Source organism: Streptomyces sp. NPDC050416, from assembly GCF_044458845.1.
Lineage (GTDB): Bacteria > Actinomycetota > Actinomycetes > Streptomycetales > Streptomycetaceae > Streptomyces.
On the sequence record NZ_JBITII010000004.1, the window covers coordinates 124,903 to 579,140 of the forward strand.

The 454,238-nt window shown below is 71.3% G+C and carries 403 protein-coding genes, 1 tRNA gene, 7 pseudogenes and 2 riboswitches (1 of these 413 running past the window's edge); of the genes and pseudogenes, 225 read left to right on the forward strand and 186 right to left on the reverse strand.

The annotated features are described in order from the left end of the window. Positions 1 to 530: 530 nt before the first annotated feature. Positions 531 to 3,815, forward strand: a complete 3,285-nt coding sequence (locus ACIBL4_RS13880) for a BTAD domain-containing putative transcriptional regulator (RefSeq protein WP_399409592.1) — start codon at positions 531 to 533, stop codon at positions 3,813 to 3,815. A gap of 23 nt (positions 3,816 to 3,838) precedes the next feature. Here the strand turns inward: ACIBL4_RS13880 and ACIBL4_RS13885 are convergent, their stop codons facing one another. The 3 genes from ACIBL4_RS13885 to panB form a co-directional block, all read right to left on the reverse strand. Then, positions 3,839 to 4,654, reverse strand: coding sequence for an ABC transporter permease (locus ACIBL4_RS13885; RefSeq protein WP_399409594.1), 816 nt, complete (start codon positions 4,652 to 4,654; stop codon positions 3,839 to 3,841). Then, positions 4,651 to 5,670 (reverse strand): ATP-binding cassette domain-containing protein, encoded by a 1,020-nt coding sequence (locus ACIBL4_RS13890; RefSeq protein ID WP_399409596.1) that lies wholly within the window; start codon positions 5,668 to 5,670, stop codon positions 4,651 to 4,653. Before ACIBL4_RS13890 ends, ACIBL4_RS13885 begins: the two co-directional genes overlap by 4 nt. A gap of 144 nt (positions 5,671 to 5,814) precedes the next feature. Beyond that, the gene (panB, locus tag ACIBL4_RS13895; protein WP_399409598.1) at positions 5,815 to 6,690 is read right to left on the reverse strand and encodes a 3-methyl-2-oxobutanoate hydroxymethyltransferase; all 876 of its coding nucleotides are present in this window, start codon (positions 6,688 to 6,690) and stop codon (positions 5,815 to 5,817) included. A gap of 202 nt (positions 6,691 to 6,892) precedes the next feature. Between panB and ACIBL4_RS13900 the strand changes: the two genes are divergently transcribed. The 5 genes from ACIBL4_RS13900 (at position 6,893) to ACIBL4_RS13920 (ending at position 12,944) form a co-directional block, all read left to right on the forward strand. Next, on the forward strand, positions 6,893 to 8,494 hold the full coding sequence (locus ACIBL4_RS13900; protein ID WP_399409600.1) for an MFS transporter: 1,602 nt from the start codon (positions 6,893 to 6,895) through the stop codon (positions 8,492 to 8,494). A 49-nt stretch (positions 8,495 to 8,543) separates the two neighbouring features. Then, a complete protein-coding gene (locus ACIBL4_RS13905; RefSeq protein ID WP_356924327.1) occupies positions 8,544 to 9,179 on the forward strand; it encodes a TetR/AcrR family transcriptional regulator in 636 nt (211 codons plus the stop codon). Positions 9,180 to 9,354: 175 nt separating this feature from the next. Then, a complete protein-coding gene (locus tag ACIBL4_RS13910; RefSeq protein ID WP_399409602.1) occupies positions 9,355 to 10,416 on the forward strand; it encodes an endonuclease/exonuclease/phosphatase family protein in 1,062 nt (353 codons plus the stop codon). A gap of 156 nt (positions 10,417 to 10,572) precedes the next feature. Continuing rightward, on the forward strand, positions 10,573 to 11,790 hold the full coding sequence (locus tag ACIBL4_RS13915; RefSeq protein WP_399409604.1) for an MFS transporter: 1,218 nt from the start codon (positions 10,573 to 10,575) through the stop codon (positions 11,788 to 11,790). Positions 11,791 to 12,020: 230 nt separating this feature from the next. Then, entirely contained in the window at positions 12,021 to 12,944 is a 924-nt protein-coding gene (locus tag ACIBL4_RS13920) for an NADP-dependent oxidoreductase (protein WP_399409606.1), read from the forward strand. A gap of 19 nt (positions 12,945 to 12,963) precedes the next feature. Here the strand turns inward: ACIBL4_RS13920 and ACIBL4_RS13925 are convergent, their stop codons facing one another. The 6 genes and pseudogenes from ACIBL4_RS13925 to ACIBL4_RS13950 form a co-directional block, all read right to left on the reverse strand. Next, positions 12,964 to 13,530, reverse strand: coding sequence for an O-methyltransferase (locus ACIBL4_RS13925; RefSeq protein ID WP_399409608.1), 567 nt, complete (start codon positions 13,528 to 13,530; stop codon positions 12,964 to 12,966). A 19-nt stretch (positions 13,531 to 13,549) separates the two neighbouring features. Continuing rightward, positions 13,550 to 14,253 (reverse strand): annotated as a pseudogene (locus ACIBL4_RS13930) (haloacid dehalogenase type II). Between the two features lie 119 nt (positions 14,254 to 14,372). After that, positions 14,373 to 16,127, reverse strand: a complete 1,755-nt coding sequence (locus tag ACIBL4_RS13935) for an NAD+ synthase (RefSeq protein ID WP_399409610.1) — start codon at positions 16,125 to 16,127, stop codon at positions 14,373 to 14,375. A gap of 92 nt (positions 16,128 to 16,219) precedes the next feature. Next, positions 16,220 to 18,163: a protease pro-enzyme activation domain-containing protein gene (locus ACIBL4_RS13940; RefSeq protein WP_399409612.1), complete on the reverse strand. Its 1,944-nt coding sequence runs from the start codon at positions 18,161 to 18,163 to the stop codon at positions 16,220 to 16,222. Between the two features lie 188 nt (positions 18,164 to 18,351). Then, positions 18,352 to 18,972 carry a DUF305 domain-containing protein gene (locus tag ACIBL4_RS13945; RefSeq protein WP_399409614.1) on the reverse strand — a complete coding sequence of 207 codons (621 nt, stop codon included), beginning with the start codon at positions 18,970 to 18,972 and terminating at the stop codon, positions 18,352 to 18,354. Next, positions 18,969 to 19,634, reverse strand: a complete 666-nt coding sequence (locus ACIBL4_RS13950) for a DUF3105 domain-containing protein (RefSeq protein ID WP_399409616.1) — start codon at positions 19,632 to 19,634, stop codon at positions 18,969 to 18,971. The genes ACIBL4_RS13945 and ACIBL4_RS13950 overlap by 4 nt, the downstream gene beginning before the upstream one ends. Positions 19,635 to 19,806: 172 nt before the next feature. Here ACIBL4_RS13950 and ACIBL4_RS13955 point away from each other — a divergent pair, with 172 nt between their 5' ends. Further along, positions 19,807 to 20,256 (forward strand): RrF2 family transcriptional regulator, encoded by a 450-nt coding sequence (locus ACIBL4_RS13955; protein ID WP_399409619.1) that lies wholly within the window; start codon positions 19,807 to 19,809, stop codon positions 20,254 to 20,256. Here ACIBL4_RS13955 and ACIBL4_RS13960 read toward each other — a convergent pair. Beyond that, on the reverse strand, positions 20,253 to 21,443 hold the full coding sequence (locus ACIBL4_RS13960) for a globin domain-containing protein (protein ID WP_399409620.1): 1,191 nt from the start codon (positions 21,441 to 21,443) through the stop codon (positions 20,253 to 20,255). The genes ACIBL4_RS13955 and ACIBL4_RS13960 overlap by 4 nt on opposite strands. 294 nt (positions 21,444 to 21,737) lie before the next feature. On the opposite strand from ACIBL4_RS13960, the gene glnA (ACIBL4_RS13965) reads away from it, so the two are divergent. Continuing rightward, positions 21,738 to 23,099 (forward strand): type I glutamate--ammonia ligase, encoded by a 1,362-nt coding sequence (gene glnA, locus ACIBL4_RS13965; protein WP_030249586.1) that lies wholly within the window; start codon positions 21,738 to 21,740, stop codon positions 23,097 to 23,099. 70 nt (positions 23,100 to 23,169) lie between these two features. Here the strand turns inward: glnA (ACIBL4_RS13965) and ACIBL4_RS13970 are convergent, their stop codons facing one another. The 3 genes from ACIBL4_RS13970 to ACIBL4_RS13980 all read right to left on the reverse strand — a co-directional run bounded on the left by ACIBL4_RS13970 (position 23,170) and on the right by ACIBL4_RS13980 (position 24,542). Next, positions 23,170 to 23,469 carry a hypothetical protein gene (locus ACIBL4_RS13970; protein WP_399409623.1) on the reverse strand — a complete coding sequence of 100 codons (300 nt, stop codon included), beginning with the start codon at positions 23,467 to 23,469 and terminating at the stop codon, positions 23,170 to 23,172. A gap of 92 nt (positions 23,470 to 23,561) precedes the next feature. Then, positions 23,562 to 24,008, reverse strand: a complete 447-nt coding sequence (locus ACIBL4_RS13975) for a VOC family protein (RefSeq protein WP_399409625.1) — start codon at positions 24,006 to 24,008, stop codon at positions 23,562 to 23,564. Between the two features lie 15 nt (positions 24,009 to 24,023). Further along, a complete protein-coding gene (locus ACIBL4_RS13980) occupies positions 24,024 to 24,542 on the reverse strand; it encodes a pyridoxamine 5'-phosphate oxidase family protein (protein ID WP_399409627.1) in 519 nt (172 codons plus the stop codon). Positions 24,543 to 24,714: 172 nt separating this feature from the next. Here ACIBL4_RS13980 and ACIBL4_RS13985 point away from each other — a divergent pair, with 172 nt between their 5' ends. Then, positions 24,715 to 27,726 (forward strand): bifunctional [glutamine synthetase] adenylyltransferase/[glutamine synthetase]-adenylyl-L-tyrosine phosphorylase, encoded by a 3,012-nt coding sequence (locus tag ACIBL4_RS13985; protein WP_399409629.1) that lies wholly within the window; start codon positions 24,715 to 24,717, stop codon positions 27,724 to 27,726. 5 nt (positions 27,727 to 27,731) lie between these two features. On the opposite strand, the gene ACIBL4_RS13990 is transcribed toward ACIBL4_RS13985, so the two are convergent. From ACIBL4_RS13990 to ACIBL4_RS14000, 3 genes are all read right to left on the reverse strand, one after another. Further along, positions 27,732 to 27,884, reverse strand: a complete 153-nt coding sequence (locus ACIBL4_RS13990; RefSeq protein ID WP_399409631.1) for a hypothetical protein — start codon at positions 27,882 to 27,884, stop codon at positions 27,732 to 27,734. Between the two features lie 674 nt (positions 27,885 to 28,558). Further along, entirely contained in the window at positions 28,559 to 29,437 is an 879-nt protein-coding gene (locus ACIBL4_RS13995; protein ID WP_399409633.1) for a phosphatase PAP2 family protein, read from the reverse strand. Positions 29,438 to 29,530: 93 nt separating this feature from the next. Next, positions 29,531 to 30,565 carry a LacI family DNA-binding transcriptional regulator gene (locus ACIBL4_RS14000; RefSeq protein ID WP_399409635.1) on the reverse strand — a complete coding sequence of 345 codons (1,035 nt, stop codon included), beginning with the start codon at positions 30,563 to 30,565 and terminating at the stop codon, positions 29,531 to 29,533. 404 nt (positions 30,566 to 30,969) lie between these two features. Here ACIBL4_RS14000 and ACIBL4_RS14005 point away from each other — a divergent pair, with 404 nt between their 5' ends. From ACIBL4_RS14005 to ACIBL4_RS14025, 5 genes are all read left to right on the forward strand, one after another. Then, the gene (locus tag ACIBL4_RS14005; RefSeq protein ID WP_399409637.1) at positions 30,970 to 32,238 is read left to right on the forward strand and encodes an extracellular solute-binding protein; all 1,269 of its coding nucleotides are present in this window, start codon (positions 30,970 to 30,972) and stop codon (positions 32,236 to 32,238) included. A gap of 124 nt (positions 32,239 to 32,362) precedes the next feature. Next, positions 32,363 to 33,367 carry a carbohydrate ABC transporter permease gene (locus ACIBL4_RS14010; protein WP_399409639.1) on the forward strand — a complete coding sequence of 335 codons (1,005 nt, stop codon included), beginning with the start codon at positions 32,363 to 32,365 and terminating at the stop codon, positions 33,365 to 33,367. Positions 33,368 to 33,381: 14 nt separating this feature from the next. After that, positions 33,382 to 34,233 (forward strand): sugar ABC transporter permease, encoded by an 852-nt coding sequence (locus ACIBL4_RS14015; protein WP_399409641.1) that lies wholly within the window; start codon positions 33,382 to 33,384, stop codon positions 34,231 to 34,233. 201 nt (positions 34,234 to 34,434) lie between these two features. Beyond that, positions 34,435 to 36,102, forward strand: a complete 1,668-nt coding sequence (locus tag ACIBL4_RS14020) for an alpha-amylase family glycosyl hydrolase (protein WP_399409643.1) — start codon at positions 34,435 to 34,437, stop codon at positions 36,100 to 36,102. 156 nt (positions 36,103 to 36,258) lie between these two features. Then, a complete protein-coding gene (locus tag ACIBL4_RS14025) occupies positions 36,259 to 37,632 on the forward strand; it encodes an alpha-amylase family protein (RefSeq protein WP_399409645.1) in 1,374 nt (457 codons plus the stop codon). A gap of 36 nt (positions 37,633 to 37,668) precedes the next feature. On the opposite strand, the gene ACIBL4_RS14030 is transcribed toward ACIBL4_RS14025, so the two are convergent. Then, entirely contained in the window at positions 37,669 to 37,986 is a 318-nt protein-coding gene (locus tag ACIBL4_RS14030; protein WP_399409647.1) for a hypothetical protein, read from the reverse strand. A gap of 209 nt (positions 37,987 to 38,195) precedes the next feature. On the opposite strand from ACIBL4_RS14030, the gene pulA reads away from it, so the two are divergent. From pulA to ACIBL4_RS14045, 3 genes are all read left to right on the forward strand, one after another. Beyond that, positions 38,196 to 43,595, forward strand: coding sequence for a pullulanase-type alpha-1,6-glucosidase (gene pulA, locus ACIBL4_RS14035; protein ID WP_399409649.1), 5,400 nt, complete (start codon positions 38,196 to 38,198; stop codon positions 43,593 to 43,595). 76 nt (positions 43,596 to 43,671) lie between these two features. Continuing rightward, complete coding sequence (locus ACIBL4_RS14040) at positions 43,672 to 45,288, forward strand: SpoIIE family protein phosphatase (RefSeq protein WP_399409651.1); 1,617 nt, start codon at positions 43,672 to 43,674, stop codon at positions 45,286 to 45,288. 30 nt (positions 45,289 to 45,318) lie between these two features. Further along, entirely contained in the window at positions 45,319 to 45,675 is a 357-nt protein-coding gene (locus tag ACIBL4_RS14045) for a 5-carboxymethyl-2-hydroxymuconate Delta-isomerase (RefSeq protein ID WP_399409653.1), read from the forward strand. A gap of 38 nt (positions 45,676 to 45,713) precedes the next feature. Here the strand turns inward: ACIBL4_RS14045 and ACIBL4_RS14050 are convergent, their stop codons facing one another. The 3 genes from ACIBL4_RS14050 to ACIBL4_RS14060 form a co-directional block, all read right to left on the reverse strand. After that, positions 45,714 to 46,403 carry a TetR/AcrR family transcriptional regulator gene (locus ACIBL4_RS14050; protein WP_399409655.1) on the reverse strand — a complete coding sequence of 230 codons (690 nt, stop codon included), beginning with the start codon at positions 46,401 to 46,403 and terminating at the stop codon, positions 45,714 to 45,716. A gap of 94 nt (positions 46,404 to 46,497) precedes the next feature. Then, positions 46,498 to 48,420: a hypothetical protein gene (locus ACIBL4_RS14055; RefSeq protein WP_399409657.1), complete on the reverse strand. Its 1,923-nt coding sequence runs from the start codon at positions 48,418 to 48,420 to the stop codon at positions 46,498 to 46,500. Between the two features lie 47 nt (positions 48,421 to 48,467). Continuing rightward, positions 48,468 to 48,995: a tetratricopeptide repeat protein gene (locus tag ACIBL4_RS14060; protein ID WP_399409659.1), complete on the reverse strand. Its 528-nt coding sequence runs from the start codon at positions 48,993 to 48,995 to the stop codon at positions 48,468 to 48,470. Positions 48,996 to 49,141: 146 nt separating this feature from the next. Here ACIBL4_RS14060 and ACIBL4_RS14065 point away from each other — a divergent pair, with 146 nt between their 5' ends. Next, complete coding sequence (locus tag ACIBL4_RS14065) at positions 49,142 to 49,591, forward strand: hypothetical protein (protein WP_399409661.1); 450 nt, start codon at positions 49,142 to 49,144, stop codon at positions 49,589 to 49,591. Between the two features lie 79 nt (positions 49,592 to 49,670). On the opposite strand, the gene ACIBL4_RS14070 is transcribed toward ACIBL4_RS14065, so the two are convergent. The 7 genes from ACIBL4_RS14070 to ACIBL4_RS14100 form a co-directional block, all read right to left on the reverse strand. Further along, entirely contained in the window at positions 49,671 to 51,233 is a 1,563-nt protein-coding gene (locus ACIBL4_RS14070) for a DUF1996 domain-containing protein (protein ID WP_399409663.1), read from the reverse strand. Positions 51,234 to 51,547: 314 nt separating this feature from the next. Continuing rightward, a complete protein-coding gene (locus ACIBL4_RS14075; RefSeq protein WP_399409665.1) occupies positions 51,548 to 52,549 on the reverse strand; it encodes an NAD-dependent epimerase/dehydratase family protein in 1,002 nt (333 codons plus the stop codon). A 72-nt stretch (positions 52,550 to 52,621) separates the two neighbouring features. Next, positions 52,622 to 53,218, reverse strand: coding sequence for a winged helix-turn-helix domain-containing protein (locus ACIBL4_RS14080; protein ID WP_399409667.1), 597 nt, complete (start codon positions 53,216 to 53,218; stop codon positions 52,622 to 52,624). A 331-nt stretch (positions 53,219 to 53,549) separates the two neighbouring features. Further along, positions 53,550 to 54,485 (reverse strand): DUF6891 domain-containing protein, encoded by a 936-nt coding sequence (locus ACIBL4_RS14085; protein WP_399409669.1) that lies wholly within the window; start codon positions 54,483 to 54,485, stop codon positions 53,550 to 53,552. A gap of 84 nt (positions 54,486 to 54,569) precedes the next feature. Beyond that, positions 54,570 to 55,601: a glutamine synthetase gene (gene glnII / locus ACIBL4_RS14090; protein WP_020274437.1), complete on the reverse strand. Its 1,032-nt coding sequence runs from the start codon at positions 55,599 to 55,601 to the stop codon at positions 54,570 to 54,572. Positions 55,602 to 55,962: 361 nt separating this feature from the next. Next, positions 55,963 to 56,685, reverse strand: coding sequence for a hypothetical protein (locus tag ACIBL4_RS14095; protein ID WP_399409671.1), 723 nt, complete (start codon positions 56,683 to 56,685; stop codon positions 55,963 to 55,965). Between the two features lie 126 nt (positions 56,686 to 56,811). Then, complete coding sequence (locus ACIBL4_RS14100; protein WP_399409673.1) at positions 56,812 to 57,171, reverse strand: arsenate reductase family protein; 360 nt, start codon at positions 57,169 to 57,171, stop codon at positions 56,812 to 56,814. Between the two features lie 199 nt (positions 57,172 to 57,370). On the opposite strand from ACIBL4_RS14100, the gene ACIBL4_RS14105 reads away from it, so the two are divergent. After that, positions 57,371 to 57,685, forward strand: coding sequence for a hypothetical protein (locus tag ACIBL4_RS14105; RefSeq protein WP_399409675.1), 315 nt, complete (start codon positions 57,371 to 57,373; stop codon positions 57,683 to 57,685). 75 nt (positions 57,686 to 57,760) lie between these two features. Here ACIBL4_RS14105 and ACIBL4_RS14110 read toward each other — a convergent pair whose 3' ends face one another. The 7 genes from ACIBL4_RS14110 to glnA (ACIBL4_RS14140) form a co-directional block, all read right to left on the reverse strand. Next, entirely contained in the window at positions 57,761 to 58,957 is a 1,197-nt protein-coding gene (locus ACIBL4_RS14110; protein ID WP_399409677.1) for a winged helix DNA-binding domain-containing protein, read from the reverse strand. An 84-nt stretch (positions 58,958 to 59,041) separates the two neighbouring features. Further along, the gene (locus ACIBL4_RS14115) at positions 59,042 to 60,685 is read right to left on the reverse strand and encodes an alpha/beta fold hydrolase (protein WP_399409679.1); all 1,644 of its coding nucleotides are present in this window, start codon (positions 60,683 to 60,685) and stop codon (positions 59,042 to 59,044) included. A gap of 54 nt (positions 60,686 to 60,739) precedes the next feature. Then, on the reverse strand, positions 60,740 to 61,324 hold the full coding sequence (locus ACIBL4_RS14120; RefSeq protein ID WP_399409681.1) for a hypothetical protein: 585 nt from the start codon (positions 61,322 to 61,324) through the stop codon (positions 60,740 to 60,742). A gap of 7 nt (positions 61,325 to 61,331) precedes the next feature. Further along, on the reverse strand, positions 61,332 to 62,249 hold the full coding sequence (gene htpX / locus ACIBL4_RS14125; RefSeq protein ID WP_399409683.1) for a zinc metalloprotease HtpX: 918 nt from the start codon (positions 62,247 to 62,249) through the stop codon (positions 61,332 to 61,334). A 97-nt stretch (positions 62,250 to 62,346) separates the two neighbouring features. After that, the gene (locus ACIBL4_RS14130; protein ID WP_399409685.1) at positions 62,347 to 62,718 is read right to left on the reverse strand and encodes a signal peptidase I; all 372 of its coding nucleotides are present in this window, start codon (positions 62,716 to 62,718) and stop codon (positions 62,347 to 62,349) included. 35 nt (positions 62,719 to 62,753) lie between these two features. Continuing rightward, positions 62,754 to 63,023 carry a hypothetical protein gene (locus ACIBL4_RS14135; protein ID WP_399409687.1) on the reverse strand — a complete coding sequence of 90 codons (270 nt, stop codon included), beginning with the start codon at positions 63,021 to 63,023 and terminating at the stop codon, positions 62,754 to 62,756. 131 nt (positions 63,024 to 63,154) lie between these two features. Beyond that, positions 63,155 to 64,564 carry a type I glutamate--ammonia ligase gene (gene glnA, locus ACIBL4_RS14140; RefSeq protein WP_059413695.1) on the reverse strand — a complete coding sequence of 470 codons (1,410 nt, stop codon included), beginning with the start codon at positions 64,562 to 64,564 and terminating at the stop codon, positions 63,155 to 63,157. 210 nt (positions 64,565 to 64,774) lie between these two features. Here glnA (ACIBL4_RS14140) and ACIBL4_RS14145 point away from each other — a divergent pair, with 210 nt between their 5' ends. After that, a complete protein-coding gene (locus ACIBL4_RS14145; RefSeq protein ID WP_399409690.1) occupies positions 64,775 to 65,242 on the forward strand; it encodes an RDD family protein in 468 nt (155 codons plus the stop codon). An 88-nt stretch (positions 65,243 to 65,330) separates the two neighbouring features. On the opposite strand, the gene ACIBL4_RS14150 is transcribed toward ACIBL4_RS14145, so the two are convergent. The 4 genes from ACIBL4_RS14150 to lipB all read right to left on the reverse strand — a co-directional run bounded on the left by ACIBL4_RS14150 (position 65,331) and on the right by lipB (position 68,445). Next, positions 65,331 to 66,035 carry a DUF4191 domain-containing protein gene (locus tag ACIBL4_RS14150; protein WP_356924377.1) on the reverse strand — a complete coding sequence of 235 codons (705 nt, stop codon included), beginning with the start codon at positions 66,033 to 66,035 and terminating at the stop codon, positions 65,331 to 65,333. 78 nt (positions 66,036 to 66,113) lie between these two features. Beyond that, positions 66,114 to 66,326 (reverse strand): hypothetical protein, encoded by a 213-nt coding sequence (locus tag ACIBL4_RS14155; RefSeq protein ID WP_010037129.1) that lies wholly within the window; start codon positions 66,324 to 66,326, stop codon positions 66,114 to 66,116. Positions 66,327 to 66,586: 260 nt separating this feature from the next. Then, on the reverse strand, positions 66,587 to 67,552 hold the full coding sequence (gene lipA / locus ACIBL4_RS14160) for a lipoyl synthase (RefSeq protein ID WP_399409693.1): 966 nt from the start codon (positions 67,550 to 67,552) through the stop codon (positions 66,587 to 66,589). Positions 67,553 to 67,644: 92 nt separating this feature from the next. Beyond that, positions 67,645 to 68,445 carry a lipoyl(octanoyl) transferase LipB gene (gene lipB, locus ACIBL4_RS14165; RefSeq protein ID WP_399409695.1) on the reverse strand — a complete coding sequence of 267 codons (801 nt, stop codon included), beginning with the start codon at positions 68,443 to 68,445 and terminating at the stop codon, positions 67,645 to 67,647. A gap of 238 nt (positions 68,446 to 68,683) precedes the next feature. On the opposite strand from lipB, the gene ACIBL4_RS14170 reads away from it, so the two are divergent. Beyond that, positions 68,684 to 70,156 carry a regulator gene (locus ACIBL4_RS14170; RefSeq protein WP_399409697.1) on the forward strand — a complete coding sequence of 491 codons (1,473 nt, stop codon included), beginning with the start codon at positions 68,684 to 68,686 and terminating at the stop codon, positions 70,154 to 70,156. A gap of 87 nt (positions 70,157 to 70,243) precedes the next feature. On the opposite strand, the gene ACIBL4_RS14175 is transcribed toward ACIBL4_RS14170, so the two are convergent. Both ACIBL4_RS14175 and ACIBL4_RS14180 read right to left on the reverse strand, forming a co-directional pair. Further along, complete coding sequence (locus ACIBL4_RS14175) at positions 70,244 to 71,650, reverse strand: NAD(P)/FAD-dependent oxidoreductase (RefSeq protein ID WP_399409699.1); 1,407 nt, start codon at positions 71,648 to 71,650, stop codon at positions 70,244 to 70,246. 262 nt (positions 71,651 to 71,912) lie between these two features. Then, positions 71,913 to 72,815 carry a TIGR01777 family oxidoreductase gene (locus ACIBL4_RS14180; protein WP_399409701.1) on the reverse strand — a complete coding sequence of 301 codons (903 nt, stop codon included), beginning with the start codon at positions 72,813 to 72,815 and terminating at the stop codon, positions 71,913 to 71,915. 70 nt (positions 72,816 to 72,885) lie between these two features. On the opposite strand from ACIBL4_RS14180, the gene ACIBL4_RS14185 reads away from it, so the two are divergent. Further along, positions 72,886 to 73,383 carry a GNAT family N-acetyltransferase gene (locus ACIBL4_RS14185; protein ID WP_399409703.1) on the forward strand — a complete coding sequence of 166 codons (498 nt, stop codon included), beginning with the start codon at positions 72,886 to 72,888 and terminating at the stop codon, positions 73,381 to 73,383. Between the two features lie 16 nt (positions 73,384 to 73,399). Here ACIBL4_RS14185 and ACIBL4_RS14190 read toward each other — a convergent pair whose 3' ends face one another. After that, positions 73,400 to 74,584 (reverse strand): MarP family serine protease, encoded by a 1,185-nt coding sequence (locus tag ACIBL4_RS14190; protein ID WP_399409705.1) that lies wholly within the window; start codon positions 74,582 to 74,584, stop codon positions 73,400 to 73,402. A gap of 191 nt (positions 74,585 to 74,775) precedes the next feature. Between ACIBL4_RS14190 and ACIBL4_RS14195 the strand changes: the two genes are divergently transcribed. Both ACIBL4_RS14195 and ACIBL4_RS14200 read left to right on the forward strand, forming a co-directional pair. Next, the gene (locus ACIBL4_RS14195; RefSeq protein WP_399409707.1) at positions 74,776 to 75,696 is read left to right on the forward strand and encodes a peptidoglycan recognition protein; all 921 of its coding nucleotides are present in this window, start codon (positions 74,776 to 74,778) and stop codon (positions 75,694 to 75,696) included. Next, on the forward strand, positions 75,693 to 75,899 hold the full coding sequence (locus ACIBL4_RS14200) for a hypothetical protein (protein WP_399409709.1): 207 nt from the start codon (positions 75,693 to 75,695) through the stop codon (positions 75,897 to 75,899). Before ACIBL4_RS14195 ends, ACIBL4_RS14200 begins: the two co-directional genes overlap by 4 nt. Here the strand turns inward: ACIBL4_RS14200 and ACIBL4_RS14205 are convergent. The 8 genes from ACIBL4_RS14205 to ACIBL4_RS14240 form a co-directional block, all read right to left on the reverse strand. After that, positions 75,866 to 76,387 carry a DUF4240 domain-containing protein gene (locus ACIBL4_RS14205; protein ID WP_399409711.1) on the reverse strand — a complete coding sequence of 174 codons (522 nt, stop codon included), beginning with the start codon at positions 76,385 to 76,387 and terminating at the stop codon, positions 75,866 to 75,868. The genes ACIBL4_RS14200 and ACIBL4_RS14205 overlap by 34 nt on opposite strands. 53 nt (positions 76,388 to 76,440) lie before the next feature. Continuing rightward, positions 76,441 to 77,427 (reverse strand): helix-turn-helix transcriptional regulator, encoded by a 987-nt coding sequence (locus ACIBL4_RS14210; RefSeq protein WP_399409713.1) that lies wholly within the window; start codon positions 77,425 to 77,427, stop codon positions 76,441 to 76,443. Between the two features lie 59 nt (positions 77,428 to 77,486). After that, the gene (aceE, locus tag ACIBL4_RS14215; RefSeq protein ID WP_399409716.1) at positions 77,487 to 80,189 is read right to left on the reverse strand and encodes a pyruvate dehydrogenase (acetyl-transferring), homodimeric type; all 2,703 of its coding nucleotides are present in this window, start codon (positions 80,187 to 80,189) and stop codon (positions 77,487 to 77,489) included. A gap of 268 nt (positions 80,190 to 80,457) precedes the next feature. Further along, on the reverse strand, positions 80,458 to 81,081 hold the full coding sequence (locus tag ACIBL4_RS14220) for a GntR family transcriptional regulator (protein ID WP_150480437.1): 624 nt from the start codon (positions 81,079 to 81,081) through the stop codon (positions 80,458 to 80,460). Positions 81,082 to 81,338: 257 nt separating this feature from the next. Continuing rightward, entirely contained in the window at positions 81,339 to 83,129 is a 1,791-nt protein-coding gene (gene sucB / locus ACIBL4_RS14225) for a 2-oxoglutarate dehydrogenase, E2 component, dihydrolipoamide succinyltransferase (protein WP_399409718.1), read from the reverse strand. Positions 83,130 to 83,192: 63 nt separating this feature from the next. Beyond that, positions 83,193 to 84,581, reverse strand: a complete 1,389-nt coding sequence (gene lpdA, locus ACIBL4_RS14230) for a dihydrolipoyl dehydrogenase (protein ID WP_399409720.1) — start codon at positions 84,579 to 84,581, stop codon at positions 83,193 to 83,195. 331 nt (positions 84,582 to 84,912) lie between these two features. Then, positions 84,913 to 86,439 carry a leucyl aminopeptidase gene (locus ACIBL4_RS14235; RefSeq protein ID WP_399409722.1) on the reverse strand — a complete coding sequence of 509 codons (1,527 nt, stop codon included), beginning with the start codon at positions 86,437 to 86,439 and terminating at the stop codon, positions 84,913 to 84,915. Positions 86,440 to 86,603: 164 nt separating this feature from the next. Beyond that, on the reverse strand, positions 86,604 to 86,729 hold the full coding sequence (locus ACIBL4_RS14240) for a hypothetical protein (protein WP_399409724.1): 126 nt from the start codon (positions 86,727 to 86,729) through the stop codon (positions 86,604 to 86,606). Positions 86,730 to 86,785: 56 nt separating this feature from the next. Between ACIBL4_RS14240 and ACIBL4_RS14245 the strand changes: the two are divergent. The 3 genes and pseudogenes from ACIBL4_RS14245 to ACIBL4_RS14255 form a co-directional block, all read left to right on the forward strand. Continuing rightward, positions 86,786 to 87,749, forward strand: a pseudogene (locus ACIBL4_RS14245) (hypothetical protein); the annotation flags it as partial. Further along, positions 87,728 to 88,234 (forward strand): annotated as a pseudogene (locus ACIBL4_RS14250) (spherulation-specific family 4 protein); the annotation flags it as partial. The pseudogenes ACIBL4_RS14245 and ACIBL4_RS14250, both read left to right, overlap by 22 nt. After that, entirely contained in the window at positions 88,231 to 89,007 is a 777-nt protein-coding gene (locus tag ACIBL4_RS14255) for an endo alpha-1,4 polygalactosaminidase (RefSeq protein ID WP_399409726.1), read from the forward strand. The pseudogene ACIBL4_RS14250 and the gene ACIBL4_RS14255, both read left to right, overlap by 4 nt. Here the strand turns inward: ACIBL4_RS14255 and ACIBL4_RS14260 are convergent. Together ACIBL4_RS14260 and ACIBL4_RS14265 are read right to left on the reverse strand one after the other, a co-directional pair. Then, positions 88,967 to 89,578: an RDD family protein gene (locus ACIBL4_RS14260; protein ID WP_399409728.1), complete on the reverse strand. Its 612-nt coding sequence runs from the start codon at positions 89,576 to 89,578 to the stop codon at positions 88,967 to 88,969. The two genes, ACIBL4_RS14255 and ACIBL4_RS14260, sit on opposite strands and share 41 nt — an antisense overlap. Positions 89,579 to 89,660: 82 nt before the next feature. After that, positions 89,661 to 90,443: an adenosylcobinamide-GDP ribazoletransferase gene (locus ACIBL4_RS14265; RefSeq protein ID WP_399409730.1), complete on the reverse strand. Its 783-nt coding sequence runs from the start codon at positions 90,441 to 90,443 to the stop codon at positions 89,661 to 89,663. Positions 90,444 to 90,503: 60 nt separating this feature from the next. Between ACIBL4_RS14265 and ACIBL4_RS14270 the strand changes: the two genes are divergently transcribed. After that, positions 90,504 to 91,268: a hypothetical protein gene (locus ACIBL4_RS14270; RefSeq protein ID WP_399409732.1), complete on the forward strand. Its 765-nt coding sequence runs from the start codon at positions 90,504 to 90,506 to the stop codon at positions 91,266 to 91,268. A 10-nt stretch (positions 91,269 to 91,278) separates the two neighbouring features. Here the strand turns inward: ACIBL4_RS14270 and ACIBL4_RS14275 are convergent. Then, positions 91,279 to 91,917 (reverse strand): annotated as a pseudogene (locus ACIBL4_RS14275) (hypothetical protein); the annotation flags it as partial. A 138-nt stretch (positions 91,918 to 92,055) separates the two neighbouring features. Continuing rightward, positions 92,056 to 93,174, reverse strand: coding sequence for a nicotinate-nucleotide--dimethylbenzimidazole phosphoribosyltransferase (gene cobT, locus ACIBL4_RS14280; protein WP_399409734.1), 1,119 nt, complete (start codon positions 93,172 to 93,174; stop codon positions 92,056 to 92,058). A gap of 170 nt (positions 93,175 to 93,344) precedes the next feature. Between cobT and ACIBL4_RS14285 the strand changes: the two genes are divergently transcribed. After that, positions 93,345 to 94,391, forward strand: a complete 1,047-nt coding sequence (locus ACIBL4_RS14285) for a class I SAM-dependent methyltransferase (protein ID WP_399409736.1) — start codon at positions 93,345 to 93,347, stop codon at positions 94,389 to 94,391. Between the two features lie 138 nt (positions 94,392 to 94,529). Here the strand turns inward: ACIBL4_RS14285 and ACIBL4_RS14290 are convergent, their stop codons facing one another. Continuing rightward, on the reverse strand, positions 94,530 to 95,729 hold the full coding sequence (locus tag ACIBL4_RS14290; protein WP_399409738.1) for a bifunctional adenosylcobinamide kinase/adenosylcobinamide-phosphate guanylyltransferase: 1,200 nt from the start codon (positions 95,727 to 95,729) through the stop codon (positions 94,530 to 94,532). 245 nt (positions 95,730 to 95,974) lie between these two features. On the opposite strand from ACIBL4_RS14290, the gene ACIBL4_RS14295 reads away from it, so the two are divergent. Then, the gene (locus ACIBL4_RS14295; RefSeq protein WP_306967594.1) at positions 95,975 to 96,187 is read left to right on the forward strand and encodes a hypothetical protein; all 213 of its coding nucleotides are present in this window, start codon (positions 95,975 to 95,977) and stop codon (positions 96,185 to 96,187) included. A 40-nt stretch (positions 96,188 to 96,227) separates the two neighbouring features. Here ACIBL4_RS14295 and ACIBL4_RS14300 read toward each other — a convergent pair whose 3' ends face one another. Further along, positions 96,228 to 96,929: a methyltransferase domain-containing protein gene (locus ACIBL4_RS14300; RefSeq protein WP_356924402.1), complete on the reverse strand. Its 702-nt coding sequence runs from the start codon at positions 96,927 to 96,929 to the stop codon at positions 96,228 to 96,230. 83 nt (positions 96,930 to 97,012) lie between these two features. Further along, positions 97,013 to 97,612 (reverse strand): DUF3043 domain-containing protein, encoded by a 600-nt coding sequence (locus ACIBL4_RS14305; RefSeq protein WP_356924403.1) that lies wholly within the window; start codon positions 97,610 to 97,612, stop codon positions 97,013 to 97,015. Between the two features lie 335 nt (positions 97,613 to 97,947). Here ACIBL4_RS14305 and ACIBL4_RS14310 point away from each other — a divergent pair, with 335 nt between their 5' ends. The 5 genes from ACIBL4_RS14310 (at position 97,948) to ACIBL4_RS14330 (ending at position 104,418) form a co-directional block, all read left to right on the forward strand. Continuing rightward, positions 97,948 to 98,733: a PspA/IM30 family protein gene (locus ACIBL4_RS14310; RefSeq protein ID WP_399409741.1), complete on the forward strand. Its 786-nt coding sequence runs from the start codon at positions 97,948 to 97,950 to the stop codon at positions 98,731 to 98,733. Positions 98,734 to 98,756: 23 nt separating this feature from the next. Then, complete coding sequence (locus tag ACIBL4_RS14315; protein ID WP_399409743.1) at positions 98,757 to 99,035, forward strand: hypothetical protein; 279 nt, start codon at positions 98,757 to 98,759, stop codon at positions 99,033 to 99,035. Between the two features lie 209 nt (positions 99,036 to 99,244). Continuing rightward, positions 99,245 to 100,462 carry a sensor histidine kinase gene (locus tag ACIBL4_RS14320; RefSeq protein WP_399409745.1) on the forward strand — a complete coding sequence of 406 codons (1,218 nt, stop codon included), beginning with the start codon at positions 99,245 to 99,247 and terminating at the stop codon, positions 100,460 to 100,462. Then, on the forward strand, positions 100,459 to 101,142 hold the full coding sequence (locus tag ACIBL4_RS14325) for a response regulator (RefSeq protein WP_399409747.1): 684 nt from the start codon (positions 100,459 to 100,461) through the stop codon (positions 101,140 to 101,142). The genes ACIBL4_RS14320 and ACIBL4_RS14325 overlap by 4 nt, the downstream gene beginning before the upstream one ends. A gap of 159 nt (positions 101,143 to 101,301) precedes the next feature. Continuing rightward, positions 101,302 to 104,418: an efflux RND transporter permease subunit gene (locus ACIBL4_RS14330; RefSeq protein ID WP_399409749.1), complete on the forward strand. Its 3,117-nt coding sequence runs from the start codon at positions 101,302 to 101,304 to the stop codon at positions 104,416 to 104,418. Positions 104,419 to 104,502: 84 nt separating this feature from the next. Here ACIBL4_RS14330 and ACIBL4_RS14335 read toward each other — a convergent pair whose 3' ends face one another. Continuing rightward, positions 104,503 to 105,264: a hypothetical protein gene (locus ACIBL4_RS14335; protein ID WP_399409751.1), complete on the reverse strand. Its 762-nt coding sequence runs from the start codon at positions 105,262 to 105,264 to the stop codon at positions 104,503 to 104,505. A gap of 484 nt (positions 105,265 to 105,748) precedes the next feature. Here ACIBL4_RS14335 and ACIBL4_RS14340 point away from each other — a divergent pair, with 484 nt between their 5' ends. Both ACIBL4_RS14340 and ACIBL4_RS14345 read left to right on the forward strand, forming a co-directional pair. Continuing rightward, positions 105,749 to 109,237: a CHAT domain-containing protein gene (locus ACIBL4_RS14340; protein ID WP_399409753.1), complete on the forward strand. Its 3,489-nt coding sequence runs from the start codon at positions 105,749 to 105,751 to the stop codon at positions 109,235 to 109,237. Between the two features lie 466 nt (positions 109,238 to 109,703). Continuing rightward, positions 109,704 to 110,651: a hypothetical protein gene (locus tag ACIBL4_RS14345; protein WP_399409755.1), complete on the forward strand. Its 948-nt coding sequence runs from the start codon at positions 109,704 to 109,706 to the stop codon at positions 110,649 to 110,651. A 94-nt stretch (positions 110,652 to 110,745) separates the two neighbouring features. On the opposite strand, the gene nadA is transcribed toward ACIBL4_RS14345, so the two are convergent. Then, entirely contained in the window at positions 110,746 to 111,930 is a 1,185-nt protein-coding gene (gene nadA, locus ACIBL4_RS14350; RefSeq protein ID WP_356924417.1) for a quinolinate synthase NadA, read from the reverse strand. Positions 111,931 to 112,211: 281 nt separating this feature from the next. On the opposite strand from nadA, the gene ACIBL4_RS14355 reads away from it, so the two are divergent. Continuing rightward, the gene (locus tag ACIBL4_RS14355; RefSeq protein ID WP_086851802.1) at positions 112,212 to 112,568 is read left to right on the forward strand and encodes an iron-sulfur cluster assembly accessory protein; all 357 of its coding nucleotides are present in this window, start codon (positions 112,212 to 112,214) and stop codon (positions 112,566 to 112,568) included. 86 nt (positions 112,569 to 112,654) lie between these two features. Here the strand turns inward: ACIBL4_RS14355 and ACIBL4_RS14360 are convergent, their stop codons facing one another. Both ACIBL4_RS14360 and ACIBL4_RS14365 read right to left on the reverse strand, forming a co-directional pair. Continuing rightward, positions 112,655 to 114,538, reverse strand: coding sequence for a hypothetical protein (locus tag ACIBL4_RS14360; protein WP_399409758.1), 1,884 nt, complete (start codon positions 114,536 to 114,538; stop codon positions 112,655 to 112,657). A gap of 146 nt (positions 114,539 to 114,684) precedes the next feature. After that, positions 114,685 to 114,894: a hypothetical protein gene (locus tag ACIBL4_RS14365; protein WP_356924419.1), complete on the reverse strand. Its 210-nt coding sequence runs from the start codon at positions 114,892 to 114,894 to the stop codon at positions 114,685 to 114,687. 132 nt (positions 114,895 to 115,026) lie between these two features. Here ACIBL4_RS14365 and ACIBL4_RS14370 point away from each other — a divergent pair, with 132 nt between their 5' ends. Continuing rightward, on the forward strand, positions 115,027 to 116,001 hold the full coding sequence (locus ACIBL4_RS14370; protein ID WP_399409761.1) for a carbohydrate kinase family protein: 975 nt from the start codon (positions 115,027 to 115,029) through the stop codon (positions 115,999 to 116,001). Between the two features lie 91 nt (positions 116,002 to 116,092). Here ACIBL4_RS14370 and ACIBL4_RS14375 read toward each other — a convergent pair whose 3' ends face one another. Continuing rightward, a complete protein-coding gene (locus ACIBL4_RS14375) occupies positions 116,093 to 117,472 on the reverse strand; it encodes a cysteine desulfurase/sulfurtransferase TusA family protein (RefSeq protein WP_399409763.1) in 1,380 nt (459 codons plus the stop codon). A gap of 265 nt (positions 117,473 to 117,737) precedes the next feature. Here ACIBL4_RS14375 and coxB point away from each other — a divergent pair, with 265 nt between their 5' ends. The 4 genes from coxB (at position 117,738) to ACIBL4_RS14395 (ending at position 122,218) form a co-directional block, all read left to right on the forward strand. Beyond that, positions 117,738 to 118,703 carry a cytochrome c oxidase subunit II gene (gene coxB / locus ACIBL4_RS14380; RefSeq protein WP_279542157.1) on the forward strand — a complete coding sequence of 322 codons (966 nt, stop codon included), beginning with the start codon at positions 117,738 to 117,740 and terminating at the stop codon, positions 118,701 to 118,703. Next, positions 118,700 to 120,436 carry a cytochrome c oxidase subunit I gene (gene ctaD / locus ACIBL4_RS14385; RefSeq protein ID WP_399409766.1) on the forward strand — a complete coding sequence of 579 codons (1,737 nt, stop codon included), beginning with the start codon at positions 118,700 to 118,702 and terminating at the stop codon, positions 120,434 to 120,436. The genes coxB and ctaD overlap by 4 nt, the downstream gene beginning before the upstream one ends. Further along, on the forward strand, positions 120,433 to 120,831 hold the full coding sequence (locus tag ACIBL4_RS14390) for a cytochrome c oxidase subunit 4 (protein WP_399409768.1): 399 nt from the start codon (positions 120,433 to 120,435) through the stop codon (positions 120,829 to 120,831). The genes ctaD and ACIBL4_RS14390 overlap by 4 nt, the downstream gene beginning before the upstream one ends. Before the next feature lie 130 nt (positions 120,832 to 120,961). Further along, positions 120,962 to 122,218 (forward strand): Ig-like domain-containing protein, encoded by a 1,257-nt coding sequence (locus ACIBL4_RS14395; protein WP_399409770.1) that lies wholly within the window; start codon positions 120,962 to 120,964, stop codon positions 122,216 to 122,218. A gap of 102 nt (positions 122,219 to 122,320) precedes the next feature. Here ACIBL4_RS14395 and ACIBL4_RS14400 read toward each other — a convergent pair whose 3' ends face one another. Then, positions 122,321 to 122,722, reverse strand: coding sequence for a hypothetical protein (locus ACIBL4_RS14400; RefSeq protein WP_399409772.1), 402 nt, complete (start codon positions 122,720 to 122,722; stop codon positions 122,321 to 122,323). A gap of 145 nt (positions 122,723 to 122,867) precedes the next feature. Between ACIBL4_RS14400 and ACIBL4_RS14405 the strand changes: the two genes are divergently transcribed. From ACIBL4_RS14405 to ACIBL4_RS14430, 6 genes are all read left to right on the forward strand, one after another. Then, entirely contained in the window at positions 122,868 to 123,488 is a 621-nt protein-coding gene (locus tag ACIBL4_RS14405) for a heme-copper oxidase subunit III (RefSeq protein WP_020272940.1), read from the forward strand. Positions 123,489 to 123,565: 77 nt separating this feature from the next. Continuing rightward, positions 123,566 to 124,378 carry a c-type cytochrome gene (locus ACIBL4_RS14410; RefSeq protein WP_399409775.1) on the forward strand — a complete coding sequence of 271 codons (813 nt, stop codon included), beginning with the start codon at positions 123,566 to 123,568 and terminating at the stop codon, positions 124,376 to 124,378. Beyond that, entirely contained in the window at positions 124,375 to 125,454 is a 1,080-nt protein-coding gene (locus ACIBL4_RS14415; RefSeq protein WP_399409777.1) for a Rieske 2Fe-2S domain-containing protein, read from the forward strand. Before ACIBL4_RS14410 ends, ACIBL4_RS14415 begins: the two co-directional genes overlap by 4 nt. Next, positions 125,451 to 127,073 (forward strand): cytochrome bc complex cytochrome b subunit, encoded by a 1,623-nt coding sequence (locus tag ACIBL4_RS14420; RefSeq protein ID WP_356929775.1) that lies wholly within the window; start codon positions 125,451 to 125,453, stop codon positions 127,071 to 127,073. Before ACIBL4_RS14415 ends, ACIBL4_RS14420 begins: the two co-directional genes overlap by 4 nt. Positions 127,074 to 127,210: 137 nt before the next feature. Continuing rightward, positions 127,211 to 128,275, forward strand: coding sequence for an anthranilate phosphoribosyltransferase (trpD, locus tag ACIBL4_RS14425; RefSeq protein WP_399409779.1), 1,065 nt, complete (start codon positions 127,211 to 127,213; stop codon positions 128,273 to 128,275). A 77-nt stretch (positions 128,276 to 128,352) separates the two neighbouring features. Next, positions 128,353 to 128,469: riboswitch (SAM riboswitch) on the forward strand. 129 nt (positions 128,470 to 128,598) lie between these two features. Then, positions 128,599 to 129,966: an aminotransferase class V-fold PLP-dependent enzyme gene (locus tag ACIBL4_RS14430; RefSeq protein ID WP_399409781.1), complete on the forward strand. Its 1,368-nt coding sequence runs from the start codon at positions 128,599 to 128,601 to the stop codon at positions 129,964 to 129,966. Here ACIBL4_RS14430 and ACIBL4_RS14435 read toward each other — a convergent pair. From ACIBL4_RS14435 to ACIBL4_RS14465, 7 genes are all read right to left on the reverse strand, one after another. After that, positions 129,921 to 131,129, reverse strand: coding sequence for a glycerate kinase (locus tag ACIBL4_RS14435; protein WP_399409783.1), 1,209 nt, complete (start codon positions 131,127 to 131,129; stop codon positions 129,921 to 129,923). The genes ACIBL4_RS14430 and ACIBL4_RS14435 overlap by 46 nt on opposite strands. Before the next feature lie 12 nt (positions 131,130 to 131,141). Next, the gene (locus ACIBL4_RS14440; RefSeq protein WP_399410570.1) at positions 131,142 to 132,557 is read right to left on the reverse strand and encodes an SLC13 family permease; all 1,416 of its coding nucleotides are present in this window, start codon (positions 132,555 to 132,557) and stop codon (positions 131,142 to 131,144) included. Positions 132,558 to 132,696: 139 nt separating this feature from the next. Next, entirely contained in the window at positions 132,697 to 133,356 is a 660-nt protein-coding gene (locus ACIBL4_RS14445) for a response regulator transcription factor (RefSeq protein WP_020272949.1), read from the reverse strand. After that, positions 133,353 to 134,870: an ATP-binding protein gene (locus ACIBL4_RS14450; RefSeq protein ID WP_399409786.1), complete on the reverse strand. Its 1,518-nt coding sequence runs from the start codon at positions 134,868 to 134,870 to the stop codon at positions 133,353 to 133,355. The genes ACIBL4_RS14445 and ACIBL4_RS14450 overlap by 4 nt, the downstream gene beginning before the upstream one ends. Next, positions 134,794 to 135,108, reverse strand: coding sequence for a small secreted hydrophilic protein (locus ACIBL4_RS14455; protein WP_399409788.1), 315 nt, complete (start codon positions 135,106 to 135,108; stop codon positions 134,794 to 134,796). Before ACIBL4_RS14455 ends, ACIBL4_RS14450 begins: the two co-directional genes overlap by 77 nt. Before the next feature lie 88 nt (positions 135,109 to 135,196). Then, positions 135,197 to 135,478: an Lrp/AsnC family transcriptional regulator gene (locus ACIBL4_RS14460; RefSeq protein ID WP_010048935.1), complete on the reverse strand. Its 282-nt coding sequence runs from the start codon at positions 135,476 to 135,478 to the stop codon at positions 135,197 to 135,199. Beyond that, on the reverse strand, positions 135,475 to 136,227 hold the full coding sequence (locus tag ACIBL4_RS14465; protein ID WP_399409789.1) for a rhomboid family intramembrane serine protease: 753 nt from the start codon (positions 136,225 to 136,227) through the stop codon (positions 135,475 to 135,477). The genes ACIBL4_RS14460 and ACIBL4_RS14465 overlap by 4 nt, the downstream gene beginning before the upstream one ends. 159 nt (positions 136,228 to 136,386) lie before the next feature. Between ACIBL4_RS14465 and ACIBL4_RS14470 the strand changes: the two genes are divergently transcribed. The 5 genes from ACIBL4_RS14470 to ACIBL4_RS14490 all read left to right on the forward strand — a co-directional run bounded on the left by ACIBL4_RS14470 (position 136,387) and on the right by ACIBL4_RS14490 (position 141,752). Beyond that, positions 136,387 to 136,626, forward strand: a complete 240-nt coding sequence (locus tag ACIBL4_RS14470) for a hypothetical protein (RefSeq protein WP_010048941.1) — start codon at positions 136,387 to 136,389, stop codon at positions 136,624 to 136,626. A gap of 37 nt (positions 136,627 to 136,663) precedes the next feature. Beyond that, on the forward strand, positions 136,664 to 138,013 hold the full coding sequence (locus ACIBL4_RS14475; protein ID WP_399409792.1) for an NYN domain-containing protein: 1,350 nt from the start codon (positions 136,664 to 136,666) through the stop codon (positions 138,011 to 138,013). 245 nt (positions 138,014 to 138,258) lie between these two features. Beyond that, positions 138,259 to 139,299: an NlpC/P60 family protein gene (locus ACIBL4_RS14480; RefSeq protein ID WP_356929608.1), complete on the forward strand. Its 1,041-nt coding sequence runs from the start codon at positions 138,259 to 138,261 to the stop codon at positions 139,297 to 139,299. Positions 139,300 to 139,520: 221 nt separating this feature from the next. After that, positions 139,521 to 140,534 carry an NlpC/P60 family protein gene (locus ACIBL4_RS14485; RefSeq protein WP_399409795.1) on the forward strand — a complete coding sequence of 338 codons (1,014 nt, stop codon included), beginning with the start codon at positions 139,521 to 139,523 and terminating at the stop codon, positions 140,532 to 140,534. A 33-nt stretch (positions 140,535 to 140,567) separates the two neighbouring features. Then, positions 140,568 to 141,752 (forward strand): hypothetical protein, encoded by a 1,185-nt coding sequence (locus ACIBL4_RS14490; protein WP_399409797.1) that lies wholly within the window; start codon positions 140,568 to 140,570, stop codon positions 141,750 to 141,752. Positions 141,753 to 141,945: 193 nt separating this feature from the next. Here the strand turns inward: ACIBL4_RS14490 and ACIBL4_RS14495 are convergent, their stop codons facing one another. Continuing rightward, on the reverse strand, positions 141,946 to 142,476 hold the full coding sequence (locus tag ACIBL4_RS14495) for a PadR family transcriptional regulator (RefSeq protein WP_399409799.1): 531 nt from the start codon (positions 142,474 to 142,476) through the stop codon (positions 141,946 to 141,948). A 99-nt stretch (positions 142,477 to 142,575) separates the two neighbouring features. Here ACIBL4_RS14495 and ACIBL4_RS14500 point away from each other — a divergent pair, with 99 nt between their 5' ends. After that, positions 142,576 to 143,901 (forward strand): MATE family efflux transporter, encoded by a 1,326-nt coding sequence (locus ACIBL4_RS14500; RefSeq protein ID WP_399409801.1) that lies wholly within the window; start codon positions 142,576 to 142,578, stop codon positions 143,899 to 143,901. On the opposite strand, the gene ACIBL4_RS14505 is transcribed toward ACIBL4_RS14500, so the two are convergent. After that, on the reverse strand, positions 143,859 to 145,097 hold the full coding sequence (locus ACIBL4_RS14505; RefSeq protein WP_399409803.1) for a glycosyltransferase 87 family protein: 1,239 nt from the start codon (positions 145,095 to 145,097) through the stop codon (positions 143,859 to 143,861). The genes ACIBL4_RS14500 and ACIBL4_RS14505 overlap by 43 nt on opposite strands. Before the next feature lie 118 nt (positions 145,098 to 145,215). On the opposite strand from ACIBL4_RS14505, the gene ACIBL4_RS14510 reads away from it, so the two are divergent. Then, positions 145,216 to 146,358: a glycosyltransferase family 4 protein gene (locus ACIBL4_RS14510; protein WP_399409805.1), complete on the forward strand. Its 1,143-nt coding sequence runs from the start codon at positions 145,216 to 145,218 to the stop codon at positions 146,356 to 146,358. A gap of 170 nt (positions 146,359 to 146,528) precedes the next feature. Continuing rightward, on the forward strand, positions 146,529 to 148,115 hold the full coding sequence (locus ACIBL4_RS14515; protein ID WP_399410572.1) for a GMC oxidoreductase: 1,587 nt from the start codon (positions 146,529 to 146,531) through the stop codon (positions 148,113 to 148,115). Between the two features lie 13 nt (positions 148,116 to 148,128). Here the strand turns inward: ACIBL4_RS14515 and ACIBL4_RS14520 are convergent, their stop codons facing one another. Then, on the reverse strand, positions 148,129 to 149,925 hold the full coding sequence (locus ACIBL4_RS14520; protein ID WP_399409807.1) for an AMP-dependent synthetase/ligase: 1,797 nt from the start codon (positions 149,923 to 149,925) through the stop codon (positions 148,129 to 148,131). A 297-nt stretch (positions 149,926 to 150,222) separates the two neighbouring features. Here ACIBL4_RS14520 and ACIBL4_RS14525 point away from each other — a divergent pair, with 297 nt between their 5' ends. From ACIBL4_RS14525 to ACIBL4_RS14550, 6 genes are all read left to right on the forward strand, one after another. Further along, positions 150,223 to 151,020, forward strand: a complete 798-nt coding sequence (locus ACIBL4_RS14525; RefSeq protein ID WP_399409809.1) for a metallophosphoesterase — start codon at positions 150,223 to 150,225, stop codon at positions 151,018 to 151,020. 111 nt (positions 151,021 to 151,131) lie between these two features. Next, the gene (locus ACIBL4_RS14530) at positions 151,132 to 151,572 is read left to right on the forward strand and encodes an SRPBCC family protein (RefSeq protein WP_059423277.1); all 441 of its coding nucleotides are present in this window, start codon (positions 151,132 to 151,134) and stop codon (positions 151,570 to 151,572) included. Positions 151,573 to 151,776: 204 nt separating this feature from the next. Beyond that, a complete protein-coding gene (locus ACIBL4_RS14535; protein ID WP_399409811.1) occupies positions 151,777 to 152,952 on the forward strand; it encodes an ArsA family ATPase in 1,176 nt (391 codons plus the stop codon). Positions 152,953 to 152,996: 44 nt separating this feature from the next. Beyond that, positions 152,997 to 153,497, forward strand: coding sequence for a DUF5304 domain-containing protein (locus ACIBL4_RS14540; RefSeq protein ID WP_399409813.1), 501 nt, complete (start codon positions 152,997 to 152,999; stop codon positions 153,495 to 153,497). A gap of 134 nt (positions 153,498 to 153,631) precedes the next feature. Next, on the forward strand, positions 153,632 to 154,585 hold the full coding sequence (locus tag ACIBL4_RS14545) for an ROK family glucokinase (protein ID WP_399409815.1): 954 nt from the start codon (positions 153,632 to 153,634) through the stop codon (positions 154,583 to 154,585). Positions 154,586 to 154,698: 113 nt separating this feature from the next. Beyond that, the gene (locus ACIBL4_RS14550; protein WP_399409817.1) at positions 154,699 to 155,445 is read left to right on the forward strand and encodes an endonuclease/exonuclease/phosphatase family protein; all 747 of its coding nucleotides are present in this window, start codon (positions 154,699 to 154,701) and stop codon (positions 155,443 to 155,445) included. 11 nt (positions 155,446 to 155,456) lie between these two features. Here the strand turns inward: ACIBL4_RS14550 and ACIBL4_RS14555 are convergent, their stop codons facing one another. Both ACIBL4_RS14555 and ACIBL4_RS14560 read right to left on the reverse strand, forming a co-directional pair. Next, positions 155,457 to 156,098, reverse strand: a complete 642-nt coding sequence (locus tag ACIBL4_RS14555; protein WP_399409819.1) for a hypothetical protein — start codon at positions 156,096 to 156,098, stop codon at positions 155,457 to 155,459. Continuing rightward, on the reverse strand, positions 156,091 to 156,888 hold the full coding sequence (locus ACIBL4_RS14560) for an alpha/beta hydrolase (protein WP_399409821.1): 798 nt from the start codon (positions 156,886 to 156,888) through the stop codon (positions 156,091 to 156,093). Before ACIBL4_RS14560 ends, ACIBL4_RS14555 begins: the two co-directional genes overlap by 8 nt. A gap of 202 nt (positions 156,889 to 157,090) precedes the next feature. Between ACIBL4_RS14560 and ACIBL4_RS14565 the strand changes: the two genes are divergently transcribed. Genes ACIBL4_RS14565 through ACIBL4_RS14580 form a run of 4 tightly spaced genes read left to right on the forward strand, consistent with a single transcriptional unit; the run spans position 157,091 to position 160,888 of the window. Continuing rightward, positions 157,091 to 157,867: a lysophospholipid acyltransferase family protein gene (locus ACIBL4_RS14565; RefSeq protein WP_399409823.1), complete on the forward strand. Its 777-nt coding sequence runs from the start codon at positions 157,091 to 157,093 to the stop codon at positions 157,865 to 157,867. A gap of 26 nt (positions 157,868 to 157,893) precedes the next feature. Then, entirely contained in the window at positions 157,894 to 159,120 is a 1,227-nt protein-coding gene (gene macS, locus ACIBL4_RS14570; RefSeq protein WP_399409825.1) for a MacS family sensor histidine kinase, read from the forward strand. Continuing rightward, complete coding sequence (locus ACIBL4_RS14575) at positions 159,117 to 159,806, forward strand: response regulator (protein WP_399409827.1); 690 nt, start codon at positions 159,117 to 159,119, stop codon at positions 159,804 to 159,806. Before macS ends, ACIBL4_RS14575 begins: the two co-directional genes overlap by 4 nt. A 53-nt stretch (positions 159,807 to 159,859) precedes the next feature. Further along, positions 159,860 to 160,888: a 6-phosphofructokinase gene (locus ACIBL4_RS14580; protein WP_399409829.1), complete on the forward strand. Its 1,029-nt coding sequence runs from the start codon at positions 159,860 to 159,862 to the stop codon at positions 160,886 to 160,888. Between the two features lie 52 nt (positions 160,889 to 160,940). Here ACIBL4_RS14580 and ACIBL4_RS14585 read toward each other — a convergent pair whose 3' ends face one another. Together ACIBL4_RS14585 and ACIBL4_RS14590 are read right to left on the reverse strand one after the other, a co-directional pair. Next, the gene (locus ACIBL4_RS14585; RefSeq protein WP_399409831.1) at positions 160,941 to 162,806 is read right to left on the reverse strand and encodes an anthranilate synthase family protein; all 1,866 of its coding nucleotides are present in this window, start codon (positions 162,804 to 162,806) and stop codon (positions 160,941 to 160,943) included. A 112-nt stretch (positions 162,807 to 162,918) separates the two neighbouring features. Beyond that, a complete protein-coding gene (locus ACIBL4_RS14590) occupies positions 162,919 to 163,008 on the reverse strand; it encodes a trp operon leader peptide (protein WP_399409833.1) in 90 nt (29 codons plus the stop codon). 77 nt (positions 163,009 to 163,085) lie between these two features. Between ACIBL4_RS14590 and ACIBL4_RS14595 the strand changes: the two genes are divergently transcribed. Both ACIBL4_RS14595 and ACIBL4_RS14600 read left to right on the forward strand, forming a co-directional pair. After that, a complete protein-coding gene (locus ACIBL4_RS14595; RefSeq protein ID WP_399409835.1) occupies positions 163,086 to 164,438 on the forward strand; it encodes a class II 3-deoxy-7-phosphoheptulonate synthase in 1,353 nt (450 codons plus the stop codon). A gap of 149 nt (positions 164,439 to 164,587) precedes the next feature. After that, on the forward strand, positions 164,588 to 164,821 hold the full coding sequence (locus tag ACIBL4_RS14600; RefSeq protein ID WP_020272981.1) for a bacterioferritin-associated ferredoxin: 234 nt from the start codon (positions 164,588 to 164,590) through the stop codon (positions 164,819 to 164,821). A 6-nt stretch (positions 164,822 to 164,827) separates the two neighbouring features. On the opposite strand, the gene bfr is transcribed toward ACIBL4_RS14600, so the two are convergent. After that, positions 164,828 to 165,304 carry a bacterioferritin gene (gene bfr / locus ACIBL4_RS14605; protein ID WP_020272982.1) on the reverse strand — a complete coding sequence of 159 codons (477 nt, stop codon included), beginning with the start codon at positions 165,302 to 165,304 and terminating at the stop codon, positions 164,828 to 164,830. A 175-nt stretch (positions 165,305 to 165,479) separates the two neighbouring features. On the opposite strand from bfr, the gene ACIBL4_RS14610 reads away from it, so the two are divergent. Next, positions 165,480 to 166,130: a sulfite oxidase-like oxidoreductase gene (locus ACIBL4_RS14610; protein ID WP_399409838.1), complete on the forward strand. Its 651-nt coding sequence runs from the start codon at positions 165,480 to 165,482 to the stop codon at positions 166,128 to 166,130. A gap of 40 nt (positions 166,131 to 166,170) precedes the next feature. On the opposite strand, the gene ACIBL4_RS14615 is transcribed toward ACIBL4_RS14610, so the two are convergent. The 5 genes from ACIBL4_RS14615 to thiO form a co-directional block, all read right to left on the reverse strand. Further along, on the reverse strand, positions 166,171 to 167,049 hold the full coding sequence (locus tag ACIBL4_RS14615) for a deoxyribonuclease IV (RefSeq protein ID WP_399409840.1): 879 nt from the start codon (positions 167,047 to 167,049) through the stop codon (positions 166,171 to 166,173). A gap of 58 nt (positions 167,050 to 167,107) precedes the next feature. Continuing rightward, positions 167,108 to 169,042, reverse strand: coding sequence for a Stk1 family PASTA domain-containing Ser/Thr kinase (gene pknB, locus ACIBL4_RS14620; protein ID WP_399409842.1), 1,935 nt, complete (start codon positions 169,040 to 169,042; stop codon positions 167,108 to 167,110). Positions 169,043 to 169,244: 202 nt separating this feature from the next. Next, on the reverse strand, positions 169,245 to 170,042 hold the full coding sequence (locus ACIBL4_RS14625) for a thiazole synthase (RefSeq protein ID WP_399409844.1): 798 nt from the start codon (positions 170,040 to 170,042) through the stop codon (positions 169,245 to 169,247). Positions 170,043 to 170,044: 2 nt separating this feature from the next. Continuing rightward, on the reverse strand, positions 170,045 to 170,245 hold the full coding sequence (gene thiS / locus ACIBL4_RS14630) for a sulfur carrier protein ThiS (protein ID WP_399409846.1): 201 nt from the start codon (positions 170,243 to 170,245) through the stop codon (positions 170,045 to 170,047). Next, on the reverse strand, positions 170,242 to 171,411 hold the full coding sequence (thiO, locus tag ACIBL4_RS14635; RefSeq protein WP_399409848.1) for a glycine oxidase ThiO: 1,170 nt from the start codon (positions 171,409 to 171,411) through the stop codon (positions 170,242 to 170,244). Before thiO ends, thiS begins: the two co-directional genes overlap by 4 nt. Next, positions 171,409 to 171,520, reverse strand: a riboswitch (TPP riboswitch). Its footprint overlaps the gene before it by 3 nt. A 160-nt stretch (positions 171,521 to 171,680) precedes the next feature. On the opposite strand from thiO, the gene ACIBL4_RS14640 reads away from it, so the two are divergent. From ACIBL4_RS14640 to ACIBL4_RS14660, 5 genes are all read left to right on the forward strand, one after another. Further along, the gene (locus ACIBL4_RS14640; protein ID WP_399409850.1) at positions 171,681 to 172,922 is read left to right on the forward strand and encodes an NAD(P)/FAD-dependent oxidoreductase; all 1,242 of its coding nucleotides are present in this window, start codon (positions 171,681 to 171,683) and stop codon (positions 172,920 to 172,922) included. 77 nt (positions 172,923 to 172,999) lie between these two features. Then, on the forward strand, positions 173,000 to 173,365 hold the full coding sequence (locus ACIBL4_RS14645; RefSeq protein WP_184982857.1) for a helix-turn-helix domain-containing protein: 366 nt from the start codon (positions 173,000 to 173,002) through the stop codon (positions 173,363 to 173,365). A gap of 382 nt (positions 173,366 to 173,747) precedes the next feature. Next, entirely contained in the window at positions 173,748 to 174,431 is a 684-nt protein-coding gene (thiE, locus tag ACIBL4_RS14650; protein WP_399409853.1) for a thiamine phosphate synthase, read from the forward strand. 107 nt (positions 174,432 to 174,538) lie between these two features. Next, entirely contained in the window at positions 174,539 to 175,462 is a 924-nt protein-coding gene (gene metF / locus ACIBL4_RS14655) for a methylenetetrahydrofolate reductase [NAD(P)H] (protein ID WP_399409855.1), read from the forward strand. A gap of 56 nt (positions 175,463 to 175,518) precedes the next feature. Beyond that, on the forward strand, positions 175,519 to 176,469 hold the full coding sequence (locus tag ACIBL4_RS14660; RefSeq protein ID WP_399409857.1) for a hypothetical protein: 951 nt from the start codon (positions 175,519 to 175,521) through the stop codon (positions 176,467 to 176,469). Between the two features lie 27 nt (positions 176,470 to 176,496). Here ACIBL4_RS14660 and ACIBL4_RS14665 read toward each other — a convergent pair whose 3' ends face one another. From ACIBL4_RS14665 to ACIBL4_RS14680, 4 genes are all read right to left on the reverse strand, one after another. Continuing rightward, entirely contained in the window at positions 176,497 to 177,990 is a 1,494-nt protein-coding gene (locus ACIBL4_RS14665) for a phytoene desaturase family protein (protein ID WP_399409859.1), read from the reverse strand. A 489-nt stretch (positions 177,991 to 178,479) separates the two neighbouring features. Beyond that, positions 178,480 to 179,109, reverse strand: coding sequence for a TetR/AcrR family transcriptional regulator (locus ACIBL4_RS14670; RefSeq protein WP_020274478.1), 630 nt, complete (start codon positions 179,107 to 179,109; stop codon positions 178,480 to 178,482). Between the two features lie 91 nt (positions 179,110 to 179,200). Then, positions 179,201 to 181,285, reverse strand: coding sequence for a YhgE/Pip family protein (locus ACIBL4_RS14675; protein WP_399409861.1), 2,085 nt, complete (start codon positions 181,283 to 181,285; stop codon positions 179,201 to 179,203). Continuing rightward, complete coding sequence (locus tag ACIBL4_RS14680) at positions 181,257 to 182,090, reverse strand: ATP-binding cassette domain-containing protein (RefSeq protein WP_399410574.1); 834 nt, start codon at positions 182,088 to 182,090, stop codon at positions 181,257 to 181,259. Before ACIBL4_RS14680 ends, ACIBL4_RS14675 begins: the two co-directional genes overlap by 29 nt. A 190-nt stretch (positions 182,091 to 182,280) precedes the next feature. Here ACIBL4_RS14680 and ACIBL4_RS14685 point away from each other — a divergent pair, with 190 nt between their 5' ends. From ACIBL4_RS14685 to ACIBL4_RS14695, 3 genes are all read left to right on the forward strand, one after another. After that, a complete protein-coding gene (locus tag ACIBL4_RS14685; protein WP_399409863.1) occupies positions 182,281 to 182,844 on the forward strand; it encodes an SAV_6107 family HEPN domain-containing protein in 564 nt (187 codons plus the stop codon). A 219-nt stretch (positions 182,845 to 183,063) separates the two neighbouring features. Further along, complete coding sequence (locus tag ACIBL4_RS14690; protein ID WP_399409865.1) at positions 183,064 to 183,870, forward strand: methyltransferase; 807 nt, start codon at positions 183,064 to 183,066, stop codon at positions 183,868 to 183,870. A gap of 278 nt (positions 183,871 to 184,148) precedes the next feature. Next, the gene (locus ACIBL4_RS14695) at positions 184,149 to 184,550 is read left to right on the forward strand and encodes a DUF3040 domain-containing protein (RefSeq protein ID WP_399409867.1); all 402 of its coding nucleotides are present in this window, start codon (positions 184,149 to 184,151) and stop codon (positions 184,548 to 184,550) included. A gap of 116 nt (positions 184,551 to 184,666) precedes the next feature. On the opposite strand, the gene ACIBL4_RS14700 is transcribed toward ACIBL4_RS14695, so the two are convergent. From ACIBL4_RS14700 to ACIBL4_RS14715, 4 genes are all read right to left on the reverse strand, one after another. Further along, positions 184,667 to 187,060, reverse strand: coding sequence for a DUF3488 and DUF4129 domain-containing transglutaminase family protein (locus tag ACIBL4_RS14700; protein WP_399409869.1), 2,394 nt, complete (start codon positions 187,058 to 187,060; stop codon positions 184,667 to 184,669). Then, positions 187,060 to 188,421, reverse strand: coding sequence for a DUF58 domain-containing protein (locus tag ACIBL4_RS14705; protein ID WP_399409871.1), 1,362 nt, complete (start codon positions 188,419 to 188,421; stop codon positions 187,060 to 187,062). The genes ACIBL4_RS14700 and ACIBL4_RS14705 overlap by 1 nt, the downstream gene beginning before the upstream one ends. Further along, the gene (locus ACIBL4_RS14710) at positions 188,421 to 189,461 is read right to left on the reverse strand and encodes an AAA family ATPase (RefSeq protein WP_399409873.1); all 1,041 of its coding nucleotides are present in this window, start codon (positions 189,459 to 189,461) and stop codon (positions 188,421 to 188,423) included. Before ACIBL4_RS14710 ends, ACIBL4_RS14705 begins: the two co-directional genes overlap by 1 nt. Before the next feature lie 277 nt (positions 189,462 to 189,738). Continuing rightward, positions 189,739 to 190,296: a beta-class carbonic anhydrase gene (locus ACIBL4_RS14715; RefSeq protein WP_399409875.1), complete on the reverse strand. Its 558-nt coding sequence runs from the start codon at positions 190,294 to 190,296 to the stop codon at positions 189,739 to 189,741. 373 nt (positions 190,297 to 190,669) lie between these two features. Between ACIBL4_RS14715 and rsmH the strand changes: the two genes are divergently transcribed. The 16 genes from rsmH (at position 190,670) to ACIBL4_RS14795 (ending at position 208,595) form a co-directional block, all read left to right on the forward strand. Then, positions 190,670 to 191,671 carry a 16S rRNA (cytosine(1402)-N(4))-methyltransferase RsmH gene (gene rsmH, locus ACIBL4_RS14720; RefSeq protein WP_399409877.1) on the forward strand — a complete coding sequence of 334 codons (1,002 nt, stop codon included), beginning with the start codon at positions 190,670 to 190,672 and terminating at the stop codon, positions 191,669 to 191,671. 31 nt (positions 191,672 to 191,702) lie between these two features. Further along, a complete protein-coding gene (locus tag ACIBL4_RS14725; protein WP_399409879.1) occupies positions 191,703 to 192,152 on the forward strand; it encodes a septum formation initiator family protein in 450 nt (149 codons plus the stop codon). A gap of 5 nt (positions 192,153 to 192,157) precedes the next feature. Further along, positions 192,158 to 194,146 (forward strand): peptidoglycan D,D-transpeptidase FtsI family protein, encoded by a 1,989-nt coding sequence (locus ACIBL4_RS14730; RefSeq protein WP_399409881.1) that lies wholly within the window; start codon positions 192,158 to 192,160, stop codon positions 194,144 to 194,146. A 280-nt stretch (positions 194,147 to 194,426) separates the two neighbouring features. Beyond that, positions 194,427 to 195,947, forward strand: a complete 1,521-nt coding sequence (locus ACIBL4_RS14735) for a UDP-N-acetylmuramoyl-L-alanyl-D-glutamate--2,6-diaminopimelate ligase (protein ID WP_399409883.1) — start codon at positions 194,427 to 194,429, stop codon at positions 195,945 to 195,947. A 28-nt stretch (positions 195,948 to 195,975) separates the two neighbouring features. Continuing rightward, the gene (gene murF, locus ACIBL4_RS14740) at positions 195,976 to 197,391 is read left to right on the forward strand and encodes a UDP-N-acetylmuramoyl-tripeptide--D-alanyl-D-alanine ligase (protein WP_399409885.1); all 1,416 of its coding nucleotides are present in this window, start codon (positions 195,976 to 195,978) and stop codon (positions 197,389 to 197,391) included. After that, positions 197,391 to 198,482 carry a phospho-N-acetylmuramoyl-pentapeptide-transferase gene (gene mraY, locus ACIBL4_RS14745; protein ID WP_399410576.1) on the forward strand — a complete coding sequence of 364 codons (1,092 nt, stop codon included), beginning with the start codon at positions 197,391 to 197,393 and terminating at the stop codon, positions 198,480 to 198,482. The genes murF and mraY overlap by 1 nt, the downstream gene beginning before the upstream one ends. Beyond that, the gene (murD, locus tag ACIBL4_RS14750; protein WP_399409887.1) at positions 198,464 to 199,906 is read left to right on the forward strand and encodes a UDP-N-acetylmuramoyl-L-alanine--D-glutamate ligase; all 1,443 of its coding nucleotides are present in this window, start codon (positions 198,464 to 198,466) and stop codon (positions 199,904 to 199,906) included. The genes mraY and murD overlap by 19 nt, the downstream gene beginning before the upstream one ends. A 156-nt stretch (positions 199,907 to 200,062) precedes the next feature. Then, positions 200,063 to 201,427: a putative lipid II flippase FtsW gene (gene ftsW, locus ACIBL4_RS14755; protein ID WP_399409889.1), complete on the forward strand. Its 1,365-nt coding sequence runs from the start codon at positions 200,063 to 200,065 to the stop codon at positions 201,425 to 201,427. A gap of 6 nt (positions 201,428 to 201,433) precedes the next feature. Beyond that, positions 201,434 to 202,531 (forward strand): undecaprenyldiphospho-muramoylpentapeptide beta-N-acetylglucosaminyltransferase, encoded by a 1,098-nt coding sequence (gene murG / locus ACIBL4_RS14760; protein WP_399409891.1) that lies wholly within the window; start codon positions 201,434 to 201,436, stop codon positions 202,529 to 202,531. Positions 202,532 to 202,557: 26 nt separating this feature from the next. Next, positions 202,558 to 203,352 (forward strand): cell division protein FtsQ/DivIB, encoded by a 795-nt coding sequence (locus ACIBL4_RS14765; protein WP_399409893.1) that lies wholly within the window; start codon positions 202,558 to 202,560, stop codon positions 203,350 to 203,352. A gap of 288 nt (positions 203,353 to 203,640) precedes the next feature. Next, entirely contained in the window at positions 203,641 to 204,834 is a 1,194-nt protein-coding gene (gene ftsZ / locus ACIBL4_RS14770) for a cell division protein FtsZ (protein WP_356923005.1), read from the forward strand. Positions 204,835 to 204,844: 10 nt separating this feature from the next. After that, positions 204,845 to 205,576 (forward strand): peptidoglycan editing factor PgeF, encoded by a 732-nt coding sequence (gene pgeF / locus ACIBL4_RS14775; RefSeq protein WP_399409895.1) that lies wholly within the window; start codon positions 204,845 to 204,847, stop codon positions 205,574 to 205,576. A 6-nt stretch (positions 205,577 to 205,582) separates the two neighbouring features. Beyond that, positions 205,583 to 206,302 carry a YggS family pyridoxal phosphate-dependent enzyme gene (locus ACIBL4_RS14780; RefSeq protein ID WP_399409897.1) on the forward strand — a complete coding sequence of 240 codons (720 nt, stop codon included), beginning with the start codon at positions 205,583 to 205,585 and terminating at the stop codon, positions 206,300 to 206,302. Positions 206,303 to 206,431: 129 nt separating this feature from the next. Beyond that, the gene (gene sepF / locus ACIBL4_RS14785) at positions 206,432 to 207,073 is read left to right on the forward strand and encodes a cell division protein SepF (RefSeq protein ID WP_356020750.1); all 642 of its coding nucleotides are present in this window, start codon (positions 206,432 to 206,434) and stop codon (positions 207,071 to 207,073) included. A 59-nt stretch (positions 207,074 to 207,132) separates the two neighbouring features. Then, positions 207,133 to 207,417 (forward strand): YggT family protein, encoded by a 285-nt coding sequence (locus ACIBL4_RS14790; RefSeq protein WP_037674328.1) that lies wholly within the window; start codon positions 207,133 to 207,135, stop codon positions 207,415 to 207,417. Positions 207,418 to 207,470: 53 nt separating this feature from the next. Beyond that, positions 207,471 to 208,595, forward strand: a complete 1,125-nt coding sequence (locus ACIBL4_RS14795; RefSeq protein WP_399409900.1) for a DivIVA domain-containing protein — start codon at positions 207,471 to 207,473, stop codon at positions 208,593 to 208,595. 216 nt (positions 208,596 to 208,811) lie between these two features. On the opposite strand, the gene ileS is transcribed toward ACIBL4_RS14795, so the two are convergent. Beyond that, positions 208,812 to 211,970 (reverse strand): isoleucine--tRNA ligase, encoded by a 3,159-nt coding sequence (gene ileS / locus ACIBL4_RS14800; protein ID WP_399409902.1) that lies wholly within the window; start codon positions 211,968 to 211,970, stop codon positions 208,812 to 208,814. A 1,131-nt stretch (positions 211,971 to 213,101) separates the two neighbouring features. Here ileS and ACIBL4_RS14805 point away from each other — a divergent pair. The 5 genes from ACIBL4_RS14805 to ACIBL4_RS14825 all read left to right on the forward strand — a co-directional run bounded on the left by ACIBL4_RS14805 (position 213,102) and on the right by ACIBL4_RS14825 (position 218,148). Next, on the forward strand, positions 213,102 to 214,250 hold the full coding sequence (locus ACIBL4_RS14805) for a TraR/DksA C4-type zinc finger protein (RefSeq protein ID WP_399410578.1): 1,149 nt from the start codon (positions 213,102 to 213,104) through the stop codon (positions 214,248 to 214,250). An 87-nt stretch (positions 214,251 to 214,337) separates the two neighbouring features. Continuing rightward, positions 214,338 to 214,958, forward strand: a complete 621-nt coding sequence (lspA, locus tag ACIBL4_RS14810; RefSeq protein WP_399409904.1) for a signal peptidase II — start codon at positions 214,338 to 214,340, stop codon at positions 214,956 to 214,958. 63 nt (positions 214,959 to 215,021) lie between these two features. Continuing rightward, on the forward strand, positions 215,022 to 215,966 hold the full coding sequence (locus tag ACIBL4_RS14815) for an RluA family pseudouridine synthase (RefSeq protein ID WP_399409906.1): 945 nt from the start codon (positions 215,022 to 215,024) through the stop codon (positions 215,964 to 215,966). Beyond that, positions 215,963 to 216,442 (forward strand): GNAT family N-acetyltransferase, encoded by a 480-nt coding sequence (locus ACIBL4_RS14820; RefSeq protein ID WP_399409908.1) that lies wholly within the window; start codon positions 215,963 to 215,965, stop codon positions 216,440 to 216,442. The genes ACIBL4_RS14815 and ACIBL4_RS14820 overlap by 4 nt, the downstream gene beginning before the upstream one ends. Before the next feature lie 119 nt (positions 216,443 to 216,561). After that, positions 216,562 to 218,148: a Na+/H+ antiporter gene (locus ACIBL4_RS14825; RefSeq protein ID WP_399409910.1), complete on the forward strand. Its 1,587-nt coding sequence runs from the start codon at positions 216,562 to 216,564 to the stop codon at positions 218,146 to 218,148. Between the two features lie 154 nt (positions 218,149 to 218,302). On the opposite strand, the gene ACIBL4_RS14830 is transcribed toward ACIBL4_RS14825, so the two are convergent. Continuing rightward, entirely contained in the window at positions 218,303 to 219,427 is a 1,125-nt protein-coding gene (locus ACIBL4_RS14830; protein ID WP_399409912.1) for a mechanosensitive ion channel family protein, read from the reverse strand. Positions 219,428 to 219,534: 107 nt separating this feature from the next. On the opposite strand from ACIBL4_RS14830, the gene ACIBL4_RS14835 reads away from it, so the two are divergent. After that, positions 219,535 to 220,104 (forward strand): dienelactone hydrolase family protein, encoded by a 570-nt coding sequence (locus ACIBL4_RS14835; protein WP_399409914.1) that lies wholly within the window; start codon positions 219,535 to 219,537, stop codon positions 220,102 to 220,104. 18 nt (positions 220,105 to 220,122) lie between these two features. On the opposite strand, the gene ACIBL4_RS14840 is transcribed toward ACIBL4_RS14835, so the two are convergent. From ACIBL4_RS14840 to ACIBL4_RS14855, 4 genes are all read right to left on the reverse strand, one after another. Beyond that, the gene (locus ACIBL4_RS14840) at positions 220,123 to 221,793 is read right to left on the reverse strand and encodes an alkaline phosphatase D family protein (protein ID WP_399409916.1); all 1,671 of its coding nucleotides are present in this window, start codon (positions 221,791 to 221,793) and stop codon (positions 220,123 to 220,125) included. 93 nt (positions 221,794 to 221,886) lie between these two features. Beyond that, positions 221,887 to 222,705, reverse strand: a complete 819-nt coding sequence (locus ACIBL4_RS14845; RefSeq protein ID WP_399409918.1) for a DsbA family protein — start codon at positions 222,703 to 222,705, stop codon at positions 221,887 to 221,889. Between the two features lie 78 nt (positions 222,706 to 222,783). After that, positions 222,784 to 223,479 carry a hypothetical protein gene (locus ACIBL4_RS14850; RefSeq protein WP_399409920.1) on the reverse strand — a complete coding sequence of 232 codons (696 nt, stop codon included), beginning with the start codon at positions 223,477 to 223,479 and terminating at the stop codon, positions 222,784 to 222,786. A gap of 110 nt (positions 223,480 to 223,589) precedes the next feature. Beyond that, complete coding sequence (locus tag ACIBL4_RS14855; RefSeq protein WP_399409922.1) at positions 223,590 to 224,915, reverse strand: DUF2252 domain-containing protein; 1,326 nt, start codon at positions 224,913 to 224,915, stop codon at positions 223,590 to 223,592. 216 nt (positions 224,916 to 225,131) lie between these two features. On the opposite strand from ACIBL4_RS14855, the gene dnaE reads away from it, so the two are divergent. Next, positions 225,132 to 228,671, forward strand: coding sequence for a DNA polymerase III subunit alpha (gene dnaE, locus ACIBL4_RS14860; protein ID WP_399409924.1), 3,540 nt, complete (start codon positions 225,132 to 225,134; stop codon positions 228,669 to 228,671). Between the two features lie 100 nt (positions 228,672 to 228,771). Here the strand turns inward: dnaE and ACIBL4_RS14865 are convergent, their stop codons facing one another. Then, complete coding sequence (locus ACIBL4_RS14865) at positions 228,772 to 228,936, reverse strand: hypothetical protein (RefSeq protein WP_399409926.1); 165 nt, start codon at positions 228,934 to 228,936, stop codon at positions 228,772 to 228,774. A gap of 222 nt (positions 228,937 to 229,158) precedes the next feature. Here ACIBL4_RS14865 and ACIBL4_RS14870 point away from each other — a divergent pair, with 222 nt between their 5' ends. The 4 genes from ACIBL4_RS14870 to ACIBL4_RS14885 all read left to right on the forward strand — a co-directional run bounded on the left by ACIBL4_RS14870 (position 229,159) and on the right by ACIBL4_RS14885 (position 233,169). Further along, entirely contained in the window at positions 229,159 to 230,370 is a 1,212-nt protein-coding gene (locus ACIBL4_RS14870; protein ID WP_399409928.1) for an NYN domain-containing protein, read from the forward strand. 123 nt (positions 230,371 to 230,493) lie between these two features. After that, on the forward strand, positions 230,494 to 231,468 hold the full coding sequence (locus ACIBL4_RS14875) for an ABC transporter ATP-binding protein (protein WP_399410580.1): 975 nt from the start codon (positions 230,494 to 230,496) through the stop codon (positions 231,466 to 231,468). A 100-nt stretch (positions 231,469 to 231,568) separates the two neighbouring features. Then, positions 231,569 to 232,390 (forward strand): ABC transporter permease, encoded by an 822-nt coding sequence (locus ACIBL4_RS14880; protein ID WP_399409930.1) that lies wholly within the window; start codon positions 231,569 to 231,571, stop codon positions 232,388 to 232,390. Between the two features lie 56 nt (positions 232,391 to 232,446). After that, positions 232,447 to 233,169 carry an AAA family ATPase gene (locus tag ACIBL4_RS14885; RefSeq protein ID WP_399409932.1) on the forward strand — a complete coding sequence of 241 codons (723 nt, stop codon included), beginning with the start codon at positions 232,447 to 232,449 and terminating at the stop codon, positions 233,167 to 233,169. A 109-nt stretch (positions 233,170 to 233,278) separates the two neighbouring features. On the opposite strand, the gene ybaK is transcribed toward ACIBL4_RS14885, so the two are convergent. The 4 genes from ybaK to ACIBL4_RS14905 all read right to left on the reverse strand — a co-directional run bounded on the left by ybaK (position 233,279) and on the right by ACIBL4_RS14905 (position 237,276). Further along, positions 233,279 to 233,782 carry a Cys-tRNA(Pro) deacylase gene (ybaK, locus tag ACIBL4_RS14890; RefSeq protein WP_399409935.1) on the reverse strand — a complete coding sequence of 168 codons (504 nt, stop codon included), beginning with the start codon at positions 233,780 to 233,782 and terminating at the stop codon, positions 233,279 to 233,281. A gap of 11 nt (positions 233,783 to 233,793) precedes the next feature. Further along, positions 233,794 to 234,534, reverse strand: a complete 741-nt coding sequence (locus ACIBL4_RS14895; protein ID WP_399409937.1) for an LON peptidase substrate-binding domain-containing protein — start codon at positions 234,532 to 234,534, stop codon at positions 233,794 to 233,796. An 11-nt stretch (positions 234,535 to 234,545) separates the two neighbouring features. After that, positions 234,546 to 235,577: a hypothetical protein gene (locus tag ACIBL4_RS14900; RefSeq protein WP_399410582.1), complete on the reverse strand. Its 1,032-nt coding sequence runs from the start codon at positions 235,575 to 235,577 to the stop codon at positions 234,546 to 234,548. Positions 235,578 to 235,698: 121 nt separating this feature from the next. Then, a complete protein-coding gene (locus ACIBL4_RS14905; RefSeq protein ID WP_399409939.1) occupies positions 235,699 to 237,276 on the reverse strand; it encodes an oxidoreductase in 1,578 nt (525 codons plus the stop codon). Between the two features lie 178 nt (positions 237,277 to 237,454). On the opposite strand from ACIBL4_RS14905, the gene hisD reads away from it, so the two are divergent. Genes hisD through hisF form a run of 8 tightly spaced genes read left to right on the forward strand, consistent with a single transcriptional unit; the run spans position 237,455 to position 243,177 of the window. Continuing rightward, a complete protein-coding gene (gene hisD / locus ACIBL4_RS14910; RefSeq protein ID WP_399409941.1) occupies positions 237,455 to 238,804 on the forward strand; it encodes a histidinol dehydrogenase in 1,350 nt (449 codons plus the stop codon). Next, on the forward strand, positions 238,801 to 239,913 hold the full coding sequence (locus ACIBL4_RS14915) for a histidinol-phosphate transaminase (protein ID WP_399409943.1): 1,113 nt from the start codon (positions 238,801 to 238,803) through the stop codon (positions 239,911 to 239,913). Before hisD ends, ACIBL4_RS14915 begins: the two co-directional genes overlap by 4 nt. Beyond that, positions 239,910 to 240,503, forward strand: coding sequence for an imidazoleglycerol-phosphate dehydratase HisB (hisB, locus tag ACIBL4_RS14920; protein WP_086849365.1), 594 nt, complete (start codon positions 239,910 to 239,912; stop codon positions 240,501 to 240,503). The genes ACIBL4_RS14915 and hisB overlap by 4 nt, the downstream gene beginning before the upstream one ends. After that, positions 240,500 to 240,664, forward strand: a complete 165-nt coding sequence (locus ACIBL4_RS14925; protein WP_010039417.1) for a hypothetical protein — start codon at positions 240,500 to 240,502, stop codon at positions 240,662 to 240,664. Before hisB ends, ACIBL4_RS14925 begins: the two co-directional genes overlap by 4 nt. Continuing rightward, on the forward strand, positions 240,661 to 241,305 hold the full coding sequence (gene hisH / locus ACIBL4_RS14930; protein ID WP_399409946.1) for an imidazole glycerol phosphate synthase subunit HisH: 645 nt from the start codon (positions 240,661 to 240,663) through the stop codon (positions 241,303 to 241,305). Before ACIBL4_RS14925 ends, hisH begins: the two co-directional genes overlap by 4 nt. After that, a complete protein-coding gene (priA, locus tag ACIBL4_RS14935) occupies positions 241,302 to 242,027 on the forward strand; it encodes a bifunctional 1-(5-phosphoribosyl)-5-((5-phosphoribosylamino)methylideneamino)imidazole-4-carboxamide isomerase/phosphoribosylanthranilate isomerase PriA (protein ID WP_399409948.1) in 726 nt (241 codons plus the stop codon). The genes hisH and priA overlap by 4 nt, the downstream gene beginning before the upstream one ends. After that, positions 242,024 to 242,425 carry a RidA family protein gene (locus ACIBL4_RS14940; protein ID WP_020271433.1) on the forward strand — a complete coding sequence of 134 codons (402 nt, stop codon included), beginning with the start codon at positions 242,024 to 242,026 and terminating at the stop codon, positions 242,423 to 242,425. Before priA ends, ACIBL4_RS14940 begins: the two co-directional genes overlap by 4 nt. Further along, complete coding sequence (gene hisF / locus ACIBL4_RS14945) at positions 242,422 to 243,177, forward strand: imidazole glycerol phosphate synthase subunit HisF (RefSeq protein ID WP_399409950.1); 756 nt, start codon at positions 242,422 to 242,424, stop codon at positions 243,175 to 243,177. Before ACIBL4_RS14940 ends, hisF begins: the two co-directional genes overlap by 4 nt. 60 nt (positions 243,178 to 243,237) lie before the next feature. Here the strand turns inward: hisF and ACIBL4_RS14950 are convergent, their stop codons facing one another. Further along, positions 243,238 to 243,873, reverse strand: coding sequence for a TIGR03085 family metal-binding protein (locus ACIBL4_RS14950; RefSeq protein WP_399409953.1), 636 nt, complete (start codon positions 243,871 to 243,873; stop codon positions 243,238 to 243,240). An 83-nt stretch (positions 243,874 to 243,956) separates the two neighbouring features. Between ACIBL4_RS14950 and hisI the strand changes: the two genes are divergently transcribed. The 11 genes from hisI to lgt all read left to right on the forward strand — a co-directional run bounded on the left by hisI (position 243,957) and on the right by lgt (position 252,843). Next, a complete protein-coding gene (gene hisI / locus ACIBL4_RS14955) occupies positions 243,957 to 244,352 on the forward strand; it encodes a phosphoribosyl-AMP cyclohydrolase (RefSeq protein WP_243380997.1) in 396 nt (131 codons plus the stop codon). A gap of 11 nt (positions 244,353 to 244,363) precedes the next feature. Beyond that, positions 244,364 to 245,845, forward strand: a complete 1,482-nt coding sequence (locus tag ACIBL4_RS14960) for an anthranilate synthase component I (protein ID WP_399409955.1) — start codon at positions 244,364 to 244,366, stop codon at positions 245,843 to 245,845. A 41-nt stretch (positions 245,846 to 245,886) separates the two neighbouring features. Further along, positions 245,887 to 246,531 carry a TIGR02234 family membrane protein gene (locus ACIBL4_RS14965; protein WP_399409957.1) on the forward strand — a complete coding sequence of 215 codons (645 nt, stop codon included), beginning with the start codon at positions 245,887 to 245,889 and terminating at the stop codon, positions 246,529 to 246,531. Positions 246,532 to 246,640: 109 nt separating this feature from the next. Then, the gene (locus tag ACIBL4_RS14970) at positions 246,641 to 246,892 is read left to right on the forward strand and encodes an HGxxPAAW family protein (protein ID WP_399409959.1); all 252 of its coding nucleotides are present in this window, start codon (positions 246,641 to 246,643) and stop codon (positions 246,890 to 246,892) included. Positions 246,893 to 247,158: 266 nt separating this feature from the next. Further along, positions 247,159 to 247,593 carry a DUF2752 domain-containing protein gene (locus tag ACIBL4_RS14975; protein ID WP_399409961.1) on the forward strand — a complete coding sequence of 145 codons (435 nt, stop codon included), beginning with the start codon at positions 247,159 to 247,161 and terminating at the stop codon, positions 247,591 to 247,593. A 139-nt stretch (positions 247,594 to 247,732) separates the two neighbouring features. Continuing rightward, complete coding sequence (gene trpC / locus ACIBL4_RS14980) at positions 247,733 to 248,542, forward strand: indole-3-glycerol phosphate synthase TrpC (RefSeq protein WP_037668094.1); 810 nt, start codon at positions 247,733 to 247,735, stop codon at positions 248,540 to 248,542. A gap of 22 nt (positions 248,543 to 248,564) precedes the next feature. Beyond that, positions 248,565 to 248,783: a tryptophan biosynthesis modulator TrpM gene (trpM, locus tag ACIBL4_RS14985; RefSeq protein WP_399409963.1), complete on the forward strand. Its 219-nt coding sequence runs from the start codon at positions 248,565 to 248,567 to the stop codon at positions 248,781 to 248,783. Positions 248,784 to 248,843: 60 nt separating this feature from the next. Continuing rightward, positions 248,844 to 250,130 carry a tryptophan synthase subunit beta gene (gene trpB / locus ACIBL4_RS14990; protein ID WP_399409966.1) on the forward strand — a complete coding sequence of 429 codons (1,287 nt, stop codon included), beginning with the start codon at positions 248,844 to 248,846 and terminating at the stop codon, positions 250,128 to 250,130. Beyond that, positions 250,127 to 250,945, forward strand: a complete 819-nt coding sequence (gene trpA / locus ACIBL4_RS14995; RefSeq protein ID WP_399409968.1) for a tryptophan synthase subunit alpha — start codon at positions 250,127 to 250,129, stop codon at positions 250,943 to 250,945. The genes trpB and trpA overlap by 4 nt, the downstream gene beginning before the upstream one ends. A gap of 86 nt (positions 250,946 to 251,031) precedes the next feature. Beyond that, the gene (locus ACIBL4_RS15000; RefSeq protein WP_399409970.1) at positions 251,032 to 251,808 is read left to right on the forward strand and encodes a thioredoxin domain-containing protein; all 777 of its coding nucleotides are present in this window, start codon (positions 251,032 to 251,034) and stop codon (positions 251,806 to 251,808) included. A gap of 84 nt (positions 251,809 to 251,892) precedes the next feature. Beyond that, positions 251,893 to 252,843, forward strand: a complete 951-nt coding sequence (lgt, locus tag ACIBL4_RS15005; protein ID WP_399409972.1) for a prolipoprotein diacylglyceryl transferase — start codon at positions 251,893 to 251,895, stop codon at positions 252,841 to 252,843. Positions 252,844 to 252,901: 58 nt separating this feature from the next. Here the strand turns inward: lgt and ACIBL4_RS15010 are convergent, their stop codons facing one another. The 6 genes and pseudogenes from ACIBL4_RS15010 to ACIBL4_RS15035 all read right to left on the reverse strand — a co-directional run bounded on the left by ACIBL4_RS15010 (position 252,902) and on the right by ACIBL4_RS15035 (position 259,752). Beyond that, entirely contained in the window at positions 252,902 to 253,723 is an 822-nt protein-coding gene (locus ACIBL4_RS15010) for an HpcH/HpaI aldolase/citrate lyase family protein (protein WP_399409974.1), read from the reverse strand. Beyond that, positions 253,720 to 254,907, reverse strand: a complete 1,188-nt coding sequence (locus ACIBL4_RS15015) for a CaiB/BaiF CoA transferase family protein (RefSeq protein WP_399409976.1) — start codon at positions 254,905 to 254,907, stop codon at positions 253,720 to 253,722. Before ACIBL4_RS15015 ends, ACIBL4_RS15010 begins: the two co-directional genes overlap by 4 nt. After that, positions 254,904 to 256,340 carry an ADP-ribosylglycohydrolase family protein gene (locus tag ACIBL4_RS15020; RefSeq protein ID WP_399409978.1) on the reverse strand — a complete coding sequence of 479 codons (1,437 nt, stop codon included), beginning with the start codon at positions 256,338 to 256,340 and terminating at the stop codon, positions 254,904 to 254,906. The genes ACIBL4_RS15015 and ACIBL4_RS15020 overlap by 4 nt, the downstream gene beginning before the upstream one ends. Then, a complete protein-coding gene (locus tag ACIBL4_RS15025) occupies positions 256,328 to 257,497 on the reverse strand; it encodes an ADP-ribosylglycohydrolase family protein (RefSeq protein WP_399409980.1) in 1,170 nt (389 codons plus the stop codon). The genes ACIBL4_RS15020 and ACIBL4_RS15025 overlap by 13 nt, the downstream gene beginning before the upstream one ends. 7 nt (positions 257,498 to 257,504) lie before the next feature. Then, a pseudogene (locus ACIBL4_RS15030) lies at positions 257,505 to 258,646 on the reverse strand (ADP-ribosylglycohydrolase family protein). Positions 258,647 to 258,708: 62 nt separating this feature from the next. After that, positions 258,709 to 259,752 (reverse strand): ADP-ribosylglycohydrolase family protein, encoded by a 1,044-nt coding sequence (locus ACIBL4_RS15035; protein WP_399409982.1) that lies wholly within the window; start codon positions 259,750 to 259,752, stop codon positions 258,709 to 258,711. 228 nt (positions 259,753 to 259,980) lie between these two features. Here ACIBL4_RS15035 and ACIBL4_RS15040 point away from each other — a divergent pair, with 228 nt between their 5' ends. From ACIBL4_RS15040 to ACIBL4_RS15065, 6 genes are all read left to right on the forward strand, one after another. Beyond that, positions 259,981 to 260,712 carry a VIT1/CCC1 transporter family protein gene (locus ACIBL4_RS15040; protein ID WP_399409984.1) on the forward strand — a complete coding sequence of 244 codons (732 nt, stop codon included), beginning with the start codon at positions 259,981 to 259,983 and terminating at the stop codon, positions 260,710 to 260,712. A gap of 381 nt (positions 260,713 to 261,093) precedes the next feature. Further along, positions 261,094 to 265,701: a glutamate synthase large subunit gene (gene gltB, locus ACIBL4_RS15045; protein WP_399410584.1), complete on the forward strand. Its 4,608-nt coding sequence runs from the start codon at positions 261,094 to 261,096 to the stop codon at positions 265,699 to 265,701. Then, the gene (locus ACIBL4_RS15050) at positions 265,694 to 267,157 is read left to right on the forward strand and encodes a glutamate synthase subunit beta (RefSeq protein ID WP_399409986.1); all 1,464 of its coding nucleotides are present in this window, start codon (positions 265,694 to 265,696) and stop codon (positions 267,155 to 267,157) included. The genes gltB and ACIBL4_RS15050 overlap by 8 nt, the downstream gene beginning before the upstream one ends. 54 nt (positions 267,158 to 267,211) lie before the next feature. After that, positions 267,212 to 267,496: a hypothetical protein gene (locus ACIBL4_RS15055; RefSeq protein WP_399409988.1), complete on the forward strand. Its 285-nt coding sequence runs from the start codon at positions 267,212 to 267,214 to the stop codon at positions 267,494 to 267,496. A 12-nt stretch (positions 267,497 to 267,508) separates the two neighbouring features. Further along, complete coding sequence (locus tag ACIBL4_RS15060) at positions 267,509 to 268,243, forward strand: vWA domain-containing protein (RefSeq protein WP_399409990.1); 735 nt, start codon at positions 267,509 to 267,511, stop codon at positions 268,241 to 268,243. Between the two features lie 110 nt (positions 268,244 to 268,353). Beyond that, positions 268,354 to 270,012: a cytochrome bc complex cytochrome b subunit gene (locus ACIBL4_RS15065; RefSeq protein ID WP_399409992.1), complete on the forward strand. Its 1,659-nt coding sequence runs from the start codon at positions 268,354 to 268,356 to the stop codon at positions 270,010 to 270,012. Here the strand turns inward: ACIBL4_RS15065 and ACIBL4_RS15070 are convergent. Together ACIBL4_RS15070 and ACIBL4_RS15075 are read right to left on the reverse strand one after the other, a co-directional pair. Continuing rightward, positions 269,984 to 271,030 (reverse strand): acyl-CoA dehydrogenase family protein, encoded by a 1,047-nt coding sequence (locus tag ACIBL4_RS15070; RefSeq protein WP_399409994.1) that lies wholly within the window; start codon positions 271,028 to 271,030, stop codon positions 269,984 to 269,986. The two genes, ACIBL4_RS15065 and ACIBL4_RS15070, sit on opposite strands and share 29 nt — an antisense overlap. After that, positions 271,030 to 272,169: an acyl-CoA dehydrogenase family protein gene (locus ACIBL4_RS15075; protein ID WP_399409996.1), complete on the reverse strand. Its 1,140-nt coding sequence runs from the start codon at positions 272,167 to 272,169 to the stop codon at positions 271,030 to 271,032. The genes ACIBL4_RS15070 and ACIBL4_RS15075 overlap by 1 nt, the downstream gene beginning before the upstream one ends. Before the next feature lie 67 nt (positions 272,170 to 272,236). Between ACIBL4_RS15075 and ACIBL4_RS15080 the strand changes: the two genes are divergently transcribed. The 3 genes from ACIBL4_RS15080 to ACIBL4_RS15090 are packed head-to-tail and all read left to right on the forward strand — an operon-like array spanning position 272,237 to position 274,837. Beyond that, positions 272,237 to 273,019 (forward strand): SDR family oxidoreductase, encoded by a 783-nt coding sequence (locus ACIBL4_RS15080; protein WP_399409998.1) that lies wholly within the window; start codon positions 272,237 to 272,239, stop codon positions 273,017 to 273,019. A 13-nt stretch (positions 273,020 to 273,032) separates the two neighbouring features. Next, a complete protein-coding gene (locus ACIBL4_RS15085) occupies positions 273,033 to 273,656 on the forward strand; it encodes a TetR/AcrR family transcriptional regulator (RefSeq protein WP_399410000.1) in 624 nt (207 codons plus the stop codon). A gap of 23 nt (positions 273,657 to 273,679) precedes the next feature. Next, positions 273,680 to 274,837, forward strand: a complete 1,158-nt coding sequence (locus tag ACIBL4_RS15090) for an acetyl-CoA C-acetyltransferase (protein WP_399410002.1) — start codon at positions 273,680 to 273,682, stop codon at positions 274,835 to 274,837. Here ACIBL4_RS15090 and ACIBL4_RS15095 read toward each other — a convergent pair. From ACIBL4_RS15095 to ACIBL4_RS15110, 4 genes are read right to left on the reverse strand one after another with little or no spacing between them, the layout of a single operon-like run. Then, positions 274,821 to 275,870, reverse strand: coding sequence for an NAD(P)H-dependent flavin oxidoreductase (locus tag ACIBL4_RS15095; RefSeq protein WP_399410004.1), 1,050 nt, complete (start codon positions 275,868 to 275,870; stop codon positions 274,821 to 274,823). The two genes, ACIBL4_RS15090 and ACIBL4_RS15095, sit on opposite strands and share 17 nt — an antisense overlap. Continuing rightward, positions 275,870 to 276,589 (reverse strand): CoA-transferase subunit beta, encoded by a 720-nt coding sequence (locus ACIBL4_RS15100; protein WP_399410006.1) that lies wholly within the window; start codon positions 276,587 to 276,589, stop codon positions 275,870 to 275,872. The genes ACIBL4_RS15095 and ACIBL4_RS15100 overlap by 1 nt, the downstream gene beginning before the upstream one ends. Beyond that, entirely contained in the window at positions 276,586 to 277,422 is an 837-nt protein-coding gene (locus ACIBL4_RS15105) for a CoA transferase subunit A (RefSeq protein ID WP_399410008.1), read from the reverse strand. The genes ACIBL4_RS15100 and ACIBL4_RS15105 overlap by 4 nt, the downstream gene beginning before the upstream one ends. Next, positions 277,423 to 278,175, reverse strand: coding sequence for an enoyl-CoA hydratase family protein (locus ACIBL4_RS15110; protein ID WP_399410010.1), 753 nt, complete (start codon positions 278,173 to 278,175; stop codon positions 277,423 to 277,425). A 55-nt stretch (positions 278,176 to 278,230) separates the two neighbouring features. Between ACIBL4_RS15110 and ACIBL4_RS15115 the strand changes: the two genes are divergently transcribed. Together ACIBL4_RS15115 and ACIBL4_RS15120 are read left to right on the forward strand one after the other, a co-directional pair. Beyond that, on the forward strand, positions 278,231 to 279,019 hold the full coding sequence (locus ACIBL4_RS15115) for an SDR family oxidoreductase (RefSeq protein ID WP_399410013.1): 789 nt from the start codon (positions 278,231 to 278,233) through the stop codon (positions 279,017 to 279,019). After that, positions 279,003 to 279,908 (forward strand): SDR family oxidoreductase, encoded by a 906-nt coding sequence (locus ACIBL4_RS15120; protein ID WP_399410015.1) that lies wholly within the window; start codon positions 279,003 to 279,005, stop codon positions 279,906 to 279,908. The genes ACIBL4_RS15115 and ACIBL4_RS15120 overlap by 17 nt, the downstream gene beginning before the upstream one ends. 44 nt (positions 279,909 to 279,952) lie before the next feature. On the opposite strand, the gene ACIBL4_RS15125 is transcribed toward ACIBL4_RS15120, so the two are convergent. Then, positions 279,953 to 280,840, reverse strand: coding sequence for a hypothetical protein (locus ACIBL4_RS15125; RefSeq protein WP_399410017.1), 888 nt, complete (start codon positions 280,838 to 280,840; stop codon positions 279,953 to 279,955). A gap of 121 nt (positions 280,841 to 280,961) precedes the next feature. Here ACIBL4_RS15125 and ACIBL4_RS15130 point away from each other — a divergent pair, with 121 nt between their 5' ends. The 7 genes from ACIBL4_RS15130 (at position 280,962) to ACIBL4_RS15160 (ending at position 289,066) form a co-directional block, all read left to right on the forward strand. Beyond that, positions 280,962 to 281,420 carry a GNAT family N-acetyltransferase gene (locus ACIBL4_RS15130; RefSeq protein ID WP_399410019.1) on the forward strand — a complete coding sequence of 153 codons (459 nt, stop codon included), beginning with the start codon at positions 280,962 to 280,964 and terminating at the stop codon, positions 281,418 to 281,420. Between the two features lie 70 nt (positions 281,421 to 281,490). Beyond that, positions 281,491 to 281,841 carry a chorismate mutase gene (locus tag ACIBL4_RS15135; RefSeq protein ID WP_399410021.1) on the forward strand — a complete coding sequence of 117 codons (351 nt, stop codon included), beginning with the start codon at positions 281,491 to 281,493 and terminating at the stop codon, positions 281,839 to 281,841. Between the two features lie 142 nt (positions 281,842 to 281,983). Continuing rightward, the gene (locus tag ACIBL4_RS15140) at positions 281,984 to 282,577 is read left to right on the forward strand and encodes a response regulator (protein ID WP_399410023.1); all 594 of its coding nucleotides are present in this window, start codon (positions 281,984 to 281,986) and stop codon (positions 282,575 to 282,577) included. 67 nt (positions 282,578 to 282,644) lie between these two features. Then, positions 282,645 to 285,140, forward strand: a complete 2,496-nt coding sequence (gene pepN, locus ACIBL4_RS15145; RefSeq protein WP_399410025.1) for an aminopeptidase N — start codon at positions 282,645 to 282,647, stop codon at positions 285,138 to 285,140. Between the two features lie 114 nt (positions 285,141 to 285,254). Beyond that, positions 285,255 to 286,088, forward strand: a complete 834-nt coding sequence (locus tag ACIBL4_RS15150) for an NAD(P)H-binding protein (RefSeq protein ID WP_399410027.1) — start codon at positions 285,255 to 285,257, stop codon at positions 286,086 to 286,088. A 165-nt stretch (positions 286,089 to 286,253) separates the two neighbouring features. Further along, a complete protein-coding gene (locus tag ACIBL4_RS15155; RefSeq protein ID WP_399410029.1) occupies positions 286,254 to 287,660 on the forward strand; it encodes a pyridoxal phosphate-dependent decarboxylase family protein in 1,407 nt (468 codons plus the stop codon). Continuing rightward, complete coding sequence (locus ACIBL4_RS15160) at positions 287,657 to 289,066, forward strand: lysine N(6)-hydroxylase/L-ornithine N(5)-oxygenase family protein (RefSeq protein WP_399410031.1); 1,410 nt, start codon at positions 287,657 to 287,659, stop codon at positions 289,064 to 289,066. Before ACIBL4_RS15155 ends, ACIBL4_RS15160 begins: the two co-directional genes overlap by 4 nt. A gap of 13 nt (positions 289,067 to 289,079) precedes the next feature. On the opposite strand, the gene ACIBL4_RS15165 is transcribed toward ACIBL4_RS15160, so the two are convergent. Beyond that, positions 289,080 to 290,876 carry a bifunctional metallophosphatase/5'-nucleotidase gene (locus tag ACIBL4_RS15165; RefSeq protein WP_399410033.1) on the reverse strand — a complete coding sequence of 599 codons (1,797 nt, stop codon included), beginning with the start codon at positions 290,874 to 290,876 and terminating at the stop codon, positions 289,080 to 289,082. A 162-nt stretch (positions 290,877 to 291,038) separates the two neighbouring features. On the opposite strand from ACIBL4_RS15165, the gene ACIBL4_RS15170 reads away from it, so the two are divergent. Then, positions 291,039 to 291,758 carry an SIMPL domain-containing protein gene (locus tag ACIBL4_RS15170; RefSeq protein WP_399410035.1) on the forward strand — a complete coding sequence of 240 codons (720 nt, stop codon included), beginning with the start codon at positions 291,039 to 291,041 and terminating at the stop codon, positions 291,756 to 291,758. 159 nt (positions 291,759 to 291,917) lie between these two features. Further along, positions 291,918 to 293,354 (forward strand): pyruvate kinase, encoded by a 1,437-nt coding sequence (gene pyk / locus ACIBL4_RS15175; protein ID WP_399410037.1) that lies wholly within the window; start codon positions 291,918 to 291,920, stop codon positions 293,352 to 293,354. 7 nt (positions 293,355 to 293,361) lie between these two features. Here the strand turns inward: pyk and ACIBL4_RS15180 are convergent, their stop codons facing one another. Together ACIBL4_RS15180 and ACIBL4_RS15185 are read right to left on the reverse strand one after the other, a co-directional pair. Then, entirely contained in the window at positions 293,362 to 294,141 is a 780-nt protein-coding gene (locus ACIBL4_RS15180) for a helix-turn-helix domain-containing protein (RefSeq protein WP_399410039.1), read from the reverse strand. Positions 294,142 to 294,224: 83 nt separating this feature from the next. After that, positions 294,225 to 294,308, reverse strand: a tRNA-Leu gene (locus tag ACIBL4_RS15185). 96 nt (positions 294,309 to 294,404) lie between these two features. Between ACIBL4_RS15185 and ACIBL4_RS15190 the strand changes: the two genes are divergently transcribed. Continuing rightward, positions 294,405 to 295,061: a response regulator gene (locus ACIBL4_RS15190; protein ID WP_356923082.1), complete on the forward strand. Its 657-nt coding sequence runs from the start codon at positions 294,405 to 294,407 to the stop codon at positions 295,059 to 295,061. A gap of 77 nt (positions 295,062 to 295,138) precedes the next feature. Here ACIBL4_RS15190 and ACIBL4_RS15195 read toward each other — a convergent pair whose 3' ends face one another. From ACIBL4_RS15195 to ACIBL4_RS15230, 8 genes are all read right to left on the reverse strand, one after another. Continuing rightward, positions 295,139 to 295,855 (reverse strand): ABC transporter ATP-binding protein, encoded by a 717-nt coding sequence (locus ACIBL4_RS15195; protein WP_399410041.1) that lies wholly within the window; start codon positions 295,853 to 295,855, stop codon positions 295,139 to 295,141. Further along, on the reverse strand, positions 295,852 to 296,721 hold the full coding sequence (locus ACIBL4_RS15200; RefSeq protein WP_399410043.1) for an ABC transporter ATP-binding protein: 870 nt from the start codon (positions 296,719 to 296,721) through the stop codon (positions 295,852 to 295,854). The genes ACIBL4_RS15195 and ACIBL4_RS15200 overlap by 4 nt, the downstream gene beginning before the upstream one ends. A gap of 5 nt (positions 296,722 to 296,726) precedes the next feature. Then, a complete protein-coding gene (locus ACIBL4_RS15205) occupies positions 296,727 to 298,541 on the reverse strand; it encodes a branched-chain amino acid ABC transporter permease (RefSeq protein ID WP_399410045.1) in 1,815 nt (604 codons plus the stop codon). A gap of 4 nt (positions 298,542 to 298,545) precedes the next feature. Continuing rightward, positions 298,546 to 299,475 carry a branched-chain amino acid ABC transporter permease gene (locus tag ACIBL4_RS15210; protein ID WP_399410047.1) on the reverse strand — a complete coding sequence of 310 codons (930 nt, stop codon included), beginning with the start codon at positions 299,473 to 299,475 and terminating at the stop codon, positions 298,546 to 298,548. Between the two features lie 138 nt (positions 299,476 to 299,613). Continuing rightward, positions 299,614 to 300,846, reverse strand: coding sequence for a branched-chain amino acid ABC transporter substrate-binding protein (locus tag ACIBL4_RS15215; RefSeq protein WP_399410586.1), 1,233 nt, complete (start codon positions 300,844 to 300,846; stop codon positions 299,614 to 299,616). A gap of 1,150 nt (positions 300,847 to 301,996) precedes the next feature. After that, entirely contained in the window at positions 301,997 to 302,869 is an 873-nt protein-coding gene (locus ACIBL4_RS15220) for a trypsin-like serine protease (RefSeq protein WP_399410049.1), read from the reverse strand. Positions 302,870 to 302,986: 117 nt separating this feature from the next. Next, positions 302,987 to 303,475, reverse strand: a complete 489-nt coding sequence (locus ACIBL4_RS15225) for a PaaI family thioesterase (protein WP_399410051.1) — start codon at positions 303,473 to 303,475, stop codon at positions 302,987 to 302,989. A 58-nt stretch (positions 303,476 to 303,533) separates the two neighbouring features. Further along, the gene (locus ACIBL4_RS15230; protein WP_399410054.1) at positions 303,534 to 305,813 is read right to left on the reverse strand and encodes an FdhF/YdeP family oxidoreductase; all 2,280 of its coding nucleotides are present in this window, start codon (positions 305,811 to 305,813) and stop codon (positions 303,534 to 303,536) included. A 359-nt stretch (positions 305,814 to 306,172) separates the two neighbouring features. On the opposite strand from ACIBL4_RS15230, the gene polA reads away from it, so the two are divergent. Both polA and ACIBL4_RS15240 read left to right on the forward strand, forming a co-directional pair. Further along, positions 306,173 to 308,899, forward strand: coding sequence for a DNA polymerase I (gene polA, locus ACIBL4_RS15235; RefSeq protein ID WP_399410056.1), 2,727 nt, complete (start codon positions 306,173 to 306,175; stop codon positions 308,897 to 308,899). 346 nt (positions 308,900 to 309,245) lie between these two features. Then, positions 309,246 to 309,833, forward strand: a complete 588-nt coding sequence (locus tag ACIBL4_RS15240; RefSeq protein WP_399410058.1) for a hypothetical protein — start codon at positions 309,246 to 309,248, stop codon at positions 309,831 to 309,833. Here the strand turns inward: ACIBL4_RS15240 and ACIBL4_RS15245 are convergent. Next, a complete protein-coding gene (locus tag ACIBL4_RS15245; RefSeq protein WP_399410060.1) occupies positions 309,745 to 310,608 on the reverse strand; it encodes a DUF4184 family protein in 864 nt (287 codons plus the stop codon). The two genes, ACIBL4_RS15240 and ACIBL4_RS15245, sit on opposite strands and share 89 nt — an antisense overlap. 316 nt (positions 310,609 to 310,924) lie before the next feature. On the opposite strand from ACIBL4_RS15245, the gene ACIBL4_RS15250 reads away from it, so the two are divergent. The 3 genes from ACIBL4_RS15250 to ACIBL4_RS15260 all read left to right on the forward strand — a co-directional run bounded on the left by ACIBL4_RS15250 (position 310,925) and on the right by ACIBL4_RS15260 (position 313,976). After that, a complete protein-coding gene (locus ACIBL4_RS15250) occupies positions 310,925 to 312,685 on the forward strand; it encodes a lytic transglycosylase domain-containing protein (protein WP_399410062.1) in 1,761 nt (586 codons plus the stop codon). 138 nt (positions 312,686 to 312,823) lie between these two features. Continuing rightward, complete coding sequence (locus ACIBL4_RS15255) at positions 312,824 to 312,958, forward strand: SPW_0924 family protein (RefSeq protein ID WP_356923094.1); 135 nt, start codon at positions 312,824 to 312,826, stop codon at positions 312,956 to 312,958. A 25-nt stretch (positions 312,959 to 312,983) separates the two neighbouring features. Continuing rightward, positions 312,984 to 313,976 carry a DUF3068 domain-containing protein gene (locus ACIBL4_RS15260; RefSeq protein WP_399410064.1) on the forward strand — a complete coding sequence of 331 codons (993 nt, stop codon included), beginning with the start codon at positions 312,984 to 312,986 and terminating at the stop codon, positions 313,974 to 313,976. Positions 313,977 to 313,986: 10 nt separating this feature from the next. Here the strand turns inward: ACIBL4_RS15260 and hrpB are convergent, their stop codons facing one another. Together hrpB and ACIBL4_RS15270 are read right to left on the reverse strand one after the other, a co-directional pair. Further along, positions 313,987 to 316,527: an ATP-dependent helicase HrpB gene (gene hrpB, locus ACIBL4_RS15265; protein WP_399410066.1), complete on the reverse strand. Its 2,541-nt coding sequence runs from the start codon at positions 316,525 to 316,527 to the stop codon at positions 313,987 to 313,989. Positions 316,528 to 316,531: 4 nt separating this feature from the next. Next, positions 316,532 to 317,344: a class I SAM-dependent methyltransferase gene (locus ACIBL4_RS15270; RefSeq protein ID WP_399410588.1), complete on the reverse strand. Its 813-nt coding sequence runs from the start codon at positions 317,342 to 317,344 to the stop codon at positions 316,532 to 316,534. 361 nt (positions 317,345 to 317,705) lie between these two features. Here ACIBL4_RS15270 and rpsA point away from each other — a divergent pair, with 361 nt between their 5' ends. The 4 genes from rpsA (at position 317,706) to ACIBL4_RS15290 (ending at position 321,550) form a co-directional block, all read left to right on the forward strand. Further along, positions 317,706 to 319,205 (forward strand): 30S ribosomal protein S1, encoded by a 1,500-nt coding sequence (gene rpsA / locus ACIBL4_RS15275; protein ID WP_399410068.1) that lies wholly within the window; start codon positions 317,706 to 317,708, stop codon positions 319,203 to 319,205. A gap of 233 nt (positions 319,206 to 319,438) precedes the next feature. Continuing rightward, positions 319,439 to 320,377, forward strand: a complete 939-nt coding sequence (locus tag ACIBL4_RS15280) for a PAC2 family protein (protein WP_399410070.1) — start codon at positions 319,439 to 319,441, stop codon at positions 320,375 to 320,377. A gap of 121 nt (positions 320,378 to 320,498) precedes the next feature. Continuing rightward, positions 320,499 to 321,119, forward strand: coding sequence for a dephospho-CoA kinase (coaE, locus tag ACIBL4_RS15285; RefSeq protein ID WP_399410072.1), 621 nt, complete (start codon positions 320,499 to 320,501; stop codon positions 321,117 to 321,119). A 50-nt stretch (positions 321,120 to 321,169) separates the two neighbouring features. Further along, positions 321,170 to 321,550 (forward strand): tetratricopeptide repeat protein, encoded by a 381-nt coding sequence (locus tag ACIBL4_RS15290; RefSeq protein ID WP_356923100.1) that lies wholly within the window; start codon positions 321,170 to 321,172, stop codon positions 321,548 to 321,550. Between the two features lie 39 nt (positions 321,551 to 321,589). On the opposite strand, the gene ACIBL4_RS15295 is transcribed toward ACIBL4_RS15290, so the two are convergent. Beyond that, the gene (locus tag ACIBL4_RS15295; RefSeq protein WP_399410075.1) at positions 321,590 to 321,853 is read right to left on the reverse strand and encodes a DUF6343 family protein; all 264 of its coding nucleotides are present in this window, start codon (positions 321,851 to 321,853) and stop codon (positions 321,590 to 321,592) included. 161 nt (positions 321,854 to 322,014) lie between these two features. Between ACIBL4_RS15295 and ACIBL4_RS15300 the strand changes: the two genes are divergently transcribed. The 3 genes from ACIBL4_RS15300 to ACIBL4_RS15310 all read left to right on the forward strand — a co-directional run bounded on the left by ACIBL4_RS15300 (position 322,015) and on the right by ACIBL4_RS15310 (position 324,345). Further along, positions 322,015 to 322,713, forward strand: coding sequence for a class I SAM-dependent methyltransferase (locus ACIBL4_RS15300; RefSeq protein ID WP_399410077.1), 699 nt, complete (start codon positions 322,015 to 322,017; stop codon positions 322,711 to 322,713). Then, on the forward strand, positions 322,706 to 323,794 hold the full coding sequence (locus ACIBL4_RS15305) for a protein kinase family protein (protein ID WP_399410079.1): 1,089 nt from the start codon (positions 322,706 to 322,708) through the stop codon (positions 323,792 to 323,794). Before ACIBL4_RS15300 ends, ACIBL4_RS15305 begins: the two co-directional genes overlap by 8 nt. Before the next feature lie 86 nt (positions 323,795 to 323,880). Continuing rightward, positions 323,881 to 324,345, forward strand: a complete 465-nt coding sequence (locus ACIBL4_RS15310) for a DoxX family protein (protein WP_399410081.1) — start codon at positions 323,881 to 323,883, stop codon at positions 324,343 to 324,345. Between the two features lie 18 nt (positions 324,346 to 324,363). Here the strand turns inward: ACIBL4_RS15310 and ACIBL4_RS15315 are convergent, their stop codons facing one another. Beyond that, on the reverse strand, positions 324,364 to 324,993 hold the full coding sequence (locus ACIBL4_RS15315) for an RNA-binding S4 domain-containing protein (RefSeq protein ID WP_399410083.1): 630 nt from the start codon (positions 324,991 to 324,993) through the stop codon (positions 324,364 to 324,366). 97 nt (positions 324,994 to 325,090) lie between these two features. Between ACIBL4_RS15315 and ACIBL4_RS15320 the strand changes: the two genes are divergently transcribed. From ACIBL4_RS15320 to ACIBL4_RS15330, 3 genes are read left to right on the forward strand one after another with little or no spacing between them, the layout of a single operon-like run. Then, positions 325,091 to 325,708: a helix-turn-helix domain-containing protein gene (locus tag ACIBL4_RS15320; protein ID WP_399410085.1), complete on the forward strand. Its 618-nt coding sequence runs from the start codon at positions 325,091 to 325,093 to the stop codon at positions 325,706 to 325,708. Next, complete coding sequence (locus ACIBL4_RS15325) at positions 325,705 to 327,042, forward strand: MFS transporter (protein ID WP_399410087.1); 1,338 nt, start codon at positions 325,705 to 325,707, stop codon at positions 327,040 to 327,042. Before ACIBL4_RS15320 ends, ACIBL4_RS15325 begins: the two co-directional genes overlap by 4 nt. Before the next feature lie 53 nt (positions 327,043 to 327,095). Then, positions 327,096 to 327,800, forward strand: coding sequence for a uracil-DNA glycosylase (locus ACIBL4_RS15330; RefSeq protein ID WP_399410089.1), 705 nt, complete (start codon positions 327,096 to 327,098; stop codon positions 327,798 to 327,800). Here the strand turns inward: ACIBL4_RS15330 and ACIBL4_RS15335 are convergent. Then, positions 327,797 to 328,501 (reverse strand): GntR family transcriptional regulator, encoded by a 705-nt coding sequence (locus ACIBL4_RS15335; protein ID WP_399410590.1) that lies wholly within the window; start codon positions 328,499 to 328,501, stop codon positions 327,797 to 327,799. The genes ACIBL4_RS15330 and ACIBL4_RS15335 overlap by 4 nt on opposite strands. Positions 328,502 to 328,645: 144 nt before the next feature. Between ACIBL4_RS15335 and ACIBL4_RS15340 the strand changes: the two genes are divergently transcribed. Beyond that, positions 328,646 to 330,097, forward strand: a complete 1,452-nt coding sequence (locus tag ACIBL4_RS15340) for an NCS1 family nucleobase:cation symporter-1 (protein WP_399410091.1) — start codon at positions 328,646 to 328,648, stop codon at positions 330,095 to 330,097. Positions 330,098 to 330,102: 5 nt separating this feature from the next. Further along, the gene (locus ACIBL4_RS15345; protein ID WP_399410093.1) at positions 330,103 to 330,825 is read left to right on the forward strand and encodes an aspartate/glutamate racemase family protein; all 723 of its coding nucleotides are present in this window, start codon (positions 330,103 to 330,105) and stop codon (positions 330,823 to 330,825) included. A 12-nt stretch (positions 330,826 to 330,837) separates the two neighbouring features. On the opposite strand, the gene ACIBL4_RS15350 is transcribed toward ACIBL4_RS15345, so the two are convergent. Then, the gene (locus ACIBL4_RS15350) at positions 330,838 to 331,446 is read right to left on the reverse strand and encodes a gamma carbonic anhydrase family protein (RefSeq protein ID WP_399410095.1); all 609 of its coding nucleotides are present in this window, start codon (positions 331,444 to 331,446) and stop codon (positions 330,838 to 330,840) included. Between the two features lie 24 nt (positions 331,447 to 331,470). Further along, the gene (locus ACIBL4_RS15355) at positions 331,471 to 331,884 is read right to left on the reverse strand and encodes a RidA family protein (RefSeq protein ID WP_399410097.1); all 414 of its coding nucleotides are present in this window, start codon (positions 331,882 to 331,884) and stop codon (positions 331,471 to 331,473) included. A gap of 152 nt (positions 331,885 to 332,036) precedes the next feature. On the opposite strand from ACIBL4_RS15355, the gene ACIBL4_RS15360 reads away from it, so the two are divergent. Further along, entirely contained in the window at positions 332,037 to 332,816 is a 780-nt protein-coding gene (locus ACIBL4_RS15360) for a nucleotidyltransferase domain-containing protein (RefSeq protein ID WP_399410099.1), read from the forward strand. Between the two features lie 223 nt (positions 332,817 to 333,039). Continuing rightward, positions 333,040 to 335,043 (forward strand): FUSC family protein, encoded by a 2,004-nt coding sequence (locus ACIBL4_RS15365; protein ID WP_399410101.1) that lies wholly within the window; start codon positions 333,040 to 333,042, stop codon positions 335,041 to 335,043. A gap of 53 nt (positions 335,044 to 335,096) precedes the next feature. Here the strand turns inward: ACIBL4_RS15365 and ACIBL4_RS15370 are convergent, their stop codons facing one another. After that, positions 335,097 to 336,050 carry an endonuclease/exonuclease/phosphatase family protein gene (locus ACIBL4_RS15370; protein ID WP_399410103.1) on the reverse strand — a complete coding sequence of 318 codons (954 nt, stop codon included), beginning with the start codon at positions 336,048 to 336,050 and terminating at the stop codon, positions 335,097 to 335,099. A 42-nt stretch (positions 336,051 to 336,092) separates the two neighbouring features. Between ACIBL4_RS15370 and ACIBL4_RS15375 the strand changes: the two are divergent. The 3 genes and pseudogenes from ACIBL4_RS15375 (at position 336,093) to ACIBL4_RS15385 (ending at position 338,594) form a co-directional block, all read left to right on the forward strand. After that, positions 336,093 to 337,456, forward strand: a pseudogene (locus ACIBL4_RS15375) (amidohydrolase). 110 nt (positions 337,457 to 337,566) lie between these two features. Next, entirely contained in the window at positions 337,567 to 338,256 is a 690-nt protein-coding gene (locus tag ACIBL4_RS15380; RefSeq protein WP_399410105.1) for a DUF899 domain-containing protein, read from the forward strand. Positions 338,257 to 338,411: 155 nt separating this feature from the next. Continuing rightward, positions 338,412 to 338,594, forward strand: a complete 183-nt coding sequence (locus tag ACIBL4_RS15385) for a hypothetical protein (RefSeq protein WP_037674458.1) — start codon at positions 338,412 to 338,414, stop codon at positions 338,592 to 338,594. Between the two features lie 22 nt (positions 338,595 to 338,616). On the opposite strand, the gene ACIBL4_RS15390 is transcribed toward ACIBL4_RS15385, so the two are convergent. The 3 genes from ACIBL4_RS15390 to ACIBL4_RS15400 all read right to left on the reverse strand — a co-directional run bounded on the left by ACIBL4_RS15390 (position 338,617) and on the right by ACIBL4_RS15400 (position 341,982). Beyond that, the gene (locus ACIBL4_RS15390; protein ID WP_399410107.1) at positions 338,617 to 340,608 is read right to left on the reverse strand and encodes an ABC transporter ATP-binding protein; all 1,992 of its coding nucleotides are present in this window, start codon (positions 340,606 to 340,608) and stop codon (positions 338,617 to 338,619) included. A gap of 223 nt (positions 340,609 to 340,831) precedes the next feature. Next, complete coding sequence (locus ACIBL4_RS15395; protein ID WP_399410109.1) at positions 340,832 to 341,266, reverse strand: hypothetical protein; 435 nt, start codon at positions 341,264 to 341,266, stop codon at positions 340,832 to 340,834. Next, on the reverse strand, positions 341,263 to 341,982 hold the full coding sequence (locus tag ACIBL4_RS15400) for an ATP-binding protein (protein WP_399410111.1): 720 nt from the start codon (positions 341,980 to 341,982) through the stop codon (positions 341,263 to 341,265). The genes ACIBL4_RS15395 and ACIBL4_RS15400 overlap by 4 nt, the downstream gene beginning before the upstream one ends. Before the next feature lie 218 nt (positions 341,983 to 342,200). On the opposite strand from ACIBL4_RS15400, the gene ACIBL4_RS15405 reads away from it, so the two are divergent. The 3 genes from ACIBL4_RS15405 to ACIBL4_RS15415 all read left to right on the forward strand — a co-directional run bounded on the left by ACIBL4_RS15405 (position 342,201) and on the right by ACIBL4_RS15415 (position 344,238). After that, positions 342,201 to 343,061 carry a helix-turn-helix transcriptional regulator gene (locus ACIBL4_RS15405; protein WP_399410113.1) on the forward strand — a complete coding sequence of 287 codons (861 nt, stop codon included), beginning with the start codon at positions 342,201 to 342,203 and terminating at the stop codon, positions 343,059 to 343,061. Further along, on the forward strand, positions 343,062 to 343,316 hold the full coding sequence (locus ACIBL4_RS15410; RefSeq protein WP_020277664.1) for a DUF397 domain-containing protein: 255 nt from the start codon (positions 343,062 to 343,064) through the stop codon (positions 343,314 to 343,316). It begins immediately after the preceding gene. A gap of 109 nt (positions 343,317 to 343,425) precedes the next feature. Next, the gene (locus ACIBL4_RS15415; RefSeq protein ID WP_399410115.1) at positions 343,426 to 344,238 is read left to right on the forward strand and encodes an SAM-dependent methyltransferase; all 813 of its coding nucleotides are present in this window, start codon (positions 343,426 to 343,428) and stop codon (positions 344,236 to 344,238) included. Positions 344,239 to 344,288: 50 nt separating this feature from the next. Here ACIBL4_RS15415 and ACIBL4_RS15420 read toward each other — a convergent pair whose 3' ends face one another. Further along, entirely contained in the window at positions 344,289 to 345,701 is a 1,413-nt protein-coding gene (locus tag ACIBL4_RS15420) for a PLP-dependent aminotransferase family protein (protein WP_399410117.1), read from the reverse strand. A gap of 47 nt (positions 345,702 to 345,748) precedes the next feature. Here ACIBL4_RS15420 and ACIBL4_RS15425 point away from each other — a divergent pair, with 47 nt between their 5' ends. Beyond that, the gene (locus tag ACIBL4_RS15425; RefSeq protein ID WP_399410119.1) at positions 345,749 to 346,234 is read left to right on the forward strand and encodes a carboxymuconolactone decarboxylase family protein; all 486 of its coding nucleotides are present in this window, start codon (positions 345,749 to 345,751) and stop codon (positions 346,232 to 346,234) included. Between the two features lie 31 nt (positions 346,235 to 346,265). Here ACIBL4_RS15425 and ACIBL4_RS15430 read toward each other — a convergent pair whose 3' ends face one another. The 3 genes from ACIBL4_RS15430 to ACIBL4_RS15440 all read right to left on the reverse strand — a co-directional run bounded on the left by ACIBL4_RS15430 (position 346,266) and on the right by ACIBL4_RS15440 (position 349,230). Then, positions 346,266 to 347,756, reverse strand: a complete 1,491-nt coding sequence (locus ACIBL4_RS15430) for a glutamate synthase subunit beta (RefSeq protein WP_399410121.1) — start codon at positions 347,754 to 347,756, stop codon at positions 346,266 to 346,268. A 165-nt stretch (positions 347,757 to 347,921) separates the two neighbouring features. After that, positions 347,922 to 348,401 carry a DUF1772 domain-containing protein gene (locus ACIBL4_RS15435; RefSeq protein WP_399410123.1) on the reverse strand — a complete coding sequence of 160 codons (480 nt, stop codon included), beginning with the start codon at positions 348,399 to 348,401 and terminating at the stop codon, positions 347,922 to 347,924. 124 nt (positions 348,402 to 348,525) lie between these two features. Then, the gene (locus ACIBL4_RS15440; RefSeq protein WP_399410125.1) at positions 348,526 to 349,230 is read right to left on the reverse strand and encodes a DUF2293 domain-containing protein; all 705 of its coding nucleotides are present in this window, start codon (positions 349,228 to 349,230) and stop codon (positions 348,526 to 348,528) included. A gap of 153 nt (positions 349,231 to 349,383) precedes the next feature. On the opposite strand from ACIBL4_RS15440, the gene ACIBL4_RS15445 reads away from it, so the two are divergent. Further along, positions 349,384 to 350,016, forward strand: a complete 633-nt coding sequence (locus ACIBL4_RS15445) for a uridine kinase (RefSeq protein WP_399410127.1) — start codon at positions 349,384 to 349,386, stop codon at positions 350,014 to 350,016. A gap of 127 nt (positions 350,017 to 350,143) precedes the next feature. Next, complete coding sequence (locus tag ACIBL4_RS15450) at positions 350,144 to 350,572, forward strand: CBS domain-containing protein (protein ID WP_399410129.1); 429 nt, start codon at positions 350,144 to 350,146, stop codon at positions 350,570 to 350,572. 42 nt (positions 350,573 to 350,614) lie between these two features. Here the strand turns inward: ACIBL4_RS15450 and corA are convergent, their stop codons facing one another. Then, on the reverse strand, positions 350,615 to 351,742 hold the full coding sequence (gene corA / locus ACIBL4_RS15455) for a magnesium/cobalt transporter CorA (RefSeq protein WP_399410131.1): 1,128 nt from the start codon (positions 351,740 to 351,742) through the stop codon (positions 350,615 to 350,617). Positions 351,743 to 352,031: 289 nt separating this feature from the next. On the opposite strand from corA, the gene ACIBL4_RS15460 reads away from it, so the two are divergent. Beyond that, the gene (locus ACIBL4_RS15460) at positions 352,032 to 352,826 is read left to right on the forward strand and encodes a methyltransferase domain-containing protein (RefSeq protein WP_399410133.1); all 795 of its coding nucleotides are present in this window, start codon (positions 352,032 to 352,034) and stop codon (positions 352,824 to 352,826) included. A gap of 26 nt (positions 352,827 to 352,852) precedes the next feature. Here ACIBL4_RS15460 and ACIBL4_RS15465 read toward each other — a convergent pair whose 3' ends face one another. Both ACIBL4_RS15465 and ACIBL4_RS15470 read right to left on the reverse strand, forming a co-directional pair. Beyond that, entirely contained in the window at positions 352,853 to 353,812 is a 960-nt protein-coding gene (locus ACIBL4_RS15465) for a carbohydrate kinase family protein (RefSeq protein WP_399410135.1), read from the reverse strand. Beyond that, the gene (locus ACIBL4_RS15470; RefSeq protein WP_399410592.1) at positions 353,809 to 354,714 is read right to left on the reverse strand and encodes a pseudouridine-5'-phosphate glycosidase; all 906 of its coding nucleotides are present in this window, start codon (positions 354,712 to 354,714) and stop codon (positions 353,809 to 353,811) included. The genes ACIBL4_RS15465 and ACIBL4_RS15470 overlap by 4 nt, the downstream gene beginning before the upstream one ends. Positions 354,715 to 354,816: 102 nt before the next feature. Here ACIBL4_RS15470 and ACIBL4_RS15475 point away from each other — a divergent pair, with 102 nt between their 5' ends. Next, on the forward strand, positions 354,817 to 355,242 hold the full coding sequence (locus tag ACIBL4_RS15475; protein WP_399410137.1) for a VOC family protein: 426 nt from the start codon (positions 354,817 to 354,819) through the stop codon (positions 355,240 to 355,242). Positions 355,243 to 355,257: 15 nt separating this feature from the next. Here ACIBL4_RS15475 and ACIBL4_RS15480 read toward each other — a convergent pair whose 3' ends face one another. Continuing rightward, positions 355,258 to 355,812 carry a methylated-DNA--[protein]-cysteine S-methyltransferase gene (locus ACIBL4_RS15480; protein WP_399410138.1) on the reverse strand — a complete coding sequence of 185 codons (555 nt, stop codon included), beginning with the start codon at positions 355,810 to 355,812 and terminating at the stop codon, positions 355,258 to 355,260. Between the two features lie 71 nt (positions 355,813 to 355,883). Continuing rightward, positions 355,884 to 356,756, reverse strand: coding sequence for a glycerophosphodiester phosphodiesterase (locus ACIBL4_RS15485; RefSeq protein WP_399410140.1), 873 nt, complete (start codon positions 356,754 to 356,756; stop codon positions 355,884 to 355,886). Positions 356,757 to 357,043: 287 nt separating this feature from the next. Between ACIBL4_RS15485 and ACIBL4_RS15490 the strand changes: the two genes are divergently transcribed. The 6 genes from ACIBL4_RS15490 (at position 357,044) to ACIBL4_RS15515 (ending at position 364,562) form a co-directional block, all read left to right on the forward strand. Next, positions 357,044 to 357,907 carry an MHYT domain-containing protein gene (locus tag ACIBL4_RS15490; protein WP_399410143.1) on the forward strand — a complete coding sequence of 288 codons (864 nt, stop codon included), beginning with the start codon at positions 357,044 to 357,046 and terminating at the stop codon, positions 357,905 to 357,907. Positions 357,908 to 357,947: 40 nt separating this feature from the next. Beyond that, a complete protein-coding gene (uvrB, locus tag ACIBL4_RS15495; protein WP_399410145.1) occupies positions 357,948 to 360,092 on the forward strand; it encodes an excinuclease ABC subunit UvrB in 2,145 nt (714 codons plus the stop codon). Positions 360,093 to 360,230: 138 nt separating this feature from the next. Then, positions 360,231 to 360,809 carry a TerD family protein gene (locus ACIBL4_RS15500; RefSeq protein WP_010039633.1) on the forward strand — a complete coding sequence of 193 codons (579 nt, stop codon included), beginning with the start codon at positions 360,231 to 360,233 and terminating at the stop codon, positions 360,807 to 360,809. Between the two features lie 77 nt (positions 360,810 to 360,886). Next, positions 360,887 to 362,905 carry a TerD family protein gene (locus ACIBL4_RS15505; protein WP_399410147.1) on the forward strand — a complete coding sequence of 673 codons (2,019 nt, stop codon included), beginning with the start codon at positions 360,887 to 360,889 and terminating at the stop codon, positions 362,903 to 362,905. Between the two features lie 223 nt (positions 362,906 to 363,128). After that, positions 363,129 to 364,130 carry a TerC/Alx family metal homeostasis membrane protein gene (locus ACIBL4_RS15510; RefSeq protein ID WP_399410149.1) on the forward strand — a complete coding sequence of 334 codons (1,002 nt, stop codon included), beginning with the start codon at positions 363,129 to 363,131 and terminating at the stop codon, positions 364,128 to 364,130. A 129-nt stretch (positions 364,131 to 364,259) separates the two neighbouring features. After that, positions 364,260 to 364,562 carry a hypothetical protein gene (locus ACIBL4_RS15515; protein WP_399410151.1) on the forward strand — a complete coding sequence of 101 codons (303 nt, stop codon included), beginning with the start codon at positions 364,260 to 364,262 and terminating at the stop codon, positions 364,560 to 364,562. A gap of 131 nt (positions 364,563 to 364,693) precedes the next feature. Here the strand turns inward: ACIBL4_RS15515 and ACIBL4_RS15520 are convergent, their stop codons facing one another. Both ACIBL4_RS15520 and ACIBL4_RS15525 read right to left on the reverse strand, forming a co-directional pair. After that, entirely contained in the window at positions 364,694 to 365,968 is a 1,275-nt protein-coding gene (locus ACIBL4_RS15520) for an MFS transporter (protein WP_399410153.1), read from the reverse strand. Between the two features lie 93 nt (positions 365,969 to 366,061). After that, entirely contained in the window at positions 366,062 to 367,108 is a 1,047-nt protein-coding gene (locus ACIBL4_RS15525; RefSeq protein ID WP_399410155.1) for a S66 peptidase family protein, read from the reverse strand. 103 nt (positions 367,109 to 367,211) lie between these two features. On the opposite strand from ACIBL4_RS15525, the gene aroQ reads away from it, so the two are divergent. Further along, complete coding sequence (aroQ, locus tag ACIBL4_RS15530; protein WP_399410157.1) at positions 367,212 to 367,685, forward strand: type II 3-dehydroquinate dehydratase; 474 nt, start codon at positions 367,212 to 367,214, stop codon at positions 367,683 to 367,685. A gap of 253 nt (positions 367,686 to 367,938) precedes the next feature. Here aroQ and ACIBL4_RS15535 read toward each other — a convergent pair whose 3' ends face one another. Together ACIBL4_RS15535 and ACIBL4_RS15540 are read right to left on the reverse strand one after the other, a co-directional pair. Further along, positions 367,939 to 368,595, reverse strand: a complete 657-nt coding sequence (locus tag ACIBL4_RS15535) for an MBL fold metallo-hydrolase (RefSeq protein ID WP_399410159.1) — start codon at positions 368,593 to 368,595, stop codon at positions 367,939 to 367,941. Positions 368,596 to 368,630: 35 nt separating this feature from the next. Then, positions 368,631 to 369,320 (reverse strand): maleylpyruvate isomerase family mycothiol-dependent enzyme, encoded by a 690-nt coding sequence (locus ACIBL4_RS15540; RefSeq protein ID WP_399410161.1) that lies wholly within the window; start codon positions 369,318 to 369,320, stop codon positions 368,631 to 368,633. Between the two features lie 223 nt (positions 369,321 to 369,543). Here ACIBL4_RS15540 and uvrA point away from each other — a divergent pair, with 223 nt between their 5' ends. Continuing rightward, complete coding sequence (uvrA, locus tag ACIBL4_RS15545; RefSeq protein ID WP_399410163.1) at positions 369,544 to 372,555, forward strand: excinuclease ABC subunit UvrA; 3,012 nt, start codon at positions 369,544 to 369,546, stop codon at positions 372,553 to 372,555. Between the two features lie 80 nt (positions 372,556 to 372,635). On the opposite strand, the gene ACIBL4_RS15550 is transcribed toward uvrA, so the two are convergent. Continuing rightward, on the reverse strand, positions 372,636 to 373,199 hold the full coding sequence (locus ACIBL4_RS15550) for a YceI family protein (protein ID WP_399410165.1): 564 nt from the start codon (positions 373,197 to 373,199) through the stop codon (positions 372,636 to 372,638). 101 nt (positions 373,200 to 373,300) lie between these two features. Between ACIBL4_RS15550 and ACIBL4_RS15555 the strand changes: the two genes are divergently transcribed. Continuing rightward, positions 373,301 to 374,164, forward strand: a complete 864-nt coding sequence (locus tag ACIBL4_RS15555) for a helix-turn-helix domain-containing protein (protein WP_399410168.1) — start codon at positions 373,301 to 373,303, stop codon at positions 374,162 to 374,164. Between the two features lie 61 nt (positions 374,165 to 374,225). On the opposite strand, the gene ACIBL4_RS15560 is transcribed toward ACIBL4_RS15555, so the two are convergent. From ACIBL4_RS15560 to ACIBL4_RS15575, 4 genes are all read right to left on the reverse strand, one after another. Next, positions 374,226 to 375,131, reverse strand: a complete 906-nt coding sequence (locus tag ACIBL4_RS15560) for a carbohydrate kinase (protein ID WP_399410170.1) — start codon at positions 375,129 to 375,131, stop codon at positions 374,226 to 374,228. Next, complete coding sequence (locus ACIBL4_RS15565; RefSeq protein ID WP_399410172.1) at positions 375,128 to 376,201, reverse strand: LacI family DNA-binding transcriptional regulator; 1,074 nt, start codon at positions 376,199 to 376,201, stop codon at positions 375,128 to 375,130. Before ACIBL4_RS15565 ends, ACIBL4_RS15560 begins: the two co-directional genes overlap by 4 nt. 171 nt (positions 376,202 to 376,372) lie before the next feature. Next, positions 376,373 to 377,320, reverse strand: coding sequence for a hypothetical protein (locus ACIBL4_RS15570; RefSeq protein WP_399410174.1), 948 nt, complete (start codon positions 377,318 to 377,320; stop codon positions 376,373 to 376,375). Between the two features lie 297 nt (positions 377,321 to 377,617). Then, complete coding sequence (locus ACIBL4_RS15575) at positions 377,618 to 377,779, reverse strand: hypothetical protein (RefSeq protein WP_399410176.1); 162 nt, start codon at positions 377,777 to 377,779, stop codon at positions 377,618 to 377,620. A 252-nt stretch (positions 377,780 to 378,031) separates the two neighbouring features. Between ACIBL4_RS15575 and uvrC the strand changes: the two genes are divergently transcribed. The 12 genes from uvrC (at position 378,032) to pgi (ending at position 393,659) form a co-directional block, all read left to right on the forward strand. Then, on the forward strand, positions 378,032 to 380,125 hold the full coding sequence (gene uvrC, locus ACIBL4_RS15580; protein WP_399410178.1) for an excinuclease ABC subunit UvrC: 2,094 nt from the start codon (positions 378,032 to 378,034) through the stop codon (positions 380,123 to 380,125). Next, entirely contained in the window at positions 380,122 to 381,081 is a 960-nt protein-coding gene (gene rapZ / locus ACIBL4_RS15585; RefSeq protein ID WP_399410180.1) for an RNase adapter RapZ, read from the forward strand. The genes uvrC and rapZ overlap by 4 nt, the downstream gene beginning before the upstream one ends. After that, entirely contained in the window at positions 381,078 to 382,157 is a 1,080-nt protein-coding gene (gene yvcK, locus ACIBL4_RS15590) for a uridine diphosphate-N-acetylglucosamine-binding protein YvcK (RefSeq protein ID WP_399410182.1), read from the forward strand. Before rapZ ends, yvcK begins: the two co-directional genes overlap by 4 nt. Then, positions 382,148 to 383,137 carry a DNA-binding protein WhiA gene (whiA, locus tag ACIBL4_RS15595; protein ID WP_338777341.1) on the forward strand — a complete coding sequence of 330 codons (990 nt, stop codon included), beginning with the start codon at positions 382,148 to 382,150 and terminating at the stop codon, positions 383,135 to 383,137. Before yvcK ends, whiA begins: the two co-directional genes overlap by 10 nt. A gap of 150 nt (positions 383,138 to 383,287) precedes the next feature. After that, complete coding sequence (locus tag ACIBL4_RS15600; protein WP_399410184.1) at positions 383,288 to 386,242, forward strand: M14 family zinc carboxypeptidase; 2,955 nt, start codon at positions 383,288 to 383,290, stop codon at positions 386,240 to 386,242. Between the two features lie 257 nt (positions 386,243 to 386,499). Next, positions 386,500 to 387,507 carry a type I glyceraldehyde-3-phosphate dehydrogenase gene (gap, locus tag ACIBL4_RS15605; RefSeq protein ID WP_086561720.1) on the forward strand — a complete coding sequence of 336 codons (1,008 nt, stop codon included), beginning with the start codon at positions 386,500 to 386,502 and terminating at the stop codon, positions 387,505 to 387,507. Positions 387,508 to 387,649: 142 nt separating this feature from the next. Continuing rightward, positions 387,650 to 388,861: a phosphoglycerate kinase gene (locus ACIBL4_RS15610; protein ID WP_399410187.1), complete on the forward strand. Its 1,212-nt coding sequence runs from the start codon at positions 387,650 to 387,652 to the stop codon at positions 388,859 to 388,861. 6 nt (positions 388,862 to 388,867) lie between these two features. Further along, positions 388,868 to 389,644 (forward strand): triose-phosphate isomerase, encoded by a 777-nt coding sequence (gene tpiA, locus ACIBL4_RS15615; RefSeq protein WP_399410189.1) that lies wholly within the window; start codon positions 388,868 to 388,870, stop codon positions 389,642 to 389,644. Positions 389,645 to 389,745: 101 nt separating this feature from the next. Further along, positions 389,746 to 389,976 (forward strand): preprotein translocase subunit SecG, encoded by a 231-nt coding sequence (gene secG / locus ACIBL4_RS15620; RefSeq protein ID WP_005477937.1) that lies wholly within the window; start codon positions 389,746 to 389,748, stop codon positions 389,974 to 389,976. Between the two features lie 223 nt (positions 389,977 to 390,199). Beyond that, positions 390,200 to 390,535, forward strand: a complete 336-nt coding sequence (locus ACIBL4_RS15625; RefSeq protein WP_003976875.1) for an RNA polymerase-binding protein RbpA — start codon at positions 390,200 to 390,202, stop codon at positions 390,533 to 390,535. Positions 390,536 to 390,668: 133 nt separating this feature from the next. After that, a complete protein-coding gene (locus tag ACIBL4_RS15630) occupies positions 390,669 to 391,937 on the forward strand; it encodes an MFS transporter (protein ID WP_399410191.1) in 1,269 nt (422 codons plus the stop codon). A gap of 69 nt (positions 391,938 to 392,006) precedes the next feature. After that, positions 392,007 to 393,659, forward strand: coding sequence for a glucose-6-phosphate isomerase (pgi, locus tag ACIBL4_RS15635; protein ID WP_399410193.1), 1,653 nt, complete (start codon positions 392,007 to 392,009; stop codon positions 393,657 to 393,659). A gap of 107 nt (positions 393,660 to 393,766) precedes the next feature. Here the strand turns inward: pgi and ACIBL4_RS15640 are convergent, their stop codons facing one another. Genes ACIBL4_RS15640 through ACIBL4_RS15650 form a run of 3 tightly spaced genes read right to left on the reverse strand, consistent with a single transcriptional unit; the run spans position 393,767 to position 397,746 of the window. Further along, positions 393,767 to 396,427, reverse strand: a complete 2,661-nt coding sequence (locus ACIBL4_RS15640; RefSeq protein ID WP_399410195.1) for an FtsX-like permease family protein — start codon at positions 396,425 to 396,427, stop codon at positions 393,767 to 393,769. Between the two features lie 51 nt (positions 396,428 to 396,478). Then, positions 396,479 to 397,234, reverse strand: coding sequence for an ABC transporter ATP-binding protein (locus ACIBL4_RS15645; RefSeq protein WP_099054619.1), 756 nt, complete (start codon positions 397,232 to 397,234; stop codon positions 396,479 to 396,481). After that, positions 397,231 to 397,746: a PadR family transcriptional regulator gene (locus ACIBL4_RS15650; protein WP_399410197.1), complete on the reverse strand. Its 516-nt coding sequence runs from the start codon at positions 397,744 to 397,746 to the stop codon at positions 397,231 to 397,233. The genes ACIBL4_RS15645 and ACIBL4_RS15650 overlap by 4 nt, the downstream gene beginning before the upstream one ends. Before the next feature lie 120 nt (positions 397,747 to 397,866). On the opposite strand from ACIBL4_RS15650, the gene ACIBL4_RS15655 reads away from it, so the two are divergent. The 5 genes from ACIBL4_RS15655 to ACIBL4_RS15675 all read left to right on the forward strand — a co-directional run bounded on the left by ACIBL4_RS15655 (position 397,867) and on the right by ACIBL4_RS15675 (position 404,467). Next, a complete protein-coding gene (locus tag ACIBL4_RS15655) occupies positions 397,867 to 399,138 on the forward strand; it encodes an ABC transporter substrate-binding protein (RefSeq protein WP_399410199.1) in 1,272 nt (423 codons plus the stop codon). Between the two features lie 139 nt (positions 399,139 to 399,277). Continuing rightward, positions 399,278 to 400,900 (forward strand): glycoside hydrolase family 13 protein, encoded by a 1,623-nt coding sequence (locus ACIBL4_RS15660; protein WP_399410201.1) that lies wholly within the window; start codon positions 399,278 to 399,280, stop codon positions 400,898 to 400,900. Between the two features lie 37 nt (positions 400,901 to 400,937). Next, entirely contained in the window at positions 400,938 to 402,263 is a 1,326-nt protein-coding gene (locus ACIBL4_RS15665) for an ABC transporter substrate-binding protein (protein WP_399410203.1), read from the forward strand. 6 nt (positions 402,264 to 402,269) lie between these two features. Next, a complete protein-coding gene (locus ACIBL4_RS15670) occupies positions 402,270 to 403,631 on the forward strand; it encodes a carbohydrate ABC transporter permease (RefSeq protein WP_399410205.1) in 1,362 nt (453 codons plus the stop codon). Next, positions 403,628 to 404,467 (forward strand): carbohydrate ABC transporter permease, encoded by an 840-nt coding sequence (locus ACIBL4_RS15675; RefSeq protein WP_020273243.1) that lies wholly within the window; start codon positions 403,628 to 403,630, stop codon positions 404,465 to 404,467. The genes ACIBL4_RS15670 and ACIBL4_RS15675 overlap by 4 nt, the downstream gene beginning before the upstream one ends. A 293-nt stretch (positions 404,468 to 404,760) precedes the next feature. Here ACIBL4_RS15675 and ACIBL4_RS15680 read toward each other — a convergent pair whose 3' ends face one another. The 4 genes from ACIBL4_RS15680 to ACIBL4_RS15695 all read right to left on the reverse strand — a co-directional run bounded on the left by ACIBL4_RS15680 (position 404,761) and on the right by ACIBL4_RS15695 (position 409,889). Further along, the gene (locus ACIBL4_RS15680) at positions 404,761 to 406,263 is read right to left on the reverse strand and encodes a condensation domain-containing protein (protein WP_399410208.1); all 1,503 of its coding nucleotides are present in this window, start codon (positions 406,261 to 406,263) and stop codon (positions 404,761 to 404,763) included. Further along, positions 406,260 to 406,718: an acyl carrier protein gene (locus ACIBL4_RS15685; RefSeq protein ID WP_399410210.1), complete on the reverse strand. Its 459-nt coding sequence runs from the start codon at positions 406,716 to 406,718 to the stop codon at positions 406,260 to 406,262. Before ACIBL4_RS15685 ends, ACIBL4_RS15680 begins: the two co-directional genes overlap by 4 nt. Then, on the reverse strand, positions 406,715 to 409,297 hold the full coding sequence (locus ACIBL4_RS15690; protein ID WP_399410212.1) for an amino acid adenylation domain-containing protein: 2,583 nt from the start codon (positions 409,295 to 409,297) through the stop codon (positions 406,715 to 406,717). The genes ACIBL4_RS15685 and ACIBL4_RS15690 overlap by 4 nt, the downstream gene beginning before the upstream one ends. Positions 409,298 to 409,385: 88 nt before the next feature. After that, on the reverse strand, positions 409,386 to 409,889 hold the full coding sequence (locus ACIBL4_RS15695) for a hypothetical protein (RefSeq protein WP_399410214.1): 504 nt from the start codon (positions 409,887 to 409,889) through the stop codon (positions 409,386 to 409,388). A gap of 544 nt (positions 409,890 to 410,433) precedes the next feature. Here ACIBL4_RS15695 and ACIBL4_RS15700 point away from each other — a divergent pair. After that, entirely contained in the window at positions 410,434 to 411,465 is a 1,032-nt protein-coding gene (locus ACIBL4_RS15700) for a hypothetical protein (RefSeq protein WP_399410216.1), read from the forward strand. A gap of 45 nt (positions 411,466 to 411,510) precedes the next feature. Here the strand turns inward: ACIBL4_RS15700 and ACIBL4_RS15705 are convergent, their stop codons facing one another. The 4 genes from ACIBL4_RS15705 to ACIBL4_RS15720 form a co-directional block, all read right to left on the reverse strand. Then, complete coding sequence (locus ACIBL4_RS15705; RefSeq protein ID WP_399410221.1) at positions 411,511 to 412,638, reverse strand: prephenate dehydrogenase; 1,128 nt, start codon at positions 412,636 to 412,638, stop codon at positions 411,511 to 411,513. A 2-nt stretch (positions 412,639 to 412,640) separates the two neighbouring features. Continuing rightward, the gene (locus ACIBL4_RS15710) at positions 412,641 to 413,711 is read right to left on the reverse strand and encodes a methyltransferase domain-containing protein (RefSeq protein ID WP_399410223.1); all 1,071 of its coding nucleotides are present in this window, start codon (positions 413,709 to 413,711) and stop codon (positions 412,641 to 412,643) included. 74 nt (positions 413,712 to 413,785) lie between these two features. Continuing rightward, positions 413,786 to 414,421, reverse strand: a complete 636-nt coding sequence (locus ACIBL4_RS15715) for an LmbU family transcriptional regulator (RefSeq protein WP_399410225.1) — start codon at positions 414,419 to 414,421, stop codon at positions 413,786 to 413,788. Between the two features lie 52 nt (positions 414,422 to 414,473). Then, a complete protein-coding gene (locus ACIBL4_RS15720; protein WP_399410227.1) occupies positions 414,474 to 414,665 on the reverse strand; it encodes a hypothetical protein in 192 nt (63 codons plus the stop codon). 112 nt (positions 414,666 to 414,777) lie between these two features. Here ACIBL4_RS15720 and ACIBL4_RS15725 point away from each other — a divergent pair, with 112 nt between their 5' ends. Then, the gene (locus tag ACIBL4_RS15725) at positions 414,778 to 415,773 is read left to right on the forward strand and encodes a LuxR C-terminal-related transcriptional regulator (protein WP_399410229.1); all 996 of its coding nucleotides are present in this window, start codon (positions 414,778 to 414,780) and stop codon (positions 415,771 to 415,773) included. Between the two features lie 88 nt (positions 415,774 to 415,861). On the opposite strand, the gene ACIBL4_RS15730 is transcribed toward ACIBL4_RS15725, so the two are convergent. The 4 genes from ACIBL4_RS15730 to ACIBL4_RS15745 form a co-directional block, all read right to left on the reverse strand. Beyond that, the gene (locus ACIBL4_RS15730; RefSeq protein WP_399410231.1) at positions 415,862 to 417,178 is read right to left on the reverse strand and encodes an MFS transporter; all 1,317 of its coding nucleotides are present in this window, start codon (positions 417,176 to 417,178) and stop codon (positions 415,862 to 415,864) included. A gap of 181 nt (positions 417,179 to 417,359) precedes the next feature. Further along, complete coding sequence (locus ACIBL4_RS15735; protein WP_399410233.1) at positions 417,360 to 417,872, reverse strand: VOC family protein; 513 nt, start codon at positions 417,870 to 417,872, stop codon at positions 417,360 to 417,362. A gap of 27 nt (positions 417,873 to 417,899) precedes the next feature. Then, entirely contained in the window at positions 417,900 to 419,699 is a 1,800-nt protein-coding gene (locus ACIBL4_RS15740; protein ID WP_399410235.1) for a gamma-glutamyltransferase family protein, read from the reverse strand. 1 nt (position 419,700) lies between these two features. Beyond that, on the reverse strand, positions 419,701 to 419,931 hold the full coding sequence (locus ACIBL4_RS15745; protein ID WP_399410237.1) for an MbtH family protein: 231 nt from the start codon (positions 419,929 to 419,931) through the stop codon (positions 419,701 to 419,703). Positions 419,932 to 420,083: 152 nt separating this feature from the next. On the opposite strand from ACIBL4_RS15745, the gene ACIBL4_RS15750 reads away from it, so the two are divergent. Beyond that, a complete protein-coding gene (locus tag ACIBL4_RS15750) occupies positions 420,084 to 421,130 on the forward strand; it encodes a branched-chain amino acid aminotransferase (RefSeq protein ID WP_399410239.1) in 1,047 nt (348 codons plus the stop codon). A 71-nt stretch (positions 421,131 to 421,201) separates the two neighbouring features. Here ACIBL4_RS15750 and ACIBL4_RS15755 read toward each other — a convergent pair whose 3' ends face one another. From ACIBL4_RS15755 to ACIBL4_RS15765, 3 genes are read right to left on the reverse strand one after another with little or no spacing between them, the layout of a single operon-like run. Then, entirely contained in the window at positions 421,202 to 421,624 is a 423-nt protein-coding gene (locus ACIBL4_RS15755; RefSeq protein ID WP_399410241.1) for a cupin domain-containing protein, read from the reverse strand. 20 nt (positions 421,625 to 421,644) lie between these two features. Beyond that, complete coding sequence (locus ACIBL4_RS15760) at positions 421,645 to 422,658, reverse strand: class I SAM-dependent methyltransferase (RefSeq protein ID WP_399410243.1); 1,014 nt, start codon at positions 422,656 to 422,658, stop codon at positions 421,645 to 421,647. Positions 422,659 to 422,704: 46 nt separating this feature from the next. After that, positions 422,705 to 423,676 (reverse strand): L-tyrosine 3-hydroxylase, encoded by a 972-nt coding sequence (locus tag ACIBL4_RS15765; protein ID WP_399410245.1) that lies wholly within the window; start codon positions 423,674 to 423,676, stop codon positions 422,705 to 422,707. Between the two features lie 353 nt (positions 423,677 to 424,029). Here ACIBL4_RS15765 and ACIBL4_RS15770 point away from each other — a divergent pair, with 353 nt between their 5' ends. Continuing rightward, the gene (locus ACIBL4_RS15770; protein ID WP_399410247.1) at positions 424,030 to 424,335 is read left to right on the forward strand and encodes a Rid family hydrolase; all 306 of its coding nucleotides are present in this window, start codon (positions 424,030 to 424,032) and stop codon (positions 424,333 to 424,335) included. Positions 424,336 to 424,347: 12 nt separating this feature from the next. Next, a complete protein-coding gene (locus tag ACIBL4_RS15775; RefSeq protein ID WP_399410249.1) occupies positions 424,348 to 425,244 on the forward strand; it encodes an LLM class flavin-dependent oxidoreductase in 897 nt (298 codons plus the stop codon). Positions 425,245 to 425,504: 260 nt separating this feature from the next. Here ACIBL4_RS15775 and pgl read toward each other — a convergent pair whose 3' ends face one another. The 5 genes from pgl to tkt are packed head-to-tail and all read right to left on the reverse strand — an operon-like array spanning position 425,505 to position 432,188. After that, positions 425,505 to 426,290, reverse strand: a complete 786-nt coding sequence (gene pgl, locus ACIBL4_RS15780) for a 6-phosphogluconolactonase (RefSeq protein WP_399410251.1) — start codon at positions 426,288 to 426,290, stop codon at positions 425,505 to 425,507. Beyond that, complete coding sequence (opcA, locus tag ACIBL4_RS15785; RefSeq protein WP_399410253.1) at positions 426,287 to 427,423, reverse strand: glucose-6-phosphate dehydrogenase assembly protein OpcA; 1,137 nt, start codon at positions 427,421 to 427,423, stop codon at positions 426,287 to 426,289. The genes pgl and opcA overlap by 4 nt, the downstream gene beginning before the upstream one ends. Next, positions 427,420 to 428,943 carry a glucose-6-phosphate dehydrogenase gene (gene zwf, locus ACIBL4_RS15790; RefSeq protein WP_399410255.1) on the reverse strand — a complete coding sequence of 508 codons (1,524 nt, stop codon included), beginning with the start codon at positions 428,941 to 428,943 and terminating at the stop codon, positions 427,420 to 427,422. The genes opcA and zwf overlap by 4 nt, the downstream gene beginning before the upstream one ends. Before the next feature lie 4 nt (positions 428,944 to 428,947). Beyond that, positions 428,948 to 430,066: a transaldolase gene (tal, locus tag ACIBL4_RS15795; RefSeq protein ID WP_355717112.1), complete on the reverse strand. Its 1,119-nt coding sequence runs from the start codon at positions 430,064 to 430,066 to the stop codon at positions 428,948 to 428,950. A 34-nt stretch (positions 430,067 to 430,100) separates the two neighbouring features. Continuing rightward, positions 430,101 to 432,188, reverse strand: a complete 2,088-nt coding sequence (gene tkt, locus ACIBL4_RS15800; RefSeq protein WP_399410258.1) for a transketolase — start codon at positions 432,186 to 432,188, stop codon at positions 430,101 to 430,103. Positions 432,189 to 432,535: 347 nt separating this feature from the next. Between tkt and ACIBL4_RS15805 the strand changes: the two genes are divergently transcribed. From ACIBL4_RS15805 to ACIBL4_RS15815, 3 genes are all read left to right on the forward strand, one after another. Continuing rightward, the gene (locus ACIBL4_RS15805; RefSeq protein ID WP_399410260.1) at positions 432,536 to 433,522 is read left to right on the forward strand and encodes a heme o synthase; all 987 of its coding nucleotides are present in this window, start codon (positions 432,536 to 432,538) and stop codon (positions 433,520 to 433,522) included. 87 nt (positions 433,523 to 433,609) lie between these two features. Then, positions 433,610 to 433,942 (forward strand): hypothetical protein, encoded by a 333-nt coding sequence (locus ACIBL4_RS15810; RefSeq protein ID WP_399410262.1) that lies wholly within the window; start codon positions 433,610 to 433,612, stop codon positions 433,940 to 433,942. A 149-nt stretch (positions 433,943 to 434,091) separates the two neighbouring features. Beyond that, complete coding sequence (locus ACIBL4_RS15815; RefSeq protein ID WP_399410264.1) at positions 434,092 to 435,198, forward strand: amidohydrolase family protein; 1,107 nt, start codon at positions 434,092 to 434,094, stop codon at positions 435,196 to 435,198. A 16-nt stretch (positions 435,199 to 435,214) separates the two neighbouring features. On the opposite strand, the gene ACIBL4_RS15820 is transcribed toward ACIBL4_RS15815, so the two are convergent. From ACIBL4_RS15820 to ACIBL4_RS15830, 3 genes are read right to left on the reverse strand one after another with little or no spacing between them, the layout of a single operon-like run. Continuing rightward, positions 435,215 to 436,222, reverse strand: coding sequence for a heme A synthase (locus ACIBL4_RS15820; RefSeq protein WP_399410266.1), 1,008 nt, complete (start codon positions 436,220 to 436,222; stop codon positions 435,215 to 435,217). A gap of 57 nt (positions 436,223 to 436,279) precedes the next feature. Next, on the reverse strand, positions 436,280 to 436,996 hold the full coding sequence (locus ACIBL4_RS15825) for an ABC transporter permease (RefSeq protein WP_399410594.1): 717 nt from the start codon (positions 436,994 to 436,996) through the stop codon (positions 436,280 to 436,282). A 50-nt stretch (positions 436,997 to 437,046) separates the two neighbouring features. After that, the gene (locus tag ACIBL4_RS15830) at positions 437,047 to 437,970 is read right to left on the reverse strand and encodes an ABC transporter ATP-binding protein (protein ID WP_399410268.1); all 924 of its coding nucleotides are present in this window, start codon (positions 437,968 to 437,970) and stop codon (positions 437,047 to 437,049) included. A 99-nt stretch (positions 437,971 to 438,069) separates the two neighbouring features. Between ACIBL4_RS15830 and ACIBL4_RS15835 the strand changes: the two genes are divergently transcribed. Continuing rightward, positions 438,070 to 438,768, forward strand: coding sequence for a GAP family protein (locus tag ACIBL4_RS15835; RefSeq protein ID WP_399410270.1), 699 nt, complete (start codon positions 438,070 to 438,072; stop codon positions 438,766 to 438,768). A gap of 232 nt (positions 438,769 to 439,000) precedes the next feature. Further along, positions 439,001 to 439,915, forward strand: coding sequence for a glycoside hydrolase family 16 protein (locus ACIBL4_RS15840; protein WP_399410272.1), 915 nt, complete (start codon positions 439,001 to 439,003; stop codon positions 439,913 to 439,915). Here the strand turns inward: ACIBL4_RS15840 and ACIBL4_RS15845 are convergent. Continuing rightward, positions 439,842 to 440,174: pseudogene (locus ACIBL4_RS15845) on the reverse strand (ATP-binding protein); the annotation flags it as partial. The gene ACIBL4_RS15840 and the pseudogene ACIBL4_RS15845 sit on opposite strands and share 74 nt — an antisense overlap. 428 nt (positions 440,175 to 440,602) lie before the next feature. Continuing rightward, positions 440,603 to 441,400, reverse strand: a complete 798-nt coding sequence (locus tag ACIBL4_RS15850) for an aminoglycoside N(3)-acetyltransferase (RefSeq protein WP_399410274.1) — start codon at positions 441,398 to 441,400, stop codon at positions 440,603 to 440,605. A gap of 161 nt (positions 441,401 to 441,561) precedes the next feature. On the opposite strand from ACIBL4_RS15850, the gene ACIBL4_RS15855 reads away from it, so the two are divergent. Genes ACIBL4_RS15855 through ACIBL4_RS15890 form a run of 8 tightly spaced genes read left to right on the forward strand, consistent with a single transcriptional unit; the run spans position 441,562 to position 448,121 of the window. After that, complete coding sequence (locus ACIBL4_RS15855) at positions 441,562 to 442,305, forward strand: helix-turn-helix transcriptional regulator (protein ID WP_399410276.1); 744 nt, start codon at positions 441,562 to 441,564, stop codon at positions 442,303 to 442,305. Continuing rightward, on the forward strand, positions 442,302 to 443,723 hold the full coding sequence (gene sufB / locus ACIBL4_RS15860) for a Fe-S cluster assembly protein SufB (RefSeq protein WP_020273984.1): 1,422 nt from the start codon (positions 442,302 to 442,304) through the stop codon (positions 443,721 to 443,723). Before ACIBL4_RS15855 ends, sufB begins: the two co-directional genes overlap by 4 nt. Positions 443,724 to 443,782: 59 nt before the next feature. Then, positions 443,783 to 444,967, forward strand: a complete 1,185-nt coding sequence (gene sufD, locus ACIBL4_RS15865; protein WP_399410278.1) for a Fe-S cluster assembly protein SufD — start codon at positions 443,783 to 443,785, stop codon at positions 444,965 to 444,967. After that, a complete protein-coding gene (locus ACIBL4_RS15870; protein WP_086561395.1) occupies positions 444,964 to 445,281 on the forward strand; it encodes a non-heme iron oxygenase ferredoxin subunit in 318 nt (105 codons plus the stop codon). Before sufD ends, ACIBL4_RS15870 begins: the two co-directional genes overlap by 4 nt. A 7-nt stretch (positions 445,282 to 445,288) precedes the next feature. Continuing rightward, positions 445,289 to 446,053: a Fe-S cluster assembly ATPase SufC gene (gene sufC / locus ACIBL4_RS15875; RefSeq protein WP_010039743.1), complete on the forward strand. Its 765-nt coding sequence runs from the start codon at positions 445,289 to 445,291 to the stop codon at positions 446,051 to 446,053. After that, positions 446,050 to 447,306, forward strand: coding sequence for a cysteine desulfurase (locus tag ACIBL4_RS15880; protein ID WP_399410280.1), 1,257 nt, complete (start codon positions 446,050 to 446,052; stop codon positions 447,304 to 447,306). Before sufC ends, ACIBL4_RS15880 begins: the two co-directional genes overlap by 4 nt. A gap of 15 nt (positions 447,307 to 447,321) precedes the next feature. Further along, complete coding sequence (gene sufU, locus ACIBL4_RS15885) at positions 447,322 to 447,792, forward strand: Fe-S cluster assembly sulfur transfer protein SufU (RefSeq protein WP_086561392.1); 471 nt, start codon at positions 447,322 to 447,324, stop codon at positions 447,790 to 447,792. Then, on the forward strand, positions 447,789 to 448,121 hold the full coding sequence (locus tag ACIBL4_RS15890) for a metal-sulfur cluster assembly factor (protein WP_003989431.1): 333 nt from the start codon (positions 447,789 to 447,791) through the stop codon (positions 448,119 to 448,121). Before sufU ends, ACIBL4_RS15890 begins: the two co-directional genes overlap by 4 nt. A gap of 83 nt (positions 448,122 to 448,204) precedes the next feature. Here the strand turns inward: ACIBL4_RS15890 and ACIBL4_RS15895 are convergent, their stop codons facing one another. Beyond that, a complete protein-coding gene (locus tag ACIBL4_RS15895; RefSeq protein WP_399410283.1) occupies positions 448,205 to 449,035 on the reverse strand; it encodes an AbfB domain-containing protein in 831 nt (276 codons plus the stop codon). A gap of 170 nt (positions 449,036 to 449,205) precedes the next feature. Between ACIBL4_RS15895 and ACIBL4_RS15900 the strand changes: the two genes are divergently transcribed. From ACIBL4_RS15900 to ACIBL4_RS15925, 6 genes are all read left to right on the forward strand, one after another. Beyond that, complete coding sequence (locus ACIBL4_RS15900) at positions 449,206 to 449,526, forward strand: DMT family transporter (protein ID WP_399410285.1); 321 nt, start codon at positions 449,206 to 449,208, stop codon at positions 449,524 to 449,526. Continuing rightward, complete coding sequence (locus tag ACIBL4_RS15905; protein WP_399410287.1) at positions 449,526 to 450,086, forward strand: TetR/AcrR family transcriptional regulator; 561 nt, start codon at positions 449,526 to 449,528, stop codon at positions 450,084 to 450,086. Before ACIBL4_RS15900 ends, ACIBL4_RS15905 begins: the two co-directional genes overlap by 1 nt. 230 nt (positions 450,087 to 450,316) lie before the next feature. Further along, entirely contained in the window at positions 450,317 to 451,306 is a 990-nt protein-coding gene (gene dapD, locus ACIBL4_RS15910; RefSeq protein ID WP_399410289.1) for a 2,3,4,5-tetrahydropyridine-2,6-dicarboxylate N-succinyltransferase, read from the forward strand. A gap of 130 nt (positions 451,307 to 451,436) precedes the next feature. Continuing rightward, complete coding sequence (locus tag ACIBL4_RS15915) at positions 451,437 to 451,667, forward strand: hypothetical protein (RefSeq protein ID WP_399410596.1); 231 nt, start codon at positions 451,437 to 451,439, stop codon at positions 451,665 to 451,667. A 163-nt stretch (positions 451,668 to 451,830) separates the two neighbouring features. Continuing rightward, on the forward strand, positions 451,831 to 452,388 hold the full coding sequence (locus tag ACIBL4_RS15920) for a SigE family RNA polymerase sigma factor (RefSeq protein ID WP_399410291.1): 558 nt from the start codon (positions 451,831 to 451,833) through the stop codon (positions 452,386 to 452,388). After that, entirely contained in the window at positions 452,385 to 453,596 is a 1,212-nt protein-coding gene (locus ACIBL4_RS15925) for a WD40 repeat domain-containing protein (protein WP_399410293.1), read from the forward strand. Before ACIBL4_RS15920 ends, ACIBL4_RS15925 begins: the two co-directional genes overlap by 4 nt. On the opposite strand, the gene dapA is transcribed toward ACIBL4_RS15925, so the two are convergent. Beyond that, positions 453,597 to 454,238, reverse strand: partial view of a 4-hydroxy-tetrahydrodipicolinate synthase gene (gene dapA / locus ACIBL4_RS15930; RefSeq protein ID WP_399410295.1) — the 3' portion only. It continues 243 nt past the right edge of the window; the window shows 642 of its 885 coding nt (coding positions 244–885); its start codon lies off the right edge, out of view; it ends in the stop codon at positions 453,597 to 453,599.

The window sequence follows — 454,238 nt, forward strand, 5'->3', positions numbered from 1 at the left end:
GTTCCGTGTCGGCAGTCGGCCGTGGGTTGGCGTGCTGCCGGTGGCCCGGGGGCTGTCGGCTCCGGCCGGTCCTGCTCGTCGTGCCCGAGTTGGGCCCGGGGTCGGGGATCGGGGGTCGTGACGGGCTGAGGCCCGCTGCCCGGGAACCGCGTTCCGTTGCTTGCGGGGTTTTGGCCTTGGCCGGGGCGCGTGGGGCGCTGGCCGGGTTCCGTGTCGGCAGTCGGCCGTGGGTTGGCGTGCTGCCGGTGGCCCGGGGGCTGTCGGCTCCGGCCGGTCCTGCTCGTCGTGCCCGAGTTGGGCCCGGAAGGCCGGGGATTCGTGACAGGCTGAGGCTCTCTGCCCGTCGCCCCACCGCCCGTTGCTTGCCGGGTCTGGCCCTGGCCGGGTGGCCGGGCGCGTGGTGAGCGGGCCGGGGCCGTGGCGGCTGTCGGTCTGCGTGCCGCAGATGGCCGGGGCCGGGCCCGAAGCGGACGGTCCCCGCCCGCCGCGCCGCAGAACCGTCGTGACCCGCCCTCGTACCACCGGAGACAATGGATCCCGTGCGCTATCGCATCCTCGGCACCACGCAGGCGCTCCGCACCGACGGCACGGTCGTTCCGGTGGGCGGGGCGCGGCTGCGTGCGCTGCTGACCGTGCTGGCCCTGCGGGCCGGCCGTACCGTGCCCGTAGGGCTGCTGGTCGACGAAGTGTGGGGCGCTGATCCGCCCGCCGACGCCCCGGGGGCGCTCCAAGCGCTGGTCGGGCGGCTGCGGCGGGCGCTCGGGGCGGACGCGGTCGCCTCCGAAGAGGGCGGGTACCGTCTCACGGCCGCGCCCGACGACATCGACTTGCACCGGTTCGAGCGGCTGGCCGGTGAGGGGCTGCGGGCCCTGGCCGACGGCGACCCCGCCAAGGCGGTCATGGTCCTGGACGACGCCCTCGCCCTGTGGCACGGCCCGGCCCTGGCCGACCTCCCCGACCGCGCCGCCGAGGCGGCCCGCCGGGACACCCGCCGCCTGGACGTGCTGCGCGCCCGCCACAGCGCCGCCCTCGCTCTCGGCCAGGCCGAGCAGTCCCTGCCCGAACTGACCGCCCTGTGCGACAGCCACCCCCTGGACGAGCCCCTCCAGACCCTGCGCCTGCGCGCCCTGCGCGACGCCGGCCGCACCGCGGAGGCGCTGGACGCGTACGAGGACGTGCGGCGGCTGCTCGCCGACCGGCTCGGGGCGGATCCGGGACCGGAACTGCGGGCCCTGCACGCCGAGTTGCTGAAACTGGGCGACGACAGCACCGCGCCCCAGCCCGCCGCGGACGCCCCGGCCGCGGGCAACCTGCGCGCCCGCCTCACCTCCTTCATCGGCCGCGAGTCCGACATCGAGACCATCCGGGACGATCTCACCGCCGCCCGCCTCGTCACGCTGCTCGGACCGGGCGGGGCGGGCAAGACCCGGCTGTCCCAGGAGGCCGCCGAGGCCGTACGGCACGCCATGCCCGGCGGCGTCTGGCTGGCCGAACTCGCCCCGGTCGACGACCCCGCCGCCGTACCGGAGGCCGTGCTCACCGCCGTCGGCGCCCGCGAGACCGTGCTGTACGGCGCCGGCGCCGAAGGCATCCGGGCCGCCGTCGGCGACCGGCTCGACGATCCCGTCGAGCGGCTCGCCGAGCACTGCTCCCGACCCGGCATGCTGCTGATCCTCGACAACTGCGAACACGTCGCCGACGCCGCCGCCCGGCTCACCGGCGAACTGCTGGAGCGCTGCCCCGGCCTGACCGTCCTCGCCACCAGCCGCGAACCCCTCGGCGTGCCGGGCGAGTTGGTGCGGCCCGTGGAGCCGCTGCCCGAGCCGGTCGCACTGCGGCTGCTCGCCGACCGGGGCGCGGCGGCCCGGCCCGGCTTCCGGATCGAGGACGACCCCGAGGCGTGCGCGGAGATCTGCCGACGCCTCGACGGGCTGCCGCTCGCCATCGAACTGGCCGCCGCCCGGCTGCGGATGCTGACACCGCGCCAGATCGCCGACCGGCTCGACGACCGCTTCCGTCTCCTCACCTCCGGCAGCCGCACCGTCCTGCCCCGCCAGCAGACCCTCCGAGCCGTCGTCGACTGGTCCTGGGACCTGCTCGACGAGGACGAACGGGACGTCCTGCGACGGCTGTCGGTGTTCGCGGGCGGCTGCGACCTGCCCGCCGCCGAGGCGGTGTGCGGTCCGGTCGCCCTGGAGGCGCTCGGCTCGCTCGTCGACCGCTCCCTGGTCGTCGCCGCACCGCCCGGCGAGCCGGCCGACGGCGAGATGCGCTACCGGCTGCTGGAGACGGTCGCCGAGTACGCCGCCGAGCGGCTGGAGGAGTCCGGGCAGCGCGCCGAAGCCGAGCGCGCCCACCTGACGTACTTCCGCGAACTCGCCCGCACCACCGACCCGTTGCTGCGCGGCCCGGACCAGCTCGCCGCGATCCGCCGGCTGGAGCGCGAGTACGAGAACCTGCGCACCGCCCTGCGGCACGCCGTCACCCTGCGCGACGAGCAGGAGGCGCTGTGCCTGACGCTGTCCCTCGTCTGGTACTGGCAGATGCGCGACCTGCGCATCGAGGCCCGCAACTGGTGCCGCGAGGTCATGGCCCTCGGCCCCGACCCCTTCACCGAGCCCGTCCGCCGCGCGGCCCCGGTGTGGCAGCGCTGCACCGACACCCCGCCCCCGATGACCGGCGAGGTCCTGTGGGAGGCCCGGCGTGGTGTCCACCTGGCCCATCTCGCCTGTATGGACACCGAACTGGACGCCTGGCAGAACCCGCGCTCCCAGCAGAAGCTGCGGACCATCTCCCTGACCTACGAGCCCGGCCTGCCGCAGAACTGCCGGCTCCCCGGCCTGCTCTGGTTCTTCGCCGTGATGCTGACCGGCGACATGGAGCGACTGCGCGTCATCATCGACGCGTCCATCCGCACCTGCCGGGAGACCCCCGGCTTCGACTGGGAGCTGGCCTCCGGCCTCCAGATGCGGGCCAACTTCCTCGCCAACCGCACCGACTGGGCGGGCGACGCCGCCCGCGACGCCGACGAGTCACTGGAGATCTACCAGCGCCTCGGTGACGCCTGGGGCACCGCCGAGGCCCTCTCGGCGCGCGCCGAGGCCCATGAACGCAAGGGCGCCTACTCGCAGGCCGCCGCCGACTACGAGGCGGCCATCGCACACGCCGAACGCGTCGGCGCCCGCGCCCAGGCGGCCGTCCTCGCCGCCCGGCTGGGCAGCGCGCTGCTGGAGGCAGGCGAGGGCGAGCGCGGTGAGCGGCTGCTGCGCGAGGTGATCGCCGAGCGCGAGGACACGCACAGCGAGGCCATGCCCGCCGCCCGCCTCTTCCTGGCCGGCTGGCTCGGCATGACGGGCCGCGTCCCCGAGGCGCGCGAGCAACTGCGGCGGCTGCGCCAGGACTTCCGTATCGCCCACTTCATCATCTTCGACGCGTACATCCTGGGCACGGAGGCGTGGCTGGACGCCATGGAGGGACGGTACGAGGAGTGCCTGGACCGGATCCGCAAGGCGCTGGAGCGGGCCGCCGACCCGCTGTCCGAGGCCATCGCACCCCATATGCGCTCGGGCTACCTGATCATCGGCGCCTCGGCCCTGGCAGCCCTCGACGGCGGGCGGCGCGCCGTGGACGCGGCCCGCTGCCTGGGCGCCTTCGACGCCCTCCTGCCGTCCGGCCACATCGCCCAGCGGCAGGAGCGCGAGACCCGCGAGCGGACCGAGCGGCAGGTCCGTGCGCTGCTCGCCGACCAGGCGTACGAGGCCGCGTACGCGCAGGGCGGCGGCCTCTCCCTGGAGGAGGCCGCCGCCCTGCTCTGACGCGGATCAGGACTCGCGTCCGGTCAGTTCTTCGTGCGGAACTTGTGGATCGCGACCGGCGCCATCACCGCGGTGATCGCCACCGACCAGCCGAGCGTCACCCACAGGTCGTGCGCGACCGGCCCGCCCACCATCAGACCGCGCGCGGCGTCCGCGAGCGTCGACAGCGGGTTGTAGTCGGTGAACGCCTGCAGCCAGCCCGGCATCGACGTCGTCGGCGCGAAGATCGACGAGCCGAACTGGAGCGGGAACAGCACCAGGAAGCCCATCGCCTGCACGGACTGCGCGTTCTTCAGGATCACGCCCAGGGTGAGAAACACCCACATGATCGACGAGGCGAACGCCGTGGACAGCGCCACGGTCGCGAGCAGCCCCGGCCAGCTGCTGACCTCGAACCCGACCGCGACGGCCACGATCATCAGCACGGCGGTCGCGAACAGCATCCGCAGCAGCTCCACCGAGATCTTCGCGAACAGCACCGAACCCCGCCCGATCGGCAGGGACCGGAAGCGGTCCATGACACCGGAGTTGAAGTCCTGGCTGAAGCCGGTGCCGACGCCCTGGGACAGCGTCATGCTCATCATCGCGATCATGCCGGGGATCACGTACTGCACATAGCGGTCCTGCCCGCCGCCCAGCGCCTGCCCGATCGAGCCGCCGAAGACGAACACGAACAGCAGGGTGAAGATGACCGGCATCAGCAGGGCGTCGGCCATCGACTCCGGGTCCTTGCGGATCCACAGCAGGTTGCGGCGGATCAGGGCACCGGTGTGGCGCAGGTGGCCGCGCAGCGAGATATGGGCGTCCGCCTCGGCGTCGCGGATGGTGACGGCGCTCATACGGCGGCCTCCTGAAGGTCTTCGGCGGGCATGGCGTCCTGCGGGGCACTGGCGCGGTGGCCGGTGAGGGACAGGAACACCTCGTCCAGGCTGGGCAGTTCGGTGGTGAGGGAGGAGAGGGTGATGCCGCGTGCGGTGACCGCGCCGACCACGGCGGTCAGCTGCTCGTCGCTGAGGATCGGCACGAGGACGTCGCCGCGTTCGGTGTCCACGGTCGTGGTGGCCAGTCCGGTGATCCCCAGCTCGTCCAGCGCGCCGGCGAGGGGCCGCAGCTGCGCCGGATCGGCCGGGCGGATCCGCAGCGCCCGGCCGCCGACCTTCGCCTTCAGCTCCTCGATGGCACCCCCTGCGATGATCCGGCCGCGGTCGACGACCGTCAGCTCGGAGGCGAGCTGCTCAGCCTCCTCCATGTACTGGGTGGTGAGCAGCACGGTGACGCCGTCGCCGACCATGCGCTTCACCTCGTCCCACACCTCGTTGCGGGTGCGCGGGTCGAGCCCGGTGGTCGGCTCGTCCAGGAAGAGCACGGCCGGCCGTCCGATCATGGACGCGGCCAGGTCCAGCCGCCGCCGCATGCCCCCGGAGTACGTCGCCGCCGCCCGCTTGGCGGCCTCGGTCAGCGAGAAGCGCTCCAGCAGCTCGTCGGCCCGGCCGCGGGCGTCCTTGCGGGGCAGGTCGAGCAGCCGCCCGATCATGTACAGGTTCTCCCAGCCGGACAGCTTCTCGTCCACGGAGGCGTACTGCCCCGTGAGCCCGATCACCCGCCGCAGCTGCCGGGGCTGGCGTACGACGTCGTAGCCGGCGACGGTGGCCCGGCCCGAGTCGGGAGCGAGCAGGGTGGACAGGATCCTGACCAGGGTCGTCTTCCCGGCCCCGTTCGGCCCGAGGACCCCCATGACGGTGCCCTCCCGCACCTCCAGGTCGACCCCGTCCAGTGCCTTGGTCTCGCCGTAGTGCTTCACCAGCCCCCGCACGGTCACAGCGGCGCCGCCGGTGTTCTTGTCGATTCGCGTCATGCCCCTGACGATGTCAGCCCCCACCGACAAACCGCCGACAGACCGCCGACAGGGGCCCCGGGGCCACCGACAGAACGCGGCAGCCCGCCGACGGGGGAAGATCGGCGGGCTGCCTGTGGTACCGCAGTGGCTCTGGCGGTGGATCTAGTGGACGGAGTGCTCCTCCTGCGGGAACGTTCCGCCGACGACATCCTCGGCGAACGCCTTCACCGCGTTGCCCATGACCTCACGCAGGTTCGCGTACTGCTTCACGAACTTCGGCATCCGCCCGCCGGTCAGGCCCAGCATGTCGGTCCACACCAGGACCTGCGCGTCGGTCTCCGAGCCCGCCCCGATCCCGACGGTCGGGATGTGCAGCACCCGCGTCACCTCGGCCGCCAGCTCCGCCGGAACCAGCTCCAGCACCACGGCGAACGCGCCCGCGTCCTGCACGGCCTTGGCGTCCCGCAGCAGCTGCTGGGCCGCCTCCTCGCCCCGCCCCTGCACGCGGTAGCCCATGGCGTTGACGGACTGCGGGGTCAGGCCGATGTGCGCCATGACCGGGATGCCGGACTCGACGAGCAGCCGGATCTGCTCGTGCGACCGCTCGCCCCCCTCCAGCTTCACGGCCTGCACGCCCGCCTCCTTCACCAGCCGGGTCGCCGAGCGCAGCGCCTGCACCGGGCCCTCCTGGTAGGAGCCGAAGGGCAGGTCGCCGACGATCAGGGCGCGCGAGGTGCCCCGTACGACCGCCGCCGACAGCATGGTCATCTCGTCGAGGGTGACGGGCACGGTCGTCTCGTACCCGAGGTGGCAGTTGCCCGCCGAGTCGCCGACGAGCATGACCGGGATGCCGGCCTCGTCGAAGACGGACGCGGTCATGGCGTCGTAGGCGGTGAGCATGGGCCACTTCTCGCCGCGCTCCTTGGCGGCGGCGATGTCCCGCACGGTGATGCGGCGGGTGCCCTTGCCCCCGTACAGCGTCTTGCCGCCGTCGGAGGACTTCGTCTGAGCAGTCTGGGCAGCCGGAAGCTGCGTCATTGCACGGCTCCTAACACGTCATCTCGAGGCGCCCTGACGGCGTCCCCGGACCACGTCCATGGTGGCACCTCGTGCCGGCAAGGGCTAGGGGAGCCCCTGTGAGTTCCGACCCGGCGCCGTGAAGCACAGGGCGCGTAAGGGCTCGGTAAAAGTATTCCAATACGAGACGGTCTCGTATCGAAATGATCCTACGCTCGACGGCATGACTACTCCTGCCGACCGTGCCGCCCCCACCGGCCCCCGCATACCGGAAGCGGTGCACCGGCGCCGCTGGGCGATCCTCGGCGTGCTGATGCTCAGCCTGCTGATCGTCGTCCTCGACAACTCGATCCTGAACGTCGCCATCAAGACGATCTCCACCCCCGCCCCGACCGGCCTCGGGGCCACGCAGAGCGAGCTGGAGTGGGCGATCAACGCCTACACCCTCGTCTTCGCGGGCCTGCTGTTCAGCGCCGGTCTGCTCGGTGACCGGCTGGGCCGCAAGAAGGTGCTGCTCGGCGGGCTCGCGGTGTTCGGCGTCGGCTCCGCGCTCGCCGCATTCTCCGGCTCCCCGGGCGAGCTGATCGCCTTCCGTGCCGTGATGGGCCTGGGCGCCGCGTTCGTCATGCCGGCCACCCTCGCCGTCCTCATGCACGTCTTCGAGCGCGAGGAGCAGCCGAAGGCCATCGGCATCTGGGCGGGCGGCGTCGGCCTCGCCATCGCCATCGGCCCGATCACCGGCGGCGTGCTCCTCGACCACTTCTGGTGGGGCTCGGTCTTCCTCATCAACGTGCCGATCGTGCTGCTCGCGCTCGCGCTGATGCTGTGGCTGGTGCCCGACTCCCGGGACCCGAACCCCGGCCGCCTCGACCCCGTCGGCGTCGTCCTGTCCGTCGTGGGCCTGGTGCTGCTCGTCTACGGCATCATCAAGGGCGGCCAGCTCGCCGACTTCACCGACGCCACCGTGCTGTCGACGATCGGCGCCGGGCTCGCGGTCCTCGTCGCCTTCGTGGTGTTCGAAAAGCGCAGCGACCACCCGTCCATCGACGTCACGTACTTCAAGAACAAGGTCTTCTCGGCCGCCATCGCCGCCATCGCGCTGGTCTTCTTCGCGCTGATGGGCGTGACCTTCTTCTCGGTCTTCTACACGCAGAGCGTGCGCGGCTACTCGCCGCTGCAGACCGGTCTGCTGATGCTGCCGCTGGCCGCCGCCCAGATGATCTTCGCGCCGCGTGCCCGGCTGCTGGTCGACCGCTTCGGCAACCGGGCCACCACGACCGCCGGACTGCTGGTCATCGCCGCGATGCTGGCCGCCTTCGCCACGCTGGAGGCCGACACCCCCATCTGGATCCTGGAAGTGATCTTCTTCCTGATGGGCGCCGGCATGGCGCACATCATGACGCCGGTCAGCGTCGTCATCATGCAGGCCCTGCCCCGCGAGAAGGCCGGCTCGGCCTCCGCCCTCAGCAACACCTTCCGGCAGGTCGGCGGCGCCCTCGGCATCGCCGTCCTCGGCTCGGTGCTGTCCACGGCGTACCGCACGGGCATCGAGGACAAGCTCGGCCAACTGCCGCCGGCCGCCCGGCACACCGCGGGGGAGTCCATCGAGGCCACCCTCGGCGTCGCCGCGAAACTGGGCCCGCAGGGCAAGGCCCTGGTCACCCCGGCCTACGACGCGTTCCTGCACGCGATGCACATCACCGCCCTGTGGGGAGCGGGCGTCGCCCTGATCGGCGCGGCCGTCGTGGCGCTGTTCCTGCCCGGCAGGCCGCCGGCGCCCCAGGAGGGGGAGGAGAATAAGGAGTTGTCGGACGCGCGGTCGTAGAACTGCGCGAGAATGCATCCCCGACCCGCTCAGGAGAGGACGGAGCGACGTGAGCCTCGCCGCACGGCAACCCCGGCACGACGGCCCCGCGAGGGGCCGCCCCAGAAGCGAGGCCGTCGAGCGCGCCATCATCGAGGGCCTGATGAGGCTCCTGGAGGAGGGCGTGCCCCTAGCGGAGCTGTCCATCGAGCGCGTCGCCCGGACCGCCGGCGTCGGCAAGGCCACCATCTACCGGCGCTGGAGCGGCAAGGAGGAACTCTTCGTCGACGTCCTGCGCGCCGTCGAACCCCCCGAACCTCCGCTCCCCGGCACCTCCATGCGCGACGACCTCGTGGCCCTGCTGGAACAGGCGCGCCGGCGCGGACTGGCCAACCGCTCCTCGGCGATCCTGACCAATGTGCACGCCCAGATGAAGAGCAGCCCCAAGATCTGGGCGGCGTACGAGGCCACGGTCCTCGCACCGCGCCGCCGGCTCGGCCTGGAGATCCTGCGCCGGGGGCAGGAGAACGGCGAACTGCGCACGGACGTCGACCTCGAACTGCTGAGCGACATGTTCATCGCGCCCGTGCTCGTGCGCTCCGTCCTGCGCCCGGACGCCGACCTCCCCGACGACCTCGCCGCCCAGGTCGTCGACACACTCCTCGAAGGCCTACGCCCCGTCAGTTCCGCAGCTCACGGCTCCTAGTGTGCGCGTTTCGTCACAGACGGCGCTTACTCGGGGCCCGGTCGGAACTCGGCGCGCGGGCTCGTACGTCATCGCTCCCGTACGCCGTCGGAGGACGGCGGGAACGGAACGGATCATCCCCTAGGGTCGTAGACACGGGGGCGATGGTGTGCACGGCAGGCAGTGAGGCGACGGTATGGCGCAGCAGGCGTACATGACGGAGACGGACAACGGCGGCTCGGGGCCCGAGCCCCGGGGAGACCGGCTTCGGCGCCTGTACGACCGGCTGCTCGGCGGCCGGCTCGGCGACCGGCTCCGCGACCGGCGCACCTGGCGGCGCGGCGTCGTCCTGGCCGTGTGCGCGGTGCTGCTGGCCGTGGTCATGATGCTGCACTCGCGCATCCCGAACACGGTCGGCAACCTGGGCAGCCTCGTCGAGACGTTCCTGCCCTGGCTCGGCCTCCTCATCCCGGTGCTGCTCCTGCTCGCCGTGGTCCGCAAGTCCGCGACCGCGCTGATCGCGGTGCTGCTGCCGGCGCTGGTCTGGCTGAACCTCTTCGGCGGCCAGGTCAGCGACAAGACCGCCACCGGCGGCGACCTCACCGTGGCCACGCACAACGTCAACGCGGACAACCCCGACCCGGCCGGCACCGCCCGTGAGGTGTCCGCCTCCGGCGCGGACGTGCTGGCCCTGGAGGAACTGACGGCGTCCGCGGTCCCCACGTACGAGAAGGCGCTGGACTCGACGTACCCGTACCACTCGGTGCAGGGCACCGTCGGGGTGTGGAGCAAGTACCCGCTGACCGGCGTGCGGGCCGTCGACATCGACCTGGGCTGGACGCGGGCGATGCGCGCCACCGTGACCGCCCCGGCCGGGCAGGTCGCCGTCTACGTCGCCCACCTGCCCTCGGTGCGCGTGAAGATGGAGGCCGGGTTCACGGCCCGGCAGCGCGACCGGAGCGCCGACTTCCTGGGCGAGGCCATCGCCCACGAACCGCTGAAGAACGTCGTCCTGCTCGGCGACCTGAACGGCACCATGAACGACCGCGCGCTCAACGCCGTCACCTCCCAGATGCGCTCCACGCAGGGCGCCGCCGGCAACGGCTTCGGGTTCAGCTGGCCGGCGTCGTTCCCGATGGCGCGCATCGACCAGATCATGGTCCGGGGCCTGAAGCCGGAGAGCTCATGGACCCTCCCGCAGACGGCCAGTGACCATCTGCCCATCGCGGCCCGTGTGAGTGTCACCACAGGCGGCTGAGGAAAACCCCAGCTCAGGGCCTGTTCGGCAGGAGCCGGCAACCGAGGCTTCACCTCTCGGCGACCTCGCGGAATAGTGGGCCTGCGAGACTTTGTTCCGTACTTGAACATACGAAGTCGCGAAGTACGAACACCGCAAGTCTCGAAAGGCTCCCTCATGCCCCTGGCCCTGCTCGCCCTCGCCGTGGGCGCCTTCGGCATCGGTACCACCGAGTTCGTGATGATGGGGCTGCTGCCCGATGTCGCGAACGACCTGAACATCTCGATACCCAGCGCCGGCCACCTGGTGTCGGCGTACGCGCTGGGCGTCGTCATCGGCGCCCCCCTGCTGGCCGCGGTCACCGCCCGGATGTCCCGCCGCACGGTCCTGATCGGGCTGATGGGGCTGTTCGTCGCGGGCAACGCGCTGTCGGCCCTCGCTCCCGACAACGGCTGGCTGCTGGCGGCCCGCTTCCTGAGCGGACTGCCGCACGGCGCCTTCTTCGGCGTCGGAGCCGTCGTCGCGACCAACATGGTCGGCCCCGAACGCAAGGCGCGCTCGGTCTCCCTGATGTTCCTCGGCCTGACGGTCGCGAACGTCGTGGGCGTGCCCGTCGCGACCCTCATGGGCCAGCAGCTCGGCTGGCGGGCGACCTTCCTCGGCGTCAGCGCCATCGGCCTGGCGGCGATCGCCGCGCTCGCGTTCCTGATCCCCCACGACCACGAGCACGCCACCGCGAAGGGCCTGCGCGGCGAACTGGCCGCCCTGCGCTCCGTCCCGGTCTGGCTGTCGCTCGGCACCACGGTCGCGGGCTTCGGCGCCCTCTTCGCGGCCTACAGCTACATCACGCCCATGCTCACGGACGCCGCCGGCTACACCGGCGCCAGCGTGACCCTGCTGCTGGCCCTGTTCGGCGTCGGCGCGACCGCCGGCAACCTGCTGGGCGGCCGCCTGGCCGACCACTCCCTGCGGGGCACCCTGTTCGGCGGACTGGGCGCCCTGGTGGCGGTGCTGGCACTGTTCCCGCTGCTGATGCGCACGGAACTCACCGCCGCCGTCGCCGTGATCCTGCTCGGCATGGCGGCCTTCGCCACCGGCTCCCCGCTCCAGCTGATGGTCATGGACAAGGCCGCCTCGGCCCCGTCCCTGGCCTCCTCCGCCAACCAGGCCGCCTTCAACCTGGCCAACGCCGGCGGCGCCTGGATCGGCGGCCTCGCCCTGGCCGCGGGCTTCGGGGTCACCTCCCCGGCCCTGGCCGGCGCGGCCCTGGCCGTGCTCGGCCTCGGCGTGGCGTCGCTGGCGTACGCGGTGGACCGGCGCAGTGCGCCGGCCGGCGGGCGCGAGCGGGTCGTGGCGAGCCATGTCCCGCAGGAGGCGGAAGCGGTACGCCGCTGACGAAAGGCCGGTGCGCCGGTGCTGTGACTCGGGCGGCAGCTCGCGGATGTGTTCCGCGGGCTGCCGCTGCGCACGTGCGGGACCGTCGCGCCTGCCTCTTGCTCGACGGCCGCCGCGTACGGCAACCGAGAGGACGCGGCCGGTCGGTCTCTCACTTCGGCGCACGGGGAACACCCCACCGGTTCCGGGGGGTTCTCCCTGAACCACTCCCGCATTCACGGAGGTTGCCAGTGCTGGCTGCGCGCTACCACCGCTACGGCGGTCCAGAGGTCCTCTCCGTGGAGGAGGCCGAGGAACCCCACGCCGACCCGGGGCAGGTCCGCGTCTCGGTGCGGGCCACGGGCGTCACGCCCGCCGACTGGTACCTGCGCTCGGGGAGGCTGCAGGAGATGGCCTCCCTGCGGTTCCCCCACATCCCCGGGATGGACGCCGCCGGAGTCGTCGACGAGGTGGGCGAAGGCGTGACCGGCACCGCTGTGGGAGACGCCGTGTTCGGCCTCGTCCCCCTGGCCCGGCTGGGCGGGGCCTGCGCCCAGTACGCGGTGCTGGAGGCATGGGCTCACAAGCCCCGGGCGTGGTCCTTCGAGGCGGCGGGCGGTGCCGCGGGCAACGTCGAGACGGCCACGCGTGTGCTGGACGCCCTCGGGGCCGCCGAGGGCATGACCCTCCTCATCGAGGGCGCGGCCGGCGGCGTCGGCACGATGACCGCGCAGCTGGCCAGGGCCCGTGGGCTGACGGTGATCGGCACCGCGAGCGGACGCAACCACGACTTCCTCGACGGACTCGGCGTCACCCCGGTCACCTACGGTCCCGGCCTGGCCGGTCGCCTGGCCCCGCTCGCTCCGCAGGGCGTCGACGTGGTGCTGGACGCGGCGGGCAAGGGCTCCCTCGCCGACCTGGTGGCCATCGCCGGAGACCCCCACCGCGTGGTGACGATCGCCGACTTCGACGCCGCCCGCCACGGAGTACGGCTCTCCCGCTCCGGGGTGGGGGAGCCCGGCTGGTCAGGACTGCCGTACGCCGCGTCCCTCGCCGAGGAGGGCCGCCTCACCGTGCCGGTGCACAGGGTGTTCCCGCTGGAGGACATCGCCGCGGCGCACGAGGAGAGCGCCACCGGTCACGCGCGGGGCAAGATCGTCGTCACCGTGCCCTGAGGCACAGCACCTCTCGCGGTCAGGCGCGGCGTGCCGCGACGATCGCCGAACTGGACGGTGTGGTCAGGACTTCGGTGGCGTCCAGGTCCGGGTGGGTGAGGTAGAAGAGGCGGAGCTCGTCCACCTCGCCCTCGAACCGGGGCGGCCAGTCGACCGAGGGGGTGAAGTCGTCCAGGACGAGGATGCCGCCGGGCGCCAGCAGCTCGACGACCCGTTCGGGGGCGTCCCGCTTGCCGCCGCCGTCGCAGAAGAAGACGTCGAACGGGGCGTGTTGCTCCAGCATCCGCCAGTCGCCGGTCAGCACGCTGACCCGGTCGTCGTCCGCGAAGACACCCGCCGCTCGCCGGGCCAGCTCCTCGTCACGCTCCACGGTGACGAGACGCGCACCGGCCCCCAGGCCACTGTGCAGCCAGGCGGTGCCCACACCCGAGCCGGTGCCGCTCTCGGCGACGACCCCGCCGGGTTTGGCGGCGGCGGCCAGCCGAAGCAGCCTGCCCACTTCGGGGATGCAGCTCTTCTCGAACCCCGCCTCGGCGGCCAGCCGCTCGGCGGTCACCACACGGCCCGGAACCACACGCCCTGCCATGATCAACCCCCTGTCGGTGTCAGCCAGACACTACCTGACCCCCTGTCAGCGAGCTGACCGGTTGGGCGAGTTCGTCGAACCGCCCGTCGAAGGCGTCGGCGCTGGACGGCGGATCCCCGACGGGCCGCCGGACATGGGCGGTCCGCATACCGACCGCCTGTGCTCCGCGCAGGTCCCAGGCGTGGGCGGCCACCATCAGGACGCGTTCCGGTGGGCATCCGGCGGTGTCGAGCGCGAGCCGGTACACCTCCGGCGCCGGCTTGTACGCTTGGACGGCTTCGGCGGACAGGGCCTGGTTCCAGCGCGGCCCGGCGTGCGCGTTGAGACGCGGCAGCGCCGTGCGGCCGGCGTTGGAGAGCCCGATCAGGGGAAGTGCCGCGCGAGTTGTTCGAGAGCGGCGACGGAGTCGGGCCAGGGCGGCAGCCGCCGGCCCGCTGTGGCCAGCCGGGCGATGACCGTGGGGTCGGCGAGTCCGGCCCGTCCGGCCACGCGCCGCGCGGCCTCCGCGTCGATGACCTCCGTGCCGGCGTACGCGCGCTGTCCTTGCCGGATGCGCCGCTGTTCGTCCTCGCGGTGCTGGTGCCACAGGGCGAGCAGGTCGTGGGCAGCCGCCTCATCGGACGCGGGCAGGGCTTCGTGGATCGCCGCTCCAAGCCCTCTGGGCTCGCTGACGAGTGTGCCGAGGACGTCGACGACGACCTCGATGTCGCGGATCCCGGTCACGCGTCTTCCCCGCCTTCGTGCCGCAGCCGTCACCACCTGAGGAGGTGACGATGCTGCCACCGCCTCCGTCACCGGGGAAGACGGTGACGGAGGCGTCACGTTCGTGAGCGACGAGGCCGTCAGACCGACTCCCGCCACCCGTTCGTGATCGGCAGGCGGCGGTCCTTTCCGAAGCCCTTCACCGAGATCTTCGTGCCCGGCGGGTACTGCCGTCGCTTGTACTCCGCCGTGTCGACCATGCGCAGCGTCTTCGTGACCAGCTCGCGGTCGTAACCGGCCGCGACGATCTCGTCGGCACCCCGGTCCCGGTCGACGTACAGGTCCAGGATCGCGTCCAGCACCGGGTAGTCGGGGAGCGAGTCCGTGTCGACCTGGCCCGGGCGGAGTTCCGCGCTCGGGGGCTTGGTGATGGAGTTCTCGGGGATCGGCGGGGTCTGGCCGCGGTCCCGGGCGGCCCGGTTGCGCCACTCGGCCAGGCGGAAGATCGACGTCTTGTAGACGTCCTTGATGGGGCCGTAGGCACCCACCGAGTCTCCGTAGAGCGTCGAGTAGCCGACCGCCAGTTCCGACTTGTTGCCCGGGGCCAGGACGATGTGGCCCTCCTGGTTGGAGATGGCCATGAGCAGCGTGCCGCGCAGCCGGGACTGGAGGTTCTCCTCGGCCAGGCCCGTCAGACCCAGCGCGCCCATGTACGCGTCGAACATCGGCTCGATCGCGACCGTCCGGTAGTTCAGGCCGGTGCGGCGGGCCAGTTCCGCCGCGTCGTCCTTGGAGTGGTCCGAGGAGTACTTCGACGGCATCGACACGCCGTACACGTTCTGCGCGCCCACCGCGTCGCACGCGATCGCCGCGACCAGCGACGAGTCGATGCCGCCCGACAGGCCGATCAGGACGGACTTGAAGCCGTTCTTCGCGACGTACGCCCGCAGGCCCACGACCAGCGCCGAGTAGACCTCCTCGTCGTCGTCCAGGCGGTCCGCGTAGCCATCCGTGAGCTCGGGCTCGTACCAGGGCAGCGGATCCTCCGACAGCACCACGCGGTCGATGCGCAGGCCGTCGTCCACCACGCCCGTCGGGGCGTCCGTCGACGCCGCCGGCAGGTCCAGGTCCAGGACGACGCAGCCCTCGGCGAACTGCGGCGCCCGCGCCACGACCTCGCCGTCCTTGTCCACGACGATCGAGTCGCCGTCGAACACCAGCTCGTCCTGGCCGCCGATCATGGCGAGGTAGGCCGTCGTGCAGCCGGCCTCCTGGGCCCGCTTGCGGACCAGCTCCAGACGCGTGTCGTCCTTGTTGCGCTCATACGGCGAGGCGTTGATCGAGATCAGCAGGCCCGCCCGCGCCGAGCGCGCGGCGGGGACCCGGCCGCCGTCCTGCCAGAGGTCCTCGCAGATGGCCAGGGCGACATCCACGCCGTGGACGCGCAGGACCGGCATGCTGTCGCCGGGCACGAAGTAGCGGAACTCGTCGAAGACGCCGTAGTTCGGCAGGTGGTGCTTGGCGTAGTTCAGCACCACCTCGCCGCCGTACAGCACCGCCCCCGCGTTCTGCGGCGCGCCGGCCGGCTGGCCGTACTTCGGCTGGGCGGTCGCACAGCGGTCGAGGTAGCCGACGATCACCGGCAGCTCGCCGAAACCCTCGTCGGCCAGGCGGACGGCGAGGCTCCGCAGCGCCGCCCGGGAGGCCTCCACGAAGGACGACCTGAGGGCCAGGTCCTCGACGGGATACCCGGTCAGCGCCATCTCGGGGAACGCCACGAGATGCGCTCCCTGCTCGGCGGAGTGCCGGGTCCAGCGGACGATCGACTCGGCGTTCCCGGCGAGGTCGCCGACGCTCGAGTCGATCTGGTTCAGGGCGAGACGTAGTTGAGGCACGGGCCCAGTGTAATCGTCAGAGCGACGCAATGGGGTGGTGTGGGTCACCCCACACCACCCCTGTTCCCCTTGCGGAGGTCAGCCGTCGGAAGTCAGCGACGCCGGTACGACTCCACGTACCCGCTCGCGGGCGTGCCCACGCCCGTGACGTCGTCGTAGCCCTTCACGGCCGACAGCGAGCTGTCCTTGCCCAGGCTGCGCACGGACGTGGCCAGGCCGCCCGTGGCGTCGTAGCCGTTCACGAAGTCGACGCGGGCCACGGCCAGGCCGGAGCCCGTCGGGTCGTCGGTGACGTCGTGGTAGGCCTTCGAGCCGGCCTTCGCGTAGATCACCGGGTTGGCGAAGCCGATCGGCGTGCCCCCGCGGGCCTCCTGGGCCAGCGCCTGGATGGCCGCGATGGTCGGCGCGGCGAGCGAGGTGCCGCCGATGCGGTACTCGCTGTAGGCCTGCGTCTTCCCGTCGGGCATCGTCTGGGTCTGGCCGACCAGGAACCCGGTGTTCGGGTCGGCGATCGCCGCGATGTCCGGGACGACCCGGTTGCCCGCCGCGCTGTTGGCCTTCGTCAGCGCCGACGGCACGACGCCCTTCTGGTACGAGGGCTCGGCGACGGTCCTGCTGGTGCCGCCGCCCGCGCCGGAGGTGAACGCGCCGGGGAAGTCCGTCCAGCTCTTGCCGTCGGCCGACAGGCTCGCCTTGTCGGTGCCCCAGCCGGTCTCCCACAGGTACGTGTCGTCCTTGCCGACGGCGAGCGAGGTGCCGCCCACGGCGGTCACCCACGCCGAGTTGGCCGGGGAGTCGACCTGCTTCGTCCCGGAGCTCGCGACCTCGTCGCCGTCGTCGCCGGAGGAGAAGTAGAAGCCGATGCCCTCGACCGCGCCCAGCTGGAAGACCTGGTCGTAGGCGGCCGCGAGGTCGGGCGTCTGCGCGGCCTCGACCTCGCCCCAGGAGTTGGAGACGATGTCGGCCAGGTGGTGGTCGACGACCTTGCCGAGAGCGTCGAGCAGGTCGGTGTCGTTGCAGGACGCGGCGCCCACGTAGGTGACGTCCGAGGCCGGCGCCACCGCGTGCACGGCCTCGACGTCCAGGGTCTCCTCGCCGTACCAGCCGGAGGCCGAGCACGCCTTGGTGTCCGTGTACTTCTTCGGCAGCACCTGGTGCAGCTGACCGCTCTTCCAGGCCGCGTCGCCGTGCTTGCCGGCGTAGGTGGCCGCGTCGTAGGCGATCGTCGGTGAGGCGTACGCGTCCGTGATGGCGACCCGGACGCCCTTGCCGGTGCGCGTGCCCGCGCCGTAGGCGGCCCGCAGCTGCTTGCCGGTGTAGCCCTTGATCGCGTACGGGATCTTCGTGCCGTACGCGTCCGGCAGCGAGCTCGCGGTGTTCGAGCCGTAGTACGAGGAGAACGGCCCGGCGTTGCGGAAGACGGTGTCCGGCGGCGGCAACTGGTCGTCGTGCGTGACCATGTGCGGGGCGTTGTCGAGACCCGTGACGGTCAGCACGGCGCCGGCCAGGCCCGCCGGCACGGAGGCGGTGCTCGCCGGGGCGCGGTAGGTCTTCGCGCCCTTGGCGAAGTTGTGCAGCTGGGCGCCGAACGCCTTCTGCGCGGCGGCCACGTCACCGGTGACGGAGACGTAGTGCGCGGTGACGCCGGTGACCTTCAGACCGGCGGCCGTCAGCCAGGCCTTGACGGCCGCCACCTGGGCCTTGGTCGCGCCGAAGCGGGCCTGCGCCTGCTTGGCGGTCAGGTACTTGCCGTACGAGGCCGACGCCGGGTCGGAGACGGCCTTGGCGTACGCGGCGAGGCCGGCCGCGTCGCGGCCCCGGAGATAGACCCGGGCCGACACCCCGGCGCCGTCGGAGGCGGCACCCTTGTCGGCCCTGGCCGTGGCCCACGCGGGCTTGGTCCCGGCGAGAAGGTCGCGGAGCGGGTGGTCGGCGGCGTGCGCCGCGGGTATGCCGAGCGCCAGCGCGCCGGCGAGCATCGGCAGTGTCGCCGCCATGCTCAGCCCGGCGCGCACCGTGGCGCGGTTGGATCTCATGGAACCCCCTGTGCGGTTCGTCGCGAGTGGATCACTCGACCGTCGCCACTCTCGCGACGAACCGTTCATGCCAGGGGAATGCGCACCCCAAGAAGCGCCCTACGGAAGCCAAGAAGACCCCAAGAAGCCGTAAGCGAGGGCGATTTGAGGCTTACGCCCTCTGTTCACGCCCTCTGATGTTTCACGCCCTACGAGCGCGGCGCGGCACCCCGCTCCTTCAGCAGATCCGCCATCAGGCCGATCTCCGACTGCTGCGCGTCCACCATGCCCTGGGCGAGCCGCTTCTCCACGCCGACCGTGCACTTCTCGACACAGCCCTCGGCCATGTGGATGCCGCCCTTGTGATGGTCCGTCATGAGCTGGAGGTAGAAGATCTCCGCCTGCTTGCCGCTGAGTTCGCCGAGCTTCTTCAGCTCGGTGTTGGTCGCCATGCCCGGCATCAGCGCGCCGTCCTTGCCGGAGGCCATGCCGCCCATGTCCATCCAGGTCATCGGCGGCTCGGAGGACACCTTGGGCAGCCCCCACAGGTCGAGCCAGCCGAGCATCATGCCGCGCTGGTTGGCCTGCGTCTGGGCGATGTCGTACGCGAGGCGCCGCACCTCCTCGTCCTTCGTGCGGTCGCGCACGATGTACGACATCTCCACGGCCTGCTGGTGGTGCACCGCCATGTCCCGCGCGAACCCGGCGTCCGCGGACTCGGCGGAGGGGGTTCGGCCGCCGCCGTCGTCCCCGGCGACGGCGTAGGTGATCGCGCCGGCCGCGACGAGCGCCGTCGCCGCGGCCCCGGCGATCAGAGCGGCCTGCCTCACTGCGACAGCCCGTTCGTGCAGGCGGCGCCCGGCTCGGGGGTCTGCTCGCCCTGGACGAACTTCTCGAAGAACGTGTCGACGTTCGGGTCGCTCGCGCCCGTCACCGTGCGCTGGTGCCCCCACGCCGACAGCATGATCGGGTCCTTCTGGTCGTCCATCGGGCTCATCAGCGTGTACGGCGTCTTCTTCACCTTCGCCGCGAGCGCATCGACGTCGGCCTTCTTCGCGTCGGCGTTGTACGTCACCCACACCGCGCCGTGCTCCAGCGAGTGCACGGCGTTGGTGTTGTCGATCTTCTTGGTGTAGACGTCGCCGTTGCAGTTCATCCAGACCTGGTTGTGGTCGCCGCCGACCGGGGGCTCGGAGGCGTATTTCACGGCCTTGGCGACGTGGTTGCGGGACAGCTTGCCCTCCCAGGTCTTCACGCCGTCCTTGCCCGTGACGAACTTGCCCTTGGCCGAGGTGTCGGTGGCCGCCGTGTCGCTGCCGCCGTCGGACTGGGACCGCACGAGCACGACACCACCGGCGACGAGACCGCAGACGATCACGACACTGGCCCCGATGACGAGGATCCGGTTGCGGCGCTCACGGGCCTGCTCGGCGCGCCGCATCTCCTCTATCCGCGCCTTGCGGTCCGTGTTGCTCTTCTTGGCGGAGCCCATGGGGTGTCCTTCGTGGGGAAAGTGGGACGGTCGGGTGGGCTGATCGTAATGGGGGAGACCGGGCCCCTCGTAGGGCGGTCGCGGGAATGGGCTGAATCGATACGGCACCGACAGGTGTCCGACAGCTTCCGCATTATTTGAACCTGTGATACCGATTACCTAGGCTGCGGGTATGCGGCTGCTGCGCTCCACCGACCTGGCCCTGCGGGTCCTGATGCGGCTCGCCGTCGCGGGCGAGTCGACTCCGACGACCCGGGACGTCGCCGCCGGCATGGACGTGCCGTACACCCACCTGGCGAAGGTCGTCGCCGAGCTTCAGCACATGGGCCTGCTGGCCGCCCGTCGCGGCCGCGGCGGCGGTCTCACGCTCACCGAGCGGGGCCGTACGGCGTCCGTGGGCGTCGTGGTGCGCGCCTTCGAGGGCGACGGTGACGTCGTCGACTGCGAGGGCCCCACGCCTTGCCCCCTGAACTCCGCCTGCCGCCTGCGCGGCGCGCTGCGCCGGGCCCAGGAGGCGTTCTTCGCCTCGCTGGACCCGATCACGGTGGCGGACATCGTGGCGGAGCCGACCGGGGCGCTGCTGCTGGGGATCTCGCGGGGCGCTGATTCCCCTGACGTCTAGGCCGCCTGCCCCGCCAGCCACAGGTCCGGCCCGAACACCTCGTAGTGGATGTCGGCCGGTGTCACGCCCTTGCCGATCAGCTGGGCCCGTACCGCCCGCATGAAGGGCAGCGGTCCGCACAGGTACGCGCGCGTGCCCGGCTCGACCGGGACGTCGGCGAGGTCGACCAGGCCGGAGCGGGTGCCCGCCGGGGCGTCCTGCTCGTACCAGAAGTGGACGGACACGTCGGGCAGCTTGGCGGCGTAGGCCTCGTGGTCGCCGCGCAGGGCGTGGGTGGCGGGTGAGCGGTCGCCGTGCACGACGGTGACCGGGGAGCGGTGTCCCGAGCCGGCGAGGTGGGCCAGCATCGCGGTCATGGGGGTCACGCCGATGCCCGCCGAGGCCAGCAGCAGCCGGGTGTCGGGGCCGGCGTCCAGGACGAGGTCGCCGTAGGGCTCGGACAGCTCCAGGACGTCACCCGCCCGCACGCGCGCGTGGAGGTGGTTCGAGACCTCGCCGTCGGGGGTGCCGTCGCCCTGCACCCGCTTCACGCTGATCTGCCGCAGGTCAGGGGCGGGCGCCCCGGAGAGGCTGTACTGCCGTATCTGCCGGGCGCCGTCCGGGAGGGCGACGCGGACGGAGACGTACTGGCCCGCGAGGAAGTCCCGCACCGGACCGCCGTCGGCGGGCCGCAGCCGGAACGTGGCGACGTCGTCGGTCTCGGCGACGCGCTCGACGACCTCCCACGACCGCCAGGCGTGCCCGCCGCGCTCCTCCCGGAGCCGCTTCTCGACGGCGATGAGGGCGTTCGCCATCAGCCAGTAGACCTCGTCCCAGGCGGCGGCGACCTCTGGGGTGACGGCGTCGCCGAGCACGTCGGCGATGGCGGCGAACAGGTGCTCGTGGACGATGTCGTACTGCTCGGGCGTGACGCCGAGGGAGGCGTGCTTGTGGGCGATGCGGTCCAGCATCGCGTCCGGCCGCTGCTCCGGGTGGTCCAGCAGGTGCGTCGCGAAGGCGGCGATGGATCCCGCGAGCGCCTGCCGCTGGGTGCCGGCGGCCTGGTTGCCCCGGTTGAACAGGTCGTTCAGCAGCTCGGGGTGGGCCGCGAACAGCCCGGCGTAGAAGCGCTCGGTGATCGTGTCGAGGGCCGCGCCGACGGCGGGGAGGGTGGCGCGGACGGTGACGGCGGACTGCTCGGACAGCATCGGGACTCCTCAGGACTCGACTGCCGCGCACAGTATTTAAAGTTGCATCTGAAATGCAAATTAAGTGAGAGGGGAGCGAACCGAACCGGCCGTTACGGATGCCGGTGCGAGCAGGCACTATGGGCGGAAGAGCAGTTCACCCGCCGTACGTGAGACGTTCGGTCCGGGGCCGCCCGGGCGATCATGGTGCGCAACGCGTACGAAATGGTGGTGTGGTGGGATGCTCAGGTGCCCGACCGCCTCCCGTGGTACGGAAGACAGGCGGCCTGACCAGCAAGGATGGGGAAGCGGAAGATGGACAAGCAGCAGGAGTTCGTGCTCCGGACGTTGGAGGAGCGCGACATCCGGTTCGTACGCCTGTGGTTCACGGACGTCCTGGGCTTCCTCAAGTCCGTCGCCGTGGCCCCGGCCGAGCTGGAACAGGCCTTCGACGAGGGCATCGGCTTCGACGGCTCCGCCATCGAGGGCTTCGCCCGGGTCTACGAGTCCGACATGATCGCCAAGCCGGACCCGTCGACCTTCCAGATCCTGCCCTGGCGCGCGGAGGCCCCGGGCACGGCCCGGATGTTCTGCGACATCCTCATGCCGGACGGCTCGCCGTCCTTCGCGGACCCGCGCTACGTGCTCAAGCGCTCCCTGGCCCGCGCCTCCGACCTGGGCTTCACGTTCTACACGCACCCGGAGATCGAGTTCTTCCTGCTGAAGGACCGGCCGCTGGACGGCAGCCGTCCGACGCCCGCCGACAACTCCGGCTACTTCGACCACACCCCGACCAACGTCGGCATGGACTTCCGCCGCCAGGCGATCACCATGCTGGAGTCGATGGGCATCTCGGTCGAGTTCTCCCACCACGAGGGCGCGCCGGGTCAGCAGGAGATCGACCTGCGCTACGCCGACGCGCTCTCCACCGCCGACAACGTCATGACGTTCCGCCTGGTCATGAAGCAGGTGGCGCTGGAGCAGGGTGTCCAGGCGACCTTCATGCCGAAGCCGTTCTCCGAGCACCCCGGCAGCGGCATGCACACCCACCTCTCCCTCTTCGAGGGCGACCGCAACGCCTTCTACGAGTCGGGCTCGGAGTACCAGCTCTCGAAGGTGGGCCGCTCCTTCATCGCGGGCCTGCTGCGGCACGCGGCGGAGATCTCCGCGGTCACCAACCAGTGGGTCAACTCCTACAAGCGCATCTGGGGCGGCGCGGAGCGCACGGCGGGCGCGGGCGGCGAGGCCCCCTCGTACATCTGCTGGGGCCACAACAACCGCTCGGCGCTGGTCCGCGTCCCGATGTACAAGCCCGGCAAGACGGGCTCGGCCCGGGTCGAGGTCCGCTCCCTGGACTCCGGGGCGAACCCGTACCTCTCCTACGCCGTCCTCCTGGCCGCCGGCCTGAAGGGCATCGAGGAGGGCTACGAACTCCCGCCGGGCGCCGAGGACGACGTCTGGGCGCTCTCCGACGCCGAGCGCCGCGCGATGGGCATCGAGCCGCTGCCCCAGAACCTCGGCGAGGCCCTGACCCTGATGGAGCGCAGCGACCTGGTCGCCGAGACGCTCGGCGAGCACGTCTTCGACTTCTTCCTGCGCAACAAGCGGCAGGAGTGGGAGGAGTACCGCAGCGAGGTCACGGCGTTCGAGCTGCGGAAGAACCTGCCGGCGCTGTAGGGGCGATGCCGTCTCCGGGTGACCCGGAAGAGGGGCCGGCGGTCGTCGACCGCCGGCCCCTCTTCCGTTCCTACGGCTTCGCGGCCTCCTCCTGGAACAGCCTGCCTTTGGCGAACGGCATCTCGATCATGCTGATCCGGCCGGGCTCGCTCGTCACCGAGGTGCGGTCGCCGAACAGCAGGTCCCCGTTGTCCCGGATCACCTCGAGCACCGTCCGCAGCGACGTGTCGAGGATGTCCCAGCGCGTCGGCCCGTCGGCTCCGGGCGCGGCGGGGAGCAGCGGAAGCAGGCGCGCGGCCAGGGCCCGTTCCCCGTCGCTGACCGGCCATTCGCCTTCCAGGCCGATCTCGGGCAAGTTGGCGTAGACCATGGCGGCGAGCGTAGGGGCGTCCGGCCGGGACCCCTCCCAGGACCACCGGGACCGCATTTCCGTCGCCTCCGACCGGACCGCCCTGGATCCGGTCAGCCCCCCTGCCGCTTCAGGTCCGCCAGCAACTGGTGCAGCGGTTCCGTCGCCCGGCGGCGGTACTCCTGAATCGCCCAGCCGTTTCCGTCCGGGTCCCGGAAGTGCATGAACGTGGCGCCGTCGTCTGGGGCGTACTGGACCGGCTCCGAGACGTCGAGGCCGCGTTCGACGAGTTCCGCGTGGGCCGCCTTGATGTCGGCGACGCACAGCTGCAGGCCCTGATAGGAGCCGGGGGCCGGGGTGGGGCCGGGAGTCATCTCCCAGATCGAGTCGCCGAGCGCGATCGAACAGCCGGAGCCGGGAGGCGTCAGCTGGACGATCCGCATCCCGGGCATGACCTCCTGGTCGATGTCCACGTGGAAGCCGACCTTGTCCCGGTAGAAGTCCCGGGCACGGTCGATGTCGGTCACGGGCAGCGGGATGACTTCGAGTGTGAAGTCCATGTCGTGACTCCTTCGTCAGGCATCGGTGAACCGCCACCTCGTCTGGCTGAACGGCTCCCCCTTAGCGAAGCCGAACACGGTGCGCGGCGCCACCGAGTAGACGGCCGCGCGTCCCGCGCCGTGGCGGAAATAGCCCTCCCGTACCTCGAAGTGCCAGAAACTGCCGTACTTCGCCTCCCAGGCGGCGGCCAGTTCGCGTAGGCGCCCTTCGTCGGTCACGCGTGTCGCCTCGCCCTCGACCACCAGGTCGTAGCCCCGGTTCCAGGTGTTCGTGCCGATGGTCAGCACGACGTGCGGGTTCTCGGCGAGGTTCCTGGCCTTGCGTTCTTCCGGGCCCGTGCAGAAGTGCAGGGCGCCGTCCGACCAGACCGCCGGCAGCGGGGTGACGTGCGGGCGGCCGTCGGGTCGCACCGTCGTGATCCAGAACAGTTCGGCGGCCGCGAGCCGCGCCTCGGCCTCCTGCCAGTCGGTCGCGGTGGCCGTCTCGTCGCTGTAGCGGCGGTCCAGACGGGTGTCGGGGTGCATGGTGGTCATGAGCGTCCTCCCGGCCTGCGGCTCCGGCTTCTCCCGGCCTGTGGCCATTCACAGGTGCAGACCCCATCCGCCCGCCGAACTCATCGGCGCTTCCCCCGGCCCGTGCGGTTAGGCTCAAAGCCACGACCTTGATCCGATGCAAGTCCGAGGAACAGTGCGAGGGAGGCCCGGGATGACGGCGGCGCCGGGGCGCAGGAGCAGTACCTTCACGCGGCTGCTGCGGCACGGCTTCACCGACGCCTCCGCCGCCGAGCGGCTCCTGGACAGCGCCGAGCTCGCGCCCCTGCGCGACGACCCGGTGCTGCTGGACGCGCTGGGCGCCACCGCCGACCCGGATCTCGCGCTGCTCGGGCTGGTCCGGCTGCTGGAGGCCCAGCCGGAGCCCGGCGCCCGCCGGGAACTGCTCGACACGCTGATCTCGTCCAAGCCGCTGCGCGACCGGCTGCTCGGTGTGCTCGGCGCCTCGACCGCCCTCGCCGACCACCTCATCCGGCACCCGGAGGACTGGCAGGCGCTCGTCATGTACGAGGCGCACGACCTGCACCCCGGGGTGGAGGAGTTCGAGGCCGGTCTCGCGGAGGCCACCGACGCCGTCTCCCTGCGCGTCGCCTACCGGCGCTGCCTGCTGTCCATCGCCGCCCGGGACGTGTGCGGCACCACCGGCGTCGCCGAGTCCGCCGCCGAGCTCGCCGACCTGGCCACCGCCACCCTGCGGGCCGCCCTCCGCATCGCCGGGGCGGCCGCGCCCGAGGACGTCGCCCTGTGCCGGCTCGCGGTCATCGCGATGGGCAAGTGCGGCGGCCACGAGCTGAACTATGTCTCCGACGTGGACGTCATCTTCGTCGGGGAGGCCGTCGAGGGCGCCGACGAGACCAAGGCGGTCCGCGCCGCGACCCGGCTCGCCTCGCACATGATGCGGATCTGCTCCGAGACGACCGTCGAGGGCTCCATCTGGCCCGTGGACGCCAACCTCCGTCCCGAGGGCAGGAACGGCCCGCTCGTGCGGACCCTCTCCAGCCACCTCGCCTACTACCAGCGCTGGGCCAAGACCTGGGAGTTCCAGGCGCTGCTCAAGGCCCGCCCGGTGGCCGGCGACCTCGACCTCGGCGCGGAGTACGTCGCCGCCGTCCAGCCGCTGGTGTGGAAGGCCGCCGAGCGCGAGAACTTCGTCCCCGACGTGCAGAAGATGCGCCGCCGGGTCGTGGAGAACATCCCCGTCGCCGAGGTCGACCGCCAGCTGAAGCTGGGCCCCGGCGGCCTCAGGGACGTCGAGTTCGCCGTGCAGCTGCTCCAGCTGGTGCACGGCCGGGCCGACACCTCGCTGCGCAGCGGCACCACCCTCGACGCGCTGAAGGCCCTCGCCGCCGGCGGGTACGTCGGCCGGTCCGACGCCGCCCAGCTCGACGAGGCCTACCGCTTCCTGCGCTCCATGGAGCACCGGATCCAGCTGTTCCGGCTGCGCCGCACCCACCTCGTGCCCGAGGACGAGGCCGAACTGCGCCGCATCGGCCGCTCCCTCGGCCTGCGCACCGACCCGGTCGCCGAGCTGCTGCGCGAGTGGAAGCGGCACGCCACCGTCGTACGGCGGCTGCACGAGAAGCTGTTCTACCGGCCGCTGCTCGATGCGGTCGCCCAACTCGCCACCGGCGAGGCCCGGTTGAGCGTCGAGGCGGCCCGGGAGCGCATGGTCGCCCTCGGTTACGCCGACCCGGCCTCCGCCCTGCGTCACCTGGAGGCGCTGGCGTCCGGCGTCACCCGCAAGGCCGCCATCCAGCGCACCCTGCTGCCCGTCCTGCTGGGCTGGTTCGCCGACTCGGCCGACCCGGACGCGGGTCTGCTCAACTTCCGCAAGGTGTCGGACGCGCTCGGCAAGACGCCCTGGTACCTGCGGCTGCTGCGGGACGAGGGCGCCGCCGCGCAGAACCTCGCCCGCGTGCTGTCCGCCGGGCGGCTCGCGCCCGACCTGCTGATGCGCGCCCCGGAGGCGGTGGCGCTGCTCGGCGACGGGGACGGCGGCGGCGGCCTGGAGCCGCGCTCCCGGGCCCATCTGGAGCAGGAGATACTCGCCGCGGTGAACCGGGCCGACGGGGCCGCCCAGGCGGTCACGGCCGCGCGCGGTGTGCGCCGCCGCGAGCTGTTCCGTACGGCCGCCGCCGACATCGTCGGCTCGTACGGCACCGAGGAGCAGGCCGCCGAGGCCGACCCGGGCGCCCTGGTGGACCGGGTCGGCGGCGCGGTGTCGGACCTGACGGCCGCGACCCTCGCCGGCACGCTTCGCGCGGTGGTTCGGGACGGGTGGGGGGACAGCCTGCCCACCCGGTTCGCGATCATAGGGATGGGCCGATTCGGCGGACACGAACTGGGCTACGGCTCCGACGCGGACGTGCTGTTCGTGCACGAGCCGCGTGACGGCGTCGACGAGCGGGAGGCCTCCCAGGCAGCCAACAAGGTCGTCTCCGAGATGCGCCGGCTGCTCCAGATCCCGAGCGCCGATCCGCCCCTGCTCATCGACGCGGACCTGCGCCCGGAGGGCAAGTCCGGCCCGCTCGTGCGCACCCTCACCTCGTACGCTGCGTACTACCGCCGGTGGGCCCTGACCTGGGAGTCGCACGCGCTGCTGCGGGCCGAACCCGTCGCCGGGGACGAGGACCTGAGCCGCCGGTTCATCGAGCTGATCGACCCGCTGCGCTACCCGGCGGACGGGCTCGCCGACGAGGCCGTGCGCGAGATCCGGCGGCTGAAGGCCCGCATGGAGTCCGAGCGGCTGCCGCGGGGCGCCGACCCCAAGCTGCACGCCAAGCTGGGGCCGGGCGGTCTGTCCGACGTGGAGTGGACGGTGCAGCTGCTGCAACTGCGGCACGCCGCGGCCGAGCCGGGCCTGCGCACGACCCGGACACGTCAGGCCCTGGCCGCCGCGCGTACAGCCGGTCTCATCACGGACGAGGACGCGGCGACCCTGGACGAGGCCTGGGTCCTCGCGACCCGCGTCCGCAACGCGGTCATGCTGGTACGCGGCCGGGCGGCCGACACGTTCCCCACGGAGCCACGCGAACTCGCCGCCGTGGGACGGTACTTGGGCTACGGCCCCGGCCACGCCGGTGACATGCTCGACGCGTACCGGCGGACGGCCCGCCGGGCCCGGAGCGTGGTGGACGAGTTGTTCTACGGAGTGACCGAGCGTTAGCGCCGTCAGTCCCGGCCGGTACCGGCCCGCATCTCCCTCGCGTGCTTCATGAACCCCGTCAGCCCCACCTCGAACGCCCGGTCCGCCCGGCCCTCGCTCGACGCCGACAGTGCCTCGGCCAGCCGTGGGGTCGGTGACGAGGCGGTCAGTTCCCACATCGTCTCGGGGGCCGCGAGGTAGGGCCGAGCCGAGGGCCAGGTTTTACCGGAAGTGAGTGCCCGGGCCGACTGCGCCGGGCAGCGGTGCCTTCGGGCCGGGGGCGCCCGTGGCGGCCGGCCGGTTGCACACTGCCGTGGCCGGGGGATGCCGGACCGGCACGGGCGGCTTCGCCGGAGCGGCGGGGGCGGCCGCCCGTGGACGGAGGCCGTCCGGCCGCCGCGGGGGCCGCCGCCGGTACGGCCGTGGCCGGGCGGGCAAGGTGCCTTCGGGTCATACGCGTCCGTGGTGGTCGAGTCGGTTGGGCGTCGCCCGTGGCCGGGCGGCAGGCCGGCTCTCGAGTGTCGTCCGGGCAACCTGGCCGGCCGCCCGCGGGTGGTGGCGGTCGCGCCGCCGTGCGGGGGCCTGCGGCCGAGGTCGGCGCCGGTCCCGGCCAGGCGGGTGGAGGGCGTCTCGGCCCGAGCAGCCGGACTGCTCGAGCGCCGTTGCGGCTGGGGCATGTCAGACCGGGACGGGCGGCCCGGCCGAGGCCGCCCGTGGGCCATGGCGGTTCCGCCGCCGTGCGGGCTTTCGCGGCGCCGAGGGCGGCGCCGGTGCCGGATGGCGGGGGTGTCCTCGGGCCCGGCGTGTCAGGGGGCAGTGGAGCCGGTTGGGTGTCAGACGCTGTCGGTGGCGGTCAGGGCTTGGTGGCGGGGGCCGGGTCGGGGCGTCTGCGCGGCCTGTCGGTGTCCCGCCTCGGTACGTCTCTCGGCAGGGCGTACGGATGCCTCCCGTACCAGACTCCCGCCACCGCGAAACCGAAGGACAGGCAGAGCACGCCACCGACGGCATCCAGCCAGAAGTGGTTCGCCGTGGCGACGATGACCACCAGCGTCAGCGCCGGGTACAGCAGGCCCAGCACCCGCACCCAGGGGACCGTCGCCAGGGCGAAGATCGTCAGGCCGCACCACGTGGACCAGCCGATGTGCATCGACGGCATCGCTGCGTACTGGTTGGACATGTGTTTCAGGTCGCCGGACGCCATCGACCCCCAGGTCTGGTGGACCATGACGGTGTCGATGAAGCCGCCGCCGTTCATCAGCCGCGGGGGCGCGAGCGGATACAGGTAGTAACCGGCCAGGGCGACGGCGGTCGTCGCGAACAGCACCAGGCGGGTCGCCGCGTACCGGCCGGGATGGCGACGGTACAGCCAGACCAGCACACCCAGCGTCACCACGAAATGCAGCGTCGCGTAGTAGTAGTTCATGCCGATGATCAGCCAAGTCACCGAGTTCACGGCCCGGTTCACCGACTCCTCGACGGCGATGCCCAGAGCGTGCTCGGTCTGCCAGATCCAGTCGGCGTTGCGCAGGGCCTCGGTCCTCTGTTCCGGCACGGCGTTGCGGACGAGCGAGTACGTCCAGTAACTCACCGCGATGAGCAGGATCTCGAACCAGAACCGGGGCCGGCGGGGGGTGCGCAGCCGGGGGAGGAAGCCCCGTCCCGGATCGGCCGCGACCGGGTTCGGAACGGCCGCTTTCCGGCCGTCCAGCGTCGTCACGGTCGTGTCACCCATAGGCACAAAGTCTGCCAGAAAAGCCCTGATCCCCCGATCATCCCCCGCACTGGTGCGGACCGCATGTTCTGCGGCGAAATCCAGCCGGGAACCTCAGGGGCGGGCGCGGTCCCCGGGCGCCGAAGCGGTCGAGCCGCGCACCACCAGTTCCGGCATGAACACGAACTCGCTGTGGGGCGCGGGCGTCCCGCCGATCTCCTCCAGCAGCGTGCGGACCGCCGCCTGGCCCATCGCCGGGACCGGCTTGCGGATCGTCGTCAGCGGCGGATCGGTGAAGGCGATCAGCGGCGAGTCGTCGAAGCCGACCACGGAGACGTCCTTCGGAACCTCCAGGCCGCGCTGGCGCGCCGCCCTGATCGCACCCAGCGCCATCATGTCGCTGGCGCACACCACGGCCGTGCAGTTCCGCTCGATCAGCGCCGTGGCCGCGGCCTGCCCGCCCTCCAGGGTGTAGAGGGAGTGCTGGACCAGCTCCGTCTCGACGGCCTCGGCACCCAGCCCCAAATGGTCCTGCATGGTGCGCACGAACCCCTCGATCTTGCGCTGCACGGGCACGAACCGCTTGGGCCCCAGGGCCAGACCGATCCGCGTGTGCCCGAGGGACACCAGGTGCGTCACCGCCAGGTTCATCGCCGCGCGGTCGTCGGGGGAGATGAACGGCGCCTGCACCTTCGGCGAGAAGCCGTCGACCAGCACGTACGGCACGCCCTGCGCGCGCAGCCGGTCGTAGCGCTGCATGTCGGCGGTGGTGTCCGCGTGCAGCCCGGAGACGTAGATGATGCCGGCGACCCCGCGGTCCACCAGCATCTCCGTGAGCTCGTCCTCGGTCGAGCCGCCCGGCGTCTGCGTGGCCAGCACCGGCGTGTAGCCCTGCCGGGTCAGCGCCTGGCCGATGACCTGGGCCAGGGCCGGGAAGATCGGATTCTCCAGCTCCGGGGTGATCAGGCCCACCAGGCCCTCGCTGCGCTGCCGCAGCCGCACCGGGCGTTCGTAGCCCAGCACGTCGAGGGCGGCCAGCACGGACTGGCGGGTGGTGGCGGCGACGCCCGGCTTCCCGTTGAGGACGCGGCTGACGGTCGCTTCGCTCACCCCCGCCTGAGCAGCGATGTCGGCAAGCCGTGTGGTCACAGGACCGGACTGTAGCGGCCGGGGTTCCGCTTGCACACCGACGGGACGCCTGGTGCGGGCCGGCGCACGGCCCGCTGGGGGTTGCTTGGTCATCGCGGTCCCTCGAAGTCGTGGTCGGCGTCCGCTCCGCAACGGATGATTCCCTCCGGCGGCAACGGATGGCAAGTGCTTGCAGAGTCTTGCATAACTGCCCTACTCCCCGCCGATCAGACGGAAATCCCCGTTCCACAACGGTCAGGAGTAGGCCCGGAAGAGGTCACGGCAGGATAACCATCCGCACCCCTTGCAACTTTTTGCTGCAAGGTCTTTCGCAAGTCGTTGCGGCGCGGCTAATCTCACCGACGCCCGGCGGCCAACGGCGCAGTCGGCAGCACGAAACGGGCTTTCACCCTCAAGGAGAACTCATGCGGCGTGGCATAGCGGCCACCGCGCTGGTGGCGTCCCTCGCCCTGGCGGCGACGGCGTGCGGCGGGAGCGACAGCGGCGACGAGGCCGGCGGCCCGGTCACCATCACCTGGTGGGACACCTCCAACGCCACCAACGAGGCGCCGACGTACAAGGCCCTGGTCAAGGAGTTCGAGGCCGCCAACAAGGGCATCAAGGTCAACTACGTCAACGTCCCCTTCGACCAGGCGCAGAACAAGTTCGACACCGCCGCCGGTTCCAAGGGCGCCCCCGACGTGCTGCGCTCCGAGGTCGGCTGGACCCCGGCCTTCGCCAAGAAGAGCTTCTTCGCGCCCCTGGACGGCACCGAGGCCCTCGCCGAGCAGGACAAGTTCCAGCCCAGCCTGATCGAGCAGGCCAAGTACGACGGCAAGACCTACGGCGTCCCCTTCACCACGGACACCCTGGCCCTCGTCTACAACAAGGCCCTGTTCAAGAAGGCCGGCGTCGAAGCCCCCAAGACCTGGGACGACCTGAAGAAGGCCGCCGCCACCATCAAGGACAAGACCGGCGTCGACGGCTACTGGGGCTCCACCCAGGCCTACTACGCCCAGTGCTTCCTCTACGGCGAGGGCACCGACACCGTCGACGTCGACGCCAAGAAGATCACCGTCACCTCGCCCGCCGCCAAGAAGGCCTACGGCACCTGGCAGAGCCTCTTCAAGGGCAAGGGCCTGCACAAGGCCGACACCACCGCCGACGCCTACGCCCACATCCAGGAGGCATTCGTCAGCGGCAAGGTCGCCTCGATCGTCCAGGGCCCGTGGGAGATCACGAACTTCTACAAGGGCTCGGCCTTCAAGGACAAGAGCAACCTCGGCATCGCCACCGTCCCGGCCGGCTCCACCGGCAAGGCGGGCGCCCCGACCGGCGGCCACAACCTCTCGGTGTACGCGGGCTCGGACAAGGCGCACCAGGAGGCCTCGCTGAAGTTCGTGAAGTTCATGACCTCGGCGAAGGCCCAGGAGACCATCGCGCTGAAGAACTCCACGCTCCCCACGCGCGAGGACGCCTACACCGCCGAGGTCAAGGCCGACCCGGGCATCGCCGGCTACCAGGGCGTGCTGTCGTCCGCCCAGCCGCGCCCGGCGCTGCCCGAGTACAGCTCGCTGTGGGGTCCGCTCGACGACGAGCTGATCGAGGTCGCGGGCGGCAAGGAGTCCCTGGACAAGGGCCTCGGCGACGCCGAGACCGCCATGACCAAGCTGGTGCCGGACTTCTCCAAGTGACCGCCGCGTGGCCGCCGGGTCCCCCGGTCATGGGGGAGGGGATCCGGCGGCCACCGGCCGCGCCCGCGCCCGGGCCCGGGCAGCACCCCTCCGAACTCCTTGAACCTCCAGAAGGTGCCGAACCATGACAGTCGTCATCGACCGAGCGACCGGCAAGCGGCGCGGTGAGCGGGAACCGCGGCCCGGGCCGGGCAGCCGGCTGAAGAACGGCTTCCGCAAGCACTGGTACGCCTACGCGATGATCGCGCCGGTAGCGGTCGTCCTCGGCGTCCTCGTGCTGTACCCGCTGGCGTACGGCCTGTACCTCACCCTCACCGACGCCACCAGCCTGAACACCGCCCGCACGATCGGCGTCAATCAGATCGACGCCACCTACCAGTTCATCGGCCTGGACAACTACGCCGACATTCTGTGGGGCCCGACGGCGTACGACCGCTTCTGGTCGCACGTCCTGTGGACGGTCTTCTGGACGGCGGCCTGCGTCGCCCTGCATTACGGCATCGGTCTCGCTCTCGCCCTGCTGCTCAACCAGAAGCTGCGCGGCCGCACCCTCTACCGGATGATCCTGGTCCTGCCCTGGGCCGTGCCGACCTTCGTCACCGTGTTCGGCTGGCGGTTCATGCTCGCCGACGGCGGCATCATCAACTCCGGCCTGGACTTCCTGCACCTGCCGACACCGCTGTGGCTGGAGGACACCACCTGGCAGCGGTTCGCCGCGATCATGGTCAACACCTGGTGCGGCGTGCCGTTCATGATGGTCTCGCTGCTTGGCGGACTCCAGTCGATCGACGCGAGCCTGTACGAGGCGTCCGAGATGGACGGCGCCAACGCCTGGCAGCGCTTCCGCCACATCACCCTGCCCGGCCTGCGGTCCGTCAGCACCACGGTCGTGCTCCTGGGCGTGATCTGGACCTTCAACCAGTTCGCCATCATCTTCCTGCTGTTCGGCAACACCGCCCCGGACGCCCAGATCCTCGTGACCTGGGCCTACCAGCTGGGCTTCGGACAGCAGCCGCGCGACTACGCCCAGTCCGCCGCCTACGGAATCCTGCTCCTGTCCATCCTGATCGTCTTCACCTCCTTCTACCGCCGCTGGCTGAACCGCAACGAGCAGCAGCTCGCGATCTGAGGCAGGAGTCCGACATGAGTACGACCACCCGCCGCCGCGGCGAGCACAGCCGCACGGCCTCCCTCGTCTCGCACGCCGCCCTGATCGGCGCGAGCCTGACCGCGCTCTTCCCGATCGCCTGGCTGGTCTTCCTGTCCCTCGGCCCGGACAAGGACGACTACCTCCACCCCGGACGCATCTGGGGCAAGATGGCGCTCGACAACTACGCGTTCGTCCTGCAGGACACCAATTTCTTCCACTGGCTAAAGAGCACGCTGATCGTGGGGCTGGGCACGACGTTCATCGGCGTCGTCGTCGCCGCGTCCACCGGCTACGCGGTCTCCCGCATGCGGTTCCCCGGCTACCGGAAGCTGATGTGGGTGCTGCTCGTCACCCAGATGTTCCCGATCGCGGTACTGATCGTGCCGATGTACCAGATCCTCTCGGATCTGCAGCTCATCGACAGCTACCTTGGTCTCATCCTTGTCAACTGCACCACGATCGTGCCGTACTGCGCCTGGCTGATGAAGGGCTATTTCGACACCATCCCGTTCGAGATCGACGAGGCCGGGCGCGTCGACGGGCTGACCCCCTTCGGCACGTTCGCGCGGCTCATCCTGCCGCTCGCCAAGCCGGGCCTCGCGGTCGCGGCGTTCTACAGCTTCCTCACGGCCTTCGGTGAGGTCGCGTTCGCTTCGACGTTCCTGCTGAGTGACGACAAGTACACGTTTGCCGTCGGTCTCCAGACGTTCGTGAGCGAGCATGACGCGCAGCGGAACCTGATGGCCGCGACAGCCGTTCTGATTGCCATACCGGCAGCCGCGTTCTTCTATCTCGTGCAGAAGAATCTGGTGACCGGGCTTACTGCCGGCGGTACGAAGGGGTGACGTCGCTTGTCGGCCGGCTGACGCGCCGTCGTGGCTGGTCGCGCCCACGCGGCGGAGCCGCATATCGATAGAGTCCCCCGCCCCTGACGGGGCGCGGGGGTGGGCGGCCGTGGTGCCCATCCGACCCCGCTGTGCCGCGGCCGCCCCAGACCCCACCCCACGTCTCACATGACCACACCTCAGTTACGCATCAAGGACGACATGAGCCAGCACTCAGCCGCACCTGCCCCCACCCCCACGTCCGCCGTGGCCGTCGCCAAGCGTCGCGACTGGTGGCGGGACGCGGTGATCTACCAGGTGTACCCGCGCAGCTTCGCCGACAGCAACGGCGACGGCATGGGCGACCTGGAAGGTGTCCGCACCCGCCTGCCGTACCTGCGCGACCTCGGCGTGGACGCCGTGTGGCTCAGCCCCTTCTACGCCTCCCCGCAGGCCGACGCCGGCTACGACGTCGCCGACTACCGGGCCGTCGACCCGATGTTCGGCAACCTCCTGGACGCCGACGCGCTGATCCGCGACGCCCATGAGCTGGGCCTGAGGATCATCGTCGACCTCGTGCCCAACCACTCCTCCGACCAGCACGAGTGGTTCAAGCGAGCCGTCGCGGAGGGCCCGGGCTCCCCGCTGCGGGACCGCTACCACTTCCGCCCCGGCAAGGGGAAGAACGGCGAACTTCCGCCCAACGACTGGGAGTCGATCTTCGGCGGCCCGGCCTGGACGCGGGTCCCGGACGGCGAGTGGTACCTGCACCTCTTCGCCCCCGAGCAGCCCGACTTCAACTGGGAGCACCCGGCGGTCGGCGACGAGTTCCGCTCCATCCTGCGCTTCTGGCTGGACATGGGCGTCGACGGCTTCCGGATCGATGTCGCCCACGGCCTGGTGAAGGCGGAGGGGCTGCCCGACCTTGGATCCCACGACCAGGTGAAGCTGCTGGGCAACGATGTCATGCCGTTCTTCGACCAGGACGGGGTGCACGAGATCTACCGGCAGTGGCGGCGCATCCTCGACGAGTACTCGGGTGAGCGCATCTTCGTCGCCGAGGCGTGGACGCCGACCATCGAGCGCACCGCCAACTACGTCCGCCCGGACGAGTTGCACCAGGCCTTCAACTTCCAGTACCTCAGCACCCACTGGGACGCCGCGCAGATGCGCGAGGTCATCGACCGCACCCTGGACGCCATGCGCCCGGTCGGTGCCCCCGCCACCTGGGTCCTGTCCAATCACGACGTGACCCGGCACGCCACCCGGTTCGCCAACCCGCCCGGCCTCGGCACCCAGATCCGTCTGGCCGGCGACCGGGAGCTGGGCCTGCGCAGGGCCCGGGCCGCGACCCTGCTGATGCTGGCGCTGCCCGGCTCCGCCTACATCTACCAGGGCGAGGAGCTGGGGCTTCCGGACGTCGTGGACCTGCCCGACGAGGTGCGCCAGGACCCGGCGTACTTCCGGGGCGCGGGCCAGGACGGCTTCCGTGACGGATGCCGGGTGCCGATCCCCTGGACCCGGACCGGGTCGTCGTACGGCTTCGGCAACGGGGGCAGCTGGCTGCCGCAGCCGGAGGGCTGGGGCGAGCTGAGCGTCGAGGCGCAGACCGGCGCGCCCGGCTCGACCCTGGAGCTGTACCGGGCCGCGCTCGCCGTGCGCCGGGAGCAGCGCGACCTCGGAGCCGGGGCGTCCGTGGAGTGGCTGCGGGCTCCCGAGGGCGTGCTCGCCTTCCGGCGCGGGGAGTTCGTGTGTGTGGCGAACACCACCGGCGAGTCGGCGGCGATGCCGGCGTACGGGCGGATGCTGGTCGCGAGCGGGGAGATCGTCCAGGTCGACGACGAGGCGAAGGTGCCCGCCGACACCACGGTGTGGTGGACCACCGCCTGATCCACCCTCTGCTCTACCGCCTGACTTTCCGTTGAATTTGGCACGGCCCGCTGCCCTTCGGGGCGGCGGGCCTTTACCATCTGCGTCACCCCGCAAGGTTTCTGAACCTTGCAGCAAGAACCGTCAACAGTCCTTCAACGAAGAAGGAAGCCCCACATGGCACGCAGACACCTCACCGTCGCCGCCGCATTCGCCGCGGCTGCGGTTGTCATGAACGCGACTGGTGTCCAGGCCTCCCCACCTGGCACCAAGGACGTCACCGCCGTCCTCTTCGAGTGGAAGTACGCCTCCGTCGCCCGCGAGTGCGGCAACACCCTCGGCCCCGCCGGATACGGCTACGTCCAGGTCTCCCCGCCCGCCGAGCACATACAGGGCCCGCAGTGGTGGACCTCGTACCAGCCGGTCAGCTACAAGATCGCCGGCCGGCTCGGCGACCGCGCGGCCTTCCGGAACATGGTCGACACCTGCCACGCGGCCGGTGTGAAGGTCGTCGTCGACACGGTGATCAACCACATGGCGGCGGGCGACGGCACCGGCACCGGCGGCTCGTCGTACACGAAGTACACCTACCCCGGCCTGTACTCGTCGTACGATTTCGACGACTGCACGAGCCGGATCAGCAGCTACCAGGACCGCTGGAACGTCCAGCACTGCGAACTGGTGGGCCTCGCCGACCTGGACACGGGTGAGTCCTACGTCCGAGGCGCGATCGCGGGGTACATGAACGACCTGCTCTCCCTCGGCGTGGACGGCTTCCGCATCGACGCGGCCAAGCACATGGACGCCGCCGACCTGGCGAACATCAAGTCCCGGCTGAGCAATCCGTCGGTGTACTGGAAGCAGGAGGTCATCCACGGTGCCGGCGAGGCCGTCCAGCCCACCGAGTACACCGGCAACGGCGACGTCCAGGAGTTCCGCTACGCCTACGACCTCAAGCGGGTCTTCAACAGCGAGAACCTCGCCTATCTGAAGAACTACGGCGAGGGCTGGGGCTACATGAACAGCGGCGTCTCCGGCGTCTTCGTCGACAACCACGACACCGAGCGCAACGGCTCCACCCTCAGCTACAAGGACGGTGCGAACTACACGCTGGCCCACGTCTTCATGCTGGCCTGGCCCTACGGCGCTCCGGACATCAACTCCGGTTACGAGTTCACCGACCACGACGCCGGCCCGCCGAACGGCGGCACGGTCAACGCCTGCTGGCAGGACGGCTGGAAGTGCCAGCACAACTGGCCGGAGATCAAGTCCATGGTCGCCTTCCGCAACGCCACCCGCGGTGAGGCCGTCACCAATTGGTGGGACAACGGGGGCGACGCCATCGCCTTCGGCCGGGGCGGCAAGGGGTTCGTGGCCATCAACCACGAGCCGGGCTCCCTGACCCGGACGTACCAGACGTCGATGCCTGCGGGGACGTACTGCGACGTGCAGAACAACACGACCGTGACGGTGAACGCCGGCGGGCAGTTCACCGCCACTCTTGGCGCCAACACGGCCCTGGCGGTCTACACCGGCAAGACCAGCTGCTGAGTCGCACAGCGCTCCGGTGACATACGGCCACCTCTGTTACGGCTGCACGCGCCGGCGCAGGGGTGGCCGGCCGAGTATCTCGATGTACATGATCCGGCCGTCCACGACGTCGAGGATCAGATCGCCTGACGCGGGCAGGAGCGGCACGCAGCGATGGCCCGGGCCGAACGGCTGTCCCTGCGGATGATCCGCCGTCCGGATGCTCTGGCAGAAGTCGTCCGCGCAGCCGCAGTCGCCGACCAGGCGAACGTCCTTCACGCAGATGGCCAGCCATCGTTCCCCCTCCTCCTCCAGGAGGGCGGCCAGTTCGTCCACGAGATCCGGGAAGACGTCGCGAACCAGGGGTGGGTCCATGCGGGGACAGTAGCCGCAGCGACCGCGCTGGGCGATTGATTATGCGGGGTGCGCATGGACCCCGCTCGCCCAGACCAACTCCCCGTGCCGACAGCACGCGTGAAAGTTCTTACCGATGGTTTCAAGCCTCTTGCTGTAAAGGTTTCGGCGGCGATACGTTTCGCGCGGGGTCGGACCCACAGAGCCGTAATCGCTAGGAGCCCACTTCAGTGATACCGAGATGGCCGGTGCCGTCCAGGCGCCGAACCTCCCGTGCCGGACGGGTCGCCGCGGTCACCGCCACCGCGCTGGCCGCAGCACTCGTCCAGCCTCTCGCCGCCGGGGCGGCCACCCCGCCGGCGCCCCCGTCCGAAGCGAAGCTCGCCGCCGAGCCCGCCCGCCACGACGCCACCCGTGAGCAGTTCTACTTCGTCCTGCCGGACCGTTTCGCGGGCGGCGACCCGCGCAACGACAAGGGCGGGCTGACCGGTTCACGCCTGTCCACCGGCTACGACCCCACCGACAAGGGCTTCTACCAGGGCGGCGACCTCAAGGGTCTGACGAAGAAGCTCGACTACATCAAGGGCCTCGGCACCACCGCCCTGTGGATGGCCCCGATCTTCAAGAACCAGCCCGTGCAGGGCACCGGGACCAACGCCTCCGCCGGCTACCACGGGTACTGGATCACCGACTTCACCCAGGTCGACCCGCACTTCGGCACCAACGAAGAGCTCGAAACCCTCATCGACAAGGCGCACGCCAAGGGTATGAAGGTCTTTTTCGACGTCATCACCAACCACACGGCGGACGTCGTCGACTATGAAGAGAAGTCGTACGACTACCTCTCCAAGGGCGCCTTCCCGTACCTGACGAAGGACGGCGTGCCCTTCGACGACGCCGACTACGCGGACGGGCGGCGGGACTTCCCCCGCGTCGACAGCGGCTCCTTCCCGCGCACGCCGAAGGTGACCAGGAACAACAAGGTCCCGTCCTGGCTCAACGATCCGACGATGTACCACAACCGCGGTGACTCCACCTTCGCCGGTGAGAGCTCCGCGCACGGCGACTTCTCCGGCCTCGACGACCTGTGGACCGAGCGGCCCGAGGTCGTGCGCGGCATGGAGCGGATCTACCAGCGCTGGGTGCGGGACTTCGACGTCGACGGCTTCCGGATCGACACCGTGAAGCACGTCAACACGGAGTTCTGGACGCAGTGGGCCACCGCCCTGGACGCGTACGCCGCCAAGCGGGGCCGCGACGACTTCTTCATGTTCGGCGAGGTCTACTCGGCCGACACGTCCGTCACCGCCCCGTACGTCACCCAGGGCCGCCTCGACGCCACGCTCGACTTCCCCTTCCAGGAGGCGGCCCGGCAGTACGCCTCCCAGGGCGGCAGCGCGCAGAAGCTCGCGAGCGTCTTCGGCGACGACTACAAGTACACGACCGACAAGGCCAACGCGTACGAGCAGGTCACCTTCCTCGGCAACCACGACATGGGCCGGATCGGGTACTTCCTGAAGCAGGACGACCCGAAGGCCACCGACGCCGAGCTGCTGAAGAAGGACCGGCTCGCCAACGAGCTGATGTTCCTCAGCCGCGGCAACCCCGTCGTCTACTACGGCGACGAGCAGGGCTTCACCGGCGCGGGCGGTGACAAGGACGCTCGGCAGAGCATGTTCGCCTCCCGCACCGCCGACTACCTCGACGACGACCTGCTCGGCACCGACCGCACCCACGCCGAGGACGCCTACGACACGAGAGCACCGCTCTATCGGCAGATCAGCGCTCTCGCCGAGCTCCGCAAGGCCCACCCCGCCCTGGCCGACGGTGTCCAGGAGCAGCGCTACGCGGCCGACGGCCCGGGCGTGTACGCCTTCTCCCGCACCGACGCCAAGAGCGGCATCGAGTACGTCGTCGCCGTCAACAACGCCGGCGAGGCCAGGACGGCGACCTTCCCGACCGGTTCGGCCGGCATGACGTTCAAGGGCGTCTACGGCACCGACGACTCCCTGAAGAGCGACGGTGACAGGAAGCTCACCGTCACCGTCCCGCCCGGCTCGGCGATCGTCCTCAAGGCGTCCGGCCGCCTCGCCGCGCCCGCCACCGCTCCGACGATCACCCTGAAGGCCCCGGTGGCCGGCGCGACCGGCACGGTGGAGCTCTCCGCCGACGTCGACGGCGGCCGGCTCAACCGTGTCGTCTTCGCCGCCCAGGTCGGCAACGGCACGTGGCGGACCCTCGGCTCCGCCGACCACGCCCCGTACAAGGTCACCCAGACCATCCCCGACGACGTACCGCCCGGCACGGCCCTGCGCTACAAGGCCGTCGTGGTCGACTCGTCCGGCCGCACCGCGAGCGCCCTGGCCGACTCCACCACCGGCACCCCGCCGGCCGAGCAGCCGCCCAGCGCCTCCTCCCGCGACTACGCGATCGTCCACTACAAGCGCGCCGACGGCGACTACGCCGACTGGGGCCTGTACGCCTGGGGCGACCTCGCCGACGGCGAGGCCACCCAGTGGCCCGACAGCCACCCCTTCACCGGCCGGGACGCCTACGGCGCCTTCGCCTGGGTCAAGCTCAAGCCCGGCGCCTCGAGTGTCGGCTTCCTGGTCATCGACAAGGACGGCGACAAGGACGTCGCCACCGACCGCACGATCGACGTCACCAGGACCGGCGAGGTCTGGATCGAGCAGGGCAAGGAGACCGTCACCACCGAGCGCCCGGACCACCCGGCGCCCGACAGGACCAAGGCCGTCCTGCACTACCACCGCGCCGACGGGAACTACGACGGCTGGGGACTGCACGTGTGGACGGGCGCCGCCCAGCCCACCGAGTGGTCGAAGCCCCTGAAGCCGGTCAAGACTGATACGTATGGTGCGGTCTTCGAGGTACCGCTCAGCGACGGTGCCACCAGCCTCAGCTACATCCTCCACAAGGGCGACGAGAAGGACCTGCCCGCCGACCAGTCGCTCGACCTCAAGACGTACGGCCATGAGGTGTGGCTGTTGAGCGGCCAGGAGAAGTACCTGCTCCCACAGCCGGCGGGCACCTCGGCCGCGCTCGACCTGAGCACGTCCAAGGCGGTCTGGATCGACCGGAACACCCTCGCCTGGAACGGCTCCGAGGCCGCCGCCTCCACCCAGCTGCTGTACAGCCGGGACGGCTCGATCGCGGTGAAGGACGGCGCCCTGACCAGTGACGACGAGAGGTGGCTCCGTCTGTCCAAGAGCACCCTCACCGATGCCCAGAAGGCGAAGTTCCCGCACCTGAAGGAGTACGGCGCCTGGACCGTCGACCCGCGCGACCGCGACCGGGTGCCTGAGGCCCTGCGCGGCCAGGTCGTCGCCACGCAGCGTGCCGTGAACGGGGCCGTGCTCGCCGCGACCGGTGTGCAGATCGCCGGCGTGCTCGACGACCTGTACTCCGGCGCGACGAAGGCCGACCTCGGGCCGGCGTTCTCCGGGAGCCGCCCCACGCTGTCCGTGTGGGCGCCGACCGCGCAGCACGTGGCGCTGGAGATCGGCGACTCCACCGTGCCGATGAAGCGCGACGGCACCACCGGCGTCTGGTCCGTCTCCGGCCCGAAGTCCTGGAAGAACAAGCCCTACCGGTACGTCGTGAAGGTCTGGGCGCCCAGCGCCGGCAAGGTCGTCACCAACAAGGTCACCGACCCCTACGCGGTCGCCCTCACCGCGGACTCCGAGCGCAGTCTCCTGGTCGACCTGGACGACAAGTCCCTCAAGCCCGCCGGCTGGTCGGCATACACCAAGCCCAAGGCCGTACCGCTGCGGGACGCCCAGATCCAGGAGCTGCACATCCGGGACTTCTCCGTCGAGGACCGGACGGCAAAGCACCCGGGCACCTACCTCGCCTTCACCGACAAGGCGAGCGACGGCTCGAAGCACCTGCGCGCGCTGGCGAAGGCCGGCACCTCGTACGTCCACCTCCTGCCCGCCTTCGACATCGCCACCATCCCGGAGCGCAAGGCCGACCAGGCGAGCGTCGGCTGCGACCTGGCCTCCTACCCGGCCGACTCCGACAAGCAGCAGGAGTGCGTCGGGAAGATCGCCGCGAAGGACGCCTACAACTGGGGCTACGACCCGTACCACTACACGGTCCCCGAGGGCTCCTACGCCACCGACCCGGACGGCACGGCCCGCACGGTCGAGTTCCGGAAGATGGTGAAGGCCCTCAACGACGACGGCCTGCGGGTCGTCATGGACGTCGTCTACAACCACACCGCGGCCGCCGGCCAGGAGCGGACCAGCGTCCTCGACCGGATCGTGCCCGGCTACTACCAGCGGCTGCTGGCCGACGGCTCGGTGGCGAACAGCACCTGCTGCGCCAACACCGCCACCGAGAACGCCATGATGGGCAAGCTGGTCGTCGACTCGATCGTCACCTGGGCCAGGCAGTACAAGGTCGACGGCTTCCGCTTCGACCTCATGGGCCACCACCCGAAGGCGAACATCCTGGCCGTACGGAAGGCCCTGGACGAGCTGACCCTCGCCGAGGACGGCGTCGACGGCAAGAAGATCATCCTGTACGGGGAGGGCTGGAACTTCGGCGAGGTCGCCGACGACGCCCGGTTCGTCCAGGCCACCCAGAAGAACATGGCCGGCACCGGCATCGCCACCTTCTCCGACCGGGCCCGTGACGCCGTGCGCGGCGGCGGTCCCTTCGACGAGGACCCCGGCGTGCAGGGCTTCGCGTCCGGCCTCCACACCGAACCCAACTCCTCGGAGCACAACGGCACTCCGGCCGAGCAGAAGGCCCGCCTGCTGCACTACCAGGACCTGATCAAGGTCGGGCTCTCCGGCAACCTCGCCCGCTACCGGTTCACCGACACCAGCGGCAAGGAGGTCAAGGGCTCCGAGGTCGACTACAACGGCTCACCCGCCGGCTACGCGGAAGCCCCCGGCGACGCCCTCGCCTACGCCGACGCGCACGACAACGAGTCCCTCTTCGACGCGCTCGCCTTCAAACTGCCCGCCACGACCAGCGCGTCCGACCGCGCCCGGATGCAGGTCCTGGCCATGGCGACCGCCACCCTGTCCCAGGGCCCGGCCCTCTCCCAGGCGGGCACCGACCTGCTCCGCTCCAAGTCCCTGGACCGCAACTCCTACGACAGCGGCGACTGGTTCAACGCCGTCCACTGGAACTGCGCCGACGGCAACGGCTTCGGCCGCGGACTGCCCATGGCGGCCGACAACGCCGCCAAGTGGCCGTACGCCAAGCCCCTGTTGAGCAAGGTCAGGGTGGGCTGCGAGCAGATCGAGGGCGCCTCGGCGGCCTACCGGGACCTGCTGCGGATCCGCACCACCGAGCGGGACTTCTCCCTCGGCACCGCCGAGCAGGTGCAGTCCCGGCTCTCCTTCCCGCTGTCCGGTAAGGACGAGACACCCGGCGTGATCACCATGCGGCTCGGTGACCTCGTCGTCGTCTTCAACGCCACGCCCGAGCGGCGGGAACAGCGCGTCCCCGCACTCGCCGGGACCGGCTACCGGCTGCACCCCGTGCAGGCGGCGGGGGCGGACTCTATCGTCAAGTCGTCCTCCTACGCGGCGGAATCGGGCACGTTCGCCGTTCCGGGGCGCACGGTCGCCGTCTTCACCCGGGCCGCCGGATAGCCGCACTACGTTGGGTGGGGCGGGCCGCGACCGACGGTCCGCCCCACCCACGTACGCCCCGAGGCGCCAGTCGACGATGGACCGCAACGGCACGCAGCACAGCCCCGGCACCACCGTGCTGGTCGTGGACGACGTCGCGGCCAGCCGGTACGCCATGGGCGCGGTGCTGAGCAGGGCCGGCCACCAGGTCGTGCCCGTCGCCAGCGGCGGTGAGGCGCTCGTCGAACTCGACGTCCGGCTCCGGGACGGCACCCTGCCCGACGTGGCCCTCGTCGACGTGGGCCTGCCGGACATGAGCGGCTTCGAACTGTGCCGCCGGGTCCGGGCCCGGCCGCCCCTGGCCGCGCTGCCCGTCGTGCACTTCTCCGCCGCCGCGACCGCGCCCGGCGACCGGTGCCGCGGCCTGGACGCGGGCGGCGACGCCTATCTGACCGTGCCCGCCGAGCCGCAGGAGATCCAGGCCGTCGTACGGGCCGCCGTGCGCGGGGCGCGCCGCAGCACGGGCGCCGAGACCGCCGTCCACCGTCTGACGCTGCTGTCCGAGGCCATCGTCACCGTGCAGGCCGCCCGCTGCCCGCGGGAACTCGCCGCCGCGGCCGCCGAAGGCGCCGCCCGCCTCACCGCCTCGTCCGCCGTGGTGTTCGTGATCGGCCCGGACGGCGAGCCGTACCGGGGCACGGCCCGCTGCCGTCCCGCGCCCGCGTCCAGCGACGCCCACCAGGCGGCGGCACGGCTGGTCACCCGGCTCGCGGAGGGCCGCACGGGCGTCCACAGCACCATCGTCCCCGCGCCCTTGTGGCCGGCCGGGATGTTCCAGCCGGGCGTCGAGGAGGACGCCCGCCTGACGGTGGCGACCGCGCAGGACGGCCGGACGGCGGTCTGCCTCGCCACACCCGTACGGCGCGCCGCGATCACCGACCCCGCGGCCGACGGGCTGCTCGCCCGCCTCGCCCAGGCCTGTGCCCTGGCCGCCGAGCCGCTGCTGCTGTACCGGGTGGAGCGGCATGTCGCCCTCACCCTCCAGCACAGCTTCCTGCCCCAGCCGCACAAGCTGCCGCACCTGCCCGGCGTCGACATCGTCGTCCGCTACGTGCCCGCCTCCCGGCAGACCGAGATCGGCGGCGACTTCTACGCCGCCCTGCGCACCGGCGACGGCGTGCTCACCGCCGTCGGGGACGTCGTCGGGCACTCGCTGGACGCGGCCACCGTCATGGTCGAGATCCGGCACGCGCTGCGCGCCTACTGCGTGTCCGAGAGCGACCCGGTGATCCTTGCCGAGCGGCTCGACCGGATGCTCCAGCAGTACCACCCGGACATCACGGCCACGGTGTGCCTGGCCCTGCTCGACCCCGGCAGCGGGCGGGTGCGCATCGCCAACGCCGGGCACATCCCACCGCTGATCCTGCGCGACGGCGGCGCCGAGTACGTCGACGCGTGCGGTCCGCTGCTCGGGCTGGGCCTGGAACGGCCCGCGCCGACCGAGCGGCGGCTGAAGCCCACCGACCGCCTCCTCATGGTCACCGACGGCCTCATCGAGACCCGCGGCATCCCCCTGGAGACCTCCCTGGAACAGCTCCGCACGGCCGCCGCGGACGCCCCGGCCGGCCTCGACACCCTCTGCGACGTGCTCCTCGGGTGCTTCGGCGGGGACCCGGAGGACGACATCGCGATGCTGGCCCTGCGGTTAGGGTGAGCCCATCGGCCGCCCAGACCAGGAGTGCTCATGCCGCAGATCACCGTCGACTATTCCGCCGACCTCGCGGACGACTTCGACCGGCCCGGGTTCGCGAAGGCGCTGCACGAGGCCACGGTCGAGATCGCGGCCGCCAAGCCGCCGGCGTGCAAGACCCGGTTCCGCCGGACCGAGGACATCGTGGTCGGCCCCGAGACCGAGGGGCACGCCCATGTGCACGTCCACATCGCGCTGCTCCCCGGCCGCACCGAGGAGACCAAGGCCCGGCTCACCGAGGCCGCCCTGGAGTTGCTGCGCGCCCACCTGAAGGCCGCCGAGGGACGCGCGCTGCACGCCTCCGCCGAGGTGCGCGAACTCGACGCCTCCTACCGGAAGTCCGAGAGCTGAGAAGCCTGAGACCTGAGGAGTCCGGAAGCTGCGCGGTCTCAGGTCGCCAGCGCCAGGAGGCGCCCGGCCAGGGTGGCGAACGGCCCGTCGGCCGGCTCCTCCTGGGCGATGCGGCGCATCAGGGCGCCCATCTCCGCGTCCTGGGCGGCGCTGACCGCGGTGAGCGCGGCGAAGTCGTGGACGAGCTGGACCTCCAGCTCGGCCCGCGGGATGCGCCGGCCGTCCAGCCAGATCAGCGCCGTCGACTCGGCGAGCGAGATCCAGGAACGCACGACGAGTTCCAGCCGCGCGGGCGGATCGGTCACGCCCAGATGCGAAAGGATCTGGACATACGCGGCCTGCCGTACGGAGTCGATGAGCGCGTTGGTCGTCGAGGAGCCGACCGCCGGACCGCCGCGCATCAGGGCGGAGAAACCGGGGCCGTGCTCGTCGACGAAGTCGAAGAAGCGGCGCATCACCCGCAGCAGCCGCGCCCCCAGCGGCCCCTCGTGCGGTTCCACGAAACGGGCCGCGAGATCGTCCGAGGCCCGCTTCAACGCGGCCTCGTACAGGCTGAGTTTGCCGGGGAAGTAGTGGTAGACCAGCGGGCGTGAGATGCCCGCGGCGGACGCTATCTCGTCGATGGAGACCTCGTCGGGCGAGCGGCGGCTGAACAGTTCGAGGGCGACGCCGATCAACTGCTGCCGCCGCTCCTCGACTCCCATTCTGCGGCGAACCCCGGTAGTCATGCGAACACCTTACCGATCGATTCCAGCCTTGAACGGATCGGATCGATCACGGATGTTCACGCGGGTGCCCCGGGCTGGTGCCCGGGGCCGTCGGTCAGTGCAGCCCGCCGATCGCACGCCCGTCCCGCAGGGTGCCCTTCAGCTCGGCCCGCGCCCCCCGCTCGGCCGGCACGGTCAGCAGACTGGTCTGCGACGACCCGGTGACCCCGCCCGTCGCCCGGACGGACGCGGTCGCCCGGCTGCCGGCGGCCAGCAGATACCAGTCGCCCGCCTTCGACTTCCACAGCACTCCGGCCAGCACGTGCGGTTCGCGCGCCCCGCACGCGAGGACGTTCTCGGCCTTCGCCGCCACCGCCCCATGGCTCCCGCCCGGCGTGTGGAACTGGGCCAGCACCCGCGCCCCGCCGCCCCGCCAGGTCTCGGCCCGGGTGCACACCCACGCGGCCGTACCGCTCGCGTCCGGCAGCGGCTGCTCGTTGAACGCCCAGGCGTTGACGCTCCGCACGCCCGCGGAGCGCACCGTCCCCAGCGAGCAGGCGAACGGCTCCCAGGTGCGCAGCGCCTCGGCTCCGGACACCTCGCCCGGGGACCCGGGCCGTCCCGCCGTCAGCCGGGCCGGGACCAGTTCGCCGAGGTCGGTCAGCAACCGCGTCTTCGTACCGTCGGTCAGTTGCAGCACGTTCCACGACGTACACCCGCCGGACCGCAGGGCCGGACTGGCCAGCGGCGCGGTCACACCGTCGGTGAGGGTCAGGTCCATCGCGCCGGAGCCCGGCTTCATCAGGTCCCGCTCACCCGCCTTCACCACCCAAGGGGCGGTCAGATAGCGGACGTTGCCGTCGGCCCGGGTCAGGACCACCGCGCCCGCCTCGGCCCGGCCCGCACCGTCGACCCGGGCGAAGTCGAGGGCGGCGCCCCGCGTGCCCTCCTTCGGCTCGGCGTACCGGGTGATGCGCAGACCGTCGTAGAGGATCACCACGCGCGCCGCGTCGACCGTCCCCGCGTACAGCAGCTGGGGCGGTCCGGCCGGGCCGCCGGACGGGGTGCCGGGCGTCGCGGCGACCCGGACCGTCTCGCCGGGGCGGGCCCAGACGGCCAGGGCGCGGCGCAGCAGGGCCGAGTCGTCGGTGAGATCGCCGCGGGCCGGCCACACCGAGAAGTCGGTGCGCGCCGAGCCGCGCCACGCCGTGGGGGAGACCCGGGTCAGCTTCGCCGGATCCAGGGCGGCCTGGGCGGCCGGATTGCGCGCGTACGGCGGCGCGGCGGGGCCTTCGGGTCCCCAGCCCTCACCGGGCAGACCCAGCAGCGCCCCGCACACCAGCAGGGCCGCCCCGGCGGCCAGCGCGGCCTTCAGGTGCTGGCGGCGCCGCATCAGGTCGGTGGGGCGGGCCTGGAGCGAGCAGGGGTCGAACTCGGGGGAGTCGAGCAGCCCGTACTGCGCCGGAATGCCGCCGGCCTCCAGCAGGGCACCGTCCGCGTCGGCGACACCCGCGGCCGTGAGCACCTTTCGTACGCCGTCGTCCGCCAGCCGTTCCAGGCCGCGCAGCGCGTAGGCGGCCCGGGCCGGTCCGGACAGGGTGGACAGCCGCTGGTCCAGAGCGAGTTCGTCGGCGCCGCCGGAGCGCGGGAACAGTTTCAGGCCCCACACCTGCGGCAGCACCGGCGGCAGCTGGGACCGCTTCGGCCACCCCCTGCGCTTCAGCGGCAGCCCCGCCTCCAGCGCCGTACGCAGCACCTGCAGACGGACCAGCGCGTAGCCCGGGTCGCCGTCACGGCCGGTCGACTGGGCCGGGATCACCGGCGCCGGGGTGCGGTTGCGGGGGAGTGCGCGCTGGGTGAGCGCGTGTGCGGTGAGGACGCGCCTGCTGCGGCCCAGGCCCGGCGGCAGCACCAGATAGGCGAGCCGCACGAGCCGCGAATAGTGCTCGACGAGCGCGGCCTCGGCCTGCTCGACATCGACGACCGGGCCGGCGGGGGAAGGGGGCGCGGGGCGCTGGGCGACATCCTGTGACTGCACGTTCAGCAGAACGAGCGAATCGGGGGATGGTCACCTGACCACGGGGGTCACGCCCCCGGCTGCTCCCCGGGCTCGACGAGCGCCTGGGCGTAGTACGCCGCCGAGCGCTGGTAACGGGCCATATGAGGTGCCAGCGTGCCCAGGGCGAGAGACAGCGCCTCCCGGTCCCTGCCGAGGCTCGACAGGCACAGGGCGAGGAAGTACCGCACGGGGTCGTCCAGCTCGTCGGACGGGGCGTCCAGCTCGGCTTCGAGCAGCTTGACGCCCTCCGCCGCCTGCCCGATGTTCCGCAGCGAACTGGCCAGCTGGATCTTCGTGCGGCGGGCCTTGTAGGGGCTGACGCCGGCGAGGCCGAGGTCCAGCGCCTCCCGGTAGAGCGGGACGGCCTGGTCCGAGTGGCCGGTGGAGTCCCAGGCACAGGCCCGCTCGAACGGCCGGAGCGGGCTGCCCTCCGGCAGCTCGGCGACGAGGGCGTCGACGTCGGCGCGGAAGCGGGCCTCGTCCTCCTCGGTTTCGGCGTAGTCGTCGAACCGGTCCCACAAGGCGGCCACGCGATCTTCCCAGTCCTGGTTCACCGGGAGACCCTCGCACGGACGTGCCCGTGCCGGCACCCGAATTTGAGCGCTGCGCCCGCCACAGCCGTATCGAAGGCGAGAGCCTCTTGCCGGGGCTCCGTGCGGCATGCGTCCGGACCGTGCCGTGACAAGGACCGGAGGAACAGATGAGGGTGACCCGACCGATGCTCGCGCTGAGCGGCGCGGTGGCGATACTGGCGCTGGCCGGCTGCGGATCCGGCGGCAAGGACGAGGCGGCCGTGCCGGAGGCGGTGACCGGCAGCCTGGAGCACATCGCGGCCGAGGCCAAGTGCAAGCCGAACATGCAGACCGACGCCGACGAGATCCGCCAGGCCCTCTGCAAGAAGGGCAAGGAGAAGTACGTCCTCGCCACCTTCGCCACCGACCGCGGGCAGCGCGAGTGGCTGAACGGGGCGAAGGACTACGGCGGTTACTACCTGGTCGGCCGCAAGTGGGTCGCCGTCGGCGAGAAGAAGACGGTCACGGCGCTCCAGGGCACCATCGGCGGGACCATGGAGGAAGGCTCCGAGCACATGAACCCCGGCGGCAGCCACAACAAGGGCGGTCACGACGGCGGCAGCAGCCATCACGGTTGATCGCGCGGGCCGGGCCAAGCGAAAGCCGGCGGTGGGAATTCCCACCGCCGGCTTTCTGCTGCTCTCTACCGGATGAGGACTACTGGCAGTCCTCGCCGTTGTTGATGCACTGGACCATCTCGTTCATCACGTTCTCGTCGAAGAAGTTGATGAAGTCGTTGTGGTCGGTGATCGCCTTGTGCAGCTGCTCCGGGAAGGAGTCCACCGCGAACGGGTTCTGGACCTGCCCGTTCTCGATCTGCGGCGCCGGTACGTCGTAGACCAGACGGACCTGGAGCTGGGGGATCGCCTTGAAGCCGTTCGAGCAGCTGCCGTCCGCCTCCACGAAGTCCACGTGGGTGCGGTGGTTGGCGCTGTCGATGTTCTGGCCGTCCCAGCAGCTCTGGAAGTTGGACGTCCGGACCACGCTGCTGCCCTCGGGGCAGAGCGGGTACTTGTCCGTCACCTGGCGGTCCTCGAAGCCGGTGCAGCTCCAAGAGGTGTTGGCGTTGTTCAGGCCGTTGGTGAAGGACTTGGCGTCACCGGTGATGATGCGCAGGGCCTTCGGCATCGCGACGACGTCGCTGGTGCGGTTGCCGACGAACTTCAGCTGGGCCTCGGCCGGCTCGACGATCTTGCCGACGTTGCCGTCCTGGCCACCGCCGGGCTGACCCGCGTCGATGTCGTCCGAACCGTCCTGGATACGCAGGACCGGCCAGAAGTACGACGACTTGTCGCCCTGGTTCTGGCAGGACGTCTGGGCGTTCGCCAGGTCCTCGTCGCTCGCGAAGGCGTTGTTGCTCTGGTTGCCGACGTAGTCGTGCTGGTGCTGCGCGCCGTTGGAGACGCCGGGCGCCACGATCACGTTGTCCGAGTTGCGGTTCTCGTTCTCGTTGGTGCCGCAGTTCGTGGTGAACGAGCCCGTGGAACCACCGTCGCCGTTCGCGGCGAGACCGTTCGGCAGGTTGCGGGAGTTGGGCTGGACGTCCTCGATGTTGATGAAGTCGTCGGCCACCGGGCCGTTGCCGGCCTGACCGCCGTTGCCGCCCTGACCCTGGTCCTGGCCGTTGTCGCCGCCCTGGTCCTGACCGCCGCCCTGGTCCTGACCGCCGTCCTGGTTCTGACCGCCGTCCTGGTTCTGGTCCTGGCCGTCCTGGTTCTGGCCGTCCCCGGCGTTGCCGTCGTTGGTGTTCGCGTCGGCGACCATGCCCTTGCACTCGGCCAGCTGCTCCAGGTTGCCCGGCGCCTGGCCGCCCACCCGCCGGATGTTGATGCCGATCCGGTCGATGGCCGCGACCCGCTTCGACTTCAGCGGGCCGAGGATGGCGTTGTCGACGAAGCCCGGGTCACCGGCCTGGGCCTGGCGCGTGGAGGCGAGCCGGCTGTAGGCCTCGCTGATCTGCTTGTCGAGGTTCGCCAGCTCCTTGTCCACCCCCTGGCGGGCGCCGTCCGGCACGTCGGTCAGCTTCTGTCCGACGTCCGGGCACTGGATCGTGGCGATCTGTGCGCCCGCGGCTTTCGTCTGGTTCGCCGAGTTCTCCTCATGCGCCGAGGCATAGAAGTTCGCCCAGATCAGCCCGCCCCCACCGAGCGCTAGGGCCGCCGATGCGGCTATGGCCTTGGTGGCCATCGGCGTCCGGCGTTTTCTTGTGTTGCGTCCCATGGAACTCCTCTGACTTCCTTTTTCGGGGGCATCGAGGCGCCCGACAGGAGTGAAGCGGCTCCCTTCCATACGGAGGCCGTCCCGGGGGTGTTCAGATGTCCCGGAAATTGATGCGAGATTCGTGAGGGAGCTGTGTTCTCAACAGCCCCTTCCACACCGGGAGTTGTTGATCCCCGACCGTGGGTGAACAAGCCGGTCCGATATCACCGGCCGTGGTCGAGATAGGCGAGAACCGCCGGCACGCGCCGGTTGTCGCCGTCCGAGACCGCCGAAACACCCGCCCCAGGGGCGGTGCTTCGTACACCTGTCACACCTCAGCCCGTCCCGAGCACCTTCGCCTCCACCTCCGGGTCGAGGCCCGAGCTCGGCCGGTCCGGGCGCTGGGGCGCCACCCCGCCGAGGTCCTGGAGCCACCGCCAGGTGTCGGCCACGGTCTCCTCGACGGGCCGGCAGCTCAGCCCGGCCGCGACCGCCCGTGAGACGTCCCTGCTGTGCAGGGCGTCGTGCAGATCACTGCCCGGCGGCACCCACACCGGCAGCTCGGTCCACGGCTGGATGCCCGCCTTCAGGATCACCTCCGGCTCGGTCCACCGCAGTTCTGCCGCGCCGCCGGTGACCCGTGCGCAGGTGTCCAGCAGCTCGCCCATCGTGGTGTGCCCCGGCGGACTGACCAGGTTGTACGGCCCGCTCAGCTCCCGCTCCGCCGCGTGCAGGACCCACTCGGCCAGGTCACGGACGTCCACGTACTGCAGAGGCAGGCCGCGCGGTCCGGGCGCCAGCATCGGGCCGCCGCGCGCCGTGCGGGCCAGCCACCAGGGCAGCCGGCCGATGTTCTCGTACGGACCGAGGATCAGCCCGGCCCGTACCAGCACCGACCGGTCCTCGCCGAAGGCGTCCAGCACGGCCAGTTCACCACCGCGCTTGTCCTGTGCGTACGCGGTCTGCTCCGCGTCGGCCGAGGCGCCCTCCACCAGCGGCGAGTCCTCGCCGTGCTCGGCGGCCCGGGGCCAGGCGTACACCGAGCAGCTCGACACGTACACGTACCGGCGGGCGCGGCCCCGCAGCAGCCGCGCCGCGTCCCGTACCGCGCGGGGCGCCGCCGACCAGGTGTCGACGACGACGTCCCACTCGCCCGGGTCCTCGGCGAGGGCGGCCAGGCCGCCGGGCACGGTGCGGTCACCGAGCAGCGAGCGCGCACCCGGCGGCGCCTGGTGCCGCCCCCGGTGGAAGACGGTCACCTCCCAGCCCCGGGCCAGGGCCGCCTCCACGACGGCCCGGCCCACGAACTCCGTACCACCCAGCATCAGAAGTCTCATGCGCCGACTCTGCCCGCCGGGGCGGCGGTACGGAACGCCCGTCTGCCCTCAGCAGACGGGCGGGCACCAGGGCTAGCCGCCCACCGGGGGCACGTATTTGTAGCCGACCCGGCGCACCGTGCGGATCGTGTCGCGGTATTCGGCACCCAGCTTGCGGCGCAGGCGCGCGATGTGGACGTCGACCGTACGGCCGTCGCCCACATGTCCGTAGCCCCACACCGTGCCGACCAGCTGGTCACGGGTGTGCACGCGGCCCGGGTGCGCCACCAGGTGGGCCAGCAGCTCGAACTCCAGATACGTGAGGTCGAGCGGGCGCCCGGCCACCTCGGCGGTGCGCTGCACGGTGTCGACGCGGATCGGCGGCTCGCCGCCCGGCGCGGAGGCTGCGGGGCTTTCGGTGCGGGTTGCCTCCGGCCGGTCGGGCGCCGCCGCCGGGAACGGCGGCTGCTGGTCGGCCGGTACGAGCACCAGGTAGCCGATCATCGGCGGCTGCCCCGGCAGCGTGGGCAGGGCGTGCTGGGGCGCCGGCAGCCAGGTGGCACCCGGCGGCAACAGGTCCGCGACGGTCACCACCTCGTCCCGGTCGACGGCACGCAGCCGGTGCCGGGGCCCGGTGGTCGAGGGGGAGTTGAAGGGGGCGGCGGGAGACAGAGGACGAGTGGTCGCCATGAGAGTCAGCTCTTTCGCGCGAGGAGTTCGTCGGAGAGGTCGACGGCCGCGACTCGTGGTCGGGCTCGCCGAGGACGTACGCGGTTCGCGCTGGCCGAAGGCCGGAGGGTGTACGGCTTTAGAGGGCCGGCGCGTTCGTCGCGCGGCAACACACCCGGTCGAAATCGTGGTCCTGACGGGACGGCCAGAAGGGCTCGAGGTCATGGCGACCCGTCGCGGTGTGCTTCTGGTGGCTGGCCATGCGGCCATTGAAGCAGACGGGTGCCGGGTGCCGGGACCCTCCTCTCACAGCTTGGACAGCCGCCGGGCGGGCGCACGGCCCGCCGGCACCTCATCCCGTCAGGCGCTTGCGCCACTCCAGGGGCGCGATGTCGATCGACTTGCCCGGGTCTCCGTCCCACTCCGCGGACAGCCCGGCCGCGACCAGCGCCGCCACCACCTCGTGTCCGACGGCCTTCGTGGTCTCCTCGGAGTCGTCGAACCCGCCGTAGTAGAGCGACAGGCCGTGCCCCTGCGCCGCCGCGCGCGTGCCCTGCTGGTGGAAGAAGACGAACCCGCGCGCACCCGGCTTGCCGTCCGCCTCTGCGCCGATCTCCGACATGCCGCAGCCGCGGCAGCAGGTGAAGTGCTCCCGGGCGACGATGCCGTCGTCATCGAGGGCCGCGAAAGCCCGCTCCAGCCGGTCCGGACCGGTCGGCCCGGCCCACTTCTCCTGCTCCGCCAGCCGCTCCAGCCACAGCCTCTCGACCAGCTCGCGGGCCTGCTCCTGGGAGACGGGAGCGGTCTCCTCGCCGTCGTCCATCAGATACACCGTCTCGCGGATCATCGCCTCGATGCCCAAACAGCCGTCCTGGAGCATGGCGCGGACGTACTCCTCGGCCCGCACGGCCACCTCGGGCGCGAGGGCGGGAGCCTCCTCGGGCAGCCCGAACTCCTCGCGCTCCCAGGCGACTGAGGCGTCCCAGCCGTCCTCCCGCCGCGCCCAGCGCACCATCGCGTCCGCGACCAGGCCCGGGTCGGTCACCTCGGTCACCCACAGGTACGGGACGGTGCCCGTGCGGTGCTGCAGCTCGTACGCCCCGCCCGCGTCGCGCGCCGTCTGGATGAAGACCCTCGGCCGGTCCGGTATCCGCTGCACGACGAGGAAGTGGTCGTCCTCGCCGCCGATCCGCTCCACCAGCTCCCGCAACCGCCGCGCCGAGACCCGCGCGTACGTCTGCCCGCTCTCCGTCATGACCTTGACCGGAAGTCCCCCGTCGATCTCCATGCCCCCACGATGACACGCCCCACCGACAACGCGAGGGGCGCCCACCGCGAACGGTGAGCGCCCCTCAGGAGCCGTGCGGGCGGATCAGACCTGGCCGGCCTTCTCCAGCGCCGAGCAGCAGGTGTCGACGAGCAGCCGGGTCACCACGTACGGGTCGACGTTGGCGTTCGGACGGCGGTCTTCGATGTAGCCCTTGCCGTCCTTCTCGACCTGCCACGGGATACGGACCGAGGCACCGCGGTTGGAGACGCCGTAGGAGTACTCGTTCCACGGGGCGGTCTCGTGCAGACCCGTCAGGCGGTCGTCGATGCCGGCGCCGTAGTTCTTGACGTGGTCGAGCGGCTTGGAGCCCTCGCCGAGCGACTCGGCCGCGGTGATGATCGCGTCGTAGGACTCGCGCATCGCCTTCGTGGAGAAGTTGGTGTGCGCGCCGGCGCCGTTCCAGTCGCCCTTCACCGGCTTGGGGTCCAGCGTCGCGGCGACGTCGAAGTCCTCGGCGGTGCGGTACAGCAGCCAGCGGGCCACCCACAGCTGGTCCGAGACCTCCAGCGGGGCCAGCGGGCCGACCTGGAACTCCCACTGGCCGGGCATGACCTCGGCGTTGATGCCGGAGATGCCCAGGCCCGCCTTCAGGCAGTTGTCCAGGTGCGCCTCGACGACGTCACGGCCGAAGATCTCGTCGGCGCCGACACCGCAGTAGTAGCCGCCCTGCGGGGCCGGGAAGCCGCCCTTGGGGAAGCCGAGCGGGTAGCCGTCCTTGAAGAAGGTGTACTCCTGCTCGATGCCGAAGATCGGCTCCTGCGCCGCGAACTTCTCCTCGACCTCGGCCAGCGCGGCACGCGTGTTGCTGGCGTGCGGGGTCAGGTCGATGTTCAGGACCTCGCACAGCACCAGGATGTCGTCGCCGCCGCGGATCGGGTCCGGGCAGGTGAAGACCGGCTTGAGGACGCAGTCCGAGGCGTGGCCCTCGGCCTGGTTGGTGGAGGACCCGTCGAAGCCCCAGATCGGCAGCGCGTCGAGACCGGCTGGGGAGCCCGCGATGATCTTGGTCTTGGAACGCAGCTTGGCCGTCGGCTCGGTGCCGTCGATCCAGATGTACTCAGCCTTGAAGGTCACGGGCCACATCCTTGGGTGTGTCTGGGCGCGTATCGCGGGTGCTTGCGGCGCTGCGGCACTGGGGCGCCGCTCAATGCCCGGCAGCCTGTCAACAGGCGATTTCCCGGCCATTGCTCGAATGTGAACCCCGTGTTACCTGGTGCCGCTGTGCCGCACCTCACGGTGTGAGGGGCGTTTGGCCGCGGGGGAGGAGCAGGTCACCGGCTTCCCTCCGTCAAGCCGGTGACCGGCGCCGTGTGGCCGACAGCGCGCCGGTCCTGCCGCTCCTGGCCGGGAGCGGCAGGACCGCTGACACGTACGAGGAGGCGGCCGAGGGGGTGGCCGCCGCCTCAGTGACTCACTCGACCTCGCTCGTACGGCGTCACCCCACCTTCTCGATCACGGCCCGGCGGATCAGGAACTTGCCGGGCTCACGGACCTGTTCGAACGCCGCGTTGTTGAGCAGCACACAGCTGCCGGAGACCGAAGTGACCTCCACCGTCGTGGACTTGTCGTTGTCCAGGTTGGTGACCTTCAGCTTCGTGCCGGCCGGGAACTGGTTGCTGGACGCGGCAGGCGCACCGTCCTCGCCGGAGAGCGTGACGGTGGAGCCGTTGCACACCTGCTGCCCCGAGGCTGCGGCGCCACCGCCCGGGTTCTCCGCGGGGGCGGACTGCGCGGGCTGCGAGGGCTGGGCGCCTCCGGCCTGCTGACCGCCCTGCTGACCGCCCTGCTGACCGCCCTGCTGACCGCCCTGCGCGGGCTGCGACGGCTGCGCGGCCTGGGAGTCCTGAGCCGACTCCCCAACCGCGCACCCCGACGCCTCCTGCTTCCGCTTGATCTCCTCGATGACCGCCTGGCGGTTGGCGATCCGGGCTTCCGACTGGGCGTCGGGGTTGGCCCGCTGGCCGGCGATGAACCGCTCGTTGTTGCCGAGGGCGGTGGCGAGTCCCAGACAGGCCGTCGACTCCGCCGCCGACTTGGGGGCCGGCGGCGTGGCGTTCGACGTGCTCGCCATGACGAAGGCCCCGCCTCCCGCCACGGTCGCCGCGCTCACCAGCAGCGCGATCTTCTTCTTCGTGCCGAGCGTTCTCCTACGCGACATGCGCGCCTCCTGAAGAGATAGGGGAGCGTACGCCGCTATGTACGAGATACCGAACGAGGTTACTCAGCGGTTACAGGAGTCACTGAAGTAACCTCCGTCACACAAGAAGGAGATCTCCCGGGGTCTCTAACGGGACAGGGCGTCCCGTACGGCCTCGTCGGTGCGCGCGACCACCGCCGTACCGTCGTCCGCCGTGATGATCGGCCGCTGGATCAGCTTGGGATGCTCGGCGAGGGCCTTGATCCACCGGTCCCGCGAACTAGCGTCCCTGGCCCACTCCTTGACGCCGAGTTCCCTGGCGGCGGCCTCCTGGGTGCGGGTGATGTCCCAGGGCTCCAGACCGAGCCGGTCCAGCACGGCCCGGATCTCGTCCTCGCTCGGCACGTCCTCCAGGTAGCGGCGGACGGTGTAGTCGGCGCCCTCCGCGTCGAGCAGCTTCACGGCGCTGCGGCACTTCGAACAGGCCGGGTTGATCCAGATCTCCATGGGGCTACGGTACGCCTCCGTGACGCCGGTGAGCGGGGCCTGAACCCCGTTCTCCACTCGTGTCACCGTACCCCCGAAAGCCCTTGTGGCCAGGGCCTTTTGTCAGTGGCGGGCAGTAGAATAGAAGCAGTGTTCGAGGGTGGCGCCGGGATCGCCGAGGACTCCGGAGTGCCGCCCTCACCGCGACAGGAGGATGCCTGTGCCCGCTGCCGCACTCAAGCCGAAGCCGCTGCCCACCCAGTCCACCGCGAAGCGCCCCGTCCTGCTCGACCTGCCGTACGTGCCCGTGGAGAAGCGGCCGCTGCCACCGGGCCGGCCGCGCGAGTGGTACGTCGCGCACAACCGTCGCCTCAAGGCGATGCGCCTCGCCATCGCCCTGCTCGACTCCGGGGTCTACATGCCGAACCAGGCCCGCAACGAGACGATCCGCGACACGGCGGAAATGATCGGCGTCCACCCGCCGTCGGACACGACGTGCCACATGGTGAGGGCGTTCATGCGGTACTCACGATGAGCTGACCAGGAGCGCCGGGTGCCCGTCCTTCAGGGCACCCGGCGTCGCAGATCTCCCGCAGTCAGCCCCGAGTCCTCAGGTGTCCTGGCCCGCCGCCAGCTCCTTCTCCAGCGGCGTGCGGAAGCGCGGCGTGATCCTCGTCGTCCCCACCCACCCGCTCAGCCGCTCCGCTTCCTTCTCGATCGCCGCGAGCGCCTCCCGGCCCACCCCCTCCTCGTCGAGGATTCGCCAGACGATCTCCCCGTCGGGCCGCTGGGCCCACCCGCCGACCACGCGTCCGTTCCACCACACCGTCGGCCCGACGTTCCCGCTGCGGTCGAACAGCCGGGGCCGCAGCTCCGGCGCGAGATACCAGTCGCGCTGCTGCCACCCCATCGCCGTCGGGTCGAGGGCGGGCAGCAGCGCAGCCCAGGGCTCGCCGGGCGCGGCCACCTCGTCGACGTCGCCGTCGGTCACCCATCCCGTGCCCTCGTCCAGCGACACCGGCCGCGCTCCGATCGCGGCCAGTGCCGCACGGACCTCCGTCACGCGCCACCCCGTCCACCACTTCAGATCGGCCTCGGTCGCCGGACCGCACGCGGCGAGCCACCGTCCCAGCAACTCCGCCTGAGCCTGCGCCGGGTCCAGTTCGGGATGCTCGGGCGCGACGGCCCAGCGGAACTGACTGGACGTCCAGGAGCCGAGCGGCCGCCCGCGTACGACCTTCCCCTCGACGCCCAGCACCCTCAGCAACCGGGTCGAGACCGTGTGCACCCCCTCGTAGCGCTTCCCGGCCGCGTACACGAACTGCTCCCGCAGCCGCGGCTCGTCCTCGGCGAGTTCGGCGGCCGTGGCCTGCCCGCGCCGGGCGAGCGCCGCCAGCGCCGACTCCTCGACCTCCGTCAGCCAGGCCGCGTCCGGCGCCCCGGCCGCCGCCATGTCCCTGAGCAGCGCGGCCCGCTCCCGGGCGGCGACCGCCAGGCCGGTCGAGGCGTGCACGACGGCGGTCAGGGCCGTGGGGAACACGAACACCGTGTGCCGCATGCCGTGCATCCGCACCAGGGAACGGTCGTCGTACAGGGCGCGCCCGGTCTCCGCCACCGTCTTCGCGGGATCCGCGAGCCGCGCGCCCACGGCCAGGTACACCGCCGCCGGGTCCGTGCCGTGCAGGGCGACGAGCGAACCGGCCACCTCCTCGGGAGCCCCCGCCCGCGCCCGCCCGGCCAGCCGCTGCCGCAACGCGAGCCGGGCCCGCCGCTCCGCCACCCCGATGTACCGCTGCGCCCCGCCCATACCGGCCTCCACTCGTTGTGCCCTTCCGACTCCCACTGCAAATCTTCGCGAACGCCACTGACAATCGACCGTCGGCGGCTCGGCTCAGGCGTACCGCTCCAGCAGCCCCGCCACATACGCCTCCAGCCGCCCGCCCAGCACCTGGGGCGTCAGATCCGCCCGGCCCAGCTCCCGCCACGGGCCCGCCAGCTTCGCCGCGTCGGGGGCGTAGGCCAGGGCGTCGAGCAGCCGCCAGTACAGGTGGTCCGGGCCGTCGCCCTGCCGGCGGCCGCCGTGGGCCTGGTAGCGCTCCCGGAAACCGAGGCCGCAGTCCGGGCCGTGCAGCAGCGCGAGGGCGGTAGAGCAGTGGGCGACGTCCAGGTCGGCGGGGCCCCACGAGGTCTCCACCCAGTCGACGACACCGCTGATCCGCAGGCCGGCCCCCGAGCCGGTGAACAGCACGTTCCCCGGGTGGAAGTCGCGGTGCAGAAAGCAGCCCTCGTACGGCGGCGGGTCGCGGCGGATCACGTCCACCGCTCGTTCCCACGTCGCACCCTCCGGCGCGTCCACCCGCTCCGGGGACGTCCACGCCTGGTACAGCCGCGGGCGCTCCTCGGGAACGATCCGGTGGATCTGGGCCAGCTGGGCCGCCAGCAGGTCCACCCGCCGGTCCAGGTCGTCCTCCTCGTCCACCCGGACCCTGCCCGGCAGCGCCGACATCAGCAGCGACGGATGGTCGCAGTGCTCGCCGGTCGCGTCCACGCCGATCAGCTCGGGCGCCGGCACGCCCGCCTGTCCGGCCAGCAGCGTGAGGACCTCCGCCTCGCGGGCCAGCAGCCCGGGCGCGTGCCGCCGGAAGAAGGGCTTCACGAAGGTCCGCAGCGCCAGCTCGGTGCCGTCGTCGAGGGTGAGCCGCCTCATCTGGGCGCTCCAAGCACCGCTCAGAAAAGCCGACTTGTCGACTGTTCGGCCCTCCGGCAGTTGCTTGGCCACCCACGCGCGCGTGGCCGTCCAGCCCTGCTCGCCCAGCCCGGCCAGGACAGCCGTGACGAACTCCCGCACGTCGCCCGGGTGGTCGCGGAACCACCGGCCCAACCGGTGCTCCGCCTCCGGGAGTTCCCAGTGGGTGAACTGGGCGCGCCGGGCCAGTGCCTCCGAGACGGCGTCCGTCACGGCGGGCGGGATGACCTCGTCCGTGCCCGGCACCGCCAGAACCGCCCGCCCCTCGTACCCGCGCAGGACGTCGAGCGCGGGTGACTCCCGCCAGCTTCCGGGCCGCCGGATGATCTCGCTGAACCGGCCGTTCCCCGCGCCGAACGGCACGTCCCACGCCTCAGCCGCGTACACCGCCGGCGCGCACAGTCCCAGTGCGTCCACCCGGTCCCCGTAGTGCCGGACGAGATCGGCCACCGTCTGGCCGCTCATGCTGAAGCCGACCAGGACCAGCGGCCCGTCCACGCGCGCGTGCGCGTCGATGACGGACACGGCCTGCTCGAAGCGGCGGCGCAGGCTCAGCTCGGTGAGCAGGCCGGTGCTCTCGCCGTGCCCGGAGAAGTCGAAGGCGAGGGCGTGGCAGCCGTGCGCGGCGAACTCCTCCACCAGGGGCACCAGCGGCTCCTTGCTTCCGTTGCCCGCGCCGTGCAGGAGTACGGCGGTCGCCCTCGTCGGTCCGCCCGGGCCGGTGTCGCAGGACAGCCCGGTGAGACGTTCGCCGTCGACGGTGTGCGTGAAGGGGATCAGCTCACTCATGCGGCCATTCACTCATGCGCCTGGGCCGCGTGACGGGCGGTCACACCGGGACGATCACAGACCCGGCGCGCCCCACACCGGGAACCAGCGGTTCAGGTCCTGCTCGATCGGCAGGTCCTCGGCGAGCGCCGCCCGTACCTGGAGTTCCAGCGCGTTGTCACGCCGCTGGGCTTCTCCCGGCAGGGGAGCGAACGGGTAGAAGGTGCCGCGCTTGTAGAGGTAGACCAGCCCCAGCGGCCGGCCCGACCGGTCCCGGAACCCGGCCAGGGAGCACAGGAGTTGGGGGCCGAACCCGTTGACCTCCATCTGGCTGTTCACGGCGTGCAGGTCCGTCACGAGCGGGGCCAGCTGGTCGGGGGCGCGGTGCGAGACCAGCCAGGAGTAGCCGTAGTCGTCCTGCCGCAGTTCCACCGGGGGGCCGTCGCGGTCGGTGTCCGCGTCCAGCAGCGCCTGCACCTCGCGGTGGGTCTGCTCGAAGGCGGCGCCCTCGACCGTGGCGAAGCACACCGCGCCCTGCCCGGTCGGGGTGAAGCCCGCCGCGGCCTCCAGCGTCACGGCCGCCGACGGCAGCGCGAAGAGCCGGTCGAGATCCGGCGCGACCGGCTTCGTGCGGCCGAGCAGAATGTCCAGCAGCCCCATGCCCCGCTCACACCCCTCCGGGCGCCGCCGCCTCGCCCAGCTCGGCGGAGATCCGGCCCAGCTGGTCGAGCCGCTGCTCCAGGCTCGGGTGCGTCGAGAAGAGCCGCGCGACACCGGGCTCGCGGCCCAGCGCCGGCGTGAAGTAGAAGGCGTTGAAGGCCTGGGCCGTGCGCAGGTCCTTCGTCGGGATGCGGGCGATGTCCCCCGACACCTTGGTGAGGGCCGAGGCCAGTGCCGAGGGCCGGCCGGTGAGCAGCGCCGCGGCGCGGTCCGCGGCCAGCTCCCGGTACCGGGACAGGGACCGGATCAGCAGGAAGCTCAGCGCGTACACGGCCGCCGACACGCCCATCACCGCGGCGAAGACCACCGCCGTGTTCTGGTCCCGCCGGCCCCCGCCGAACAGCTGCGAGTAGAAGGCGAACCGTACGATCAGCCCGGCGAGCACACCGAGGAACGAGGCGACCGTGATCACGGCGACGTCCTTGTGCGCCACGTGCGACAGCTCGTGCGCGAGGACGCCCTCCAGTTCGGCCGGCTCCAGGCGCCTGAGCAGCCCGGTCGTCACACAGACCACCGCGTGGTCGGGATTCCGCCCCGTCGCGAACGCGTTGGGCATGTCCATATCGGACACGGCCACCACCGGCTTGGGCATGTCCGCGATGGCGCACAGCCGGTCCACCACACCGTGCAGCTCGGGAAACTCCTCCCGCTCCACGACCCGCCCGCGCATCGCGAACAGCGCGACCCGGTCCGAGAACCAGTACTGCGCCCCGAGCACCGCCGCCGCGACCACCACGACCAGCACCCACGACTTCAGCAGCACGATCAACGCCGCGACGAACCCCACGTACACCAATCCGAGCAGGAACAGCGTGATCCCCATACGGGTGGTCAACCGCCGGTCGCTCCGGAAACGGCTGTGCATCTGCATCACCCCGCAGTCAGGCACTCGTCCCACTGCCAGTGTGCACCTGCCCCCGCCCATGAACGGGTCGCGATCACCCCCAGGCCCGGCAAAGGCGTCAGCCGCCCGCGGCCACCGCGTACCCGGGCACGGACGGCCACCGAACCGTCAGCACCACCGACTCCTCCTCGGCGAACCAGGAGTGATCGACCCCGCGCCCCCACACGACGTAGTCGCCCTGCCGCTCCAGCAGGACACTGCGACCGGGAAGCTCCACCCGGAAGCGCCCGCTGACGAGAACCAGCAGCGCGGTCCGCTCCTCGCCCCGCACCCACTGCGCCCGCTCGTCGCGGGCCGGATGGACACCCCACTTGATCTCGACGGCCTCGCTGTGCCGCGGATCGCCCACGTCCTTGAAGTGCCCGAGGAGCCACCCCCGGTCCAGCGCCGCGTCCTTGCCCGCGTTACCCACGTACACACCGTCATCCACGCGGCCGGACGCTAGCACCCGCCTCGACGGGCCCCTTAGGGCGCCCGGAAGTTGAGGTACCCGAGCAGCACGATCACCGCGGCCACGCAGCCGAGCACCACGGCCGTCGACACCCACGACGAGCGGGACCCACGGCCGGACGACCTGTGGTCGGGCTCGGGGCGGAAGGGCACGGGCCCGGGCGGGTTGTGCTTCCAGCGCGCGGCGAGCATACGGGCCCGCGCCGAGGGCTCCTTGTGCTCGGCACTGTCCGCCCATCTGAGGTCGAACTCGCGCTCCTGGCCGTCCTGTTCGTGCTCGGGCATCTCCTGCTCCACCCCCGTGAGGTCCTGGCAGCAGAATAGAACACACGACCGCGCCCCCGCTGCCCGTAGGGGCGGCGGAGGCGCGGTCGTGATGCCTCGATCAGACGCCGATCACACGGATCGGGCGTCGATCACACGTCGAAGTAGAGCTCGAACTCGTGCGGGTGCGGACGCAGCTGCAGCGGCGCGATCTCGTTCGTGCGCTTGTAGTCGATCCACGTCTCGATCAGGTCCGGCGTGAACACGTCGCCCTGGAGGAGGAACTCGTGGTCGGCCTCGAGGGAGTCGAGGACGGCCGGGAGCGAGGTCGGGACCTGCGGGACGCCCGCGTGCTCCTCGGGGGCGAGCTCGTAGAGGTCCTTGTCGATCGGCTCGGCCGGCTCGATCTTGTTCTTGATGCCGTCCAGGCCCGCGAGCAGCAGCGCGGAGAACGCCAGGTACGGGTTGCCGGAGGAGTCGGGCGCGCGGAACTCGACGCGCTTGGCCTTCGGGTTCGAGCCCGTGATCGGGATACGCATGGCCGCGGAGCGGTTGCGCTGCGAGTAGACCAGGTTCACCGGCGCCTCGAAGCCCGGGACCAGACGGTGGTACGAGTTCACCGTCGGGTTGGTGAAGGCCAGCAGCGACGGGGCGTGCTTGAGGATGCCGCCGATGTAGTAGCGGGCGGTGTCCGACAGGCCCGCGTAACCGGCCTCGTCGTAGAAGAGCGGGGAGCCGCCCGACCACAGGGACTGGTGGACGTGCATGCCCGAGCCGTTGTCACCGAAGATCGGCTTCGGCATGAAGGTCGCGGTCTTGCCGTTCTTCCACGCCACGTTCTTCACGATGTACTTGAAGAGCTGGAGGTCGTCGGCGGCGGCGAGCAGCGTGTTGAACTTGTAGTTGATCTCGGCCTGGCCGGCGGTGCCCACCTCGTGGTGCTGGCGCTCGACCTGCAGGCCGGCGCGGTTCAGCTCCAGGGAGATCTCGGCGCGCAGGTCGGCGAAGTGGTCGACCGGCGGGACCGGGAAGTAGCCGCCCTTGTAGCGGACCTTGTAACCACGGTTGTCCTCGAGGGCACCGGTGTTCCAGGCGCCGGCCTCGGAGTCGATGTGGTAGAAGGACTCGTTCGCGGTGGTCGCGAAGCGGACGGAGTCGAAGACGTAGAACTCGGCCTCGGGACCGAAATACGCCGTGTCGGCGATCCCGGTGGAGGCGAGGTAGGCCTCGGCCTTCTTCGCCACGTTGCGCGGGTCACGGGAGTACTGCTCACCCGTGATCGGGTCGTGGATGAAGAAGTTGATGTTCAGCGTCTTGTCACGGCGGAACGGGTCGACCCGGGCGGTCGACAGGTCCGCGCGCAGCGCCATGTCGGACTCGTGGATGGCCTGGAAACCGCGGATGGACGAGCCGTCGAAGGCCAGCTCCTCGTCCGCGTCGAACGCCTCAGCAGGCACCGTGAAGTGCTGCATCACGCCCGGCAGGTCGCAGAAGCGGACGTCGATGAACTTGACGTCCTCGTCCGCGATGAACTTCTTGGCCTCGTCGGCGTTCTGGAACATCCAGCTCCTCCTACTCCCGACCGTCCCGCCGGGGTGGTAGTTCGTTCGTGCGGCCAGTGCGGGTGGCACACGCTGACCTCGACCCTAGGGACGGGTGGTTTCTCGGGCGTGACTCATTTGTTTCGCACAAGTTAACCGGCTCGGCTTCCACCGTAGCCCCGACGCACCCCGCCGTGCCCTGGTCATTTCCGGGCGCAGTACCGTGGACGGGTGGACAACAGGCAAGCACTCGGATCGTGGCTTTCCGGGCCCCGCGCGGCGGCGGAAGAGGCCGGTGTCGACTTCGGATACCGGGGTGAGCAGCTCGGTCTGCCCGAGGAGGGACCCGGCTCGATCGCCCGCCCCGGGCGGCGGCTCGGCGCCCTCGCCGTGGACTGGGGCCTGAGCCTCCTGATCGCATACGGTCTCATCACCCAGAGCTACAACGAAGCGGCCCAGGTCTGGGCGCCGCTGATCATGTTCGCCCTGATGGTCCTCACGGTCGGTACGGTCGGCTTCACGCCGGGCAAGCGGCTCCTCGGCCTGCGGGTGCTCGCCCTGGACACCGGCCGGGTCAGCCCCTGGCGCGCGGTGCTGCGCACGGTCCTGCTCTTCCTCGCGATCCCCGCCCTGATCTGGGATCGCGACGGCCGGGGCCTGCACGACCGGCTGGCGGGCACGGTCGAGGTCCGCATCTGACACGCAACCTGACACGCACGAACGGACATGGGTGACGGGGCGGCCGGAGTGATCCGGCCGCCCCTTCACCCATATGGTGTGCGGGCTGTCAGCGCGCCTTCGGCCCGCCGCCCCTCGGCATCCGCATGCCCTTGGGCATCGGCCCCTTCGGCAGTGGCATGTTGCTCATCAGGTCGCCCAGGGCGCGCAGCCGGTCGTTGGTGGCGGTGACCTGCGGGCCGGTCAGCACGCGGGGGAGCTTCAGCATGGTCGTGCGCAGCTTCTTCAGCTCGACCTGGCCCTCGCCCGTGCCCACCACCAGGTCGTGCACCGGGACGTCCGCGACGATGCGGTTCATCTTCTTCTTCTCGGCGGCCAGCAGGGACTTCACCCGGTTCGGGTTGCCCTCGGCGACCAGGACGATGCCGGCCTTGCCGACCGCGCGGTGCACCACGTCCTGGTTGCGGTTCATCGCCACCGCGGGGGTCGTCGTCCACCCCCGGCCGATGTTGTCGAGCACCGCCGCCGCGGCACCGGGCTGACCCTCCATCTGCCCGAAGGCGGCCCGCTCGGCCCGGCGCCCGAACACGATCGCCGACGCGAGGAAGGCGAGCAGGAGGCCCAGGATGCCGGCATAGATGGGGTGACCGATCAAGAAACCGATCGCGAGGAAGACACCGAAGGTGACGATTCCGACTGCCGCGAGTACAAGACCGATCTTCTTGTCGGCCTTGCGGGTCATCTTGTAGGTCAGAGCGATCTGCTTCAGTCGCCCGGGGTTCGCAGCGTCCGCTGCAGGTTCCTTCCTCGCCATGCCACGCAGTCTACGTGGCCCCACAAGCGCCTACGACGGCAGTGTCCGCGGGGCGCCTCGCGGGGGAGGGGAGCGGGCTCAGGGGTGGACGGAGAGGGAGCGGGAGACGGACTGCTCGAGGACGCGCTGCGCCTCGACCCGGTCCTTGGCGCGACGGCGGTCCTCCAGCACGGAGGTCCAGGCGTTGCGGCGGGCGGTGCGCTGACCGCTGCTCAGCAGCAGCGACTCCACGGCACGCAGGGCGGTGGTGAAGGACGGAATCGCGGTGGCGCGAACGGGCGCGGCCTGCATGGGTGAGGTCCCCCCTCGGGAGCGGTGTACGTGCTGTGAGTTCAGCGTCACTGATTGGTGTTACCAGGGCGTGTCCGACCGGTCAAACACCCATGAAGCCCCGGCGGGGATCCGTGGAACGCCGACGCGGTCCTGACATGCGCCCTCATCTGCGAGGACGGTCAGGACCGCGTCATATCGGTCACTACCGGCGGGTAGTCTCTTGTGCGCGAATTCACACGCTTGTCTCGCCCTTTGGCGGGAAGGGCGGTGACGGATCGTCAGACGGCCTGGGCCGCGATGCGCGCGTCCCGCTGTTCCATGGCCATCCGGTAGAGCCGCCCGGCGCGGTACGAGGAGCGCACCAGCGGGCCCGACATCACACCGGAGAAGCCGATCTGCTCCGCCTCCTCCTGCAGCTCCACGAACTCGTGCGGCTTGACCCAGCGCTCCACCGGGTGGTGGCGCACGGAGGGCCGCAGGTACTGCGTGATGGTGACCAGCTCGCAGCCCGCGTCGTGCAGCTGCTTCAGTGCCTCGCTGACCTCCTCGCGGGTCTCGCCCATGCCGAGGATGAGGTTCGACTTGGTGACGAGGCCGTAGTCGCGGGCCGCGGTGATGACCTTCAGGGAGCGCTCGTAGCGGAAGCCGGGGCGGATCCGCTTGAAGATCCGCGGGACCGTCTCGACGTTGTGCGCGAAGACCTCGGGGCGGGAGGAGAAGACCTCCTCCAGCTGCTCCGGGACGGCGTTGAAGTCCGGCGCGAGCAGCTCGACCTTCGTCCGGCCGGCCTCGCGCTGCGCCGTCTGCTGGTGGATCTGGCGGACCGTCTCCGCGTACAGCCAGGCGCCGCCGTCCTCCAGGTCGTCGCGGGCGACGCCGGTGATCGTGGCGTAGTTCAGGTCCATGGTGACCACGGACTCACCCACGCGGCGCGGCTCGTCACGGTCGAGCGCCTCGGGCTTGCCGGTGTCGATCTGGCAGAAGTCACAGCGCCGGGTGCACTGGTCGCCGCCGATGAGGAACGTGGCCTCGCGGTCCTCCCAGCACTCGTAGATGTTGGGGCAGCCGGCTTCCTGGCAGACCGTGTGCAGGCCCTCGCTCTTCACGAGGTTCTGCATCTTGGTGTACTCGGGGCCCATTTTCGCCCGGGTCTTGATCCACTCGGGCTTGCGCTCGATGGGGGTCTGGCTGTTGCGGACCTCCAGGCGCAGCATCTTGCGTCCGTCGGGTGCGACTGCGGACACGACCGGCTCCCTAGCGATTGATTCTTCGGCGTCCTCAAGGGTACGCCCGTTGATTTGAATGCCTGTGGGCGCCAGCCCCTCCACGGCCCGACTTATGCCGCCGGCGCCTTCTCGATCTCCCGCGGCTTCAGCTCGGCGTTCTCCAGGACGTCCCGCAGGTGGCGCTCGACGACCGGCAGGACCTCCGCGATCGTCACGTCGCGGCCCAGTTCGTTCGCCAGGGAGGCGACACCCGCGTCACGGATGCCGCACGGGATGATCCGGTCGAACCACTTGTTGTCCGGGTTCACGTTGAGCGCGAAGCCGTGCATGGTGACGCCCTTGGCCACACGGATGCCGATCGCAGCGATCTTGCGGTCCTCGCGGCGCTGGCCCGCGTTGGACGGCGCGTACTCCGGGCCGTTCAGGCGCGGGTCGAACTCCTCGTCGTGCAGCCGCGGGTCGAAGTCCAGGGCCAGGCCGCCGAGCGCGGGGCGCCGCTCGACCGGGTCGCCCAGCACCCACACCCCGCTGCGGCCCTCGACCCGGGTGGTCTCCAGGCCGAACTCCGCGCAGGTGCGGATCAGGGCCTCTTCGAGGCGGCGCACGTGCGCCACGACGTCCACCGGGCGCGGAAGCTTCTGGATCGGGTAGCCCACCAGCTGGCCGGGGCCGTGCCAGGTGATCTTGCCACCGCGGTCCACGTCGACGACCGGCGTGCCGTCGAGGGGCCGCTCGTTGTCCGCCGTGCGCCGGCCCGCCGTGTAGACCGGGGGGTGCTCCAGGAGCAGCACGGTGTCGGGGACCTCGTCCGCGAAGCGCGCCGCGTGCACCCGGCGCTGTTCGTCCCACGCCTCCTGGTACTCGACGGCCTCGTCACCGAACCCCATGCGGACGAACCGCAACTCACTCACGGCAAGCGCCTCCCTAGGACGGGTGTGTCAGGCACGTATCGCGCCCCGGCCACTGTACGTCCGGCCCGGACTCGTCAGTCCTGGGGTCAATCCTCACACGATCGGATGAATGTCTGGAGAAATGTGTGATGGGGTGTTTACTCTCCGCTACATTCGCGCCGTCCAGCAAGCCAAAAGGCCTGCTCACAGGCAATCCGGCAGATCACCAGCACCGGAAGGCAGGAGACCGCACCGCACCATGACGGAACGACCCGCGCAGCGCACCCCCAACCGACAGCTCGCCGCGCTCATCGCAGAAGCGGGGTTCTCCAACGCGGGTCTCGCCCGTCGCGTGGACCAGCTCGGTCTCGAACACGGACTCGACCTGAGATATGACAAGACATCCGTCACCCGGTGGCTGCGCGGCCAGCAGCCCAGGGGCACCACGCCCGCGCTGATCGCCGAGGTCTTCACCCGGCGCCTGGGCCGCCGTCTCACCGCCCAGGACCTCGGCCTGGACGCCTGCGCGCCGGTCTACGCGGGGCTGGAGTTCGCGTCCACCCCCGAGGAGGCCGTCGACATCGTCAGCGGGCTGTGGCGCAAGGACTCCGGCAGTCACGCCGAGCTGCGCAAGATCGCCTTCACACCCGCCGGGCTCGTCGTGCCCAGCCGGGACTGGCTGATCGGCCGCGCCGACGAGAAGGTGGCCCGGGGCGAGCCGGCCGCCGCCCGCATCCCGGCGCAGGGCCGCCCCGCCCTGCGTTCCCCGGCCGAGCAGGGCGTGCCGTCCCTGCCCCGCCAGCGCGGGCAGGCCGAACGCGGGCCCGGCCAGAAGGTGACCGCCGGAGACATCGCCGCCCTGCGCTCCGTCGGCGAGCTGTTCCGCACCCTCGACGACGCCTACGGCGGCGGCCACGCCCGCCAGGCCCTCGTGCGCTATCTGGAGCACGAGTGCGAGCCCATGCTGCGTGGCGCCTACGGCGAGCAGACCGGCCGCCGGCTGTTCGCCGCCGCCGCCGACCTGACCCGGCTCGCGGGCTGGACGTCGTACGACATCGCCGCGCACGGACTCGCCCAGCGCTACTTCGTGCAGGCGCTCCGGCTCGCCCAGGCGGCCGGGGACCGGACGTACGGGGCGTACGTGCTGGTCACCATGAGCCGGCAGGCCGTCTACCTCGGGCACGGACGGGAGGCGGTGCAGCTCGCGCGCGTGGCGCAGCAGGGCGTCGGCACCTCCGCACCGCCCGTCGTGCAGGCGCTGCTGCACGCCTCCGAGGCACGCGGGCACGGCGTGCTCGGCGAGGTGCGGGCCTGCACGGCCGCACTGGTCCGCGCCGAGCGCGCCCTGGAGACGGCCCGGTCCGGGGACGACGTCCCGCACTGGGCCAAGTTCTTCGACGAGGCGCAGCTCGCCGACGAGTTCGGGCACTGCCACCGGGACCTTCAGCAGTTCCGCGCCGCCGCCCAGCACGCGGAACGCTCACTCCAGCTGCGCGCCCCGTCCTACGCCCGCAGCCGCCTGTTCTGCCGCGTCGTCCTCGCCACCGCCCGCCTCGGCCTCGGCGAACTCGACCAGGCCTGCCAACTGGCCGCGGAGGCGGCGGGCCAGGCCGCGGAGATGCGCTCGGTACGGGCGGTGGAGTACGTGAGGGACTTCGAGCGCAGGCTCGAGCCGTACAAGGACGCGGCTCCGGTGCGCACTTACCGCGACAAGGTAGCGGCCTTGGGATGAGGTTCCGAGGGGCGCGGGGCTGTGTCAATGTGCGGCTCCGCCGCGTGGGCGCGACAAGCCCCCACGCACCCGCACCCGACAAACCACCTACGCAGCCCGTGGCACCGTCGGCAGCGGATCGGCAACATGCAGAGACCGCCCCGCCCCCAAGTCCGCCAAGATCGCCGCGGATGCCCGATGCCCAGAGTGCAGAGCGCCCTGGACAGTACTGGTATCCCGATGATCCCCACACACATACAGCCCGGCCAACAACCGCACCGGCCGCCGCAGATCATGCGGCGGCCGCATCGCGGGCACGGCCTCCGCCGTGTGATGCACGGCCAGCGTCTCCCACCGAGCCGTCGACACCCCGTACATCCGCGCCACATGCATCCGCACAGCCGTGTCGACATCCCCAGGCGGCCGCCCCAGCACCGTCGAAGACACCAGGGCCCGCCCCGCCGGCGCCCGGGACGGATCGACGCGGCTGACCACCGCCGTGTACGCGACCGGCCCACCGAGATCCGCGTCGAGCAGCAAGGACGCCCCCGTCCCCGGCGGCTCGTCCGTCGTGTGATGCACCACCGTCACCGGATGGAACTCAGGCACCCGCAACCCGGGCAGCAGCTCGGCCGCGGCCCTGGCGCCCGTCGCCACCAGCACCGCCCGGCAGCGGATCTCCCCGTGCTCGGCGGTGGTCACCGAGGTCGTGGAGACGGAGGTGACACGCACGCCGGTGTGCACGGTGCCCGGCGGCAGCGTGCTCGCCAGCAGCTCCGGCAGGGCCTCGGCGCCGCCCTCCGGCAGACACAGCCGGCCGCCCGCGAAGGCGCGCAGCGCGAGGTCCGCGCACCGGCTGGACGTCGTCAGGTCCGGGTCGCACAACAGGGCGGCCAGCAGCGGACGCAGGAAGCCGTCGATCGTCCGGGCCGGCAGCCCGCGAGCCGCCAGGGCCTCACCGGCGGGCAGCTCCGGACGGGCCAGCAGCCGTTCGGCCGAGGTGCCGGCCAGCCGGGTCAGGGCGGCACCCAGGCGGGCCTGGTCGACGGCCGTGCCCAGCGGCGCACCGGACCGGCTCCGGGGCACCGAGACCTGGCGGCCGGGCACTGCCACCGGCCTCCTGGGCGGCCTGGGCGCGGACGGCGACCTGGGGGCACTCGCCAGGGCGCGCACAGCGTGCAGTGCGCCCCGTGCGCCCCCTGTGCCCGACTGGACGCCCGCGCGATGGTGGCGTCCGTCGCCGTGCAGCAGGACCCCGGGCGCGAAGGGACGCAGCACGAGCATGCCGAGGCCGGGTGTCAGCCGTAGTTCCGGGTACGCGGTGGACAGCAACTGGCCGATTCTGTCGAGCCGGAAGCCGTCGACCTTCTCCGTCGCCATGCGGCCGCCGATCCCGTCGGCGGCCTCCAGGACCATGGTCGTCACTCCTGCGCTGGTCAGCCGGTGCGCGGCCGAGAGTCCGGCGACTCCGGCCCCCACGACGACCACGTCCGCCTGGTAAGCGGGCTCAAGCACGTGCCCCTCCTCGAGGTTGCGCGGGCGCTGGAGACGTCATGCCCTCAACAGGCCCCAGGGATACGCGAGTTCCGGTCGAGCGTAGGGCCGTGATCGGTCAGGGGGAGTCGCGCATCGACAGGGCACGGTCGCACGGCGGTCGCATACGGATTCCTTGTGGGCGTGAAGTGGTCACAGGAGGCTGGTGTGCGGCACGAGGGGCTGTCTCGGAACAGTCGGTCGCAGCCGGTCGGCAGCCGGTCGGCGGTCTTGACCGGGCGCGTCACAACGCCGCCCGGATCGCCCCCTCGATCTCCGGGAAGGCGAACCGGAATCCCGACTCCAGCAGTCGCGTCGGCAGGACCCGGGCGCTGCCGAGCACATCCCCGGCCATCTCGCCGAGCACGGCCCGCAGGACGGGCGCGGGCACCGCCAACAGCGTCGGGCGGTGCAGCACGCGCCCCATCGCCGCGGTGATCTCACGGTTCGTCAGCGGGTTCGGGGCGGTGAGGTTGAACGGCCCGGACAGGCCGTCGGTGCCGATGAGATGCCGGATCGCGGCGACCTCGTCGTGCAGCGCGATGAACGACCAGTACTGCCGCCCGTCGCCCATCCGCCCGCCGAGCCCGGCCCGGAACAGCGGGAACAGCCGCCCCCACGCACCACCCTCGCGGGACACGACCAGCCCGGTCCGGGTGAACACCGTGCGGACACCGGCTTCCTGGGCGGGTGCGGCCGCGGCCTCCCACTCCACGCACAGCTCGGGCAGGAACCCCTCGCCCGCCGGCGCGCTCTCGTCGACGGCCCGGTCCCCGGTCTCGCCGTAGTAGCCGATGGCGCTGCCGTTCACGAAGACCCGCGGCCGGTCCTGCTCGTCCAGGGAGGCGACAGCGCGGGCGAGCGCTGCCGTGCCGTTCACCCTGCTGTCACGGATCCGCTGCTTGTAGGCGTCCGTCCAGCGGCGGTTGCCGACCCCCGCACCGGCCAGGTTCACCACCGCGTCGCACCCGGCGAGCCCGGCCGCCTCCACCCGCCCGCCCTCGGGGTCCCAGCGGACCTCGCCCGCGGCCCGGGGCTCATGGCGCACGAGACGCACCACCTCATACCCGTCCGCGGTCAGGGACCGCACCAGGGCGCCGCCGATGAGACCGGACGCACCGGCCACTGCGATTCGTGAGCGTTCCATGGGCCCCATCCTGCCCGCCGGCGCCAAAAATCCGGCGTACGGCCACAAGCCATCGCCGTAGGGTGACGCCATGCCCGAGTCCCGCGATCTCCGTATACGCCTCGCCATGCCCGATGACGGCGAAGGGCTGGCCCTTCTGGACCGGCTCGCGTGGTCGCACCTGCACGCCGTGGTGCCCGAGCCGCAGCCGCCGTACCCGCCGTTCTTCAGCGAGCGGCACGCCCCCGAGGACTGCCTGGTCGCCGAACTCGGTGACCGCCTGGCGGGCTACCTCCACCTCGGCTTCCCGACGCCGGTCGCCTCCAACCGGCACGTCCGGCAGATCCAGGGCCTCGTCGTCTCGGAGGAGGCGCGCGGCCGGGGTGTCGGACGGGCACTCGTCCGGGCCGCCGTGGACGAGGCCCGCCGGCGTGGTGCCCGCCGCCTCACGCTGCGCGTCCTCGCCCACAACACCCCGGCCCGCAAGCTCTATGAGGCCGAGGGATTCGTGGCGGAGGGAGTCCTGCCCGAGGAGTTCAGGCTCGACGGGCAGTACGTGGACGACGTGCTGATGGGACGTTTCCTCTGAGCCGGTGCCGGGGCGCCTACGAGGCGGCCAGCTCGCCCGTGTCCACCGGTGCCGTCGCGTTCGCCGCGCGCTCGGCGTCGGAGGAGACCTCGGCCGCCGTCAGCACGTAGCCCGTCTCTGCGTCCGAGGTGGAGCGGGCGAAGACCACGCCGAAGACCCGGCCGTCCGTGGTCAGGAGGGGCCCGCCGGAGTTGCCGGGGCGGACCGTGGAACGGATCGAGTAGATCTCGCGGGTGACCGTGTCGTCGTTGTAGATGTTCTGGCCCGTCGCCCGGACCCGGTTCGCGACCGTCGCCGCCTGGAGGTTCAGGTCGCCGTCCTGCGGATAGCCCGCGACCACCGCCGAGTCGCCGCGCTCGGCGTTGTCGTCGAACCGCAGCACGGGCGCCTTCAGGCCCGGCACGTACAGCACGGCCACGTCCTTCTGCGGGTCGAAGAACACCACCCGCGCCTCGTACGTCCGCCCGACCCCGCCGATCTGCACGGTCGGCTCGTCGATGCCCGCCACCACGTGGGCGTTGGTCATCACGTGCTCCCGCGCGTACACGAACCCGCTGCCCTCGCGGCCCTGCGTGCCCGCGACGCCCTCGACCTTGACCGTGCTCAGCTTGGCGGCGTTCGTGGCGGCCGCCGTGACGCTGTCGCCGGAGGGGGCGGCGACCTCGGCGGTCGACTCGTTCTCGAAGGGGTTGAAGACCTGCGGGAAGCCCGCCTCGGTCAGCGCCGACGTGGCCCTCGAGAACCACGCCGGGGTGGTGTCCGGCATCGTCTCCTGCACCGCGCCGAGCAGCCGGGAGTCCCGGATCGCCGAGGTGACCAGCGGTGACGAGGACGCGCCCAGGACGCTCGCGGCCACCCACGCCACGATCAGGACCGCGACCGAGTTGGCCACGGCCCCGCCGATCCCGTCCGCCACCCGCAGCGGCCCCCGGTCCAGCTCCCGCCGCAGCCGGAGCGCGAGACGCCCCGCCAGTTCATGGCCCACCACCGCCGGGAGCAGCACCGTCAGCACCGCCGTCACCGTCGCCCGGGTCGAACCGGGCGGCACCAGGTCCATCACCCACGGCAGGATCCACACGCCGACGACCGCACCGCCCACGAAGCCCGCCAGCGACACACAGCCGGCCACCAGCCCGCGCCGGTAGCCGGACGCCGCATAGGCCAGGACCACCAGCAACAGCAGGATGTCGAGCAGGTCCACGCAACGCCGCCTTTCTGTCGGAACCCCTTAGTACGCGGGGGAAGGGCCCGGTGATCAGTCACACGCGCGTGAATGATCAGAACCGGCCACGTGCGCGTGCACTCGGAAAAACGTCGCGGACCGTGACGATGGTTCCACCAGGTGGCACATCACACATCGCGGACGGACCGGATCAGGCCGACAGTGGGTCCATGCGTGTCTTGCGAAGACGGCGGGGTACGCGCAGGCGCCGCGCCGCCGGGACACCCGGCATAGCCACTGTGCCGCGCGCGGCCCGGCTGCTGCTCGGCTGCCTGCCGGGCGTCGCCGCCGTCGCGGCGCTGGTGCTGTGCGCCCACGGCGTCGAGCACGCCGCCGAGACCGGCGCCCGCCCGGCCGCGGACCGCCCCGCCGCCATGGCCTACACCGCCCCGCGCCCGCACATCGTGCCGAGATCGCAGTGGCTGGGCGACGCCGCCCGCAGGCAGCCCCGCCCGCGCTACGACGACCGGGTCGCCGCCGTCTTCGTCCACCACACCGACTCGCCCAACGGCTACGACTGCGCCGACGTGCCCCGTATCCTGCGGGACCTGTACACCGGCCAGACCGGCACCCGCGACTGGGACGACATCGGCTACAACTTCGTCGTCGACCGCTGCGGCACCGTCTACGAGGGCCGCGCCGGCGGCGTCGAGCGGGCCGTCACCGGCGCCCACACCCAGGGCTTCAACCACCGCACCACCGGCATCGCCGCCCTCGGCACCTTCACCGCGGGCATGCCCGTACCCCGGGCGATGATCCACGCCATCGCCGCGCTGTCCGCCTGGAAGCTCGGCCTGACCGGCACCGACCCGCGGGCGCGCGTCCGCCTCGTCTCCAGCAACGGCCTGAGCCGGTACGCGGCCGGCACCGCCGCCGAGCTGCCCGCCCTCGCCGGCCACAACGACGGCTACATGACCAGCTGCCCGGGCGCCGCCCTGCACGCCAGGCTGCCCGAGATCAGGCAGCTGGCCGCCCGGTTGCAGGGCCGGCCGGCGGGCCCACAGGAAGGCCACAGCCGGCGCGCAGGGGCCTCAGATCCCGGCGCCCTACCGTCGACCCCACAGTCAGCCGACCGGAGGTGGGGATCATGAACAGCAGTACCCGGCCCGGGACGGCGCCCGGCCCCTGGGCGGTGCTCTGCGCGGTCGCGACCGTCGTCCTGGGCCCGGCAGCGGCCACCGCGTCCGCCCTCGACCAAGCCAACGCCGCCCCGCTGCACGACGCGGTCAGGGCGGATCAGACCCACGCTCACCTCGCTGATCAGCCCCTGAAGCGCTCCCACAGCCGGGGATAGCGCTCGGCGAGCAGCTCCTCGTTCTCGAAGTCGAGCGGGGTGCCCTCCGGTTCCGGGGGCGGGGGCGGGATCCCCAGGTCGGGGGCGACCGTGCCGGTGAGCTGCTCGTAGGCCTCGTCCGCCGCGTAGCCGAGCTCCTCGCCGTCGCCGTCGATCTCCTCGTCGAAGTCGTCCAGCAGCTCGGCGAGCGAGTCCGGGTCGTGCACGGCGCCCTCGAAGACATGGCGCCCCTGGCCGATCAGCCAGCAGCGGAAGAAGTCGAAGGCGTCGTCGCTCGCCCCGTCGAGCAGCACCCAGGCGGCGCCCCACAGGTCCCAGCGGTAGGCCCGGTTGTAGCGGGACTCGAAGTGCCGGGCGAAGTCCAGGACCGAGTCCGGGTCCTTCTGCGTGAGCCGCTCCACGAGCAGGTCGGCCTGCTCCTCCGGGTCGCCCTCGGCGGCCTCCCGGGTGTCGTCGACCAGCTCCCAGAACTCCGTCTCGTCCATCACGGGTCCAGCATCGGCCCTGGGGCACGGGGGCGCACCCGGAGTGCGCGGGATCGTTATACGCCGTCCCGGGGGTGGTACAGCCGGGCCAGCCGCAGCGCGTCCCCGGCGAACCGCTCGCGCAGGCTCTCCGGGGCCAGTACCTCCACCTCCGGGCCAAGTGCCGTCAGCTGGGTGTGGGCGACCTCCCCGGACTCCACCGGCAGGGCCACCGTCACCCAGCCGTCGCCGTCCGGGTCGTCCGCCTCCGCCAGGGCCTCACGGGCGGACACTGAGTCGAGGGCGTACGGCAGCCGGCGCACACCATCGGGGGACAGCCGCACCACGACACGCGCTCGCAGGATGGACCGGGCGAACTGCTCCGCCCGCTCCTCCCAGAAGGCCGGCAGATCGAACTCCGGCTCCCGCTCGAAGCGCTCCTCTCCCGGGTCCACCGCCGTGAACCGGTCGATCCGGTACACCCGGAAGGACCCGCCCCCGGCCACCCGGGCGCACAGGTACCAGACGCCCGCCTTCAGCACGAGCCCGTACGGCTCCAGCTCCCGGACGACCTCGTCCTCCCCGCGCCGGTAGCGCGCGGTGATCCGCCGGTCGTCCCAGACCGCGTCGGCGACCGCCGGCAGCAGTACGGGCGTCTCCGGCTCCCTGAACCAGTTCGGGGCGTCCAGGTGGAACCGCTGCGCCGCCGTCCTGGACGCGTCCCGCAGGGAAGGCAGCAGGGCGGCCGACACCTTCAGCCGGGCCGCCGAGGCGGCGTCCTCCAAGCCCATCTCGCGCAGCGCGCCCGGCACCCCGGACAGGAACAGCGCCTCGGCCTCACTGCGGTGCAGCCCGGTCAGCCGCGTACGGTACCCGCCGACCAGCCGGTACCCGCCGACCCGGCCCCGGTCCGCGTACACCGGTACTCCCGCCTCCGACAGCGCCTGGGCGTCCCGGGTGACCGTCCGCTCCGACACTTCCAGCTCACGGGCGAGCTCGGCCGCCGTCATGGAGGGCCGGGACTGGAGCAGCAGCACCATCTTGATGAGCCGGGCAGCGCGCATGCACCACATCATGCAGGAGGAGGCCCCCGCCGCAGCGGGAGCCTCCTGCACACAAGCCCTTACAGGCCGTACTTCGCGCGCGCTTCCTTCACGGCCGTCGCCTTGACCTCGCCGCGCCCCGCGAGCTGGGCCAGGGCCGCGACGACGATCGACTCGGCGTCGACACCGAAGTGGCGGCGAGCCGCCTCACGGGTGTCCGAGAGGCCGAAGCCGTCGGCGCCCAGCGAGGACCAGTCCTGCTCGACCCACTGCGCGATCTGGTCCGGGACCTGGCGCATGTAGTCGGAGACCGCCAGCACCGGGCCCTCGGCGCCCTGGAGCGCCTGCCGGACGAACGGCATCCGCTCCTCGCCGCGCAGCAGGGCCTCGTCCGCCTCCAGGGCGTCCCGGCGCAGTTCGCTCCATGAGGTCGCCGACCACACGTCGGCCGCCACGCCCCACTCGTCGGCCAGCAGCTGCTGCGCCTTGAGCGCCCAGTGGATCGCCGTACCGGAGCCGAGCAGCTGGATCCGCGGGGCGCTGGCCGGGGGCGTGATGCCCGCCGACTCCGCCGTGTTGAAGCGGTACAGGCCCTTGACGATGCCCTCGTCGATGCCCTCGACGGACGGCTTCGCGGGCTGCGGCAGCGGCTCGTTGTAGACCGTCAGGTAGTAGAAGACGTTCTGGTCCTCACCCGGGGCCGCCTCGCCGTACATCCGGCGCAGGCCCTCCTTGACGATGGCCGCGACCTCGTACGCGAACGCCGGGTCGTACGTCAGCGCCGCCGGGTTCGTCGCGGCGATGACGGGGGAGTGGCCGTCGGCGTGCTGGAGGCCCTCACCGGTCAGCGTCGTACGGCCCGCCGTGGCGCCGACGAGGAAGCCGCGGCCGAGCTGGTCGCCGAGCTGCCACATCTGGTCGGCCGTGCGCTGCCAGCCGAACATCGAGTAGAAGATGTAGAACGGGATCATCGTCTCGCCGTGCGTCGCGTACGACGTCGAAGCGGCGATGAAGTCGGCCATCGAACCGGCCTCGGTGATCCCCTCGTTGAGGATCTGCCCGTTCCGGGCTTCCTTGTAGTACATCAGCTGGTCGCGGTCGACCGGCTCGTACGTCTGGCCCTTCGGCGAGTAGATGCCGAGCGACGGGAAGAGGCTCTCCATACCGAAGGTGCGCGCCTCGTCCGGGACGATCGGCACCCAGCGCTTGCCGGTCTCCTTGTCGCGGACCAGGTCCTTCACCAGGCGGACGAACGCCATGGTGGTGGCCACGTTCTGCGAGCCGGAGCCCTTGTCGAAGGACGCGAACGCCTTCTCCGCGGGGGCGGGCAGCGGCGCGACCGGGTGGACGCGGCGGGCCGGGGCCGGACCGCCGAGGGCGGCACGCCGCTCCTGGAGGTAGCGGACCTCGGGCGAGTCGGCACCCGGGTGGCCGTAGGGCACCACGCCGTCGACGAAGTCGCTGTCCTTGATCGGCAGGCCGAGCAGGTCGCGCATGTTCTTGAACTCGTCCACCGTCAGCTTCTTCATCTGGTGGTTGGCGTTCTTCGACGCGAAGCCCTCACCGAGGGTGTGGCCCTTGACCGTCTGGGCCAGGATCACGGTCGGCGCGCCCTTGTGCTCGACGGCCGCCTTGTACGCGGCGTACACCTTGCGCGCCTCGTGACCGCCGCGCGAGAAGTGGAAGCACTCGAGGATCTTGTCGTCGCTCAGCAGCTTCGCCATCTCCGCCAGCGCCGGGTCGGCGCCGAAGAAGTCCTGGCGGATGTAGGCCGCGTCGCGGGTCTGGTACGTCTGGATCTGCGCGTCCGGTACCTGGCGCAGGCGGCGTACGAGCGCCCCCGTGGTGTCGAGCTGGAACAGCTCGTCCCAGGCCGTGCCCCAGAGCGTCTTGATGACGTTCCAGCCGGCGCCGCGGAACTGGGCCTCCAGCTCCTGCACGATCTTGAAGTTGGCGCGGACCGGGCCGTCGAGGCGCTGGAGGTTGCAGTTGATGACGAACGTGAGGTTGTCCAGCTCCTCACGGGCCGCCAGCGCGAGTGCCGCCGTCGACTCGGGCTCGTCCATCTCGCCGTCGCCGAGGAACGCCCACACGTGCGAGGCGGAGGTGTCCTTGATGCCGCGGTTGGTGAGATAGCGGTTGAAGCGCGCCTGGTAGATGGCGGAGAGCGGGCCGAGGCCCATCGACACCGTCGGGAACTCCCACAGCCAGGGCAGGCGGCGCGGGTGCGGGTAGGACGGCAGGCCGTTGCCGCCCGACTCGCGGCGGAAGTTGTCGAGCTGCTCCTCGGTCAGACGGCCGTCGAGGAACGCGCGGGCGTAGATGCCGGGGGAGGCGTGGCCCTGGATGTAGAGCTGGTCGCCGGAGCCGTCGGCCTCTTTGCCCTTGAAGAAGTGGTTGAAGCCGGTCTCGTACAGCCAGGCCGCGGAGGCGAAGGTGGCGATGTGGCCGCCGACGCCGTACTTGCTGCCCCGGGTGACCATAGCGGCCGCGTTCCAGCGGTTCCACGCGGTGATCCGCTGCTCCATCGCCTCGTCACCGGGCACGGCCGGCTCGGCGGCGGTGGGGATGGAGTTGACGTAGTCCGTCTCCAGGAGCTTCGGCAGCGCGATGCCGGCGCCCTCGGCGCGCTCCAGCGTGCGGCGCATCAGGTACGCGGCACGGTGCGGCCCGGCCGCCTCGGTCACCGCGTCCAGGGAGGCCTGCCATTCGGCGGTCTCCTCCGGGTCCCGGTCCGGGAGCTGGTCGAGCTCGCTCGGCTGGATGGCGTTGGGGTCGGTCATGTCGCCGCCTTCCTCAGTCGAAGGGGGTTCCCTCACGTAAGGGGATCGGGGGTGCCCTTTGTCTTTGGCAGGACAGGGCTGGAGCTTGGGTGGCAAGCCCGTCGGCGACTGTAACTCGCTGATCGATGATCGATCAAAGGGTTGAGGGGCAAAACCTCTTGATCACGAGAAAGTAGGCACGGGGTGCCTCCCGCGGTGGCACGGAGTGACCCTGCAAATCGGTGTTTTCGCAGGTCGAGGGGCGTTTGAGCGGAGGTGTGCTCGGGTGTCACGCCCGGGGCGCGCAGCCCAGGACGTGCGCCTTCACCAGTTCCGCGATCCGGGGGTCGCGGCGCTTGAACGCGGCGACCAGCTCCTCGTGCTCCTCGGCGTACGACTGCTGCTGCGTGCCCAGCCAGCGGATCGACAGGGCCGTGAACACCTCGATGCCGAGGCCTTCCCAGGTGTGCAGCAGGACGGAGTTGCCCGCCGCGCGGACCAGTTCACGGTGGAAGGCGACGGTGTGGCGGACCTGGGCCGTGCCGTCGGACACGCGGTCGGCCTCGTAGAGGGCGTTGACGTGGGGTTCCAGAGCCGAGCAGTCCTCGGCGAGGCCCTGGGCCGCCAGTTCCGCGGCGATGGCCTCCAGGCCTGCCCGGACCGGGTAGCTCTCCTCCAGGTCGGCGGCCGTCAGGTTCCTGACGCGGACGCCCTTGTTCGGAGCCGACTCGATCAGGCGCAGGGACTCGAGCTCGCGCAGGGCCTCGCGGACCGGGGTCTGGCTGACCTCCAGTTCGGTCGCGATCCGGCGCTCCACGATCCGCTCGCCCGGCTGCCACCGTCCGCTGATGATCCCCTCCAGGATGTGCTCGCGGATCTGCTCGCGCAGCGAGTGGATGACGGGGGCGGTCATGTGGGCTCCTTAGGCGGGATTGACGTTTAGACAATACGGCCGGGTCGCTCCGCGAGTGAGGCTGACGAGGGTGCTTTCACGCAGGTGAGACGAGTTGCACATGGTGCGTGTGGCGCGCCCTGGAGTCCGGTCCGTTCCGTCGGTGGGCGACCGCGGATCGTTCGTGGCTTGTCGCGCAGTTCCCCGCGCCCCCGAACAAGCCGGTGCCCCCGCCCGGAGATATCCGGACGGGGGCACCGTACTGCTGCTCCTGGTGACTACAGCCCGAGCTCGACCTCGAACTCGCCTGCCTCCAGGATGGCCTTGACCGCCGTCAGGTAACGGGCCGCGTCGGCCCCGTCCACCAGGCGGTGGTCGTAGGACAGGGTCAGGTACGTCATGTCGCGGACGCCGATGACCGGGCCGTCCTCCGTCTCGATGACGGCGGGGCGCTTGACCGTGGCACCGATGCCGAGGATCGCGACCTGGCCCGGCGGCACGATGATCGTGTCGAAGAGCGCGCCGCGCGACCCGGTGTTGGAGATGGTGAAGGTCGCGCCGGACAGCTCGTCCGGGGTGATCTTGTTGGCGCGGACCTTGCCCGCCAGCTCGGCCGTGGCCTTGGCGATACCGGCGAGGTTGAGGTCACCGGCGTTCTTGATGACCGGGGTCATCAGGCCCTTCTCGGAGTCCACCGCGATACCGATGTTCTCGGTGTCGAAGTAGGTGATGGTCCCCTCGGCCTCGTTGATCTTGGCGTTGATGGGCGCGTGCGCCTTCAGCGCCTGGGCCGCGGCCTTGACGAAGAACGGCATCGGGGAGAGCTTGACGCCCTCACGGGCCGCGAACGCGTCCTTGGCACGGGCGCGCAGCTTCATCAGGCGGGTGACGTCGACCTCGACGACCGAGGACAGCTGGGCCTGCTCGTGCAGGGCCTTGACCATGTTGTCGCCGATGACCTTGCGGATCCGCGGCATCTTGATGGTCTGGCCGCGCAGCGGGGACGCCTCCAGCGCCGGGGCCTTCTTGGCGGCGGCCGGAGCGGCGGCGGCCGGAGCCGGCGCAGCGGCGGCGGCCTTGGCGGCCTCGGCGGCGGACATGACGTCCTGCTTGCGGATACGGCCGCCGACGCCGGTGCCCTTGACGGTGGACAGGTCGACGCCGTGCTCGGCGGCGAGCTTGCGCACCAGGGGGGTGACGTAGGCGCCGTCGTCGGCCGGCTGGGCGGCGGCCGGAGCGGCCGGTGCCTGGGCCGGAGCCGGGGCGGGAGCAGGAGCGGCCGGGGCCGGCTCGGGAGCCGGGGTGACCTGCTGCTGCGGGGCCGGAGCCGACGGGGCCTGCGGAGCCGGGGCGGGCTGCGCCGGAGCCGGAGCGGGGGCCGGGGTGGGCTCGGGCTGGGCCGGGGCGGCCGGGGCCTCCTGCGCCGGGGCGGCGGCCGGAGCGGCACCCGCCTCGCCGATGACGGCGAGCTTGGCGCCGACCTCGGCGGTCTCGTCCTCGCCGACCACGATCTCCAGCAGTGTGCCGGAGGCGGGCGCCGGGATCTCGGTGTCGACCTTGTCGGTGGAGACCTCGAGCAGCGGCTCGTCGGCCTCGACGCTGTCGCCGACCGACTTCAGCCAGCGGGTGACGGTGCCTTCGGTGACGGACTCGCCGAGCGCGGGCAGGACGACGTCCGTGCCCTGGGCGGAGCCGCCGCCGGCGGCGGCGTCGGCGGTGGGAGCGGGCGCCGGGGCGGCCTGCTCGGTGGACGGGGCGGCCGCGGCCGGCTCGGGAGCGGGCTCGGCGACCTGCTCGGCGGCCGGGGCCGGGGCGGCAGCGGGCGCGCCCGTGCCGTCGTCGATGACGGCCAGCTCGGCGCCGACCTCAACGGTCTCGTCCTCGGCGACCTTGATGGACGCCAGGACACCGGCGGCGGGCGAGGGGATCTCGGTGTCGACCTTGTCGGTCGAGACCTCGAGCAGCGGCTCGTCGGCCTCGACGCGCTCACCCTCGGCCTTCAGCCAGCGAGTGACAGTGCCCTCGGTGACGCTCTCTCCGAGCGCCGGAAGGGTTACGGAAACCGCCATGGTTTCGGTTGCTCCTTACGGAAAGTGCGGAAGTCTGTGTCGTCGCGTTCGTCGACCGAGGGGTCAGTCGTGCGCGTGGAGCGGCTTGCCGGCCAGGGCCAGGTGGGCCTCGCCGAGCGCCTCGCTCTGCGTCGGGTGGGCGTGGATGAGCTGCGCGACCTCGGCCGGCAGCGCCTCCCAGTTGTAGATCAGCTGGGCTTCGCCGACCTGCTCGCCCATGCGGTCGCCGACCATGTGGACGCCGACGACGGCACCGTCCTTGACCTGGACGAGCTTGATCTCGCCCGCGGTGCCCAGGATCTTGCTCCTGCCGTTGCCCGCGAGGTTGTACTTCAGAGCGACGACCTTGTCCGCGCCGTAGATCTCCTTGGCCTTGGCCTCGGTGATACCGACGGAGGCGACCTCCGGGTGGCAGTACGTCACCCGCGGGACACCGTCGTAGTCGATCGGGACCGTCTTCAGACCGGCCAGGCGCTCCGCCACCAGGATGCCCTCGGCGAAGCCGACGTGCGCGAGCTGGAGGGTCGGGACGAGGTCACCGACGGCGGAGATGGTCGGGACGTTGGTGCGCATGTACTCGTCGACCAGGACGTAGCCGCGGTCCATGGCGACGCCGGCCTCCTCGTAGCCCAGGCCCTGGGAGACCGGGCCGCGGCCGATGGCGACGAGCAGGATCTCGGCCTCGAACTCCTTGCCGTCGGCGAGGGTGACCTTGACACCGTCCTGGGTGTACTCGGCCTTCTCGAAGAAGGTGCCCAGGTTGAACTTGATGCCGCGCTTGCGGAACGCGCGCTCCAGAAGCTTGGAGGAGTTCTCGTCCTCGACCGGGACGAGGTGCTTCAGGCCCTCGACGATGGTGACGTCGGTGCCGAAGGACTTCCAAGCGGAGGCGAACTCGACGCCGATGACACCGCCGCCGAGGATGATCGCGGACTTCGGTACGCGGTCCAGGACGAGGGCGTGGTCCGAGGAGATGATGCGGTCGCCGTCGATGTCCAGGCCCGGCAGCGACTTGGGCACGGAGCCGGTCGCGAGGAGCACGTGGCGGCCCTGGACGCGCCGGCCGTTCACGTCGACGGAGGTCGGGGAGGACAGCCGCCCCTCACCCTCGATGTAGGTCACCTTGCGGGAGGCGACGAGCCCCTGGAGCCCCTTGTACAGGCCGGCGATCACGCCGTCCTTGTACTTGTGGACGCCGGCGATGTCGATGCCCTCGAGGGTGGCCTTCACACCGAACTGCTCGCTCTCGCGGGCCTGGTCGGCGATCTCACCCGCGTGCAGCAGGGCCTTGGTGGGGATGCAACCTCGGTGCAGGCAGGTGCCGCCGACCTTGTCCTTCTCGATCAGGGCGACGTCCAGGCCCAGCTGCGCCCCGCGCAGGGCCGCGGCGTAACCACCGCTGCCACCGCCGAGGATCACTAGGTCGAAAACGGTGCTGGCGTCGTTCGCCACGTCACGTCCTCCATGCATGTGCGCCGTACGCCGGTCTTCACTGACCGGCAGGCGGCTGGTGTCCGGCCGCTCGTTCTTCGGCCCTTCGGTGGGGCCCTGTCCTGCCGAGCCCCATCTTCGCACTTGTCAGCACGGAAGGAGACGCCGGGCTGCTGTGTGAGACGCCCCACGTTGCCCAAGGGGCGCGGGGCTGTGTCTGATCTGCGGCTCCGCCGCGCGGGCGCGACCAGCCCGCAGGTCACGCCCTGAAGGGGCGCGGGGAACTGCGCGAACAGCCCCCACGCCCCCGCACTCGCCACACGACGGACGAGACCGAGCTCTCAGGCGAAGGTCAGCCCAGATCACCCGCAGCCGTCAGCTCCGCCAGCCGCACCAGCGTCCGTACGCCACTGCCCGTCCCGCCCTTCGGCGTGTACCCGAACGGTCCGCCCTCGTTGAACGCCGGCCCGGCGATGTCGAGGTGCGCCCAGGTGATGCCCTCGCCCACGAACTCGCGCAGGAACAGCCCGGCGACCAGTCCGCCGCCCATCCGCTCGCCCATGTTCGCGATGTCGGCCGTGGGCGAGTCCATCCCCTTGCGCAGGTGCTCCGGCATCGGCATCGGCCACGCCGGCTCCCCGACCTCCTCCGCCGCCTCGTACAGCGCCGTACGGAAGGAGTCGTCGTTGCCCATGATCCCGAACGTCCGGTTCCCCAGCGCCAGCACCATCGCCCCGGTCAGCGTCGCGACGTCCACGATCGCGTCCGGCTTCTCCTGGGACGCCGCCCACAGGGCGTCGGCCAGCACCAGCCGGCCCTCCGCGTCGGTGTTGAGCACCTCCACCGTCTTGCCGCTGTACATCCGCAGCACGTCACCCGGACGGGTCGCGGACCCGGAGGGCATGTTCTCGGCCAGGGCCAGCCAGCCGGTGACGTTGACCTCCAGCCCGAGCCGGGCGGCCGCCACGACCGCGGCGAACACCGCGGCCGCGCCGCTCATGTCGCACTTCATCGTCTCGTTGTGACCGGCCGGCTTCAGCGAGATGCCGCCCGAGTCGTACGTGATGCCCTTGCCGACGAAGGCGAGGTGCTTCTTCGCCTTCGAGGAGGTGTACGACAGCTTCACCAGGCGCGGCCCTGCCGCCGAGCCGGCCCCGACGCCGAGGATGCCGCCGTAGCCGCCCTTCTCCAGGGCCTTCACGTCGAGCACCTGCACCTTGATGCCGTGCTCCTTGGCCGCGGCCTGGGCGATCGCGGCGAACGACTCGGGGTTCAGGTCGTTCGGCGGCGTGTTGACCAGGTCGCGGGCGCGGTTGAGCTCCTCGGACACGGCGACGGCACGCTCGATCGCGGCCTTGTACGCCTTGTCGCGGGGCTTGCCGCCGAGCAGGGCGACCTCGGCGAGCGGGGTCTTGCCGTTCTTCCCCTTGGGGTCCTTGCCGTTGTCCTTGTAGGCGTCGAAGGAGTAGGCGCCGAGCAGCGCGCCCTCTCCGATCGCGCCGGCGTCGGCGGCGTCCGTGAGGGGGAGGGCGAAGGCGGCCTTCTTGGACCCGGCCAGAGCGCGGGCGGCGACACCGGCGGCCTTGCGCAGGGCCTCCGTGTCGTAACCGGCGTCCTTCTCGGGCACCGGGCCCAGGCCCACCGCCAGCACGAGCGGTGCCTTGAAGCCGGACGGCGCCGGCAGCTTGGTCGCCTCGCCCTCGGCGCCGGAGGCGCCGAGGGTCTCCAGAACGGCGGCGAGCCTGCCGTCGTACGCCTTGTCCACGGCCTCGGCGCCCGGCGCGACGACCGGCCCCTTGGCACCCTTGGCGACACCGATCACGATGGCGTCGGCCCGCAGACCGGGCGCCGCGGCGGTGCTGAGAGTGAGAGCAGTCACGGTGGTGAAATCTCGCTTCCGATGTGAAGTTGCTGTGGTCGAACGGTGTGGGTCGACCGGGCCCGACAGCCGACCCTATTGCGACCTCGGGGTTCGGATATCACGGGGCCTTCCCCGGTGCGGCGAACACTCGACGACGAGACTACGCGCGTGGCCGTGTTCGCTCATTCCTGCGGGCGTTCACCTGTCGGTGGCGTAGTGGCCATTTCTTGATCCTTTATGTCGGTGAACTGAGTCACGCTCGTCGGGATCCGGTGAGCGCCCTGCTCGCCGCTTTGCATGATGTCCACGGATCCTCCTCTGTTCGACCGCAAGGGGATCCCTGGGATCCACTGGGGGAGGAACCATGGCGCAGCGTGCGCGCAGGTGGAGAAGCACGGCCGCCGCGGTGACAGTGGCCGGCATGATCACGGCGGGCGCGGTGACGCCCGGGGCGGCGGCCGCGGCGGACCCCGCATCGATCTGAAGGTGCTGGTGGTGGACAACGGCGACAGCTCCGTCCGGGCCGTGACCGCCCAGCTCAGGAGACCGGCGTCCCGTACACGACCGTCGACCTGAACGACGCCGGCCGCCCGAAGATCACCGAGTCGTTCCTGAGCGACACGGTGAACGGCAGCCCCCGCGCCAAGTACCAGGGCGTCGTCCTGCCGAACGAATCCCCGTTCGGCGCGGGCTCCGCCGAGCAGACCGCCCTGGAGACCTACGAGCGGACGTACGGCATCCCGCAGGTCGACGCCCACACCTGGGCGCACCCGGAGGTCGGACTCGACTACACCAGCGAGGGTGGCTGGGCGGGCACTCTTGACGGACGCGAGGCATCCGTCACCGTGGCCGGGAAGGCGGGCTGGTTCGGCTATCTCGACGGCGCGTTCCGGTTCGAGGACAACGCGGCGGCCGTCCAGGAGAGTTACGGCCATGTGGCCCGGCCCCGCGCCGGCTTCGCCAGCTACGTCGACATCCCCGTGCCCGGCGGCTCAGACCGCGGCAGCCTCGTCGGGGAGTACGCCCACGACGGCCGCCGCGAACTCGTCGTGACCTTCGCCTGCAACAGCAACCAGCAGCAGTTCCGGCTGCCGGCCCGGGGCATCGTCGAGTGGCTCACCCAGGGCGTGCACCTCGGGCAGACCCGCAACTCCTTCGACGTGCACGTCGACGACGTGTTCGCCCCGGACAGCCGCTGGGACACCGAGCGCAACTGCACCCCGGGCGACTTCGACTGCGCGGGCGGCGACGGCGAGGGCACCACGCCGATCCGCATGACCGCGGACGACGCCGCCTACGCCGCCCAGTGGCGGCGCGAGCACGGCTTCATGTTCGGGTGCTGGGGTACGCCGACACCGACTACGGCCGCCGCGCCGCCACCGACGTCGTCCGCGACCTCACCCGGCACCGCGACTGGTACGGCACCGACGGCGCCTTCCTCGACCAGGTCCCGTCCGGGCCCGAGCAGTTCGAGCACTACCAGCGGCTGGCGGTGGCCGCCTGGGGCGTCGGCTGCGGCACCCTCGTCCTCAACCACGGCACGGCACCGCACCCCTGCTACGCCCGCATCGCCGACCTCCTCGTCACCTTCGAGGGCCCCTGGGCGGCCTACCGCACCCTGCCTGCCCAGCCCCGGCCCGGCGACGGCGGGGTACGGCTGTGCCACCTGGTGTACGGCGTGCCGCCCGGCGCCGACCCCGAGCGCCTGGCGCGGGAGCGGGGCGCGGCGGTGCACTGCGCCGTGCCCGGAACCGGAGATCATCCTTGGGGCACCCTGCCGTACACCCTGCACAACCCGGAGAGCGCCCCGTGAGACGCCCCCTGCTCGCCGCACTGCTCGTCCTGCTGCTCGCGGGCTGCACCCAGGGCCCCGACGACAAGCCCGGCCCCCGCTGGCAGCCCCGCCCCGGCACGGGCTGGCAGTGGCAGCTCAGCGGCCGGCTGGACACCTCCGTCGACGTGCCGGTCTACGACATCGACGGCTTCGACCACTCCGAGGCCACCGTCGCCCGGCTGCACCGCGAGGACCGCAAGGTCATCTGCTACCTGTCCACCGGCGCCTGGGAGGAGTTCCGCCCGGACGCGAAGAAGTTCCCGAAGGCGGGTCTCGGCCGGGGCAACGGCTGGGAGGGCGAACGCTGGCTCGACATCCGCCGCACCGACGTCCTGGAGCCGATCATGGCGGCCCGCATGGACATGTGCCGCGACAAGGGCTTCGACGCGGTGGAGCCCGACAACATGGACGGCTACCGCAACGACACCGGCTTCCCGCTGACCGCCGCCGACCAGCTCCGCTGCAACCGCCTCATCGCCCGCCTGGCCCACGACCGGGGCCTGGCCGTCGGCCTGAAGAACGACCTGGAGCAGATCCCGGAGCTGGTCGGCGACTTCGACTTCGCGGTCAACGAACAGTGCGCCCAGTACGACGAGTGCGGGGCCCTGAAGCCGTTCGTGGAGGCGGGCAAGGCCGTCTTCCACGTCGAGTACGAGGTGCCCACCGGCCGCTTCTGCGCCGACTCCCGCCGCCTGAAGCTGAGTTCGCTGCTCAAGAAGTACGAACAAGGGGCGTGGCGGCAGGCATGCTGAGGCCGATCCCCGTGACCGCCGTGCCCGCGACCCGGTCGGCGAGGGACCGCCGGCCGGGGGAGAGGACCGGCAGCGTGTTCAGCAGGAACAGCGCCACCGCGACCACCCACGCCAGCACCGACAGCACGACCTGCCCCTCGACCAGCAGCACACAGGCCACCGCGTAGACGGCGACGTCCGCCACCGTGGTGACCGCGGCCCGCCGCGCCGCCCTGAGCCTGCGCGGGAGGTTCGGGGTGACCTTCAGCCCGGCCAGGGCCTTGCCGACCGTGCGCCCGGCCACCGCCAAGCACACCCACTGGTAGAGGAACACCGTCAGCACCAGCAGCCCGAAGGCCTGCTCGACGTACAGCACCGACTTGTCCCACAGCGTCAGCCCGAGGTCCTGGGAGGCGTCGAGCACGTCGCCGCGCGAGGTCAGCAGATCCAGGCCGCCGCGGGTGGCCAGCTCGGGCACGTCGGTGACGAGCGCCGAGATCCTGTGGAAGGTGAGCACGGCGAGCGCCGAGGCCAGGGCCACCACCAGTGCGAAATCGATGAGCCAGGCCAGGGCACGGCGCAGCTTCGGCATGAACATCCCCCGATCACTTGTGTGTCGGGGCAGAAAGCTAGCGGCTGGGCGGTCCGTGCAGGAGAGGGACGAGGAGATCGTTTCAGCCCAGTGACAGAGCGACCAGCGCCGTGGTCGCCGCCGTCTCCGCCAGACCGCCGAAGACATCCCCGGTGACCCCGCCGAAGCGGCGGGTGCAGTGACGCAGCAGCACCTCGGCGGCGGCCAGGGAGAGGACGACCGCGAGCACGCTCCGGATCATGTCGTACGGCCCGAGGACGGCACCGGCCGCTGCCGCGGCTCCCGCGACGGCCACGGCGGCGACCACCGCCCCCCGCACCGGCACCACACCCGCCACCGCCGCCCCCAGCCCCTCCGGCCGCGCCGCCGGCACCCCGGCCCGGGCCGCCAGGGTCAGGGCCAGCCGCGCGACCGTCGCGGAGACGACGGCGGCACACGCGCCCCGGGCCCAGGAGGCGTCGTAGGCCTGGGCGAGCGCGGCGGCCTGCGCGAGCAGGGCGAGGACGAGGGCGATGACCCCGAACGGCCCGATGTCCGACTGCTTCATGATCCGCAGGGCGTCCTCGGCGGGCTTGCCGCTGCCCAGCCCGTCGGCGGTGTCCGCGAGTCCGTCGAGGTGCAGCCCCCGGGTCAGGACGGCGGGGACGGCGACGGTGGTCACGGCGGCGAGCGGTCCGCCCGCGCCCAGGAACAGCAGCCCCAGCCCGGCGGCGGCAGCGGCGGCACCGACCGCCAGCCCGGCCAGCGGAGCGCACAGCATGCCGCCGCGCGCGGCCTCCCGGTCCCACCGGGTCACCCGGACCGGGAACACCGTGAGGGTGCCGAACGCGAAGCGGAGACCGTCGAGGGGCGAGGTTCTGGGCACCGGCGCAGGCTACCCGCCGGTCAGAAGAGCGGATGCGGCGGCCGAGGATAAAGTTCACATATGGGATGGCTGGAGCGGAACATCATCGAACCCGGCAAGCTGCCGCTGCTCCTCGCCCTCATCTCCTTCGTGGTGACCTTCCTGATCACCCGGGGCATCACCCGCCTCATCCGGGCGGGCAAGGGCCCCTTCCGCAATGTCAGCAGCAGCAGCGGTGTCCACGTCCACCACGTCGTCCCGGGGATCATCCTGATGATCGCCGGCGGCTTCGGGGCGGTCGCGAGCGGCCAGCACGGCTTCGGCTCGGGGCTGGCCGCGGTGGTCTTCGGCATCGGGGCCGGTCTCGTCCTCGACGAGTTCGCCCTGGTCCTGCACCTGGCCGACGTCTACTGGAGCGAGGCCGGCCGCAAGAGCATCGAGATGGTCGTCCTCACCGCCTCCCTCGTCGGACTGCTCCTGATCGGCTTCTCGCCCCTGGGCGTCGACGGCCTTTCGGACGACCAGGAGCAGAGCCGCGCCACCGTGATCGTGAACATCGCCGTGAACTTCGTGTTCGCCCTCATCGCCCTGTTCAAGGGCAAGACCCGCCTCGCGGTCTTCGGCGTGATCGTCCCCGTCATCGCCCTGATCGGCGCCGTACGGCTGGCCCGCCCCGGCTCCTACTGGGCCAAGCGCTTCTACCGGCGCCGCCCCCGCGCCCGCGCCAAGTCCGGCCTGCGGGCCTACCGTCACGACCGCCGCTGGCTGGGCCCCCGGCGCGCGTTCCAGGACTGGATCGGCGGCGCGCCCGACCCGCAGCAGCCCCGGTCCCTCGAACACCACTGACGTGCAGCCGGCGCAGCGCACCGCCCGCGCACACCACCAGCACCGCCGCGATCGCCGCCAGATGCTCCTTGCCCGCCAGGTTCTCCTTCACGGCGACCTCGGCGACCATCGCCACGATCACCGCCCCGGCCGTGACGTACGCGCGGTAGCGCCACCCCAGGCAGACGGCCAGTCCCACCACCGCCGCCGACGGCCCGGTGTCCACGACCCGGGCGTCCGAGGCGGGCAGGCCCAGCGGGGAGTCGGGGCCCAGCCAGATGCCGAGGCGGGCGTAGAGCGTGCCCGCGAGCGTCGCGAGGTACGCGACGAGCAGCGTCCGCCACCGGCCCAGGCAGAGTTCCGCGATGCCGAACACCAGCAGCAGCTGCGCCAGCGCACCCCACACCGGCAGGTCCAGCGCGGGCACGAACAGCGACAGCGGCGTCCGCAGGAGCGCGAGCCACAGCGGGTCCTCGGCCCGTACCGCCCCGATGTCCTGCACGAACCGGTAGCCCCAGGACTGGTGGTGCACCACGTGCAGCACGGCCGTGAGGCACACGGCCGTGACCGCCATCGGCACGGCCCGCAGGCGCCGCTCCCGCAGCGGCCCGCGCACGGCCGCGTACAGCGGCTCCCATTCGGCACGGGCCCAGCGGGCGAGCGTGGTCATCGGGTCGTCCTCGTCCGGATGTCGGTACGTCGGGTGTGCACGGTGTCGGTGGCTCAGTCAAACCGACATCACACGCGAAGACCGACCGGAACGGGACGAAGTTGAGCCAGGTGCGCGTGACCAGGATCTCCCGGAACGCTACTGCTCGGAGGGAACCTCGGAAGCCTTCGAGGCCTCAGGGGCCTCGGCGCTCTCCGGCTCCTCGGACTCCTTCGGCTTCTCGGGCAGCTCCGCCGCCAGCGCCGCCGCGGCCTGCACCAGGGGGAGCGCGAGCAGGCCGCCCGCGCCCTCGCCGACGGTCACGCCCTGGGTCAGCAGCGGCTCCAGAGCCATCCGGTCCAGTGCCTTGGCCTGCCCGGGCTCGCCGCTGTCGTGCGCGGCCAGCCACCAGTCCGGCGCCCGGAACGCGATCCGCTGCCCGACCAGCGCGCACGCCGCCGTCACGACCCCGTCGAGCACCACGGGCATCTTCCGCACCGCGCTCTGCAGCAGGAAGCCCGTCATCGCCGCGAGGTCGGCCCCGCCGACCGCCGCCAGCAGCTGCAACTGGTCCCCGAGCACCGGCCTGGCCCGGCGCAGCGCGTCGCGGATCGCCGCGCACTTGCGCATCCACGCCAGGTCGTCGATCGCCAGCCCGCCCCGGCCGGTGACGACCGACGCGTCGACCCCGCACAGCGCCGCGACCAGCACGCCCGCCGCCGTGGTCCCACCGACGCTCACATCGCCGAGCACCACCAGATCCGTACCGGAGTCGGCCTCCTCGTCAGCCACCGTGACCCCGGCCCGGAACGCCGCCTCGGCCTCCTGAAGGGTCAGCGCGTCCTCGAGGTCGATCCGCCCGCTGCCGCGCCGCACCCGGTGCCGCACGACGTCCTCGGGCAGCGACTCCGGGTCGCAGTCCAGGGCCATGTCGACGATCCGCACCGGCACGCCAAGACGCCGCGCCAGCACCGATACGGGCCGGCCGCCCTCCAGCACCTCACGCACCAACTCCCCGGCGCCGCCCGCCGGCCGGGCCGAGACACCCAGCTCGGCGACGCCGTGATCACCGGCGAAGAGCACCACCCGCGGCCGTTCGATCGGCCGCACCGGCACGGCCGACTGCGCCGCGGCCAGCCACTCACCCAGGTCATCGAGGCGGCCCAGCGACCCGGGCGGCACGATCTGCCGCTCCCGGCGCGCCTCGGCGTCACGGCGCACCCCGCCGTCCGGACGCTCGATCAGATCGGTGAAGTCGTCGAGATTAAGCGAGCTCATTCGCCGAACAGTACCGGCACCGGTCGAACAGCAGGGCGCCACATCGCGACTTCGCGCAGGCGACGTCGTTGCACCCGGGACCCCCATCCCATACGTTCCGGTTTGCAGCGGATTGTCGTACGTGGTTCGTCGGACGTCCCTGCCGTACGCCTCGCGCCCGGGAGCCGCCCATGCCCGCACATCCCACCCCCTCCGCACTCCCCACTCCCCAAGCGACCACACGGGTCCACGAACCGCGCCGCGAGGACTGCCCCTGGTGCGGCTCCGCCCGGCTGCGGAACCGGCTGCGCACCGGTGACCTGCGTCGCTACAACCCGGGCAGCTTCACCGTCGACGAGTGCCGGGACTGCGGCCACACCTTCCAGAACCCCCGCCTCACGTTCGAGGGCCTCGCGCTCTACCACCGGACGGTGCGCGGAGCGCCCCGGGACGTCGCGGCCGACACCCTCCTCGCGCTGCGCGCCGGCCGGTTCCGCCACCGCTCGGCCGCCCGCGCGATGCTGCGGTTCGGGGAGCCGGAGAGCTGGCTGGACGTGGGCACCGGCCACGCCCGCTTCCCCGTCGCGGCCCGGGAGTTCTTCCCGTACACCTCGTTCGACGGCCTGGACCACACCCCGCGCGTGGTCCGCGCCCGCTCGGCCGACCGCGTCGAGGAGTCCCACGTGGGCCGTCTGACGGACCCCCGGATCTCAGCACCCCTGCGCGCCCGCTACGACGTGGTCAGCATGCTCCACCACCTGGAGGGCACCCCCGACCCCCGCGCGGAACTCCACGCCGCCCTCGACGTCCTGCGCCCCGGCGGCCACCTGCTCATCGAGACCCTGAACCCCCGCAGCCTGTTCGCCGCGCTCCTGGGCCGCTGGTGGCTCGCCTACGACCAGCCGCGCCATCTGCACCTGCTCCCCGCGCACAACCTCCGCGCGGAACTGGAGACGGCCGGCTGCACGATCGCCCTCCTGGACCACCGCCCCGTCCACATCCCCCACGACCTCTCCGGCGCCACGGCCCTGGCCCTCTCCCACGCCCTCCCCGCCCCCTACACCCCGTGGCGCGCGATCCCCCCACCCCTGGCCCACCAACACCTCCGTGAGGCCCTGCTTCGGGCGGGCATGCCTTTGGTGCTCCTGGCATCGGCAGCGGACCACCTCCTGGCCCCGATCGCTCGCCGCACCCGCTTCGCAAACACGTACCGCTTGATCGCTTGCAAGCAGACCTAGCTAGCTGCGGGCAATCGTGCCTCCCCTAGTGCCTTAAGGGCCTGGGAGGTGCCCCCAGGCGGCACGGGTGGGCGCAGCGGCACCCCGCTCCGCCGGGCTGCGCACCCACCAGGCCCCAGCCCAGACGCCGCGCACCGTTCACCCCCGCAGCACCACAGCCTGCCCCGCCACCACCAGCAACACATGCTCACACTCGTGCGCGAACCCCGCGTTCAACCGCCCGAGTTCATCCCGGTACCGCCGCCCCGACGCAGTCGACGGCACGATCCCCGACCCGACCTCGTTCGACACGGCGACAACGGTCCGCCGAGTCGACCGCACCGCCTCCGTCAACTCCCGCACCCGCTCCCGCAACACCTTCTCCCCCCGCTCCGCCCACACCGCGTCGTCCCACGCCCCCGCCGCGTCCATCGCGTCCGTCAGCCACAACGACAGACAGTCGATGAGCAACGGCGGCCCCTCCGCCTCCAGCAACGGCACCAGATCGCACGTCTCGACCGTCTGCCACGACCCCGGCCGCCGCTCCCGGTGCGCGGCCACCCGTGCCGACCACTCGGTGTCCCCGTTCCGCGACCCGCCCGTCGCCACGTACAGCACGTCCGGAAAGGCCTCCAGCCTCCGCTCGGCCTCCACCGACTTCCCCGACCGCGCCCCGCCCAGCACCAGCGTCCGCCGCGGCAGGTCCGGCACGTCCTCGTACGTCCCCACCGCCAGCGTCGTCCCGTCCGGCACGGCCCGCGCCCCGGCCGCCGCGAGCCGCCGCCCCAGCTCCGGCCCGGGCGGCACGTCGTGGTCCAGATGGACGGCGACCACATCGGTCGTCGGCCCCACCGCCCCCACCGCCCGCAGCTTCGCCAGCGCGTCCGGCCGCCCCACGACGTCCACGAGCACCATGTCGTACGACTCGGCCGGCCCCTCCAGCCCCGCCGGCGCCCCGCCGGGCGGCAGGTACAGCAGCCGCTGCCCCTCCGGCCCGGTCACCTCGTACCCCGTGCCGGGCGCGTCCATCGCCACCGCCCGCACCCGATGTCCCGTCAGCAGCGTCAACTCCCGCCCGTCCGGCACCCGTCCGGGTTGCGGCAGCCCGGCCGGCACCTCGACCGCCGGCCCGTCGTGCGGATGCGACAGCAGCACCTGCCGCACGCCGGTCAGGGAACGCCCCGCCCGCGCCGCCGCGAAGGCGGCCCCGGGCGTCAGGTCGAGCAGCAGCGCCCCGTCCAGGAGCAGCGCGGTGGCCGCCCGCGCGTCGGGCCCGAGGGCAGCCGCACAGGCCGCGCAGGGACAGTCGGGGCGGGGAAGCCCCGCGGGGGCGCCAGTACCGAGCAGAGTCAGTTCCACGCCCCGATTCTCACCCGTGAGCATGCGACATGCGTGCCGGAGACGCCCCAAGGGGCGCGGGCCGTATCAACTTGCGGCTCCGCCGCGCGGGCGCGACAAGCCCACCACAACCCGCACGCGCCCACTGACGTGCACCCCCGACCACATATCCCGCCCAACCCAGCGGAGCGCATAGGCTCTGGTCAGGAGCCGGACCAAGATCCGGCTTCCGCTGTGCAGTGTGCTCACACACATGGGAGGCGTACATGGCGGCATGGACGTGGCGGTTCGAGAAGACCGACGGGACGGAGGTCCAGCCCGCGGTGCCGCCGGAGGAGTTCCCCACCCAGGGGGACGCCGAGTCCTGGATCGGGGAGCACTGGAAGGCCCTGAAGGAAGGCGGTGCCGACCAGGTGCGGCTGTTCGAGGACGCCACGGAGATCTACGGGCCGATGAGCCTGCACGCGGCCGACGCGTGAGCCCGGGCGGGGGCCGACGGCCCCCGCCCCCCAGGCGCTGTCAGCCGCGCACGCCGCACAGGTGCAGCAGCGCCGCCACACCGCGGTACGGATCCGTCCGCCCGGCCTTCTCCTCCACCGCGAGCAGTGTCTCCACGTCGGCCGGGACCTCGGCGCCGTCCGCCGCCGTGTCCGTGAACACGCGCACCCCGTACCAGGCGTGCAGCGGCGCCCCGATCCCGGCGAGCGTCGACGTCAGGTCCTTGAGCCGGTCCGCCCGTACGTCCAGCCCCAGGCGGTTGCGGTAGGCGGTCGTGTCGAACGCGGCCAGCGCGCCCGCCCAGTCGCCGGACAGGCCCGGCCGGATCGCCAGCGCGTCCCCGTTGCGCACGAGCAGGGACAGCAGCCCGCCGGGCGCGAGCATCCGGGCCAGGCCCGCCAGCAGCGGGTCGGGCTCCTCCACGTACATCAGGACGCCGTGGCACAGGACCACGTCGAAACTGCCCGGCAGGAAGTGCACGCCGGTGTCCCGGCCGTCGCCCTCGATGATCCGCATCCGCTCCCGGATGCCCTCCGGCTCCCCGGCGAGGGACTCCCGGGCAACGGCGATCATCTTCGCGTCCTGCTCGAGGCCGGTCACCTGGTGCCCGGCCCGGGCCAGCCGCAGTGCCTGCGTGCCCTGGCCCATTCCCACGTCGAGCACCCGCAGCCGCTGCCCCACCGGGAACCGCCCGACTATCTGCTCGTCCAGCTGCCGGGCCACCAGCTCCTGCCGGACGACATCGCGCAGCCCGCCCAGCTTGTCCAGCCAGGCATCCGCCGCACCCCCGGAGAACGACGTCGCGGTCAGGGCCGCTCTCCGCGCTTGACCTGCGGCTTCGGCAGCCGGAGCCGGCGCATCTGGAGAGAACGCATCAGGGCGTAGGCGACCGCACCGCGCTTGTTCTCGTTCGCGAAGCGCTCGTTCAGCTGCTTCTTCAGGCGGAACGCCGTGACGAACGAGTCGAGCACGATCAGCACGATCACCACGAGCCACAGCAGCAGCGCGATGTTCTGGAGCGCGGCCACCCGCACCATGCTCAGCACGAGGATGACGACGGCCATCGGCAGGAAGAACTCCGCGATGTTGAACCGCGAGTCGACGAAGTCGCGCGCGAACCGGCGGACCGGTCCCTTGTCACGCGCGGGAAGGTACCGCTCGTCGCCGCTCGCCAGCGCCTGGCGCTGCCGCTCCAGCGCGCTGCGGCGCTCCTCGCGCTGCCGCTTGGCCGCCTCCTTCCGCGTCATCGACGTGTTGGCGACGCTGCGGCGCTGGGACTGGGCCTCACTGCGCTTGGGCGTGGGCCTGCCCTTCGGGGCCTGCGGGTCGCGGGGCTGCTTGGAGAAGTTCACCGGCGCCTTGTCGGCGGCCTGGGCCTTCTCATCCTTCGAACGGCTACGGAACACAAAACCCAAGGGTACGGGCTTCCCGGGCATGGACCCCAGTCCCGCGGGGAACGATCCGGCAACACCAGTCGTCTGTAAGGGGACAGAGGGGACGTTGTGTACGCACCCGGTCGTTCCCGGGACGTGCGACTCCGTTACCCGGGGTATCCCGGGTTACCCCGGGGACCACCTACTCCCTACGCCGGAGCGGGAGCGTGCTCAGTCGTCCTTGGGGATGAGCGCATCCGTCCCCGAACAGTGCGGTAATGGATGCAGGGCCCGTACTGTGGGTTCTGTCGCAGGTGCTGGAGCCGGAGTCGGTCAGAAGGGGGCGCGCGAAGCCCATGAGCGGTGTCATGAAGCGTATGGGGATGATCTTCCGCGCGAAGGCGAACAAGGCCCTTGACCGGGCCGAGGACCCGCGCGAGACCCTCGATTACTCGTACCAGAAGCAGCTGGAACTGCTCCAGAAGGTCCGCCGTGGCGTCGCCGACGTGGCGACCTCGCGCAAGCGCCTGGAACTCCAGCTCAACCAGTTGCAGTCCCAGTCCACCAAGCTGGAGGACCAGGGCCGCAAGGCGCTCGCGCTGGGCCGTGAGGATCTGGCCCGCGAAGCGCTGTCCCGCCGTGCCGCCCTCCAGCAGCAGGTGACCGACCTGGAGACCCAGCACGCGACGCTGCAGGGCGAGGAGGAGAAGCTCACTCTCGCGGCCCAGCGGCTCCAGGCCAAGGTCGACGCCTTCCGTACGAAGAAGGAGACGATCAAGGCGACGTACACGGCGGCCCAGGCGCAGACCCGGATCGGCGAGGCCTTCTCCGGCATCTCCGAGGAGATGGGCGACGTCGGCCTGGCCATTCAGCGCGCCGAGGACAAGACGGCCCAGCTCCAGGCCCGCGCCGGCGCGATCGACGAGCTGCTCGCCTCCGGTGCCCTCGACGACCAGTCCGGGATGCACAAGGACGACATCCAGGCCGAGCTGGACCGGCTCTCCGGTGGTACGGATGTAGAGCTGGAACTGCAGCGGATGAAGGCCGAGCTGGCCGGAGGTTCGAGCGGTGGGCAGCAGGCCCTCGAAGGTGGCACGAGCCGGCAGCAGTCCCAGCAGCAGCCGCAGGACACCCCGCGCTTCGACAAGCAGTAGGGGCCCACGCCTAGGAGGGCGACATGATCGTACGGATCATGGGGGAGGGCCAGGTGAGGCTGGCGGACAGCCACCTCGCCGAACTGAACAAGCTGGACGACGAGCTCCTGGCGGAGATGGAGAACGGCGACGGCCCCGGCTTCCGCCGCACCCTCCAGGCCCTGCTGACCAGGGTCCGAGACCTGGGCGAACCCCTCCCCGACGATTCCCTGGAACCCTCGGAACTGATCCTGCCCTCTCCGGACGCGACGCTGGAGGAGGTCAGGGAACTCCTGAGCGACGACGGCCTGATTCCGGGCTGACGGACTTAGCTGCGGGCAGTCGTGCCTCCCTCAGTGCCTTAAGGGCCTGGGAGGTGCCCCCAGGGCGGCACGGGTGGGCGCGGCGGCACCCCGCACCGCCGGGTTGCGCACCCACCCGCCCTGAGCTCCCACGCCGAGCACGTCACAACCGGCCTTCCGACCCTGGCCCCCATACCCCCGCACACCCACCCCGGCTACCGTGAACCCCCGTGAGCACCCTCCAGCGGGCCAAATGCCAGGCAAAGGCACATCCCCTGGCCATGGACGCCGTCCTGGCCGCAGCCGTCCTGGTCTGCATGGTCGCCGGCTCGTTCGTAGAACCCCGCCACCGCGACAGCGTCAGCTGGGCCCTGCGCACCCCCGACACCCTCGGCCTCGTCCTCATCACCCTCGGCGCCGCCGCCCTGGTCTTCCGCCGCCGCGCCCCGATGACCGTCCTGGCCCTCACCGGCGCCGTCTCCGTCATCGAATCCGTCACCGGCGACCCCCGCGCCCCCGTCGCCATGTCCGCGGTCATCGCCCTGTACACCGTCGCCTCCACCACCGACCGCCCCACCACCTGGCGCGTCGGCCTGCTCACCATGACCGTGCTGACCGGCTCCGCCATGGCCGCCGGCAGCCTGCCCTGGTACGCCCAGGAGAACCTCGCGATCTTCGCCTGGACCGGCATCGGCGCCACCGCCGGCGACGCCGTCCGCAGCCGCCGCGCCTTCGTCCAGGCCATCCGCGAACGCGCCGAACGCGCCGAACGCACCCGCGAGGAGGAGGCCCGCCGCCGGGTCGCCGAGGAGCGCCTGCGCATCGCCCGCGATCTGCACGACGTCGTCGCCCACCACATCGCCCTGGTCAACGTCCAGGCCGGCGTCGCCGCGCACGTCATGGACAAGCGCCCCGACCAGGCCAAGGAGGCCCTCGCCCACGTCCGGGAGGCCAGCCGCTCCGCCCTCAACGAACTCCGCGCCACCGTCGGGCTGCTCAGACAGTCCGGCGACCCCGAGGCCCCCACCGAACCCGCCCCCTGCCTGGACCGCCTCGACGAACTCACCGGCACCTTCCGCAACGCCGGCCTGCACATCGAGGTCGCCCGCGCCGACCAGGGCACCACCCTTCCCGCGGCCGTCGACCTGGCCGCCTACCGGATCATCCAGGAGGCCCTCACCAACGTGCAGAAGCACGCCGGGCCGCAGGCCAAGGCCGAGGTCAGCGTCGTACGGGTCGGACCGAACATCGAGATCACCGTCCTCGACGACGGCAGCGGCGAGGGCGACACCCCGGGCAGCGGCGGCGGGCACGGACTGCTCGGCATGCGCGAACGCGTCACCGCCCTGCGCGGCACCCTCACCACCGGTCCCCGCTACGGCGGCGGTTTCCGCGTCCATGCGATCCTGCCGGTCAAGAACCGCACACCCGGGGAGGACCCCGCATGACGATCCGTGTCCTGCTCGCCGACGACCAGGCGCTGCTGCGCAGCGCCTTTCGCGTACTCGTCGACTCCGAGCCCGACATGGAGGTGGTGGGCGAGGCCTCCGACGGCCTGGAGGCGGTGCGGATGACGAAGGAGCAGCGCGCCGACGTCGTCCTCATGGACATCCGGATGCCCGGCACCGACGGTCTCGCGGCGACCCGCATGATCAGCGCCGATCCCGACCTCGCGGACGTCCGGGTGGTCATCCTGACGACGTTCGAGGTCGACGACTACGTCGTGCAGTCGCTGCGCGCCGGCGCCTCCGGCTTCCTCGGCAAGGGCTCCGAACCCGAGGAACTGCTGAACGCCATCCGCATCGCGGCCGGCGGCCAGGCCCTGCTGTCCCCGGCGGCCACCACCGGCCTGATCTCCCGCTTCCTCGCCCAGGAGGACCCGGCCGACGACGACCGCGACCCGGCCCGCGGCGAGCGGCTCGACTCGCTCACCGTCCGGGAGCGCGAGGTGCTGGTCCAGGTCGCGGGCGGCCACTCCAACGACGAGATCGCCGAGCGGCTGGAGGTCAGCCCGCTGACGGTGAAGACGCACGTCAACCGGGCCATGGCGAAGCTGGGCGCCCGGGACCGGGCCCAGCTGGTGGTCATCGCCTACGAGTCCGGCCTGGTCCGTCCAAGGGTGGAGTGAGCTCTGCTCCGGCGTACTGCGGCCGGAGTATGCGCCGTGTAAGGAACGGGACTTGGGGCCTACGGATCGGGCCCGGCGATGGCTCAGGGTGTAAGGGCGGGCGCTCATCTGCGCGCCCGATGCCGCTTCTGCCGCTAAACAGAAGAGAGACCCTGACCCATGTCCTGGCTGTCGAGATTCAGCCTCGCGCAACGGGCCCTGATAGGGCTGATGTCGATCATCGCGCTCGTCTTCGGGGCGATCGCGATACCCCAGCTCAAGCAGCAGCTGCTGCCCACCATCGAACTGCCCATGGTGTCCGTGCTGGCGCCCTACCAGGGCGCGTCCCCGGACGTGGTCGAGAAGCAGGTCGTCGAGCCCATCGAGGACAGCCTCGAAGCCGTCGACGGCATCAGCGGCGTGACCTCCACCGCCACCGAGGGCAACGCCGTGATCATGGCGTCCTTCGACTACGGCAACGGCACCGAGCAGCTCGTCGCCGATGTGCAGCAGGCCGTCAACCGGGCCCGCGTCCAGCTCCCGGACGACGTGGACCCGCAGGTCGTCGCCGGCTCCACGGACGACATGCCGACCGTCGTCCTCGCCGTCACCTCCGACCGGGACCAGCAGGCCCTGGCCGACCAGCTCGACAAGACCGTCGTGCCGGACCTGAAGAGCATCGACGGCGTCGGCCAGGTCACCGTCGACGGTGTGCGCGACCTCCAGGTCGCCGTCACGCCCGACGACGCGAAGCTCGCGAAGGCGGGCCTCACCTCGCAGTCCCTCGCCCAGGCGCTCCAGGCGGGCGGCGCGACCGTCCCGGCCGGCTCCTTCGACGAGGGCGGCGCCAACCGCACCGTCCAGGTCGGCGGCGGCTTCACCTCGCTGAAGCAGATCCAGGACCTGATGGTCACGGGCGAGCCCGGCAAGGGCAAGCCGGTGCGCCTCGGTGACGTCGCCAAGGTGAAGCAGCAGGAGGCCCCGGCCGACTCCATCACCCGCACCGACGGCAAGCCCAGCCTCTCCGTCGCCGTCACCATGGACCGCGACGGCAGCGCGGTCGCCATCTCCGACGCCGTCCAGGACAAGCTGCCCGACCTGCGGGGGGACCTCGGCTCCGGCGCGACCCTCACGGTCGTCAGCGACCAGGGCCCGGCCGTGTCGAAGTCCATCAAGGGCCTGACCACCGAGGGCGCGCTCGGTCTGCTCTTCGCGGTCCTGGTGATCCTGGTCTTCCTGGCCTCGATCCGCTCGACCCTCGTGACGGCGGTGTCCATCCCGCTGTCCGTCGTCCTCGCCCTGATCGTGCTGTGGACGCGCGATCTGTCGCTGAACGTCCTCACGCTGGGCGCGCTGACCATCGCCATCGGCCGGGTCGTCGACGACTCGATCGTGGTCCTGGAGAACATCAAGCGGCACCTCGGCTACGGCGAGGAGCGCCACTCGGCCATCCTCAACGCCGTGCGCGAGGTCGCGGGCGCGGTGACGTCCTCGACGCTCACCACGGTCGCCGTGTTCCTGCCGATCGGCCTCGTCGGCGGCATGGTGGGCGAGCTGTTCGGCTCCTTCAGCCTCACCGTCACGGCCGCGCTGCTGGCGTCCCTGCTCGTCTCCCTGACGGTCGTCCCGGTGCTGTCGTACTGGTTCCTGCGGCCCCCGAAGGGCACCCCGGAGGACGCGGACGAGGCCCGCCGGCTCGCCGAGGAGAAGGAGGCCAAGAGCCGCCTGCAGCGCCTCTACGTCCCGGTCCTGCGCTTCGCGACCCGCCGCCGGCTCACCAGCGTCGCCCTCGCGATCGTCGTGCTGGTCGGCACGTTCGGCATGGCGCCCCTGCTGAAGACGAACTTCTTCGACCAGGGCGAGGTCGAGGTCCTCACCGTCAAGCAGGAGCTGAAGCCCGGCACCAGCCTGGAGGCGACCGACGCCCAGGCCAAGAAGGTCGAGCGGCTCCTCGACGGCACCAAGGGCGTGAAGGACTACCAGGTCACGGTCGGCTCGTCCGGCTTCATGGCGGCCTTCGGCGGCGGCACGGACACCAACCAGGCCTCGTACCAGGTGATGCTGGACGACTCGGCGTCGTACGAGGACGTCCAGGACCGCATCGAGAAGGGTCTGGCCGGGCTGAGGGGCATCGGCACGACCACCATCTCCGCCGGTGACGGCTTCGGCGCCCAGGACCTCAGCGTGGTCGTGAAGGCCGCCGACGCCGACGTCCTGCGTACCGCGTCCGAGGAGGTCCGCAAGACGGTCGCCTCGCTCGACGACGTCACGGACGTCACCAGCGACCTGGCGACCAGCGTGCCCCGGATCTCCGTGAAGGCCAACGACAAGGCCGCCGCGGCCGGCTTCAACGACCAGACCCTCGGCGCCGCCGTCGCCCAGGCCGTCCGCGGCACCAACGCCGCCAAGGCGGTCCTGGACGACACCGAGCGCGACGTCGTCATCCGCTCGGCGAAGCCCGCGACGACCCTGAAGCAGCTCCAGGACCTGCGCCTCGGCCCGGTGAAGCTCGGCGACATCGCGACGGTCAAGCTGGTCGACGGCCCGGTCTCCATGACCCGCATCGACGGCCAGCGCGCGGCCACCATCACCGCGAAGCCGACCGGCGACAACACGGGCGCGGTGAGCACCAAGCTCCAGTCGAAGATCAACGCGCTGAAGCTCCCCGACGGCGCCACCGCGTCGATCGGCGGTGTCTCCGAGGACCAGGACGAGGCGTTCGCCAACCTGGGCCTGGCGATGCTGGCGGCCATCGCGATCGTCTTCATGCTGCTGGTCGGTACCTTCCGGTCCCTGGTCCAGCCGCTGATCCTGCTCGTCTCCATCCCGTTCGCGGCCACCGGCGCGATCGGCCTGCTGGTGGCCACCGGCACGCCGATGGGCGTCCCCGCGATGATCGGCATGCTGATGCTGATCGGCATCGTGGTGACGAACGCGATCGTGCTGATCGACCTGATCAACCAGTACCGCAAGCAGGGCTACGGAGTCGTCGAGGCCGTGATCGAGGGCGGCCGGCACCGACTGCGCCCGATCCTCATGACGGCCCTGGCGACGATCTTCGCCCTGCTCCCGATGGCCCTCGGCATCACCGGCGAGGGCGGCTTCATCGCCCAGCCGCTGGCCGTGGTCGTGATCGGCGGCCTGGTGACGTCGACCCTGCTGACGCTGCTGCTGGTGCCCACGCTGTACGCGATGGTCGAGCTCCGCAAGGAGCGCCGGGCGAAGAAGCGGGCGGCGAAGAAGGGCCTTCCGGCCCAGCGCACGGAGACGGAGGAGCCGGAGCCGGCGGGGGTGTAGCCGACCGACCAGCTGTGGTGTGCCGGGCCCGCACGGAAGTGCGGGCCCGGTTCGTTCACGCAAGCGGTCAGGGCCCGGCAGTGACTAGGGGAGTTCGGGCAGGCCCTTGTCCAGACGTTCGTTGATCTTGGCTGCCTCGGCAGCCGTGATGACGCCTTGCGGCAGATCCACACCCAGCGCGGTCGCCAGGTCGGTCTGATGGACATCGACGACTGCCTCGACCAACGACGCGTAGCCGTGTACGGCCTCCCGTCCACGGCGCCAGGCAGTCGCGAGAACGCCGATGCCCACGAGGGCCGCGGGCCACCAGTCGATCCCGAGGAGGAGATAGAGCAGGCCCCAGCCGGCCAGCGTGCACGTCGATCCGATCCGCTCCTGCAGCGTGCCGACGGCCTTGCGCATGTCCTCCTCCAGCACGAGCCACAGACGCGGCCATGCGAGCGAGATCTGCAGCCCGAAGTACTGCGCCCTGATCCGCTTGTCCAGAAGGGCCATGCGCTTGCCGATCCAGGTGCGCGGCTCCGTGGGTGCCGGGCGGAACGGCACCCTCCACCGACCGAGCCACAGGTGCTCGACCGGCGTCGCCAAGGCGTTGGCCAGGAGCCCGACCGCCGCGGCACCCAACAGGACGGCCACCGCCAGGGCGCCCACCTGAACCGGCTTGCCGTTGAGTGCTTGTGCCTGTTCCGCCGCGTGGGTGAGCGCGGTCCGGTGGTTCAGCGCATCCCGGTGACCGAGTGCTCTGGCCACCCACGCCGTGCCCAGGAAGAGCAGGCCCGGTAGAACGAGCAGTGACAACCAGCGTTCGGCCAGCTTCTTGCTCAGCTCGGCCAGGAACGTGTTCATGACTCGCGGAAGGTCATGAGGACGTCACGGAGGCCGCACACCGGTGGCCTGCCGTCGGTGTCCCGTCCGCTGCGCCTCCTGCAAGGGGGCGTCCCCGGACACACGTACGCACCGGTGACCTCTGCCGGGCTACCGCCCCAGAGGGCGTGAGGGCCGGGGCCGCCTCGCTCGGCGCCACGTGTTTCGCCCGCCGGCGATTCGAAGCCGAGCCTCGTGAGAGCCTCCGTCGCCGAACCTCCGTCCCGCACGGAGGTGAGGATCGTCTCGAGTCTGCCGGTCCAGCGCCCGGTCTCCGCCCTCGCCCGCAGGCTCGGAAGAAGTCGGCAGAGCAGGGCGCGAGCCTCTGGTTCGTCCATTACCCACCTGTTTTTGCAGAACATCACATGTTGCCGCCAAAGGTGGCTAGCCTACGAGTGGGCCTCGCGCACTGTCAGCGGGTTCCCACATCCAGGCGCGAGGAGTTGCCACGCTGAGGGACGACTTGATGGGGGCGCTGCGCCGGCGTCTGCGCGCGTTCGCCGCCGGAGACCACAGCCAGGTGCTGGATGACCGAGCGGTGAACGAGGCAAGCGGACTCATGCAGTCGGCCGGCCCTCCGTACGAGGTGGAAGTGGTCCATGTGGTCGCCTCGTTGCACTGGGCCCGCCATAGCGCTCAGGTGCCGCCTGGGACGCGAGACAGCGACTACCGGATCGCGTTCAGCCTGTTCGAGCTGGTCCGAGCGACACGGCCGGACCTGGTCCCGGCCGAGCTGGAGGCGGTGTTCCGGGAGCAGCGACTACGGGACAGTCCGCAGGAGTTGGCAGAGCGGGCCATGCACCTGTTCGTCAGCCATTTCCGCAGCGGCGACCTCGGCCCGCTCGACGCCGCCATCGACCTGTTCCAGCAGGCATCCGACGCGGCCGGCACCCCACTCGAGAGGGCCACCTACCTCGCGAACGTCTGCTCGATGACGACACTTCGGGCACAGCGTACGAACAGACTCGAGGACGCCGACCGGGCCGTTGCCATCGGTCGTCGGGCGGTCGCCATGGCCACGGGTGAAGCAAGGTGTCTTTGCCTGGGATATCTCGGTGCCGCGCTTCACCAGCGGTTCGCCCTGTCCGAAGACCTCGCCGACAGTGATGCCGGGATCCTCGTCATGCGAGAGGCGATCGAGGCGGGCGGCCCGGACCACTCACATCGCATCCAGTTCGCATGGAATCTCGGTGTCATGCTGACGGGCCGTTACCACCGTACGCACAGCGAGGACGACCTGGAGGACGGACTAGCATCACTCCAGGGCGCCTTGGACATGCCCTCCGTCGGTGACCTGGCGCCCGCGGTGTCGGCGTCCCTGGGCGTGCTCCTCCTCGAACGATGGGACCGCCGGGGCGACCCCGCCGACTTCGACCGTGCGATCGGCCTTGCCCGGGCCGCGCCGGACCAACCCGACCTCCTGGCCGCTCTCGGCGTTCGCTACCGGGCCCGGTTCGCAAGGTACGGAGACATCAGCGACATCGACGAGGCGATCAGACTGACCGGGGCCGCCGTCGCCACGACAGCGCCCCGGCACCAGGAACGGCCCGTGCACATCGGCAACTTGGCCGCCGCCTTGCGCGTCCGCCACGCGGCCACAGGCGCGGGCGACGACCTCGACCGGGCGATCGAGGCGGGGCAGCGGGCGTCCGAAGAGACTCCCGTCGATCATCCCAGCCGGGCGATGATCTTCACCGATCTGATGATCGCGCTGCGCATGCGTTACGAGCGCACCGGTAGTCGAGACGACCTGCGTGCCGCGCTGCTGCACGGGATGACCGCGATACAGACCGGTGGGATGGACAACGCGACAGTGCTGTCCAACAACTCGGTCACCGCACGCCTGCAGGCCGAGGTCACGGGTGCGTCCGACATGGCGCAGACGGCGGTCTTCCTTGCTCGTAAGGCGGTGGAGTGCGCGGAAGACGACGACCCCGCGCACCATACCTACCTGGCCAACCTCGCTACCGCGCTGAGCCTCTGGTCTGATTACGGCGCAGACGCCGAACGAGGCGACGAGGCGATCCGGGCCGCCCGGGCCGCGGTGGAGGCCACCCCGGCGCGGCATCCGGACCTGCCGGGGCGCCAGTCCAACCTTGCGCACAGTCTGATGAAACGCTTCCACCGGAGGAATGATCAGGGCGCTCTGGACGAGGCCCTCTCAGTGTTCCGGGCCTGCCTGGACTCCGCTTCCCAGGACAGCCCGGTCGCCTCACGCCTGCGTTTCAACTTCGCCCAGGCGCTGCGGGCACGGTTCGACCACGATGGCGACCCGCGGTTTCTGCGCCAGGCGGTGCAGACCTTCCAGCAGGTTGCCGACCAGGCGTGGGCACCCACCAACCTGCGCCTGAGCGCACGTGTGGCGCACGCTGATCTGTGCATGCGGGGCGGGCAGGCCGACGCGGCCGAGAGCTATCGCATCGCCATCGAGGAACTCGTGCCGCGACTCGCCTGGCGAGGGCTGGACCGCTTCTCCCAGCTGTATCAGTTGGGCCGGTTCCCGGGGCTGGCGAGCGACGCCGCCGCGGCAGCCCTCATGCGGGGTGCCCCGGAACAGGCTTTACGGCTGCTGGAGCAAGGCCGGTCGGTGCTCTGGGCGCATCTCATGGAGACCCGCGGTGACTGGCACGCCCTGAGCGAGCAACACCCCCGCCTCGCCGAGGAGTTCAACGAGGTCTGCCGACTCCTCGACCTGAACGTCGTGCACTTCGACGACACCTCGACGCGTGACCTCGGCGAGCAAGCCTCGCAGTACGCTCCCGCAGCGCTGGCCGAGCGGCTCCGGCTGGCCGAGCGGCACGCCGAGTTCCTCGAACGGATCCGGACGCTGCCCGGCTTCGACACCTTTCTGCGCATCCCCCGGTTCGCCGAACTCCAGCGGGCCGCGGACGGAGGGCCGGTGGTCGTCGTCAACGTCAGCCGATACCGCTGTGACGCGCTCGTGGTGCGTCCGGGCCGGGACGAGGTGCTGGTGGTACCGCTGCCGACGCTTGACTTCGAGGAGGTGCTTCATCGGGCGCATGCCTTCGTCCAGGCAACGGCCGGCACGGGTGCGGGCCCAGTGGATCCCGAGTGGCTGATCCACTCTCGGCAGACCCTGCTGGCGACGACCGAGTGGCTGTGGGACCAGATCGTCGCACCCGTGCTCGACACCGTGTTCCCCCGTGACTCGGCGGCGGAGCCCGGGCTGCCGAGGATCTGGTGGTGCCCGACGGGCCCGCTCGGACTGCTGCCGTTGCACGCGGCCGGGCACCACCCGGGTGGCCCCACGACGGCCGACCGTGTCATCTCTTCGTACACACCGACCCTCGGATCGCTGATCCACGCGCGCTCCCGGCCACCTGCCGCCCCGGGGAGCCGCCGGGTACTCGCGGTCGGGATGAGCCGTACTCCGCAGTCGGCGGACGAGGCATTGGGGGATCTGCCCGCCGTTCCCCGGGAGTTGGAGACGTTGCGAGAGCAACTCGGCGACGACCTTCTCGTGCTCCAGGACGATCAGGCCCGGTGCGACCGGGTGAAGGCGGCGATGCGGCACCACCCCTGGGCTCACTTCGCCTGTCACGGAACACACGATCCCGCCGACCCGACGCGGAGCGGCATCGTGCTCGGCGACGGCCGCCTCTCGGTCCTCGACATCGCCGCCGAGCCGGTTGCGGGCGCGGAGCTGGCCTTCCTGTCCGCCTGCCATACGGCGCGCGGCCGCGTCGATGTCGCCGATGAGGCCATGCATGTGGCGGCGGCCTTTCACATGGCCGGTTACCGGCAGGTCATCGGCACCCTCTGGTCCGTTCGTGACCCGATCGCCCCGCAGGTGGCTCGTGCGGTCTACTCCGGTCTTGGCCAGAACCCCTCCGAAGCAGCCGTGGCGCTGCATGACGCCATCACCGAACTCCGTGCCGGCGCGAACCCGGCGCCCCTCGCCACGTGGGCCTCGTACATTCACATCGGACCCTAGGAGGAGCGTGATGTGCGCGGCTGCAGAGTCTCAACCAGGACAGGGTGACGCCCATGGTGGCTGACGATCCGGCCACGCCCTCGGATCGCGCCCTGCGCAGGACGGCGCTGGCGGCGCAATGAGTGGCACTGCTCGACGAGATCCGGGAGCGGCCCGGCTTCCGTGACTTCATGCGTCCCACCGGCCTCTCCAGCTTGTTGTCGTCGGCGGCGGGCGGCCCCGTCGTGATGCTCAACGCCAGCCGGTGGACCTGTGACGCCCTCGTCCTCACGCCGAACGAGCTCCGGCCGGTGCCGCTGCCCGGGCTGCGCGTCGAAGACGCCCTCACGCACACCGACCGCTACCTGCGGGCCGTCCAGGAACTGGAGATCCTCGCCGCGCGGGCGGCGACCGGTACCCCCGCGGACCTGGAGCGCTACTGGGTGGCGCGAGTGGCGGTGGAACAGGTGATGATCGACACCCAGGAATGTTTGAACGGTCCTCGGATCCATCCGTCGTCCTGTCGAGCGAAGCATCCGCGGCGCTGGACGTTCTCCTGGATCTCGTCTCCGAAGGGGGCGCGGATCTCGACGTGCTGCGCGCCACAGGCCGGCTGTGCTGGCAGCGCTACCTGGTCCTGCCGCAGGGCATCGATCGCCAGTATCTCGCCCTCGCCGCGGAACTCCTGCATCCCGTCCATCAGGAAGACCCGGAAGCCGTTCCCGCGGAGCTGCGGACCGCGTACGAACGGTCGCGTGCGGAGGAATCCCATCTGGAACCGCACGACTTCGCCCTGGACCTACTGGAAGAGTTCCAGGTGACCGGTGCGAGGGACGTCCTGGACCGGTCGGTGGAACTCCTCCGGTCCACCGCGAACGCCGTAGTGGCCCCCGGCCATCGGGCGACCTGCCTGTCGAACCTCTCCTACGGGCTGAGGACGCTCTACGACTTCACGGGCAACCCCGCGACTCTGCAGGAGGCGCTGCACGTCGCCCGCTCGGCTCTCGCGCAGGCGACGGACGACTCCGCGACCCGGGCCAACATCCTGATCAACATGGTCAACGCGCTGCTTGCCCTGCACGACGCCACGAGTGAACCAGACCATCTCGACGAGGCACTCGAGCTCCTCCGCACCGCCGTTGACCTGGTGGGGCCCGGGCAACCGGACCGGGTGCTCGCGTTCAGCGCCCTCGCGTCCGCTCTTGACTCGGTGGCGGACGCTACGGGCAGCTTCTCCGCTCTGACCGAGTCGGTGGCCTGCCGACGTGCGGCGCTCACGGCATACGAAGAACTGATCGGCAGCCCCTCCGAGCACGGTGTGGACGAGGCACCGCTGTGGTCCAACCTCGGCGGCGCCGACAGATGTGAGGCGCTGCTCGCCGAATTCACCGGACTGGACCGGGCTGCGTCCAGTCCTCAGAGCCCGGTCTACTGACAGCTATCAGGGGCATGACGTCGGGAAGACCGGCGGGGCGAGGCCGACCAGTCGAGTGGCCGGGCCCCGCCACGCCCCTACGCCCGGTGTCCGTCTACGGCAGCGCCAGCATCCGCTCCAGCGCCAGCTTCGCGAACGCCTCGGTCTCCTTGTCCACCTCGATGCGGTTGACCAGGTTGCCCTCGGCCAGCGACTCCAGGGTCCAGACCAGGTGGGGGAGGTCGATGCGGTTCATGGTCGAGCAGAAGCAGACCGTCTTGTCGAGGAAGACGATCTCCTTTCCTTCGGGCGCGAAACGGTTCGCCAGGCGGCGGACCAGGTTCAGCTCCGTGCCGATGGCCCACTTGGAGCCGGCCGGGGCGGCCTCCAGGGCCTTGATGATGTACTCCGTCGAGCCGACGTAGTCCGCCGCGGCCACGACCTCGTGCTTGCACTCGGGGTGGACCAGGACGTTCACGCCCGGGATGCGCTCGCGCACGTCGTTCACCGAGTCCAGGCTGAAGCGGCCGTGCACCGAGCAGTGGCCGCGCCACAGGATCATCTTCGCGGCGCGCAGCTCGTCGGCCGTCAGCCCGCCGTTCGGCTTGTGCGGGTTGTAGACGACGCAGTCCTCCAGGGACATGCCCATGTCCCGCACGGCGGTGTTGCGGCCGAGGTGCTGGTCCGGCAGGAAGAGGACCTTCTCGCCCTGCTCGAAGGCCCAGTCCAGGGCCCGCTTGGCGTTCGAGGAGGTGCAGATCGTGCCGCCGTGCTTGCCCGTGAACGCCTTGATGTCGGCGGACGAGTTCATGTACGAGACGGGCACGACCTGCTCGGCTATCCCGGCCTCGGTCAGCACGTCCCAGCACTCGGCGACCTGCTCGGCCGTCGCCATGTCGGCCATCGAGCAGCCGGCGGCGAGGTCGGGCAGGACGACCTTCTGGTCGTCGGACGTCAGGATGTCCGCGGACTCCGCCATGAAGTGCACACCGCAGAACACGATGTACTCGGCCTCCGGACGCGCCGCCGCGTCCCGGGCCAGCTTGAAGGAGTCCCCCGTGACGTCGGCGAACTGGATGACCTCGTCGCGCTGGTAGTGGTGGCCGAGCACGAAGACCTTGTCCCCGAGCTTCTCCTTCGCCTTGCGGGCGCGCTCCACCAGGTCCGGGTCGGACGGCGAGGGCAGGTCGCCTGGACACTCCACGCCCCGCTCGCTCTTCGGGTCGGCCTCACGGCCGAGGAGCAGCAGGGCGAGGGGCGTCGGCTGTACGTCGAGCTCCTGGGTTTGGGCGGTGGTCACGACACGCACCCTTTCTGTTCCGCGACTTTTCGTCGATTTGACGCTATTTATCATAACCGCTTCACGTCACTTTGACGATGGCCATAGCGTCTGTGTGACATGAATCCCGGTGAGCCGCCGTTCATTCCCGGGAACGCCGGGAAAGAGCCGTTTTCCGGTTCCGGGCGCGTGTGCGAGCATGAAGAGGAGCCGAGATCGAGCGCCCGGCCCGGAATGAATCCGCGGCCCCGCCGGTTGCACCCGTCGGCAAGCAGTCTCCGTACAACCCGGGAGAGATGTAGATGTCCGTATCGGACGAGACCACCACCGTCAGCGACGGCATCATCCTGACCGACGCCGCCGCGGACAAGGTCAGGACCCTGCTCGACCAGGAAGGCCGCGACGACCTCGCGCTGCGCGTCGCCGTCCAGCCCGGCGGCTGCTCCGGCCTGCGCTACCAGCTCTTCTTCGACGAGCGTTCCCTCGACGGTGACGTCGAGAAGGACTTCGGCGGTGTGAAGGTCGTCACCGACCGCATGAGCGCCCCCTACCTGGGCGGCGCCACGATCGACTTCGTGGACACGATCGAGAAGCAGGGCTTCACGATCGACAACCCGAACGCGACGGGCTCCTGCGCCTGCGGCGACTCCTTCAGCTGAGCCCGCCGAGCCGCTTCCCGCGGCCGCGGACATGACGAAGGCGGCGGCCCCCTCATAGGGGACCGCCGCCTTCGCGCTGTGCCGTACTACCGCGCGTGCGTCGGGGGAGCCGGCAGTCGTGCGCCCTCCCTGGCCAGCGGGACGCCCTTGCCGTCCGAGCCCACGACCGCGCGGTCGCCGAGCGGCTCGTCCAGCTGCACGGTCTTCTGGAACTGCTTCGCGATCATGATGCAGACCTTGCCCTGCCACGGGGTCGAGGTCACCGTGACCTTCACCTCGTCCCCGCTCTCGCTCGCCTTCACGTCGTAGTCGGAGCACACCCCGCCCGTGAAGGTCACGGTCAGCTCCGAACCCTCGGCCCGGTAGCCGTCCACCTTCACGTCACGCGGCTCGGGAGCCGACGTCGGCTCGTCGCTCGGCCCGCCCGGCTCGCTCGGAGCAGCGGAGGCCAGGTACTTCGGGTCGACCGCCGGGTACGTCACCGTGAACGGGTCCTTCGCGCCCGGCGCCGTCACCTCGAACAGCCAGGACGGCACCAGCGCCTGCCGCCCGTCCACGAAGTGCGAGGCCAACCCGAACACCGCGTTCCGCACCGTCACCGCGTCCTGCGCGGGAGCGCCGCTCGCCGACGACCCGCAGGGCTGCTCCAGCCGGTCCTTCAGCGGCACGGGGCTCGCGCAGCCGCCGATGCCCATGCGGTGGTCACCCGTCGGCCGCTTTTCCATCAGCTTCAACGCCTCCCCGGCACCGACCACGGGATACGTGTCGCCCTTCACCGGCGTCTTCAGCTGACCGCTGCCGCCGACGACCTCGCCGTCCGCGCCGACCGTGACCCCGGTCGTCCAGCCGTGCGTCGGCAGTCCGCCGACCTCGGGAGCGGCGTTCACCACCCGCTGGGCGCCCATGACCTGGCTCGCGTCGAGCTTCGCGTCGTCCTGACCCAACGCCTTCAGCACGGGCGCCGCGGCCTTCTCGGCCTCCGCCTCGCTCACCGGGTTGCCGCCGTGCTGCGGAGCGGTGCAGGTGTCGGTCCCCTTGCAGTTGTCGGTGCCCGGGGCGTACCGGCTGAAGGTCCAGGCTCCCGGCGCCTGCCTGTTCACCTGGAGGCTCGGCCCCGAACCGTCCTGACCCGCCCCGACCTTCCAGGCCTCGCCCTGCGCCACCGCAGTCCCCTCGACCCCGAGGGTCTTCGCCAGCCGGGCCACGTCCTCCTTGGTGACCTCGCCCCGCGCCCGGTACACCGGGGCTTCGCCGGGACCGTCCGGGAGCGGGCCGTCGACCCGGTAGGTGGCGCCGTAGGGGTTCGGCTCACCGGGCGCGATACCGTTGCCACCGCCCGACGTCGATTCCGAGTACCCGTCGAGCGCGAGCGGCGGGGGAGTGCCGTCCCCGGCGGGCGCGCCCGGCGTCGAACCGCCACCACCACCGGAGCCGCCCGAGGCGTTGGCCGCGAGCCAGGCCCCGCCACCGCCGATCAGCAGTACGGCGGCGGCGACGGAGGCGATGATCGCGGGCGTCCGCGACCGCCCACCGCCGGGACGGACCGGGTGCTCCTCGTCGCGGGGCACGTCGCCTTCGGGGGCGGGGGGCGTTTCCTCGGGTGCTTCCGGGGCCGGGCCGCCGGTTTCCTGGGAGTAGGCACGGTCCGCGTCTCGGTCCGCGTCTTCGTCCGTCTCTTCGGCCGCCGAGGGCGCCTGGTCCGTCTCCTCGGCCGCCGCGGGCGCGTCGTCCGCCGGCTCCGACTTCGAAGTCGGCACGTCATCACCCGGCGTCCCGGAGGCCTCGGCGGTCTCGATGGTCTCCGCAGCCTCAGGAGCCTCTGGAGCCTCGTCGGTCTCTGTGGCCTCAGTGGCCTTCACGGCCTCAGGGGTGTCCGCCGAACCCCGCTCCTCGACCTCCGGGGCGTCGGCGGATCCGGCGCCGCCCACTTCCCTGGCGTCGTCGTCGTTGTCGGGTCGCTCGGTGTTCACCGCATCGCTCCTTCGGCTGCACAGCTGTCCCATGGGACCCGGCCCGGTCCGACACGGGCAGCTGTCGGGTCGTATCCCGCCTCCCCTTTACGGGGGACAGCGATGGGACGCAGCGGGGGAGCGCGCGGTTCCCTGCAGCGCGCCGCTCAGTCCCCGTAGTCCGACATCGCGTCGAGCAGCCGCGCCGACGCCGGGGGGACGGTCACACCGTGGATCAGAGCCGGGGAGACCGGCCGGGAGGCGACCCGGTCAGGAGCCGCCCAGTGGGGTGCCATCCGGGCGCCGTCGCCCGGCAGCGACGCCAGGTCGCCTTCGAGATCGACCGGAACGGGCACCTGGACCTTGAGGTTCGTCATATCCGCACCGTAGGCACGCCGGGCCTCACGGAGAAAGATCTACTATCGGGTAGTTTCCATGCCTTCAGAGCGACCCCGTCCACCCGATAGCGTGAGGCGTCAAGGTCCGCCTCCCACAGGAGAGTCCACGCCGTGCGCATCGCAGTCACCGGCTCCATCGCCACCGACCACCTCATGACGTTTCCCGGCCGCTTCGCCGACCAGCTCGTAGCGGACCAACTGCACACGGTTTCGCTGTCGTTCCTGGTCGACAAGCTCGACGTACGCCGCGGCGGCGTCGCCGCGAACATCGCGTTCGGAATGGGGCAGCTCGGCACCCGCCCGATCCTGGTCGGTGCCGCGGGCGCGGACTTCGACGAGTACCGGGCCTGGCTCGACCGGCACGGCGTCGACACGGAGTCCGTCCGCATCTCCGACACGCTGCACACCGCCCGCTTCGTGTGCACCACCGACGCCGACCACAACCAGATCGGCTCCTTCTACACCGGCGCCATGAGCGAGGCCCGCCTCATCGAGCTGAAGACCGTCGCCGACCGTGTCGGCGGTCTCGACCTGGTCTCCATCGGCGCGGACGATCCGGAGGCCATGCTCCGCCACACCGAGGAGTGCCGCTCCCGGAACATCCCGTTCGCCGCCGACTTCTCCCAGCAGATCGCCCGCATGGACGGCGAGGAGATCCGCATCCTGCTGGACGGGGCGACGTACCTCTTCTCCAACGAGTACGAGAAGGGCCTCATCGAGTCCAAGACCGGCTGGACCGACGCGGAGATCCTGTCCAGGGTGGGCCACCGGGTGACCACCCTCGGCGCGCAGGGCGTGCGCATCGAGCGGGTCGGCGACGACCCGATCGAGGTCGGCACGCCCGACGAGGAGCGCAAGGCCGACCCGACCGGCGTCGGCGACGCCTTCCGCGCCGGGTTTCTCTCGGGCCTCGCGTGGGGCGTCTCCCTGGAGCGTGCCGCCCAGGTCGGCTGCATGCTGGCGACCCTCGTCATCGAGACGGTGGGGACGCAGGAGTACCAGTTGCGGCGCGGGCATTTCATGGAGCGGTTCACCAAGGCGTACGGGGACGAGGCCGCGGCGGAGGTTCAGGCGCACCTGGTCTGACCGTTGTCGTCTGCAGGGGCGCGGGGGCTGGTCGCGCCCACGCGGCGGAGCCGCACATCGACACAGCCCCGCGCCCCTGAAAGAGGGGCGTTCAGCTCACCCGGCGGACCAAGTACGCCGTTCCCTTGGCCGCCGGCTCCTCGCCCACATACTCCTGGCCCCGCATCTCGCACCACGCCGGGATGTCGAGCCGCGCCGCCTCGTCGTCCGACAGCACCCGGACCAGGCCGCCCACCGGCACGTCACCGATGACCTTGGCCAGCTCGATCACCGGAATCGGACAGCGCTTCCCGAGGGAGTCCACGACCAGGGCGTCCTCCTCGCGGGCGGCCTGCGTGGCCACCGGCGCCCCCAGCTTCTCCCGCACCGCCGCCACGGCCCCGGGGAGCACGGTCAGGAACCGCTCGACCTCCTCCTCCGCCGTCCCCACCGGCAGCGAAACCCGCACATTTCCCTCACTGAGTACGCCCATCGCCCGGAGCACATGGCTCGGCGTCAGCGTGCTGCTCGTGCAGGACGATCCGGACGAGACGGAGAAACCCTCCCGGTCCAGCTCGTGCAGCAGGGCCTCCCCGTCGACATAGAGACAGGAGAAGGTGACGACGCCGGGCAGCCTGCGTGCCGGGTCGCCGACCACCTCGACGTCCGGCACGGCCTGCGGCACCCGCACCCGGATCAGCTCCGTCAGCTCCCGCAGCCGCGGGGCCTCCTCGGCGGCCTCGGCGCGTACGGCGCGCAGCGACGCGGCCGCCGCCACGATCGCCGGGATGTTCTCAAAACCGGGCGCCCGCCCCGACTCCCGCTCGTCCACCGGCCCTTGCGGCGGGAATCGCACACCCTTGCGGACGACGAGCAGTCCGACCCCCGAAGGGCCGCCCCACTTGTGGGCGCTGGCCGTGAGCAGCGACCAGTCGCCCTCCACCGGCCCCCACCCCAGCGACTGCGCCGCGTCCACCAGCAGCGGCACGCCCGCCGCCCGGCACACCTCGGCCACCTCGGCCACCGGCTGCTCGGTCCCCACCTCGTGATTGGCCGACTGCAGACAGGCCAGCGCCGTGTCCGCGCGCAGGGCGTCGCCGTACGCCGACGGCTCCACCCGTCCGGTGCGGTCCACCGCGATCTGCGTGACGGTCCCACCGGCGGACTCGTGGAGCTCCGCCGAATGCAGTACGGAAGAGTGTTCGATCGCGGACACGATCAGGTGACGCCCGATCCGCCCCCGCCCGGACAAGGCCCCCGCAATCCCCGTGTGCACGGCACGTGTTCCGGACGAGGTGAAGATCAGCTCGTCCGGCCGGCACCCCACGGCCTCGGCAGCGGCCTCCCGCGCCGCGTCCAGCAACATCCGGGCACGCCGCCCCTCCCTGTACAGACGCGCGGGATCCGCCCACCCCTCGTCGAGGGAGGCCTGAAGGGCCTGCCGGGCGATCGGATGAAGCGGAGCAGCGGAAGCAGCATCGAAGTAGGCCACACCCCAACGCTAGAACGCCGACCAGGGAGACGTCCCTCAGGGGCGCGGGGAACCGCGCGAACGGCCACGACGAATGCCGCACCCGCCAATCAAGCGAACACCCCGACTCAGTAGGCACCCCTCCCCGAGAACCCCCGGAGGGCGTCGGCTAGGGTTTGGTCCGCATAAACATCCAAACCCCTGCCCGACGCAGGGCGGCGACCGACCAGCGAGAAGGCCAGGCCGCAGCCGATCCGCGCGGGCGAGACTCTCGGGAAGGCGCTACGTGAGTCCCAACGGCTCCGACCGCTCGCCGCGGCGCCCGATGCGGCGGAAGCTGCTGCAGGCACTGACCGCGGGCCTGGTCTTGGCGACAGCCACCGGTTGCTCGTACAACTGGGAAGACTTCCCCCGCCTTGGTATGCCCACCCCGACCACGGAAGAGGCTCCGCGGATCCTCTCCCTGTGGCAGGGGTCCTGGGCGGCTGCGCTCGCCGTTGGCGTGCTGGTGTGGGGTCTGATCCTGTGGAGTGCTTTCTTCCACCGGCGCAGCCGCACCAAGGTCGAGGTTCCTCCGCAGACCCGGTACAACATGCCCATCGAGGCGCTGTACACCGTGGTCCCGCTCATCATCGTCTCGGTGCTGTTCTACTTCACCGCCCGCGACGAGTCCGAGCTGCTCAGCCTCAAGAAGAAGCCCGACGTCACGGTCAACGTGGTCGGCTTCCAGTGGAGCTGGTGCTTCAACTACATCGAGCCGGTCGCCGGTTCCACGGGTGACGCCAAGAAGTCCCCGGAGCTCGACGCGATCCCGGACCGGTTCAAGAAGGACTTCCCGGCAGGTGCCGGCGGCGTCTACGACTGCGGTACCCCCGGCACCCGGAACCCGCAGACCAACAACCCGGGTCCGACGCTCTGGCTCCCCAAGGGCAAGACCGTCCGCTTCGTCCTCACCTCGCGTGACGTCATCCACTCCTTCTGGGTGGTGCCGTTCCTGATGAAGCAGGACGTCATCCCGGGCCACACCAACGCCTTCGAGGTGACCCCCAACAAGGAGGGCACCTTCCTGGGCAAGTGCGCCGAGCTCTGCGGCGTCGACCACTCTCGGATGCTGTTCAACGTGAAGGTCGTCTCCCCCGAGCGCTACGAGCAGCACCTCAAGGACCTCGTGGACAAGCAGCAGAACGGTTACGTTCCTGCCGGCATCGCGCAGACGAGCCACGAGAAGAACCGGGAGACGAACAACCTGTGAGCATCCTCAACGAACCCCAGGGTGCCGCGGCAGCAGGGTCCCACTACCAGGACGAGCTGCCGGTCAGGCGCCAGAACCGCGGCAGCGTCGTGGTCAAGTGGCTGACGACGACGGACCACAAGACGATCGGCACGCTGTACCTGGTGACGTCGTTCGCGTTCTTCGTCATCGGTGGCGTGATGGCGCTGTTCATGCGCGCCGAGCTCGCCCGGCCCGGTCTGCAGATCATGTCGACCGAGCAGTTCAACCAGGCGTTCACGATGCACGGCACGATCATGCTGCTGATGTTCGCGACGCCGCTGTTCGCCGGCTTCGCGAACTGGATCATGCCGCTGCAGATCGGCGCGCCGGACGTGGCGTTCCCCCGGCTGAACATGTTCGCCTACTGGCTGTACCTGTTCGGCTCGCTCATCGCCGTCGGGGGCTTCCTGACCCCGCAGGGCGCGGCCGACTTCGGCTGGTTCGCCTACAGCCCGCTGTCGGACGCGGTCCGCTCCCCGGGCATCGGCGCCGACATGTGGATCATGGGTCTGGCCTTCTCCGGCTTCGGCACGATCCTCGGCTCGGTCAACTTCATCACCACGATCATCTGCATGCGCGCCCCCGGCATGACGATGTTCCGCATGCCGATCTTCACCTGGAACGTGCTGCTGACCGGTGTGCTGGTCCTGCTCGCCTTCCCGGTCCTGGCGGCTGCGCTGTTCGCGCTGGAGGCGGACCGCAAGTTCGGTGCGCACGTCTTCGACTCCGCCAACGGCGGCGCGTTGCTGTGGCAACACCTCTTCTGGTTCTTCGGCCATCCAGAGGTGTACATCATCGCGCTACCGTTCTTCGGGATCATCTCCGAGGTCATCCCGGTCTTCTCCCGCAAGCCGATGTTCGGTTACTCGGGTCTGATCGGCGCGACCATCGCGATCGCGGGTCTGTCCGTGACGGTATGGGCGCACCACATGTACGTCACGGGCGGTGTGCTGCTGCCGTTCTTCTCCTTCATGACCTTCCTGATCGCGGTCCCGACCGGTGTGAAGTTCTTCAACTGGATCGGCACCATGTGGAAGGGCTCGCTGTCCTTCGAGACGCCGATGCTCTGGGCGACCGGCTTCCTGATCACCTTCACCTTCGGTGGTCTGACCGGTGTCATCCTGGCCTCGCCGCCGATGGACTTCCACGTCTCCGACTCGTACTTCGTGGTGGCGCACTTCCACTACGTCGTCTTCGGCACCGTCGTGTTCGCGATGTTCTCCGGCTTCCACTTCTGGTGGCCGAAGTGGACCGGCAAGATGCTGGACGAGCGCCTCGGCAAGATCACCTTCTGGACGCTGTTCATCGGCTTCCACGGCACGTTCCTGGTCCAGCACTGGCTGGGTGCCGAGGGCATGCCGCGCCGGTACGCGGACTACCTCGCGGCCGACGGCTTCACCGCGCTGAACACGATCTCGACGATCAGCTCGTTCCTGCTCGGCATGTCGATCCTGCCGTTCTTCTACAACGTGTGGAAGACGGCCAAGTACGGCAAGCCGGTCGGCGTCGACGACCCGTGGGGCTACGGCCGCTCCCTGGAGTGGGCGACCTCCTGCCCGCCGCCGCGGCACAACTTCATCACCATGCCGCGGATCCGCAGTGAATCCCCGGCGTTCGACCTGCACCACCCGGAGATCGCCGCCCTCGACCAGCTCGAGAACGTCGGTCACGGCGAGAAGGCCATCGCTGGTGGCAAGGAGGCCGGCAAGTGAAGATCCAGGGCAAGATGTTCATGTGGCTGAGCGTCTTCGTCCTCGCCATGGCTGTGGTCTATGGCGTGTGGTCGAAGGAGCCGGCCGGTACCACGGCCCTCTTCCTGGCCTTCGGCCTGTGCATCATGATCGGCTTCTACCTCGGCTTCACGGCCAGGCGGGTCGACGTCGGTGCGCAGGACAACAAGGAGGCGGACGTCGCGGACGACGCCGGCGAGGTCGGGTTCTTCAGCCCGCACAGCTGGCAGCCGCTCTCCCTGGCCATCGGCGGCGCCCTCGCCTTCCTGTCGATCGCGATCGGCTGGTGGCTGATGTACTTCTCGCTGCCGATCATCCTGGTCGGCGTCTGGGGCTGGGTCTTCGAGTACTACCGCGGTGAGAACCGCACCCAATAACACGAGCCGAGCGCTCCAGGGCCCGGACACTCCGCAAGGAGCGTCCGGGCCCCTGCTTTTGCCGCAATCGGTGTCACTCGTACGAGTCACCCGGCGTGCCGCAGTTGACGTGGCTTCCTAGCGTGAGGTCATGAGCCACACAGCGATCTCCCGCCCCCGCACCGTCGTGAGCTGCACGCTGCTGGTGATAGCCCTCTGCGCGGGCGTCACCGCCTGCGGCTCGGACGGCAACCCGCTCTCCCACCGCCCCTACGACGCGGCGGACCAGATCTCCTTCAACGCCCCCTCACAGGGCCGCAAGAAGGCCGACCCGGACAAGCCCCTGGAAGTGGTCGCCGAGGACTCCGACGGGCGCATAACGGACGTCACGGCCCACGACGCCTCCGGGCGCTACGTGGCCGGCGAACTCTCCGCCGACGGCGGCCGCTGGCACAGCACCTCACCGCTCGCCGCCAACGCCAGCTACACGGTCCGCGTGAGCACCGAGGACGAGGACGGGGCGCCCGGCCGCAAGGTCCTCACCTTCGACACCGGCAAGCCCACCGCCACCAAGCGCCTGAACGTCACCTTCGGCCCCAAGGCGGGCACCTACGGCGTCGGCCAGCCCATCACGGCCGAACTGAGCCGGCCCGTCAAGGACAGGTCCCAGCGGGCCGTCGTCGAACGGGCCCTGAGGGTCTCCTCCATGCCCGCCGCGGACGGCGCCTGGCACTGGGTGGACGACAAGAAGCTCCACTACCGCCCGAAGGACTACTGGCCCGCGCAGGCCACCGTCCAGGTCCGCAGCAACCTGGACGGCATCAAGATCGGCGACCGTATGCGGGGCGGCAAGGCCAAGCCGCTGACGATCAAGACCGCCGACAAGGTCATCGCCGTCACGGACGCCGCGGCCCACCGGATGACCGTCTACAAGAACGACGAGATCGTCCGGCAGATCCCGGTCACCACGGGCATGCCCGGCTACGACACCCGCAACGGCGTCAAGGTCGTCCTGGCCAAGGAGGGCACCGTCCGCATGACCAGCGCCAGCATCGGCGCCTCCGACTTCTACGACCTGGTCGTCCACCACTCCGTGCGGGTCACCAACAGCGGCGAGTACGTCCACGCCGCCCCCTGGTCCGTCGGCTCCCAGGGCTTCGCCAACGTCAGCCACGGCTGCACCGGCATGAGCACGGAGAACGCCGCCTGGTTCTACGAGAACGTCCGTGAGGGCGACATCGTCAAGGTCATCAACTCCGCCGGCGAGACGATGGCCCCCTTCGGCAACGGCTTCGGCGACTGGAACCTCGAGTGGCAACAGTGGCGCGCAGGCAGCGCCCTGACACCCGGCACCCCGGAGGACCCGACGGCAGCCGACAGAGCCCGTCTACGCCCGCAGAGCGTCTGACCTGAAGGGGCGCGGGGCTGTGTCGATATGCGGCTCCGCCGCGTGGGCGCGACAAGCCACACACCACCCGCAGGCCGCCACACCACCGGACGTCCCGAGCTCCTAGGCGTTCAAAGCCGCCCGCGACCGCAACAGGGAAGCCAAAGCGGAGGCGAACTCCACCGGATCCACCGGCAACGTCACCGCCGATTCAGCGCGACTCCAGGTCGCGAGCCACGCATCCTGCGGCCGCCCCATGAGCAGCAACACCGGCGGACAGTCGAACACCTCGTCCTTGATCTGCCGGCACAGCCCCATGCCCCCCATCGGCACGGCCTCACCGTCCAGCACACAGACGTCGATCCCACCCCGGTCCAGCTCCCTGACCACCGCGTCAGGAGTCGCACACTCCACGAACTCCACCAGGGGAACGTCCGGCGCCGGCCGCCGTCCCGTGGCGAGCCGCACCTGCTCGCGGGTGTTGGAGTCGTCGCTGTAGACCAGCACCGTGGCGGTCGGCTGCATTGTTCCTCCGTGACGTCAGCGTCGTAAGGACAGGCCCGTTGGGCCGGATGCTACTCCCTTGAACACCACGTCAACACCGGTACGACCGGCTCAGACACTCCGAACGGCACCCCCCGGAGTGAGGGCGGGATAAGCGACCGACATAATGTCGGTCGTGGCGACAGCAACGACAGTAGAAACCGGGCACGCGCACCCGTCGGTCAACAGGCCGAACCTCACCAGCGTCGGAACCATCATCTGGCTGAGTTCCGAGCTGATGTTCTTCGCGGCCCTCTTCGCGATGTACTTCACCCTGCGATCGGTGACGGGTCCCGATCACTGGAAGGAGATGGCTGCCCATCTCAACTTCCCGTTCTCGGCGACGAACACCACGATCCTGGTGCTCTCCTCGCTCACCTGCCAGCTCGGCGTCTTCGCCGCCGAGCGCGGTGACGTGAAGAAGCTGCGGATGTGGTTCATCGTCACCTTCGTGATGGGTGCGATCTTCATCGGCGGTCAGGTCTTCGAGTACACCGAGCTGGTCAAGGACGCGGGCCTGTCCCTGTCCTCCGACCCGTACGGCTCGGTCTTCTACCTGACCACCGGCTTCCACGGCCTGCATGTGACGGGCGGTCTCATCGCCTTCCTGCTGGTCCTGGGCCGGACCTACGCGGCCCGGAGGTTCACCCACGAGCAGGCGACCGCCGCGATCGTCGTGTCCTATTACTGGCACTTCGTCGATGTCGTCTGGATCGGCCTCTTCGCCACGATCTACATGATCAAGTAGCGGGACCGCAGCGCGCGCCCGACGAGGCACGCATCCCAGAAGCACCGACGCAGAAGATCCTGACACCGGGGTAATCCGTGAAAAAGCTCTCCGCACGACGACGCCACCCGTTGGCGGCGGTCGTCGTCCTACTCCTCGCGCTGCTCTTCAGCGGGGGGCTGTACGCCGTGTTCGCACCCACGAGCAAGGCTGAGGCCGACGAAACCGCCCAGTCCCTCACCATCGAGGAGGGCAAGAAGCTCTACTCGGTCGGCTGCGCCAGTTGCCACGGCACCGGCGGTCAGGGCACCTCCGACGGGCCGAGCCTGGTGGGTGTCGGCGCCGCCGCCGTCGACTTCCAGGTGGGCACCGGCCGTATGCCGGCCGCCACCTCCCAGGGCCCCCAGGTCCCCAAGAAGAAGAACATCTACAGCCAGGCCGAGATCGACCAGCTCGCGGCCTACATCGCCTCGCTGGGCGCCGGTCCTGCCATCCCGACCGAGGAGCAGTACGGCCCCCAGGGTGCCGACATCGCCAAGGGCGGTGAGCTGTTCCGCACCAACTGCGCGCAGTGCCACAACTTCACCGGCAAGGGCGGTGCGCTGACGCACGGCAAGTACGCACCGGACCTCGAGGGTGTCTCCCCGAAGCACATCTACGAGGCCATGGAGACCGGCCCGCAGAACATGCCGTCCTTCCCCGAGACCACGCTCTCGGAGAAGAACAAGAAGGACATCATCGCGTACCTGGACGCGGTCAACAGCAGCAAGTCCGAGAGCCCCGGCGGTCTCGAGCTCGGCGGCCTCGGGCCGGTCAGCGAGGGCCTGTTCGGCTGGATCTTCGGTCTGGGCGGGCTGATCGCCGTCGCCGTGTGGGTCGCCGCCCGGACCGCAAAGGCCAAGAAGTCATGAGTAGCCAAGACATTCCAGAAGAGAACCTGCCTGCTGAGCGGTCCGAGCAGACCGCAGGACATGACGAGCACGGGCACGGGGCGCTGAGCCCCGCGGACGAGCACCCGTTCGCCGACCCGGGCCTGCCCCCCCACGAGCACCGGATCCAGGACGTCGACGAGCAGGCCGCCAAGCGGTCCGAGCGCTCGGTCGCCCTGATGTTCACGGTGTCGATGCTGGCCACCATCGCCTTCATCGCCGCGTTCGTGGCGATCCCGGTCGACAAGTCGGTCTACATCTTCCCGCTGGGTCACATCAGCGCGCTGAACTTCGCGCTGGGCATGACGCTCGGCATCGCGCTGTTCTGCATCGGCGCGGGCGCGGTCCACTGGGCCCGCACCCTGATGTCGGACGTGGAGATCGCCGACGAGCGGCACCCGATCGAGGCGGAGCCCGAAGTTCGCGAGAAGGTCTTCGCGGACTTCAAGCAGGGCGCCAAGGAGTCCGCGCTCGGCCGCCGCAAGCTGATCCGCAACACCATGTTCGGCGCGCTCACGCTGGTGCCGCTCTCCGGTGTCGTGCTGCTGCGCGACCTCGGCCCGCTGCCCGAGGACAAGCTGCGTCACACGCTCTGGTCCAAGGGCAAGCTGCTCGTCAACATGAACACGAACGAGCCGCTGCGTCCGTCGGACGTCGCGGTCGGCTCGCTGACCTTCGCCAAGCCCGAGGGCCTGGAGGAGCACGACCACGAGTTCCAGAACGAGATCGCCAAGGCCGCCCTGATGATCGTCCGGATCCAGCCGGAGAACATCAAGGACAAGCGCGAGCTCGAGTGGTCGCACGAGGGCATCGTCGCGTACTCGAAGATCTGCACCCACGTCGGTTGCCCGATCTCCCTGTACGAGCAGCAGACGCACCACGTGCTCTGCCCCTGCCACCAGTCCACCTTCGACCTCTCCGACGGTGCCCGAGTGATCTTCGGTCCCGCTGGTCACGCTCTGCCGCAGCTCCGCATCGGCGTGAACGACGCGGGCTACCTCGAGGCGCTCGGCGACTTCGAAGAGCCCGTCGGCCCTGCTTTCTGGGAGCGCGGATGAGCACTGCACAGACACGCCGCAAGGCGCCCGCCGGAGAGCGGGTCGCCGACTGGGCCGACGGCCGCCTGGGGATCTACTCCCTGGCCAAGGCCAACATGCGCAAGATCTTCCCGGACCACTGGTCCTTCATGCTGGGTGAGATCTGCCTCTACAGCTTCATCATCATCATCCTGACGGGTGTGTACCTGACGCTGTTCTTCCACCCGTCGATGAACGAGGTGGAGTACCACGGCAGTTACGTCCCGCTCCAGGGGCAGCTGATGTCGGAGGCGTTCGCCTCCACGCTGGACATCAGCTTCGACGTGCGCGGCGGTCTGCTCATCCGGCAGATCCACCACTGGGCGGCGATCATCTTCCTCGCCGGCATGTTCGTGCACATGATGCGCGTCTTCTTCACCGGCGCGTTCCGCAAGCCGCGCGAGATCAACTGGCTGTTCGGCTTCCTGCTGTTCGTCCTGGGCATGTTCACCGGTTTCACCGGCTACTCGCTCCCGGACGACCTGCTCTCCGGCACCGGTGTCCGCTTCACGCAGGGCGCGATCCTGTCCGTGCCGATCGTCGGCACGTACATCTCGATGTTCCTGTTCGGCGGGGAGTTCCCGGGCACCGACTTCGTCGCCCGGTTCTACTCGATCCACATCCTGCTGCTGCCGGGCATCATGCTCGGGCTCGTGGTCGGCCACCTGATCCTGGTCTTCTACCACAAGCACACGCAGTTCGCGGGTCCCGGACGCACCAATAAGAACGTCGTCGGCATGCCGCTGCTGCCGGTCTACATGGCCAAGGCCGGAGGCTTCTTCTTCCTGGTCTTCGGTGTCATCGCGGCCATCGCCGGCGTCGCGACCGTCAACCCCATCTGGGTCCTGGGCCCCTACCGGCCCGACCAGGTGTCGACGGGCGCGCAGCCCGACTGGTACATGGGCTTCGCCGAGGGTCTGGTCCGGGCCATGCCGGGCTGGGAGATCAACCTCTGGGGTCACACGCTCGTCCTGGGCGTGTTCATCCCGCTGGTCCTCTTCGGCCTGTTCCTCGGGATCATCGCCCTCTACCCGTTCATCGAGTCGTGGGTCACCGGGGACAAGCGCGAGCACCACATCCTGGACCGGCCGCGCAACGCCCCGACGCGCACCGCCTTCGGTGTCGCGTGGGTCACCGGCTACATGATCATGCTGATCGGCGGTGGCAACGACATCGTCGCCACGCACTTCCATCTGTCGATCAACGCGGTCACCTGGTTCGTCCGGATCGGGTTCTTCGCCGGGCCGGTCGTCGCGTTCATCATCACCAAGCGCATCTGCCTCGGCCTCCAGCGCCGCGACAAGGAGAAGGTGCTGCACGGCCGCGAGTCGGGCATCATCAAGCGCCTGCCGCACGGTGAGTTCATCGAGGTGCACGAGCCGCTCAGCCAGGAGCAGATGTACACGCTCACGGCCCACGAGCAGTACCAGCCGGTCGAGATCGGCCCGACGGTCGACGAGAACGGTGTCGAGCGCAAGGTGAAGGGCTCCGAGAAGCTGCGCGCCAAGCTCAGCGAGTCCTACTACGGCGAGGGAGCCCAGATCCCGAAGCCGACCGCCGAGGAGTACCGGGAGATCACGAGCGGCCACGGCCACCACTGATCACTGCTTCGCCACGCCACTGAAGGGCCCCGTCCGGTGTTCGGACGGGGCCCTTCGCGGTGCCCCGCGGCTGGATAGGGTGGACCTCGTTGAGACTCTCGTCCCGTAGTGCGGGACGCCTGACCCTGGAGCGGCTTATGAGCGCTGTGACCCCCGCTGGAGGCGACACCGCGGCGGGCCGCTCCTGGCCCCTGCTGTTGAACGGTCTGCTGGACGGCAGGAACCTGACCGCCGACGACACCGCGTGGGCGATGGACCTGATCATGCGCGGCGAGGCGACGGACGCCCAGATCGCCGGGCTCGTGGTGGCGCTGCGGGCCAAGGGCGAGACCGTCGAGGAGATCGCCGGGTTCGTCCGCGCGATGTACGAGCACGCGAACGTGATCGAGGTGCCGGGCCCGGCCGTCGACATCGTCGGCACGGGCGGCGACGGGGCGAAGACCGTCAACATCTCCACGATGTCGGCCATCGTCATCGCCGGCACGGGCGCGAAGGTCGTCAAGCACGGCAACCGCGCGGCGTCGTCGGCGTCCGGCGCCTCGGACGTGCTGGAGAAGCTCGGCGTCAATCTGGAGCTGCCGACGCACCGGGTGGCCCAGGTCGCCGAGGAGGCCGGGATCACCTTCTGCTTCGCGGCGAAGTTCCACCCGGCGATGCGCCACGCGGGCGCGGCGCGCGGCCAGTTGGGCATCCGGACGATCTTCAACGTCCTCGGTCCGCTGACCAACCCGGCGAAGGTACGCGCCCAGGCCGTCGGTGTCGCGGATCCGCGCATGGCACCGATCGTCGCGGGCGTCTTCGCCGAGCGCGGCCACTCGTCCCTGGTCTTCCGGGGGGACGACGGCCTCGACGAACTGACCACCACCGCCACGTCCAGAGTGTGGGTCGTCCGCGACGGCAAGGTGACCGAGAAGGCCTTCGACCCGCGCGACGTGGGCCTCGAACTCGTCCCCGTGGAGGCCCTGCGCGGCGCCGACGCCTCCTACAACGCGGAGGTCGCCCGCCGTCTGCTGGACGGCGAGACGGGCCCGGTGCGCGACGCTGTCCTGCTGAACTCGGCGGCGGCTCTCGTGGCCCTCGAACCCGGCCCGGGGACGCTGGCCGAGCAGATCCGTGCCGGTATGGCGAAGGCGGCCGAATCGATCGACTCCGGGGCCGCCAAGCGGACCCTGGAGCGGTGGGTGGCGGCGAGCAACGCGTAGGGCCTTTCTGACGCCGGGTGTCCCGCGATCCGGACGCGGGTTGCGGGACCTCGATCGTTCTCGTAGGTTCCTTTCCAGGTCATGAGTGACAGTCATGAGGCCCCGGCCGACTGTCCGGCAACCCTCCGTCCGTGGCGGGGTGCCCCGGGTGAAGACCAGGCCGCAGGCAGCGAGGTCTGTGGCAAGCGCGTGACGAGGAGTCTCTCGTGAACCAGCGAATGCGATAGGGCCGCAGAGCCCCGCCTCCGCACCCCTTTTCCTTCACCCCCGCTTGAGCCATGTGCTCGCGGGCGGATTCCACCTGACTTCACGGGAGTTCCGTCATGTCTGTCTCCACCGTTGCCGCCGCCCCGTCCGTTTGTGCCCCGCTGCCCGTTCTGGGTGCGGATGTCACCGTTCCGCTCGTCACCGGTGGCGAGGTCACCTACGCCGCGCTCGACTACGCCGCCAGCGCCCCGGCGCTCCAGCGGGTCTGGGACGACGTCGCCGCCTACGTGCCGTACTACGGCAGCGTCCACCGCGGTGCCGGGTACCTGTCCCAGCTGTCGACCGACCTGTTCGAGAACGCCCGCCGGACGGTCGCGGAGTTCCTCGACTGCCGGGACGGCGACCAGGTGGTCTTCACCCGGTCCACCACCGACTCCCTCAACCTCCTGGCCGCCGCGCTCCCGGCGGGCTGCCAGGTCTTCGTCTTCGAGACCGAGCACCACGCCTCCCTGCTGCCCTGGCGCGACGCCCGCGTCACGTACCTCGACGCCCCGCGCAGCCCCCGTCAGGCCGTCGAGACTCTGGAGCGCGCCCTCGCCGGGAGGGACCCGCACGGCCCGGCCCTCGTCTGCGTCACCGGCGCCTCCAACGTCACCGGCGAGCTGTGGCCCGTACGGGAACTCGCGGCGGCCGCGCACGCGCACGGCGCCCGGATCGTGCTCGACGCCGCCCAGCTGGCCCCGCACCACCCCGTGTCCGTCGCCGACCTCGACGTCGACTGGGTCGCCTTCTCCGGGCACAAGCTGTACGCGCCCTTCGGCTCCGGCGTGCTGGCCGGGCGGGCCGACTGGCTGCGCGAGGCCGAGCCGTACCTCGCGGGCGGCGGCGCCAGCCGCAAGGTCACCCGGCTCACGGACGGGGGAGTGGACGTGGAGTGGCACGACAGCGCCGCCCGTCACGAGGCCGGATCGCCCAACGTCATCGGCGCCTACGCCGTCGCCTCCGCCTGCAAGGCACTGACGGAGGCCGGCTTCGACACGCTCGTCGCCCGCGAGCAGTACCTCGTCGCCAAGGTGCGCGAGGGGCTCGCCGACGTCCCCCAGGTGCGGTTCCTGTCCCTCTTCGGGGACGACGCCCCGCGCGTCGGTGTGCTCTCCTTCGTCGTCGAGGGCTGGAACAGCTCGCACTTCGCCGCCGCGCTCTCCGCCGAGTACGGCATCGGCGTCCGGGACGGGCTGTTCTGCGCCCACCCGCTGGTGCGCACGCTGCTCGGCAGTGACCCGCAGACGCAGGGCGAGTGCGGGTCGCCGGAGGCGGCTCCCGGCGAGAAGTCCCTCAACGCCATCCGGGTCAGCTTCGGTGCGGGTACGCCGGATGAGCACGTGGAGCGGTTCGTGCGGGCCGTGCGGGAACTCGTGACGGACGGGGCGCGGTGGAACTACCGTACGGAGGACGGGCGTTGCGTGCCGGACACCTCCGCCTGAACCGCCTCGAGGGTCAGGGGCAGCCGCGCGCCGAGGACGATCATCCGCAGGGCGCGTTCCGTGGCATCGGTGAGCAGTTCGCTCGCGCGCAGCAGTGCCTCGGCCAGCTCCATGGGGGCGGGCAGGATGCCGTGGCAGGCGTCCACGCCCGGCACCTCGTGCGCGCCCTCGCCGAGCGTGCCCGCCAGGGCCAGGACCGGGCGGCCGTGGAGCTTGGCCCGGCGGGCCACCTCGGCGGGGACCTTGCCGCGCGGCGTCTGGTGGTCCAGGGCGCCCTCGGCGGTGATCACCAGGTCGGCGCCGGCCATCCGGGCGTCCAGGTCGAGGTGGTCCAGCAGCACGTCGAAGCGGGGGAGGAGACGCGCGCCGAGGGCGGCGAGGCCGGCGCCCAGCCCGCCGGAGGCTCCGGTTCCGGGGCTGTACCGCAGGTTGGTGTCCGGGACGGCGACGTCGCGGGTGAGGACGAAGGCCCAGTTCTCCAGCCCGGCCGACAGCTGCTCGACCTGCTCGGGCGTCGCGCCCTTCTGCGGGCCGAAGACCCGGGCCACGCCCCGCTCGCCGCACAGCACGTTGAACGGGTTGCAGGCGACGAGCAGCTCCACCTCCGCCAGGCGGGGGTCCAGGCCTCTCGGGTCGATACGGTGCAGTCGCGTCAACTCCCGGCCCCCAAACGGGAGTTCCTCACCTCCCTCGTCCAGCAGCCGGGCCCCGAGCGCCTGGAGCGCGCCCGCGCCGCCGTCGGAGGTGCCCGAGTCGCCGCAGCCGACGAGGATCCGCCTCAGGCCCGCGTCGAGCGCGGAGCGGATCAGCTCGCCGACGCCGTACGTGGTGGTGGCGCCCGGGTCGCGCAGGTCGCGCGGGACGAGGGAGAGGCCCGCGACCGCCGCCATCTCCACCACCGCCGTGTCTCCGGAGCCCAGCAGGGCGAAGTGGGCGCCGACGGTCTCGCCGACCGGGCCGGTGGCGGGCACGGTGACGAGCCGGCCCCCGGTCGCGGCGGCCAGGGCGACGGCCGTGCCCTCGCCGCCGTCCACCAGCGGGACGAGGTCGAGCTCGGCGCCGGGCAGGACCCGGCGTACGCCCGCGGCGATGGCCTCGGCGGCGGCCTCGGCGGACAGGGACTCCTTGAAACCGCTGGGGGCTACGACGACACGGTTCAGCATGGGTGGGGCTCCTTAACGGGTGACGGAGACGCCGAGCAGCGGCCACACCGCGACGGCGAAGAGCAGGACGAGCGCGGCGGTCAGCGGGGCCAGGACGGCGGACAGCCGCAGCAGGTCGCGCGGGGTGTAGGTGGGGGTGCCGGGGATCTTCGCGAAGAGCGTGACCGGCTTGGCGGAGGCGGGCAGCGTGTGGCAGAAGCCGGCGGCGGCGGTGGAGGCGAGCGCGGCGGCGACCGGGTTGACGCCGACGCCGACGGAGGCGGCCACGACGAGCGGGACCAGGACGGAGGAGCGGGCGGAGCGGGACTGGAGGACCAGGTGGGCGGCCGTGCTCACCGCGATCACGACCGCCAGGAACACCACCGGGGTCCCGCCCGCCGGCAGTCCGGAGACCAGCCACGTCGCCGCTCCCGAGTCGGCGAGCGCCACGCCCATCGCCATCGTCGCCGCCATGAACAGCAGCAGCGACCAGGGGACGGTCTTCAGCGCGTCCTTCAGGCGGACGGTGCCGAGGGCGGGCGAGGCGGCGATGACGGCGCCGATCAGCGCGACCAGCGCGGGCGGCACACGGTGCAGCGGCTCGCCGCACCACAGCAGCACCACCGTGGCCATGAGCAGGGCGCAGCGCTTCTCGGCCTGGCTCCAGGGGCCGGTCACCGGCTGCTCGCTGTGCTGCTGGATCTGCTCGGGCGTGATGTGGACCGGGCCGCGGCGGTCCGCCCGCCGGGTCGTCGTCAGCAGGACCAGCTCGGCGGCCAGGTGCGAGGAGGCCACGGCCAGCGGCAGGCCCAGCAGCAGCCACTCCGTGAAGCCGATGTGCTGCCCGGTCGCCTCCCACAGCACCGACACGGTGATCAGATGCGCGCCGGCACCGATCAGGGTCGCCACCGCCGACAGCAGGATCACGGTGGGAAACAGCAGCGCCAGCATCACGACCAGTCGCTTTCGGTCGGCGAGGACCTTCGCCAGCGCGAGGAACACCGGCAGCGCGAGCGCGGCCCGGCCGGAGGTGGCGGGCACCGCGAACGCCGTCACGACCAGGGCGGCCGTCGTCAGGTGCACGAGCTGCCGTACCGTGCGCGCCCCACTGACCAGGAACACCGCGGCCCGGCCCGCGAGCCCGGTCCGGCTCACCGCGGCCGCCAGCACGAAGGCACAGATCAGCAGCCAGACCGTGGCGTCACCGAGGGTGCCGAACAGGGTGTCGCTGCTGATCACGCCGGTCACCGTGAGGGCGAGCCCGGCGCCCAGCGCGATATAGGTGTCGTCGATGGACGTCCCGATCCAGGCGCAGGTCGCGAGTACGAACACGGCGAGCGTGAAACGGGCGTCGGCACCGAGTCCCGGGAAGTTCCCGGGGGTCGCGAGCAGCAGGCAGACGGTCAGTGCCGCGCACAGAGAGGCAGTGGTTCGCAGGTTCAGGGCCACGCCGTCGAGAATCCGCCCGGGCGGTGAGTCGTCGATGAGTTCCACATGAAGGGACTTTCACCACGGTGCCTCAGGGGCGCGGGGAACTGCGCGAACAACCACGACGAACCCGCACCCGGCAGCGGTGATCGAGTGGCACTCACGGCAGCCGGTACCCCATCCCCCGTACCGTCTCCACCCGCTCCGCCCCCAGCTTCTTCCGCAGTGTCCGCACGTACACGTCCACGATGTTGGACCCCGGATCGAAGTCGTACCCCCACACATGGGACAGGATCTGCTCCCGGGAGAGCACCTGCCCGGGGTGCCGCAGGAACAGTTCCAGCAGCACGAACTCACGGGCCGTCAGGTCGACCGTCCGCTCCCCGGACCGGGCACGCCGCGTACGCAGATCGAGGCTCAGGGAGCCCGACCTGAGGACCGTCACCTCCGGAGCCCGCGCAGCCGTCCGCAGCCTCAGCCGCACCCGGGCCAGCAGCTCCTCGAAGCGGAACGGCTTGGTCATCCAGTCGTCGGCGCCGCCCTCCAGGCCCGCCACCGTGTCCCGCACGGAGTCCCGCGCGGTCAGCACGATCACCGGCACCGTCACCCGCGCCTCGCGCAGCTCGCGCAGGATCGTGAAGCCGTCCCGGCCGGGCAGCCCGATGTCCAGGACGACGAGGTCGAAGCCGCCGGTCAGGGCGTACTCGTAGCCCGCGTCGCCGTCGGTGACGACGGTCGTGGTGAAGCCGTTGGAGCGCAGGCCCTTCTCCACGAAGGAGGCGATGCGCTCCTCGTCCTCGACGATGAGGATGCGGTTCACGTGGGGTTCCCTTCCGGTGCCCGGGGGGCGTGCAGAACGAGGGCGAAGGTGGCGCCGCCACCGGGAGTGCCGCGGAGCCGTACGTGCCCCCGGTGGCCCTCGGCGATCGCCTTGACGATGGACAGTCCGAGCCCGGCGCCGGAGCCCCGGGCACCGCGGCGGGCCGTGCCGCGCCGGAAGCGCTCGAAGATCACCTCGGTGTCCTGGGGCTGCACCCCGGGCCCTGAGTCGGCGACGTAGAGCTCCAGGTGCGGGCCGTCGGTGCGGGAGCCGATGCGGATGGTCTGGCCGGACGTGGTGTGCTGCACGGCGTTCTGCGCGAGCTGCACCATGGCCTGGGTGATCCGCTGCGGATCCAGCTCGGCCTCCAGGTCGGCGACCTCGGCGAGCCGCCAGTCGCGTTCGCCGAGCGTGCGGGCCTTGACGTAGACGTCGGCGGTGAGTTCGGCGACCTGGACCGGCTCGGGGGAGACGAAGTCGGGGCGTTCGGCCTTGGCGAGCAGCAGCAGGTCCTCGACGATGCGGCTCATCCGGTCCAGCTCGTCGGTCACCAGCCGGACGGTCTCCTCGCGCTCGGCCGGGTCGTCGCCCATCAGTTCCAGATGGCCGCGCACGATGGTGATGGGCGTGCGCAGTTCGTGCCCCGCGTCGTCGACGAACTCGCGCTGGGCGGCGAACGCCCGCTCCAGCCGGTCGAGCATGCCGTTGAACGTCTCGGCGAGAGCCGCTATGTCGTCGTTGCCGTGCACCGGGATCCGCCGGGTGAGGTCCTGCTCGGTGAGCTGCGCCGCCGCGGTGCGCACCACCCGCACGGGCTTGAGGATCCGCCCGGCGACCGCCCAGGCGATGCCGACGGTCAGCAGCAGGGCGACCCCGGAGATGACGAGCAGCGTGCGGAACATGCTGTTCACGCGGGCCTGCTCGCGCTGGGGATGGAAGGCGACGACGAACGCGGCGTCCGGCTCCCGGCCCTGCTGGGCCACGGTGACCTTGGCCCACCGGATCTCGCCCTGCGGCCGGTGCAGCACACCGGAGGACGCGGGCGAGTCGAAGACGGCGCGCTTGGCGCCTGGGTCCTCGTGCAGGGGCAGGGAGACGGGCAGGTCGTGCCGCTGGCGGATCTGCCGGGGAGTGCCGTCCGCCTCCCGGACCAGGCCGATCAGCTCCTCGTCCGCGTCGGGGTTCTGCCGTTCCAGGAACACCGTCAGCAGCCGGTCAGCGTCGGTGAACGGTCGGCCCGTCCGCGGATCCCCGCCCCGCTCCTCGAAGTTGGCGAACTCGCCGGTCTCCTGGGTGAGCAGGCGGTTGATCCGGCTGTCGACGTCGCGCAGCAGGAACGAGCGGGTGGTCATGGCGACGGAGGCGAGCGCGACCGCCATCACGAGCAGCAGCCACAGCAGGATGCGGACCCGGGCGGAGACGCGCCGGCGGCCGGGGTCAGTTGTCAGAGCCGGCGCCGTCGTCGTCGCCCGGTCCGTCGTCCCCGGTGCCCCGGCCGCGGTCGTCGTCGTCATCGTCACTCGCTGAGCTGTCGGTCACCGGGGGCCGCGAGACGACCTCGTCGCCCGGCGTGGGCTTCGGGGTGGGGTCGGGCGTGGAGGTGGGGGGCGGTGTGCTGCGGTCCAGCTCCACCCGCTGGGACGGGACCTTGGGCGCCTCGGGGCTGTCCGCGAGGGCGTAACTGGTCGCGGCGATGCCCAGCGGGATCAGCACGACCGCGGAGAGGGCGGCCATACGACGGGAGAATGCCATGTGCCTGATCCTGCGGACGGAACCCGGAGCGCATGATGAACCCCGGATGAAGAACTCTTCATCCGGGGCCGGGCAGGCTGGACACGCTCTAGTTGTCCAGCCCGATCGAGAACGCCGCCTCCAGGTCGTGCTGCGAGTACGTACGGAACGCCACGTGCGTGTCCGTGCCCTCCACGCCGGGGATCTTGCTGATCCGGCCCGGGATGACCTCCGCCAGGTCCTCGTGGTCCTTCACCCGGACCATCGCGATCAGGTCGTAGGTGCCGGTGACGGAGAAGACCTCGCTGACGTTGTCCAGCGCGGCGATCGACTCCGCGATCTCGGGGATCCGGTCCACGCTGGTCTTGATGAGGACGATCGCGGTGATCACGGCTGGTTCTCTCCCTCGGGGGCCGGAGCAGGGGCGGGCTTCACTCTAGTAGGGCCGGTCGGGCGGCCGTAGCGGACCGAGGCGTAGCCGAAGCCCAGGCCGAAGCCCACCAGGTGGGCGAGGTAGGCCACGCCCGGCCCGTCCGAGGCCCGCCCCGCCGCCAGCCACTGCAGCGCCGCCCAGAACGGCAGCACGACCCAGGCCGGGAAGCGCACCGGCAGGAAGAAGAGGAACGGCAGGAGACTGGTCACCCGGGCCCGGGGGAACAGGTAGAGGAACGCGCCGAGGACCGCCGAGATCGCCCCCGAGGCACCGACCAGCGACTGCTCGGAGTCCGCGTTGACGGCGGCGTAGCCCAGCAGGGCCAGATAGCCGCAGCCGACGTAGAACAGGGTGAACTGCACCCGGCCCATCCGTTCCTCGGTCATCGCCCCGAAGACGTAGAGGAAGAGCATGTTGCCGAGCAGGTGCACCCAGCTGCCGTGGACGAAGAGGGCCGTCGCGGGGGTGAGGGCCGATCCGGCGGACCCCTCGAACAGGTCTGCGGGGATCACGCCCCAGTGCCGGAAATAGGCCCGCTGCGCGGCGAGCAGCTCGTCGCCCGTGCCGTACGCCGGACCGAGCCCCGAGGCGGGGCCGGCCAGGAAGACCGCGCAGCACAGGGCGATCAGTGCGTACGTCACCGGCGCCGACGACCCCCGGACCGATCTGCCGGCCCGGACGATCGACGCGCTCCACTTGCTGATCATGGCTACAGAGCATGACGTAACCGGACGCAACCGCACAGACCGCCTCGCCGCCGTGGACGCGTGGGCGGCGAGGACCCGCCAGGCCGTAGGGTTACGAGCCACACGCACCGGGGATGCCGGTGGCGTCACGGACACTAGAAGGAAAGAGAACAGGCCACGATGACGGTTCCCCTGCCGACCGCCTCGACGCGGTGGCGCTGCACCCTCTGCGGCAACCTCACGAGGTTCGACGTGACCCGCTCGTCGAAGGTCGTCGAGTACGTCCACCTCGACCTGGCCGGAGAGCCCAAGGTCGAGGAGCGCGAGGTGCTCAGTGAGACCATCGAGTCGGTGCGCTGCCGCTGGTGCAACGCGGTGGACCAGGTGGAACTCGTCGACAGGCCGGGTGCCGGCTCCTGAGGGGAGCTGGCCCCGCACAGGCATTGGGGTGTGACGGATGGTGGAGACCACAGGCGGGGGGCCGGGCGACGGCGCCGCTGAGGTGCTCGACCGTCCGCTGCCCGACGGCGTGCGCCGCAGGGTCGTCCAGATCGTCTCCGACGGCTTCGGCTCACTGACGGTCGGCGAGCTGCCCGCGCAGCTCAGGCAGTACGCCCGGTTCGCCCCGAACCGGCGGACCAAGTTCGCCGGCAACGCCATGGCCGCGGCGCTGGAGACCGACCCGCTGTTCCGGCAGCGCATCGGGGAGAAGCTCAGAGAGGCCCAGCCGGAACTGACCGGCGCCCTCGACTCAGGCTCCCCGCCCCCGGCCGCGGACCCGCTCGACGTGGCGGCCGCGGCCTACGTACTGCGGCCCCTCGGCTGGGTGAAGCTCGTGACCGCCGCCGGCGAGGAGGCCCAGCGGGCCGACGCCGAGCGCGCCGACGAGGAGACCCGGGCCGAACTGGAACGGCTGCGCACCGAGCTCGCCCGGGCCCGCGACCACACCAGGGCCGAGACGGAGCGGCTGCGCACGGAGCTGGATTCGGCCAAGAAGGAAGCAGAGTCGCTGCACCGCAAGCTGCGCGCCGCCCTCAGCGACGTCAAGCGCGGCGAGGCCGCCCTGCGCAAGGCGCACGGCGAGATCGAGGCTGTCCGCGCCGAGGGTCAGGCCCAGGTGTCCGCCGCCGAGAGCGAGAGCCGGCGGCTCAAGGCCCGGCTGGGGGAGACCGAGGCCGCCCTGGAGGCCACGCGCCGGGCCGCGCGCGAGGGCCGCAGCGTCGAGGACATGCGGGTGCGGCTGCTGCTGGACACCTTGCTGGACGCCACCCAGGGGCTCCGGCGCGAACTGGCCCTGCCGCCGGTGTCGGTGCGGCCCGCCGAGACCGTGGACGCCGTCGAGCCGGGCCGGATGAGCCCCAAGGACATCGCCGCCCGCGCCCTGTCCGAGGACGACCCGCAGGTCCTCGACCAGTTGCTGGCGCTGCCGCAGGCCCATCTCGTCGTCGACGGCTACAACGTCACCAAGACGGGTTATCCGCAGATGCCGCTGGAGAAGCAGCGCCTGAGGCTGCTGGGGCAGCTCTCGCAGCTGGCCGCGCAGAGCGGCGCCGAGGTGACGTGCGTCTTCGACGGGGCCGAACTGGCCGCGCCGGTCCTGCTCGCGCCGCCGCGCGGGGTCCGGGTGCTGTTCTCGAAGCCGGGCGTCACCGCCGACGAGCTGATCCGCCAGCTGGTGCGCGCCGAACCGCCCGGCCGGCCGGTCATCGTCGCCTCCACCGACCGCGAGGTCGCCGACGGCGTGGCCCGCGCGGGCGCCCGCCCGGTGGCCTCGGCGATGCTGCTGAAGCGCCTTTCGCGGCCCTAGCAGCCGTTCGTGCCATCTGTAACTTACGGGCCTGATGCCCGAATTGATGGTGCCTGTGTGGCACAGCGCGTCAAACGGGGCTCACCGCCTGTGAGTCAAGATGAAAAGATGGCTCACCGTGACGCAATTTTTCAGCTGAGGATTTGAACTGATCACAGGAAGGTCACTAGGGTCGGGCCGAACCTCCGCTCGGGTGATCACTCATCGGGAGAGACGGCGGAGGGGCCAGAAGGAGCTTTTCACCCGTGGCGTCCCACCGTCGTCCGAAGCAGCCGAGCCGCGCACGTGTGACCGTGCTGACCACCGCCGCCGCAGCTGCCGTCGCCTTCAGCTCGCAGGCCGCCAACGCGGCCCCCAGTGAGAAGCCGAGCAAGGACGAGGTCAAGGCCAAGGTCGACAAGCTCTACGAGCAGGCGGAGCAGGCCACCGAGAAGTACAACGGGGCCAAGGAGAAGCAGGAGAAGCTCCAGAAGGAGATCTCCACGATCCAGGACAACGTCGCCCGCGGCCAGGAGGAGCTCAACGAGCTGCGCGACAGCCTGGGTCTCGCGGCCGCGTCGCAGTACCGGACCGGCTCCATCGACCCGTCCGTGCAGCTCTTCCTCTCCGCCGACCCGGACGACTACCTCGACAAGGCCTCCACGCTCGACCAGTTGAGCAGCCAGCAGGTCGAGGCGCTGAAGAAGGTCCAGGAGAAGCAGCGCGAACTGGCCCAGGAGCGCGCCGAGGCCTCCGAGAAGCTCAAGGACCTCGCCTCCACCCGCACCGAACTCGGCAAGAAGAAGAAGGAAGTCCAGGGCAAGCTCGCCTCCGCGCAGAAGCTGCTCAACAGCCTCACCGCCGCCGAGAAGCAGGCACTCGCCGCCGAGCAGGACCGCGCCAGCCGCGACAGCGAGCGCGACGCCCTCACCGGCAACGTCCCGCCCGGCTCCGGCCGCGCCGCCGCGGCATACGCCTTCGCCCAGAGCCAGCTCGGCAAGCCCTACGTCTACGGCGCCACCGGCATGAGCTCCTACGACTGCTCCGGCCTCACCTCCCGGGCGTACGCCGCGGCCGGCGTGCAGATCCCGCGGACCTCCGAGGCGCAGGCCCAGTACGGCACCAAGATCTACTCGGTCAGCCAGCTCAAGGTCGGTGACCTGGTCTTCTTCTTCAACGACCTGCACCACGTCGGCCTCTACGCCGGCAATGGGCAGATCATCCACGCCCCGCGCACCGGCACGGTCGTCCGCTACGAGTCGATGGACACCATCGGCGGCCCGTTCATGTTCGGCGTCCGCGTCTGATCCCGGCGCCCGGGAGCCCCCGGCGTCTCCGAGATCAGGACACCGTGTCGGCCGTTCGGGCGAATCACGGCAACCTCGAGTGAGCCCACGCCCCGCCAGTGACCTGCGTCAGTGGCGGGGCGTCGTGCCGCGTACCCACGGATGGTCGTTGGCGGCCGCGCGTCACGGGGCTACTGTCTGCCGCGTTTCCCAGTCCGCCAGCGGAAGGAGAGCGGCTTCCCGTGGGGTCCCATCGCCGCCTTGCACCGTCCGGGTTCGACCGGGGCGCCAGTGCCGCGGTCAGCTTCCTTTCCGTCGCGGCCGCCGCCCTGGGCGCGGTACCGGCCGCGGCCGCACCGTACGACGACACCCGGGCCGAGGTGGACCGCCTCTACGAGCAGGCCGAGAAGGCGACCGAGGCCTACAACGAGGCCGGCGAGCGTGCCGACCGGCTGCGCGACGAGGTCGGCACCGCCCGGGACCGGATCGCCCGGCAGCAGCAGCGCGTCAACTCCATGAGGGAGTCGCTCGGTTCGCTCGCCGGTGCCCAGTACCGGTCGGGCGGCATCGACCCGTCCCTCGCCCTGCTGTTCTCCGACGAGCCGGACGACTACCTCGACAAGGCCTCCCGGCTGGACCGCATCATGGCCCACCAGGCCGGTGAGCTGAAGGAGCTTCAGCAGGCCATGCGCGAACTCGCCCAGGACCGCGAGGAGGCCGCCGGCAAGCTCCGCGAACTGGAGAAGAGCCGCAAGGCCGTCGCCGCCCACAAGAAGACCGTCGAGCACAAACTCGCCATGGCCCGGCGGCTGCTCGACTCCCTTCCAGACAGTGAGCGCGACGCCTTCGGCCGCGCCTCACGCTCCGGCCGCGACGGCATCCCCGGCCTCGGCGGCGCCACCGCGGCCTCGGGACGCGGGGCCGCCGCCGTCGCCGCCGCCCGCAGCGCGCTCGGCAAGCCCTACATCTGGGGCGCCAACGGCCCCTCAGGCTTCGACTGTTCGGGTCTGATGCAGTGGTCGTACGCGCAGGCCGGGGTCGCCCTGCCGCGCACCTCGCAGGCCCAGCGGTTCGCCGGCCGGCAGGTCCCGCTGTCCGAGGCGCGCCCCGGTGACCTGGTCGTCTACCGGGGCGACGCCAGCCATGTCGGGATGTACATGGGCAACGGCCAGGTCATCCACGCGCCCTACCCCGGCGCACCCGTGCGCTACGACCCGGTCGGGATGATGCCCGTCTCGTCGGTCACCAGGGTCTGACCGGCGCGGCCCGGCGCCCGTACGATCGGGAACGTGGCTGGTCGAAGGTCGGGGTCCCCGGTGGTGGCGCTCGTCGTGCTGCTCGTCTTCCTGACCGGATGCGGCGGCCGGTCCGCCGCCGACAGCGCCACGGCCGACGTCCAGCGGCTCCTCGACCGGCGCGCCGCCGCGGTCCTCGACCACGACGAACGGGCCTACGCGCGCACGGGCACGGGCGCGGATTTCGCCCAGGTGCGCGCGCTGCCCCTGGCCGACTGGTCGTACCGCGTGACCGGCCTGCACCGCAGCGGCGACACCGCCACCGCCGACGCCGAACTGCGCTACCGCGTCGCGGGGTACGACCGGGCGCCGGTGACGGCGGGCCGCACCCTGCGGCTGAGCCGCGACGCGGACGGGCAGTGGTCCGTCGACGCCGACCGGCCCGCGAAGAAGTCCGCCCAGCAACTGTGGGACCAGGGCGCCGTACAGGTCGTCCGGGGCGAGCGCAGCCTCGTCCTCGGCGTCGGGCGGTCCGGCCGGTCGCTGCGCGGCTTCGCGGACCTGGCCGACCGCGCGGTGCCCGCGGTCTCTCAGGCGTGGGGCACGGACTGGGCTCGGCGCGTCGTCCTGCTCGTACCGAAGTCGCTGCAGGGGATGGCGGGGCTGCTCGGCTCACCCGCCTCCTCCTACCGCGGGATCGCGGCGGTCACCACGGGTGAGACGGGCGCACCGGCGCAGGCGCCCGCTGACCGCATCATCGTCAACCCGGACGCGTTCGCACTCCTCGGCACCCTCGGCGAGCAGGTCGTCGTCACCCATGAGACGACCCATGTCGCCACCCGCGCCCACACCACCCCCGCCACCCCGCTGTGGCTGTCCGAGGGCTACGCCGACTGGGTCGGCTACCGGGCCGTCGGCCGCACCCCGCGCGAGGCCGCGCCCGAACTGTCCCGCGCGGTGACCCAGGGCCGGATCCCATCCACCCTCCCGGACGACAAGGACTTCGGTTTCACCGGCGACGCGAGCCGCCTGGCCCGGGCCTACGAGAGCGGCTGGACGGCGTGCCGGCTGATCGCGGACCGCTGGGGCGAGGCGCGGCTGGGCGAGTTCTACCGGGCCGTCGGGGAGCACCGGAAGCGGGCCGGGGCGGTGGAGGAGGCGATGCGCGAAGTGCTGGGGACGACGCCGGAGGCCTTCACGCAGGAGTGGCGGGACTATCTGCGGGTCCAGCTGGGCTGAGGGCCGGCTGGTCGGCCCGCGGGCTCGTCCCGGCTGACGGGCGGCATGGTGCCGGACGGCCTTCGAGTCCGGCTCGGCTGATCGGGCGCGGCGGACCCGGCCGCCGCAGGCTCGGCCGAGCGGGCTGCGGCGCGGCCGCACGCGGGTTTCCCTCGGCTGATGGTGCCGTGGCCGGACCGGGCCGCACGCGGCCTCAACCAGGCTGTTCCAGCAGCGCGATGGCCTCCCGGAGCCAGGCCCGTTCCGCCTCGCCCGTCGCCCGGGCGACCCGCAGCATGCCCTGGCGGAACAGGTCGTGGGCCTCCTCGGCGCGGACCGGCTTGCCGGACTCGTAGAAGAAGCTCGACGGCGTCTCGAGGAAGTCCAGCCGCCGGCGCAGCACCGCGGCCTGCTCGTGCCGGTCGGGGAGGTGGCGCAGGAACGCCAGGACGGTGTTGAAGCGGACCTGGTCGGTGATCTCGGTCTGCTTCGGACGGCGCAGCCGCTCCAGCAGCTCCTCGCGGCCCTCGCCGGTGAGGGCGAGGGTCCGGCGCGGGGCCGCGCTCACGCCGGGCTCGGTGCGCTGGTCGAGCAGGCCCGCCCCGACCAGCCGCGTGATCGCCGGGTAGAGCGCGCCGTCGCTCACCGGCCGGACATGGCCGGTCAGCGCCTTGATGCGCTCCTTGAGCTCATAGCCGTGCAGCGGCTCCTCGGCCAGGAAGCCCAGGATCGACAGCTCCAGCATGGTCCTCCTCGTCCTCCTTGCGGGGGCGTGACATCTCATGCTACCTCTAACCGAGCTACCTCGAAACGAGGTTCGCTCGGCCTCAGGGGGACAGTCACCGTGAACGCCCACCGCAAGCAGCTCCTCCGGCTCGCCCGCCCCGTCTACTTCTCACTCCTGGCGTCCGTCGCCGCCGGGATCATCAACACCGTCTGGGTCGCCCGGCTGGGCGGTCCGGCCGTGGCCGCCGTGGCCGTGGCGACCACCACGGAGAACGTGCTGCTGGGCATCGCCCTGGTCTTCGGCTCCGGCACGACCGTGCTGGTCGCCCACGCCCGGGGCGCCCGCGACCCCGCCGCCGTACGGGCGGCCGCGCGCGGCGGCTGGGCACTGTGGGCGCTAGTCACGCCCCTGGTGGTGGCGGGCGGCCTGCTGGGGCGCGAACCGCTGGCCCGGCTGGTGCTGGGCGGGGCCGACGGCGCCGCCCTCCCGCTCGCCGTCGCCTACTTCGCGCTCTCCATGCCCGGCATGGCCGTCTTCTTCGCCCAGCAACTCGTCGACGGCATCCTCAAGGGCACCGGCGACACCCGGACCCCGATGCGACTCGCCCTGCTGTCCAACGGTCTGATCCTGGCCCTCGACCCCTTCCTCATCCACCTCTACGGCGTCCAGGGCGCCGCCGCCTCCACGGTGCTGTGCCGGACCGTGGCGCTCGGGGCGGGACTCGTCGCCGTCCGGCGCAACGCCCTGCTGCGCGGCGCCCGCGGCGCGGCACCGGCCGAGCCCCTGGCCGTCTCCCTGCGCCGGACGCTGACCACCGGCCTGCCCATGTCCGCCGACTTCACCGTGCGGCAGACGGGCGCCCTGGTCCTGGTCGCGATCGTGGCGCGGCTCGGGGTGACGGCGGTGGCCGCGTACTCGATCGCCTACAAGGTCATGTACGTGGCGACCATGGCCTTCTACGCCGTCCGGCAGGCCGCGTCCATCCACACCGCGCACACCCGGGGTCAGGGCAGGGACGCGCGGCGGGAGATCGGGCGGCAGGCCGTGCTGGTCTCCGGAGCCATGGGCCTCACCGCCGCCGTCCTGCTGGCCGTCACCGCCCCGTGGCTCTTGGCCGCCTTCGGCGTCGGACCCGGAGTCGCGGGCCAGGGTGTGCTGTTCCTGCGCTGCGTCGGGCCCTACCTGCTGCTCATGGCCTGCCTCATCGCGCTCGGCGGGGTTTTCGAGGGCGGCGGGGACGCCCCGAGGCTGCTGCGCGTGACCGTACTCGGGACGGCGGTCCAACTGGCGCTCGCGTACGGCCTGACGGGGCTCGGGCTGCCCGGGGTGTGCCTCGCGCTGGCTGCGGCGGCGGCGGTGCAGTGCGCTCTGGCGGGCGTGCTGTTCCGGCGGGCCCCGGCTCAGGTGGAGACCGGGGTCTCGTCGGTGCGGGTGGTGGGCTGAGCGGGCACGGGAGCGGGGGCCGTGCGCGGCACCGTCGCCCGCCACAGGGCGCGGGCCGAAAGGAGCGCGGCGGCCACCAGCAGGCCGTTGCGCAGGAACAACAGGGTCAGGCCGAGGCCGTCGCTGGCCACCACGTTGGCGAAGTAGAGCGGGAACTCCAGCACCGTCACGAAGCACGCCACCAGGACGAGTCCGACGGGCAGCCGCATCCGGCTCCCGGGGAAGTACAGGCAGACCGCGGCCAGCCCGACCAGCCACACCATGTACTGCGGGCTGATCACCCGGCTGGTGGTGGTGAACATCAGCACCGCCACGAAAGCCGCGTCGGCGACCGTGTGCTCCTCGAAGGTCCGGGCCAGCAGCCGCCACAGCACCAGCCAGCCGAAGGCCGCCCCCGTCAGGAACAGCGCGCCCGTGCTCACCTCTCTCACGTACGGACCGAGGAACTCGATCGAGCCGTAGTTCAGCCGCACCTCGCCCCGCCAGCCGAAGTGCCGGGCGACATGGAAGACCAGCGCGCCCAGCGACTCCACCTCGGTGCCCCGGTCGCGCTGGGAGGTCAGGAAGGTGAACGCCCCCGGCGCGGCCAGGGCGAACACGCCGGTCACCGCGACGCCGGTCACCGCGGCCGACACCCAGGAGGCGGGCCGGCGGACCGCCAGCAGGAGCATCGCCGGCCAGACCTTCAGCAGCGCGCCGAACGCGGCCAGCACCCCCATCACCTTGGGGTGCCGGGCGCCCGCGCGCAGCGCCGCCACGGCCACCGCCGTGACCATCACGTCGTAGCGGGCGTACACCGTCGGCCCGAGCAGCGGCACGCCCGCCACCCACACCCAGGCGCCGCGCAGCGACCTGCCGGGACGCCGGCCCGCGTACGCCAGCAGGGCCAGGACGGCCAGGTCGGTGACGCAGACCAGCACGTAGAACGCGGTCGCGTACGGCAGGAAGGGCAGCAGACCGGGGGAGAGGATCGCCAGGGCGGCGGCGGGCGGGTACTGCCAGGTGACATCGTCCTGAGGGAACGTTCCGCCGGCCAGGACGTCGTACCAGCCCTGGTAGATCACGGACACGTCGCTCGTCACGTCCGGGCCCGGGAAGACGTACACCTTCAGCACGAACAGCAGCAGCACCAGCCTCGTGAGGCACCAGGCCACCGGCAGCCATGCCAGGGACCACTTCCCGCCCGTCGTCCTCACCAGATCCCTGCCCGTCCGCGTGCCGTGTCGAGGAGGCCATGATGTCCCCGACAGCTGTGAGCGTGCCACACCTGCCGGCGCGTACGGCCGTGCGGGGCGGTTCGGTAGGGTCGGCGGCGTGCGCAAGACCCTGATCGTGACCAACGACTTCCCGCCCAGGCCGGGCGGCATCCAGGCGTTTCTGCACAACATGGCGCTGCGGCTGGACCCGCAGCGGCTGGTCGTCTACGCGTCGACCTGGAAGCGGAGCCCGGAGGGCGTGGCGGCGACCGCCGCCTTCGACGCCGAGCAGCCCTTCACCGTCGTACGGGACCGCACGAGCATGCTGCTGCCCACACCGGGCGCCACCCGGCGGGCCGTCGGGCTGCTGCGGGAGCACGGGTGCACCTCGGTGTGGTTCGGGGCGGCGGCCCCCCTCGGCCTGATGGCACCGGCGCTGCGCAGAGCGGGCGCCGAACGGCTGGTCGCCACCACGCACGGGCACGAGGCCGGCTGGGCGCAACTGCCCGCCGCCCGGCAGCTGCTGCGCCGGATCGGCGACTCCACGGACACGATCACCTACCTCGGCGAGTACACACGCTCCCGGATCGCCGGCGCGCTCAGCCCGCAGGCGGCCGCGCGGATGGCGCAGCTGCCGCCGGGCGTCGACGAGAAGACCTTCCACCCCGGCTCGGGCGGCGACGAGGTGCGCGCCCGCCTGGGCCTGACGGACCGCCCGGTGGTGGTGTGCGTCTCCCGGCTGGTGCGGCGCAAGGGCCAGGACACCCTGATCCAGGCCATGCCCCGGATCCTGGCGGCCGAGCCGGACACGGTGCTGCTGATCGTCGGGGGCGGCCCCTACGAGAAGGACCTCCGCAGACTGGCCCACGACACGGGCGTCGCCGCCTCCGTCCGCTTCACGGGCCCGGTGCCCTGGTCGGAGCTGCCCGCCCACTACGGCGCCGGCGACGTCTTCGCCATGCCCTGCCGCACCCGCCGCGGCGGCCTCGACGTCGAGGGCCTCGGCATCGTCTACCTGGAGGCGTCGGCGACGGGCCTCCCGGTCGTCGCCGGCGACTCGGGCGGCGCCCCCGACGCGGTCCTGGACGGCGAAACGGGCTGGGTGGTCCGCGGCGGCTCTCCGCCGGAGGCGGCCGACCGCATCATCACCCTCCTCGGCGACGCGGAGCTGCGCCGCAGGATGGGCGAGCGAGGCCGCGAGTGGGTCGAGGAAAAGTGGCGCTGGGACCTACTCGCGGAGCACCTGAAGAACTTGCTGTAGGTGTCTTCCTTCAGGGGCGCGGGGAACTGCGCGACCAACCACAACGCACCCGCACTCGCCCACGACGAATAGGCGGCACCCCACTAGGCGGAACCAAATAATCCGCCGATGCTGCGCCCATGACATCCAACATGATGCACCGTCAGCTGACAAGACGTCAGATCCTCGGCATGGCAGCCCTCCAGACTGCAGCCACCCTGGGATTCACCCGCATCGGCCTCGACTCCGCCCGAGCGGCGCAGCCACAGGCAGTCGACACCGCCCCCGCCATCGTCATCGGCTCCGGCTACGGCGGCGCCGTAGCCGCCCTCCGCCTGGCCCAGGCCGGCATCCGCACCCTCGTCCTGGAGATGGGCCGGCTCTGGAACACCCCCGGCCCGGACGGCAAGATCTTCTGCTCCACTCGCACCCCGGACCAGCGCTCCATGTGGTTCCGCACCCGGACCGAGGCCCCTCTGGGCACCTTCCTCTGGCTGGACGTCGTCAACAGGGACATCGGCCGCTACCCGGGCGTCCTGGACCGCGTGCACTTCGCCCAGATGTCCGTCTACGTCGGCCGGGGCGTCGGCGGCGGCTCGCTCGTCAACGGCGGCATGGCGGTCACACCGCCCCGGGCCTACTTCGCCGAGCAGTTCCCCACCGTCGACGCCGACGAGATGTACGGCACCTACTTCCCGCGCGCCCGCGCCGCCCTCGGCGTGAACACCGTCGACCCGGCCTGGTTCGAGTCGACGGAGTGGTACCGCTTCACCCGCGTCTCCCGCAAGCATGCCGAGAAGACCGGCCTGCGGACCACCTTCGTGCCGAACGTCTACGACTTCGGCCACATGGCGCGCGAGGCGTCCGGCACCGCCCCGAAGTCGGCACTCGCCGGCGAGGTCATCTACGGCAACAACCACGGCAAGCGCAGCCTCGACAAGACCTACCTCGCCGCCGCGCTCGGCACCGGCCACGTCACGATCCACACCCTGGAGAAGGTCCGCGCGATCAGCCGGGCGCCGGACGGGAGCTACGTCCTGACCGCCGACCGCGTCGACGAGACCGGCCGGGTCGTCGAGACCAAGGAGTACGGCTGCACGTACCTCTTCCTCGGCGGCGGCAGCCTCGGCACCACCGAACTGCTGCTGCGCGCCCGGGAGACGGGCACCCTGCCCGATCTCGACCCCAGCGTCGGAGCCGGCTGGGGCACCAACGGCAACGTGATGCTCGGCCGGGCCAACCAGCTGTGGGACACCGTCGGCGCGAACCAGTCGACCATGCCGGTCATGGGCATCGACGACTGGGCCAACGCCGCCAACCGCGTGTTCGCCGAGATCGCCCCGCTGCCGACCGGGCTGGAACACTGGGTGAGCCTCTATCTGGCCATCACCGGGAACCCGGAGCGGGCGTCCTTCTCGTACGACACCGGCTCGGGCGCGGTACGGCTCGGCTGGACGGCCGCCCACAGCGCGGTCTCCGTCGCCATGGCCAGGAAGCTGTTCGACCGGATCAACGCGGCCAACTCGACGATCTACCGCTACGACCTGTTCGGGTCGAGCAGCAAGGTCTTCGCCGACGACTTCACCTACCACCCGCTCGGCGGCTGCGTGCTGGGCCGGGCGACGGACGACTACGGGCGCGTGAAGGGCTACAGGAGGCTCTACGTCACCGACGGCTCGCTCGTGCCCGGGTCGATCGGGGTCAACCCCTTCGTGACCATCACCGCGCTCGCCGAACGCACGATGGCGCGGGTCCTCGCCGAGGACACCGCGCCATAGACGACCCCGTGGGTCACTTCGCGTAGATCGCCTCGACCTCGTGCGCGTAGTCCTTCGCCACCACGTTCCGCTTCAGCTTCAGCGAGGGGGTCAGGTGGCCCGACTCCTCCGTGAACTGGGAGGACAGAATGCGGAACTTCCGCACCGATTCCGCCTTCGACACCGCGGCGTTGCCGTCGTCGACCGCCGCCTGGATCGCGGCCAGCAGATCCGGGTCCTCGCGCAGCGACGCCGCGGTGGAACCCGCCGGCTTGCCGTGGTCCGCGCACCAGCGGCCCAGGAACTCCTCGTCGATGGTGATCAGCGCGCCCACGAACGGCCGCCCGTCGCCCACCACCATGCACTCGGCGACCAGCGCGTGCGCCCGGATACGGTCCTCGATCACGGCCGGGGCGACGTTCTTGCCGCCCGCGGTGACGATGATCTCCTTCTTGCGGCCGGTGATCCGGAGGTAGCCGTCCTCGTCGAGGGTGCCGATGTCACCGGTGTGGAACCAGCCGTCGGCCAGCGCCTCCGCGGTCGCGCCGGGGTTGTTCCAGTACTCCTTGAACAGGTGCTCGCCGTGCAGCAGCACCTCGCCGTCGTCGGCGATCCGCACCACCGAGCCGGGCAGCGGCTGGCCGACCGTGCCGATCTTCTGCCGGTCCCAGGGGTTGAACGCGGTGGCCGCGCAGGACTCGGTCAGGCCGTAGCCCTCCAGGACCGTGAAGCCGATGCCGCGGAAGAAGTGGCCGAGGCGCTCGCCCAGCGGGGCGCCGCCGGAGATGGCGTACTCGCCCCGGCCGCCGAGGACCGCGCGCAGCTTGCTGTAGACGAGCTTGTCGAACGTCTTGTACTTGATCCGCAGGCCGAGGGACGGGCCCGACGGGGTGTCCAGCGCCTTGCTGTAGGCGATCGCCGTGTCGGCGGCCTTGTCGAAGATCTTGCCCTTGCCGTCGGCCTGCGCCTTGGCGCGCGCCGAGTTGTAGACCTTCTCGAAGACGCGCGGCACCCCGAGGATCAGGGTCGGGCGGAACGCGGCCAGCTCGTCGGTGAGGTTCTTGATGTCCGGGACGCAGCCGAGCTTGATCGGCGCCATCATCGGCGCGATCTGCACGAGCCGCCCGAAGACGTGCGCGAGCGGCAGGAAGAGCAGCACCGAGCACTCGCCCGTGCGGAACAGCGGACGCAGCCGCTCCACGATGTTGCCGCACTCGGCGAAGAAGCTGCGGTGGGTGAGCACACAGCCCTTGGGACGGCCGGTCGTGCCCGAGGTGTAGACGATGGTCGCCGGGTCGTCGGCCTTGGCGATCGAGCTGCGCTCCTCGACCGTCTGGTCCGTGACGTCCTGCCCGAGCCGGCCCAGCTCCTCGATGCAGCCGCCCTCGATCTGCCACACGTGCTTGAGCGCCGGCAGCCGGTCACGCACCGACTCGACGGCGGCCGTGTGCCCGTCCGACTCCACGATGCACGCGGTCGCGCCCGAGTCACCGAGGATCCACTGCACCTGCTCCGGCGAACTGGTCTCGTACACCGGCACGGTCACCGCGCCCGCGCACCAGATCGCGAAGTCCAGCAGGGTCCACTCGTAACGGGTGCGGGACATCAGGCCCACCCGGTCGCCGGGCTCGACCCCGGCGGCGATCAGCCCCTTCGCGGCCGTGTGCACCTCGGCGAGGAAGGCGGTGGCCGTGACGTCCTGCCAGGTGCCGCCGACCTTGCGGGCGATGACGGCGACATCCGGGTGCTGCGCGGCGTTTCTGCGGACGATGTCGGTCAGATTGCCGTCCGCAGGGACCTCGTACAAAGCCGGAAGGCTGAACTCGCGCAAGACTGCTGCTCCTCATAGGGCGCCGGCGCCACGACGTTGTGTGATGCGACGGTCCGGTCCAAGGCTCGGGCAGGTGCTCCCGCATTCACTTGTTGAAATGCAGAGCACGACTGGACTGCCCGGACGTTACCCGCCGGTATGGGTTCTCCGACAGGGGGTCCCATCGAGATGTTCGCTGCGTCACACAGTTGGGTATTCCTTCGCGCACAGTAGTCCACGTACTAACTGACTGGCCAGTAACCGCAGGTAGGGCCGCCACTGTTCACAACTGCGCCCCTCGACCTACCCTTGATCGCCATGGCACCCACACCAGCCGGAAACCACAGGACGCGCGTGCATGTGGTCAGCGACGTGCACGGCAACGCCCGTGACCTGGCGAGGGCCGGCGAGGGCGCCGACGCCCTGATCTGCCTGGGCGACCTCGTCCTCTTCCTCGACTACGCCGACCACTCGCGCGGCATCTTCCCCGACCTCTTCGGCGTCGAGAACGCCGACCGCATCGTCGCGCTGCGCACCGCCCGCCGCTTCCAGGAGGCACGGGAGTTCGGCGCCCGGCTGTGGGCCGGCGTCGGCGAGGACCGCGCCTCGGTGATCGAGAAGGCGGTACGCAAGCAGTACGCCGAGATGTTCGCCGCGTTCCCCACCCCTACGTACGCGACCTACGGCAATGTCGACATGCCGCCCCTGTGGCAGGAGTACGCCGGCCCCGGCACGACCGTCCTCGACGGCGAGCGCGTGGAGATCGGCGGCTGGGTCTTCGGCTTCGTCGGCGGCGGCCTGCGGACACCGATGCGGACGCCGTACGAGATCGGCGACGAGGAGTACGCGGCCAAGATAGAGGCCGTCGGCGAGGTCGACGTGCTGTGCACGCACATCCCGCCCGAGGTCCCCGAACTCGTCTACGACACCGTCGCGCGCCGCTTCGAGCGTGGCAGCCGGGCCCTGCTGGACGCCATCCGCCGCACCCGGCCCCGCTATTCCCTCTTCGGGCACGTCCACCAGCCGCTGGTGCGGCGGATGCGGATCGGGGCAACCGAGTGTGTGAACGTGGGTCACTTCGCGGGGACCGGGACGCCGTGGGCGCTGGAATGGTGAGGACGTCCCAGGTCGGGTGAGATCGGCGGGTCCCGTGCGCGGTAGCCTTCACGCTGCACACGCTTGCGCACGACGACCTCATACCGGCCCGTATCTGGAGGAGCCACGGCGATGGCGGAACACACCAGCTCGAGCATCACCATCGAGGCGGCCCCGGCCGACGTCATGGCGGTCATCTCCGATTTCGCCCGCTACCCGGACTGGACCGGCGAGGTCAAGGAGGCCGAGGTACTCAAGACCGACGAGCAGGGCCGTGCCGAACAGGTCCGGCTCGTCATGGACGCGGGTGCGATCAAGGACGACCAGGTCCTCGCGTACACGTGGACCGGCGAGAACGAGGTGTCCTGGACCCTCGTCAAGTCGCAGATGCTCCGGTCCCTGGACGGCACGTACCTGTTGAAGCCGGCGGGGGCGGGGGGCACCGAGGTCACGTACGCGCTGACCGTCGACGTCAAGATCCCGATGCTCGGCATGATCAAGCGCAAGGCGGAGAAGGTCATCATCGACCGGGCGCTGGCGGGTCTGAAGAAGCGCGTGGAATCGGGCAAGTAAGGGTCGCGCCGTAGCGGTGCCTGGGCCGTACCGGGTGCGGGCCCGTCGTGGCTGGTCGCGCAGTTCCCCGCGCCCCTGAGGTGCCGCCGCTGCGGGCAATCGTGCCGCTGAGGGCGGCACCCGTCCCACAGATGCGGCACCCTGCTCCGCCGGGCTGCGGACCCACCCGGCCTGAGCGCCAACGCCCGGGTACCGTTCACCCCCATGCGCACCATCCTGATCACCGGCCCCGGCGGCAGCGGCCGTACCACCCTCGCGGCCGCGACCGCCCTGGCCGCGGCAGCGCAGGGCACCCGCACCCTCGTCCTCGGCACCGACCGCACGGACACCCTCGGCGCCGCCCTCGGCACCCGCACCGGCCCCGAGCCGGTCGAGGCCGCACCCCGCCTCACGGCCTGGCGCCCCGACCCCGCCCAGGACTTCCGCAGCGACCTCACCGCCCTCCAGGACCGCGCCTCCTCCGCCCTGGACCTCCTCGGCGCCTCCCGCCTCGACCCCGAGGAACTCAGCCCTCTCCCCGGAGCGGAGGAACTCGCCCTCCTGCGCGCCCTGCGCGACGCCGCGCTGTCCGAGGCGTACGACCTGCTCGTGGTCGACCTGCCCCCGGCCCCGCAGGCCCTCGCCCTCCTCGCCCTGCCCGAGGAACTCCGCCGCTACCTGCGCCGCCTGCTCCCGCCCGAACGCCAGGCCGCCCGCGCCCTGCGCCCCGTGCTGGGCCGGCTCGCCGGCGTTCCCATGCCCGCCGAGTGGCTGTACGAGACGGCCGCCCGCTGGGACCTGGAGCTGGCCGCCGTCGAGGCCGTCGTCGCCGACCGCGACACCGTCGTACGACTGGTCGCCGAGCCCGGCCCCGCCGGTGCCGACGCCCTCCGCACCGCCCGCCTCGGACTCGCCCTGCGCCGCCTGCGCACCGACGTCGTGGTCGCCAACCGCGTCCTGCCCGAGGCGTCCCCGGACACCTGGCTGGCCGGCCCGGTCGCCCAGCAGCGCAAGACACTGGACGAGTGGCGGGAGTCGTACGACGTCCGGACCGTCGCCCACCTCGGACGCGACCCGCTCGGCACCGACGACCTGGCCGCCCTCGCCGTAACCGGCGCCGACCCGGGCGAGCCCGTCCCGGCGGTCGAGTGGCCGGTGGCCGACCGGCTCGGCGCGGACGGCGTGCTCGTCTGGCACATCCCGCTGCCCGGCGCCGTGCGCGAGGAACTGGACCTGGTGCGGCGCGGCGACGAACTCGTCGTCACGGCGGGGCCTTTCCGCCGAATCGTTCCGCTGCCCTCCGCGCTGCGCCGCTGCACCGTCGACGGCGCCGCCCTGCGCGAGGGCGAGCTGCACATCCGCTTCGCGCCCGACCCGAAGCTCTGGCCGCAGACGCGGTGAGAGGGGGTAACGTCGGAGGGACGAACCGTAGTCAGGAGTCCGTCATGAGCGAAGAGCTCCCCCCGTTCGACGCCGCCCGCGAAGAGGCCGCGGACGAGGTACGGGCGAGCGACGCCGACGCCTGGGCGACCGCGTGCGCCGAGGACCTCGAGGCGGAGAAGGCCCGCCGCCGCGCCGAGTACGGACCGCCCCCGGGCTCAGCGGCCGAGGAACTGAAGAAGCTCGTCGACGCCGTCGCGGACAAGCTGTCGGGGATCCAGTCCCCGCTGTTCGGTGCCGTCGCCGGGCCCGCCGCCGAGCAGGTCGTCCGCCAGGTCGTCCAGCAGGCGAAGGCCGCCGTGGAACCCGTCATCGAACGCAACCCGGACGTCTTCGACCACCTGGCCGCCGCCGGGAACGAACTGCTCGCCGCCTACCGCTCCGCGGTCGAGGCCCAGGAGCGGCGCTGGACCGGGCGCGACGACCGGATCGACCCGCGTGACCTGGACGAACGCCATGACCGGGGCGACGACGCCGGTCCCGGGGAGCGCATCGACCTGGACTGAACCCGACCTCCTCTTCGCGAGCCGCGACCGGCGTGCCGCCGCCGGTCCTGCCCAGCGTGCGGACGACAGCCGACCCGACGGCGCGCCTCGGGTACCGTTGGCCGTAGCGGGGCTCGACCGAAACTGAGGGATTCATGGGACTCACCATCGGCGTCGACATCGGCGGCACGAAGATCGCGGCCGGCGTGGTCGATGAGGAAGGCAGCATCCTCTCGACCCACAAGGTGCCGACCCCGGGCACGCCTGAGGGCATCGTGGACGCCATCGCCTCGGCGGTGGAAGGCGCACGCGTCGGGCACGACATCGTCGGCGTGGGCATCGGCGCGGCCGGCTATGTGAACCGGCAGCGCTCCGAGGTCTACTTCGCGCCCAACATCCACTGGCGCAACGAGCCGCTCAAGGCGAAGGTCGAGGCCCGTGTGGGCCTCCCGGTGGTCGTCGAGAACGACGCGAACGCCGCGGCGTGGGGCGAGTACAAGTTCGGCGCCGGCAAGGGCCACCGCAACGTCATCTGCATCACGCTCGGCACCGGCCTCGGCGGCGGCATCATCATCGGCAACAAGCTGCGCCGCGGGCACTTCGGCGTGGCCGCCGAGTTCGGCCACATCCGCATGGTGCCGGACGGCCTGCTGTGCGGCTGCGGCTCACAGGGCTGCTGGGAGCAGTACGCGTCGGGCCGGGCGCTGGTGAGGTACGCCAAGCAGCGCGCCAACGCCACCCCCGAGAACGCCGAGATCCTCCTCGGCCTCGGCAACGGCACGCCCGACGGCATCGAGGGCAAGCACATCTCCATGGCCGCCCGCCAGGGCGACCGCGTGGCCGTCGACTCCTACCGCGAACTGGCCCGCTGGGTCGGCGCGGGCCTCGCCGACCTCGCCTCCCTCTTCGACCCCTCCGCCTTCATCGTCGGCGGCGGCCTGTCCGACGAGGGCGAACTGGTCCTGGGCCCGATCCGCAAGTCCTACAAGCGCTGGCTGGTCGGCGGCAACTGGCGCCCGGTCGCCGAGGTCCGCGCCGCGGAACTGGGCAACAAGGCCGGCCTGGTCGGAGCAGCGGACCTGGCGAGGGAACCCGACCCGATCATGTAAACGCCTTCCGGGGTGGTGCCCCAAGGGGCGCGGGGAACTGCGCGACAAGCCACGAACAACCGGCACGCGCGCACAGTCCTCGCGCCCCGAGCTCTTGGGCGTAAATTGATCACATGCCCCTGCTCCCCAACTCCCGTACCGAACCCGACGGTTCCGCGGTCATCAGGGTCCTCAGCTACAACATCCGCTCGATGCGCGACGACACCGATGCCCTGGCCCGCGTCATCAAGGCCTGCGAACCCGACCTGGTGCTGATCCAAGAAGCCCCCCGCTTCTTCCGCTGGCGCAAGAAACTCGCCCGTCTGGCCCGCGAATCCGACCTGGTCGTCGTCACCGGCGGCGCCACCACCACCGGCCCGGCGATCCTCAGCTCGCTCCGGGCGAGCGTCGAACGCACGGAGGACGTCCTCCTGCCCCACACCCCCGGCCTGCACCGCCGCGGCTTCGCCACGGCGGTCGTCCGCTTCGCCGGCACCCGCCTCGGCGTCCTGAGCTGTCACCTGTCGCTCCAGAAGGACGAGCGCTACGACCAGGCCGGCCTGCTCCTGGACCGGCTCGCCGGCATGGGTGTGGAGCACATGATCGCCGGCGGCGACCTGAACGAACGCCCCGACGGCCCCGCCTTCCGCCGCCTCGCCGACGCCCTGCGGGACTGCCACGCGACCGCGCCCTGGGGCGGCGAGCACACCTGGACGCCCGCCGACCCCTACCAGCGCATCGACGCGATCTTCGCGACCCAGGGCGTCGAGGTGCTGGGCTGCGGCGTGCCGTTCGAGCACCCCGGCGTGACCGAGGCAGACCTGAGGGCGGCCACGGACCACCTCCCGGTCCTGGCCGCCCTCAAGATTCCGGCCGCCTGAGAACGAGCCGCCTAGACGACCGCACCCCGCCCCGGGTCGTCGTCGTCCTCGTCGTCCGTCCGCATCCGCATCACCAGCGTCACGAACCCGCCGACGAACCCGCCGACGCTCAGCGTGGTCAGCCACCAGGTCATCTCCCAGCCGAGCAGCACGGCCAGCAGAAGCAGCACCGGCCCGCCCAGCACGCCGAGCCAGGCGAACTTCGCGGTGGGGTCGGCGGACGGCAGCGGGGGCGGCTCCGGCGGCACGAAATGCCCCTCGTCGTCCTCGTCGAAGTCGTCCTCGGCGGGCTCGGGCGCGGAGTAGTCGCGCGGGCCGACGCCGGGCGCGAAGGAGACGGAGCCGCCCAGAGGCTTGGCCGGCTTGTCCGGCTTGTCGCCGGATCCCTTCGGCTCCGGCCCGTCCGGCTCGCCGGGCTTCCCGGCCTCCACGGGGGCCGAGGCGGCCTCCGCGGCCGTGTCCACCCGGTCGTCGTTGGTCGGAGTCTCCAGCAGCGCCAGGTCCTCGATCGACTTGAACGGCTTGGCGCCCGGCGGGTCCGGCGGCTCGTCGCCGTACCCGGCCACGATCGCCGCCCAGGCGGCCTCCTCGTCGAACGGGACGCCCTTCTCGTCCGGCTCGCGGCCCTCGCGGTCGGAGTCGTGCTCAGCCACCTGCGGCCGTCCCTTCCTTGCCGAGACCGGGCTCCCTGCCGAGGCCGGACGCGAGCCGGCTGATGAACGAGGTGCTCTCCTCGAAAATCCGGTCCGCGTCATGGTCCAACGTGGCGACGTGGTAGCTCTGTTCCAGCAGGACCTCTTTCACGTCCGTCGACGAGATGCGGCTGAGAATACGGGCCGAGTCGGCCGGCGGCACCACATGGTCCTGCGGGCTGCGCAGCAGCAGCACCGGCTGCGTGACCTGCGGCAACTCGCGGTCGGCGATCTGGAAGAACTGGCGCAGGGAGTGCGCGGCGTGCAGCGGCACCCGGTCGTAGCCCAGCTCCCTGCTGTCCGGCTTGGCGATGTCGCTGGCGATGCCCTTCGTCGCGGGGACGATGTGGCGGATCACCGGGAGGGCGTGCGCGGCCAGGCCGTGCACCTTGTTCGCCGGGTTGACGACCACCACTCCGCTGACGGCGTCGCCGTGCCGCGCGGCGAGCCGCAGGGCCAGGGCACCGCCCATGGACAGACCGGCCACGAACACCTGCTCGCGGCGCTCGCACAGGAGGCGCAGCTCGCGCTCCACCTCCGCGTACCAGTCCTGCCAGCCGGTGATCCGCAGGTCCTCCCAGCGCGTGCCGTGCCCGGGGAGCAGCGGCAGCGAGACGGTCATGCCGCGTGCGGCGAGATGCTCCGCCCACGGGCGCAGCGACTGCGGTGAACCGGTGAAGCCGTGGCAGAGGAGCACGGCGGTCTCCCCGCCCTCGTGGCGAAACGGCTCGGCTCCGGCAAGGACCGGCACCTTCGGCCTCCTGGTCATGAGAAGGGACGGACACGATCACGGAATGTCACGGAACGTCATGGCAGGTGTCGCACGGCGTTCGCGGGACCTTCACCGTACGCGACGGCACTGACACCGACCAGGGCCGTCGGCGCCTTTGACGGCGCGCCGGGTTAAGGTCTGATCGACACATACAGGAGGCACTCGGTTGTTGTACGGCGCGATGAAGGTCGCTGTTGGGGGACCGCTGAAGGTCGCCTTCAGGCCCTGGGTGGAAGGCCTGGAGAACGTTCCCGACGAGGGCCCCGCGATCCTGGCGAGCAACCACCTGTCCTTCTCGGACTCGTTCTTCCTGCCCGCTGTCCTGAACCGCAAGGTCACGTTCATCGCGAAGGCCGAGTACTTCACCACGCCCGGGGTGAAGGGCCGGCTGACGGCCGCGTTCTTCAAGGGCGTCGGCCAGCTGCCCGTGGACCGCTCCGGTGCGCGCGGCGCGGGTGAGGCCGCCATCAGGAGCGGCATCGAGGTGCTGGAGCGCGGCGAGCTGTTCGGCATCTACCCGGAGGGGACGCGCTCGCCCGACGGGCGGCTCTACCGCGGCAAGCCGGGCGGCCTCGCGCGCGTGGCGCTGGCGACCGGCGCGCCCGTCATCCCCGTCGCCATGATCGACACGGAGAAGATCCAGCCGCCCGGGAAGGTCATGCCGAAGCTGATGCGCCCCGGCATCCGGATCGGCAAGCCCCTGGACTTCAGCCGCTACCAGGGCATGGAGCACGACCGGTTCGTGCTGCGCGCCGTGACCGACGAGGTCATGTACGAGATCATGAAGCTCTCCGGCCAGGAGTACGTCGACATGTACGCGACGGCCATGAAGCGGCAGCTCGCGGAGGCGGCGAAGGCGGAGAAGGAAGCCGAGAAGGCGGCGAAGGCCGCGCTCGCCCGGGCCGAGAAGGAACAGGCGGACAAGGAAGAATCGGAGCAGCGGCGGACCGAGCCCTAGTCGGGCTTGAGCCAGGGGTGGGGGAGATGGCCAGGCGCGAGCGAGTCATGAGGATGTCGGTCGAACAGCCGCTGTGGAGTGCGCTGACCGCCTACCGGGTGCTCACGATGCTGTACGCGGTCGGCCTGTTCGCCACCGCCTACGAGGAGTTCGTCCGGCCCTGGGTCGCCGTCGCCTACTACGTCGTGCTGGCCGCGTGGACCCTGGCCACACTGCCCCGGGTCGCGAACGCGGCCCGCTGCACCAAGGGGTTCCTCGCCGCCGACCTCACCGTCGCCCTCACCGGCATCCTGCTCACGCCCGTCGCCGACACGCACGAGCGGGTCCAGGCGGGCGGTCCGACACTGCCGTCGATATGGACCGCCGGTGCCGTCCTCGCCTTCGCCATCAAGGGCGGCTGGCGCTGGGCGGCCCTCGCCTCCAGCCTCGTGGCCGCCGCCAACCTGATCGAGCGCGGCAGCCCGGCCCGCGACACCGTCCACAACGTCATCCTCGTCTGCATCGCCTCCATCGCCATCGGCTACGTCGTCGAGGTCGCCCGCGCCTCCGAGCGCACCCTCGCCCGCGCCCTGGAGATCGAGGCCGCGACGAGGGAGAGGGAGCGCCTCGCCCGGGACATCCACGACAGCGTGCTCCAGGTGCTGGCGATGGTGCAGCGGCGCGGCGCGGTGATCGGCGGCGAGGCGGCCGAGCTGGGCCGGATGGCCGGTGAACAGGAGGTCGCGCTGCGCACGCTGGTCTCCGGCGGGCTCGTACCCGTCTCCCGGGTCTCGGAGGACGCCGCCGAGGGAGCCGTCGTCCGGGCCGTCGACGAACAGCCGGAGGAGAGCGGCCCCGTCGACCTGCGCGCGCTGCTCGCGCCGTACGCCGGGGCCAAGGTCAGCCTCGCCGAGCCCGGCGCGCCCGTGCCGCTGGCGCCGGCCGCCGCACGGGAGGTGGCCGCCGCCGTCGGGGCGGCCCTGGACAACGTCCGCAAGCACGCCGGGGAACAGGCGCGCGCGTGGATCCTCGTCGAGGACGAGCCGGACGAGGTGATCGTCACGGTACGGGACGACGGACCCGGCATCCCGGAAGGGCGGCTCGCCCAGGCCGAGGGCGAGGGGCGGCTCGGCGTCGCCCAGTCGATCCGCGGCCGGCTGCGCGACCTCGGCGGCAGCGCGGAGCTGATCTCGGTGCCGGGCCAGGGCACGGAGGTCGAGCTGAAAGTACCGAAGGACGTGACGACCGTACGGGGGAAGGCGGAGCAGCGATGACGGAGACCACTGCGGACCGGCGGGACCCGATCAAGGTCATGGTGGTCGACGACCACCCCATGTGGCGCGACGCGGTCGCCCGCGACCTGGCCGAGTCGGGCTTCGAGGTGGTTGCCACCGCGGGCGACGGCGAGCAGGCCGTGCGCCGTGCCAGGGCCGCCGCACCCGAGGTCCTGGTGCTCGACCTGAACCTGCCCGGCAAGCCCGGCGTCCAGGTCTGCAAGGAGGTCGTCGCCGCCGATCCCGCGCTGCGCGTCCTGGTGCTCTCGGCGAGCGGTGAGCACGCCGACGTCCTGGAGGCGGTCAAGTCCGGCGCGACCGGCTATCTGCTGAAGTCGGCCTCCACCGGGGAACTCCAGGACGCGGTCCGCCGCACGGCCGTCGGTGACCCGGTCTTCACCCCCGGCCTCGCCGGGCTGGTCCTCGGCGAGTACCGCCGCCTGGCCTCCGAACCCGCCCCCGCGCCCGACACCGACGAACCGAAGGCACCGCGCCTCACCGACCGCGAGACCGAAGTGCTGCGCCTCGTCGCCAAGGGCCTGAGCTACAAGCAGATCGCCGAACGCCTGGTCATCTCCCACCGCACGGTGCAGAACCACGTCCAGAACACCCTCGGCAAGCTCCAGTTGCACAACCGCGTGGAGCTGGTCAGGTATGCGATAGAGCGCGGCCTCGACGACGAGTGAGGCGCACGTCACACTGACCCTTCGTCAGGCACCTGCGGCGAAGGGACTGTTCCATGCGCGTCGGAGTACTGACCGGAGGCGGCGACTGCCCCGGACTCAACGCCGTCATCCGGGCCATCGTCCGCAAGGGCGTGCAGGAGTACGGCTACGACTTCACCGGCTTCCGGGACGGCTGGCGCGGTCCACTGGAAGGCGACACCGTCCGTCTCGACATCCCCGCCGTGCGCGGCATCCTGCCCCGCGGCGGCACCATCCTCGGCTCCTCGCGGACCAACCCGCTGAAGGAGCGGGACGGCATCCGCCGGATCAAGGAGAACCTCGCCGCGCTGGAGGTCGAGGCGCTCATCGCCATCGGCGGCGAGGACACCCTGGGGGTGGCCGCCCGGCTGTCCGACGAGCACGCCGTGCCCTGTGTGGGTGTGCCGAAGACGATAGACAACGACCTGTCCGCCACCGACTACACCTTCGGTTTCGACACCGCGGTCGGCATCGCGACCGAGGCCATCGACCGGCTGCACACCACCGCCGAGTCCCATATGCGGGTCCTGGTCTGCGAGGTGATGGGCCGGCACGCCGGCTGGATCGCCCTGCACTCGGGCCTCGCCGGCGGTGCGAACGTCATCCTCATCCCCGAGCAGCGCTTCGACGTCGAGCAGGTGTGCGCCTGGGTGACGTCCCGTTTCCGGGCGTCGTACGCGCCGATCGTCGTCGTCGCCGAGGGAGCCATGCCCAAGGACGGCGACATGGTCCTCAAGGACCAGTCGCTGGACTCCTTCGGGCACGTCCGGCTGTCCGGGGTCGGCGAGTGGCTCGCCAAGGAGATCGAGAAACGCACGGGCAAGGAGGCCCGCACCACGGTCCTGGGTCACATCCAGCGCGGCGGCACCCCCAGCCCCTTCGACCGCTGGCTCGCCACCCGCTTCGGTCTGCACGCCATCGACTGCGTCCGCGACGGCGACTTCGGCACCATGGTCGCCCTGCGCGGCACGGACATCGTCCGCGTCCCCATCGCGGACGCGACGGCCCGACTGAAGACGGTGGACCCGACGCTCTACGAGGAGGTCGGGGTGTTCTTCGGCTGACCCCCTGGTCCAGGTGCCGGTCGGGGCCGCGCGGCCCCGACCGGACCCCGTGCTACACCGAGGGCGCGCTCGTGCCCCGTAGCTGTCCCACCAGGTCCCGCACGACCCGCGCGCCGTTCAGCGTCAGCACCGACTCGGGGTGGAACTGCACGCCCGCGAACCCGGGCCCCCGCAGCGCGTGCACCTCCCCGTTCGCCGCGTGGCTCACCTCCACACCGTGCGCGGCCAGCTCCTGCCGGGCCCCTTCGTCGCAGTGCGCTACGAAGCTGTTGTAGAAACCGACCGTCTCCGGCCGCCCGAACAGATCGATCGTCGTCTGCGCCCCCTGGTAGGGCACGTCCTTCCGTACGATCTCCAACCCCAGCTCGGCCGCGATCAGCTCGTGCCCGAGGCAGACGCCGAGCACGCCGTGCGGGTGCTCACGGATGACCTCCGCGGTGAGGCTCCGCAGGAGCCGCATCTTGGGATCGGTGAGGTCGGAGGGGTCACCGGGACCCGGGCCGAGCACGACCGGGCCCTCGTGCGCGAGCACCGCCTCGCGGAGCCGGTCCTCGTCGTACCGCCGGACGGTCACCTCCAGTCCGCCCGACCGCAGCACATGCGCGAGCATCGCCGTGAAGGTGTCCTCGCCGTCGACGACCAGGGCGTGTCCGGCGAGTTCCCCGGACGGCTCCTGCATCCGCAGCCAGAACGGCGCCAGCGAGGCCCGGCGCCCGTCCAGCGCGGCCTGTACGCGCGGATCGTCGGCCAGGCGCGGCCGTGCGGACTCCTCGCGCGGCCGTCCCGGCCGTACGCCCAGCGCCGTCAGCACCCCGGCCGCCTTCGCGTGCGTCTCCGCGACCTCGCCCGCCGGGTCGGACCCGCGCACGAGCGTGGCACCCACCGGCACCCGCAGCCGGCCACCGGCGTCGATGTCGGCCGTGCGGATGAGGATGGGGGAGTCGAGGGTCTGGGCGCCGCCCGAGTCCCGGCCGAGGAGGGCCAGCGCACCGGCGTAGTACCCGCGCCCGCCGACCTCGTGCCGCTCGATGACCCGGCAGGCGTTCTGCACCGGCGAGCCCGTGACGGTCGCCGCGAACATGGTCTCTTTCAGGACCTCACGCGCGTCCAGCGAGGACTTGCCGCGCAGCTCGTACTCGGTGTGCGCGAGGTGTGCCATCTCCTTCAGCCGGGGCCCGACGACGACCCCGCCCATGTCGCCGACGGTGCACATCATCTTGAGCTCCTCGTCGACGACCATCGACAGCTCCTCGATCTCCTTGCCGTCGGCGAGGAAGTCCAGCAGGTGCTCGGGCGTCGGCCCCTCGGCGGGATAGCGGTACGTGCCGCTGATCGGGTTCATGACGACCGTGCCGCCGGACATCCGGACATGCACCTCCGGGCTCGCCCCGACCAGCGTCCGGTCGCCGGTGTGCACGACGAACGTCCAGTACGCGCCGCGCTCGCCCTCCAGCAGCCGCCGGAACAGCGCGAGTGCGTCGGCCCGGCCGAACCCGGGGATCTCCCCCTCGTACGTCCGGCGGATCACGAAGTTCGCGCCCTCGCCCCGCCCGATCTCCTCCCGCAGCACGCGCCCGACGATCTCCGCGTAGTCCTCGTCACCGACGTCGAAGCCACCGCCCTCGACCCGCACGTCGTGCGCCGGGAGCTGGGCCAGGGCGTCGGCGAGCGGGACGCCGTAGGACTCCACGGGTGACAGCACCGACAGCGGCGTGCCGTCGTCGCGGACGTCGAAGCCGCGCTCGCGGATCTGCCGGAAGGGGACGAGCGCCAAGCCCTCGTCGGGGAGGTCGGCGAGGCGGTCGTACGGGGTGACCGGGCCGATGAGGACCTCGATCAGGTCGTGGTCGTGGCCGGGGGTGCGGCGGCGGAGCAGGGCGAAGGGGCGGGGCTCGTGCAGCAGCTGTGTCAGGTCCATGGTTCCTCCGTGGCTGTCGATCGACGGCGATCGATGTCGGTGAGGAGCGGACCTAAGGGAAACACCGAAGGCCGCCCTCGGGCGGCCTTCGCGAAGTCTGTCGTACGCGCAGTCAGTGGGCCGCCGGATGAGCGGTCCACCACCAGGTCTGGATCGAGTGCGCGAACATGGCAGGCACCTTACCCCATGCCCGAGACCCCATGTCCGAGTCGTGTACCCCGTGTCTCACTTGCTGGGCATGGGCCAGGACGCCCGACACGACCCCGTAATGTTGACGCCGTGACCGTGAACGCTAAGACCAGCGCGAGTGCTGGCAACACCTGGCGAGACCTGCCCGCGGCGCAGCAGCCCGAGTACCCCGACACCGAGGCTCTGCGCGCAGTCGTTGCGGACCTCGAGTCGTATCCGCCGCTCGTCTTCGCGGGCGAGTGCGACCAGCTGCGCGCCCGGATGGCGGCCGTCGCCAAGGGAGAGGCGTTCCTCCTCCAGGGCGGCGACTGCGCCGAGGCCTTCGACGCGGTGTCCGCGGACCAGATCCGCAACAAGCTCAAGACGCTGCTCCAGATGGGCGCCGTGCTGACGTACGCCGCGTCCGTGCCGGTCGTGAAGGTCGGCCGCATCGCCGGCCAGTACTCCAAGCCGCGCTCCAAGCCGACCGAGACCCGCGACGGCGTGACGCTGCCGACGTACCGGGGCGACTCCGTCAACGGCTTCGACTTCACCGAAGAGGCCCGGATCCCGGACCCCGAGCGGCTGAAGCGGATGTACCACGCGTCGGCCTCCACGCTGAACCTGGTGCGCGCCTTCACCACCGGCGGCTACGCCGACCTGCGCCAGGTGCACGCCTGGAACCAGGACTTCGTGAAGTCGTCCCCGTCGGGGCAGCGCTACGAGCAGCTCGCCCGGGAGATCGACAACGCGCTGAACTTCATGCACGCCTGCGGGGCAGACCCCGAGGAGTTCAAGACCGTCGAGTTCTACTCCTCGCACGAGGCGCTGCTGCTCGACTACGAGTCCGCCCTGACTCGGGTCGACTCCCGCACCGGGCAGCTGTACGACGTCTCGGCGCACATGGTGTGGATCGGCGAGCGCACCCGGCAGCTGGACCACGCGCACATCGAGTTCGCCTCGAAGATCCGCAACCCGATCGGCATCAAGCTCGGCCCGACGACCACGGCCGAGGAGGCGTTGCAGTACATCGAGCGCCTCGACCCCGAGCGCGAGCCCGGCCGGCTGACCTTCATCGTCCGCATGGGCGCCGACAAGGTCCGCGACAAGCTGCCCGAGCTGGTCGAGAAGGTCACCGCTTCCGGCGCGACGGTGGCCTGGATCACCGACCCGATGCACGGCAACACCTACGAGGCGGCCTCCGGGCACAAGACCCGCCGCTTCGACGACGTGCTCGACGAGGTCAAGGGCTTCTTCGAGGTTCACAAGGCGCTCGGCACCCACCCGGGCGGCATCCACGTGGAGCTGACCGGCGACGACGTCACCGAGTGCGTGGGCGGCGGCGACGAGATCTTCGTCGACGATCTGCACCAGCGCTACGAGACGGCCTGCGACCCGCGGCTCAACCGCAGCCAGTCGCTGGACCTGGCGTTCCTCGTGGCCGAGATGTACAGGGACCAGTAACGGGTTCGCCTGTTACCCGACATCGACTGGGGCGCGGATCACATACGATCCGCGCCCCTCTCGACTTTTGTGCCTCGCACCGGGCGGGTAAGGTTAGGTTAGCCTCACCGATCAACGGGGACGGCGCCTTGGAACGACCCTGTCGGGAGGTGGACCGCGTGTACGTATGCAGTTGCTTCGGGATCACCGAGCAGCAGGTCAAGCAGCACGCGGACGGCGGCGCCTGCACCCCCCGGCAGATCGCCTCCGCCTGCAAGGCGGGCACGGACTGCGGGTCGTGCGTGCGTCGCATCCAGGCGATTCTCGGCAGGGGTGCGTGCCCTCGCCGTGAGATGGCCGACCGGGGCCAGCCGGTGCTCGCGGAGCTGGAAGACGCCGCTTAGAGCCGCCTAGCTCGGCTGCTCGATCTGCTGCGCGATGTACAGCGCCTCGCCGATCTTGTCGATGAGCTCCAGCTGCGTGTCCAGGTAGTCGATGTGGTGCTCCTCGTCCTCGAGGATCGACTCGAAGAGGTTCGCGGACGTGATGTCGCCCTTGCTGCGCATCACCTCGATACCGCGCTTGAGGCGGTCGATCGCCTCGACCTCGACCTGCCGGTCCGCCTGGAACATCTCGGTGACCGTCTGACCGACCCGGACATGGAAGAGCCGCTGATAGTTGGGCAGGCCGTCCAGCATGAGGATGCGTTCGGTGATCTTGTCCGCGTGTTTCATCTCGTCGATGGATTCTTCACGCGTGTACTTGGCGAGTTTGGTCCAGCCTTTGTTGTCCTGGATCCGGTAGTGCAGCCAGTACTGGTTGATCGCCGTCAGCTCGCCGGTCAACTGCTCGTTGAGGAATTCGAGGACTTCGGGGTCGCCCTGCATCGCAGAGGCTCCTTCCGCGCGGGGGGAACTGGCAGGTTGCGCCGCATGATTCCACCGGCGGCGAAGATCGTCCAGTAAGTCTTCACTTACTAAGTAAGGGCATGCTTAGTTCTAATTGCCCGCTTTGAGGCTGCCCCGGTCGGGGGCATCACCGGGGGTCTGTCAGGATGGAGCCATGGGTCAGCCGGTGGGACACGAATCGGGAGAAGGGCGCGATCCGGCAGGAGCGACGCAGCCCGGGCTTCCGCCGGGACAGCGGGTGCAGCGCGGCTGGCCGGTCACGCACTACGGGCCCGTCCCCAAGTTCCGGCCGGAGCGCTGGGAGTTCAGGGTCTTCGGGGCCACGGCGGACGGCGGCAAGCACTGCTGGACCCACGAGGAGTTCACGGCCCTGCCGTACACCACCGTCGTGGCCGATCTGCACTGCGTCACCAAGTTCAGCATGCTGGGCGCCGAGTGGGGCGGTGTCCCCGCGCGCACGATCCTCGACCTCGCCCCGCCCGCGGACGATGTCACCCATGTGATGGTGTGGGCCGAGTACGGATTCAGCTCCAACCTCCGGCTGTCCGACTTCGCCTCCGAGCACGTCCTGTTCGCCACTCACAAGGACGGGGAGCTGCTCACCGCCGAGCACGGCTTCCCGCTGCGCCTGATCGTGCCCCACCTGTACGCCTGGAAGGGCCCCAAGTGGGTGCGCGGCGTGGAGTACATGACCGCCGACCGGCGCGGCTTCTGGGAGGAGCGCGGCTACCACAACATCGGCGACCCGTGGCAGGAGCAGCGCTACTCCTACCAGGAGGAGCCGGGGGACGGCCCCGACCTCTGAGGCCTGCGAGGCTCTGACGCCTCCGGTGCCTGTGCCGTCTTCAGCAGTCGCGCAGCTTCTTCAGCCGCTCCACGTCCGCCGCGTGCCCCTCCTTGCCGCCCGGAGTCTCGATGATCAGCGGCACGCCCTCGGTCGCGGGGTGTGTCATCAGGGCCCGGAACGGGTCCTCGCCGATGTGGCCGACGCCGATGTTCTCGTGCCGGTCCTTGTGCGCGCCCACCACGTCCTTGGAGTCGTTGGCGTGGATCAGCTTCAGCCGGCCCTCGCCGACCGTGTCCACCAGCAGGTCCAGCGTCTGGTGCATGCCGGACGGGCCGGTCAGGTCGTGCCCGGCGGCGAAGATGTGGCAGGTGTCCAGGCACACGCCCAGCATCGGATGCGCGTCCAGCGCCTCGAAGTACGGGCCGAAGTCCCAGGTCCGCGAGCACAGGGAGGCGCCCTGGCCGGCGGTCGACTCCAGCAGCAGATACGGGTCGTCGTCGTGGGTCAGCTCGTCGAGCAGCGGCAGCAGACGCTCCCGTACCTGCTGCAGCGCCACCGACCGCTCCCGGCCGCCGGTCGCGCTGCCGGTGTGCACGACCACGCCCAGTGCCCCGATCTCCCGTGCGCGGCGCAGCGAGTGCCGCAGCGACTCCACCGACCGCTCCACGGTCGCCTCGGTGTGCGAGCCGAAGTTGATCAGGTAGGGGGCGTGCACGTACGCCGGGATCGACTCGGCGTCGCACGCGGCGCGGAACGCCTCGTCCTGCTTCGGATTGCCGGCCGGAGTGGCCCAGCCGCGCGGGTTGGCGACGAAGACCTGGACGGTCTCGGCCTTCAGGTCACGGGCGTAGGTCAGACCGACGGAGTGGAGCCCACCGGCCACGGGGACGTGGCCGCCCACGGGGTTGCGGGAGGGGCGGGACAGCTGAAGATTCACCCGTTCAGGGTGTCATGCGCCCGGCCCTGCCCCGTCCACGGGCTCCCCGTCCGGGCCCTCACCTGATCTTGATCGTGATCGTCGAGCCCTTGGGCGCGGTCTCGCCACCCTTCACGGACTGGTCCTTCACCGTGTCGCCGAACAGACCGAGCAGTCCGCGGTCCTCGTCGACCTGGAACCCGGCGCCCTTCAGCTCCCGCGTGGCGTCGTCGACGCTGTCGCCGACCACGTCCGGGACCTCGATCATCTCGGGGCCCTTGGACACCGTCAGCGTCACGGTGTCGCCCTCGGCCGCCCGGCCGCCGGGGTTCGGGCTCTGCCGGGCGACCTGGCCCTTGTCGAACTCGGAGGAGGTGACCCGCTCGGTGGCGACCTTCACCTTGAGACCGGCGTCCGTCAGCTCGGCCCTGGCGTCGGCCAGGTCGTCACCGGTGACGTCGGGGATGTCGATGGGGCTGCCCTTGCTGACGACGAGCGCGACCGCCGAGCCCGCGCGCACCTTCGTGCCGTCCGCCGGCCGCGCGGAGATCACCGAGCCCCTGGGCACGTCCTCGCTGAACTCCCGGGTGACCATGCCCGGCTCCAGCCCGTCCTCCTTCAGCAGCGACCGCGCCTTGTCCAGCCGCTGTCCCTCCAGGGCGGGCACCCGTACGTTCTCGGGGCCGTCGGAGATGGTGAGGGACACCGAGTCGTTGCCGCGGATGCGCGTCCCGGCCTTCGGGTCGCTGCTGATGACCGTGCCGCGCTTCACGGTGTCGCTGTAGGCGTGCTCCACCTTGCCGAGCTCCAGCCCGGCGTCCGCCAGCCGGTCCTCGGCCTGCGCCTGCGTCTTCGCCAGCAGCGGGGGGACCTCGGTGAACTGGCCCGAGTTGACGTACCAGATGCCGGTGCCGAGTCCGAGCACGAGCAGAACGGCGACGACGACGGCCATGGGGCCGCGCCGGGGTCCCGAGCGGCGCCGGGACGGCGGGGGCGGCGGGGACTCGAAGCGGCTGGTGCGGTTGAGCGCCGCCGCGGAGCCCTCCTCGTCCTCGTCGACGGGCAGGGGGCGCGGCGTGGCCAGCGCACGCGGGATCACGCTCGTACGGTCGTCGGCGTTGACGTGGTCCGCGGCGAGCGCCTGCGGCGGCACCGCGTCCAGCTGCTCCGCGGTCAGCCGGCCGCGCCCGTCGCGGACCTGCGCGAGCAGCGCCACCGCGTCGTGCGGGCGGATCTCCGGGGTGCGAGCGGTCGCCGAGGCCACCATCTCGTCCAGCGCGTACGCCAGACCGGGCACGGCGGCCGAGGGCGGCGGGACGTCCTCGTGCAGATGCTTGTAGAGGATCACGGCCGGGGAGTCCCCGTCGTGCGGCTTGTCGCCGGTGAGCATCTCGTACAGCATCACGCCGCACGCGTACACGTCGACGCGGGGGTCGGCGGTGCCGCTCTCTATCTGCTCGGGAGCGAGGTACGAGACCGTGCCGAGGACGGTGCCGGTGGTGTTCGTCACCGTGTCCACGGCCCGTACGAGGCCGAAGTCGGCGACCTTGACCCGGCCGTCGTCCCCTATCAGGACGTTCTCGGGCTTCATGTCCCGGTGCACGAACCCGGCGCGGTGCGCGGCGCCCAGCGCGGCCAGCACCGGCTCCAGGATGTCCAGGGCGGCACGCGGCTGCAGGGCCCCGCGCTCGCGCAGCACGTCCCGCAGGGTGCAACCCGCGACGTACTCCATGGCGAGGTAGACGTAACCGCCGTCGGTGCCCTGGTCGAAGACCTGCACCACGTTCGGGTGCGCCAGCCGGGCGACCGACTTCGCCTCGCGGATGAACCGCTCGACGAACGAGCCGTCGACCGCGAGCGAGGGGTGCATCACCTTGAGTGCGAGGACCCGGTCGAGCCGGGTGTCCACGGCCCGGTAGACCGTGGCCATCCCGCCGACCGCGATCCGCGCGTCGATGCGATACCGGCCGTCGAGCACCTGCCCGACCAAGGGGTCCTGAAGGGTCGTGTCCACGCAGGCGAGTGTACGAGCCACGACTGACAGCTCTCGCGCCCCGGCCATTTTCGGGGCGCGACTGAAGCGGACCTGTGACGTGCGTCCCCTTAGCTGCGGGCAGTCGTGCCTCCCCCAGTGCCTTAAGGGCGGCACGGGTGGGCGCAGCGGCACCCCGCACCGCCGGGCTGCGAAACGCCCCGGCCTCAGCACCAACGCCGGGTCACTGAAAAGCAGGCCGCTCAGGATCCAGCGCAGCCATGCCCTCAGCCGGCGAAGACGCCTCCGCGAAATGCCGCCGAGGAATACGCCCAGCCCGATAAGCCAACCTCCCCGCCTCGACCGCGTTCCTCATGGCGGCAGCCATCAGCACCGGCTCCCGCGCCCGCGTCACCGCCGAGGCGAGCATCACACCCGCACACCCCAGCTCCATCGCCAACGCCGCGTCCGACGCCGTACCGGCCCCCGCGTCCAGAATCACCGGCACACGCGCGTGCTCGACGATCAGCTGGAAGTTGTGCGGATTGCGAATGCCCAGCCCGGAGCCGATCGGCGAGCCGAGCGGCATGATCGCAGCGCACCCCACGTCCTCCAGCTTCCGCGCCAGCACGGGGTCGTCATTGGTGTACGGCAGCACCGTGAACCCGTCGTCGACCAGCGTCTCGGCCGCCTCCAGCAGCTCGATCGGGTCCGGCAGCAGCGTGCGCTCGTCGGCGATGACCTCCAGCTTGATCAGGTCCGTGCCGAGGGCCTCGCGCGCGAGACGGGCCGTGAGGACGGCCTCGCCGGCGGTGAAGCAGCCCGCCGTGTTGGGCAGGACGCGGATGCCGAGCTTGTCCAGGACGGACAGCACCGAGCCGTGCACCGAGGCGTTCACCCGCCGCATCGCGACCGTCGTCAGCTCCGTCCCGGACGCGACCAGCGACCGTTCCAGCACGTCGAGGCTGGGCGCCCCGCCCGTACCCATGATCAGGCGGGACGTGAAGGACGTACCACCGAGGACAAACGGATCGTCGGCCATGATCAGCCTCCTTGGACGGCGGTGAGGACTTCCACGCGGTCCCCCTCGGAGAGGGTCGTGGACGGCCACTGCGCGCGCGGGACGACGGTTTCGTTCAGGGCGGCGGCCACGCCGGACGGCGCGGCGGTGAGGGACTTCACGACGGTGTCGAGAGCCGTACCGGGCCGGACCTCCCGGGGCTCCCCGTTGACGGAGATGTTCATGCGGGCTGCTCCGTGAGTGCGGTGGCGCTGCTGAAGCGCTTCGGCGTGAAGGGGCGGGCCTCCTCGGGGAGCTCACCCGTCGTCAGGACGTGCGCCATCGCGTCGCCGGTGACCGGCGTGAGCAGGACGCCGTTGCGGTAGTGCCCGGTGGCCAGCAGCAGCCCCTCCAGCCCGGTCGGGCCGAGCAGGGGCGCGTTGTCGGGGGAGCCGGGGCGCAGTCCGGCCCGGGTCTCGGTGAGGGGCAGCTCGGTGATGCCCGGGACCAGCTCGTGCGCGTCGCGCAGCAGCTCGTACACGCCGCCCGCGGTCACGGTGGTGTCCCAGCCCAGCTCCTCGCTGGTCGCCCCGACGACCAGCTCGCCGCTCTCGCGCGGTACCAGGTAGACATGGCTGCCGCGCACGACCGCGCGCACGGTCCGGTTCAGGAAGGGCCCGTGCCGCCGCGGCATGGTCAGCCGTACGACCTGCCCCTTCACCGGCCGCACGGGCGGCAGCACATCCTCCGGGACGCCCGCGAGCCGCCCGCTGAGGCTGCCCCCGGCCAGGACGACCTGCCCGGCCTCCAGCGGGGTGCCGTCGTCCGTGACGGCGCCCGTGGCCCGGTCCCGTGCGACGGTGAGCCGCTCGGCCCACGCCCGGTGGAAGACCACACCGGCCCGCTCGCACGCGGTGACCAGCGCCCCGGCCAGCCGCCGAGGATCGATCTGGTGGTCCCCGTCGACCCGCAGCCCGCCGCGCACGCCCGGCGCGAGCATCGGCTCCAGGCGACGGCACTCCCGCCCCGACAGCCACTGCGACTCCAGGCCCGACTGCTGCTGCAGGGCGTGCAGTTCGCGCAGATGGGCCCGGTCGTCGGCGTCCAGGGCCACGGCGAGCGTGCCGCACCGGCGGTAGCCGAGGTCGTGGCCGGTCTGCTCGGTGAGCTCGGCCGCGAAGTCCGGGTAGCGCCGGGCGGAGGCCAGATTCAGCCCGAGCAGGGTCTGCTCGCCGTAGTGCAGTTCCGTGACGGCGGCCAGCATCCCGGCGGCCACCTGTGCGGCTCCGCCGCCCGGTTCCGGGTCCACCACGGACGTGGCGAGCCCGCGCTGCGCGGCCCGCCACGCGGTGACCAGGCCGATGATCCCGCCCCCGATGACGAGGACGTCTGACGTGCGCGTACGCGACATGGGCGTCCAGCCCCTCCCTTCGCCGGCATGACCCGGATCAGGTTCGTACGGTCGGAGGCCGCCAGCCTCCCTCTCAGCCCGGTGCGTCCGGGCTCCCGCGAGTGCATTGCGTTGGCCACCCACCCTAGCCCGCTGCCGTATGCCGCAGTAAGGGAGCCACCACCACGGCCCGCTTCCTCGACGGCCCGGTCCGCGCCCCGGTCGCGTGTGCAGCAGGTCACTGGGTATGAGCACTGACTGACAAAATGTCAGTTGTCTATGGTGATCAGGTGAGCGAGCAGACGCAGGAACCAGGTTCGTCCGCGCCCCGGCGCGTGGTCGTGGCGGGCGCGGGGATGGCCGGTGTGCAGACCGCGGTCGCCCTGCGCGAGCAGGGCTTCACCGGCACCGTGCGCCTGATCGGCGCGGAACCCCACCAGCCCTACGACCGGCCCCCCTTGTCCAAGGCCGTCCTGCTCGGCAAGGCCGAGGGCTCCGCCTTCGACGTCGACTTCGAGGCCCTCGGCATCGAGCTGCGGCTCGGCTGCGAGGTGCGGGGCCTGCGCCCGGGCGACCACGAGCTGGACACCGAGGACGGGCCCGTGCCGTACGACGTCCTGGTCGTCGCGACCGGTGCCGAACCGATCCGGTTGCCCGGGGCGGAGGGCGTGCCGGGCGTGCATCTGCTGCGCACCCTGGACGACGCCGAACGGCTGCGGCCGGTGCTGGCCGGCCGGCACGACATCGTGGTCGTCGGCGCCGGCTGGATCGGCGCGGAGTTCGCCACGGCCGCGCGCGAGGCGGGCTGCGCGGTGACCGTCGTGGAGGCCGCCGAACGGCCCCTCGCCGGGGCGCTGCCCGCCGAGGTCGCCGCGCCGATGGCCCGCTGGTACGCCGACGCGGGTGCCGTGCTGCGGACGCACGCGCGCGTGGAGCGCGTGGAGCCCGGCACGGTGGTTCTCGACGACGGCGCGCGGCTGCCCGCGGACGCGGTCGTCGTCGGCATCGGCGCCCGACCGGCCACGGCCTGGCTGGCCGGCTCCGGGATCGAGCTGGGCCCGCACGGCGAGATCGTGGCCGACCAGCACCTGCGCGCGTCGGTGCCCGACGTGTACGCGGTCGGCGACTGCGCCTCCTTCCCCTCGGGCCGGTACGGCGAGCGCCTGCTGGTGCACCACTGGGACAACGCCCTCCAGGGGCCGCGCACGGTCGCCGTGAACATCGTCGGCCGGGCCTCGGGGGAGACCCCCGCGGTGTACGACCCCGTGCCGTACTTCTGGTCGGAGCAGTTCGGGCGTTTCGTGCAGTACGCCGGGCACCACGCGGCCGCCGACACGACCCTGTGGCGGGGCGACCCGGCCGGACCGGCCTGGACGGTCTGCTGGCTGCGCGGAGACCGGCTGGTCGCGCTGCTGGCGGTGGGCCGTCCCCGGGACCTGGCGCAGGGCCGCCGCCTGATCGAGTCGGGCACGCCGATGAATCCGGCGTTGCTGGGGGACCCGGCGAGGCCGTTGAAGGCGGCCACGGCGTAGCTCGGAAGGCGCGCGGATCCGCCCAGGTGGGCGGGCCCGGCTTCCGACTGTCAGTGGGGGATGGCAGGCTGGTTTCCGTGACCGAGATTGACGCAAAGATCGATGCTCTCGTCCCTGCCTGGCTCACCCTCCCCGACATCGCCGAACAGTTCGGCGTCGAGGTGACGCGCGTGCGGCAGCTGGTCAAGGAGGGCCAGCTCATCGCCGTACGCCGCGGTGAGAACCGCGCACTGCACGTCCCCGCGGCCTTCATCGACGGGGACAAGGTCGTCAAGGGCCTGGCCGGAACCCTGACGCTCCTGCGGGACGACGGCTTCACGGTCGAAGAGATGCTGGAGTGGCTCTTCACCCCCGACCCGAGCCTGCCCGGCACGCCGGCACAGGCCCTGAGCGAGAACCGTGGCACGGAGGTGAAGCGCCGAGCCCAGGCGCTCGCGGTCTGACCCGACCACGACCGAACAACGGTCCGGCGCGCACGCGCGGGGCCGGACCCGAACAACCGCCCGGTGTTGGCCGGGGCCCGTGGGGCGACCCATGGAGCCCCGGTCACGGGGCGGCTTGTGCCCGGCAGGGGCGGGGCGCCGGAGTCACCGGAGCGGGGACTCTCTGCGGCCATGGCAGCACGCCGTGCGCAGGGGCGCCGTGCCGCCCGCCCGCACAGGCGCGGGGGCCCGAGGGCTTCGTCCTGCCATCGGCACGGGTGCGCCTTGAGCCGGTACGCCACCGCACCTGCACCCGCACCCGTGCGCAACCATGGCGTACCCGCACCCGACGGCGCGAGGACGCACCCGCACCCGCGCACCACCAACACCAGGGGGACGACGCATGGCCGCCACAACCGCCACCACCCGCACCACCGCCCGCGCACAGCTCGCCGACGCGCGGGTCTACCTCTGCACCGACGCGCGCAAGCGGCAGGGCGATCTCGTGGAATTCCTGGACGCCGTACTGGCCGGCGGGGTCGACATCGTGCAGTTGCGGGACAAGGGCATGGAGGCGGCCGAGGAGCTGGAGCACCTGGCCGTCTTCGCCGACGCCTGTGCCCGGCACGGCAAGCTGCTCGCGGTCAACGACCGGGCCGACGTCGCCCACGCCGCCGGCTCCGACGTGCTGCATCTCGGCCAGGGCGACCTCCCCGTCCCCGCGGCCCGCGCGATCCTCGGCGACGACGTCCTGATCGGCCGCTCCACGCACGCCGAGTCCGAGGCCGCCGCGGCCGCCGTCCAGGACGGTGTGGACTACTTCTGCACCGGCCCCTGCTGGCCCACCCCCACCAAGCCCGGCCGGCACGCCCCCGGCCTGGACCTCGTCCGGTACACCGCCGCCCTCGGCACCGACCGGCCCTGGTTCGCCATCGGCGGCATCGACCTCGGCAATCTCGACCAGGTCCTGGAAGCGGGCGCCCGGCGTGCCGTCGTCGTACGGGCGATCACCGAGGCCGACGACCCGGGCGCGGCGGCGGCCGATTTCGCGAAGAGGCTGCGGGAGCAGCAGGAGGCCGGTTCGTAGGCCGGTTCGTGGGCCGGTTTGTCCAAGGGATGGACAACAAGTGCACAAATCGGGCCAAAGTCCGATGTCCGGTTGGGGGACCGACCGCCCCTGACTAACCTGCCGGTATGGCCCTCGGCACCGCATCCATCAGATCGGACCACGCGCGCACCGTCCGTGACCTGCTCGCGACCGGCAAAACGACGTACTCGTTCGAGTTCTACGCCCCGAAGACCCCGAAGGGCGAGCGGAACCTGTGGAACGCGCTGCGCCGGGTCGAGGCCGTGGCGCCCGACTTCGTCTCCGTGACCTACGGCGCGGGCGGCTCCACCCGCGCGGGCACGGTCAAGGCGACCGAGGCGATCGCCTCCGACACCACCCTCACGCCCATCGCGCACCTCACGGCGGTCGACCACTCGGTGGCCGACCTGCGCAACATCATCGGCCAGTACGCCGACGCCGGGATCCGCAACATGCTCGCCCTGCGCGGGGACCCGCCCGGCGACCCGATGGGCGAGTGGGTGCCGCACCCGCGGGGCCTCGCCTACGCCGCCGAACTCGTCGAGCTGATCAAGGCGTCCGGCGACTTCTGCGTGGGCGTCGCAGCCTTCCCGGCGATGCACCCGCGCTCCACCGACTGGGACACCGACGTCCGCCACTTCGTCGACAAGTGCCGTGCGGGCGCGGACTACGCCATCACGCAGATGTTCTTCCACCCGGAGGAGTACCTCCGGCTGCGCGACCGCGTCTCGGCCGCCGGCTGCGACACCCCGATCATCCCCGAGGTCATGCCGATCGCCAGCGTGCGCTCGCTGGAGCGGATCGGCTCTCTCACCAACGCCGCGTTCCCGTCCGCCCTGAAAGAGCGGATCCTCACAGCAAAAGACGATCCGGCCGCTGTACGCTCCATTGGTATCGAATTCGCCACGGAGTTCTGTGCGCGGCTGCTCGCCGAGGGAGTGCCCGGCTTGCACTTCATCACGCTCAACAACTCCACGGCGACGCTGGAAATCTACGAGAACCTGGGCCTGCACCACCGACCGCAGGCCTAGACCGTTCGCACCGGTATACGACACACTGCGTTGCGGCGACTGGGAGAGGGGCGTACATGGGCTGGGCGGTCCTCTACATCGCGTTCGGCATCGTCGCGCTGTGGCTGCTGGGCGAGGTGCTGTTGCAGTACAAGGCGCGGCTGCGCTGGCGGCTGCTGGCCTTCGTCGGTTTCCTCGGTGTCGTGGTCGGTGTGCTGATCCCGTCCGTCATCGTGATCGGACTGGGCGCGGCCGCCTTCGCGGTCGGGCAGACCTACGTCACCCTGTCGTTCCGCAGCGGCTTCTCGGCCGGCTGGGCGATGAACGCGCCGAAGCTGGGCGGCGGCAAGGGCCGCCGCGGTGAGCGCGGCCGTCAGGAGCCGAGCCTGGAGGTCTCCGACATGGAGGCGGCCGACGGCGGCTACGGCGACGAGGGCGCCGACTACCGCCGCGACACCACCGCCCCCGCCTACGGCCAGGACGACGACTACGACCGCGACGACGTCTTCACCCCGTCGCGCCCGGTGCAACCGACGGCCGCCGAGACCACCGCCGTCTACGAGCCGCAGCCCGTGCCCGACGACACCGGCTCCTACGGCGTGTACGGCGACACCGGCTACCAGCAGGGCCCGCCCCAGGACCAGTACGCCGCCACGGCCCAGGGCACCGACCAGCCCTACGCCTACGACTACTCGGGCTACGGCCAGCAGCAGGGCTACGACGCCACGGACCAGCAGCAGTACGCCGCCTACTCCGACCCGTACATCGGCACGCCGACCTACGGCGGGGCCTCGTACGACACCTCCTACGGCGACCAGCAGTACTACGCCCAGCAGGGCTACGGCCAGGACCAGTACGCCGGCACCTACGGCGGCGAGACCCCGCCGGCCGGTGTGTGGGTCCCGCAGCAGCGCACCACCGACGAGTACGGCCAGGAGCTGCCGCCGGAGCAGCAGTCGTACCCGTACCAGGGCAACGGGCAGCAGCAGACGCCCGGGAACGGCTTCGACGAGCAGTACCGTTTCTGAGGCTTGAACGCCGCTCGGGCGGCGAGCTCACTGAGAGCCCCGGAACTCCGGTCCCTCCACGATCAGTCCCGCCACCAGCGCGCCCGACATGCCCGCGTGCGGCAGACCGCCGCCGGGATGCGCCCAGCCGCCGACGGTGAACAGACCGGGCACGCGCGTGCTGTTGGACGGATGCAGCAGCCGCCCGCCGTCCGCCGCCAGGGCGGGCACCGGCACCGCCCCGCCCTCCGCGCCGGTCGCCTCGGCGATGTCGGCCGGGGTGCGCACCTCGTGCCAGAGGAGGCGGTCGCGCAGATCCGGTACGGCGCGTTCGGCGACCGTGATCATGTTCTCGGCGAGGGTGTCGCAGGGCTCGCCGGGCCGGGCGGGCACCACCGTCGTGAGGGCGACCGCCTCGTGGTCCGGGTCCGGGACCAGTCCCGGGTCGTCGGGCCGCAGGACCGTGACCGTGGGACGCGGGTTCTGCGCCGCCGTGCCGAACAGGGCGTCCAACTCGGCCTCGCGGTCCGCCGCGTGGACCACCGTGCGGTGTGCCGTGCCCTCGGGGCGGGCGCCGCGCAGGGCGAGCAGCACCGTGACCCGGCTCGCCGCCGCGGGCTGCGGCGGCACGTCGCCGTCACCTCGCACCACGGCCTGCGCCGACAGCCGGTCCAGCGCGCCGGGCGCGACACCGGCGACCACGAAGTCCGCCTCCGCGACCGTGCCGTCGGCGAGTTCCACCCCCGAGGCGCGGCCGTCCTTCTCCAGCACCCCGGTCACGTCGGCGCCGAAACGGAACTCGACCTTTCGGGCCACGCACCGCTCGTACACCGCGCGGGCCAGCTCCCGCAGGCCGCCACGCACGTACCAGATGCCGAAGGCGTGCTCCATGTACGGCAGTACGGTCGCGCTCGCCGGAGTCGTCCGGGGATCCAGGCCGTACGCCAGGGCGTGGCTCTCCAGGAGGGCGGTGAGCCGGGCGTCCCGCAGCTCCCAGGCGCCGACCTCGGCGAGCGTGCCGGCCCGGCGGGTGCGCAGCAGCCGCTTGTGAGGCACCGCCGGGTACGGCTCACGCTCGGCCAGCACCTGCCAGTTCGGCCACAGCGGCTCCTCCAGGAGGGGGCGGCGCGTGCGGTCCCAGGCCTCGCGGGCCCGCACCAGGAAGTCACCCCACCGCTTCCCGGCCCCGGAGCCGAGCGCCTCGTCCAGGGCCGCCACGACGCCCGCGCGTGAGGCGTTCGGCAGCGACACCCGGGTGCCGTCCGCGAACACGTGCCGGGACGACGGGTCGACCTGGACCAGGTCCACGCAACGCTCCAGCGGCTCCTTGCCGGTCTTGACGAACAGGTCGCGGTAGACGGCGGGCAGCGGGAGCAGGCCGGGGCCGGTGTCGAAGGAGAACCCGTCGCGCTCGAAGCGGCGCAGCGCTCCGCCGTGGGTGTCCGTCCGCTCGTACACCACCACCCGGTGGCCCGCGACGGCCAGCCGGGCGGCCGCCGCCATGGCGCCCATCCCGGCGCCGATCACCGCAATCCGTGCCATGCCAGGGACTTTATCGGCCCCCACTGACAGCCCCCGCCGAGAGCCCCCGCGGTCGGCCTCCGAGTACGGGCGCGGAGGCGATCGTGACCAGTCGGCCACGGAGTGTTCTGGGGCCGCGTGCGCAGGGCTGAGTACGTGTACCTAGTGGGGGAGTTGAGTACGCGCGCGGATGGGAGACGACCTGCGAGAACGAGAGAGTGGAGGCACGGAGAGGGGGCACGGCTCCGGTACCGGCGACACGGGGCGCCGGAACGGGACCGGGCCCGCGATCCGCTCCTTCCGCCGACGGTGTCGGCGGGAGCGAGGCACGGGGGAGAACCGGGGGACGACCGAACGGGGGTCCTGCGGGGGACGTACGGGGGAGCAGGAAAAACGGGGGAGCACGGAAGGCGCCGGTTCGAGGTGGCCCGCGGGGGACGCGGCCACAGCGGACCGGCGCTTTCACATCTGCGTCCGGGTGCCTTCAGCGGCAGCGCTCAGGGGGTGTCCTCAGCGGCAGCCGCTCACCCGCCCCTGGAGCAGCCGGGACAGCGCCGCGTGGACGTCGTCCAGGGAGCGCTCCGGCTGGAAGGACTTCCAGTCCAGCGCGGCGACCAGGACCATGCCGACCAGCGCGGCCGCCGTCAGCGGGACGTCGATCTCGTCGCTGAACTCGCCGCCCGCCACGCCCGCGCGCAGCACGTCCTCCACGACCGCGACGGCCTGCTGCCGGACCACCATCAGCGTCGACTGCCAGGCTCGGTTCGTGCGCCACAGCTCGGCCACGTACAGCTGTGTGAAGGCCGGGTAGCGGTCGATGAAGACCAGCCCCGCGCGGATCATCGCGTCCAGGGCGTCGACCTTGGTGCCGCCCTCCCGGGCGGTCCGCTCGGCCGCTTCCCGCAGGGAGGCGGTGAGGAGGCCGACCCCGTGCCGCAGCAGCTCCTCGAAGAGGACGGACTTGCTCGCGAAGTTGTAGTAGACCGTGCCCTTGGCGACTCCGGCACGCTCGGCGATCTCGTCCACGGTCGTGGCGGAGAAGCCCTGCTCGGCGATGAGCGTGACGGCCGCCTCGTAGAGCTTCTGCCGGGTGGCCTCGCGGCGCGTGCTGCCGCCCGACGCGGCACTGCTGCTTTCCATGGCCCTGATTGTCACAGGAACCTTTCCTGGGGATGTCACCGAAGGGTTCACCGGGGACGTCGAACGGTTCACCGGGAGGTCGCCGAAGGGCTCACAGGGTCAGCTCCGGGTGCAGCCGGTCCAGCGTCCACACCTGGCGGCGGCGGGCCGCCACGGCGGTCAGCGCGAGGGCGCCGGCGGTGAACGCCGTCAGCACCACGCACGCGTGCCACACCGGTTCCAGACCGCCGCCCGTGATGAGCCTGCGCAGTGCCTCGACGACGTAGCTCATCGGCAGGAACGGGTGGAGCGCGTTGAAGAAGCCGGGGCTGGTCTGCACGGGGTACGTGCCGCCCGCCGAGGTCAGCTGGAGCATCAGCAGGGCGAGGACGAGGATCCGGCCCGCCGCCCCGAAGCGCGCGTTCAGCCACTGCACGATCGCCGCGAAGCACGCCGTCACCAGGAACAGGAAGCCCACCGTCCCGGCCGCCCGCGCCATCTCCAGACCGACCGCCCAGTGCAGCACCGACATCAGGGCCACCGTCTGGAGCACCCCGATCGCCACCACCGGCAGCCAGCCGGCCAGCGCGATCCGCCAGGCCGGGGCGCCCGCTGCGAGCGCGCGCCGGTTCATCGGGGTGATCAGCATGTAGGCCACCATCGCGCCCACCCACAGGGACAGCGGAATGAAGTACGGGGCGAACCCGGTGCCGTAGTTGGGCGCCTTGTGCAGGTCCTGGGAGGCGAGTCGCACGGGGTCGGCCATGACCTCGGTGCGCCGGTCGCGGTCCTGCTTGTCGTAGTCGGGGATGCGCTCCGCCCCGTCGTGCAGCCCGCCGGCGAGCTTGCCGGAGCCGTCGACGAGTTTGAACATGCCGCCGCTGAGGTCGTCCGCGCCCGTCTTGAGCCGGCCGACGCCCTTGTTCAGGTCGACGGCACCGGTCTTGGCCGTGCCGATCCCTTTGTGCAGCTTCTTCGCGCCCGCGGCGACCTCGGCCGCCCCGTCGTTCAGCTTGTTGATCTTCTTGGTGGCGTCGTCGAGGTCCTCGGAGAGATGCGGCGCGCGCTCGGCCAGGGCCTCGGACTGCTTCTGGAGGGCGGCGAGGTTCTTGTCCAGCTTCGCCAGATCGCCGTTCTGGTCCGCGATCAGCGTGTTGACGTCGCCGGCGATGAGGGCCGCGTCGGCCGCCGCCTCCTTGGCCTTCTTCAGGTCGGCACAGGCGGCATCGGGCAGGACGGGGTCCTCGCAGCGCCTGGTGTAGACGCCGTTCAGCGTGTCCGACGCCGTACGGGCGCCCTTGGCGGCGGTCGGGGCCCTCTTCGCCAGGGTGTCCAGGTGCTTGCGGATCACACCGGAGGAGTCGGCGACGAGCCGGGCCGTGTCGCCGATGGTCTTCTCGTTGCCCTTCAGGAAGGGGCGGACCTTGCCGGCGGTGCCGTTGATCTTGTCGGCGAGCTTCTGCGTGCCGTCCGCGACCTGCTTCGAGCCGTCCTCCAGGTCGCCCGCGCCCGTGTGGAGCTTCTTCAGGCCCGTGGACAGCTTGCCGCTGCCGTCCTTGGCGGTCTTCAGGCCGTCGGCGAGGTCCTTGGAGCCCTTCTCGGCCTTGCCGATGCCGCCCTTGAGCTGGTCGGCGCCCTTCGCCGCCTTCACGGTCTTGCCGTGGATGTCGGAGAACGAGACGAAGATCTTGTCCAGGAAGGACCGCGACGTCTTCGTGGACGCGGCCTGGCGCACCTCGCTGAACACCGTCCGGGAGATCTGCCCGACGATGTAGTTGTTCGCGTCGTTGGTGTGCACCTGGAGGGCACCGGTCTCCGGGGAGTGCCCGGAGCTGGAGGCGATCCGCTCGCTGAAGTCGGCGGGCATGGTGAGCGACAGGTAGTAGGTGCCGTCCTCGACACCCCTGCGGGCCTCGGCGGCGCTCACCTCCCGCCAGTCGAAGGTCTTGCTGTCGTGCAGGCCCTTGGTGATGTCGTCGCCCGCCGTGATCTTCCTCCCGTCGGCGGTCGCCCCCTTGTCGTCGTTCACGAGCGCCACGGGGATACGGTCCAGACGGCCGTACGGGTCCCAGAACGACCACAGGTACAGCGCCCCGTACAGCAACGGCAGCACCAGCAGCGCGACCAGCGCGGCGCGCGGCAGCTTGCCCCGGCCGAAGCGGCGGAGCTCAAGCGCGGCGAGTTTCGGCGAGCGCATCGGCCTTCTCCTCTCCCTGACCGGCCTCTTCGCCCTCGGCGGCCGGGTGATCGTCGCTGTCGTCCTGGTTCTCCTGGCCGACCTGGTCCCCGGCGTCCTGGTTCTCCCGGGCGTCCCGGCTCTCCTCGGTGGACACCCTGACGGCGCCCTCCGGGGCCTCGCTGCACACCGCCACGACCGTCGTCCCGGCGCCGGCGAGGGACCTGAGCAGGGACCAGATCTCGTCCCGCTCGCCGTCGGAGAGCTTGAGGTCGGTGTCGTCGACCCCGAGCAGCCGGGGCCGGCCGACGAGCGCGAGGGCGATGGACAGCCGCAGTGCCTCCTGCCGCTCCAGATCGCGTACGGCGGTACGGGGCCCCTTGGGCAGCGCCTCAAGGTCGAGGCCGGCGGCGGCCAGTGCCGCGTCGACGCGCTGGGCGGCCTCGGCCGCCCGCTCGCCGCGGGGACGCAACAGCCCGCGCAGGGAGTCACCGAACCGCCGCTGGAGCAGGGCCCGCTCCCGCAGGTGCTCGCCGACGGTCAGGGCCGGGTCGAGTTCGCTGACCCCGGGCACATGGGCCAGGGCGCTGACCCGGCGCACCGCCGACAGCTGCTTGGGCAGCCTGGCCTCGCCGACCGTGGCCGTGCCCTCCGCGATCTTCATGCGCCCCGTCAGCGCGAGCAGCAGGCACGTACGGCCGGACCCGGACGGGCCCTCGACCGCGACGAGCGATCCCGGCTCGGCGTCGACGGAGATCCCGCGGAACGCCCACCCGCGCGGCCCTTTCACCCCAAGGCCCGCGGCGGCGATCCGCGCCCCTCCCACTCGTTCCCCCACGAGTCTCCCTCGATCTGTCGGAGAATTTGAACTGACTGGTCAGTGCAAAAACTACTCCGAACCTACGATCGAGGCAAAACCGCAGGTCAGAACGGATTGTCAGTGCCATACCTCACGATGGGTCACATACGGCACTCCTAGCCGGACGTGCCGTCACACAGACGACAGGAGGTTCGTCATGGCCAGCTACCACGCAGCAGCCGCCCGCCGGCGCCGTGCCACCGGCCCTGCCCCCTCACTGACCGGACCGGCGAGCGACGTGCACCCCGTGCTGCGCCGGGCCACGGCCCCGCCCGCCGCCCTCGACCTGCTCGCCCAGGCCCACGCCGCCCTCGACGAGGCCGCCGTCCTGGAGACACCGAACGAGCGCTACGCGACGGCCCACCTCGCCGCCCTCCGCACCGCCGCCGCCGTGCTCGCCGCCCGGGGCCGGCCGGAGACCTCGCCCCGGGCCCGGGCCAAGATCAGGAGCGCCTGGGAAGTGCTCCCCGAGATCGCGCCCGAACTGTCCGAGTGGAGCGCACTGTTCGCCTCCGGCGCCCGGCGCCGCGCCCGGGCCGAGGCGGGCATCCGCGACGCGGCCAGCAGCCGGGACGCCGACGACCTGATACGGGACGTGGCGATGTTCCTCCGCCTCGTCGAGCGCATGCTGGTCCTCCAGCCGGTCCTCCCGCAGCCCCGCCCGGGCCAGGACCAGCCGGAGCGACCGGGGGAGGGGCAGGACATGCCGGACGCGGGCTGAGCGGGCACGGCGACGCGGGTCCGCCCGGTCGGACCGAGGCGTGTCCGGGGGAGTACCGGCCGCCGCCGGCAGGCCTGCCGGCGGCAATAGGGCCCGGCCTGCCGAAGGCAATAGGGTGGGGGACGCCTGAAGTCTTCCCTCCCCCTCGCCGGGGCCGGGGGAGACGCCCCGTTCGCTCCGCCGTGCAAGAGGCGGTGCCGCGCCGAGGAGTCAACTGCCGTGTCGGACCCGATGCGCCCCCGCGCCTCACTCCGTACCGCCGTGGTCTGGGAGGTCCTCCAGGACGCCCTGGACCGCCGGGTCAAGGCCACGGGTCGGGAGTCGCTGGACGTCCTCGACACCGGAGGCGGCAGCGGCAACTTCGCGGTGCCCGTCGCCCGTCTCGGCCACCGGGTCACCGTCGTCGACCCCAGCCCCAACGCGCTGTTCGCCCTGGAGCGCCGCGCCGCCGAGGCGGGAGTCGCCGACCGGGTGAAGGGTGTGCAGGGCGACGCCCACGGCCTCTTCGACGTGGCCGAGCGCGGTGGCTACGACGTGGTGCTGTGCCACGGCGTCCTGGAGTACGTGGACGACCCGGCCGAGGGCGTCCGCAACGCGGTGGCGGCCCTGCGCCCGGAGGGCGTCCTCAGCCTGCTCGCCGCCGGTCTCGGCGGTGCCGTGCTGGCCCGTGCGCTCGCCGGGCACTTCAAGGAGGCCCGGCAGGCGCTCGACGACCCGAACGGTCGATGGGGCACGGGTGACCCCGTCCCGCGCCGCTTCACCGCCGAACAGCTCACCGGGCTGGTCGAGGGCGCGGGCCTGCGTGTCGGCGCCGTGCACGGTGTGCGGGTCTTCGCCGACCTCGTGCCCGGCGTCCTCGTCGACACCGAGCCCGGCGCGCTGGAGGCGCTGCTGAAGCTGGAGGAGGCAGCCGCCGAGCTTCCCGCATTCCACTCGGTGGCCACGCAGCTTCATGTGCTGGGTGAAACCACTGAGACTCCTGCGACAGGCGAGGCAAAGGAGGCTGGTGGGTCTGCCGAGGCCTGAGTCCCTGGTGAGGTACCGCCGCTGATCAGCGCCTTGGCTGTGCATGGAGTACGCCACAGGCCCCCCGAACGGCGGCTTGGCGCCGTATGATCGAGGGAGACCGTTCCGGCATGACGGGTCGGCCGCCGGGGAATGGAAGCCTCAGCGAGCCGGGACGTCCATGGCGGATTCCGGTTGGCCAATTGGCGCAGAGGGGCGGGTTTCACGGGGGCGATTCCCTGCCTATCCTGAAGAGACCCCCCGGGTCGCCCCGGCGACTGCACGATGAGGAGGACTCCGTGCCGCTCTCGGAGCACGAGCAGCGCATGCTCGAGCAGATGGAGCGAGCGCTGTACGCCGAAGATCCCAAGTTCGCGTCGGCGCTCGAGGGAAGCGGGCTGCGTACGTACACCCGGCGGCGGGTCTACCAGGCGGTCGCGGGATTCCTCGTAGGTATTGCGCTCCTCATGGCCGGTATGGTCGCCAAGCAGGTCTGGCTCAGCGTCGTGGGCTTCCTCGTCATGCTGGGCTGTGCGGTGCTCGCCGTGACCGGCTGGCGCAAGGCCCCCAAGCCGGGTGAACAGGCGGCCGGGGCCGGCGGACAGCAGGCCGCCCGCCGACAGGGCCGGCAAAAGCGCTCCATGATGGACCGCATCGAGCAGCGCTGGCAGAAGCGCCGCGACGAACAGGGCGGCCATTAGCCCGGAGCGCAGCTCTCCAGGACACGCACAGACATGAGTCAGGGGTGACCACCCACCGGGTGGTCACCCCTGACGTATGCGTACCGGCGCGACTGCCTACCGAGGGCGCCCGTCCGTCAGCCCTGCTGGCCCGATGCCTTCCGCCACGTCGGCCGCAGCGCCAGGGCACGTGTCCGCACGCCCGACCACCAGGCCGACACCGCCCACACCACGCGCACGGTGGAGCGGGGGGCCAGGACCGCACGGAGCCTGGCACCGCGCCCGACCCCGGCGCTCAGGCCCGCTGCCGCACGGCGGACGTCGTCCGTGAGGCCGGCCGACGGGCGGGGGTGCGGTGCGTACAGGACCTGCTCCACCGCGTCCGCCACCCGGTGCACCGAGGCCGCGGCCGTGGCGTCGAGGGAGCCCAGCCGGACGATACGGGCGGCAGCCTTGCGCGGCGTCTGCGACTCGTCCGGCGCGATGCCGAAGTCCCAGGCTGTGTCCGTCAGCTCCTGCCACACGGCCAGCGTGTGCGCCAGCGCGTCCGCCTCGCCGCGGCCGTGCGCCCCCAGCCGGACCGCCCGGGTCCGCCGGCGCCACAGCATCGGTGCCAGCGGGAGCGCCAGGACGGCGAGGCCGCCCAGGGCCCAGGCCAGGAGCGCGTACCACTTCGGTCCGTCGTCGCCGGTGGGCAGCACCGCCTGCGGTGACTCGCTCGCGCATCCGCCGTCCAGCTTCTTCTGCTCCGGCGTGCAGCTGTCGCTCGTCGAGGGCGTCGGGGACGGCGCGGCGGACGACGTCTGGGACGGGCGCGCCTCGTCCGGCACCGAGCTGCCGGGGTCGTCCGGCAGGGTGTACTGCGGCATCGAGCCGCGGTTCGGGGTCGGCTCGAAGCGGGTCCAGCCCACACCCTCGAAATACAGCTCCGGCCAGGCGTGCGCGTCGCGCAACCCCACGGACACCGAGCCGTCCGCCTGCGGGGAACCGGGCGCGAAGCCCACCGCGACCCGGGCCGGTATGCCCAGGGAGCGGGCCATCGCCGCCATGGCGAAGGAGAAGTGCACGCAGAAGCCCTGCTTGTCCTTCAGGAAGCGGGCGATGCCTTCCGAGCCGCTGCCGACCTGCACCCGGGTGTCGTACTCGAAGCCGCCGGTCACCGCGAACCAGTCCTGGAGTTTGACCGCCTGGTCGTAGGGGTTGGCGGCGCCCGCGGTGACCTGGCGGGCGGTGCGGCCCACCACCGCCGGCAGCGAGTCGGGCAGCTTGGTGAAGTCGCGCTCGATGGCCCCCGGCGGAGACGGCGCCGAGGCCAGCTGCTCCGCCGTCGGCTGCACGTCCAGGCTCTTGACCTGGTAGGTCAGCCCTCGTGTGTTCTGGCCGTGGTCGCCGACCAGCGTCATGCCCAGGGGCTCGTAACGCCAGTTGCCCCGGATGTTGACGCCGCTCGGCGGGTACGGCATGGGCAGCCAGTCCTGGGCGTACCAGCCGGACGCCGTGATCGTGCTGGCGACCTCCGTGCGCTTGACGTCGGAGCCGAGGCCGATCGGCGTCGGGAAGGTGCCGTCGGGGACGGCGGTGATGGAGCGCCGGGACGGCTTCCAGGTGGTGCCGTCGAAGTCGTCCAGGGACACGATCCGCAGATAGAGGTCCGAGACGTCGGCCATCTTCGTCTTCACGGACAGGACCTGCCGGTCCTCGTCCACGTTCAGATTGTCGCGCAGCGACACCAGCGGGTTCACGGCGGAGATCGTGCCGCCGTTGCCCGTGCCGCCGCCCGCGCCCGTGCCCACGGAGTCCAGCAGGCCGCCGTTCATCGCGGGCAGGCCGAGCGGCACCACCAGGGCGATGCCCAGCGCGACCACGCCGATGCGCCGGCCGGTGCGGACCGGGGCGACGGCGCCGCTCGGTTCCCCTCCGGCCGTGCGCGGGGCCCCGCCGAAGACCCGGCCCCATTGGGAGAGCCGGTCCCGGCCCTCGGCCAGGAGCAGCATCAGATAGCCCGCAGCCGCGACCAGGAACCACAGCCAGTCCGTGCCCCCGTCGGACAGCCCCGCGGCCACCGAGTACAGCGCGAGCAACGGCAGACCGGCCGGGGCGGCGCTGCGGAAGGTCACCGCGAGGGTGTCCACCAGCAGCCCGATGATCAGGACACCGCCGATGAGCATCAGCCGGATGCCGTCGGACTCCAGGGGCGCCGGGATCGCGTACCGCGCGATGTCGTCCCCGCCCTGCCGGAGCAGCAGCGCGAAGCGGTCGAGGGCCTGCGGCCCGGGCACCAGCCCGGCGAGGGCCTGTTCACGGGCGAACAGGAACGTCAGCAGCACCACCGTGACCACGGCCTGGGCCGCCACCGTGAGCGGCCGCGCCAGCGGCACCCTGCGAGTCGCGGCACCCACGCCCGCCTGCACGGCCAGCAGGAAGGCCGCCTGCACGATCCACGTCGCCGGTCTGACGAGGGGCAGCAGGGCGCACGCGGCCATCAGTGTGGCCGCCCAGGCGCCCAGCGTCAGTCGTACCCGCCCGCTCATCACGGTCCCTCCCCGCCGCCCGCGGCGGCCAGCCCCCTGCGCTCCCGGTCGGCCTGCCGCCACAGCTCGTCCACGGAGGCGGCCCGCGGCACGCCGAGGGCCGTCCAGCCCGCCTCGCGCAGCATGCGCAGCCGCTCCCCGCTCCGGTCCAACGGACCGGGTACGTCGCTCGGTTCCCGCACCCAGGTGTCGCTGTCCAGCACGAAGGCGACCGCGCCCGGGCTGCGCTGCCGCATCCGGCCCAGCACGGCCGCCTGCTCCTCGTCCAGGTCGCCGAGGAAGGCCACCAGCAGCCCCTCGTTCCCTCCGCGCAGCACGTCGTAGGCCCGCGACAGACCCGCGCCGTCGGAGTGGTCGATCACCGCGAGGGTGTCCATCATCAGCCCGGCCGCGTCCGCCGACTCCTGGCTCGCGCCCGCGAAGCCGTCCCCGCCGTCGCCGGGCACCGCGTTGCCGGTGTCCGTCAGCAGCCGTACCGAGTAGCCCCGTTCGAGCATGTGCACCAGCACCGACGCGGCGCCCGACACGGCCCACTCAAAGGCCGAGTCCGGTCCCGCGCCCTGGTAGGCGATGCCCCGGGTGTCGAGCAGCACCGTGCAGCGGGCGCGCTGCGGCTGCTCCTCGCGGCGCACCATCAGCTCGCCGTAGCGGGCGGTGGAGCGCCAGTGCACCCGGCGCAGGTCGTCGCCGTAGCGGTACCCGCGCGGGATCACGTCGTCCTCGCCGGCCAGCGCGAGGGAGCGCTGACGCCCGTCGCCGTACCCCTTCGCCTCGCCGCTGAGGCGCACCGGAGCCAGCGCCTCCACGCGCGGGATCACCGTCAGGGTGTCGTACGTCGAGAAGGACCGGGTCAGCTCGCACATGCCGAACGGGTCGGTCAGGCGCAGCTGGAGCGGGCCCAGCGGGTAGCGGCCGCGCAGGTCGGAGCGCACCCGGTAGGACACCTCGCGCCGGCCGCCCGCCTCCATCCGGTCGAGCACGAAACGGGGCCGGGGGCCGAGCACGTACGGCACCCGGTCCTGGAGCATCAGCAGGCCCGTGGGCAGCCGCGAGACGTTGTCCATCCGCAGGTGGACCCGGGCCTCGCTGCCGGCCGGCACGCGCTCGGGGGAGAGGCGGCGGCTGCCCGCGACCCGGTAGCGCGTGCGGTACAGCACCGTCGCGCACACCAGCGGCAGCACCGCAAGCAGCAGGCCCACGCGCAGCAGATCGCCCTGCCCGAGCACGTACGCACAGACGGCGGCCGCGACACCGGCGGCCAGGAAGGAGCGTCCGCGGGTGGTCAGACCGGCCAGGGCGGTGCGGATGCCGCCCTGCTCGCCCCGGTCGGCCTCCGCCTGCCCCGTCCCCGCGGTGGTCATCACAGCCTCCGCGGCGGCTGCTGGGGATACGCCGGCACGCCCCGGCCGAGGCCGCCGAACCCGCTCTGCTGCTGGGGCGTGGCCGGCACCGGGGTGCGCTGAAGGATCTCCTCGACGACCTGCTCGGCCGTGCGTCGGTTGAGCTGGGCCTGGGCGGTGGGCAGCAGGCGGTGGGCCAGGACGGCGACGGCGAGTGCCTGCACGTCGTCCGGCAGCGCGTACTCCCGGCCGCTCAGGGCCGCGGACGCCTTCGCCGCGCGCAGCAGGTGCAGCGTCGCGCGCGGGGAGGCGCCCAGTCTCAGGTCGGGGTGCGTGCGCGTGGCGCCGACCAGGTCCACCGCGTAGCGCCGGACCGGCTCGGCGACGTGGACGCCGCGCACCGCCTCGATCAGCTTGAGGATCTCGTGCGCGTGGGCCACGGGCTGGAGGTCCTCCAGCGGCGAGACGCCGCCGTGCACGTCCAGCATCTGCAGCTCGGCCTCGGCGCTCGGGTAGCCGACCGAGACCCGGGCCATGAAGCGGTCGCGCTGGGCTTCCGGCAGCGGGTAGGTGCCTTCCATCTCGACCGGGTTCTGCGTCGCCACCACCATGAAGGGGCTGGGCAGCTCGTAGGTCTGGCCGTCGATGGTGACCTGGCGCTCCTCCATGGACTCCAGGAGCGCGGACTGCGTCTTGGGCGAGGCGCGGTTGATCTCGTCGCCGATCACCACCTGCGCGAAGATCGCGCCCGGCTTGAACTCGAAGTCGCGGCGCTGCTGGTCCCAGATGGACACACCGGTGATGTCCGAGGGCAGCAGGTCGGGCGTGAACTGGATACGCCGCACCGAGCAGTCGATGGACCGCGCCAGTGCCTTGGCGAGCATCGTCTTGCCGACGCCCGGGACGTCCTCGATCAGCAGATGTCCCTCGGCGAGCAGTACGGTCAGCGAGAGCCGTACGACCTCGGGCTTGCCCTCGATCACGCCTTCCACCGACTCCCGCACGCGTTCCACCACGGCGGTCAGATCAGTGAGGCTCGCTCGATCGTCATAGGTCGTCACCCGGCCCTCCTCGGCCTTTCCCTTGCTCTCAGGGAGCACGGGATACCCCATTTTCCCGGGCCGACGCCCCAAGACGCGGGCCGGCCCACCCCGAACCACGGACACCACGCGCGAAAGTTCCGCGTGACGCCACTCCCGCATTCTTGCTGCCGTTACCGATTCGTGTCACTCGACTGTGGATAACTGGCCGCGATATGTCCGCCTTGCAACCATTCGAACGTGTGACTGACAGGCTTTCGACAGCTGCAGCAGGTTGTGTCCGGGGTGGGCGACCAGGTCAGACGGCGGGGTCGACCTCACGCAGCCGGCCGGTCCTCACGTCGAAGACGAACCCCCGCACGTCGTCCGTGTGCGGCAGGAACGGCGAGGTGCGCACGCGCTGCATCGACTGCCGTACGTCCTGGTCGACGTCCCGGAACGACTCCACCGCCCACGCCGGGCGCTGGCCTACCTCGGCCTCCAGTTCGTTGCGGAAGTCCTCGGTGAGGCTCTCCAGACCGCAGCCGGTGTGGTGGATGAGGACGATGCTGCGCGTCCCCAGCTTGCGCTGGCTGATGGTGAGGGAGCGGATCACGTCGTCGGTGACCACGCCACCGGCGTTGCGGATCGTGTGGCAGTCACCCAGTTCGAGGCCGAGCGCCGCGTGCAGGTCGAGCCGGGCGTCCATGCAGGCCACGATGGCGACGTGGAGCACGGGCCGGGCGTCCATCCCCGGGTCGGTGAACTCGGCGGCGTAGCGGGCGTTGGCTTCGACGAGGCGGTCGGTGACCGTGCCACCGTCGGCTGAGGGGTTCTCCGAGGTCGTGGAAACCGATGCAGAAGTCGTCATATCCATGACGTTACTGGTCACACCCCGTCCGAGCCTCCTGTGAGAGTGGACAAAGAATGTCAGCCACACTGTGGTGTGAGGTAACCCACAAGGGTGGTGTGCCGGCGGTCGCGACGCGCAGGCCGGTTGATTGACCGGGAGACAGGGTGGACTAAAGTGACGCGAAGCGGGAGGCGAGACCCTCCCCGTTGGACTGTTTTCCCCGGAGACCCCGGCGACGACCGGAGATCTCCCCACGTGCGCGGCGCGTACGTACGGCTCGGCCTCCTCCCGCTCCCGGTCGGCTGACGCTTCCGGCGCCGGCAGGCCTCCCCTTCACGAGCGGGCGGGGACCCGGCGGTGCGTAGGGCCGCGCCGGATCTGAGAGGGCCCAGGATCAATGGGGCGCGAAGCGCATTCGAATGAGGGTGGTGGCGGGCGACGGGAGGGGCAGAGTCGACACGTCCCGGTGATGCTCCAGCGGTGCCTGGATCTGCTGGCACCCGCCGTGGAGGGCCCGGGCGCCGTGGTCGTCGACTGCACCCTCGGCCTCGGCGGCCACAGTGAGGCGCTCCTGGAGAGGTTCCCCGGGGTCCGTCTCGTCGCCCTCGACCGCGACAAGGAGGCCCTGCGCCTGTCCGGCGAGCGCCTCGCGTCCCACGGGGAGCGCGCCACCCTCGTCCACGCGGTGTACGACGAGCTCCCCGAGGTGCTGCACAAGCTGGGCATCGCGCGCGTGCAGGGCGTGCTGTTCGACCTCGGTGTCTCCTCCATGCAACTCGACGAGGCCGACCGCGGCTTCGCCTACGCCCAGGACGCCCCGCTCGACATGCGCATGGACCAGTCGTCCGGAGTCAGCGCCGCCGAGGTCCTCAACACGTACCCGCCGGGCGAGCTGGTGCGCATCCTGAGGGCGTACGGCGAGGAGAAGCAGGCCAAGCGGATCGTGTCCGCGATCGTGCGCGAGCGCGAGAAGGAGCCGTTCAGCACCAGCGCGCGGCTCGTCGAGCTGATCCGGGACGCGCTGCCGCAGGCCGCCAAGCGCACCGGCGGCAACCCGGCCAAGCGCACCTTCCAGGCCCTGCGCATCGAGGTCAACGGCGAGCTCGCCGTCCTGGAGCGGGCGATCCCGGCGGCCGTGAAGGCGCTGGACGTGGGCGGGCGGATCGCCGTGCTGTCGTACCACTCGCTGGAGGACCGGCTGGTCAAGCAGGTGTTCGCGGCGGGTGCCGCCACCACGGCGCCGCCCGGGCTGCCCGTCGTGCCCGAGCGCTACCAGCCACGGCTCAAGCTGCTCACGCGTGGTGCCGAACTCCCCACCGAGGAGGAGATCGCCGAGAACCGGCGGGCGGCACCGGCGCGGCTGCGCGGCGCCCAGCGCATCAGGGAGGACGTCGAGTGAGGCGTTTGCAGGCCGGACCGAGGGAGCGCGCGTGAGCAGCAAACCCGAACTGAAGGGGAGGGCGGCCCGTCTCGCGCAACTCTTCCCGACCGGCCCCGGGCAGGCGGCCCGCACCCCGTTCGTCCTCCTCGTGGTCCTCCTCCTCGGCGGTGGTCTCATCGGCCTCCTGGTGCTGAACTCGGCCCTCAGTGAAGGCGCGTTCAAGCTCGACGACCTCCAGCGCGAGACCAAGAGCCTCACCGACGAGGAACAGGCCCTCCAGCGGGACATCGACGCCTACTCCGCTCCCGAGGCCCTCCAGCGGCGCGCCCGCGAACTCGGCATGGTCCCCGGCGGCGACCCCGCCTTCCTCGCCCCCGACGGCACGGTCAAGGGCGTCCCCAGCCCCGCCCCGGGCGTCCGGCAGGGCTCCGCCCGCGTCCCCCTGGTCCTGGCCCCCGAGGCCATGCCCAACGGCCCCACCCCGACCCCCGGCAGGTGACGGAAGTGACCGACAGGGAACCCCCGCGCCGCCGCGTGCCCGGTCCCGCCAGGCCCGCTCGTCCTGACGCCCGGCGCCGTCCCGGACCCGCTGCCCGTCCGGCGCGGCGTCCCGGGCCCGGTGCCCGGCCGGCCCGGCGCCCGGGCACGGCCCGTCAGGCGGCGCCCAAGCCCCTCCGGCTGGGCAGCCCCCGGCCCCGGCTGCGTCTGGTCGGGCTCGCGCTGACGCTCGTCCTGATCGCCTTCGTCGTACGGCTGTTCCAGGTGCAGGCCGTCGATGCGAGCACGTACGCCGCCAAGGCCGAGCAGAACAGATACGTCGGGCAGGTCCTGGCCGCGGACCGCGGGGAGATCACGGACCGGTCCGGTGTGGCCCTGGCGACCAGTGAGGACGCCTACGACATCACGGCCGACCCCACGATGTTCGCCCCCGACCAGCTGAAGATCGGGGACGGGCCCGAGCAGGCCGCCGCGCTGCTCGCGCCGATCCTGGGCCAGGAGCAGGAGACCCTGGTGCAGAAGCTGCGGCCGAAGAACAAGGCGCTGCGGTACGTCAAGCTCGCCTCCCGCCAGACCCCGCAGGTCTGGAAGCAGATCAAGGACCTGAAGTCCGCGCTCGCCAAGAAGGAGCAGACCGACAAATCCGCGCACAACGTCCTGGGGGGCGTCTTCTCCGTCGCCACCAGCAAGCGCGTGTACCCGGGCGGCGACCTCGCCGCCGGGATACTGGGCTGGGTCAACGGCGAGGGCAAGCCCGGCGGCGGCATCGAGCTCCAGCTGAACAAGCAGCTGGCCGGCAAGGACGGCAAGATCCGCTACGCCCAGTCCGGCGGCCGGCTGGTCCCCACGGCGGGTTCCACCGAAACGCCCGCCGTGCCCGGCAGCGACGTCGAGCTCACCATCGACCGCGACATCCAGTGGGCCGCCCAGAAGGCCATCAGCGACCAGGTGAAGGAGTCCGCGGCCGACCGCGGTTACGTCATCGTCCAGGACACCCGCACCGGCCAGATCCTGGCCATGGCCAATTCGCCCGGTTTTGATCCCAACGACTTGTCGGACGCGGATCCCGCGGCCCTCGGCAACGCGGCCCTCCAGGACGCCTTCGAGCCCGGCTCCACCGCGAAGGTCATGTCGATGGCGGCCGTCCTCCAGGAGGGCGCCGCGACGCCGATGACCCACGTGGTCGTGCCCAACCGGCTGCACCGCGGCGACCGGCTCTTCAAGGACGACATCGACCACCCCACCTGGCACCTAACGCTCAACGGCGTCCTCGCCAAGTCCAGCAACATCGGCACCATCCTCGCCACCGGGCAGCTCGGCAGGACCCAGGCCCGGTCCAACAAGGTCCTCTACGACTACCTGCGCAAGTTCGGCCTCGGCAGCTACACCGGCCTCGGCTTTCCCGGCGAGACCAAGGGCATCCTCGCCCCGCCCGACAAGTGGTCGACCTCGCAGCAGTACACGATCCCTTTCGGCCAGGGCGTCTCCATCAACGCCATGCAGGCGGCGTCGGTGTACTCGACCATCGCCAACGGCGGTGTCCGCGTCGAACCCACGCTCGTGCGCGGCACCAAGGGGCCCGACGGCCGCTTCACCCCGGCCCCCAAGCCCGAGAAGACCCGGGTCGTCAGCGCCAAGACGGCGAAGACCCTCGCCCGGATGCTGGAGTCGGTCGTGGACGACGAGGAGGGCACGGGCTCCAAGGCGCGCATCCCCGGCTACCGCGTCGCGGGCAAGACGGGCACCGCCAACCGCGTGGATCCGGCCACCGGCAAGTACAAGGGCTACACGTCGTCGTTCGCCGGATTCGCGCCTGCCGACAAGCCGCGCATCACCGTCTACTGCGCCATCCAGAACGCCACCAAGGGCAACTACTTCGGCGGCCAGATCTGCGGCCCCGTGTACAAGCAGGTCATGGAGTTCGCGCTGAAGTCCCTCCAGGTCCCGCCGACCGGGGCCAAGCCCGCGAGACTGCCCGTCACGTTCAAGAACTGAACCGGCCCCGAGAACCGAACCGATCCCCGAGAACCGAACCGATCCCAGGGAACCGAACCGGCCCCCCGAGAATCGAACCGACCGACCCCGCACCGCCAAGCCCCTGATCAGCACCGAGTACCACCGAGCCACCAGGACCGCCCCCGTGACAACGATCACCCCCGATCCCGGGAACCAGAGCGCCCCCCGCCCCTCACTTCGCCCGGAGGCGGGTACGCCCGGTACGCTCACCGCCGTGCCACACGCTGATCAGTCCCAAACCACCCAGAAGGGCCATCCCGTGACATACCCCGGGCCGCCCAGGCCGGCGCAGGTCTCCGCCACACCCCTCGCGGAACTGGCCGAACAGCTGGGTGTCCCCGCGCCGGAGGGCGCCGCCGACGTCACGGGCATCACCCACGACTCACGCGCCGTGCGCCCCGGCGACCTGTACGCCGCCCTCCCGGGCGCCCGCGTGCACGGCGCCGACTTCGTCGAGCAGGCCACGAGCCTCGGCGCGGCGGCCGTGCTGACCGACCCCACCGGCGCCGAGCGCGCCGCCGCCTCCGGACTGCCGGTCCTGGTCGTCGACGAGCCCCGCGCGCGGATGGGCCAGCTGGCCGCCACGATCTACGGCCACCCCGGCCGGGACCTGCTCCAGATCGGCATCACCGGCACCTCCGGCAAGACCACCACCGCCTACCTCGTCGAAGGCGGCCTGAAGACGGTCAGGTCCACCGGCCTGATCGGCACGGTCGAGATGCGCATCGGCGACGAGCGCATCAAGTCCGAGCGCACCACGCCCGAAGCCACCGACCTCCAGGCCCTGTTCGCCGTCATGCGCGAACGCGGCGTCGAGGCGGTCGCCATGGAGGTGTCCAGCCACGCCCTGGTCCTCGGCCGCGTCGACGGCTGCGTCTTCGACATCGGCGTCTTCACCAACCTCAGCCCGGAACACATGGAGTTCCACTCCGGCATGGAGGACTACTTCCAGGCGAAGGCGCAGCTGTTCACGCCGGAGCGCGGCAAACTCGGCGTGGTCAACGTCGACGACGAGTACGGCCGCAGGCTGGCGAACGAGGCCACCGTCCCGGTCGTCACCTACTCCGCCGAGGGCCACCCCGACGCCGACTGGCGCGCCGAGGACGTCGAGGTCGGCCGGCTGGACTCGACGTTCACCGTCGTCGGGCCCAAGGGCGAGCGGATCAGCGCCAGGTCGCCGCTGCCCGGCCCCTTCAACGTGGCCAACACCCTTGCCGCGATCGTCGCCCTCGCCGTCGCCGGCCTCGACCCGCAGGCCGCAGCCGACGGCGTCGCCGCCGTCCCCGGCGTACCGGGCCGGCTGGAGCGCGTGGACGCGGGACAGCCGTACCTCGCGGTCGTCGACTACGCCCACAAGACCGACGCCGTCGAGTCCGTGCTGCGCGCCCTGCGCAAGGTCACCGAGGGCAAGCTGCACATCGTCCTCGGCTGCGGCGGCGACCGGGACAGGACCAAGCGCGAGCCGATGGGCGCCGCCGCGGCCCGGCTCGCCGACACCGCCGTACTGACCTCCGACAACCCCCGTGGTGAGGACCCCCTCGCGATCCTCGCCACGATGCTCCAGGGCGCGGCCTCCGTGCCCGCGCACGAGCGCGGCGAAGTGGCGGTCTTCGAGGACCGGGCCGCGGCGATCGCCGCCGCCGTCGCCCGCGCCGAGCCGGGCGACACCGTGCTGGTCGCGGGCAAGGGCCACGAGCAGGGCCAGGACATCGCCGGGGTGGTCCGTCCCTTCGACGACCGCCAGGTGCTTCGCGAAGCCATTCAGAAGACCCAGGGATGAATTCCCGCATGATCCAGGGGATGAACTTGTGATCGCCCTCTCCCTCGCCGAGATCGCAGAAGTCGTCGGCGGGCAGACGTACGACATACCGGATCCGGCCGTCCAGGTCACCGGCCCGGTCGTCCGGGACTCCCGCGAGGCGGGGCCGGGCAGCCTGTTCGTGGCCTTCGCCGGTGAGCGTGTGGACGGCCACGACTTCGCGGCGGCGGTGGTCGAGGCGGGAGCGGTGGCCGTGCTCGGCACCCGGCCCGTCGGCGTGCCCGCGATCGTCGTGGACGACGTCCAGGCCGCCCTCGGCGCGCTCGCCCGGCACGTCGTACAGCGCCTCGGTGCCACGCTCGTCGCCCTCACCGGCTCGGCGGGCAAGACCAGCACGAAGGACCTCATCGCACAGGTGCTCCAGCGCAAGGCGCCGACGGTGTTCACGCCCGGCTCGCTCAACAACGAGATCGGGCTGCCGCTGACCGCGCTCAGCGCCACCGAGGAGACCCGGTTCCTGGTCCTTGAGATGGGTGCCCGCGGCATCGGGCACATCTCCTACCTCACGGATCTGACGCCCCCGAGGATCGGCCTCGTCCTGAACGTCGGCAGCGCCCACATCGGCGAGTTCGGCGGCCGGGAGCAGATCGCGCAGGCCAAGGGCGAACTCGTCGAGTCCCTGCCGTCCGAGGCCGACGGAGGCACGGCCGTCCTCAACGCGGACGACCCCTACGTGCGGGCCATGGCCTCTCGTACGAAGGCGAAGGTGATCTTTTTCGGAGAGTCCGACGAAGCGGACGTTCGCGCCGAGAACGTGCGACTCACGGACACCGGACAGCCCGCGTTCAGGCTTCACACACCCTCCGGTGCAAGCGATGTGACCATGCGCCTGTACGGTGAGCACCACGTGTCGAACGCGCTCGCCGCGGCCGCCGTCGCCCACGAGTTGGGCATGTCCGCAGACGAGATCGCCGTCGCGCTCTCCGAGGCGGGCTCCCTCTCCCGCTGGCGGATGGAGGTCACCGAGCGCCCGGACGGCGTGACGGTCGTCAACGACGCCTACAACGCGAACCCCGAGTCCATGAAGGCCGCGCTGCGCGCGCTCGTGGCCATCGGCAAGGGGCGTCGTACGTGGGCGGTGCTCGGCCAGATGGCCGAGCTCGGGGACGAGGCTCTCGCCGAGCACGACGCGGTCGGACGGCTCGCCGTCCGGCTCAACGTCAGCAAGCTCGTCGCGGTCGGTGGCAGGGAAGCCGCCTGGCTGCAACTGGGCGCATATAACGAGGGTTCGTGGGGTGAGGAGTCGGTGCACGTGTCCGACGCACAGGCGGCGATCGACCTGTTGCGCAGCGAGTTGCGCCCGGGGGATGTCGTACTCGTGAAGGCGTCCCGTTCGGTCGGGCTCGAGCGCGTTGCCCAGGCGCTGCTCGAGACCGGTGCCGAGGGTGAGGTTTCCGCCCGATGATGAAGCAGATCCTGTTCGCAGGAGTCATTGGCCTCTTCCTGACGCTGGTCGGCACCCCGCTGCTGATCAAGCTCCTCGCGCGCAAGGGCTACGGCCAGTACATCCGCGACGACGGCCCGCGCGAGCACGCCAGCAAGCGCGGGACGCCGACCATGGGCGGTATCGCGTTCATCCTGGCGACGGTCGCCGCCTACTTCCTGGCCAAGGTGATCACGGGCTATCTCGACCCGGACGTCGACGCGGCGCCGACCTTCTCCGGTCTGCTGGTGCTCGGCCTGATGGTCGGCATGGGCCTGGTCGGCTTCCTCGACGACTACATCAAGATCGTCAAGCGGCGTTCGCTGGGTCTGCGGGCCAAGGCGAAGATGGCCGGCCAGCTGATCGTCGGCATCGGCTTCGCGGTGCTCTCGCTGCAGTTCGCGGACAACCGCGGCAACACCCCCGCGTCCACGAGGCTGTCGTTCATCACGGACTTCGGCTGGACGATCGGACCCGTGCTGTTCGTGGTCTGGGCGCTTTTCATGATCCTCGCCATGTCGAACGGCGTGAACCTGACCGACGGTCTGGACGGTCTGGCCACCGGCGCCTCCGTGCTGGTCTTCGGCGCCTACACCTTCATCGGCGTCTGGCAGTTCCAGGAGTCCTGCGCCAACGCGCAGACGCTGACCAACCCGGGCGCGTGCTACGAGGTGCGCGACCCCCTCGACCTCGCGGTCGTCGCCTCCGCGCTGATGGGTGCCTGCCTGGGCTTCCTGTGGTGGAACACCTCGCCGGCCAAGATCTTCATGGGTGACACCGGTTCGCTGGCGCTCGGCGGTGTGCTCGCCGGCCTCGCGATCTGCTCGCGCACCGAACTGCTGATGGCCATCCTCGGCGGCCTGTTCGTCCTGATCACCATGTCCGTGGTGATCCAGGTCGGCTCCTTCCGCCTCACCGGGAAGCGCGTCTTCCGGATGGCGCCACTCCAGCACCACTTCGAACTCAAGGGCTGGTCCGAAGTGCTCGTCGTGGTCCGCTTCTGGATCATTCAGGGCATTTGTGTGATCGTCGGACTGGGCCTCTTCTACGCAGGATGGGCAGCGGACAAGTGACCTCCCCGGAGCCCTTCGACTTCCAGGGCAAGCACGTCACCGTCGCCGGGCTCGGCGTCTCCGGCGTCCCGGCGGCCAAGGTGCTGCACGGCCTCGGCGCGATCGTCACGGCCGTCAACGACGGCGCCGACGAGCGCGCGCGGGCGCAGGCCGCCGAGCTGGAGGCGCTCGGCATCACCGTGCGCCTCGGTGACGGCGACACCCTGCCCGAGGGCACCGAGCTGATCGTCACCGCGCCCGGCTGGAAGCCCGACAAGCCGCTGTTCGCGGCGGCCGGGCGGGCGGGCGTCCCCGTCTGGGGCGACGTCGAGCTGGCCTGGCGCCTGCGCGGCCCCGACGCGGCCCCGTGGCTCGCCGTCACGGGCACCAACGGCAAGACCACCACCGTCCAGATGCTCGCCTCGATCCTGAAGGCGGCGGGCCTTCGCACGGCCGCCGTCGGCAACATCGGCGTCTCCCTGCTGGACGCGGTGCTCGGCGAGGAGCAGTACGACGTGCTGGCCGTGGAGCTGTCCAGCTACCAGCTCCACTGGGCGCCCTCGCTGCGCGCCCACTCGGCCGCCGTGCTCAACCTCGCCCCCGACCACCTCGACTGGCACGGCTCCATGGAGGCGTACGCCGCCGACAAGGGCCGTATCTACGAGGGCAATCGCGTCGCCTGCGTCTACAACGCGGCCGACAAGGCCACCGAGGACCTGGTCCGCGAGGCCGACGTCGAGGAGGGCTGCCGGGCCGTCGGCTTCACCCTCGGCACGCCCGCGCCCTCCCAACTCGGCGTCGTCGAGGGCATCCTGGTCGACCGCGCCTTCGTCGAGAACCGGCAGAAGAACGCCCAGGAGCTCGCCGAGGTCGCCGACGTCAACCCGCCGGCCCCGCACAACATCGCCAACGCCCTCGCGGCGGCGGCCCTCGCACGGGCCTACGGCGTGCCCGCCAAGGCCGTACGGGACGGCCTGCGGGCCTTCACCCCGGACGCCCACCGCATCGCGCACGTGGCCGACGTGGACGGCGTCGCGTACGTCGACGACTCCAAGGCCACCAACACCCACGCGGCGGAAGCCTCGTTGGCGGCCTACGAGTCGATCGTGTGGATCGCGGGCGGACTCGCGAAGGGCGCCACCTTCGACGAACTCGTCACCAAGTCCGCGCCCCGGCTGCGCGGGGCCGTGCTGATCGGCGCGGACCGCGCGCTGATCCGCGAAGCCCTGGCGCGACACGCCCCCGAAGTACCCGTCGTCGACCTCGACCGGACCGACACTGGGGCGATGCGCGCGGCGGTCCAGGAGGCGCGGCGGCTCGCCCGGACCGGTGACACGGTGCTGCTGGCTCCGGCCTGCGCCTCCATGGACATGTTCGCCAACTACAACAAGCGCGGGGACGCTTTCGCGGACGCCGTTCGCGAACTCGGCTCCGCCGACGGCTGACCCGGGTCCGCCTCGCCCGGCGGCGGCGCCGGGCGTATCTGGGAGGGACACGTGACACGGATGCGGCTGGTGCAGGAGCGGCCAGGGAGTGTTGGGTCCTTCACAACGCCTCCTGGCCGCGGAACGTTCCCCTCCGGCAAGGCGGGGTGAGCGGCGATGCCCACCAGCCGCACCGGACGGCCTCCCGTCTCCCGCGCTCCCAAGCGCCCCGCCGCGCCCCGGCTCGCCCGCGAGAACCGCGTCCTGGCCCTCTACACGCGTGCGCGCCGGGGCTGGGACCGGCCGCTGACCGCCTACTACCTCATCTTCGGCGGCAGTCTGCTGATCACCGTGCTGGGCCTGGTGATGGTCTACTCGGCCTCCCAGATCACCGCGCTCCAGATGTCGCTGCCGGGTTCGTACTTCTTCCGCAAGCAGCTGCTGGCCGCCGTGATCGGCGCCGGACTGCTGTTCGCCGCCTCCCGGATGCCGGTGAAGCTGCACCGGGCCCTCGCCTACCCGATCCTCGCCGGCGCCGTCTTCCTCATGGCCCTGGTGCAGATCCCCGGGATAGGAGTGTCGGTCAACGGCAACCAGAACTGGATCGCGGTCGGCGGCTCCTTCCAGATCCAGCCCAGCGAGTTCGGCAAGCTCGCCCTCGTGCTGTGGGGCGCCGACCTGCTCGCCCGCAAGCAGGACAAGAGGCTGCTGACCCAGTGGAAGCACATGCTGGTGCCGCTGGTCCCGGCCGCGTTCATGCTGCTCGGGCTGATCATGATCGGCGGCGACATGGGCACCGCGATCATCCTCACGGCCATCCTGTTCGGCCTGCTCTGGCTGGCCGGCGCGCCCACGCGCCTGTTCGCCGGAGTGCTGTCGATCGCCGCCGTACTCGGCCTGATCCTCATCAAGACCAGCGCGAACCGCATGGCACGCCTGCAGTGCCTCGGCGCCACCGAACCCCAGTCGGGACCGGTCGACTGCTGGCAGGCCGTGCACGGCATCTACGCCCTCGCCTCCGGCGGAATCTTCGGCTCCGGGCTGGGTGCGAGTGTGGAGAAATGGGGCCAACTCCCCGAAGCCCACACCGACTTCATCTTCGCCGTCACCGGTGAGGAACTGGGTCTGGCGGGGACGCTGTCGGTACTCGCCCTCTTCGCGGCTCTAGGCTATGCGGGTATCCGCGTGGCCGGACGCACGGAGGACCCCTTCGTGAGGTATGCCGCGGGAGGCGTGACCACCTGGATCACGGCCCAGGCCGTGATCAACATCGGTGCGGTGCTCGGTCTGCTGCCGATCGCCGGCGTCCCTCTCCCGCTGTTCTCCTACGGGGGATCCGCCCTGCTGCCGACCATGTTCGCCATCGGGCTCCTGATCGCCTTCGCGCGCGACGAGCCCGCTGCGCGGGCGGCGCTTGCGATGCGGCAACCCCGCTTTGGTAGAAAGCGGGGGGCTGGGGGAACCGGTTCCGGCCGGAGTCCCCGGAGATGGAACACGATGCGACGGCGCGCCTCGGCGGCGCGTTCGTCCGGAGAGCGGTGAATTTCGGTGCATGTCGTACTCGCCGGCGGAGGAACCGCGGGCCACATCGAGCCCGCGCTCGCCCTCGCGGACGCCCTGCGCAGGCAGGATCCGACCGTGGGCATCACGGCCCTGGGCACGGAGCGAGGCCTGGAGACCCGTCTCGTACCCGAGCGCGGGTACGAACTCGCGCTGATCCCCGCCGTGCCGCTGCCACGCAAGCCCACCCCCGAGCTGATCACCGTCCCGGGCCGGCTGCGCGGGACGATCAAGGCGACCGAGCAGATCCTGGAGCGCACCAAGGCGGACGCCGTGGTCGGCTTCGGCGGCTACGTCGCCCTGCCCGGCTACCTCGCGGCCAAGCGCTTGGGCGTGCCGATCGTCATCCACGAGGCCAACGCCCGCCCGGGCCTGGCCAACAAGATCGGCTCGCGGTACGCCAGCCAGGTCGCCGTCTCCACCCCGGACAGCAAGCTGCGCGGCGCCCGTTACATCGGCATCCCGCTGCGGCGCTCCATCGCCACCCTGGACCGGGCCGCCGTACGCCCCGAGGCCCGGGCCGCGTTCGGGCTCGACCCCAACCTGCCCACGCTGCTGGTCTCCGGCGGCTCCCAGGGCGCCCGCCGCCTCAACGAGGTCGTGCAGACGGTCGCGCCCTGGCTCCAGCAGGCCGGGATCCAGATCCTGCACGCGGTCGGCCCTAAGAACGAACTGCCGCACGTCCAGCAGATGCCGGGAATGCCCCCCTACATCCCGGTAAGTTACCTGGACCGGATGGACCTCGCGTACGCCGCGGCCGACATGATGCTCTGCCGCGCGGGCGCGATGACCGTCGCCGAGCTCTCCGCCGTCGGGCTCCCCGCCGCCTACGTCCCGCTGCCCATCGGCAACGGCGAACAGCGGCTCAACGCCCAGCCGGTGGTCAAGGCCGGCGGCGGCCTGCTGGTCGACGACGCGGAGCTGACCCCCGAGTGGGTCCAGCAGAACGTCCTGCCCGTGCTCGCCGACCCGCACCGGCTGTACCAGATGTCCCGCGCCGCCGCCGAGTTCGGCCGCCGGGACGCCGACGACCTGCTCGTCGGCATGGTGTACGAGGCGATCGCCGCCAGTCGTGCACACCGCTAGGACCGTATGACGGAAGGCAGGGGAGCGTGGCCGGATCGACCACCGCCGAGCGCGGTGAACGCCAGCAGGAGTCGTCCGGCCCGCCGCCCGTCAGACGTCTGAGGCGACGTCACCTTCGTGTGATCGTCATCCTGGGCCTCGCCCTGGTCTTCCTCGGCATCCCCACGGTCTGGCTGTTCTACGGCTCCGACTGGCTGCGCGCCGAGCACGTCTCCGTGTCGGGGACACGGGTCCTGGCCCCGGATCAGGTCGAGGCGGCCGCCGACGTCCCCCTCGGCAAGCCGCTGATTTCCGTCGACACCGATGCGATCGAGACACGACTGCGGCAAAAATTGCCCCGAATTGACTCGGTTGACGTGGTCCGTTCCTGGCCCCATGGAATCGACCTGAAAGTGGTCGAGCGGACTCCGGTTCTGATTGTCCAAAAGGCCGGGAAGTTCGTCGAAGTGGACGATGAAGGTGTCCGTTTCGCCACGGTTTCCGAGGCGCCGAAAGGCGTCCCCGCACTGGAATTGACGCTCTCCCGGTCCAGCTCCGCCGCCGCGAGCCTGCGCCGCTTCGGCGAGGCCCGGCTGGTGCGCGAGGCGGTGGGCGTGGCCCGTGCGGTTCCGGCCGCCGTCGCGCGCCACACACGGACCGTCAAGGTCCGTTCCTACGACGACATCTCGCTGGAGTTGAAGGACGGCCGCACGGTCGCCTGGGGGAGCAGCGAGAAGGGCGCCGCCAAGGCCCGTACGCTCACGGCTCTGATGAAAGCCTCCCCCGGTGCGCGGTACTTCGACGTGAGTGTTCCCACCGCGCCCGCGTCATCAGGGAGTTGACGCACATCCGCGCAGGCCAGCACCCTGGTTGGGCAGTGCTACGGCTGATCACATAGGGTGAAAAGAAAAACGGGAGGTTCGGCGTGTTCGTTGAAGGAGCGCCACTTGTCGACTTAGTGTCCTGTTCAGAAGACTCCAAGGAACAGACACACTGGTAACCCTAAACTTCAGGGTTAGGGTTCGGGTCGGCGATACGGACCGTCCCATTCGGCATCAGTCGTCGGGTCGCGGGGCGCAGCGCGCCACGGTGATTCGGCGACACGTAACTCGAGGCGAGAGGCCTTCGACGTGGCAGCACCGCAGAACTACCTCGCAGTCATCAAAGTCATCGGTGTCGGCGGCGGTGGTGTCAATGCCATCAACCGGATGATCGAGGTCGGTCTCAAGGGCGTCGAGTTCATCGCCATCAACACCGACGCGCAAGCTCTGTTGATGAGCGACGCCGACGTCAAGCTGGACGTCGGCCGTGAACTCACCCGCGGACTCGGCGCCGGAGCCAACCCGGCCGTCGGCCGCAAGGCCGCCGAGGACCACCGCGAGGAGATCGAGGAGGTCCTCAAGGGGGCCGACATGGTCTTCGTGACAGCCGGTGAAGGCGGCGGCACCGGCACCGGCGGCGCGCCCGTCGTGGCCAACATCGCCCGCTCGCTCGGTGCCCTCACCATCGGTGTGGTCACGCGCCCGTTCACCTTCGAGGGACGGCGCCGCGCGAACCAGGCCGAGGACGGCATCGCCGAGCTCCGCGAAGAGGTCGACACCCTCATCGTCATCCCGAACGACCGGCTGCTGTCCATCTCGGACCGCCAGGTCTCGGTGCTGGACGCCTTCAAGTCGGCCGACCAGGTCCTGCTCTCCGGTGTGCAGGGCATCACCGACCTGATCACCACCCCGGGCCTGATCAACCTCGACTTCGCCGACGTCAAGTCGGTCATGTCCGAGGCCGGCTCGGCCCTGATGGGCATCGGCTCCGCCCGCGGCGACGACCGTGCGGTGGCCGCCGCCGAGATGGCGATCTCCTCGCCGCTGCTGGAGGCGTCCATCGACGGCGCCCGCGGTGTGCTGCTCTCCATCTCCGGTGGCTCGGACCTCGGTCTGTTCGAGATCAACGAGGCCGCCCAGCTGGTGAGCGAGGCCGCCCACCCCGAGGCCAACATCATCTTCGGCGCGGTGATCGATGACGCCCTCGGCGACGAGGTCCGGGTCACCGTGATCGCGGCCGGCTTCGACGGCGGCCAGCCCCCGGCCCGCCGGGAGAACGTGATCGGCTCGGCCTCGGCCAAGCGCGAGGAGCCGGCCCCGGCACGGCAGACTGAGAGCCGCCCGTCCTTCGGTTCGCTCGGCAGCGTGACCCCGAAGGAGGACCCGGAGCCCGCTCCGAAGCCGGTCGAGGACATCCCGGTCGCCCCGCCGGTCCCGCCGGCGCCGCGGACCTACTCGGACAGCGCGGCCGAGGAACTGGACGTACCGGACTTCCTCAAGTGATCCTTCAGTCGTGATAGGACAGCGCGAAAGCGTGAGCGGCGCCCACTTCGCCTTCACCGACCGGTGGGGCGGGGTGAGCGCCGCTCCGTATGAGGAGCTCAATCTCGGCGGAGCGGTCGGTGACGACCCGGACGCCGTACGCACCAACCGCGAACTGGCCGCCAAGTCCCTGGGCGTCGAGCCGGACCGGGTGGTTTGGATGAACCAGGTGCACGGGGCCGACGTGGTGGTCGTCGACGAGCCGTGGGGATCTTCGCCGGAGATCCCGTCGGCCGACGCGATCGTCACGACGCGGCGGGGGCTCCCCCTCGCCGTGCTCACCGCCGACTGCGTGCCGGTCCTGCTCGCCGACCCCGTCGCCGGGATCGCCGCCGCGGCCCACGCGGGCCGGCCCGGCATGATCGCCGGAGTCGTCCCGGCCGCGCTACGCGCGATGACGGAGCTGGGTGCCGAGCCCTCCAGGATCGTCGCCCGCACCGGGCCCACAGTCTGCGGCCGGTGTTACGAAGTGCCCGAGGCGATGCGCGCCGAGGTGTCCGCCATCGAGCCGGCGGCGTACGCCGAGACGAGCTGGGGCACACCGGCGGTCGACGTGAGCGCCGGAGTGCACGCACAGCTGGACCGGCTCGGAGTGCGCGACCGGGCGCAATCGCCGGTGTGCACACTGGAGTCGGACGATCACTTCTCGTACCGCCGCGACCGCGTCACCGGTCGGCTCGCGGGCTATGTGTGGCTGGACTGATAGGGCATGACGGACCGTAAGGACGAACTCGCCGCGAATCTGGCGAAAGTGGAGCGGCGCATCGCCGACGCGTGCGCGGCCGCGGGGCGGGCGCGCGACGAGGTGACCCTGATCGTGGTCACCAAGACCTACCCCGCGACCGATGTGCGGATCCTCTCGGAACTCGGCGTGCGGCACGTCGCCGAGAACCGCGACCAGGACGCGGCACCGAAGGCCGCCGCGTGTATGGATCTGCCTCTTACTTGGCATTTTGTCGGTCAACTCCAGACCAACAAGGTGCGATCCGTGGTCGGCTACGCGGACTTCGTGCAGTCCGTTGATCGTTCCAAGCTCGTCACAGCTCTGTCGAAGGAGGCCGTCCGCGCCGGACGGGAGCTGGGGTGTCTCATCCAGGTCGCACTCGACGCCGGCGAGAGCGCGCGGGGTGAGCGGGGAGGCGTCGCGCCCGCCGGAATCGAAGAGTTGGCCGACCTCGTCGCGCGGTCGCCGGGGCTGCGGCTCGGCGGACTGATGACCGTCGCACCGCTCACCGGGGAGTACGCGGGACGCGAACAGGCGGCGTTCGGGCGGTTGATGGATTTGTCGACTGACCTGCGCCGGAGTCATCCGGCTGCCACCATGGTCTCGGCAGGGATGAGTGCGGACCTCGAGCAGGCCGTGGCGGCCGGAGCGACACATGTGCGCGTCGGCAGCGCGGTACTCGGAGTCCGCCCCGGGCTCGGGTAACGTCGCCAAGAAGTCGGACCACAGCAGAAAATATGGTCATTGCCGCCGAAAGGCGGATTCAAGGACCACGTGGATCGCGGGCACTTGGCAGTCGTCAGCCGATCCACCACAGAGCGGAGGACTCAGAGCATGGCCGGCGCGATGCGCAAGATGGCGGTCTACCTCGGCCTCGTGGAGGACGATGGGTACGACGGCCGCGGATTTGACCCCGACGACGACTTCGAACCCGAACTGGACCCGGAGCCCGAACGGGACCACCGACGGCACGAGCCGTCCCACCAGCCGCATGGCTCACATCAGCCCCAAAGGGACGAAGAGGTGCGAGTCGTACAATCGCCCGCACCTCGTGAGCCGGCTGCCCGTTCCGCTTCGCTACCCGCGGAATCCGGCCGCCCGGCGCGTATCGCGCCCGTGGCATCCATCACACAAGAACGCGCAAGTCTGGAGAAGAACGCACCGGTGATCATGCCCAAGGTCGTGTCCGAACGAGAGCCTTACCGGATCACCACGCTCCACCCGCGGACCTACAACGAGGCCCGTACCATCGGGGAACACTTCCGTGAAGGCACCCCGGTGATCATGAATCTGACTGAGATGGATGACACAGACGCGAAGCGACTTGTCGACTTTGCGGCCGGTTTGGTGTTTGGTCTTCACGGCAGTATCGAGCGGGTGACGCAGAAGGTGTTCCTGTTGTCGCCTGCTAACGTCGATGTCACGGCGGAGGACAAGGCCCGCATCGCAGAGGGCGGGTTCTTCAACCAGAGCTGAGACGTAACACCGGAAGCAGCAGCAACAGCAGGGCACAGGGGAGAGGGAAGCAACAGGTCATGAGCGTGGTTTTGGATGTCGCCTACATCGCGCTGATGTGCTTCCTCATCGTGCTCATCTTCCGGTTGGTCATGGACTACGTCTTCCAGTTCGCCCGCTCATGGCAACCAGGCAAGGCGATGGTGGTCGTTCTTGAGGCCACCTACACTGTCACGGATCCACCGCTCAAGCTTCTGCGGCGGTTCATTCCGCCGCTGCGTCTCGGGGGCGTGGCGCTCGACCTGTCCTTCTTCGTGCTGATGATCATCGTCTACATCCTGATCTCGATCGTGAGCCGGCTGTGAGCGATGTGAACTACGGTCTTGCCGAATGCCGACGACTACGTTGAGGTGAAGAGATGCCGTTGACCCCCGAGGACGTGCGGAACAAGCAGTTCACGACCGTCCGCCTCCGAGAAGGCTATGACGAGGACGAGGTCGATGCCTTCCTCGACGAGGTCGAAGCCGAACTGACCCGCCTGCTCCGCGAGAACGAGGACCTGCGCGCCAAGCTGGCCGCGGCCACGCGCGCTGCTGCCCAGAACCAGCAGAACATGCGCAAGCCTCCGGAGCAGCAGGATCAGCAGCAGCAACAGCAGCAGGGCATGCGCGGTCCTGGTGGTCCTGTTCCCGCCGGCATATCGGGCCCGCCGCAGCAGCAGATGGGTGGCCCCATGGGTGGTCCGCCCCAGCTGCCGAGCGGTGCCCCGCAGCTGCCCGCCGGTCCCGGCGGTCAGGGTGGTCCCCAGGGTCCTGGTGGTCCCGGTCCGATGGGCCAGGGTCCGGGTCCGATGGGTCAGCCCCCGATGCAGCAGCAGATGGGTGGTCCGATGGGCGGCCCCATGGGCGGTCCGATGGGCGGCCCCGGTCAAGGAGGCCCTGGCGGCGACAGCGCCGCCCGTGTCCTCTCGCTGGCCCAGCAGACCGCCGACCAGGCGATCGCCGAGGCCCGTTCCGAAGCCAACAAGATCGTCGGCGAGGCGCGTTCGCGTGCCGAGGGTCTGGAGCGTGACGCCCGTGCCAAGGCCGATGCCCTGGAGCGGGACGCGCAGGAGAAGCACCGCGTCGCGATGGGCTCCCTGGAGTCCGCCCGCGCCACGCTGGAGCGCAAGGTCGAGGACCTGCGCGGCTTCGAGCGCGAGTACCGCACGCGCCTGAAGTCGTACCTGGAGTCGCAGCTGCGTCAGCTGGAGACCCAGGCCGACGACTCGCTGGCCCCGCCGCGCACTCCGGCGACCGCGTCCCTCCCGCCGTCCCCGGCGCCTTCCATGGCACCGGCCGGCGCGAGCGCCCCGTCGTACGGCGGTGGCAACCAGACGATGGGCGGCGGTCCCTCGCCGTCCGGTCCGTCCTACGGCGGTCAGCAGCAGATGTCCCCGGCGATGACCCAGCCGATGGCGCCGGTGCGTCCGCAGGGCCCGTCGCCGATGGGTCAGGCACCCTCGCCCATGCGGGGCTTCCTGATCGACGAGGACGACAACTGACGGCCTGATGGCCAGTAGTACGGCATAGACGTCGGCAGCGTTCAGGGCGGGGCCCCGGGTGTGAACCCGGGGCCCCGCCCTTTTGCCGCACGCGTCTCTTCGCCGGACACGTCGCCCGTTTGCCACACGCGTTCGTGCGCACACAACGCCGAAGGCCCGGTCCCGCCAAGATTTTTGGCGGGACCCGGCCTTCGGTCCGTGGCTACCCCCTGTGGGTTACGCCTTGCGCAGGCGGAACGTCAGCGTCAGTCCCTCGTCCGTGAACGGGTTCCCGTAGCCGTCGTCCGCGTCGCCCTCGGCGCTGTGCTCATTCACGAAGGCCGTCGCCAGGACCTCGTCGGCGATCAGGCCGGCGTGCTCGGTGAGGGCCGCGACCGTCGCCGGGTCCGTGGCGGTCCAGCGCAGTGCGATGCGGTCGGCCACGTCGAGGCCGCTGTTCTTGCGGGCCTCCTGGATCAGGCGGATCGCGTCACGGGCCAGGCCCGCGCGGCGGAGCTCCTCCGTGATCTCCAGGTCCAGGGCGACCGTCGCGCCCGCGTCGGACGCCACGGACCAGCCCTCGCGCGGCGTCTCCGTGATGATCACCTCGTCGGGAGCCAGCGTGATGGTCTCGCCGTCGACCTCCACCGACGCCGTGCCCTCGCGCAGGGCCAGGGACAGCGCGGCCGCGTCCGCGTTCGCGACGGCCTTGGCCACGTCCTGGACGCGCTTGCCGAACCGCCTGCCAAGGGCGCGGAAGTTGGCCTTCGCCGTGGTGTCCACCAGGGAGCCGCCGACCTCGCTCAGCGTCGCCAGGGACTCGACGTTCAGCTCCTCCGTGATCTGCGTGCGCAGTTCGGAGTCCAGCGTCTCGAAGCCCGTTGCCGCGATCAGGGCGCGGGACAGCGGCTGCCGGGTCTTGACGCCCGACTCCGCGCGCGTGGCACGGCCCAGCTCCACGAGCCGGCGCACCAGCACCATCTGCTTCGACAGCTCCGGGTCGATGGCGGTGAGGTCCGCCTCGGGCCAGGACGACAGGTGGACCGACTCCGGGGCACCCGGGGTGACCGGAACGATCAGGTCCTGCCACACCCGCTCGGTGATGAACGGGGTCAGCGGGGCCATCAGCTGCGTCACCGTCTCGACGACCTCGTGCAGCGTGCGCAGCGCGGCCTTGTCGCCCTGCCAGAAGCGGCGGCGGGAGCGGCGCACGTACCAGTTCGACAGGTCGTCGACGAACGCGGACAGCAGCCTGCCGGCGCGCTGGGTGTCGTAGGTGTCGAGGGCCTGGGTGACCTGGTCGGTGAGCGCGTGCAGTTCGGACAGCAGCCAGCGGTCCAGGACCGGGCGGTCCGCCGGGGCCGGGTCGGCCTCGGACGGGGCCCAGCCCGAGGTGCGGGCGTACAGGGCCTGGAAGGCGACCGTGTTCCAGTACGTGAGGAGCGTCTTGCGGACGACCTCCTGGATCGTGCCGTGGCCCACGCGCCGCGCCGCCCAGGGGGAGCCGCCGGCGGCCATGAACCAGCGGACCGCGTCCGCGCCGTGCCGGTCCATGAGCGGGATCGGCTCCAGGGTGTTGCCCAGGTGCTTGGACATCTTGCGGCCGTCCTCGGCGAGGATGTGGCCGAGGCAGACCACGTTCTCGTACGAGGACTTGTCGAAGACCAGCGTGCCGACCGCCATCAGCGTGTAGAACCAGCCGCGGGTCTGGTCGATCGCCTCGCAGATGAACTGCGCCGGGTAACGGGCCTCGAACAGCTCCTTGTTCTTGTACGGGTAGCCCCACTGCGCGAACGGCATCGAACCCGAGTCGTACCAGGCGTCGATGACCTCGGGCACGCGCGTGGCCGTCTTGCCGCAGCCGCCCTGCGGGCAGGCGAAGGTGACCTCGTCGATGAACGGGCGGTGCGGGTCCAGGCCCGACTGGTCGGTGCCGGTCAGCTCGGTCAGCTCGGTGAGGGAGCCGACGCAGGTGAGGTGGTCGTCCTCGCAGCGCCAGATCGGCAGCGGGGTGCCCCAGTAGCGGTTGCGGGACAGCGCCCAGTCGATGTTGTTGTTCAGCCAGTCGCCGTACCGGCCGTTCTTGACCGTGTCCGGGAACCAGTTGGTGTTCTCGTTCTCCGCGAGGAGGCGGTCCTTGACCTCCGTGGTGCGGATGTACCAGGAGGGCTGCGCGTAGTAGAGCAGCGCGGTGTGGCAGCGCCAGCAGTGCGGGTAGCTGTGCTCGTACGGGATGTGCTTGAAGAGCAGGCCGCGCTGCTGGAGGTCCTCGGTGAGTTTCTCGTCCGCCTTCTTGAAGAAGACGCCGCCGACGAGGGGGACGTCCTCCTCGAAGGTGCCGTCCGGGCGGACCGGGTTCACGACCGGGAGGCCGTAGGCGCGGCAGACCTTGAGGTCGTCCTCACCGAAGGCGGGGGACTGGTGGACCAGACCCGTACCGTCCTCGGTGGTGACGTACTCGGCGTTGACGACGAAGTGCGCCGGCTCCGGGAACTCGACGAGCTCGAACGGGCGCTGGTACGTCCAGCGCTCCATCTCGGCGCCAGTGAACGTCTGGCCGGTGGTCTCCCAGCCCTCGCCGAGGGCCTTGGCGAGGAGCGGCTCGGCGACGACCAGCTTCTCCTCGCCGTTCGTCGCGACGACGTAGGTGACCTCGGGGTGCGCGGCGACCGCGGTGTTGGAGACCAGCGTCCAGGGCGTGGTCGTCCACACCAGGAGCGCGGCCTCGCCGGCCAGCGGGCCGGAGGTGAGCGGGAAGCGGACGAAGACCGACGGGTCGACGACCGTCTCGTAGCCCTGCGCCAGCTCGTGGTCCGACAGGCCCGTGCCGCAGCGGGGGCACCAGGGGGCGACGCGGTGGTCCTGGGCCAGCAGGCCCTTGTTGAAGATCTCCTTGAGCGACCACCAGACCGACTCGATGTACTCGGGGTCCATCGTGCGGTACGGCTCGGTGAGGTCGGTCCAGTAGCCCATGCGGGTCGTGAGCTCTTCGAAGGCGTCTGTGTGCCGGGTCACCGACTCGCGGCACTTCGCGTTGAACTCGGCGATGCCGTACGCCTCGATGTCCTGCTTGCCCGAGAAGCCGAGCTCCTTCTCCACGGCGAGCTCCACCGGGAGGCCGTGGCAGTCCCAGCCGGCCTTGCGGGCCACGTGGTAGCCGCGCATGGTGCGGAAGCGGGGGAAGACGTCCTTGAAGACGCGGGCCTCGATGTGGTGGGCACCGGGCATGCCGTTGGCGGTGGGCGGGCCCTCGTAGAACACCCATTCAGGGCGGCCCTCGGACTGCTCCAGGCTCTTGGTGAAGATCTTCTGCTCGCGCCAGAAGTCGAGCACGGCGTGCTCGAGGGCGGGCAGGTCGACCTGGGCGGGCACCTGGCGGTACGTCGGCGATGTCATCAGCGGGCTTCCTCCGGCGGACTTGCTGCCTTCCGTCCGGAGGGACGAGAGCTACGTCTGCCTGCGCCGCCTTCGGCGCGCTCCCGCGGTACCACCCTCCTTGGCCCTCCGGCGCGGGGTGTGCGTCGGTGAGCCCCCTCATTTGGGTCGCGATGCCGGTTCTACTGGCCGCCGCACTCGGCGGCGGTTTTCTTCCGGCGGCTCCGGGGTGATCTTCGCGTCGCGCTCGCCCCCGGGCTTCCACCGTCCCCGGGTCGCTCTGGGCTGCGTACGCCGCTACTCGTCCCCATCCACGCTTTTCGCTCCGCCCAGTGTACGGCGCCGCACGGACAGCGGCCGACCGCTTTTCGGGGCGGCCGGGGGCAGAGAGCCGCGAGGGGCGCCGTTGTGGGTGACGTATGGGTTTGATGACCTGAATGGAGTGGTATGGGTGTTCGGATCCTGGGACGTCCGGCTCGGCGGATTACCCGGCGAGGAGCTGGGCACAACGGATGCAGGTTCGCCGCGCGGCGTGCGCGAGGCGGGCGAATCGGGCGGTGTGCCCCGTTGCCGCGGGACTCAAGTCGATTTATCGTCCCAGAACGATTCGCGAGCAAGATCACAATATGTGAAGGGGCCGCGGCCATGGTGGCGAAGAAGACCGCCGTACAGCAGCCGGCGTCCGGCAGGTCCGCGGAGGCCTCCGGCGGTGCGGCCAAGGACGTGGGCGGGAAGAAGACCACGCAGGGGGGCCCGGCGGGGCGGGCGGCGAAGGGGGCTGCAGAGAAAGCGACCGAGGGGACGAAGGCGGCGGTCGAGAAGACGAAGTCGGCCGTCAAGAAAGTGACGGCCAAGAAGGCCGTGGCCGAGGAAGCGGTGGCCAAGGCCGGGAAGGCCGTGACCAGGAAGTCCGCGGCGAGGCCTCCGGCTGAGAAGGCGACGGCTGGGAAGGCTCCGGCAGGGAAGGCGGCTGCAAAGAAGGCGGCGGCCGGGAAGACGGCGGGCAAGACGGCTGCGGGCAAGAAGGCGGCAGCCGAGGCTGAGGTCGACATGGCTCCGGCCAAGAAGGCGGCGGCCGGGAAGACGGCGGGCAGGACTGCTGCGGGCAAGACGGCTGCGGGCAAGAAGGCGGCAGCCGAGGCTGAGGTCGACATGGCTCCGGCCAAGAAGGCGGCGGCCAGGAAGACGGCGGGCAGGACTGCTGCGGGCAAGACGGCGGCAGGCAAGAAGGCGGCAGCCGAGGCTGAGGTCGAGAAGGCCCCGGCAGGGAAGGCGGCTGCCAAGGAGGCGGTGGCCCGGAAGACGGCAGACAAGAAGGCGGCAGGCAAGGCCGCGGCCGGGAGAGGCTCGGCCAAGGAGACGGCTGTCGAGGAGACGGTGGCTGAGAAGACGGCAGCCAAGGTCGCGGCCGAGAAGGCCCCGGCCAGGAAAGCGGCGGCCGAGGAGACCGCGGCCAAGGGCGGGGCCAAGAAGGCCCCGGCCAAGAAGAGCCCGGTCAAGAAGGCGGTGGCCGAGGAGGCGGTGGGGAAGAAGACCGTGGGCAAGAAGGCTGCGGTCGAGAAGGCCTCGGCCAGGAAGGCGGCGGCCGAGGAGGCGGCGGTGAAGGAGGCCGCTGTCAAGAGGGCGAAGGCCGCCAAGGCCGGTGCCGCTAAGAAGGGCGTCGAGGCCGAGGGCGTTCGCGCCGGAGGCGAGAGCACCACCACGAAGGGCGCTGTCGGGAAGGGCTCTGCCCGGACCGGAGCGGTCACACAGGACACGGCCGGGAGCAGCACGGCCAAGAAGGCGGGTGCGGCCGAGGCCGCGCAGCAGACGGGAGCGACGACCGTGGTTGCGAAGAAGACTCCTGGCACGGCGACGGCGGCCAAGACCGCTGTCCCGAAGGCACGGGCGGCAGCGGCGGAGCCCGGTGAGCTCGCGGTTCGCCCGGGCGAGGACCCCTGGACGGAGGCGGAGGTCGAGGAGGCGCGTGCCGAGCTGACGTCCGAGGAGACCCGGCTGCGTGAGGAGCTCGAGTCGTCGGAGCGGTCGCTCGCCGGTCTGATGCGGGACTCCGGGGACGGCGCCGGCCACGACGAGGCGGACACCGGCAGCAAGAACATCACGCGCGAGCACGAGCTGGCGCTGGCCGCCAACGCGCGCGAGATGCTCGTCCAGACCGAGCGCGCCCTGGAGCGCCTCGACGCCGGTACCTATGGCCTGTGCGAGAACTGCGGCAACCCCATCGGCAAGGCCCGCATGCAGGCCTTCCCGCGGGCCACCCTGTGCGTGGAGTGCAAGCAGAAGCAGGAGCGCCGATACTGACCGCCGCCGAATGGCTCCTGACCACGTGGGACGCCCGGGGTTGACGTACCCTCGTCCTCAGTCAGGCACCTAGGTTGAGGGACTCACGTGGCAGAGGCGGAGCGCATCATCGGTACGCCGGACACACCGGACGCGGCCGGTAACGGGCGGGAGCGGCCCGACGGGGCGGCGGCCGCCGCGGCGTCCGGTGCGGATGAGCCGGCGGCGGCCGGGCGGCCCCGGGGCAAGCGCAGGATCGCGGTCCTGTTCGCGGTCGCCACGTTCGCCTACGCGCTCGACCTGATCAGCAAGATGATCGTGGTGGCCAAGCTGGAGCACCACCCGCCCATCGAGATCATCGGGGACTGGCTGAAGTTCGAGGCGATCCGCAACGCGGGCGCGGCCTTCGGCTTCGGCGAGGCCTTCACGGTGATCTTCACCATGATCGCGGCGGCGGTGATCGTGGTGATCGCCCGGCTCGCCCGCAAGCTCTACAGCCTGCCCTGGGCGATCGCGCTCGGCCTGCTGCTCGGCGGTGCGCTGGGCAACCTCACCGACCGGATCTTCCGGGCGCCGGGTGTCTTCGAGGGCGCGGTCGTGGACTTCATCGCGCCCAAGCACTTCGCCGTCTTCAACCTGGCCGACTCGGCGATCGTGTGCGGCGGCATCCTGATCGTGCTGCTGTCGTTCAAGGGGCTCGATCCCGACGGGACCGTCCACAAGGACTGAGCCCGCGCGGGGTTGTCCACAGGTCGGTACGGGGCTGTCTCACCCGTCCGGCATACTCGACGGGTGAGCACGATTCCCGAGATCCGTACCCTGCCCGTGCCCGACGGCCTGGAGGGCGAGCGCGTCGACGCCGCCATCTCCCGCATGTTCGGCTTCTCCCGGACCAAGGCGGCCGAGCTCGCCGCCGCGGGGAAGGTCACGGTCGACGGATCGGTGGTCGGCAAGTCGGAGCGCGTGCACGGCGGCGCCTGGCTGGAGGTCGAGATGCCGCAGGCGCCCGCGCCGGTGCAGGTGGTGGCCGAGCCGGTCGAGGGCATGGAGATCGTGCATGACGACGATGACGTGGTCGTGATCGTCAAGCCGGTGGGCGTGGCCGCGCACCCGTCGCCGGGCTGGACCGGCCCGACCGTCATCGGGGGCCTGGCCGCCGCCGGGTACCGCATCTCGACCTCGGGGGCCGCCGAGCGCCAGGGCATCGTGCACCGGCTCGACGTCGGCACGTCCGGACTGATGGTGGTCGCCAAGTCGGAATACGCGTACACGTCGCTCAAGCGCCAGTTCAAGGAGCGCACGGTCGACAAGCGGTACCACACGCTCGTCCAGGGCCACCCCGACCCGACCAGCGGCACCATCGACGCGCCTATCGGCCGCCACCCGCAGCACGACTACAAGTGGGCGGTCACCGCCGAGGGCAAGCCGTCCGTCACGCACTACGACCTGATCGAGGCCTTCCGCGCGGCGTCCCTGCTCGACGTGAAGCTGGAGACCGGCCGCACGCACCAGATCCGCGTCCACATGGCCGCCCACCGGCACCCCTGCGTGGGCGACCTGACGTACGGGGCCGACCCGACGCTCGCCAAGCGGCTCCACCTGACCCGCCAGTGGCTGCACGCGGTGCGGCTCGGCTTCGAGCACCCCGGGGACGGGCAGTGGGTGGAGTTCGCCTGCGACTACCCGGAGGACCTGCAGAAGGCCTTGGACCAGGTCCAGGAGGAGACGTACGCATGAGCGGGAGGCCGGCGCCGTCGTACGTGGTGCGGGTCGCCGAGGAACCGGCCGACCGTGAGGCGTGTTTCGCGGTGCGCAAGGAGGTGTTCGTCGGCGAACAGGGCGTGCCGGAGGACATCGAGTACGACGCGTACGACGCGGAAGCCGTCCATGTGCTGGCGGTCCGGGAGGACGGCGTGCCGCTCGGAACGGGGCGGCTGCTGCTCGGGGAGGCGGCCGTGGCGAAGACCGGAGCCGACCCGTCCGTGGGCTCCCTCGGCCGGCTCGCCGTGGCCGCCCACGCGCGCGGACTCGGTGTCGGCGTCGCCCTCGTACGGGCCATCGAGGAGGCGGCGCGCGAACGGGGTCTCACGGCCGTGGACCTGCACGCGCAGACGCACGCGCTGGGCTTCTACGAGCGGCTCGGCTACCAGCCGTACGGGCCGGAGTACTTGGAGGCGGGCATTGCGCACCAGGGGATGCGGCGTTCGGTCTAGAGGGCATGCGGTGTTCGCTTCGGCCCGCCATGAAAAGGGGCCGAAACGGTTTGTGCCGAGAGTTGCGTGGCAGGCTTGAGGTCAGTCGTGTGAACGTTTGACCTTCCGGAGCGCTGACCGTGGATCAGTTGGCCCTGCTGTTCGTGCTGCTGCTCGGGGCCGTGATCAGCGTTCCGGTCGGGGACCGGTTCAGCGTGCCCGCGCCGGTGCTGATGACGCTGCTGGGCATAGTCCTCGCACTGCTCGACTTCGTGCCGAACGTCCAGATCCCGCCGGACCTGATCCTGCCGCTGCTGTTGCCGCCGCTGCTGTACGCCGCGGTGCGGCGCACGTCCTGGCGGCAGTTCGCGGCGAACAAGAGGCCGATCTTCCTGCTGGCCGTGGCGCTGGTGTTCGTCACCATGGCCTGTGTGGCCGCCGCGGCCAACGCGATCGTGCCGGGCCTGCCGCTGGCGGCGGCGTTCGCGCTCGGCGCGCTGGTCGCGCCGCCGGACCCGGTCGCCGCGACCGCCGTCGCCGGGCAACTGGGGCTGCCGCGCCGGCTGGTGTCGATCCTGGAGGGCGAGGGGCTGTTCAACGACGTGACGGCCATCGTCCTCTACCACGTGGCGATCGCCGCCGCCGTCAGCGGGACGTTCTCGCCCTGGAAGGCCGGGCTCGATCTCGTGCTGTCGGCCGTGGTGGCGGTGGCCGTGGGCCTCGCGCTGGGCTGGGGCGCGAACAAGCTGATGGAACTGCTTGGGGACGCGACCCTCCAGATCGGGCTGACCCTGCTGGTGCCGTACGCCTCGTACGTCCTGGCCGAGGAGATGCACGGGTCCGGAGTGCTCGCCGTGCTCACCACCGCGCTGTTCCTCGCGGAGTACGGTTCCGACGCCGACGACGTCATGACGCGGCTGGCCGGGCACACGTTCTGGAACATCGTCGACACGCTCGTCACCGGCGTGGCGTTCGGGCTGGTGGGGCTGGAGCTGCACAACGCGATCCACACGGCGTCCGGCCGGTGGGGCGAGCTGCTCGGCTGGGCGGCGGTGGTCGTCTGCGTGGTCGTGTTCGTACGGCTGTTGTGGCTGCTGCCGGCGACCTGGCTGACGAAGCGGCTGCACGCGCGGCGGGACTACGACGAGGACATCCCGGTGAGCTGGCGCGAGACCGTGGTGATGTGGTGGTCGGGGATGCGGGGGGTGGCCTCGGTCGCGCTGGTGCTGGCCATTCCGCTGGAGACCGACGCGGGGGCGCCGTTCCCCAGCCGGGACGAGATCATCTTCATCGCGTTCGGGGTGATCGTGGTGACGCTGGTGGTGCAGGGGCTGACCTTGCCGTGGCTGGTGCGGCGGCTGGGGGTCCGGGCTGACACGGATGTCGAGAAGGAGTTCGCGAAGACGCTGGCGATCCGGGCGGCCAAGGCGGCCAAGCGCAGGCTCCAGGAGATCGAGGAGGTCGAGGAGCTGCCGGAGGAGCTGTCCGAGCAGATGGTGCGGCGGGCGTTCGACATCGCGGTGCGGATCAGTCCCGCGGTGGCCGAGGACGAGCGGCGCGAGGCCTATCGGGAGCGGGCCCGGCGGCTGAAGCGGGTGCGGCGGATCCAGCAGGAGATGCTGAGCGCTGCGCGGCATGAGGTGCTGGCGGCGCGGCGTGAGCCGGGGGCGGATCCCGAGGTGGTGGACCGGGTGCTGCGGCACCTTGATGTGCGGTCCATGCGGTGACCTTTCGGCTTTCGGTGGGTGGGGGTTGTTGTTTGGTTTGTTCCCCGCCCGCGCGCCGCCCGTAGCTGTCGGTCGAGGGGTCCTGGTTTCCCGTGGGGACATTCGCCGTTGGCGGCTGACGGGATTTCAGGACCCCCTCTGCCTCAACTCACTCTCAGCGCTCCGGCCTCGCAGAGCCGTGGTAGCGGCGTTGCTGGTGCGGGACGCCGTCCTGGGGCGGGCGGTGGCCGTTGCGGGACGGGGGCGGGATCGCGTCCGCCGTGTTGACCCGGGGCAGGGCGTAGGGGTGCTCCTCGGTCAGCCAGCGGACCATCTGCTCGCGGACCGCGACCCGCACCGTCCAGATGTCGTCCGCGTCCTTGGCGGTCACCAGGGCCCGCACCTGCATGGTGTTCGGGGTGGTGTCCGTGACGGACAGGTCGTAGGCGCGGCCGTCCCAGGCCGGGCACTGGCGCAGGATGTCGCGGAGCTTCTCGCGCATCGCCTCCACGGGGGCCGTGTGGTCGACGTGCCAGAACACGGTGCCGGTCATCTGCGGCGTGCCGCGCGACCAGTTCTCGAACGGCTTGGACGTGAAGTACGACACCGGCATGGTGATCCGCCGCTCGTCCCAGGTGCGCACGGTCAGGAACGTCAGGGTGATCTCCTCGACCGTGCCCCACTCGCCGTCCACGACGACGGTGTCCCCGATGCGCACCATGTCGCCGAAGGCGATCTGGAACCCCGCGAACATGTTGCTCAGCGTGGACTGCGCGGCGACACCGGCGACGATGCCGAGGATGCCGGCCGAGGCCAGCAGCGAGGCACCCGCGGCGCGGAACGCCGGGAACGTCAGCAGCATGCTCGCCGCCGCCACCACGCCGACGATCGCCGACACCACCCGCATGATCAGCGTCACCTGGGTGCGCACCCGGCGGACCCTGGCCGGGTCCCGCTGGGCCCGGGAATGGGCGTACCGGCTGTACGACGTCTCGACGATCGCCGACGCGATACGGATCACCAGCCAGGCGGTCGACCCGATCAGCACCAGGGTCAGCGCCTGGCCGATGCCCTCCCTACGGCTCTCCAGCAGCTGTGCCTCGTCGTACGCCCCTCTCAGCAGGGCCGCGAGGAGCACGAGCTGGTAGGGGATGCGGCCGCGGCGGAGCAGCCCCCACAGCGGGGTCTCGTGGTGCCGTTCGTCGGCCTTGCGCAGCAGGAAGTCGGTGGCCCAGCCGATCACCAGCGTGAGCACGACCGAGCCACCGACCACGATCAGCGGTCGCAGCAGGTTTTCCATGCCCCCGAACCTAACCGGCTCGCGGGGCACATGAACATGTGACTTCGGCGGCGTCCTGGGTAGTGCCGTCATCCCGGCCTGTCACACCCGGCTGGCACCATGGCCTCATGAACATCATGCTCTTTCACTCGACGCATGGGCTGCGGCCCGCGGTGCTCCAGGCCGCCGACCGGCTGCGCGCGGCCGGACACGAGGTGTGGACGCCCGACCTCTTCGAGGGACGCACGTTCGACTCGGTCGAGGAGGGCATGGAGCACAAGGAGAAGATCGGCAAGGACGAGCTGCTGAAGCGGGCCGTGCTGGCCACCGCGCCTTACTCGGAGCGCGGGCTGGTGTACGCCGGGTTCTCGCTCGGCGCCTCCATCGCCCAGACCCTCGCCCTCGGCGACGACAAGGCGCGCGGGCTGCTGCTCCTGCACGGCACGTCGGACATCGCGCCGGGCGTCACGGTGGACGAGCTGCCGGTCCAGCTGCACGTGGCGGAGCCCGACCCGTTCGAGACGGACGACTGGCTCAGCGCCTGGTACCTCCAGATGGGCCGGACCGGCGCGGACGTCGAGGTGTACCGGTACGCGGGTGCGGGTCACCTCTACACCGACCCCGACCTGCCGGACTACGACGAGGAGGCCGCCGAGGCCACCTGGCGGGTGGCGCTCGGCTTCCTCGACAGCTTGTAGCCGGCGGTTACCCGGGGCTCACACGGCGTCGTAGACGCGCTCGATCTTCTGCGTGCCGCTGCGCGTGCGGTACGAGCGGGACCACGTGGCGCTCGCGTCGCGCCGCGCGCGGTCGGAGATCACGTAGTAGTCCATCTGCGCGCGCTCGGCCGTGATGTCCAGGACGCCGAAGCCGTGGCGGTCGGTGTCGACCCAGTGGACGTGCCGGTTGGCGGCGCGGATCACGGGTGCGGCGACCGCGGAGACCGTGCCCTGAGGGACCTTGACGAGGTCGTCGAGGTTGTCGGAGGTGACCGAGGTGACGACGAACTCCGTGGCGGCCGACGGGGACAGCGGGTACGTACCGGCGTCCACCGGTACGTCGTTGGCCCAGGCCATGTGGATGTCGCCGGTGAGAAAGACCGTGTTGCGTATCGCGTTCGCGCGCAGATGGGCGAGGAGTTCGCGGCGGTCGTCGGTGTAGCCGTCCCACTGGTCGGTGTTGAGGGCGAGGCCCTCCTGCGGCAGGCCCAGCAGCTTGGCCAGCGGCTTCAGCAGATCGGCGGAGAGCGAGCCGATGGCGAACGGCGAGACCATCACCGAGTTGCCGACCAGCCGCCAGGTGGTGTCGGACGCCTTCAGGCCCGCCTTGAGCCAGTCGAGCTGGGTGCGGCCGGTGAGCGTGCGGTCCGGGTCGTCGACCTCGCCGTTGCCGACCTTGACCTGCTGCGAGCGGAAGGAGCGCAGGTCCAGCAGCGAGAGGTCGGCCAGCTTGCCGAAGCGCAGCCGGCGGTAGGTGGTGCCCGCGATCGCCGGGCGCACCGGCATCCACTCGAAGTAGGCCTGCTTGGCTGCGGCCTGGCGGGTGGACCAGGCGCCCTCGGCGCCCTCGGTGTGGTTCTCGGCGCCGCCCGACCAGGCGTCGTTGGCGAACTCGTGGTCGTCCCAGATCGCCACGACCGGGGCCGCCGCGTGCAGGGCCTGGAGGTCGGGGTCCGTCTTGTAACGCCCGTGCCGGACGCGGTAGTCGGCGAGGGAGACGATCTCGTGGGCCGGGGCGTGCGGGCGGACGACCGTGCCGCGGGTGCCGTACTCGCCGGTGCCGTACTCGTAGATGTAGTCGCCGAGGTGCAGCCAGGCGTCCAGGTCGCCTCGGGCGGCGAGGTGGCGGTACGGGGCGAAGTAGCCGGCTTCCCAGTTGGCGCAGGAGACCACGCCGAAGCGGAGGTTCGTGACGGCCGCGTCGTTCGCCGGAGCCGTGCGGGTGCGGGCGGCGGGGGAGTCGGTGCCCCCGGCGGAGAAGCGGAACCAGTAGTCGGTGGCCGGTTCCAGGCCGCGGATGTCGGCCTTCACGGTGTGGTCGGAGGCGGCCGTCGCGGTGGTGGAGCCCTTGGCGACGACGGTCGTGAACGCCCTGTCCTTGGCGACGACCCAGCTCACCTCGGTGTCCGGGCCGAGCCCGGAGCCGGGTATCGCCTCCGGGACGGGCGTCACGCGGGTCCACAGCAGGATGCCGTCCGGCAGGGGGTCACCGGAGGCGACGCCGTGCAGGAAGGCGGGAGCCTGGTCGACGGCGCGCGCGGGCAGGGTCCCTGCCAGCGGCCCGGCCAGGACAGCGGACGCCGCCGCGGCCTTGACGACCGTACGGCGGCGCGGGGTGAGGGAGTTGAGGCCCTCGGACGTGTTCGATGATCTGTATCGACTGGTCACGAGCGATCAGGTTACTGGTCGGTATGCGCCGGAGCGGGCGAACTGAAGGAAGTTCGCCCGCTCTTCACATGCCGGCCGGTCCCCGACCCGCCGTCACTTCTTGAGGGCCTCGCCCACCACCCTGTTGAAGTCGGCCACCGTCATCAGCGGCGTGCCCTGGTTGTCGGCGGTGAGCTGCTTGCCGTCCATGACGAAGCCCGGGGTGCCCTGCACGCCGTCCTTGTTGTCGTCGAAGGTCTTCGACATGGCCATCGCCCAGGCGTCGTAGGTGCCCTTCTCCACCGCGTCCTGGAACTTCTTGTTGCCCTTCAGCTCCGGGACGGTGTTCGCGACCTTGATCAGGTAGCTGTCGTCCTTGAACTTGTCGGTCGTCTCCTCCGGGTGGTACTTCGCCGAGTACAGCGCGGCCTTGTAGTCGAGGAACGCCTGGTCGCTGACGTTCAGCGCGGCACCCAGGGCGCTCAGCGCGTTCTTGGAGCCCTCGCCGTTGTCCTTGTTGTCGATGAAGGTGGCGCCGATGAACTGCATCTTGTACTTGCCGTCGTCGATGTCCTTCTTCACGGTCGGACCGACGGTCTGCTCGAACTGGGCGCACACCGGGCAGCGCGGGTCCTCGTAGATCTTCAGGGTCTTCTTGGCCGAGTCCTTGCCGATGACGACCGTGGTGCCCTTGGCTCCCGTGGTGTTGGCCGGGGCGATGACCTTGGCGTCCTTCTGGGCCTCCCAGTAGGTGGGCTTGTTGGCCTGGACGACCGCGTAACCGATGCCGCCGGCTATCGCGAGGACGCCGACGATGGAGGCGGCGACGATGATCTGCCGCTTCGCCTTCGCCCGCTTGGCCTCGCGCTCGCGCTCGATGCGCAGCCGCTCACGGGCCGCCGTCTTCGCCGCCTGGGTGTTCCGCTTGCTCATGGTGATGTTCTCCGTCGGGGACGCGCACAGGTCGTGTGCGCAATACGTAAGGGGGACCGCCGGTGCTCGAAAGGTGCCTCACGCGAAGGCGGGCGAGCACGGCGGTCCACGCCGTCCCAGACAGTGGGCGAGGATCCGCTCGCGGGCGGTGGGCGTGCGGTCGGGGGTCCGCGATGGCAGCAGGCGCCCGGCCGGGGCCCGCGTCACCGTCACCGCGGCGACCGCCAGCAGCAGCGGCCGGAAGGTGGTCGCCCCCACGGCGCGCAGCAGCTGGGCCAGGGCCCGCTCGCCCCGGCGCAGCCAGACGGCGGCGGCCAGTCCCACGCCGATGTGCGCGCCGAGCAGCAGCCAGGCGGTGGCCGGGTCGGCGTGCGCCACCGCGGCGGCGAGGCGTTCGGTGCCCGTGGCCCCGGCCATACGGGCCAGCGGTGTGCCGATCTCACCGCCCCCGCACAGCACGTCCAGGCCGACCGACCGCAGCGGGCCGGCGACCGGGCCGCCCGACCGGCCGTAACAGGCGTGCTGTCCCGTGGTGAACACCGTGTCGGCGGCCAGTTCCAGCGGGATCAGCAGGGCCGCGATCCGCCCGAAGGAGCGCTCTCGGCCCGCCAGGGCGTACGCGATCACGAACACGGTGGCGGCGACCGCGGCCACCGTGCCCATCGGGAGCGGGACCTGGGACAGCAGCACGTGCGACGCGGTGCTGAGCGTCACGACCACTGCCGTGAACAGCGCCGCGCGTACGGCTCTGAGCGGGATCCCGGATATGTCCATAGCGAGAGGAGAGTCTGTCACGGGGGCCGGTAAGGGACCCCTAAAGGATGCCTGTGAGAGAAAGGATGCCTGTGCGGGAGCGGACGGCCAAAGCCCCGGCTCAGGGATCCTTACAGACCCGGGATCCGGCCGTTGCGGAACAGGTCCACGAAGGTCTGGTGGTCGGCACGCGCGCGTGCGCCGTAGCCGTGCGCGAAGTCGATCAGCAGCGGCGCGAAGCCCTCCTCGTCCGCCGCGATCGCCGCGTCGATGGCCCGCTCCGTGGAGAACGGCACCAGGGACTCACCGGACTGGTCGTCCGCCGCCGAGTGCATCGTGGCCGTGGCCCTGCCGAGGTCGGCCACGACCTGGGCGATCTCCTCCGCGTCGTCGATGTCGCCCCAGTCGAGATCCACCGCGTACGGCGAGACCTCGGCCACCAGCTGGCCCGCGCCGTCCAGCTCCGTCCAGCCCAGCCACGGGTCGGCGTGCGCCTGGAGGGCGCGCTGGGAGATGACCGTGCGGTGCCCCTCGTGCTGGAAGTAGTCGCGGATCGCCTGGTCCGTGATGTGCCGGGAGACGGCCGGGGTCTGGGCCTGCTTGATGTAGATCACCACATCGTTCTCCAGGGCGTCGCTGTGGCCCTCCAGCAGGATGTTGTACGACGGCAGCCCCGCCGAGCCGATGCCGATGCCGCGCCGGCCGACGACGTCCTTCACGCGGTAGGAGTCCGGGCGGGCCAGCGAGCTGTCCGGGAGCGTCTCCAGGTAGCCGTCGAAGGCGGCGAGGACCTTGTAGCGCGTGGCCGCGTCCAGCTCGACGGAGCCGCCCCCGGACGCGAAGCGGCGCTCGAAGTCGCGGATCTCCGTCATCGACTCCAGCAGCCCGAACCGGGTCAGCGACCGGGCGTCACGCAGCGCGTCCAGCAGCGGGCCCTGTGCCGTGTCCAGCGTGAACGGGGGCACCTCGTCGCTCTTGGCGCCGGTGGCCAGGGCGTGGATCCGCTCGCGGTAGGCGACCGCGTAGATCGTCACCAGCTCGGAGATCTGCTCGTCGCTGAGCGCCTTGGCGTACCCGATGAGGGCGATGGAGGCGGCGAAGCGCTTCAGGTCCCACGTGAAGGGGCCGACGTAGGCCTCGTCGAAGTCGTTGACGTTGAAGATCAGGCGGCCGTTGGCGTCCATGTACGTGCCGAAGTTCTCCGCGTGCAGGTCGCCGTGGATCCACACGCGCGAGGTGCGCTCGTCCAGGAACGGCCCGCCCCGCTTCTCCTCGTCGAGATCGTGGTAGAAGAGGCACGCCGTGCCCCGGTAGAACGCGAAGGCCGAGGCCGCCATCTTCCGGAACTTCACGCGGAACGCGGCCGGGTCGGCGGCCAGGAGCTCGCCGAAGGCGGTGTCGAAGACGGCGAGAATTTCCTCACCGCGGTGCTCGTCGTCGAGCTGCGGGAACGACATCGCTGGGTGCCTCCTGGTGCATGCGTCTGAGGACGGCAGGTCCGCCCTCTGCCTAACGTGCGGCGGTCCGCGGGAGTGCCCGCGAGCCCCGCACGAAGGTACGCGGGTCAGGCCCCCGAGTGTCACTGGCGAGGCATAGACTTCGACGCTGTCCCCCAGACTGTCCGCAGCCTGTCGGACCCCATTCGACGTATGTTTTCCCTGGAGGCCGCAGCCGTGTCAAAGCCGCCGTTCACGCACCTGCACGTCCACACCCAGTACTCGCTGCTGGACGGTGCCGCGCGGCTGAAGGACATGTTCAACGCGTGCAACGAGATGGGCATGTCGCACATCGCCATGTCCGACCACGGCAACCTCCACGGGGCGTACGACTTCTTCCACTCTGCGCAGAAGGCCGGGGTCACGCCGATCATCGGCATCGAGGCGTACGTCGCGCCCGAGTCGCGCCGCAACAAGCGCAAGATCCAGTGGGGCCAGCCGCACCAGAAGCGGGACGACGTCTCCGGTTCCGGTGGTTACACCCACAAGACGATGTGGGCGGTGAACAAGACCGGCCTGCACAACCTCTTCCGGCTCTCCTCGGACGCGTACGCCGAGGGCTGGCTCCAGAAGTGGCCCCGGATGGACAAGGAGACCATCGCCAAGTGGTCCGAGGGCATCGTCGCCTCCACCGGCTGCCCCTCCGGCGAGGTCCAGACCCGGCTGCGCCTCGGCCACTTCGACGAGGCCCTCAAGGCCGCCGCCGACTACCAGGACATCTTCGGCAAGGACCGCTACTTCCTGGAGCTGATGGACCACGGCATCGAGATCGAGCACCGGGTCCGCGACGGCCTGCTGGAGATCGGCAAGAAGCTCGGCATCCCCCCGCTGGTCACCAACGACTCGCACTACACGTACGCGCACGAGGCGAGCGCCCACGACGCGCTGCTGTGCATCCAGACCGGCAAGAACCTCTCCGACCCGGACCGCTTCAAGTTCGACGGCACCGGCTACTACCTGAAGTCCACGGACGAGATGTACGCCATCGACTCCTCGGACGCCTGGCAGGAGGGCTGCGCCAACACCCGGCTGATCGCCGAGATGGTCGACACCACGGGCATGTTCGAAAAGCGCGACCTGATGCCCAAGTTCGACATCCCGGAGGGGTACACGGAGGTCAGCTGGTTCCGCGAGGAAGTCATCCGCGGCATGCACCGCCGCTTCCCGGACGGCATCCCGGACGACCGCATGAAGCAGGCCGAGTACGAGATGGACACCATCATCTCGATGGGCTTCCCGGGCTACTTCCTCGTGGTCGCCGACTTCATCATGTGGGCCAAGAAGCAGGGCATCGCGGTCGGCCCCGGCCGGGGCTCCGCGGCCGGCTCGATCGTCGCCTACGCCCTCGGCATCACCGACCTCGACCCCATCCCGCACGGCCTGATCTTCGAGCGGTTCCTCAACCCCGAGCGCATCTCCATGCCCGATGTCGACATCGACTTCGACGAGCGCCGGCGCGTCGAGGTGATCCGGTACGTGACGGAGAAGTACGGCGCCGACAAGGTCGCCATGATCGGCACGTACGGCACCATCAAGGCCAAGAACGCGATCAAGGACTCCGCGCGCGTGCTGGGCTACCCGTACGCGATGGGCGACCGCCTCACCAAGGCCATGCCCGCCGACGTCCTCGGCAAGGGCATCAACCTCGACGGCATCACCAACCCCGAGCACCCCCGCTACTCGGAGGCGGGCGAGATCCGGGCGATGTACGAGAACGAGCCGGACGTGAAGAAGGTCATCGACACCGCCAAGGGCGTCGAGGGCCTGGTCCGGCAGATGGGTGTGCACGCCGCCGGCGTGATCATGTCCAGCGAGACCATCACCGACCACGTGCCCGTCTGGGTCAGGCACACCGACGGCGTGACCATCACGCAGTGGGACTACCCGAGCTGTGAGTCGCTCGGCCTGCTGAAGATGGACTTCCTGGGCCTGCGCAACCTGACGATCATGGACGACGCCGTCAAGATGGTGAAGTCCAACAAGGGGATCGACATCGATCTCCTGAGCCTCCCGCTCGACGACCCCACGACCTTCGAACTGCTCCAGCGCGGCGACACCCTCGGCGTCTTCCAGTTCGACGGCGGCCCCATGCGCTCCCTGCTCCGGCTGATGAAGCCGGACAACTTCGAAGACATCTCCGCCGTGTCGGCCCTGTACCGCCCGGGCCCGATGGGCATGAACTCCCACACGAACTACGCGCTGCGCAAGAACGGGCAGCAGGAGATCACGCCGATCCACCCCGAACTGGAGGAGCCGCTCAAGGAGGTCCTGGACGTCACCTACGGCCTGATCGTCTACCAGGAGCAGGTGCAGAAGGCCGCCCAGATCATCGCCGGCTACTCGCTCGGCGAGGCCGACATCCTCCGCCGCGTGATGGGCAAGAAGAAGCCCGAGGAACTGGCGAAGAACTTCGTCCTGTTCAAGGAAGGTGCCCGCAAGAAGGGCTACAGCGACGAGGCCATCCAGGCGCTCTGGGACGTGCTGGTCCCCTTCGCCGGCTACGCGTTCAACAAGGCGCACTCCGCCGCGTACGGACTCGTCTCGTACTGGACGGCGTACCTCAAGGCGAACCACCCCGCCGAGTACATGGCCGCGCTCCTCACGTCCGTGAAGGACGACAAGGACAAGTCGGCCGTCTACCTCAACGAGTGCCGCCGCATGGGCATCAAGGTGCTCCCGCCGGACGTCAACGAGTCGATGTCCAACTTCGCCGCCCAGGGCGACGACGTGATCCTCTTCGGCCTCTCCGCCGTCCGCAACGTCGGTACGAACGTCGTCGAGTCGATCATCAGGTGCCGCAAGGCCAAGGGGAAGTACACCTCGTTCCCGGACTACCTCGACAAGGTGGACGCGGTGGTCTGCAACAAGCGCACCACCGAGTCGCTGATCAAGGCCGGCGCCTTCGACGCCATGGGCCACACCCGCAAGGGCCTCACCGCACAGTACGAGCCGATGATCGACAACGTGGTCGCGGTCAAGCGCAAGGAGGCCGAGGGGCAGTTCGACCTCTTCGGCGGCATGGGCGAGGCCGACAGCAGCGAGCCGGGCTTCGGGCTCGACGTGGAGTTCACCACCGACGAGTGGGACAAGACCTATCTGCTCGCCCAGGAGCGGGAGATGCTCGGTCTGTACGTCTCCGACCACCCGCTGTTCGGCCTGGAGCACATCCTGTCCGACAAGGCCGACGCGGGCATCTCCCAGCTGACCGGCGGGGAGCACGCGGACGGCGCGGTCGTCACCATCGGCGGCATCATCTCCGGCCTCCAGCGCAAGATGACCAAGCAGGGCAACGCCTGGGCCATCGCCACCGTCGAGGACCTCGCGGGCTCGATCGAGTGCATGTTCTTCCCGGCGACGTACCAGCTCGTCTCGACCCAACTCGTCGAGGACGCCGTGGTGTTCGTCAAGGGCCGCCTCGACAAGCGCGAGGACGTGCCGCGGCTGGTCGCGATGGAGCTGCAGGTCCCCGACCTGTCGAACGCGGGCACCAACGCGCCCGTCGTACTGACCATCCCGGCCACGCGGGTCACCCCGCCGCTGGTCAGCCGCCTCGGCGAGGTCCTCAGCCACCACAAGGGCGACAGCGAGGTCCGGATCAAGCTCCAGGGGCCGACCAAGACGACCGTGCTGCGCCTGGACCGGCACCGGGTGAAGCCGGACCCGGCGCTCTTCGGCGATCTGAAGGTGCTGCTCGGACCGTCCTGCCTGGCGGGCTGACGCCGCGGGAGCGGGCTCTTGACGCGCGTGAGGGGCGTACCCGGTACCTGGTACGCCCCTCACGTATGTGCGTGGGTCTCAACAACCCGTTACACCGATGTCAGTTGTGGCCGAAGCTGCGCTTCCGCTTGCGGGACGCCACGTCGCCGGGGGTCAGCTCGACCTCGGGCTGGGGCTCCGTCTGGGCCGCGGGGCTGCGGTCCGCCCGCTGCCCGCGCTCGGTCGGACGCTGCTGCTTACGGTCACGGTTCTTGTTCTTGGCCATGGTGATGCCTCCTGTGGGGGATCTAGGGGCCAGGGCCGGGACCAGATTCACACAGGCCGACAACGATCGCATGTCGGACAATTACCCTGCGTGACAGGGGCAGTCGGAGCGGGCCGGAGCGAAACGCCACGCCGAAGATCGAGTTCCGGCCGTTAACCTCCGCGCCGTCGGGCAGACTCGAAGCAAGCCCGAAGCAAACCTCCCGGGAAGAGGGTGAGTCGTGTGGACCGCTGCATCGTCCTGGTGGACGCGGGGTATCTGCTGGGGGCGGCGGCGAGTCTCCTCGCCGGGGAACCCTCACGATCCCGGATCACCGTCGACCACACCGCCCTCATCCAGGGGCTGCGCGAGCGCGCCGAGTCGGACACCCAGCAGCCGCTGCTGCGGATCTACTGGTTCGACGGCGCCCCCGACCGCGTCCCGCAGCCCGAGCACCGCAGGCTGCGCGTGATGCCCCGGGTCACCGTCCGGCTCGGCGCGCTGACCCGCAGCGACGGCCGCTGGGCGCAGAAGGGCGTGGACGCCGCGATGCACGCCGAGCTCACCGAGCTGGCCCGCAACCGCGCCTGCTCCGACGTCGTCCTCGTCACCGGCGACGGCGATCTGCTGCCCGGCATGATGGCCGCCAAGGAGCACGGCGTCGCCGTCCACCTGTGGGCCGTGCAGGCCGCCGACGGCGACTACAACCAGTCCGAGGACCTGGTCGCCGAGGCCGACGAGCGGCGCGTCCTGGACCGGGCGTGGATCACCAAGGCCGTCCGCGCCAAGGAGCACACCGGCGTGTGCGCCCCGCAGCCCGCGACCCGGCCCGAGATCGCCGCGATCCTGTCCGCCCCGCTGCCCGAGTCCGCGCTCGCCGCCGCGACCGAGCGCCCCGCCCCGCAGCCGCAGCACCCCGCGACCGGCCCCGGGCAGAACGGCGCGGAGGAACGGGCGCCCGCCGCCAAAGGCGTCCCCACGCCCAAAGACCTGGCCGCCCTGCGCGCCCCCGGCCCCCAGTCCGCCCAGCAGCCCGCCTCAGCCACCCTCCGCTGGTCCTCCGACAAGGGCTGGGTCGACCGGCCCACGGCCGAGCCCCCCGAGGCCGCCTCGATGCCGACGCTCGCCCAGCTGACCACGGCCGAGCAGCGGTGGGCCGACCGCGAGGAGGACATCACCACCGTCGGCGGCGACCCCTACGAGGTGGGGCAGGTCTTCGCCCGGCGCTGGGTCGAGCGCCTGGGCGACCAGGGCCACCTGCAGAAACTGTCCGGGATGTACCCGCGCATCCCGCACCGCGTCGACGGGGAGCTGCTGCGCTACGCCGCCCGCTTCGGCCTGCTCGCCCACAAGGACGACCAGATCGACGAGCGGGACCGGTACGCCATCCGGGCAGGTTTCTGGAAGGAGATCGGCGTGCGCACGGGAGTGGAGCACGCGCCCGTCGGCGAATGAGAACTTTGCCGACGGATTTCCCGTTGTGGACCGACCCGAGAGCGGGCCGGGGCAGTCGACCCCGTAGTCTCGTTGCTTGTGAGTAAGCGCGCGGCACAGGCATTTCGGCACGATGGTGACGTCGTGTGCGCGGTGCGCGGGCTCACCAAGACCTACCCGGCCGTCCGCGGCCGGCGCGGCGCCCCCGGAACACCCGAGGTCCGCGCCACGGACGACGTGACGCTGGACATCCGGCGCGGCGAGATCTTCGGCCTGCTCGGGCCGAACGGCGCCGGCAAGTCCACCCTCGTACGGCAGCTCACCGGGCTGATGCGGCCCGACCGCGGCGGCGTGGAGATCCTCGGGCACGACATCGTGCGCCACCCGGAACGGGCCGCGCGGATCCTCGCCTACCTCGGTCAGGAGTCCACCGCCCTCGACGAGCTGACCGTGTCGCTCGCCGCCGAGACCACCGGGCGCCTGCGCGGCCTGGACATCCGGCGGGCGCGGGCCGAGCGGGACGACGTCCTCGACGAGCTGGGGCTCGCGCCGCTCGCCGGTCGGCCGCTGAAGAAGCTCTCCGGGGGCCAGCGGCGCCTGGCATGCTTCGCCGCGGCGCTGGTGGGGGAGCGGCCGCTGCTCGTGCTCGACGAGCCGACCACCGGCATGGACCCGGTGGCGCGGCGGGCCGTGTGGTCCGCCGTCGACCGGCGGCGGGCCGACCGCGGGACGACCGTGCTGCTCGTCACCCACAACGTCATCGAGGCCGAGACCGTGCTGGACCGGGTGGCCGTCCTCGACCGGGGGCGGGTGATCGCCTGCGACACCCCGGCCGGGCTCAAGGAGCAGGTCGCCGGCGAGGTGCGGGTCGACCTGGTGTGGCGGGACACGGCGCCGGTGCACGTCCCCGAGGTGGCCGCGCTGCGGGACCGGGCCGTGGAGTCGGGCCGGCTGTGGACGCTCCGGCTCGGGCCCGAGGAGGCCCGGGCGGTCGTCGCCACCGTCACCGGAGGGGCCGCCTTCGCCGCCCTGGACGACTTCACGCTGGCCACGCCGAGCCTGGAGGACGTGTACCTGGCCCTGGGCGGTGCCGCGCAGCAGGGGCTGGTGAAGGCGTGAGGAACGTGAGGAACACCGAGGCCTTGAGTGCGTGGGCCGCCGCGTACGTACCGAACAGGGCGACTGCCGCAGTGGACCCGACGAAGGGGAGCAGCGCGACGTGAGTGTCGTACCCGCCGATGTCCTGCCGGGCAGCGCCCTGGCCGTGGACGAGCCCGCCGTGTGCGCGGCCGAGCTCGGGCCCCGGGCGCGGCTGTGGCCGTCGCTGGCGGCCGTGTACCGGGCGCAGCTGTCCCGGGCGCGGGTCGCGCGGATCCCGCTGCTGTTCGTGGCGACGTTCCAGTCGATCGGGATCATGATCCTGATGCGCGGGGTCGTGGACGACGGGGCGGAGGCGCAGGCCGTCGTCGCCGGGTCGTCCGTCCTGGTGGTGGCCTTCGTCGCGCTGAACCTGCTCGCGCAGTACTTCGGGCAGCTGCGGGCCAGCGGCGGGCTCGACCACTACGCGACGCTGCCGGTGCCGCCGGCGGCGGTGGTGCTGGGCGCGGCGGGCGCGTACGCGTCGTTCACCGTGCCCGGGACCGTCGTGACGGCCGTGTTCGGCTGTGTGCTGTTCGGGCTGCCGCTGGCCCATCTGTGGATCCTGGTGGCCGTGATCCCGCTGGCGGGCGCCGCGCTCGCCGGGCTGGGGGCGGCGCTCGGGCTGCTCGCGCCCAGGCCCGAGCTGGCCACGCTGCTCGGGCAGCTGGGCATGTCGGCGGCGCTGCTGCTGGGCGTGCTGCCGGCCGAGCGGATGCCTCAGGCCGTGCGGTTCACGCGGGACCTGCTGCCGTCGACGTACGGCGTGGAGGCCTTCGCGCGGACGTTCGGGCCGCACCCCGACTGGGCCTTCGTCCTCGGCGACCTCGCCGTGTGCGGGCTCGTGGGCGTGATCTCGCTGGCCGTGGCGACCTGGGCGTACCGCCGGGCGGCCGTCCGGTGAGCGGGGAGGGATCGTCCGGTGACGCGGGGCACAGGCGGGCCTGGCACGATGGCAGGGTGACCGCACCACTGAATCCGCCACCGCCGCCGCATGAACGTTCCGCACAGGATGCGTGGCCGCCGCCGGGCGCCGGGTCCGGGGGGCACGGATCCCGGGCTCCCGGGTCTCAGCACGCCGAATACGCCGAGTACCCCGCGTACTCCGGGCACGGCTGGTACGGGCAGGACGGGCCCGGCATGAAGACGGAAGTGCGGGAGGCCTGCGTGGTCGCCCTCGCGGTGGCGCTCGGCGGGGTGCTGCTCGGTGTGCTGTGGTGGTGGCTCGCGCCGCACGTGCCGCTGATCGGGGACGTGGTCGAGGGGAAGTGGATCGTCTACCTGAAGGACACCGAGGGGGAGCAGGCCGTCGGGGTCGACGGCACGTTCTCGTTGCTCGGGCTGGCCTTCGGGGTCGTCAGCGCCCTGGTCGTGTTCCTGCTGCGGCGGCGTGGGGGTGTGCCGCTGGTGGTGGGGCTGGCCGTCGGGGGGCTGCTCGGGTCGTTGCTGGCCTGGCGGGTCGGGGTGTGGCTCGGGCCCGCGGAGGACGTGGTCGCGCGTGCGCGGGATCTGGGGCGGGGGGTGACGTTCTCCGCGCCGCTGAAGTTGGGGGCGAAGGGGGCGTTGCTGGCCTGGCCGCTTGCCGCGTTGCTGTTGCATCTCGGGCTCATGGCGTTGTTCGGGCCTCGGGATCCTGAGCCGGAGCTCGGGCATGGGCCTTATGAGGCACCGCCTGCTGCATAGGTGCCCGGCGTTTGGGCTGAGGCGGGGGTGGGTGCGCAGCCCGGCGTGGCGGGGTGCCGCTGCGCCCACCCGTGCCGCCCTTAGCGGCACGATTGCCCGCAGCTAAGGGCTAGGCGCGTCCGATCGGGGCCAGTACCGCCTCCGTCAGCTTCGTCAGGTCCTCCGGGGACAGTTCCACCTCCAGGCCTCTTCGGCCCGCCGAGACGCAGATCGTCGGGTGGGAGGTCGCCGATGCGTCGAGGACCGTGGGGAGCTTCTTGCGCTGGCCCAGGGGAGAGATGCCGCCCCTGACGTAGCCCGTCGTGCGTTCCGCCAGGGTCGGGTCGGCCATCGTCGCGCGTTTGCCGCCGACCGCCGCCGCCAGGGCCTTCAGGTCGAGTTGGCCCGCCACCGGGACCACCGCGACCGTCAGCGCGCCGTCGATGTCGGCCACCAGGGTCTTGAAGACGCGGTCGGGGGAGACGCCCATCGCCTCGGCCGCCTCCTCGCCGTAGGAGGGGTGGGCGGGGTCGTGGTCGTAGGAGTGGACCGTGAACTCCACGCCCGCCGCCGTGAGGGCGACGGTCGCGGGGGTGCCGCCCGGCTGGTGCTGCTTCTTCGACTTCTTCGCCATCCCGGTCCGCTTCAGTTGAGACTCGTCGGGCCGCGCGTCAGGTCCGACGACGGCAACGACGGCAGATTACGGATGATGGCCGTCTCGGAGCGAAGGAGTTTCAGCTCGTCGCGCAGCCGGGACGCCGTGTCGGGCGCCTGGAGCAGGCGTTGCTTGGTGGGCGTGTCCAGCATCATCGCCGCGGCCACCAGGTACGACACCACGCCCGGCTCGTCGGGCAGGTCTGAGCCGGTCGTCAGGGACCGTTCCCGCGCGCCCGCCAGCCGCTTCTGGTACTGGCGGAAGGACCGCAGCACCCCCTCGGCCAACGGCGCCGCCTCGTCGCCGGGTTCTTCCGGCAATGTCTCCAGCTCGGCCGTCAGGAACGGACCCGACGCCTCCACCGACAGCAGCCGTACCCGGGTCGTGCCGGTCGCCAGTACCTCGAAGGAGCCGTCGGTCCGCTCCCGGATCGTCGCCGCGTCCGCGATGCAGCCCACCTTGTGGAACGCCTTGGCCGGGTCCGTGCCGAAGCCGGCGGCGGGCCCCCGCTCGGGCAGCGACGTGGGGTCGGGCATGCCGGGCGCGCTCGGGGCCACCTCGTGGCCGTCGCGGATCGCCACGACGGCGAACCGGCGCGGCTCGTCCTCCGGCGTCTTCAGCAGTTCGCGCATCATGGCGCGATACCGCTCCTCGAAGACGTTGAGCGGGAGCACGAGCCCCGGGAACAGCACCGAGTTCAGGGGGAAGAGGGGGAGCCGGACGGTGGTCACGACGCAAAAGCCTAATGGTCGCCGGAGCGGACTCGTCCGCCCCGTTCACTCCGTGGATGCCCGGCAGGCCGGACGACTGCTCCGGAAAGTATGTCGTCACGTATGCGCAGGAAGTGGCCGAGCGGGTCGTCCGACACCTGGTCCCAGGGGAACGAGGTGGCGTACGGGCCGTTCAGGAGCAGCTGTTCCCGGGCGTCCGGCCAGCGCTCCAGGCGCACCAGGACGAAGAGCAGCAGGTTCCGCATCCGGGCCGGCCAAGGGTCGGCCGCCGGCAGTCGCGGGGACAGCGCGATCGCCCGGTCGGCGGCGGCGTCCAGCCGTTCGCGCGGCAGCTCGGGCCCGCAGCCGTCGGTGAGGTAGCCGAAGGCCGCCCGCAGCGGGAGGGCCTGGACGAGCGCGTCGGCGGGCGCGTCCTGGGCGGCCCGGTCGGCGAAGTCGAAGCACTCCTGGTGCGAACCGTGCCAGGAGGCGGCCAGATAGCGCAGGGCCGATTCGTGGCAGCCGTAGTGGTGCGGGGCGCGGCGGACGGCCGCCGCCCACAGTTCCTCGAAGTAGCTGTGTCCCGCCTGGGCGCCGCGCGCGTGGTCCAGCGCGAGCCGCCAGGGGACGGGATCGCCGTGGTCGGCCCGCGCGGCGGCCGTGATCAGGGGGCTCACCTCGCGCAGCGCCTCTGCGCGGGCCGGTGACTGCCAGGCGCGGTCCACCGCCAGCTGGGCCCCGAGCAGCAGCGCGTCCGGGTCCTGCGGGGCCGTGGCGAGCCAGGCGTCCAGCCAGTCGGGGCGCGAGCGGGCGAAGGCGGCCAGCCGGGTCACGTACCGGTCGCGCCGCTCCCACTCGGCCGCCGCCCGGGTAGCGCGGAGCAGCCCGGAGGCCGGTCCGTGGTCGCCGCGGGCGGCCGCGACCAGAGCCGGACTGAGGCGGGCGTCGGGCGCGTCGAGCACCACCTCGTCGTCGGCGCGCGGCCTGCTGACGGGGCGGGGAGCGGTCCTTGTCATCCGGCCCGGGCGGATGAACGGAAGCTGCATGGCCATGGTGTCGACCATTGAAAGTCCGCTGGTCATGGCGGCGCCAGATCGTTCGGTGAACTCGCGGAAAGTTGTACGCCCTATGGTCAAGAGAACGTAAAAGTGTGACAGTTCAACAACGCTGGTCACATCAGCCTCATCAGTTGCGACGCAGCAACCGCGTCGCCCCCGCCGCCACCGTCGTCGCCAGGATCCAGCCCAGCAGGATCATGGCCGTCGCCAGCCACTGCCAGCCCCCGCGCAACTGCCAGAAGCCCACCTGGCCGAGGTCGATCACCGGCAGCAGCAGATCGAGCGTGAACAGCGTGGGGTTCCACTCCGGATGCTCACCGCGCTTCAGCGGCGGATGCCCGGCCTGGGCGAAGGCGAGCGAGCCCGCCGCCCACAGCACCGCCATCCACACCGCGGCCCGGGCCGGCCGGTACCCGTAGGCGACCGTCCAGTCCTGCGCGTAGCCCCACAGCTTGGCGGCCGGCGGCAGGCTCTCCCGGTGCCGGCGCTGCTTGGCGAGCAGCACCTCGCGGGCGTCCTCGTCCTCCCCGCCGGCCCGCAGCACCGCCGCGAGCCGCTCGTACGGCTCCGGGTTGTACTCGGCGGTCGCCGCCGCCACCCAGTCCAGCCGCTCGGCCAGCGGGAACGGCCCGCGCGGCACGAGGTTCTCGTAGGTGAAGCCGCCCATGTGCAGCCGCCCCGGGCCGGGCCAGGCGTCCGCCCGGTCCATCAGGTTGACGATCTTCGCCCCCGACAGCACGACACGCCCGCGCGCGGGATGCTCGCCGAGGAACCGCAGCTCCGGCGTCTGCACTCGGCGCAGTGACAGCTCCTGGTCCTCGGTGAGGGTGAACCTGGCCCGCTCGAAGTCGACCGCGTCACCGAACCGCCCGTCGTCCAGGCGGATCCCGCCCTCGCACGAGAACCGCTGGATCCGCGTCCCGCGCGCCGGGGTCATCCCGCTCATCGCCTGGGCGCCGACGCCCGCCGGGGTCAGATACAGGCTGCGCTCGACGGTCAGCTGCGGGGCGTTGAAGGCGAGCCGCTCGTACGGGTTGGCCAGGCGGGCGCCGCGCAGGCTCAGCGACACGCCGATGGTGGCGGCGCGCAGGCTCAGCTCGCCGTGCGACTCCAGCAGCTCCGCCTGTAAGTCCTGGCCGACCGTCAGGCCGTCCGCGGCGATCGACCGGCCGCTGCGGTCCCGGTGCACGATCGCCTGGTTGAGCATCAGGTCCGTGCCGATCTGCGCGTCCGTGAGCCGGATGCCGCGGTGGAAGCGGCAGCGCGGCAGATGCAGATCGCCCTCCGTCTGCACCCGGGCCGCCTCCAGTCGCGGCACCGAGCAGTCCACCATCCGTACGGTCGTGAAGCGGGCCTCCGGCAGCAGCACGTCCTCCTCGAAGCGGCACTGGCGCATCTCGACGTACGGCACCACCGTGCCGCCCGCGAGGTCCAGCGAGCCGCTGATCAGCACGCCGGCCAGCTTCAGCGAGGACACCCGGCCGGCCAGGGCGGGCGGGCCGTCCAGGAGCAGCCAGCAGACGATCCGGGCCCGCACGGTCCGCTCCTCGCCCCAGGGGTGGCCGCCGTGCGGATCGTCCACCACGGGGTCGCCGCTGCTCAGGTCGTACACGCTGCCGTTGCGGAACGCCTGCCACATTCCGGCCTCGGCCGCCGTCAGGTCGTCGGGCAGCTCCCCGGCACGCACGCCGGCCCCCTCGGTCACGTCTCTTCCTTCCTCCCCGGATACTCGCGGGTCAGGTGCTTCGTACACCTGTTCATGCCCGCTGAGTGACGCCCCGAACGCGAAACGTGAAGGGGATCTTCCGGGTTCCGGCGCCGGTCTGTATCAACCATTGATACGAGCGGACGGCGCGGGAATCGGGTCTGAGAGAATTGAGCACGTGATCTCCCGAATCGATCTGCGCGGCGACGCCCTCCCCGAGGGCCCCGCCCTGCGTGACCTGCTGCCCCGAGCCGAGTTCGACGTTCAGGCCGCCCTGGAGAAGGTGCGTCCGATCTGCGAGGACGTGCATCATCGGGGCGACGCGGCGCTGATCGATTTCGCCGAGCGGTTCGACGGGGTCAGGCTCGACCAGGTGCGGGTGCCGGCCGCCGCGCTCACGCGCGCACTGGAGGAGCTCGACCCGGCCGTACGCGCGGCACTGGAGGAGTCGATCCGGCGCGCCCGGACCGTCCACCGGGAGCAGCGCCGCAGCACGCACACCACCCAGGTGGTGCCCGGCGGCTCCGTGACCGAGAAGTGGGTTCCGGTCGACCGGGTCGGGCTGTACGCGCCCGGCGGCCGGTCCGTGTATCCGTCGTCCGTGGTCATGAACGTCGTGCCCGCGCAGGAGGCCGGCGTCGAGTCCATCGCGCTCGCCTCCCCGGCCCAGGCCGAGTTCAACGGGCTGCCGCACCCGACGATCCTCGCCGCCTGCGCCCTGCTCGGCGTCGACGAGGTCTACGCGGCCGGCGGTGCCACGGCCGTCGCGATGTTCGCCTACGGCACCGAGTCCTGCCCGCCCGCCACCATGGTCACCGGCCCCGGCAACATCTGGGTCGCCGCCGCCAAGCGCTACTTCACCGGCAAGATCGGCATCGACGCCGAGGCCGGCCCGACCGAGATCGCGGTCCTCGCCGACGACACGGCCGACCCGGTGCACGTCGCCGCCGACCTGATCAGCCAGGCCGAGCACGACCCGCTGGCCGCCGCCGTCCTGGTCACCGACTCCGCCGAGCTCGCGGACGCGGTGGAGAAGGAGCTGGAGCCGCAGGTCGCGGCCACCAAGCACGTCGACGACCGGATCGTCCCGGCCCTGTCCGGCAAGCAGTCCGCCATCGTCCTGGTCGACGGCATCGACGAGGGCCTGAAGGTGGTCGACGCGTACGGCGCCGAGCACCTGGAGATCCAGACGGCCGACGCCGCCGCCGTGGCCGACCGCGTCAGGAACGCCGGCGCGATCTTCATCGGGCCGTGGGCCCCGGTCTCCCTCGGCGACTACGCGGCCGGCTCCAACCACGTCCTGCCCACCGGCGGCTGCGCCTGCCACTCCTCGGGCCTGTCCGTCCAGTCCTTCCTGCGCGGCATCCACATCGTCGACTACACGAAGGACGCGCTGGCCGAGGTCGCGCACCACGTGGTCACGCTGGCGGAGGCGGAGGACCTGCCCGCGCACGGCGCGGCGATCAAGGCCAGGTTTGTCGGAGACGAACAAATGTCGCGTGGCTGGAAGGTGCCGGAGAGCAAGTGAGCGACGTACGCATCGACGATCTGCCCGTACGGGACGAGCTGCGCGGCAAGTCCCCCTACGGCGCGCCCCAGCTGGACGTCCCCGTCCGGCTGAACACCAACGAGAACCCCTACCCGCTGCCCGAGCCGCTCGTCGAGCGCATCGCCGAGCGGGTCCGTGAGGCGGCCCGCGACCTCAACCGCTACCCGGACCGGGACGCGGTCGAGCTGCGCACGAAGCTCGCCGAGTACCTGACCGACACCTCCGGCTACGAGGTCGGTCTCGCCAACGTCTGGGCCGCCAACGGCTCCAACGAGGTCATCCAGCAGCTGCTCCAGACCTTCGGCGGGCCCGGCCGCACCGCGATCGGCTTCGAGCCGTCGTACTCGATGCACGGGCTGATCGCGCGCGGCACGGGCACCGGCTGGATCTCGGGGCCGCGGGGTGACGACTTCACGATCGACCTCGCCGCCGCCGAGCAGGCGATCGCCGAGCACCGGCCCGACGTCGTCTTCATCACCACCCCCAACAACCCCACCGGCAACGCGGTCCCGCCCGAGACGGTCCTCGCGCTCTACAAGGCCGCGCAGGCGGCGAAGCCGTCGATGGTCGTGGTCGACGAGGCCTACATCGAGTTCAGCCACGGCGACTCGCTGCTGCCGCTGCTCGACGGGCGCCCGCGCCTCGTCGTCTCCCGCACGATGTCGAAGGCGTTCGGTGCCGCCGGCCTGCGCCTCGGCTACCTCGCCGCGCACCCGGCCGTCGTCGACGCCGTCCAGCTCGTCCGGCTGCCGTACCACCTGTCGGCCGTCACCCAGGCGACCGCCCTGGCCGCCCTGGAGCACACCGAGACGCTGCTGGGCTATGTCGAACAGCTCAAGGCCGAGCGGGACCGCCTGGTACGCGAACTGCGCGCCACCGGCTACGACGTCGTCGAGTCCGACGCCAACTTCGTGCAGTTCGGCCGGTTCGAGGACGCGCACACGGCCTGGCAGAAGATCCTCGACCGGGGCGTCCTGGTCCGGGACAACGGCATCCCCGGGTGGCTGCGGGTCTCGGCCGGCACCCCCGAAGAGAACGACGCGTTCCTCGACGCGGTACGTGCACTGAAGAAGGAGCAGAGTTCATGAGCCGCATCGGACGCGTGGAGCGGACGACCAAGGAGACCTCGGTCCTCGTCGAGATCGACCTCGACGGCACGGGCAAGACGGAGATCTCCACCGGCGTCGGCTTCTACGACCACATGCTCGACCAGCTCGGCCGGCACGGTCTGTTCGACCTGACCGTGAAGACCGAGGGCGACCTGCACATCGACTCGCACCACACGATCGAGGACACCGCCCTCGCCCTGGGCGCCGCCTTCAAGCAGGCCCTCGGCGACAAGGTCGGCATCTACCGCTTCGGCAACTGCACGGTCCCGCTGGACGAGTCCCTCGCCCAGGTCACCGTCGACCTGTCCGGCCGCCCGTACCTCGTGCACACCGAGCCCGAGAAGATGGCGCCGATGATCGGCGAGTACGACACCACGATGACCCGGCACATCCTGGAGTCCTTCGTCGCCCAGGCCCAGATCGCGCTGCACGTGCACGTGCCCTACGGGCGCAACGCGCACCACATCGTGGAGTGCCAGTTCAAGGCGCTGGCCCGGGCCCTGCGCTACGCCTCCGAGCGCGACCCGCGCGCGGCCGGCATCCTCCCCTCCACGAAGGGCGCCCTGTGAACGGCATCTCGACCCTGCTGATCGTCGTCGGCCTGTTCCTCGTCGGCGGGATCTACTCCTTCGTCAAGCAGAAGATGCCCAAGGGCCTGATCGTGCTGCTCTCCATCGGCGCCGCGATGTGCCTGGCGGCCGGTGTCGTGAGGCTGGAGGTGTGGAATTGAGCGCCCCGCAGAAGAAGGTCGTCGTCTTCGACTACGGCTTCGGCAACGTCCGTTCCGCCGAGCGCGCCCTCGCGCGCGCGGGAGCCGACGTCGAGATAACGCGTGACTACGACAAGGCCATGAACGCCGACGGGCTGCTGGTGCCGGGCGTCGGCGCCTTCGCCTCCTGCATGAAGGGCCTGCGCGAGGCGCGCGGCGACTGGATCGTCGACCGCAGGCTGTCCGGCGGCCGCCCCGTCATGGGCATCTGCGTCGGCATGCAGATCCTCTTCGCCCGCGGCATCGAGCACGGCGTGGAGAGCGAGGGCCTCGACGAGTGGCCCGGCTCGGTCGAACCGCTCCAGGCCGAGATCGTGCCCCACATGGGCTGGAACACCGTGGAGGCGGCGCCCGGCTCGCAGCTGTTCGCCGGCCTGGACGCGGACGCGCGCTTCTACTTCGTGCACTCCTACGCCGTCCACGACTGGTCGCTGGAGACGCACAACCCGACGATGGAGGCCCCCAAGGTCACCTGGTCCACGCACGGCAAGCCGTTCGTCGCGGCCGTCGAAAACGGCGCCCTGTGGGCCACGCAGTTCCACCCCGAGAAGTCCGGCGACGCCGGAGCCCAGCTCCTCACCAACTGGATCGGAACACTGTGAGCAAGCTCGAACTCCTCCCCGCCGTCGACGTCCGTGACGGCCAGGCGGTGCGCCTGGTGCACGGCGAGTCCGGTACGGAGACCTCCTACGGCTCGCCCCTGGAGGCCGCCCTCGCCTGGCAGCGGTCCGGCGCCGAGTGGCTGCACCTGGTCGACCTGGACGCCGCGTTCGGCACCGGCGACAACCGCGCGCTGATCGCCGAGGTCACCAAGGCCATGGACATCAAGGTGGAGCTGTCCGGCGGCATCCGCGACGACGACACCCTCGCCGCCGCCCTGGCCACCGGCTGCACCCGCGTGAACCTGGGCACGGCAGCCCTTGAGGCCCCCGAGTGGGTCGCCAAGGTCATCGCCGAGCACGGCGACAAGATCGCGGTCGGTCTCGACGTCCGCGGCACGACCCTGCGCGGCCGCGGCTGGACCCGCGACGGCGGCGACCTCGACGAGACGCTGGAGCGCCTGAACAAGGAGGGCTGCGCGCGGTACGTCGTCACGGACATCGCCAAGGACGGCACCCTCCAGGGCCCCAACCTGGAGCTGCTGAAGAACGTCTGCGCGGCGACGGACCGCCCCGTGGTGGCCTCCGGCGGCGTCTCGTCGCTCGACGATCTCCGGGCCATCGCCGAGCTCGTCCCGCTCGGCGTAGAGGGCGCGATCGTAGGGAAGGCGCTGTACGCGAAGGCGTTCACCCTGGAAGAGGCATTGGAGACTGTGTCGTCATGAGCGATGCCGTACGGCGCGTGCAGAGCGGAAGTCCCTGGGAAGAGAGTTTCGGTTTCGCGCGCGCCGTGGCGGCGGGCGATCGGGTGCTGGTGGCGGGCACGACGCCCTTCAAGGGCGACGTGCTGTACGGGGAGGGCGACCCGTACGAGCAGGCCAAGGCGGCCTTCACCAGCGCCCTGGAAGCGATCGGCGAGTTCGGGCTCGGTATCGGGTCCGTGGTCCGGACGCGGATGTATCTGGCACACACGCGCGACCTCGACGAGGTGGGCCGGGCCCACAAGGAGCTGTTCGACTCCGTGCGCCCGGTCGCGACCTTCCTCGTGGTGGACGGTTTCGTCGACCCGCGCGTCCTGGTGTCGGTGGAACTAGAGGCATTCAGAGGAACGGTGGATTCATGACCCTGGCGGTCCGAGTCATCCCCTGCCTGGACGTGGACAACGGCCGGGTCGTCAAGGGCGTCAACTTCCAGAACCTGCGCGACGCGGGCGACCCCGTCGAGATGGCCAAGGTGTACGACGCCGAGGGCGCCGACGAGCTGACGTTCCTGGACATCACCGCCTCGTCGGGCAACCGCGAGACGACGTACGACGTGGTGCGCCGCACGGCCGAGCAGGTGTTCATCCCGCTCACGGTCGGCGGCGGGGTGCGCACCGCCGAGGACGTGGACAAGCTGCTGCGGGCCGGCGCGGACAAGGTCGGCGTCAACACGGCCGCGATCGCCCGCCCGGAGCTGATCCGGGAGATCGCCGAACGCTTCGGCCGCCAGGTCCTGGTCCTGTCGGTGGACGCGCGCCGTACCGAGTCCGGCTCCTTCGAGGTGACCACCCACGGCGGCCGCCGCGGCACCGGCATCGACGCCGTCGAGTGGGCGCACCGGGCCGCCGAGCTGGGCGCCGGCGAGATCCTGCTCAACTCCATGGACGCGGACGGCACCAAGGACGGCTACGACCTGGAGATGATCGCAGCCGTGCGCAAGCACGTGACCGTCCCGGTCATCGCCTCGGGCGGCGCGGGCAAGCTGGCGGACTTCCCGCCGGCCATCGCGGCGGGCGCGGACGCGGTGCTGGCCGCGTCGGTGTTCCACTTCGGGGACCTGCGCATCGGCGAGGTCAAGCAGACGCTGCGGGAGGCGGGCCACCCGGTGCGGTGACCCACTCCCTCAGATCCCGGACCGCTGCAGATCCGGGACCGCTGCAGATCCCGGACCGCTTCAGATGCCGAGCTGCTTCGCCTCGTGCAGTTTCGCGATCGCGTTCTCGTCGCCGTCCAGGTCGACCTTGGCCGCGCTCTGGCGGCCGTAGGTGAACAGGACGAGTTCGGAGGGTTCGCCGGTCACCGTGACCACCGGGGTGCCGCGCTGGGCGACCGCTGTCTGGCCGTCGGGGCGGCGCAGCACCAAGCCTGTCGGGACGTTTCGCCCCATCAGCCGGGCGGTGCGCTCCAGCCGGGACCACAGGGCGTCCTGGAAGACCGTGTCGAGTTCGCGCGGCGACCAGTCGGGCTGGGCCCGCCGGACGTCCTCCGTGTGGACGTAGAACTCGATGATGTTGGACATCTCGTCGACCGGCTTGAGAGAGAAGGGCGAGAAGCGGGGCGGCCCGGTACGGATCAGCTGGATCAGCTCCTCGTACGGCTTGTCGGTGTACTCCGCCATCACCCGGTCCAGGCGCGGCGCGAGCTGCTTGATCAGTATTCCGCCGGCGGCGTCCGGGCGGCGCTCGCGCACCACCACGTGCGCCGCGAGGTCCCGGGTGGTCCAGCCCTCGCACAGGGTGGGCGCGTCCGGGCCCGCGGTCTCCAACAGATCGGCGAGGAGAAGTCGTTCACGCTTGGCATGGGTCGACATGGAGTCAGCCTACGACCGGCTCGCAGGTCCGCACAGTGGACACTCCACCTGGCCTGTCGGTGGCGCGCGGCACAATGGTCGGCATGACCAGCACGTCCCCCCGGCCCAGCCGTCTCGACCCGGAGATCGCCGCCCGCCTCAAGCGCAGCGCCGACGGCCTCCTGCCCGCCATCGCCCAGCAGTACGACACCGGAGAGGTGCTGATGCTCGGCTGGATGGACGACGAGGCGCTGCATCGCACGCTCACCACCGGCCGGTGCACGTACTGGTCCCGCAGCCGCCGGGAGTACTGGGTCAAGGGCGACACCTCCGGCCACTTCCAGTGGGTGAAGTCCGTCGCCCTCGACTGCGACGCCGACACCGTCCTGGTGAAGGTCGACCAGGTCGGCGCCGCCTGCCACACCGGCGCGCGCACCTGCTTCGACGAGGACGTGCTCCTCAAGGACGGCGGCTCCGACGCCCCCGCCTCGGATCAGTAAGGTCAGCGGCCATGGACCTCGAGACGTTCCGCAAGCTCGCCACCGACCGGCGGGTCATCCCCGTCACCCGCAAGCTCCTCGCCGACGGCGACACCCCGGTCGCGCTCTACCGCAAGCTCGCCGCCGAGCGCCCGGGCACCTTCCTGCTGGAGTCCGCGGAGAACGGCCGCTCGTGGTCCCGCTACTCGTTCGTGGGCGTCCGCAGCGCCGCCACGCTGACCGAGCGGGGCGGGCAGGCCCACTGGCTCGGCGCCCCGCCCGTCGGCGTGCCCGTCGACGGCGACCCCCTCGCCGCGCTGCGCGCCACCATCGAGGCCCTTCACACCCCCCACCAGGACGGCATGCCGCCCTTCACCGGCGGCATGGTCGGCTACCTCGGCTACGACATCGTCCGCCGCCTGGAGAAGATCGGCCCCGGCGAGCGCGACGACCTGAAGCTGCCCGAGCTGACCATGCTCCTCACCAGCGACCTCGCCGTCATGGACCACTGGGAGGGCTCGGTCCTGCTGATCGCCAACGCGATCAACCACAACGACCTGGACACCGGCGTCGACGAGGCCTACACGGACGCCGTGGCCCGGCTCGACGCCATGGAGGCCGACCTCTCCCGCCCGGTCGCCCAGCCCCCGGCCGCGCTCCCGCCCTCCGAGCTCCCCGAGTACACGGCGCTGTGGGGCGGCCCCGACTTCCAGGAGGCCGTCGAGGACATCAAGGAGCGCATCCGGGCCGGGGAGGCCTTCCAGGTGGTCCCCTCCCAGCGCTTCGAGACGCCGTGCGCGGCGAGCGCGCTGGACGTCTACCGGGTCCTGCGGGCCACCAACCCGTCCCCGTACATGTACCTGTTCCGCTTCGACGGCTTCGACGTCGTCGGCTCGTCCCCCGAGGCCCTCGTCAAGGTCGAGGACGGCCGGGCCATGGTGCACCCCATCGCCGGCACCCGCTGGCGCGGCGCCACCCCGCAGGAGGACCAGGCCCTCGCCGACGAACTGCTCGCCGACCCCAAGGAGCGCGCCGAGCACCTCATGCTGGTCGACCTGGGGCGCAACGACCTGGGGCGGGTCTGCGAGCCCGGCTCCGTCGAGGTCGTCGACTTCATGTCCGTCGAGCGGTACTCGCACGTGATGCACATCGTCTCGACGGTGACGGGCCGCGTCGCCCCGGGCCGCACCGCCTTCGATGTCCTCACGGCCTGCTTCCCGGCCGGCACCCTCTCCGGCGCCCCAAAGCCGCGCGCCATGCAGATCATCGACGAACTCGAACCGTCCCGGCGCGGGCTGTACGGCGGCTGCGTCGGCTACCTCGACTTCGCGGGCGACTCCGACACGGCCATCGCCATCCGCACGGCCCTCCTCCGGGACGGCACCGCGTACGTGCAGGCCGGCGCGGGCATCGTGGCCGACTCCGACCCGGTCGCCGAGGACACCGAGTGCCGCAACAAGGCGGCGGCGGTCCTCAGGGCCGTCCACACGGCGAATCGGCTGGGAAAGGCCTGAGATGAACCCCGGGTGACGGTTCGCCCGGGGTTCAAGCGATAGTGGGGTACGTGACTGCTGCACCTCACCACCCCCGTTCCGAAGCCGCCGGATCCGCCCGGGCCGGCCGCCTGAGCCTCGCCGTCGCGCTGTTGTGCGGCGCGCTCGGCGCGGCCGTGGCGCTGCTCGCCACCCGGCAGCGCTGGGCGGAGGGCACCGCGACGGTGGCCGGCGGCGCCTTCCCCCTGACCGCCAAGGGCAGCGACGTCACGGGCGTACCCGCGGCGCTCGCCATAGTGGGCCTCGCCGCGCTCGTCGCCGTCTTCGCGGTCCGCAGGGCCGGCCGCTTCGTCGTGGCCGGGCTGCTGGCGCTCTCCGGCGCGGGCATCGTCGCCGCCGCCCTGCTCGGCGCCTCCGACGGCGCCGCGCTCGACGAGCAGGCCGCCCAGGCCTCCGGCGACACCTCCGCCTCCGTGGACACCCTCAGCCACACCGCCTGGCCGTATGTCGCGGCCGTCGGCGGCGTCCTGATCCTCCTGGCCGGGCTGCTCGCCCTGCGCTACGGCCGGCTGTGGCCCGCGATGTCCGGCCGCTACGAGCGCAGCGGCACGCCCCAGCCGCGCCGCAAGGCCCCCGCCGTCGACCCCGACCGGCCCGAGGACCTGTGGAAGGCACTCGACCGGGGCGAGGACCCCACCGGGGCGTGAGCCCACCCGGGGGAGCGGGGGACACCCCCGCTCACGGCGGGGGCACACGTGCGGGACAATGGGCCCGAGCGTCCTGCTCAGACACGCACACAGCAACGAGGAGCAAGCAATGGCGGGCAGCAGCCACGGTCACACCCCGGCCGCCTGGACCGGTGTCATCATCGCCTTCATCGGTTTCTGCGTCGCGGGCGCGTTCATGGTGATGGACCAGCCCGTGGGCTTCTGGGCGGGCATGGTCGTCGTGCTCCTCGGCGGTGTCGTCGGCGCCATCATGCGGATGATGGGCCTCGGCCAGCCCAAGGACCTGCACAAGCCGCACCGCATGACGGGCGACCGCGAGCCGGCGCGCGCCGAGGGCTGATCCCGGCGGGGACCGCGTTGTCCCGAGAGGGACGGCCGGCACTGGGGCCTGTCGTTTGGACCAGGTCGCAGGGAACCGACAGCGCTGATCAGCGCCGGTGAGCGGGGTCGGGTGCGTGCAGCTGCAAGGCGGAGGAGGGCGTCGATGCGGAGCATCGGCAACCGACGACAACGCCGCAGATGCGCGTGCAAGGCCCCGCGTCTGCGACCTGATCGAAACGACAGGCCCAGGTGCCGGGACCGCCCCTCGCGCGCGTGCGGGGCACAATGGCTGCCGTGAACGCCGACAGCCGAAGGGTGACGCACAGCGTCCCGGCCCGCCTGGCCGTCCCCGCCGGGGTGCTCGCGGCCGCCGCCGCCGCGTTCGCCTACGTGGGCGCGGTCGACCCCAACGAACCCGGCCACTACCCCGTCTGTCCGCTGCTGCACTACACGGGCCTGTACTGCCCCGGCTGCGGCGGGCTGCGCAGTGCGCACGCCTTCGTCCACGGTGATCTCCCGGCGGCGCTGCACGCCAACGCGCTCGCCGTCCTCGGCTATGTGGCCTTCGCCGTGCTGTGGACCGTATGGGTGGTCCGGGCGGTGCGCGGGCGCCCGCTGCGGATCGACCCCCGCCCGGGGCTGGTGTGGAGCTTCGGCGCGTTGCTGCTGGTCTTCACGGTTGTCCGGAACCTGCCCTTCGGAGGCTGGCTCCATCCTTGATCAACTGGTGGATGTCCAGGTCGTGGGATCCGCGTCAACCGGATGCGAGGCCTACGCCCCGCTGCGGATACCATCGCAGTGACCATCGGTTTTCGATCGGTCGCTGGAACTGTCAAGAGTCTGGAAGGGGGCCGCTCGCGTGAGTGTGCTCGACGAGATCATCGACGGAGTCCGTGCCGACCTCGCGGAGCGGCAGGCGCGCGTCAGCCTCGACGAGCTCAAGGAGCGCGCGGCGAAGGCTCCCGCCGCCAAGGACGGCGCGGCCGCACTGCGCGGCGACGGCGTCAAGGTCATCTGCGAGGTCAAGCGCTCCAGCCCCTCCAAGGGCGCGCTGGCCGCGATCGCCGACCCGGCCGGACTCGCCGCGGACTACGAGGCGGGCGGCGCGGCCGTCATCTCCGTCCTCACCGAGCAGCGGCGCTTCGGCGGCTCGCTCGCCGACCTCGAGGCAGTCCGCGCCCGCGTGGACATCCCGGTCCTGCGCAAGGACTTCATCGTCACGTCGTACCAGCTGTGGGAGGCCCGCGCCTACGGCGCCGACGTCGTCCTGCTGATCGTCGCCGCCCTCGACCAGCCCGCCCTGGAGTCCCTCATCGAGCGCGCCGAGTCCATCGGGCTCACGCCGCTCGTCGAGGTGCACGACGAGGACGAGGTCGAGCGCGCGGTCGACGCAGGCGCCCGCGTGATCGGCGTCAACGCGCGCAACCTCAAGACCCTCGAGGTCGACCGCGGCACGTTCGAGCGCGTGGCACCGGAGATCCCCGACCACATCATCAAGATCGCCGAGTCCGGCGTCCGCGGCCCGCACGACCTCATCGCCTACGCCAACGCCGGCGCCGACGCGGTCCTGGTGGGCGAGTCCCTCGTCACCGGCAAGGACCCCAAGACGGCGGTCTCCGACCTGGTGGCGGCGGGCGAACACCCCGCACTCCGGCACGGCCGGGGCTGATCTCCCGCTAGGCTTGGCCCCGATGACTCTCACCATGACGACCGTGGACCGGTACGCCCGCCTCGCGCGCGGCTGCCGCCCCCGCGGCTGCCGTGCGCCCGCGCGCCGCGTACACGGCCGCCGCGTCCGGTATGTCATCGGTGACGAGCCGGGCCAGGTCAACGGCATGCGATGGCAGCAGCGCCCCGTGAGGGGCGCGGGGAACTGCGCGACCAGCCACAGCCGGTCCGCAGCCGCCTGATCATCCCCGCCCCCACGGCGATTAGTGCACTCCACACACACTCACCGTGAAGGTTTCCGCATGCCCAGTCAGTTCTTCATCCCCGACCCCGAGGGTCAAACCCCCAACCCCGAAGGCTACTTCGGGACATTCGGCGGCAAGTTCATCCCCGAGGCCCTGGTCGCGGCAGTCGACGAAGTGGCCGTCGAGTACGACAAGGCCAAGCACGACCCGGAGTTCGCCAGGGAACTCGACGACCTCCTGGTCAACTACACCGGCCGCCCCTCCGCACTCACCGAAGTGCCCCGGTTCGCCGAGCACGCCGGCGGTGCCCGCGTCTTCCTCAAGCGGGAAGACCTCAACCACACCGGCTCCCACAAGATCAACAACGTCCTCGGCCAGGCCCTGCTCACCAAGCGCATGGGCAAGACCCGGGTCATCGCCGAGACGGGCGCCGGCCAGCATGGCGTCGCCACGGCCACGGCCTGCGCCCTCTTCGGCCTTGAGTGCACGATCTACATGGGCGAGATCGACACCCAGCGCCAGGCCCTCAACGTGGCCCGCATGCGCATGCTCGGCGCCGAGGTCATCGCAGTGAAGTCCGGCAGCCGCACGCTGAAGGACGCGATCAATGAGGCGTTCCGCGACTGGGTCGCCAACGTCGACCACACGCACTACCTCTTCGGCACGGTCGCCGGACCCCACCCCTTCCCGGCGATGGTCCGCGACTTCCACCGCGTGATCGGCGTGGAGACCCGCCGCCAGCTCCTGGAGCGCGCGGGCCGGCTCCCCGACGCCGCCGTCGCCTGCGTCGGCGGCGGCTCCAACGCCATCGGCCTCTTCCACGCCTTCATCCCGGACGAGTCCGTCCGCCTCATCGGCTGCGAGCCGGCCGGGCACGGCGTCGACACCGGCGAGCACGCGGCGACCCTGACCGCCGGCGAGCCCGGCATCCTGCACGGCTCCCGCAGTTACGTCCTCCAGGACGACGAGGGCCAGATCACCGAGCCGTACTCGATCTCGGCCGGTCTGGACTACCCGGGCATCGGCCCCGAGCACTCCTACCTCAAGGACTCCGGCCGCGGTGAGTACCGCGCGGTCACGGACGACGCGGCCATGCAGGCGCTGCACCTGCTGTCCCGCACCGAGGGCATCATCCCGGCCATCGAGAGCGCCCACGCGCTGGCCGGCGCCCTGGAGGTCGGCAAGGAGCTGGGCAAGGACGGGCTGATCGTGGTCAACCTGTCCGGCCGCGGCGACAAGGACATGGACACCGCCGCCCGCTACTTCGGCCTCTACGACACCGACGCCGAGGTCGCCGCCGACGCGGACACCGACACCGCGGAGATCGAGGGAGACGCCAAGTGAGCGGGAACATTCAGCTGCTGAGCGACACCCTCGCCGCGGCGAAGTCCGAGGGCCGGGCCGCCCTCATCGCCTACCTCCCGGCCGGGTTCCCGAGCGTGGACGGCGGCATCGAGGCGATCAAGGCCGTCCTGGACGGCGGCGCCGACGTCGTCGAGGTCGGTCTGCCGCACAGCGACCCCGTCCTCGACGGGCCCGTCATCCAGACCGCCGACGACATCGCCCTGCGCGGCGGCGTGAAGATCGCCGATGTGATGCGCACGGTCCGCGAGGCCCACGCGGCCACCGGCAAGCCGGTGCTCGTCATGACGTACTGGAACCCCATCGACCGCTACGGCGTCGAGCGGTTCACCGCCGAGCTCGCCGAGGCGGGCGGCGCCGGGTGCATCCTGCCCGACCTGCCCGTACAGGAGTCGGCGCTGTGGAGGGAGCACGCGGAGAAGCACGGCCTGGCCACCGTCTTCGTCGTCGCCCCCAGCAGCAAGGACCAGCGGCTCGCGCAGATCACCGCGGCGGGCAGCGGCTTCGTCTACGCCGCCTCCCTCATGGGCGTCACCGGCACCCGCGCGTCCGTCAGCTCGCAGGCCGAGGACCTGGTGGCACATACCCGGGCCACCGGCACGGACCTGCCGGTCTGCGTCGGCCTCGGCGTCTCCAACGCCGGCCAGGCCGCCGAGGTCGCCGGCTTCGCCGACGGCGTGATCGTCGGCTCGGCCTTCGTCAAGGCCATGCTGGACGCCCCGGACGACGCGGCCGGTGTCGAGGCCGTGCGCTCGCTCGCGGGTGACCTCGCGAAGGGCGTGCGCCGACAGGCGTAGGAAAGCCGGAAGTCATACAGGTCCCTCGTGCGGGTGGACCTGGGGCCGGGGAGGCGCGGTGCGCCTCCCCGGTTCGTTTCCGGGGTGTGAGCGAGAAGAACCGTGAGGGAAAGCGCACCGCCCGGGAGAAGCTGGCGGTGGAGCGCGAGAAGCAGAAGGCCGCAGAGAAGCGCCGGCGCACGCTGATCGTGGGCGGTGCCGTCGTGGCCGTCCTGGGACTCGCGGCGGTGATCGGCGTCGTCGCCGCCAACGCCGGGAAGGACGACGGCAGCGAGGCGGCGGGCCCGGTCGTGGCCCCCTCGGGAGCACAGGGCAAGGACGGCCTCGCGATCCCGGTCGGCAAGGACAGCGCCAAGTCCACGCTCACGGTGTGGGAGGACTTCCGCTGCCCGGCCTGCAAGTCCTTCGAGACGGCGTACCGGCCGGTGATCCACGAGCTGACGAACGCCGGCCAGCTGAAGACCGAGTACCACCTGGTCACCCTCATCGACGGCAACATGCGCGGCACCGGCTCCCGCAACGCGGCCAACGCCGCGGCCTGCGCCCAGGACGCCGGGAAGTTCCCCGCGTACCACGACGTGCTCTTCGACAACCAGCCCCAGGAGGTCGACGACGCCTACGCCAGGAACGCCAAGCTGATCGAGCTGGCCGGCAAGGTCGACGGCCTGGACACCCCCGCCTTCCGCAAGTGCGTCGAGGACGGCAAGCACAACGGCTGGGTCGCCAAGTCCCACCAGGCCTTCAACAAGGGCGGCTTCTCCGGCACGCCGACCGTGCTGTTCGACGGCAAGAACATCTACCAGGACCGGACGATGACCCCGGCGAAGCTGAAGCAGCTGGTGCTGGAGAAGAACAAGGGGTGAAGGCTTTTCTCACCTGCCTGTTATGGACCCGTAGCCGGGCTGCCTGCCGCGGCCCGGGTCCGGCACGGTAGCGTCGACCTTGCCATGGAACTTGCCTTCATTCCCAGCCCGTCACGCGGGGTGCTGTATCTCGGCCCCATTCCGCTGCGCGGCTACGCGTTCTGCATCATCATCGGCGTCTTCGTTGCCGTCTGGCTCGGCAACAAGCGCTGGATCGCCCGGGGCGGGCGGGCCGGCACGGTGGCCGACATCGCGGTCTGGGCCGTGCCCTTCGGCCTCGTGGGCGGCCGGCTCTACCACGTGATCACGGACTACGAGCTGTACTTCAGCGAGGGCCGTGACTGGGTGGACGCCTTCAAGATCTGGGAGGGCGGTCTCGGCATCTGGGGCGCGATCGCGCTGGGCGCGGTCGGCGCGTGGATCGGCTGCCGGCGCCGGGGCATCCCGCTGCCCGCGTACGCCGACGCCATCGCACCCGGCATCGCCTTCGCCCAGGCGATCGGCCGCTGGGGCAACTGGTTCAACCAGGAGCTGTACGGCAAGCCCACCGACCTGCCCTGGGCCCTGGAGATCACGTCCTCCGCGGACGGGCGGGTGCCGGGCACGTACCACCCGACGTTCCTGTACGAGTCGCTGTGGTGCATCGGTGTCGCGTTCCTGGTGATCTGGGCGGACCGCCGCTTCCGGCTGGGACACGGCCGGGCGTTCGCGCTGTACGTCGCCGCGTACTGCACGGGCCGGGCGTGGATCGAGTACATGCGGGTCGACGACGCCCACCACATCCTGGGCCTCCGGCTGAACGTGTGGACCGCGATGTTCGTGTTCGTGCTCGCGGTGATCTACCTCGTGCTGTCGTCCAAGAAGCGGCCGGGCCGGGAAGCCGTGGTGGAGCCCGGTGCCTCCGACGGTGAAGCCGACGGTGACGACGAGTCCGTCGGCGAGGGCAAGGAAGGCGAGTCCGTCGGCGAGGACAAGGAAGACGAGTCCAAGGCCGACGAGGCCAATGACGAGGCCGGGTCGGCGAAGAAAACCTGACCATCAGCCGCACGACATCGAGGGGTGCCCGGAGCTGTCCGGGCACCCCTCGGTGCGTCTAACGGCGGCGTGCCAGGGACAGGGTGCGCTGGGCCGCCGCCACCACCGCCGCGTCGATGAAGCGGCCGTCCGGGAGGGCCTGGGCGCCCTGTTCCGTCGCCGCCGCCTTGACGATCGACTCCGCCTGCTCGATCTCATCCTCGGTGGGGAGGAAGGCCCGCTCGATGACCGGGAGCTGGCGGGGGTGGATCGCGGCCCGGCCCAGGAAGCCCAGGGTGCGGCCGTGGGTGCAGGAGGCGGCCAGCCCTTCCAGGTCACGGACGTCCGGGTGGACCGACTGCGCCGGCGGCGGCAGGCCCGCGGCCCGGGCGGCCACGATCACCCGGGAGCGGGACCAGTCGAGCCCCTCGTCGTCACATACGCCCAGGTCGGCCCGGAGATCCTCCTCCCCGAGCGCGATGCCCCGCAGGGACGGGTGGGCCGTGGCGACGGCGTACGCCTGTTCCACGCCGAGGGCCGTCTCCAGGAGGGCGTACAGGGGCAGCCCGGTGGGGACGGCGTGCTGGGCGATCCGGACGACCTCGGCGGGTGAGCCGATCTTGGGGAGCCGCAGGGCGCAGAGGCCGGGAGCCGGGGCGACGGCGGCGAGGTCCTGCCCGGCCCAGGGGCTGTCCAGGGCGTTGACGCGGACGTGGACCGGGACCGGCGGCAGCTCGGCGAGCAGCTCGGCGGTGGCGGCACGGGCGTACGCCTTCCGGTCGGGGGCGACCGCGTCCTCCAGGTCGACGACGACGACGTCGGCGCCGGAGGTGAGGGCCTTGGCGACCACGTGGGGGCGGTCGCCGGGGGCGTAGAGCCAGGTGAGCGGGAACGCCGTCACAGGGCGCCCTCCGCGCGCAGCGCCGTGAGGTCGGCCGGGGTGAGACCCAGTTCGGTGAGGACCGAGTCGGTGTCGGCGCCGTGGGGGCGGCCGGCCCAGCGGATCGCGCCGGGCGTGGCGGAGAGCCGGAAGAGGACGTTCTGCATGCGCAGGGGGCCCAGCTCCGGGTCGTCGACGGTGGTGATGGTGTTCAGAGCCTGGTACTGCGGGTCCGCCATCACGTCCCGGATGTCCTGGACGGGGGCCACCGCCGCCTCGGCCTTCTCGAAGGCCGCCAGCACGTCCGTGCGGGTGCGTGCGGCGATCCAGGAGCCGACCGCCTCGTCCAGGACGTCGGCGTGGCGGGCGCGGCCGGCGCCCGTGGCGAACCACGGCTCGTCGATCAGTTGCGGGCGGCCCACCAGGTGCATCACGCGTTCCGCGACCGACTGGGCCGATGTCGAGACGGCGACCCAGGTGCCGTCCGCGGTGCGGTAGACGCCGCGCGGGGCGTTGTTGGGGGAGCGGTTGCCGGTGCGGGGCTGGATGTGGCCGAGCTGGTCGTACCAGAGGGGCTGCGGGCCGAGAGCGGCCAGGATCGGTTCGATCAGGGCCATGTCGACGACCTGGCCCTCGCCGGTCCTGTCCCGGGCGGCGAGGGCCGTCATCACCGCGTACGCCGTCGTCAGGCCCGCGATGGAGTCGGCCAGGCCGAAGGGCGGCAGCGTCGGGGGCGCGTCCGGTTCGCCGGTGATCGCGGCGAAGCCGCTCATCGCCTCGGCGAGGGTGCCGAAGCCGGGGCGGTGGGCGTAGGGGCCGAACTGGCCGAAGCCGGTGACGCGGGCCAGGACCAGGCGGGGGTTGGCGGCCGACAGCTCCGGCCAGCCCAGGTCCCACTTCTCCAGGGTGCCGGGGCGGAAGTTCTCGATGATCACGTCGGCGCCGGCGGCGAGACGCAGGAGGGTGCTGCGGCCGCCGGGCTTCGACAGGTCGAGGGTGATCGTGCGTTTGTTGCGGCCGAGCATCTTCCACCACAGGCCCACGCCGTCCTTCGACGGGCCGTGGCCGCGGGACGGGTCCGGCTTCGACGGGTGCTCGACCTTGACGACGTCCGCGCCGAAGTCGCCGAGCAGGGTGGCGGCGAGCGGGCCGGCGAAGAGGGTGGCGAGGTCCAGGACGCGGAGGCCGGTGAGGGGCGCGGTCATGAGCGGTGGGTCTCCCGGTGGGTGAGGTGGGCGAGGGTGTCGAAGCCGATGCCGTTGAAGTCGCCGATGGAGGTGGCCAGGCGGTTCTTGAGGGGGGCCGTCCAGCCGTCGGGGAGCGCCGCGGGGTCTGCGGCCAGCAGGCCGGCGATGCTGCCGGCGGTCGCGCCGCCCGAGTCGGTGTCCCAGCCGCCGCTCACCGCGCGGCAGATCGAGCCGGGGAAGTCGCCGTTCGCGTGGGTGAGGGCGGCGGCGATCAGGGCGGTGTTGGGGACGGCGTGCACCCAGTGGTGGGTGGCGGCGTGGGTGGCGTGCAGTTGGTCGACGACCGTGTCGAAGTCCTCGTGGTTCTGGGCCAGTTCGATGGCGTGGTGGACGGCTCGGGCGAGGCGCGAGCGGGGCGGGACGACGGTGAGGCCGGTGCGCAGGCAGGTGTGGACGTCGTGTTCGCCTGTCGCGGCTTGCGCGATGGTGGCCGCCGTGAACATCGCCGCGTAGACGCCGTTGGCTGTGTGGGTGAGGGCGGCGTCGCGGTGGGCCTGTTCCGCTGCGGCGGCCGGGTCGCCGGGGTTGGTCCAGCCGTGGACGTCGGCGCGGATCAGGGCGCCGATCCATTCGCGGAACGGGTTGCGGTGGCGGGCGGTGTGCGGGGGTTCCAGGCCGGTGAGGAGGTTGCGGTAGGCGATGCGTTCGGCGGTGAAGGTGCGGCCGGCGGGGAGTTCGTCGAGCCAGGTGCGGGCCACGTCCGTGGTGGTGAAGGACTTGCCGTGGCGTTGCAGGAGGATCAGGTTGAGGAGGGGGTAGTTGAGGTCGTCGTCCTCGGGCATGCCGTCGATGTTTTCGGCGAGGGAGGTTTGTGCGGAGCGGCGGTTCCAGGGGTGCGTGGCCAGGAGTTCCTGGGGGACGCCTCTGGCTGTGAAGTAGGTGGTGAGGGGCCAGTTGCCGGTGGCCTTGGCTAGTTGGCGGATGGCTTCAAGGGGGAGCTTTTCGACTGGTTTGCCCAGGAGGCAGCCCACGGCTCGGCCGAGCCAGGCGGATTCCAGGTGCTGCGGCGTGGTAGCGGGGGTCGGGGTTGGGGCGCTCGCCCGCGCTGGCGGGGTGCCGCTCTCTTTGGGACGGGTGCCGCCCCAGCGGCACGACTGCCCGCAGCTGGGTGGCCATTCCGGGCAAAGTGACCTGATCTTCTCCAGGCTCGTCGGCTCGTCGTCCGCCAACCTGCTCGGGAGCTCCGCCAGTTCGTCCAGGAGATCTTCTGCCAGTTGGCGGAGGTAGCGGGAGGCGGGAGACGGGGACGCTCCTGCTGTGAGAGGGGCGTCCGGGCCGCCTGCTGCTTTCCAGCGGGACGCGATCGCCTTCGGTTCGCGGCCGTCCTGGGCCGCCTGGCGGAGTTCGTGGCCGAGCAGGTCCTCCGGCTGGACCCAGGTCAGGCGGAGCATTCCGGGCCTCCGAGGGATGCGAAGGCCTGTTCGTGGGTGCGGCGGCGGGAGGTGTCCCGGGTGAAGATCTCACGGGTGACGGCCGTGAGGGTCGTGGCCGGTTCCCAGAGGTCCAGGCGGCTGGCCTCCGCGACCGTCTTGGCCCAGTCCTGGGGGACCGGCGAGCCGAGCGCGCCGGCCAGGGCGCCGGCCATCGTGGCGATGGAGTCGCAGTCGCGGCCGTAGTTCACGGCGCCGAGGACCGCATGCCGGTAGTCGCCCCGGGCCACGAGCAACATGCCCAGGGCCACGGGGAGTTCCTCGATCGCGTGGAGGCGGGAGGGGCGGCGGGCGGCGAGGGACGGGGCGCGGTAGTCGGGGCCGACCGTGTCGTACGGGGCGACCGCCTCACGCAGAGGGGCCAGTGCCGACTCGAAGTCCGTGTGGCGGGAGGCTTCCTCGCAGACCCGCTCGATGGCGGTGCGCGTGCCGTCCTTCGCAAGGGACAGGCAGGTCGAGACGACCGAGTCCGGGGTGGCTCCCGGGGTGCACGCCGCCGCGACCGCCGCCGCCAGGACGCCCGCCGCCTCACGGCCGTACGACGACTGGTGGGCGCCGGCGATGTCGAGGGCCTCGGCGTAGGCCGCCCGCGGGTCGGCCGCGTTGACCAGGCCGACCGGGGACATGTACATCGCCGCACCGCAGTTGACGATGTTGCCGGTGCCGGCCTCGCGCGGGTCGGCATGGCCGTAGTGGATCCTCGTCACCAGCCATTTCTCCGCCAGGAAGACGCGGTGCAGGGGGAGCGCCTCGCTCTCCAGCTCCGGGATCCAGCGTGGCTCGGTCATCAGGTCGGGGACGAGGTGGTCGGCGATCGCGTAGGCGTCGAGGTGGTCGCGGACCCGGGCGTAGACACGGATCAGGGCGTGCGTCATCAAGGTGTCGTCGGTGACGTGGCCGTCGCCCTTGTGGTACGGGGCGAGGGGGCGGGCGGTGCGCCAGTCGTCGCCGTGCCAGGGGCCGACGATGCCGTGGACGCGGCCGCCGTGGCGTTCGAGGATCTGCTCGGGCGAGTAGCCCTCGACGGGGCCGCCGAGGGCGTCGCCGACGGCCGCGCCGACCAGGGCTCCGGTGATCCGCTCGTCCAGGGTGGCGTTTTGGTGTGGTTTGGGCTGCATGGCCGCATCATCCACCGGGGCGGGCTGGTTGTACGGCTTCCAGGAGCTCGGCGAGTTCCACGAGGTCCGTGCCGGTGAGGCGGGGCAGGACGCAGCCCGAGAGGGTGCGGCAGGTCTCCCGCCAGGAGGCCGGGATCGAGGCGCTGCCGCCCAGTGCGCCGGTGAGGGCGCCCGCCAGGGCCGGGGCGGAGTCGGCGACGCGCGACAGGCAGGCCGCGGCGGGGATCGCCTCCGCGATGCGGCCGCGGGCCGCGGTGGCCAGGGCGAGGGCGACCGGGACCGTTTCGGCGGCGGCGATGCCGTAGCTGTAGACGTGGTCGACGATCTGGTGTTCCAGGGGCGGGGGAGGGCGAAGGCGCTGTCCGCGTCGGAGGCGAGGTGCAGGGCGTGCCGGGCGTTGCGGCCGATCTCCGTCTCCTCGGGGAGTTCGGCGAGGGCCGCCGTGACGCAGGCGTCGACGTGCGCGCCGGCCAGGGCGAGGGCGAGCGCCGCCGCCATGGCGCGGGCGCCGTGGACGCCGTCGCCGTCCTGGGTGTAGCGGGCGTCGAACTCGGCGAGGTCGGCGGCGCGGCGGGGGTCGCCGGGGTGGGCCACGGCCAGGACGCACGCCCGTACGCAGGCCGCGTCGTCGAAGTAGTGGGGGTTGTCGTGGCCGGTGGCGGGCGGGCGCAGGCCGGTGGCGAGGTTGCCGAGGCCGGCGCGGACGGAGATGCGGGCGCGCAGGGGGAGGACGGCGGATTCAATCTCGGGCGCGCGGTTCGCTGCGGCGGCTACCTCGCTCGCGATGGCGTTCCAGGTCAGGTCGATCGCGGCTCGGGTGCGGCGTTCTCGGCTGACGTCGTTGAAGGCGGTGTCGTCGCCGGCGCGGAGGAGGGCTTCCGCGGCGAAGGCTGCCCATTCGGCGTCGTCGGAGGGGCCCAGGCGGAGGGGTTCCGGGGGCTGGTTCAGGGCGATGGGGACGGGGAGGGTGGTCGTGGCGTTGCGCTCGGCGAAGGTGTCCAGTTCGCGGGTGAGGCGGCGGGTCCAGTCGGGCATGCGGGCGGCTCTGTGGCGGGCCGCGGGCCAGCCGGCGGCGTCGCCCGCGGCGAGTCCGAGCAGGAGGCCTTCGGCCTTTTTGCCTCCCACCCGCGCACCGCCCGTAACTGTCACCCGAGGGGTCCTGGTCTCCCGTGGGGCGCCTTCGCCGTCGGCGGCTGCGGGTGCCAGCGGGGTCATGCGGGTACCTCCCTCTCCCCGTCCGTTGCCAGTGCACAGGTCGTTGCCGCCGGTGTCAGCAGGTCCGCCACGTCCAGGACGTGGTAGCCCGCCATCGCCGGCAGGCACCGGCCGCGGACCGGGCCGATGGGGGTCGTCCAGGCCTCCGGGATCGCCGAGACTCCCCGGGTCGCGCCCGCCAGCGCGCCCGCGACCGCCGCCGTCGTGTCCGCGTCGCGGCCCATGTTCACCGCGGTCAGGACGGACTGTTCGAAGTCGCCGTCGGCCGCCGCGTACGCGCCGAAGGCGAGGGCGACCGCCTCGGGGGCCAGGTCGGTCCAGGGGTAGCCGCCGATGACGACCGCGGAGCGGACCGCGCGTTCGCCGCGGTGGGCCACCGCCACCGCGCGGCGCAGGCAGCGGGCCGTCCAGGAGTCGTCGGGCACGACGGCGAGGGCGGCGGCCACGACCGCGATCGGCTGGGCGCCCGCCATCGCCGCCGCCACGCCCGCCGCCACCGCCTGGCCGCCGTAGATGCCCTCGCCGTCATGGCTCACCGAGCCGTCGATCGCCACGAGCCGGGCCGCTTCCGCCGGACGGCCCGGCGCGAACACCCCGAAGGGGGCCGCGCGCATGGCCAGACCGTCGCTCCAGGCGTGCCGGTGCTGGGCGGAGATGGGGGCCGCCAGGCCCCGGCGGAGATTTTCCAGCGTGCCGCGTTCGCTGAAACCGGCGCCCCGGAAGGGGCCCTCGTCACGGTCGGCGATCCACTCGTGCCAGGCCGCCTCCACATGCGCGGGGGTCAGTGCCGAGCCGTGCCGGGCCAGGAGGAGGCCCGAGAAGATCGCGTACTCGGTGTCGTCCGTGCCGGCGGGGTGCTCGGTGACGTAGCCGGTGATCCGGCCCCACCGCGCGCGGATCTCCGAGGGCTTGAGGTTCTCGGCCGGAGCGCCGAGCGCGTCCCCGACGGCCAGGCCCAGCAGGGCGCCCCGTGCCCGTGCGCGGAGTTCGGTGGCGTCCCCGGGCGCCGGGGCTGAGGGGATGCAGGCGATCGATGCCATACGGGATGTGTCCCACTCCGGCGACCGCGCCGAGCCTCGGGAGCCTCAGCATCACCCGGTCGACATCTGTGCAAGATCGTCATCAAGTGAGCACTGAAGGGTAAAACCGCAGGTTAGCGCAGCCTTTCCTTGCTGGCGGCGCCGGAATTCACGGCGTACTTTGTGTGTTGTAAAAATCTGGAACTCGTCCAGAGAAGCTTGGTTCGGTAAGGGGATCGGGGACTTTTCATGGCCATCATCGAGACCGAGGCGGCGCTGCACGAGGCGCACCGGGACAACCACACCCACCGGGACGTCAACGGCGGCTGGCTGCGTCCCGCGGTGTTCGGTGCGATGGACGGTCTCGTCTCCAACCTGGCCCTGATGGCCGGCGTCGCGGGTGGCTCGGTCGGCCAGCACACCGTCGTCCTCACCGGACTCGCGGGCCTGGCCGCCGGTGCCTTCTCCATGGCCGCCGGCGAGTACACCTCCGTCGCCTCGCAGCGCGAGCTGGTCGAGGCCGAACTGGACGTGGAGCGGCGCGAGCTGCGCAAGCACCCGCAGTGCGAGGAGGCCGAGCTCGCCGCGCTCTACCGGGCGCGCGGGGTCGAGCCGGGGCTGGCCGACGAGGTCGCCCGGCAGTTGTCGAAGGACCCCGAGCAGGCGCTGGAGATCCACGCCCGGGAGGAGCTGGGCATCGACCCCGGCGATCTGCCCTCGCCCACCGTGGCCGCGGTGTCGAGCTTCGGCTCCTTCGCGCTCGGCGCGCTGATCCCGGTCCTGCCGTATCTTCTGGGTGCGAGCAGCCTCTGGCCGGCCGTGCTGCTGGCGCTGCTCGGGCTCTTCCTGTGCGGCGCGGTGGTGGCCAAGGTGACGGCACGCACCTGGTGGTACAGCGGGCTGCGGCAGCTGCTCCTGGGAGGCGCGGCGGCCGGTGTGACGTACGCCCTGGGCAGCTTGTTCGGAACGGCCGTAGGATAGCTCGGCTCGGACTTATGCGAGGGACCGCATAAGTAGCCGTTACTTGCTGGTTTCGAACGCGCAATCACCGGGCATGAGCCGTAAGCGCTGCGGGCAACGAGGCCCGTGGCCGCGCTCAGCGGGGTGGGCGAAGACGCCTGTCCCGCCTCCGGGCCCGACGGGCATCGATCTCACCCGGTCGTTCCGTACAGGCCCCCCATAGCTTCCACCGTCGGTGCGGTACCCCCGCCGCGAGCCGCCGGTGTCCGCATGTTGGAACGGATTATCCCGCTTCCCGAGAACCGCTCCATCATGTAACCTGCATGAAATTTTGCGATCACGCGAGGGCCAACGTCGTCCCTCGGCACTTGCACATGCCACATGACGACGACGGGAGAGCCGATGCGTACGCCGCGCCAGCCGTCCCAGCATTCCGCGAATGGCCAGAACTGGTCCTTCATGGATGCTCGCCCTGCTGCGCAGGGTATGTACGACCCCCGCAACGAGCACGACGCCTGTGGCGTCGGCTTCGTCGCCACCCTTACCGGCGAGGCGTCCCACACCCTGGTCGACCAGGCCCTGACCGTCCTGCGCAACCTCGAACACCGCGGTGCCACCGGCTCCGAGCCCGACTCCGGCGACGGCGCCGGCATCCTGTCGCAGGTCCCGGACGCCTTCTTCCGTGACGTGGCCGGATTCGAGCTGCCCGAGGCCGGTGCCTACGCCGTCGGTACCGCCTTCCTGCCGGAGAACTCCGCCGCCGACGCCGTCTCGCGGATCGAGACGATCGCGGCCGAGGAGGGCCTGACCGTCCTCGGCTGGCGCGAGGTGCCGGTCGCTCCCCAGCTGCTGGGTGCCACCGCCCGGTCGACCATGCCGGTCTTCCGCCAGATCTTCGTCAGCGACGGCGCCGCCGTGCCCGCCACGGGCATCGCCCTCGACCGCAAGGCCTTCGTGCTGCGCAAGCGCGCCGAGCGCGAGGCCGGCGTGTACTTCCCGTCGCTGTCCGCGCGGACCATCGTCTACAAGGGCATGCTGACCACCGGCCAGCTGGAGCCCTTCTTCCCGGACCTGTCCGACCGCCGCTTCGCCTCCGCGATCGCGCTCGTGCACTCCCGGTTCTCGACGAACACGTTCCCGTCGTGGCCGCTGGCCCACCCGTACCGCTTCGTCGCGCACAACGGTGAGATCAACACCGTCAAGGGCAACCGCAACTGGATGGCCGCGCGCGAATCGCAGCTCGTCTCCGAACTGTTCGGGTCCGACGACAAGACCATCGAGCGCATCTTCCCGGTCTGTACGCCGGACGCCTCCGACTCCGCCTCCTTCGACGAGGTCCTCGAACTCCTGCACCTGGGCGGCCGTTCGCTGCCGCACTCGGTGCTGATGATGATTCCGGAGGCGTGGGAGAACCACGACTCGATGGAGCCGGCCCGGCGCGCCTTCTACCAGTTCCACTCCAACCTGATGGAGCCCTGGGACGGCCCGGCCTGTGTCACCTTCACCGACGGCAAGCAGGTCGGCGCGGTCCTCGACCGCAACGGACTGCGCCCCGGCCGCTACTGGGTCACCGACGACGGCCTCGTCGTCCTCGGCTCCGAGGTCGGCGTCCTCGACATCGACCCGGCCAGGGTCGTCCGCAAGGGCCGCCTGCAGCCCGGCCGTATGTTCCTCGTCGACACCGTCGAGCACCGCATCATCGAGGACGACGAGATCAAGGCCCAGCTCGCCGCCGAGGCGCCGTACGCGGAGTGGCTGGAGGCCGGCGAGATCGAGCTGTCCGACCTGCCCGAGCGCGAGCACATCGTGCACACGCACGCCTCGGTCACCCGCCGCCAGCAGACCTTCGGTTACACCGAGGAGGAGCTGCGCGTCATCCTCGCGCCGATGGCCAAGGCCGGTGCCGAGCCGATCGGTTCGATGGGCACCGACTCGCCGATCGCCGCGCTGAGCGAGCGTCCGCGCCTGCTCTTCGACTACTTCACCCAGCTCTTCGCGCAGGTCACCAACCCGCCGCTGGACGCGATCCGCGAGGAACTCGTCACCTCCCTGCGCAGCGCCCTCGGCCCGCAGGGCAACCTGCTGGAGCCGACGGCCGCCTCCTGCCGCAGCGTCGTGCTGCCCTTCCCGGTCATCGACAACGACGAGCTGGCCAAGCTCATCCACATCAACGCCGACGGCGACATGCCCGGCTTCAAGGCCGCGACGCTGTCCGGCCTGTACCGGGTGCACGGCGGCGGTGACGCGCTGGCCGCGCGGATCGACGAGATCTGCGCCGAGGCCGACGCCGCGATCGAGAACGGCGCCCGGCTGATCGTCCTGTCGGACCGTCACTCGGACGCCGAGCACGCGCCGATCCCCTCGCTGCTGCTCACCGCGGCCGTCCACCACCACCTCATCCGCACCAAGCAGCGCACTCAGGTGGGCCTGCTGGTCGAGGCCGGTGACGTCCGCGAGGTCCACCACGTCGCCCTGCTCATCGGCTACGGCGCCGCCGCCGTCAACCCGTACCTGGCGATGGAGTCCGTCGAGGACCTGGTCCGCGCCGGCACCTTCCTACCCGGCATCGAGCCCGAGAAGGCCATCCGCAACCTCATCTACGCCCTCGGCAAGGGCGTGCTGAAGGTCATGTCCAAGATGGGCATCTCGACCGTCGCCTCCTACCGCGGCGCCCAGGTCTTCGAGGCCGTCGGCCTGGACGAGACCTTCGTCGCGAAGTACTTCAACGGCACGGCCACCAAGATCGGCGGCGTCGGCATCGACGTCATCGCCAAGGAGGTCGCCGCCCGGCACGCCAAGGCCTACCCGGCCTCCGGCATCGCCCCGGCGCACCGCGCGCTCGACATAGGCGGCGAGTACCAGTGGCGCCGCGAGGGCGAACCGCACCTGTTCGACCCGGAGACGGTCTTCCGCCTCCAGCACTCCACGCGCTCCGGCCGCTACGACATCTTCAAGAAGTACACCGAGCGCGTGAACGAGCAGTCCGAGCGGCTGATGACGCTCCGCGGCCTGTTCGGCTTCAAGTCCGACCGGAAGCCCATTCCGATCGACGAGGTCGAGCCGGTCTCCGAGATCGTCAAGCGGTTCTCGACGGGCGCCATGTCGTACGGCTCCATCTCGCAGGAGGCGCACGAGACGCTCGCCATCGCCATGAACCAGCTGGGCGGCAAGTCCAACACCGGTGAGGGCGGCGAGGACCCGGAGCGCCTGTACGACCCGGCCCGCCGGTCGTCCATCAAGCAGGTCGCCTCCGGCCGCTTCGGTGTGACCTCCGAGTACCTGGTCAACTCCGACGACATCCAGATCAAGATGGCCCAGGGCGCCAAGCCCGGCGAGGGCGGCCAGCTGCCCGGCCACAAGGTCTATCCGTGGGTCGCCAAGACGCGGCACTCGACGCCGGGCGTCGGCCTCATCTCGCCGCCCCCGCACCACGACATCTACTCCATCGAGGACCTGGCCCAGCTGATCCACGACCTGAAGAACGCGAACCCGCAGGCGCGGATTCACGTCAAGCTGGTCTCCGAGGTCGGTGTCGGCACGGTCGCCGCGGGTGTCTCCAAGGCGCACGCGGACGTCGTCCTCATCTCCGGCCACGACGGCGGTACGGGCGCCTCGCCGCTGACCTCGCTGAAGCACGCGGGCGGTCCCTGGGAGCTCGGCCTCGCCGAGACCCAGCAGACGCTGCTGCTCAACGGCCTGCGCGACCGCATCGTCGTGCAGACCGACGGCCAGCTCAAGACCGGCCGCGACGTGGTCATCGCCGCGCTGCTCGGCGCCGAGGAGTTCGGTTTCGCGACCGCGCCGCTCGTCGTCTCCGGCTGCGTCATGATGCGTGTCTGCCACCTGGACACCTGCCCGGTCGGCATCGCCACGCAGAACCCGGTGCTGCGCGAGCGGTACAACGGCAAGGCCGAGTACGTCGTGAACTTCTTCCAGTACATCGCCCAGGAGGTCCGCGAGATCCTCGCCGAGCTGGGCTTCCGCTCCATCGAGGAGGCCGTCGGCCACGCCGAGACCCTCGATGTCACGCGGGCCGTCGACCACTGGAAGGCGCAGGGCCTGGACCTGGCACCGCTGTTCCACGTGCCCGAGCTGCCCGAGGGCGCGGTCCGCCACCAGGTGATCGCCCAGGACCACGGCCTGGAGAAGGCGCTCGACAACCAGCTGATCAAGCTGGCCGCCGACGCCCTGTCCGCCTCGGACGCCACCGAGGCCCAGCCGGTCCGCGCGCAGGTGCAGATCCGCAACATCAACCGCACGGTCGGCACCATGCTCGGCCACGAGGTGACGAAGAAGTTCGGTGGCGCGGGCCTGCCCGACGACACCATCGACATCACCTTCACCGGATCCGCCGGCCAGTCCTTCGGCGCCTTCGTGCCGCGCGGTGTCACGCTGCGCCTGGAGGGCGACGCCAACGACTACGTCGGCAAGGGCCTCTCCGGCGGCCGGATCGTCGTCCGCCCGGACCGCGCGGCCGACCACCTCGCCGAGTACAGCGTCATCGCCGGCAACACCATCGGCTACGGCGCCACCGGCGGCGAGATGTTCCTGCGCGGCAAGGTCGGCGAGCGGTTCTGCGTCCGCAACTCCGGTGCGACGGTCGTCTCCGAGGGCGTGGGCGACCACGGCTGCGAGTACATGACCGGTGGTCACGCGGTGGTGCTCGGCGAGACGGGCCGCAACTTCGCGGCCGGTATGTCCGGCGGTATCGCGTACGTCATCGACCTGGACCCCGACAACGTCAACGTCGGCAACCTGGACGCGGTCCAGGCGCTGGACGACACCGACAGGCAGTGGCTGCACGACGTGGTCCGCCGCCACCAGGAGGAGACGGGCTCCACCGTCGCCGAGAAGCTCCTGGCCGAGTGGGACACCGCCGTCGAGCGCTTCAGCAAGATCATCCCCAGCACGTACAAGGCAGTGCTCGCCGCCAAGGACGCCGCCGAGCGAGCCGGTCTCTCCGAGACCGAGACCCACGAGAAGATGATGGAGGCGGCGATCAATGGCTGACCCGAAGGGCTTCCTGAACCACGGGCGCGAGGTCGCCAAGTCCCGCCCCGTCGAGGAGCGCGTCAAGGACTGGAACGAGGTCTACGTCCCCGGCTCCCTGCTGCCGATCATCAGCAAGCAGGCCAGCCGGTGCATGGACTGCGGCATCCCGTTCTGCCACAACGGCTGCCCGCTGGGGAACCTGATCCCCGAGTGGAACGACTACGCCTACCGCGAGGACTGGGCCGCCGCCTCGGAGCGCCTGCACGCGACGAACAACTTCCCGGAGTTCACGGGCCGTCTGTGCCCCGCTCCCTGTGAGTCGGCGTGTGTGCTCGGCATCAACCAGCCGCCGGTCACCATCAAGAACGTCGAGGTCTCGATCATCGACAAGGCGTGGGAGACCGGGGACGTCGCCCCGCAGATCCCCGAGCGCCTGTCCGGCAAGACCGTCGCGGTCGTCGGCTCCGGCCCCGCGGGCCTGGCCGCCGCCCAGCAGCTGACCCGGGCCGGTCACACGGTCGCCGTCTACGAGCGCGCGGACCGCATCGGAGGTCTCCTCCGCTACGGCATCCCCGAGTTCAAGATGGAGAAGCGGCACATCAACCGCCGTATCGAGCAGATGCGCGCGGAGGGCACCCGCTTCCGCACGGGCATCGAGATCGGCCGCGACCTGAAGGCCACGGACCTGAAGAAGCGCTACGACGCGGTCGTCCTGGCCGTCGGCGCGACCACGGCCCGTGACCTGTCGGTGCCCGGCCGCGAGCTCAAGGGCATCTACCAGGCCATGGAGTACCTGCCGCTGGCCAACAAGGTGCAGGAGGGCGACTACGTGGCGCCCCCGATCTCGGCCGAGGGCAAGCACGTCGTGGTCATCGGCGGCGGCGACACCGGCGCGGACTGCGTCGGCACCGCCCACCGCCAGGGCGCGGCCTCCGTCACGCAGCTGGAGATCATGCCCCGCCCGAACGACGAGCGGCACCCGGTCAACCAGCCCTGGCCGACCTTCCCGATGCTCTACAAGGTCACCTCGGCCCACGAGGAGGGCGGCGAGCGCGTCTACTCGGTCTCGACGACCCACTTCGAGGGCGACGAGGACGGCAACGTGCAGTGGCTGCACCTCACCGAGGTGGAGTTCATCGACGGCCGGCTGACCCCGAAGCCGGGCACCGAGCGCAAGATCCCCGCCCAGCTGGTCACCCTCGCCATGGGCTTCACCGGCACCGACCGGGAGAACGGCCTGGTCGAGCAGTTCGGCCTGGAGCTCGACGAGCGCGGCAACATCGCCCGCGACGAGGACTACCAGACCAACGTGCCGGGCGTGTTCGTCGCCGGTGACGCGGGCCGCGGCCAGTCGCTCATCGTGTGGGCGATCGCGGAGGGCCGCTCGGCGGCTCGCGGGGTGGACCGCCACCTCACGGGCGCCAGCGAGCTGCCGGCGCCGATCCGGCCGACGGATCGCGCGCTGATGGTCTGACGGAGCGCATCCCACAAGTGACCTGACGGTCACCCATACGTCCCGTACAAAGGCGTGCGGAACACTGACGGCGCCTGCCTCACAGTCCCCGACCGGACGAACGGGCAGGCGCTGTCGCATGTCCTCAGCCGTTCCTGTTCTCGTTCCGGTTCTGCTCCGACCACCTGGACGTGGTCGTCCTCCGGACTCGCGCCGCGCCATGTCCCGCCGTTCCCGGGGTACGCCCGCCTCGACGACCAAGGAGGCGGAGTCCGCGGCCGGGCCGCCCACGACCCCCAACTCCTCGGCGTGGCCGACAGGGTGCTGGAACTGGGCGATGGAGTGGTCGTCGAGGAGTGAGAGGGTGGGGCCATGGCCGCGATCAGTCTGAGCAAGGTCCAGGAGACCGCCCCCGCGCTGGTGAGCCTCTACAAGAGCGCCGGGGTGTCGCTCCGCAAGCACGGCCTCGAGGGGCTGCGGGCCGCGGTCTACCTCGTGGTCGACTACTCCGGCTCGATGAAGCCGTACTACAAGGACGGCAGCGTGCAGGCGCTGGCCGACCGGGTGCTCGGGCTGTCGGCGCACCTCGACGACGACGGCACCGTGCCGGTGGTGTTCTTCTCCACCGACGTCGACGCCGAGACCGAGATCGCGCTGACCGGCCACGAGGGGCGGATCGACCGGATCGTCGCCGGGCTCGGGCACATGGGCAAGACCAGCTACCACCTGGCCATGGACGCCGTCATCGACCATTACGTCGACAGCGGGGCCACCGAGCCGGCCCTCGTGGTCTTCCAGACCGACGGCGGGCCCATCAACAAGCTCGCCGCGGAGCGGTACCTGTGCAAGGCGGCGAGGCTGCCGCTGTTCTGGCAGTTCATCGGCTTCGGCGACCCGGGCAGCAAGCAGTTCGACTTCCTGCACAGGCTCGACGAGCTGCCCGTGCCGGGCAAGCGGGTCGTCGACAACGCCGGGTTCTTCCACGCGGGCGGGGACCCGCGGCGGATCTCGGACGGCGAACTGTACGACCGGCTGGTGGGCGAGTTCCCGCAGTGGCTCGCGGCCGCCAGGGCCCAGGGGATCGTGCGGGGTCCTGACAGGACCTAGCTCCCCTGGCCCAACCGACCCGCCCCTTGGCCCAATCTCCCATACGCCCCATTTGCGTGGCCGCGCTGCCGTGCCACGCTGGGAAGGATCCGACGGGGAGGCGACGACGTATGGGCGGCGACGGCGCACGACGGGTGTACGGGACGGCTTCCGCTCGCCGGAGGCCTCCGGCCGGCAAGGGCGAGAAGCTCGCCGACTGGGCGGACGGGCGGCTCGGGCTCTACGGGCTGGCCAGGGCCAACATGCGCAAGGTCTTCCCGGACCACTGGTCCTTCATGCTCGGCGAGGTCACCCTCTACAGCTTCGTCGTCCTGATCCTCACCGGCGTCTACCTCACCCTGTTCTTCGAACCGAGCATGCAGGAGGTCGTCTACCAGGGGTCCTACACGGAGCTCAACGGCGTGCTCATGTCCAGGGCGTTCGAGTCCACGCTCGACATCAGCTTCGACGTGCGCGGCGGGCTGCTGATCCGGCAGATCCACCACTGGGCCGCGCTGGTGTTCATCACGGGCATGCTGGTGCACATGATGCGGGTGTTCTTCACCGGCGCCTTCCGCAAGCCCCGCGAGCTCAACTGGGTCTTCGGCTGGACCCTGCTGATGCTCGGCATCATCACCGGCCTCACCGGCTACTCCCTCCCCGACGACCTGCTGTCCGGCACCGGCATCCGCTTCGCGCAGGGCGCGATCCTGTCGGTGCCGATCGTCGGGACGTACCTGTCGTTCTTCCTCTTCGGCGGGGAGTTCCCGGGCGAGGACATCATCTCGCGGCTGTACCCCGTCCACATCCTGCTGCTGCCCGGGATCATGCTGGGCCTCGTGACCGCCCATCTGATCCTGGTCTTCTACCACAAGCACACCCAGTTCCCGGGCCCCGGACGCCAGGAGCGGTCGGTCGTCGGGATGCCCTTCCTGCCGGTCTACATGGCCAAGGCGGGCGGCTTCTTCTTCCTCGTCTTCGGTGTCCTCACCATCATGGGCGCGATCGCCCAGATCAACCCCGTGTGGGCCTTCGGCCCCTACCGCCCCGACCTCGTCACCACCGGCGCCCAGCCCGACTGGTACCTCGGGTTCTCGGAGGGGCTGATCCGGGTGATGCCGGGATGGGAGATCAACCTGTGGGGTCACACGCTGGTGCTCGGCGTGTTCATCCCCTTCTCGCTCTTCCCGCTGATCCTGCTCGCCCTCGGCCTCTATCCCTTTATCGAGGCGTGGATCACCGGAGACCGGCGCGAGCACCACATCCTGGACCGGCCGCGCAACGCGCCCGTGCGCACCGGCCTGGGCGTGGCCTGGCTGACGCTGTACGGGGTGCTGCTGATCGGCGGCGGCAACGACATCGTGGCCACGCATCTGCATCTGTCCATCAACGTGATCACCTGGTTCGTGCGGATCGGTGTCTTCGTGCTGCCGGTCGCCGCCTTCATCGTCACGAAGAAGATCTGCATGGGCCTGCAGCGCCGCGACCGCGCCAAGGTGCTGCACGGCAGGGAGACCGGCACCATCAAACGGCTGCCGAACGGCGAGTACATCGAGACGCACGAGCCCCTCTCGCAGGCGGAGCTGTTCACCCTCACCCAGCACGAACAGCATCCGCCCTACGAGATGGGGCCCCTGGTCGACGCGGGCGGCGTCCGCCGCAAGGTCAAGCGGTCCGAGCGGCTGCGGGCCCGGCTCGCCAAGGCGATGTTCGGGCCGGACGCGCGGATCGAGAAGCCGACGGTGGAGGAGTACCGGCAGATCACCAGCGGCGATCACCAGCCGCACTGACGACCAGGGCCCGGCACCTGTGGGGATCGCCCCAGGCGGTGCGCAGGGCCCGGGCCTTGGTCAGCCACAGCGACAGGTCGCACTCCGCCGTGTAGCCGATCGCGCCGTGCAGTTGCAGCGCCGTGCGGGCGGTGCCGTACGCCGCCTCGCACGCGGCGGCCTTGGCGGCGGCGACCTCGGCCGGCCGCATGCTCAGGGCGGCTCCGAAGACCAGCGGGCGTGCGAACTCCAGGGCGATCTTCGCGTCGGCCAGCCGGTGTTTGACCGCCTGGAACGAGCCGACGGGCACCCCGAACTGACAGCGCCGCTTCACGTGGGTGACGGTCTGGTCGAGGAGCGCCAGGCCCACGCCCAGCGCCTGGGCGGCCGTGGTGAGACGGGCCCAGGCGAGGGCCTGGTCCGTGAGGGGCCCGGGCAGGAGGAGTTCGCCGCCGGGGGTGAGGGGCGTGATGCGGCGGGCCGGGTCGAGGGAGGGGCGGACGGGGCCGTGGCCGGGGGAGAGGCGGATGCCGCCGGGGGAGCAGGAGAGGCGGAGAGCGGCGACGTCGCCGTCGAGGGCGTACGCCGTCTTCATCGCCGCCGCCTTGGTCCCTGCCGTCTTGGTCCCTGCCGTTTCGGTTCCTGCCGTCTCGGCCCTCGCCGTCTCGATCCCCACCGTCGCGATCGTCCCGCCCGAGGCCAGCGCCGGGAGCAGCCGCTCCGCCGTGCCCGGGTCCGCACCGCCGAGGAGCACCGCCGCCGTGACCGTCTCGACCAGGGGCCCCGGTACCGCGTGGCGGCCCAGCTCGACGAAGGCGAGGGCCAGTTCTACCGGTCGTGGTCCCAGGCCGCCTTCGCAGGCCTCCGGAACCGCCAGCGCGAACACGCCCGCCTCCGCGACACGGGACCACAGCGCCCGCCCGCTCGCATGGTCGCCCCGGCTCCAGTCCCGCACCACCGCCGGTGTGTCCGCCGCCGCCAGCAGGGCGTCCAGGGAGGCGGCGAAGGCGCGCTGCTCCGCGTCCGGGAGGAAACGCATCAGCGGCGTCCCTTCGGCAGTCCGAGCAGGCGCTCGGCGATGATGTCGCGCTGGATCTCGTTCGTGCCCGCGTAGACGGGACCGGCCAGGGAGAAGACGTAGCGCTCGGCCCAGTCCGTGTCGGCGAGCTCTCCCTCCTCGCCCAGGAGATCGAGGGCCGTCTCGTGCAGCGCGATGTCGTACTCCGACCAGAAGACCTTGTTCAGGCTGGACTCGGGGCCGATCGACGCGCCATCCAGGAAGCGTGAGGCGGCGGCGTAGGTGAACAGCTGGTAGGCGCGGGCGCCGGTCAGGGCGTCGGCCACGCGGTCCCGGATGCTCTCCGGGCTGCCCTGTGCCCGCCAGAGCCGGTGGAGCCGCTCGGCGGCGGCGAGGAAGCGGCCGGGGGAGCGCAGCATCAGACCGCGTTCGTTGCCCGCCGTCGACATCGCGATCCGCCAGCCCTGGCCGGGCTCGCCGATCACGTCCTCGTCGGGCACGAACACATCGTCCAGGAACAGCTCCGCGAAGGCCGGTTTCCCGTCGAGGCGGGCGATGGGGCGGACGGTCACGCCGGAGGCGTGCAGCCCGAACATCAGGTACGTAAGGCCCTGGTGGGGTTTCGGTGCGTCCGGGTCGCTGCGGAACAGGCCGAAGGCGCGGTCGGCGAAGGCGGCCCGGGACGACCAGGTCTTCTGTCCCGTCAGCAGCCAGCCGCCGTCGGTACGCACGGCCTTCGAGCGCAGGGAAGCCAGGTCCGAGCCCGCCTCCGGCTCCGACCAGGCCTGGGCCCAGATCACCTCACCGGTGGCCATGGAGGGCAGCACCCGGGCTCTCTGCTCCTGCGTGCCGTGATCGAAGAGCGTCGGGGCGAGCAGATGGATGCCGTTCTGCCCGACTCTGCCGGGCGCTCCCGCCGCGTAGTACTCCTCCTCGAACAGCAGCCACTGGACCAGCGTGGCGTCCCGGCCGCCGTACTCCCTCGGCCAGTTCACCACCGACCAGCCGTCCGCTGCCAGCTCCGCCTCCCAGCAGCGGTGAGCGGCGAAGCCGTCCTCGGTCTCCAGGGAGGGGAGCGGCTCGGACGGCACGTGAGCGCGCAGCCAGGCGCGGGCCTCGGCACGGAACGCCTCGTCGGCGGGCGAGAGGGTGAGGTCCACGACCGGCGTCCTCCTTCCCTCACCGACGGGCTTCCCTAACAAGTGTTTGGTAGGTTAGCGTGCTGCCATGGCAAACGTCGAGGCGCCGGCGAGGGTTCCCGGACACGGGCTGCTCGACGGGCGCACGGCCGTCGTCACCGCGGCGGCGGGCGCGGGGATCGGCGGGGCGACCGCCCGCCGCTTCCTGGAGGAAGGCGCCCGTGTGCTGATCAGCGACGCGCATCCGCGCCGGCTGCAGGAGCACGAGGCAGAGCTGTCCCGGGAGTTCGAGGGCGCGGTGGCGTCCGCCGTGTGCGACGTCACCGACGAGGCGCAGGTGCGGGCGCTGTTCGACACCGCCGTCCAGGAGCACGGCCGGCTCGACGTGGTCGTCAACAACGCGGGCCTCGGCGGGACCGCGCCGCTCGTCGACATGACCGACGAGCAGTGGTCGAAGGTCCTCGACGTGACCTTGAACGGCACCTTCAGGTGCACCCGGGCCGCCCTGCGCCGGATGCGGGACACCGGCGGCGTGATCGTCAACAACGCCTCCGTCGTCGGCTGGCGCGCCCAGGCCGGACAGGCGCACTACGCGGCCGCGAAAGCGGGTGTGATGGCGCTGACCCGGTGCGCCGCCATGGAGGCCGCCGCGTACGGGGTGCGGGTCAACGCGGTGTCGCCGAGCCTCGCCCTGCATCCCCACCTCGCGAAGGTGACGAGCCCCGGCCTGCTGGAGGAACTGACGGCCCGCGAGGCCTTCGGGCGCTGCGCCGAACCCTGGGAGGTGGCCAACGTGATCGTGTTCCTGGCGTCGGACTACTCCTCGTACATGACGGGCGAGGTCGTCTCCGTCAGCAGCCAGCATCCCTAGGACAATGGACAGCGTGCCGACCAAGAAGAAGCCCCAGGTGACAGCCGAGCCCCCCGCCGCCCCGGACCGCCGCAGCGAACTCCTCGGCACCGCCGCCGAGGTCTTCGCCGAACAGGGCTACAACGCCACCACCGTCCGCAAGATCGCGGACCACGCGGGAATGCTCGCGGGCAGCCTCTACTACCACTTCGACTCCAAGGAGTCGATGCTGGAGGAGATCCTGCGCACCTTCCTCGACGAGCTCTGGGACGGCTACGACACCGTCCTGGGCGCCGGACTCGGCCCCCGTGAGACGCTCGAGGCCCTGGTCACCGAGTCGTTCCGGGAGATCGACCGGCATCGCGCGGCCGTCGCGATCTACCAGAAGGAGAGCAAGCAGCTCGTGGCGCAGGAGCGGTTCGCGTTCCTCGCCGAGTCGCAGCGCAGATTCGAGAAGGCGTGGCTGTCCACCCTGGAGCGCGGCGTCGCCGAGCGGGCCTTCCGGGCCGACCTCGACGTCCGGCTCACCTACCGGTTCGTGCGCGACACGGTGTGGGTGGCCGCGTCCTGGTACCGGCCGGACGGCCAGCACAGCCCGGACGAGATCGCCCGGCAGTACCTGTCGATGGTGCTGGACGGGATCGCCGTACGCGAATAGCCCTTACCTCTGAGGGAGTTGCCATGGCCGAGGCCTACATCGTCGAAGCGGTCCGCACGCCCGTCGGGCAGCGCGGGGGAGGGCTGAGCGCGGTCCATCCGGCCGACCTCGGCGCGCATGCGCTGAAAGAGCTGATGACCCGCTCGGGCGTCGACCCGGCCGCCGTGGAGGACGTCGTCCTCGGCTGTCTGGACGCCGTGGGGCCGCAGGCCGGGGACATCGCGCGGACCTGCTGGCTGGCGGCCGGGCTGCCCGAGGAGGTGCCGGGCGTGACCGTCGACCGGCAGTGCGGTTCCTCGCAGCAGGCCGTGCACTTCGCGGCGCAGGCCGTGCTGTCCGGCACCCAGGACCTGGTGGTCGCCGGCGGGGTGCAGAACATGTCGATGATCCCCATCGCCTACGCCACCCGGCAGGCCGCCGAGCCGCTCGGGCTCACCCAGGGGCCGTTCGCGGGCAGCGCGGGCTGGCGGGCGCGGTACGGGGACAAGCCCGTCAACCAGTTCGCGGGCGCCGAGATGATCGTCGCGAAGTGGGGGATCAGCAGGCAGGACCAGGAGGAGTTCGCCCTGCGGTCCCACCAGCGGGCCGTGCGGGCCATCGACGAAGGCCGCTTCGACCGCGAGACCGTGCCCTACGGGGACATCACCACTGACGAGGGCCCGCGCCGGGACACCTCGCTGGAGAAGATGGCCGGGCTCAAACCGGTCATCGACGGCGGCACCATCACCGCCGCCTGCTCCTCGCAGGTCTCCGACGGGGCGGCGGCGATGCTGCTGGCCTCCGAGCGGGCCGTGCGCGACCACGGGCTCACCCCCCGCGCACGCGTGCACCACCTCTCGGTGCGCGGCGAGGACCCGATCCGCATGCTCACCGCCCCGATCTCCGCCACCGCCCACGCCCTGAAGAAGACCGGCATGACCATCGACGACATCGACCTCGTCGAGATCAACGAGGCCTTCGCCCCGGTCGTCCTGGCCTGGCTGCAGGAGACCGGCGCGGACCCGGAGAAGGTCAACGTCAACGGCGGTGCCATCGCCCTCGGCCATCCGCTCGGCGCGACCGGCGTGAAGCTGATGACGACCCTGCTGCACGAACTGGAGCGCACCGGCGGCCGGTTCGGCCTGCAGACCATGTGCGAGGGCGGCGGACAGGCCAATGTGACGATCATCGAGAGGCTGTGAGACGCCGGCGGGTGTCCTCGGCCTCCTGCATGATCCGCTCCACCAGCTCCGCGCACGAGGGCAGGTCGTCGATCACCCCGGCGACCTGCCCGGACGCCATCACCCCCAGATCCGTACGCCCGTCCACCATGGACGCCTTGAGCAGCATCGGCGTGTTCGCCGCGAGCAGGACCTGGCTCCAGGTCAGGTCCTTGCCATGCCGGAGGGCGAGGCCGTCGCGGACCATGCGACGCCAGGTGAGGCCGGTCAGCCTCCGGAAGCGGGACGCCCTGCGCGTCGCGTGGAACAGAGCCCGCACGCGGCCCGAGTGCTCCAGCGCTTCCACGAGGTCCGTGCGCAGCATGCGGTGCGGAAGCCCGTCCACCGCCCTGGTGACCGTCACATCCCGCACCGTCGCCGCCAGATACCGCGCCTTCACCGCCTCCGGCACCGTCGAGTCCGAGGTGAGCAGGAACCGCGTGCCCATGGCGACGCCCGCCGCCCCGTAGGCCAGCGCCGCGACCAGTCCCCGCCCGTCGAAGAACCCGCCCGCCGCCACGACCGGTAGGTCCACGGCATCGACGACCTGCGGCAACAGCACCGTCGTGGCCACCTCGCCGGTGTGCCCGCCGCCCTCCGCGCCCTGCACGAGCACCGCGTCCGCGCCCCACGCCGCGACCTTCTCCGCGTGCCGCCGCGCCCCCACCGTCGGCATGACGACCACACCGGCCTCCTTGAGCTCGCCGATCAGCTCCCGGGACGGGGCCAGGGCGAAGGAGGCGACCCGGACGCCCTCCTCGATCAGGATCCGCACCCGGTCCCCGGCGTCCGCCGCGTCGGCGCGCAGGTTCACCCCGAACGGCGCGTCGGTACGGGCCCGGACCTCCCGGACGGCCGCGCGCAACCGGTCGAGCGTCATCGTCGCGGAGGCCAGGATGCCCAGAGCGCCCGCGTTCGCCGTGGCGGAGACCAGACGCGGCCCCGCCACCCAGCCCATCCCGGTCTGCACAAGGGGGTGGCGGACCCCGGTCAGCCGGGTCAGCGCCGTCTCCATCACGCGGCGACCTCCCTGGTGCGCGTGCCGGCCGGGTCGACGACCTCGCGGATCAGCCGGAGCTCCTCGGCGGTCGGCTCACGGGTCGGCGGCACCTCGCCGGGGACGGACAGCTCGAAGCCCGTCGCCTCCCTGACCTGCTCCACCGTGACACCCGGGTGCAGCGAGGCCAGCCGCATCGAGCGGTCGGGGGTGGCGAAGTCGAAGACACCCAGGTCGGAGACGACCCGCGGGATGCGGTGGTGAGGGGCCCCGGCCGCATGGTCGTACCCGACTCCGCAGACCATGTCGACCCGCTCGACGAAGACCCGCCGGGAGTGCCGCGGGATCCAGTAACTGGTCGGATGGTTGAGGGTGTTGACCGGTGCGCCGCGCACCCCGAGCAGCTGCCGCCGCGGCCGCTCCCAGTCGCCGATGCACGAGATGTTCTGGTTGCCGAACCGGTCGATCTGGCTCGCGCCCATCATCACGTGCCGCCGGCCGCCCGTGACCAGGGCCAGATGCTGCCGGTACGGCAGCCAGCCCTCCGTCGTCCCGTCCGGGCGGACCAGCAGCGCCTCACCGTCGGTCAGCAGCAGATCCGGCGCGAAGGTGAGCCGGGCTAGCCGGGCACCGACGGAGGGGATCAGCCCCATGGGGCTCGCGAGCACCTCACCTGCGCCCCGCCAGGCCTCGGCGCACGCGATCACGCAGTACTCCGCGCGGGTCGCACCCGTCATGTCCCCTCCTCGACGGCCGACCGGTACGCCTGCTCGTCCCCGGTGAGGAAACGGGCCGCGAACTGAGGCCAGGGCGTCGTCGCGTACGTCTTCTGGAACGCCTCGTCCCGGCCGTAGTCGGGCGCGCACGACGTGAAGTGCGCCCCGCCCTGCGCCCCCACGACGCCTGTCACCGTGTGCCGCTTGACCAGCAGGGTCTGCGGCGGTGCCGCCTTCGTCAGCTCGGCCGTGTCGACGATCCGTTCGCAGCTGACGTACGCCGTGTCCGCCGCCTCGCAGAACAGGTCGTCGAAGTACGGGTCCGGGCCCAGGTACTGCCCGTTGCCCAGCCGGTCGGCGCGGTTCACGTGTACCAGGGCCGCGTCGAGGCGCAGGGCGGGCATCGCCACGAACGTCTCCCCGTCCTCGTACGGCGAAGTGACCGTCCGCAGGCCGGGGTTGACCCGCATCATGTCCGAGCCGAGGCCGGCCCGCACAGGCAGGAACGGCAGCCGGTGCGCCGCCGCGCGCAGGCCCCACATGAACATCGCCTCGTCGATCTCCGTCAGTGGGAAGGCGCCCCGCTCGCGGGCCGCGCGGTAATGCGGCTCCAGGGGGATCGAGTCGAGGGTGACGAAGGCCGTGACCAGCTTCCGGATCCGCCCGGCGGCGGCCAGCATGCCGACGTCCGGGCCGCCGTACGAAACGACGGTGAGATCGGTGATCTCCGACCTGAGCAGTGCTCTCACCAGGGCCATCGGCTTGCGGCGGGAGCCCCAGCCTCCGATGCCGAGGGTCATGCCGCTGGACAGGCGGGACACGGCCTCGTCGGCCGTCATCGTCTTGTCACTCACCTACGCGCCCTCCTTCCCGGAACTCCCGAAGCCGGCCCGCACTCGGTCGCCGACCCCGCTGAGCCCCGCCTCGAAGGTGAAGCCCTGCTCGAAGCGGTAGCTGCGGCGCACGTCGACCGGATCGATGCCGTTGATGGCGGCTTTGGCCAGGCGCAGCAGCTGCCCGTCCTTGGTCGCGATCTCACGGGCCAGAGTCAGTGCGGCGGCTCGCAGTTCCACGCGCGGCACGACTCGCCACACCGAGCCGTGCGCGTGCAGTTCGGCCGCGGTCGCCGTGCGCGAGGTGTAGTACAGGGCGCGCATCAGGTGCTGCGGGACCAGCCGGGCCAGATGGGTGGCCGCGCCCAGGGCGCCCCGGTCCAGCTCGGGCAGCCCGAAGACGGCGTCCTCGCTCGCCACGATCGCGTCCGCGTTGCCCACCAGCCCGATTCCGCCGCCCAGGCAGAAGCCGTGCACCGCCGCCACGACCGGCACCGCGCAGTCGTACACCGCGGCGAAGGCCTCCGCGCAGGCGTGGTTGGCGTCGATCAGCGCACTGTTCCCGTCCTTCTGGATCTCCTTGATGTCCACGCCCGCGTTGAACCCGCGCCCCTCGGCCGTCAGCACCACGCACCGCACCTCCGGGTCGCGCCCGGCCGCGCGCACCGCGTCGGCCAGGGCGAACCAGCCGGCCACCGGCAGGGCGTTCACCGGCGGGAAGTCGACCGTGACGACGGCTATGCCCTTTTCCCCGCACGAGGTGGAGACACCCATGGCCGCATCAGCTACCTTTCCACCAAACGTTTGTTAGGTGGAAAGGTAGCAGCGAATGGAGCTGGACGGGAAGGTCGCCGTCGTCACGGGCGGGACCCGGGGCGTCGGTGCCGGCATCGCGCGTGCCTTCGTACGGGCCGGCGCCGAAGTCGTGGTCTGCGCCCGCCGCCCGCCGGAAGTCCCGGTGCCCGGGACGGAGTTCAGGCCGCTGGACGTCCGGGATGCCGAGGACGTCCGGCGCCTGTGCGGCGAGCTGCCCCGGCTGGACATCCTCGTCAACAACGCCGGCGGCAGCCCTCACCGCCCGCTCACCGACGCCGACGCCGCCCGGCACGCGCGCGTGGTGGAGCTGAACCTCGTGGCTCCGCTGACCGTGTCCCTCGCCGCGTACGAGCATCTGCGGCGGGCCAGAGGCTCCATCGTCATGATCGGCAGCGTCAGCGGAGGCCGCCCCTCCCCGGGCACCGCCGCCTACGGCGCCGCCAAGGCGGGCCTGGAGAGCCTCGCCCGCTCGATGGCCGTGGAGTGGGCGCCCGACATCCGGGTCAACACCCTCGTCGTCGGCATGGTCCGCACCGAACTCTCCCACCTCCACTACGGCGACCAGGACGGCGTCGCCGCCGTCGCCCGCACCGTCCCGCTCGGCCGCCTCGCCGAGCCGTCCGACGTGGGCGCGGCGGCGGTGTTCCTGGCGTCCGACGCCGCCGCGTACATCAGCGGAGCCAGCCTGCTCGTGCACGGAGGAGGGGAACGGCCGGCGTTCCTGGACGCGGCGAACGCCGGCCGCACGCCCGCTGTCGACAAGGAGAGCCGGAAGGAGAGCCCGGATGAGCGGAATCTGTGAGGGGCGGGTCGTCGCCGTCACCGGCGCGGGCCGCGGGCTCGGCCGCGCTCACGCGCTGGCGTTCGCGGCCGAAGGGGCGCTGGTGGTCGTCAACGACCTCGGGGTGGGCCTCGACGGCACACCCGAACCCGACGGTCCCGCCGCCCGCGTCGCCGAGGAGATCCGCGCGGCGGGCGGCGAGGCGGTGCCGCACGGCGGCGACATCGCCACGACCGAGGGCGCCGCCTCCCTCGTCCGGACGGCCCTGGAGACGTACGGCCGGCTCGACACGCTCGTCAACAACGCGGGCTTCCTGCGCGACCGGATGCTGGTCAACCTCGACGAGGACGACTTCGACGCCGTCGTACGCGTCCACCTCAAGGGCCACTTCCTCACCTTGCGGCACGCCGCCGCGCACTGGCGGTCCGAGGCCAAGGCAGGCCGCCCGCCCGAGGCGCGGATCGTCAACACCAGCAGCGGCGCGGGCCTGCTGGGCTCGGTCGGCCAGGGCAACTACAGCGCCGCCAAGGCCGGGATCGTCGCCCTGACCCTGGTCGCGGCGGCCGAACTGCGCCGCTACGGCGTCCAGGTCAACGCGATCGCCCCCGCCGCCCGGACCCGTATGACGGAGCGGACCTTCCCCGACACCATGGCGGCGCCCGGCTCGGGCTTCGACACGATGGCCCCGGAGAACGTCTCGCCCCTGGTCGTCTGGCTCGGCTCGGCCGCGAGCGCCGGGGTCACGGGCCGGGTCTTCGAGACCGAGGGCGGCCGGATCACGGTGATGGAGGGCTGGCGCCCGGGCCCGGGCGTGGACAAGGGCGGGCGGTGGGCTCCGGCGGAGGCCGGGGAGGCGGCGCGGAAACTCCTGGCGGAGGCGGGCGAGCCGGGGCGCGTGTACGGGGTGTAGGAAGACCGGCGAGCGATCCTTCTCCCCCGCCCCGGCGCGCACACCTACGTGTCGCACTCCAACACACTCCGGCACAACGCACACCGCGCCCGGACGCGCCCCCGCACCGGCACCCTGATCCGCTGATGACAGGTCGGGCAGGGAAACGACACCCGCAGCCGCCCGCCCCCGTCCGGCGTGAACGAGTACCGCATGCCCGCCTGCGGCGGCCCGGCCTGCGCATGCCGCCGGTCGTGCGCGTACCGCCGTCGCCCCGCCCACCCGGCCGCGGTCAACGGCGGCTGCTGCTCATCGCGTCGGGCCAGCTCCCGCCCTTTCACGTACGCCGTATACGCCTGCGGACTGGTGAACCACACCGACGGGTCCTCCCCGAAGAGCAGCGCGCGTTTGGCCAGCACGTACCCGAACTCCTCCGGCGTGAGGTACCCCAGCTTCTGGGACGAGGCCCGGTCCTCCCGGTACGCGTCCAGCAGCAGCCAGCCCGCGCCCAGGTACGTCGTCGCCGTGTCCGTCAGGATCTCGTTGTCCCGGACGCCGGGAAAGGACAGGTCGAGGCGGTGCAGGTACACATGCATCACCTCGTGCGCCAGCGCCGCCCCGATGTCCCGCCGATGCGTGCGGAAGCGGTCGTTCAGCTCCACGAAGTACTCCGGCCCGGCCGCCAGCTCGACGTTCGCCGCGTGCCGCATCTCCCGGAAGCTCACGATCAGCCGGGCGTCCGGCAACCGGTAGTGCCGCACCAGCTCGTGCGCCACCCGCTGCGCCCCCAGATACAGGTCGTCGGTGTCGCAGAACGCCACGTCGGCGGGGAGGACACTCGTCGCGAACGTCTGGATCGTGTCGTACGACAGCCGCTTGTACAGCGCCGTGATGGCGGCCCGCACCGTCTCCAGATGCGGGTAGCCGTGCTCGACCGGCCCGTCGTTCGCCACGCGTCACCCCCAAGACGCCATGAACCCGCTTCCACTGTACGAAAGTGTGAGGGCCGCCAGGCCGCCCCGCCGCCGCGAAAACCGGTCGTCGCCGACCCGGGCCTCCGGCAGAATCCGGGCCGTGACCGGTGAACAGCACTCCGTCGCCGCCTCGCTCCAGGTGGGCGGCCAGGACGACGCACTCGAGAAGCGGCTCGACGAGGAGCTGACCGCCTTCAACACCGCCGCCGCCGATGGCGCCCCGAGCGAGCCGCTCTCCGTGCGCGTCACCGACGAGGCCGGCGACCTGATCGGCGGGCTCACCGCCTGGACCTGGGGCAGCCTGTGCTCCGTGGACCTGCTCTGGGTGCGCGCGGACCAGCGGCACGCCGGATGGGGTGGCCGGCTGATGCGCGCCGCGGAGGAAGAGGCCGTCCGGCGCGGCTGCACGGACATGGTCGTCTCCACGTACAGCTTCCAGGCGCCCGGTTTCTACCCGCGGCTCGGCTTCCGGGAACGGGCGCGCATCGAGGGCGTGCCCGGCGGACACGAGGACGTCTGCTTCCACAAGCGGCTGGGCGGCGCCTCCCCGAGCGGCTGAGCGGCACCGAGTCACCGAGTCGTGAGACGGCCCGCGGCCGCCGGGCGTGCGCCCCTTAGGCTGACCTGCCATGACCACCAGCAACACCGGTACCGGTGACGTCGACCCTGCCGTCGTTACGGAACTCGCCCGCCTGCGCGACAGCATCGACAACATCGACGCGGCCGTCGTCCACATGCTCGCCGAGCGCTTCAAGTGCACCCAGCAGGTCGGCCACCTCAAGGCCCGGCACCAGCTGCCGCCCGCCGACCCGGCCCGTGAGGCCCGCCAGATCGCCCGGCTGCGCTCGCTCGCCGAGAACGCCAAACTGGACCCGGCCTTCGCGGAGAAGTTCCTGAACTTCATCGTCGCGGAAGTCATCCGCCACCACGAGCGCATCGCGGACGAGGCGCTCAACGGATCGGCCCCCGGCCGCGACTGACCTCTCACGGCCACCCCCGGGGGAGTGACACGGCGCCCCGCGGGGGGCATGCTGCGCTGTGCACAGCATGTCAGCCGACCAGTACTGCGCGTCAGTGTCCCGGACTTACTCTGGATCCTCCACGAGGGAGGGGCGTCGGGCCATGCCGTCGGATACCAGGATCCTCATCGTCGACGATCATGAGGACACGCTGTACGCGCTGGAGAGCGCCCTGGCCCCGCTGGGCTACCGGCTCGGCCGGGCGACCAGCGGCGACGAGGCGCTCAAGGAGGTGCTGCGCGGCCAGGTCGGCCTGCTCCTGCTCGACGTGCGCATGCCCGGTGTCAGCGGACTGGAGGTGGTGCGCTACATGCGGCGTGTGGAACAGACCCAGCACATCCCGGTCATCCTGCTCACCGGCTTCGGCCCCGACCAGGAACTGACCACCGCCGCCTTCGGCCTCGGCGTCGCCGACCTGGTCATGAAACCCGTGGACCCCTGGGCCCTGCGCACCAAGGTCCGCTACCTCTACGACGCCCACCAGCACCACCTCGCCCTGGAACAGGAGGTGCGCCGGCTGCGCGCCCAGCTCCGGGAGCACACCGAGACCGCCGCACGCCCCGAGCGGCCCGCCCTGGCGCACACCGAGACCGCCGCACACCCCCAACGGCCCGCCCTGCCCCACCCCGACGTGCGCGTGCCGCCCCAGCGGCCCTCGGGGGCGCACGCCGGGGAGCTCGAAAAGGACCACACCTAGACCGGACATCGGTCGCATACCGATCCGCCTCTGTGCCATGCCGGTGCCATCAGGCAGCATGTCCTGCATGTCCGTACTGACGCGCGACGAAGCGCAGACCCGAGCAGGGCTCCTCGACGTCCACCGCTACACGATCGAACTCGACCTGACCACCGGGGACGAGACGTTCGACTCCCGCACTCTGATCAGGTTCTCCGTCCGCGCGGACGGCGACACCTTCGTCGAGATCAAGCCCGCCGAGCTGCGCTCCGTCACCCTCGACGGACAGCCCCTGGACCCGGAAACCCTCGACGGCAACCGGCTGCCCCTGAAGAACCTCACCGCCGGCGAACACGAACTGCGCGTGCACGCGCGCATGCGCTATTCCCGCACCGGCGAAGGCATGCACCGCTTCACCGACCCCACCGACGGCGAGACCTACGTCTACACCCAGCTGTTCATGGAGGACGTCCAGCGCGTCTTCGCCGCCTTCGACCAGCCCGACCTCAAGGCCGTCTTCGAGCTGTCGGTGCGGGCCCCGCAGGACTGGACCGTCCTCGCCAACGGCATCACCGAGCACACCGGTGACGGCCTCTGGCAGGCCGCCGCCACGCCGCTGATCTCCACGTACCTCGTCGCCGTCGCCGCCGGCCCCTGGCACTCCGTGCGCACCGAGCACCGCGGCCTGCCCTTCGGCCTGCACTGCCGCCGCTCACTGGCCCCCTACCTGGACACCGACGCCGACGAACTCCTCGACGTCACGCGCGCCTGCTTCGACCGCTACCACGAGAAGTTCGACGAGCCGTACCCCTTCGACTCCTACGACCAGGCCTTCGTCCCCGAGTTCAACGCGGGCGCCATGGAGAACCCCGGACTGGTCACCTTCCGCGACGAGTTCGTCTACCGCTCCGCCGTCACCGACACCGAGCGGCAGACCCGCGCCATGGTCATCGCCCACGAGATGGCCCACATGTGGTTCGGCGACCTCGTCACCCTCAAGTGGTGGGACGACATCTGGCTGAACGAGTCCTTCGCCGAGTACATGGGCTACCAGACCCTCACCGAGGCCACGCGCTTCACGGACACCTGGACCGACTTCGGCGTCGCCCGCAAGTCCTGGGGCTACGACGCCGACCAGCGCCCCTCCACCCACCCCGTCGCCCCCGAGGCCGTCGACGACACCGCCTCCGCGCTGCTCAACTTCGACGGCATCTCCTACGCCAAGGGCGCCAGCGCACTGCGGCAGCTGGTCACCTGGCTCGGCGAGAAGGACTTCCTGGCCGGCATCAACACCCACTTCGCCCGCCACAAGTTCGGCAACGCCACCCTCGCCGACTTCATCGACTCCCTCGCCGGCGCCACCGAACGCGACGTCCACGCCTGGGCCGACGCCTGGCTGCGCACCACCGGCGTCGACACCCTCACCCCGAGCATCACCCCCGGCGAGAACGGCACCTGCGCCCTCACCGTCGACCGCACCGGCAGCCGCCCGCACCGCATCGCCGCCGGCCTGTACGACCGGGACCTCGGCGACGACGGCAGGCAGCTCGTCCTGCGCGAACGCCTCCACCTGGACCTCCCGCAGACCGACGCCCACCCCATCGGCAAGCGCCCCGCGCTGCTCGTCCTCAACGACGGCGACCTCAGCTACGCCAAGGTCCGCTTCGACCCCGAGTCCTTCGAGACCATCCGCAAGGACCTGGCCGGCCTGCCGGAACCGCTCACCCGCGCGGTCGTCTGGAACGCCCTGCGCGACGCCGTCCGCGACGGCGAACTGGCGCCCGCCGCCTACCTGGAGACCGCCCGCGCCCACCTCCCGCTGGAGACCGACCTCGCGATCGTCCAGGGCGTGCTCGCCTTCGCGTCCACGTACATCACCGACCGCTACGTCATGCCCGAGGAGCGGCCCGCCGCGCTCGCCATGCTCTCCGAGCTGTGCCGCGACCTCATCCGCCGCACCGAGGACGGCGACAACCCCGGCCTGCGCCTGATCGCCGTACGCCACCGCATCGACGTCACCGCCCACCCGGACACCATCGCCGCCTGGCTCGCCGACGGCACCGTGCCCGGCGGCCCGGAGCTCGACCCCGAGCTGCGCTGGCGCGTCCTGGGCCGGCTCGCCGTCCTCGGCGCCACCGACGAGGCCGTCATCGCCGCAGAACTGGAACGCGACCCGAGCGCCACCGGCCTGGAAGGCGCCACCCGCTGCCGGGCCGCCCTGCCCGACCCGGACGCCAAGGCCCGCGCCTGGGAGTCCATGTTCGGCTCCGACGACCTGTCCAACTACCTGTTCACCGCCACCGCCCAGGGCTTCTGGCAGCCCGAACAGGCCGACCTGGTCCGCGTGTACGTGCCGCGCTACTACACCGACGCGGTCGCCCTCGCCGACCGCCGCGGCCCCGCCATCGCAGAAGCCGCCGGCCGCTGGGCCTTCCCCGCCGACGCCGTCGACCCCGAGAACCTCCGCCTCGGCGAGGAGTGCCTGCGTCAGGCCGAGCCGATCCCGGCGCTGCGCCGCAAGCTCGTCGACCAACTCGACGACCTGGCACGGGCGTTGCGGGTCCGCCAGGGCAATGAGGCCTAGGACGACAGACGTAGGGCACGGGCGGGCCGGCTGGTCCCTTTCGACGATGCGGCGGGCCGGCCGCCCTTCATACCCTCGGGCGGACTAGCACGATCAAGCCCCGAGGAGCCCTTCATGATCGCAGTGACCGGTCCCACCGGAAACGTCGGCCGCGCCCTGGTCGAACGCCTCGTCGCCGCCGGACACCCCGTGCGGGCGCTCACTCGCGACCCAGAGCGTGCCCGCCTGCCCGCGGGCGCCGAGGCGATACGGCTCAGCCTCGACGAGCCGGCCGCCCAGTTCGAGGGCGCGACCAAACTGTTCCTGTACGTCCAGGCGGGCGGCGACCGCACCCCCGACCTCCTGGCCGCCGCCCGTGCCGCCGGAGTGCGTCACGTGGTCCTGCTGTCCTCCGGGATCATCGGCTCGGGCGCCGACGAGAACCACCCCATCCACGTCATGCACGCCACCGCCGAGCAGCAGATCCGCGACAGCGACCTGGCGTGGACCTTCCTGCGCCCCAACGCGTTCGCCGCCAACGCCTTCCAGTGGGCCCAGCAGATCCGCACCGGCGACACCGTCCGGGGCGTCTTCGCCGACGGACGGACCGCCCCCATCCACGAGGACGACATCGCCGCCGCCGCCGAACGCGCCCTCCTCGACGACGGCCACGAGGGCGCGGCCCACCGCCTCACCGGGCCCGAGGCGATCACCAACGCCGAGCAGGTCGCGGCGATCGGCCGGGCCCTCGGCCGCGAGCTGCGCTTCACCGAGATCCCGCCCGACGAGGCAGGCCCCGAACTGTTCCCGCACGTCCCGCCGCACATGCTGCGCGCCCTGATGGACAGCTTCGCCGCGACGGTCGGCACACCGCCGGAAATCACCGGCACGGTAGGGGAGATCACCGGCCGGCCGGCCCGTCCCTTCGCGGACTGGGCCGAGGACCACGTGGACGACTTCAAGGGCTGAGAGGGACCGCAACCCTCCACAGGCTTTCCCGTAGGGAGGTACCTCTCGTCCGGCTTTCCCGTAGGGAGGTACCTCCGTCCGGTTTTCCCGTACGGAGGTACCTCCATCCGGGTCCGGTCGTTGGGCTTTCCGGGCGCGTCGCCCCCGCCCCACGGAGGAACGCCCATGAGCACGCCACCCCTCGCCTCAGGCCCCGAAGGCCCGCGCGCCCTGCGGCCGTTGCTCGACACCGTGCTCCAAGCCCTGGACGAGGGCACCCGGGCACGCGGCGGACCGCTGCCGGCGGGCGGGCCGGAGGCGGTCGCGGCACGGATGCGGGAGGCGGTGGGGGAGGTGCTCCCCGACCACGGCGAACCGCACGCCCCGCGCACCCTGGTCCACGCGTTCGCCGAAGGCGCCGCCGACCCGGCCCACCCCCTGTGCGCCGCCCACCTCCACTGCCCGCCCCTGGCCATCGCCACAGCGGCCGACCTCGCCGCCTCCGCCCTCAACCCCTCCCTCGACTCCTGGGACCAGGCCCCGGCGGCATCGGAACTGGAACTGCTGGTCGCGGGGGCACTGGCCAGGGAGATCTACGGGCCCGGTCAAGACCCGGGCGCGGCCCCCGACTCCCTGATCACCACCGGCGGCACCGAGTCCAACCAGCTCGCCCTCCTCCTCGCACGGGAGGCGTACGGCGGCTCCGTGCGGCTCGTGTGCGGGACGAACGCCCATCACTCACTGGCCCGGGCCGCCTGGCTGCTCGGACTGCCCGACCCCGTCGTCCTGCCCGCCCCGGCCGGCACGCTCTACCCCGCCGCACTCGACGAAGCCCTCTCCCGCCTGCCCGGCCCCCTGCTCGTCGCCGCCACCGCCGGCACCACCGACGCCGGACTCATCGACCCCCTGCCCGAGATCGCCGCCCACTGCGCGGCCCACGGCGCCCGGCTGCACATCGACGCCGCCTACGGCGGAGGCCTCCTCTTCAGCGACCGCCACCGCGGCAAGCTCACCGGCCTCGAGGCCGCCGACACCGTCACCCTCGACCTGCACAAACTCGGCTGGCAGCCGGTCGCCGCCGGCCTCCTGGCCGTCAAGGACCCCCGCGACCTCACCGCGCTGCGGCACCGCGCCGACTACCTCAACGCCGCCGACGACACCGAAGCCGGCCTGCCGGACCTGCTCGGCCGGTCCCTGCGCACCACCCGCCGCCCCGACGTCCTCAAACTCGCCGTCACCCTCAAGACCCTCGGCCGCAGCGGCCTCGCCACACTCGTCGACCAGGTCTGCGCCCGGGCCCGTGAGTTCGCCGCCCTCGTCGACGAGCACCCCGGCTTCGAACTGCACGCCCGGCCCGCCATCAGCACCGTCCTGTTCCGGCCCGCCGGCGCCACCGACGACACCGTGGCCGTCGTACGCCGCGCGCTCCTCACCGACGGCCGCGCCGTCCTCGGCCGGGCCCGCCTCGACGGCCGGCTCTGGCTCAAGGCCACCCTCCTCAACCCCGCCACCGGGCCCGCCGACCTGGCCGCGCTGCTGCACCTCGTGGCAGCACGGCAAGCGACACTCGTGGAAGGACACACCCCCCGATGAACCCACAGACCCTCGGCCCCGACGCCCCCCGCGACCTGGTCGGCATCGGCATCGGCCCGTTCAACCTGTCCCTCGCCGCGCTCGCCCACCCGCTCGGCGAACTCGACACCGCCTTCTACGAACAGCGCCCCGCCTTCGGCTGGCACTCCGGCCTGCTCATCGAGGGCGCGACCATCCAGGTGCCGTTCCTCGCCGACCTGGTGAGCCTCGCCGACCCCACCAGCCCCTGGACCTTCCTCAACTACCTCAGGTCCCGCGAGCGGCTGTTCCCCTTCTACTTCGCCGAGCGCTTCCACATCCAGCGCGCCGAGTACGACGCCTACTGCCGCTGGGTCTGCGACAACCTCCCGGGCCTGCACTTCGGCCACCAGGTCGACGCCGTCCGCTGGAACCCCGAACGCGACGTCTTCGAGGTCGACTTCACCCAGCTCGACACCGACGGAGAAGCCGAAGCCCTCGGCCGCACCTACACGCACAACGTCGTCCTCGGCATCGGCACCGAACCCTACGTCCCCGACCCCCTCAAGCCCCTCGTCGAGGCCCCCGGCGTGCCCGTCGTGCACGCCGCCGACTACCTCGACCACCGCGCCGCCCTCCTCGCCGCCGATCATGTCACCGTCGTGGGCATCGGACAGACCGGCGCCGAGATCTTCCTCGACCTGCTGCGGGGCAGGCCCGCCGGACGCGAGAAGCTCCACTGGCTGGGCCGCACCGAGGCCTTCGCGCCCATGGAGTACTCCAAGCTCGGCCTGGAGCACTTCACCCCCGACCACACCCGCTACTTCCACGCCCTGCCCGAACCCGCCCGCGACCGGCTCGTCGCCGGGCAGTGGCAGCTGCACCAGGGCATCGACGCCGCCACCATGGCCGCCATCCACGACGAGCTGTACCGCCGCAGCCTGCACGGCGGCTGGCCCGACGCCGTCCTCACCCCCGGCGTCCGCGTCCGCACCGCCGGCCGCGTCGCGACGACCAAGGTCGAACTGCACCTGGAACACGGCCGGCAGGACAGCCGCTCCCGCCTCACCACCGACGCCGTCGTCCTCGCCACCGGCTACCGCGAACGCCCCCTCGACCGCATCCTCGCCGGCCTCGACCCCTACATGCGCCGCGACAGCCGGGAGCGGCCACGCATCGACGAGGAGTACCGCCTCGTCCTCGACCCGTCCGTCACCGGCACGGTGTACGTCCAGAACGCCGAGACCCACACACACGGCGTCGGCACCCCGGACCTTGGCCTCGCCGCCTGGCGCAGCGCGATCATCCTCAACTCCCTGACGGGCAAGGAGGCCTACGCCCTTCCGCGCCGCACCGCCTTCACCACCTTCGGCCTCACACAGCGGCAGCAGGTCCCGCCGCCCCGAGAGGCACCGGCACTGACGCCGCTCGTCGACGACCGAAGGTGACGAAGCACCCGGCTCAGAACACGGGCGTGCCGTTCCGCGTCAGCTTCCAGTCCACCGCCGCGAAGGCGGCCGGATCGATGGACCCCTTCGCCTTCACCCAGGCGATCATGGTGTTGCGGATCTCCTCCGAGTTCGACCACAGCACCGGGGCGGCGGCGACATGCGGGAAGTTGCCGCCGCCGTTGGCCCGGTAGTTGTTCACCGCGAACACGAACGTCGCGTCGTCCGCGAGCGGCTGCCCCTCGAACCGCACGTCCGTCACCCGCGAACCGGCCGGCTTCGCGATGTCGATCTCGTACGACAGACCGCTCACCACGTCATAGTTGTAGTCCGGCGTGCCGTTCGCGTTCGTCAGCTTCGCCGGATCCACCGGGGCGTCCGGCGCCGTCCGCACGAAATAGTTCGCCGAGAACTCCAGATACGCCTTCATCTGCGCCCCCGTCATCAGACGCGCCTCCAGCGTGTTCTCGAAGACGTACAGACCCGCCACGTCCCGGATCGTCACCTCGCCCGCCGGGATCCGGGCGGACCGCGAGAAACACGCCGCCTGCGACAGCACCGGCAGCGCGGCATGCTCCGTACCCGCCAGCGCCTGCTTCACCGTGTCCGCCTGGATGTGGTTGATCAGATCGATGATCGGCACGTCCTTGTACGGCGCCTCGGCCGACGTCATCTCCGCCGCGTTCGTGCCGATGACCTGGTTGACGTACGCCACGACCTTCTCGTGCTCGTCCGCCAGCAGCCGGACGATCTTCGGGTCCTCCTCCACAGTGTTGGAGTTGAGGACCTTCGCGCCCACCTTCTCGACCGTCCAGCGGCCCTTGGCCCACACCAGCTCGAAGTCGAAGAGCGTCAGCCGCTGACCCCACTTCAGCGGCTCCGACAGCACGACCCGCTTGCCGGTCTCCTTGTTGGTGACGAAGTACTCGGGGATCTCCGTGTGCGCGTGCCCGACCAGGATCGCGTCGATGCCCGGCACCTGCTCGGCCACCAGCCCGGCCGCGTTCTCGATGTACGGCAGCTGGTCACCGTAGGACGACGTCCCCGACGAACCGCTGTGCGCCGACACGATGACGACGTCCGCGCCCATCGACCGCAGCTTCGGCACCCACTTCGCCGCCTGCTCCTCCAGACCCGGGAACGTCATCTTCCCCTGCACGTTCGCCTTGTCCCAGATCGCGATGCCCGGGTTCGTCAGACCCAGCACCGCCACCTTCACGTCCCGCCCGCACGGCGTGCGCAGCCGGTGCATGCTGTACGGCGCGAATGCCGGCCGCAGCGTCTTCGCGTCCAGCGCGTTCGCGCCCAGCAGCGGGAAACGGCACTGCTGCTCGAACTTCCGCAGCACCGGGATGCCGTAGTTGAACTCGTGGTTGCCGAGCGCCGCCGCGTCGTAGCCCATGGCGTTCATGGCCTGCGCCATCGGGTGCACCGGGCCGCCCTCGGCCGTGATCGGGTCGACCTTCGCGTAGTAGTACGACAGCTGCGTGCCCTGGATGGTGTCGCCCGCGTCGATCAGCAGCGTGTTGCGGCGGCCCTTCTCCTCACGGATCTGGTTGACGAGGGTGGAGACCTTCGCGAGGCCGACGTCGTTGTGGTCCTTGTCGTCGAACTCCTTGTCCGTGAAGTAGTCCCAGTTGAAGACGTTGCCGTGCAGGTCCGTCGTCCCCAGCACGGTGAACGCGTACCGCTTGGTGCCGCGCTCCGCCTCGGCCGCCTGCGCACCCGGCGCCCCGACCGCACCGGCCAGCGCCACCCCCGCCCCGGTCACGGCGGACTTCTCCAGGAACTTCCGGCGGTTCAACGGCATGTCTGGCTCCTTGCGGAATCTGTGAACGACGCGCGTAGATAACGCGCGTAGATTCTGACCCGGACATGACCGAGCGCAACAGTCCCCCCAGGTTGCGATCTGATGACTCGTCCCACCGGCTCCACACCTTTTGGCCAGGCAAGACATGACAGAGTGGGGCGTATGACCGCGCCCACTTCAGACCCCTCCCAGCCCGCCGTCCCCTACGGCACACCCGACGCCCCCCGCATCGCCGTCCGCGGCGAAGCCCGCCTCGAAGTCGACCCCGAGATCGCCCGCATAGGCATCACCGTCGCCGCCCGCGGCCGCGACCGCCGCTCCGCCCTCGACGACCTCACCCGCCGCAACGCCGGCGTCCTCGACCTCGTCAAGTCCTACGGCGACGCCGTCGAACGCCTGGAGACCGGCGCCTTCTCCATCACCCCCGAACTCACCAAACACGGCCGCGGCGAACGCGTCCGCACCTACCACGGCACCGTCCACGTCACCACCGAACTCACCGACTTCACCGCCCTCGGCGAACTCACCACCCGCCTCGCCGACCTCGAACTCACCCGCGTCGACGGACCCTGGTGGGCCCTGCGCCCCGACTCACCCGCCCACCGCGAAGCCCGCAAAAAGGCCGTACGCGAAGCCGTCCAGCGCGCCCGCGAATACGCCGAAGCACTCGGCACCACCCTCGCCGCCCTCGTCGAACTCGCCGACATCGGCGCCGAGAACGCACCCCCGGCCTACCCCCAGGCCCCCGGCCGCGCACGCTCCGCCGCCTACGGCGCCGCCGCCGAGAACGCCCCGGCCGCCCCCCTCGACCTCGAACCCCAGCGCCAGCGCGTCCACGCACAGATCAACGCCCGCTTCACCATGGTGCCGCCGCAGCTCTAGCCGGCCCCTTTTCCGAAAACCCGACCGAATTCCCCCGGGGTGCTCATCGGAGCACCCCGCCGCACAATTCAACACTTGTCAATAACGTTTCATGCAAAGTCTGTTGAGCGGACACTCACGACCAATTCTCTACCGGCCGGTAACTCATAGGCTCGGACCATGCGCCGAGCCAAAATCGTCTGCACACTGGGACCCGCCACCGACTCGTACGACCAGATCAAAGCCCTGGTCGACGCCGGAATGGACGTAGCCCGCCTCAACCTCAGCCACGGCGGACACGCCGAACACGAGGAGCGCTACCACCGGGTACGAAAAGCCGCCGACGAGACCGGCCGCAGCGTCGGAGTCCTCGCCGACCTTCAAGGCCCGAAAATCCGCCTCGGCCGCTTCACCGAAGGCCCCGTACTCCTCGAACGCGGCGACACCTTCACCATCACCGTCGAAGAAGGCATCGAAGGCGACCGCACCACCTGCGGCACCACCTACGCCGGCCTCGCCGACGACGTCACCACCGGCGAACGCATCCTCGTCGACGACGGCAAGGTCTGCCTGGAAGTCACCGAGATCGACGGCCCCCGCGTCCGCACCACGGTCGTCGAAGGCGGCGTCATCTCCGACAACAAGGGCCTCAACCTCCCCGGCGTCGCCGTCTCCGTCCCCGCCCTCTCCAAGAAGGACGAGGACGACCTCCGCTGGGCCCTGCACACCGGCGCCGACGTCATCGCCCTCTCCTTCGTCCGCACCGGCCGCGACATCCAGGACGTCCACCGCATCATGGACGAAGAAGGCCGCCGGCTCCCCGTCATCGCCAAGGTAGAAAAACCCCAGGCGGTGGAGAACATCGACGACATCGTCGCGGCGTTCGACGGCATCATGGTCGCCCGCGGAGACCTCGGCGTCGAAATGCCACTGGAACAAGTCCCCATCGTCCAAAAACGCGCGATCAAACTGGCGAAACGCAACGCCAAACCGGTCATCGTCGCCACGCAAATGCTCGACTCCATGATCGACAACGCCCGGCCGACCCGAGCCGAAGCCTCCGACGTCGCCAACGCGGTCATCGACGGAACGGACGCCGTCATGCTCTCCGGCGAAACCAGCGTCGGCAGGCACCCCATCGAAACGGTCAGGACCATGGCCCGCATCGTCGAAGCCGCGGAGGAAGACATCCTCGCCAAGGGCCTCCCGCCCCTGACCGAACGCAACAAACCCCGCACCCAAGGCGGCGCGGTAGCCCGAGCAGCGGCCGAAATGGGCGACTTCCTGGGCGCCCGCTTCCTGGTCGCCTTCACCCAATCCGGCGACACCGCCCGCCGCCTCTCCCGCTACCGCTCCCCGATCCCCCTCCTCGCCTTCACACCCGACCAGGCCACGCGCTCCCAGCTCAGCCTCACCTGGGGTGTGGAAACCTTCCTCGGTCCGGAGGTCGGTTCGACAGACGCGATGGTCGACCAAGTCGACGAACTGCTGCTCCGCTACGGCCGCTGCGCCAAGGGCGACACGGTCGTCATCACGGCCGGCTCCCCGCCCGGCGTCTCGGGCTCGACGAACATGGTCCGAGTCCACCACATCGGCGAGGACGACAGCCCGAAGTAGGGCGCCGTCAGTACTTGGGGCCGACATGGGCGTCCATGAGGGCTACGGAGGCTTTGCGGGCGATGGAGATGTTGTAGGGGTTGCCGTTGCGGGTGCAGTGGGTCCACTCGATGCCGAGTGTGTCGAGGGTGTCGGTGTAGAGCCGTCGGATGTCCTCGGAGACGTTGGTGAAGAAGTACCGGGGGTATTCGTAGCGCTTGCGCTCGCCGGCGACCGTCCTGGTCGTCCAGTTGGTGACGCGGCAGCCGTCGGAGTGGATGAGGCCCCGGATGAATTCCCAAGGGTGAGCCTCGACGATTTCCTGCTGCCAGGGTTCGAGGGCGATCCGACGCTCATGCTTCTTGCCGGGGCCGTGCTGAGGGAACATGCAGGTCCAGTGCTTCGTGTAGGACTTCACCTCGACACAGCCGGGCTTGTAGCGCTGCTTGACGCTGGGCAATGGCATCACCTTGCGCATGGCGTCTTCGGCAGCAGAGATCAGGCCGGTCTGCATGGCGTTGCAGAAGACGGACAGGTGGTGCTGCTTGCGCTTCGAGATGATGTGGCCGTCGCCGAGGTAGAGCCCGAGCAGGTAGGCGTATGCGACCTGGTCGAAGGCGCGGCCTGTGCACCGGGGGCAGTCGGTCGGTTGCTCGTAGGTCTCGCCGCGCGCTCTACGGTCTTCGCTACGCCACCAGCCGACTGTGCCTCGCGGAACATTCAGGCGCTCCGCGACTGTGCGGTTCGGCACGCCCTGGCGCATCAGTGCGACGGCTTCAGCTCGAATCGAAGGGCTGTGCTGCTCCATGGGGTAACTTTGCGCCGCTGGTCGTGACTGTGTGCAGCAAAAAGCGGAGAACCACGCGAACGTGATCCTCCGCTTACTTGCAGTGCCGGGTGCGGGACTCGAACCCGCACGTCCTCTCGGACAGATGTGTTTGAGACATCAGCGTCTGCCTGTTCCGCCAACCCGGCGACAGCACTGATCGGAGTGTACCCGGTGACCCGTACCGGCTTCAGCTAGGTACGCTCTTGGGAGCAGTACCGGCCTGCCCCTACCAAGGAGCCCACGTGAGCGCCCCCGAGTCGCCCCAGCCTGTTGACGTGCCTGAAGACGACAAGTCGCACGTGCCTCCGATGACGACGCGGGTCGTCATCGCCGAGGACGAGGCCCTGATCCGGCTCGATCTCAAAGAGATGCTGGAGGAGGAGGGGTACACCGTCGTCGGTGAGGCCGGGGACGGGGAGCAGGCCGTGGAGCTGGCCCGTGAGCACCGGCCCGATCTGGTGATCCTGGATGTGAAGATGCCGAAGCTGGACGGTATCTCCGCGGCCGAGAAGATCGCCGAGGAGAGCATCGCGCCGGTGCTGATGCTGACGGCGTTCTCGCAGCGCGATCTGGTGGAGCGGGCTCGGGACGCCGGTGCGATGGCGTATCTCGTGAAGCCGTTCAGCAAGACCGACGTCGTGCCGGCGATCGAGATGGCCGTCTCGCGCTTCACGGAGTTGAAGGAGCTGGAGAAGGAGGTCGCGGACCTCACGCTGCGGCTGGAGACGCGCAAGCTGGTGGACCGGGCGAAGTCGATCCTCCAGACGGAGTACGGGCTGAGTGAGCCTGCCGCGTTCCGGTGGATTCAGAAGACGTCGATGGACCGGCGGATGTCGATGCAGCAGGTCGCGGAGGCGGTCATCCAGGACGCCGAGGAGAAGAAGGCCAACAAGGGCTGATCGAGCAGAGCTGAGCAGAGCGAGAGGCCCGCCCCCCTGCGACAGGGGAGCGGGCCTCTTGGTGTGCGGGCCGGGTCTCAGTCCTCGCCGAGGTAGGCCTTGCGTACCGACTCGTCGTGCAGCAGGTCCTGCCCCGTCCCGGAGAGGACGACGTTGCCGACCTCCATGACGTGGCCCTGGTCGGCGAGGGAGAGCGCGGCCTGGGCGTTCTGTTCGACGAGCAGGATGGTCGTGCCCTGGGACTTCAGCTCGGAGATCGTCGCCATGATCTTCTGCATCATGATCGGGGAGAGGCCCATGGAGGGCTCGTCGAGCATGAGGAGCTTGGGCCGGGACATGAGGGCGCGGCCCATGGCGAGCATCTGCTGCTCACCACCCGACAAGGTCCCCGCCGCCTGCTTGCGGCGTTCGCCCAGGATGGGGAAGAGGTCGTAGGCGCGCTGGATGTCCTTTTCGATGCCGTCCTTGTCCTTGCGGAGGAAGGCGCCGAGCTGGAGGTTCTCCGCGATGGTGAGGCGGGGGAAGATGTGCCGGCCTTCGGGGGAGTGGGCGAGGCCGAGGGCGACGATCTTGTGGGCGGGGACTCCGCTGAGCGGCTTGCCGTCGAAGATGATCTTACCGGACGTCGGCTTCAGCAGGCCGGACAGCGTGCGCAGCGTGGTCGTCTTGCCGGCGCCGTTGGTGCCGATGAGGGTGACGACCTGGCCGGCGTCGACGCTGAAGGAGATGCCTTTGACGGCTTCGATCTTGCCGTAGGAGACCCGGAGGTCTTCGACCTCGAGGAGTGCGGTCACTTGGCTTCTCCCTTGGTGCTGCTGGTGGTGCTGGGTGCGTCGGCTCCGGCTGCGGCTTCGGCTGCTTCGACCTCCGCGGCTTCGGCCTCTCCGGGGTCGCCTTCGAAGGGTTCGCCGAGGTAGGCGGCGATGACGCGTTCGTCGGCCTGGACGACGTCGGAGGTGCCTTCGACGAGCTTTTCGCCCTGGACGAGGACGGCGACGCGGTCGGAGAGGTTGAAGACGAAGCGCATGTCGTGCTCGATGAGGAGGACGGCGATGCCCTTGTCGCGGATGGCGAAGACGAGTTCCTCGGTGGCCCGGGTCTCCTGGGGGTTCATGCCGGCGGTGGGCTCGTCGAGGAGCAGCAGGCCGGGTTCGGAGGCCATGGCGCGTGCGATCTCGAGCTTGCGCTGTTCGCCGTAGGGGAGGTTGCGGGCGAGGTGGTCGCGTTTGTGGGCGAGGCCGATGAACTCGAGGAGTTCCATGGCGCGTTCCTCGCTTTCGCGTTCGGCTTTCTTGAAGCCGGGGCCGCGCAGGAGGGCGGACCAGAGGCCTTCCTTGGTCCGGGTGTGGCGGCCGACGAGGACGTTTTCCAGGACCGTCATGTTGGCGAACAGGCGGATGTTCTGGAAGGTCCGGGCGATGCCGGCCTGGGTGACCAGGTGGGGTTTGGGGGGCAGGACGGTGCCCTTGTAGGAGACGGTGCCCTCGGTGGGGACGTAGAGGCCGGTCAGGCAGTTGAAGAAGGTGGTCTTGCCGGCGCCGTTGGGGCCGATGAGGCCGACGATCTCGCCGGCGTTGACCGTGAAGTCGACGGAGCGGACGGCGGTGAGGCCGCCGAAGCGCATGGTGACGTCGCGGGCTTCGAGTACAGGTGTGGTCATGGTGGTTACGCCCCCGCCTTGGTGACGGCCGGTTCGTCGGTCAGCGTGGTCTGTTTGGGTACGTCGAGTTGGCCGGTCTCGTGGAACTCGAGCTGGCGCCGGCGGTTGGCGATGATGCCTTCGGGGCGGAAGCGCATCAGCAGGATAAGCGCGATGCCGAAGGCCAGGAGCGACTTGTCCTGGAGGAAGACCAGCTTCTCGGGGAGCAGGTAGAGCAGGGCCGCGCCGAGGAGCGGGCCTGCGACCGTGCCCATGCCGCCGAGGACGACCGCGGCCAGGAGGAACGCGGAGTTGGGCGGGGTGGAGCCGGCGAACTGGTACGGCGTGGGGACCACGCTGTAGGTGACGTGGGCGCTGACGGTGCCGGCGAGGCCGGCGAGGGCGGCGCCGAGGGCGAAGGCGACGAGCTTGACGCGGAAGCCGTTGATGCCCATGGCGGTGGCGGCGGTCTCGTCCTCGCGGATGGCGATCCAGGAGCGGCCGATGCGGGAGTCGGCGGCGCGGGTGTAGACGAGGACGACGATGGCCATGATGAGGACCATCAGCAGGTAGTAGTTGGCGAACCGGCCGAGGGTGAATCCGCCGATGTCGTGGGCCTGGCCGAAGTTGAAGCCGAGGAGGTTCAGGTCGGGGATGTTGGCGATGCCGTTGGGGCCGTTGGTGACGTCGGGTCCGGAGTCGCCGTCCATGTTGTTGACGGCGATGCGGAAGATCTCTCCGAAGCCGAGGGTGACGATGGCGAGGTAGTCGCCGCGCAGCCGCAGGGTCGGGGCGCCGATGAGGACGCCGAAGACGAGGGAGGCTGCGGCGCCTGCCAGGGCGGAGGCCCAGAAGGGCAGGTGGACGCCGGAGATGGTGGAGAACTCGGAGCCGGAGACGAGGGCGGCGGTGTAGGCGCCGACGCCGAGGAAGGCGACGTATCCGAGGTCGAGGAGTCCGGCGAGGCCGACGACGATGTTGAGGCCGAGGGCGACGGTCCCGAAGATCAGGATGTTGACGCCGATGTTGGCGTAGTGGTCGTCGGTCTGGGTGAAGGGGAAGGCGATGGCCGCGGCGAAGCCCATGGCGAGGGTGAAGCTGCGGTTGCCGGCGATCAGTTGGGAGAAGCGGTCGAGCAGGCCGGCGGTGTGCAGTGCCCACATGGCGAAGGTGACGACGAAGAGGTAGCCGACGAAGAGTTCGCCGTACTCGGTGTCGATGCCGTAGGTGAAGACGCCGAGGCCGATGATGGTGACGGCGGTGATGACGGCCCGCTGGACCCAGCCGTTGCCGAGGTTGGCGGGGGGGATGCGGTCGGGTTTGGCGATGTAGGCCTTGAGGGCTGCCTTGGTGCCGTCGGTGCTTTTCTCCTGGGGGAGGGCGAAGGCGCCGAGGAGGGGCAGGAGGGAGGCGATGGCCGCGATCCAGCCGCCGGGTTCGAGGTTGACGATGCCACCGAGTTCGGCGCTGATGGCGATGACGGTGAACCAGGTGACGGCGAAGCCGCCGAGGGCGGTGAGGACGAGGGGTGCGTTGTTGCGGGCGGGCAGCAGCCAGCCGAGGCCGCGGACGCCATAGCCGGCGAGGGCGAACAGGGCGGTGAGGACGCCGGCGGTGAAGGTCAGCCACTGCAGGCCGCCGGGGTAGCCGTTGATGGTGAGGTCGCCGGGGAATTCGGCGGTCCAGGTCCAGGCGAGGAACGCGGAGGCGGCGGTGGCGATGCCGCCGGCGAGCAGCAGGGCGCGGGCGGCCGCGGCGGGCAGGGGTATGAGACCGCGCAGGGCGGGCGTCGGGGTGGGGGCGGCGTCCGGCGCTGGGGTCTTCTTGGTCGTCTCGGTCATGTGATCACGCCCTGTCCGCGACGCGCTCGCCGAGCAGGCCCTGGGGCCGGAACAGGAGCACGAGGATGAGGAGGCAGAAGGCCCACACGTTGGCCCAGCTCTGGCCGCCGAGCTGCGACATGCCGGGGATTTCGTCGATGTAGGCGGAGGCGAGGGTTTCGGCGATGCCGAGGACGACGCCGCCGAGCATGGCGCCGTAGATGTTGCCGATGCCGCCGAGGACGGCCGCGGTGAACGCCTTGAGGCCCATGAGGAAGCCCATGCGGTAGTCGACGTTGCCGTACTTGAGTCCGTAGGCGACGGCCGCGACGGCGGCGAAGAAGCCGCCGATGGCGAAGGCGATGACGATGATGCGGTTGGTGTCGATGCCCATCAGCTGCGCGGTGTCGGGGTCCTGCGCGGTGGCCTGCATGGCGCGGCCGGTGCGGCTGCGGCGCACGAAGAAGGCGAGGGCGGCCATGCAGATGACGGCGGCGAGGATGAGGAAGATGTCGGCGTCCTTGATGGTGACGGAGCCGATGTCGTGGGTGGCGTCGAGGCCGGGGAAGGCGCGGGCGCGGTCGGCGCCGGGGTAGAAGTTGCGGACGACTTCCTGGAGGGCCAGGGAGAGGCCGATGGCGGTGATGAGGGGTGCCAGTCGTGGGGCTCCGCGCAGTGGCCGGTAGGCGAACCGTTCCGCTCCGACGGCGATGAGGATGGCCACGAGGGCGCCGCCGATGAGCATCAGGGGTACGGCGAGGGCCATCGAGGTGCCGTCGGGGAGGATGTAGAAGTAGACCGTGAGAGCGCCGAACGCTCCGGTCATGAAGATCTCGCCGTGCGCGAAGTTGATGAGCTGGACGATGCCGTACACCATCGTGTAGCCGATGGCGATCAGCCCGTACATCGAGCCTAGAAGCAGCCCGTTGGCCAGCTGCTGCGGCAGGGTGTTCACCGCATGGCCTCCATGTCGCTGGTGGTCGTGTGCACTGGATGCGTGCGTGGTCGCGTGCTGTGTGGGGGTGTGAAAACGGGCCGCGCGGTCGGGGTCCTCCTCCCGCGCGGCCCGTGGTGCGGCTAGTGGGGGCCGGACCTACTTGAGGTCGTCGGGGGTGCCGGTTTCCACGGCCTTCCAGGCGCCCTTCTCGACCTGGTAGACCGTCAGCTGCTTGTTGGTGGTGTCGCCGTACTGGTCGAAGGAGACCTTGCCGGTGAGGCCTTCGAAGTCGGACTTCTGGACTCCGTCGACGACCTTGGAGCGCAGGTCGTTGATGTCGGTGGGCACCTTGCCGCCGTTGGCGTCGGCCGCGGCCTTGACGGCCTTGATGATGGCCGTGGTGGCGTCGTAGGCGTAGGCGCCGTAGGCGCCGTAGTCGCCCTTGTAGCCCTTGTCCTTGTACGTCTGGATGAACTGCTTGGCGGCGGGAAGAGTGTCGGCGGGGACACCGATGGCGGTGACGAGGTCGCCCTCGGCGGCCTTGCCGGCGGCCTCGATGTAGGTGGAGGCGTACATGCCGTCGCCGCCGAACAGCGGGATCTTGACGCCGGCGTCCTTGAGCTGCTTGGTGATCAGCGCGGACTCGTCGTACTGGCCGCCGTAGTAGAGCAGGTCGGCACCGGAGTTCTTGATCTTGGTGACGAGGGAGCCGAAGTCCTTGTCGCCGGTGTTGACGTGGTCGGTGGCGACGACCTTGCCGCCGAGCTTCTTGAACTGCTCGTTGAAGATCTTCGCGAGGCCGGCGCCGTAGGTCTGCTTGTCGTCGACGACGAAGGCCTTCTTCTTCTTGAGGCCGTTGTACGCGTAGCCGGCCGCGAAGCTGCCCTGGAGTTCGTCGGTGGTGGCGGTACGGAAGTACGTCTTGAACGGACGCTTCTTGTCCGTCTGCCAGTTCTTGCCCTGGGTCAGCTCGGGGGCGGTGTTCGCCGGGGAGATCTGGACCATGTTGGCCGAGGCGAAGACCTGCTGCATCGTCTGGGCGACGCCGGAGTTCAGCGGGCCGACGGCGCCGACGGCGGTCTTGTCGCCGGTGAAGGTGGTGGCGTTGGACTGGCCGGTGGCGGGCTGGGCCTTGTCGTCCAGGGCCTTGAGCTTGAATTTCACGCCCGGGACCCAGTTGTTCTTGTTGGCGTCGTCGACGGCGATCTGAGCGCCGTACTGGATGCCGAGGCCGGTGGTGGAGTTCTCACCGGACAGGGGGGCGTCGACGCCGATGGTCAGCGTGGTGCCGTTGCCGCTGTCTCCGCTCTTGTCACCGCTGTCGTCTCGGGAGCCGCAGGCGGTGAGAGTCAGAGCTCCGGTCGTCAGAACGGAGGTAAGAATCACCAAGGAACGCTGTCGCACAATCAGTCCTTTCACAGGCAGGCCCGCCCTGGTCGGGGGGTGAGTGCCGCGCTGGTACCGAACTCCCGATGGAGCGGTGACTGGCCGTGACTCTAAGCCCGTGTGGAGGCAGGGTCAGCGGCGTGGGCTGGCTTGTGACTTTCTTGTTATGACGCGATGGATGCCCGGCTTCGGTGGCGGGCCCTCTCGGCGGGTTTGGTGGATTTTCTCCCTGGTCCGCATTCTGAGAACGCGCACTTCCGGTTGGCCATGGCTGAGATCGTGCGGCCACCGGGGCGCGGGCGGTGCGAACGGGGGCGGCGAGTTCCCGGGAGTGGGTGCGGCCGAAGGTGAAAGTGAGCTGTTCTATTGCACGTGCGTTACGGAGCGTTACGCCGAGAAAAGGGGGAGTCCGTGTCCGGGGGGAGTTCCGGCCCGGCGGGAAAGGCGATTTCTGCGGTGATGCGGGGGGTCGGCTTATCGGCCGGCTTGGTGAGGACCGGGTAAGCGCCGGGGCGGGCCTCGATCGGTGAGGACCGGTAAGCGCCGGGGCGGGCCTCGATCGCCCGCTCATGCGGGAGCCGGGGGCGGGAGCTCAGGGCCGGCCGTCGGTGGTGAGGGGGTGAACGCGGCCATGGATCGCGGTCATCGCGCGTCCCCGGGGTTACCGGACAGTCCATCGGCCGGCGAACCGGCCGGGCGTGCCGCGCCGGCGCTGATGCCGTCGAACTTCCGCCGCGCACGCCGGGTTGACGGGCGCGAGGGCCTCGCCCGGCGAGGTTCATTGCCTCTGGGTCCCGGGGGCGAGGGGCTGATCCGCAGCCCGCGGGTGGTGCCCCGTCGCACCTGGTGGTGCGCCATGCGAGGGCTTCGGCAGATTCACGAACGGCGAGGCGGTCGCGGCCACCTTCACGGGGTCGCGCGTCCTCGGTGTGACCGAGCGGCGGGCGGTCGGCGAACCTGCCGGCCGGGCTTGCGGGGATGACGTCCACTTCGATCCGAGTAGGCCGGGGGTTGACGGGGCCGAGCGCCCGGTCGGGTTCGTCGACTCATGGGGCCGCGGGAGCGGGGGCGGATCCGCCCCCCGGGGGCGGTGCCCCGCCGCACCTGGTGGTGTGTGGTGCGGCGGGGCGGTCGGTCGTGCCGGGGCGCGAGGTTACGGGAGCTTCACGAACGGTGAGAGGAAGGCGCGGGCGCCCGGGGTGTCCAGGCGGTATGTCACGTTTGTCGCGTAGCAGGGGGTGTCGCCGGTGATGGTGGTGGCGGCGAGGATGCTCCTGCCGCCGATGACGGCGAAGTTGGGGCCGCCCGAGTCGCCGTAGCAGGCGCCTCCGTTGCCCTGCGGGGCGGTCATCGCCAGCCGGGCCCAGGAGTTGTTGAGGGCGTCGAAGGTGACGGGTGCCTTCATGCGGACGCCACCGCCCGGGTGGGTCTGGCCGCCGGGGCCGTTGACGGCTTCCTGGGTGCCGTAGCCGGCGACGAGCCAGTCGGTGGCGTTCAGCCCCTGCGGGCCGAGTCTGCCGAGCTGGTTCGCGGTGGGCAGGGTGGCCGGGGTGAAGCTCCAGCGGTCCTTGACCTTGGCGGCGGGCAGTTCGATCACCGCGATGTCGTGGGTGTCGGAGGCGGGCCCCGGGTAGTCGGGGTGGGTGTGGGCGGTGCCCGGGACGGCGACGGCGGCGGCCTGCACGGCCGGGTCGCCCGGGTACTTCTTCGCCGCCGCGTCGAGCCCGGACTGCACGTCCTGGTCCAGGGACACGTAGAACCGCACGTTGTCGGGCCAGTCGGAGGTGCAGTGCGCGGCGGTCAGGAAGGTGTCCGCGTCGATCATGGTGCCCGAACAGACCCAGTCGACCCGGTCGGGGGTCGCGGGGTCGCCGTCGTTGTCCCAAGTGGCCACGAGCGCGCCGACCTCGGTGCGTTCGGGGGCGGGCGTCGCGTTGTAGGAGTTGATGGCGGAGGACGGCAGCGCGGTGGCGAGCACGGCGGCACCGGCCGCTGCGGTGACGGCGAAGGCGCGTACGGAGGTCAAGAGAAACCCTTCTACGGGTGGGACGGGTCTTCTCCTGTGGGGGTGGAGCGTCAGTGAAGCGCGCGAGGGCGGCCGCGACAAGAGCGCGCCCGCCCTTCCAGGGTTTTCCCTACGTCGTCAGCTCGCGGCGCGGATGAGCTGCTCGTCGCCCGGGTTCACATCGCGCAGCAGACAGGTCAGCCGGGCCGTGCACACCCTTTTATCGTTTTCGTCGGTTATGACGATTTCGTACGTGGCGGTCGAACGCCCCCGGTGCACGGGCGTGGCCACACCGGTGACGAGGCCGGAGCGCACCCCGCGGTGGTGCGTGCAGTTCAGGTCGACTCCCACGGCGATCTTGGAGCTGCCGCCGTGCAGCATCGAGCCGACCGAGCCCAGCGTCTCGGCCAGCACCGCGGAGGCCCCGCCGTGCAGCAGTCCGTAGGGCTGGGTGTTGCCCTCGACCGGCATCGTCCCGACCACCCGGTCCGCCGACGCCTCGACGATCTGGACGCCCATCCGGGTCCCCAGGTGGCCCGCGGAGAACAGGGCCGGGAGGTCCACACCGAGAGCGGCGTACTCGTCGATGACCTCCTGCGGGAACTTCACGTGCTGTTGTTCACCCATGGGGCCCGGTCTCCGTTCGTCCAGATCAGCGGTCTCACCTTCGTGGCTGAGCAAACGCTCAGTCGGTCGCCGATTGTTCCAGACGCACCACGACGGACTTGCTGGCAGGGGTGTTACTGGTGTCCGCCGTGGCATCCAGCGGCACCAGCACGTTGGTCTCCGGGTAGTACGCGGCGGCGCAGCCCCGGGCCGTCGGGTAGTGCACGACGCGGAATCCCGGCGCCCTGCGCTCCACGCCGTCCTTCCACTCGCTGACCAGGTCGACGTAATCGCCGTCCGCTAGCTTCAGGGCACGCGCGTCCTCGGGGTTGACCAGCACCACCCGGCGGCCGTTCCTGATGCCGCGGTAACGGTCGTCGAGGCCGTAGACCGTGGTGTTGTACTGGTCGTGCGAGCGCAGCGTCTGGAGCAGCAGACGGCCCTCGGGCAGCTCCGGGTACTCCACGGGCGCCGCCGTGAAGTTGGCCTTGCCGGTGGCCGTGGGGAAGCGGCGCTCGTCGCGCGGGGCGTGCGGGAGCGTGAAGCCGCCGGGGCGGGCCACGCGCGCGTTGAAGTCCTCGAAGCCGGGGATGACGCGCGCGATGCGGTCCCGGATCGTCGCGTAGTCCTTCTCGAACTCCTCCCAGGGCGTGGCGCTGTTCTCGCCCAGCACACGGCGGGCCAGGCGGCAGACGATGGCCGGCTCGGACAGCAGATGCCGGCTCGCGGGCTCCAGCCGGCCCCGGGAGGCGTGCACCATGCCCATCGAGTCCTCGACGGTCACGAACTGCTCGCCGCTGCCCTGCAGATCCCGCTCGGTACGGCCGAGGGTGGGCAGGATCAGGGCGCGCGCGCCCGTGACCGCGTGCGAGCGGTTCAGCTTCGTCGACACGTGCACGGTCAGCCGGGCCCGCCGCATGGCCGCCTCGGTGACCTCCGTGTCCGGGGACGCGGAGACGAAGTTGCCGCCCATGGCGAAGAAGACCTTCGCCTCGCCGTCGCGCAGCGCGCGGATGGCCCGTACGACGTCGTAGCCGTGCTCGCGCGGCGGGGCGAAGCCGAACTCCTTCTCCAGGGCGTCCAGGAACGCCGGGGCGGGGCGCTCGAAGATGCCCATCGTGCGGTCGCCCTGCACGTTCGAGTGGCCGCGCACCGGGCACACGCCCGCGCCCGGGCGGCCGATGTTGCCGCGCAGGAGAAGGAAGTTGACCACTTCCTTGATCGTCGGCACCGAGTGCTTGTGCTGGGTGAGCCCCATCGCCCAGCAGACGATGGTCCGCTCGGAGGTGAGGACCATGCCAAGGGTCTTCTCGATGTCCTCCCGGGTCAGGCCGGTCGCCGCGAGTGTCTCGTCCCAGTCGGCCGCGCGGGCCGTCTCCGCGAACTCCTCGTAACCGTGCGTGTGCTCCCGGACGAACGCCTCGTCGACGGCGCCCTGCGTCTCGACGATCAGCTTGTTGATCAGACGGAACAGGGCCTGGTCCCCGCCGAGGCGGATCTGCAGGAACAGGTCGGTCAGCGCGGCGCCCTTGAGCATGCCCTGCGGGGTCTGCGGGTTCTTGAAGCGCTCCAGGCCCGCCTCGGGCAGCGGGTTGACGCTGATGATCCTCGCCCCGTTGGCCTTGGCCTTCTCCAGGGCGGACAGCATGCGCGGGTGGTTCGTCCCCGGGTTCTGGCCGGCGACGATGATCAGGTCGGCCTTGTAGAGGTCCTCCAGCAGGACGCTGCCCTTGCCGATGCCGATCGTCTCCGACAGGGCCGAGCCGGACGACTCGTGGCACATGTTCGAGCAGTCGGGCAGGTTGTTCGTGCCGAGCTCGCGGGCGAAGAGCTGGTAGAGGAACGCGGCCTCGTTGCTGGTGCGGCCCGAGGTGTAGAAGACGGCCTCGTCGGGGGAGGCGAGGGCGGCGATCTCCTCGGCGACGATGTCGAAGGCGCGCTCCCAGGTCACCGGCTCGTAGTGCGTGCCGCCCTCGGGGAGGTACACGGGGTGGGTGAGGCGGCCCTGCTGGCCCAGCCAGTAGCCGCTGCGGCCGGCCAGGTCGGCGACCGGGTGCGCGGCGAAGAACTCCGGCGTGACCCGGCGCAGCGTGGCCTCCTCGGCGACGGCCTTCGCGCCGTTCTCGCAGAACTCCGCCTTGTGCCGGTGCTCCGGCTCCGGCCAGGCACAGCCCGGGCAGTCGAAGCCGTCCTTCTGGTTCACGCTCAGCAGCGTCAGCGCCGTGCGCTTCACACCCATCTGCTGCTGGGCGACTCGCAACGTGTGCCCGATCGCGGGGAGGCCCGCTGCCGCGTGCTGCGGTCCGGCGACCTGCGGCGCGTCCTGAACCGGATCACTCTTGGGCGGCTTCGTCGCCATCGCACACTCCCCTTCGACCGCGCTGTGAGGTACGTCTCCGATCCTCGCACGCTGCGGTGACGTCGCGTGAGGGGAGGGCTGGGGCGACGGGCCGCCCCGGGGGCACGCGTCGGGGGGCCGGGGCGGCGGCCCGCCCCCGGGCGCACGCGCGTCGGGAGTTGTGGGGCGGCGGCCCCTGGGCGTACGCGTCGGGAGGGCCGGGGGCGACGGCCCGCCCCCGGGGCATGCGTCGGGAGGGCTGGTGCGGCGGCCCGGCCCGGGCGCACGCGCGTGGGGAGGGCCGTGGCGACGGTCGTCCCGGGCGTGCGCGGTGTCGGGGCCGGGGCCGAGTGTCAGTGGGGCGTGGCAGGATCGGGGGCGTGGCAGAGACAGCATCGAAGACGACCGACCAGACCTCCGGCGGCAGCCGCCCACGACTGATGCTCATGGACGGGCACTCGCTGGCCTACCGAGCGTTCTTCGCGCTGCCCGCGGAGAACTTCACCACCGCGACGGGCCAGCCGACGAACGCGATCTACGGCTTCGCGTCGATGCTGGCCAACACACTGCGCGACGAGGCGCCCACGCACTTCGCCGTCGCCTTCGACGTCTCCCGCAAGACCTGGCGGTCGCAGGAGTTCACGGAGTACAAGGCGAACCGCTCCAAGACCCCCGACGAGTTCAAGGGGCAGGTCGAGCTGATCTGCGAGCTCCTCGACGCGATGGGCGCGGCCCGCTTCGCGGTCGACGGCTTCGAGGCGGACGACGTCATCGCCACCCTCGCCACGCAGGCCGAGGCCGAGGGCTTCGAGGTACTGATCGTCACCGGCGACCGTGACTCCTTCCAACTGGTCAGCGAGCACACGACCGTGCTGTACCCGACCAAGGGCGTCTCCGAGCTGACCCGCTTCACCCCCGAGAAGGTCTTCGAGAAGTACGGGCTGACGCCCGCGCAGTACCCCGACTTCGCGGCCCTGCGCGGCGACCCCTCCGACAACCTCCCCGGCATCCCCGGCGTCGGTGAGAAGACCGCCGCGAAGTGGATCAACCAGTTCGGCTCCTTCGCGGAACTCGTCGAGCGCGTGGACGAGGTCAAGGGCAAGGCCGGGCAGAACCTGCGCGACCACCTGGAAGCGGTCAAGCTCAACCGCCGGCTCACGGAGCTGGAGCGCCAGGTCGAGCTGCCCAAGGGCGTCACGGACCTGGAGCGGACCGCCTACGACCGCAAGGCCGTCGCGATGGTCCTGGACACCCTGGAGATCCGCAACCCCTCCCTGCGCGAGCGGCTCTTCGCCGTCGACCCCGGCGCCGAGGAGGCCGAGACCACCCCCATCAGCACGGACGGCGTGCAGCTGGACGGCACGGTGCTCGGCACCGGCGAGCTGACCGGCTGGCTCACCGAACACGGCACCGGGCCCCTCGGCGTCGCCACGGTCGACGCCTGGGCGCTCGGCGCCGGCTCGGTCGCCGAGGTCGCGCTCGCCGCGCCCGGCGGAGCGGCCGCCTGGTTCGACCCCTCCCAGCTGGACGAGGCCGACGAGACGGCGTTCGCGGCCTGGCTCGCCGACGCCGCCCGGCCCAAGATCTTCCACAACGCCAAGGGCGCCATGCGGGTCTTCGCCGAGCACGGCTGGAGCGTCGAGGGCGTGACCATGGACACCGCGCTCGCCGCCTACCTGGTCAAGCCGGGCCGCCGCTCCTTCGACCTGGACGCGCTGTCCCTGGAGTACCTGCACCGTGAGCTGGCCCCCGCCGCCGCGGCCGACGGCCAGCTCGCCTTCGGCGCGGACGAGGGCGCCGAGGCCGAGGCCCTGATGATCCAGGCCCGCGCCGTCCTCGACCTGGGCGAGGCCTTCGAGGGCCGCCTGGAGGAGGTCGGCGCCGCCGACCTGCTGCGCGACATGGAGCTGCCCACGTCCGCGCTGCTCGCCCGCATGGAGCGGCATGGCATCGCGGCCGACCGGCCCCACCTGGAGGCCATGGAGCAGATGTTCGCCGGCGCCGTCCAGCAGGCCGTGAAGGAGGCCCACGCGGCAGCGGGGCACGAGTTCAACCTGGGCTCGCCCAAGCAGCTCCAGGAGGTCCTCTTCGGCGAGCTGGCCCTGCCCAAGACGAAGCGGACGAAGACCGGCTACACCACGGACGCCGACGCGCTCGCCTGGCTCGCCACACAGACGGACAACGAACTGCCGGTGATCATGCTCCGCCACCGCGAGCAGGCCAAGCTGCGGGTCACCGTCGAGGGCCTGATCAAGACCATCGCCGCGGACGGCCGCATTCACACCACGTTCAACCAGACGGTCGCCGCCACCGGCCGCCTGTCCTCGACGGACCCGAACCTGCAGAACATCCCGGTCCGCACCGACGAGGGCCGCGCGATCCGCCGCGGCTTCGTCGTCGGCGAGGGCTTCGAGTCCCTGATGACGGCCGACTACAGCCAGATCGAACTGCGCGTCATGGCCCACCTCTCCGAGGACGAGGGCCTGATCGAGGCGTTCACCTCCGGTGAGGACCTGCACACCACGGCCGCCTCCCAGGTCTTCTCGGTCGAGCCGACCGCGGTGGACGCCGAGATGCGCCGCAAGATCAAGGCCATGTCGTACGGCCTGGCCTACGGGCTGTCCGCCTTCGGCCTCTCCCAGCAGCTGAACATCGAGGCGGCGGAGGCCCGCGCCCTGATGGACGCGTACTTCGAGCGGTTCGGCGGCGTACGGGACTATCTGCGCCGGGCGGTCGACGAGGCCCGGGCGACGGGCTACACGGCGACGCTCTTCGGACGCCGCCGCTACCTCCCCGACCTCAACAGCGACAACCGCCAGCGGCGTGAGGCCGCCGAGCGCATGGCCCTCAACGCGCCCATCCAGGGCACGGCGGCCGACATCGTCAAGATCGCCATGCTCAAGGTGGACAGCGCGCTGAAGGAGGCCGGCCTCGCCTCCCGCATGCTGCTCCAGGTCCACGACGAAATCGTGCTGGAGATCGCCCCCGGCGAGCGGGCGGCCGCCGAGGACCTCGTCCGCCGCGAGATGGCGAACGCCGTCCACCTCCGTGTCCCCCTGGGCGTCTCGGTGGGCGCGGGTCCGGACTGGGAGTCGGCGGCGCACTGAGCCCGGCGCGCAGTGCCTTCGGCCGGGTCTTGAGCCGGGGGCACCCGCCTCCCACCCCGGTGGACCGGGGCGGAAGCCACTCGCTCGCGAGATGGGGAACGCCGTCCACCTCCGCGTCCCCTTGGGCGCGGGTCCGGACTGGGAGTCGGCGGCGCACTAACCCCGGCGCGGGGTGCCCTCGGCCGAATTCTTGGGCCGGGGGGCACCCGCCCTCCACTTCGGGGTGCCCCCGGCCAGGTCCTGAGCTGGGGCCGCCGCCCCCCACCCCGCTGAACCCCCGCAGAAACGTCACTCGCGTGGCCCCCGACAAAAGGCCCCCGCCCCCGGCGGTCGCAAGGATGCGGGCATGGGTATACGCACGCTCCTTTGCCGCACGGCCCCAGGCGTGGCACTCCCGCCGGTCCCGCCCTTCGCGGCCGCCGCAAGCACGGTCCGCGTCCCCGCCGGCCTCACCACGGCCCTGCGCCGCACGACGGCGGACCTCCGGCAGCGCCTGGCCAAGGGCCGACGGCCGGCCGATCCCACACGCGCCGCCGAGGCGTCCGCCGCGACCGGTCGCACCGGCGCCGGCGACATGACGGGCCTCCCGGGTCTCACCGGTGCCGGCGACCTGTCCGCCGTCCCAGGTCTCACCAGCCCGGACGACGTGGCCGAAATCCTCGGTCTCACCAGCGGCAAAGCCCCTGCAGCCCAGCACCGGGGCCCTGCCGACCGCCCCGGCAGGACCGGCCGCCCCTGGGCGGACCTGGCCCGCAGCTACCTGACGCTCGTCCTGACCCTGCTCCCACGGCCCCGCCGCCCCGCACACACCACCATCACCGTGTACATCGCGACGACAGCACCCCTCAGCGAGCGGCAGACCGGCTCGGCTCCGCGTCATCGAGGCGGTCAGGACCGCCCGGGGCCGGGACCGGAGCCGGACGCCACGCCCTGACCCCCACGGCGTACAGCAGCAGCGCCGGGACGAGCCCCGCGCCCGCCCCGAAGCACACCGTCGGAATGATCTCCCACGGTTTCGCGCTCGAAGCCCAGTAGGCCCACCACCGCGACGCCCGCTGCACCGCCCCCGCCAGCGCGAAGCCGCCGATCACCGCACCGGCCAGCCACCGGTCCCGTACCGACAGAGCGGGGACCCCCACCGGCTCGCGCACCGGCGCCCGCCGCACGGCCGTCGCCACGAACACGGCGATCACGACAGCGGCCACCGCCGAACCGCCGTACTGCAGGTACCAGTACAGCGGCGAACCCGCCACCTCCCGGCCCAGCACCGGAAACAGCCGCATCCCCCACCGGTCGAGATGCGTGAACGCGTCCCACACGACATGGGTCAGCGCGCCGAGCACCGCGGACGCGTACCACCCCAGCACCAGGGACGGCCGCACACGCGCGCGTGGCGCTCCGCACCGCACCAGCGCGGAGACCCGCCCCTGGCGGGCCCGAGGCAGCAGCGCCACCAGTGGTTCGCGCAGCAGCAGCCACAGCCCCACCAGCGCCCAGGCGATGAGCACATCGACCGTGAACACACCCGGGAACGAGTGCGTGACGTCACCGAACTCCATCGCCCCCGACACCGCGCTCGCCGCGTAATAGGTCATGTCGGGCGCGAAGGAACCCGCCACGAGCACGGCGGGCACCAGCGGGCCCCGGCCGGTGCCGTCGGTGCGTACGGCGGGCAGTACGGCTGCCGCATGGCTCAGCGTGAACGGCAACTCGGCTCCTCGTGACGGTCGTTGCCCGGGCGATCGAGGGCCCAGTATGCGGGATTCCGAACACCGGCCCTCCCACCGCGCCCGCCGCATGACCAACTGGTGAAAAACGGGCACGAACGGGTGCCCGAGCAAAGGAAGTTGTCGTAGGGTCGCCAGGGTCACCGTGCCGGTGGCAGGAGACGGGCCTGTCGGAGGGCAACCGCTGGGGCCGGTCGATCGTCACAACAGAGCGAGCGCAACAGAAGTACGCGTACGCAACACAAGCGCGCGACAGACAGAGACGGGCGCTCGGGCGTCCACGGGAGGGGTTCACTCTATGGCGGCGCAATTCGGCAGGAGGCTGTGCAAGGGGGCGGCAACCACCGCCGTGGCCGCGGTAGCGGTCGCGGCCCTGTCCGCCTCCCAGGCTCCGGGCGTGAACGACCACGGCAGACAGCCGACCGCGGACGCCACGCCCTCACCCGACGCGAGTGCCTCCGACGGCAGCGCCACCGGCAACTCGCCGTACTACACGGACCTGCCGCCGCTCAACAGCCCGAGCCCGTCACCGAGCACCGGGCCGGCCCCCACGCCCTCCGGCACCCCGGAGGCGGGCATCCCCGCCACCGTCCTCGACGCCTACAAGAAGGCCGAGGCCGCGCTGCGCGACTCCAAGCCCGGCTGCAACCTGCCCTGGCAACTCCTCGCGGCCATCGGCCGGGTGGAATCGGGCCAGGCCCGCGGCGGCCGTGTCACCGCCGACGGCACCACAATCTCGCCGATCCTCGGCCCGCAGCTCGACGGCAACGGCTTCGCCCTCATCAGGGACACCGACAACGGCGCCTACGACGGCAACAGCAGCTACGACCAGGCCGTCGGCCCCATGCAGTTCATCCCGTCCACCTGGGCCTGGGCCGGCCGCGACGGCAACGGTGACGGCAAGAAGGACCCCAACAACGTCTACGACGCCGCACTCGCCGCCGGCCACTACCTGTGCCGCAACAACTGGGACCTGTCCGACCAGAACGACCTCGACCGCGCGATCCTCAGCTACAACAACTCGCGTGAGTACCTGAACCTGGTCATGCGGTGGCTGGAGTACTACCGCAAGGGTACGCACGAAGTCCCCGACGGCACGGGCACGCTGCCCGGCAACCGCAGCGACGACGGGGCCGGGGCGAGCCCCAGCCCCTCCACGCCGAGCACACCCGGCACGCAGGCAGGGGGCGGCTCCAAGCCCAGGCCGAGTCCCAGGCCCGACAAGCCCGGCGGGGGCGGCACCCAGCCCACGAAGCCCACCACCCCGCCCTCCACTCCGCCCACGACCCCGCCGAACTCCCCGAGCACGCCGCCCTCGACGCCCCCCACGCCCACCGACACGGTGCACCACCTGGAGGACGCCGGGACGGCGAAGCTCACCGCGATGGCGGGTGACGCGTTCACCAAGCGGATCAGCACCCGCGCCGAGACGAAGGCCGGCAAGGCCGTCGCCAAGGTCAGGATCCGCTTCACGATCCTCGGCGACACGGACACCACCTTCGCGGGCGGCGAGAGCGTGGCCACGGTCGCCACCAACAGCTCCGGAGTGGCCGTCGCGCCCGCACTCCAGGCGGGCGAGAAGACGGGCGACGTCACCGTCCGGGCCACCGTCGTGGGCCGCACGGTAGCGGGCCTCGACTACACGGCCACCGTCACCGAGCGCGCCGCCGACAAGCTCGCGCGCACCGGCGACGCCCCGCTGACCTGTGTTCCGGGCGGCGAGTTCGCCAACCGGGTCCAGGTGAAGGCGACGTACCAGGGCGCCGTCGCCGACGGCGTCGCGGCAACCGCCACCCTGATCAAGTCGGCCGACGACCCGACCGCCAACGACAAGGGCCCCTACTTCAAGGACGCCGACGGCAAGGCCGTACGCACCCTGACGGGCCTCAAGACGGACGCGAAGGGACTGCTGACGCTGCCCAGGCTCTACGCGGACGACACCAGCGGCACGTTCCTGCTCCGCGTCAACACCGAAGGCGGAGCGACCCTCACCGTCGAACTGACCGTGGCGGCTGCCGAGACGTCCTCACCGAGCCCTTCGGCCAGTCCGAGCGCGTAGCTCTCAGGTACGACGGACGACGCCCCTCTTTCAAGAGGGGCGTCGTTGTGTGTGCAACGTGTTCTCATCTCCGCCGCGCGTTGCTACGGTGCCGGGAAACCTGACGGTGCATCAGCTCCGTTCGTGGGGAGGCCCCGTATGCGTGCCCTTGTCGCCGCCGCCATCGGTCTCGCCGCCGCGTTCGCCGTGGTCCTGACGCTGACCGCCCTCGCACAGCCCTCGGGCGGCACGTCCCCGAAGCCCCTGCTGACGACGGTGCCCGCACACCCCTGACCGCCCGCCCGGGAGGGAGGCCGAGATGCGCCGCAAGGCCGGCCTGGTCCTGCTCGCCCTCGCCGTGTTCTTCGCGGCGCTGTCCCCGCTGCTGCGCTGGTACGCCTTCCCGCGCCTCGCCAAGGTCCCCGCGAACCAGTACCAGGACATGGTCCTGGAGGCGCAGAACGCCACCCTCCTCGACTACGGCACGATGCGGGCCCGCACCGTCCCCAAGGTCACCATCGTGCAGACCCTCAAGGGCAACGTGGAGGCCTCCGAGCGGATCGAGGAGTCGGCGGGCCGCGACGTGGTCGTCTGGGACGGCCTGTCCTACGTCGTCGGCCCCGACGGCGAGATGGTGTCGAAGATCCCCGAGCGCTACGTCTTCGACGCCCACACCCAGGACCCCGTCCACGCCACCGGCGAGATGGTCGACGGCGACCCGGTGCGCCGCGAGGGCATCGAGTTCAAATGGCCGTTCCTCACGGAGAAACGGGACTACGAGTACTTCGACGCCCAGGCCCGCGTCACCGCCCCCATCCACTACAAGGGCACCCAGGACTTCCGCGGCCTGGAGGTCTACTACTTCGAGCAGACCATCCCCTGGACCAAGGTGCGGATCCCGAAGACCCTGCCCGTGAAGGGCCTCACCCTCGAGTCCGTCGCAGAGACCGGCACGACCCGCTGGTACACCACGGTCCGCAAGTTCTGGGTCGAACCCGTCACCGGCGCCCCCGTCTACGGCGAGGAACTCCACAAGGAGGAGCTGCGCGGCGGCACCCTCCTCGGAGACCGGGAGAAGGTGACCGCGTTCGCCGGGCACGTGAAGATGCGCGAGGACTACATCACGCACACCGTCGACCTGGTGAAGTCCCAGCGCCTGCTCATCCTGCTGATGACGTCCTACCTGCCGTGGGGCTCCCTGGCTCTCGGCATCCTCCTGCTGGCCCTCGCGCTCTACCTGGAGGCCCGCAGCCGCCGCCCGTCCGGCCCGGCCCCCACGGATGCCGAGGAACCGTCACCGGTCAGCGCCTGACCGGCGGCCGTCAGCGCCTGAGCCGGGCGCTGGTGTACCGGGTGGGTTCCGCCCCGGCCGGGTCCTCGGGCCAGGGATGCTTCGGATAGCGCCCGCGCAGCTCCGCCCGCACGCCCTTGTAGCCCTCCTTCCAGAACGAGGCGAGGTCGGCCGTGACGGCGGCCGGACGCCCGGCCGGGGACAGCAGATGCACGAGCAACGGCACCCCGGCGACCCGTGGCGACTCCTGGAGCCCGAACATCTCCTGCAACTTCACCGCCAGTACGGGCTGCTCGGGCCGGGAGTAGTCGACGCGGATCCTCGACCCGCTCGGCACCGTGATCCGCTCGGGGGCGAGCTCGTCGAGCCGCCCGGCCTCTCCGGAGGCCCAGGGCAGCAGCCGCGCAAGCGCCTCTCCGGCGTCGATCCGCGCCAGATCGGCCCGCCGCCGGGCCCGGCTCAGCTCCGGCTCCAGCCACTCCTCCACGCGCGCGTGGAGCGCGTCGTCGGACACGTCGGGCCACGGTTCACCGAGATGCAGCCGCAGAAACGCCAGCCGCTGCCGCAGGACACCGGCCTCCGGCGACCAGCGCAGCACCCCGAACCCCTCACGCCGCAGCCCGTCGAGCAGCGCACCGCGTACCAGCCCCGGATCGGCGTCCTTCAGCGGCCGCGCCGCCACCTCCACGGCCCCCAGCCGCTCGACCCGCCGCGCCACGACGTCGCCGCCGTCCCACAAGACCTCGTCCCGCTCCTCCAGCAACGCGCCGGCCGCGAGCCGGGCGGTCTCCTCGTCGACGACAGCCCCGAGCTGCACGCGCGCGTGGCCCTTGCCGACGGGCCGGTCGGCCATGGCGACAGCGATCCAGGGGGAACCGCGCAGCGCGCTCCCGTCGCCGGCCTCGGCACGGGTTCCCGACGCCATGAGATACGACCCACCGTCGGCCTTGGCGACACGCTCGGGAAAGGCGAGAGCGGCGACGAGCCCCACCTGGTGTTCCTCCGAGGAGTTCGCCCTCGCGTCGACTTGTGCCTCTTGATGCGAGCTACGGATGAGCGGGTGGGAAACCCCCGAAACGACGGCCCGCAGCCGCCGAACCTCGCTCCGCCACCGCCCGGAGTAGGCGTCACCCCCACGCCGGGCACGACGCAACGCACCCGCGAGATCATCGCCGTACTCCCGAGGCGCCTCCTCGCTCAACAGGGCGACGATTTCCGAGGCGCACTCGGCCCCCATGAAGGGAAGGGAATCCACCAAGGCCCGTCCCAGCCGCGGATGAACCCCCAGCCGAGCCAGCGCAGCGCCCCGCTCCGTGGCCCGGCCGGCGGAGTCGACGGCCCCCACCGCCGCCAGAACATCCCGCGCCGCCGCCATCGCCCCGCCCGGCGGCGGATCCAGCAACGCCAGCCCGGACGCGTCCGGACCCCCCCAGCAGGCCACCTGAAGCGCGAACGCCGTCAGGTCGGCCACCTTGATCTCCGGCGACGGGAAACGCGGCAGACGCGCGTCCTCGGCCTCCGCCCAGCACCGGTACACGGCCCCGGGCGCCTCACGCCCGGCCCGCCCCGCCCGCTGCCGCCCGGCCGCCTGCGACGCCCGTACCGTCGTCAGCGCGCTCAGCCCGCGGCCGTGGTCGACGCGTGGTTCCCGCGCCAGCCCGGAGTCGACGACCACGCGCACACCGGGAACCGTCAGCGACGACTCCGCCACCGACGTGGCCAGCACCACCCGGCGCCGCTCCCCGCCGGCCAGCACGGCGTCCTGGACGGCCGCGGACGCCCGCCCGTGCACCTGCAGCACCTCGACGTCCCCGAGCCCCCCGAGCTGCCCGGCGACCCGGGCGATCTCACCCACGCCCGGCAGGAAACACAGCACGTCCCCGTCCCGCTCGGCCAGTGCCCGCCGCACCACCGACGCCACATGCGTCAGCAGCGCCGGATCCACCCGCATCCCGTGCGGCGGCCGTACGGGCCGAACCGGCGGCGCCCACACGACCTCCACCGGATACGCCGTCCCGCGGGCCTCGACCACCGGAGCGCCGCCCAGCAGTTCGGCCCACCCCTGCGCGTCGGTCGTCGCCGAGGCGGCCACCAGCCGCAGTTCCGGACGGAGCGTCTGCCGCACGTCCCACAGGAACGCCGCCGCCGTGTCCGCGTCCAGATGCCGCTCGTGGCACTCGTCGAGCACCACCACGTCCGTACCGCCCAGCTCCTGGTCCCGCTGCACCCGCTGCACCAGCACACCGGTCGTGACGACCTCCACGCGTGTGTGCCGCCCGACGACGCGTTCCCCGCGCACGGTGTAGCCGACGCTCTCGCCGACCTTCTCGCCCAGCAGCCACGCCATCCGCCGCGCCGCCGCCCGGACCGCGATCCGTCGCGGCTCGGCGACGATCACCCGCCGCCGGGGCCCCTCCCCGAGCAGCCCCGCCAGGGCCAGGGGCACCAGGGTCGTCTTGCCGGTCCCGGGCGGTGCCACGAGCACGGCGGTCCCGTGCCCCTCCAGGGCGTCCTCCAGGGCGGGCAGGGCACCGCGTACGGGCAGGGCGTCCAGAGCGTCGTAACGGATCACGCACTCAGTCTCGTACGCACACGAAGATCGCCGTTCCGGGGATCAGGTTCCCGCGCAGCGGCGACCAGCCGCCCCACTCGGAGGTGTTCCAGGCCGGCCACTCCGGCTCCACCAGGTCCACCAGCTGGAAGCCCGAGGCCACCACGTCCCGGACGCGGTCGCCGAGCGTGCGGTGGTGCTCCACGTAGACCGCGTGGCCCTCCTCGTCCTGCTCGACGTAGGGCGTGCGGTCGAAGTACGAACCCGACACCGACAGTCCCTCCGGGCCGGGCTCGTCCGGGAAGGCCCAGCGGATCGGGTGCGTCACCGAGAAGACCAGACGGCCCCCGGGCCGCAGCACCCGGCGCACCTCCCGCAGCACCAGGCGCGGATCGGCGACGAAGGGCAGCGCGCCGTACGCCGAGCAGGCCAGGTCGAACGAGCCGTCCGCGAAGGGCAGCGCCACGGCGTCGGCGCACACCAGGGGAAACGGTCCGCCGATGCGCAGCGCGTGCTGCAGCTGCCGGTGCGAGATGTCCAGGGCCACCGGGCGGGCTCCCTGGCCGGCCAGCCAGCGCGAGCACTGCGCCGCGCCCGCGCCGATCTCCAGGACGTTCTTGCCCTTCAGCTCCTCCGGCGGGCCGAGCAGCTCGGCCTCCACCTCGTCCAGACCCTCGGGGCCCCACACGAAGCGGTCGTCGCCGAGGAAGGTGCCGTGCTCGGTCTGGTACTCGTCCGCGTTGCGGTCCCACCAGCCCCGGTTGGCCCGGGAGCTCTCGGTGGCATCTGCGTCACGCCGGGTCGCCTCCGGTTCGGACGCTTCGGGCTCTTGGATGATCGGCTCCCTCGTCGTACTCTTCCGTCCAGCCGGTCCCGGAGGTGTCCCGAAGGGGCGTCACACGCCCTGCGTGGCCTCGGACGACACGACTTGTGCCGGGTATGCGGTGTTCCGCCCCGGGTGGGCGGCTTCGCGCATTGACCCTGCCCGGCTGCCCCCGTATGCTACAAGTTGCGCTGCGGGCCTGCGCACCTCAGACGTAGCAGGCTGCGCTCGCATCTGTATGTATGTCCCCTCGGTTGTCGAGGCGCCACCGATCTTGTGTGGCGCTTCCTTGGCTGTCCGGCTTCTGCAGAGCGAAACGGGCTCCCGGCGTAGCAGTACCTACGACTTCAATGTCCGTACCGGAGCCCTTTCCCACATGACGAGCAGCACCGAGACCACCGCCACCACTCCGCAGGTAGCGGTCAACGACATCGGTAACGAGGAAGCCTTCCTCGCCGCGATCGACGAGACGATCAAGTACTTCAACGACGGCGACATCGTCGACGGCGTCATCGTGAAGGTCGACCGGGACGAGGTCCTGCTCGACATCGGTTACAAGACCGAAGGTGTGATCCCGAGCCGCGAGCTCTCGATCAAGCACGACGTCGACCCCAACGAGGTCGTCGCCGTCGGCGACGAGATCGAGGCCCTTGTTCTCCAGAAGGAGGACAAGGAAGGCCGCCTGATCCTCTCGAAGAAGCGCGCCCAGTACGAGCGTGCCTGGGGCACCATCGAGAAGATCAAGGAAGAGGACGGGATCGTCACCGGTACCGTCATCGAGGTCGTCAAGGGTGGTCTCATCCTCGACATCGGCCTCCGTGGCTTCCTCCCGGCCTCCCTGGTCGAGATGCGCCGCGTTCGCGACCTCCAGCCCTACGTGGGCAAGGAGCTCGAGGCCAAGATCATCGAGCTGGACAAGAACCGCAACAACGTGGTCCTGTCCCGCCGTGCCTGGCTGGAGCAGACCCAGTCCGAGGTCCGCCAGACGTTCCTCACGACCCTCCAGAAGGGTCAGGTCCGTTCCGGCGTCGTCTCCTCGATCGTCAACTTCGGTGCCTTCGTGGACCTGGGTGGCGTCGACGGTCTGGTCCACGTCTCCGAGCTGTCCTGGAAGCACATCGACCACCCCTCCGAGGTCGTCGAGGTCGGCCAGGAGGTCACGGTCGAGGTCCTCGACGTCGACATGGACCGCGAGCGCGTCTCCCTGTCGCTGAAGGCGACCCAGGAAGACCCGTGGCAGCAGTTCGCCCGCACCCACCAGATCGGCCAGGTCGTGCCCGGCAAGGTCACGAAGCTGGTCCCGTTCGGTGCGTTCGTCCGCGTGGACGAGGGCATCGAGGGTCTGGTCCACATCTCCGAGCTGGCCGAGCGCCACGTGGAGATCCCGGAGCAGGTCGTCCAGGTCAACGACGAGATCTTCGTCAAGGTCATCGACATCGACCTCGAGCGCCGCCGCATCAGCCTCTCGCTGAAGCAGGCCAACGAGGCCTTCGGTGCCGACCCGTCGACGGTCGAGTTCGACCCGACCCTGTACGGCATGGCCGCGTCCTACGATGACCAGGGCAACTACATCTACCCCGAGGGCTTCGACCCCGAGACCAACGACTGGCTCGAGGGCTACGAGAAGCAGCGCGAGGAGTGGGAGCGCCAGTACGCCGAGGCGCAGCAGCGCTTCGAGCAGCACCAGGCGCAGGTCATCAAGTCCCGCGAGGCGGACGAGAAGGCCGCTGCCGAGGGTGGTGGCGAGGCCGCCGCTCCGGCCGCGTCCGGTGGTGGCGGTTCGTACTCCTCCGAGGGCCCGGACAACTCCGGCGCGCTGGCCTCGGACGAGGCGCTTGCCGCCCTGCGAGAGAAGCTGGCGGGTGGGCAGAGCTGAACGCCCACTGAGCTGTAGCTCCTGACTGAGGGCCCGTACCTTTCCCGGTGCGGGCCCTCGGTGTGTGTCGGGCTCGGTTTTCGACCGCCGGCCGGCGGGGGCTTGTCGCGCAGTTCCCCGCGCCCCTCAAGAAGGGCGTCGCCCCGCCCGCCAAGATCGAAGTTCTCCTCCTCCGGGAATGCCCATGCCCGCAACGGCGTTGTGGAGTAGGAACACGAGGAGGAGCGGTCACTGTGCTTGATCCGCAGAGCTTGTACGCATGGGAGCCGAAGGGGCTGGCCGTCGTCGACATGGCGCTGGCCCAGGAGTCGGCCGGTCTTGTCATGCTCTACCACTTCGACGGATACATCGACGCGGGCGAGACGGGCGACCAGATCGTCGACCGGGTGCTCGACTCGCTGCCCCACCAGGTCGTCGCCCGCTTCGACCACGACCGGCTCGTGGACTACCGCGCGCGCCGCCCGCTGCTGACGTTCAAGCGCGACCGCTGGAGCGACTACGAGGACCCCGCGATCGAGGTGCGGCTGGTCCAGGACGCCACGGGAGCGCCGTTCCTGCTGCTGTCCGGCCCCGAGCCGGACGTGGAGTGGGAGCGTTTCGCCGCGGCCGTGAAGCAGATCGTGGAGCGGCTCGGCGTCCGCCTGTCGGTGAACTTCCACGGCATCCCGATGGGCGTCCCGCACACGCGGCCCGTCGGCCTGACCCCGCACGGCAACCGCACCGACCTCGTGCCGGGCCACCGCAGCCCGTTCGAGGAGGCACAGGTGCCCGGCAGCGCCGAGTCCCTCGTCGAGTACCGCCTGCTCCAGGCGGGGCACGACGTCCTGGGCGTCGCCGCCCACGTCCCGCACTACATCGCCCGCTCCCCGTACCCGGACGCGGCCCTGACGGTCCTGGAGGCCATCACGGCGGCGACCGGTCTGGTGCTGCCCGGCATCGCCCACGCGCTGCGCTCGGACGCCCACCGCACCCAGACGGAGATCGACCGGCAGATCCGCGAGGGCGACGAGGACCTCACCGCGCTCGTCGAGGGTCTCGAGCACCAGTACGACGCGATCGCGGGCGCCGAGACCCGGGGCAACATGCTCGCCGAGCCGGCGGACATCCCGTCGGCGGACGAGATCGGCCGGGAGTTCGAGAAGTTCCTGGCGGAGCGTGAAGGCGACGGCTGACAGCCGTGCCCCGACAGGGGCGCGGGGAACCGCGCGACCAGCCCCACCGGCCCGCACCCCCTACACGGCCTAAACGACACGGCCTACACGGCATCCCAAGCGGAGCGTCTAGGCTCGGCTCATGCTGAAGGTGGGTCTGACCGGCGGTATCGGCGCCGGCAAGAGTGAGGTGTCACGGCTGCTCGTCGAGCGCGGTGCCGTGCTGATCGACGCGGACCGCATCGCGCGGGAGGTCGTCGCACCGGGGACGCCGGGGCTCGCCGCGGTCGTGGAGGCCTTCGGCGAGGAGGTGCTCGCGGCCGACGGCAGTCTGGACCGGCCCAGGCTCGGCTCCGTCGTCTTCGCCGACGCGGCGAAGCTCGCCACGCTCAACGCGATCGTGCACCCCCTCGTGGGCGCCCGCTCCTCCGAACTCGAAGAGGCCGCCGCCGGGGACGCGGTCGTCGTGCATGACGTCCCGCTCCTCACGGAGAACGGCCTGGCGCCGCTGTACGACGTCGTGATCGTCGTCGAGGCGAGCCCCGAAACCCAGCTCGACCGGCTCGTCCGGCTGCGCGGCATGACCGAGGAGGACGCACGCGCGCGGATGGCCACCCAGGCGACCCCCGAGCAGCGCCGGGAGATCGCCGACATCGTCATCGACAACGACGTCCCGCTGGCGGACCTGGAGCGCCGCGTGAAGGACGTGTGGGCCGAGCTGGAGCGCAGGTCGCAGGCGTCCCGGCCGTCCCCGCAGGAATAGCGGCACCACCCTGGGGCGTTGAACCCTTGCAGTGAGGGAAGGACTCTGCCGTGCCCGAGACCAGCGGTTCGACCGGACGTACACCGGAGACGCACGTCATCGACTTCCGTGCCGCCGAGCAACTGCTCGCCGCGCGGGACCCGCGGGGCGCGGTGAAGCTGCTCGACCGAGTCATCGCCGCGCACCCGGAGAACACCGCCGCGCGGCTGCTGCGCGCCCGTGCCTTCTTCGCCGCGGCGCAGCTGCGGCCCGCGGAACTCGAGTTCTCGATCGTCCTGGAGCGCGAGCCGGACAACGCGTTCGCGCACTTCGCGCTCGCCCGCACATATGAGCGACAGAACCGCCCCGACCAGGCCAAGCGACACTTCCGCCTGGCCGCCGCGCTGGACCCGAACCCGCGGTTTCTGAAGGCGGCGCGCTTCGACGCGTGAGCGGCCGCTCTTGTCCCCCTCAGGGGTGATCCGTCTTCCTCAGGGATGATCTTCCGGTGGTCGGTAGGGCGGGATGTCGGGGCCCGGCTGGTAGTGCGGGCCCTGGCGGATGTGCCTGAGGACGATGACGAGGTCGACCGTGACGACCAGCAGCAGCGCGCCGCAGGCGATCGCCCAGCCGGTCCGCCCGGCCAGCGTGAACGCGACCGTCCCGAAGAGCGCCCAGACCAGCCCCCACAGGCTCAGCCAGAAGCGCGCCCGCAGGGCACTGCGCGCCGTCCTCGGTTCACTGCCTGTACGCATCGCGATCTCCACTCCTGTTTGCAACGTACTCCTCACACCGGATGCCCACCAACAGGGGGAGCAGGGGCCGACGCGCGACCTCGTTCACTCGGGCGGGTGAACGCGGGCGGGACGGGAACGGGCGTGCGGGTGTGGTCCGTTGGGCGGGCATGGAGCTGAAAATGCGTGAGGGGTACGCAGGGACGGGACCCGGGGCCATCACCCCGGACGGCTGCGCGGTGGAGTTCTACTCACGGCTGCCCGTCGGGGACGAACCGGAGATCATCGCGTCGGCGGTGCCGGCGGGCGCGCGCATCCTGGAGCTGGGCAGTGGCGTCGGGCGCATGACCCATGCGCTGCTGGAGCGCGGGTTCGAGGTCACGGCGGTGGACGAGTCCGCCGACATGCTGGAGCGGGTACGCGGGGCGCGGACGATATGCAGCCCGATCGAGGACCTGGACCTGGGCGAGACGTTCGACGTGGTGCTGCTCGCGTCGTTCCTCGTGCATGCCGGGGACGCCGAGGTGCGGCGGGGCCTGCTGCGCACGTGTGTGCGGCATGTCACGGAGGGCGGCTCCGTGCTGATCCAGCGGGAGGGCGAGGACTACCACGTGAACGTGCCGCGCGAGCGGGTGGACCCCAGCGGCTTCACCGTGCGGATCGTGTCGTCGGAGCCGGTCGGCGACGGCGTCAACTCGGTTCACGCGCAGTACGAGTTCCCGGACGCGGTCTGGACCCAGACGTTCCGGGCCCGACCACTGACGAGGCAACAGTTCGAGGAGGCACTGGGGGAGACGGGCCTGAGGGTGGACCGGTACCTGACGGAGGACCGGGTCTGGGTGCGGGCGGTACCCGACGGTCAAGGCAGGCAGGGTGCGTGAGGCACCGCACCGTGCGGGCGCGTCCGGGCGGCTGACCGGCTACGACGCGGTGTCGACCTCCCTGGCGCTGCGCGGGGACGCCGAGTTGCGTGAGCTGGTGGAGGCTGCCGTGCCGCTGGGGACGGGCATCGGTGGCAAGTCGGCCCGGACGGACGTGGCCGGCACGCCGGTCTTCGTGAAGCGGGTGCCCTTGACGGACCTGGAGCAGCGGCCGGAGCACCTCCGGTCCACGGCCAACGTGTTCGGGCTCCCCACCTTCTGCCAGTACGGCGTCGGCGGGCCCGGGTTCGGGGCGTGGCGCGAGGTCGCCGTCCATACGATGACGACGAACTGGGTGCTCTCCGGGCAGTTCCAGGGATTCCCGCTGATGTACCACTGGCGCGTGCTGCCGGACGAGGCGCCCACCCTGGCGGAGGAACTGGCCGATGTGGAACGGGCCGTGGCGTACTGGGGAGGGAGCGCGGAGGTACGGCATCGTATCGAGGCACTGCGGGAGTCCTCGGCGAGCGTCGCGCTGTTCCTGGAGTATGTCCCCTGGACGTTGCACGCGTGGCTCACGGACCAGGTACGAGCAGGTGGCGCGGCCCTCGACCGGGCGTGCTCGCTCGTGGAGGAGGAACTGCGGGCCGGTACGTCCTTCATGAACAGCCGGGAGCTGCTCCACTTCGACGCCCACTTCGAGAACGTCCTGACCGACGGCCGGCGCCTGTACTTCGCCGACTACGGACTCGCCCTGTCCAGCCGCTTCGACCTCTCACCCACCGAGACCGGCTTCTACGACCGGCACACCGGCTACGACCGCTGCTACACGGCCAGTTATCTCGTCAGCTGGCTGGTCACCGCCCTGTACGGCGCGGACTGGGAGATACGTGGGCCACTGATACGGGCCTTGGCCGAAGGGCAGCAGCCCACCGGGGTGCCGCCCGGGACGGCGAAGATCCTCACCCGCCATGCCCCGGTCGCGGCTGTGATGACGGACTTCTACCGCACGATCCAGGAGGTGAGCAGGACAACGCCCTACCCAGCGGAAAGACTCCGGCGGCTCTGCCCGTGGCAGGCGGGGACGGAGCGGGTCGGGTGAAATTCGCCGGGCGGCGATGAGTTCGAGGGGGAGGGGCGGTCTATCCCTGCGACATCATCACGGACCGCTTCCCCCAGGAGACCTCCATGTCCGAGACCAACCCTCCCGCCACCGCCGTCCCCTCGGCCCCGGCCGGTGTCGTCGTCGCCGAGTCCGCGACCGCACGCGGGCGGCGTGCCCGGATCGCCTTGCGTGGTCTCCAGGTGCTGCTCGCCCTGATGTTCGGGATCGCGAGCGCCGTGCCCAAGCTGATCGCGCACCCGTCGGCTGCCGAGTCGTTCGAGAAGCTCGGCTGGGGCAGCGCGGGGATGTACACCATCGGCGCGCTCGAACTGGCGGGAGCGGTCGCCCTGTTGATCCCGGTGCTCCAGTCGGTGGCGGCGATGGCGCTGGGTGCGCTGATGGTGGGCGCGTTCGTCGTCCAGATCACCGTCATGGACGGGCAGTATGCGGCGACGCCGGTCATCCTGATGGTGCCGCTCGCCCTCATCGCCTGGGCGCGGCGGGGGCACAACGCGGATCTGCTGCGCCTGCTGCGGCTCCGGGCGTGACCGTGCCGAGTGCGCTGCTCACGGCCTCGGTTTGCCGGACCCTCTGCGGGAACCAGGACCGGGGCCAGGACCGCGGCCGAAGCCGCTGCCGGGGCCCGGGTCCGGTACAGGGCCCGGGCCGGCCAGGCCGCGCAGCCGTTCCATTTCGCGGCGGTCCCGCTTCGTCGGGCGGCCCGCGCCGCGGTCGCGGATGCCGGCCGGGGCGACGGCCTCTCGGGGCGGGGGCGGCGGGGAGTTGTCGATGTAGCACTGGGCGGCCACCGGGGCGCCGACCCGCTTGCGGATGAGCCGTGTCACGACGACGACCCGCTCCCGGCCCTCGTGCCGTACGCGCACCTCGTCGCCGACGCGCACCGCGTGGGCGGGCTTCACTCGCTCGCCGTTGACGCGGACGTGTCCGCCCCGGCAGGCGGTGGCGCCCAGGGAACGGGTCTTGACGAGGCGTACGGCCCAGATCCAACTGTCGACACGGACGGTCTGGCCGCTCTGCGGCCCGGCGGCCTCGGCAGCGGCGATGGCCGCAGCGACCTTCGGGTCCAGCGTCTTCGGGTCTGCGGCCTTCGGATCCACGCTCTTGGCCTCCACGGTCTTCGGATCCACGGCCTTCGTGTCGCCCGTCCCGTCGTACTCCGTGCCTTCAGAAGCCATGTCCCCGACCTTAGTCCTTTCCCGCCCTCCCTACTCTACAAAACAAATTTTGCAAAAACTCTTTTGTCGAATCCCGGTGGCGGCCTACCCTCCCGGCATGGACAGCGACGAGCACAAGCGCGTACTCGACCCCGAGCACGACACGGACGCCCTGAAGGCCCTCACGCACCCCCTGCGCATCCGGCTGCTCGGGCTGCTGCGTCAGGACGGGCCCGCCACGGCCAGTGAGCTCGCCGCGCGGACGGGGGAGTCGTCGGCGTCGACCAGTTACCACCTGCGGGTGCTGGCGAAGTACGCGTTCATCACGGAGGCCGAGCATCGTGACGGGCGGGAGCGGCGCTGGCGGGCCCAGCACACCGTGACGTCCTGGAGCAACGAGGCGATGGAGTCGTCCGAGGCGGGCCGTGCCTTCGTCAGCCTGGCGCGGCGGCGGCAGCTGGAGCACCTGGAGATGTCCCTCGCCCGGCATGAGGCGGACATGGCCGCAGGGCGGTTGGGCCAGGAGTGGGTGGAGCCGTCGGGGATCAGCGACCTCATGCCCCGGCTGACGGCCGAGTCGCTCACCGAGCTCTGGGGCGCCGTGGCCCGGAAGCTGGAGGAGCTGACGGCCCGGGACGCGGACGACCCCCGCGCCGAGAACGTCATGTTCCTCACCGCCGGTCTGCCGCTCGCCCCGCACGACCGCGGGGACGCGGACCGCGAGGGCGCCTCGTGACCGAGCTGACCAACCCGACCGAACTGCGGACCGTTCGCCGCCGTTACGTCACCGTCTGCGCGCTCTTATGGCTGCCGTCGGGCCTCGGCCTGGCCTCGATGGTCCTGCTGTTCATCGAGCGCGGCATGTCCCTGGCCGCGGTCGCGGGGCTCTTCGCCGTCCACTCGCTGACCGTGGCCGCGCTGGAGCTGCCCACGGGTGGGCTCTCCGACGTCCTCGGGCGCCGGCCGGTCCTGGCCACGGCCGGTGTCCTCAACATGGTCGCCTGCGTGCTGGTCGGCCTCGGCACCACTGCCTGGGTGCTCACCGCCGGCATGGTGCTCATGGGGACGGCCCGGGCCCTGGCCAGCGGTACCGCCGAAGCCTGGTACGTCGACACCGTCCAGGAGCGCTCCGGCCCGGACGCCGAGCTGCGCACGGGCCTGGCCCGCGGCGGCTCCGCGACCTCCGCCGCGCTCGCGGCCGGCCTGCTGCTCGGCGGTGCCCTGCCCTGGCTGCTCGACGCGGGGCCCGCTCTCGGTATCAGGCTGAGCGAGGCGACGGCCGGGGCGGTGCTGCCCCTGTCCGTCCCCGTGCTGCTGGGAGCCGTGGTCAGGGTCGTCCTCGTCTGCTATGTGCTGGCCGTGCTGCGGGAGCCGCCGCGACCGCCGGCCACGCTGCGTTCGGTGCTGCGCGGCGTCCCGGTCACCGTCCTCGACGGGCTGCGGCTGGGCGGCCGGGACGCGCTCGTCCGCCGGGTCCTGCTCACCGCCGCGGCGGTCGGCGGCGCCCTGGCCACCATCGAACTGCTCATCCCGGGCCGCACCGTCGAGCTGACCGGAGCGCCCGGCTCCGGAGCGATGGCGTACGCCGTGCTCGCCTGCGCGGGCTTCGTCTGCAACGGTGCCGGCAGTCACCTCGCGCCGCTCGCCGCGCGGATCGCGGGCAGTGGCGAGCGGGCCGTGCTGGTCTGTCTCGTGACGGGCGCGGGCGGCATGCTGCTGCTCGGTGTCACCGCGACCACCGGGCACCCGGTCGCCACGGCCCTCGCGGTCGTCGGCTTCTGCTTGCTCTACCTCGGCGTCGGCGCCGCGTCCCCTAACCAGAACGACCTGCTGCACCGCCGCGTCACCAGCGCCGGCCGCGCCACCGCCCTGTCCGTCCAGTCCCTCGCCCTGCAACTGGTCGGCGCGCTCGCCGGCCTCGTCGTCGGCGCGTTGCGGCCGGGCCCGCTGCCGTGGCTGCTGACCGGTGCGGTGCTGGTGTCCGGGGCCCTGCTCTGGCTACGCCGAGTCGAGCCACGGTCCGCACCGGACACGACCGTCGCCCCGGGCTCACGTGCCGGCATGTCCTGAGCCTTCTTCGTCCCGGTGAGAGGGGCCGTCCCACCGCCGCCTACGGTGGAGTCATGGACGCCAGCGGTCTCCCTCTCCTCGACCGGCGCATCACGGACTGCCGGGCCTGCCCGCGGCTGGTCTCCTGGCGTGAGGAGGTGGCCCGGACCAAGCGAGCCGCCTACGCGGACTGGACGTACTGGGGGCGGCCGGTGCCCGGGTTCGGCCCGGCGGACGCCCGGCTGCTGATCGTCGGACTCGCCCCCGCCGCGCACGGCGGCAACCGCACCGGCCGGATGTTCACCGGCGACCGCTCCGGAGACGTCCTGTACCAGGCGCTGTACGACGTCGGCCTCGCCTCCCGGCCCACCGCCGAGCACGCCCACGACGGCCTGGAGCTGTACGGCGTACGCGTCACCTCGCCCGTGCACTGCGCCCCGCCCGCGAACAAGCCCACCCCCGAGGAACGGGACACCTGCCGCCCCTGGCTCGTGCAGGAGCTGCGGCTGCTGCGCCCGACGCTGCGGGCCGTGGTCGTGCTCGGCGCCTTCGGCTGGCAGGCCGCGCTCCCCGCGTTCGCGGAGGCGGGCTGGTCCGTGCCCCGGCCCCGGCCGGCCTTCGGCCACGGGGCCCGGTTCCCCCTGGACGGCCTGGAGCTGTTCGGCTGCTTCCATGTCAGCCAGCGCAACACCTTCACCGGCCGGCTCACCCCGGCGATGCTGCGCGACGTCCTGCGGACGGCCGCGCGGGCGGCGGAACTGCCCACCGGAAGCGGCTAAGGAGCCTTCTCCCCGGCAGCCTTCTCTCCGAAAGCCTCCTCCACGGAAGCCTCCCCGAACAGATGCCGCACCGTGGAGCGGTAGTTGGTGCGTACGTGCGTGAGCGCGTGCGCGCGGGCCCGGTCCGGGTCGCCCGAGGCGATCGCCTCGTACAGCTCGCGGTGCTCCACGAGGAGCTGCGGCCACTCCTCGTTGCGCCGGGTCATCCAGCGCAGCCGGCCGGCGACCGGTTCCAGGGCCTCGGTCAGCAGGCTGTTGCCGGCCATCGCCACGATGCGGTCGTGCAGGCTGCTGTTGAGGTCCGTGATCAGCTCGGCGTTCCCGGCCTCGGTGGCGGCGGCCGCGCGGTGGAGGAGCTCCTGGACCTCGGCCAGGTCCTGCGGCGTAGCGCGGGAGGCGGCGAGTCCGGCGGCGTAGACCTCCAGGGCCTCGCGCAGTTCGAACAGTTCCTTGACGTCGGTCGGGGTGAGACGGCGTACCACCGTGCGCCGGGGCGTCTCGAAGTGGACGAAGCCCTCGGTGACGAGCGCCCGGATCGCCTCCCGGACCGGAACGCGTGAGACGCCGAAGCGCTCCGCCAGCTCGCGTTCGACCAGGCGGTCACCGGGACGGAGGCTGCCCGCGATGATCTCCTGCCGCAGGTCGGTCGTGACGCGTTCGCGCACCGCTCCGAGGGGTTCGATCTTCGTCATGGAGCCCATCTTCGCCGACACGGAGTCTCTTTTACGGACCGTTCACAAGAGCGACATCGGTCAGAACGGTTGACGAGGAGACCATGTGCGCAGTTTGGTATACCAAACCTCTCGCAGAGCAGTCCTCCTTCTCCCCTTGCTCATGGAGGCCCCGTGTCCCTCGCCGACCGTGCCGCAACCACCGGCGCCCCAGCGTTCGTCCCCGATCCCCGGCTCACCAACGAAGACCTGGCGCCCGCCAAGAAGCGCAACTGGAAGGTCTTCGACCTCTTCGCCATGTGGATGTCCGACGTCCACAACCTCGGCAACTACACCTTCGCCGCCGGACTGCTCTTCCTCGGGATGAACGTCTGGCAGATCTTCACGTCCCTGCTCGTCGGCTTCGTGATCATCTACATCGGCATGAACTGGATGGGGAAGATCGGGCAGCGCCACGGCGTCCCCTTCCCGGTCGTCAGCCGGATCGCCTTCGGCGTCTGGGGTGCCAACATCCCGGCGCTGATCAGGGCCGTGATCGCCATCATGTGGTACGGGATCCAGACCTACCTGGCCTCCGTCGCCGTCAACGTGATGCTGCTGGCGGCCTGGCCGGGCCTGGAGTCGTGGACGCACAACTCCTTCCTCGGGCTGGACGCGCTCGGCTGGGTCTCCTTCGTCGCGCTGTGGCTGGTCCAGGCGGCGATCATCAGCCGGGGCATGGAATCGGTCCGCAAGTTCCAGGACTTCTGCGGTCCGGCGATCTGGCTCGTGATGATCGCGCTGGCCGTGTGGATTCTCGCCAAGGCCGGCTGGACGATCTCGCTCACCTCCACCCCGCACCCGGTGTCCGTCGGCGAGCAGTGGCGCCAGTGGTTCGGCGCGATCGGCCTGGTCCTCGCCACGTACGGCACCCTGATGCTCAACTTCTGCGACTTCTCCCGCTTCGCGCCCGACTACAAGTCCGTCAGGCGCGGCAACTTCTGGGGCCTGCCCGTCAACTCCACGGCCTTCGTCATCGTGTCGGTCATCGTCACGGCGGGCGCGTTCGAGGTGTTCGGCAAGGAGATCACCGACCCGGCCTACCTCGTCGCCGAGATCGGCAACACGTGGGTGCTGGTGCTGGGCGCGCTGACCTTCGCCATCGCCACCATGGGCGTCAACATCGTCGCCAACTTCGTCTCGCCGGCGTACGACCTCGCCAACGTCTGGCCGCAGAAGATCACCTTCAAGATCGGCGGCATGATCAGCACGGTCGCGGCCCTGCTCGTCACGCCCTGGAACCTCTTCTCCAACCCGACCGTCGTGAACTACTTCCTCGGCGGCCTCGGCGCCTTCCTCGGCCCGCTGTTCGGCGTGATCATGGTCGACTACTACTGGGTCAAGCGCGGCCGGGTGAACGTCGACGAACTGTTCGACGCCACGCCCAACTCCCGCTACCACTACCGCAAGGGCTTCAACCCGAAGGCGCTGTGGGCGTTCCTGCCGGCGGCCGGTGTCGCGACGGTCCTCGCGCTGGTGAAGACCTTCAGCGATGTCGCCCCGTACTCCTGGTTCATCGGCACGGCCCTGGCGGCCGGCCTGTACGCGGCCCTGTGCCGCCCCGAGCGCGCCACCTCGGAGGTCTGAGAGACGTGCGGATCGTCGTCACCAACTGCAACACCACGCAGGAGATGACCGAGGAGATCGTACGAGGTGCCCGGGCCGCCGCAGGCCCGGGCACCGCCGTGACCGGGCTGACCCCCGCCTGGGGGCCGGAGTCCGCGGAGGGCTGGCTCGACAGCTACCTGTCCGCCGCGGCCGTCCTGGACACGCTGCGCACGTACGACGGACCGCCGTACGACGCCGTCGTCCTGGCCGGTTTCGGGGAGCACGGGCGCGAGGGCGTCCGGGAACTGGTGGACGTACCGGTCGTCGACATCACCGAGGCGGCCGCGCATCTGGCCTGTCTGCTGGGCCGCCGCTACGGCGTCGTCACCACGCTGGCCAGGTCCGTCGGCCAGATCGAGGACAGCCTGGAGACGGCGGGCGTGGCCCGGAACTGCGCCGCGATCGTCGGCACGGGCCTGAACGTGCTCGACCTCGGGGACGACGAGCGCACCGAGACGGCGTTCCTGGCCGCCGCCGAGCGGGCGTGTGCGGCCGGGGCCGAGGTACTGGTGCTGGGCTGCGCCGGGATGACGGGGTTGCAGCGGCTGGTGGGGGAGAAGCTGGGCCTGCCGGTCGTCGACGGGGTCGCCGCCGCGGTCAAACTGGCGGAATCGCTGGTGGCGCTGGGGCTGACGACGAGCCGCGCGGGGAGCTACGCCGAGCCGCTGGCGAAACGGAGGGTGTGGGGGCGGCCCGGACGGCATTAGGCGGGTGCCGGGTCATGCCGGGCCGTCGTCGAGCGTGACGTCGTCGCGATGGGCCCCGTAGAACTTCACCTGGCGGGCCATGACCTCCCGCATCGCGGTGCCGCGCGGGATGCCGTACACCGTGCCGGGGAAGTCCAGCGCCTCCTGCACCTGCCACAGCTCGTCGTGCTCGCCGGGGGCGAAGAGCCGGGCCCGGGGCGCTCCCGCCGCGATCCAGCCGATGGGCAGGACGGTGCCGGGCGGCAGCACGGAATTGACGTGCAGCACGCTGTGGATCCGCAGTTCGGATCCGGCGCTCGCGACGGCGCCCGGGAAGACGCAGGCGCCGGTGGCCACGAAGACCTCGTCCTCCAGCGTCGCCCCGTTGACATGGGCGTGCGGGCCGACGAGCACGGCGTCACCGATCACCGCGGGATGCCGGGCCCGTCCCCGCACCAGGGCGTTCTCCATGACGACGGCGTCCGAGCCCACCCGCACCTCCCCGTCCTCGGCGGTGAGCACGGCCCCGTGCAGCACCCGGCTGCGCTCACCGAGGACGACGGCCCCGCACAGGACGGCCGTCGGGGCGACGTACGCGGACTCGGGGACGACGGGGCGCCGCCCGCGGTGCTCGATCAACATGGCGTTCTCCTCATGCCTCATGCCTCAGGCCGGCGGCTCGCCCGGCACGACCGCTGTCGCCGTAATCTCCACCAGCTGTCCCGTGTACCCGAGGCACGCCACGCCGATGAGCGTCGACGAGTGCGGGCCGGTACTGAGCCCGGACGCCTCGACGACCTCCCAGACGGCCGACAGCACGGCCGGCTCACCGCTCACGACGTACACGTCGGTCGCCACGACGTGCGCCAGGTCGCTGCCGACGGCCCGCAGTTGCTCCCGCAGGTTGTCGATCACCTGCTCGGCCTGCCGCACGGGATCCCCGGGGCCGACGAGCTCGCCGCCGGCGTTCAGCGGCACGGACCCGGCGAGGAACGCCAGCCGCGTGCCGGCCTCCACGACGGAGGCGTGGGAATAGGTGGGCGGCGGAAACAGGCTCGGGACAGTGACGCGCTGGATCACGGGGGGTCTCCGATCTACCGGTGGCGGTCGAGGGCAACCCACCGATCATGTGAGGTTCCGCCACGCGGCCGCACCCGTATTTCGGTTGTGCCCTCACCCGAGCGCTCCTCTACGCTTCCCGGGCATCAGCCGCCGGCCCAGGAGCGACGCCCGTGCCCACCCGCCCGGACCAGACCTTCCTCGACACCACCGCCGACCGCCTCGCCGCCCTCCCCGCCGTCGAGGCCGTCACCCTCGGCGGCTCCCGCGCCCAGGGCACCGAACGCCCGGACAGCGACTGGGACCTGGCGATCTACTACCGGGGCGCCTTCGATCCGCAGGACCTCCGGGCCGTCGGCTGGGAGGGCGAGGTCTCCGAGCTGGGCGCGTGGGGCGGCGGCGTCTTCAACGGCGGCGCCTGGCTGACCGTCGACGGCCGGCGCGTGGACGTGCACTACCGCGATCTCGACGTCGTCGCACACGAGGTGGCGGAAGCGGAAGAGGGCCGCTTCCGGGTCGAGCCGCTGATGTTCCACTTGGCGGGCATCCCGACCTACCTGCTCGTCGCCGAACTCGCCATCAACAAGGTGCTGCGGGGCCAACTGCCGCGCCCCGCGGCCTACCCGCCGGCCCTGCGCGAGACCGCCCCGGCCCACTGGCACGGCATGGCCACGGCCACCCTCGCGTACGCGAAGGCGGGCCACGCGCCCAAAGGGGCGGTCACCCAGGTCGCGGGCGCGATCGCCCTCGCCGCTGCACAGGCGGCGCACGCGGTGCTGGCGGCACGGGGGGAGTGGGTGACCAACGAGAAGGGGCTCCTCGCGCGGGCGGGTCTGCGGGACGTGGACGCGCTCCTGGGCAGCACCCTCACCGGCGCTCCGGACGAGCTCGTGAAGAGGATCACCGACGTGGAGACGCTCCTGAACCGGGCCGTGGAGGCGGCGCGGAGCTGACCGGTAGTCGTACGGCCGTCGCCGCTTGCCTTCCTGCCGCTTGCCTTCCTGCCTATTGGGTTCCTGCCGATTGCGTTCATAAAGAACCCGGCTTTCCCGGACTCCGTCACGTTCCGGAAACCTTTCCTCCAGGAACCCCGCCTACCGTGGGCACTCATACCCCCGCCCCGGCCACCGTCGCCCGAAGGCCCACCCCTGCCCTCGACGAGTCGACAGGAGCCCCGTGTCCCGGTCCCGCCGTGCCTACCTCGCGTTGCCGCCCTGGCTCGCGCACGCCCTGCGCGCCCAGCGGGGGCCCGTGCCCTGGAGCGCGGTGACCAGGGGGGTCCTGTCGGCGGGGCCGCTGCTGCTGGTGGCCGTGCAGGTCGGGCGTACCTCGCTCGGGGTCGTCGCCGCGATCGCCGCCATGCTCGCCGGGATCAACGACCGGCCCGGGAGCCGGCGGGCCTCGGTCAAGCGCATCGGGGTGCCCGCACTGGGCGGTGCCCTGGGGCTGATGGCCGGGACGTACGCCGGGCAGCAGACCGGCGCGGTCGTGCTGACGGTGATCCTCACGTTCGTCGGACTCGTCGCCGGGAGCATCAGCGCGATCGGGCCGGTCGCCTCCGCCGTCGGGACGCAGTTGCTCGTCGCCTCGGCGATCGGGGCCGGGATGCCCCTGCCGGAGGAGGGGTGGGAGCGTGCGCTCGCCTATGTCGCGGGCGCCGGGTGGCTGGTCGTGCTCCGGCTCGTGCTGCCCACGCCCGGCTCCCTCGCCGGGGACTTCCGGTTCGACGGGGAGCGGAAGGCCGTCGCCGCCGTGTACGACGCCGTCGCCGAGCTGCTCGACGCCGTCGGCGGGCCCGAGGCCATGCGCCGCCGGGCCGCGCTCACCGCCGCCCTCGACCACGCGCAGGACGCCCTCGCCGGGCCCCGGCTGCGGCGGTACGCCTCCTCCTCCGCCGAGCGGCGGCTGCACGCGCAGTACGCCGCCGCCCTGCCCCTCGCCGAGGCCGCCACCGCGCTGGCGTGGGCCGGAGAGGCCGTCGCCGAGCGGGCCTCCGAAGGACCCCGGCGGCTCGCCACCGCCGTACGCGGCAACAACCACACCGGGCCGCTGCCCGCACCCTCCCGCTCCGCACCCGCACTGCGCGCCCTCGACGACGCCCTCCTGCACGCCGCCGAGGTGTTCGACCAGGGCAGGGGCGGCGATCTGCACACCCGGCCCCGTACGCCCAGGGACCGGCTGCGCGCGGCCTTCGGCAGCGCCGGACGCGAGTACGGGCTGCGGGTCGCCCTCTGCTTCGGGGCCAGCTCGGCCGTCGCCCAGGCCCTGCACCAGGGCCAGTGGTACGGGCAGCACGAGCACTGGTACTGGCTGCCGGCCACCGCCGTCTTCCTCGTCAAGCCCGACCTGGGGCCGCTGGCCTCTCGGGTCCTGAACCGGGCCGCCGGGACCGTGCTCGGCGCCGTCGTCTTCGCCGGATTCGCCGCCGTCCTGCCCCGGCCCGAAGGGCTCATCGCGCTCGTCGCCCTCAGCGGAGCGCTCATCCCCGTCGCCACCCGGCACTTCGCCGCCCAGACCGCCGTCGTCACCGTCCTCGTCCTCGCCCTGGTCATGGTCGGGGGCGAGCCGCAGGCCTCCATGGGGCGGATCGGCGAGACGCTGCTGGCCTGCGCGATCGTGCTGATCACCGGGCACCTGCCGATGCCCGGACAGCGGGGCGGGGGAGTGCGCGCCCGGCTCGCCGCGGCGAGTGACGCCGCGTACGCCTACCTCACCCACGTCCTCGACGAGGCCGACACCCCGCGCATCGGGCCGCCCGCCACGCCCTCCGAGCGGCCGGGCACGCCCTCTGCGCGCTCCCGCACTTCCACCGAGCGCTCCGGCACGCTCTCCGAGCGCTCCGGCACCTCCTCCGAGCGCCCCTTCACGCCCTCCGCCCCCCGCGCCACCCGCTGGACCCTGCGCCGCGAGGCCTACCGCACGCTCGCCGAGGCCCGGACGGCCATCTCCCTGTCCGCCCACGAACTGCCCGCCCTCGCCCGGCACACGGAGGGCGCGGACGAGGTGGCCGACCTCCTCGAACGCCTCGTCGACACCACCACCGCCTGTGCCGTCCACCTCGACGACACCGGACGGATCGGTCCCGAGCACACCGAGCGCCTCACCACCCTCCTCGATGAACTCGCCGGACCGGGAGACCGGTTGGGGCTGCGGCTGCCCGGGACGCGCCACGCCGGATGACCCCTCGGCCGGCCCGCAAACCGACCCTCAACCGGCGCCTCAACCCCGTCCCTTCAACCGACCCGTATCCACACCGGCGCGTGGTCCGACCCGGGGGCGTCCCGCCGCGCCGAGGGGTCGGGGCCGACCGACGGCAGGCCGGGCGGGCCGTCGCCGGGCAGGCCCGTGCCCGCCGCCGTCACCCGGTGCACCAGGCGGTGGCTGACCAGCACATGGTCGATCAGTTCGCGGCGCCCGGAGTTGACGCGGGAGTAGCGCTGCCCGGGCGGGATGAGCGGGGCCGTGTCCCACAGCCGGGTCGCGTCGCCCCGGTCGGCCTGCTCGTAGCCCGGCGTGCCGATCTCGGAGCCGGGCGGGCCGAGCAGGATCTGGGTGGTCGCGGCCTGCACCTCGTCGTTGAGGTCGCCCAGTACGGCCACGTCCCTGGCCTGCCCGTCGCCGTCCAGGAGCTCGTCCGCGAGGGCGCGCAGGGCCGTCGCCTCGGCGGCCCGCCGGTACAGGGCGTAGGCGCCGTAGCGGGCCCGTTCCCCCTCGTCGCGCGGCTGGAAGCGGCCGTTCGGGTACGACAGCAGCTTCGACTTCAGATGACAGACGGCCACCCTCAGCAGCCCGCCCTCGACCTCCTCCGCCTCCACGGCGAGGAAGCCCCGCCCCGCCCGCGTCACCGTCACCCCGGAGTCGTCCACCTGCACGGGCCGCAGCTCCGCCGGGAAGGCCGTGGTGTCGGCCAGCACCGTCATGGCCGTACGGCTCAGGAACCCGACCCGTATGCCCCGGCTGTCCGGATGCCCGGACAGGGCGAGATGCCAGTCGTCGTCGAGCATCCCGGCGAGGTCCTCCAGGGCCTCGGGGTCCCCGACCTCCTGCACGCCGAGCAGCGTCGGGTCGAGTTCCGTGATCACGGCGGCGAGCGCGGCGAGTTTGGCCTGGTAGGCGGCCTCGTCCTGCGGGCCGTACGGGCCGCCGGGCCGGTAGAGGTTCTCCAGGTTCCAGGTGCCGATGAGCATGCCGGGCTCCTTTCAGAAGCCGACAGGTCGTACGTTGGCGCGATGACGCCTTCCGCCGCGGGCAGGCCCGCCGACCTCATCATCAGCGCATGTACCGTCCTCGTGCACGACGATCAAGAGCGCATCGGGTTCGAGGAGGACGCCGCGATCGTCGTGCGGAACGGTGTCGTCGAGGCCGTGGCGACCACCGCCGCGGTCGCGGACCTGCCCGCCGCCGAGCGCCTCGACGCTCGGGGCCAGGTCGCCCTGCCCGGTCTGATCAACTGTCACACGCATGCGCCGATGGTCGCCCTGCGCGGTCTCGCCGAGGACCTGCCGACCCAGGAGTGGTTCAACGACGTCGTCGGCCCGTGGAGTCCAACCTCACAGGAAAAGACGTCGAGTTGGGGGCGCGGCTTGCCTGCGCCGAGATGATCCGCGCGGGCGTCACCTGCTTCGCCGACCACTACTTCGCCATGGACGCGGTGGCGGACGTGGTCGCGGACTGTGGCATGCGGGCGATGCTGGGGGAGGCGTACTTCTCCTCGCAGGGCCCCGAAGGCCGGGAGCGGTCACTGGAGTTCGCGCTGCGGTACCGCGGTTTCGCCGACGGCCGCGTCACCACCGCCCTCGCCCCGCACTCCCCCTACACGGTCGACGACACCGACCTCGCCGCCACGGCCCGGCTCGCCGGCGAACACGGCCTGCCCGTGCACCTTCACGCCGCCGAGAACCGCGACCAGACCGAGACCAGCCTCGCCCGCCACGGCGTCACCCCGATCGAGGTCCTGGAACGCGCCGGCATCCTCGACACGGACGTGCTCCTGGCCCACGGCACCGGCATCGTCGACCGTGACCTGCCCGTCCTGGAACGGGCGGCGGGTCGTACGGCCGTCGCCACCGCGCCCCGCGGCTACCTCAAGTTCGCCTGGCCCGACACCACACCGGTCCGCGCCCTGCGCGACATCGGCGTCGACGTCGGACTCGCCACCGACGGAGCCGCCTCGAACAACTCCCTCGACGTGTGGGAGTCGATGGCCCTCACCTCGCTGGTCCAGAAGTCCGCCGAGGGCGACCCCCGCTGGCTGACCTCCCGTCAGGCCCTGCACCACGCCACCCTCCAGAGCGCGCGTGCCGTGGGACTGGGGGACAGCGTCGGCAGCATCGCGCCGGGGCGGCGGGCGGACATCGTCCTGGCCGACCTCACCGGGCCGCACACCCAGCCGGTCCACGACCTCGCCGCCACTCTCGTGCACAGCGCCCGCTCCGCCGACGTCCGCACCACGATCGTCGACGGACGGATCCTGATGCGCGACCGGACGCTGCTGACGATCGACGTGCCGGGCGTGGTACGGGAACTGGAGGAGCGCCTGCCCGCCCTCGTCGACCGCAGCCACGGCCGGCGCATCCAGGACTACGACACCTGACGTTCCGGAAGGACCTCCCGCAAGGGTCCGGATTTTCTTCCCGGGCAGCGATGAGTTCCGTCGCTCCTGACAGTCACCATCCCGGACGGACCGTTGCCACAGGAGGGCCCATGTCGCTTCCGGAGATCGTCTCGCGCGAGGAGTGGCGCGCGGCGCGCGCGGAACTGCTGGTCAAGGAGAAGGCCGCCACCCGCGCGCGGGACGCGCTCAACGCCGAGCGGCGCGGCTTGCCCATGGCGGAGGTCGACGAGGAGTACGTGTTCGAGGGCGGGGACGGCAAGGCCACCCTGCTCGACCTGTTCGAGGGCCGGCACCAGCTCGTCGTCTACCACTTCATGTTCGCGCCCGAGTGGGACGCCGGCTGCCGCAGCTGCTCCGCATTCCTGGACCAAGTCGGGCATCTCGCCCATCTCAACGCCCGTGGTACGTCGTTCGCGGCCGTGTCCCGGGCGCCGTACCCGAAGATCCTGCCGTTCAAGGCGCGGATGGGCTGGACGGTGCCCTGGTACTCGTCGTACGGCAGCGACTTCAATCACGACTTCGAGGTGACCCTCACGCGCGAGGGCGAGCTCGTCGAGCGCCCGGGCCTCAGCTGCTTCCTGCGGGACCGCGACCGGGTCTTCCACACCTACTCGACGTACGAGCGCGGCCTCGACGGCCTCGGCTCGACCACCAGCCTGCTGGATCTCACCGCACTGGGCCGCCAGGAGGAGTGGGAGGAGCCCAAGGGGCGCGCATCAGCGTTTGGGGCGCCTGCGGGAAGCGAGCGCGTCCGCTATCACGATGAGTACGACGACTGATACGCAAAGTGAAAAGATAGACCAATCGGCTGAGAGTTTGGTCACACTCGGTGGTGAACGAGTGTCAACTACGTCTCAGAACCGTCACTTCGCGAGCCGTTCACCCCATGGTTGGCGTTTAACTCTACGAGTACAGCGCGACATGGAGGTGCAGGGTGAACGGGCGAACAGTGCTCGAGAGCTTTCCCGCCGGTGGGCCGCGTGGCTCCTGGCCGGCGGAGGAGTTCGCGCAGGCGCGGCGTCTGGAGGGCCTGCCTGCCGAGGTCGTCATGGATCTCGCCACGGACATGTTCCTGGTGATCGTGCGCAGCGGGGACGGTGCCGACGCGGCGGCCTGACGTGTGCCCCGAGGGGGCGTGCTCAGCCCGCCTTCGGTGACGGCACCTTCGGGACCGGCGCGACCGGCTGCACTGGCTGAACCGGCTGCACCGTCGTGGGTGACGTGGCGAACTGCTCCGCCTGGAGCGCGTACAGCTCGGCGTAGAGACCGCCGGTCGCCAGCAGCTCGTCCGGAGTCCCGGACTCCACGACTCGGCCCTGGTCCAGGACGTGCACCAGATCCGCGTGCCGTACGGACGCCAGCCGGTGCGTGATCAGAACGACCGTCTGGCCGCTGTCGGCCAGGGCGCGGATCCGCTCGAAGACCTCCAGCTCGGCCCGGGCGTCCAGGGCCGCCGTCGGCTCGTCCACGATCAGGATGCGGCCCCTGCGGTAGGCCGCCCGGGCGATGCCCAGCCGCTGCCACTGGCCGCCCGACAGTTCGTGCCCGCCGCTGAAGTTGCGGGCGAGCAGGGTGTCCAGCCCGCGCGGCAGGTCCGCGATCACCGTCTCGGCTCCGGCCTCGGTGATCGACGCGGCCAGCCGCTGCTCGCACACCGGCACCGACGTGCGCCCCAGGGCGACGTTCACCCGGGCCGTGAACGGCCACCGCTTGAAGTCCTGCGCCACCATCGCGATCCGCTCGGCCAGCCGGTGCCGGTCGGCGGTCGCCGCGTCCACGCCGTCCCACAGGATCCGCCCCTTCTCCGGGGTGTAGAGCCCGGCGAGCAGCTTGACCAGGGTCGTCTTGCCCGAGCCGTTCTCGCCGACCAGCGCCACGATCCGGCCCAGCGGGAGCGTGAGCGACACGTCGTCGAGGGCGGGGCGGGCGGAGTCGCCCGGGTAACGGAACGTGACGTTCTCAAAGCGGATCTCGCGCGGATCCTCCGGCAGGGGCGCGCCGCCCGCCGGGATCGCCCACTGGTCCGCCTCGGTGTACAGCCGTTGCAGGTCGCCGACGAAGAGGGCCTCCTCGTGCAGCGCGTTGACCTCCACCACGAGCGTGTCGAGGCTCTGCGAGCCGGTCCGGATCGCGATCACGGCCGTACCCGCCACCGACAGGGCCATCGCGCCCGCCAGCAGCAGCCCGCCGAGCGTCGCGTACGTCGCCACCGTCGCCAGGCCCGTCCACGCCGCCGCGATCAGGCCGGTACGGGCGGCCAGCCGGGCCAGCCGGGCCTGCTCGGCCTCCGCTGTCTCGGACATCGCGCGGAAGTGCCGCAGCAGGAACGCGCCCACCCCGTGCACCCGGATCTCGGGGGCCGCCTCGGGCTCGATCAGCAGATTGCCGATCAGCCGGCCCGCCCGGGCGTGCTGCACCCAGGCGTGGAAGGACTCGTAGCGCCGCCGGGCAACGGTCAGCGCGCTCCAGGCGCTCGGCAGGGTCATCGTGACCAGCAGTGGCAGCAGCGCCGGATGCAGCACGGTCAGCACGCCTGCCGCGGCGACCAGCGAGATCATCGCGTTGATCACGCGCGTTCCGTAGGAGATCATCCGGCGCGCGGAGGCGGCGCCGTACTGCGCGGTGTCCAGCAGCTTGTGGAAGGCGTGGTCCTCGATCGCGGCCAGTTCGACGGCCGCGGCCCGCTCCAGGTACTGCTCGGTCGCCACCCGCTCCACCTTGGGCTCCAGCCGCCCGGTGGCGTAGGTGCTCGCGGCCCGCAGCAGCGCCGCGAGCAGCATCACGACGGCCACGGTGACCAGGGCGGGCACGGCGCCGCGCAGCCGCTCCTCGATGGCGCCGCCGCTCATCAGCCGGGCCAGCACGCTGTTGACCGCGAGCAGCGCCACCGCCTGGGCCACGCCCCGGCCCGCCTCGGCGGCCAGCACGATCCGCGCGGCGCCCGGGTCGGCCTGCCGGGCGAGCCGCAGGCTGGACGCCAGCAGGGACGGCAGCCGGGTGATCATGGCGCGGAAGTTCAGTTCCAGGAACGCGTCGGCGTGCTGGTTCCAGCCCATGTCGTAGCGCAGCGGCCCGCCGAAGAGCAGCCGCTCCGACTCGGACACCTCCGGCGCGGTCCGCTTCTTCGCCACCGTCGACCGACCTCCCTGTTCATGCCCCGCTCGTGGACGAACGGTCACTATGGCGGGGGCGGAGCCCGCCCGGGCAGGGCGCAGCCCGGGGCGCCGGAGGCGCGCGGGCGCACGAATCGGGCGGGGGAGGCGTGAGGCGGCGCGGAGTCGCAGGGACGGCGGTGCCCGGGCCTCAACCGCGCCGTGTCCGGCGAGCTTGACGGGCCCTACGCGGTGACGAGCCCTACGCGGTGACCGGCCGCGACCAGGACGGGGCGGTCCCCGTCACCCGGCACAGGGCCAGATACAGCGGTATCGGCGGGGTGTACGGCAGCGTGCCGTCTGGGCGGTGGATCAGTTCGGGCAGCTCGGGGACGTCCGGGACGACCGCGCCGGGGGCGTAGTGCGCCGGGGCCGGCCATTCCAGGGCGTGGTCGGAGTCGGACGGCACCAGCCACCACCAGTGTGTCGCGTCGGCGTACACGCAGCCCGTGCGGGGCAGCCGGGGCATGACCAGCGGGCCGAGACGGGCGGGTACGGCGACCGCGTCGCAGCCGAGCGGGGCGGTCATGCCGTCGGGCACGGGCAGCCGCAGAGCCGGGCCCGTCGTCCGCAGCTCGCGTCGGAGCCGGGCCAGCGTGTCGAGGTTCAAGACGCGGCCACCGTGCCCGGGGCTCATGCAGGTCCCCGCTCTCGGCGTCGCTCCTGCGCGGGTACTTCATGCACGGGTACTTCATGCGCGGGTACTTCCCGAGCGCCCTCCGTGCGGCGCGCCCGGTGTGCTCCGTCCCCGTCGTCCGAGTCGTCGGACGACCCCGGCTTCGGGCGGGCGCCCCAGCCCAGGTCGTTCCGGGGCGCTGCCGGGGCCTGCGGCGTGTCGGTCTTGCGCGGCAGCTCGGCCCAGACCAGCAGCCCGGGGCCGCGCTCATGGGCACCCCAGGCGTCGCAGAGGGCGTCGACGAGAAGCAGTCCCCTCCCGTGCTCCTCCTCGGGCCGGGTGCGGCCGGCCGCGTGGGGCTGGCCCGGGGCGCAGCCCTCGTCACGCACGGCTATCCGCACCAGGTCGTCGCCGTCGTGCAGCTCGCACACTATGTGGGTGCTCGCCGTGTGCACGATGGCGTTGGTGACCAGTTCGGACACCACCAGGGCCGCGCTGTCGCACGTGTCCTCGCACACCGACCAACCGGTCAGCCGGGCCCGCGTCAGGCGTCTGGCCTGTGCGGGAGACCCCGGGTGTGCGGCCAGCTCGAAACGGAACCGGCGCTCGGCAGCGGCCCCGACGGGGCTTGCTTCCGGGCTGGCACCCAGGCCGTAAGGGCCTGCGGCGGCGTCTGTTCCTAAGGGCGCGGACGGAATCACGCTTGCCACTATCGCCCCGCCGTGAACACTTGGCAAGTGTCACTCTGAAAATTGCAGAGTGCTGTGTGACGGTCTGGAAGGCCGTGGCACACTGCTCGCAACAGCACCCCGTGCGGCGCCAGTTGAGACTGTCGAAGTTATGTTCGGAACATCTGTTCGGATGACCGGCTCTTCGGATACGTCTTCGAATGGCGCCGCCGGGCTGTCAGCTTCTTCTGTGGCCGGCTCGTCAGAACTCTTGGTGGAGGTGGAGCGTGAGTGAACCGCGGTCCGCTCCGACGGTGGGCCAGGTCGTCCTCGGCCGGCGCCTGCTGGACCTGCGCGAACGCGCCGGGATGAAGCGCGAGGAAGCCGCCCGGATCCTCCGCGTCGCCCCTGCCACGGTCCGCCGTATGGAGATGGCCGAGGTCGCGCTCAAAATCCCCTATCTCCAACTCCTCCTGAAGGCCTACGGAATTTCCGACGAGGAGGCCGACGCCTTCGTCCTGCTGGCCGAGGAAGCGAACAAACCCGGCTGGTGGCAGCGTTTCCACGACATCCTGCCCGGCTGGTTCTCGATGTACGTGAGCCTGGAGGGCGCGGCCGGCGTCATCCGCAGTTACGAGCCCCATTTCGTCCCCGGGCTGTTGCAGACCGAGGACTACGCGCGCGGGGTGCTCCGCTCGGGCGCCATCGGCCAGACCCGGCCCGAGGACATCGAGCGCCATGTCGCCCTGCGGATGCAGCGCCAGGAACTTCTCACCCGCAAGGACGCGCCCCGGCTGTGGGTCGTGATGGACGAGACCGTGCTGCGGCGCCCGGTCGGCGGCCCGGAGGTGATGCGCGCCCAGATCGACCGGCTGCTCGAGGCCACGGAACTGCCCCATGTGACGTTGCAGGTCGCCCCGTTCGCGACCGGGCCGCACCCGGGCACGTACGGGCCGTTCGTGCTGTTCCGATTTGCCATGCCCGAACTGCCGGACATGGTCTACAGCGAGTACCTGACCGGCGCGGTCTACCTCGACGCGCGCGCCGAGGTGGCGACCCACCTCGAGGTCATGGACCGCATGGCGGCGCAGGCCGCTACGGCACAACGCACGAAGGAGATCCTCAGGGATCTCCGCAAGGAGCTGTGAATGGATCGCATCAAGCCGCGCAAACACGTCTACAACGGCATGCCCGCGCGCGACTTGGGCAGCGAAGGCTGGCACAAGCCGTGGAGCGGCGGGAACGGCGGGAACTGCCTGGAGGCGATGAAGCTCGCCGACGGCCGGATCGCCGTCCGGCAGTCCACCGACCCGGACGGTCCGGCGCTGATCTACACCACCGACGAGATGACGGCCTTCATCGAAGGGGCGAAGGCGGGGGAGGCGGACTTCCTGCTGTCCTGACGCGATTGCCTTTTCTGACGTTCGAACTTTCTGACGTTCGGCTTTCTGACGCTCGACTTACCGACAGTGGTGCTGAATTGACCACCCTTTGTGCCTTACGGAGTGCCTCATGACCGGGCAGGACCCCACACCGGCCGTCCAGATCGACACGACCAGACCCCACCCCGCGCGGATGTACGACTGGTACCTCGGCGGCAAGGACAACTACCCGGTCGACGAGGAGATGGGCCGGCAGATGCTCGCCCTCGACCCGAGGGTGCCGGTCATGGCGCGGGTCAACCGGGCGTTCATGCACCGGGCCACCCGCTGGCTGGCCGCGAACGGCGTACGGCAGTTCCTGGACATCGGCACCGGCATCCCGACCGAGCCGAACCTCCACCAGGTCGCCCAGGAGATCGCCCCCGACGCCCGGGTCGTCTACTGCGACAACGACCCCATCGTGCTGGCCCACGCGGCGGCCCTGCTGCGCGGCACGGACGAGGGGGTGACCGAGTACCTCCAGGCCGATGTGCGCGACCCGGACGCCATCATGGAGGGCGCGAGGAAGGTCCTGGACTTCACCCGGCCCGTCGCGCTGTCGCTCATCGCGCTGCTGCACTTCGTCTCCGACGACGACGGCGCGCACGACCTGGTCCGCCGGCTGCTCGCCGAACTACCCTCCGGCAGCCACCTCGTCATCACCCACGCCACGGCCGACTTCACGCCTCAGGAGTCGAAGGCGGCCACGGAGAAGCTCCGCGCCGCCGGTGTCACCCTGGCCCTGCGCTCCCGCGAGGAGTTCACCCGCTTCTTCGACGGCCTCGACCTCGTCGAGCCCGGCGTCGAGGTGCCCCACCGCTGGCACCCCGAACTGGGCGAGCCCGTACCGGGGCAGGACGACGGGGTGATTCCGGGGTACGGAGCGGTCGCGCGCAAGCCGTAGCTCAACGGGGTCGCACGCAGCCGTAACTCCCACGCGCTTCACGGGCCGGGTCACGGCGGCGGCAGTGCACGGCACAGCGCCTCCAGGGCCGGCCCGTACGCGTGCTCGGAGGGCGTCGCGTACCCCACGACGAGGCCGTCGCCCGCCGCCATGTCCGTGTCCGGGTGCCGGAACGCGGCGAGGCCGTCCAGGGCGATGCCCTGCCAGGAGGCGGCCTTGACCGTGGACGCCTCGGTGCCGGGCGGCAGCCGCAGCACCGCGTGCAGCCCGGCCGCGATACCCGTGGCCTCGATGTGCGGCGCGTGCTCGGCGAGCGCCGCGACGAGCCGGTCCCGCCGGCCGCGGTAGCGCTGCCGCATCCGCCGTACGTGACGGTCGTACGCCCCGGAGACGACGAAGTCCGCGAGGCTCAGCTGGTCGAGGACGCTCGCCCACGCCTCCCGGTCCCCCTTGGCGGCCAGGACGGCGTCGACGTACCGCTCCGGGAGCACCATCCAGCCCAGCCGCACCGCCGGCGACAGGCTCTTGCTGACCGAGCCGATGTGGATCACGTGCTCGGGGTCGAGGCCCTGGACCGCGCCGACCGGCTTGCGGTCGTAGCGGAACTCCCCGTCGTAGTCGTCCTCCAGGAGCAGCCCGCCACGCGCGCGTGCCCAGTCGATCACGGCGGACCGGCGCGCGGGGTGCAGCGGTCCCCCGGTCGGGAACTGGTGTGCCGGCGTGAGCAGCACGGCCCGCTCGCGCCCCAACCGGTCGACCCGGGCGCCGTCTTCGTCGAGGGGGAGCGGCACGGTCCGCACCCCGGCCGCCGCGAGGACCTCCCGGTGGAATCCGAGCCCGTACGCCTCCACCGCCAGGGGCCCGCGCAGCACGCCCCCTCCGAACAGCAGCCGCAGCGCGTGCGCGAAGCCGGAGCAGATCACGATCCTGCCCGGCTCGGTGCGCACCCCACGCGCGCGCGCCAGGTACTCCGTGAGCGCCTCCCGCAGTTCGATCCGGCCGGCCGGATCACCCGGGCCGAAGACCTCGTTGGGCGCCTGCTGGAGAGCCCTCCGGTAGGAGGCCAGCCACGCGGTGCGCGGGAACGACGAGGCGTCCGGCGTGCCCTGCGTCAGGTCGTGCCGCGGTCCACGCGCGCGTGGAGGTGCCTTTCGGGGCACGCGGGCCGGTGGCCGCAACAGCCCGGCACGCTCCGCGACCCGCGTGCCCGAGCCCTGCCGGGCGGTGAGCCAGCCCTCCGCGACGAGTTCCGCGTAGGCGTCGGCCACCGTGTTGCGGGCGACGCCGAGATCCGCCGCGAGCGAGCGGTACGGCGGCAGCCGCGTGCCCGGAGCGAGCCGCCCACTGCGTACGGCATCCCGCAGGGCCCGGATCAGCGCCGCGCGCCGCCCGCCCTGCCCGGTCAGCTCCAGATGCAGGTCGGACCCGATCCGTTCCGCCGAATTGACCCACGAATCCACCATGAAAGTGCACCCTACAGCGGGTCTTTACGGCCCGTAGGCTGAAGGACATGACGACGCACCCGAACATCGACAGCACGCAGGTGAAGGCGCCCCGGCTGGAGTTCGCCAAGTCCGCCCCGAAGGCCTTCCGGGCCCTCGTCGCCTTCGACGCCGCCGCCCGCGAGGGCCTCGACCCGGCCCTCGTCGAACTGATCCAGATCCGTGCCTCGCACCTCAACCACTGCGCGTACTGCCTGCACATGCACACCAACGACGCGCGCAAGGCCGGCGAGAGCGAGGACCGGCTGCACATGGTCGCCGTGTGGCGCGAGGCCCGGCACTTCTTCACCGAGCGGGAACAGGCGGCCCTCGCCCTCACGGAGGCGATGACGCTCGTCGCCGACGCGGGTGTCCCGGACGAGGTCTACGCGGAGGCCGCCGCGCTGTTCGACGAGCGCGAACTGGCCCAGGTCCTCGCCCTCATCTGCACGATCAACACCTGGAACCGGGTGGCGCTGTCGACGCGGAAGGTGGCGGGGACGGACGAGCGGTGATCGCCCCCCCCGGATCGGACCGGCCGTGCGCCTAGACCTGCATGGGCCGGTCGTACGGTCCGATCGGTGCCGGGAGCCTCGAACTGCCCGTCAGATGGCGGTCGACCGCCGCCGCCACGGCCCGCCCCTCGGCGATCGCCCAGACGATGAGCGACTGGCCGCGGGCGGCGTCTCCGGCGGCGAACACGCCGGGCACGTTCGTGGCGAAACCGGCGTCGCGCGCGATCGTGCCGCGGGGCTCCATGTCCAGCCCCAGCTGGTCGACGAGCCCGTCCTCGCGGTCCGGTCCGGAGAAGCCGAGGGCGAGCAGCACGAGGTCGGCGGGGAGCGTCCGCCCGGTGCCCTCCACCGGGCGGCGCCGCGCGTCCACCTCGACCAGGTGCAGTGACCGCACACGGCCTTCCGCGTCACCGTCGAAGCGCAGTGTGGACGCCGCGAACAGCCGCGCGTCCGCGTCGGCCACCGGAGCCGTCCGCAGGTCCCGGGCCTCCTCGTGCGCGGCGGACAGCCGGTAGACCCGCACCGGGTACGTCGGCCAGGGCTCCCTGTCCTCGTCGCGCTCGGTGTCCGGCAGCGCGTAGATGTCCAGCTGCGTCACGGACGCGGCACCGTCCCGGACGGCGGTGCCCAGACAGTCGGCCCCGGTGTCACCGCCGCCGACGATGACGACGTGCTTCCCGGCGGCCGACAGCGGGGACGTCTCCAGATCGCCCTCGCACACCCGGTTGGCCAGCGGAAGGTACTCCATCGCCTGGTGAATGCCTGTCAGTTCCCGCCCGGATACGTCTAGTTCGCGCCACGCGGTCGCCCCCGTGGCGAGCACCACGGCGTCGTAGCGGGTCCGCAGGTCGTCGGCCCCGATGTCCCGCCCGACCGCCGTCGACGTACGGAACTTGGTCCCCTCGGCCCGCATCTGCTCCAGCCGCCGCTCCAGATGGTGCTTCTCCATCTTGAACGAGGGGATGCCGTACCGCATCAGCCCGCCGAGCCGGTCGTCCCGCTCGTACACGGCGACCGTGTGCCCCGCCCGGGTCAGCTGCTGGGCCGCCGCCAGCCCGGTGGGCCCGGAACCGATCACCGCCACCGTCTTGCCGGACAGCCGCTCCGGCGGCCTCGCCGGTGTGAAGCCCTCCTCCCACGCCCGGTCGGCGATCGCGCACTCGACGTTCTTGATGGTGACGGCCGGCTGGTTGATCGCCAGCACACACCCCGTCTCGCAGGGCGCCGGGCACAACCGGCCGGTGAACTCCGGGAAGTTGTTCGTGGCGTGCAGCCGGTCGGCGGCCGCCCGCCAGTCCTCCCTCGACACCAGGTCGTTCCACTCGGGGATCAGGTTGCCCAGCGGGCAGGCCTCGTGGCAGAAGGGGATGCCGCAGTCCATGCAGCGGCCGGCCTGCTTGCTGATGATCGGCAGCAGCGCCCCGGGGACGTACACCTCGTCCCAGTCCCGGACCCGCTCGTCGACGGGCCTGCGCGGCCAGTCCTGGCGGGGGGTGGTCATGAAACCCTTGGGGTCGGCCATGGCCGTCTTCCTTGCGTGCGCGTGTGACCATCCGTGCGTCGTCGGCCGGCGCTCCTTCCGGCCACGATACGTCCGCGGCGGCACCCCCGCAGAGGGGAGGTCACGCACGCAGGAGGGCGGGACACGGGGCGCGGCCGAGCCCGGTCGGCGCGTCTGTCGGCGCGCTCAGGTGAGCGCCAGCACGTACGCCACCGCCGCACTCGCCGAGGCGGCCGTGCGGACGTGGTTCCACATCGTCCACTCGCGCACATACACCGGCCAGTACGCGGCCGCCTCCGGTGTGCCCGGCGCGAGCTTCAGCAGCGCGTCGTTGCGCGGCACGTTCGCGACCACGGTGACCCCGAACGAGCCGAACAGGTACAGCGCGCTGCCCACCAGCAGCTCCCCCGTCCCCTCGTCCGGCCACAGCACGAACGTCACCACGGCGATCACCGCGCACAGCACGGCCGACCCGAGGAACGCCGCCATGAAGGGCGGTGTCACCGCGGCCACGTTGATCGCGTTCATCGCGGCCACCCCCTGCGCGGGCGGCAGCGTGGCGAGGCCCCGCATGACGAAGGTCGAGAAGGCGCAGAACACCCCGGCCACCAGGCCGGTCCCGAGCACCCCCAGCACCGTCAGCACGAAGTACGGTCCGTCGATCATGTCAGCCTCTCCCGCCGTCGAGCCGGGATCTTGCCCCGGCACCCCTCCTCACCACAAGTGAAATCCCGTACGAGCACAGTGACCACGGCCGAGCGGCGCGGGCCCATAGGTGTACCTCCACGGCTCACCCGGTGGAGCCGAGCCGCACGTCGGTCCAGCCCCTCAGCACCGTCTCGACCGCCGCCGCGATCCGCCGTCGCGCCTCGTGCCGCGGCACCCCGCTCATCAGCAGCCGGTCGTACGGCGTGTCCAGATGCCGTACGGACGCCACGACCGCCGAGGTCACCGCCCCCTCCGTCAGCGCCCGCCCGGCCGCACTGCGGCCCACCCGCCCGCTGCCCCGCTCCGAGGCGTGCGCGGCGATGTCCCGCGCACGGTCGGCCGGACAGCCGGGGAACAGCCGCCGTATCTCCGCCGCGAACGCCTCGGCGAACAGGGCGTCCTGGGCCGCCCGCCGCCGCGCGTCCCGCACCCGGCGCCGCCGTCGCGCCTCGGCGTCCGCCAGACACCGCTGCTCGGCCCTGGCGAGTGCCGCCTCCTCGACCAGTACGCCCTGCCGCTCGTAGCGGCTCCTGCGCCGGTTGAACCGCACGACCACCGCCGACAGCGCGCTCTCCTCCCGCGCTCTGCGCGTCAGCGCGGTGTCGCCGCGCGGCAGGAACACCAGATGTGCGAGGTCGGCACAGTCGAGGCAGCGCGGGGCGGCGTCCTCCAGGACGAGCAGCGGCAGCGGCCCTCGCCGGCACTCGGCGCAGTGCCGCCGCTTGAGGGGCTGGAAGACGAGCAGTCCGGTGGGGGTGCGGGGCGGGAGCGTCGCGTGCGGGACCATAGGGGGTTCCTTCCCGCCGATGGCGGCGCGCACCGCGTCCGCCGCAGGAGACCTCGGCGGTCTCGGCGCCTCCGCTTCTGCGTGTCCTTCCCGGTGTCCGTGGCGCTCGCCGGTCTGACATGTCCTGCCGCGGCCTGACGCATCATGGGCCGTGTGCGACTCGAAGCGATCACCTGGGACCGGCTCGGCGACACGCTCGCCGAGCGTCTGCTCGACCTGAAGCCCGCCGACGGCAGTCCCTGGCCGCGCATCGCCTTCGACGGCGCCCCGGCCGCCCGCCCGGGAGACCTCGCCCGGCGGGTCTCCGAGGCGCTGCGCATACGCGGCCGCTCCTCGCTCGTCGTGGGCACGGAGGGCTTTCTGCGCCCCGCCTCCGTGCGACTGGAGTACGGCCACCGGGACGTGGAGTCCTACTACAGCGGCTGGTACGACACCAGTGCCCTGTGGCGGGAGGTGTTCGGCCCCCTCGAAGCCGGGGGTGACGGCCGTGTCCTTCCCGATCTGTGGGACCCGGACGCCGACCGGGCCACCCGCAGTCCCTACGTCCAACTCCCGTCCGGTGGCGTGCTGTTGCTGCACGGTCCCTTCCTCCTTCGGCACTGGTTCCCCTTCGATCTGAGCGTCCACGTCCTGCTCTCCCCGGGCGCCCTGCGCCGCCGCACGCCCGAGCCCGAGCACTGGACCCTGCCGGCCTTCGAGCGCTACGAGCAGGAGACCGACCCGGCGGGCACGGCCGACGTCCTGGTACGGGCCGACGATCCGCGCCACCCGGCGTGGGGAGGCTGAGTCACAGCCCTGTCTGCCGGGGCTCTGTCCCGTGTGTGAGCGCCGGGTGACGCGGCGAGAATGAAGGGCGCCGGGACTCGCGGTGCCTCCCGCGCCGCACCGGCCGTCCGGCACCGGGAGGTACTCCATGACCACCGCCGGAGACATCATGCACCGCGGCGCCCAGCGGATCCCCGCCCATGAAACCCTCGACCGCGCGGCCCAGCTCATGCGCGAACTGGACGTCGGCGCCCTGCCCATCAGCGACGAGAACGAGCGGCTCTGCGGCATCCTCACCGACCGCGACATCGTCGTCGGCTGCGTCGCCATGGGCCACGACCCCGCCGAGGTCACCGCGGGCGAGATGGCCAAGGGCACGCCTCGCTGGATCGACGCGGACGCCGACGTCGGCGAGGTGCTCCACGAGATGCGGCAGCACCAGATCCGCAGGCTGCCCGTCATCCAGGACAAGCGCCTGGTCGGCATGATCAGCGAGTCTGGCCTGGCCCGGCATCTGGCAGGCGACCAGATCGCCTCCTGGGCCGAGAGCGTCTATGCCAGGACCACCCCGCGCTGACCGCGCCTCACTCCGCCACGACCCCGCGGGTCACGGCCCTCGTCAGAGCCAGCCGCTGCGCCGGAACCCCCGGTACAGCGCCAGGCATGCGATGGATATGACGCCGATGACCATGGGGTAGCCGTATCGCCAGTGCAGCTCCGGCATGTTGTCGAAGTTCATGCCGTACACCCCGCAGACCATCGTCGGCACGGCCACGATCGCGGCCCACGCCGTGATCTTCCGCATGTCCTCGTTCTGCGCGACCGTGACCTGCGCGAGGTGCGCCTGGAGGATGGAGTTGAGCAGTTCGTCGAAGGAGGCGATCTGCTCCTTCGCCCGCAGCAGGTGGTCCGAGACATCGCGGAAGTACGCCTGTATCTCCGGGTCGACCGCCCGGATCGGCCGGGTGGCGAGATCCTCCAGTGGGCGGCTGAGCGGCACCACCGCCCGCTTCAGCTCCAGAAGTTCACGCTTGAGCTGGTAGATGCGCCCCGGGTCGGCCCGCGCGCCGGTCTCCGCGAACACGTCCGCCTCGACCTGGTCGATGTCGTCGTGCACCGAGTCCGTGACGGTCAGGTAGTCGTCCACCACGTGGTCCGCGATCGCGTGCAGCACCGCGGACGGGCCCTTGGCCAGCTGGTCGGGGTCGGACTCCAGCTCCTCGCGCAGCGGGCCCAGCGAGCCGTGCCGGCCGTGCCGCACCGTGATCACGAAGTCCTTGCCGACGAAGACCATGATCTCGCCGGTGTTCACCACCTCGCTGGTGGCCGTGAGTTCCTCGTGCTCGACGTAGCAGACCGTCTTGAACACCGCGAAGAGCGTCTCGCCGTAGCGCTCCAGCTTGGGGCGCTGGTGGGCCTCGACGGCGTCCTCCACGGCCAGGGGGTGCAGGTCGAAGAGCTCGGCGATGCCTGCGAACTCCTGGTCGGTCGGCTCATGCAGGCCGAGCCAGACGAAGCCCTCGCCCTTCTTGCGCACCCACTCCATGGTGTCCTCGAGATCGCCGCGCGCGTCGGTGCGCGCACCGTCCCGGTACGTCACGCAGTTCACCACCGAGGAGCCCAGCGGGGAGCGGGCCGGGTGACTCAGGTCGACGCGCGGGCGCCGCCGGGCCAGCCGAGCCACCTTGCGGAGGCCGCCGACCCCGCCGAGGCTCGTGACCTTGCGCAGATTCCCTGCCATGGACATCTGCATCTCCTTGCGTGGAGCTCCTCGCGCCGTCCCGCGCCTTGCCGCGTCAGTCTGCCAGGCGGACGTGAGCTGCGGGTAAGCCTGTGGAAACGGCTCGTTCCGCTTTGTTCCCGGCTGTGGACACCGACTCCGGGTGCCCTCACCCCTCGACGTTCGGGGTGCCCTCGCGCCTAGATGTTCGGTGCGCCCTCGTCCCCGAGACTTCGACGCGTGCCGGCCCCGTGCGGTTCTCCGTACCGGAGCGTCGACCATCACGGACAAGTCGGATAAATGGGATGATCGCGGCATGACACGAACCGACGGTTACCTCCTCGACAACCGGCAGACCGAGGCGGCAGAGCACTTCAGCGCCTTCGCCGCTCTCTTCGACCCCACGACGTTCCGGCACCTCGAAGCGCTCGGCATCGGATCCGGCTGGCGGTGCTGGGAGGTCGGAGCGGGCGGCACCTCCGTGGTGTCCTGGCTGGCGAAGAAGGTCGGCCCGACCGGACGCGTCGTCGCGACCGGCACCGACACCTCACGGCTCGTCCCCGCTGCCCGGCCGCCCGTGGAGGTGCGCGTGCACGACCTCGGCGCCGAGGAGCCGCCGGGGGAGGGCTTCGACCTGGTGCACGCCCGTCTGGCCCTCGTCCACGTGGCCGACCGGGGACGGGCCATGCGGTCCATGGTCCAGGCGCTGCGCCCCGGCGGGCGCATCCTCGTCGAGGACGCCGATCCCGCCCTTCAGCCGCTGCTCTGCCCCGACGAGCACGGCCCCGAGCAGCAGCTCGCGAACCGGCTGCGGCACGGCTTCCGCAGACTGCTCGCCGACCGCGGCACCGAACTCCCCTGCGGCCGCGTCCTCCCGCGGTTGCTCCGGGAGGCGGGCGTGACCCGGGTGCACGCCGACGCCTACTTCCCCGTCGCCTCGCCGGCCTGCGCCGCCCTGGAGTCCGTGACGATCCGCCAGATCCGCGACCAGCTCGTCACCGCGGGTCTCGCCACGGACCAGGACATCGACCGGCATCTCGCGAACGTCACGTCCGGCGTCCTCGATCTGACGACGGCTCCGATGATCTCGGCGTGGGGGCGCAAGCAGTAGTCAGAGGTGGTGCGGGGCGCCGGGCATCAGCCGGGCAGGGGCGGTCGGCCGCCCACCTGTTCCACCGCACTCGCACCCGCCCGGCAGCCCTCTACCGCCGCCTCCTCGGGGCCGGCGCCCGCGAGCAGGGCGGCGAGGAACGCGCCGGTGAAGGCGTCACCGGCGCCCGTGGTGTCCCGCGGCGTCACCGGTACGGCGGGGACGCGGGCGCACACCTTCCCCGAGCGGGCGACGAGCGCCCCCTCGTGCCCCTGCTTGGCCACCACCAGCGGCACACGCAGGCTCAGCTCGGCCGCCGCGTCGGCCGCATCGGTCACCCCCGTCAGCAGGCACGCCTCGTCCCGGCTGGGCAGCAGCACGTCCACGCCCTCGACGAGCCCGAGGAACCGCCCGGCGCCCAGCTCCCCGAGAAAACCGGCCGACGCGGGGTCAAGACTCACCGGCACGCCACGCGCGCGTGCGGCCCGCAGAGCCACCGTCACCAGGGCGCGACTCGGCTCGGAGAACAACAGGTAGCCCGACAGGTGCAGCCGGGCCACGCCGTCGAGCAGCGCGTCCGACCAGTCGGCAGGTTCGAGCCGCAACGACGCGCCGCTGTCGGTGAGGAACGTCCGCTCCGCAGAAGCGCCCCCGTCCACCAGGCAGATCACCGTGCCGGTCGGCGCCCGCGGGTCCACGACGAGCCGCGGGCGTACGCCGTGGGCCACCAGCTCACGCTCGTGCCAGGCAGCGGCATCCGCCCCCACGCGCCCCAGCATCCGCACCTCCGCCGCGCCCCGATGTGCGGCCCAGCACGCGACGTTGGCACCCGCCCCGCCCGGCACCGTCCGGATCGAGGCAGCCGTGTCCGTACCGGCGGCGAGCGGCCCGGCATGCCGCGCGACGACGTCCGTGATGACGTCCCCGACGACCAGCAGCGCCCCGCCCGCCGCCGAGGTCCGCGCCGGGCCGGCTCCGCCTGCCGCGCCGCGGTCGGCCCCGGTCATCCCCGCGTCCAGGCCGCCGCGATCCGCGCCGCCAGGCGTACGTTGCCGCGGACCGCCGCCAGGTTGGCGCTCAGGGAGGCACCGCCGGTGTGCCGTACGAGGTAGTCGAGCAGGAACGGCGTGACGGCCTGGCCGGTGATTCCCTCCTCCTCGCACGCCTGCAGCGCGTCCGTGAGCACGCGCGCGTGCAGCTCCGGATCGAGCTGCTCCTCCTCGGGGACGGGGTTGGCGACGATCAGCGCCGACTCCGGCCCGGCGAGCGCGTCCTGGGCGCGCATGACGCCCGCCACCTCCTCCGGCGTCCGCAGCGTCCAGTCCACCGGATGCCCCGAGTCGGACAGATAGAAGCCGGGGAACCGGTCGGTCCCGTAACCGGCCACCGCGACCCCCAGCGTCTCCAGCCGCTGCAAGGTCGCCGGTACATCCAGGATCGACTTCACCCCGGCACACACCACGGTGATCCGAGCCCGGGCCAGCAGCCCCAGGTCGGCCGACTCGTCCTGCGTCACCGTCCACTCCCGGTGCACGCCGCCGAGCCCGCCCGTCGCGAACACACGTACGCCCGCCAGCGACGCCAGCAGCGCCGTCGCCGACACCGTGGTCGCCCCGCTCACCCCGGAGGACACCGCGAGCGGCAGGTCGCGGTGGCCCAGCTTGCGGATGCCGTCCTCGTTCGCGACCCGCTCCAGCTGCTCCTTGTCCAGCCCGACATGGGGCCGCCCGTCCAGCACGGCGATCGTCGCGGGCACCGCGCCCTCCTGCCGCACCGCCGTCTCCAGCTCCAGCGCCACCTGGAGGTTGCGCGGCCGCGGCAGCCCGTGGGCGATGATCGTGGACTCCAGGGCCACCACGGGCCGACGCGCGTCGATCGCCTCCCGCACTTCTTCTGACACCACCAGCACCACGCGCCTGCCTCCTGTCGGTCGGTCTTCCCTCATCTCTGGCGGGCGGCGCGCCGGGCCAAACCCTTGCGGGCCGTCGGCGACATCACGAGCCTGGGGTGCATGACGGACAACACGCGACTCGACCACGTCGTCCTCTGGGTGCGCGACCCGCTCGCCGCCGCGGACTTCTACGACAAGGCCGTCGGCCTGGAAACGCTCAGGCTCACCGAGTTCGCCGCCGGAAAGGTGCCGTTCCCCTCCGTACGCGTCAACGACGAGACCATCCTCGACCTCATGCCGCTCACCTTCGCGGAACGGATGACGATGCTGCCCGGCGCCGCCGACAGCGCGGGGCACCCCGTCAACCACGTCTGTCTGTCCCTGCCCCGGGGCGACTTCGACGCCCTTCTCAGCCGCCTGGAGGAACGCTCCGTACCGGTGTCGGACCTCTCGTACGACTCCTTCGGGGCCCGGGGCAAGGCCATGCGCAGCTTCTACTTCCGCGACCCGGACGGCAACGTCTTCGAGGCGCGGCACTACGACTGACCTGGGCGCGCGGCCTCAGAACAGCGGCTCGGGCAGCACCCCTTCGAGGGCCAGCAGCTTCCGCTTGGTCTCCAGGCCGCCCCCGAAGCCCCCGATACCGCCGCCGCTCTCGACGACCCGGTGGCAGGGCACCACCACCGGCAGCGGGTTGGCGCCCATCGCCGTGCCCACGGCCTGGGCGGCGCCCGGCTGGCCGACCCGCCCGGCCAGATCGCCGTACCCGACGACCGTGCCGTACGGCACTCCGGATGCCAGCTCGCGCAGGACCTCGCGGTTGAAGCCGGAGATCAGCGACCAGTCCAGCGGCAGGTCGAAGGCGCGGCGCTCACCCGCGAAGTACGCCTCGACCTGACGTATCGCCTCGGCCAGCAGCGGGGAGCCCGGCGCCTCGGCGGGCTCGGTGCCGAGCCGTGACGCCAGCCGCTCGACCGCCCGGTCCCGCACCGCGTCCGTGGCGTGGAACACGACGTTCACCAGGCCCTCGCGGGTCGCCGCCAGCAGCAGCGGGCCGATGGCGCTGTCGACGACGCCCCACACCACCCGCTGCTCAACCTGCCCATGGCTGTCCATGCGCCCACCGTACGACCCACCACTGACAACGCCGCCCGGCCGGACGCACCGCCACCGGCGGCCGGCCTGCCTCACCCGCCCACGGCCTCCCGCACCACGTCCGGCTTGTTCGTGATGATCCCGTCGACCCCGTACCCGGCCGCCCGCCGGGCCCTCGCCGCGTCGTCGACCGTCCAGGTGAGGACCTGCAGCGGCCTGCCGTGCGGCCCGGTGAACGCCTGGACGGAGGAGACGTACGCCGTGGAGAGCGAGCCGTACGGCGGGTTGATCTGGTCGGCGAAACCGGCGTAGAGCGGCAGGGCAGCCACGGGCGGCGTGCCCAGCAGTCCGGTCTTCACGGCGGGCTTCAGCTCGTGCACCCTGCGTACGCTGTCCGCGCTGAAGCTCTGCACGACCAGCCGTCCCGCCACGTGCGACCGGTCCAGCCAGCCCTCGTTGGCCAGGACCTTGAGCGTCTGCCGCTCGATGCCCGGATACAGCTCCGGGTTCTTGATCTCCAGAAGAAGCTTCTGGTGATGACGCTCGACGCGGTTCACGAACTGCTCCAGCGTCGGCACGCGCGCGTCCGCGTACGCGGGGCCGAACCAGCTGCCCGCGTCGAGACGGGCGATCTCGGCGGCGGTGAAGTCCTTCACCTTCCAGGGAGCCCGGCCGGGATAGACCTCCTCGACGTCGGTGGTACGCCGCAGGTTGTCGTCGTGGAGGACGACGAGCTCACCGTCCCTGGTGCGCTGCACGTCGTTCTCCACCCAGCGGATGCCCAGCTCGGCCGCCTTGTCCACGGCGGCCAGCGTGTTCTCGGGTGCGTACGCGGAGGCTCCCCGGTGTGCGACGACCAGCGGCCAGCCGCCGCCGGCTGCGGCCCGCGCCGGGGAGACGGGGAACAGGAGGGCGGCGGTCCCCAGGAGCGCGGTGGTCGAGGCGGCAACAGCGCGCGCGTGCATACGTACTCCTCTCATCGAGCGATCACGGCATCACAGACAGCTCAACTGTGACAGCAGAGAGTCAACGAATGAGGGGTACAGGATGGCCACAGGTTGAATGGAGAGGACCCAACTCCGCACACCGGTAGCGCACAACTGGGGCAAGGACGTGTTTCTTTGCCGGAAAGTCGTTCGGCCATTCCGGTGCGGGTCATACTCTCTGCGTCAACCCTGACCGCTGCCGCGGTCCTGGGCGGGGGCGCACATCGGGAATTCCGGGTCGCAAAGGGCGGGAAGGGCAGCCGCGCATGCAGGGCACGGTCGACGGATTCAGCTACGGGCTGGTCACACCCCTGGTGGCCTACCTCATGGCCTGCCTCGGAGGCGCCCTGGGCCTGCGCTGCACCACCAGATCCATGCTCGTCGCCCACTCCTGGCGCCCCGGCTGGCTCGCCCTCGGCTCGGCCGCCATCGGCTCCGGCATATGGACCATGCACTTCATCGCGATGATGGGGTTCACGGTCCGGGGAGCCACGATCCACTACGACAAGCCGATGACCTTCGCGAGCCTGGCCGTCGCGATCGTGATGGTGGGCGTCGGGATCTTCATCGTCGGCTACAAGGGGGCCCGCGGAACGGCTCTGTTCACCGGCGGCACCATCACCGGCCTGGGCATCGCGTCGATGCACTACCTCGGCATGGCCAGCATGCACCTGGACGGGAATCTGGAGTACGACACGCTCACCGTCGGCATCTCCGTCGCGATCGCCATGGCCGCCGCCACCGCCGCCCTGTGGGCGGCCGGCCAGGTCAGGGGCCTGCTGTGGAGTGTGGGCGCCAGTCTCGTCATGGGACTCGCCGTCAGCGGCATGCACTACACCGGCATGGCCGGCCTCAGCGTCCACCTGCACGGCACGGCCGAACCCACCGCGGGAGAGTCACCCGCCGCCCTGCTCGCGCCCATGCTGGTCGGCCCGCTCGCCTTCCTCCTCCTCGCCGGCGTGGTGGTGATGTTCGACCCGCTGATGGTCATGGGGAAGCCCGCGGTCGTCCCCGTCGAGCACAGGCCCGGCATTCCCGCCCACGTCCACGCGCCCCACAACCCGCGGCGCCTGCGGCTCCGCCCCCGCACCGTGGAGCACCGAGGCTCCCGAACCCCGCAGAACCGCTGACCGGAGCCCATTGTCAGTGCGGGGTCGTACGGTGGATCCCATGCGGCCCGTTTCCCAGATCGAACGCACGGTGGCGCCCTTCGAGGTCGTCAGTCCCTACCAGCCGAGCGGCGACCAGCCGACGGCCATCGCCGAGCTCGCCCAGCGCATCCAGGCGGGCGAGAAGGACGTCGTCCTGCTGGGCGCGACCGGCACCGGCAAGTCCGCCACCACCGCGTGGATGATCGAGAAGCTCCAGCGCCCCACACTGGTGATGGCGCCGAACAAGACGCTGGCGGCCCAGCTGGCGAACGAGTTCCGGGAGCTTCTTCCGAACAACGCCGTCGAGTACTTCGTCTCGTACTACGACTACTACCAGCCCGAGGCCTACGTCCCGCAGTCGGACACCTACATCGAGAAGGACTCCTCGATCAACGAGGAGGTCGAGCGCCTGCGCCACTCCGCGACCAACTCGCTGCTCACCCGCCGCGACGTCGTCGTGGTCGCCTCGGTCTCCTGCATCTACGGCCTCGGTACACCACAGGAGTACGTGGACCGCATGGTCACCCTCCGCGTCGGCGAGGAGCACGACCGCGACGAGCTGCTGCGCCGCTTCGTGGACATCCAGTACACGCGCAACGACATGGCCTTCACCCGCGGCACCTTCCGCGTCCGCGGCGACACCATCGAGATCTTCCCGGTCTACGAGGAGCTGGCCGTCCGCATCGAGATGTTCGGCGACGAGATCGAGGCACTGTCCACGCTGCACCCGGTCACCGGCGAGATCATCAGCGACGACCAGCAGCTCTACGTCTTCCCGGCCTCCCACTACGTCGCAGGGCCCGAGCGCCTGGAGCGGGCCATCAACGACATCGAGAAGGAGCTGGGCGAGCGCCTCGCCGAGCTGGAGAAGCAGGGCAAGCTCCTGGAGGCCCAGCGTCTGAGGATGCGCACGACCTACGACATCGAGATGCTCCGCCAGATCGGCTCCTGCTCCGGCGTGGAGAACTACTCGATGCACTTCGACGGCCGCCTGCCCGGCTCCCCGCCCAACACCCTGCTGGACTACTTCCCGGACGACTTCCTCCTCGTCATCGACGAGTCGCATGTCACGGTCCCGCAGATCGGCGCCATGTACGAGGGCGACGCCTCCCGCAAGCGCACGCTCGTCGACCACGGCTTCCGGCTGCCCTCCGCCCTGGACAACCGCCCGCTGAAGTGGGAGGAGTTCCAGGAGCGCATCGGCCAGACGGTCTACCTCTCGGCGACCCCGGGCGCCTACGAGCTCTCCCGCTCGGACGGCGTCGTCGAGCAGATCATCCGCCCCACCGGCCTCGTCGACCCGGAAGTCGTCGTCAAGCCCACCGAGGGCCAGATCGACGACCTGGTGCACGAGATCCGGCAGCGCACCGAGAAGGACGAGCGCGTCCTGGTCACCACGCTCACCAAGAAGATGGCCGAGGACCTCACGGACTACTTCCTGGAGCTGGGCATCCAGGTGCGCTACCTGCACAGCGACGTCGACACCCTGCGCCGCGTCGAACTCCTGCGTGAGCTGCGCGCAGGCGAGTACGACGTGCTGGTCGGCATCAACCTCCTGCGGGAGGGCCTCGACCTGCCCGAGGTGTCCCTGGTGGCGATCCTGGACGCCGACAAGGAGGGCTTCCTGCGCTCCGGGACCTCCCTGATCCAGACCATCGGCCGCGCCGCGCGTAACGTCTCCGGTCAGGTCCACATGTACGCGGACAAGATCACCCCGGCGATGGCGAAGGCCATCGACGAGACCAACCGGCGCCGGGAGAAGCAGGTCGCGTACAACAAGGAGCGGGGCATCGACCCCCAGCCCCTCCGCAAGAAGATCAACGACATCGTCGCCCAGATCGCCCGCGAGGACATCGACACCGAGCAGCTGCTCGGCTCGGGCTACCGCAAGGCGAAGAAGGACGGCGGGGGCACCAAGGCGCCCGTGCCGTCCCTGGGCAGGGGCGCCGAGGGCGCCAAGCCGGCCAAGGGCAGGGGCAAGGCCAAGGAGACGGTGCCGACCGACCGCCCCGCGGCCGAACTCAGCGAGCAGATCGAGGAGCTGACCGCACGCATGCGGGCCGCCGCCGCGGACCTCCAGTTCGAGATCGCGGCCCGGCTGCGCGACGAGGTCTCCGAGATGAAGAAGGAACTGCGCCAGATGAAGGAGGCGGGTCTGGCCTGACGGCGGACCGCGTACGCGCAGTGTTGCAAGACCGACACAAAGTGCGGATCGGGGTACGGCACTGTCAGTGCCCCTGCGTAGTGTTCTGATCAACCGCGACCGCGCGGCAACAGGGGACGTCCGAGAGGGGATCAGCGCGTGACCGTCAACATGACCAAGGGTCAGGCCATCAGTCTGCAGAAGAACGACGGTGGCAGCCTGACCGCGGTACGCATGGGTCTCGGCTGGCAGGCGGCTCCCCGGCGCGGCCTGTTCGGCTCGCGTACGCGAGAGATCGACCTCGACGCTTCGGCCGTCCTGTTCGCCGACAAGCAGCCGGTCGACGTCGTCTTCTTCCGCCACCTGGTGAGCGACGACGGCTCGGTGCGCCACACCGGTGACAACCTCGTCGGCGGTGTCGGCCAGGGCGGCGACGACGAGGCGATCCTCGTCGACCTCTCGCGCGTCCCGGTCCACATCGACCAGATCGTCTTCACCGTGAACTCCTTCACGGGTCAGACGTTCCAGGAGGTGCAGAACGCGTTCTGCCGCCTGGTCGACGAGACCAACGGCCAGGAGCTCGCCCGCTACACACTGGCCGGCGGCGGCCAGTACACGGCCCAGATCATGGCCAAGGTGCACCGCTCGGGCCCGGGCTGGACGATGACGGCCCTCGGCAACCCGGCCAACGGCCGCACCTTCCAGGACCTGATGCCGGCGATCCTGCCCGTCCTCTGAGGTCCGGGGCCAACCGGCCGGGGCGGGGCAGGCGAGCGGCACACGACACCAGACAACGACATGGGGGGGAGAAGGCGATGACGGCCGAGCTGGTGCGGGGGCAGAACCACCCGCTCTCCCAGGTCCGACTCGAGATCCGGGTCTCGGCCGGCACGCCGATCGTGGCCGCGGCCGCGCTCAGCGACGAGGGCGGCCGGATCCACGGGGCGGAGTGGGTCGCCCACCCGGGCGCGCCCACCCAGCCGGGCCTGGAGGTCTCCCGGCAGGCCGCCGCCGACCATCGCCTCGCCGTGGATCTGGACGCCGTGCCGGAGGCCGTCCACCGTGTCGGCGTGCTGCTCGCCCTGCCCGCCGCCGGCGCGGGCCCGAGCCGATTCGGCGCCGTGGCCGCCCCGTTCGTCGCCGTCACCGGCCTCGACGGCGCCGAGATCGCCACGTACACCATCACCGGCCTGGAAGCCGAGTCCGCGGTCGTCGCCCTGGAGCTCTACCGCCGGCAGGGCGCCTGGAAGGTGCGCGCCGTCGGCCAGGGCTACGCGGGCGGCCTCGCCGAACTCCTCACCGACCAGGGCCTGACCGAGGCCCGCAGGCTCGCCGCCGGCATCGACGACGCGGTGGCCCAGGGGGTGGCCCGCTCGGTGCAGGCGCCCCTGCCGCGCACGGCGGACGGCGACCGCTCCCGGCAGACGGCCGCCCCGGCCCTCGGCCCGGACCAGAGCGGCACCGCGCCTCAGCCGGACCAGGCACCACCGACATCGCCGTACGGCGGTCAGACACCCGGCGGTCCGGGGCAACCCGCGCCACAGACGCCGTCGTACTCCGGCGCGGTCCCCGACCCCAACGCCGTCACCCAGCCCTCCGCGCCCACCACGGGCGGCCCGATCGACTACAGCCACCCGCGCCGCCAGAACACCGCTCCGCCTCCGCCGCCGCCCACCGCACCCCCGGCCGCACCGGGGCAGCCCGCCCGGCCCGTCGCGGGCGACGCGACCGGCTGGTCCATGGACGAGCGGCTCTACAACCAGGTGTGGGGCATGTTCGAGGACCTGGCCCGCAGCACCGCCGCCTACCGCAGCGCCGTCGACTTCGCCGAGTCCCGCATGGACAAGGAGCTGGAGCAGGTCCTCTCCGACCCGCGCAGCCGGATCGGCGGACAGGGCGACGCCGCCCGCGAGGCGGCCCGCGCCCGTCACGACCAGCTCGTCGCCCAGGCCGGCGAGGCCCTCGACCGGGACCTCGCCCAGCTCATGGCCGAGGCCGAGGTCGTCGAACCCGCCCTGCCGCCGGCGTACGCCCGCTGGGACAGCCCCGTCTGGCACGCCTACCGTCTACCGATGGAGATTCCCATGGCCCTGCGCCTGGGCGACCTCCATCTCCCCGAAGCCGACCGGATCCGCATCCCGATGCTGGTCAGGCTGCCGCTGGAGCGCGGCCTGTGGATCGACAGCGGCCGGACCGGCTCGTCCGGCGGTTCGTTCGAGGACTCGCACGCCCTCGGGCGTCTCGCTCTGGATACGGCTGTCGCGCACGCGGCCCGGCTGCTCGCCGTTCACCCTGCGGGGGAGTTCACCGTTCACGTCATCGACCCGGCCGGCTCGGGCGCGCAGCCCCTTGCGCCCCTGGTGCAGACCGGGGTGCTCGCGGCCCCGCCCGCGCTCGGCGCCGCAGGGGTGGCGGACGTGCTGAGCCGGCTCACCCAGCGGGTCGACCTGGTGCAGATGGCGGTGCGGGGCGGGGCAGCCGACTCCCTGCCGCCGGGCTTCGACACCTCCCAGCAACTGCTGATCGTCAACGACTTCCCGCACGGCTTCGACGACCGGGCCGTGAACCAGCTGCGCTACCTCGCCGACGAGGGCCCCGCCTTCGGAGTCCATCTGATGATGGTGGCCGACCGCGAGGAGTCGTCCGGGTACGGGCCTTTGCTCGACCCGCTGTGGCGTTCGCTGCTGCGACTGACGCCGGTGCCCGACGATCACCTCGCCGACCCGTGGGTCGGTCATGCCTGGACGTACGAGCCCTCGCTCGTGCCGCCGGGCAGCCAGGTCCTCCAGCAGGTGCTCACCCAGGTCGCGGCCGCCCGCACCAAGTATGTGTAAAGCCCTCTGACCAGGGGTTTTGGTCTTTCTTTTGCCAAGTGCTTTACCTGTTCTTGGTGATTGGGGTACTGTTGACGGCACGGAGGGGAGTACTCCCTGTCTGCTGCGGCGTACCCGTCAATACGGATCAGGCCAGATCCCGGGGCGTCGGCCCATCTTTGGGTGGAAGAGACCTCCGGCAGCGACGACGCTGACATTTGCCGTTACGACTGCCGGAGGCGCAGTGGATGTTTCCGTGACCCTATGGGTCCTGACGATCGTGGGGCTCGCCGCCCTGATCGCGGTCGACTTCTTCATCGGCCGCAAGCCGCACGACGTATCGATCAAGGAAGCCGGGATCTGGACGGTCGTCTGGATCGTCCTGGCCGCTCTCTTCGGGCTCGGCCTGCTGGTGTTCGGCGGCGGCCAGCCCGCCGGTGAGTTCTTCGCGGGCTTCATCACCGAGAAGTCGCTGAGCGTCGACAACCTCTTCGTCTTCGTCCTGATCATGGCGAAGTTCGCGGTGCCCTCGCAGTACCAGCAGCGCGTCCTGCTGATCGGTGTCCTCATAGCCCTGGTCCTGCGGGCCATCTTCATCGCCGCCGGCGCGGCGATCCTCGCCAGTTTCTCTTGGGTCTTCTACCTGTTCGGCGCCTTCCTGATCTGGACCGCCTGGAAGCTCATCCAGGAGGCCCGGGCGGAAGAGCAGGACGAGGAGTTCGAGGAGAACAAGCTGCTCAAGGCCGTCGAGCGCCGCTTCGGGGTAGCCGACCGCTACCACGGCACCAAGCTGTGGATCCAGGAGAACGGCAAGCGGGTCATGACCCCGATGCTGGTCGTGATGCTCGCGATCGGCTCCACGGACGTGCTGTTCGCGCTCGACTCCATCCCCGCGATCTTCGGCCTGACGCAGGACCCGTACATCGTCTTCACGGCCAACGCGTTCGCCCTGATGGGTCTGCGCCAGCTGTACTTCCTCATCGGCGGCCTGCTGAAGAGGCTGGTCCACCTCAGCTACGGCCTGTCGATCATCCTCGGCTTCATCGGCGTGAAGCTGGTGCTGCACGCGCTGCACGAGTCCGGGGTGCACGTGCCCGAGATCAGCATTCCGGTCTCGCTCGGCGTGATCTGCGCCGTCCTGATCGTCACCACGATCACCAGTCTGCGGGCTTCGAAGAAGCAGGCGGAGACCGAGGCGGCGCAGGCGCCGAGCGGAGGCGCTTCGAAGGACAGCATCGACGTCTGACCACGTCGGACGCGGGAGCAACCATCACCGGGACCGGTGGTCGGCGAATTGCCGACCACCGGTCCCGGTGCTTGTTTGTTCTTGAGCGCGTTCCCCGGCCCGGGGACGCCGTGGCCGGCTGGAGGTGCCATGAAGTTCGTGCAGATCATCGATTTCGAGACCGAGCGTCTGGACGAGATGGAGCGGGTGCTCGAGGAGGCGGGGAGGCGCTCCGCCGACCGGTCGGGCGGCCCCAGGCAGCGCATGCTTCTGAAGGACCGCGACAATCCGCGCCGTTATCTCGCGCTGATCGAGTTCGACTCCTACGAGGAGGCCATGCGCAACAGCAACGACCCCGAGACCAGCAGGATGGCGCGGCAACTGGACGAGCTCTGCATCGGCGAGCGGGTGTTCACCAACTGCGATCTCGTGGACCAGCGCGAGCTCGCGTAGCCCCGTGGCACGAGTGAAGGGGTCCCGCACGACCGGAGTGCGGGGCCCTTCACGTCTGGGGCCGGCGAACCGTTCGGCTCGCTCGTCCCCCTGACGGCCGACGGCGGGGGCAACAACTCGACAACTGGAGTTCACCCCGAAGCCGGCTTGGCGGCCGCCGCCACCGGCACCGGCCGAGTCTCCGGCAGCAGCGCGAAGCACCCCAGGCTGAACAGCGCGATCACCGTGAGATACGCGGCCACACCCCAGGGCACCCGCCCGCCCTGCTCGGCCAGTGCCGTCGCCACGATCGGCGTGAGCGCGCCGCCGATGACCCCGCCGAGGTTGTAGCCGACGGCCGCGCCCGTGCAGCGCACCCGCGGCTCGTACAGCTCCGGCAGATACGCGGCGATCACGGCGAACATCGTGATGAAGGCGAGCATCGCCCCGAGGAAGCCGAGGACCATCGGCAGCGGCGCGCCGGTGGCGAGGAGCGCGACCATCGGGAACATCCACAGGGCGGCCGCCGCGCATCCGGCCAGGCACAGAGGACGCCGACCGTGCCGGTCCCCGAGCAGCGCCACCAGCGGCGTGAGCGCGCCCTTCACAACCACGGCGCCCATGATGCAGGTCAGCATGACGCTGCGGCTGACCCCCAGCCGCTCCGTCCCGTAGGCGAGCGACCAGGTCGTCACGGCGTAGAAGATCGCGTAGCCGATCGCGAGCGCCCCGCCGGTCAGCAGCAGAAGCCGCCAGTGGTCGCGCAGGACCTCGACGAGCGGCACGCGCGCGTGGTCGTCGATCTCGAGGAAGCTGGGGCTCTCGGCGAGCGACGAGCGCAGCCACAACCCGACGATGGCCAGCACCCCCGCCGCCCAGAACGGCACCCGCCACCCCCATGAGGTGAACTGCGCCTCGGACAGCGTCGCCGAGAGCCCCAGCACCACACCGTTGGCGAGCAGGAACCCCAGCGCGGGCCCGACCTGCGGAAAGCTCGACCACAGCCCGCGCCGCCCGGCGGGTGCGTGCTCCACCGTCAGCAGCACCGCCCCGCCCCACTCCCCGCCGAGCCCCAGTCCCTGGAGGAAACGCAGCACCAGGAGCAGCAGCGGAGCGGCCACGCCGATCGTCCCGTACGTCGGTACACAGCCGACCGCGACCGTGGAGGCACCGGTCAGCAGCAGCGAGGCGACGAGGACCGGCCGCCGCCCGTGCCGGTCCCCGATGTGCCCGAACAGCACCGAGCCCAGGGGCCGCGCGATGAAGCCCACGCCGAAGGTGGCGAAGGCGGCCAGCGTCCCCGCCACCGGCGAGAAGGTGGGGAAGAACAGCGGCCCCAGGATCAGGGCCGCCGCGGTGCCGTAGACGAAGAAGTCGTAGAACTCGATGGCCGTGCCGGCGAGCGAGGCGGCCGCTAGGCGCGGCATGGAAGGTGCCCTTACGGAGCGTACGTCGTGCATGCCGCGTCAACTACCCACCGTAACGGCGGGTTACGGGGGCGCGCGGAGGACCCGGGGCCCTCAGTACGTGACCGTGATGCGCCGGGCCGGTCCGTCCACGCGCACGGTGCCGCCGTACGGGATCACCAGCTGCGGATCGGTGTGCCCGAAGTCCACGTCGAAGACGATCGTGGTGTCGGGCGCGTAGGTACGCAGGGCGCGCAGCACGGCCTCCCGCTGATCGGAGGCGTGTCGAACTGACTCCTCGGGGCTGTTGGGGCGCTCGAAGGACCAGGTCTTCGGGCGGCCCATGAGAAGGGCCGAGAAGCGCTGGAGCAGCCCGCGTTCGCCCATGTTGCGCAGGGTGCGAAAGACCTCCGTGGCGCTCGGCATCTCCTCGGAGGTCTCCAGGAGCAGCACGCCACCCTCGTACACCGACAGATCGTGCGCGATCTCCCGGTCGGCCATCAGCAGCCAACTGAGGATTTCCAGGCAGCCGCCCCAACTGCGGCCCTCGACCACCCGGTCGGCGTTGACCCAGGTCCAGCCGGTCCCGGGCCGGGTCTCCGGCTCCGTGTCGAAGGTCGCCGGATCGGCCCAGTCCCGGTCGATGTCACGCCACCGCTCGGCGGGCCGCAGCTCGTACGGGCCGGAGGTGAACAGGGCGGCGCGCAGGGACTCGGCGGTCTGCGGGTGCATGGCCCCCGGACGGCCCAGCTCGCACATCACACTCGCCCCATGGAAGGCGACGATGCCGCTGTTGTGGAGGTAGGCGAGCAGGTTCGTGTTGTCGCTCATCCCGAAGAACGGCTTCGGATGAGCCCGGATCAACTCCCGGTCAAGCAGCGGCAGCACGGTGATCTGGTCGTCCCCGCCGATCGACGCGATGACCGCCTTGATGCCCGGGTCGGCGAAGGCCGCGTGGATGTCGTCGGCCCGCTCTTGGGGCGTGGAGCCCATCGTGCGGGTCGCCGGGTACTCGACCGGCTCCAGCCCGTACTCCTTGCGCAGCCGCTCCAGCCCCAGCTCGTAGGGGAGCGGGAAGAGCCCGGGCAGGCCGGAGGAGGGCGAGAGCACGGCGACGCGGTCACCGGGGGACGGCTTGGGCGGGTACGCGAGGCTCGTCATGGCGGGAGGCTACGGCCCCGCGGTCCGTCGGCGCACCGTGATAAACCGGGTCCGAGCAGCGGTCCGTCGCGGGCCGCCCGACCCCGAACGGACCGGAGGAACCGTGCCCCGCACCCTGGCCAACGCCCCGATCATGATCCTCAACGGCCCCAACCTGAATCTGCTCGGCCAGCGCCAGCCGGAGATCTACGGCTCCGACACCCTCGGCGACGTCGAGGCCCTGTGCGCCAAGGCGGCGGCCTCGCACGGCGGCACGGTCGACTTCCGCCAGTCCAATCACGAGGGCGAGCTGGTGGACTGGATCCACGAGGCGCGGCTGAACCACTGCGGCATCGTGATCAACCCGGGAGCCTACTCGCACACCTCCGTCGCCATCCTGGACGCCCTCAACACCTGTGACGGCATGCCGGTGTTGGAGGTCCACATCTCCAACATCCACAAGCGTGAGTCGTTCCGGCACCACTCCTACGTCTCGCTGCGCGCCGACGGGGTCATCGCGGGGTGCGGGGTGCAGGGGTACGTGTTCGGCGTGGAGCGGGTCGCGGCGCTGGCCGGGACGGGGCACGCCGACGCCTGAGCCGCGCTCCGGCGCCACGCCGCCCGGCTGGGGTCACGACGACAGTTGCGCCGGGGCCGCCGGTCGAGGGCGGGGATCGACAGACCGGCGGCCCATCCGCCCAGGAGCCGTCATCCTGCGCGGGGCTGCTACCAGTTGACTGCGCAACTACGTGCAGGGGGAGCGTATGTACGACACCGGCGTGTGCGAATGATTCACACGGGGCGCGTGCGCGGCCTACTGGTCCCCAGTTTCCCGCGCCCCACGCGGTCCCTCACCACCCGCGCGCGTGCCACTCCGGCAGGTGCGGGCGTTCCGCGCCCAGCGAGGTGTCGTTGCCGTGCCCCGGGTAGACCCACGTCTCGTCCGGGAGGACCTCGAAGATCTTCGTCTCCACATCGTGGATGAGGCTGGCGAACGCCTTGGGATCCTTGTGGGTGTTGCCCACACCGCCGGGGAAGAGGCAGTCCCCGGTGAACACATGGGGATGCCCGTGAGGGTCGTCGTAGACGAGCGCGATCGAACCGGGCGTGTGCCCGACCAGGTGGCGCGCGGTGAGCTCCACGCGCCCCACCCGGATGGTGTCCCCGTCGTCGACCAGCACGTCGGTCGGCACCGGGATGCCCTCGGCGTCGTCCCGGCCCGCGTACGTGCGGGCGCCGGTGGCCGCCACGACCTCGGCGAGCGCCTGCCAGTGGTCGCCGTGCCGGTGGGTGGTGACGACGGACGCGATGCCGTCGTCACCGATCATGCCGAGCAGGGTCTGCGCCTCGTTCGCGGCGTCGATCAGCAGCTGCTCGTCCGTGGCCCGGCAGCGCAGCAGATAGGCGTTGTTGTTCATCGGACCGACCGCGATCTTGGTGATCATCAGGTCCTTGAGCTCATGCACGTCGGCAGGTCCGCCGACCGTCACCTGTCCGCTGTACGTCATGAGCGCCAGCCTATAGCGGGGGAGCGGCCCGGGTCCTACAACGGGGGCAGCGCCGGGAGCGCTCCGCCCTCCACCGTCAGCGCGGCTCCGGTGCGGCGGCCGGCGAGCCAGCCCAGCAGGTCCGCCGGGGCGCCGGTGACGGTCACCTCGGGCCCGTCGTCGGCCTCCCGCCCCGTGCTCCACGCGCGCGTGCCGTCCGTGAGGCGCGTGGGCGGTACGTCGGGATGCCCGGCGAACCGGTCGGCGAGGAAGGCGATCTCCCGCTCCGTGAAGTCCGCCGGCAAATCCTCCAGCTCGTACCCGATCCCCAGGTCCACGTGGTGCAGCTCCACCTCCACCCACCGCCGGAACGGCACCCGCGACGCGGAGTCCGTGACCCCGCCCCGCAACTCCACCGTGCGCGACCAGTCGGCGGGAGCGTCCCCGGCCTCCTGGAACCGGGCCGCGCTCTCGCGCAGGTCGGCGAGGTGGACGTCGAGGGGGCGCGGGGCGTCCCGCTCGATGTCGGCGTCCCGGGCCTCGCCGGAGACGTACATGGGGCGGCCTTCGAGGACGTTCACGAGGGCGTCCGCGTTGCGGGCGAGGTGGGCCAGCACATGGCCCCGGGTCCAGCCGGGAAGCCGTGACGGCTGCGTCACAGAGGCGTTGTCCAGTTTGCCGACTGCGATGAGCAGCCGTTCCGTAGCGGCGTGCACACATGCCAGGTCATGACCGTGATCAATCATGATGCTGACCCTAATCCCGCCACACCTTCGGGTGAAGGTGGTGAACCGGTGCCGGTAATCGAAAGCACGTGCTATATGGTCGGGCGTGACGTCGGGCATGCTGGAAAGCCGGGGTTTGTTGACAACCCGTGGATCCGACCGGCGTTGTCAGTGGCTCCCTCTAGTCTGAGAAAGCACGGGGGCCCCGCCCCTGTCACTTCTCTCAAGAAAGGTGCGGACCGGCGTGGCCGACCGTCTCATCGTTCGTGGAGCGCGCGAGCACAATCTCAAGAACGTCTCGCTCGACCTCCCGCGCGACTCGCTCATCGTCTTCACGGGCCTGTCGGGGTCGGGCAAGTCCTCGCTGGCCTTCGACACCATCTTCGCGGAGGGACAGCGGCGCTATGTGGAGTCGCTCTCCTCGTACGCCCGGCAGTTCCTCGGCCAGATGGACAAGCCGGACGTCGACTTCATCGAGGGCCTGTCCCCGGCCGTCTCCATCGACCAGAAGTCGACCTCGCGCAACCCGCGCTCCACGGTCGGCACCATCACCGAGGTCTACGACTACCTGCGACTGCTCTTCGCGCGCATCGGCAAGCCGCACTGCCCCGAGTGCGGCCGTCCGATCTCGCGCCAGTCGCCGCAGGCCATCGTCGACAAGGTCCTGGAGCTGCCCGAGGGCAGCCGCTTCCAGGTGCTGTCGCCGCTGGTGCGCGAGCGCAAGGGCGAGTTCGTCGACCTCTTCGCCGACCTCCAGACCAAGGGCTACTCCCGCGCGCGGGTGGACGGCGAGACCATCCAGCTGTCCAACCCGCCCACGCTGAAGAAGCAGGAGAAGCACACCATCGAGGTGGTCGTCGACCGCCTCACGGTCAAGGAAGGCGCCAAGCGCCGTCTCACCGACTCCGTCGAGACCGCCCTCGGCCTGTCCGGCGGCATGGTCGTGCTCGACTTCGTCGACCTTCCCGAGGACGACCCCGAGCGCGAGCGCATGTACTCGGAGCACCTGTACTGCGCGTACGACGACCTGTCCTTCGAGGAGCTGGAGCCCCGCTCCTTCTCCTTCAACTCGCCCTTCGGCGCCTGCCCGGACTGCTCCGGCATCGGCACGCGCATGGAGGTCGACGCGGAGCTGATCGTCCCGGACCCGGACAAGAGCCTCGACGAGGGTGCCATCCACCCCTGGTCGCACGGCCACACCAAGGACTACTTCGGCCGGCTGATCGGCGCACTCGCCGACGCCCTGGGCTTCAGGACGGACATCCCTTTCGCGGGCCTCCCGCAGCGCGCCAAGAAGGCCCTCCTCCACGGCCACAAGACCCAGGTCGAGGTCCGCTACCGCAACCGCTACGGGCGCGAGCGCCGGTACACCACGGCCTTCGAGGGCGCCGTCCCGTTCGTCAAGCGCCGGCACAGCGAGGCCGAGAGCGACGCCAGCCGTGAGCGCTTCGAGGGCTACATGCGCGAGGTGCCCTGCCCGACCTGTGAGGGCACGCGCCTGAAGCCGATCGTCCTCGCGGTCACCATCATGGGCAAGTCCATCGCGGAGGTCTCCGCGATGTCGATCAGCGACTGCGCGGACTTCCTGAGGGAGCTGAAGCTCAGCGCCCGCGACAAGAAGATCGCCGAGCGCGTCCTGAAGGAGGTCAACGAGCGGCTGCGGTTCCTCGTCGACGTCGGCCTGGACTACCTCTCCCTGAACCGCGCGGCCGGCACGCTGTCCGGTGGCGAGGCCCAGCGCATCCGCCTGGCCACCCAGATCGGCTCCGGCCTCGTCGGCGTGCTGTACGTCCTCGACGAGCCGTCCATCGGCCTGCACCAGCGCGACAACCACCGGCTGATCGAGACCCTGGTCCGGCTGCGCGACATGGGCAACACGCTCATCGTCGTCGAGCACGACGAGGACACCATCAAGACCGCCGACTGGGTCGTCGACATCGGCCCCGGCGCCGGTGAGCACGGCGGCAAGGTCGTGCACAGCGGCTCCCTGCAGGAACTGCTCGCCAACGCCGAGTCACAGACCGGTCAGTACCTGTCCGGCAAGAAGGCCATCCCGCTGCCGGACATCCGGCGCCCGATCGACCCGTCCCGGCAGCTCACGGTGCACGGCGCCCGGGAGAACAACCTCCAGGACATCGACGTCTCGTTCCCGCTGGGCGTGTTCACCGCCGTCACCGGCGTGTCCGGCTCCGGCAAGTCGACCCTGGTCAACGACATCCTGTACACCCACCTCGCCCGCGAGCTGAACGGCGCGAGGAACGTGCCCGGGCGGCACACGCGCGTGGACGGCGACGACCTCGTCGACAAGGTCGTGCACGTGGACCAGTCGCCCATCGGCCGCACCCCCCGCTCCAACCCGGCCACGTACACCGGCGTCTTCGACCACATCCGCAAGCTGTTCGCCGAGACCACCGAGGCTAAGGTCCGCGGCTACATGCCCGGCCGCTTCTCCTTCAACGTCAAGGGCGGCCGCTGCGAGAACTGCGCGGGCGACGGCACCATCAAGATCGAGATGAACTTCCTCCCGGACGTCTACGTCCCGTGCGAGGTCTGCCACGGCGCCCGGTACAACCGGGAGACCCTGGAGGTCCACTACAAGGGCAAGTCCATCGCCGACGTCCTGAACATGCCGATCGAGGAGGCCACGGAGTTCTTCGAGGCGGTCCCCGCGATCTCCCGCCACATGAAGACCCTCAAGGACGTCGGCCTCGGCTACGTCCGGCTCGGCCAGTCCGCGACCACGCTGTCCGGCGGTGAGGCCCAGCGCGTCAAGCTCGCCAGCGAGCTCCAGCGCCGCTCCACCGGCCGCACGGTCTACGTCCTGGACGAGCCGACCACCGGTCTGCACTTCGAGGACATCAGCAAGCTGCTGACGGTCCTGTCCGGACTGGTCGACAAGGGCAACACGGTCATCGTCATCGAGCACAACCTCGACGTGATCAAGACCGCCGACTGGGTCGTCGACATGGGCCCCGAAGGCGGCGCCGGCGGAGGCCTGGTCGTCGCCGAGGGCACCCCCGAGGAGGTCGCGGCGGTCCCGGCCAGCCACACCGGCAAGTTCCTGCGCGAGGTCCTCGGCGCCGACCGGATCAGCGACGCGTCCTCGGTGAAGGCCCCGCGCAAGACGGCGGCGAAGAAGACGGTCCCGGCACAGACCAGGGCGACCAGGACGGTCAACAGCACCACGGCCAAGAAGACAGCCGCCAAGTCCACGAAGGCTGCCGCGAAGAAGACGACGCGGACGACCAAGGGCTGACCGGCCAAGGACTGACGGCTCCCGCCGACGGGCCGTGCCCCACAGGGAACTCCCTGTGGGGCACGGCCCGTCGTTGTGGGTCAGGCGTCCTTCGGCTCCACGAACTGCATGTCGAGCTGGATCTTCACCACTTCCCCGAGCAGACCGGGAGCGAAGTCGAGCCCGAACTCGCTGCGCCGGATCTCACCCGTCGCCTCGAAGCCGGCATGCCGGCTGCCGTCCATGGGCACATCGACCAGCCCGCCGAACTCCACGGCGAGCGTCACCGGGCGGGTCACCTCGCCGATGGTCAGCTCACCCTCCATCGTCCAGTCCTCGCCCGCACCCGACACCCGTGTCGAGCGGTACGTCATCGTCGGGCGCTTCTCGACGTCGAGCAGGTCGGAGGCGCGGACATGCGCGTCCCGGTCGGCGTTGCCGGTGTCGATCGAGGCCAGATCGACGGTGGCGGAGACCCGCACGTCCTCGACGCGCTCCCCGACGAACAGGTCGGCCTCCAGCCGCTCGAAGCGCCCCCGCACCTTGGCGATGCCCAGGTGACGGACGGTGAAGCCGACGGAGGAGTGGAACGGGTCCAGGGTCCAGTGCCCCGGGGCCAGCGGCAGAGCGGTGGCGGAAGCGGTGGTAGCGGTGTCATTCGTCATGGCCTCCACCCTGAGGGGTGCGCGGCCGGTGAGGGAGACCGGCCGGAGCCTGGTAGTGACAGGGACACCCTTCCCCCGTGCCGGGAAGGTACGTTCGGCGGGTGAGCGACAACGAGTTGGGCACGTTCCTGCGCACGTGGCGTGAAGCCGTCAGCCCCGCCGAGGTGGGCCTGCCCACCGGCCCGCGCCGCCGCACCCCGGGCCTGCGGCGGGCCGAACTGGCCACCCTCGCGGGCATCAGCGTCGAGTACCTCACCCGGCTGGAACAGGGACGCGACCGCCACCCCTCCGCCCAGGTGCTCGGTGCCCTCGCCGACGCCCTGAACCTGTCTCTCGTCGACCGGATGCTGCTGCGCCGCCTCACCAAGGAAGCGGACGGCGGCGACCCGCTGCTCTGCGCGGCGGCCCCGGCGCTCAGCCGCACGGCCCGCCCCACCGTCCGGTCCGTGCTGGACCGCCTCGAACCGACCCCCGCGCTGGTGGTGAACTGGATTGGCGACGTCCTCGCCCACACCGCGGGATACGAGCGGCTGGCCGGCCCCCTCGGCCTGCTGGACGGCGATCCGCCCAACCTGCTCCGTTACCTCTTCACCGACGAGCGGGCCCGCAGCGCCTACCGCGACTGGGACCGGGTGGCCGACGACATGGTCGCCCAGCTCCGGCACGAGGTCCCGCTGCGGGACCCGTACGTCGCCGAGCTGGCCGACGAGCTGACGGTGACGGCGGGGGCGGACTTCACCGACCGGTTCGCCGACCTGGCCGTGACCCCGCGCCGGACGGGCTCCCAGCACATCGAGCACCCGGAGGCCGGATCGCTGCGGCTGCTGCACGAGACGTTCGCGCTGCCCGACGAAGGCCAGCGCGTGGTCGTCCACCTGCCCGCGGACGACGCCACGTCCGCCGCCCTGGACCGCCTCAACGGCCGCCGCCCCGGCGCGCTGCGGGCCGTGGGGGAGGCCGGCTGAGCGACGAGCAGGGGACGACCAGGGGACGCGATCCCGCCGTCCCTGCTGCTCGCGAGAGGTCTCAGTCCTCCAGCTCGTGCGCGTACGGCGGTTCCGCCCCGGCCCGCGAGCAGGTGATCGCCGCCGCACGGGCCGCGAAGCCCAGCAGCCCGGCCCAGCCGTCGTGACCCAGCGCGGCCAGCGCCTGCGCGCTGAGGGCATCGCGTGCCGCGAGCCCGTGCAGCAGCGCCGCGTTCACCGTGTCGCCCGCGCCGATCGTGTCCACGACCTCCACCCGCTCACCCGGCACCGCGTACTCGCCGCCGGCGGTGAAGGCGGTCAGCCCGTCGCCGCCCCGGGTGATCACGACCGCGGCCGGGCCGGCCGCCAGCCACTCCTGGGGCGTGCCGCCGAGCCACCGGGCGTCCTCCTCGGACAGCTTCAGCAGGGACACCGACGGCAGCCAGCTCTTGAACCGCGCCCGGTAGGCGTCCGCATCCGGGATCAGCCCGGACCTGATGTTCGGGTCCAGGGCGGTGAACACGCCCTGCGCGGCGGCCGCGCGCATCAGCTCCTCGTAGGCACTCGCCCCAGGCTCCAGCACCAGCGAGCAGGTCCCGAAGGAGACGGCCCGGGTACCGGGCGGCAGCGCGGAGGGCGCCGTGAAGAGCCGGTCCGCCGTCCCGTCGACGTAGAAGGAGTACGCCGCCGAACCGTCCGCTCCGACCGTGGCGACGGCGAGAGTCGTGGGCTCGGCGCCACGCTGCACCGACGACACGTCCACCCCGGTCTCCCGCAGCCGGTCCAGCAGGGCCTCCCCGAAGGCGTCGTACGACACCCGGGAGCAGAAGGCGGCCGGCGAGCCGAGACGGCCCAGCGCCACCGCCGTGTTGTACGGGCCGCCGCCGAGCGCCGGCTGGAGTGCCGCCAGGGCACCCGTGCCCCGCGGTACCAGGTCGATCAGTGCCTCACCGGCGACGACGATCATGCGACGGTTCCTCTCTCGGACTGCTCAGGCTGCTCGGGCCGCAGGGACTGCTCCGGCTCCTCGGGGCAGCCGCACGACGTGCGGTGGACGAAGGTGCAGGGGAGCCGCACGGTCCTGGCGGGCCGGTCCGGCTCGGCGAGACGCTCCAGGAGCACGCGTACGGCCCGGGCGCCGATGTCCCGGCTGGGCTGCGCGATCGCGGTGAGCCGGGGCGCGAACAGATCCGCCCAGGCGAAGTCGTCGAAGCAGCACAGCGCGATGTCGCCGGGCACGGACAGGCCGTGCGCGCGCAGGGCCCGCAGCGCCCCGATGGTCATGGCGTTGTTGCCCGTGACCAGCGCGGTGGGCGGCACGGCAAGGGACAGCAGGGCGGCGGTGGCCTGTTCGGCACCGGCCGACTCCGAGTCGCCGTGGACCAGGAGCCGTTCGTCGTAGGGGAGTCCCCCGAACGCGAGGCCGGTCCGGTAACCGGTGATCCGTTCGCTCGTGGTGCTGAGCCCCGGCCGTCCCGCCACCAGCCCGATCCGCCGGTGACCGAGACCGGCGAGATGGGTGACCAGCCGGGACGTCGGTTCGGCGTTGTCGGCGCAGACCTGGTCGAAGCGCGGTCCGCCGTCCGGGGCGTCCACGAGCCGGTCGAGGAACACGGCCGGTACGTCGTGCCGCCCCAGGTAGGCGAGCAGCCCGCACGGATCCGCGGAAGGGGCGACGATCATGCCGTCGACCCGGCGCTCGTGAAGCAGCTGGACGACCTTGCGCTCGTGCTCCGGGTCGTCGTGCGGATCGGCGATCAGAAGGCTGTAGCCGTGCTCCAGGGCGGCGGCCTCGACCCCCTGGAGGATCTCCGTGAAGTACGGGTTGCTGATCGCCGACACCGCCAGCCCGATGGACCGGGTACGGGCCGTCACCAGGGACCGGGCCAGCGTGTTCGTGGTGTAGCCGAGCTCCTCCACGGCGTCCAGGACCGCCTGGCGGGTGTGCGGCAGCACCGGCCGGGTGCCGTTCAGGACGTGCGAGACGGTCGCGACGGAGACTCCGGCGTTGCGCGCCACGTCGGCCATGGTCGCCATGCTTCTCCCGCCTCCTTCGTCAGGTCCCGGCGGGAACGTATCGCATCCGACGCCGTACGTAAACGCTTACGCAAGCGTTTACGTCGACGCGAAGGGCACGGGCAGAGGGCAGATGCGCAGGGCAGAGGCCAGAAGCGAGAGGGCGGCCAACCACAGCCGCCCTCGGGTCCCCTACTCCCAGTCCCAGCCGATCCCCAGGAACCCGGTCCGCACCCGCGGCTCGACCAGGTGCACCGACCGGTGCCGTCCGCTCAGCGCCAGGTCCTGGCAGCCGGTGCGCGGGGCCGCCGCCGAGTGCTGCGCGAAACGGTGGCAGCGCACCGGGAGGGCGGCCGCGTCGAAGCACGCCTGGAGCGCGTACTGGCCGCCGGGGGAGTCGAAGCCGCGAAGGTACTCGTACGACACGCCCGCCGTGCCGTCCTCCACGCCGTAGCGGAACAGGAACGTGTCACCGGCCCGCAGCCGGGTGTCGAAGAGCAGTTCGGCCGCGAGCACGCCCGTGTCACGGTGCCAACGGACGCGTCCCGTACGGCAGTTCTCCAGCGCGTGCACCCTCATGCGCTCCGGTGCGGCTCCCCGGTCGCCGTGGTGGACGGCCACGAAGCGGTCGACGCCGTCCCGGTGGGCGCGCACGATGTGGTGCGACTCCCGCTCGGCCAGCTCGCGCCGCGCCCCGATGCGCAGCCGCTCGTGGTGCCCGAGGGTGTGCAGACCGCCGTCCGGCGGGCAGTCCAGCTCGGCCAGCAGCTGGTCCAGGACCCCGGAGGCCTCCACGAGGGAGCGGTAGGAGCGGGCCGCGGACCGCTGTCCGGACGGGCCTTCGCCGGGCTCGGCGAGCAGCCGGATCAGCGACTCCTCGGGAAGCTCCAGGATCTCCTCCAGCGCGCGCACGGCCCGCAGCGACTCGGGGCGCTGCGGGCGCCTGGCCCCCTGCTGCCAGTAACTCAGGCTGGTGACGCCGACCTTCACCCCATGGCGGGAGAGATGGTGCTGCACGCGTTGCAGCGGCAGGCCGCGGGCGGCGATCGCGGCACGCAGGGCGACGTGGAAGGGGCCGCCGCGCAGAACCGAGTCCAGTTCCGCGGTGGCGGCGTCCGCGTGCTGTGGGGCGTGCGGCATGCAGGGGCCTCTCTGTGAGTCGGCGACGGCTGGTCAGACCGTTCGCGCGGGCCGCCCGGGGTCGTCCCGCCGGCGCAGGGGAGGTCTTCACATCCGTACGCCGTCGTTCAGGGGTCCCGAGTTCCCCCGCATTGAAGCGTGTTGACCTGGTCCCGACAACACTTGATGCCGGACAGTGACGTACTCCCGGCCAGGCCCGCCGTCCGGACATGCGACCGCCCGGGGCGTGGCGCCCCGGGCGGTCTCTGCTGACGCGTCACCGGCCTCCGCCGAGGCCGGCGTCTCCGGCGTCTCCGGCTAGGAGTGGTCGCCTCCGCCCCGTTCCTCGACGGCCAGGCGCTTGGCCCGCACTATGTCGGGGTCGCGCGGGTCGAGGGCGTCGTGCAGCGCGAACCGTTCGTCCGCGTACCGACGGGCACGGACGGCCCGCCGGGTCTTCTCGATCCGCATCCGCTTCATCTGCGCAGCCCTCCGACCCGTGGCCCGCCCGTTTCGCACTGAAACGGCCGGTCCGCACCGACAACCTGTGCCCGCACCGGCACGGCCTCCGTCCGCCGGACGCCGCCGTGTCCCGTGGGAAGCCTGCATTCCCGCTCCCGGCGTGCCGTAACCCCGGACGGAGCATGCCGTTGGAAACTGCCCCTCGCCGAGGCCGTGATCGTGCCCCGCCGCCCCGTCGGACTGTCGGTGCTCGCCAGTAGGGTGTGAGACATGGCCGACCCCTCCAGCTACCGCCCCAAACCGGGTGAGATCCCCGACTCGCCGGGGGTCTACAGGTTCCGTGACGAGCACCGCCGGGTGATCTACGTCGGCAAGGCGAAGAGCCTGCGCCAGCGCCTGGCGAACTACTTCCAGGACCTGGCGGGCCTGCACCCGCGCACCCGCTCCATGGTCACCACGGCCGCGTCCGTGGAGTGGACGGTGGTGTCCACGGAGGTCGAGGCACTCCAGCTGGAGTACTCGTGGATCAAGGAGTACGACCCCCGGTTCAACGTCAAGTACCGCGACGACAAGAGCTACCCGTACCTCGCGGTGACGATGAACGAGGAGTATCCGCGCGTGCAGGTGATGCGCGGTCACAAGAAAAAGGGCGTGCGCTACTTCGGGCCGTACGCGCACGCGTGGGCGATCCGCGACACCGTCGACCTGCTGCTGCGCGTCTTCCCCGTGCGCACCTGCTCGGCCGGCGTCTTCAAGAACGCCGCCCGTACGGGCCGCCCCTGCCTCCTCGGCTACATCGGCAAGTGCTCCGCCCCCTGCGTGGACCGGGTCTCCGCCGAGGAGCACCGCGAACTGGCCGACGAGTTCTGCGACTTCATGACCGGCCGGACGGCCACGTACATCCGCCGCCTGGAGAAGCAGATGGGCGAGGCGGCCGAGGAGATGGAGTACGAGCGGGCGGCCCGGCTGCGCGACGACATCGAGGCCTTGAAGAAGGCCATGGAGAAGAACGCGGTCGTGCTCGCCGACGCGACCGACGCGGATCTGATCGCGGTCGCCGAGGACGAGCTGGAAGCGGCCGTCCAGATCTTCCACGTGCGCGGCGGACGCGTGCGCGGGCAGCGCGGCTGGGTCACGGACAAGGTGGAGGAGATCACCACCGGCGCCCTCGTGGAGCACGCGCTCCAGCAGCTGTACGGCGAGGAGACGGGCGACGCCGTGCCCAAGGAGGTCCTCGTCCCCGCCCTGCCCGACCCCGTGGAGCCCGTCCAGGAGTGGCTCGCCGGGCGGCGCGGCTCGGGCGTGTCCCTGCGCGTCCCGCAGCGCGGCGACAAGAAGGCCCTCATGGAGACGGTGCAGCGCAACGCCCAGCAGGCGCTCGTCCTGCACAAGACCAAGCGCGCCTCCGACCTGACCACGCGCTCGCGCGCCCTGGAGGAGATCTCCGACGCCCTCGACCTGGACAGCGCCCCGCTGCGGATCGAGTGCTACGACATCTCCCACCTCCAGGGCGACGACGTCGTGGCCTCCATGGTCGTCTTCGAGGACGGCCTGGCCCGCAAGAGCGAGTACCGGCGCTTCCAGATCAAGGGTTTCGCCGGACAGGACGACGTCCGCTCCATGCACGAGGTGATCACCCGCCGTTTCCGCCGCTACCTCGCCGAGAAGGAGAAGACGGGCGAGTGGACCGACGGTGAGGACGGCCAGGACGCCCAGGACCGCGAGGGCACCCTCGCCGGCCCGGACCTCGCCGGCGCCCCGAACACCCTCACCGAGGACGACGGCCGCCCCAAGAAGTTCGCCTACCCGCCGCAGCTCGTCGTCGTCGACGGCGGCGCCCCCCAGGTCGCGGCCGCCCAGCGCGCCCTGGACGACCTCGGGATCGACGACATCGCCGTGTGCGGCCTCGCCAAGCGCCTGGAGGAGGTCTGGCTGCCCGGCGACGACGACCCGGTGGTCCTGCCCCGCACCAGCGAGGGCCTGTACCTGCTCCAGCGGGTCCGTGACGAGGCCCACCGCTTCGCGATCAGCTACCAGCGCACCAAACGGTCCAAGCACTTCCGGTCCAGCCCCCTGGACGATGTCCCCGGACTCGGGGACACGCGCAAGCAGGCACTCCTGAAGCACTTCGGCTCGTTGAAGAAACTGCGATCCGCCACCATCGACCAGATCTGCGAGGTACCCGGCATAGGCCGCAAGACCGCCGAGACCATCGCGGTGGCCCTCGCCCAGGCGGCCCCGGCCGCACCCGCCGTCAACACGGCCACTGGAGAGATCATGGAAGAGGAACCCGGCACCATGGGTTCCAGCGGGGAGCCCGTACGGACGGGCGCCCCGGACGAGCGACGGGGGCAGGAGACATGAATGTGAACGAGCACGACGGGCAAGAAGAGCACACCGGAGACGGAGCACAGGTGAGTACGGGCACGCCCAACGACAAGGCCGCCGTCCCGGACGCGGCCATCCCCGAGCTGGTGATCATCTCCGGCATGTCGGGGGCCGGCCGCTCGACGGCCGCGAAGTGCCTGGAGGACCTCGGCTGGTTCGTCGTCGACAACCTGCCGCCCGCGCTGATCCCCACCATGGTGGAGCTCGGCGCCCGCTCCCAGGGCAACGTGGCCCGGATCGCCGTCGTCGTCGACGTCCGCGGCCGCCGCTTCTTCGACAACCTCCGCGAGTCCCTGGCCGACCTGGAGGCGAAGAACGTCACCCGGAGGATCGTCTTCCTGGAGTCCTCCGACGAGGCCCTGGTCCGCCGCTTCGAGTCGGTGCGCCGCCCGCACCCCCTCCAGGGCGACGGCCGGATCGTCGACGGCATCGCCGCCGAGCGGGAACTGCTGCGCGAGCTGCGCGGCGACGCCGACCTGGTGATCGACACCTCCAGCCTCAACGTGCACGAGCTGCGCGCCAAGATGGACGCCCAGTTCGCCGGCGAGGAGGAGCCGGAGCTGCGGGCCACGGTCATGTCCTTCGGCTACAAGTACGGGCTGCCGGTCGACGCCGACCTGGTCGTCGACTGCCGCTTCCTGCCGAACCCGCACTGGGTGCCGGAGCTGCGCCCGTACACGGGCCTCAACGAGGAGGTGTCGGGTTACGTCTTCAACCAGCCGGGCGCCAAGGAGTTCCTCGACCGGTACACGGAGCTCCTGCAGCTCGTCGCCACCGGCTACCGCCGTGAGGGCAAGCGCTACGTGACCATCGCCGTGGGCTGCACGGGCGGCAAGCACCGCTCGGTCGCCATGTCGGAGAAGCTCGCCGCCCGGCTCGCCGCCGAGGGCGTGGAGACGGTGGTCGTACACCGGGACATGGGACGCGAATGACACGACGTACTCCGCGGCTGAGCCGGCTGCGCCGGGTGGTGCCCGACGGCAGCACCCACGGAAGGGGCGGCCGGCCCGCCGAGGCCCGCGGCGGCAGACCTCGCCGCCGGGGCACCCAGCCGAAGGTCGTCGCGCTCGGCGGCGGCATGGGCCTGTCCGCCTCGCTCGCCGCGCTGCGCCGGATCACCGGCGATCTCACCGCCGTCGTCACCGTGGCCGACGACGGCGGCTCCAGCGGCCGGCTGCGCGACGAGCTGGGCGTGCTGCCGCCCGGCGACCTGCGCAAGGCACTGGCCGCCCTGTGCGGTGACGACGACTGGGGCCAGACCTGGGCGCGTGTCATCCAGCACCGCTTCCAGTCCAAGGGGGACCTGCACGAGCACGCGGTCGGCAACCTGCTGATCGTCGCCCTGTGGGAACAACTGGGCGACCACGTCCAGGCCCTCGACCTGGTCGGACGGCTGCTCGGCGCGCAGGGGCGCGTGCTGCCCATGTCCGCCGTCCCGCTGGAGCTCCAGGCCCTGGTCAAGGGCCATGACCCGGCCCGCCCGGACGAGGTGGACACGGTCCGCGGCCAGGCCACCGTCGCCCTCACCCCGGGTGAGGTGCAGTCCGTGCAGGTCGTGCCGCACGACCCGCCGGCCGTGCCCGAGGCGGTCCAGGCCGTCCTGGACGCGGACTGGGTGGTGCTCGGCCCCGGCTCCTGGTTCTCCTCCGTCATCCCGCATCTGCTCGTGCCCGAGCTGCTGGACGCGCTCACGCAGACGAAGGCCCGCCGGGTACTCTCCCTGAACCTCGCCCCGCAGCCCGGAGAAACCGAGGGCTTCTCTCCGCAGCGTCATTTGGAGGTTTTGGGACGACACGCCCCTAAACTCGCCCTGGACGTGGTGCTGGCCGACGAGGCCGCCGTGCCCGACCGCGACTCCCTCACCGATGCCGCCAAGCGGTTCGGGGCCGCGGTCGAGCTGGCGCCGGTGGCCCGGCCCGACGGGACCCCGAGGCATGACCCGGAGCTGTTGGCCGCCGCGTACGACCGTATTTTTCGGATGCATGGAAGGATCGGCCCATGGCGATGACGGCAGCGGTGAAGGACGAGATCTCCCGGCTCCCCGTCACCCGGACCTGCTGCAGAAAGGCGGAGGTCTCCGCCATTCTGCGGTTCGCCGGCGGCCTTCACCTGGTGAGCGGTCGGATTGTGATCGAGGCGGAGCTGGACACGGCGATGGCGGCCCGCCGCCTCAAGCGGGACATCCTGGAGATCTTCGGCCACAGCTCGGAGCTGATCGTGATGGCCCCGGGCGGACTGCGCCGCGGCTCGCGCTACGTGGTGCGTGTCGTCGCGGGCGGTGACCAGCTGGCCCGCCAGACCGGCCTGGTCGACGGGCGGGGCCGCCCGATCCGCGGCCTGCCCCCGCAGGTGGTCTCGGGGGCCACCTGCGACGCCGAGGCCGCCTGGCGGGGCGCCTTCCTGGCGCACGGCTCGCTCACCGAGCCCGGCCGCTCCTGCTCCCTGGAGGTGACCTGCCCCGGCCCCGAGGCCGCGCTCGCCCTGGTCGGCGCCGCCCGGCGCCTCCAGATCCCCGCCAAGGCCCGCGAGGTGCGCGGCGTGGACCGGGTCGTCGTCCGCGACGGCGACGCGATCGGCGCCCTGCTCACCCGGCTGGGCGCCCACGAGTCGGTGCTGGCCTGGGAGGAACGCCGGATGCGCCGGGAGGTGCGGGCCACGGCGAACCGGCTCGCCAACTTCGACGACGCCAACCTGCGCCGCTCGGCCCGCGCGGCCGTCGCCGCCGGTGCCCGGGTGCAGCGCGCGCTGGAGATCCTCGGCGAGGACGTGCCCGAGCACCTCGCCGCGGCCGGCCGGCTGCGCATGGAGCACAAGCAGGCCTCGCTGGAGGAGCTGGGCGCGCTCGCCGACCCGCCGCTGACCAAGGACGCCGTCGCCGGCCGGATCCGCCGCCTGCTGGCCATGGCCGACAAGCGCGCCTCCGACCTGGGCATTCCGGGCACGGAGGCCAACCTCTCCGAGGAACTGGCCGACAATCTCGTAGGCTGATCCCACAGTCCGTCAAAAGCCGGTGCGGGCCGCCACTTGGGTGGTCGGCACCGGCTTTCGCGTGTCGCTCGCGCACTCTTGACTCGATCATGGACTGTCATGAGCCTGGCATCTGTTCGCTGCTGTGGCGAACCCACGCTAGGGGGGTTCATGAGACGAAGAGCGAGATCGATCCTCGCTGTCGGCACGCTCCTGATCGGCGGAGCGAGCATCGCACCCATCGCCCAGGCACAACCTGACAGTTCACCCCCGTCCGACCCGGACGAAGTCAAGGTCTTCCGCGCCGACGTCACCCACGAGCAGGTACCCCTGCTGCTCGCGGCCGGCCAGGACGGCCACGAACTCAGTGAGCAGGTGCCCGAGAAGGGAACCGCCACCATCGAGGTCATCCTGACCGACCAGCAGGCGAAGGAGCTGGCGAAGCAGGGCGTCGACCTCACCGAGCACGACCTCTCCACCAAGGCGGAAGCCCGCGTGGAGAACGCCGCCGAGGGCGTGTTCCGCCCGTACGGCGGCAAGGGCGGCATCAAGGAGGAGATCCTCAGGACCGCGCAGGACAACCCCGGCCTCACCAAGGTCGTCTCCATCGGCAAGACGGTCAGGGGCCAGGACATCCTCGCGCTGAAGCTCACCAAGGGCGCGAAGAAGACGAAGGACGGCTCCAAGCCCTCGGTCCTCTACCTGTCCAACCAGCACGCGCGTGAGTGGATCACGCCGGAGATGACCCGGCGCCTGATGCACCACTACCTGGACAACTACAAGAAGGACCGGCGCGTCAAGAAGATCGTCGACTCCACCGAACTGTGGTTCGTCATCTCGGCCAACCCCGACGGCTACGACCACACCCACAGCGGTGACGCCAACCGCCTGTGGCGCAAGAACCTGCGGGACGTCAACGGCGACGGCGTCATCGGCACCGGCGACGGCGTCGACCTCAACCGCAACTTCGCCTACAAGTGGGGCTACGACGACGAGGGTTCGTCCCCCAACCCCACCAGCGAGACCTACCGCGGCGCCGGACCGGGCTCCGAGCCGGAGACCAAGGCCCTGGACGCCTTCCAGAAGCGGATCGGCTTCACGTACGGCATCAACTACCACTCCGCCGCCGAACTCATCCTCTACGGGGTCGGCTGGCAGGTGGCCACGGCCACCCCGGACGACGTCATGTACGAGGCGCTCGCCGGTACGCCCGAGAACCCCGCGGTCCCCGGCTACCACCCGCAGGTCTCCTCCGAGCTGTACACCACCAACGGCGAGGCCGACGGCCACGCGGCGAACGTCAACGGCCTGGCGATGTTCACCCCGGAGATGTCGACCTGTCAGACGGCCTCCAACGCCGACCCCGACGACGAGTGGAAGGCGTCCGACTGCCGGTCGATCTTCACCTTCCCGGACGACGAGAAGCTGATCCAGCAGGAGTTCGCCAAGAACGTCCCGTTCGCGCTCTCCGTCGCCGAGTCCGCCGCCCACCCCGACCGGCCGTCTTCCTCCGTCGGCCTGAGCGCCGCCGACTTCACCCCGGCCGCGTTCCCGGTGTCGTACTCCCGCGGCGCCGACCAGGAGGTCTCCGTCGTCGCACGCAAGGCCCTGCGCGACAAGGAGCTGAAGTACCGCGTCAACGGCGGCCGCACCGAGGACATGACCCTCAAGCCCTGGAAGGGCGGCGAGACCTACGGCGGTGACGACAACCTCTACTTCGACGAGTACCGGGCCAAGGTCCGGGACGGCGACCCCGGCGACAAGGTCGAGGTCTGGTTCACCGCGGAGACGAAGAAGGGCAAGAAGGTCTCCAGCAAGCGCTTCACCTACACCGTCGCCGAGCGGCCCAGGGCGGACACCCTTATCGTCGCCGAGGAGGGCGCGACCGCCACGCAGGCACAGAAGTACGTGGACGCCCTCAAGGCCAACGGCCGCAAGGCGCTCGTCTGGGACGTCGCCGAGCGCGGCGCGCCGGACGCCCTCGGCGTGCTGAGCCACTTCGACACCGTCGTCCACTACACGGGCGCCGGCGTCCCCGGCAACGCCACGCAGCTCCAGCTGCGCGCCTTCCTCAACGAGGGCGGCAGGCTGATCGAGGCCGGCGAGCAGGCCGGCGGCAGCGTCGACCTCGGCGGCGGCACCCTGTCGAACGACTTCAGCCAGTACTACCTGGGCGCCTACAGCCGTACCTCGGCCGCCGGAGCCACCGGATTCACCGGCTCCGGCGAGCTGGGCGGCTTCACGGGCCCGCTCGCCGCCGCGCCCGGCAACCCTCTGGACAAGGCGGGCCGCTACGGCGTCACCTCCGACGAGCTGCCCGCCGACGAGTTCCCGCAGTTCGCGAGCAAGGGTGCGGGGCAGTTCGCCGGCGCGGTCAACCCGTACGGCCCGTACGCGGGCTCCTCGATGGCTGCCGCCGTCCACACCGACGACGCCTACAAGCGCCTCACCCGCACCGTGGACCTCACCGGCGTCGCCGCGGCCGACAAGCCCACCCTGCGCACCCAGCTGATGTGGGACACCGAGCCCGGCTACGACAACGTCCTGATCGAGGCCCACACCGCGGGCGCCGACGACTGGACCACCCTGCCCGAGGCGGGCGGCGCCACCAAGGCCGCAGTTCCGGCCGAGTGCGGGGGCGGCTTCTACGTCCGTGAGCACCCCTGGCTGAAGCACTACCTGACCCTGTCGGACGACGACTGCACCGCGACCGGCAGCACCGGGTCGTGGAACAGCCTCACCGGTTCCTCCGGCGGCTGGCAGCGGGTGGACTTCGACCTGAGCGCGTACGCCGGCAAGACGGTCGAGGTCTCGATCAGCTACGTCACCGACCCGGGCACCGGCGGACACGGCGTCCTCGCCGACGACGCCTCGCTCGTCGTCGGCGGCACGGCGAAGGAGACCGAGGGCTTCGAGACCTCGCTCGGCGCCTGGAAGGCGGCCGGACCGCCCGCGGGCAGCCCGGCCGTCCTGAAGGACTGGACCCGCACCGGGGCCCTGTTCCAGACCTACGGCGCGGTCACCACGGACGACACCGTGCTGCTGGGCTTCGGCCTGGAGCACGTCGCCACCGCGGCCGACCGGGCGGCACTGATGAGAAAGGCGCTCGCCTCCCTCGACGTGTGACCGCGGACGTGTGGCCCCGAACAACCTGGGAACTCTCCGTCAACGGGCACCACACCGCGTAGCGAAATCGAGTGATCTCGCTCTCGGTGGCGGGCGGTCCGTACCCCTACTGGCGGGTACGGACCGCCCTGCCGTGTATGGGGCATCTGGATGTCACCACCGCAGCCTCAGGGAGGTAGGGTCGTAGGCGGTCGGGGACATCCCAAACAGAGCTCGCCGGCTCTTCATGGCCGGCGTACCAACGAGGAGATCGGTTCGTGACGATCCGCGTAGGCATCAACGGCTTCGGCCGCATCGGTCGTAACTACTTCCGCGCGCTGCTGGAGCAGGGTGCAGACATCGAGATCGTGGCTGTCAACGACCTGGGTGACACCGCGACCACCGCTCACCTGCTGAAGTACGACACCATCCTCGGCCGCCTCAAGCAGGAGGTCTCGCACACCGAGGACACCATCACCGTCGGCGACAAGACCATCAAGGTCCTCGCCGAGCGCAACCCCGCCGACATCCCGTGGGGCGAGCTGGGCGTCGACATCGTCATCGAGTCGACCGGCATCTTCACCAAGAAGGCCGACGCCGAGAAGCACATCGCCGGCGGCGCCAAGAAGGTCCTCATCTCGGCTCCGGCCAAGGACGAGGACGTCACCATCGTGATGGGCGTCAACCAGGACAGCTACGACCCGGCGAACCACCACGTCATCTCCAACGCCTCCTGCACCACCAACTGTGTGGCGCCGATGGCCAAGGTCCTCGACGAGAACTTCGGCATCGTCAAGGGCCTGATGACGACGGTGCACGCGTACACGAACGACCAGCGCATCCTGGACTTCCCGCACAAGGACCTGCGCCGCGCCCGTGCCGCCGCCGAGAACATCATCCCGACCACCACGGGTGCCGCCAAGGCCACCGCGCTGGTCCTCCCGCAGCTCAAGGGCAAGCTGGACGGCATGGCCATGCGCGTCCCGGTCCCGACCGGTTCGGTCACCGACCTGGTCCTCGAGCTCGGCCGTGAGGTCACCAAGGAAGAGGTCAACGCCGCCTTCCAGAAGGCGGCCGAGGGCGAGCTGAAGGGCATCCTCGAGTACACGGAGGACCCGATCGTCTCGTCCGACATCGTCAACGCCCCGGCGTCCTGCACCTTCGACTCCTCCCTGACCATGGTCCAGGAGGGCAAGAACGTGAAGGTCATCGGCTGGTACGACAACGAGTGGGGCTACTCCAACCGCCTCGTCGACCTGACGGTCTTCGTCGGCAACCAGCTCTGATCAACAGAGCAGGCACGTCCATGTGAGAACAGGGCTCGGGCAGCGCGAGAATGCGCTGTCCGAGCCCTGACTCACGTACAGATCAGAGCTGTTCGATCACGAGCGCTTACGAGCGATCACGAGCTCTTCCAGGAGTCCCCTCATGAAGACGATCGACGAACTCCTCTCCGAAGGGGTGGCCGGCAAGCGGGTCTTCGTCCGCGCCGACCTGAACGTGCCGCTGGACGGCACCACCATCACCGACGACGGCCGGATCCGCGCCGTGGTGCCCACGGTCAAGGCCCTCGCCGACGCGGGCGCCCGGGTGGTCGTCGCCTCGCACCTGGGCCGCCCCAAGGGCGCCCCGGACCCGGCCTTCTCCCTCGCCCCGGCCGCCGCGCGCCTCGGTGAACTCCTCGGCACGGACGTAGCGTTCGCCACCGACACGGTCGGCGAGTCCGCCCGGGCCACCGTCGCCGCCCTCACCGACGGCCAGGTCGCCGTCGTCGAGAACCTGCGCTTCAACGCCGGTGAGACCAGCAAGGACGACGCCGAGCGCGGCGCCTTCGCCGATCAGCTCGCCGCCCTCGCGGACCTCTACATCGGCGACGGCTTCGGGGCCGTGCACCGCAAGCACGCCTCCGTCTACGACCTCCCGGCCCGGCTGCCGCACGCCGCCGGCTACCTCATCGCCAAGGAGGTCGCCGTCCTGAAGAAGCTGACGGAGGACCTCCAGCGGCCCTACGTCGTCGCCCTCGGCGGCGCCAAGGTCTCCGACAAGCTCGCCGTCATCGACCAGCTGCTCGGCAAGGCCGACCGCATCCTCATCGGCGGCGGCATGGCCTACACCTTCCTCAAGGCCAAGGGCTACGAGGTCGGCGGTTCCCTCCTCCAGGAGGATCAGATCGCGGCCGTCCAGGAGTACGTCGAGCGGGCCGAGAAGACCGGCGTCGAGCTGGTCGTGCCCGTCGACGCCCTGAGCGCGACCGAGTTCCCGGACCTGAAGACCAAGGCTCCCGCCCACCCCACGACCGTCGCCGCGGACGCCATCCCGGCCGACCAGATGGGCCTCGACATCGGGCCCGAGACCCGCAAGCTGTACGCGTCCAAGCTCGCCGACGCCGCCACCGTCTTCTGGAACGGGCCCATGGGCGTCTTCGAGCACCCCGACTACGCCGAGGGCACCAAGGCGGTCGCCCAGGCCCTCGTCGAATCCAAGGGCTTCACCGTGGTCGGCGGCGGAGACTCCGCCGCCGCCGTGCGCACCCTCGGCTTCGACGAGACGGCATTCGGCCACATTTCGACCGGTGGCGGCGCCTCCCTCGAATACCTCGAGGGCAAGACGCTCCCCGGCCTCGCCGCACTGGAGGACTGACCCCTTATGAGCACGCGCACGCCGCTGATGGCGGGCAACTGGAAGATGAACCTCAACCACCTCGAGGCCATCGCCCACGTCCAGAAACTCGCCTTCGCCCTGGCCGACAAGGACTACGAGGCCGTCGAGGTCGCCGTCCTGCCGCCCTTCACCGACCTGCGCTCCGTACAGACCCTGGTCGACGGCGACAAGCTCAAGATCAAGTACGGCGCCCAGGACATCTCGGCCCACGACAGCGGTGCCTACACCGGCGAGATCTCCGGCCCCATGCTGGCCAAGCTGAAGTGCACGTTCGTCGCCATCGGCCACAGCGAGCGCCGCCAGTACCACGCCGAGACCGACGAGCTGGTGAACGCCAAGGTCAAGGCCGCCTACAAGCACGGCCTGACCCCCATCCTGTGCGTCGGCGAGGAGCTGGAGGTCCGCGAGGCGGGCAACCACGTCTCCCACACCCTCGCCCAGGTCGAGGGCGGTCTGAAGGACCTCCCCGCCGAGCAGGCCGAGACCGTCGTGATCGCTTACGAGCCCGTCTGGGCCATCGGCACCGGCAAGGTCTGCGGCGCCGAGGACGCCCAGGAGGTCTGCGCGGCGATCCGCGGCAAGATCGCCGAGCTGTACTCGCAGGACGTGGCCGACAAGGTCCGCATCCAGTACGGCGGCTCCGTGAAGTCGGGCAACGTCGCCGAGATCATGGCCCAGGCCGACATCGACGGCGCCCTGGTCGGCGGCGCCTCGCTCGACGCCGACGAGTTCGTCAAGATCGTGCGCTTCCGCGACCAGTGAGTATGCGGTAGACGCGATCCGTCGTACCCTTGCGGGGTCCAGCACTGTGCTGGACCCCGCGTCGTCCATCCGAATCCGAGGAAGTTGGTCCAGCCGTGGTTTTGGGGTTCTCGATTGCCCTGATCGTCTTCAGCCTGCTGATGATGCTGCTGGTGCTGATGCACAAGGGCAAGGGCGGCGGTCTCTCCGACATGTTCGGTGGCGGCATGCAGTCCTCCGTCGGCGGCTCCTCGGTCGCCGAACGCAACCTCGACCGGATCACCGTCGTGGTCGGTCTGCTCTGGTTCGCGTGCATCATCGTGCTCGGCATCCTGATGAAGGTGAACAACTGACCGGCCCGCCTCCCGCACGCACTGCGTACGCAGGCAATACGTACGTAACGCCCCATGTTCGGTACGCGCGCCACAGCGCGGCCTATCATGGGGCTTGCGTCTAGGTGTGAGGGTTGTAACTCCAATCACTGGACGCGCGTTGGGCCTTACGTAGACTGAGGCGCTCGCAGCGAAGCGGAACGCCGACTCGCTTCGCGGCACCATCACGCAGGGAGTTACGACCGTGGCAAGTGGCAACGCGATCCGGGGAAGCCGGGTCGGGGCGGGGCCGATGGGCGAGGCCGAGCGCGGCGAGTCCGCGCCGCGGCTGCGCATCTCCTTCTGGTGCTCCAACGGACACGAGACCCAGCCGAGCTTCGCCAGCGACGCGCAGGTGCCCGAAACCTGGGACTGTCCCCGCTGCGGATTCCCGGCCGGCCAGGACCGGGACAACCCGCCGGACCCGCCGCGCACCGAGCCTTACAAAACGCACTTGGCGTACGTGCGGGAGCGCCGCAGCGACGCGGACGGCGAGGCGATCCTCGCCGAGGCGCTCGCCAAACTGCGGGGCGAGATCTAGAAGTCGGGACCGGCCGGGCACCAGCGGGTGCCCGGCCGGAGTTGCTTTCCGCACCGGCGGACGGCCGCTCGCGGACCGATTGTCAGTGGTGCCCTCTACGGTTTGTGCATCGGGCGAACCGTGAGGGGGGACAGTGGCGACGGTCGAGGTGGGAAGCGTGCGCGTGCCCGCGTGGCGCGGGGGGTTCGGACGGCTGTGGAGCGCCGCCGTGCTGTCCAGTTTCGGTGACGCGCTGCGTACGGCCGCGCTTCCCTTGCTCGCCGTCACGCTGACCGACGAGCCGCTGCTCATCGCCTCCGTCACGGCCTGCGGCTATCTGCCCTGGATCGTCTTCGGCCTGCTCGGCGGGGCCGTCGCCGACCGCGTGGACCAGCGGCGGGCCATGTGGACGGTGGACGCCGTACGGGGGCTGCTGGTCGCCGCCTTCGGGCTGGCCGTCGCTCTCGGTCACGCCTCGATCGGCCTCCTCATCGTGCTGGCCTTCGCCCTGACCACCCTCCAGACCCTCTTCGACAACGCCGCCACGGCCCTGCTGCCCGCCCTGGTCGACCGGGACGCCCTCGGCAGCGCCAACACCCGGCTGCTGACCGGCCAGCGCATCGCGGGCGGTCTGCTGGGCGGGCCCGTCGTGCCGCTGTTGCTGGCCGCGGGGGCCGCCGTGCCCTTCGCGGCCGACGCCGTGACGTTCCTGGTGGCCGCCGCGCTGGTGGCCTCGCTGCCCGCCGCCGAGTCCGGCCGCGCGCCGCGACCGTCGGGCAGCACGCTGCGCCGCGAGATCGCGGAAGGGCTGCGCACCCTGTGGCGCGACCGCGCCCTGCGCGGCCTGTGCGCCGCGACCGCCCTGTGCAACATCGGCATGGGCACCCAGCTCGCCCTGCTGGTCGTCCTCGTCACCGACTGGCTCGGTGCGGGCCCCGCGGGATACGCGGCGGCGGGCGCGGCCTTCACGCTCGGCAGCCTGGCTGGGGGAGTGGTCAACGGCCGGCTCGTCGCGCGTCTCGGCCGGCTGCGGTCCGTGCTGCTCGCCGGCTCGGTGCAGACCGCGGCCCTCGTCGTCATGGGCACCGTGCGCGGCCTCGCCGTGCTGGTGGGCGCGCTCGCCGTCTTCGGGCTCATGGGCATGGTGTGGAACGTCAACACCACGACACTGATGCAGGAGCGCAGCCCCGCCGAGCTCCTGGGCCGGGTCAGCTCGGCCTTCCGCACCCTGGCCTTCGCCGGCGTGCCCCTCGGCGCCCTGCTGGGCGGGGCCGTCGCCACCGCCTGGGGGCCGAACATCCCGCCCCTGCTCACGGCCGCCTTCTTCGTCCTCTCCGTCATCGCGCTGATACCCGCGCTCAACGTGAACGTAGATGTTGTCGAGCCGGGCGACGGCGCCACGGCAGCCGATGTCACGCGCTGATCAATTAAGTTGGGACCGGCAGCGGGGCAAGGTACGCAGGCAGGACAGGAAAGAAGGCTGAAGCCCGAGATGAACGCAGACGGCCGTACCAGGCTCAACCAGACGTCCGAGTGGACGGCACTGGCCAAGCACCGCGAGGAGCTGGGCGATGTACAGCTGCGCGAGCTGTTCGCCGCCGACTCCGGCCGCGGCACCGCGTACACCCTCCGGGTCGGCGACCTGTACGTCGACTACTCCAAGCACCTCGTCACCGACGACACCCTGCGGCTGCTGCGCGAACTGGCCGCCGCCACCGACGTGTTCGGGCTGCGGGACGCCATGTTCCGCGGCGAGAAGATCAACACCACGGAGAACCGGGCCGTGCTGCACACCGCGCTGCGAGCGCCGCGGGACGCGGTCGTCGAGGTCGACGGCGAGAACGTGGTGCCGGGCGTGCACGCCGTGCTCGACAAGATGGCCGACTTCGCGAACCGGGTGCGCTCGGGGGAGTGGAAGGGGCACACCGGCAAGCGGATCCGCAACGTGGTCAACGTCGGCATCGGCGGCTCCGACCTGGGTCCCGCGATGGCGTACGAGGTGCTGCGCGCCTTCACGGACCGCTCGCTGACCGTGCGTTTCGTGTCGAACGTGGACGGCGCCGACCTGCACGAGGCGGTGCGCGATCTGGACCCCGCGGAGACGCTGTTCGTCATCGCCTCCAAGACCTTCACCACCATCGAGACGGTCACCAACGCCACGTCCGCGCGGGGTTGGCTGCTGGACGCGCTCGGTGACGAGGCCGCGGTCGCCAAGCACTTCGTCGCCCTGTCGACGAACGCCGAGAAGGTCGCCGAGTTCGGTATCGACACGGCCAACATGTTCGAGTTCTGGGACTGGGTCGGCGGCCGTTACTCGTACGACTCCGCGATCGGCCTGGCCCTGATGATCGCCATCGGCCCGGACAACTTCCGGGAGATGCTCGACGGCTTCCGGATCGTCGACGAGCACTTCCGGACCGCGCCCGCCGAGTCCAACGTGCCGCTGCTGCTGGGCCTGCTGGGCATCTGGTACGGCAACTTCCACGATGCCCAGTCGCATGCGGTGCTGCCGTACAGCCACTACCTGTCCAAGTTCACCGCCTACCTCCAGCAGCTCGACATGGAGTCCAACGGCAAGTACGTCGACCGGGACGGGCGTGAGGTGGAGTGGCAGACCGGGCCGGTGGTGTGGGGTACGCCGGGCACCAACGGGCAGCACGCCTACTACCAGCTCATCCACCAGGGCACCAAGCTGATCCCGGCGGACTTCATCGGCTTCGCGCGGCCCGTCGGGGAGCTGGGCGACCGGCTCAAGGCGCAGCACGACCTGTTGATGGCCAACTTCTTCGCCCAGACGCAGGCCCTCGCCTTCGGCAAGACTCCGGAGGAGGTGCGGGCCGAGGGGGTGCCGGAGGAACTGGTGCCGCACAAGACGTTCAAGGGCAACCACCCGACGACCACCATCCTGGCGCCCGAGCTGACGCCGTCCGTCCTCGGCCAGCTGGTCGCCCTCTACGAGCACAAGGTGTTCGTGCAGGGCGCGGTGTGGAACATCGACTCCTTCGACCAGTGGGGCGTGGAGCTGGGCAAGGTCCTCGCCAAGCGGGTCGAGCCCGCGCTGACCGAGGGTGCCGAGGTCGAGGGTCTGGACGCGTCCACCAAGGCCCTGGTCGCCACGTACCGGGAGCTGCGCGGCCGGCAGTAACGAGGACCGGGCGGGAGGCGGACGACAGCGAGTTGTCCGCCCACCGCCCGGCGGCGCCCCTTCCGCTTACCGTGGACTAGGGGGCTGAGCCCGGAGCGGCCAGGACGTCAGGCGACCGCGCTCAGCGTGTCCGCCAGGCGGCGGCGGGCCGCGCGGGCGGCGGGTACGGCGGCCAGGGCGGCCGCGCAGAGTACCGCCGCCGCACCGAGCAGCAGCATCAGCGGGGCGGACGGCCCCTGCGCGATGCCGGCGCCGATACCGCTCGACCGGCCCTGGGCGTCGATCAGCCAGTGGGCGAGCGGCAGGCCCAGGGCACTGGCGGCGAGCACGGCCGCCAGTGCCGTACAGCCGGTGGCCGTGACCGTGATGGCCGTGATCTGCCGGGGGGACAGGCCGATGGCCTTCAGTGCGAGCAGGTCCCGTTCGCTCTCGCGGACGGTGCCGCCGATCGCGGTCAGCAGCTCGATCAGCCCGATGAGGGCGAGGACGGCGATCAGCCCGGCGATGACGGCGCGCAGCGGGGAGAGCCCGTCGGCGGGGTTGGTCACGGCGTGCACGTCCAGGTGTCCGCGCCCGGCCGTGGCCAGCCGGTCGGCGACCTCCCGCGGGTCGGCACCGGGTTCGAGGCGCAGCTCGTAGAGGGTCGGGCGGAGCCCGGGGTCGTTGGCGCGGAGGGTGTCGAGGGATGTGGAGATGACCCGGCCGGCGTTCTCCGGCTCGACGCTGCGGCCCACGATGTGCAGGATCTGCGGCTGGTCCCCGACGGTCATCCGCACCCAGTCGCCGACGCGCACGTCCAGCAGGTCGAGCAGTCCCTGGCCGGCCACGGCCTCGTCGGCGCCGCGGGCGGGGCGGCCCTCGGCGAGGGTGTACGGGTAGGGGTCCTGGCCGGTGCCGAGGCCGCGCAGGGCGATGGTCGCCGTCTGGCCCGGGACCAGGGCGGCCGTCTCCACGCCGGGGTAGGCGGCGGCCACCTCCGGGTCGCGTTCCAGGAGGGCCCGGGTCTGCCGCTCGCTGAGGCCGGCGTCGGCGCGGACGCTGAGGGCGGTCGGCAGGCCGACCTGCTCGGGTGCGCTGTGGAAGCGGTCGATGGTGGTCCACGCGCTCATCGCCACGACGATCAGCAGCAGCGGCAGGGTGAGGCGGGCGACGGTGGCCAGGGACCGGGGGCGGCGCGTGAACGCCTTGTGCCAGCCCAGCACCAGCGCGGGCGGAACCCGCGCGCCGAGGGCGCGGCGCGCCAGGTCGGAGAGCTGCCCGGCCCGGGGAGCCGCGGGCTGCAGCCCGAGGACCCGGCGCAGGCCGTTGGTCAGTCGGCTGCCAGGTGGTGCCGCTGCGGGTTGTGGGCTGGGGGCTGGGGATGTTGTCGCGGTCGGCTGCCGGTCAGGTGCGGTCGCTGTGGGCCGCAGCCCGAGGACCCGGCGCAGGCCGCCGACCAGTCGGCTGCCAGGCGGAGCCGCTGCGGGCTGCGGTCGGAGGGCTCGGGGCGTTGTTCCGGTCGGCTGCCGGTCAGGTGTGGCCGCTGTGGGTTGTGGTCGGGGGGCCCGGCTCGTCGTTCCGGTCGGCTGCCATTCCGGCGCAGCCGTCGCGGGGCCTGGCCCGGAGGACCAGCCCGTGCTCGCCCCGGTCAGCCGTCCGCCGAGCGCCGCCGAGGGCCGCTGCACCGGCACCGGCGGCACCCGGCCCGCTCGCCAGGCGGCCAGGCCGGTGGTCGCGCCGATGAAGAGCACCGCGCCCACCGGGATCACGAACAGGGCCACGGTGTGGCCGGGCAGCCCTTGCCACACGCCGACCGCGTCCCCGAGCCGGCCCGGGATCCGGCTGCCCAGGGCCTCGGCCAGCGCGGCGGCGGCCACGGCGCCGAGGAGCGCGTAGGCGAGGTGCTGGAGCAGGAAGACGCGGACCACCTGGCCGGGGGTGAAGCCGATGGCCTTGAGGATGGAGAGGTCCCGCAGGTGGCCGCGGATACGGGTGCCGATCGCCCCGTGCACGGCGAGCCCGGCGGCGACCAGCGCGCCCAGCCCGAACAGGCCCAGCACCTGGCCGAGGAGCCGGTTGTCGCCCTGGGCCTCGGCCCGGGCCTGCTGCCAGGTGGACACCTCCCCGATCGCCCCGGCGCCCAGGACGGTCACGGCGCGCTGGACGACGTAGGACGTGTCGCCGGGATCCGTCAGCCGCAGCCCGATCACCTGGCCGCCGGGATCCGGCACGGCCGACGGCAGTGCCCACACCAGGCCCGGTTGTTCACCGGGCCGGTAGCGCGGCTCGGCGCTGTCGGCGAGACCCACGACGGTCAGTTCGCGGGCGGTGCCGGGCACGGTGAGGGTGTCGCCGGGCTCGGCCAGCAGGGCGCGGGCGAGGCGGCTCTCCAGGACCACACCGTTCGGCGTCGCGGGGTCCAGCCAGTGGCCGGAGACGACCGGCGGGCGGCCGACGGACGGCCGCCGCGCAGTGGCGCGCAGTTCCACGGCGGCGCGGCTGCCGCGCGAGGCGACGGTGGTGGCCGCGGTGGGGTAGGGGCCGGCGACGGAGTCGACACCGTCCAGTTCGGCCAGCTTCCCGGTGTCGGCCGCGCTGTCGGTGTGCAGCCACACGTGCGCGCCGTGCGACTGCGTGAACACACGCTGCCAGGGGTTGGTGGCGTACCCGAACAGGGCCGTGGCCAGCAGCAGGGAGGCGACGATGCCCGCCGTGGCGAGGACGAGGAACAGCGCCTCGCCGCGGTGCGTGCGCAGATCGGAGTGCGCCCAGCGCAGGGTGGCTCGCACGGGCCTCAGCCCCTCGGCCCGCGGAGCGGGCAGTGGTCGTAGGACCGCATGTCAGTCCCTGAGTTCCAGCACGCCGGATATCCCGGCCCGGCGCGGCGGTGTGCCGCCGTCGAGCTCCGCGTCGTCGGCGATCCGGCCGTCGAAGAAGCTGATCACCCGGTCCGCGGCGCTCGCCAGCCGCGCGTCATGGGTGACCAGCAGGATCGTCTGCCCGCGCTGGTGGAAGCGGGTCAGCAGCCGCATCACCTCGCGGGTGCCCTTGCTGTCGAGGCTGCCCGCGGGCTCGTCGGCCAGCAGCAGCGGCGGATGGTTGACCAGCGCCCGGGCCAGGGCGACGCGCTGCTGCTCGCCGCCGGACAGCTCGCCCGGCATGCTGCGCTCCTTGCCCGTCAGACCCAGCTCGGCCAGCAGTTGCTCCCGCTCGGCCCGGGCCCGCTTGGGCGAGGTCCCGGCGAGCAGGGCGGGCAGCTCCACGTTGTCGGCGACGGACAGGTTGGACACGAGGTTGAAGAACTGGAAGACGATCCCGATCCGCTTGCGGCGCTCCACCGCCCAGCGGGCCTCGCTGTAGGTGTCGGTGGACTCGCCGTCGAGCCAGATCCTGCCCGCGTCCGGCCGCTGCAGGCCGCCGAGCAGATGCAGCAGTGTCGACTTCCCGGCGCCGGACGGGCCGGTGATCGCCACGAACTCGCCGGGCCGTACGCACAGGTCGACCCCGCGCACGGCATGGGCGGGCGCGCCCTCGCCGTGGTGCGTCTTCACCAGCCCCTCGGCGCGCAGCACAGGAGCGGGACGGTCGTCGCTCACTCCAGCTCCTCCAGCTCTTCCTGGCACCGCTCCAGCCAGTCGAGATCGGCTTGCAGGTGCAGCATCGCGCCCTCGATCAGCAGGTGGGCGATGCGGTTGTCGCGGTCTTCGGCGGCGGCCAGCTTCGACAGCTGCCGCATGGTGTTCAGGTACTGGCGCCGCTGCTGGTTGATCAGGGAGATCTGGTCGGCGAGCCCGGTCTGCGGGGCGAGCGCCAGTTTCATGAAGAACTCGTCCCGTACCCGCGGCTCGTCCTCGGGCTCCTCGAACCAGGCGCGCAGCGCCTCCCGCCCGGCGTCGGTGAGGTGGTAGACCTTTTTGTTGGGCCGGCTGGACTGCGCCACGTCCTCGCCGTCGATCAGTCCCGACTTCTCGAGGCGGCCGAGGGTCACATAGATCTGGCCGACGTTCGGCTGAGGGTACGCGGAGCCCAGCAGTTGCTCAAGGTCCTGCTTGAGCTCGTAGCCGTGGGCGGGTCCGCGGGCGAGGAGGGCCAGGAGGGGCAGGCGCACGCGTGCAGTCCTCCTGTCCGGTCCAATGTGCTCCAGGCCCTAGTATCGCCCATACCTAACAGGTATACATGCCTCTGTTCCGGGCGAAGATGCCCGTCGCCGGTGTACAGGGAGGAACCTATGCGGTGGATCCATGCCGCGGGTAGGGGCCTTCTCGTTCTCGTCGTGGTCCTGACCGGTTACGTTGCCGCCGGGGCGCAGGCGGGCGAGCCGGCCGGCGGCGGCCGCGGACCGCTCACCCTCGCCACCGCCGGAGACCTTACCGGCTACCTCGGTCCTCTGCTGGAGGGCTGGAACCGCACCCATCCCGGCGAGAAAGTGACCCTCGTCGAGCTGCCGGACTCCGCCGACGAGACCCAGGCCCAGATGGTCACCGACCTGCGCGACGGCGACCGCAGCCGGTTCGACGTGCTCAACATCGACGTCAACTGGACCTCGGAGTTCGCCGCGGCGGGCTGGATCCGGCCGCTGCCCCGCGACCGGTTCCCGCTGAAGACCTTCCTCCCGCCGGTCGTGGACACGGCAACCTACGACGGACAGTTGTACGCCGTCCCGTACGTCACCAACGCCGGCCTGCTCCTCTACCGCAAGGACATCCTCGCCAAGGAGGGCGTCGAACCGCCGCGCACCTGGGCGGAGCTGGAGCGGTACGCGAAGACCATCGCCCCGAAGTACGGCCTCGACGGCTACGCCGGGCAGTTCCTGCCGTACGAGGGCCTCACCGTCAACGCGGCCGAGGCGGTCTACTCGGCGGGCGGCTCGATCCTCGGCGACGAGGGCGAGCGCGTCACCGTCGACTCCGCTGCGGCCCGCGAGGGCATCGGGTTCCTGGCGCGCGGGATCCGTGAAGGCTGGATCCCGAAGGAAGCGCTGACGTACAAGGAGGAGGAGTCCAAGCAGGCCTTCCAGGACGGCCGGCTGCTCTTCCTGCGGAACTGGCCGTACGCCTACGTCGGCGCCTCCGCCCCGGGCTCCGAGGTCGCCGGGAAGGTCGGCGCCGTACCCCTGCCGGGACCGGACGGGCCGGGCACGAGCGTCCTCGGCGGCTCCAACCTGGCCGTCAGCGCGCACGCCCGGCACCCCGACTCGGCCGCCCGCCTGATCGCGTACCTCACCAGCGAGCGCGTCCAGCGCCAGGTCCTCACGCGCGGCGCGCTGCCGCCCGTCCGGGCCGATCTCTACGAGGACCCCGCGCTCATCCGCAGGTTCCCGTATCTGCCGACCCTGCGCGAGAGCGTGCGCACGGCCGCGCCGCGCCCCAAGAGCCCGCGCTACGACCAGGTCAGCCTGGTCGTGCAGGCGGTCGTGCACGACGCGATGGCCGGGCAGCAGACGCCAGGGGCGGCGGTGCGGAGGCTGGCGAGGGAGCTCGCGGCCGTTTCCGGCAGCTAGCTAGTTACGTGTTAGGTAACGCGGACGTCTCACCTTTCTTCAGGATGCCCGGGTAAGTCCATATTTGGTGCATCAACTCGGCAGTAGCTTCCGTACTTTTCGTTGACACCCTCACGACACGCCTACCTAACATGCATGCATGCTGAGTAAGTGCCATTGGTGGCGCGACGCCGTGATCTACCAGGTCTACGTCCGCAGCTTCCTGGACAGCACCGGCGACGGCGTCGGCGATCTCGCCGGGGTCCGGGCCGGACTGCCGTACCTGAAGAAGCTCGGCGTCGACGGGATCTGGCTGAGCCCCTTCTATCCCTCGCCGCAGCACGACCACGGCTACGACGTGGCCGACTACTGCGACGTCGACCCGCTCTTCGGCGACCTCGACGAGTTCGACCTGCTGGTCGGGGCCGCGCGGCGGCTCGGCATCAAGGTGCTGCTCGACATCGTCCCGAACCACTGCTCCAGCGAGCACCCCTGGTTCCGTGAGGCCCTCGCGGCCCCGCCCGGCAGCCCGGCCCGCGCCCGCTTCCACTTCGCCGACGGCCGCGGCCCGGACGGATCGGAGCCGCCCAACAACTGGCACTCCATGTTCGGCGGCCCCGCCTGGAGCCGCGTGACCGAGCCGGACGGCCGGCCCGGCCAGTGGTACCTGCACATGTTCGCGCCCGAGCAGCCCGACTGGAACTGGCGCAACCCCGAGATCGCCGCCGAGTTCGACCGGATCCTCCGCTTCTGGCTGGACCGGGGCATCGACGGCTTCCGCATCGACGTCGCCGCCGGGCTCTTCAAGCACCCGGAGCTGCCCGACTCGGACGACCCGGAGGCCGACGCCCGCACCCGCGACTCGGTCAACCCGCTCGCCTGGAACCAGCCCGAGGTGCACGAGGTGTGGCGGCGCTGGCGCTCCATATGCGAGGAGTACACCGAGCGCGACGGCTGCGAACGCCTCCTCGTCGGCGAGGTCTCCGTCCCGACCGCCCGCGAGCACGCCCAGTACGTCCGCCCCGACGAACTCCACCAGGCCTTCTTCTTCGACCTGCTCAGCGCCCCCTGGGACCCGGACGCCTTCCGGAAGGTCATCTCCGAGGCCATGCAGGACATCGCCGGCACCGGCTCGACCGTCACCTGGGTCCTCAACAACCACGACCAGGTCCGCACCGTCACCCGCTACGGCGAACCCGCCACCGAGGGCAGCGGACTCGGCGCCGCCCGCGCCCGTGCCGCCGCGCTGCTGATGCTGGCGCTGCCCGGAGCCGCGTACATCTACCAGGGCGAGGAGCTCGGCCTGCCCGAGGTCGTGGACCTGCCCGACGACGTGCTCACCGACCCGATCTTCCGCCGCACCGGCAACAGGGCCCGCATCCGCGACGGCTGCCGGGTGCCGCTGCCCTGGTCGGGGCAGGCCTCGCCGTTCGGCTTCACCCCGGGCGTGGAGAGCGCCAAGCCGTGGCTGCCCCAGCCGGAGTACTTCGCCGAGTACGCCACCGACCGCGCCCTCGCCGACACCCGCTCCTTCTGGCACCTGTACCGCGACGGCCTCCAACTGCGCTCCGCCCTGCCCCAGTTGGGCGAGGGCACGCTGCGCTGGCTGGACTCCCCGCCCGGCGTCCTGGCCTTCACCCGCGGCGACGACCTGGTGTGCGCCGTCAACTTCGGTACGGCCCCCACCCCCGCGCCGGTCTCCGGCACCCCCCTGCTCGCCAGCGGCCCCTGCCCGCCCGGAGTGCTCTCCGGCTCGACGGCCGCCTGGTGGATCCGTTCCTGAACGCCCCGCAAGTCAACTCCCCGAAGGGACATCAACGATGATGCGACGACGTACCACCCTGCTCACCGGCTGCACCGCCCTCGTCCTGGCGCTCGGCGCGACCGCCTGCGGCGGCGGACCCGTCTCCGCCGGCGGCGGCGACAAGGCGCTCAGCGGCCAGACGATCACCGTGGCCGGTGTCTGGTCCGGCACCGAGCAGAAGAACTTCCAGAAGGTCCTGGACGCCTTCACCGAGAAGACCGGCGCCAAGACGCAGTTCACGTCCACCGGCGACAACGTCTCCACCGTCGTCGGCAGCAAGATCGAGGGCGGCAACGCCCCCGACGTCGTGATGGTCCCGCAGGTCGGCGTGCTCAAGCAGTTCGCGCAGAAGGGCTGGCTCAAGCCGCTGTCGAAGAAGACCGAGCAGGCCGTGGACGAGGGCTACGCCCCCGTGTGGAAGGAGTACGGCAGCGTCGACGGCACCCTCTACGGCCTGTACTTCAAGGCCGCCCACAAGTCGACCGTCTGGTACAGCCCCGACGCCCTCGAACAGGCCGGTGTGAAGCCGCCGAAGAGCTACGACGAGATGCTGAAGGCCGGGCAGACCGTGTCCGACTCCGGACTCGCCGCGTTCTCCGTCGCCGGGCAGGACGGCTGGACCCTCACCGACTGGTTCGAGAACGTCTACCTCTCCCAGGCCGGACCCGAGAAGTACGACGCCCTCGCCGCGCACAAGCTGAAGTGGACGGACGCGTCGGTCGTCGACGCCCTCACCACCCTCGGCAAGCTCTTCAAGGACAAGCAGCTCATCGCCGGCGGCCAGAAGGGCGCCCTGAACACCGACTTCCCCGGCTCGGTGGAGAAGGTGTTCGGCCCGAAGCCCGAGGCCGGCATGGTCTACGAGGGCGACTTCGTCGCCGGCGTCGCCAAGGACCAGTTCGGCAAGAAGGTCGGCGAGGACGCGAACTTCTTCCCGTTCCCGGCGGTCGCCGGAGGCGAGGCACCGGTCGTCAGCGGCGGTGACGCGGCCGTCGTCCTCAAGGACGGCAAGAACCAGAAGGCCGCCCAGGCCCTCCTGGAGTTCCTGGCGACCCCCGAGGCCTCGGCCGTGTGGGCGGAGGCGGGTGGCTTCCTCTCCCCGAACAAGAAGCTCGACCTCGCCTCCTACGGCGACGACGTCACCCGCGCCACCGCCAAGTCCCTCGTCCAGGCCGGGGACTCCGTCCGCTTCGACATGTCCGACCAGGCCCCGGCGGCCTTCGGCGGCACCAAGGGCACCGGCGAGTGGAAGCTGCTCCAGGACTTCCTGCGCGACCCGTCGGACCCGAAGGGCACCGCGGCGAAGCTGGAGGCCGCGGCGGCCAAGGCGTACCAGGACTGATCCGCCATGACAGCGACCCTCGTCAAAGAGACGAACCCCCCACCGCCCGTCACGGTCGCCGACCGCACCCGGCGGCTGCGCCGGCGCGGAAAGATCGTCGCCCTGCTGTTCGTACTGCCCGCCCTGCTGCTGCTCGGCGCGCTCGTCGTCTACCCCGTGCTGTTCAGCATCGGCCGCAGCTTCTTCGACGCCTCCGGGACGACCTTCGTCGGCGGCGAGAACTACACCGAGATGTTCCGCGACCCGGCGACCCTCACGGCCGTGCGCAACACGGCCATCTGGGTCGTCGTGGCCCCGGCCCTGCTGACCGGACTCGGGCTGATCCTGGCCGTCCTGGTGGAGAAGGTCCGCTGGGCCACCGCCTTCAAGCTGCTCCTTTTCATGCCGATGGCGGTCTCCTTCCTCGCCGCCGGCATCATCTTCCGGCTCGCCTACGACGAGGATCCCGACAAGGGCGTCCTGAACGCCGCGGTCGTCTCCGTCCACGACGCCTTCAAGGCCGAGTCCTCGTACCCGACGGCCCGGGCACGGGACGGGCAGGGCCTGACGAAGGACAAGGACGGTTCGTACCGCACCAGTTCGAGCGTGTCCCCGGGCGACGCGGTGACGCTGGGCCTGGTCGGGGTGCTGCCCGGCGACCTGCCCGGCGGGACCGAACCCGCGTACGCGGCGGCGGGAAAGAAGGCCGCCCCCGACGAACTGCGCGGCGTGGTCTACCTGGACTTCACGCCCGGCGGGGGAGGGGAGCAGGGCAAGGTCGACCGGCGGGAGAGCGGACTGCCGCAGATGAAGGTCGAGGCGGTACGCGACGGCAGGACGGCCGCCACGGCGACCACCGCCTCCGACGGCTCCTTCCGCTTCGAGGGCCTCGCACCGGGCTCCTACGAGGTGAAACTGCCGGCGTCCAACTTCGCCCCGCCCTACGAAGGCGTCTCCTGGCTCGGACCGGCGCTCGTCACACCGGCGATCATCGGGGCCTACCTGTGGATCTGGACCGGCTTCGCCATGGTGCTGATCGGGGCCGGCCTGTCCACGCTGCCGCGGGACGCGCTGGAGGCGGCACGGATCGACGGCGCGAACGAGTGGCAGATCTTCCGGCGGATCACGGTCCCGCTGCTGGCCCCGGTCCTCACGGTCGTCTTCGTCACTCTCGTCATCAACGTGATGAAGGTCTTCGACCTCGTCTACATCATCGCGCCCGGGCCCGTACAGGAGGACGCGACCGTCCTCGCGACGCAGATGTGGCTGGTGTCGTTCGGCGGCGGCAACAACCAGGGGCTCGGCAGCGCGCTCGGAGTGCTGCTCCTGCTGCTGGTGGTCCCGGCCATGGTGTTCAACGTCCGCCGCTTCCGAAGGAGTCAACGATGAACGCGGTCCGGCGCGGGTTGGGCAACGGGGTCGTCCAGGCCTTCCTCGTGGTGATCGGCCTGGTGTGGATGACGCCGCTGGCCGGGCTGTTCCTGTCCTCCCTGCGGTCCGCCGAGGACACGGCGAAGGGCGGCTGGTGGACGGTGTTCTCCAGCCCAGGGCAGCTGTCCTTCGACAACTACTCCTCGCTGTTGCAGAACTCGGGCATCACGCAGGCGTTCTGGAACACGGTGCTGATCTCGGTGCCCACGACGGTGCTGGTCGTGGTGATCGCGGCGCTCGCCGGCTACGCGTTCGCGTGGCTGGACTTCCCCGGGCGGGAAGCGGTCTTCCTGGTCGTGGTCGCGCTGCTGGTGGTGCCCGTGCAGATCGGGCTGCTGCCGGTCGCCAAACTCTTCGGTCAGCTGGGCCTGTTCGGCACGATCCCCGGGGTCGTCCTCTTCCACGTGGCCTACGGCCTGCCGTTCGCGGTGTTCCTGCTGCGGAACTACTTCGCCGAGATGCCGAAGGAGATGCTGGAGGCGGCCCGGATGGACGGCGGCAGCGAATGGCGTATCTTCACGCGGCTCGTGCTGCCCGTGGGGCGGCCGGCGATCGCCTCCCTGGCCATCTTCCAGTTCCTGTGGGTGTGGAACGACATGCTGGTGGCGCTGCTGTTCGCGGACAGCTCCTCACAGCCGCTGACGGTGGAACTCCAGTCGCAGATACGGCAGTTCGGCAGCAACATCGACGTCCTGGCGCCCGGGGCGTTCGTGTCCCTGGTCGTGCCTGTCGTCGTGTTCTTCGCGTTCCAGAGGCACTTCGTGCAGGGGGTCATGGCGGGGTCGGTGAAGTAGCCGCCGGCTCCGGAGCGCGGCACGCGCCCAGGGGTGTCCGCGAAGTCCCGTTGTTCGCCCGGAGGGCGGCCCCGCGGCGCTCGGTGCGTGCTCTCGGCGGGCCGGGCGGACGCCCGTGCACTGGTTGTACGCGGGGCCCGGGCGTGAAGAGCGCGTCGTCGCTCGTCACCACGCGCCGCCGTTCGCGCGGTGCGGCGAGAGGGCCGGACGACGCCGTCCCGGACAGAGGGCGAGGACATGCCGGCCCATGCGGTGCGCCCCCGGTCACGTCACCGGCCAGGCCCGCCGGCCGGTCACGACGGGACCGTGCGCGGCCCGCCACCGGCCGGGGCGGGTCCGGCCGGGGCGCGGGCCGCCCAGAGGTCGGCGAGGGGGCCGTCGATGTTGTTCCACTCGGTCAGCAACCGGGTGTGCTCCTCCGCTGAGAGGATGCCGATGGACGCGACCGGCCGGTCGGGGTCGGCGGTGCACGCCCGGACCATGCGCACCAGGCGCTCCGCCATCGCCCGCACGGACGCCTCCTCGAACAGGTCGGTGGCGTAGTGCAGCGACCCCTCCATGCCCGGCGACCGTCCGCCGGAAACCGGCGCCGCGTCATGGGCGGCGTCAGGCGCGGTGTCGTGCGCGGAGAACACCAGCGCGAGGTCGAACTTCGCCACCCCGGTGTCGACCTCCTCCACGCGGACCTGGAGACCCGGCAGCGACAGGTCGTTCCGGCCCGCGTTCTGGTAGGCCAGCATCACCTGGAACAGCGGGTGGTGGCTCAGCGAGCGGGTGGGCTTGAGCGCGTCCACCAGGCGGTCGAAGGGACAGTCCTGGTGTGCGTGGGCCGAGAGGTTCGTGTCCCTGGTCCTGAGCACCAGCTCACGGAACGTCGGGTTGCCCGAGGTGTCGGTCCGCAGCACCAGGGTGTTGCTGAAGTACCCGATCAGGTCGTCCAGGGAATCGTCCGTGCGCCCGGAGAACGCCGCGCCCAGCGGCACGTCCGTGCCCGCCCCCAGGCGGGTCAGCAACGCGGCGACGACGGCCTGGACGGTCGTGAACACCGTCGTGCCGGTCTCTCGCGCGAGGGCGACCAGGCGCGCCTGGGTCCCCCCGTCCCAGCCGAACGGCACTCGGTGTCCCCGGCCGGACGCCACGGCTGGTCTGGGGTGGTCGGCCGGCAGGGCGATCACCTCCGGAAGCCCCGCCAACTCCGCTTCCCAGTAGGACAGGTGCGCGGCCATCTCGCTGTCCGGGTCGTCCTGGTCGCCCAGCACCTTCCGTTGCCGCGCCGCGTAGTCCGCGTACTGCACCGGCAGGGGCTCCCAGTCCGGTGCGGAGCCGGCGAGGCGGGCCGCGTAGGCCTCGGAGAGCTGCCGGATGAGCGGGGTGGACGACCAGTCGTCGGTGGCGATGTGGTGGACCAGCACCAGCAGGACGTGCTCGTCCGGCCCGACGCCCAGCAGCGTGGCGCGCAGCGGCGGGTTGATGGCGAGGTCGAAGGTGCGCCGGACCTCCCGCCGCAGCACCGCGGGCAGTTCGGCGGCGGTGACGGTGCGCCGGTGCAGGACGGGGCGCGCCGCGGGGCCGTCGAGTACGTGCTGCACAGGGTCGCCGTCGACGTCGGGGAAGACCGTACGGAGGCTCTCGTGCCGTACTACGACGTCCCCGACGGCGGCCTCCAACGCCGCCGCGTCGAGCGGCCCGGTCAGCCGGAGGACCAGGGGCACGTTGTACAGCGGCCCGGGCACCGCCACCTGGTGGTGGAACCACATCCGGCGCTGGGCGTACGACAAGGGCATGCGCGGGCTCACTCGGCCTCCTGCTTCCGGGCGCGCGGACGCAACGACGGCCGGGCCCTCCTGGCGCCCGCCGCACGTTCGGCGAGGGCGGCGACGGTGGGCGTCTCGAACACCGCTCGGATGGGCAATTCCACCCCGAGTGCCGTCCGTACCATGCTGATCAGACGCGTGGCGAGCAGCGAATGGCCGCCCAGCTCCAAGAGGTCGTCGTCCACCTCGCGCAGGGGCACGGCGGCGTGGCCGATCGCCGGGTGGTGTGCCAGCACCGCCTCGATCGCCTCCACGGGCAGACCCGGCGGCAGCGGGCCCGGCGGAAGGGGATCGCCGGGCATGACGTGGTGTGCTGAGCAGCTGTCCAGGACCTCCCCCTGGAGCGCCTCCCCGCCGAGTCGGCCGGCCACCGCGTGGGCGTCGCCGGCCGCGACTCCCAGGACGACCAGCGGCCCCCGGCGGCGTTCGGCGCTCATCCGGTGCTCACCGGCCCGGCGGCGGACGTGGTGCCCCCGTCGAGGGCGGCGAGCGTCCGGGCGACCGTCGCGGCGATCCGGGCCAGCGGCTCGGGCCCCGTCATGTCCAGGTGGGCGCAGTCCACACGGTGCTCGGCGACCGTGCCGGTGACGTACGGCAGCCAGTCCTGCCACACGGGCGCGTCGGCCTCCCGCTCCCGCGTGGCCGTCACGAACGTCAGGTCGCCGCGGTAGCGCCCGGGCGTGAACTCCCGCATCATCGCGGCGTTACGCATCATCGAACGGTGGACCGCCGCCACCTCGCCGTCGTCGAGGGGCACCGACATGCCCGCGTACCGGCGCAGTTCGGCGGCCCGGTCCTCGGGGGCCCCCGAGGCGACCGGCGTGTACCGCCCGCTGTCGCCGGCGCCCTCCACGGGGTAACCGTCGAGGAGGCACAGCAGGCCGACCTCCTCGCCCAGCGCCTGGAGCCGTACCGCCATCTCGTGCGCGACCAGACCCCCGAACGACCAGCCGAGCAGGTGGTACGGGCCGTGCGGCCGCACCTCCCGGATCTGCTCGACGTAGTGGGCCGCCAGGTCCCCGATCCCTTCGCCTGCGCGCGCTGGGGCCAGCAGCGCCGGGTCCTGAAGTCCGTAGACCGGCCGGCCCGGCCCTATGAGCCGGGGCAACCCCGCGTAGCACCAGCTCGTGCCGGCGACGGGATGGACGCAGAACAGGGGCGATCCGGTGCCGCCGGTGCGCAGCGGGAGCAGTGTCTCCAGACCGCTCGTCGCGCCGGACGCGCCGGCCGTCCCGTCGAGCGAGGCGGCGAGCCCCGCGACGGTCGGGGTGTCGAAGAGCTGGCGGACCGGCAGATCGACGCCGAGGGTGGCGCGGACGCGGCTGATCAGCCGGGTCGCCAGCAGCGAGTGACCGCCCAGGTCGAAGAAACCGCTGTGGACGCCCACTTCCGGCACCCCGAGCACCTCCGCGAACAGCTCGCCGAGAAGCTGCTCCCGCACGGACCCGGGCGGCCGGTCGTCGTCCGGGCCCGCCTCGGGCGGGCTCGGCAGGGCCCGCACGTCCACCTTGCCGTTGGCGTTCAGCGGCAGCGCGGCGATCTCCACGTACTGCGCCGGGACCATGTGGTCGGGTAGCAGCCGTGCCGTGTGGTCGCGCAGCGCGGCACCGTCGATGCCGCCGGGGCCGGACGGTACGGCGTAGGCGATCAGCCGGCGCTGCCCCGGCCGGTCCTCGCGGGCGACGACGACGGCCCTGGACACCGATGGGTGGGTGGTGAGTGCGGTTTCGATCTCGGCGGGTTCGATGCGGAAGCCGCGGATCTTGATCTGGTCGTCGGTGCGGCCGAGGTAGGTGAGGTGTCCTTGGGGGGTCCAGCGGGCGAGGTCTCCGGTGCGGTACATGCGTTGGCCGGGGTGGAAGGGGTTGGCGGTGAAGCGTTGGGCGGTGAGGGCGGGTTGGTGGTGGTAGCCGCGGGCGAGGCCGTCGCCGGCGATGTAGAGCTCGCCGGGTACGCCGGGGGGGACGAGGTTGAGGTGGGGGTCGAGGAGGTAGAGGTGGACGCCGGGCAGGGGGCGTCCGATGGTGGGGGCGGCGGGCCAGTTCGCGGGGTCTCCGGTGAGGATGGTGGAGGAGGCGTGGTGGGTTTCGGAGGGGCCGTACTGGTTCTCCAGGACCACCCCGTCCAGCGCCCCCAGGAACGCCCGGGTCTGCGGGGTCAGCGACAGGGTGTCCCCGGAGGCGAACAGGTGCGTCAGGGCCAGGTCCCGCGGCCGTTCCGCCCAGGAGATCGCCAGTTGGGCGAGGAGCGCGGGGGGCAGGTACAGCCGCTGGACGTGCTCGGTGGCCAGCAAGTCCAGCAGCCGCTCGGGATCCTGCCGCACGGCCTCCTCGACGAGGACCAGCCGGCCACCCCTGACCAGGGTCGCGAAGATCTCCAGGAACGATACGTCGAAGCCGACCGAGGCGAGCTGGAGGCACACCACCGGGTCGTCGCCCAGGTACTGGTCCCGGTGGCGGTCGAAGCGTACGACGTTGGCGATGGTGCGCCAGTCGACGGCGATGCCCTTGGGGGTGCCGGTGGAGCCGGAGGTGTAGATCACGTACATCAGTGACCGCTCGTGGCGGGTGACCGGCGGTGGGCCGGCCGTGACCGGTCCGGCGGGTTGGGCGGTGCTGTCGTGGAGCACGGTCGGACAGGTGCCGGTGGGGAGCGCCGCGGTGAACGCCGGACTGGTGAGCAGGAGTTTCGCGCCCGCGTCGCGGACCATGAACGTCAGTCGTTCGGCGGGGAGTTCGGGTACCAGGGGCAGGTAGGCCGCTCCGGCCTTCAGTACGCCGAGCAGGCCCACGACGGCGTCGACGCCCCGGCCCAGGCACACCCCCACCACGTCCTCGGGGCCTGTCCCGGCGTCGTGGAGCACACCGGCCAGGTGGTCGGCCCGCGCGTCCAGCTCGCCGTACGTCAGCCGCTCCCCACCGCACACCAGCGCCACCGCGCCCGGATCCATCCCCACCCGCGCCTCGAACAACGTCAGCGGATGGCCGCCGTACTCGTGAATGCCGTGCTTCCTCATCGCCCACGCTCCGTCGGTTTCACTGCGTCCACACAGGTCATCGCCCCTCGGCACCGGGGGCCGGGCCCCGGGGTGTTCCACCGTCACGTCAGGGCGCACCCGTGCTCGGCGTGGCGCCGGCCGACCGGCGGATGTCGGCGGGGACGTTGACACGGCGCAGCCGGCGGGCGGTGCCGTCGTCCCGGGCCGTGAAGGGACGCCGGCCGTGCACGGCCCGTTCGCTGCCGGTGATCAGCAGGTCGCCGGGGCCGGCCACGACTTCCCGCAGGCTCGCGTCGATGCCCTGGCACGAGGGTCCGCAGGGCCCTCGCCGGCTCTCCCTCGTGCGGGTCGTCCGCATGAAGGCGGGGTCCACGCAGACCATGGCCGTCTCGGCTCGACCGGGCAGCACGGCGGTACGCGTCCTCGTCGTGCCGGTCGAGGCTCCCGACGGAGCTGGAACCGGGCTGCCGCGTCTTAGCTGACCGGTGAGGCGGAAGGAGTTCAGCCGTGCCTCCACCAGCACGGGCACCTCATGGGCCCGGAGTGCCACCGTGTCGAGCCGCCGTTCCAGCGGTACGTCGGGTGACGAATCCAGTGCGGTGTCGGCCAACTCTTGGAGTGCCGTTCTCTCGGACCCGCTCGGCTCCAGGCACGGAGCTCCGTCGGTGGCATTCGGAAGCAGTACCTCCGCGAGGGCCTCGGTTATCGATTCCACAGCGGTACCCATAAATGTCATCCCCTCGGGTCGGTTCGGCTTCCACCTTTCCCAACTTTCCTGAAGTTGCGGCCAGGTGTCTTTTCCTTCCAGGCGATGCACCCCACAGGAACTTATAGGACCCGACCGGCGCGATGGCCCGGCCGGCAAGGGAATTCCGGCCGGGTGGAAAAGTCGATATGGTCTCGCCGGCGAGACGGAGACTGCGGTCGGCGGAAGTTCACGGAAAAGGCAGGGAATAACGATGGCATTCATTCACCGCCCCGGTCCCCCAGGGGAAACCCTGTGCCCCGTTTCTGCCCTGTTGTCCTGGTCGGGCTGGGGGCACCGATTCGTTCCGGGACATGTTCCCCCGGCCTTCCCCCACGGCACCGCCGACCACGGGCCACCGCCGGGACGCAACGGCCCGCCGGATCCCCCCGCCCCGCTGGACGCCCGGGTGCAGCCCCCGGAGGTCACCCGCACCATGGTCTGGCTCCTCCTCGGCCGCACACCGCCACCGCGGGCGGCCCACGACGCCACACCGCACGGCACGTTCGTCGACCACTGGAACAGGGGTTTCACCGCCGTCGTACCGCGAGACACCGACCGCGCACCGCTGGCACACGTGGTCGGGGCCGCAGCCGGCCAAGGCCACGCCTGGTGCCGGGACGGGTCCCGGGCCTGGCGGACGGCGCCCGCCGTCGACGTACTGCGCCAGTTGCGGCTCGCCCCGGCGTGCCTGTCCCTCCGGACGGTCACGCCGACCGCTGGCGACCTGCCCCGCCTGGCCGAGGCACTGCACCAACACGTGAGCCTGCGGGCCCTGGTCCGGGCCAACACCCTGGGTACGACACGGCTGCTCGCCCTGCTCGCCGAGCAGGGCGGGGGTGCCGCCGCACCGGGGCCCCCGGCCGGGTCCGCCGGGCATCCGCTCGGGGTCCCGTACGTCCGGCTCCGCTCCTGGCAGCTCGTCCTCGCGTCGGCCGACCAGATCACCGACGAGGGCGCCCGGCTGGCCCACGCGGCCGTGCACCGGCGACGGCTCCCCGCGGACCACGTCGTACGGCAGTTGCTGTGCTTGCACCGCGCGGCCTTCGTCGCCGAACGCCAGCAGGCCCTGCTCCCCGCGGAACGGCCGTCCCAGGACCGGCTCGCCGTCACCGCCGCCGGTGCGGACACCGGCGGTACGGCCGCCGCTCACGTCCGGGCCATCCGGGCCCACCGCCTGGCGGCGGAACGCGCTCCCGGCGATGCGCCCGCGAGCGCGACCGTCGTCGCGGACGCCCTGGCGCGCGCCTGGTGGAACGTCGCCTCGCTGTTCCTCGACCTCGCGGAGCGGACCGGCTCGGTGGCCCCGGCGCAGGAGTGCGACGCCCCGTTCTGGCACGCCCTGGCCGAACTCCGGACGCCGCCCGGCCGGTACGGCACGGACGACGACGGGGTGGCGGTTGCCGCCCGGTGGCTGGAGCGGGAGTTCCGGACCGCGTAGCGGCGGGCACCCGGCCGCCGGGCCCTCGCCGCCACGCCGGGGCCGTCACCGGTCGCAGAACCCGCCGACCGGGTACGACGGCGGCCCCGTCACCTCCCAGCCCCTCAGCCGCAGTTCCCCGGCGAGGTGGTGCGCCCGCCCACGGACCACGAACACCCGGACCCGGCCGACCCGCCGTCCGGTGGAGTGCTCCAGGTCCAGGTCCTCGATGTCGCAACCGACGGCCGCCACGTCGGCGAACAGCCGGGCGAGTTCACCGCGGCTGTCCCCGACGTCCACCTCCACGGCCGGGTGCGCCGGCTCCGGCACGCCGTACGGGCCGGGGATCCCCGAACGGCCGGCCACACCCCGCTCCAGCGAGGTGCTCAGTCGGTCCCCGCCGCGGACGCGCACGTCCGTGTCACCGCGCGAGCGGGCCAGTTCGCGCAGGGAGCAGGCCGCCTCCAGCACATCGGCCGCGAAGGCCTCCAGTACGGCGGCCACCGGACCGGCGTTCGCGGCCAGGACGTCGGCCCACAGGGCCGGGCTGCCGCCCGCGAGCCGGGTGAAGTCTCGCAGCCCGTGCCGGGCCAGCCGCAGCACGGACTGGTCCACGTCCACAAGACGGGCGGCGGCGAGACTGCACAGCAGGTGCGGGGCGTGCGACACCAGCGCCATGGCCCGGTCGTGCGCCTCCGCGTCCAGGAGGACCGAGGTCGCACCGCATGACGCCACCAGTTCCAAGGCGCAGTTGAGCGCCGCCGTACTGGTGGCCTCGCTCGGGACGAGGACCCAGGGCCGGCCCTCGAAGAGGTCCGCACGGGCGGTGAGCGGACCCGACCGCTCACCGCCCGCCAGCGGATGCCCGCCCACCATGGAGGCGAGGTCGCACCCGAGGGCCTCGGCCTCCCGCCCGGGGAGGGCCTTCACCCCCGCGACGTCGGTGTAGAAGCGGGCGACGCCATCTTTCTGCAACGACGCGAGCACGGGTGCCACCTGCGTCGGCGGTACGGCCAGCACGGCGAGGTCCACGACGCCGTCAGGCCGCTCCGTCGTCCCGGCGCCCAGCGCCTCCGCTGTCCGCGCCGCCGCGGGATCGGCGTCGACCAGATGGGTCACGATGCCACCGGCCCGCAGGGCGAGGGCGACGGACGTGCCGATCAGACCCGTGCCCACGATGGCTGCGCTGTGCACGACTACCCCTGGGGCACGAGGTCGTAGAAGCACATGCGCGGTCCCGCCGTGGCCTGGGTGAGTACGCGCCGGCAGGTCAGCCCGGTCTGCTCGAAGATCGCCGCCCACGCCGTGCGGTCCACCGGGAACCCCTGGTTGGTGAGGACGTGCATCAGGAAGAAGTCCGAGTCGTTCTCCCGGTCGTCGTAGTACGGCTCGGGTTCCCCGATGAGCAGCATCTTCTCGCCGGTGAGGTACGCGGCATAGGCGTCGAGGATGTCCACCACCGCCTTGTCGCCGTCCCGGAAGTGCTCGTGCAGCACGCCGATGCCGCTGATGACCTCGGCCCCGTGGCACACCTCCGGCCACGTGGTGGGGTCGAACGCGTTGGCGACGACGAACTCCAGACGGTCCTCCAGACCGTGGCGGCGGGCGAGGTCACGGGCCACCTCGACGGCCGCAGGGGCGATGTCGACCCCCACACCGGTGATTCCGGGGTCGCTCAGACAGGCGTCCACGAGGAGCTGGCCGGCGCCGCAGCCGAGGTCCGGGACGCGCTTGGCGCCGCGGTCGCGCATGGCCTCCAGGATGATCGGCGTGTAGTACTTGGCGAACACGGTGCCGCAGTGTCGGCTGAGCGGGCCGTTACTGCGATGTACGTCCTCGCCGTACACGGCGGCTCCCGTCAGCAGATCGGCGGTGCGGCGGGTGACCGGGCCGTACGCCTCCACGTAGAAGCCGAGGCGCGCCAGCGAGATCTCGGACGTCAACGCCTTCCCCCGGTGCGTCAGGTGGTACGAGCCCTGCCACTGCTCCAGCAGGCCGCGGACGACGAGGTAGCGCAGGACGTTCTCCCCGACCCGCTGGTTCATGCCCTGGAGGAGGCCGGTGTCCACGCTTCGCCTGCCGTCGCGCAGCCGGTCGAGGATCCCGGTTTCCGCGATCGCCTGGATGACATGGCAGAGGTGCATGGCGCTGATCAGGTCCGGCATCGAGGACGCCTGGAACTGCTGCCAGGTGTCGATCAGCGACTCGTCGCGCAGTTCCAGGTATTCGGTCCCGGCCGTTACCGCGCCACCGCGTACGCTTTCCACAGGTATTGCACTCCTCCGTATTACCGAGTGGACACATTCCCGTTGCGGAACGTGCTGGTGCCGGCCCGGAAGGCTCATGCCGCACTGTCGAGTACGGCGGATATCCATTCCGTCAGGCTCTTGCTGCTCCGCTGGGCGGCTTCCTCCCAGCGCTTGATGCGCGCCTCCTCCATCCGGAGGCTCAGGCTGATCTCCGTCCGGCCTGCCGGTGGTTCGTCCGGAGCCGTACTGGCCTTGATCTGTCGACGCAGCTCGTTCTTCGACCACTTCAGGCGCACGGCGAAGTCCAGCCAGTGGTCCTGCTGGTCCTCCGGCAGCGACGCCACCTCCATGTGGTGCTGGAACGTGAGATTCTCGCGCCGGCGCTGCGGAATGAATTTCCTCGCCACCCATGCGTAATTACGCAGGGTCTGGTAGTCGAGCAGTGTCTCCTTCATGGCCTGCTGGTACCGGTCACGGTATTTCTGTTGACCGAAAACGAGCCAGTCGCCGATCCACCAGGACGACGAGTCCGACACCGCGAGGATCTGATCCCCGATACGGCACCAGTTCTTCAGCGGGAGGTCCTCCGGGAGCCGCAGCCGCGTGCGTTCCACGGAGGCCGACGGGTCGATGGCGAGGATTCCCGTGCACTGCTGGGCGGGCATGCCGGTGCGGCCCGCGTGACGAGTCGGGGCAGTCAACATTCCGGACGCTGCCTTGGTGTCCATCACATATCCTCACGAAGAAGGGCGCCTCAGGCATACGAGGCGTGCCGTCGATTCAGTTGACGAGTGCGGTGGTGGCGTGCATGTCGAATGAAGAGGAAGGCGTGGTCTTGAGCTGGTTCGGACCCCAGCCGGAGTCGGCCACCACGGCAGGCCGCTCTGCCTGCTCGAACGCGTCTGCGGCCCAGACGGATAAGCACAGGACGGCAACGGCCAGGACGGTGAAATTTCCGATGAACGTGCTCACAGCAAAACCCCCGGTATTCGGTGAGCGGGAATCACTCGCGGGTCTCATGCTGTAGCCGCCGGAAGCCCGGCAGTAAGAAGGGAACACCTGCACAAATGTAAGCTGCAACATTGTGAACGACGTGCAACTGTGCTCAAAATCGGATGAATGCGGCACCGGTGAGGAGGTGGAGCCGTGCGGGGCGGCGCTGCGGTTGTACCAAAGAGCCCTGGCCGAGGGCAGCCTGCCGACGCAGGACGCACGTCCCTGCCTCCTGGGGCTGCGATTGCTGAGCGAGCGGCCCGCCGAGCCCGGCGTCGTCCACCCGGTCCCGCCGACGGCCGCCGCCGTGTCCGTGTTCCGGCCCCTCCGGGAGCGGATGGACCGGTTCCGCAGGACCGAACAGTCCCTTCAGGCGGCGTTCGCGCAGTTCGACGCCGTCTACAACGACACCCGGCTGGGCGAGGAACCGGCGTTCACCCTGCTGGTCGGCGCGAGCGCCATCGGCGACGCCCTGGAGGCCGGGGTCGACGCGTGCCGTGAGGAGCTGCTGACGGCGCAGCCCGGTGGCGGCCGCCCCGTCGAGCACCTGGTCGGCGCCCTGGATCGCGATATGCGGCTGCTGTCCCGGGGCACCCTTCAGCGCACCATCTACCAGCACACGGTCCGCGCCCACCAGCCGACGCTCGCCTACATCGAACAGGTCGTCGCCGCGGGCGCCGAAGTGCGCACCCTCGCCGAGGTGTTCGAGCGGGTCATCATCTGCGACCGCGAGGTGGCCTTCATCCCCGCGTCCGACGACCGCGGCGCCGAGGCGCTCGAAATCCGGCAGCCGGCCGGAGTCCGCTTCCTCGCCCAGACCTTCGACCGCGACTGGGCACGCTCCATACCTGTGGACGAACAGAGCCTCGCGCACCGGCCGTCGGCCGTCATCTCCGACACCCAACGCGCGATCCTGCGAGCCATCGTCGCCGGGGAGACCGACGAGTCGATCGCCCGGAAGCTGGGGATGAGCCGCCGCAGCGTGGCCGTCCACGTGCGGCGCGCTTCAGAGGAGTTGGGCAGCCGCAGCCGCGGCCAGCTCGGCTACCTCATCGCCACCTCCGGAGTCCTCGACACCCCGGGCTGACCCGCAGCGCGGCCTCCCCCGGGGGCTGAACACCCCGCCGCCACGGGGCCGTCCACCCCGTGAGCGCGCCCGCAGCGGCCCGTCCCGGCTACGGCCGCGCCTCGACCCCTGCGTCCGTCCCCGCCTCCGCGCCGGCCGACTCCGCGGCGCCCGCCCCCGGCTCGGGGCGCGTGCGCGCCGCCCGCAGGGCCAGCGAAGCGGCCGCGACCACGCCCACCAGCGCGATGCCCGCGCCGGACAGGCGCAGCGCCCCCACCGCCCCTACGCCGGCCACCAGCGGTCCACCGAGCGCCGTGCCCAGTGGCACCGACAGCACCCGCACGGCGGAACTCGCCGCCAGGGCCTGAGGCAGCAGCGCGCTGGGCGCCGAGCGCTGGAAGAGGGTCGTCGACAGGGACGAGTACGGCGGCCAGAGCAGCCCGGCCACCCCGAAGCAGACGACCGACACGGCCGTCGGGGCACCCAGGCCCAGGGGGAGCATCAGCGCGCCGAAGCCGATGACGATGCCGACCGTCGTGGGCCACAACCGCCACCGGCTGAGGAAGCCGGTGAACACCGAACCCAGCACCGCGCCGATGCCGAAGGCCGTGTAGAACGCCGCCAGCACACCGGCCGAGGCGCGCAGGTCGTCCGACACGTGCAGTGGGAGCGCCACGTACACCGGGCCGAAGAGGAAGAAGAACGCGAAGCTCAGGGTGAGGAGGCCGGACAGCGCGGGGATGCGCCGGATCACAGCGAAACCGGCCGTCCGCGAGGCCGTGTCGTCCTCGGGCTCCGGAACCGCGTCCTCGGGCACGGCGACGAGGAAGGTGACCGCCAGGACGAGGAACGTCGTCGCGTCCACGGCCAGCACTGTCGCCGGGCCCCCGAACACGATCAGCAGTGTGGCCAGCGGCGGCCCCACCACCGTGGCGATCGACCCCACACCGGACAGCACGGCGTTGCCCGCCAGGTGGTCGCGTTCCGGCAGCACCCTGGCGATCAGCGTGTAGACACCCGCCTGACCCCAGGAATGCAGCACGGAGGAGACCGCGAGCAGCGCGACGTACCCCTCGATGCCGAGCGCGCCGAAGGCGTGCAGCACCGGGATGGCGCCTAGCGCGCAGGCCCGCAAGGTCGCGTCCCAGCCTGCCAGTTGGGTGGGCCGGCGGTGGCGCAGGAAGCGGCCGAGCACCAGCGCGCCCGCCGCCCCCGACAGGGTGTAGGCGGCCGCCGCCAGCGCCACCCAGACCCCGCGGTCCGCGGCCGGCGCCAGCTCGATCGCCAGCCAGCTCACCGCCACCACCGCCATGCCGTCACCCAGCGCGGAGACGGCGAACCCCGGCAGGACCCGCCGCAGCGTCGTGTGGCTGATCACCGGCCAGTACGGCGACGAGCGCATCACACGGCTCAGGTCCGGGCCCACGGGTTACCTCCACACATCAACGGAACCGACCCCCATGACCCTTCCCCAGGAAACGGTGGGCGAGGTGGGTCTTCTCTTTCGGCATAAACGTCCCGCCCGACGCGAACGGGGCCGCGTCGGGCGGGCGGCGGGCGCGCGGCCGCCGACGGGGCGTGCCGACGTCACGCGGTCTCCCGGGGCGTCAGGCCCGTCCCCCGGGAAGGTACGTGAACTCGAACTCGAGGCCGTTCACGTCGAAGGCGTAGAAGCTCTCCACACCGTCGCTGTCGACCACGATGTCCGTGGCGCCCTCCTGCCGGACGAAGGAATGCGCGCCGGAGGCGTGGACGGCCGTCCACCGGGTGTGCCAGGCGCGCAGGTCCTCCGGTGTGTCCACCTCGATGCAGATGTGCTGGTACTGGTTGCTGTCGGCCGGCGGCGCGACGCCCTGCTCCGGCCCACGGGTGAACAGGTGGAAGCGCAGTTCGCCCGCCTCCAGTTCTGCCAGCCCGGACAGTCCGGGCAGCCGCTCCATGCTGAGGTCGGAGAAGGTGTCGAGCGTCCACGTCACATCGGCGCCGAAGAAGTCCCGGTACCAGGCGATGCTCCGTTCGAGGTCGCCGGTCTGCACGGCGATGTGGTGCAGGCGCAGCCCCGCCGGTCCGGCCGGTGTCCCGGGGTGGTCCATGAGGGCGGTGCTCGGTTCGTCGGACATGTCGGTCTCCCTGTTCCTGTGGTCGGGTCAGCGGCACGCGGCGTACGTCTGGCGGCCCCGTGGACTGGCAGCGGCGCGCAGCAGGCCGGCCTTCTCGTCCACCGCGACGGCGCAGACCTTGCCGAGCGAGTACTCGGCCGCCGGCTCCACGTCGTGTCCGCGGCTCCTCAGCTCCTCGATGACCTCGGGGTCGCAGTTGCGCTCGACGGCGAGCACCTTCGGTCGCGATTCGTGCGGGGTGAAGGACGCGGAGAAGTGGTCGGTGTGGAAGGCGAGCGTCTCCGTCGCCGCCTGGAGCCCGAGGCCGAAGTCGACGGCGGCGAGGAAGAAGCCCAGCGTCCACTGGTCCTGGCGGTCGCCACCGGGCGTCCCGAACGCCATGAAGGGCTTCCCGTCCTTCGTCACCAGGCTCGGGCTCAGGGTCGTGCGCGGCCGGCGGCCGGGGCCCACCGAATTGGCGTGGCCTTCCTGGAGGGTCATCGTCTGGCCCCGGGTGCCGAGGGACAGGCCGAGGCCCGGCACGACCGGGGAACTCTTGAGCCAGCCTCCGCTGGGTACGGCGGCGACCAGGTTGCCGAAGCGGTCGGCCACCACGATCGTGCACGTGTCGTTGCGGGCGGCCGTCGCCTTGACGACGGTGGGCAGTCCATTGGCGAGCTGGGACATCCAACTGCCGTCCGCGACCGGCCAGTCGACGGCGCTCTGCTCGGGGATGAATGGCGTACGGCCCTCGGGTGAGCCCGGCCGCAGGACCTCCGCGGCCTTGTCCTCCACCAGCGCGCGCCGCGCCGCCGTGTACGCGGGGCTCAGCAGGACGTCGAGGGGGACGTCGCTGTGGTCCGGGTCCCCGTACCAGGCCTCGCGGTCGGCGAACGCCAGCTTGGCGCACTCGGTGACGGTGTGGATGTACTCGGCGCTGTCCAGCCCCATGCCGTGGAGGTCGAACCCCTCCAGGAGCGCCAACTGCTGGAGGAACACCGGGCTCTGCGACCAGGGCCCCGGTTTGTGGACCGTCAGGCCGCGGTACGACAGGCTGCTCGGGCTCTCCACGGTGGCACGCCAGTCCGCCATGTCCTGGCCGGTCAGTAGGCCCTTGTGGTGTCGGCCCGTTGCGTCGAGAACGGCGGTCGAGGAGACGAAGGAGTCGATGGCCTCCGCCACGAACCCCTGGTAGAACGCCCGCTCCGCCGCGGCGATCTGTGCCTCCCGGCCGCCTCCGGCGGTGGCGGCCTCGCGCAGGAGCCGCTTGTACGTGGTGGCGAGCGCGGGCGTACGAAAGAGGGCACCGGCCTTCGGGGGACGGCCGTCCGGGAGGTACACCCGGCCCGACTCGGTCCACTCCGTCTCGAACAGCGGTGCCAGCACCTCGATGGCGTCGGCGGCGCCCGCCAGCAGTGGGAAGCCGTTCTCGGCGTAACCGATGGCGTGGTCGAGGACATCGGCGAGCGGCAGGGTGCCGTGCTCGGCCAGCATCCGCATCCAGGCGCCGAACGCGCCGGGGACGACGGCGGGCAGCAGGCCCGATCCGGGTATGTGTTCCAGTCCGAGCGACCGGAATCGTTCGATGGTGGCCGCCTGGGGCATCGGCCCCTGACCGCACACCACCTGCACCGACTGCGTGGCGGCCGAGTACGAGACGATCGGTACGTCCCCGCCCAGGCCGTTGAAGTGCGGCTCCACGACTTGGAGGACGAACCCCGCGGCCGCTGCCGCGTCGAAGGCGTTCCCGCCCCGTTCCAGCACAGACATGGCGGCCGCGGAGGACAGCCAGTGGGTGGAGGAGACGGCGCCGAACGTGCCGCTCAGTTCCGGCCTTCCCGCGTTCATCTCAGGCACCGCCCTTCGCGTCGCCGGCCGTGCCCATGGCGTCCACGAGGCTCTTCGGCCGCATATCGGTCCAATGCCTCTCGATGTAGTCGAGGCAGTTCCGGTGGATTCCCTGATGGACGACGTTCCAGCCCTCCGGGACGTCGACGAATTCCGGCCACAGGGAATGCTGTTCCTCGTCGTTGGTCAGCACGAGATAATTGCCTTCCTCGTCCTCGAACGGGTTGCTCATCGTCACTCTCCAGCGAATTTCGGCGCGTCTTGCCGGCGGGACACGACGCTACCCTGATCGAAAGCCATTTCCGGCGGACGGCCGACAGGCGAGGGAAAAACATGAACATCGCGCATCCGACCGTTTTCGATAAATACCTCGTGGAAAGCCGCATGTCCGCCGACGTGCGGGCGCAACACATGGCGGACCCCATGTTCGGGACCGTGTTCACCGAGCACATGGCCGGCGTCCGGTACGCCGAGGGGAAGGGCTGGCACGACGCCCGGATAGGACCCTTCGCCCCGCTCCCCCTGTCACCGGCGACCGCCGCCCTCCATTACGGCCAGGCGATCTTCGAGGGGCTCAAGGCCTACCGCGCGCCGGACGGTTCGGCCCTGCTGTTCCGGCCCGAGGCCAACGCGCGGCGCTTCGCGGACTCCGCGGCCCGGCTCTCGATGTCGGCGGTGCCCGAGGAGACCTTCCTCGCCGCCCTGGAGGAGCTGGTCGCGGTGGACCGCGCGTGGCTGCCGGACGCGCCCGGTACGAGTCTTTACCTGCGGCCGTTCCAGCTGGCTACGGAGGAATACCTCGGTGTGCGTCCGGCGGTGGAGTACCTCTTCGGTGTGATCGCGTGTCCCGTCGGCGCGTCCTTCCCCGGCGGGGCCGCCCCGCTCACCATCTGGGTCTCGGATGCCTATACCCGGGCGGCGCCCGGCGGCACCGGCGCGGCCAAGTGCGCCGGCAACTACGCCGCCTCGATGGCGGCCCACACGCAAGCCCGTGAGGCGGGCTGCGACCAGGTGGTCTTCCTGGACGCGGTGGAGCGGCGGTATGTCGAGGAACTGGGCGGTATGAACCTGTTCTTCGTCCTCGACGACGGCACCCTGCTGACCCCGCCCCTCGGCGGGACGATCCTGCCCGGCATCACCCGGGACTCGGTCATGACGCTGGCCCGGGACGCCGGTCACCGCGTCGTCGAGCGGTCGTACACCCTCGACGAGTGGCGTGCCGACGCGGCGGACGGGCGGCTGCGAGAGGTCTTCGCCTGCGGCACCGCCGCAGTCGTCACCCCGGTCGGTACGGTCCGCTCGGCCGACGGGGAGTTCACCGTCGGCGGCGCTGTGACCGGCCCGGTGACGGGGGGACTGCGTACGGCCCTCACGGACATCCAGTACGGGCGGGCGGCTGACCCGTACGGCTGGACCCGGCGCCTCGGCTGAACGCGGCGCCCGCCGTACGGGGATGCCCCGCCCTGCCGGCAGGGCGGGGCATCCCCGTACGGCGGGGCGCGTCAGTCCTCCACCGTCACGGACACCTCGCCGGTGCCGGTGAGCAGCACGCCCAGGCAGAAGCTGCCGGGCTCCGCCTCCTTGGTGACGAAGTGGTGGACGGTCCCCGCGGGGATGAGCATCGTCGCCGGGGAGGCCAGTTCGTAGGTCTGCCCGTCCGCGACGACGTCGATCACCGCGCCGCCCGGCGTGGGGGACATCAGCAGGTAGATCTCGGGCACCTCATGGGTGTGCGGTGCCGCCACCGGCTTGCCGACCTTGTCACTGATCTCGCCGCCGGCGATCTCCAGGGGCTGGCCGCCGAGCATGTCCTGGGTCAGGAAGAACGGGGTCCGTCCGTAGTGGCCGGGCACCTGCTGGAAGACCGGCAGGTCCCGCTCCACCAGCGGGACCGCGGCCGACGCTTCGACGCTTCGCGTGGTCATGGCTGTCTCCTAGGATCGCTCTACGCGGGGGTGAGCCGGTAGATGAAACTGAACGCCGGGAGGTCGATCATGCGGCGGTCGGCGATGCGCCAGCCGCTCTCGTCCAGTACGGACGCCCACTCATCGAGTGTGGGGATGTACTGGTCCATCACGGAGTGCACGGTCTCGAACCCCAGCGTGAACATGGGGTGCATGGGACCGTGGACGTCGGTGGAGCGGCAGGTGTCGCCGATGACGAGGTTCTTGACGTCGGGGAAGTTCTCGCGCAGCCGCCGCAGCACCCTGACCGCGTTCTCACGCGGCCAGAAGTCGTGCCCCATGAGAAAGCACGTCACGAGGTCGACCCCGGCGTACTCGTCGCGCGGCGACAGGTTCAGGACGTCGTCCTGGACCAGGGAGATCCGGTCCTCCACGCCCGCTTCGGCGACGGCCTCCTTGGACACGGTGATGGCGCCGGCGGCCACGTCGATGCCGATGCCCCGGACGCCGGGCATCAGCCCGGCCATCATGATGAGACGGTCAGAACTGCCGCAGCCCAGGTCCGCCACGGTGGTGCAGTCCACGTCCCGCAGCAGCTCCCGGAACGGTGGGTCGAAGAACGTCCGGGCGATGTTCCGGCACGCGACGCTGATGGCGCGGGAGTCACGGCGTACGAAGTCGCCCTGTCTGTCGGCCTCCAGCACCTTGCCCGGCAAGGTCGTCAGCAGTTCGCCGCACCCACGGGTCAGCCAGTAGAAGAACCCCTTGGTGCGGTAGGCGCTCGCGAACCCGGCGTCCGTGGTCGCCTCCGTCCTCGCGGCGTCGAGCGTCACGATCCGCCGGGTGGAGAGCGCGACGAGGAGGGCACGCACCACGCCCGGATCGGCCCCCGACGCGGCCGAGAACCCGGCTATGCCGACCCGGCCGGCCCGCTCCAGCTCGTCGAGGAGTCCGATCTCCCACGCCGCGCTGACCGCGGCCGAGGCGATGGCTCCGTTGAACGTGTCGGCGCAGTACTGCGCCTCGTCGGATGGTTGTTGTCGGGCAGTGTCCATGAAACACCTACCTATGAGTGTCACGACTCGAAGAGAGCACGGTCGGTTACCGGGGCGGTCTGCCCGGCGTGGGCGCGGGGGCGCCGATGAGAATGGTCAGCTCGTGCAGCGTGGAGGTGAACGACGCCTTCAGGTCCATCACGTCGTCCGTCGACAACTCGGCCGGCTCCGGAGCGGTGTTCTGCGCGCACGCGGGGTACAGGCCGTTCGCCGAGACGTCCAGGTGGATCGCGTGGACGCGGCGGAGGAGCTGGCGCACCACTGTCGCGTACGGCACCGGGACCCTGGTGGTCAGGAAGATACCGTCGTACAGCCAGAGCAGGGTCTCCCTGCGCAGCTCCCTGGTCTTCTGGCGTACGCCGGGGGTCAGCAGCAGGGACACGCCGGAGGGCACCACGCGCACGGCGATCCCCTTGTGTATGCGCTCGTTGAGGCCGCACTCGAAGGCCAGGTCGGCGGCCGCGGCCTCGCCCCCGAGGGAGACCTTCCCCCGGATGAGCGGGCGCACCCCGGTGTAGTCGCGGGCCCAGGACCCGCTGAGGTTCGGGTGCTGGCGTGCCATCGGGTCCCTGATGACCCGTTCGTACAGGGCTTGCGGGGGCGAGCTGGCGTACAACAGCATCAGGGAGTACGTGCGCACCAGGCAGCGTGCGATCCGGGACAGCCCGTCGACGTCCGCGCCGGGCTGGCGGCCCTCGTCCAGGACCGCGCTCAGCACCTGCCAGAGGGCGAAGGTCGTCTGGTGGCCGGTGATCCACCGGAACCAGAAGAGCCGTTCCACCTCGCCCTCGTCGTGCGGCACCAGCTCGGCGCCCGTGGCCGCGTCGTAGGCCGGCAGCGGGACATCCGGTGCCGACGGGTCGGCCTCCGCGAAGAGCCTCGGATCGTCCGCGGAGTCCCGGGCGAGGGGTTCGGCCGGGAGCGCCAGGGGTTCGAGCCCGTACAGGTGCCCGCCGAACCCCCAGCGTCCGGCCGTCGGCAGAGCGGTCGAGAGAGCTCTGTTGTCAGACAGATTCATGAATGCTTCCTGTGGGATAGGAGAAATCGGGCTCAGGGACCGTGACATGGGCCGGTATGCGGGAAGCGATGACGTCAACGTACTTCCGCGCCGACGGTGTCCGGGTGCCGGAGAGGAGGGCGATTCCTCTGCCGCCGCGACGTGTCTCGCCGGCGGGACGGCAGGTGCCCGCCGACGCCCTTTCCGGCCGGGGGAGTTTGGCATAGTCGGGCATCCACGTCCGCCGAATTCCGACGCAGGGTCGGCGGGCACAGCGAACGAGGAGACGGAATGTCGCAACGCCAGCTCATCGCCGCGGGAACGCATTTCGAGAAGATATTCGGGTATTCTCGCGCGGTACGGGTCGGCCGCACGTGACGGTCGCCGGCTGCACCGCCGCGGCGCCGGACGGCCCGGTCGGGGGCGCGGACATCGTCGCCCAGACCGCCGAGTGCCTGCGGCGGATCAAGGGCGCGTTGGAGGACGCTGACGCCTCGCTCCAGCACGTTGTCAGGACCCGGTTCTACGTCACCGACATCAGTGAGCTGGAAGCCATCGGCCGGGTGCACCTGGAGTTCTTCGCCGACATTCTCCCGGCCAGCACCATCGTCGAGGTCTCCGCCCTGGCGCACCCCGCGCTGCTGGTGGAAGTCGAAGCCGACGCCTACCTTGGCGCCTGAGGGGCCGGGGCGATGCGTACCGGTGTCCTGATCCTGCCGGAGGAACGATGGACGCGGGCAGCCCGGACCTGGCGGACCTTCGACGAGCTGGGCTACGACTCCCTGTGGACCTACGACCACCTGTCCTGGCGCACCCTCGCGGAAGGCCCCTGGTTCTCCACCTTCCCGGTGCTTGCCGCGGCCGCCGGTGTCACGCGCAAGGCCACCCTCGGCACCCTGGTCACCTCACCGAACTTCCGCCATCCGGTGGGCGCGGCGAAGGACGCCGTCGCCCTCGACGACATCTCCGGGGGCCGTTTCGTCCTCGGTATCGGGACCGGCTCCGTCGGCGCGGGGGACTCCAACGTCCTCGGCCGGGAGACCTTCTCCCGTCGGGAGCGTACGGAACGCTTCGAGGAGTTCGTACGGCTCACGGACGAACTGCTGCGCAACCCCGTCACCACCTTCACCGGGGAGCACTTCTCCGCCTATGAGGCCCGGATGATCCCGGGGTGTGTCCAGTGGCCCCGCCTCCCCATGGCGATCGCCGCGACCGGACCCAGGGGGCTCGCGCTGGCGGCACGGTACGGCCAGGCGTGGGTGACCACCGGGCCCACCGACTGGGCGCGCGGCTTCACCCCGGAGGAGTGTCTGGAGGCGGTCGCCGCCCAAGTGGCCGCTCTCCGCGCGGCATGCGACCGCGCGGGTGGCGACTTCGACGCGATGGACCGCATGTTCGTCGTCACCGACCCGGCGGGCGACTTCCTCTCCACGCCGGACGCCTTCCTCAAGATGGCCGAGCGGTATGCCGCGGCCGGCATCACTCACCTCGTGCTGCATGCGCCGCGCGAGGAGGGCATCTACGCCGCCGACACCGAGGCCCTGCACCGCATCGCGACCGACGCCCTGCCTGCCGTCCGCGAGATGTGACGCCACGGGAGGCCGCCGACCGCGCGTCGGCGGCCGTCGCGGCACACCTGGCGCCCCGACTCCGTCCTGGCAGTGGCCGGGCGTCCGTCTCCGGTACCACCGGGCGCAGACGTTGTGGCCGTGCCGTGCGATCTGGTGGCCTTCACCGCGTGGGTGCTGGGCGGGAGTTGAGCACCGCAAACGCCGAAGCGGCCGGAACCCCCCTCAGGTTCAGGGGCGCCGGCCGCTCCGGCGATGAGGCGGATCGGCGTCCGCGGCGGTCACGCCGAAGCCGGTGGATACAGCGACCGCGGCAGTTGGGAAGCCGCCGCCGCGTCCAGCAGCCACAGTGTCCGGCTGCGGCCGTACGCTCCCGCCGCAGGCGCCTGGATCTCCCCGGCTCCGGAGAGCGCGATCGCCGCTGCCTGGGCCTTGTCCTCACCGGCGGCCAGCAACCACACCTCCCGGGCCGAACGGATCGCGGGCAGCGTCAGCGTCACCCGGGTCGGCGGCGGCTTCGGCGCGCCATGGACACCGACGACCGTACGGTCGAGTTCCCGCACCGCGGGCAGCTCCGGGAACAGCGACGCCACATGCGTGTCCGGCCCGACGCCCAGCATCAGCACGTCGAACGTCGGCACGGGCCCGTGGTTCTCCGGGCCCGCCGCCCGCGCCAGTTCCTCCGCGTAGGCGGCCGCCGCCGCGTCCACATCGGTGCCGTAGGGGCCGTCCGACGCGGGCATCGCGTGCACCCGCTTCGGATCGAGCGGTACGGAGTCCAGCAGTGCCTGACGCGCCTGCGTGACGTTGCGCTCCGGGTCGCCCTCGGGAAGGAACCGCTCGTCACCCCACCAGAGGTCGAGCCGGCTCCAGTCGATCGCGTCCCGGGCGGGCGCCGCGGCCAGGGCGGCCAGCAGGCCGTTGCCGTTGCGGCCGCCCGTCAGGACCACGGACGCCGAGCCCCGGGAGGCCTGTGCGTCCACGATCCTGGTGATCAGCCGGGCCGCCGCGGCCTGGGCCATCAGCTCCTTGTCGCGGTGGACGACCAGCTGCGGTGCCGTGCTCACTTCGTCGTCGCCTTCCGTACCGGTTCCAACTGGGGCGGTTCCTGCTTCACCGGTGCCTGCGCCGTCGCTTCCGCAGCGGGAGCTTTCGCAGCCGTTTCGACGGGAGCGGGGAGGGCGAGCCGCCCCCGGCCGTCACTTTTGGGCTCCCCTTTGGCCACCGGCTCTTCCTTTTCGGCCACCGGCTCTTCCTTCGCCTGAGCCGGCAAGGACGCCTTCAGCCGGTCCACCCCGTACCGCAGCGCCGACGCGTACGTGTCGTCCGGGTCCAGCCGCCGCAGCTCCTCCGCGATCAGCTCGGCCGTGTCCCGGCGCTTGAGCGCCACACCACGGGCCGGCTGGCCCTCGATGGAGAGCGTCGCGAGGGATCCGTCGGCACGGTCCAGGGTGATCGCGCCGCAGCTGGTGTCCATGCGGACCGCCGTCAGACCGGGGCCGCCGGACAGTGAGCGCTTCACGGGGACGTCCAGCCGGTCCGCGAGCCACATCGCCAGCAGCTCGCAACTCGGGTTGAACTCCTCGCCCTCCACCTCGACGGCCCTGACCTCGCAGGTGACCTGGTCGAGGGCCGCCGCCAGCATGGAACGCCAGGGCGTGATGCGGGTCCAGGACAGGTCCGTGTCACCGGGGGTGTAGGTCCCCGACCGGGTGGCGAGGTCCCGCACCGGCTGCTCGGAGGCGTAGGCGTCGGTGACGCGGCGCTGGGCGAGGGCACCCAGGGGGTCCTTCGCCGGGTCGAGCGGCGCGTTCACCGGCCACCACACCACCACCGGGGCGTCCGGCAGCAGCAGTGGCAGCACGACCGACTGGGCGTGGTCGGCGACCTCGCCGTACAGCCGGAGCACGACCGTCTCGCCGGTGCCGGCCTCCGCGCCCACCCGGACCTCCGCGTCCAGGCGGGACTGCGTACGGTCGCGCGGCGAGCGGGAGACGCGCTTGATGACCACCAGCGTGCGCGAGGGATGCTCGTGCGAGGCGTCGCTCGCGGCCTTCAGCGCGTCGTAGGCGTTCTCCTCGTCGGTCACGATGACCAGCGTGAGCACCATCCCGACCGCCGGGGTGCCGATCGCCCGGCGGCCCTGCACCAGCGCCTTGTTGATCTTGCTGGCCGTGGTGTCCGTGAGGTCTATCTTCATGGCCGGCGCCAGCTCCGTCCGTGTCGCTCGAGCATTTCGTCCGCCTCGACGGGCCCCCAGGTACCGGCCTGGTACTGGGCGGGCTTGCCGTGGGTGTCCCAGTACTCCTCGATCGGGTCGAGGATCTTCCAGGACAGCTCGACCTCCTCGGTACGCGGGAAGAGGTTCGAGTCCCCGAGGAGGACGTCCAGGATGAGACGCTCGTACGCCTCCGGGCTGGACTCCGTGAAGGACTCGCCGTACGCGAAGTCCATCGACACGTCCCGGATCTCCATCGACGTGCCGGGCACCTTCGAGCCGAAGCGGACCGTGACGCCCTCGTCCGGCTGGACGCGGATGACGATCGCGTTGGAGCCCAGCTCCTCGGTGGCCGTCGTGTCGAAGGGGGAGTGCGGGGCCCGCTGGAAGACGACCGCGATCTCCGTGACGCGGCGGCCCAGGCGCTTGCCGGTGCGCAGATAGAAGGGGACGCCCGCCCAGCGGCGGTTGTCGATCTCCAGCTTGATCGCGGCGTAGGTGTCGGTCTTCGAGGAGGCGTTGATGCCGTCCTCCTCCAGATAGCCGCGCACCTTCGTGCCGCCCTGCCACCCGGCCGCGTACTGGCCGCGCACGGTGTCCCGGCCGATGTCCTTGGGCAGCTTCACCGCACCGAGCACCTTGGTCTTCTCGGCGGCCAGCGCGTCCGCGTCGAAGGAGGCCGGCTCCTCCATGGCGGTCAGCGCCAGGAGCTGGAGCAGGTGGTTCTGGATGACGTCACGGGCGGCGCCGATGCCGTCGTAGTACCCGGCCCGGCCGCCGATGCCGATGTCCTCGGCCATGGTGATCTGCACGTGGTCCACGAGGGACCGGTTCCAGATCGGCTCGAACATCGTGTTGGCGAAGCGCAGCGCCAGGATGTTCTGGACGGTCTCCTTGCCCAGGTAGTGGTCGATGCGGAAGACCTGGTCCGGGGCGAAGACCTCGTGGACGACCTTGTTGAGCTCCTCGGCCGACTTCAGGTCGTGCCCGAACGGCTTCTCGATGACCGCGCGCCGCCAGGAGCCGCCCTTCTGGTCGGCCAGCCCGTGCTTTTTCAGCTGCTGGATGACCACCGGGAAGGACTTCGGCGGCACGGACAGGTAGAAGGCGAAGTTGCCGCCCGTGCCCTGTGCCTTGTCGAGTTCCTCGATCGTGGAGCGCAGCCGCTCGAACGCGTCGTCGTCGTCGAACGTGCCCTGCACGAAGCGCATGCCCTGGATGAGCTGCTGCCAGACCTCTTCGCGGAAGGGCGTGCGGGCGTGCTCCTTGACCGCGTCGTGGACCTCCTGGGCGAAGTCCTCGTGCGCCCACTCGCGGCGCGCGAAGCCCACGAGCGAGAAGCCCGGCGGCAGCAGACCCCGGTTGGCGAGGTCGTACACGGCGGGCATGAGCTTCTTGCGGGACAGGTCGCCCGTGACGCCGAAGATGACCAGGCCCGACGGCCCCGCGATACGCGGGAGCCGTCGGTCCGCGGGGTCACGCAGCGGATTGCTGCTCGACACCTGTTCAGCCCTCCGAAGGGGCGAGGCGCTGAAGCTCGGCCTCGGTCGACTTCAGCAGGTCGGTCCAGGACGCCTCGAACTTCTCGACGCCCTCCTCCTCCAGCAGCCGGACCACGTCGTCGTACTTGATCCCGAGCCGCTCGACCGCGTCGAGATCCGCGCGGGCCTGCTCATAGGTGCCGGCGACGGTGTTGCCGGTGATCTCGCCGTGCTCCTCGGTGGCGAACAGGGTCGCCTCCGGCATGGTGTTCACCGTGTTCGGCGCGACCAGCTCGGTGACGTACATGGTGTCCTTGTACGCCTTGTCCTTCACGCCGGTGGAGGCCCACAGCGGACGCTGCTTGTTGGCGCCCTCGCGCTCCAGCGCGTTCCAGCGGTCCGAGGAGAAGACCTCCTCGTACGCCTGGTAGGCGAGACGGGCGTTGGCGATGGCGGCCTTGCCGCGCAGTGCCTTGGCCTCGTCGGTGCCGAGCGCGTCGATCCGCTTGTCGATCTCGGTGTCCACGCGGGAGACGAAGAACGACGCCACCGAGTGGATCTGCGACAGATCCAGGCCGCGCTCCTTGGCCTTCTCCAGGCCGGTCAGGAACGCGTCCATGACCAGGCGGTAGCGTTCCAGCGAGAAGATCAGCGTGACGTTGACGCTGATGCCCAGGCCGATGGTCTCGGCGATGGCCGGGATGCCCGCCTCCGTCGCCGGGATCTTGATGAGGGTGTTGGGCCGGTCCACCAGCCAGGCGAGCTGCTTGGCCTCGGCGACCGTCGCCTTGGTGTTGTGCGCCAGCCGCGGGTCGACCTCGATCGAGACCCGGCCGTCCTGGCCGCCGGTGGCGTCGAAGACCGGGCGCAGGATGTCGGCGGCGTCGCGGACGTCCGCCGTCGTGATCATGCGGATGGCTTCTTCGACGGTGACCTTGCGGGCAGCGAGGTCGGAGAGCTGCTGGTCGTAGCCGTCGCCCTCGGAGATCGCCTTCTGGAAGATCGTCGGGTTGGTCGTGACGCCCACGACGTGCTGCTGGTCGAGCAGCTCGGCGAGGTTGCCGGACGTGATCCGCTTGCGCGACAGGTCGTCCAGCCAGATCGCGACGCCTTCCTCGGAGAGGCGCTTGAGTGCGTCTGTCATGGAAATTCCATCTCCTACGTGTCGTATATAAGCGTCAGCGCTGAGCTGCGGCGATCGATTCCCGCGCGGCGGCGGCAACGTTCTCGGCAGTGAAGCCGAACTCACGGAAAAGGACCTTGCCGTCGGCCGAAGCACCGAAGTGCTCCAGGGAAACGATGCGGCCGGCGTCCCCGACGTACTTGTGCCACGTCAGGCCGATCCCGGCCTCCACCGCGACGCGAGCCTTGACGGACGGCGGCAGAACGCTGTCCCGGTACCCCTGGTCCTGTTGCTCGAACCACTCGACCGACGGCATGGACACCACACGGGTGGGCACGCCGGCGCCCTGGAGCTGCTCGCGCGCCTCGACGGCGACGTGCACCTCGGAGCCGGTGGCGATCAGGATGACCTCGGGCTCGCCGCCGTCGGCCTCGAACAGGACGTAACCGCCCTTGGCGGCATCGTCGTTGGGCTCGTACGTCGGCACACCCTGACGGGTCAGCGCCAGACCGTGCGGCTGGCCCTTGCCGAACTCCTTCGTCCAGCGCTTGAGGATCTCGCGCCAGGCGATGGCCGTCTCGTTGGCGTCCGCCGGGCGCACGATGTTCAGGCCCGGGATCGCCCGGAGGCTGGCCAGGTGCTCGACCGGCTGGTGGGTCGGGCCGTCCTCGCCCAGGCCGATGGAGTCGTGCGTCCACACGTACGTCACCGGCAGGTGCATCAGCGCCGACAGCCGCACCGCGTTGCGCATGTAGTCGGAGAAGACCAGGAACGTGCCGCCGTAGATCCGGGTGTTGCCGTGCAGCGCGATGCCGTTCATCTCGGCGGCCATCGCGTGCTCGCGGATACCGAAGTGGATCGTGCGGCCGTACGGGTCCGCCTCCGGCAGCGGGTTGTCCGCCGGGAGGAAGGAGCTGGTCTTGTCGATCGTGGTGTTGTTGGAGCCCGCCAGGTCGGCCGAGCCGCCCCACAGCTCCGGGATCACCGCGCCGAGCGCCTGGAGGACCTTGCCGGAGGCGGCACGCGTGGCCACGCCCTTGCCGACCTCGAAGACCGGGATCTTCTCCTCCCAGCCCTTGGGCAGCTCACCCTTCGCGACCCGGTCGTACTCGGCGGCGCGCTCGGGGTTGTTGTCCCGCCACTGCTGGTACGCCTTCTCCCACACCGCGCGGGCCGCCTGGCCCCGCTCCAGCGCCCTGCGGGTGTGCGCGATGACCTCGTCGGCGACCTCGAAGCTCTGCTCCGGGTCGAAGCCCAGCACCCGCTTGGTCGCGGCGACCTCGTCCTCGCCCAGCGCCGAGCCGTGCGCGGCCTCGGTGTTCTGCGCGTTCGGCGCCGGCCAGGCGATGATCGAGCGCATCGCGATGAACGACGGCCTGTCCGTGACGGCCTTGGCCTGCTGGATCGCCTCGAAGATCGCGGCCGGGTCCAGGTCGCCGTTGGCCTGCGGCTCCACCCGCTGCACGTGCCAGCCGTAGGCCTCGTACCGCAGAGCCGTGTCCTCGGAGACGGCCGTCTCGGTGTCGCCCTCGATCGAGATGTGGTTGTCGTCCCACAGCAGGATCAGATTGCCGAGCTTCTGGTGGCCCGCGAGCGAGGAGGCCTCGGCGGAGATGCCCTCCTGGAGGCAGCCGTCACCGGCGATGCAGTAGACGAAGTGGTCGAACGGGGACTCGCCCTCGGGGGCCTCCGGGTCGAACAGACCCCGCTCATAGCGGGCGGCCATCGCCATGCCCACCGCGTTGGCGACACCCTGCCCGAGCGGGCCGGTCGTCGTCTCCACACCGGTGGTGTGCCCGTACTCCGGGTGACCCGGCGTCTTCGAACCCCACGTGCGGAAAGACTTCAGATCATCCAGCTCCAGACCGAAACCGGCCAGGTACAGCTGGGTGTAGAGGGTCAGGGACGAGTGGCCGGCGGACAGCACGAAGCGGTCCCGCCCGACCCAGTCGGCGTCCGCCGGGTCGTGCCGCATCACCTTCTGAAAGAGGGTGTAGGCGGCAGGCGCGAGACTCATCGCCGTACCCGGATGGCCGTTACCGACCTTCTGTACGGCATCGGCGGCCAGGACACGCGCGGTGTCGACGGCCCGCTGGTCCAACTCGGTCCACTCGAGGTCTGTTGTGGTCGGCTTGGTGCTCACCCTGGGTCAGGGCTCCTCTCCACATGTCGGATGCCGGTGTATCGGGGCGTCCACCGGCCGCAGCCGAGCCTACCCCCGTGGGACGTGCGTTCTTTCGAGTCACTCCAGAGTGCCGGGACACGTTTCGATCCGCCTCCTGACTGGGCCGTATCCCATTCGACAGGTGAATACGGAGCCGCTCATCCGGGTGCTCAATCGAGCTTCCGCACGCCCTTCCGAAGCCGCCCTCCAACACGAGCCGACCCCCGCGAATGTCCGACTCTGGGCAACGTCTAAAGTGGCGTGGTACGCGCGAGCCTTTACCGGGACTTCACACGGCTGAGGCTTGCTGGGATGTCTCTGTAGGGGTGTGCGTGACGGCCGTTGAATCCCGTCCAGCGGGTGGGGGCACCGCCCATGCCCTTAAGGCTATGGGGGAGATCGGGACGGACCAGAGCCCGGCCCACCGGCCGTTCGGGGCCCGTGTCAAGGCGTTCGTGGCTCTCACCAAGCCGCGAATCATCGAGCTGCTGCTCATCACCACCGTCCCGGTGATGTTCCTGGCGCAGCAGGGCGTGCCCGACCTGACGCTGGTGCTGCTGACCTGCGTCGGCGGTTACATGTCCGCGGGCGGCGCCAACGCGCTCAACATGTACATCGACCGCGACATCGACGCCCTGATGGACCGCACCTCGCAGCGGCCGCTGGTCACCGGCATGGTCAGCCCGCGCGAGTGCCTCGCCTTCGGCATCACCCTGGCGATCACCTCGACGCTGCTGTTCGGCCTCACGGTGAACTGGCTGAGCGCCTGGCTCTCCCTCGGCGCGCTCCTCTTCTACGTCGTCGTCTACACGATGATCCTCAAGCGCCGTACCTCGCAGAACATCGTGTGGGGCGGCATCGCCGGCTGCCTGCCCGTGCTGATCGGCTGGTCCTCGGTCACGAACTCCATGTCGTGGGCGCCGATCATCCTGTTCCTCGTCATGTTCTTCTGGACGCCGCCGCACTACTGGCCGCTGTCCATGAAGGTCAAGGAGGACTACGCGCGCGTGGGCGTGCCCATGCTGCCGGTGGTCGCCTCCAACAAGGTGGTCGCCAAGCAGATCGTGATCTACAGCTGGGTCATGGTCGCCGTCTCGCTCCTGCTGACCCCGCTCGGCTACACCGGCTGGTTCTACACGGCGGTCGCCCTGCTGGCGGGCGGCTTCTGGCTCTGGGAGGCGCACGGCCTGCAGAACCGCGCGAAGGCGGAGGTGACGGGCGCGAAGCTGAAGGAGATGCGCCTGTTCCACTGGTCGATCACGTACGTCTCGCTGCTGTTCGTGGCCGTCGCGGTCGACCCGTTCCTGCGCTGAGGCAGCGCTGACGGCTGAGGTAGCGCTGACGTACGTCACAGGGCCCTGCTCTCGCCAATCGATCTACTCGTGAGTAGCATCCTGGTCATGGCAGAGACGCAGCAGGTTGACCCGAAGGCCGAGCGCAAGGCGGCCCGGCTGGCCAAGCAGATCAGCTCCTTCTCCAAGGCCCACGGCGGCGCCGAGGGCCAGGTCGCCTACCTCGGCGACCGCGGCGCCCGCATCGTCCTGGTCGGCGAAGACGGCAACTGGGGCGACCTGGTGGCCCCCTCCTACGAGATCGCCGAGAAGGCCGTGGAGAAGTCGGGCATCACGACCCACGAGTCCTTCGACGGCGAATTCGCGGCGAAGGTCAAGACGGGCCGCTACGAGTGGTCACGCATGGCGGGGATCCAAGTAGGCGGCTCCAAGAACAACTGACCCCTCAGGGGCGCGAGGAACTGCGCGACCAGCCACAGCCGTCCCGCACCCGCCGAACACACCGGTCCTCCCACGACGGCCCGCGACCTCAACCCCGGTTCACCCGTTAAGACCCTCAGGAACAACAGGGTCCACACCGGGGAGCCCGGATGATCGAAACGCCGTCCCTAGTGGACCAGTACTGCCACGGAGTACTCCGCACGGAGCTGGGCCTCGGCACCTTCGAGGCCCACCTCTCCCACACGGAGGGCCCACCCGCCCCCGGCACCACCCTCTTCGACACCCAGACCGGCTTCGCCGTGCGGCGCTGGTGCCCACCCCTGCTCGGCCTCGAACCGCACTGCACGCCCGCCCGCTACCTGGCCCGCCGCCGTGAACTGGGCGTCCTGGAGTCGGCTCGCCGGCTCCTGCGCGGCAGCGGCATCACGACGTACCTCGTCGACACGGGCCTGCCCGGTGATCTGACCGAACCCGGCGAACTGGCCTCCGCCGGAGCCGCCGAGGCCCGCGAGATCGTCCGGCTGGAGCTGCTCGCCGAGCAGGTCGCCGACACCTCCGGGACCGTCGAGTCGTTCCTCGCCAATCTCGCCGAGTCCGTGCACGCCGCCGCCGCGCACGCCGTCGCCTTCACCTCGGTCGCGGGCGTACGGCACGGCCTCGCGCTCGCGCCCGAGCCGCCCGGGCCGGGGGAGGTGCGGGGAGCAGCCGGCCGCTGGATCGCGGGGCGCGAGGTAGGCGGGGAGCTCAGCGACCCGGTACTGCTGCGGCACCTGCTGTGGAGCGCCGTCGCCTCGGGGCTGCCGCTCCAGCTGCACGCGGGGCTCGGCACGCCGGGCCTGCGCATCGACCGTACGGATCCGGTGCTGCTGACGGATTTCGTACGGGCCACGGCCGGTCTCGGCACGGACCTCGTCCTGCTGCACGGCTACCCGTACCACCGGCAGGCCGCCCACCTGGCCGGTGTCTTCCCGCACGTCTACGTCGATTCCGGCGCTGCCCTGGTCCGCACCGGCGCCCGCGCCGCGACCGTCCTCGCGGAGATCCTGGAGCTGGCGCCCTTCGGCAAGATCCTCTTCTCCACCGGCGCCCGGGGGCTGCCCGAGCTGCACGTGGTGGGCGCCCGGTTGTTCCGCGAGGCGCTCGGCCGGGTGCTCGGCACCTGGGTCGCCGAGGGCGCGTGGTCCCTGGCCGACGCGCAGCGGGTGGCGGGGATGCTGGCGTCGGGGAACGCGCGGCGGGTGTACGGGCTCGACTGAACCCTGGTCCTGGCCTCTAGGCCTTCGTCAGGGAGGCCTCGGCGGCGGGACCGGGCACGTCGGCCACGGCCTCCGGCCGTTCGCGCAGCGACAGCACCACCCGCAGCACCCAGATCCACATCACGGCCGAGCCGAGCATGTGCAGGCCGACCAGGACCTCCGGCAGGTCCGTGAAGTACTGGACGTAGCCGATGACGCCCTGCGCGAGCAGGATCAGGAAAAGTTCGCGGGTGCGGTTCAGCGGGTCGCGCGGCGCGTCGACCGCCTTGAGGACGAACCACAGGGCGAACGTCAGCGTCACCACGATCCACGCCAGCACGGCGTGCAGCTTGCTCACCGTCTCCCAGTCGACCGGCATCCGCTCGACCTCGCTGGAGTCGCCCGCGTGCGGACCCGCGCCGGTGACCACCGTGCCGACCAGGATGAGCAGCACGGCGGCGGCGACCAGGAACCAGACCAGCTGCCGCACGGCCTTGCCGACCAGGGGGCGCGGCGGAGCGTCGCCCTCACGGGTGCGCTGCCACATCACCGTGGCCACCGCGATCAGCGCGGACGTCGCGACGAAGTGGGCCGCGACCGTGTACGGGTTGAGACCGACCAGCACCACGATGCCGCCGAGCACCGCGTTGCTCATCACGATCCAGAACTGCGCCCAGCCGAGCCGGGTCAGGCCGCGCCGGTACGGCTTCTGGGAGCGCGCGGCGATGATCGCCCAGCCGACGGCGGCGCACAGCACGTACGTCAGCATGCGGTTGCCGAACTCGATGGCGCCGTGGAAGCCCATCGCGCTGGTCGCGGTGAGCGAGTCGGCGGTGCACTTGGGCCAGGTCGGGCAGCCGAGGCCCGAGCCGGTCAGCCGTACGGCTCCGCCGGTGACCACGATGAGCACCGACATGACGATTGCGGAGAGGGCCGCGCGCTGGACGGTCCGGGGTTCCGGGGTCCAGCGCTCGGCGATGAAGGCGAGCGGGTTGCGCAGGGCCGCCCTGGCGTCGGCGCGGGTCACTTTTGGCACGCGACCCATCGTAGGGCGCCGCTTGTGCACGCTTTCACGAGGGTCGGTCATGGCTTGCTCCAGCGCTCATTCCCAGCGGAAGAACCGTCCGGCCGCCGCCAGCCCCACGACCGCCCAGACGCCCAGGATCCCCAGGTCGGCCCAGGGCATCCCGGCCCCGTGCCGGAGCACGTCCCGCAGGCCGTCGGAGAGTGCGGAGATGGGCAGCAGGCCGAGCACGTCCTGCGCGGCGGAGGGGAACTTGTCGAGCGGCACGATGACCCCGCCGCCGACGAGCAGCAGCAGGAACACCAGGTTGGCGGCGGCGAGCGTCGCCTCGGCCTTGAGCGTCCCGGCCATCAGCAGACCGAGGCCCGAGAAGGCCGCCGTACCGAGGACCAGGAGCAGCAGCACGGCGAACGGGTTGCCGTGCGGCGACCAGCCGAGCGCGAAGGCGATCAACGTCAGCAGGATCACCTGGAGCACCTCGGTGACCAGTACGGACAGCGTCTTCGCGGTCATCAGCCCCCAGCGCGGCAGAGGCGAGGCGGCGAGCCGCTTCAGGACGCCGTAGCGGCGCTCGAAGCCGGTCGCGATCGCCTGCCCGGTGAACGCCGTCGACATCACCGCGAGCGCGAGGATGCCGGGGGCGAGGAAGTCGACGGCCTCGCCGGCGCCCGTGTCGACGATGTCGACGGTGCTGAAGAGCACCAGGAGCAGGGTCGGGATGACGACGGTCAGCAGTAGCTGCTCGCCGTTGCGCAGCAGCATCTTCGTCTCGAGCGCGGCCTGGGCCGCGATCATGCGGGTCAGGGGCGCGGCCCCCGGCTTCGGCGCATAGGTGCCGGTGGCGGTCACGAGCGCAGCTCCTTGCCGGTCAGCTCGAGAAAGACGTCTTCGAGGGTGTGCCGCTCGACCGAGATCTTCTCCGGCATCACGCCGTGCTGGGCGCACCAGGAGGTGACCGTGGCGAGCAGTTGCGGGTCGACCTTGCCGACGACGCGGTAGGAGCCCGGCGTCAGTTCGGCGGCCGAGCAGTCGGCGGGCAGGGCCTTCAGCAGCGAGCCGACGTCCAGCCCGGGGCGGCCGGAGAAGCGGAGCGTGTTCTCGGCGCCGCCGCGGCACAGCTCCTCCGGAGAGCCCTGGGCGATGACCCGGCCCGCGTCGATGATCGCCACGTCGTCGGCGAGCTGTTCGGCCTCGTCCATGTAGTGCGTGGTGAGGATCACGGAGACACCGTCGTCGCGCAGGTCGCGGACCAGGTCCCAGGTGGCGCGGCGGGCCTGCGGGTCGAGTCCGGCGGTCGGCTCGTCGAGGAAGACCAGTTCCGGTCGCCCTACGACGGCCATGGCCAGCGCGAGCCGCTGCTGCTGTCCGCCCGACAGCCGCCGGTACGTCGTACGGCCGCAGGAGCCGAGCCCGAGGCGTTCGATGAGCGCGTCCACGTCCAGGGGGTGGGCGTGCAGCTTGGCCATGTGGCGGAGCATCTCGTCGGCGCGGGAGCCTGAGTAGACGCCGCCGGACTGGAGCATCACGCCGATGCGGGGCCGCAGGTCCCGGGACTGTCCGACCGGGTCGAGGCCCAGGACGCGCACCGTGCCGGAGTCCGGCTTCCGGTACCCCTCGCAGGTCTCGACCGTGGTCGTCTTGCCCGCCCCGTTGGGGCCGAGAACGGCGGTCACACCCTCCCGGGCCACCAGGTCCAGCCCGTCCACCGCGGTCTTCGTGCCGTACCGCTTCACCAGGGCCTGGACCTGGACCACGGGCTCACTTCGCATGGTCCCGAGTCTAGGTACGTGCCCGCCGCCCGGAACGGGCGGGTTGGTGATCCCCTTCCCGGGGCCTTGTGTGGGGGTGACGCCGCCGCCGGGCCAGGCGTGTTGGCGCTGGCGCGACTCCGGAGCGTCGTTGACTGGCTCTGTGACGACACTGCTCGCCAAGGTACTGCCGCTTGCTCTGGGAGCCGCGGTGAGCCCGACTCTCTTCGTGGCCGCCGTCGTGCTCCTGTCCGATCCGGTCCGACCGCGCCGACGGGCGGGTTCGTTCGCCGTGGGAGCCGCGGTTCCACTGGCCGTCATCGGCGCGGCCGGGCTCGTCCTCTTCCGCGGCGCCCGCGCACAGGACCACTTCAGGGTCTCGCCGGTCGTCGACATCTCTTCGGCGTACTCCTGCTCCTGCTGGCCGTCCGCACCGCGCTCAGACCGGCGCCCGGCACATCGCACCGCCACAGGCGCCGCGCCGTCACGAGGCCCGGGGCCTGCGCCCTGCTCGGGGCGGGCCTCATGGCGGTGAACTTCTCCAGCCTGGCGCTGTTCGTTCCGGCGGTGAAGGAGATCGCCCTCGCCGCCTCCGTTTCGACAACCGACCAGGCCGTCGTCCTGGCGATCACCGTGGTACTGGCGCTCCTGCCCGTGCTCGTGCCGCTCGTGCTGTACCTGATGGTCCCCGCTCAGGCGCAGTCGGTGCTCACTCCGCTGCTGACCGCGGCGAAACGGCACAGTCGCGCCATCGGCGTGGTCATCTGCCTGGTCTTCGGCGTCTACCTGACCGTCAAGGGCGCCGTTCGACTGAGCTGAGTGGCCGCGCCGCAGCGCCGGGCCGAGACGGTCACGGCGGTCACGGCGGTCGGCGGGCCCGGGCAAAGCTCCGCCGCAGATCCTGGGGACCCCGCCACCGGCGGACTTTGGGCTGTTCGGGTGAACCGGCCATATCCGACCTATGCCGATCTTCTGACGATGTTTCACTGAGCGTGGTCCGCCAGGTCGGGCAGCGGACGCCTTCTGACGTCCCAGGAAAGGCAGTTGACTCATGCTCAGACACCTTCTGCTCTCAAGGGTGAGGGCCGCTGCCGGCCTCGCCGCCTTCGGGTTGCTGTGCGCGACCCTCGTCGTCCTCCCGGCCCCGCGCGCGGCCGCCCAGCCCGCCGTCGTCCCGGCGCTGTTCGACGACTTCAACTACACGGGCTACACGGATCCGCTGCTCACCCAGCACGGTTGGACCCTGCGGTCCGGCCAGGGCGGGCCGGGCGTGCCCGGTGCCACGTGGAAGCCGCAGAACTTCTCCTTCGCCACCGAGTCCGGCAACTCCATCATGACGATGCGTTCCGGCACCAACGGCACGGCTACCGGCACCGAACACACCGAGATCTACCAGCAGCGCAAGTTCCTGTACGGCACCTACGCCGCGCGGGTGCGTTTCAGCGACGTGCCGAGCTACGGCCCCGACGGCGACCGCATGGTGCAGACGTTCTTCACCATCTCGCCGCTGAACTACCCGATGGACCCGGCCTACAGCGAACTCGACTTCGAGTATCTGCCCAACGGCGGATGGGGCATCACCGGCAGCGCCCTGCTCGCCTCTTCGTGGGAGACATACTCGGAGGACCCGCCCCAGGAGGAGTACGTCACCACCCAGGAACGCGCGAGCTTCGCCGGGTGGCACGACGTGGTCATCACGGTCGACAGCACCGCCATCACCTATTACATCGACGGCCGGCACTTCGCCACGCACACCGAGCCGTACCTGCCCGAGTCGACGATGAGCATCCGCTTCAGCCACTGGCTGATCAACCTGACGGGGATCAACAGCCGCAAGACACGCGCGTACGAGCAGGAGGTCGACTACGTGTACTTCGCCCAGGACCAGGTGCTCAGCCCGTCCGAGGTGCAGGCCGCCGTCGCCGACTACCGGACGCGGGGTGTGACCTTCGAGGACACCGTCTGACCCACCCCAGTACCCGGCGGGCCGCCTCAGGACGAGGCGGCCGCCCCGTGCGCGGCGGCGATCGCAGCCGGGCGGTGATGGTGGTGCCGTGGCCCTCCTCGGAGTGCACATACATCTCGCCCCCGTGGTTCGCCACGATGGTGCGGACGATGGTCAACCCGAGGCCAGTGCCCGGAATGGCCGCGTCGGGGGCGTTCGACGCGCGGAAGAAATCGCTCTGGTCACGCCGGGCACCTCGATCGCCATGGCTCGGAGGGGCGCCGGGTCCTGAAGCCCTGCGGGGACCCGGAACTGCGCGTCAGGGCCGAGGGAGGCCAGCGTCGCGGTGACTACCTGGTACGGCACGGTACGCGGTCCGTGCAGGCTCCTCAGCAGGTATGGCACGACCAGGGCCGTCGGCCGGTGGCGGAGACCTTGCCCAGCATCGCCGTGACGGTCGGCGCCAGTGCGGCCCAGGTCCGCCTGTCATCCCGGCCAGGCGGTCCAGCAGCTCGCACGAGGAGCTGTGTCACCGCCGCCTGCCGGAACGGTTTGGCCGACAAGCCGGTCGCCAGCTCCCTCGGATCGTCCGAGTCGAGCACGGAGGAGACGACGAGGTGGCACTCCTCCGTCCGGTCGTCCGCCCGCAGCCTCCGGACGACTTCCCGCCCGTCGTAGCGAGGTCAGCGGGGGCTCAGGCGGCCCGGCTCAGGACTGTTCATCGCGGGGGCGGTGGACCGCCAGCCACTGTTCGGCGTAGGCCACCGCGTCCGCCACCGGGAACAGCCGCGCCTGGGCCGCCCCGACCTTTCCGCGTACGACGGGACGGTCCCGCTCGAAGTCGTAGCCCAGTTCGTCGAAACGGTCCGAGCTGATCGACACCTCCGTCACGGTCTCCCAGCCGTCGGGGCCCGGCCGGCCCACGGCGACGCGCGGGGACGGTATCCGGTACTCGGCGAGGTGGAAGCTGGTGCAGGAGGCGTAGCCGGCGCCGAGCAGCAGGACCCGGGCGCCCATGGCCTCCAGCTTCGCGAGCGGGCTGCGCTCGCCCAGCCGGCAGTCGGGAGCGTGTCCCTCGATCACCTCCGCCGCGCGCGGGCCGACCGCCGCGAACGAGGTCTGCGGATGGGCGCTGCGCAGCGCGCCGGGCCAGGTGCGCACGGTTTCCGGGACGACGCCGACCCCGCGGGTGGGCGTGATCCGGGGGTCGTAGGCGGGCATCGTGGCGCGGATGGTCTCCCACCAGTCCGGGGGTACGGGCGGGTTTCCCCACAGCGCCGGGTCGGAGAGGTCGCCGGTCTGCGTCGGAACCACCAGCGTGCCCTGGGGGCCGAGCGCGTCGAGCAGCCCCTGCACCACCGCGACGGCCCCGCCGTTGACCCAGCCGAGGGAGCTGAGCGAGGAGTGCGCGAGGAGGGTCTCGCCGGGGCGCACACCCAGCTCGGACAGTTGCGTGCGCAGGGTGTCCCGGGTGACAAGAGGGCCGGTCGGAGGGGGTGTGGACATGGTTCGGGAGTGTCCCCCAAGGCGCTTCGGCATGCCACCGTTTTGATCGATCAGTGATCGTTTCCGCAGGTCAGGTTAGCTTTACCTAAGTGATGCAGGGCACCCCCGGGGTGGCCGGACGCCGCTTGCCCGGTCCCGATGAATTACGCAACAATGGCGTTGTGAAAAACGTCGGCGAGGCTCGGGAGAACCCCACGGGGTCCCCTCAGGACGAGCTCGCGACCGGGGAGCGGTCCACCCGCAACCGGGTCGCGCGGTCCATCCTGGACCACGGCCCGTCGACCGTCGCCGAACTCGCCGAGCGGCTGGGTCTCACCCAGGCGGCCGTGCGCCGGCACCTCGACGCCCTCGCGGGCGACGGTGTCGTGGAAGCGCGCGAGCAGCGGGTCTACGGCGCGCGCACCCGCGGCCGGCCGGCCAAGGTGTTCGCCCTGACCGACTGCGGCCGGGACGCCTTCGACCAGTCGTACGACAAGCTGGCGGCGGACGCGCTGCGCTGGATCGCCGACCGCGAGGGCGGGAACGAGGCGATCGCCGCCTTCGCCCGCGCCAGGATCGCCGCGCAGGCGGGCGCGTACCGCGAGGCGGTCGAGGCCGCCGCGCCCGAGCAGCGGACACAAGCGCTGGCCAAGGCGCTGAGCGCGGACGGGTACGCTGCTACGGCGCGCAGTGCGCCCCACCCCCAGAAGGGTGAGCAGCTCTGCCAGCACCACTGCCCGGTCGCCCACGTCGCCGAGCAGTTCCCGCAGTTGTGCGAGGCGGAGACGGAATTTTTCGCCGAGCTGCTCGGTACACACGTACAGCGGCTCGCCACCATCGCGCACGGCGACGGCGTCTGCACGACGTTCATCCCCAAGATTTCCCACAACGCATCTGCAAGCACGGCCGGGAGGAACCCCGCATGACTCTCCCCACGGAGACTGCCCACCCTGAGCTCGAGGGCCTGGGCAAGTACGAATACGGCTGGGCCGACTCCGACACGGCCGGCGCCTCTGCCAAGCGCGGCATCAACGAGGACGTCGTCCGCGACATCTCCGCCAAGAAGAACGAGCCGGAGTGGATGACCAAGCTCCGCCTCAAGGGCCTGCGCCTCTTCGAGAAGAAGCCCATGCCGAACTGGGGCTCGGACCTGTCGGGGATCGACTTCGACAACATCAAGTACTTCGTGCGCTCCACGGAGAAGCAGGCGGCCTCCTGGGAGGACCTGCCCGAGGACATCAAGAACACGTACGACAAGCTGGGCATCCCCGAGGCCGAGAAGAACCGCCTCGTCGCCGGTGTCGCCGCGCAGTACGAGTCGGAGGTCGTCTACCACCAGATCCGTGAGGACCTGGAGGAGCAGGGCGTCATCTTCCTCGACACCGACACGGCCCTGAAGGAGCACCCGGAGCTCTTCAAGGAGTACTTCGGGACCGTCATCCCCGTCGGCGACAACAAGTTCGCGTCGCTGAACTCCGCCGTGTGGTCGGGCGGCTCCTTCATCTACGTCCCGCCGGGCGTCCACGTGGAGATCCCGCTCCAGGCCTACTTCCGCATCAACACGGAGAACATGGGCCAGTTCGAGCGGACGCTGATCATCGTCGACGAGGGTGCCTACGTGCACTACGTCGAGGGCTGCACCGCCCCGATCTACAAGTCGGACTCGCTGCACTCCGCGGTCGTCGAGATCATCGTCAAGAAGAACGCCCGCTGCCGCTACACGACCATCCAGAACTGGTCGAACAACGTCTACAACCTGGTCACCAAGCGTGCCGTGGCCTACGAGGGCGCGACCATGGAGTGGGTCGACGGCAACATCGGCTCCAAGGTGACGATGAAGTACCCGGCCGTCTACCTGATGGGCGAGCACGCCAAGGGCGAGACGCTGTCCATCGCCTTCGCCGGCGAGGGCCAGCACCAGGACGCGGGCGCCAAGATGGTCCACATGGCGCCGAACACGTCGTCCAACATCGTGTCGAAGTCCGTCGCGCGCGGTGGCGGCCGTACGTCCTACCGCGGTCTCATCGAGATCGGCGAGGGCGCCGCGGGCTCCAAGTCGAACGTGCTCTGTGACGCGCTGCTGGTCGACACGATCTCCCGCTCGGACACCTACCCCTACGTGGACGTCCGCGAGGACGACGTGTCCATGGGCCACGAGGCCACCGTTTCCAAGGTCTCCGAGGACCAGCTCTTCTACCTGATGAGCCGCGGTCTGAGTGAGTTCGAGGCGATGGCGATGATCGTGCGCGGCTTCGTCGAGCCCATCGCCAAGGAGCTCCCCATGGAGTACGCGCTGGAGCTCAACCGGCTGATCGAGCTGCAGATGGAAGGCGCGGTCGGCTGATCCCCACCGCAGCCCCATCAAGCCCCTTTACGTAACGGAAAGCGAGCACTACGACAGCCATGGCTGAGGCTCAGAACATCCCGGTGGGCTCCACCACCACCGGCTCGATCGCGGTGGCGGCCGAGTCGACCGTCGCCACCCGCATGAGCGCGCCCCCCTCCTTCAGCGTCACGGACTTCCCCGTCCCGCACGGCCGGGAGGAGGAGTGGCGGTTCACCCCGCTGGAGCGCCTGCGCGGGTTGCACGACGGCACCGCCGTGGCCGACGGCAACGGCGTGAAGGTCGACGTCCAGGCCCCCGAGGGCGTCACCGTCGAGACCGTCGGCCGCGACGACGCGCGGCTCGGCAAGGCGGGCACCCCGGTGGACCGCGTCGCCGCCCAGGCCTACTCGGCGTTCGAGAAGGCCTCGGTCGTGACCGTGCCGAAGGAGACCGTCCTCACCGAGCCGATCCGCATCGCCGTGCACGGCCAGGGCGGCACCGCCTTCGGCCACCAGGTGATCGAGCTGGGCGCCTTCGCCGAGGCCGTCGTGGTCATCGACCACACCGGTGACGCGGTGCTCGCCGCCAACGTCGACTACCTCCTGGGCGACGGCGCCAAGCTGACCGTCGTCTGCGTCCAGGACTGGGACGACAAGGCCGTCCACGTCGCCCAGCACAACGCGCTCGTCGGCCGCGACGCCTCCTTCAAGTCGGTCGTCGTCACCTTCGGCGGTGATGTCGTCCGGCTGCACCCGCGCGTGCGCTACGCCGGCCCCGGCGGCGAGGCCGAGCTGTTCGGCCTGTACTTCACCGACCAGGGCCAGCACCAGGAGCACCGCCTCCTGGTCGACCACAACGTCCCGCACTGCAAGTCGAACGCCGTCTACAAGGGCGCGCTCCAGGGCGACGGCGCGCACGCGGTGTGGATCGGCGACGTGCTCATCGAGGCCAAGGCCGAGGGCACCGACACGTACGAGATGAACCGCAACCTGGTCCTCACGGACGGGGCCCGCGTGGACTCCGTACCGAACCTCGAGATCGAGACCGGCGAGATCGTCGGCGCCGGCCACGCCTCGGCGACCGGCCGCTTCGACGACGAGCAGCTCTTCTACCTCATGGCCCGCGGCATCCCGGAGTACGAGGCCCGCCGTCTGGTGGTCCGCGGCTTCTTCGCCGAGCTGGTCCAGCAGATCGGCCTCCCCGACATCGAGGAGCGCCTGATCGCCAAGATCGAGGAGGAGCTGGAGGCCGCGGTCGGATGACCTTCGTACGCGCCTGTGGACTCGGCGAGCTGGAGGAGGACACCCCGAAGCGGGTGGAACTCGACGGCACGCCCCTGTCCATCGTGCAGACCGAGGGCGAGGTGTTCGCGATCCACGACATCTGCTCGCACGCGAACGTCTCCCTGTCGGAGGGCGAGGTCGACGACTGTCACATCGAGTGCTGGCTGCACGGCTCGCGCTTCGACCTCCGCTCCGGCAAGCCCGACGCCCTTCCCGCGACGCGCCCCGTCCCCGTATACCCCGTAAAGATCGAAGGGGACGACGTGCTCGTCTCCCTCACCCAGGAGTCCTGAGGCACCCATGGCAACGCTTGAAATCCGAGACCTGCACGTCACCGTCGAGGTCGAGAACGGCACGAAGGAAATCCTCAAGGGTGTCGACCTCACCGTGAAGCAGGGCGAGACGCACGCCATCATGGGCCCCAACGGCTCGGGCAAGTCGACCCTCGCCTACTCCCTCGCGGGACACCCGAAGTACACGATCACCGGCGGCACCGTCACCCTCGACGGCGAGGACGTCCTGGAGATGTCCGTCGACGAGCGCGCCCGCGCCGGTCTGTTCCTCGCGATGCAGTACCCGGTCGAGGTCCCGGGTGTCTCCGTGTCGAACTTCCTGCGCACCTCCGCCACCGCCATCCGCGGCGAGGCCCCCAAGCTGCGCACCTGGGTGAAGGAGGTCAAGGAGGCCATGGAGCGCCTCAACATGGACCCCGCCTTCGCCGAGCGCAACGTCAACGAGGGCTTCTCCGGCGGTGAGAAGAAGCGCCACGAGATCCTCCAGCTTGAACTGCTCAAGCCGAAGATCGCGGTCCTCGACGAGACCGACTCCGGCCTGGACGTCGACGCCCTGCGCGTCGTGTCGGAGGGCGTGAACCGCGTCCGCGAGACGGGCGAGGTCGGCACCCTGCTGATCACGCACTACACGCGCATCCTCCGCTACATCAAGCCCGACCACGTGCACGTCTTCTCCGGCGGCCGGATCGTCGAGTCCGGCGGCGCCGAGCTCGCCGACAAGCTGGAGGAAGAGGGCTACGAGGCATACACGAAGGGTGGCGCATCCGCGTGACACAGCTGCCGGGCCTCCTCGACACCGAGGCGCTCCGCAAGGACTTCCCGATCCTGGACCGCGTCGTCCACGACGGCAAGAAGCTCGTGTACCTGGACAACGCGGCGACCTCGCAGACGCCGCGCCAGGTGCTCGACGTGCTCTCCGAGTACTACGAGCAGCACAACGCCAACGTCCACCGTGGCGTGCACGTCCTCGCCGAGGAGGCCACGGCGCTGTACGAGGGCGCGCGCGACAAGGTCGCGGACTTCATCAACGCGCCCTCGCGCGACGAGGTGATCTTCACCAAGAACGCCTCCGAGTCGCTCAACCTCGTGGCGAACATGCTGGGCTGGGCCGACGAGCCCTACCGCGTGGACTCCGACACCGAGATCGTCATCACGGAGATGGAGCACCACTCCAACATCGTGCCGTGGCAGCTGCTCGCGCAGCGCACGGGCGCGAAGCTGAAGTGGTTCGGCCTCACCGACGACGGCCGCCTGGACCTGTCCAACATCGACGAGGTCATCACCGAGAAGACGAAGATCGTCTCCTTCGTGCTGGTCTCCAACATCCTGGGCACCCAGAACCCGGTCGAGGCGATCGTGCGCCGCGCCCAGCAGGTCGGTGCGCTGGTCTGCATCGACGCCTCGCAGGCCGCGCCGCACATGCCGCTGGACGTACAGGCCCTCCAGGCCGACTTCGTGGCCTTCACCGGCCACAAGATGTGCGGCCCGACGGGCATCGGCGTCCTGTGGGGCCGCCAGGAGCTCCTGGAGGACCTGCCGCCCTTCCTCGGCGGCGGGGAGATGATCGAGACGGTGTCGATGCACTCCTCGACCTACGCCCCGGCGCCCCACAAGTTCGAGGCGGGCACCCCGCCGGTCTCCCAGGCGGTCGGTCTCGGCGCGGCGATCGACTACCTCAACTCGATCGGCATGGACAAGATCCTCGCCCACGAGCACGCCCTCACCGAGTACGCCGTGAAGCGGCTGCTGGAGGTCCCGAACCTGCGCATCATCGGCCCGACCACGGCCGAGGAGCGCGGCGCGGCGATCTCCTTCACCCTCGGGGACATCCACCCGCACGACGTGGGCCAGGTCCTCGACGAGGAGGGCATCGCTGTCCGGGTCGGCCACCACTGCGCGCGGCCGGTCTGCCTGCGGTACGGAATTCCTGCGACCACGCGAGCGTCGTTCTATCTGTACTCCACGCCGGCCGAGATCGACGCGCTGGTCGACGGCCTGGAGCACGTACGGAACTTCTTCGGCTGAAGGGCGTGCTAGACGGTGAAACTGGACTCCATGTACCAGGAAGTCATCCTGGACCACTACAAGAACCCGCACGGGCGGGGCTTGCGGGATGGCGACGCCGAGGTGCACCACGTCAACCCGACGTGCGGTGACGAGATCACACTGCGCGTGAAGTACGACGGGACGAAGATCGAGGACGTCTCGTACGAGGGCCAGGGCTGCTCGATCAGCCAGGCCTCGGCCTCCGTACTGAACGAACTCCTCGTCGGCAAGGAGTTCTCCGACGCGCGGAAGATCCAGGAGACCTTTCTGGAGCTGATGCAGTCCAAGGGGAAGCTCGAACCCGACGACGCGATGGAGGACATCCTGGAGGACGCGGTCGCGTTCGCCGGGGTGTCCAAGTACCCGGCCCGGGTCAAGTGCGCCCTGCTGAGCTGGATGGCCTGGAAGGACGCTACGGCCCAGGTGCTGGGCGGCGCCGACGCCGAGAAGGAGACGACGGCATGAGCGAGACCGTGGAGATGAAGCCGGCCTCGGAGGAAGAACTCCGTGAGGCCCTGATGGACGTCGTCGACCCCGAACTGGGCATCGACGTCGTCAACCTCGGCCTGATCTACGGCATTCACGTCGACGAGTCGAACATCGCGACCGTCGACATGACCCTGACCTCCGCGGCCTGCCCGCTGACGGACGTCATCGAGGACCAGGCGAAGTCCGCCACGGACGGCCTGGTCAGCGAGTTGCGCATCAACTGGGTCTGGATGCCGCCGTGGGGCCCCGACAAGATCACGGACGATGGGCGTGAGCAGCTTCGGGCGCTCGGGTTCAACGTCTGAGATCCCCGTCTGGGATCCACATCTGAGGTTCTCTGACTGACGAAGGGGCGGCACCCTCCCGGGGTGCCGCCCCTTCGCGTGTGTCAGTCCAGCCCGTCCACCAGCCGGAACGCCGAGTCCGCGCGGTACAGGCCGTCGTACTGGTACGGCTCGAGGCGGAGTTGGAAGTTGCGGTGGCGGAGGAAGCGGCCCGGGTAGTTCACCGACTCCAGCGTGATCGCGCCCGCATAACTGGCGGGGCGGGGGCAGAAGGTGGCGTCCTTGCGGAAGAGGGACGAGCCGTCGTTGCGCTCCGCGCCCAGGACGAAGTTGCGGTGGCGGAGGTAGGAGCCGTCGGCCGTGGTGAAGGAGTAGCAGGAGGAGTCGGCCAGGCCCGCCACTCGCTCGAAGGTGGCGTTACGGCGGGCCGAGGCCGAGCCGGCCGGGGCGAGGGTGACGTAGCCGCCGCTGGTCTGCCAGTAGCGGTCGGGGTAGTTGACGGAGCGTATGGAGGTCCCGGTCTTCGCCGCCGGGGGCTTCGCCGATGGGGAAGACCGGTGGGACGCCGGGGGCTTCGGCGCCTTCGTGTGCGGCTCCGGACTGGCCTCGGGGCGGGGCGATGTGCTTCGGGTGGGGGTGGGCGACGGGCGCTTGTGGTGCTTGGCGGGCGCCTTCTGCGTCTTGGAGGGCGTTGCGAAGGAGATCAGGCCGCCCGGTGCCGAGCTGCTGAGGGTCGTCGGCTGCGCCGCCGACGGGGTCGGCTCGCCGGTCCGGCTGTCCATCACGGTGATCGCCGTCACGCAGGCGGTGACTGTGGCCAGGGCGAGTGCGCCTGCCAGCCAGAGCCGTCGCGTTCCCGGTGCCCGGGTGGTGTCCGGGGCCCAGCCGCTCTCCCACGGGCGGTCCAGTGGGGGCCGGGACTTCTCTTCTGACATGCGCTTTTTCCTCCGGCGGGCACCCTTGACGGCGGCGCAGTTGTGGTGACCCGGTGTGTGATCGGGTGACACCGTAGTGGACCGGTGGGATCCCTGGGGGGTGTTTGTTGAAAGCGGTATCTCTTCCCGCGTTGCGTACGGGTGTACAGATGTTGTGTACGCTCGTACATATGGGTTATCTGCTGCTGGCCGGGGCCATCGCCGCCGAAGTGGGCGCGACGACCGCCATGAAGTACAGCGAGGGTTTCAGCAGGCTCGGACCCTCGCTGCTGACACTCCTCGGCTACCTCGTCTCCTTCGCGCTGCTCGCGCAGACGCTGAAGACCGTCTCCGTCGGAACGGCCTACGCCATCTGGGCCGGCGCCGGCACCGCCGCCATCGCCGCGATCGGGTTCGTGTTCCTCGGGGAGGGGATGACCGTCGCCAAGACCGCCGGGATCGCGCTGATCATCTTCGGGGTCGTGGTGCTGAACCTGGGGGGTGCCCACTGATGCCCCGGCGCTACGACCCCGAGCGGCGACAGCGGATCATCGACGCGGCGATCCGGGTCGTCGGGGCGAAGGGCATCGCCGGGCTGAGCCACCGCTCGGCCGCCGCCGAGGCCGATGTGCCGCTCGGCTCGACGACGTACCACTTCAAGACCCTCGACGAACTCCTGGTGGCCGCGCTGCGTCAGGCCAACGAGGGCTTCGCCAAGGTCGTCGCCGGGCGGGGCGGTCTCGAGGACCCCCGGACCGACCTGGCGGACGAGCTGGCCGGGTGGATGGGGGAGTGGCTCGCGGGCGACCGCACGGGCGTCGAGCTCGAGTACGAGCTGTACTTCGCCGCCCTGCGCAGGCCCGCCCTGCGGCCCGTCGCCGCCGAGTGGGCCGAGGGCGTCGCCGAGCTGCTGTCCCGGCGTACGGATCCGGTGACCGCACGGGCGCTGGTGGCGGTCGTCGACGGCATCTGCCTCCAGGTGCTGCTGACCGGGGTGCCCTATGACGAGGCGTACGCCCGGGAGGTGCTGGGGCGGGTCGTCGCGGGGGCTACGCGAGCCGGAGGGGCGTGAGTCGGGGGCGAATGAGTCGGAGGGGCGTGAGTCGGGGCGCGCGGGTGAGGGAGCGCCGGGGCGACCCGATGGCGGGGCCGTCGCCGCGCGCCGTCGACCAACAGCGGCGGGACGTACCGCCCTCGCCGTCGCCGCGGCGTCGTCGACCAGCGGCGGAACGTACCGCCCGGCACGTGAGACGCCCCCGCACGGGTTCGCATCGACCGCTGTCCGCCGGTTAGGTTGCCCTCATGACCGACACGACTGCTCCTCGCTCCACCGGCGCCGTGGCCGCCGGGCTCGCCACGATCGCCGCCGACGGCACCGTCCTCGACACCTGGTTCCCCGCGCCCGAGCTGGCCGACGCGCCCGGCCCGTCCGGCACCGAGCGGCTCTCCGCCGAGCAGGCCGCCGAGCTGCTCGGCGGCGGTGCGACCGCGGCGCTCGGCCCGGACGCTCGCCGGGGCGTCGAAGTGGTCGCGGTCCGCACGGTCATCGCCTCGCTCGACGAGAAGCCCATCGACGCGCACGACGTCTACCTGCGTCTGCACCTGCTCTCACACCGCCTGGTCAAGCCGCACGGCCAGAGCCTGGACGGCATCTTCGGCTTCCTCGCCAACGTCGCCTGGACCTCGCTCGGCCCGGTCGCCGTCGACGACCTCGAGAAGGTCCGGCTGAACGCCCGCGCCGAGGGCCTGCACCTCCAGGTGACCTCCGTCGACAAGTTCCCGCGGATGACGGACTACGTGGCTCCCAAGGGCGTGCGGATCGCCGACGCCGACCGGGTCCGCCTCGGCGCGCACCTGGCCGAGGGCACGACCGTCATGCACGAGGGCTTCGTCAACTTCAACGCCGGCACACTCGGCACCTCGATGGTCGAGGGCCGTATCTCCGCGGGTGTCGTCATCGGCGACGGCTCGGACATCGGCGGCGGAGCCTCGACCATGGGCACCCTGTCCGGCGGCGGCAACGTCATCATCTCCATCGGCGAGCGCTGCCTGGTCGGCGCCGAGGCGGGCGTCGGCATCGCCCTCGGCGACGAGTGCGTCGTCGAGGCCGGCCTGTACATCACCGCCGGCACCCGCGTCACCATGCCCGACGGCCAGATCGTCAAGGCCCGCGAGCTGTCCGGCGCCTCCAACATCCTCTTCCGCCGCAACTCGGTCACCGGCACGGTCGAGGCCCGGCCGAACAACGCGGTGTGGGGCGGGCTGAACGAGATCCTGCACAGCCACAACTGATCACCCCGTACGAGGTACCCCGCGTGACCTCGTGGTGGTTTTGGCAGATGAACGGGTGGACGCAGGGTCCGATGAACGGGTGGACGTCGTGTCCGATCAGAAGTCGAAGCTACGAAACGAGGACCGGGACATGAAGAACGAGCGGGGGCGGGGCGTGGTGCGCTGTCTGGCCGGGGCGGTCACGGCGCTGGTGGTGTGCTGGCTGCCGGCGGGGGCCGCGTACGCCGACGAGACCAACACGGGGTCGCACAACGGCCATCGGGTCGGGCTGATCAACGTCAACGTCGGCCAGGTCGACGACCCGGCGGAGGACGTGCTGGAGCACACGCTGCTGTTCGGTGACGGGTACGCCTGGAACTGAGCCGGCAGTTCGACGGGCCGGGGCCCGTACCGCGCACACTCGCGGTACGGGCCCCGGCCCGTTTTCCGTGTCCGGCGGGTGGCATAGCGGGAGGCTCCCGCGAGCGTCACAAGGGGTACGGGGGCGGGCAGCGGGTCCGCCCCGGGGGAAGGCGAAGGTGACGATGGATGCCGAAGCGCAGGAGAGCTTCCGGGAATTCGTGGCGAACAGGTCGTCCACGCTGCTGAAGACCGCGGTCCTGCTGAGCGGCGGCGACCGGCACGCGGGGGAGGACCTGCTCCAGAACGCGCTGATCAAGGCGGCGGGCCGCTGGCACCGGATCGACGAACCCGAGGCGTACGTCCGGCAGATCCTCTACCGCCAGCAGGTCAGCCGCTGGCGGCTGAAGTGGCCGAGGCGCGAACTGAGCGTCGCCGAACCGCCGGAGACCACCGCGGCCCCGGACGCCTCCGGCGCGGCCGAGCTGCGTCTGCTGATGCGGGGCGCGCTGGCCCGGCTGACCGCGCGGCAGCGCACCGTGCTCGTCCTGCGCTACTTCGAGGATCTCCCCGAAGCCGAGGTGGCCCGCATCCTGGGGTGCTCCGTCGGCACCGTGCGGTCCGCCACCCACCGCTCCCTGGCCCGGCTGCGCGCCATCGCGCCCGAGCTGGCCGCCCTGGGCCCGGCCGCCGCGGAAGAGCGGCCGTCCCGTGACTACTCGCCCGTGGAGGTGCGTCAGTGAACGTCGACGAACTCGTGCGCGACGCGCTGCGCGACCAGGCCGAGGGGCAGCCGCCCGTGGCGCCCGGCTTCGCCGACCGGGTGCTCGCGGTCCGCCGGCGCCGCCGCAGCCGCCGACTCGCCTCCGCCGCCGCGGCGGCCGCCGCCGTGGTCGCCGTCGCCGTGGCCGTGCCGATGCTGGACCCGGGCAAGCAGGACGTACGTCCCTCGGGCGGAGTGGAGCAGACCGGCGTCACCGCCCGTCCGGACCAGTCGCCGCCGCGCGACCTGATCGCCGCCGGCCGGGTCGCCCTGGCCGCGTACTTCACCAGGTCGATCGTCGAGCAGTCCCCCGACCGTGCCGTTTCCAAGCGCACGTACTGGCTGCTGAACCCGAAGACGAACAAGTACGTGAAGGACGACCGGTGGTCGTACGTCGCCGTCGCCCCCGGGATGACGACCGCCGCCGTTCTCGAACGGGACCTGCCCGTGCCGCGCATCGGGCTGCTCGACCTGGCGAGCGGTCAGGTCAAGCGGTGGATCCCGGTCGACCGGCCGGTGGCGGGGGTGGAGTTCTCCACCGACGGCAGGAAGCTCGTCGCGACGACGTACAGCAAGAACCCCGACCGCCGGGTGAAGATCGACGGGTCGGAGGGCTGGGACGTCCCCTTCATGGAGTCGGACCGGACCGGGTTCCACGTCATCGACGTGGCCTCCGGAAGCAGTTCCTGGGCGGGGGTGGAGATCGGCGGGGGTGCGCACAATCCCGATGCGTTCATCAACTCGCGCCAGGACTTCGCGTTCACCCGCGACGGCCGTCTCGTCTGGTCGGGGATGCCCACCGAACCCGGCGAGAAGTTCTACGACTTCACCGGCAAGGAAGTCCCCGCGCCCGCGCTGGAACGGTACCGGGACTGGTCCGTCGACGCGGGGGTGTCGCCGGACGGGCAGCTCGTCGCCGGCCCGTTCGCGGGGCAGAAGTGGAAGACGTCCTCCTTCGTGCTCGACGCGCGCACCGGGAAGCAGCGCGAGGTACGCGGGCAGCAGTTGCTCGCCTGGGCGGACGGGGACTCGCTCGTCGCCTGGGACATCGGACCGGACGGGAACGAGTACCACCAGCGGCTGGTGCTGGTGCACATCGGCGGCGGGAAGACGACCCCGCTCAGTGATTTCCGGTCGCCCAAGGACAACACCAAGGGGCGGTGGGAGCCGGTGTTCGCGGAGCGGTGATCAGGTCCGGGTGAGGTCCGCGTGGAGCGCCAGCAGGGCGTCGGTCGTGGCGGGGCCGGCCGGCCGGAGCGGGGCGCGGACCGGGCCGGCCGGGAGGTCCAGGGCGGTGAGCAGCGCCTTCGTCGTCACCGTGCCCGGCAGGCCCGCCGACATGATCGCCTCGATGAGGGGGGTGGCCTGCTGCTGGAGGCGGGCCGCCTGTGCCGTGTCGCCCGCGTCGAACGCGTCCAGGACCGCTCGCAGCCGGGCCGGGATCACGTTCGACACCGTACTGACGTAGCCGGCCCCGCCCACCGCGTACAGGGCGAGGTTGTGCTCGTCGCAGCCCGCGTAGTACGCCAGGTCCGTGCGGGCCAGCACCTTCTGGGCGGCCAGGAAGTCGTACGAGCAGTCCTTGACCGCGACGATCCTGGGGTGGTCGGAGAGACGGAGGATCGTCTCCGGTTCGACCCGGACGCCGGTGCGGTTCGGGATGTCGTAGAGCATGAGCGGGAGCTCACTGACGTCGGCGATCTCGCGGAAGTGGGCCTCGATCGCGTCCTGCGGGGGCTTGCTGTAGTACGGCGCCACCACCAACAGGCCGTCCGCGCCCGCCTTTTCCGCCTCCCGGGCCAGGTCGACGGTGTGGCGGGTGTCGGGCGT

What these genes read in the sequence shown, in the direction of transcription:
- ACIBL4_RS13885 (WP_399409594.1), bottom strand. Translation starts at nt 4,654, where the DNA reads ATGAGCGCCGTCACCATCCGCGACGCCGAGGCGGACGCCCATATCTCG.
- ACIBL4_RS15900 (WP_399410285.1), top strand. Translation starts at nt 449,206, where the DNA reads ATGGGTTATCTGCTGCTGGCCGGGGCCATCGCCGCCGAAGTGGGCGCG.
- ACIBL4_RS15850 (WP_399410274.1), bottom strand. Translation starts at nt 441,400, where the DNA reads ATGTCCACACCCCCTCCGACCGGCCCTCTTGTCACCCGGGACACCCTG.
- ACIBL4_RS14015 (WP_399409641.1), top strand. Translation starts at nt 33,382, where the DNA reads ATGAGTACGACCACCCGCCGCCGCGGCGAGCACAGCCGCACGGCCTCC.
- ACIBL4_RS14900 (WP_399410582.1), bottom strand. Translation starts at nt 235,577, where the DNA reads ATGGTCGACACCATGGCCATGCAGCTTCCGTTCATCCGCCCGGGCCGG.
- ACIBL4_RS14950 (WP_399409953.1), bottom strand. Translation starts at nt 243,873, where the DNA reads ATGTCGACCCATGCCAAGCGTGAACGACTTCTCCTCGCCGATCTGTTG.
- ACIBL4_RS15155 (WP_399410029.1), top strand. Translation starts at nt 286,254, where the DNA reads ATGAGCACGCCACCCCTCGCCTCAGGCCCCGAAGGCCCGCGCGCCCTG.
- ACIBL4_RS15765 (WP_399410245.1), bottom strand. Translation starts at nt 423,676, where the DNA reads ATGAATCTGTCTGACAACAGAGCTCTCTCGACCGCTCTGCCGACGGCC.
- ACIBL4_RS14315 (WP_399409743.1), top strand. Translation starts at nt 98,757, where the DNA reads ATGATCGTACGGATCATGGGGGAGGGCCAGGTGAGGCTGGCGGACAGC.
- ACIBL4_RS14665 (WP_399409859.1), bottom strand. Translation starts at nt 177,990, where the DNA reads ATGGCACGGATTGCGGTGATCGGCGCCGGGATGGGCGCCATGGCGGCG.
- ACIBL4_RS14120 (WP_399409681.1), bottom strand. Translation starts at nt 61,324, where the DNA reads ATGGGGCTGCTGGACATTCTGCTCGGCCGCACGAAGCCGGTCGCGCCG.
- ACIBL4_RS14405 (WP_020272940.1), top strand. Translation starts at nt 122,868, where the DNA reads ATGTCGGTCGTGGCGACAGCAACGACAGTAGAAACCGGGCACGCGCAC.
- bfr (WP_020272982.1), bottom strand. Translation starts at nt 165,304, where the DNA reads ATGCAGGGCGACCCCGAAGTCCTCGAATTCCTCAACGAGCAGTTGACC.
- ACIBL4_RS15040 (WP_399409984.1), top strand. Translation starts at nt 259,981, where the DNA reads ATGGCCATCATCGAGACCGAGGCGGCGCTGCACGAGGCGCACCGGGAC.
- ACIBL4_RS14110 (WP_399409677.1), bottom strand. Translation starts at nt 58,957, where the DNA reads ATGGGCGGGGCGCAGCGGTACATCGGGGTGGCGGAGCGGCGGGCCCGG.
- ACIBL4_RS14260 (WP_399409728.1), bottom strand. Translation starts at nt 89,578, where the DNA reads ATGCCGAAGCTGCGCCGTGCCCTGGCCTGGCTCATCGATTTCGCACTG.
- ACIBL4_RS15825 (WP_399410594.1), bottom strand. Translation starts at nt 436,996, where the DNA reads ATGATCGCGGCCCAGGCCGCGCTCGAGACGAAGATGCTGCTGCGCAAC.
- ACIBL4_RS15260 (WP_399410064.1), top strand. Translation starts at nt 312,984, where the DNA reads ATGCGCCGCAAGGCCGGCCTGGTCCTGCTCGCCCTCGCCGTGTTCTTC.
- coaE (WP_399410072.1), top strand. Translation starts at nt 320,499, where the DNA reads ATGCTGAAGGTGGGTCTGACCGGCGGTATCGGCGCCGGCAAGAGTGAG.
- sucB (WP_399409718.1), bottom strand. Translation starts at nt 83,129, where the DNA reads ATGGCGGTTTCCGTAACCCTTCCGGCGCTCGGAGAGAGCGTCACCGAG.
- ACIBL4_RS15440 (WP_399410125.1), bottom strand. Translation starts at nt 349,230, where the DNA reads ATGGTCCCGCACGCGACGCTCCCGCCCCGCACCCCCACCGGACTGCTC.
- ACIBL4_RS14075 (WP_399409665.1), bottom strand. Translation starts at nt 52,549, where the DNA reads ATGAGACTTCTGATGCTGGGTGGTACGGAGTTCGTGGGCCGGGCCGTC.
- ACIBL4_RS15480 (WP_399410138.1), bottom strand. Translation starts at nt 355,812, where the DNA reads ATGGACAGCCATGGGCAGGTTGAGCAGCGGGTGGTGTGGGGCGTCGTC.
- dapD (WP_399410289.1), top strand. Translation starts at nt 450,317, where the DNA reads ATGACCGACACGACTGCTCCTCGCTCCACCGGCGCCGTGGCCGCCGGG.
- ACIBL4_RS15560 (WP_399410170.1), bottom strand. Translation starts at nt 375,131, where the DNA reads ATGATCGTCGTCGCCGGTGAGGCACTGATCGACCTGGTACCGCGGGGC.
- ACIBL4_RS14340 (WP_399409753.1), top strand. Translation starts at nt 105,749, where the DNA reads ATGGGGGCGCTGCGCCGGCGTCTGCGCGCGTTCGCCGCCGGAGACCAC.
- ACIBL4_RS14285 (WP_399409736.1), top strand. Translation starts at nt 93,345, where the DNA reads ATGCCCGCACATCCCACCCCCTCCGCACTCCCCACTCCCCAAGCGACC.
- ACIBL4_RS15395 (WP_399410109.1), bottom strand. Translation starts at nt 341,266, where the DNA reads ATGAGCCCCGGGCACGGTGGCCGCGTCTTGAACCTCGACACGCTGGCC.
- ACIBL4_RS15575 (WP_399410176.1), bottom strand. Translation starts at nt 377,779, where the DNA reads ATGAAGCGGATGCGGATCGAGAAGACCCGGCGGGCCGTCCGTGCCCGT.
- ACIBL4_RS14310 (WP_399409741.1), top strand. Translation starts at nt 97,948, where the DNA reads ATGAAGCGTATGGGGATGATCTTCCGCGCGAAGGCGAACAAGGCCCTT.
- ACIBL4_RS13960 (WP_399409620.1), bottom strand. Translation starts at nt 21,443, where the DNA reads ATGCTGTCCGAGCAGTCCGCCGTCACCGTCCGCGCCACCCTCCCCGCC.
- glnA (WP_059413695.1), bottom strand. Translation starts at nt 64,564, where the DNA reads ATGTTCCAGAACGCCGACGAGGCCAAGAAGTTCATCGCGGACGAGGAC.
- thiS (WP_399409846.1), bottom strand. Translation starts at nt 170,245, where the DNA reads ATGAACATCTCCGTCAACGGGGAGCCCCGGGAGGTCCGGCCCGGTACG.
- ACIBL4_RS15315 (WP_399410083.1), bottom strand. Translation starts at nt 324,993, where the DNA reads ATGGCTTCTGAAGGCACGGAGTACGACGGGACGGGCGACACGAAGGCC.
- ACIBL4_RS15685 (WP_399410210.1), bottom strand. Translation starts at nt 406,718, where the DNA reads ATGAGCGCCGAACGCCGCCGGGGGCCGCTGGTCGTCCTGGGAGTCGCG.
- ACIBL4_RS14625 (WP_399409844.1), bottom strand. Translation starts at nt 170,042, where the DNA reads ATGGCCGACGATCCGTTTGTCCTCGGTGGTACGTCCTTCACGTCCCGC.
- ACIBL4_RS15170 (WP_399410035.1), top strand. Translation starts at nt 291,039, where the DNA reads ATGACCGCGCCCACTTCAGACCCCTCCCAGCCCGCCGTCCCCTACGGC.
- ACIBL4_RS15550 (WP_399410165.1), bottom strand. Translation starts at nt 373,199, where the DNA reads ATGACGAATGACACCGCTACCACCGCTTCCGCCACCGCTCTGCCGCTG.
- ACIBL4_RS14135 (WP_399409687.1), bottom strand. Translation starts at nt 63,023, where the DNA reads ATGCCCGAGCACGAACAGGACGGCCAGGAGCGCGAGTTCGACCTCAGA.
- ACIBL4_RS14180 (WP_399409701.1), bottom strand. Translation starts at nt 72,815, where the DNA reads ATGGAACGCTCACGAATCGCAGTGGCCGGTGCGTCCGGTCTCATCGGC.
- ACIBL4_RS15415 (WP_399410115.1), top strand. Translation starts at nt 343,426, where the DNA reads ATGACCGGGCAGGACCCCACACCGGCCGTCCAGATCGACACGACCAGA.
- ACIBL4_RS14355 (WP_086851802.1), top strand. Translation starts at nt 112,212, where the DNA reads ATGTCCGTATCGGACGAGACCACCACCGTCAGCGACGGCATCATCCTG.
- ACIBL4_RS15180 (WP_399410039.1), bottom strand. Translation starts at nt 294,141, where the DNA reads ATGGAGCAGCACAGCCCTTCGATTCGAGCTGAAGCCGTCGCACTGATG.
- ACIBL4_RS13900 (WP_399409600.1), top strand. Translation starts at nt 6,893, where the DNA reads ATGACTACTCCTGCCGACCGTGCCGCCCCCACCGGCCCCCGCATACCG.
- ACIBL4_RS13955 (WP_399409619.1), top strand. Translation starts at nt 19,807, where the DNA reads ATGCGGCTGCTGCGCTCCACCGACCTGGCCCTGCGGGTCCTGATGCGG.
- ACIBL4_RS15525 (WP_399410155.1), bottom strand. Translation starts at nt 367,108, where the DNA reads ATGACGAGCCTCGCGTACCCGCCCAAGCCGTCCCCCGGTGACCGCGTC.
- ACIBL4_RS15205 (WP_399410045.1), bottom strand. Translation starts at nt 298,541, where the DNA reads ATGACCGAGACGACCAAGAAGACCCCAGCGCCGGACGCCGCCCCCACC.
- ACIBL4_RS15670 (WP_399410205.1), top strand. Translation starts at nt 402,270, where the DNA reads ATGACAGCGACCCTCGTCAAAGAGACGAACCCCCCACCGCCCGTCACG.
- ACIBL4_RS15610 (WP_399410187.1), top strand. Translation starts at nt 387,650, where the DNA reads ATGAAGACGATCGACGAACTCCTCTCCGAAGGGGTGGCCGGCAAGCGG.
- ACIBL4_RS14195 (WP_399409707.1), top strand. Translation starts at nt 74,776, where the DNA reads ATGCGTGTCTTGCGAAGACGGCGGGGTACGCGCAGGCGCCGCGCCGCC.
- ACIBL4_RS14465 (WP_399409789.1), bottom strand. Translation starts at nt 136,227, where the DNA reads ATGATCAGCAAGTGGAGCGCGTCGATCGTCCGGGCCGGCAGATCGGTC.
- ACIBL4_RS15660 (WP_399410201.1), top strand. Translation starts at nt 399,278, where the DNA reads ATGCTGAGTAAGTGCCATTGGTGGCGCGACGCCGTGATCTACCAGGTC.
- ACIBL4_RS15060 (WP_399409990.1), top strand. Translation starts at nt 267,509, where the DNA reads ATGGCCGCGATCAGTCTGAGCAAGGTCCAGGAGACCGCCCCCGCGCTG.
- ACIBL4_RS14590 (WP_399409833.1), bottom strand. Translation starts at nt 163,008, where the DNA reads ATGGGGTCTCGGGCATGGGGTAAGGTGCCTGCCATGTTCGCGCACTCG.
- ACIBL4_RS15300 (WP_399410077.1), top strand. Translation starts at nt 322,015, where the DNA reads ATGCGTGAGGGGTACGCAGGGACGGGACCCGGGGCCATCACCCCGGAC.
- ACIBL4_RS14685 (WP_399409863.1), top strand. Translation starts at nt 182,281, where the DNA reads ATGGCCAGCTACCACGCAGCAGCCGCCCGCCGGCGCCGTGCCACCGGC.
- ACIBL4_RS14200 (WP_399409709.1), top strand. Translation starts at nt 75,693, where the DNA reads ATGAACAGCAGTACCCGGCCCGGGACGGCGCCCGGCCCCTGGGCGGTG.
- ACIBL4_RS14540 (WP_399409813.1), top strand. Translation starts at nt 152,997, where the DNA reads ATGAGCGAAGAGCTCCCCCCGTTCGACGCCGCCCGCGAAGAGGCCGCG.
- ACIBL4_RS14085 (WP_399409669.1), bottom strand. Translation starts at nt 54,485, where the DNA reads ATGGAGATCGACGGGGGACTTCCGGTCAAGGTCATGACGGAGAGCGGG.
- ACIBL4_RS14430 (WP_399409781.1), top strand. Translation starts at nt 128,599, where the DNA reads ATGTCTGTCTCCACCGTTGCCGCCGCCCCGTCCGTTTGTGCCCCGCTG.
- ACIBL4_RS15465 (WP_399410135.1), bottom strand. Translation starts at nt 353,812, where the DNA reads ATGACCGGGGCCGACCGCGGCGCGGCAGGCGGAGCCGGCCCGGCGCGG.
- ACIBL4_RS14550 (WP_399409817.1), top strand. Translation starts at nt 154,699, where the DNA reads ATGCCCCTGCTCCCCAACTCCCGTACCGAACCCGACGGTTCCGCGGTC.
- ACIBL4_RS15120 (WP_399410015.1), top strand. Translation starts at nt 279,003, where the DNA reads ATGAGCGGAATCTGTGAGGGGCGGGTCGTCGCCGTCACCGGCGCGGGC.
- thiO (WP_399409848.1), bottom strand. Translation starts at nt 171,411, where the DNA reads ATGTCGCGTACGCGCACGTCAGACGTCCTCGTCATCGGGGGCGGGATC.
- ACIBL4_RS14420 (WP_356929775.1), top strand. Translation starts at nt 125,451, where the DNA reads ATGAGCACTGCACAGACACGCCGCAAGGCGCCCGCCGGAGAGCGGGTC.
- ACIBL4_RS15760 (WP_399410243.1), bottom strand. Translation starts at nt 422,658, where the DNA reads ATGGACACTGCCCGACAACAACCATCCGACGAGGCGCAGTACTGCGCC.
- ACIBL4_RS13910 (WP_399409602.1), top strand. Translation starts at nt 9,355, where the DNA reads ATGGCGCAGCAGGCGTACATGACGGAGACGGACAACGGCGGCTCGGGG.
- pgi (WP_399410193.1), top strand. Translation starts at nt 392,007, where the DNA reads ATGAACGCAGACGGCCGTACCAGGCTCAACCAGACGTCCGAGTGGACG.
- ACIBL4_RS14170 (WP_399409697.1), top strand. Translation starts at nt 68,684, where the DNA reads ATGACGGAACGACCCGCGCAGCGCACCCCCAACCGACAGCTCGCCGCG.
- ACIBL4_RS15655 (WP_399410199.1), top strand. Translation starts at nt 397,867, where the DNA reads ATGCGGTGGATCCATGCCGCGGGTAGGGGCCTTCTCGTTCTCGTCGTG.
- ACIBL4_RS15150 (WP_399410027.1), top strand. Translation starts at nt 285,255, where the DNA reads ATGATCGCAGTGACCGGTCCCACCGGAAACGTCGGCCGCGCCCTGGTC.
- ACIBL4_RS14325 (WP_399409747.1), top strand. Translation starts at nt 100,459, where the DNA reads ATGACGATCCGTGTCCTGCTCGCCGACGACCAGGCGCTGCTGCGCAGC.
- ACIBL4_RS14675 (WP_399409861.1), bottom strand. Translation starts at nt 181,285, where the DNA reads ATGCGCTCGCCGAAACTCGCCGCGCTTGAGCTCCGCCGCTTCGGCCGG.
- ACIBL4_RS15750 (WP_399410239.1), top strand. Translation starts at nt 420,084, where the DNA reads ATGTCCGCCGACGTGCGGGCGCAACACATGGCGGACCCCATGTTCGGG.
- ACIBL4_RS15460 (WP_399410133.1), top strand. Translation starts at nt 352,032, where the DNA reads ATGACACGAACCGACGGTTACCTCCTCGACAACCGGCAGACCGAGGCG.
- ACIBL4_RS15065 (WP_399409992.1), top strand. Translation starts at nt 268,354, where the DNA reads ATGGGCGGCGACGGCGCACGACGGGTGTACGGGACGGCTTCCGCTCGC.
- ACIBL4_RS14660 (WP_399409857.1), top strand. Translation starts at nt 175,519, where the DNA reads ATGGGCTGGGCGGTCCTCTACATCGCGTTCGGCATCGTCGCGCTGTGG.
- ACIBL4_RS15430 (WP_399410121.1), bottom strand. Translation starts at nt 347,756, where the DNA reads ATGGCCGACCCCAAGGGTTTCATGACCACCCCCCGCCAGGACTGGCCG.
- ACIBL4_RS15225 (WP_399410051.1), bottom strand. Translation starts at nt 303,475, where the DNA reads ATGGGTGAACAACAGCACGTGAAGTTCCCGCAGGAGGTCATCGACGAG.
- ACIBL4_RS15370 (WP_399410103.1), bottom strand. Translation starts at nt 336,050, where the DNA reads ATGCTCATCGGCACCTGGAACCTGGAGAACCTCTACCGGCCCGGCGGC.
- ACIBL4_RS15690 (WP_399410212.1), bottom strand. Translation starts at nt 409,297, where the DNA reads ATGAGGAAGCACGGCATTCACGAGTACGGCGGCCATCCGCTGACGTTG.
- ACIBL4_RS14850 (WP_399409920.1), bottom strand. Translation starts at nt 223,479, where the DNA reads ATGGACATATCCGGGATCCCGCTCAGAGCCGTACGCGCGGCGCTGTTC.
- ACIBL4_RS15540 (WP_399410161.1), bottom strand. Translation starts at nt 369,320, where the DNA reads ATGATTGATCACGGTCATGACCTGGCATGTGTGCACGCCGCTACGGAA.
- ACIBL4_RS14855 (WP_399409922.1), bottom strand. Translation starts at nt 224,915, where the DNA reads ATGTCGTTCCCGCAGCTCGACGACGAGCACCGCGGTGAGGAAATTCTC.
- ACIBL4_RS15320 (WP_399410085.1), top strand. Translation starts at nt 325,091, where the DNA reads ATGGACAGCGACGAGCACAAGCGCGTACTCGACCCCGAGCACGACACG.
- ACIBL4_RS14535 (WP_399409811.1), top strand. Translation starts at nt 151,777, where the DNA reads ATGCGCACCATCCTGATCACCGGCCCCGGCGGCAGCGGCCGTACCACC.
- ACIBL4_RS14040 (WP_399409651.1), top strand. Translation starts at nt 43,672, where the DNA reads ATGGACCGCAACGGCACGCAGCACAGCCCCGGCACCACCGTGCTGGTC.
- ACIBL4_RS15095 (WP_399410004.1), bottom strand. Translation starts at nt 275,870, where the DNA reads ATGGAGACGGCGCTGACCCGGCTGACCGGGGTCCGCCACCCCCTTGTG.
- ACIBL4_RS13985 (WP_399409629.1), top strand. Translation starts at nt 24,715, where the DNA reads ATGACGGCGGCGCCGGGGCGCAGGAGCAGTACCTTCACGCGGCTGCTG.
- ACIBL4_RS14365 (WP_356924419.1), bottom strand. Translation starts at nt 114,894, where the DNA reads ATGACGAACCTCAAGGTCCAGGTGCCCGTTCCGGTCGATCTCGAAGGC.
- ACIBL4_RS15535 (WP_399410159.1), bottom strand. Translation starts at nt 368,595, where the DNA reads ATGACGTACAGCGGACAGGTGACGGTCGGCGGACCTGCCGACGTGCAT.
- ACIBL4_RS14530 (WP_059423277.1), top strand. Translation starts at nt 151,132, where the DNA reads ATGGCGGAACACACCAGCTCGAGCATCACCATCGAGGCGGCCCCGGCC.
- ACIBL4_RS15115 (WP_399410013.1), top strand. Translation starts at nt 278,231, where the DNA reads ATGGAGCTGGACGGGAAGGTCGCCGTCGTCACGGGCGGGACCCGGGGC.
- htpX (WP_399409683.1), bottom strand. Translation starts at nt 62,249, where the DNA reads ATGCACAGCCGTTTCCGGAGCGACCGGCGGTTGACCACCCGTATGGGG.
- ACIBL4_RS15505 (WP_399410147.1), top strand. Translation starts at nt 360,887, where the DNA reads ATGACGGCCGAGCTGGTGCGGGGGCAGAACCACCCGCTCTCCCAGGTC.
- ACIBL4_RS14045 (WP_399409653.1), top strand. Translation starts at nt 45,319, where the DNA reads ATGCCGCAGATCACCGTCGACTATTCCGCCGACCTCGCGGACGACTTC.
- ACIBL4_RS15815 (WP_399410264.1), top strand. Translation starts at nt 434,092, where the DNA reads ATGATCGAAACGCCGTCCCTAGTGGACCAGTACTGCCACGGAGTACTC.
- ACIBL4_RS15070 (WP_399409994.1), bottom strand. Translation starts at nt 271,030, where the DNA reads ATGCGTTTCCTCCCGGACGCGGAGCAGCGCGCCTTCGCCGCCTCCCTG.
- ACIBL4_RS15895 (WP_399410283.1), bottom strand. Translation starts at nt 449,035, where the DNA reads ATGTCAGAAGAGAAGTCCCGGCCCCCACTGGACCGCCCGTGGGAGAGC.
- pepN (WP_399410025.1), top strand. Translation starts at nt 282,645, where the DNA reads ATGTCCGTACTGACGCGCGACGAAGCGCAGACCCGAGCAGGGCTCCTC.
- sufC (WP_010039743.1), top strand. Translation starts at nt 445,289, where the DNA reads ATGGCAACGCTTGAAATCCGAGACCTGCACGTCACCGTCGAGGTCGAG.
- ACIBL4_RS15310 (WP_399410081.1), top strand. Translation starts at nt 323,881, where the DNA reads ATGTCCGAGACCAACCCTCCCGCCACCGCCGTCCCCTCGGCCCCGGCC.
- ACIBL4_RS15015 (WP_399409976.1), bottom strand. Translation starts at nt 254,907, where the DNA reads ATGACCGCGCCCCTCACCGGCCTCCGCGTCCTGGACCTCGCCACCCTC.
- ACIBL4_RS15905 (WP_399410287.1), top strand. Translation starts at nt 449,526, where the DNA reads ATGCCCCGGCGCTACGACCCCGAGCGGCGACAGCGGATCATCGACGCG.
- ACIBL4_RS15200 (WP_399410043.1), bottom strand. Translation starts at nt 296,721, where the DNA reads ATGACCACACCTGTACTCGAAGCCCGCGACGTCACCATGCGCTTCGGC.
- ACIBL4_RS14975 (WP_399409961.1), top strand. Translation starts at nt 247,159, where the DNA reads ATGGCTGCCGTGAACGCCGACAGCCGAAGGGTGACGCACAGCGTCCCG.
- ACIBL4_RS14010 (WP_399409639.1), top strand. Translation starts at nt 32,363, where the DNA reads ATGACAGTCGTCATCGACCGAGCGACCGGCAAGCGGCGCGGTGAGCGG.
- ACIBL4_RS14295 (WP_306967594.1), top strand. Translation starts at nt 95,975, where the DNA reads ATGGCGGCATGGACGTGGCGGTTCGAGAAGACCGACGGGACGGAGGTC.
- ACIBL4_RS15240 (WP_399410058.1), top strand. Translation starts at nt 309,246, where the DNA reads ATGGGTATACGCACGCTCCTTTGCCGCACGGCCCCAGGCGTGGCACTC.
- ACIBL4_RS14805 (WP_399410578.1), top strand. Translation starts at nt 213,102, where the DNA reads ATGGCTCCGGCCAAGAAGGCGGCGGCCAGGAAGACGGCGGGCAGGACT.
- ACIBL4_RS14670 (WP_020274478.1), bottom strand. Translation starts at nt 179,109, where the DNA reads ATGGAAAGCAGCAGTGCCGCGTCGGGCGGCAGCACGCGCCGCGAGGCC.
- corA (WP_399410131.1), bottom strand. Translation starts at nt 351,742, where the DNA reads ATGTCCATGGCAGGGAATCTGCGCAAGGTCACGAGCCTCGGCGGGGTC.
- ACIBL4_RS14155 (WP_010037129.1), bottom strand. Translation starts at nt 66,326, where the DNA reads ATGCAGGCCGCGCCCGTTCGCGCCACCGCGATTCCGTCCTTCACCACC.
- ACIBL4_RS14715 (WP_399409875.1), bottom strand. Translation starts at nt 190,296, where the DNA reads ATGGATATGACGACTTCTGCATCGGTTTCCACGACCTCGGAGAACCCC.
- ACIBL4_RS15755 (WP_399410241.1), bottom strand. Translation starts at nt 421,624, where the DNA reads ATGACCACGCGAAGCGTCGAAGCGTCGGCCGCGGTCCCGCTGGTGGAG.
- panB (WP_399409598.1), bottom strand. Translation starts at nt 6,690, where the DNA reads ATGACGCAGCTTCCGGCTGCCCAGACTGCTCAGACGAAGTCCTCCGAC.
- ACIBL4_RS15140 (WP_399410023.1), top strand. Translation starts at nt 281,984, where the DNA reads ATGCCGTCGGATACCAGGATCCTCATCGTCGACGATCATGAGGACACG.
- ACIBL4_RS15435 (WP_399410123.1), bottom strand. Translation starts at nt 348,401, where the DNA reads ATGATCGACGGACCGTACTTCGTGCTGACGGTGCTGGGGGTGCTCGGG.
- ACIBL4_RS14100 (WP_399409673.1), bottom strand. Translation starts at nt 57,171, where the DNA reads ATGGAGATCTGGATCAACCCGGCCTGTTCGAAGTGCCGCAGCGCCGTG.
- ACIBL4_RS15135 (WP_399410021.1), top strand. Translation starts at nt 281,491, where the DNA reads ATGACCACCAGCAACACCGGTACCGGTGACGTCGACCCTGCCGTCGTT.
- ACIBL4_RS13880 (WP_399409592.1), top strand. Translation starts at nt 531, where the DNA reads ATGGATCCCGTGCGCTATCGCATCCTCGGCACCACGCAGGCGCTCCGC.
- ACIBL4_RS15380 (WP_399410105.1), top strand. Translation starts at nt 337,567, where the DNA reads ATGTCGCTTCCGGAGATCGTCTCGCGCGAGGAGTGGCGCGCGGCGCGC.
- thiE (WP_399409853.1), top strand. Translation starts at nt 173,748, where the DNA reads ATGGCCGCCACAACCGCCACCACCCGCACCACCGCCCGCGCACAGCTC.
- ACIBL4_RS15165 (WP_399410033.1), bottom strand. Translation starts at nt 290,876, where the DNA reads ATGCCGTTGAACCGCCGGAAGTTCCTGGAGAAGTCCGCCGTGACCGGG.
- ACIBL4_RS15230 (WP_399410054.1), bottom strand. Translation starts at nt 305,813, where the DNA reads ATGGCGACGAAGCCGCCCAAGAGTGATCCGGTTCAGGACGCGCCGCAG.
- ACIBL4_RS13970 (WP_399409623.1), bottom strand. Translation starts at nt 23,469, where the DNA reads ATGGTCTACGCCAACTTGCCCGAGATCGGCCTGGAAGGCGAATGGCCG.
- ACIBL4_RS14545 (WP_399409815.1), top strand. Translation starts at nt 153,632, where the DNA reads ATGGGACTCACCATCGGCGTCGACATCGGCGGCACGAAGATCGCGGCC.
- cobT (WP_399409734.1), bottom strand. Translation starts at nt 93,174, where the DNA reads ATGAGCTCGCTTAATCTCGACGACTTCACCGATCTGATCGAGCGTCCG.
- mraY (WP_399410576.1), top strand. Translation starts at nt 197,391, where the DNA reads ATGAAGCAGATCCTGTTCGCAGGAGTCATTGGCCTCTTCCTGACGCTG.
- ACIBL4_RS15100 (WP_399410006.1), bottom strand. Translation starts at nt 276,589, where the DNA reads ATGACGGGTGCGACCCGCGCGGAGTACTGCGTGATCGCGTGCGCCGAG.
- ACIBL4_RS14790 (WP_037674328.1), top strand. Translation starts at nt 207,133, where the DNA reads ATGAGCGTGGTTTTGGATGTCGCCTACATCGCGCTGATGTGCTTCCTC.
- hisF (WP_399409950.1), top strand. Translation starts at nt 242,422, where the DNA reads ATGACCCTGGCGGTCCGAGTCATCCCCTGCCTGGACGTGGACAACGGC.
- ACIBL4_RS14830 (WP_399409912.1), bottom strand. Translation starts at nt 219,427, where the DNA reads ATGGAAAACCTGCTGCGACCGCTGATCGTGGTCGGTGGCTCGGTCGTG.
- ACIBL4_RS15715 (WP_399410225.1), bottom strand. Translation starts at nt 414,421, where the DNA reads ATGGACACCAAGGCAGCGTCCGGAATGTTGACTGCCCCGACTCGTCAC.
- sufB (WP_020273984.1), top strand. Translation starts at nt 442,302, where the DNA reads ATGACTCTCCCCACGGAGACTGCCCACCCTGAGCTCGAGGGCCTGGGC.
- ACIBL4_RS14580 (WP_399409829.1), top strand. Translation starts at nt 159,860, where the DNA reads ATGCGCGTCGGAGTACTGACCGGAGGCGGCGACTGCCCCGGACTCAAC.
- ACIBL4_RS15565 (WP_399410172.1), bottom strand. Translation starts at nt 376,201, where the DNA reads ATGGCGACCATGGCCGACGTGGCGCGCAACGCCGGAGTCTCCGTCGCG.
- ACIBL4_RS15735 (WP_399410233.1), bottom strand. Translation starts at nt 417,872, where the DNA reads ATGTCCGACGAACCGAGCACCGCCCTCATGGACCACCCCGGGACACCG.
- ACIBL4_RS14345 (WP_399409755.1), top strand. Translation starts at nt 109,704, where the DNA reads ATGTTTGAACGGTCCTCGGATCCATCCGTCGTCCTGTCGAGCGAAGCA.
- sepF (WP_356020750.1), top strand. Translation starts at nt 206,432, where the DNA reads ATGGCCGGCGCGATGCGCAAGATGGCGGTCTACCTCGGCCTCGTGGAG.
- rsmH (WP_399409877.1), top strand. Translation starts at nt 190,670, where the DNA reads ATGGGGCGCGAAGCGCATTCGAATGAGGGTGGTGGCGGGCGACGGGAG.
- ACIBL4_RS14415 (WP_399409777.1), top strand. Translation starts at nt 124,375, where the DNA reads ATGAGTAGCCAAGACATTCCAGAAGAGAACCTGCCTGCTGAGCGGTCC.
- ACIBL4_RS14610 (WP_399409838.1), top strand. Translation starts at nt 165,480, where the DNA reads ATGGGTCAGCCGGTGGGACACGAATCGGGAGAAGGGCGCGATCCGGCA.
- ACIBL4_RS14400 (WP_399409772.1), bottom strand. Translation starts at nt 122,722, where the DNA reads ATGCAGCCGACCGCCACGGTGCTGGTCTACAGCGACGACTCCAACACC.
- ACIBL4_RS13925 (WP_399409608.1), bottom strand. Translation starts at nt 13,530, where the DNA reads ATGGCAGGGCGTGTGGTTCCGGGCCGTGTGGTGACCGCCGAGCGGCTG.
- ACIBL4_RS15025 (WP_399409980.1), bottom strand. Translation starts at nt 257,497, where the DNA reads ATGCAGCCCAAACCACACCAAAACGCCACCCTGGACGAGCGGATCACC.
- ftsW (WP_399409889.1), top strand. Translation starts at nt 200,063, where the DNA reads ATGCCCACCAGCCGCACCGGACGGCCTCCCGTCTCCCGCGCTCCCAAG.
- ACIBL4_RS14065 (WP_399409661.1), top strand. Translation starts at nt 49,142, where the DNA reads ATGAGGGTGACCCGACCGATGCTCGCGCTGAGCGGCGCGGTGGCGATA.
- ACIBL4_RS14495 (WP_399409799.1), bottom strand. Translation starts at nt 142,476, where the DNA reads ATGCTGGAGCTGTCGATCCTGGGCTTCCTGGCCGAGGAGCCGCTGCAC.
- lgt (WP_399409972.1), top strand. Translation starts at nt 251,893, where the DNA reads ATGGAACTTGCCTTCATTCCCAGCCCGTCACGCGGGGTGCTGTATCTC.
- ACIBL4_RS14820 (WP_399409908.1), top strand. Translation starts at nt 215,963, where the DNA reads ATGAGCGGGAGGCCGGCGCCGTCGTACGTGGTGCGGGTCGCCGAGGAA.
- ACIBL4_RS14795 (WP_399409900.1), top strand. Translation starts at nt 207,471, where the DNA reads ATGCCGTTGACCCCCGAGGACGTGCGGAACAAGCAGTTCACGACCGTC.
- ACIBL4_RS15775 (WP_399410249.1), top strand. Translation starts at nt 424,348, where the DNA reads ATGCGTACCGGTGTCCTGATCCTGCCGGAGGAACGATGGACGCGGGCA.
- ACIBL4_RS14115 (WP_399409679.1), bottom strand. Translation starts at nt 60,685, where the DNA reads ATGAGTGAGCTGATCCCCTTCACGCACACCGTCGACGGCGAACGTCTC.
- ACIBL4_RS14565 (WP_399409823.1), top strand. Translation starts at nt 157,091, where the DNA reads ATGAAGGTCGCTGTTGGGGGACCGCTGAAGGTCGCCTTCAGGCCCTGG.
- ACIBL4_RS14095 (WP_399409671.1), bottom strand. Translation starts at nt 56,685, where the DNA reads ATGTCGCGTAGGAGAACGCTCGGCACGAAGAAGAAGATCGCGCTGCTG.
- ACIBL4_RS14780 (WP_399409897.1), top strand. Translation starts at nt 205,583, where the DNA reads ATGACGGACCGTAAGGACGAACTCGCCGCGAATCTGGCGAAAGTGGAG.
- ACIBL4_RS13980 (WP_399409627.1), bottom strand. Translation starts at nt 24,542, where the DNA reads ATGACCACCATGCACCCCGACACCCGTCTGGACCGCCGCTACAGCGAC.
- ACIBL4_RS14700 (WP_399409869.1), bottom strand. Translation starts at nt 187,060, where the DNA reads ATGAGCGGGCGGGTACGACTGACGCTGGGCGCCTGGGCGGCCACACTG.
- ACIBL4_RS14455 (WP_399409788.1), bottom strand. Translation starts at nt 135,108, where the DNA reads ATGGCATTCTCCCGTCGTATGGCCGCCCTCTCCGCGGTCGTGCTGATC.
- ACIBL4_RS14335 (WP_399409751.1), bottom strand. Translation starts at nt 105,264, where the DNA reads ATGAACACGTTCCTGGCCGAGCTGAGCAAGAAGCTGGCCGAACGCTGG.
- ACIBL4_RS15820 (WP_399410266.1), bottom strand. Translation starts at nt 436,222, where the DNA reads ATGGGTCGCGTGCCAAAAGTGACCCGCGCCGACGCCAGGGCGGCCCTG.
- ACIBL4_RS15410 (WP_020277664.1), top strand. Translation starts at nt 343,062, where the DNA reads ATGGATCGCATCAAGCCGCGCAAACACGTCTACAACGGCATGCCCGCG.
- ACIBL4_RS14435 (WP_399409783.1), bottom strand. Translation starts at nt 131,129, where the DNA reads ATGCTGAACCGTGTCGTCGTAGCCCCCAGCGGTTTCAAGGAGTCCCTG.
- ACIBL4_RS13950 (WP_399409616.1), bottom strand. Translation starts at nt 19,634, where the DNA reads ATGGGCTCCGCCAAGAAGAGCAACACGGACCGCAAGGCGCGGATAGAG.
- ACIBL4_RS15515 (WP_399410151.1), top strand. Translation starts at nt 364,260, where the DNA reads ATGAAGTTCGTGCAGATCATCGATTTCGAGACCGAGCGTCTGGACGAG.
- ACIBL4_RS14185 (WP_399409703.1), top strand. Translation starts at nt 72,886, where the DNA reads ATGCCCGAGTCCCGCGATCTCCGTATACGCCTCGCCATGCCCGATGAC.
- rpsA (WP_399410068.1), top strand. Translation starts at nt 317,706, where the DNA reads ATGACGAGCAGCACCGAGACCACCGCCACCACTCCGCAGGTAGCGGTC.
- ACIBL4_RS15870 (WP_086561395.1), top strand. Translation starts at nt 444,964, where the DNA reads ATGACCTTCGTACGCGCCTGTGGACTCGGCGAGCTGGAGGAGGACACC.
- ACIBL4_RS14005 (WP_399409637.1), top strand. Translation starts at nt 30,970, where the DNA reads ATGCGGCGTGGCATAGCGGCCACCGCGCTGGTGGCGTCCCTCGCCCTG.
- ACIBL4_RS14470 (WP_010048941.1), top strand. Translation starts at nt 136,387, where the DNA reads ATGACGGTTCCCCTGCCGACCGCCTCGACGCGGTGGCGCTGCACCCTC.
- ACIBL4_RS14575 (WP_399409827.1), top strand. Translation starts at nt 159,117, where the DNA reads ATGACGGAGACCACTGCGGACCGGCGGGACCCGATCAAGGTCATGGTG.
- ileS (WP_399409902.1), bottom strand. Translation starts at nt 211,970, where the DNA reads ATGACATCGCCGACGTACCGCCAGGTGCCCGCCCAGGTCGACCTGCCC.
- uvrC (WP_399410178.1), top strand. Translation starts at nt 378,032, where the DNA reads ATGGCCGACCCCTCCAGCTACCGCCCCAAACCGGGTGAGATCCCCGAC.
- ACIBL4_RS15665 (WP_399410203.1), top strand. Translation starts at nt 400,938, where the DNA reads ATGATGCGACGACGTACCACCCTGCTCACCGGCTGCACCGCCCTCGTC.
- ACIBL4_RS15830 (WP_399410268.1), bottom strand. Translation starts at nt 437,970, where the DNA reads ATGCGAAGTGAGCCCGTGGTCCAGGTCCAGGCCCTGGTGAAGCGGTAC.
- ACIBL4_RS15050 (WP_399409986.1), top strand. Translation starts at nt 265,694, where the DNA reads ATGGCTGACCCGAAGGGCTTCCTGAACCACGGGCGCGAGGTCGCCAAG.
- ACIBL4_RS15740 (WP_399410235.1), bottom strand. Translation starts at nt 419,699, where the DNA reads ATGAACGCGGGAAGGCCGGAACTGAGCGGCACGTTCGGCGCCGTCTCC.
- ACIBL4_RS14210 (WP_399409713.1), bottom strand. Translation starts at nt 77,427, where the DNA reads ATGCGCGCTGCCCGGCTCATCAAGATGGTGCTGCTGCTCCAGTCCCGG.
- ACIBL4_RS14025 (WP_399409645.1), top strand. Translation starts at nt 36,259, where the DNA reads ATGGCACGCAGACACCTCACCGTCGCCGCCGCATTCGCCGCGGCTGCG.
- ybaK (WP_399409935.1), bottom strand. Translation starts at nt 233,782, where the DNA reads ATGGCGAAGAAGTCGAAGAAGCAGCACCAGCCGGGCGGCACCCCCGCG.
- ACIBL4_RS13915 (WP_399409604.1), top strand. Translation starts at nt 10,573, where the DNA reads ATGCCCCTGGCCCTGCTCGCCCTCGCCGTGGGCGCCTTCGGCATCGGT.
- ACIBL4_RS15090 (WP_399410002.1), top strand. Translation starts at nt 273,680, where the DNA reads ATGGCCGAGGCCTACATCGTCGAAGCGGTCCGCACGCCCGTCGGGCAG.
- ACIBL4_RS15810 (WP_399410262.1), top strand. Translation starts at nt 433,610, where the DNA reads ATGGCAGAGACGCAGCAGGTTGACCCGAAGGCCGAGCGCAAGGCGGCC.
- ACIBL4_RS14475 (WP_399409792.1), top strand. Translation starts at nt 136,664, where the DNA reads ATGGTGGAGACCACAGGCGGGGGGCCGGGCGACGGCGCCGCTGAGGTG.
- ACIBL4_RS15350 (WP_399410095.1), bottom strand. Translation starts at nt 331,446, where the DNA reads ATGTTGATCGAGCACCGCGGGCGGCGCCCCGTCGTCCCCGAGTCCGCG.
- ACIBL4_RS13975 (WP_399409625.1), bottom strand. Translation starts at nt 24,008, where the DNA reads ATGGACTTCACACTCGAAGTCATCCCGCTGCCCGTGACCGACATCGAC.
- ACIBL4_RS14845 (WP_399409918.1), bottom strand. Translation starts at nt 222,705, where the DNA reads ATGAGCAAGCGGAACACCCAGGCGGCGAAGACGGCGGCCCGTGAGCGG.
- murD (WP_399409887.1), top strand. Translation starts at nt 198,464, where the DNA reads ATGGGCAGCGGACAAGTGACCTCCCCGGAGCCCTTCGACTTCCAGGGC.
- ACIBL4_RS14220 (WP_150480437.1), bottom strand. Translation starts at nt 81,081, where the DNA reads ATGACCGCCCCCGTCATCCACTCGCTGCGCGAGCAGATCCGCGAGCAC.
- ACIBL4_RS14585 (WP_399409831.1), bottom strand. Translation starts at nt 162,806, where the DNA reads ATGGACCTGACACAGCTGCTGCACGAGCCCCGCCCCTTCGCCCTGCTC.
- ACIBL4_RS15840 (WP_399410272.1), top strand. Translation starts at nt 439,001, where the DNA reads ATGCTCAGACACCTTCTGCTCTCAAGGGTGAGGGCCGCTGCCGGCCTC.
- ACIBL4_RS15485 (WP_399410140.1), bottom strand. Translation starts at nt 356,756, where the DNA reads ATGCACGCGCGCGCTGTTGCCGCCTCGACCACCGCGCTCCTGGGGACC.
- ACIBL4_RS14835 (WP_399409914.1), top strand. Translation starts at nt 219,535, where the DNA reads ATGAACATCATGCTCTTTCACTCGACGCATGGGCTGCGGCCCGCGGTG.
- ACIBL4_RS14330 (WP_399409749.1), top strand. Translation starts at nt 101,302, where the DNA reads ATGTCCTGGCTGTCGAGATTCAGCCTCGCGCAACGGGCCCTGATAGGG.
- ACIBL4_RS15920 (WP_399410291.1), top strand. Translation starts at nt 451,831, where the DNA reads ATGGATGCCGAAGCGCAGGAGAGCTTCCGGGAATTCGTGGCGAACAGG.
- tal (WP_355717112.1), bottom strand. Translation starts at nt 430,066, where the DNA reads ATGACAGACGCACTCAAGCGCCTCTCCGAGGAAGGCGTCGCGATCTGG.
- ACIBL4_RS14020 (WP_399409643.1), top strand. Translation starts at nt 34,435, where the DNA reads ATGAGCCAGCACTCAGCCGCACCTGCCCCCACCCCCACGTCCGCCGTG.
- ACIBL4_RS15520 (WP_399410153.1), bottom strand. Translation starts at nt 365,968, where the DNA reads ATGCCGCGCCTAGCGGCCGCCTCGCTCGCCGGCACGGCCATCGAGTTC.
- ACIBL4_RS15890 (WP_003989431.1), top strand. Translation starts at nt 447,789, where the DNA reads ATGAGCGAGACCGTGGAGATGAAGCCGGCCTCGGAGGAAGAACTCCGT.
- hisI (WP_243380997.1), top strand. Translation starts at nt 243,957, where the DNA reads ATGACCAGCACGTCCCCCCGGCCCAGCCGTCTCGACCCGGAGATCGCC.
- ACIBL4_RS15675 (WP_020273243.1), top strand. Translation starts at nt 403,628, where the DNA reads ATGAACGCGGTCCGGCGCGGGTTGGGCAACGGGGTCGTCCAGGCCTTC.
- sufD (WP_399410278.1), top strand. Translation starts at nt 443,783, where the DNA reads ATGGCTGAGGCTCAGAACATCCCGGTGGGCTCCACCACCACCGGCTCG.
- trpM (WP_399409963.1), top strand. Translation starts at nt 248,565, where the DNA reads ATGACTCTCACCATGACGACCGTGGACCGGTACGCCCGCCTCGCGCGC.
- rapZ (WP_399410180.1), top strand. Translation starts at nt 380,122, where the DNA reads ATGAATGTGAACGAGCACGACGGGCAAGAAGAGCACACCGGAGACGGA.
- opcA (WP_399410253.1), bottom strand. Translation starts at nt 427,423, where the DNA reads ATGAAGATAGACCTCACGGACACCACGGCCAGCAAGATCAACAAGGCG.
- tpiA (WP_399410189.1), top strand. Translation starts at nt 388,868, where the DNA reads ATGAGCACGCGCACGCCGCTGATGGCGGGCAACTGGAAGATGAACCTC.
- trpB (WP_399409966.1), top strand. Translation starts at nt 248,844, where the DNA reads ATGCCCAGTCAGTTCTTCATCCCCGACCCCGAGGGTCAAACCCCCAAC.
- ACIBL4_RS14270 (WP_399409732.1), top strand. Translation starts at nt 90,504, where the DNA reads ATGGGATGGCTGGAGCGGAACATCATCGAACCCGGCAAGCTGCCGCTG.
- ACIBL4_RS15110 (WP_399410010.1), bottom strand. Translation starts at nt 278,175, where the DNA reads ATGGGTGTCTCCACCTCGTGCGGGGAAAAGGGCATAGCCGTCGTCACG.
- ACIBL4_RS14940 (WP_020271433.1), top strand. Translation starts at nt 242,024, where the DNA reads ATGAGCGATGCCGTACGGCGCGTGCAGAGCGGAAGTCCCTGGGAAGAG.
- glnA (WP_030249586.1), top strand. Translation starts at nt 21,738, where the DNA reads ATGGACAAGCAGCAGGAGTTCGTGCTCCGGACGTTGGAGGAGCGCGAC.
- ACIBL4_RS14030 (WP_399409647.1), bottom strand. Translation starts at nt 37,986, where the DNA reads ATGGACCCACCCCTGGTTCGCGACGTCTTCCCGGATCTCGTGGACGAA.
- ACIBL4_RS14150 (WP_356924377.1), bottom strand. Translation starts at nt 66,035, where the DNA reads ATGGCGAGGAAGGAACCTGCAGCGGACGCTGCGAACCCCGGGCGACTG.
- ACIBL4_RS15745 (WP_399410237.1), bottom strand. Translation starts at nt 419,931, where the DNA reads ATGAGCAACCCGTTCGAGGACGAGGAAGGCAATTATCTCGTGCTGACC.
- ACIBL4_RS14050 (WP_399409655.1), bottom strand. Translation starts at nt 46,403, where the DNA reads ATGACTACCGGGGTTCGCCGCAGAATGGGAGTCGAGGAGCGGCGGCAG.
- pyk (WP_399410037.1), top strand. Translation starts at nt 291,918, where the DNA reads ATGCGCCGAGCCAAAATCGTCTGCACACTGGGACCCGCCACCGACTCG.
- ACIBL4_RS15330 (WP_399410089.1), top strand. Translation starts at nt 327,096, where the DNA reads ATGGACGCCAGCGGTCTCCCTCTCCTCGACCGGCGCATCACGGACTGC.
- ACIBL4_RS14865 (WP_399409926.1), bottom strand. Translation starts at nt 228,936, where the DNA reads ATGGCCAAGAACAAGAACCGTGACCGTAAGCAGCAGCGTCCGACCGAG.
- uvrB (WP_399410145.1), top strand. Translation starts at nt 357,948, where the DNA reads ATGCGGCCCGTTTCCCAGATCGAACGCACGGTGGCGCCCTTCGAGGTC.
- ACIBL4_RS15420 (WP_399410117.1), bottom strand. Translation starts at nt 345,701, where the DNA reads ATGGTGGATTCGTGGGTCAATTCGGCGGAACGGATCGGGTCCGACCTG.
- metF (WP_399409855.1), top strand. Translation starts at nt 174,539, where the DNA reads ATGGCCCTCGGCACCGCATCCATCAGATCGGACCACGCGCGCACCGTC.
- ACIBL4_RS14705 (WP_399409871.1), bottom strand. Translation starts at nt 188,421, where the DNA reads ATGACCACCGCGGGGACGGGGCAGGCGGAGGCCGACCGGGGCGAGCAG.
- ACIBL4_RS13990 (WP_399409631.1), bottom strand. Translation starts at nt 27,884, where the DNA reads ATGTGGGAACTGACCGCCTCGTCACCGACCCCACGGCTGGCCGAGGCA.
- ACIBL4_RS15475 (WP_399410137.1), top strand. Translation starts at nt 354,817, where the DNA reads ATGACGGACAACACGCGACTCGACCACGTCGTCCTCTGGGTGCGCGAC.
- yvcK (WP_399410182.1), top strand. Translation starts at nt 381,078, where the DNA reads ATGACACGACGTACTCCGCGGCTGAGCCGGCTGCGCCGGGTGGTGCCC.
- ACIBL4_RS13890 (WP_399409596.1), bottom strand. Translation starts at nt 5,670, where the DNA reads ATGACGCGAATCGACAAGAACACCGGCGGCGCCGCTGTGACCGTGCGG.
- ACIBL4_RS15490 (WP_399410143.1), top strand. Translation starts at nt 357,044, where the DNA reads ATGCAGGGCACGGTCGACGGATTCAGCTACGGGCTGGTCACACCCCTG.
- ACIBL4_RS15600 (WP_399410184.1), top strand. Translation starts at nt 383,288, where the DNA reads ATGAGACGAAGAGCGAGATCGATCCTCGCTGTCGGCACGCTCCTGATC.
- ACIBL4_RS15255 (WP_356923094.1), top strand. Translation starts at nt 312,824, where the DNA reads ATGCGTGCCCTTGTCGCCGCCGCCATCGGTCTCGCCGCCGCGTTCGCC.
- ACIBL4_RS14080 (WP_399409667.1), bottom strand. Translation starts at nt 53,218, where the DNA reads ATGGCGACCACTCGTCCTCTGTCTCCCGCCGCCCCCTTCAACTCCCCC.
- ACIBL4_RS15250 (WP_399410062.1), top strand. Translation starts at nt 310,925, where the DNA reads ATGGCGGCGCAATTCGGCAGGAGGCTGTGCAAGGGGGCGGCAACCACC.
- ACIBL4_RS14395 (WP_399409770.1), top strand. Translation starts at nt 120,962, where the DNA reads ATGAGCCACACAGCGATCTCCCGCCCCCGCACCGTCGTGAGCTGCACG.
- ACIBL4_RS14970 (WP_399409959.1), top strand. Translation starts at nt 246,641, where the DNA reads ATGGCGGGCAGCAGCCACGGTCACACCCCGGCCGCCTGGACCGGTGTC.
- ACIBL4_RS15335 (WP_399410590.1), bottom strand. Translation starts at nt 328,501, where the DNA reads ATGGGCTCCATGACGAAGATCGAACCCCTCGGAGCGGTGCGCGAACGC.
- ACIBL4_RS14450 (WP_399409786.1), bottom strand. Translation starts at nt 134,870, where the DNA reads ATGACGACGACGACCGCGGCCGGGGCACCGGGGACGACGGACCGGGCG.
- aceE (WP_399409716.1), bottom strand. Translation starts at nt 80,189, where the DNA reads ATGACCGACCCCAACGCCATCCAGCCGAGCGAGCTCGACCAGCTCCCG.
- hisB (WP_086849365.1), top strand. Translation starts at nt 239,910, where the DNA reads ATGAGCCGCATCGGACGCGTGGAGCGGACGACCAAGGAGACCTCGGTC.
- ACIBL4_RS15160 (WP_399410031.1), top strand. Translation starts at nt 287,657, where the DNA reads ATGAACCCACAGACCCTCGGCCCCGACGCCCCCCGCGACCTGGTCGGC.
- ACIBL4_RS14515 (WP_399410572.1), top strand. Translation starts at nt 146,529, where the DNA reads ATGGCAGCCCTCCAGACTGCAGCCACCCTGGGATTCACCCGCATCGGC.
- ACIBL4_RS13995 (WP_399409633.1), bottom strand. Translation starts at nt 29,437, where the DNA reads ATGGGTGACACGACCGTGACGACGCTGGACGGCCGGAAAGCGGCCGTT.
- trpD (WP_399409779.1), top strand. Translation starts at nt 127,211, where the DNA reads ATGAGCGCTGTGACCCCCGCTGGAGGCGACACCGCGGCGGGCCGCTCC.
- ACIBL4_RS13940 (WP_399409612.1), bottom strand. Translation starts at nt 18,163, where the DNA reads ATGAGATCCAACCGCGCCACGGTGCGCGCCGGGCTGAGCATGGCGGCG.
- ACIBL4_RS15295 (WP_399410075.1), bottom strand. Translation starts at nt 321,853, where the DNA reads ATGCGTACAGGCAGTGAACCGAGGACGGCGCGCAGTGCCCTGCGGGCG.
- ACIBL4_RS14525 (WP_399409809.1), top strand. Translation starts at nt 150,223, where the DNA reads ATGGCACCCACACCAGCCGGAAACCACAGGACGCGCGTGCATGTGGTC.
- ACIBL4_RS15425 (WP_399410119.1), top strand. Translation starts at nt 345,749, where the DNA reads ATGACGACGCACCCGAACATCGACAGCACGCAGGTGAAGGCGCCCCGG.
- ACIBL4_RS14960 (WP_399409955.1), top strand. Translation starts at nt 244,364, where the DNA reads ATGGACCTCGAGACGTTCCGCAAGCTCGCCACCGACCGGCGGGTCATC.
- gltB (WP_399410584.1), top strand. Translation starts at nt 261,094, where the DNA reads ATGCGTACGCCGCGCCAGCCGTCCCAGCATTCCGCGAATGGCCAGAAC.
- whiA (WP_338777341.1), top strand. Translation starts at nt 382,148, where the DNA reads ATGGCGATGACGGCAGCGGTGAAGGACGAGATCTCCCGGCTCCCCGTC.
- ACIBL4_RS15080 (WP_399409998.1), top strand. Translation starts at nt 272,237, where the DNA reads ATGGCAAACGTCGAGGCGCCGGCGAGGGTTCCCGGACACGGGCTGCTC.
- ACIBL4_RS15915 (WP_399410596.1), top strand. Translation starts at nt 451,437, where the DNA reads ATGAAGAACGAGCGGGGGCGGGGCGTGGTGCGCTGTCTGGCCGGGGCG.
- ACIBL4_RS15450 (WP_399410129.1), top strand. Translation starts at nt 350,144, where the DNA reads ATGACCACCGCCGGAGACATCATGCACCGCGGCGCCCAGCGGATCCCC.
- ACIBL4_RS14070 (WP_399409663.1), bottom strand. Translation starts at nt 51,233, where the DNA reads ATGGGACGCAACACAAGAAAACGCCGGACGCCGATGGCCACCAAGGCC.
- macS (WP_399409825.1), top strand. Translation starts at nt 157,894, where the DNA reads ATGGCCAGGCGCGAGCGAGTCATGAGGATGTCGGTCGAACAGCCGCTG.
- ACIBL4_RS15570 (WP_399410174.1), bottom strand. Translation starts at nt 377,320, where the DNA reads ATGCCGCACGCCCCACAGCACGCGGACGCCGCCACCGCGGAACTGGAC.
- ACIBL4_RS15035 (WP_399409982.1), bottom strand. Translation starts at nt 259,752, where the DNA reads ATGGCATCGATCGCCTGCATCCCCTCAGCCCCGGCGCCCGGGGACGCC.
- ACIBL4_RS15020 (WP_399409978.1), bottom strand. Translation starts at nt 256,340, where the DNA reads ATGCTCCGCCTGACCTGGGTCCAGCCGGAGGACCTGCTCGGCCACGAA.